This is a genomic window from Streptomyces iranensis, from assembly GCF_017874715.1.
Lineage (GTDB): Bacteria > Actinomycetota > Actinomycetes > Streptomycetales > Streptomycetaceae > Streptomyces > Streptomyces iranensis.
Genome location: NZ_JAGGLR010000009.1, coordinates 56,710 through 400,385 on the forward strand (window position 1 = coordinate 56,710; position 343,676 = coordinate 400,385).

The window sequence follows — 343,676 nt, forward strand, 5'->3', positions numbered from 1 at the left end:
CCCGGCCCGGGTGCGCTCCAGCTGGCGGGTCAGCAGCTCCAGCGCCGCCTGCCCGACCTCCGCCTTGGGCGGGGCCACCGCCGTCAGCGCGATCTGCCCCATGTCGGCGACCACGTCGTTGTAGGCCACCACCGAGCAGTCGCGCGGCACCTCGATACCCGCCTCGCGCAGTCGCTGGACCAGCACCAGCGCGTCCATGTCGCCGTGGATCAGGGCGGCGGTGGCCCCGGCGCGGCGCACCGCGGCGGCCAGGTCGGCCTCCCGCTCGTCGCGCGGGTGGGGATCGGGCCCCGCGGTGCGCGAGCTGAGCATCACCGGACACCCCTCGCCGATGCCGCGGGCCGCGGTCTGCGCGGCGAACTCCGACCGGATCACCCGTGCGGTGGGGCTGTCGTCGCGCGCCGCCAGTACGATCCGCGGGTGCCCCAGCGAGATCAGGTGCTCCAGCGCCAGATGCACCCCGTAGGCGTGGTCCGAGCGCACACAGTCCAGCCCGTAGATCGCGCTGCCCCGGTGGGGCCGGCGCTCCACCAGCACCACGGGGACCTCCAGGGCGGCGAGCCAGGCGTGGTCCGCCCGCGCCTCCGCCTCGGTGCGCCAGCGCGGGGCGAGCAGCAGCCCCCGCGCGCCCGCGTCCAGCGCCTGGCGGACCGCGCGCTCGGTCCCGCGCTCGTCCGCGGCGATGTGCAGCGCGAGCCGCAGCCCGGCCTTCTCGGCGGCCTCGCGCGCCGCCTGGACGACCTCGGTGAGGTAGGTGTTGCGCTCCGGGACCACCATGCCGATGGTGTCGCCGGTGGCGGTGGACTCCGTGGGCATGGGCCGCAGCGAGCGCGCCACCCCGTGGCCACGGCGCAGCTCCCCGCGCTGGGCCAGCTCCTCCACGTCCCTCCGTACGGTGACGACGGACACCGCCAGCTCATCCGCTAGATCGGTGATCCGGGCACTGCCCCGGGCCTCCACGAGGGCCGCGATCCGTGCCTGCCGCTTCTGCGCCGGCTCCCGCATGTTCCCCACCTCCGACGCGATCGGCTTTCGTCTTCATATCGAAACACCGCCATAGTAGCGATCATTCGATCAGAAAGCAGTCGTCGGGTGACCGGGGCAGTCAGCAGTCGGTGATCCCCCGCGCCCGCAGGGCCGACCGCAGCGCCCGAGTCGCGTAGTACGTCCGCGACTTGACGGTTCCGGGAGGCACCCCGAGCACCCGGGCCGCCTGGCTCACGCTGCGGTCCAGATAGTGCAGCTGCAGCAGCACCTCCCGCTGCGGGGGTGCCAGGTCCGCCAGGGCGTCCCACACCACCCGGGCGGTGAGCGTCTGATCGACCGCGTCCGGCGCGGCCGGCATCGCCATATCGGCCTCACCGGCCATGTCCATCCGCGGTTCCACCTGGTCCTGGTGCGCGTCGCGGACCAGGTCGCCGACCAGATCGTCCACCACCGTGAACAGCCGGTGGCGGGCGGTGGCGTCCATGGGGCCGACGTCCATCGGCCGCTGCCAGGCCCGGATCGCCACCTCCTGCACGATGTCCTGGGCCCGGTGCCAGTCCCCGCCCAGTAATCGGGCCGCCAGCCGGAGCAGCGCCGAGCCATGGCGCCGGTACAGCGTGGTCAAGAAAGTGTCGGCGTCGGTCATGACGGCCGCGTTGATGTCCATCGTCCCGTTCCCCCCGAGGCGAATGTGTTGATGGCGGGAGCGTAAAAGAAGGGGGACGCCGATTGAGTGACGAAAGTCTGACGACACACCACGGCCGGAAGAGCACGGTGCCCGAAACGGGCTCGACTAAGATCCCTAGTTGTGCGATTTACGGTGTTAGGCCCGGTCAGGGCGTGGCGCGAGGACGCCGAACTGGAGCTGGGCCCGCCCAAACAGCGAGCGCTGCTGGCGCTGTTGCTGGTGCGGGCAGGGCAGCCGGTGGCCCTCAGCGAGATCGTCGACGTCCTGTGGGCACAGGATCCGCCGAGTACCGCGGTGAATGTGGTGCACCGCCATGTGGGCTCGGTGCGCCGGCTGCTGGAACCGGGCCTGGCGGCGCGGGCGGAGGGCAGCCGGCTGGTGCGCAGCTCCGGCGGCTACCGGCTGAACGCCGACCCGGACGCGCTGGATCTGCTGCGCTTCCGGCACCTGAGCGAATCGGCGCGGCGCACCGCCGCCGAGGGGCAGCCGGAGCGGGGGGCCGAGCTCTTCACCCGGGCGCTCGCCCTGTGGCAGGGGCCGACCGCCACCGGAGTCCCCTCCGACATCCAGACCCATCCCGTCTTCTCCGGTGTCGACCGTGAACTTCTGGCCATCGCCAAGGAGGCCGCCACCACGGCGCTGGCCTCCGAGGTCCCGGAGCAACTGCCCACCGTGCTCCAGCAGTTCGCCGGCCACCACGCGCTGGACGAGACTCTGCAGGCCCAGCTGATCCGGGTGCTCGCCACCACCGGACGGCGGGCCGAGGCCCTGGAGGTCTTCTCCACGGCGCGGAACCGGCTGGCGGACCAGCTCGGGGTGGCGCCCGGCCCGGAATTGCGCGCCGCCCACCGCGAGGTGGTGCCCCGGTCGACCCCGGCCCCCGCCGAGCCGGTCCAGCCCACCCCTCCGGCGACGCCGCCCGCCCCGGCAGTCCGCCCGGCTCAACTGCCGCCCGATCTGCCCGCGTTCAGCGGACGTCACAGCGAACTCGCCGGTATCCACGCCCTGCTGCCCGAGGGCTCCGGGATCGCCTCACCGGCCCCGCTGGTGATCAGCGCGATCGACGGGATGGCCGGGATCGGCAAGACCGCGCTGGCCGTGCACTGGGCCCATCGGATCGCCCACCGCTTCCCGGACGGACAGCTCTACGCCAATCTGCGCGGCTTCGATCCGACCGGTTCGATGATGTCGCCGAACGAGGCGCTGCGCGGATTCCTCCACGCGCTGGGGATCCCGCCGAGCCGGGTGCCCACGGGTCTGGACGCCAAGACCGCGCTGTACCGCAGTCTGCTGGCGGGGCGGCGGATGCTGGTCCTGCTGGACAATGTGGTGGACTCCCAGCACGTACGGCCGCTGCTGCCCGGTTCCCCCGGCTGTCTGACCATCGTCACCAGCCGCAATCAGCTGCACGGTCTGATAGCGGGCGAGGGGGCCCGTCCTCTTACTCTGGGGCCGCTGTCCCCGGCCGAGTCCCATGAGGCACTCGTCCGGCGGCTGGGCACGGACCGGGTCGCCGCGGAGCCGCAGGCGGTGGCGACCATCATCCGGCTGTGCGGGCGGCTGCCGCTCGCGCTGGCGGTGGTGGCCGCCCGCGCCGCGACCCGTCCTTCCTTTCCCCTTTCTTCTGTCGCCGCCGAGTTGCGCGAGAGCCAGGGCAACCTCGACGCGTTCGCGGGCGCCGATCCGAGCACCGACGCGCGGAGCGTCTTCTCCTGGTCCTACCGGGCGCTGGAGCCGGAGGCCGCCCGGCTGTTCCGGCTGCTCGCCCTGCACCCGGGGCCCGAGGTCTCCACCGCGGCGGCCGCGAGCCTGGCCGGGCTGCCGCTCCGGGTCACCCGGGCCCTGCTGGCCGCGCTCACCCGCGCCCATCTGCTGGTGGAGCACGACCCGGGCCGCTACACCTTCCACGATCTGCTGCGGGCGTACGCCATGGAGCTGGTCCAGGACCATGAGGCGGAGGAGATCCGCCAGGACGCCCGGCACCGGATGTTCGACCACTATCTGCACACCGCGCGCACCGCCGCCACGCGGCTCGCCCCGCACCGGACCGAACCGCTGCCCGTGTCCCCGGCCCGGCCCGACGCGGCGCCCGAGCACCTCGGTGGCCAGGAGCGCGCCGAGGCATGGCTCTCGGCCGAGCGCCGCGTACTGCTGTCGGTCGTCGAGCAGGCACGGGACCACGGATTCCCGGCCCACGCCTGGCAGTTGGCCGTGACACTGGAGCTCTTCCTGGACCGGCGCGGCCACTGGCAGGAGCAGACCGCCGTCCAGCGCACCGCGCTGGGGGCGGCACGGGCCCTGTCCGATCGGCTCGGCCAGGCGCACAGCCACCGCACCCTGGGCTTCGCCGAGGGACGGCTGGGCCGGTACGAGGAGGCGTACGGCCATCTCGAGCGGGCGCTGGAGCTGTTCACGGAGCTCGGCGAGCGGGGCGGGCAGTCCCGCACCCTGCGCGCCCTGGCCTTCCTGGCCAACTGTCAGGGCCGCTACCAGGAGGCGCTGGACCACTACCGGCCCGCGCTCGGCCACTATGTCGCCCTGGACCACATCAGCGGACAGGCCAGCGTGCTCAACGAGATCGGCTGGACCCATATCCTGCTCGGTGAGTACGAACACGCCCTGGCCCGCTGCCGGGAGGCGGTCGAACTGCACCGGCGGATCGGCGACGCGTCCGGCGAGGCCGCCGCGCTGGACAGCCTGGGGTACGCGTACCACCACCTCGGACGGTATGAGCAGGCCCTCACCTCATACGGCCGGGCGCTCGCCATCTACCGCGAGATCAGCGACCGGTATCTGGAGGCCGACACCCTGCACCACCAGGGGGACACCCGGTTGGCCCAGGGCGATGTGGCCACCGCCCGCACCGACTGGCGGCGGGCCCTGGAAATTCTCCAGGAGCTGAACCACCCCGATGCCCGGGTCCTCGACGGCAAACTGGGGCAGTACCGGCAGTCGCCGCATCCGGCCTCGGCTCTGAGCGGATGACGGGGCCTGGTGTGCGTGGTCTTCCGCGCTGTCGCATCCACGGCGGGGCGCCTCCGGATCGTCGGGACGGTGTGCGGCCGGGCCGCTCGGGCGCGGCCGTGCACCGGGTTCTCCCTGCCGTACGTACGGGCCCGGTGAGTTGCTCAACCGGGTGGGAAAAATCTTTGTGAGCGCCCTCCGGAGGGCGGCCGCGCAGGGTACCAGCAGGTAATGATCTCTGTCCCGGCTTTATTCACTAGTGATGAGGTCTCCACGACCGAGCCACACCAGGTACTAGCGTCCGGTGTCACTCCGAACCAAGGAGGGCGCTGTGCCATCAGCAATCCTCACCAGATCCATCGCCTCCAGCCGTACCATCGGCACCGGGCTCATCATCGGGGCGCTCGCCGTCACCCTGGCGGCGATCCTCATTCCGGTGTCGTTGTTCGGTGAGAGCAGCGTGGCTCAGCCGCGCAATGGCGTCACGGACGACGGCGGTGGGACGGTCAGCACCCAGTACGGTCCGCTCACGGCCACTGACCGGGACTTTGTCCGCAAAGTCAGGCTCGCCGGAACGTGGGAGGGGCCCGCCGGGCGCCTCGCCCAGGAGCGTGGCGGCCGGGACGCCGTGAAGACCGCCGGTGAGCATCTCATCGAGGGACACACCGAACTCGACCGCCGCTCCGAGGAGGTCGGCCGGGCCCTCGGAATCCAGCTGCCCAGTCAGCCCAACGCACAGCAGCAGGGCTGGCTGAATGAGATGACCAATGCCGGCAGCAGCGCCGAGTTCGAGCGGGTTTTCGCAAACCGGTTGCGCGCCGCTCACGGCAAGGTGTTCAACCTTGTGGCGCAAGTGCGAGCCGAGAGCCGCAACTCCATGGTCAGATCTCTGGCCACCAGGGCCAATGCCATCGTTCTCGACCACATCACGGTCCTCGAGGACACCGGGCTTGTCGACTTCGACGCCCTCTAACGACTAAGTGAAGTGATCTCATGAGGCAACAGACCCACAAACGCGGGCGGTTCACGAACAAGACCGTCGCCATCGTCGCCGCGCTGGCGCTCGGTGGCGGCGGGGCCGCGATCATCGCCGCCAACGCGTCCGCCCACGGCGACAAGAGCGGCTCCGACCAGAACAACACCGTGGCCGCGAAGGCGGGGACGATCCAGTGCCCCGATGTGGGGCAGCAGCTGAGTGACGTGCCGTCGAAGGCCAGGCCCGAGGTCGACAAGAACCTGGCCGAGCTGGACAACCAGGTGGCCAAGGCGTACCAGCAGATGAACCAGCAGCAGGGTTCGAACGACGCCGTGCTCTCCAAGCTCAACGACGACCGCTCCCAGACGCTGAACAACATCGGCTCGGCCATGGGCGGCGACAACTCCCAGCTGCAGGGCATGGCCGACTGCAAGTGGCAGGAGGTCGCCAACCAGGCCGGCCAGGGCCAGGACGGTCAGCAGCAGGGCGGCGACCAGCAGGGCGGTCAGCAGCAAGGCGGCGACCAGCAAGGCGGCGACCAGCAGGGCGGTCAGCAGGGCGGCGACCAGCAAGGTGGCGACCAGCAGGGCGGCGAGGGCGCCAACGAGGTGCCCGGCAACGCCGGCGGCCAGGCCGGCAACGGCCCGGCGCAGGACGACTTCGTCGACATCACCAAGGTGCAGCCGAACGTCCAGCAGCCGCCGGAGGCCCAGGGGAACGGCTCCGCCGGCACCTTCTCCTCGGAGTGCGGAGTCGGCGACCCCGGGCTGCGCAACAGTGACAACGTCATCGTCGCGCCCGGTGTCGGCAACGGCGCCCACCACATGCACGACTACGTCGGCAGCGACAAGAACGACGCCTTCGCCAACAACCAGACCTTCGAGCAGGGCGGCACCTCCTGCGAGAACCAGGACGACAAGTCGACCTACTACTGGCCCGTGGTCCGCGCCCAGGACGGCAAGGACGAGGCGGACGCCGACCAGCTCGGCGGCGGCCAGGAGGGCAACGTCGGCACGATCCTGACCCCCAAGAGCTCCAAGATCGAGTTCAAGGGCAACGCGCAGAGCAAGGTCACGGCGATGCCGAAGTTCCTGCGCATCATCACCGGTGACGCCAAGGCGTTCACCAACGGCGACAAGAACGCCAACGCCTCCTGGAGCTGCACCGGCTTCGAGGACCGTCAGCTGACCGACAAGTACCCGCTCTGCCCCGAGGGCAGCTCGGTCACCCGGACCTTCGACTTCCAGAGCTGCTGGGACGGCCAGAACATCGACAGCGCCAACCACCGTGACCATGTGGCGTTCGCGGGCGAGGACGGCTCCTGCCCCAACGGCTTCAAGGCCATCCCCCAGCTGGTGAACACCATCACCTACGACGTGCCGGCCAACACCCCGTTCGCCGTGGACGGCTTCCCCGAGCAGTTGCACAAGCCCATCACGGACCACGACGACTTCATCAACGTGATGTCGGAGGACCTGATGAACGAGGCGGTGGACTGCATCAACAGCGGCAAGCAGTGCGGCTGATGGAACACACTCACCAGGCGCGCGTCGGCCGGAAGGCCGGCGCGCGCCGCGCTGTCACCGGGCACTTACACCAGGCCGCGGACGACGAGGCGGCCACCGACCCTCCGGCGGTGGAGCACCCGGACGCCGAGGGGTTCCCGGGGCCGGAACATACCGACCGACCGGTCCGTCCCCCCTCGGACCAGGAGCTCACCCGGCAGTTGGGGGAGGGCTACCGGTCGGGCAGCAGCAGTCCGGCCGCGGCCGACCTGCTCTACCGCCGCCACCACCCGGCGACCCTTCGCTACGCCCGGACCTGCTGCCGTGACCCCCACGACGCCGAGGATCTGGCCTCCGAGGCGTTCTTCCGCACCTTCCAGGCCGTTCGCGCCGGGGGCGGTCCGCGGGGCCCCTGGCGGCCGTATCTGCTCACCGTGGTGCGCCATACGGCGATGGAGTGGAGCGCCGGGGAGCGCCGGGTGCTGCTCACCGCCGACTTCGAGTCCTGGCGGCAGCACGCGTCCACGGCCGACCCCCAGCAGCATCTGGTGGCCCGGGAGGACCGCCGCTCGCTCATCCGCAGCTTCCGGGGACTCCCCGAACGCTGGCAGACCGTGCTGTGGCTGACCCTCGTCGAGGAGGAACCCCCGCACCGGGTGGCCATGGTCCTCGGCATCTCCCCCAGCGGGGTGACCTCGCTTGCCTTCCGGGCCCGGGAGGGGCTGCGGGAGTCGTATCTGCGGGCCCATCTGGAGTCGGCACGCGACGACCGGTGCCGGCACTACAGCGGCCGGCTCGGCGCCTCGGTGCGCCGCGGCGGGGTGCGCGGCCGGGCACTCGCGCGCCATCTCGCCGAATGCGCCTTCTGCTCCCACGCCTACCGCGAACTCCTCGGCCTGAACGCCGCGATGCGCACGGCCCCGCGTACGGCGGCACCCGCCGGGGCGAGGGGCTGAGCCGCCCCGTTCCGGCGGTCCCGGCGGGCTCCCCGAGCCGCCAGGAGCAGCGAAAACCGCCGACCGCGTGAGCGCGGCCGGCGGTTCGCCTCCTGTTGGCGTAAGTCCTGGTCAGAGTCCGTTGACGCGCGCCTCCCTGGCGATGCCCAGCGGCCGGACACCGGGGGGCGCGCCGGTACGGGTCCGGCGACTCACCCGGGACGCGTGCCGCCGTATCCGGTCCACCTGCGCCATCAGCCTGCGGCCGCGCAGCGCCATCTCCAGCTCGAAGCGTATTCGGGGGTCCCGGAGGCCGGGCCCGAAGAGCTTCTCGATCTGGCGCAGCCGGTATCGCACGGTCTGCGGGTGCACCTTGAGGGCCTTGGCCGCCTCGGGGGCGCCACCGCCCTCCAGCCAGGCCAGCAGCGTCATCTGCAGGCGCTCGCTCTGCCGGGGGGTCAGCCCGACCAGCGGCTTGAGCCACCGGGCGGCCAGCGCCCGGACCAGCGACTCGTCCTGCAGGAGCAGCAGCATCGACAGATGGTCGTCGACGAAGAGCACCCGGGCCTCGGGGCCGGAGCGGGCGGGCGCCAGGGTCAGCAGGCGCCGGGCCCAACGCAGCGAGGAGGCCGCGTCGTTGAGCGGCACCACATGGCCCACGGCCGCGGTACGGCCGCGCAGCGCGGTCTCCAGCGCCGCCCGGGTGCCGGGCTCGGCCGGGGTGGGTTCCCGCTCCGGGTCCTTCTCGCCCTCCTGGGCGGCGGCGGTGCCGGTGTCCGGGGTGGGTCCCGGGTCCGCGTCCGGGTCGGGGATCAGCAGGCACAGCTCGTCGCCGACCGCGCCGATGAGGGTGTCTCCCAGCACGGCGGCCAGCTGCGGGGCCTCGCCCGGGGTGGGCAGGGCGATGGCCTGCACCGTCTCGGGAAGCGGCCAGCGGGCGGCCCGGGAGAGCTCCACCAGGGTGCGCTCGGAGACCGCCACCTCGCCGATGAGGGCCTCGAACAGATCGCGCCGGGCCCGCTCGGGCGGCACCTCGGCCAGCGCCTCCTCACCGGAGGCGGCGGCCGGCTCGCCCGCGCCGTCCTCGCCCGCCTTGCGGTGGCCGAGTGCGGTCAGGAGAGCCTGCTCGACTCCCCATCGGACCTTGTCTCGCTCAGAGTCCTCCAGGAGTTCGGCGAATCCCGGGATTCTGTGCCGAAGGTTCTCAACCACCTCGTCGGCCAGGGACGGGAGTTCATTGCGCAGCACTCGGGTCCACTCGCCACGGGGGCGGGACCAGATGCGGTTCACGAGTTCGCCCATCATTACCTCGTTCTTGCCGGGGGGAGACCTGGCCGTTGGGGGGTCGGTCAGGTCCGTGGAGGTTGCCTCCGTCACCGGTTCGTCCAGTACCGGTCAGGGAGTCGAGGGTCCTCCGCTACGTCATAGAGGACTCCGCCCCCTCCCGGTCCCGACACTTTGCCGGTTCTTTGCCATTGAGACGACAGTGGATCAGCCGGGAACGGTGTGGGCACGGTTCGTCCACTAGAAGTTGTCACGTTACGACAAATCTTATGGAGATCAGGTGTACTTCCGAGAAGCTGCTGCCCCCAAGACGACTTTGACGTATCTCGTCACCCGCGCGAATCCGCGCGATCGGGAGGCTCCAATGTCCATGTCCCAAACGCCGCTCCCCTCCTCGCAGGGGCGTCACGGGGGACGCCGAGCTCGTGGCGGACGACGAGCCGCTCGCCGGACCCAGCAGCGTGATCCGTCCGGCATCGGATGGCCACGCAGCATCAGGATCTATGCCATCGTCGGCACCATCGCACTGTCCCTGTACGTGACATGGAGCGCCGGCGCGTTCTCGAAGATGTTCGTGTTTCTCGACTTCGGGGCGGGCGTACTGGCGCTGGTCTGCCTGACGTCGGCGGTGCTGTGGGGGCTCGCCGCGACCGACCAGATGATCCTGCACACCAAACAGCGGCTGATCGCCCAGGCCATCCACCGGGCGGCCGCGGTCGCCGGACTGCTCTTCCTCGCCGTTCACATCTGGGTCAAGGTCGCGGAGAGCCACACCAACACCGCGTCCATCGCGATACCGTTCGCTGACGCAAATCAGCCGGTGCTGATCGGGCTCGGCACCATCGCCGGCTATCTCTTCGTGATCGCCGCGGTGACCGGTGCGGCCCGCAGCTCGTTCGCCTCCAGGGGCAACTCCCGCTGGCGCTACCGCTGGTGGCGGGCGCTGCATGTGGGCGCCTACCCCGCGTGGTGCGCCGCGCTGATCCACGGTCTGAAGGCGGGACGCGCCGCCAAGATCTGGGCGACCTACGGCTACATCGCGGCGCTCGCCGGTGTGGCCATCGCGCTGTGGCTGCGGCTGGTGCAGCGGCGGCGCCAGGACATCGACCGGGCGGACGGCATCGAGGTCAGGAACCCGCCCGCCCGCAGCATGCAGGAGGGCCGGACCGGGCGGTCCGATCCCACCGTGCCGCGCCCCCGTTCGGCCGAGCCCGGCCGGTATGACAGCCAGCCGCTCGGTGCCTCTCGCGGGTGGGACCGGTGATCACGACGAAACCCAGGCTCGCCTGTGTCGATCCGCCCCGGCTGCTGGCCGGGCTCGACGAGGTGTACCGGCTCGACCGCGTCGGCCATCTGACCGTCCATGGCACCATGCCGGCCCTCCGGGCGGACGAGCTCGTGGCGCTCGCGGAGAACATCGATCTGCGCGGGCGCGGCGGCGCCGGTTTCCCCTTCGCCAAGAAGGTCCAGGCCGTCGTGGAGTCGGCCGGCCGGCGCGAGGGCCGCTGCACCGTGGTGGTCAACGGCAGCGAGGGTGAACCCAGTTGCCTCAAGGACACCGCACTGCTGCTGCACACCCCGCATCTGGTGATCGACGGCGCCGTGCTGGCGGCCGAGGCGCTCGGCGCCGAGGAGGTGGCCATCGCGGTGCACCGCCAGGATGTCGAGGAGTCCGTGGCCGCCGCGATCGCCGAGCGCGGCCCCAGTGGTGTCCCGGTGGGGGTGAGCCGCACCCCGGACCGGTTCGTGGCCGGTGAGGGCGGCGCGGTGATCAACGGCATCAGCGGCGCCCCGGCCATCCCCAACGGCCGGAAGATCCGGACCAGCGACAGCGGGCTCAGCGGACTGCCCACCCTGCTGTCCAACACCGAGACCTTCGCCCAGCTCGCGGTGGCCGCCCGGATGGGCGCCCTGCCGTACCGCTCGGTGGGGCTGCCCACCGAGCCGGGCACCACGCTGCTGACGGTCGGTGGCAAGTACGTGATGGAGACACCCACCGGGGTGCCGCTGACCTACGTCCTGGAGCTGTGCGGCCTCACCCCCGGTCAGGCGGTGCTGGTGGGCGGCTACCACGGCAAGTGGCTGGACCCCAAGAGCATCAACGCCGCCACCATCTCCCGGGAGTCCATGAAGAAGTACGGCGCCCGGCTGGGGGCCGGTGCGGTACTGCCCATCCCCGAGAACACCTGCCCGCTCGGCGAGACCGCGCGGATCGCGCGCTGGCTGGCCGCCGAGACGGCCGGTCAGTGCGGGCCCTGCTTCATCGGGCTGCCCGCGATCGCGGACGCCATCGGCCAGGTGGAGCGCGGCGGTGGCCAGTCCTCGATCGACAATGTGCGCGCCTACGTCAACTCGGTGAAGAAGCGCGGGGCCTGCAGCCATCCCGATGGCACCGCCGGTTTCGTGACCACCGCGCTGGACGCGTTCCCCGAGGAGTTCGAGGCGCATGCGCTCGGGTCCGGCTGCGGGCGGCCCACGATGGGGGTGCTGCCGCTGCCGGAGGACGCGCTGCCGCTCGCCCTGCCGCCCGCCCCGCTGAACCCCGCGGCGCGCGACGAGCGCCGCCAGCGGGGGCCGATGGAGAAGCTCCTGGTGGACTGGTCGCTGTGCCAGGGCCATGGGCTGTGCGCGGACATCCTGCCGCCCGAGGTGCTGACGCTCGGGATCGACGGCTATCCGTCCTCGGCCAACATGGAAGTGCCCCGGCAGCTGCGGGCGCAGGCGGTCCGCGCGGTCCGCCGCTGCCCCGCCCTGGCGCTGCGCATCGAGGAGTAAATCGAGGAGTAAGGGGACGATCCAGCCGCACCACCGACACCGCGACGGCCGTGAGAAACGGCCGTCGACTGCTGTGCGCTCAGCGATCCGGAGAATTTTGCGTCCGGTGACAAATTCGCAAGCCGCTGAACGCCGGTCCGCACGGGCTCCGTATGGACCGGCGTCGGCGCAATCACCGCCGGACCGATCGAGATTGCAGAGGAATGGCCATGGAGAAGCGGCGTCACATCGCATTCGCCGGCGTGTCGGTAGCGATGGTTCTGCTGACGGCGGCTTGCGGCAGCAGCAAGGACAACAGCGCGGGCAGCGCCAATGTGCAGCCGGCGGGCGGCAGCCAGACCGTGGGCGCGGGGGCCTCCGCGTCGGCGGGCGCGGGGGCCGCGGCCGGTACCGGCGGCGGGTACGAGGCGGGCGGTGACACCGGCGCCGGCGCGGGCGGCGAGGCCGAGCGCACCGGTCCGGCGAAGCAGCTGGCGGTCAAGGAGGACGCCAAGCTGGGCAAGTTCGTCACCGACAGCAAGGGCTGGACGCTCTACCGGTTCGACGAGGACACCCCCAAGCCGGCCAAGTCCAACTGCAACGACGACTGCGCCACCAAGTGGCCCGCGGTGCCCGCGGACGACGCCGCGGCCACCACCGGTATCGAGTCCGGCAAGCTGGGCTCGGTCACCCGCTCCGACGGCACCAAGCAGCTGACGCTGGCGGGCTGGCCGGTCTACCGCTTCGCGGGCGACAACAAGCCCGGTGACACCAAGGGCCAGGGCGTGGGCGGCACCTGGAACGCGCTGGCGCCCGACGGCAAGCCGGCCGGCAAGACCGCGGCCGCGGACGACAGCCTCCAGCTGATGGTCAACAACAACGCCGAGCTGGGCAAGATCATCGTGGATGGCAAGGGCATGACCGTCTACCGGTTCAACAAGGACAGCGCCTGGCCGATGAAGACCGGCTGCCTCGGTGCCTGCCTGGACACCTGGAAGCCGGTCAAGGCCGTGGACACCACCAAGGTCGCCGGGCTCGACGCGGCGAAGGTCACCTCCTTCAAGCGCCCCGACGGCACCAAGCAGGCGGCGTTCGACTGCTGGCTGCTGTACACCTTCACCGGGGACAAGAAGCCCGGTGACATCAACGGGCAGGGCGTGAAGGGCACCTGGTTCGCGGTCACCGACAAGGGCAAGAAGGCGGGCCAGTAAGGGCGACAACCACTACTTTTGGTCCACCGCGGCGGGTGGCCCGAGGCATCAGACCCCGGGCCGCCCCGCCGGATTTTCTACGGGAGGTTGATGTGTCACTCGCTCTCCGTGCCACCGCGGTCGGCGCGGCCCTGCTGTTTCTGGCCGGCTGCGGTGGAGGCGATCGGACACATGGCGCCGGCCACGAGCAGAAGAAGGTGTCCCCCGACACCAAGGAGTTCGCCAAGCCAGGGAAGCCCGCGCCGCTGACGAAGATCGCCGATGCCATCGGCTGCAAGGCCACGATCGTCACCGAGGCGGAGGAGCTGCGCCAGGGCTCCTGCGGGTCCGGTCAGAAGCGGTTCACGATGGTCACCTTCGCCACCGACAAGGGCCAGCACGACTGGCTGACCACGTCGAAGGACTACGGGGGCATGTACCTGGTCGGCAAGCGCTGGTCGGTCACCGGCCTGTCCATGGGCTCACTGGAGCCCCTGCGCGAGAAGATCGGCGGATCGCTCGAGAAGGGGATGTCCATGTCCCACGGCGGGTCCCACGGCGGGACCAAGACGGGGGACGGAATGGACGGCATGGACAGGATGGACGGCATGGACGGCATGGACGGCTCGGCGAGCCATGCCGGTCACGACGGGAAGAAGTGACCGCGGCGCCCGCCGACCAGGCGGTGAGCGTGACTCAAGCCCCTCAGGCCGCCCGGGAGTCCGCCCACTTGACCAGGTCCGGGTCGGCGAGGGTGGAGACCCACACATCGACCGGCGGGGGCTCGTCCACCGGCTTGCGCGGGCCCACGCCGAGCACCCTCAGGCCGGCGCGCGAGGCGGACAGAAACCCACAGTGGGAGTCCTCCACCGCGAGGGCGTCCCCGGGGGCCGCCCCGCACAGCCGGGCGGCCTCCAGATAGACGTCGGGATACGGTTTGGGCCGTACGTCCCCCTCGGGGACCAGCACATGGCCGAAGTACCGCAGCAGCCCGGCCTTGGCGAGCCCGTCCTCGACGACGTCCCGCGGGCAGTTGCTGGCCACGGCCAGCGGTGCGAAGGTGGCCGCCTTCGCGACCAGTTGGGGCGCCCCCGGCATGGTGACCGGGTCGTCGGCCACCAGCCGGCGGAAGGCGTCCAGGAGTTGTCCGGTCATTTCGTCGGCAAGTTCGGGGCGACCGGCGAACTCGGCCAGCATTCGGCCGCATTCGGTGTAGTGGAGCCCCTTCGTGCGCCGCGCGAACTCCTCGTCGGAGGCGGTTCCATGGCTTCTGAGGACCACTTCGCGCGCCTCCTCCCAGTGTCGTTCGGAATCCATCAGGGTGCCGTCACAGTCGAAGACGATTGCGGCTGGGGTCCATCCGAGAAACTTTTCGGCTGTCATCTGTCTGCCGTTCCATGGGAGGTGGAGGAATCGGCGCAGGGGATGCCTGTACCCGCGGGAGCCGCGCGGTGGAAATCGTCCTGGCGGCTCGTAAGGGCGCTGCGCGCCGACCGCTGTTGTCGTACAGGCCGTGGGATTCGCCTGCCCGAAACATAACGATCACTACGTTAGTTTGATGACCCGCAGTAAGCAAGAGGCTACTCAGTGTCGGCGTTTTGTTCGTCGTTCAGCCTGTCCGTCGTCATAGTGTTCGTCGCACGGCATGTTCGTCGCTCAGAGGTACTGGAGCACGCCGACCGCCGTGCAGATACCGGCCTGGCGCAGCCGGAAGACACACGTCCGGCCGTGGGAGGTGCACTCGACCACGGCCGGCGGATACGACTCGGTGAAGCGGATCGCCTTCATCCGACAGGCGACGGGCCGGGTCAGCGCCCCACCGGTGGCCAGCGCCGCGGCCTGCCGGGCGCCCTCCAGCAGGACCAGGCCCGGCATATGGTCGCTCCAGTGGTCGAAGAAGAACGGATGGCGGGGGTCGGCGGGGTCGAGGTAGACCACTCCCCCGTCCCTTACCACCAGGACGTCCCGGGCCGCCGGAACGGCCAGTTGCGCAGGTGAGGGCCGTACGGCGGCACGCAATCTGCGGCGCGCGGTGTGCCCGTGGACGGCGGCCCGGGTCTCCGCGTAGGTGGTGCCGTCGAGGAAGCGCGCGGTGCCCCCGGCCCATGCGAAGAGCTTGCCGCCCGCCGACAGCACGACATCCAGCCGCATCCCGGTGACGAAGCGTCCGCAGGGGCTGGTGCGGATGTCGGTGACGGCGGCCCGGCAGGTGATGTCGGAGGCCCCGTACGGCGCCCGGGGCTCGGTCTCGGGGTCCAGCCGGTAGGAGATGTCGCGGATCAGGAAGTGCGCCCCCGCGGGCACCGCGTAGAACCGCGTGGGGATGTAGATCCCCAGCTCGCGCAGGGTTTCCGCGATCATCAGCGGATGATGGCGGCCGTCTCCGCCGTGCGGGAAGGTGGGATGGGACCTCGGCCACTGGGCCGCGGCCTCGAACCGGTTGTCACCGTGCGTACGCACATCGGTGAGCAGCACCTCGGCCACCGAGACCCGGTGCACCGCCTCCCGCGCCACCGTGCGGGACCAGCTGAGCGGCCGCCCGGCGGGACCGGACGGCTCCGAAAGGCCATGAGCCTCACGAACGATCACCTTAAAATACTAATAATGTTTGACCTGTCTCGCCTCATCACCATCTCAGGCCGAAAGTCCGCTAAGTTCTCCCCGTCACATCCGACGGGGAAGGACGGCGAACACGTGCAACAACGGGCCGAACAAACACGCCGATCCCTTCTGGAGGCCGCAGCGTTCCTTTTCGACGAACGGGGATACGCGGGAACGAGCATCAGCGACATCACCTCCCGGTCCGGCCACACCAGCGGCGCGATCTATTTCCATTACACGAGCAAGGAAAGGCTCGCCCTCGCCGTGGTGGAGGAGCACTTCGCCACCTGGCCCCCGCTGATCGAGCGCTTCGCCGCCCTCGACACCCCGCCCCTGGAGCAACTCGTCCGGCTCAGCTTCGCGGTGGCCCGCGCCTTCCGCGATGACATCGTGGTGCGGGCCGGAGCCCGGCTGTGGGCCGAGCGCACCCTGATCGAGGCCCCCATGCCACCGCCCTTCGTGGGGTGGATCGACGCGGTGGGGCAGCTGATGGAGAAGGCGCGCGCCGAGGGCGATCTGGCCACGCACGTCGACCCGCTGCCCGCCGCCCGGACCGTCGTATGCGCCTTCTTCGGGCTGCACACCGTCTCCGAGGCGCTCGACGGGCGGCGGCTCGTCGAGGACCGGCTGGCCGATCTGTGGACCCTGCTGCTGCCCTCGATCCAGGCCCGGCCCGGGGACACGCTGGGCCTGCTGGCGCTCGCCCGCGGCGACGCCGCGCCGCCGTCAGAGTGAGGCGCCCGCACACATCACCAGCGTCTGGCCGGTGACCGCGCCACCCTCCGGGCCCAGCAGGAACGACGTCAGCCCCGCCACCTCCTCCGCACGGACCAGCCGTCCCAGCGGTGGCAGCACGGGCGGGGTGCGGCTACGGCCGGGATCCCGCAGCATGGGGGTGTCCGTCGGCCCCGGCGCCACCACGTTGACCGTGACCGCCCTCGGCGCCAGCTCGGCCGCCCAGGACCGGGCCAGCGCGGGCAGCGCCGCCTTGGTGGCGGCGTACTGGCTCTTGCCGGGGACGCCCGTCATCGTCCGGCTGCCCACCAGCACCACCCGGCCACCGTCCGCGACCCGGTCCACCAGCGTGTCCACCAGGACGCCCGCCGCCTGCACATGGATCCGCCACATGAGGGATCCGTCCTCGGGGTCGAGCTCCCCCAGCCGCGCCGAGCGCTGAACGCCCGCCGCGTGCACGATCGCGTCCACCCCGGACACCGGGGCGAGCACCTCGGGGAGGCCCTCCGGCCGGGACAGATCGGCCGGAATCCAGTGCAGCCGCGCAGCCGTGTGCGCGGGGGCCGTACGGCTGAGCCCGGTGATCCGCCACCCCTCGTCCAGCAGCCGGGCGGCGATCGCGGCGCCGATACCGGAGCTGACGCCGGTGACCACGGCGTGGCGGGACTCAGCCATCGGCCGCCCAATCCGGTGCGACGCGGACGTACTTGATGGCCTGGCGGTGGTAGGTGTAGGCGATGTGCAACGTGCCGTCGGAGCCCTGCCGGATGGTGGGGTAGGACAGCTCGCGGTTGAGCCGGTCGCGTGAGTTGTTGGTCAGACAGTGTCCGTCGCCGGTGTCCAGATCGCGCCGTACGGGCCAGGTCAGGCCGTGGTCGGAGGACAGCGCGAGGGTCATCGGGGCGCGGGGCGCGCCCCAGAAGGAGCCGGGTGCGGAGTCGTCCGGCGTGGCGGCCGGGGCCGGTGTCTCTCCGGTCCGCCCCTCGTCGTCGATCTCGTCGTAGAGGGACACGCGGCGGGCCGTGGCGTCCGCACGGCTGCTGTGGTTGTAGACCAGCGCGAGCCGCCCGTCGGGGAGCGGGACGTACTGCACGGAGGAGTTGTTGTTGGGCAGTTCGGTGCGGACCGGCTCGCTCCAGGTCTCCCCGCCGTCGGTGCTGTGCGAGCGGTACACCGCGTCCGCCCAGCGGCTGCGGAAGAGGGCCAGCAGGGTGGTGTCCGGCAGTTGGTGCACATTCATGTGCACACAGCCGGTCGAGCCCGGCACCGGCCGCTCACGCCAGGTCCGCCCCTGGTCGTCGCTGATCATCACCGCGCTGGTGTCGCGGTCGCCGACCCATTTGACACCGGGGGTGGCCACGCAGTGGAACACCGGCAGCAGCCACCGCCCGGAGTCCAGGACGGCCACCGGCTGACGGATGAACACCCCGCCCGCCTCGGTGGCCGGGAACAGCGTCCTCGGCGCGCCCCAGGTGACGCCCGCGTCGGCGGACACCCGCAGCCGGACCTCGGCGGTGTCCTGATCGCCCGCCCGCTGGGCGGTGTACAGCAACCACAGCTCCCCGGCCGGGGTCGGGAACAGCAGCGGGTTCTGCTCCGAGCGGGTGTCGTCGTCCGAGAGCCGCACCGGCTCGGTCCAGGTGCCGGCCCCCGGGGCGAGCCGCGAGAACCACACGGAGATGTCCGGCACGCCCTCCTGCGTACCCCCGAACCACACACAGCCGAGGTCCCCTCCGGGCAGCACAGTGAGGTTGGCGGCATGGTTCTGCACGGCAGGCGCGGGCAAGAACGCCTCCTGGCGCGCCGGATCGTCCGGGCGCGCCCGGAGCCGCCCGTCCGTCGGCGGTGTCGCGGTGTCATGGTCGGCGGTCATGGCGCCGTGCTCCTTATGATTGTGGTGATACGGAAATGTCCACGGCCGAGCGGCACGGCGGGCCGCCACCCGGGAGCAGGCCCGAGGGGCGCGGTGCCCGCCCGACGGGCGTCCGGGGTCCAGGGGCGGAGCCCCGGCCACGGCAAAGGGCCCTCCCGCGGCACGCGGCCCCGCACCACCCGGAACCCCGGGCACCCGCGGGGCGCTTCGGGCCCCGCGAAGGACCCTCCCGGCCCCCGCCTCGCCCGCACCGCACGGCACGGCGCCGCCACGGCACGAGAGCCAGGCCCCCACGGGGCGTTCGGGGTCCAGGGGCGGAGCCCCGGCCACGGCAAAGGGCCCTCCCGCGGCACGCGGCCCCGTACCACCCGGAACCCCGTGCGCCCCGGGGGGCGCTTCGGGCTCCCGCCTCGCCCGCACCGCACGGCGCGGCGCCGCCACGGCGCGCGAGCCAGGCCCCCACGGGGCGTTCGGGGTCCAGGGGCGGAGCTCATGGTTCGGGAAGGGGCGGGGTGGGGAAAGAGCCACGGGTCTACCGGTTGTACGCGGGCATCGGCCCCCGCAGCCGCGCCCCCACCTCGTCGCACGCCGCCGCCACATCCGCCGGAAGGGGCCCCGCCGCCGCGGCGGCCAGGTTGGCGCGGAGGTGCTCCACGCGGGAGCCGCCGAGCAGCAGCGCGTCCGCTCCGTCCCGCCCGAGCAGCCAGCGCAGCGAGAGGTCGACCAGCGGGATGCCCGCCTCCTCGGCGATCCGCGACAGGCTCCGTACGGCCTCGAAGAGCCCGGCGTCCCAGTAGCGCCGCCGGTACATCTCGGCCATCCGCGAGTCGCCGAAGCGCCCCGACTCCGGCTGCTCCTCAAAGGTATGACGTCCCGTCAGCAAGCCGCCGCCCAGCGGGTTGTAGACCATGGTGCGCAGCCCGCTGGTGGCCGCGTACTCCCGGTACTCCTCCTCGATCCGCCGGGCCAGCAGGTTGTACAGCTGCTGGGCCACCACCGGGCGCGGCGCGCCGACCCGGTCGGCGGTGTGGGTGATCTCGGCGATCTGCCAGGCGGCGTAGTTGGAGACGCCGAGCGCGAGGATCTTGCCCTCGGTGACGAACTCGGCGACCGTGCCGAGGGTCTCCTCCAGCGGCGTGGCCCGGTCGGGCTGGTGCAGATAGAACAGGTCGACATGGTCGGTGCCCAGGCGGCGCAGGCTGCCGTCGAGGGCCGCGCGCATTCCGCGCGCGGACAGCGGTGAGTGGCCGCCGGCGTCGGAGTGCGGCATACCGGCCTTGGTGGCGAGCACGATCCGGTCGCGGCGGCCGGGCAGCAGCTCGGCCAGGATCGTCTCGGTGGTGCCGCCCGCGTAGGCGTTCGCGGTGTCCACCCCCGTCACCCCGGCGTCCAGCGCGGTGTCCAGCATCGCGGCGGCGCCCGCCCGGTCCACCGTGTCACCGAAGGTCATGGTGCCGAGCACCAGCCGCGAGAGCGGCACCGGGATGCCCGGCAGGGCGACCCCGCCGGGAGACGCCTGGCTGGTGGTGTGGGTATGTGCGTGCGCGTTCACTGCGTCGCCCCTGGTTCCTGGTCGGCCGCGACAGGTTCCTGGTCGGCCGCGATCGCGGACACGAGGGCACGCGGTTTGCGTCCCCGCATGGTCGTCGGGTCGAGCGCCGCCCGCCGCAGCGCCCGGGTGTAGGGGTCGGCGGGCGCGGAGAGCACCGTGCCGGTGGGCCCGGACTCGATGATCCTCCCGGCGCGCATCACCACCACCTCGGAGCTGATCTCGCGGACCACGCCGAGGTTGTGGGAGATGACGATGTAGGCGAGCCCCTGTTCGGTCTGGAGCTCCCGCAGCAGCTGGAGCACCTGGGCCTGTACGGAGACGTCCAGCGCGGAGGTGGCCTCGTCGCACACCAGCAGCTCGGGGCCGCCGGCCAGGGCGCGGGCGATGCCGATCCGCTGCCGCTGGCCGCCGGAGAACTCGGCCGGACGGCGCTGGAGGGCACCGGCGGGCAGCCCGACCTGGTCGATGAGGGCGGCGGCGCGGCGGGCGCGTGCGGCCCCGGAGCGCATGCCGTTCAGCCGCAGCGGCTCGGCCACGATCTCCTCGGCCGTCAGATGCGGGTCCAGGGAGCCGTACGGATCCTGGAAGACCATCTGCACCCGCTTGCGCAGCGGACGCAGCCGCCGCTCGGGCAGGCCCGCGATATCGGTGCCGTCGAGCAGGATCCGGCCCCGGGTGGGGCGCAGCAGCCGGACGATGGAGCGGGCGATGGTGGACTTGCCGCAGCCGGACTCGCCGACGACGCCGAGCGCCCCGCCGGGCGGTACGGCGAAGCTGACGCCGTCCACCGCGCGGAAGACACCGTCGGCGACCGGGTATTCGACCACCAGGTCCTCGACGGCCAGCAGGGGTGTGGGGGTCACAGCGCCTCCTCGGTGACGGCGGCCGCGGGGGTCTCGTCCCAGGGGCCCAGGGTGGGCACGGCGGCGAGCAGATCGCGGGTGTACCGCTCGCGGGGGTGGTCCACGATCTGTTCCACCGGTCCCGACTCCACGAAACGGCCGTCGCGCATGACGTGGACGCGGTCGGAGACCAGCCGGGCCACCCCCAGATCGTGGGTGATCATCAGGATGCCGACGCCGGTGCGCTCCTGGAGCTCCATCAGCAGGTCGAGGACGCCCGCCTGGACGGTGACGTCGAGTGCCGAGGTCGGCTCGTCGGCCACCAGCAGCCGGGGCTCGGCGGCCAGGGCGATGGCGATGAGGACGCGCTGGAGCATGCCGCCGGAGAACTGGTGGGGGTAGGCGCCCCAGCGGCTCTCGGGGCGTGAGATCCGCACCCGGCCAAGCAGTTCGACGCCCTTGGCGCGGGCGTCGGCGCGGGACATCCCCGGGTGGCGCAGCCGGATTGCCTCGCCCAGCTGTCGGCCGATGGTGTGCACCGGGCTGAGCGCGGTCATCGGGTCCTGGGGGATCAGGGAGACCCCGCGGCCGCGGATCCGCCCGGCGGCGGTGGCGTCGGCGATGACGTCGGCGCCGAAGATCCGGGCGGTTCCGGAGAGGACGGCGAGCCCTTCGGGCAGCAGCCGCAGCAGCCCCATCGCGGTGGTGGACTTGCCGGAGCCGGACTCGCCGATGATGGAGACCGTCTCGCCGGGGCCGATGGTGAAGCCGACCCCGTCGACCGCGCGCACCACACCGCGGTCGGTGATCAGCTCGATCCGCAGGTCCTCGACGTCCAGCAGCGGGGTGTTCGCCGGATCGCTCGTCGCGTCGCTCATCGGGAGCCCTCCGTCGTACGCCGCCGGGTGCGGTCGCGCAGTCCGTCGCCCAGCAGGTTGACCCCGACCACCAGCAGCACGATGACGAGGCCGGGCAGGGTCACCAGCCACCAGGAGGTGGTGATGTAGTCCTGGCCGTCGGAGATGATCCGGCCCCAGGTGGCGAACGGCCGCTGGGGGCCCGCGCCGAGGTAGCTGAGGGCGCTCTCCAGCAGCACCGCCTGGGCGAGCAGCAGCAGGACCACGAGCGATGCCTGGCGGACGATGTTGGGGATGACATGGCGGGCCAGGATGGCGATCCGGGGCAGCCCCAGCACCTGGGCGGCGGCCACATACGGCTTCTCCCGCTCGACCAGCACCAGCGACCGGGTCAGCCGGGCCACCTCGGGCCACTGGGCGATGGCGATGACACAGGTGATGACGGTGACGGAGGGGCCGAAGAGGGCCACGACGAGCAGCAGCATCATCAGCAGCGGCAGCGACATCTGGGCCTCCAGCAACCGGGAGACGACGGCGTCCACCCAGCGGCCGTAGTACCCGGCGGCCGCGCCCGCGACGATGCCGATGAGGCCGGAGACGACGACGGCGAGCACCCCGACCGTCAGGGACACCTGGCCGCCGTGCAGCACCCGGGAGAGCACATCGCGGCCGAGCTGGTCGGTGCCGAAGAGATGGCCGTCGGTCAGCGGGGCCAGCCGGCGCCGGGAGAGGTCCTGGTCGCCCGCGCCGGGCAGGGGCAGCACCTGGGCGAGGGCCACCGGCACCACGACCAGCAGGGTGCACACCGCGCCCGTCCACAGCTTGAGGCTCGCGCTGCGGCGGCGCCGGGTGGCGGCGGCGCGGGCCAGATCCCTGGCGGTGACCGCGCTGGGGCGGGTCCCGGGGCCGGCCTGCGCGGGGGCCGGGGGTTCGAGGGCGCCTTGCATCTCAGGCCGCCTTTCCCAGGCGTACCCGCGGGTCGAGCAGCGGGTACGCCAGGTCGATGAGAAGTTGGACGAGGACCGCCAGCGCGGCGGTGACCAGCACGGTCGCCTGGATCAGCGGATAGTCGCGGGTCTCCAGGGCGCGGACGACCAGCGAGCCGACCCCGGGCCAGCCGAACACCACCTCGACCACCACGACGCCGTTGAGCATCGCGGCGAACCGGGTGCCGAGCGCGGTGAGCACCGGGATGGCGGAGTTGCCCATCGCGTAGCGCCAGGTCAGTACGCGGTTCGAGACCCCGCGGGAGCGGGCGACGGTGACGTACGGCGAGGCGAGGGCCGCCACCATCTCCCGGCGGACCAGCCGGGAGATCAGCGCCATCTGGAGGGTCGCCACGGTGACGGTGGGCAGGATCAGTCCGCCCCAGGTGGTGAAGCCGGATGCGGGCAGCACCGGAACGGCCACGGCGAAGAGGGTCAGCAGCATCACGCCGATCCAGAAGTCCGGCATGGACTGCCCGGCGATGGTCAGCACATTGGCGCCCAGCTCCCGCTTGGTGTCGGCGCGACGGGCCATCCACACGCCGAGCGGCACGGCCACCACGGCGGTGAGGGCGATCGCGGACAGGGAGAGGGTGATGGTGTACGGCACCCGGTCCAGCACCACGTCCAGGGCGGGCGCGTGGAAGGAGTAGCTGGTGCCGAGGTCGCCGGTGAACAGATCGCGCAGGAAGAGCCCGTACTGGGTGAACAGTCCGCGGTCGAGGCCGAACTGCTCCCGGATCCGGGCGAGGTCCGCGCTGGAGGGGTTGGGCCCGGCCAGGGCGGCGGCGGGGTCGCCGGGGGCCATGCGGACCAGGACGAAGACGGTGGAGAGGGTCAGGAAGACGGTCAGGACGCTCTGGCCCAGGCGGCGTATCAGATAGCGCGTCACGGCTCAGCCCTCCAGACGCACGGCGGCGAGGTCGTAGGAGTTGAGCTGGAGCAGGCCCACATCACGCACCCGGGTGCGGCGGGCCAGCACCACATCGGGGACGAAGGCCCACAGGCAGGGGCGGGTGTCCCAGATCTGCTTCTGGACGGCGGCGAGCCTCTCGTTCCGCGTCTTCTCGTCGGTTTCGGCGGAGGCGTCGGCCAGCCGGGTGGCGATCCGGGGAAAGACATAGCCCTGGTAGGTGTCCCGGCTCCGCTCCTTCTCCGGAGTGCCGCCGTACATGCCCTGGAGGCTGGTGGAGGCGTGGCCGGTGGGGACGGAGAAGCCGTTGCCGAGGACGTCCCAGTCGCCGCGGCGGCCCTGCCGCCACTGCTGGATGTCGCCGCCCGGTTCGAACTGCTGGAGGCTGGCGCGGACGCCGGCCCCGCGCAACATCTCCAGCACGGCCTCCATCACCGAGGTGTCCGCGGGGAACTCGCCCGACTCCCAGATGATCTTCACCTTGAGATCGCTCGCGCCCAGCGCGGCGAGGCGCTTGCGGGCCTCGCCGGGGTCGTGGACATAACGCCCGGTGCGCACCGCCCCCTTGAGGGCGAGCGGGACGACGCCCTCGGCCTGCTGGGCCGAGTCGGTGAGCACATCGCGCACCAGGGCCTCGCCGTCGATGGCGTAGCTGAGCGCCTCGCGCACCCGGGCGTCGGCCAGCGGATGTCCGCGTGGCTTGCGGAAGTTGAAGAACAGCTGGTTGACGCGGGTGCCCGAGGTACGGTCCAGGCGCACCCCCGGCAGGCCCTTGAGCTGCTCGGCGGAGTCGGGGGTGATGGTGTCGATGACGTCCAGCTCACCGCTGCGCACGGCGACGACACGGCTGGACTCCTCGGGCACGAAGCGCACCCGGACCCGGTCCACGGTGGGGCGGCGGCCCCAGTACCGGGGGTTGACGGCGAGGGTGTACTCGCCGGTGCCGGAGTTGGCCGCGGTGACCACGTACGGGCCGGAGCCCGCCCCGCCGGACAGCTCCTCGGGCCGGTTCCTGGCGGCCGGGCTGATCAGGATGTTGGCCATCAGCTGGTCGAGGATGGGCACCGGGCGCTTGGTGTGCAGGCGGAAGGTGCGCTCGTCGACCGGCTCGACGGTGGGCATCTCGGGGAAGAGGCCGACGATGAACGAGCCGTTGACGCGCGCGTACATCTTCAGCGCGGTCGAGACGTCCTTGACCGTGACCGGAGTTCCGTCGGAGTAGCGGACCCCCTCGCGGAGCCGCACCGTCCAGGCGGTGGGCTCGGTCATCTCGAAGCGGTCGGCGAGCACGAGTTCGGGGCGGAGCCCCTTGCCGATCCGGGTCAGCGCCTGGCGCACCGCGCGCTGCACCGTCACCGCCGCGTCGAACTGGTTGAGCTTGTTGTCCAGGCTGACCAGCGAGCGGTTCAGCCCGAGACTGATGGCGCCGGGCCCGGGGGCGCCGGTGGGCCCCGCGCACCCGGTGAGCGGGGCGAGGGCCATACCTGCTGAGGCGCCTGCTCCGAGGCGCAGCACGGACCGGCGGCTGAGGGCCGGAGCGTAGGGGATACGGGTCATCGTTGACCTCTCGGCGTTCCTGAGGCGAGCGACGTTCTGGGCGAGCTACCGGCTCGCTCGACTCGTGCGGCGCCCGGATGACGGCCGTACGGGTCGAAGTGTCGCGGCGGTCACCGTGACATGACTGCGCGCTTTACGCAATACTTCTCGCGCAGTTCGCGCAACGTATGCCATCATCGGGGCCACGGAGACGATGCCCACGGCATTGGGCCGCTCCGCCTGTCATGGTCATTCGAGGAGGTACCGGTGGACATGACACCCAGCCGGAGACTGCTGGCCATCGCGGATGACCTGTCGGGCGCCGCGGAGGTGGCGGCCGCGGTTTGCTCGCGCACAACACGCAGTCGGGTGCTGCTCTTCGGGGGGCCGGGCACTGACGGCATGGCAACGGCCCTTCGCCCCCGTCATATCGGCGAGGCGACCGTCCTGGACCTGGACTCCCGCTACCGCCCGGCCGCGGAGGCGGCGGAGGCGGTCCGCGGGGCACTGCGGATGTCCTGGCCGGACAGGGCCGCCCCGGACGCTTTGGACGCCCCGGGCGCCCCGGGCGCCTTGGAAGCGCTGGACACCTTCGTCCTGAAGAAGATCGACTCGCTGCTGCGGGGCAATGTCGCCGCCGAGATCGCCGCGCTCGCGGAGGACGGTGCGGGGGTGGTGCTCGCCCCCGCGCTGCCGATCGCCGGGCGCGTGGTGCGCTCGGGGGTGGTGCACATCGGCGGAGTGCCGCTCCACGAGGGCGACGCATGGCGCGCCGAGGCCGTCCCCCCGCCCGTCTCGGTGGCCCATGCGCTGGGCGGCCTGCCCACCGCGCTGATCCCGCTCACAACCGTACGGTCCTCCTGCCCCACCCTGCTCACCGCCCTGCGCGCGACCGCGACGGCGGGACTGGTGGCCATCTGCGACGCGGAAACGGACGCGGATCTCGACGCGATCGTCGAGGCAGCGCTGGCGGACGGCCCCGGGATGCGACTGGTCGGCTCGGGCGGCCTGGCCCTGGCCGTGGGCCGCCACCTGGCGACGCCCTTCCCGGCCACGGGGGCGCGGACCGCACCGGATGCTACGGATCCGGCCGCGCAAGGTGCCATGGGCCCGGCCGCACCGGTTGCCGCGGGCCCGGCCGCGCCGGGTGCCACAGGTCCGGCTGAACCGGGTGCCACGAACCCGACCACACCAGGCGCCACGAGCCCAGCCACACCAGGCACCACGAACCCGACCACGCCGGGTGCCACAAGCCCAGCCACACCAGGTGCCACGGACCCGGCCGCACCAGGCACCACGAACCCAGCCACACCAGGTGCCACGGACCCGGCCGCACCGGCCGCCACGAACCCAGCCGCACCAGGCACCACGAACCCAGCCGCACCAGGCACCACGAGCCCAGCCGCACCAGGTGCCACAAGCCCGACCACACCAGGTGCCACGAGCCCGGACGTGGAGGCCGCTGGGCGTCCGGACGCCGCGGGACTGGTCGGCGCTGACGCCGCAGGTTCGGCTGCCACCGCCGTCGGGGGCTCGGCTGGCTCGGACGACTTGGGCCGGGGCGCCGCCGTCATCACCAGGGCTCCGGCCCTCGCGCCACCGGCGACGACCAGCACCGGGCGCCCGGCGAACACCGCGGCCGACCCCGACCCGGCCTCGCCCTCGGCGTACACCGGGCGGCCGGTGCTGGTCGTCGTGGGTACGGCCGAGCCCGCCGCCGTTGAACAGGTCCGGCGGCTGGTCGAGGACGGGGCACGCCACCAGCGGCTTCCGCTTGCGGGGCTGTTGGCGGACGGGCCCACGGTGCGGCTGCCCGCGCTGACCGCCGCCGTCACCGTCGTCTCCCTCGGCGCCTCGCCCAAGCCCCCGGGCCCGGCACCCGCGTACGAGGCGGTGCCCCTCCCCTCCCCCCGGCCGGTCGCCGAGCCCGTGTCCGGGCGGCGGCTGGTGCTCGGGCTTGCTCGGGCCGTCGGCGCGGCCGTCGCCGCGCACGACGGGGCCGTCGACCTCGTGCTGACCGGCGGCGAGACGGCGCGCCGGGTGCTGGACGCCCTGGCGGTGACCGAGCTCGACCCGGTCGGCCAGGTGCACCACGGCGCCGTCCATCTCCGCACCCCCGACGGGCGATCCGTCGTGACCCGACCGGGCAGCTTCGGCGACCCCGACTCCCTGCGCCACATCGTCCAGGCGCTGCGCCCCCACTCGACCGAACGGAAGGTCACCTCATGAACTCCTCCCCCCACCTCGCCCCCACCGGGGCCGCTGGTGCGGACACCGGTCCCGCCCCGCTTCCGCTGATCGCGGTCACCATGGGCGACGGCACCGGCATCGGACCCGAGGTGGTCGTCCCCGCGCTGCTCGACCCGGACACCCTGCGGCGCTGCCGTCCGGTGGTCATCGGGGACGCGGAGCGGCTGCGGCGGGCCGCCCGGCTGCGCGACATCGCGTGCGAGGTCGTCACGGTGACCGCGCCCGGCGAGTCGGTGTTCACCCCGGGCCGGATCAACGTCATCGACCTCGGGCTGCTCCCCGCCGATCTGCCCTGGGGCGAGCTCTCCCCGGTGGCCGGGGACGCGGCGTACCAGTACATACGGACCGCCGCCGAACTCGCCATGAACGGTCAGGTGCAAGGCATCTGCACCGCGCCGCTCAACAAGAAGGCGCTGCACGCGGGCGGCCATGTCTTCCCCGGCCACACCGAGCTGCTGGCCCATCTCACCGGGGTCGAGGAGGTGTCGATGATGCTGGCCACCCCCACGGTGAAGGTCATCCACGTCACCACCCACATCGGGCTCATCGACGCGGTGCGGAAGATCGAGCCCGGCCTGGTCGAGCGCACCGTGCGCCGCGGCCATGAGGCGATGGTCCGCGCCGGCACCCCCGAACCCGTCATCGGGGTGTGCGGGATCAATCCGCACGCCGGTGAGAACGGCCTGTTCGGCCACGGCGAGGAGGAGGAGAAGATCGTGCCCGCGCTGGAGGTGCTGCGCGCGGACGGCATCGACGCCCGCGGCCCGCTCCCCGCCGACACCGCCTTCTTCCTGGCCGGGCGCGGGGACTACGACCTGATCGTGGCGATGTACCACGATCAGGGGCACGGCCCGGTCAAGGTGCTGGGCCTGGAGGCCGGGGTCAACCTGACCGTCGGCCTGCCCGTCATCCGCACCTCCGTCGACCACGGCACCGCCTTCGACATCGCGGGTACGGGCACGGCCGACGCCGGTAGCATGATCGAGGCGCTGCGGCAGGCCGCCGAGATGTCGCCGTCCCCCGCCCGCTGACGCGGAGGGCCACGTCGAGGAACGCGAGGCCGAGTCCACGGTGAAGAACGCGAAAGACATGCCGGTGAACGGAGCGCGAGCCCGGCGCGACCAGATCGTCCACCTGGCCACGACCACGGGGCTGACCAGCGTGGAGGAGCTGTCCCGTACCTTCGGGGTCACCGCCTCCACCATCCGCCGCGACCTCGCCCAGCTCACGGCGGACGGTCGGCTGGCGCGGACGTACGGCGGGGCGATGGCCCTGGTGGCCCACCCGGAGGCGTCGCTGCGCCAGCGCACGGGCGAGGCGTTCGAGGCGAAGCGGGCCATCGCGCTCTGGGCGGCGTCGACGGTGCGCGCCGGGGAGACGGTGCTGCTCGACGCCGGTTCGACCGTCGGCGCCCTCGCGCATGAACTGCGCACCGCCGAGGGGCTCACGGTCGCCACGACCGGGCTCACCGCGCTGCAGGAGCTCGCCGATGTGGAGACCGTGCAGGTGGAATGCCTCGGCGGTACGCTCCGCCCGCTGAGCCAGAGCTTCCTCGGCCCGCTGGCCGAGGCCGCCCTGGAGCGCATGACCTTCGACCGGGTCTTCCTGGGCGCCGACGGGGTGACGGCCGAACACGGCATCTGCGAGGCGGATCTGCGCCAGACCCGGCTGAAGGAGCTGATGGCCCGCCGAGCGGAGGCGGTGTACGTCCTGGCCCACTCGGCGAAGATCGGCCGCCGCCCCTTCCACACCTGGGTACGGATGCCGCCCGGCTGGACACTGGTGACCGACGGCGACGCGGACCCCGAGGAGATCCGGGCACTACGCGCCCAGGGGGTCGAGGTCACGGTCGTCGAGGACGAGTGACCCGCAGTGACCCGCGTCGTCGAGGACGAGCAGCCCCCGCCCATCGCGCGTGAGCCGCGCAGATCATGCGCGGTCCGCGCACCCGTCGTACGTACGATGTGGGTGAGCGATGGTCTGGATTTCCCGGATCCGGATCAGGAAGACGTCGCATGGCGACAGCGACCGCCGCGACCATGCGTACATCCCAGGGGACCGGGGCACCCGCCCCGGAAGTGACGTGGCCACCAGCCCAAGAGCTTTGGAGGACACCGTGGCACGGCAGACCGACCCGACCCACATCCACCCGACGCTGCGAGATCCCGGGCCGCCGTCTCCGACCCCGTCGCCCGGTCCGGGCGGGCCCGAACCGGGTCCGGCACCGGGCCCCGTGCCCGGACCGCCCCCGGGTCCGCCGCCCGACCCGATTCCCACTCCCCCGCCCGAGCCGCCGCCGAGCCCCACCCCCGGCCCCACTCCGGAGCCGTCCCCCGACCCGGTGCCCAAGCCGCCGGGCCCGGATCCGGTCCCGGACCCCTCACCGGCGCCCGGCCCCTTGACCCGGTGAGGCCGTCGACCCGATGAGGCCGTCGACCCAGTGCGCTCGCCGAGCCGGTGAGCGCACCGGCTCGGTGAGCGCCCGGGTGGCGTAACAGCGGTGGGTGCCGCGGCGGCCGGGGTGAGATCGTCGGACGGGAACCGGACCGGCGAAGGAGAGAACAGATGGCCACCACCGCTCCGGCCCGCCCCGTCCTCGAACCCGCCGCCGCGGCGTTCGCCGAGGCCACCGCCAAACCGCCGTATCCGTATCAGGTGACGCCCGCCGAGGGCCGTCGAACGCTCGACGAGGTGCAGTCCGGCGAGATGCCCAAACCCGAGGTGGACGAGGAGTGGATCAGCGTCGGGGGCGTCCCGGCGGGCGGCGTCAGGGCACGGATCGTACGCCCTCCGAAGGCCGTCGGCACCCTCCCGGCGATCCTCTACATCCACGGCGCGGGCTGGGTGTTCGGCAACGCCCACACCCATGACCGACTGGTCCGGGAGCTGGCCGTCCGGGTGGGCGCCGCGGTCGTCTTCCCCGAGTACGACCTCTCCCCCGAGGCCCACTACCCGGTGGCGGTGGAGCAGAGCTACGCGGTGGGCCAGTGGATCGTGGCCCACGGCGAGGGCGCGGGGCTCGACGCCTCCCGGATCGCGGTGGTCGGGGACTCGGTGGGCGGCAACATGGCCATCGCCCTCACCCTGCTCGCCAAGGAGCGCGGCGATCTGCCGCTGGTGCGGCAGGTGCTCTTCTACCCGGTGACCGACGCCGCCTTCGACACCGGCTCCTACGAGCAGTTCGCCGAGGGCTACTTCCTCACCCGTGAGGCGATGAAGTGGTTCTGGGACCAGTACACCACCGACCCGGCGCAGCGCTCCGAGATCACCGCCTCCCCGCTGCGCGCCACCCCCGACCAGCTCGCCGGGCTGCCGCCCGCCCTGGTCATCACCGGCGAGGCGGATGTGCTGCGCGACGAGGGCGAGGCGTACGCGGCCAAGCTGCGGGAGGCAGGGGTGCCGGTCACCGCCCTGCGGATGCAGGGGATCATCCATGACTTCCTGATGCTGGACGCGCTGCGCGACACCCGGGCCGCACGGGCGGCGCTCACCCTGGCCGTGGACACCCTGCGGGACTCACTGGGCACCGCCTGAAAAACCCCGCCCGCACCGAATCGAATTGAACGCCCCGCCTCAGCGCCTCAGGTGCCGCCCTTCGCCTGCTCCGTCTGCTTCGCCTGCCGCTTGAGCTCCTGCTTGTGGGCGCGGACCTTGTCCAGCGACTCGGGCCCGGTGATGTCGGCCACCGAGCGATACGCGCCCTCCTCGCCGTACGCCCCGGCCGCCTCGCGCCAGCCCTCCGGCCGCACCCCCATCCGCTTCCCCAGCAGCGCGAGGAAGATCTGCGCCTTCTGCTTGCCGAAGCCGGGCAGCTCGTTCAGCCGCCGGAGCAGCTCCTGACCCGAGGAGACTTCGCGCCACAGGGCGGTCGGGTCGCCCCCGTAGCGCTCGGCCAGATACCGGCACAGCTGCTGGATACGCCCCGCCATCGAGCCCGGGTAGCGATGCACGGCGGGCTTCTCCGACAGCAGCGCCGCGAACCCCTCGGGGTCGTGGGCGGCGATCTCCTGGGCGTCCAGGTCGTCCCCGCCCAGGCGCCGCGCGATGGTGTACGGACCGGAGAACGCCCATTCCATGGGCACCTGCTGATCGAGCAGCATCCCGATCATCAGGGCCAGGGGATCGCGCTCGAGCAGGGCGTCCGCCTCGGGCTGCTGGGCGAGACGAAGGCGTGCGTTCATCCCGTGTGGATACCCCGCCACGGCCGGAACGAAGCACCTGAAACCCGCATACCACCCAAAAGCGCTCACACCATCACCAATTTGGTCGAATTGCGAGGTGTCAGGGCCCATGCGAATCTGGTGGCGACCGCCGTGACATCGGACCACGGAGGCGAGTGACCATGTCAGCAACCGCGACTCGCCAACGACGCCATGACGACACTCCCGACACCGGCGGTGCCTTCCTGCGTCTGTCCCGGCTCCCGTCCGGGCCCGAACGCGACGCGCTGCGCGAGTCGATCATCTGCGCCTGGCTGCCCGTCGCCAAACGCCTGGCGCTGCGCTTCCGCAACAAGGGCGAGAACATGGAGGACCTCACCCAGGTCGCCTCGCTGGCCCTGGTGAAGGCCGTCGACCGCTACGACCCCGACCTCGGCCACGCCTTCCCCTCCTATGCGATCCCCGTCATCACGGGCGAGCTCAAGCGCCACTTCCGCGACTATCTGTGGACCCTGCACATCCCCCGCAACATCCAGGAGGTCCGCTCCCGCACCCGCTCCGCGCGCGACGCGCTGGAGCAGGAGCTCGGCGGGCGCACCCCCACCATCCACGAGATCTGTCTGCGCACCGGTATGGCCCAGGAGGATGTGAAGGCCGGTCTGGAGGCCAGCGCCTCCTGCACCCCGCTCTCCCTCAACGCCGCCGTCCAGGGCGCCGAGGAGCGGCTGCTCGCCGAGACGGTGGGCGCGGACGACGCCGCGATCGAACGCGTCGTCAACCGTGAGGCGCTGCGGGTGCTGATCGCCGAGCTGTCGGAGCAGGACCGTTACGTGCTCTATCTGAGGTTCTTCGCGGGGCTTTCGCAGAGCCAGATCGGTGAGATCCTGGGCTTCTCCCAAATGCACATATCCCGCAGGCTCTCCCGGCTCTACAGCGAGCTGCGGCAAGGGCTCATGGCCTACGCCTAGCGACAGCGACAGCCCGTCGCCCAGCGGCAGCCCGTCCGCCAGCGGCAGCACCAACCCGCGCAACCCCCGGCAGGAGGTGGCCGATGCGCTCCGAGACCGCCCGTATCGCCGCGGACGACGCCATGCTCGTGGGCGATCTGGCCCTTCCCGAGCAGCCCATCGGCGTCGTCGCGTTCGCCCACGGCAGCGGCAGCTCCCGGCACAGCCCGCGCAACCGCGCGGTGGCCCGGGTGCTGCAGGACGCGGATCTGGCCACCCTGCTGTTCGATCTGCTCACCGAGGCCGAGGAGCGGGTGGACGCGATCACCGCCGAACTGCGCTTCGACATCCCGCTGCTGGGCCGCCGGCTGGGGGCCGCCGTGAACTGGCTCGACGGGCACCCGGCCACCTCCGGGCTGCCGGTGGGGCTGTTCGGCGCCAGTACGGGCGCGGCGGCGGCGCTGACGGCCGCCGCGGAGCGGCCGGAGCGGGTGGCGGCCGTGGTCTCCCGCGGCGGTCGGCCCGATCTCGCGGGCGGCGCGCTGAACCGGGTGCGGGCGCCGGTGCTGCTCATCGTGGGCGGTGACGACCACGAGGTGCTGCGGCTCAACCAGCAGGCGGCCGCCATGCTCGCCGCCCCGCAGGAGATCCATGTGGTGCCCGGGGCGAGCCATCTCTTCGAGGAGCCCGGCACCCTGGAGCAGGCCGCCGAGGCGGCGCGCGACTGGTTCGTACGGATGGCCAAACGCCCGGCCCGGGGCGGCAAGCGGTGACGCATGGCGGCCAAGCAGGTCAGAGGTAGTCCTCCGCTACGGATCCGCTACGGCCCCGGGGGCGAGCCCAGCACCTGCCCCAGATCGTAGGAGACCGGCTCCTCCAGCTGGTCGTAAGTGCACTGCGGGGGCTCCCGGTCCGGCCGCCAGCGGCGGAAGCGGGCGGTGTGCCGGAAGCGGCGGCTCTGCATGTGGTCGTAGGCCACCTCGCACACCCGCTCCGGGCGCAGCGGCACCCACGACAGATCCTTGACCCCGGTCCAGCGACTGGGCGCGCCCGGCATCCGGCCCTCGGCATGGGCCTCCTCGCGCGCCCAGTCGGCCCACGGGTGGCCCTCGACGGTCGCCATGCGCAGCGGCTCCAGCTCGGCCAGCAGCTCCTGGCGGCGGCGCGCGGAGAAGGCGGCGCTGACGCCCACGTGCTGGAGGCGGCCGGTGTCGTCGTACAGGCCGAGCAGCAGGGAGCCGATGCCCTGGCCGGACTTGTGGACGCGGTACCCGGCCACCACACAGTCCGCCGTGCGCTCGTGCTTGACCTTGACCATCACGCGTTCACCCGGGCGGTAGCGGAGGTCGGGGCTCTTGGCCACCACGCCGTCGAGCCCCGCCCCCTCGTAACTCTCGAACCACTGCCGGGCCACCTCGAGATCGTCGGTGCAGGGGGCCAGGTGCACCGGATCCTCGGCGTGGCGCAGCGCCTCGGTGAGGGCCGCGCGGCGCTCGCTCTGCGGGGTGTCCAGCAGCGAGGCGTCGCCGAGGGCGAGGAGGTCGAAGGCGACAAAGCTGGCCGGGGTGTGCTCCGCCAGCATCCGCACCCGGGAGTCGGCGGGGTGGATCCGCTCCAGGAGGGCGTCGAAGTCCAGCCGCCCCTCCCGCACGATGACGATCTCGCCGTCCAGGACGCAGCGCGGCGGGAGGTTGGCGAGCAGCGCCTCGGCCAGTTCGGGGAAGTAGCGGGTGAGCGGCTTGGTGGTGCGGCTGCTGACCTCGATCTCGTCCCCGTCGCGGAAGACGATGGCCCGGAAGCCGTCCCATTTGCCCTCGTAGACCATCCCGGGCGGGATGGTGGCCACGGCCTTGGCCAGCATCGGCTCGACGGGAGGCATCACCGGAAGGTCCATGACGTCCGATTGTGCTCCTGTGGCGGGCCGGGCGCCCGCCGGGAGGCGGCCCCGCGCGGGCGGGCCTAGCGTGTCCGTATGGGAGAGTCGGTGGAGCTCACGGTCGGCGGTCGCACGGTGCGGGTGACCAACCCCGGGAAGGTGTACTTCCCGGAGCGCGGGTTCACCAAGCTGGACCTCGCCCGCTACTACCTGGCGGTCGGCGAGGGCGCGCTGCGGGCGCTGCGGGACCGGCCGACGACGCTGGAGCGCTATCCGGACGGGGTGGACGGGGAGTCGTTCTTCCAGAAGCGGGCCCCGAAGAACCTCCCGGAGTGGATTCCGACGGGCCGGATCTCCTTCCCCAGCGGGCGGCACGCGGACGAGATCTGCCCCACCGAGACGGCCGCCGTGGTGTGGGCGGCGAATCTGGGCAGCCTGACCTTCCATCCGTGGCCGGTGCGGCGCGGGGACACCGAACACCCCGATGAGCTGCGGATCGACCTCGACCCGCAGCCGGGCACCGACTACGGGGACGCGGTACGGGCCGCGGGAGAGCTGCGCGAGGTGCTGGACGAGCTGGGGCTGCGCGGGTGGCCCAAGACCTCGGGCGGCCGGGGGCTGCATGTCTTCGTCCCGATCGCGCCGGAGTGGACCTTCACCCAGGTGCGGCGGTCCGCGATCGCGATCGCGCGGGAGCTGGAGCGGCGGGCTCCGGAGCGGGTGACCACCAAGTGGTGGAAGGAGGAGCGCGGCGAGAAGATCTTCGTGGACTACAACCAGACCGCCCGCGACCGCACCATCGCCAGCGCCTATTCGGTACGCCCCCGCCCCCATGCCCCGGTCTCCGCGCCGCTGCGCTGGGAGGAGGTCCCCGACGCCCGGCCGCGCGACTTCGATCTGGCCACCATGCCGGTGCGCTACCGCGAGCTGGGCGATGTGCACGCGGACATGGACGAGCACATCTTCCGCCTGGAGGCCGCGCTGGAGCTGGCCGCGCGGGACGAGCGGGAGCACGGTCTGGGCGACCTCCCGTATCCGCCGGAGCATCCGAAGGTGAAGGGCGAGCCGAAGCGGGTGCAGCCGAGCCGCGCCAAGAAGTGATGGCCGGATCCTCAGCGGCTGCGAGAATCGCGCCATGTCCGTCTTCATCCGCCCCGGCCGCCATCGGGTGGCGGTCCTGGTCCGCCACGGGCTGCTGCCGTTCGAGCTGGGCATCGCGCACCGGCTGTTCGGCCGCGCCGTATCGGCCGCGGGCGAGCCGCTGTACGAGGTGGTGACCTGCGCGCTGGTCCCCGGTGAGGTGCGTACGGACTCCGACGTCACGATGAACGTCGCACACGGCCCGGAGGCGCTGGCGGAGGCCGACACCGTGCTCGTCCCGGCCGCCAACGAACCGGACGCACCGCAGACCGAGGGCAAGCTGGACGCCCCGCTCACCGGCGCCTTCGCCCGGATCCGCCCCGGCGCCCGGATCGCCTCGATCTGCACGGGGGCGTTCGTCCTGGCGGCCGCGGGGCTGCTGGACGGCCGCCGGGCGACCACCCACTGGCAGGAGGCCGACCGGTTCCGGGAGCTGTTCCCGGCCGTCGCCCTCGACCCGGACGTCCTCTACGCGGACGAGGGCGAGGTGCTGACCTCGGCCGGGGACGCCGCCGGTATCGATCTGGTCCTCCACATCATCCGGCGCGACCATGGCGCGGCGGTGGCGGGCGAGGTGGCCCGCGCCTCGGTGGTGGCCCCGCATCGCGACGGCGGCCAGGCGCAGTTCATCCGGCGGCCGGTGCCGGAGCGGCGCGGTGGCTCCACCGGTGCGGCCCGCGCCTGGGCGCTGACCCGGCTCGACCGTCCGCTGACCCTGCGGGAGCTGGCCGAGCGGGAGTCGATGAGCGTACGGACCTTCTCCCGGCGGTTCCGGGACGAGGTGGGGATGACCCCGGTGCAGTGGCTGACCCAGCGGCGCCTCGAGCGCGCCCGGCAGCTGCTGGAGGAGAGCGATCTGCCGGTGGACCGGATCGCGGCGGACGCGGGGTTCGGCACCGCCGCCTCGCTGCGGCAGCATCTGCACACCGCCCTCGGGGTGTCACCGAGCGCCTACCGCGCCACCTTCCGGGGCAGCGCCGCTCATCCCCGAGGGGTGTCCGACGGATCTTGACGCCTGCGGCGGGTCGCACCCCTCCCCGTCCCTTTCCGAAACCGGTGCTCGACCCCGATGCCGCCGCCGCTGCGGCCGGGGCCCGAGCTCAGAGACCACGGAGTGGTCGACCATGGTGGGGTGGTACATTCCCTCGAATGGAGGGTGGCAAGTCCGATGCGGTCGCCTCGGCCGCCAGTCGCCGTCACGTGGGTGGCGAGCTGGTGTCCGCCACCACGGCTGACGCCCGCTCCGCCCGAATCGAGCTGCTGCGGCGCCACTCCAGTGGCACGATCGAGTGGCGCTTCCGGCAGCCCAAGCTCGCGTTGTTCTGGTTCCGCCATGGCGTCCGGCGATTTCAGCTGAACGTTGACGACCGGCCCTTTGCCGCCAAGGTCTCGGCGACCTCCGGTCTCTGCTTCTTCCCGTCCCACGTGGAGATCGACGGCGAATTCGTCGTCGACGACTACTGCGACTACACGGTGGTGCTCTTCGAGCCGGGCCTCCTGGCCGACCGCGGGATTCCGCTGCCGAAGCGTCCGGTCGTGGGATTCGACCATGCGACGATGACGGGGAGCCTGCGGGAACTGTCACGCCAGGCCGGTCAGCCGGACCGCCTGTTCCGGCTGTACTTCGAAGGCTGGGCCATGCAGTCGCTCGCTCAGCTGTCCCGGCTCACCGGCCGCGTCGCTCCGCGGACATCGGCGATGCCCGGCGGTCTGCCCGCCCCGAGCCTTCACCGAGTCGAGGAATACGTCCGGCTCAACCTCGGCAAGAGCATCACGATCGACGACCTGGCGTACGTGGCGGGCTTCAGCAGACGCCACTTCATGCGTTCCTTCAAGCAGAGCGTCGGTCTGAGCCCGTTGCGTTACGTGCAGTCGCTGCGTATCGAGGAGTCGAAACGTCTGCTGGCCATGAGCCCCAGGTCCATCACGGCCATCGCGACCGACTGCGGCTTCAGCCACCTCCAGCACTTCAGCACATCATTCCGGCAGGTGACCGGCATGTCCCCCTCCGCGTTCCGCCGCGAGGCCGAGCTCGGCGGACGGTACGACGTTCCGCCGGTGTCGTAGGCGGATCGCGGCGACAAGGCACTCTGACGCACATCATGGCCACCTCGTAGAAGCGCGACGCACGTTCTTCGTTCAGGGTTCTCCGTACAGCACGTCACATCCCCTGGAACCGGAGGACCGGATGCCTGTCATCCAGTGCGAGAACCGAGCCGGGTTCGCCCCCGACGTCAAGGCGAAGCTGGCGGACGAGATCACCGCCGTCGTACGCGACGTCATCAAGTCGCCGATGGACCTCATCAGCGTGATCTTCCACGACCTGCCGCCGGAGAGCACCTACCGTTCGGGGGCGCCGACCGACGAGACGCTCATCTTCGCCCACATCCGCGCGGGCCGCAGCGACGAGGCCATCCAGAGCCTGCTGAAGAGCATCAGCGAGGCGTGGAGCCGGATCACCGGGGACTCCGAGGACAACATCGAACTGGCGGTACAGCAGTACCCCGCGAAGTTCACGATGCGCGGCGGCCGGCGCCTGCCGGAACCGCCCATCGTCTGACCCGCGGCAGAGCAGGAAAGGTGACATGCAAACCGAACACGTACCGTCCCGCCCGCATCAACCGGCCGGACCCTCGCATCCACCCCCGCCGTCCGGCATCGGCCGCTTCGCCGAGTGGGCAAGTGCCCGCGAGAACCGCGGCTTCGCCGACTACGACGAGCTGTGGCGCTGGTCGGTGGGGGACGTGGCCCGCTTCTGGGAGGCGGTGTGGGAGTACTACGGGATCCGGTCACACGCGCCCTATGAGAGCGTCCTGGTGTCCGCCGAGATGCCGGGCGCGTCCTGGTTCCCCGGCGCCCGGCTGAACTACGCCGAGCACGTCCTGGGGGACGAAGACGCCCCGGAGCGTGTCGCGATCATCGCCCGGTCCCAGACGGTCGGCCCCGTCGAGATGACCTTCGGCGAGCTGCGCGACGCCGTCGCCCGCGCCCGGACCGGACTGCGCCGCCTCGGTGTCGGACCGGGCGACCGGGTCGCGGCCTATCTGCCGAACATCCCGGAGACGGTGGTGGCCCTGCTCGCCACGGCCAGCCTGGGCGCGATCTGGACATCCTGCGCCCCGGAGTTCGGGACCCGTGGCATCGTCGACAGGTTCGCCCAGGTGGACCCGGAGGTTCTGCTGGTCGTGAGTGGCTACCACCATGGGACGAAGGCCATCGACCGGCGTCAGGAGGTCGCCAGGATCAGGGCCGGACTGCCGTCCGTCCGGCACGTCGTGCACGTGCCCTACGGCTCGGAGCCGCTGCCGGACACCATGGCCTGGGACGAACTGCTCGTCGACAGCGAGCCCTTGACGTTCGTCCCGGTCCCGTTCGACCACCCGCTGTGGATCCTGTTCTCCTCCGGCACCACCGGTCTGCCCAAGCCGATCGTGCACGGCCACGGCGGCATCCTGCTGGAACAGCTCAAGGTCCACGACCTCTCCTTCGACGTACGGCCCGGCGATCGGTTCCTGTGGTTCACCACCACGGCCTGGACCATGTGGAACACGCTCGTCTCCGCTCTGCTGCGGCGCGCCGCGATCGTCCTCTTCGACGGCAATCCGCTGTGGCCCGACCTCGGGGCGCAGTGGGAGCTGGTCCTGCCGCAAGGACGGCCTCCGGCCGGCCGAGCGGTTCGGCCTGTCCCGCCTGCGTCAGCTCGGCGTCACCGGTTCGCCCCTGCCCGTCGAGGGGTTCGACTGGATCCACGAACAGTTCGGCGACGCCGTCATGCCCAACTCGATCAGCGGTGGAACGGACGTGTGCGGCGCGTTCCTGGCGGGCAGCCCCTGGCAGGCCGTGGCGCCGGGTGAGCTCGCCGGCCGGTGCCTCGGCGTGGACGTCACCACGTTCGACCCGGCGGGCAACGAGATCGTGAACGAACCGGGTGAACTGGTCATCCGGCAGCCGATGCCGTCGATGCCGGTCAAGTTCTGGAACGACGAGGGAGACAAGCGCTACCGGTCGTCCTACTTCGACACCTACCCGGGTGTCTGGCGGCACGGCGACTGGGCGATCTTCAGTCCCGGCGGCGGGTGCGCGATCGCGGGCCGCTCCGACGCGACCCTGAACCGGGGCGGAGTCCGCCTCGGCACCAGCGAGTTCTACACCGTGGTCGAGAGCCTGCCGGAGATCGCGGACAGCATCGTCGTACACCTCGAGGACGCGGCGGGCGGACCCGGCGAACTCGTCGTCTTCGTCGTTCCGTCGCCCGGTGTGACGCTGGACCGCGCCCTTGAGGACAAGATCCGGGGCGAGCTGAAGGGCCAGCTCTCCCCCCGCCACATACCCGACCGCATCCTGGCCGTTCCCTCGGTGCCGCGAACGCTCACCGGGAAGAAACTCGAGGCGCCCGTGAAGCAGATCCTCCGCGGACGCCCCGCGGATGAGCTCGTGAACCCGGATGCCCTGAAGGACCCCGACAGCCTCACCGCCTTCACCGACCTGGCGGTGACGTTCGGGCGGTGAACTGACCGGTGCCCAGGGTGTGGAACCAGGTCTGGATCCGGTGCTCGTTGTGGGTGGTGGCCAGCGAGAGGAGCAGCAGCAGCCGGGCCTTCTGCGGGGTGAGGTCCTGGGCGCCGATGACGCCGCGCACATCGGGGTCGTAGACCGCGCCGGAGCCGGTGCGGGAGGCGGAGACCATGACCACCCCGTTCTTGGCGGCGTCGTCCCGGGCCTCGGTCATGGCCGGGGAGAGTCCGCCCGCCCCGGTGCCCGCCGTGACGATCCCGGCCGCCCCGGCGTCGGCGAACGCCTTGATGGCCTGGGGCCCGGCGCCCTGGTAGCTGTAGGCGATGTCGACCTTCGGCAGCGGCCGCCGGGCTATCCGGTCGAGGTCGAACGGGGTCTTCCAGCCGGGCTTGCCGCACTGCTCGACCCGGGCGGGCGCGCGGTTGACGCGGATGTGGTTCTGGTCGATAACGCCGAGCTCTCCGCTGCTGCCGCTGCTGAAGGCGTTCAGCCGCAGGGTGTCGGACTTGCGCACCTCGCGGGCGGCGTGGATCTGGTCGTTGAGCATCACCACGGTGCCGAAGCAGCTGGTCCGGCCGCTGCCGGCGAGGTGGATGGCGTTGTAGAGGTTGGCCGGGGCGTCGGAGCCGATCACCGTCCAGGGCCGCATGGCGCCGGTGAGCACCACGGGCTTGTCGCTGCGGACGGTCAGGTCCAGCCAGTACGCGAACTCCTCCATGGTGTCGGTGCCGGTGGTGACCACGACCCCGTCGTTGAACTTCAGGGCGTGGTCGACGGCGGCGGTGAGCCGGCGGTACTCGGGGATCGTGTAGTTGTTGGAGTCCTTGTTGCCGAACTGCTGGGTGGTCACGTCGGCGAGCCGGTTCACCTCGGGTCGGAGGTCGTTCACCAGCCGGGACACCGGGAGCTTGCCCGCCTGGTAGTCGTCGAAGGACACCTTGGTCCTGCTGACGCCCGCGATGGTGCCCCCGGTGCCGATGACGGCGACCTTGGGGGTGGGCCTGGGGATCGGCTCCGCGGCACCGGCGAGGGAGGCCGTGGTCCCCAGGGCGAGGGCCACCAGAGTGATCAATACGCCGGAGCGGCGGGCGAGCTGAGCCATGCGGACGTCATCTCATCGACGGAGTGCGTGACGGGTCGGCCCTTCTTCAGCCACTCTCCACGGTAACCACGGACTTCTCCGGCAGGCGAGGGCGGCGCAGCCGGGCCAGCAGCAGGGCCACGTCGTCGTCCGGCGCCCCGTGCAGCGCGGCCAGCACCTGGTCGCAGATCCGCTCCAGCGGGCCCTGGTGGCGGCGCAGCAGCTGGACCAGGGTGTGCAGCCCCACGTCGAGGGACTGGTGGCGCTTCTCCACCAGGCCGTCGGTGAACAGGGCCAGCAGCGCCCCCTCGGCCAGTTCCCGCTCCACCGAGGCGAAGGGGACGCCGCCGACGCCGAGCGGGGCGCCGGTGGGGATGTCGATGAGTTCGGCGTCGCCGCCGGGATGCACCAGCACCGGCGGCAGATGGCCGGCGGTGGACATCTCGCACCGCCCGGTGCGCGGGTCGCAGACCGCGTAGAGACACGTGGCGATGGACTCCCCCAGGCTCGGCGTGAGCTCGTCGAGATGGCACAGCACCTTGGCCGGGGGCAGCCCGAGCCGGGAGAAGGCCCGGGTGGCGGTGCGCAGCTGGCCCATGATCGCCGCGGCGTGGATGCCCTTGCCCATCACATCGCCGACCACCAGCCCGACCTTGCCGTCCGGGAGTGGCAGCACATCGAACCAGTCGCCCCCGGCGGCGCTGACCGCGGGCAGGTACCGGGAGGCGATCTCCAGGCCGTCCAGGTCGCGCGGCTGCTGGGAGAGCAGGCTGCGCTGGAGGGTGAGCGCGGCGTCGCGTTCGCGGGCGTAGAGCCGGGCGTTGTCGATGCACAGGGCGGCGCGGATGGCCAGTTCGCAGGCGAGGGTGAGGTCCTCCTCGTCGAACGGCCTGGGGTTGATGGTGCGGTGCAGGCTGAGGGTGCCGAGCACACTGCCGCGGGCGATCAGCGGGGCGGCGATGTACGAGTGCACTCCCTCGCGCAGCAGCACCCTGGCTGCGTCGTCGTCCCGGGCGATCCGCCGTACGTCCTTCTCGGTCACGTGCGGCACCAGCAGCGGCCGGGCCTCGCGGACGCACTGGGTGATCAGCCGGGTGGGTTCGTAGCGGGCGATCTCCCCGACCGGGTCCGCCGCGTGGACGGCGTCGGTGGGGTACCCGGCGGCGACGGCGAGCGCCCGGAAGCGGGCGGAGCCGTCGGTCCACACCCGGGGCGTGGCCTCGCGGTGCACCACGGAGTCCAGGACGTCGACGGCCGCGAGGTCGGCGAGCCGGGGCACGGTCACATCGGCGAGTTCCTGGGCGGTCTGGCGCAGGTCCAGCGTGGTGCCGATGCGGACGCTCGCGTCGGCGATCATGGCCAGCCGCTCCCGCGCCTCGGCGATCTCGCTGGTCTCCCGGTGGCGCCGGGAGATGTCCATGATGGAGACGGCGATGCCCAGGATCCGGCCGCTGGGGTCCTCCAGCCGGTAGTACGACTCCGACCAGGCGTGGTCATGGTCGGGGTCGGCGGGGGTCCGGCCGACGCTCTGCTGGTCCAGCAGTGGCTCACCGGACTCCAGCACCTGCCGCATCGCGCCCTCTATGGCCTCGACGTCGAGCCCCGGCAGCACCTCCCCGAGGCGGCGGCCGCGCACCTGGGACTCGGTGATCGAGTTCATCTGCTGGAGGGCCGGGTTGGCGAGCAGCCAGCGCAGCTCGGTGTCGAACACCGCGAGCCCCACGGGCGACTGTCTGATCAGGAAGCCGGAGACGGCCAGGTCGGTCTCCAGCCCCCGTACGGTCCCCTCGTCGGCGGCCAGGCCGAGGGCGTAGCCCTCGCCGTGGGCGTCGCGCAGGCCCATGGTGCGGAACTCCACCTCGAGGGTGGAGCCGTCCGGGCGGCGGACCGGGAAGACACCGGCCCAGGTGTCGCCCGCCCGTACCCGTGCGAAGAGCTCCACGGCCGCCCGGCGGTCCTTCGGGTGGACCAGCAGCTTGTCCGCGCGGCGCCCCAGCGCCTCGGCCGCCCGGTAACCGAACAGCTGTTCAGCCTCGGGGCTCCAGAGGGCGATCCGCCCCTCGACGTCCAGGGCCACGGCGGCGACCCGCAGCAGGTCGAGCACCCCTCCCGGGCCGGTCGCCATGCTGCTGATAGCCGCCTCTTCCTCCTGGTCCACACGGTCATGCGTCGTCATACCGGCACCTCACCGGCTCGCCGTGCCCTCCTACTGTCATACCTCGCCCGGCTGGCCGCCGCATACGGATATGACATGGGCACGGTCTCAGATCCCGGTTCAGATGGTGAAGGGCCGCTGCCGGGCGAAAGCGGAGTTCAGCGCACCCGCCTGGAAGAGGTTGGGCGTCTGGTCGGGCGGCATCCGCTTGACGATCTCCCGGTGCAGCCCGCGGTAGCTGCCCGCGAAGCCACCGCCCCGCCAGACCTCCAGCAGGGTACCGGTGAAGAGCCCGTTGACGATCCCATCGGCCGAGGTCTGGTTGTCCTGGCAGCCGGAGATCTGCAGCACACTGGCGTCGATCCTGGCGAGGTCCTTGGCGGTACGGGTGTTCTGGATCCGGTCGTAGGCGTCGCGGTCGCGCCGGTAGACGGCGGCCTGCACCGACTGGGGCATGGCCCGGATCCTGCGGCCGACCTCCCGGGGGTCGGCGGTGCTGAAGCGCCGGTCGAGCTCCTGGGAGCTGAGCATCTCGGGCAGCCGCCGGGCCACGGTGCCGCTGTGGCAGCTGTCGGAGAGCAGCCAGATCCGCACCCCCCTGGCGAACTTCCCGAACAGCTCGAAGAGCTCGTCGTCGACCAGCTGACGGTCGTACAGCACCCACGTCTCGTCGAGACGGTCGCCGGTCTCGTCGTGGTTGAGGTCGGGCACCTGACCACCGTGGCCCGAGTAGGTGAGGAAGAGGATGTCCCCCTCGGCCAGCCGCCCGGCCGCGGCCTCCAGGGTGGCGGTGACCGTCTCCGCGGTGGCGGCCGGGCTCAGCAGCGGGCCGGTCACATCGAACCCCGCGGCGTCGGCCAGCCCGGCCATGTCCACGGCGTCCTGCTCACAGGCGCCCAGCTCACCGCTCCAGCCGTCGTACGCCGCGGGGTCGACCTGGTTGAGTCCGATATGGACGGAGAGGCCGATGGACATGGGGGCTCCTTGGGTCGAGGACGTGCGGCGGCTCACCATCGCTCGTCACTAAGCGATGATGCGGGGCCGCGACCCGCCATGCCCTGTTCTCCGGCCCCATCCGGAGGAGGCACCCCGCACGCACTCGGCGGACGCCGCAGCCGTCAGGCCCGGCGCGGCCGGGCGTCCAGGGCCCGCAGCGCCATATCGGCGGCGCGCTCGAAGTAGCCGGGCTCCAGGGGCGCGCCACGGGCCGAGACCCGCCAGTAGACCAGCCCGCCGAGCAGGTCGAGCGCCAGCTCGCGGTCGAGGTCCGGCGGCAGCTCACCGCGCCCGGCCGCCCGGTCCAGCGCATCGGTCATCCGGGCGCGCCGCGGCTCGCCGATACAGCGGGCCAGGGCCTGGCTCAGCTCCTCGTCGCGCTGCGCCTCGGCGATCAGGTCCGGCAGGATGCGGGAGAACCGCGGATGGGTCAGCCAGTCGGCCACCGCGCGCAGCCCGGCCAGCACATCGCCGCGCAGGGATCCGGTGTCGGGCAGCTCCACCAGGGCGATGCTCAGCTCGGACACGACCGCGATGACCATCCGCTGCTTCGACGGCCACCGCCGGTACAGGGCGCTCTTGCCCACCCCGGCCCGTTTGGCCACCGCCTCCATCGACAACCGGCCGTAGCCCTGCTCGGCGAGCTCGTCGAGGACGGCTTCGGAGATGGCCGCGGTCTTGTCCGCGCGCAGGGTGGCGGCGCCGCTCGGAGGGCGCCGGGTGGGCTCCGGCATGACCCCGAGGTTAGCAGATGGACAGGACGGTACCGTCTCGTCCTATGCTGTACGGACGGGACGGTACCGTCCCGTCCTGCTGATTGAGGAGAGGTACGTCATGGACGACCGCGTCAAGGTGTTCGAGCGGGCGAAGGAGCTGCTGCTCGGCCACGACATGATGGGGTTCGCGGATCTGTGGGCCGTCGACGGCACCATCGAGTTCCCCTTCGCCCCGCCCGGTCGGCCGCGCCTGCTGGAGGGGCGTGAGGCCGTGCGCGAATACGTGCGGGACTACACCGACCACATCGATCTGCGCGCCGTCGCGCACGAGGTCGTCCATCTCACCGAGGACCCCGGCGTGCTGATCGTGGAGTTCTCGATGGACGCCGTCGCCGTCGGAACCGGCCGCCCGCTCCGCCCCGGATACGTCGCCGTCATCACCGTCCGCGACGGCGAGATCGCCTCGTACCGTGACTACTGGAATCCGCTGATGCTCGACGAGACGAGCTTCGGTTCCGAGGAGGGCCGGACCCATGGCTGAACCCACCGTTCTGGTCCTCGGCGCCACCGGGAACACCGGCTCCAAGGTGCTGCGGATGGTGCGCGCGGAGGGCGCGCGGGCGCTGGCCGCCACCCGGCGGCCCGAGGCCGCGGCCGCGGCGGGCGTGGCCGGCGCCGTACGGTTCGACTGGCACGACCCCGACGGTCACGCGGCGGCGCTGCGCGGCGTGGACCGGCTCTATCTCGTCGCGCCCCTGGGGGTGGCCGAGCCGCTGCCGGTGGTGGAGCCGTTCCTGAAGACGGCGGTCGCCCAGGGCGTACGGCGGGCGGTGCTGCTGAGCTCGTCCGCGGTCGACGAGGCGGACACCGGCCTCGGCGCGCTGCACACGCTGGTGCGGCGGACCGTGCCCGAGTGGGCGGTGCTGCGGCCCTCGTGGTTCATGCAGAACTTCACCGGTGACCATCCGGCGGCCCAGGCCGTCCGCGGCGACGGCGAGATCGTCACCGCGACGGGGGACGGCAGGGTGGCCTTCGTGGACGCGGCGGACATCGCCGCCGTCGCCACCCGGGCCCTGCTGGACGACCGTCCGCACAACACGGACCACGTCATCACCGGTCCGGAGGCGCTCGGTTACCCGGAGGCGGCGCGCATCGTGGCGGAGGTCTCCGGGCGGCCGGTCCGCCATGTCGCGGTGGAGACCGGGGAGTTGGTCGAGAGGCTGGGGGCGACAGGGCTGCCGCCGGAGTACGCCGCGTTCCTCGCCGGGCTGGACGAGGACATCCGGCACGGCGCGGAGGACCGTACGACGGACACCGTCGAGCGGGTCACCGGGCGCGCTCCCCGCTCCTTCCGCGCCTTCGCCGAGGCACACCGCGCGGCGTTCGCCCCGGAGTCCGCCGCCTGAGCGGCCTCGTTGAGGTCCGGAGCGGTTCGGTCGCGCCCCGAAGGGGCGCGGGGCCGTGTCGACGTGCGGCTCAGTCGCGGCTGTGTCGACGTGCGCCTCCGCCGCGGCAGTGTCGATGTGCGCCTCCGCCGCGTGGGCGACCAGCCACGGCGCGGCCGCGGATGAACGACCGCACCTCGCGCCACTTCCCGCGGAGCGCTCAGCGGAACAGCACACCCGGGAGGCCGGGGCGGTCGATGGCCTCCTGGAGGGCGGCGCGCAGGGTGCGGCTGTCGGTGAGGGGGCCGCCGGGCCGGATCAGCCAGACATGGCCCTGCCGTACGCAGCCGGGCCTGGGGCAGCGCAGCACCCGGCCCGGCCCCGCCGCGGCCACCGTACGGCGGCGGGCGTAGACCGTCCCGGCCAGCCAGACCTTCCACTCGGCCGCGGATCCGGGCGGCACGAGGAAGGAGAGCACATGGCTGGCGGTGGCCAGCATCACCGGCCCCGCCGCGTCGCGCCGCTGCAGCGCCTGGATCACCGCGGTGCCGATGTCGTCGCACATCCGCACCAGGTCGAAGACCGGGCCCACCGGCAGATCGGCGAGGCCGGTGCCGCTGGCCCACTGGAGCCGCACCCGCCCGGGGTCGTCGCTCGCGGCCAGCAGCCATTCGGCCGCGTCGGTCTCCACGGTGACCCGCATCCGGCGCTCCCCCCGCGCCCCCGCGTTCATGAGGTGGCCACCAGCGGCAGGGTGAACCACACCTTCTTCCCCCGGACTCCGGGATCGGGCGGCTCGGTGCCCCAGTCGGCCGCCAGGTCATCGACGATGGCCAGCCCCCGCCCGGACTCCTCGGTGGGCTCCGGCCTGCGGGCGACCGGGACCACGGGCGAGCCGTCGGCCACCTCCACCCGCAGCTCACGGCCGAAGCGTTCCAGCGAGACGGTGATGGTGACGGTGTCGGCGGGGCCGGAGCTGCCGTGCTCCACGGCGTTGGCGAACAGTTCGTTGGTGGCGAGGACGACATGGTCCACGATCGCGCCGAGCCGCCAGTCGCGCAGATGCCCGGCGACCATCCGGCGCACCGCGGCGGCGCGGTCGGGCAGGGCGGGGAACTCCGCCCGGAAGAGCCGGCGGGTGTCCAGCGGGATCACCGGCCTCTCCCCTCCGGGGCAGGGGACGGGGATCGCCGCGCCGGCCGGGCCGTCGACCGGCGCGGGTCTCGGCGCGGCGGCCCGCCCGGTAACCGGATCGGTTCGCGGGCGGTCCGCGGAGACCGCGACGCCACGGCTCGGGCCCATCGTCTCCCCCTCCTCATCGGCCGACGCCGGCCGGTGCGACAGTCCTGGACAGGATCGGCTCACGGTGTCGGTCCTCACGGTCCTCATCGGTCTGTGGACTCTGGTGGCATACGGGCACATGGGGTGATTGATGTTCGGGTGAGCGGGTAAGCGCATTCTGGCGACCGACGGCGTGGCATCTGAGCTGGTGACAGGTGGTGCGCACGCCCCACCCGACCCGCCTGGACCAGCTGCCACGGACGGAGACGGCCCGGTCGCGGTGAGTGCCGGTTACCGGCATGGTTCCTCCTTCGAAGGCAGCGCAAAGCGCCATCGGTCGCCGTTCATGTAGACAAACGGTTGGACCGGCCGGTGGGCGAGAGGGCATGGGGGTTGTCCGGTTGTACGGGCGTAGTGGTTCGGGCTGTACGGTCCGGACGTGGCAAGCGTGAGCGGGGGCCGCGAGGGGCGGCCCGGCCCGGGGGAACGGTCCGGTGTGGACGGCAAACGCGTCCTGGTGACCGGGGGCTCCCGGGGGCTGGGTGAACAGATCGTACGGCTCCTGGCCGCCGGCGGGGCGCGGTTGGCCACGTGCGCGCGGACCCCGGAGCATCTGCGGTCCCTCACGGCGTCCCTGAGCGCCGAGGGGCACGGGGAGCCGTTCACCAGTGCGCTGGACGTCACCGCGCCGGAGCTGCTGGAGCGGTTCGTGGAGGCGGCGGGGATACGTTTCAGCGGTCTTGACGGCGTGGTGGCCTGCGCCGGTGGCGCTCGCGGCCGCGGCGTCGAGGAAGCCGATTCCCAGGACTGGTCGCTGACCTGGGAGATGAACGTCGGTCATACGGCCCGGCTGGTGAAGGCCGCGGTGCCGCATCTGCGCCGGGCGGGCGGCGGCTCCGTGGTGGTGATCGCCTCCATCTCCGGCTGGAAGCCGGGGCCGCAGGCGCAGTACGGGGCGGCCAAGGCCGCCCAGATCCATCTGGCGGCCTCACTCGCCCGCGAGCTGGGCCCGGACGGGATCCGGGTGAACGCCGTCTCACCGGGGTCCATGCTGATCCCGGGGAAGCGATGGGACCGGATGCGCACCGAAGAGCCCGAGGCCTACGCCCGGTTCACGGCCGAGCTGCCACGCGGTGAACTGGTCACCCCGCGGGAGGTCGCCCAGGTCGTGGCGTTCCTGCTCTCGGACGCCTCGAGCGGGGTCTCCGGTGCGCATCTGCCCGTGGACCGAGCCCAGAACGCCCCCACGCCGGGAGGCTATTGAGAGCCTGTGCCATATCCCCGGCCGGGCGTGCGACGCCTGGCACGCACGCTGATCCGACCGGGGATATGACACAGGCTCTGCCCCCCGGCGCTCCCCCGAGCGGAGGCGCTCCGGACACGCCACCGGCCGCCCACGTGGAGCGGCCGGAGACTTCACCCAAGGCACCGGCGGGGCGAGGCCCCGAGGCCGGATACCTCAGGCGGCCACGCCGAGCACGGTCCGGGAGCGCTGCTCGAACTCCCTGACCATGGGCTCTCCGCGGTGCGGCCGCAGCCGGGTGCGGAAGTCGCGCAGCGCCTGAATCGAGCGCTCGCTGTGCACCCCGCTGAGCGTGTCGAGTGCCTCGCCCGCGGTGCCCACGGCCTCGTCCAGCCGGCTCTGCTGGAGATAGGCCGTGGCCAGCACGGATCTGCTGATGGCCTGGCGCCGGCGCCGCTCGGCGTTGGCGCGCACGGATTCGGCGGCGGCGTGCTCGGCGTCCGTGGCATTGCCCAGGTCGCGGAAGCACAGCGCCGCCTCGGCGGCCAGATAGTGGTGGTCGAGGAAGCGCACCCAGGGCGACTCCTGCTCGGGACCCTGGCTGGCCTCCAGCTGGGCGTCGGCCGCGCGCAGCGACTTGGACGCCTCCCGGGGCTGGTCCAGTGCGGCGTAGCCACGGGCGGCCATGGCGTGCAACCGCATCAGCCCGAGCGGGCTTCCGGCGTGCTTGGCGGTGGCGACACCGACCCGGGCCAACTCGACCCCCGCCTCGGGCTGGCCCAGGTTGGTCGCCAGATGGGACAGGCCGGCCAGGATCTGACCGCCCAGGACCCGGTCGCCGCCCTCGGCGCACAGCCGCAGCGCCTGGGTCATATAGCGCTGGGCCAAGCCGTATTCGGCGTTGTCATAGCTGCTCCAGCCGGCCATCGCGGCCAGCTTGGCGGCGGCGGTGAACAGCTGGCGCCGCTCCTGCGGTGGCGCGCCGCGCTGCTGGAGCATGGGGACGACCTCGGTCGACAGATAGAGCACGATGCTGGCGCGGACCTGGCCGCCGCCGAAGCGATTGTCCATCTCGTCGAACATGTTGATCGCCGCGTGGACCTGTTCGACGCGGCCGCCTTCGGCCGCGGGTGCGAGCCGGGCGGTGTCCTGGTTCTCGACCAGCCACAGCAGCCATTCGCGCTGTGGGGTCACCAGCGCGCCGGCGACGAAGGGCACCGCACCCAGCAGGCTGCGGCGGGATATGTCGGTGGAGCCGAGTTCGGCGAGCGTGTGCAAGGTTTCGCTTACGTCCTCCCGGTAGGCCAGCGCCCGAGCCACGACCGGGCGCTGTCGGTCGGAGATGAACCCCAGCTCGGCGGGGCCCAGGGGCCTGCCGAGCCGGTGGGAGAGCACGGCGGCGATCAGCTCCGGCGTGGTGCCGCGCGGCTGTCCGCCTTGCAGCCAGCGGGTGACGGACGCCTTGTCGTAGTTCGACTCGCGCCCCTGCCTACGGCCCAGTTCATTGACCCGCAGGGCCAATGAGGCGTAGGAGCACCCGGATTCCTTCAGAGCGGCGGCCAACGCGCCGTTGGCCATGGCGCCTTGGCGCCCGCTTACCGGCTGTGCGTGATGCGTCACCGTGACCGTCCCTGTTTCGAGCCACGGCGGTCTGCGGGATCCCCGTCGCTCGCCGCCCACCGGTCAGCCGGGAGCCTCAACGACGTTGTGGACATAGGTGGTTGGGAGCCCTCGCCATGGAGGGTGAGATGGGTCACGTGCTCACTATGAGTGGTGATGCCGTCACCCCGCAACCTTCGTTCTGATAATTTCAAAGCGCTCCGCTCGCTCTGTCTGTGTCATCCATCGCGTGGCACACTGTGCAGGCATATGACAGCCATTCCTACGGGAGGCGGACGTGAGCGAGGCACGGCCGGCCGGCGCCGCCCCCACCGTTTTGCGGAGAGTCCTGGGCAAGCGTCTGCGGCATCTGCGCGAGCGGGCGAAGGTGTCGTTCGAGGAAGCCGCGAAGGCCATCGAGGTCACCCCGTTGACCGTGCGCAGGATGGAAAAGGCGGAAGTCGGCCTCAAGATCCCGTATCTGAAGGAGCTGCTGCGGAACTACGGCGTCCGCGGCCCGGAGATGGAGGATTTCCTCGCTCTGGCACGCGAGGCCAACCAGCCGGGCTGGTGGCATCAGTTCCGCGATGTGCTTCCGGACTGGTTCAGTGTTTACGTAAGCCTCGAAAGTGAGGCCACCGTCATTCGCGCGTACGAGCCCCACTACGTCCCCGGGCTGCTCCAAACCGAGGACTACGCGCGAGCGGTACTACGCATGGGCTTCCCGAGTGACACCGAGGAGGAGTTGGAGCGCCGGATCGCCCTTCGGGTCAAGCGCCAGAGCCTGCTCACCAAGTCGGACGCGCCGACCATCTGGGCCATCCTCGACGAAACAGTGCTGCACCGCCCGGTCGGCGGCTCGCGGGTGATGCGCGACCAGATCGACCACCTCATCGACACCTTGGACATCCCCAAGGTCAGGCTGCAGATCATGCGGTTCGCGGCGGGGCCGCACCCCGGGGCCTTCGGCCCCTTCCACTACTTCCGCTTCGGATTCTCCGAACTGCCGGACGTCGTCTACACCGAGAGCCTCACCGGGGCGGTCTATGTGGACAAGCCGGCCGAAGTCGTCGCCTATCTCGAGGTCCTGGACCGGATGGCGGTCCAGGCCGAGCCGATCGGCGACAGCAGCACCATCCTGGCCGAACTGCGTAAGGAGCACTGAGATGCATGACCCCGTCTACACCGGAATGCCGGCCACGGACCTGGGCACTGAGGGCTGGGAGAAACCCTGGAGCGGGTCCAACGGCGGCACCTGCATCGAGGCCAAGCGACTGCCGGACGGGCGGATCGCGCTGCGCCAGTCCACCGACCCGGCCGGGCCCGCGCTGATCTACACCCGCTCGGAGGTGGCGTCCTTCCTGGAGGCGGCGAAGGCCGGCGAAGCGGACTTCCTCATCTCCTAGAGCGGGCCGTCATCTCCTAGAGCGGGCCGTCCACGGCCCGTTCCCCGGAAATCCCCGAAAACCACTACGCCCGCACAACCGCACAACCCCGCACCGCACTCCCGTCCCCGCCGTCCCGCCACGCACACTGAAGACGCCGTGGCGGGCGGCGGTGTCGTCCCCCTTGCAGATGTGCAGAGCCCATGGGACCGACAGGATGCCGTAATGAACCTCGACCACGCGGTGACACAGCACCGCACCCTGATCGTCGAGGGCTGCGACGGAGTCGGCAGGGACGCGCTGCTGACCGGTCTCGCCCGCCTGCACGGCTACACCGTCACCCGCGCCTCCCGCGACCTGCCCCATGTCGACCCGGTCCGGCCGTACCGCGAACTCCTCCAGCACGACGGCGCCCTCGCGGTCGACGCCGGGCTGGTCGGCGAGCTCGTCTACGGGCCGCTGCGCCGTGGCCACTCCCGGGTGACGTGGATTCAGGCGTTCGACTTCGCCGAGGCGGTGGCGGAGCGCGACGGCGCCTTCGTCCATGTGACCGCTCCGGTGTACGTGCTGGAGGACCGGCTGGCCGCGCGCGGCGCCTCGGCGGCGGCCCTCGCGGAGATCGACGCCGCGGTCACGGGCTATGACCACGCCTTTTCCACTCTCGCCGAGCACGCCCCGGTCCTCACCGTCGAGGAGCGGCCGGCCTCCGGCGGCGGCCCGGACCCGGATCCGGGCCACGGCGAGGCGGCGCCGGAGTCCCCGGTGGTCTCGTTCGCCCGGCCCTTCCCGCGCATCCGTTCCCCCGTGCCGTTCGCCGAGCAGAGCTGAACTCCCGGGCACCGGCCCTAAGTTGGTGTCCCGCGAATCGCATCCGCATCGCATCCGCACGGCAGGAGACTGGCGCTATGACAGACGGCTCGTCCACCCCCGACCAGCAGGCCCTCACCAAGATCGACACCACGGTGCCGCATTCGGCCCGGATCTGGAACTACTGGATGGGCGGCAAGGACAACTACGAGGTCGACCGGATCGCCGGTGACGAGTACCGGGAGGTCGCCCCGAACATCGCGACCATGGCCCGCGCCTCGCGCGCGTATCTCATCCGCACCGTCACCCATGTGGCGGGCGAATGCGGAATCCGGCAGTTCCTGGACATCGGCACCGGGCTGCCCACCTACGACAACACCCACCAGGTGGCCCAGCGGGTGGCGCCCCAGGCCCGCATCGTCTACGTGGACAACGACCCCCTGGTGCTCCGGCACGCCCAGGCGCTGCTCACCAGCACCCGCGAGGGGGTGACCGACTACATCGACGCCGATCTGCACGAGCCCGAGCGGATCCTGGAGGCCGCGTCGAAGACGCTCGACTTCGACCGGCCCATCGCCCTGATGCTGATGGGCATCCTCGGTCACATCCAGAACTACGAGGAGTCGGTGTCGATCGTGCGGCGGCTCCAGGCCGCCTTACCGGCCGGCAGCTACTTCGTGCACTACGACAGCACCGACACCGACCAGGCGCTCAAGCAGGCCCAGCAGGGCTACGACGACACCGGCGCCGTGCCGTACGTGCTGCGCAGCGTCGAGCAGATCAGCCGCTTCTACGAGGGCCTGGAGCTGATCGAGCCCGGTATCGTGTCGTGTCCGCTGTGGCGCCCGGCCCCCTCCGAGACGGACATCGAGACCACCGATGTCCACGGGGGCGTGGCGCGCAAGCCGTGACGGCGGTGACGACCAAACGAATGGTTCGGCCACCGGGGAGGTAACCCCCGCCCCCGTCGCGTCGTCAGACACGGCGCCGGGAAGCGAGGCGGAGGGACGCACGGGTGTTCGAGGTCGGGGCCTGGAGAGTGCCCTCCTTCAAGCGGCTGCTCCAGGCGTCGGTCGCCGGGGCCCCCGCCGTCGTACGACAGCGCCGCGGCCCCCACGACGAGGCGCCGGGGCGGCCGCGGCACCTGGCCATCATCATGGACGGCAACGGCCGCTGGGCCGCCCTGCGCGGCCTCTCCCGCACCCGCGGCCACCAGGCGGGGGTGCTCGCGCTGCCGCGGGTGGTGGACACGGCCCTGGAGGAGGGCATCGAACACCTGTCGCTGTTCTTCTTCTCCACCGAGAACTGGAACCGGCCGCGCGGCGAGGTGGCCGCCCTGATGCGGCTCACCGCCCAGCTGGCGGATGTCTTCCGCGGCTACGGCGAGCGGGGGGTGCGGCTGCGCTGGCTGGGCTCGGAGGCCCGGCTCCCCCGGGCCACGCTGGCCGCGCTCCGCCGCGCGGAGGACGACACCCGCGACAACAGCGCCATGACGCTGGCCTTCTGCTTCAACCACGGCGGCCGGGAGGAGATCGCCCGCGCGGCCACCTCGCTGGCCCGCGCCTCGGCGGACGGCGCGCTGGACCCCGGGCTCATCGACGAGGCGCTGTTCACCCGCCATCTGCCGCACGCCGATCTGCCGGACATCGACATGCTGGTGCGCACCTCCGGGGAGCAGCGCATCTCCAACTTCATGCTCTGGCGGGCGGCCTACGCGGAGCTCTTCTTCGTGGACACCCTGTGGCCCGACTTCACCGGTGAGGAGCTCCGCACGCTGCTGGCCGCGTTCGCGACCCGGAAACGGCGCTTCGGCGCGGGCGTCGGCCCCGTCTGACGCGCCCGCCGCTCCTAAACGGGTCAGAGGAAGTCCGCTACGGTTCGGGCAGCGCCCCGAAGGGGCGCGGGGCTGTGTCGATGTGCGGCTCCGCCGCGCGGGCGCGACCAGCCACGACGGCGCCGCAGTCGGCCGACGACGCATCACGACACTTCCAGCGGAGCGTTTAGCGGATCTGAACGCCGGAGAGGGTGCGGGCGATGACCAGGCGCTGGATCTCGCTGGTGCCCTCGAAGATGGTGTAGATGGCGGCGTCGCGGTGCATCCGCTCGACCGGGTACTCGCGGGTGAAGCCGTTGCCGCCGAGGATCTGCACCGCCTGGGCGGTGACCTGCTTGGCGGTCTCACTGGCGAACAGCTTGGACATGGAGCCCTCGGCCGATTCGAAGGGCCGGCCGCTCACGGCCATCCACGACGCGCGCCACACCATCAGCCGCGCGGCGTCGATCCGGGTGCGCATGTCGGCGAGCTGGAAGGCGACGCCCTGGTTGTCGATGATGGGGCGGCCGAACTGCTGCCGGGTCTTGGCGTAGTCGAGCGCGACCTCGTACGCGGCGCGGGCGGTGCCGACCGCCATGGCGCCGACGGCCGGGCGGGACGCCTCGAAGGTTGCCATGGCGGCGTTCTTCAGCCGCTCCCCGCCCGACTTGGCCCGCTCCCGGGCGCGTGCGAGGCGTTCGTCCAGCTTCTCCTTGCCCCCGAGCAGGCAGCTGCCGGGCACCCGCACCTGGTCGAGGACCACTTCGGCGGTGTGCGAGGCGCGGATGCCGTGCTTCTTGAACTTCTGGCCCTGGGAGAGACCGGGGGTGCCGGGCGGGATGATGAACGAGGCGTGGCCCTTGGAGCCGAGGTCGGGGTCGACGACCGCGACCACCACATGGACGCCTGCGATACCGCCGTTGGTGGCCCAGGTCTTGGTGCCGTTCAGCACCCATTCGTCCTTGGCCTCGTCGTAGCCGGCGCGGGTGCGCATCGAGCCGACGTCGGAGCCCGCGTCGGGCTCGGAGGAGCAGAAGGCGGCGACCTTCACATCGTCGGCGTCGCCGTACATCTGCGGGATCCAGGTGCCGATCTGCTCCTCGGTGCCGTTGGCGAGGACGCCGACGGCGGCGAGGCCGGTGCCGACGATGGACAGGGCGATGCCCGCGTCGCCCCAGAACAGCTCCTCCATGGTCATGGGGATGCCGAGGCCCGTGGGGTCGAAGTACTGCTGGGCGTAGAAGTCCAGGGAGTACAGGCCGATCTTGGCGGCCTCCTGGATAATCGGCCAGGGGGTCTCCTCGCGCTCGTCCCATTCGGCGGCGGCCGGGCGCATGACGTCCGCGGCGAAGCCGTGGATCCAGTCGCGCACCGCCTTCTGATCGTCGTCGAGCTCGAACGAGAACTCCGCCATGACCCCTCCACGTGCTTATTACCTGCGGTAACGGCAGTCTGTTACCGCCCAGTAGGCGATGTCAACTCCCCCGGGCACGCGGGCCCCGCTCCCCCCTCGGGTGTTACGTTGCGCTTCAGCGCGGAGCGCGATCGCGCGGGGAAGCGCGGGTGCGTAGGACGCGAGTACGACATCGGGGGCGGGGAGGCAACGCATGCGGACCGGGACCAGCCAGCGGGACGACCAGCGGCAGACGGCCCAGCAGAGGCGCAAGGAGCTGCTGGAGGCCGCGGACCGGGTGGTGCTGCGCGACGGACCAGAGGCCTCGATGAACGCCATCGCCGCCGAAGCGGGCATCACCAAGCCCATTCTGTACCGCCACTTCGGCGACAAGGGCGGGCTGTACCGCGCCCTCGCCAAGCGCCACACCGACGCCCTGCTCGCCTCGCTGCGCGCGGCCCTGGACGCGCCCGCCGACGACCGCAGGCAGCGCGTGGAGGCCACGCTGGACACCTATCTGGCCGCGATCGAGGCCAGGCCCCAGGTGTACCGCTTCCTGATGCACCCGGCCGACCACGGCCAGCAGGAGCCGGAGCAGAGCTTCGACGTCGGCCACCACTCCGCCCCGCTGCTGCGCCGGCTCGGCGAGGAGCTGGCCACGGTGATCGCCGAACGGGTGGAGCTGGGCCCCGGCGGCGACGAGGTGGCCCGGGTCTGGGGCCACGGGATCGTGGGCATGATGCACGCGGCCGGTGACTGGTGGCTGCGCGACCGGCCCTGCGCACGCGGCCAGTTGGTGCACCATCTCACCGATCTGCTGTGGGGGCGGCTGTCGCTGGCGGACGACCGGGGCGGCGCACCGGGCTTCTGAGGCCCCGGCAGCTTCCTGGCTCCCGGCACCTGACGATGTGCGACGCCGCGGGAAGGCGCCGGGAGGCCGCGCGGTCCGCCGGACACCCCGCGGGCCCCTACGCCTCCACAGCCTCGGCGCCGCCGGTCGGCGCCCAGGGGGCGCGGCGGATCGCCCGCAGCGCCCTGCGCCGCCGCAGCCCGGTCAGCTGGTCGATGAACAGCCCGCCGTCCAGATGGTCGCACTCGTGCTGAAGGCAGCGCGCGAAGAAGCCCGTGCCCTCGATCCGCACCGGCTCCCCGGTCATCGTCACGCCCTCGATCACCACGTGGTCGTAGCGCGGGGTGCCCGCCTCGAGACCCGGCAGCGACAGACAGCCCTCCGGCCCGCGCACCGTCACCCCGTCGGCCGCGACCGGCCGGGGGTTGACGACATGCCCCAGATGGCGGTGGTCCTCGTCGTCCGGGCAGTCGAAGACGAAGACCCGCAGCCCCACACCGATCTGATTGGCCGCGAGGCCCACCCCGTGGGCCGCGTACATCGTGGCGTACAAGTCCTCGATCAGCAGCGCGAGCTCGGCGTCGAACGCGGTGACCTCCTCGCACGGCGCGCGCAGCGCCGGATCGCCGAGGAGCCGCAGGGGCCGCACCGCACCGCGGCTGCCCGGGATCACGCCATGTCGCATGGCAGCCAAGCTTACGGCGCGGCGAGGTGGGCCTCACCGCGCACGGACGGAATTCGGGACAGCCGCCGGATCTCGATAGGCTGCTCTCCGACCGTGGCCTCCCGGCCGGCGACGCGGCGCGGAGGGGGCATACCACCGGCGCCTCGGGGGGCAGAAGCGGCGCCGGTATGCGAGGAGGATCGAGAAGACGATGGCAGGCAACTCGGAGCCGCTGTCACCGCGGGCCAAGCTGGCCGTGACGGCGGGCAGGGCCGCGGCGGCGGTGTCGAAGGCCGCGGGCCGCGGCAGCGGATCGGTGATCGGCGGCAAGGTGGCCCTGCGCCTCGACCCCGATCTGCTCAGCAGGCTGGCGCAGCACCTGGACGTCATCCTGGTGTCGGCGACCAACGGCAAGACCACGACCACCCGGCTCATCGCCGAGGCGCTGCGGGCGGCCGGCCCGGTCGTCTCCAACGCGCTGGGCGCCAATATGCCGGCCGGTATCACCTCCGCCCTGGCGGGCGGCTCCGATGCCCGCTACGGCGTCATCGAGGTCGACGAGAAGTACCTCGCCGGTGTGGCGCGCGACACCGAGCCCAAGGCCATCGCGCTCCTCAACCTCTCCCGTGACCAGCTCGACCGCGCCGCCGAGACCCGGATGCTCGCCGAGAAGTGGCGCGAGGGCCTGACCGGCAGCAAGGCGGTCGTGATCGCCAACGCGGACGACCCGCTGATCGTCTGGGCCGCCTCCTCCAGCCCCAATGTGGTGTGGGTCGCGGCCGGGCAGGAGTGGAAGGACGACGCCTGGTCCTGCCCGTCCTGCGGCGGTGTGCTGCAGCGTCCGGGCGACGACTGGGTCTGCGGGGAGTGCGGCTTCCGCCGCCCGGTGCCCAGCTGGGCGCTGAACGGCGACTACGTCCTCGACCCGCACGGCGCCGCCTGGCCCATCCAGCTCCAGCTCCCCGGCCGCGCGAACAAGGCCAACGCGGCCACCTCGGCCGCCGTCGCCGCCACCTTCGGGGTGCCCCCGCAGGTCGCGCTGGAGCGGATGTACCAGGTCCAGGCCGTGGCCGGCCGGTATGACGTGGTCACCTTCCAGGAGCGCCAGCTGCGGCTGCTGCTGGCGAAGAACCCGGCCGGCTGGCTGGAGACCTTCTCGCTGATCGACCCGCCGCCCACCCCGGTGATCCTCTCGGTGAACGCGCGCGGCGCCGACGGCACCGACACCTCCTGGCTGTGGGACGTGGACTACACCCGGCTGGCCGGGCACCCGATCTGCGTGATCGGCGACCGCAAGCTGGACCTCGCGGTGCGCCTGGAGGTCGCCGGGCTGGACTTCCGGGTCTGCGCGGACGCGGACGAGGCGGTACGGATCTCCCCGCCCGGCCGCATCGAGGTGATCGCCAACTACACCGCGTTCCAGGACCTGCGCCGCCGGGTCGGCAACTGACCCCCCCGTACGAGAGGCACGAAGATGCGTAGCACGAGCCAGAACGGCCTGCGTCTGGTGTGGGTCTACCCCGACCTGCTGAGCACGTACGGCGACCAGGGCAACGTCCTGGTGGTGGAGCGCCGGGCGCGGCAGCGCGGGCTGGAGGTCTCCCGCCTGGACGTCCGCTCCGACCAGCAGATCCCCACCTCCGGGGACGTCTATCTGATCGGCGGTGGCGAGGACCGCCCGCAGCGGCTGGCCGCCGAGCGGCTGATGCGGGACGGGGGGCTGAACCGGGCGGTGGCCAATGGGGCGATCGTCTTCTCGGTGTGCGCCGGGTACCAGATCCTCGGCCATGAGTTCGTCAACGACCTCGGACAGCGCCAGCAGGGCCTGGGGCTGCTGGACGTGGTCAGCACCCGCGGCGAGGGCGCCCGGTGCGTCGGGGACGTGCTGGCCGACATCGACGAGCGATTGGCGCTGCCCCCGCTGACCGGCTTCGAGAACCACCAGGGCGTCACCCACCTGGGCCCGACCGCCCGCCCCTTCGCCCGGGTCCGGTTCGGCAACGGAAACGGCGCCGGGGACGGTTTCGAGGGCGCGTACAGCGACACCGTCTTCGGGACGTACATGCACGGCCCGGTGATGGCCCGCAACCCGCACATCGCGGACCACCTGCTGAAGCTGGCCCTCGATGTGAACGCGCTGCCGCCGGTCAACGACCAGTGGTACGAGGCGCTGCGCAACGAGCGGATCGCGGCGGCGACCCAGCCCGCCTGAGCCGCCTCCCGCTCGCCCGAGCGCAGCTCAGGCACCGTTCGAGCGCAGGGTGACCGCATGTCGGACATCAGGCCGCAGGCCGCGCCCCCGCCGCCCGCCCGCTTGTAGGGTGGCGGGGTCCCGCCGGACGACGCGGTCCGGCCGTCGGCCCCCATCTCAGACAGAGGTATGCGTGCCATGCGCATTGGTGTGCTCACGTCCGGCGGCGACTGCCCCGGCCTGAACGCGGTCATCAGGTCAGTCGTCCACCGCGCCACCGTCGACCACGGCGATGAGGTGATCGGCTTCCAGGACGGCTGGAAGGGCCTGCTGGAGTGCGACTACCGCAAGCTGGACCTGGACGCCGTGAGCGGCATCCTGGCCCTCGGCGGCACCATCCTCGGCTCCACCCGGGTGCGCCCCGAGCATCTGCGGGACGGCGTGGAGCGGGCCAAGGGGCATGTGGCGGAGCTCGGCCTGGACGCGGTCATCCCCATCGGCGGGGAGGGCACTCTGAAGGCCGCCCGGCTGCTCTCGGACGCCGGGCTGCCGATCGTCGGCGTGCCCAAGACCATCGACAACGACATCGCCTCGACCGATGTGACCTTCGGCTTCGACACCGCGGTCGGGGTCGCCACCGAGGCCCTGGACCGGCTCAAGACCACCGCGGAGTCCCATCAGCGGGTGCTGATCGTCGAGGTCATGGGGCGGCACACCGGCTGGATCGCGCTGCACTCGGGCATGGCCGCGGGCGCCCACGCCATCGTCGTCCCGGAGCGCCCGTTCGACATCGAGGAGCTGGCCAGGACGGTCGGGGCGCGGTTCGAGGCGGGCAAGAAGTTCGCGATCGTGGTGGTGGCGGAGGGTGCCAAGCCGCGCGAGGGCACGATGGACTACGAGGCCGGCGGCAAGGACGTCTACGGCCACGAGCGCTTCGCGGGCATCGCCCGCCACCTCTCCGCGGAGCTGGAGCGGCGGCTCGGCAAGGAGGCGCGGGCGGTCATCCTGGGCCATGTGCAGCGCGGTGGCACCCCGACGGCGTACGACAGGGTGCTGGCCACCCGCTTCGGCTGGCACGCGGTCGAGGCGGCCCACCGCGGCGAATTCGGCACGATCACCGCGCTGCGCGGCACGGACATCACCCTGGTGCCGCTCGCGTCGGCCGTGGAGCGGCTGAAGACGGTCCCGGCCGAGCGGTACGCCGAGGCCGAGTGCGTGCTGTGATCGATGCGGTTCTAGGCTGGTGCGAGCACATTTCGTGCGCACTGGGAGGTGTACCGGATGGATCACGGCGGGCACGGCATGATGATGGATCTGCCGCCGTTCACGCTGTCGCGCGGGCTGGAGTTCGGCGGCGATCCGTTCTTCCTGGTCGGCTGTGTGCTGGCGCTCGGTCTTTACGGCTGGGGCGTCGCGCGGCTGCGGCGGCGCGGCGACGCCTGGCCGGTGGGGCGCGTGGTCTCCTTCGTACTCGGGGTGCTGACCATCGCGGTCGCGATGTGCACCAAGCTGAACGACTACGGCATGGTCATGTTCAGCGTCCATATGGTGCAGCACATGATCATCAGCATGGTCTCGCCGATCCTGCTGCTGCTGGGCGCGCCGGTCACGCTGACCCTGCGGGCCCTCCCGGCGGCCGGGCGCGGCCGCAAGGGGCCCCGGGAGCTGCTGGTCGCGCTGTTGCACAGCCGCTATATGCGGATCATCACCCACCCGGCGTTCACCATCCCGCTGTTCATCGCGAGCCTGTACGCGCTGTACTTCACCCCGCTCTTCGACTTCCTGATGGAGAGCAAGGCCGGGCATATCGCGATGATGGTCCACTTCCTCGCGGTGGGCCTGGTCTTCTTCTGGCCGATCATGGGCGTGGACCCGGGTCCGCACCGGCCCGGCTATGTGATGCGGATGCTGGAGCTGTTCTCGGGCATGCCGTTCCACGCGTTCTTCGGCATCGCGCTGATGATGGCGTCCGAGCCCATGGTCGGCACGTACAGGCATCCGCCCGCCTCGCTGGGCATCGACGCGCTGTCGGACCAGACCTGGGCGGGCGGTATCGCCTGGGCCTTCAGCGAGATCCCGTCGGTGATCGTGCTGGTGGCGCTGGTCTACCAGTGGTACAAGTCCGAGCAGCGCCAGGCGCGGCGTATCGACCGCACCGCGGACCGGGACGGCGACCAGGAGCTCGCGGCGTACAACGCGTATCTGGCCTCGCTCCAGTCCCGGAGCCAGTGACCTCGCTCCAGTCCCGGAGCCGCTGAGTCCGGTCCCGGCAGCCTGCCAGGAGGGGCCCGCCGGGCCTTGCCGCCTACGGCGGGGAGCGGAAAGACCCGCCGGACACCCCGTAGCGGTCGGGGCCCGGACCGCGAGACCATGGACCCGGGCCCTGGGTGGCCCGGGTCCTGGCGAAGGGGCGTCGGGACCGCCGTGAGGAGGTCGGGGATGCCCGGTTCCGCGAAGGCGATGACGGTGGCCACGGTAGGGGGCCTGGTGCTGGTGACGGCCTACACCGTGGCCCTGGGGAGCAACGGCTGGCTCTGGTTCAGCTGGGTGGTGCTCGGACTGCTGACCGTGGGGGTCGTGGTGGCCCGGAGCTGATCTCTACGGGGCGGAGGACCCCTTCGGAGCTGATCCCGAGGGCCTGCCCAGCAGCCACCGCCATAACGCCGCCCACCACGGGACGCGTCCGGGGGCCGTCGCCGCGGGCCGTTCGGTGCCGGACCGGACCGGGGCCGACGCGTCCTCGGGCATCGAGGGCACCCGCTGCCGAGGGGGCAGGAGGGCCTCGACGGGGAGGTCCATGATGTCCGGCTCGGGGCGCCGGGGCATGAACTCCACCGGCAGCTCCACGAGATGGCGGGAGATCCAGGACGAGAGCCAGGTCAGCTCGGACTCGTCCACGGCCAGCCGCAGATCGGGCAGGCGCAGCAGCAGGGTGTCGATGGCGGTGTCCGTGATGGCCCGGCCGATGTCCTGCCCCGGGCATTCGTGGGGGCCGCCGCTGAAGGCGAGATGGGACCGGTTGCCGTACATGGGCGCGGCGATGTCGGGGCGGATGGCCGGGTCGACGTTCCCGGCGGCCAGCCCCAGCAGCAGCATGTCCCCGGTCTTGATCCGCTGACCGCCCAGCTCGGTGTCCCCGGTGGCCCAGCGGCCGGGGACGACCGTGAGCGGGGGCTCGTTCCACAGCACATGCTCGATGGCGTCCGGCAGCGTCATATGACCGCCGGCCAGGGACGCGCGGAAGCGCGGATCGGTGAGGACCATGCGCAGCGTGTTGGCCATCAGATTGGTGGTGGTCTCGTTGCCGGTGAGCAGCACCAGCCGCAGATGCTGGACCACCTCCTCCTCGGTGAGGCCGGAGGGGTGGGCCAGCAGCCAGGACGCCAGGTCCTCGCCGGGTTCGGCGCGCCTGCGGTCCACCAGGCCCTTGAGGGCGTCGGTGACGTACGCGTCGCTGCGCAGGGCCGTCTCGGTGCCCTTCATCAGGTCCCGGGTGGCCTCGACCAGCCGGGGGCCGTACTCGTCGGGCATGCCCAGCAGTTGGGTGAGGACGAGCATGGGCAGCTGCTGGGCGAAGGCGGTGACCATTTCCGCGCCCCCGTCGGCGCAGAAGTCGTTCACCAGCTGGTGGGTGAAGCGGGTGACATGGCGGCGGATCCCGCGGCGGTCGAAGCGCCCCATGGACTCGGTGAGCGCGGCCCGCAGCCGCTCGTGCTCGTCGCCGTCGGCGAAGGTGCACATGGGCTGCCAGCCGACCACCGGCAGCAGGGGCGAGTCGGCGGCGATCCTGCCGTCCTTCCAGGCGTGCCAGTGGCGGGAGTCGCGGGAGAAGCGGGAGGGGGTGCGGGAGACCTCCAGGTTCTCGCGGTAGCCCAGCAGCAGCCAGGCCGGTATGCCACCGTCGAGCACGATCGGGGCCACCGGGCCGTGCTCGGTGCGCAGCCGCTCGTACAGCCCCATCGGGTCCTTCTCGTTCTCGGGCCCGAGGAGGTCCACCAGACCGCCGTCTGCGTCGGAGAGCGCGGTGTGGACGGGGCACCGGGTGGGCGGCAGATCGGCGGACCCGGTGCCGGGGTCGTCGGGATGAGGAGTCACGGTGTCTCCGGGGTCACGGTGTGGAGGGATTGCAGATGGCGTACGAGGGCGAGGAGGGTGTCGCGGCTGGAGGTCCGGTCGCGGGCATCGCAGTCGATCATCGGTACGGAGTCGGGCAGGTCCATGGCCGCGCGCAGGTCCGCCATGGAGTGGACGGGGGCCTCGGGGAAGGCGTTGACCGCGACCACGAAGGGCACCCCGCGCTCCTCGAGCCGTCCGACCGCGTCGAAGCTGACCTCCAGACGGCGGGTGTCGATCAGGACCACGGCGCCCAGGGCGCCCTCGAAGAGGCCGTTCCACAGGAACCAGAACCGCTCCTGGCCGGGGGTGCCGAACAGATAGAGCACCAGCCGTTCGTTGAGGCTGATCCGGCCGAAGTCCATCGCGACGGTGGTCTCGGTCTTGCGCTCGATCCCCGCGATGTCGTCGACGCCGACCCCGGCCTGGGTCATGGTCTCCTCGGTGGTCAGCGGGCGGATCTCGCTCACCGAGCCGACCATGGTGGTCTTGCCGACGCCGAAGCCGCCGACGATCACCACCTTGACGGCGGCGGCCGCGGAGGCCGGGAGGGTGTCCTCGCTGCGCGGTCCGGCGATTTCCTCAGAGGTTCTGTAGTCCATGCATCACCGCCTGCAGCAGTTCGGGGTCGGGCAGCACGGCGGCCGGGACCGGCGCCCTGACCTCCACCCGGTCGTCCCGCAGCAGCCCCGCGAGGAGCACGGCGACGGTGGAGACGGGCAGGACCAGATACGCGGAGATCTCCGCCACCGAGAGCGGGAACTGGCACATCCTCAGCACGGCCGCGGCCTCGGGGGCCGTCCCCGGCTCCGGTTCGGCGCGCGCCACGATGAGGCTGACGAGTTCGACGGGCCGGTGCCGGGGTTCCTGCGGGGCGCGGCCGCGGCTGACCGTGTAGAGCCGCTCCGGGCCACCCTCGTCCCACGGCTTGCCGGGCTCGCTCATGTCACGCGTCCGTCGACCCGCGGCGGGCTGCTGAGGTGCTCCCCGAGCCGGGCGACGAGATCTCTCATGCACTGGCCCATCAGCCCGGCGTCCACGCTGTCCTCGGCGAGCACCGCCAGATACGAGCTGGTACCGGCCGCCATCAGATAGAAGAACCCGCCGTCGACCTCGATGACGACCAGCCGCATCCGCCCGTCCCCCTCGGGGAACTCGGCGGCGATCGCGCCGGAGAGGCTCTGCAGCCCGGCGCAGGCGGCGGCCAGGCGGTCGGCGGTGTCCTTGTCCGCGCCGACCTGGGCCATGCACAGGCCGTCCGAGGACAGCAGGACCACGTGCCGGGTCTCCGGAACGCTGGACGCCAGGTCCCGGAGCATCCAGTCCATGTTGAACCGCGGTTGCGTCACTTGCCTACTCATCCTTGTCCGACGTGTTCGGGGTGCCTGAGTTGTCCGGGGTGCTGGGGGACTTCCGGGGGTCCGGCGCGTCCGTGGCCGCGTCCGCCGCCGGGATCGGCTCGCCGTTGAGCCCCTTGGTGAAGGCGTCCAGCCAGATCCCCGGCTGTACCGGCTGCCGGGCCGGTTCGCGGGGCGGGGCGGGCGCCGCCGGGGGCGCGGAGTCGACGCGGAACGAGGGGGCCGGGGCGACCATGGGCATCCGGCGGCGGCGCTGCGGGAGTCCGGCGCCGTTCTGCCGGAAGCCGGGGCCGGGGCCGGGGCCGGGGCGGCCCTGCGCCATCGGGCCGGTGCGGGTGGGCGACGGCAGGGGCGTGGCCCGCTTGATGGGCTTGGGCGGGGGCAGTTTGGCCGCGCGGGCGATCGCGCCGCCGGGCGCGGGGGTGGGGCAGATGATGTCCTGCGGTACGACCAGCACCGCGCGCACCCCTCCGTACGCCGAGGGCCGCAACGAGATCTGGAACCGGTACCTCACGGCGAGCCTGCCGACCACGGCCAGGCCGAGCCGCGGTGTCTCGCCCAGGTCGTTGAGGTCGAATCCGGTGGCCGCCTGGAGCAGCACCGCGTCGGTGCGTCTGCGCGCCTCCTCCGACAGGCCCACCCCGGCGTCCTCGATCTCGATCGCGACCCCGGACTGGACCTCGATCGCGGTCAGGTGCACCCGGGTCTTGGGCGGCGAGTAGCGGGTGGCGTTGTCCAGCAGTTCGGCGAGGGCGTGGATCAGCGGCTCCACCGAGGGGCCGACGATCGCGACGTCCGCCACCGAGTGCAGATCCACCCGCTCGTACTCGAGGATGCGGGACATGGCGCCGCGGCAGACGTTGAACAGCGGCACCTCCTTCTGCCACTGGCGACCCGGGCGGGAGCCGCCCAGGACCGCGATGGAATCCGCCAGCCGGCCGATGAGGGCGTTGCCGTGGTCCAGGTGGAGCAGATCCTCGAAGACGTCCGGGTCGGCGCCGTGCTTGTCCTCCATCTCCCGCATGTCCTGGGCCTGTTGGTGGACGATGGCCTGCACCCGGCGGGCGATGTTGACGAACGCCCGCTGGGCCGCGTCCCTCAGGTCCTCCTCGGTCCGCACGGTGTCCAGCACCCACCGCAGCAGCTGCTCGTGGGCGGCGTCGAAATCCGGGTCGAGACGGGGCGCGTAGTCGACGTCCTTCATCGCCTCGTGCACCATGGCACCGCGCCGCAGCCGGGCCACCGTCGCGGGGAGCACCTCCCGGGTCAGCCGCCGGATCTCCGCCTCCTGGGCCGCCAGGCGCTGCCGGAACTCGGCCTCCTGGGCGGAGAGCCTGGTGCGCAGCGTGGTGATCAGCCGGCCGCGGCGCATCGCCTCGGCCGCCGCGAAGGCCACCGCGAGCGTCGCCGCCACTCCGCACCAGGCGACCGTGGCCCGCGCCCCGGCCGGGACCACGGCGACGGCCAGCGCCGCGCAGAACGCCATCGCGGCGGGAGGGATGACCCATACGAGCGTGGAGGCGGGCCGTCGGCCTCCGGGTGAGGTGCCGCCTCCGGATGAGGTGCCGGCGAAAACCATGGACATCCTTAAAAACAGCGAAGAGAAAATGAGTGCGAAATGCGGGCGATGAGCCAGCCCGTCATGGGCCCTGGAGCATAGCGGTTTCACCGTCGCATGAATCGAAGATGCTTTTTTCTTCGGAATGCATCACGGTGAATTCAAAGAACATGAAAAAGCGATCATCTGCACTCACTCTTTGACCGCGAATGATCGGCCGAGGGCGAATCTGCTCATGGCGAAGGAGTCTGGGCAGCATGGCGCTCGAGCCCTTAGCGTCCCGGCATGAGCACTGGGAGCGCATGTGTGATCGGGGCGACGGGCCAGATCGGCCGGGCGGCGGTGCGCGCGCTCGCCGAGGAGGGGTGGCGGGTGCGGGCCGCCTCGCGCGGCGGGGGCCGCGACGAGAGCTGGCCCGGGTCGGTGGAGAGCGTGGCCGTGGACCGGGACGACGCCGCCGCGGTGGCCGCGCTGATCGGCGACGGCTGCGATGTGGTGCTGGACTGCGTCGCCTACGGCCGGGCGCACGCACGGCAGTTGCTGGGGCTCGCCGACCGGATCGGATCGGCGGTGGTGATCTCCACCGGAGCGGTGTACGAGGACGACCGGGGCCGGGGCTTCGGAACCCAGGACCGGCCGGACGGCGCCCCACGGTATCCGGTACCGCTCCCCGAGTCCCAGCGGACCGTCCCGCCCGGCGACGACTACGGCAGCCGGAAGGTGGCGCTGGAGCGGGAGCTGCTGGCCGCCGGGGACCGGCTGCCGACGACCCTGCTGCGCGCCGGGGCGATCCACGGCCCGCACTGCCGCACCCCGCGTGAGCTGTACTTCGTCAAGCGGGCGCTGGACGGACGGCCGGTGCGGATCCTGGCGTACGGCGGCCGCAGCCGGTTCCATCCGGCCCATGTCGACAACATCGCGGAGCTGGTGCGGCTGGCCGCCCACCGGCCCGGTTCACGGGTGCTCAACGCGGGCGACCCACAGGCCCCGACGGTCGCCGACATCGCCGCCGCCGTGGACGCGGTGCTGGAGGTGCGCAGCGAGCTGGTGCTGGTCGACGGCGAGCCGCCGCATCCGCATGTCGGCAGCACCCCCTGGAGCCTGGCCCACCCCATGGTCTACGACATGTCTGCGGCCGAACGGGAGTTGGGCTACCGCCCGGTGACCGGCTATGCGGAATCGCTCCCGGCGACCGTCGCCTGGCTGACGGACCGGCTGGCGGCGGACGCGGACTGGCGCACGGCCTTCCCCGACATGGCCGCCGCCTACGACCCGATGACCGATCTGTTCGACTACGCGGCCGAGGACGCGTGGCTGCGGGGCGCGCGGCGGAGAAACGGAATCGGGCCCGTGCGGGGAACGCACGGGCCCGGCCCAGCACCGCATACCGCCGACTAGGACTAGGACTAGGACTAGCCGACCAGCCGACTACTTGACGACGGCGGCCGCCTCCTTCGCGGCCTCCGCGGCCTTGGCCGCCTTCGCGGACGCGCCCGACTTCGCGGGCACCGGCGTGGCGTGCGGAGCACAGGTCACGTCCTTGGCGTCCACCGTGCCCTTGAGCAGGTAGGCGTCCACCCGGTCGTTGACACACGGGTTCACCAGACCGACGACCCCGTGCGAACCGGCGCCCTTCTCGGTCACCAGACGCGAGCCCTTCAGCCGCTTGTGCAGCTCCACCGCGCCCTGGTACGGGGTCGCGGCGTCACGGGTGCTCTGCACGATCAGCGTCTTGGGCAACCCCTTGGCGGCCCCCACCTCCAGCGGGGTCCCCTGCTTGGCCCCCCAGGTGGCGCACGGCAGGTTCATCCAGGCGTTGGACCAGGTCAGGAAGGGGTAGTCGCGGTGGAGCCGGGTGTTGTCCCGGTCCCACTTCGCCCAGCTGGTCGGCCACTTGGCGTCGGCGCACTCGACGGCGGTGTAGACGGCGTTGCCGTTCTCCGAGGCGATGTTGCCCGCGGTGTCGGACATATCCGGGCCCGCGGCCTCGACCAGCGCCTTCTCATCGCCGCCGAGGTAGTCGCTCCACACTTGGGCGACCGTGGCCCACGACGAGTCGTAGTACGGAGCGCTCTGGAAGAACCCGAGCAGCTCGGCCGGGCCCACGACCCCGCCGATGGGGCTCTTCTTCGCGGCCGCGCGCAGCTCCTCCCACTGCTTCTGGACCGCTCCGGGGGTGTCGCCGATGTGGTAGGCGGCGTCGTTCTTCGCCACCCACGCCTTCCAGTCGTTCCAGCGCGTCTCGAAGGCGACGTCCTGGTCCAGGTTGGCCTGGTACCAGATCTTCTCCCGCGAGGGGTCGACCACGCTGTCCACGATCAGCCGGCGCACATGGGTCGGGAAGAGCGTCGCGTAGACCCCGCCGAGGTACGTTCCGTAGGACACGCCCAGGTAGTTGAGCTTCTTGTCGCCGAGCGCGGCCCGGATGACGTCCATGTCCCGGGCGGTGTTGGGCGTCGTCATATGCGGCAGCATCCAGCCGCTGCGCTCCTTGCACCCTGAAGCGTACTCACGGGCCAGCTTGCGCTGGACGCGCTTGTCCGCCTCGCTGTCGGGCACCGGGTCCAGCTTCGGGGCCTTGACGTACTCCTGGGGATCCACGCAGGAGATCGCCGTGGAGTGGCCCACCCCGCGCGGGTCGAAGCCGACGAAGTCGTACGCCTTCGACACCTTCGTCCACAGCGGGTTCTTGGTGGTGACCCGGGTCGGAAAGCGCAGCCCGGAGCCGCCGGGCCCGCCCGGGTTGTAGATCAGCGAGCCCTGCCGCTCGGAGGCGGAGCCGGTGTTGGCGATCCGGTCCACCGCGAGCTTGATGGTGCGGCCGTTCGGCTTGGCGTAGTCCAGCGGCACGGTGACATAGCCGCACTGGATGGGCTTGGCCAGCCCCCAGTCGGCGGGGCAGTCCGTCCAGTCGATGCCCTTCTTCGCGGCCTTGGCCGCGGCCACCGCCACACCACGGGCCTCGGCGGCCCCGCCGGGCGTCCGCTCCGATGCCCCGGCAGTGGGGGCGGCCAGCGCACCGGTTATCAGCGCACCGGCGATCACACCGCCGGTCACGCCGAAGAGTGCTGTGCGTCTCACGTAGTCATCCCCCTGCTTTGTTGCGCCGCCAGGAGCGGCGATGATCACAGAGTGTCAGGGGGATTCTTCTGTCTTGCTTACCGCCGAGTACAGGGCAAACCGCCGTTTCTTTATCAAGACGTGAACATCAGCCCACGGCTGCGGCCGCCGCGTCAAGGGCCCGGCGGAGGTCGAGGGCGTCCGGGGCCACGGCGGTGGCGAGGGCGGCGGGGCCGGTCAGCGGCGTGAGGACGGCGGTCTCGGCGAGGCGGCGGGGCGCGATGGGACGAGCGTCATAGGACGGATCGACCACGAGGAGCTGACCCACCGCCCGATGGCCGCCGAGGACCGCGCCGCCGTCCCAGCCGGGGGCGCCGGGGCCGTGGGCGAGCTCCTGTTCGAGGAGCGGGCGCCCGGCGCGGTGAACGGTGAGACGGCTGGTCAAACGCCCCGGGGATTCGCCGGTACGGCCCAGGATCTGCTCCTCGCGGAGCACGAGGCGGGCGGTGGGCGCGAGTTCGACACGGGTGGTCATCAGCAGTTCGCTGCCGTGGGCGGAGATCAGGGGCTCGGGCAGCCAGTGCAGGGTCGCGCCGTCGGCGACGGTCAGCCGGATCTCGTAGTACGCGGGCCCGGCCGCCCGCCCCGGCAGGGCGATGGTGGCCGCGGCGGAACCGATGCGCAGCCGGGCACCCGGCCCGGCGGTCGCCTCCAGGGCGATCCGATCGCCGCCGAGGGGCGCGCTCATGGCCCCGACCACGGTGACACACGCCTCCCCACCCACGCCCCGGGTCCGCCGCAACGCGAGCGGCCCGTCCCCGGCGAGCACGGGCAGCGCGGTGCCCCCGCGCCCGTCCGCCTCGGCGACGAGACGGGCGGTGGCCCGTACGAGCGCTCCGGAGCTGCCCGTTGTAGGTGAGGTGCCCGTCGCAGGCGAGCCGACTGCCGTCGCACCCGAGATGCGCGTCGCGCCCGAGATGCGCGTCGCGCCCGAGGCACAAGTCGCAGCCGAGGTGCCCGCCGCGCTTGCGGTGCCCGCCGCACCCGAGATATCCGCCGCACCCGCGGAGCCCACCACACCCGAGATATCCACCGCACCCGAGGTGCCAGCCGCGCCTGCGGTGCCCGCCGGACCCGAGATATCCGCCGCGCCTGCGGTGCCCACCGCACCCGAGACGTCCGCCGCACCCGCGGAACCCACCACACCTGCGGTGCCCGCCGCACCCGCGGAACCCACCACACCCGAGACGTCCACCGCACCCGCGGAACCCACCACACCCGAGACGTCCACCGCACCTGCTGTGCCCGCCGCACCCGCGGAGCCCGCCGCACGCGAGGCGGCCGTCGTACCCGAGGCGGCCGGGCCGCTTCGCCGCGGGTTCGGGGCTGCCCGCTCCGGAGCACTCCCCGGCATCCGCGGCGCGGGGTGTGGCGGTACGCCACCCGGTGCGGCCGTCGGCGGTCGCTCCGCCCCGGCCGCGGCGTCCGGGGCCGGGGTCATGCCGGGGCCGCCGTCCAGGCGGCCAGGCGGGCGTGGACCCAGTCGGCGATGGGGCGGACGCCGTCCTCGGCGACCAGGGAGGTGAAGGCGACGGGCAGTTCACCGCGCTGGGCCTCGGCGTCGCGGGCCATACGTGCCAGGTCCGAGCCGACGTAGGGGGCCAGGTCGGTCTTGTTGACCACGAGCAGATCGGCGGTGGTCACGCCGGGGCCGCCCTTGCGGGGGATGTCGTCGCCGCCCGCGACGTCGATGACGAACACCTGGGCGTCCACCAGGCCCTTGGAGAACGTCGCGGTGAGGTTGTCCCCGCCGGACTCGACCAGGATCAGATCGAGCGGGCCCACGGTCTCCTCAAGCTCCTCGACCGCCTCCAGGTTGGCGGAGATGTCGTCGCGGATCGCGGTGTGCGGACAGGCGCCGGTCTCCACGGCGGTGATGCGCTCCGGCGGCAGTACGGCGTTGCGCAGCAGGAACTCGGCGTCCTCGCGGGTGTAGATGTCATTGGTGACCACGGCGAGGGAGAACTGTTCGCGCAGCGCCCGGCACAGCGCGGCGACGGTCGCGGTCTTGCCCGAGCCCACCGGCCCGCCGAGGCCGATGCGCAGCGCCCGGCGGGTGCCGTCGGGGCGGTGGGGGCCGGAGGCGCCGTAGGTGTGGCGCGGGGGGTAGGTGTCCGCGTGGTCGAGGTGCATGAACGGCTCCGATGTTCCAACAGGGGGCGGGGCGGCGTGGTCCCGGTTACGAGGCGAAGAGGCGTACGGACCAGGTGGCGTGCTGTTCGGCGGCGATGTCGAGCAGTGGCGCGGAGGCGGCGGGCAGCGCGCCCGCGCCCTCGTCGAGGGCCCGCCGCGCCGCGTCGGCGGCCCGCGCCACGACCTGGTCCAGCTCGGGGGCGAGGCGGGCGAGGACGGCGGTGGCGTCGAAGGGGTCGAGGCTCAACAGCCGTACGGCGGCGGTCGCGGGCCCGCTCACCGCCTCGTACCCGGCGGCGTACGCGGCGTCCGGCGGCCCCAGCGCGGCGGCGCGCGCGGTGAGCCCGAGCACCACGGGCTGATGTGCCCCGCGCGGCCGGGCGGCGGCCAGGGCGTCCAGTTCGGGCGAGGGCCAGGCGGCGCGGGCGGCGCGCATCAGCTGGCGCCCGAGCCGCCGGGCGGTGGCCCGCAGCACGGGGCTGGGGGTACGGGCGTCCGCCGCATCGTCCAGCGCGAGCGGATCGAGCCCGGCGGCGGCCGCGGCAGCGAGCCCGGCCGCGGTGAGCCCGGCGGTGTGCAACCGGCCCCGGCAGAACGCCTCCAGGGAGACCGCGTCACGGATCCGCCCCGCCGCGACGGCGGCCTCGGCACCCCCGGAATGAGCATGGCCTCCGGCGGGAAACCGCCCATCGGCAAGAACAAGCAACGCACCGACCCCACCAGGGACCCCGCCCCCGGCCCCCGCGGCCCCCACCACACGCCGTACAGCCACATCCTCCGCCCCCGAACGAGCCCGATCCGGCCCGCCCGGTGGCGGGGTGCCGGGGGTCCAGGGGGCGGAGTCCCTTGGTTGTGGGGAGGGGCGGGGTGGGGGAAGGTCCATCGGCAGGCCACCCGCGGCCGGACCGCGGGCGTCCCGGGGAGTGGGCGGGGTCTCGTTCGTCGGCATGGCGGGTCCGGTCAGAAGAGGAAGTACCGCTGGGCCATGGGAAGTTCCGTCGCCGGGGCCGGTTCGACGGGCTCGCCGTCGATCGTCACGGTGAACGTGTCGGGGTCGACCTCGACCCGCGGCAGGGCGTCGTTCTCCCGCATGTCCGCCTTGGTGACCCCCCGCGTGCCGCGGATCGGGGCGAACCGCTTGTGCAGGTCCAGCCGGTCCGCCAGGCCGTCGTCCAAGGCGGCCTGGGTCACGAAGTTGACCGAGCCGCCGGCCGCCGCGCGGCCGAGCGCGCCGAACATGGGGCGCGGCAGGACCGGCTGCGGGGTCGGGATGGAGGCGTTCGCGTCGCCCATCTGCGCGTACGCGATCTGGCCGCCCTTGATGACCAGGTGCGGTTTGACACCGAAGAACGCCGGGTCCCAGAGCACCAGGTCGGCCAGTTTTCCGGGCTCCACCGAGCCGACCTCACCGTCGAGGCCCTGGGCCACCGCCGGATTGATGGTGTATTTGGCGACATAGCGACGCGCCCGGTGGTTGTCGGCGCGGCCGTCCCCGGCCGACGCCCCGCGCCGTCGCTTCATCACATGCGCGGTCTGCCAGGTGCGCAGCACCACCTCGCCGATCCGCCCCATGGCCTGGGAGTCGGAGGAGATGATCGAGATCGCGCCGAGGTCGTGCAGCACATCCTCGGCGGCGATGGTGCTGGGCCGGATGCGCGATTCGGCGAAGGCGAGGTCCTCGGGGACGGCCGGGTTGAGATGGTGGCAGACCATCAGCATGTCGAGATGCTCCTCGACGGTGTTGACGGTGTGCGGGCGGGTCGGATTGGTGGAGCTGGGGAGCACGTTCGGCTGGGATACCACGGTGATGATGTCGGGCGCGTGCCCGCCGCCCGCGCCCTCGGTGTGATACGCGTGGAGGGTGCGCCCGGCGATGGCGGCGAGGGTGTCGCCGACGAAGCCCGCCTCGTTGAGGGTGTCGGTGTGGATGGCGAGCTGGGCGCCGCTCTCCTCGCAGACGCCGAGGCAGGCGTCGATGGCGGCGGGGGTCGCCCCCCAGTCTTCATGGATCTTGAATCCGAGGGCTCCGCCGCGCAGTTGGGACCACATCGCCTCGCGCGAGACGGTGTTGCCCTTGCCGAGCAGCCCGATGTTGACCGGATATCCCTCCAGCGCCTCGAACATCCGGGCGAGATGCCAGGGTCCGGGGGTGATGGTGGTGGCCTTGGTGCCCTCGGCGGGCCCGGTGCCGCCGCCGACGAGGGTGGTGATCCCGGAGCAGAGCGCCTGGTCGACGAGGGTCGGGGAGATGAAGTGGACATGGGCGTCGATGGCGCCCGCGGTGAGTATCCTGCCGTTGCCCGCGATGACCTCGGTCTCGGGCCCGATGACGAGGTCGGGGTGGACACCGTCCATCGTGTCGGGGTTCCCGGCCTTGCCGATTCCGGTGATACGGCCGTCACGCAGGCCGATATCCGCCTTGACGACGCCCCAGTGGTCGAGCACGACGGCGCCGGTGATCACGGTATCGGGGGCACCCTCGGCCCGGGTGGCGCGGGACTGGCCCATGGATTCGCGGATCACCTTCCCGCCGCCGAAGACCGCCTCGTCCCCGGCCCGGCCGGGCCCGCCGCCGCGGTCCTCCTCGATCTCGATGAAGAGGTCGGTGTCGGCGAGCCGGATGCGGTCCCCGGTGGTGGGGCCGAAGAGATCGGCGTACGCGGCGCGGTTGAGCTCAGCGGTCATGCTGCACCTTTTCGTTCGCTTCTCCGCGCGAGGCGACAGCGCACCCCGTCGGCCATGTGCCGCCCGGCGGCCTCGGATGCGACGCTCACAACCGTCCTCCCGTCTCCCCGCGCAGCCCCGGCACGATCCGCTCCCCCGCGATCGGGATCAGTGCGACCTCGACGGGGATGCCCGGTTCGAAGCGCACGGCGGTGCCCGCGGCGATGTTCAGCCGCTTGCCGCGGGCGGCGGCGCGGTCGAAGTCGAGGCCGGGGTTGGCCTCGGCGAAGTGGTAGTGGGAGCCGACCTGGACGGGCCGGTCGGCGGCGTTGAGCACGGTGAGACGGGTGACCGGCCGCCCCTCGTTGAGGAGCACCGGCTCATCGGCGTAAAGGATCTCTCCGGGGATCATGGCAGGCCCCCGTCAGGGTATCGGCTGGTGGACGGTGACCAGCTTGGTGCCGTCGGGGAAGGTGGCCTCGACCTGCACGTCCTGGAGCATCTCGGGTACGCCCTCCATGACCTCGTCGCGGGTGAGCACCCGGCGGCCGGAGGCCATCAGCTCGGCGACGCCACGGCCGTCGCGGGCGCCCTCCAGGATGTGTGCGGTGATCAGCGCCGTCGCCTCGGGGTGGTTGAGCAGCACGCCCCGGGCCCGTCGCTTCTCGGCCACGTCGGCGGCCACATGGATGAGCAGACGTTCCTGCTCATGCGGGGTCAAACGCACGCTTACCACCTCATTCTCGCCCTCATCCCGCGGAAGCCCCGGTCCGGCGGAAACCGCCCGCTCTACGCGATCCGGGGCGACTTTCGTCCGGCCTTCGCAGGTTAGTTCCGCGGCATTTCGTCGGCGTTAACTGAGCCATTGGCCGAGCAACCCTGATCAATCCGATCGATGCTGGTCAAGACCGTCTGGTAAGCCACCGTCACGTCTTCGTACCCCCCTCGGCGACCGCCCGGCATCCGCCCGGCATCCGCTCGGCGGACCCGTACGTCCGGCTATCGCACTTGACGGCCCCACCGGATAGCCCCGATTCTCATCACCGCAACACCATGATTCACCTGCTCCGCTCCAACCCCCCACATCACAACGGAGCCCAACTGTGAAGCGAATAGCGTCAATTCGCCGCGGAAGCCTCGCGGCGGCAACCGGTGCCGCGCTCGCCGCGGCCCTGCTGAGCGGCGCCTCCGGCGCCGAGGCCACCGTCAACACCAAGGCCGCCGCCCCCGACGTGGACGTCGCGGCCGTCAAGGCCGATCTGGGCGAGCTGCAGTCCATCGCGGACGCCAACGGCGGCAACCGCGCCCATGGCGAGCCCGGCTACCAGAAGTCCCTGGACTTCATCAAGGGCAAGCTGGACGAGGCCGGATTCACCACCTCCGTCCAGGAGTTCACCTCCGGCGGCAAGAAGGGCTACAACCTCATCGCCGACTGGAAGGGCGGCGCCGACGACAAGGTCGTGATGGCCGGTTCCCATCTCGACTCCGTCGAGGCCGGTCCGGGCATCAACGACAACGGTTCCGGCTCGGCCGCGATCCTCGAGGTCGCGCTCGCCGTGGCCAAGGCCGACCTCCAGCCCACCAAGCACCTGCGGTTCGCATGGTGGGGCGACGAGGAGGACGGCATGGTCGGGTCGACGCACTACGTCGACAGCCTGGCGGCCGACGAGCAGTCGAAGATCGACTCCTACCTCAACTTCGACATGCTCGGCTCCCCCAACCCGGGCTACTTCGTCTATGACGACGACCCGGAGCTGGAGAAGGTCTTCAAGGACTGGTACGCGGCGAAGAACATCACGACCGAGAAGGAGACCGAGGGCGACGGCCGCTCGGACCACGCCCCGTTCAAGGACGCGGGCGTGCGGGTCGGCGGTCTGTTCACCGGCGCCGAGGCCACCATGAGCCAGGAGCAGGCCGACCAGTGGGGCGGCAAGGCGGGCGAGGCGTTCGACCCGTGCTACCACTCCGCATGCGACAAGACGTCGAACATCGACGACAAGGCGCTGGACCTGAACACCGACGCCATCGCCAACGCGATCTGGACGCTCAGCTCCTGATCAGCACCCCCGCACCGGACCGGCGCTGAGCCGGTCCGGTCCCGTCCGTCACTCCTCGCGGCCCGGACGCCGATCCTCGGCGTCCGGGCCGCGGTGTTCCGCCGCGATGCCGAAGCGCCGCCGTTCGCCCGGAGCGGACGAGGTGGGGCGCATCGAGGACACGGTGCTGATCACCTGTTCCTCCCCGCCCGTCTCGATCTCCTCGAGTCGCTGCAGGTCCGCAGCGGACACCAGGGCGACAAGCGGCTTCCCGTGGCGCGTGACGACCACCCTCTCGCCGCCGTACACCACGCGGTTGATCAGCTCCGCGAGCTCTGCACGGGCTTGCGTCACCGGAATCTCGTAAGCCATGCTCCCATCATATCTGGATGTACATCCTGTACATTTTTTACGGAGCCAACGAGACCGCCAACGACACCGCGAACGACGACGCCGAGAGGTGACGCGATGGAACGACCGACCGCGCGCTATGTCCTGCCCGAGTTCACCGAGCGCACCAGCTCGGGGACGCACACCATGGACCCGTACTCCAAGCTGCTCTCCGAGCGCATCGTCTTCCTCGGCACCCCGATCGACGACACCGCCGCCAACGATGTGATCGCGCAGCTGATCCATCTCGAGCACGCCGCGCCCGACCAGGACATCTCGCTCTACATCAACTCGCCCGGCGGCTCGTTCGGGGCCATGACGGCGGTCTACGACACCATGCACTTCGTCTCCTGCGACATCGAGACGGTCTGCCTGGGCCAGGCCGCCTCGGCGGCCGCCGTACTGCTGGCCGCCGGCACTCCGGGCAAGCGCCTGGCCCTGCCGGGCGCGCGGATCCTCATCCACCAGGCCGCGTGTCGCGAGCCGGTCGAGGGCACCACCTCGGATCTGGAGATCCAGGCCAATGAGCTCCGGCGCACCCAGCGGATGCTCGAGGAGATGCTGGTGCGGCACACCGGCCGAAGCGCCGAGCGGATCCGGGCCGACATCGACCGCGACAAGATCTTCGACGCCGAGGGCGCGATGGCCTACGGACTGGTGGACGAGGTCACCCGGAGCCGTAAGCGGCCGGGCCCGCCGCCGCGGGCGAGGTGAGCGCGGTGCTGCCACCGGAGCTGCCCCCGCTGCCCGCGCTCACCCGCGCGGAGGGGAACGTGATCGACGGCTATCTGGAGGTGGTCGATCTGCTGGGCCGGATCAATCCGGCGCGCGGCCGCGACACCTACGGCAGTCTGCGGGCCGCCCAGGCGCTGGTGGGGAAGGCCACCGCGCTGCGGGACGCGCTGACGCTGATGCATGAGCGCGGGGAGAGCGAGCTGCACAGCGCGACCCTGACCCGGGCGCTGCGGGTGCTGGACGGTGAGCGGCGCGCGGAGCGCGTCACGCTGCCCCCGGCGCTGCGGGCCTGATGACCGCGCTCGTCAGGGGCGCGGGGCGGTCGGCCCCGTCGCCCGAACGGCGGAGCGGGATTCCGGCGCTCCGAGCGGGATCGGCTTGCGTCCCGCGGCCGCCCCGGGTCCGTCCCACCGCCCGCCCCACCGCGCCGCAGAACGGCCGTTCGAGCAGGTCGTCGGCGTGGGACGGAACGGTCGGCGCCACCCGAACGGCCCCGCCGTGACCACCGTCACACCGCGGCCTCTCGAGTCGGAACCGGCGCCCCGCCTGCGTGACCATCCCTGGAGACGACAGGACCCCGCCACCGCACCGGGGCGGGGTCGGCTCACGAAGGGTTTCGTGTGATGTCTGCGCACATACGTATCCCCAGGATGTTCTCCCGAGCGAGCGCCGTCTCCGCCCTCACCGTCGCCGCCGTGGGCGGCACCGTGGCGACGCCGGGCTGTCCACCGGAGGCCGAGGCCGCGACCGTCGCCGCCAAGGCGCTGCGCATCGCGGCCGCCAAGAAGGGCGCACCGTACAAGTACGGCGCGGCGGGGCCGAAGCGCTTCGACTGCTCCGGGCTGACGCAGTACGCCTACAAGCGGGCCGGAAAGCGGCTGCCGCGCACCGCGGCCGCCCAGTACAACCGGACCCGCCATATCAAGGCCACCTCCCGTAAGGGCGGTGACCTGGTCTTCTTCCACTCCGGCAGCGGGGTGTACCACGTCGGGGTGTACGCGGGCGGCGGCCGCGTATGGCACGCCCCCAAGACGGGCGAGGTGGTGCGGCTGGAGCGGATCTGGACCAAGAAGGTCTGGTACGGACATGTGCGCTGACCCGCCGTAGGCGTCAGTGGCCATGGGTAGGTTGACGGGGCCGGGACACCGCCGTGGACCGGCCCCGTCGACCACCGGAGGCATCGCATGGCCTATCTCAACCCGGTCCGGCACATCACCTTCGACGCCCGTGATCCGCACGCCCTCGCACGGTTCTGGTCCCGGCTGACCGGCTACCCCCTGAAGGACTCCGAGCCGGACGGCGAATGGGCGCTGATCAGCCCGGGGCAACCCGGGGCGCCGGGGCTGCTGTTCCTGCGGGTCCCGGACTCCAAGACCGTCAAGAACCGCGTGCACCTGGACATCCAGCCGCCGTCGGGCACCCGGGACGCCGAGGTGGAGCGGCTGATCGGGCTCGGCGCGCGCGTGGTGGACGACCGGCGCACGGAGGACGGGCTGGGGTGGGTGGTGAGGTCCGATATCGAGGGCAATGAGTTCTGCGTGGAGCGCAGCGCCGTCGAGCGCGGTGCGGTGCCGGCATGAGCGAGCCCTTCCAGGCGGACCGGACCTACGACCAGGTGTATCTGCTCTTCGTCGACACCTCCGGGTATTCGACGATCGTCCGCTCGAACCCCAGGGACCGCGCCGCCCACGCCTTCGATCTGCTGCGCGAGCGGATGCGCGCGCGGATCGAGCAGTTCTCGGCCCAGCACCGCTGTGCCCGCGGCGACTTATGGAGCTGGCGCGGCGACGGGGGCTTCTTCGCGGTCCACGACGATCGCGAGAGCGTGGCCCGCGATGTCGCGCTGGAGGCGGCCCGCACCTTTCTCACCCTCGATCTGCGCCATCTGCGGGACGAGTTCGCGCAGGCGGGGGTGGACGGCGAGCTGCATGTGCGGATGGCGCTGCACAAGGGGGCGATACGGCACACCGGCGAGGGCCGGACCGGCACCATCCACTCCCCCGACATCAATCTGGCCGCGCATCTGGAGAAGGCCACTCCGCCGGACTGTCTGGCGGTCTCGGAGGATGTGTACCGCACCGCGGGGCGGTACGCGGAGCTGTTCGCCCATGTGGGAAGCCATGAGGGCAAGGACGTCTATCTGATGGCGGGCGACGGCGGCCCGGACGGGGCGGCCAAGGCATGGCTGGCGGGCCGGGGGCTGGCGGACGGCTCCCCCGTGCACGCGTATCCGGAGCGGCCGAGCCCGCAGGAGAAGGCGCGGCTGCTGGACGCGGCGGCCGAGGAGGTCCTGGACATGGGGACGGCGCTGCGCACCACCTCCGGCCGGCTGGTCACCACCGAGCGCCCGGCCCGCTTCCGCGACGCGGTCCTCGGGCTGCTGCGCCGGGGCGGCACGTACCACTGCTATCTGCTGGACCCGTCCTCGGACGCGGCGGCCACGCTCTCCCGCCAGTACCAGGAGGACATGACGCGGAAGATCAAGGATTCGCTGGAGCGGTTCGGCCGTTTCAAGGAGCGCTACGGGGCGGAGGCCGACGGCCTGCGGGTCTATCAGACCGAGGAGTTTCCCGGCTTCTCGGCGCTGGCCATCGATATGCGCGGACCGAGCGGGCTGATCCTGTACTCCTCGTATCTGATGGGCACGAGCCGGTACGGGGTGATCGAGCGCGGCGACATGCCGCACTATCTGATCGGCCCGGCCGCCGGGCGGGTCCACACCCGGATCCGCCGGCTGGCCGAGGCGCGGGTCTCGGAGCGGCAGGCCCAGCGCGTGCTGTGAGCGGTTCGGGCGGATCGGGGCGGTCCGGCCGGGCTCAGCGGACCGGGACGGTCCACGGCAGGGCGATCCAGACGGTCTTGCCGCCGTCCGCGGTCGGGGTGACGAACAGCTCGCCGCCCGACTCCGCGGCCAGACAGCGGACGATCACCATCCCGCGCCCGCTGTCCTGCTGGGTGGCCAGCGGCAGCCACCTGGGCCACTTCGGATGGCTGTCGGTGACCCCGATCTCCAGCCGCTGCTCGCGGTCGAGCCGCAGGTCCACGGTGAAGGTGGGCGACTGGCCCACGGTGTGCTCCACGGCGTTGGTGGCGAGCTCGGAGACGATCAGCCGCACGGTGTCCACGGCCTCCGCTCCCGCTCCGAGCCCCCATTCGGCGAGCACGTCCGTGACATAGGCACGTGCCGCGGGAACCGACGCCGGTGCGCTCGGCAGAGTGACGGATGCTTCCTGATGGTCTGCCATGACGGCCTGTCCCTTTCCGGCCGGGGCGCGGCTGCGGACGCGTTTCGAGGGTGGACCAGCGAAGCCGGTGAAGTCGTGGGCTGCCCCGCGGCTCTACGCGTCAGACTGCCACCAATGGCCTCTGTATCGGGGGCGATCCACCGAGTTATGCATATATCTGTCGCCCAAAGCGGTGAACTCTGCTACGGAAGACCGGATTTGGAAGGCACACTGGGCCACTGGTGCGACACGCGCTGTGGGTGACGCGCCAAAAGGAAGGCGGGAGGGAGAACTGATGCGATACGGCCCGGCGGTGCGTCGCCGCAAGCTCGGTGCGGAACTGCGCCGCCAGCGCGATCTGGCCGGGCTCACCAGCGGTGAGGTCGCCAACCAGCTGGGCTGGCACCAGTCGAAGGTGAGCCGGATCGAGACCGGGCGGAGCGGCGCCAAGCCCTCGGACGTGACACGGCTGCTGGAGGTCTACCAGGTCGCCGACCCGGAGCTGCGCGCCCTGCTGGAGGCGCTGTGCCGCGGGGGCGCCTCGGATCCGGAGGGGTCACGGCGCGGCTGGTGGTACGCGTACCGCGATCTGCTGCCGCCCGCCTACCGGGATTTCATCAGCCTGGAGGCGGAGGCGTCGGACGCGTACACCCTGGAGACCACGGTGGTGCCGGGCCTGCTGCAGACCCCGGACTACGCACGGGCGGTGACCCTCGCGGCGCTCCCGGATCTGCCGGGGCCGCAGGTGGACTCGCTGGTGGAGGTGCGGATCGCGCGCCAGTCGGTGCTGCACGGCGAGCGGCCGCTGCGGCTGCACGCGGTGCTCGACGAGGCGGCGCTGCGGCGCGAGGTGGGCGGGCCCGGAGTGATGACGGCGCAATTGCGCCATCTGGCCGAACTCTGCGCATTGCCTCAGGTGCAGCTACAGGTGCTGCCATTCTCTATCGGAATGCCCATTGGTATGACAGGTCCTTTCATTATTTTCTCTTTTCCGCACATTAGTGACCTGGACGTAGTAGTTCTCGACCACTTGACGAGTAGCCTCTATCTGGAGCGGAAAGAAGACCTCCGGGCGTACAGCGCCGCGTTCGAAGTACTGCGCGCTCATGCCCTGACACCTGAGGAATCGTTGTCCTTCATCAACAAAATCGGGGGCGGCGCCTGAGGGGGCACCATGTCCAAAATGTCCGCCAACTCCGTCGACTGGCTGCGCAGCAGCTACAGCGTCGGAATGAACAACTGCGTCGAGACGGCCCTGCTGGGGCCCGACCGGCTCGGCGTGCGCGATTCGAAGAACACGGCGGGCCCCGTCCTGCTGTTCACCCCGTCGACCTGGGTCTCCTTCCTCGAGGGACTCAAGAGCGACGGCCCCGGCTCCGGCACCTCCCGCTCGGCCGGAACCGGAAGCTGATCCGTCAGTGAAGTATCTCTTCCGCCGGTGAGCTGATCCGCTCACCCTCCCGTCAGTGAGCCATCAGGCGGTCGGCGCGGTCCTCACGATCACGTCGACCGCCTCTTCGATCTGCTCCGCCGTCAGATTCCCGCGCGCGGTCAGCCGCAGCCGGGAGACGCCGTCCGGGACGGACGGCGGGCGGAAGCACCCCACCATCAGCCCGGCCGCGCGGCAGTCCGCGGCCCAGCGCACCGCCTTCTCCGGCGACGGGGCCCGCACCGACACCACCGACGCGTCCGGCCGCACCGCGGCCAGCCCGGCGGCGGCCAGCCGCCCGTACAGCCCCATCGCGACCGTACGGACGCGGGCGGCGCGCTCCGGCTCCCGGCGCAGCAGCCCCAGGCTCGCCAGGGCGGCGCCCACGGCCGCCGGGTTGAGCCCGGTGTCGAAGATGAACGTCCGCGCGGAGTTCACCAGATGCCCGATGACCCGGGCGGGCCCCAGCACCGCCCCGCCCTGGCTGCCCAGCGACTTGGAGAGGGTGGCCGTGACCACCACGTCCGGCGCGCCCGCGAGCCCGGCCTCGTGCACCGCGCCGCGCCCGCCCTCGCCGAGCACCCCCAGGCCGTGCGCCTCGTCCACCACCAGCGCCGCGCCGTACTGCCGGGAGGCACCGGCGAGGGCGGCCAGCGGGGCGGCGTCGCCGTCGACGGAGAAGACCGCGTCGCTGACGACGAGGGCGCGCCGCCGCGCCTCCCCTGCGTCCCCTTCGGCCGCCTCGGCCGCGTCCAGCGCCTTGCGCACGGCGTCCGGGTCGGCGTGCGGGACGACGGCGATCTCGGCCCGGGAGAGCCGGCAGCCGTCGATGAGCGAGGCGTGGTTGTCCGCGTCGGAGACGACCATGGCGTCCCGGCCGCTCAGCGCGGAGACGGCGGCCAGATTGGCCGCGTAGCCGGAGGAGAACACCAGGGCCGCCTCGAATCCGCAGAACTCGGCGAGTTCCCGCTCCAGTGTGGTGTGCAGCTCGGTGGAGCCGGTGACCAGGCGGGAGCCGGTCGACCCGGCGCCCCAGCGATGCGCCGCCGCGGCCGCGGCGGCCGTCACCTCCGGGTGCCGGGCCAGCCCCAGGTAGTCATTGCTCGCCAGATCGAGCAGCGGGGAGTCGGCGGGGCGGGGGCTGAGCCTGCGCATCAGCCCCGCCCGGTCGCGCCGCTCCCGCTGTGCGTCGATCCATGCGAACGCGTCGTCGCGGTCCTGGGGCATCGGCTGCCTCGCCTTCCGTGGACTCGTCTCGGGCACCGGCTGTCGGGTCCGGATAGAACGTAGCCTCGTCCATGCCCGGTCAATGGTGTGGCAATACACACACCCCGATCAGCGCGTCTTGTACGGTCTCTCCTTGGCCGCGGGCGGTGGGGTAGGAAAGGATCGTCGCCATGGACCTGCTGAACACGCTGGTGGAGAAGGGGCTGCGGCGCGAGACGCCCACCCGCGAAGAGGCGCTCGCCGTTTTGGCGACCTCCGATGACGAGCTGCTCGATGTGGTGGCCGCGGCGGGCAAGGTGCGCCGCGCCTGGTTCGGGCGGCGGGTGAAGCTCAACTATCTGGTGAACCTCAAGTCGGGGCTGTGCCCCGAGGACTGTTCGTACTGCTCGCAGCGGCTGGGCTCGAAGTCGGAGATCCTCAAGTACACCTGGCTCAAGCCGGAGCAGGCGGCCGCCGCGGCGGGCGCCGGGGTCGCGGGCGGCGCCAAGCGGGTGTGCCTGGTCGCCAGCGGGCGCGGCCCGACCGACCGCGATGTGGACCGGGTCTCCCAGACCATCGCCGCCATCAAGGACGAGCACCAGGACGTCGAGATCTGCGCCTGTCTGGGACTGCTGTCCGACGGCCAGGCGGAGCGGCTGAAGGACGCGGGGGCGAACGCGTACAACCACAACCTCAACACCTCCGAGGCGACGTACGGCGACATCACCACCACCCACACCTACGCCGACCGGGTCTCGACCGTGCAGCAGGCCCAGGCGGCGGGGATGTCCGCCTGCTCCGGGCTGATCGCGGGCATGGGCGAGTCCGATGCGGACCTGGTGGACGTGGTCTTCTCGCTGCGCGAGCTGGACCCGGACTCGGTGCCGGTCAACTTCCTCATCCCGATCGAGGGCACCCCGCTGGCCGGGGACTGGAACCTCACCCCGCAGCGCTGTCTGCGGATCCTGGCCATGGTGCGGTTCGTCTGCCCGGACGTCGAGGTGCGGCTCGCGGGCGGCCGCGAGATCCATCTGCGGACGCTCCAGCCGCTGGCCCTGAACCTGGCGAACTCGATCTTCCTCGGCGACTATCTGACCACCGAGGGCCAGGCGGGCGAGGACGATCTGGCGATGATCGCCGACGCGGGCTTCGAGGTGGAGGGCACCGACACCACGACGCTGCCCGCGCACCGCGCGGACGCAGCTGCCGCCGCCGGTTCCGGCTGCGGCGGTCACGGCGCGGAGGGCGGCGGCTGCGGCCCGTGCGGTGACGCGGCGCCCACCGACGCCGTGCCCGCCGACGCCGTGTCCGCCGACCGCGTGCCCGCCGATGCCGTACCGGCTCGGGCGGCGGCCGGTGCGACGGTCTCCGCCCCCGCGGGCACGCAGGAGTCCCACGCCGGCCTGGTCGCGGTGCGCCGCCGCGGCGCGGGCACGGATCTGCCGCCAAATGCCTGAGCCGCTGACCCCGGCCGAGCTGCGGGAGCTGGACCGGCAGCACGTCTGGCATCCGTACGGCCCGATGCCCGGCCGCCAGGACCCGCTGGTCGTGGAGTCCGCGGCCGGGGTCCGGCTGCGGCTGGCCGAGCCGGTGGAGGGCGTCCGCGAGCTGGTGGACGGAATGTCGTCGTGGTGGTCCGCCATCCACGGCTACAACCACCCGACGCTCAACGACGCCGCGCGCGGTCAGCTGGACCGGATGAGCCATGTGATGTTCGGCGGGCTCACCCATGAGCCCGCCGTCCGGCTGGCCACCCGGCTGGTGGAGATCACACCCGAGCCGCTCCAGCACGTCTTCCTCGCCGACTCCGGTTCGGTGTCGGTCGAGGTCGCGGTGAAGATGTGCCTGCAGTACTGGCGCTCCCTCGGCCGCCCCGCCAAGCGGCGGCTGCTGACCTGGCGTGGCGGCTATCACGGCGACACCTGGCAGCCGATGGCGGTGTGCGACCCGGACGGCGGCATGCACCGGCTGTGGTCCGGTGTGCTGCCCGAGCAGATCTTCGCGGACGCGCCGCCGCCCGGCTTCGACGCGGACCCCGACCCGGCGTACGAACGCCACGTCCGTGAGCTGGTGGCCCGCCACGCCCATGAGCTGGCCGCGGTGATCGTGGAGCCCGTGGTGCAGGGCGCGGGCGGGATGCGCTTCCACTCCCCCGCGCTGCTACGGGTGCTGCGCGAGGCGTGCGACGAGCACGATGTGCTGCTGGTGTTCGACGAGATCGCCACGGGCTTCGGCCGCTCGGGCGCGCTCTTCGCGGCCGAACACGCGGGGGTGTGCCCCGATGTGATGTGTCTGGGCAAGGCGCTGACCGGGGGTTATCTGACCCTCGCCGCCACCTTGTGCACTCCGCGGGTGGCGGAGGGCATCTCGCGCGGCGAGGTGCCGGTGCTCGCCCACGGCCCGACCTTCATGGGCAATCCGCTGGCCACGGCCGTGGCCAGCGCCTCGATCGATCTGCTGCTCTCCTACGACTGGCGGCAGGAGGTCAAGCGGATCGAGACCGGGCTGCGGGACGGTCTCGCGGAGGCGGCCGCCGTGCCGGGCGTCCGGGACGTACGGGTGCTCGGCGCGATCGGCGTCGTCCAGCTGGACCGTCCGATGGACGACGCGGCGATGGCGGCGGCGACGCGGGCCGCGGTGCGCGAGGGCGTGTGGCTGCGCCCGTTCCGCGATCTGCTGTACACCATGCCGCCGTACATCACCGGGGACCACGATCTGGCCCGGATCTGCGCGGCGGTCCGGACGGCCGCGGCCGCGGCCGTCTGACCCGCCCGCCCCGCTCGCGGCCGGCTCTTCCCAAGAGACCGGCCGCGGGCTGGGGCATGCGAGGGCAGTCCGGGCGACGGCCCGGGGCACGAACGAAACCGAAAGGCAACGGAAACAAAGATGACAGTCCTGGTCGTCACCGGTACGGGCACCGAGATCGGAAAGACCGTCAGCACGGCGGCCGTCGCCGCCGCGGCGCTCGCGCACGGCCGCTCGGTGGCGGTGCTCAAGCCCGCTCAGACCGGCATCGCGGAGGGCGAGCCGGGCGATGCCGCGGAGGTGGCCCGCCTCGCCGGGGCGGTGACCCTGCTCGAACTCGCCCGCTACCCCGAGCCGCTGGCCCCCGCCACCGCCGCCCGCCGCGCCGGACTGCCTCCGGTGCGGCCGCACGAGGTGGCCGAGGCGACCGAGAAGCTGGCCACCGAGCACGATCTGGTGCTGGTCGAGGGCGCGGGCGGGCTGCTCGTACGGTTCGACGAGACGGGGGCGACGCTCGCCGACGCGGCCCGGCTGCTCGGCGCGCCCGTCCTCGTCGTCGCCCACGCGGGCCTCGGCACGCTCAACGCGACCACCCTGACCACCGAGGCACTGCGCGCCCGCGGGCTGGAGTGTCCCGGCGTCGTCATCGGCAGCTGGCCCGCCGCCGCGGATCTCGCCTCCCGCTGCAACGTGGCCGATCTGCCGGAGTCCTCCGGCGTCCCGCTGCTGGGCGCCGTCCCCCAGGGTGCCCCCGCCCTGCCGCCCGCCGAGTTCCGCGCCCAGGCTCCCGGTTGGCTGGCGCCCCGGCTGGACGGCACCTGGGACCCGGCGCGGCTGGCCGCGTAGCGGCACCCCCCGCCTGGGCAGAATCCGGGTACCGGTCGTCGTCCATCCCCGGACGCAGCCGGGACAAACCGTCCGCACCTGGGACAAGGGGGAGCTCCCATGCCCGTATGCCGTCGCACACCCCCGCGTGACGCCGTCCACCATCCGCTCTTCGCCCGCTGCTACGCCAGACTGAGCCCGTCGGCCGACGAGCGGGCCGGGCTGGGCAAGCTGCGCGGCGAGCTGCTGGCCGGGCTCTCCGGCCGGGTCATCGAGATCGGCGCGGGCAACGGGCTGAACTTCCCGCACTACCCCGAGACCGTCTCCGAGGTCGTCGCCATCGAGCCGGAGCGCCATCTGCGGCGGCTGGCCACCCGGGCGGGGCTGCGCGCCGGGGTGCCCGTGGACGTGGTGCCGGGCGTCGCCGAGGCGCTGCCGGTCAAGAGCGAGGGGTTCGACGCGGCGGTGGCCTGTCTGGTGCTGTGTTCGGTGCGCGATGTGCGGCGCGCGCTCGCCGAGCTGCTGCGGGTGCTGCGGCCCGGCGGTGAGCTGCGCTTCCTCGAGCACGGCCGCGCCGAGGGGCGGGTCCTGGCGACGACCCAGTGGGCGCTGGACCGCACGGTGTGGCCGCTGATGTTCGGCGGCTGCCATACGGCGCGTGAGGCGCGGTCGGAGATCGCGGCCGCGGGCTTCGAGCCGATCGGCCACCGCCGGCTGCGCATCCCGGACCGGGGCCCGACGCTGCCGACGTCCCCGTGCGTGCTCGGCGCCGCCCGCCGCCCATCGGCGCCCTCCGGTCCCTGATCGCCTTCCCGTCGGCGTTCGCATTCCCGTACGCCCGCGTCCGCAGGCGCGCGTACCGGCGGCCGGGTCCCTACCATCGAGGGCACGACGTTCCGATACGGGGAGGCATCATGTCCACACCGGCGGCAACGAAGACGGACGGGTTCGCGGACGGCGGCGCCCACGCGGCGGCCCGAGCCCGGTCCCTGACCAAGGCGTACGGCAGCGGCGAGACGGCCGTGCTCGCGCTGGACGCGGTGGACGTGGAGATCGAACGGGGCAGGTTCACCGCGGTGATGGGCCCGTCCGGCTCCGGCAAGTCCACTCTGATGCACTGTCTGGCGGGTCTCGACACGGTCTCGTCGGGCCGGGCCTGGCTGGGCGACACCGAGATCACCGGCCTGGGCGACAAGGAGCTGACCCAGCTCCGCCGCGACCGGATCGGCTTCATGTTCCAGTCGTTCAATCTGCTGCCCACGCTCAACGCGGCCGAGAACATCACCCTGCCCATGGACATCGCGGGCCGCAAACCCGACCAGGAGTGGGTGGACCGGGTCATCGACACCCTCGGGCTGCGGGACCGGCTGCGGCACCGGCCCGCCCAGCTGTCCGGCGGGCAGCAGCAGCGGGTGGCGTGCGCGCGGGCGCTCGCCTCCCGCCCCGAGCTGATCTTCGCGGACGAGCCGACCGGCAACCTGGACTCACGGTCGGGCCTGGAGGTGCTGCGCTTCCTGCGGGAGGCCGTGGACGAACTGGGCCAGACGGTCGTCATGGTCACCCACGACCCGACCGCCGCCGCCCACTCCGATCTGGTGCTCTTCCTCGCCGACGGCCGGATCGTGGACCGGATGGAACGGCCCACGGCCGAGGCGGTGCTGGAGCGGATGCACATCTTCGCGGCCGCCACCGCGCCGCCCGGGGCCGCCCCGGACCCCGATCCGCTGAACTGAGCGCCGGGGCCCCGGCCCGGTGCCCGATCGGCCGGGCCGCCGAATGAGGGTGAGCGGCCCCGAACGGAGCCGATCTCGGATACGTTCGCGGTATCCGCGATCAAGGAGGGCTCATGGCAAGGCCGTTCCGTTTCGGAGTCAACCTGCTCACCCTCGAATCGGCCGAGGCATGGCGGGGGAAGTGCCGCCACGCCGAGCAGCTCGGCTATGACGTGCTGCTGGCCCCCGACCACCTCGGCAACCCCGCCCCGTTCCCGGCACTGGCCACCGCCGCCGAGGTGACCGAGCGCCCGCGGCTGGGCACCTTCGTGCTCAACGCCGGCTTCTGGAACCCCGCGCTGCTCGCCCGGGAGGTGGCCACCTGTGACGCGCTCACCGACGGCCGGCTGGAGCTCGGCCTGGGCGCCGGCTACGTCAAGGCCGAGCACGACAGCGCCGGGCTGCCGTTCGGTTCGCCAGGGGAGCGGGTCGACCATCTGGTGCACACCGTGGCCGAGTTGGAGCGCCTGCTGACCGATTCCGAGCACCGGCCGCGGTCCACCCAGTCCCCGCGCCCGCCGCTGCTGCTCGGCGGCAACGGCGACCGGCTGCTGCGGCTGGCCGCGCGCCACGCGGACATCGCGGCCTTCACCGGCGCGGCGCAGCCCGCCGGCAAGCCCCAGGGCACCCTGCAGCTGATCAGCCCCGAGGCGCTGGAGGGCCGGATCGCCGCCTTCCGCCGCTTCGCCGCCGAAGCGGAGCGGACCAAGGGGACCGATGAGACCGGCATCGAGCTGAACTATCTCATCCAGATGGTCGGCCCCACCGACGACCGGCGCGCCAAGGTCCGTGAGCTGGGCCCGTACGCACCCGACCTCACCGAGGACCAGCTGCTGGAGCACCCGGCGCTGCTGCTGGGCGGCGCCAAGGAGATGGCGGAGCAGCTGCGGGCCCACCGCGAGCGGTTCGGCTTCTCGTACTTCACCGTGCTGGAGCACAACATGGAGGCGTTCGCCCCGGTGATCGAGGAGCTGCACGGCGGCTGACCCGGCGGAATCCCGTCGACGCCGCGGTCCGCCCGATGGTGGGATACGGCCATGAACGATCTCCGGATACGGGCCGCGGCCCCCGCCGACCTCGACACCGTGCTCACCTTCTGGAAGGAGGCGGCTGAGGGCACCAGCATCAGCGACGACCGGGACGGGGTGGCCCGGCTGCTCGACCGCGACCCGGAGTCGCTGCTGCTGGCCGAGCGGGACGGTGAGCTCGCCGGAACCGTGATCGCCGGTTTCGACGGCTGGCGCTGCCATCTGTACCGGCTGGCCGTCCACCCCGGGCACCGCCGCCAGGGCGTGGCGACGGCCCTCCTGGCGGCGGCCGAGGAGCGGTTCGCGGCCCTGGGCGGACGGCGCGGCGACGCGATGGTGCTCAAGGAGAACGAGCTCGCCCACCACGCGTGGAGCGCGGCGGGCTATGCGCCGCAGCCGCAGTGGAGCCGCTGGGTCAAGCCGCTGCGCCCCTGACCCCGGCGGCCCTCCCGGGCGCGGCGCCGCCGTGCGGAGCCTTCAGGGCCTGTCTGGGGTTGTGATCTGGGCTCGCGGGGCGTGGCACGCACGCTCCCTGATCCAGGTCACAACCCCAGACAGGCCCTAGCATGGGACGGAGGTGAACCGATGACCGAAGTCCTCCTCCTGGCCGTGGCCCTCCTCCTGGCGGTGGCCTGTGGCGCCTTCGTCGCGGCGGAGTTCTCGCTGACCACGGTCGAGCGCAGCGAGCTGGAACTCGCGGCCGGGCGCCGGGAGCGCGGCGCGGCCGGGGCGCTGAAGGCCGTGCGGAGCCTCACTTACCAGCTCTCCGGCGCGCAGCTCGGCATCACCGTGACCAATCTGGTCGTCGGCATGCTGGCGGAACCGTCCGTCGCGGCCCTGCTGGCCGGGCCGCTCACCGCGATCGGCGTACCCCAGTCGGCCGTCCACTCGACCGCGCTGGTGCTCGGCACCTTCCTGTCCACCGTCGTGCTGATGGTCGTCGGCGAGCTGGTGCCCAAGAACTGGGCGATCTCCCGGCCGCTGCCGGTCGCCAAGGCCGTGGCCACTCCGCAGCGCGTCTTCAGCTCCGTCTTCCGCCCGCTGATCAGTCATCTCAACAACACCGCCAACCGCACCGTGCGCCGGATGGGCCTGGAGCCCGCCGAGGAGCTGGCCTCCGCGCGCGGTCCGCAGGAGCTGATCGCCCTCGCCCGGCACTCGGCCAAGGAGGGCGCGCTGGAGAAGGGCACCGCCGAGCTGTTCGTCCGCACCCTCAACCTCGCCGGGCTCACCGCGGAGAACGTGATGACCCCGAGGGTACGGGTGGTGGCGCTGGACGTACGGGCCACCGCCGAGGACGTGGCCAACGCGACCCGCGCCACCGGGCTGTCCCGCTTCCCCATCTACCGGGGCAGCCTGGACACCGTCGCCGGGCTCGTCCACATCAAGGACGTGCTGGCGGTCCCCGCCGAGGAGCGGCCCCGGCGCCCGGTGTCGGAGGTGATGCGCGACGCGGTGTTCGTCCCGGAGCCGCTCACCGTGGACCGGCTGCTGGACCGGCTCTCGGCCCAGCGCAGCATGGCCGTGGTGATCGACGAGTACGGCGGTACGGCCGGGGTCGTCACCCTGGAGGACATCGTCGAGGAGGTGGTCGGCGAGGTCCGCGACGAGCACGATCCGCATGAGACCGCCCAGCTGATTCCGATGGGCCGGGACCCCGAGGGCCATACGCTGTACGACGCGGACGGCGCGGCCCGCGTCGACCAGCTGGAGCGCATCGGGCTGCGGGTGCCCCCGGGCCCGTACGAGACGCTGGCCGGGCTCATCGCCACCGAGCTGGGCCGGATCCCGGCCGTCGGCGACACCGTCGAGCCGGCGGGCTGGTCGGTGGAGGTACGGAAGGTGACGAGCCACCGGGCGGCCCGGGTCCGGCTGCGGGCGCCGCTGCGCGGCGCCGGGGGCGATGGCGGCGACGGGGCCGGCGGTGTGCACGGGGCCGAGGGGGCGACGGGCCGATGACCGTTCTCCAACTGCTGATCGGCCTGTTGACGCTGGTCCTCAACGCCTTCTTCGTGGGCGCGGAGTTCGCCCTGATCTCGGTGCGCCGCGGCCAGATCGAACCGCATGCCCAGCAGGGCGACCGGCGGGCGCGGGCCGTGCTGTGGGGCCTGGAGCACCTCTCCGCGCTGCTGGCCGCCGCCCAGCTCGGGATCACGCTGTGCACGCTGGTGCTGGGCGCCGTGGCGGAACCGGCCATCGCGCATCTGCTGGAGCCCCTGTTCCATGTGGTGGGTCTGCCACTGGGTCTGGTGCACCCGATCTCGTTCGTGATCGCGCTGAGCCTGGCCACATATCTGCACATGCTGTTCGGCGAGATGGTGCCGAAGAACGTGGCGCTGGCCGAGCCGGTGCGCACCGTGCTGCTGCTCGGCCCGCCCCTGGTCACCCTCGCCCGCGCCCTGCGCCCGGTGATCTTCGGCGTGAACGCCCTGGCGAACGGGGTGCTGAAGCTGTTGCGCGTGGAACCCAAGGGCGAGGTCTCGGCCACCTTCTCCGACGATGAGCTGGCCCGGATGGTCTCGGACTCCAGCGAGGCCGGGCTGCTGGACGACCGCGCCACCGAGCGGCTGCGGGACGCGCTGGAGCTTGCCCGGCGACGGGTGCGGGACGTGGTGCTGCCCATGGGCCGGGTGGTCAGGGCGCGGCTCGGGGTGACCCCCGATGAGCTGGAGCGGCTGTCGGCGCGGACCGGCTTCTCACGGTTCCCGGTGGTGGACGACTCCGGGCGGATCCTGGGCTATCTGCATGTGAAGGACGCGCTGGACGCACGGCCCCGGGAGGTGCCGTTCCGCCCCGATCAGCTGCGCCCGATCCCCCGGGTGCGGTCGCTCACGCCGCTGGACGACGTGCTCACCGCGATGCGCGACAGCCGTACCCATCTCGCGGCGGTCATCGCCGCGGACGGACGGCTGGAGGGGCTGGTGACCATGGAGGACGTACTGCGCGAGCTGGTCGCCTGAGGGGTCCCGCCGACCCGTGCCCGATCAATCCTCGGTCTGTCTGGACTCATGGGCGATGATGCACGCCTGCCAGTGGGCCAGCGCCTCCTCCCGGCCGCCGCCGCCCTCCTCGGCCACCGCCACCAGCGCATGGGCGGCCATCGCGGCGAGCCGCACCGCGACCCGGCACGCATCGCGCGTCTCCAGCGGCTCCAGGAGGGCGGCGGCGCCCTCCCCGTCGTCGGCGAGCGCGGCGGCGACGATGGCCATGGTCGTACGGTCGCATTCGAAGGCATCCACGCCGACCAGACTGCCCCGCCGCGCGGCGCGCGGAACCCCGGACGGTCCAACCGGTCCAACCGCGGCCCCGGCCGGACGGCCGGGCGAGGCTCAGCGGCCGGGCCCGGAACCGGGGCCGGGGCCGGGCCGGGTGCCCATCGGGTCGTAGCGGAAGATCACGTACTCGACCCGTCCGATGACCTTGGTGCGGTTCGTCCGCCGGTACAGCTCGGGTGGCCGAAAGATGTTGTCGTCGTAGATGTCCGCGCCGGGCTCCACATTCCAGCTGGCGGTCGTCCCGTTCCGCGCTCCGCCCTCGAAGTAGATGTGGGTCATCGCCATGCGGCTCATCATGCTCGCGCTCGGCGGTCCACGCAGCCCACGCACCCGGATAGAATCGCCCGAGCCATGCAGACGAACATCACCTACAGCAGCTTTGTCGCGGTCGGCGACTCCTTCACCGAGGGCATGTCGGACGCGCTTCCCGACGGCACCTACCGAGGCTGGGCGGATCTGCTCGCCGGGCGGCTCGCCGCCCGCGGCCCCGGCTTCCGCTACGCCAACCTCGCGGTCCGCGGCAAGCTCATCGGGCAGATCGTCGAGGAGCAGACGGGCCCGGCGGCGGCCATGGGCGCCGACCTGGTGACCCTGGTCGGCGGGCTGAACGATGTGCTGCGGCCGAAATGCGACGTGGACCAGGTGTGCGGACTGCTGGAGGAGGCCGTCGAGCGGCTGGCGCCCAGCTGCAAACGGCTGGTGCTGATGCGCAGCCCGGGTCGGCGCGGACCGGTGCTGGAGCGGTTCCTGCCCCGGATGGAGCGGCTGTTCGCGTTCATCGACGAACTCGGCGCGCGGCATGACGCGACCGTCGTGGACCTGTACGCCTCCGACGCCGTCGGGGACCCCCGGATGTGGCACGAGGACCGGCTGCATCTGAACGCCGAGGGGCACCGGCGGGTCGCCGAGGCCGTATGGCAGGCGCTGGGCCTCGAGCCGGAGGAGGACTGGAACGCGCCCCTGCCGCCCGCGGTGCCCGTCGGGTGGCTGGCCCGCCGGACCTCGGATGCGCGGTTCGCCCGCCAGCACCTCGGGCCGTGGATCGGCAGGCGGCTGACCGGCCGCTCCTCGGGCGACGGACGGGCCCCCAAGCGCGCCGAGCTGCTGCCGTACGAGGACTGATCCACGAACCCCAGGTCCAGGGCCGTTCCGCGGGATCCGTACGGTCTGTTCGGCGGGGTCCCTCGGCCACCGGTCTGGCCTGCGAGGACGGCCAGTAGACTCTGTGCACGTGACTGGTAAGCCGCGCATTCCGAACGTCCTGGCCAACCGCTACGCCTCCACGGAGCTGGCCGTCCTGTGGTCCCCCGAGTACAAGGTGACGCTGGAGCGGCGGCTGTGGCTCGCCGTGCTCCGCGCCCAGAAGGACCTCGGAATCGAGGTGCCGGACGCCGCCCTCGCCGACTACGAGCGGGTCCTGGAGACCGTCGACCTGGCCTCGATCGCCGAGCGCGAGAAGGTCACCCGCCACGATGTGAAGGCCCGCATCGAGGAGTTCAACGCCCTCGCCGGCCATGAGCACGTCCACAAGGGCATGACCTCCCGCGATCTCACCGAGAACGTGGAGCAGCTCCAGATCCGGCTCTCCCTGGAGCTGGTGCGGGACCGTACGGTCGCCGTGCTGGCCCGGCTCGGCAAGCTGGCCGCCGACCACGCCGAGCTGGTGATGGCCGGCCGGTCGCACAATGTCGCGGCGCAGGCCACCACGCTCGGCAAGCGGTTCGCCACCGCGGCGGACGAGCTGCTGGTGGCGTACGAACGGCTGGAGAACCTGCTGGGCCGCTATCCGCTGCGGGGCATCAAGGGTCCGGTCGGCACCGCGCAGGACATGCTGGACCTGCTCGGCGGCGACGCGGCGAAGCTGGCCGAGCTGGAGCGGCGGATCGCCACCCACCTCGGCTTCGGGCAGGCGTTCACCTCCGTCGGCCAGGTCTATCCGCGCTCGCTGGACTACGACGTCGTCACCGCGCTGGTGCAGCTGGCCGCGGCCCCGTCCTCGCTGGCCAAGACCATTCGGCTGATGGCCGGGCACGAGCTGGTGACCGAGGGCTTCAAGCCCGGCCAGGTCGGCTCGTCCGCGATGCCGCACAAGATGAACACCCGCTCCTGCGAGCGCGTGAACGGCCTCGCGGTGATCCTGCGCGGCTACGCCTCGATGACCGGGGAGCTGGCGGGCGACCAGTGGAACGAGGGCGATGTCTCCTGCTCGGTGGTGCGCCGGGTCGCGCTGCCGGACGCGTTCTTCGCCTTCGACGGGCTGCTGGAGACCTTCCTGACCGTGCTGGACGAGTTCGGCGCCTTCCCCGCCGTCGTCGCCCGTGAGCTGGACCGCTACCTCCCCTTCCTCGCCACCACGAAGGTGCTGATGGGCGCCGTACGGGCCGGGGTGGGCCGCGAGGTCGCCCATGAGGCGATCAAGGAGCACGCGGTGGGCGCGGCGCTGGCGATGCGCGAGCGGGGCGCCGAGCGCAATGAGCTGCTCGACTCGCTCGCCTCCGATGAGCGGATCCCGCTGGACCGGGCCGCATTGGGCGCGCTGATGGACGACAAGCTCTCCTTCACGGGTGCGGCCGCGGACCAGGTAGGCGCGGTGGTCGCCAGGATCGAGGAGATCGTCAAGGAGCGGCCGGAGGCCGCCGCCTACGCTCCCGGCTCGATCCTCTGACGCCGGCGATGACCCCCGCCGAGCTGGAGGCCGCCCGCGACCGCCTCGTCCCCGATGTGGTCGCGGACGGTCTGCGCGTCCTCTTCTGCGGTATCAACCCGGGGCTGATGACGGCCGCCACCGGCCACCACTTCGCCCGCCCCGGCAACCGGTTCTGGCCCGCCCTGCACGCCTCGGGGTTCACCCCCCGACGGCTCGATCCGTCCGAGCAGTCGGAGCTGGTGCGCCATGGGCTCGGCATCACCAACGTGGTGGCGCGCGCCAGTGCCCGAGCCGATGAGCTGAGCGACGAGGAGTACCGGGAGGGCGGCCGGATCCTGGAGGAGAAGGTGCTCCGGCTGCGGCCGCGCTGGCTCGCGGTGGCGGGGGTCACCGCCTACCGGGTCGCCTTCGGCGACAAGAAGGCGAAGATCGGGCCGCAGACGAGGACCATAGGCGAGACCAGGATCTGGGCCCTGCCGAACCCGAGCGGGCTCAACGCGCACTGGACGCTGCCCGCCATGGCGGAGGAGTACGGCCGCCTCAGGGCCGCCGCCGAGGCCGACGGCTAGGCGGACGCCGGTCCCGCTGCGCCCTCGGTTACGCCTGGACACCTGAGACATGAGGTGATGCCGTCGGCACGGTCACTCGAACCGTGCCGTGTCGCCTGCCCCTCGGCGTACGATCTCGGCTTCGCCGCCGGACAAGTCGATGACCGTGGTCGGCTCGGTGCCGCAGTCACCCGAGTCCACCACGGCGTCCACCACGTGGTCGAGCCGTTCTTTGATCTCCCAGCCCTGCGTCATCGGCTCGTCCTCATCGGGCAGGAGCAGGGTGCTGGAGAGCAGCGGCTCACCGAGGTCGGCCAGCAGGGCCTGAGTGGCGGCATGGTCAGGAATCCGGACTCCGACCGTCTTCTTCTTCGGGTGCAGCAGCTGCCGCGGCACCTCCTTCGTCGCCGGGAGAATGAAGGTGTAACTGCCGGGCGTCGCTGCTTTGATCACACGGAACACATCTTTGTCGACGTGCACGAACTGGCCCAGCTGCGCGAAGTTCTGGCACACCAGCGTGAAGTGGTGACGCTCGTCGAGATTTCGGATCGACCGGATCCGGCCGAGGCCGTCACGATTGCCCAGCCGGCATCCCAGTGCGAAGCAGGAGTCCGTCGGGTAGGCGACGAGCGCGCCGGAGCGGATCATGTCAGCCACATTGCTGATGGTGCGCGGCTGTGGATTATCGGGGTGCACATCGAAATACTTCGCCATCCACCGAGCCTATGCGATCAGGACACCCCGGTCGTTTCGTGCCCCGGACCAGGCCGGACATCGCTCTGGTGTCATATCGTCCCTTCCTCCCCTATCGCCACCAGCAGCTGGAACGGGAGCTCGCGGTCGCCCTGCCCGACCCCCAGCCCGACCCAGCGGCCGTCGACGCGCCAGACACGCAGCTCGGGTACGTAACCGCACAGCGTGTCCAGCGGGGGCGGGACCGGCTCGCCCATCGCCGAGCGCTCCAGGGAGTCGGTGAGGTCGAGGACGTCGGGGGCGCCCCACCGTAAGGTCAGCACCTGCGCCAGCACGCTCAGCTCGGCCTCGAACTCCTCCAGCACCTCCTCGACCCGGGTCAGATCCGCGTCCCAGAAGTCCTCGCTGACGCGGAGGTCGGCGACATGGAAGCCGGGGCCGCTCTCCACCCATCCGTCGGCGGTCCGCTGCGCGGGGAAGTCCCGCGCGCGCAGCTGATCGATCGTGCTCACATGGTCCGCCGTACTGGTCATGGCGTCAGTAAACCGTGTAGGTCGGACATCTGGCCGCCCGTCAGGTGACCCGCGCGAGGGCCGGGCGGTCCGAGCTGGGAAGAGGCACTCGCCGCCTCCGCGCCCAGCGGATACGATCCGGCAGATACGCACTGGGAGGGAGGCCGACGTTGGGGCGGCTCACCGGCGGGGATCCGTCTCTGCTGCGACGCATCAACTCCGCCGTGGTCCTGCACGCGCTGCGCGCGGCCACCGCGTCCGGCACGGCCACCGGCGGTGCCCAGGACGAGGCGGGCGGCTGCGCCGGGAGCGCGAGCCTCACCGATCTGACCCGGGTGACCGGGCTGTCCCGGCCCACCGTCGAGGGGGTGATCGACGGGCTGGCCGACAGTGGTCTGGTGGTCGAGGTGCCCGCCGAGGAAGGCGGTGTCCGCCGCCAGGGACGCCCCGCGCGCCGCTTCCGCTTCCGGGCCGAGGCCGGGCATCTGCTGGGCATAGAGATAGGGCCGCACCGGGTGGCCGCGCTCCTGTCGGACCTCGACGGACACGCGCTCGGCTCGATCGTGCGCGAGGTGTCGGAGAAGGCGTCCGCGGACGAGCGGCTGGAGCGGGTGCGCACCACCGTCGCGGATCTGCTGCGGCGCGCCGGGGTGGCCCGGTTCTCGCTGCGCGCGGTCGGGGTGGGCAGCCCCGGCGTCGTCGAGGCCGACGGCACCGTCCACCTGTGCACCGCGCTCCCCGGCTGGACCGGGCTGCCCCTGGGTGAGCGGCTGCGGCGGTCCTTCCGCTGTCCGGTGCTGGTGGAGAACGACGCGAACACGGCCGCGGTGGCCGAGCACTGGAAGGGCGCGGCGGCCGGTTCGGACGATGTGGTCTTCGTGCTGGCCGGGTTGAGCCCGGGGGCCGGGTCGTTGATCGGCGGGCGGCTCCACCGCGGCTTCGGCGGCGCCGCCGGGGAGATCGGGGCGCTGCATCTGCTGGGCCGGGAGGCCGCCCCGGAGGAGGTGCTCTCCACGACCGGGGAGCCGCTGAACCCGCTGGACGAGGCGCAGGTGGCGCATGTCTTCGCGCTGGCCCGGGACGGCGACGCGCGGGCGCGCGCGGCCGTGGACCGCTTCGTCCGCAGGCTGGTGCACGACACGGCGGCCCTGGTGCTGGCGCTGGACCCCGAGGTCGTGGTGGTGGGCGGCTGGGCCGCCGGTCTTGACGGGGTGCTGGCCCCGCTGCGCGACGAGCTGTCGCGCTACTGTCTGCGGCCCCCGCAGGTCGCGCTCTCGCTGCTCGGCGAGGCGGCGGTGACCACGGGGGCGCTGCGGCTGGCCCTGGACCATGTGGAGCAGGAGCTGTTCGCGGTCGACAGCACGGTGACGACCCGCCGCGCGAGCCGCTGACGCGGGAGGCACGGCGGGCGTGGCGTTTCGGGACCGGTGCGCGGCCACGTTGGTGGTGTACGTGGCCGGGTGGGGCGCGCACACGGCGGCGGCACGGTACACGTACACGTACACGTACACAGGAGCGTGGGGCGGGCTCGGAGCAAGCCGCACCGGGCCCGGATCAGTCCCTATTGGGGCTGGATCGCGCCGCATCGAGGCCGGATCAGCCCGCCAGCAGCTCCTCGCCCGCGTCGCCGAAGGTGAGCCGGCAGGTGTCGGCCCGGTAGGTGGCCACGGCGACGGCCGCGGGGCGGCCCTGGGCCACATAGCGGGTGGTCACGAGGAGGACGGGGGCGCCGGGCAGCCGGTCGAGCTCCTTGGCGTCGTCCGCGCGGGCCGAGCCGAGCTCCACGGTCTGCTCACGGCCCTCCAGCTCCAGCCGGCGCAGCTCGCGCAGCACGGCGCGGGCGCGGGCCAGGCCGCTGGGGGTGTCGATGGCGGCGAGGCCGGGGACGGACTCGGCCGGTACGTACAGCAGCTCGGCGGCGAGCGGCTGGCCGTGGCTCATCCGGGTGCGGCGCACCCGGTGGACCGGGGTGTCGGGGTCGATCTCCAGCAGCCGGGCGACCTCGGCGGGCGGGGCCACCTCGGTGCTGTCGACGGTCTGCCAGGTGTTCTCGCCGGAGGCGTCGGTCCAGCCGTGGGCGTAGTCCCCGACGGCCACGCCGACGCGGGGCGGGGCGACGGTGGTGCCGACGCCGCGGCGGCGCTGCAGCCTGCCCTCCAGCTCGAGCTGCTCGAGGGCCTGTCGGAGGGTGGCGCGGGCGACGCCGAAGCGGGCGGCCAGCTCACGCTCGTTGGGCAGGATCTCGCCGACCGCGAACTCCGAGTCGAGTGCGTCGCTGAGCACGGTCTTCAGATGCCAGTACTTGGGCTCTGGCACCGATTCCAGCTGCGTGGTCCCCACCCTGTCCCCCTTGATTGCGATGGCCGACGGTCCCGCGCGCCTTCACAGTTATGCGCGCTTCTTTATTAAAGGTTGTTGCAGTATCAATGCGACCATAAGGCGGCGTGCGTACTTGGTCAAGACCAATCCCTGACCGGTTATCGTCGGTGACCGTCGGAGCAGGATGCGTTACGGGGCGGGAGCTGAGCTGAGCTGATGGGCATGGACCAGGTCACGGTGGTCACGGGGGGCAGTCGCGGCATCGGCGCGGCGGTGGCGGTGCGGCTCGCACGCGCCGGGCACAACGTCGCGGTCGGCTACGAGCACGCGCGGGACGCGGCGGAGCGGTGGGCGGCGGCGGTGCGCGCGGAGGGTGTGCGGTCGTTGGTCGTCCAGGCCGACACCAGCGACGCGGAGCAGGTCGAGGCGATGTTCGACCGGGTGCTGGAGGAACTGGGTCCGATCACCGGCCTGGTCAACAACGCCGGGATCACGGGGCCGTTGGGCCGCTTCACCGAGACCTCACCGGAGGTGATGCGGCGCGTCGTGGACGTCAATGTGACCGGGGCCCTGCTGTGCGCCCGGCGCGCAGCGCGCGAGATGTCCACGCGCCACGGCGGGCAGGGCGGCGCCATCGTCAACATCTCCTCGGGCGCGGCGACGACCGGCAGCCCCGGGGAGTATGTGCACTACGCGGCCAGCAAGGCGGCGGTCGACGCGATGACCGTCGGGCTGTCGAAGGAGCTGGCGGCGGAGGGGATCCGGGTCAACTCGGTCCAGCCCGGGATGACGCTCACCGACATCCACGAGCGGATGGGCGACCCCGAGCGGCCGTGGCGCGTCCAGGGGCGGGTGCCGATGGGGCGGCCGGGCGAGCCGGAGGAGATCGCGGGCGCGGTGGCGTGGCTGCTGTCGCCGGAGGCGTCGTACACGACAGGGGCGGTGCTGCGGGTCGCGGGCGGGCTGTAGCGGCGGCCGCGCACGGTCGGCGGCGTGCGCGGTCCGGGCCGTCGGTTATCGATATCGGCCATTACCGGTATCGGCCATCGGGTCTACCCTCCGGTAACTCTTGCTGACATGCTGTCTCATACGCCGCGTGCGCCTGCCGGAACGCCGACCGTGAGGAGCCACCCGATGCCCGCGTCCCTCTCCTTCTCCGTCGCCACCCCCGGCGGCCCCCGCACCGCCCGGGTCGTCCACGAACGGCGCGGCGCGGGACGGCCGTTGGTGCTGCTGCACGGCATCGGCCACCACTGGCAGGCGTGGGAGCCGGTGCTGGACATCCTCGCCGTCGACCGCGATGTGATCGCCGTGGATCTGCCCGGCTTCGGGGCGTCGGACGCGCTGCCGGACGGCATCCCGTACGACCTCGACGGCGTCATACCCGTGCTCGACGCGCTCTTCGAGGCCCTCGGCGTCGAACGCCCCGACGTGGCCGGGAACTCGCTCGGCGGGCTGATCGCCCTGGAGCTGGGCCGACTCGGACTCGTACGGTCCGTCACCGCGCTGTCGCCCGCCCGGTTCTGGACCGAGGCCGAGCGCCGCTACGCCTTCGGCGTGCTGGCCGCGATGCGGGCCGGGGCGCGGGCGCTGCCGCCGCCCATGGTGGCGTGGCTGGCCCGCGGCGCGGCCGGACGGGCCGCGCTGACCGGCGCCATCTACGCCCGGCCCGCGCGGCGTTCACCGGACGCCGTCGTCGCCGAGACGCGGGCGATGCGCGAGGCGGCCGGCTTCGGCGCCACGCTGGCCGCCGGAAGCTCCGGACTGTTCACACACGACATCCCCGATGTCCCGGTCACCATCGCCTGGGGCTCTCGCGACCGGGTGTTGCCGCGCCGCCAGGGCGTCCGCGCCAAGCAGGTGATCCCCGGCGCCCGGCTGGTCCGCCTCCCCGGCTGCGGCCATGTGCCCATGAACGACGATCCCGCGCTGGTCGCCCGCGTCATCCTGGACGGCAGCCGCTGACGGCCCCGCCGCCTCCGTACGTCAACCTCCGCACCGCACGCGGCCGGGGTCTTTACTCCGGGCGGCCGCACCGTTGTTCACTGGGCGTTCGCAAGAGCGGCACCTTGCACCGATAACAAACACAACAGCACAGCGGTTCTACGAGCGACGGAGGGCACACCATGGGGCGGGAATCGGGCAGAGGGATCGGACGGCGCACGGTACTGCAGGGATCGGCGGCAGCCTCGGCGGCACTCGCGGTGCCCACCGTGGCATCGGCCGCCGCGTCGGCCGCGTCCGGCGCGCCCGCTCAGGCGCTGTCGGGGCGTCCGAGCGCCCAGTGGGGCGTTCAGGTGGGCGATGTGACGACGTCGTCGGGGCTGGTGTGGGTCCGCTCCGACCGTCCGGCCCGGATGATCGTGGAGACGTCCGCGACCGAGTCCTTCGCGCGGGCCAGGCGCTGGCACGGCCCGCTGGTCGGCCCCGGCACCGACTTCACCGGGCGCACCGCGCTGCACGGCCTGCCCGCCGGGAGCCAGGTGCACTACCGGGTACTGCTGGCCGACCCGGAGGACCCGCGCCGTACCAGTGAGCCGGTGCACGGCACGTTCCGCACGGTTCCCGAGCGCCGTAAGGGCGTGCGTTTTGTCTGGTCGGGCGATCTGGCGGGCCAGGGCTGGGGCATCAACCCCGACCACGGCGGCTACCGCGTCTTCGAGGAGATGCGCCGCCGGGAGCCGGACTTCTTCCTGTGCAGCGGCGACAACATCTACGCGGACGGCCCGCTGGCGGAGACCGTCAAGCTGCCCGACGGCTCCACCTGGCGCAACCTCATCGCCCCGGAGAAGACCAAGGTCGCCGAGACGCTGGACGAGTACCGCGGCAACTTCCGGTACAACCTGCTCGACCCGGCCCTGCGCCGGTTCCACGCCGAGGTGCCGACCATCACCCAGTGGGACGACCACGAGGTGCTCAACAACTGGTACCCGGGCGAGATCCTGGTCGACGACCGCTACACCGAGAAGAACGTCGACGTACTGGCGGCCCGCGCGCGCCAGGCGTTCGCCGAGTACTTCCCGATCAGCACGCTGCGCCCGGACGCGAGCGGCCGGGTCTACCGGGTCCAGCACCAGGGCCCGCTGCTGGACGTCTTCGTGCTGGACTGCCGTACGTACCGCGACGCCAACTCGCCCGGCCGCCAGCCCGAGGACACCCAGGGCATCCTGGGCGCCGAGCAGCTGCGGTGGCTGAAGCGGGAGCTGTCGCGGTCGCGCGCGGTGTGGAAGGTGATCGCCTGCGACATGCCGCTCGGGCTGGTGGTCCCGGACGGGAAGAGCGACTTCGATGCGGTGGCGCAGGGCGACCCCGGCGCCCCGCTGGGCCGTGAGCTCCAGCTCGCGGAGCTGCTGCGGCACATCAAGCACCGGAAGATCACCGGCACGGTGTGGCTGACGGCGGACGTCCACTACACCTCGGCGCAGCACTACGACCCGTCGCGGGCGGCGTTCAAGGACTTCGCGCCGTTCTGGGAGTTCGTCTCCGGTCCGCTGAACGCGGGTGCCTTCCCGGCGGTCGGGCTGGACGGCACGTTCGGCCCCGAGCAGCCCTTCGTCAAGGCGCCGACCGTGGCGAACGTCTCGCCCGCCGAGGGCTTCCAGTTCTACGGCGAGGTGGACATCGACGGCGACAGCGCCGAGATGACGGTCCGGCTGCGCGAGGACGGGGGGAAGGTTTTGTTCACCAAGGTGCTGCGGCCGGGTCTGGTCGGCCAGTAGCCGCGTTGTGCGGTGCGCGGCCCCGTACGGTACGCCGACGGGGCCGCGCACCGTAAGGCCGCCGCGTACCGTACGGGCATGGGATCCAGTGACGCCCCCGGCCCGGCCTCCCGGCTCACCTATCCGGAGGTGGGCGCCACCCGGCGGTGGCCGCTGCCGTCCGGCTATCGCCATCTGCGGGTGCGGACCCGTGTCGGCCAGGGGCGGGCCGCGTTCGAGGCGGCCGGGCGGGCGGTCATGGACTGGCGGATGCACCGCGCGGTGGGGGTGTCGATCGGCGCCGCGGATCCGGTCGCCACGCCGGGGCGGCCGGTCGTGGTGGGTCTGGGAGTCGGGCGGCTGCGGCTGCGCGCGCCGTGCGAGGTGGTGTGGACGGTCGCGGAGGAGTCGCGGACCGGCTTCGCGTACGGCACGCTGCCCGGCCATCCGGAGCGGGGCGAGGAGTCGTTCGTGGTGGAGCTGGAGCCCGATGGGTCGGTGGTACTCACGGTGACGGCGTTCAGCCGTTCGGAGTCCTGGTTCGGCCGGGCCGGAGGGCCGCTGGTGCCGCTCTTCCAGCGGGCGTACGCACGGCGGTGCGGCAGCGTACTGCGCAGGTGGGCGGTAGGGTGACGGAACCTCAGGCTTCAACCTTTTGATTTCGGACAAAATAAGCTTCTGTTACCAGATGCGCCCTTAACCCTTAGGTCACAGTCTGTTCGTGATCACGCAACACCTTTACGCAAGGGTGTTTGCATGACATTTCGAGCGACCCCCGAGCCCCCTCACCGGCACCGCCCCCGCTGGCGGCACGATCTGGTCGCATGGTGGTCACGGCGCCAGGGCCACGCGCCGCCGGGCAGCTCACGCTCGCCCGCGGCCGACGCCCACCCCGCCCACGCCGCGGGCGCCCCGGAGACCACGGCCCCCGAGACCACCGCGCTGTGGCGGATGCGCACGACCGTACGGGACGAGCCGGGCGCCCTCGCCGCACTGTGCGCGGCACTGGCCGGGCACCGGGTCGACATCCTGGCCCTGCAGACCCATCCGCTGACGGACGGCACGGTGGACGAGTTCCTGCTGCGCGCGCCCGAGGCCCTGCCGTCCGACGGGCTGACCGACGCCGTCGCCGCCGCGGGCGGCCGTGACACCTGGGTCGAGCGGGCCGACACCCACGACCTGGTGGACGCGCCGACCCGGGCGCTGACGCTGGCCACCCGCACCGCCCTGGACGCCGCCGAACTTCCGCTCGCCCTGCGCCAGTTGTTCGGCCGCTGCACCATCCACTCGGTTCCCGCCAAGTCCCTCGGCGGACGGTCGCTGGACAGCACACCGCCCGCCGAAGGTGTCCTGGAGAAAACCGTGATGCGGCTGCGCGACCCGTCCGGCGGCGCGATCGTCATCGAGCGGCCGTATCTGCCGTTCACCCCCACCGAGTTCGCCCGCGCCCGCGCGCTGGTCGAGCTGGACGCCCGGCTCGGCCCGCGGATCCCGCACGACGACGATGTGCTGACGCTGCCCGAGGGCAACGCCATCACCGTGCGCCGCGCCGACACCGGCGACCTGGCCGCCGCCCGCGAGATGCACGCCCGCTGCTCCTCCGCCACGCTCGGGCAGCGCTACCACGGGCCGGTCGGCGACGCCGACCGCTACCTCGCCCATCTGCTGAGCCCCCGCTTCGGCCGCACCCTGGCCGCGTACACCGCCTCCGGGCGGCTGGTGGCCCTCGGCCATCTGCTGTGGGACGGGGACGAGACCGAGGTCGCGCTGATCGTCGAGGACGAGTGGCAGCGCCGCGGCGTCGGCGGGGAGCTGCTGCGGCGGCTGGTGGCGATGGCCGCCGAGACCGGCTGCGGATGCGTCTACGCCGTCACTCAGTCGGCCAACACCGGCATGGTCGCCGCGATGCGCGCCCTCGAACTGCCGCTGGACTACCAGATCGAGCAGGGCACGCTGGTGATCAGTGCCCGCCTCGACCCGGCACCGGCACCGGCACCCGAGCCGGCCGTTCCGCTGCCGGTCCCGCCGCAGGCGCGCTGAGCCCGGCCGGGGCCCCGTGCCCCGCCCGGCGGGCGTCGCGCTCCGCCGGGCCGCCGTCAGAAGGGCCCAGCGCCCGGTCCAGATCGCGCCACAGGTCCGCCACGTCCTCGAGCCCGACCGACATCCGCAGCAGCCGGTCGCCGATCCCCGAGGAGCGGCGGTCCCCCTCGGCCACGATCCGGTGGCTGATGGAGGCCGGGTGCTGGATGAGGGTGTCCACACTGCCCAGGCTCACGGCCGGAGTGATCAGCCGTACCCCGCCGATCACCTCGTGCGGATCGCCGTGGGGCTCGAAGGCCACCATCGCCCCGCCGATCCGGGGATAGTGGACGCGGGCCACCCGTGGATCGCCGGCCAGCCGCCGGGCCAGCTCGGCCGCGGTCGCCGACGCAGCCCGCATCCGTACCGGCAGCGTGGACAGCCCGCGCAGCAGCAGATATCCGGCGAGCGGATGCAGCACCCCGCCGGTGGCGAACCGCACCTGGCGCAGCACTCGGGCGAACTCCTCGTCGCAGGCGACCACGCCGCCCATCACATCGCCGTGGCCGCCGAGGTACTTGGTGGCGCTGTGCAGGACGAGGCTCGCGCCCCGCTCGGCCGGGCGCTGCAGCACCGGTGTGGCGAAGGTGTTGTCCGCGAGCAGCGGGACCGTGCCGCAGGAGTGGGCGACGGCCCGCAGATCGAGTTCGGCGAGCGTCGGATTGGCCGGGGTCTCCACCATGACCAGGCCGGTGTCGGGGCGGATCGCGTCCGCGATCCCGGCCGGGTCCACCCAGGTGACCTCGGTGCCCAGCAGCCCGGTGTCCAGCAGATGGTCGCTGCATCCGTACAGCGGGCGGACCGCCACCACATGCCGCGGCCCCTGGGCCCCGCGCGCCAGCAGACACGCGCTGAGCGCCGCCATGCCACTGGCGAACGCGACCGCGCTCTCGGTGCCCTCCAGCCGGGCCAGGGCGGTCTCGAAGCGGGCCACGGTGGGGTTGTCCAGGCGGGCGTAGACCGGCGGGCCGTCCGGCCGGGCGCCGGTGGCGGCGAACGCGTCGATCCTGGCGGCCTCCTGGCGGCTGTCGTACGAGGGGTAGGTCGTCGACAGATCCAGGGGTACGGCGTGCAGGCCCATGGCCGGGAGGTCCTCGCGCCCGGCGTGGACGGCCTCCGTGGCGAACGCGTGCCGTGCGGCGGCGTCACCGTGCGGGCCCTGTGTGCCCGGCGCGGTCCCCGTGCTCCGTACGGTTCCCGTGCTCCCCGTGCTCCCTGTGCTCTCCGTGCTCTCCGTGCTCTGCCTGATGTCCATGCGTGAAGGGTGAACAACCACCGGATCCTCGCGGTCGATGTCCGTGCTACGTTCGGCCGATGGCCGAAACCGTCGCTCTCGATCCGGTGGATCTTCAGATTCTACGGCTGCTGCAGAACGACGCCCGGACCACCTACCGCGATCTGGCCGCCCAGGTCGGCGTGGCGCCCTCGACCTGTCTGGACCGGGTGGCCCGGCTGCGCCGCTCCGGGGTGATTCTCGGCCATGAACTCCGCCTGGACCCCGCCAAGCTGGGGCGCGGTCTCGAGGCCCTGCTCTCGGTGCAGCTGCGGCCCCACCGCAGGGAGCTGGTCGGCCCGTTCGTGGAGCGGATCCGGGCGCTGCCCGAGTCCCGGGCGCTGTTCCACCTGGCCGGGCCGGACGACTATCTGGTGCATGTGGCGGTGGCCGACACCGCCGATCTTCAGCGGCTGGTGCTGGACAAGTTCACCTCGCGCCGCGAGGTGGCCCGGGTCGAGACCCGGCTGATCTTCCAGCAGTGGAGTTGCGGCCCGCTGCTGCCGCCCGCCCGGGACGGCTCGGCAACCTCATAGCACCCCCGGTGCCCACGCGTCACACTCCCGTGGTGCTGACGCCGCACCCCGGAACGTACGAGGATGGGCCGCATGTCCGATACCAAGAACGCTCCGCTGCCCCGTCAGGTCGCCGACAGCTATGTCGACGCCCTCATCGAACTCGACCCGATCACCGGCACCTACCTGGGCGTTCCCGAGAGCTCCCGGCGCCTGCCGGACTTCTCCCCCGAGGGGACGAAGGCCATCGCCGACCTCGACCGCACCATCTTGGACCGGCTGGCCGAGGCCGAGGCGCGCCCCGGTGCGGACAGTGACGCCGAGCGCCGTTGCGCCCGGCTGCTGCGGGAGCGGCTGACCGCCGAACTCGATGTGCACGAGGCCGATGAGCACCTGCGCGCGGTCAGCAACCTGAGCTCCCCGCTGCACTCGGTGCGCGGCATCTTCACCGTGATGCCCACCGAGACCGAGGAGGACTGGTCGGCGGTCGCGGCCCGGCTGCGCGCCGTACCGGCCGCGCTGGAGGGGTACCGCGCCTCGCTCGCCGAAGGGCTGCGGCGGAATCTGCCGGCCGGCCCCCGGCAGGTGGCCACGGTCCTCGAGCAACTGGCGGAGTGGATCGGCACGGACGGCGGCTGGTTCGCGGACTTCACCTCCGAGGGCCCCGACGCGCTGCGCGGTGAGCTGGACGAGGCGGCCACGGCGGCCACGGGCGCGCTGGCCGCGCTCCGCGACTGGCTGCGCGACGCCTACGCCCCGGCCGTCGAGGGCGCGCCCGAAGTGGTGGGACGTGAGCGGTACCGCCGCTGGGCCCGGATGTGGAACGGCACGGACCTCGACCTGGACGAGGCGTACGCGTACGGCTGGTCGGAATTCCACCGGATCCACGCCGAGATGCGCACCGAGGCCGAGAAGATCCTGCCCGGCGCCAACCCGTGGGAGGCGCTGCGCCACCTCGACGCCCACGGCGCCCATATCGAGGGCGTCGAGGAGACCCGGGTGTGGTTGCAGGAGCTGATGGACGAGGCCATCGAGCAGCTGGACGGCACCCACTTCGACCTGGCCGAAAGGGTCAAGCGGGTCGAGTCGATGATCGCCCCGCCGGGCAGCGCGGCGGCGCCGTACTACACCCAGCCGTCGGTGGACTTCTCCCGCCCCGGCCGGACCTGGCTGCCCACGATGGGCGAGACCCGCTTCCCCGTCTACGACCTGGTCTCCACCTGGTACCACGAGGGCGTACCCGGCCACCATCTGCAGCTCGCCCAGTGGGCGCACGTCTCCGACCAGCTCTCCCGCTACCAGGCCACGGTCGGCATGGTCAGCGCCAACGCGGAGGGCTGGGCGCTGTACGCGGAGCGGCTCATGGACGAACTGGGCTATCTGTCGGACCCGGAGCGGCGGCTGGGCTACCTGGACGCGCAGATGATGCGGGCGCTGCGGGTGATCGTGGACATCGGGATGCACCTGGAGCTGGAGATCCCCGCCGATTCGCCCTTCCACCCCGGTGAGCGCTGGACTCCGGAGCTGGCGCGCGAGTTCTTCGGGCTGCACTGCGGCCGTCCGGCGGAGTTCCTCGACAGTGAGCTGGTGCGCTATCTGGGCATGCCGGGCCAGGCGATCGGCTACAAGCTGGGCGAGCGGGCCTGGCTCACAGGACGGGAGGCGGCCCGTAAGGCGCACGGCGCCGCCTTTGACGCCAAGAAGTGGCACATGGCGGCGCTGTCGCAGGGGTCGCTGGGCCTTGACGACCTGGTGGCGGAGCTGTCGGCACTCTGAGCGCGTTGTCGCTTCCACGCTGGTGGTGAGGGCAAGCCGCATCCGCACGGGCGCGGCCCGCCCACCACATGCCGTCCGACGGACCACGCGGGGGCTTCGCCCCAGGACCCCGGGGGTCTGGGGCGAAGCCCCGGCCCGGGGTGTGGGGGCGGAGCCCCGGTCCGGGGTGTGGGGGCGGAACCCCGGCCCGACATCTGGGGCAGAACCCCGGCCCGGGGTCTGGGACGGATCCCCGGCCCGACATCTGGGGCAGGGCCCCGGCCCGGCGTCTAGGGCAGAGCCCCGGCCCGACATCTAGGGCGGAACCCCGATCCGGCGTCTGGGGCGAAGCCCCAGTTTCGGGGTCTGGGGCAGAGCCCCGGCCCGGCGTCTAGAGCAGAGCCCCGGCCCGACATCTGGGACGGAGCCCCGATCCGGCGTCTGGGGCGAAGCCCCAGTTTCGGGGTCTGGGGCGGAGCCCCGGTCCGGGGTCTGGGGCGAAGCCCCGGTTTCGGGGTCTGGGGCGGAGCCCCGGTTTCGGGGTCTGGGGCGGAGCCCCGGTTTCGGGGAGGGGAAAGCAGGCCGCCGCAGGCGGCACGATTCGCCGGACGCCCCCTAGTGCGCGGCGGCCATCCGGTGCCGTACGGCCGAGCCCTGGCGCCCCTTGACCACCTCCAACTGGGCGGGGATCCGCCGGCGCAGATCGGCGACATGGCTGACGATGCCGACCGTACGGTCGCGTTCGCGCAGCGAGTCCAGCACGTCCATGACCTCGTCCAGGGTCTGCTCGTCGAGGCTGCCGAACCCCTCGTCGATGAAGAGCGTGTCCAGGCGCACCCCGCCCGCCTCGTCGGTGACCACATCGGCCAGGCCCAGCGCGAGGGCGAGTGAGGCGGAGAAGGTCTCGCCGCCGGAGAGGGTGGCGGTGTCACGTTCGCTGCCCGTCCAGGCATCGACGACATGCAGTCCGAGACCGGAGCGGCCGCGCCCGCCGGAGCGGGCGTCGGAGTGCACCAGGGTGTAGCGCCCGGAGGACATGTGGCGCAGCCGTACGCTCGCCGCCGCCGCGACCTGCTCCAGCCGGGCCGCCAGCACATACGCCTCCAGCCGCATCCTGCGCTCGTTGTCCGCGGAGGTGCCCGCCGCGAGCGCGGCGAGGCGGGCGATCCGGTCGTGTTCCGCGCGCAGCGGGGCGAGCCGGCGGGCGTCGGCGACCGCCTGCGCGGAGAGCGCGTCGAGCTCTTCGCAGCGGGTGCGGGCCGCGGCGTCCGCGGCCGAGACCTCGCGCAGCGCGCGGGTGGCCGCGTCGGCCACCGTCTGCGCCGCCACGGGGTCGGCGGGCGGCGCCTGGGCGGCCGCGAGCACCCTCGGGTCGGACAGCTCGGCCGCGACCGCCGCCGACTCCGACTGCCAGGCGTCCAGACGGCGGCGCGCCTCGCGCTGCCGGTCCGGGTGCAGCACGGCGTCGGCGGCCTGCTCCGGGGTCTCGAACCCGGCCCGGTACGCGGCGTCCGCGAGCCGGGCGTCGGCCTCCTTCAGCCGGTTCGCGGCCGCGTCGGCGGCCCGCGCCCCCTCGGCGGCGCGGGCCAGCAGCCCCGCCTGCCGCTCGAGCCGCGCCGCGCGCCGCGCGACGGTGGCGTCCGCGCCGCGCGCCTGCTCCAGGTCGGCCAGCAGCGCGGCCCGCTCCCGGGCCAGGGCCTCGCGGTGCGAGGTGCGCGCCGCCGCCCGCCGCTCGGCCTCCTGCCGCTGTTCCGTACGGCGGGTGTGCTCACCCTCGGCCCGGTCCAGGGCCTCGCGGGCGGCGTGCGCGTCGGCCGCCGCGCTTCGGGCCCCGGCGTACGCGGTGCGCAACTCGGCCAGGGCCCGGTCGAGTTCGGCCGCGTCCTCGCCCTCCGCCGTGGCCTCGGCGCCCGCGCGGGCCTCCCGCAGCGCGTTCCGCGCCCGCTCGGCCTCCTCGCGGACCTCCTCGGCGCGCTGGTAGTCCGCCAGCGCGGCCTCCTCCGCCGTACGGTCCACATGCCCGGCCCCGGGCCGGGCCGGGGCCGGGTGCTCGGTCGCCCCGCACACCGCGCAGGGCTCTCCGGCGCGCAGCCCGGCCGCGAGCTCGGCGGCGATACCGCGCAGCCGGGCCTCTTTGAGGTCCAGCCAGTTCTGCCGCGCGGCGGCGGCCCCTTCCCGCGCCCGCAACAGCTCCTCCCGCGCCTGCCCCTCCTGCCCGGCGAGCCGGTCCCGCCGCCGGGCGGCCTCCAGCCGCCGCTCGGCGGGCTCGATCCGCCCGCCGAGCTGCTCGGCCCGGGTGACGGCCTCCTGCGCCGCCTCGACCCGTCGCTGATGCGCCCGGTGGGTCTCCTCCCATCCGGCGAGCCACTCGGCGGCCTCCTCGACCGCCTCGTCGTCGGCGCGAGCCTCCCGCTCAAGCGCGGCGATCTCACGGACGACGGCCTCCGCCCGGACCTCCCCCCGCCGCGCGGCCCCCAGCGCCCCGAGCTCCTCCCGCACCCGCCGCTCGACCTGTCCCAGCCACTCGGCATCGGCTTCGGCGAGCACCACCGCCCCGCCGACGCCCCGCGACTCGGCCCGCCGGTCCCGCGCGCCATATGGCGCGCCCAACGCACCGGTCGGGCCCGAGGCCACCCCGCCACGACTCGCCTCGGGCGCAGCCTGCCCCGCGGACGCGGTGGCCTCCTCCGGGGACCCGGGGCCCTGCGCGGGCTGGGACGTGGCAGGCGAGGTGGCCCGGTCAGGGGGTGTGCGTTGGTCGGGGATGTCCGGGGTCGGCTCGAGGGTCATGGCCGCCAGGCCGGGCTCGGCGGACAGGCGGGTGCGGGCCTGGTGTTCGGTGGTTTCGGCGGTGTGGTGGTCGCGGGCGGCGGCGGTGCGGAGGTCGAGTGCGGGGACCACCGCGTCGGCGGCGCGGGCGCGTTCCAGCAGCTCGCGCAGGCGGTCGTGGTCGGGTCGCCGCCGTTCGAGGCCGTCCGCCCGGCGGCGGGCCTCGGCGTGGCGGCGCTGGAGTTCGGCCCGTTCGCGGGTCGCCTCGGCGGTCCGCTGGGCGCCGTCGTGGGCCGCCTCCGCGGCGCGTACGGCGGACAGCGCGATGTCCTGCCGCTCGCGCGCGCCCGCGCGCGCGATGGCGGCCCATTCCAGGACGGCGTCGGCCAGCCCCGGCTCACCGGGGGTCGGCTCGGGCAGCGGATGCCCGTCCGGCTCCGTGGTGCGGCCCGCCGCCTGCGCCATGCGGTGGGCGAGCGCGAGCAGCCGCTCGTCCCCGGCCGCGACCCGCTTCTCCGCCGCCCGCCGCCCCTCCGCCAGCCGCTCCTCGACGGCGGCGAAGCGGCCGGTGTCGAACAGCTTGCCCAGCAGCTTGCCGCGCGCCAGTTCATCCGCGCGCAGAAAGCGGGCGAAGTCGCCCTGCGGCAACAGCACCACCTGGCAGAACTGCTCCCGGCTCATGCCGAGCAGCTGCGCGATCTCCTCGCCGATCTCCTGGTGCGAGCGGCTGAGGGCCTTCCGCTTCCCCGCCCCCGCCCCCGCGCCGGCCGAGGACGTCGGCGGGACGTACTCGCGCAGCAGGGTCTGCGCCTTCTCCCGCGTCATCCCCGTGCCCCGCTTCTTGGGGCGCGGCTGCTCGGGGCGCCGGGTGATCTCCAGGCGCCGCTCCCCGACGGTGAATTCCAGAACGACCTCGGTCGGGGTCAGCGGTTCGGCGTGATCGCTGCGCAGCGAGAGCCCGCTGCCCTGGCGGGCGCCGGGCACCTGGCCGTACAGCGCGTAGCAGACCGCGTCCAGGACGGACGTCTTACCGGCGCCGGTCCGCCCGTGCAGCAGGAAGAGCCCGGCGGCGGACAGCTCATCGAAATCGATCTCCTGGGTGGCGCCGAACGGGCCGAAGGCCGTGACGGCGAGCCGGTGCAGTCTCATCGTGCCGCCTCCCCAGCGGTCGCCCCAGCGGTCGCCCCCGCGGTCACGGGACCCGCCGCCGTCGACCCCGCGCCGCTCTCCTCGCCCGGTACGACGCCCTCGTGCGCCTCGCTCCGTACCGCCTCCAGCGCGTCGCCGAGCAGTGCGCGCTCCGTCTCGTCCGGGCCACGGCCGCCCCGCACATGGGCCACGAAGTCCTCGGCGATCTGCCGGTCCGAGCGGCCGCGCAGCCGCTGTGCGTACGAGGCGAGCGGATCCTCGGGGGGCCGCTCGGGGTCGAAGACCAGCGTGAGCACATGGGGGAAGCGCCGCGCCAGCCGCGCCATCGGCTCATGCGGCCGCACCGCGTCGGTCAGCGTGGCCTCGACCCACGCCTCCTCATGGCGCTCGAGGTCCGGATCGGCGAGCAACTCCTCGATCCGGCCACGGATCCGGGCCAGCGGCCGCGGCACCGGGCACTCCACCCGTTCGCACGACGGCGCCTCACCCGCCGCCCCCAGCTCCACCACCCACATGGACTTGCGGTGCGCCGCCTCGGAGAAGGAGTACGCGAGCGGGGAGCCCGAGTAGCGGACGCGCTCGGTGATGGTCTGGCAGCCGTGCAGATGGCCGAGTGCGGCGTAGTCGACGCCGTCGAAGACCTCGGCGGGTACGGAGGCGACGCCGCCGACCGTGATGTCCCGCTCGCTGTCGCTGACCGCGCCACCGGTGACGAAGGCGTGCGCGAGGACGACGGACCGGGTGCCGGACTGCCGGGTGGCAAGGTCGGCGCGCACCCGGTCCATGGCGGCGCCCAGCACCGCCGTATGACCGGCCGCCGAGGCGCCCAACTCCTCTCGCACCAAACCCGGTTCGAGATACGGCAGACCATAGAAGGCCACCTCGCCGCGGTCGTGGGAGAGGACGACGGGCGTGGCGCATCCGGCGGGGTCGGTACGCAGATGGATCCCGGCCCGGTCGATGAGCCCGGCACCGACGCCGAGGCGGCGGGCCGAGTCATGGTTGCCGGAGATCATGACCGTCGGCACCCCGAGGTCCGCGAGCCGGTGCAGGGCGTCGTCGAAGAGCTCGACGGCGGCGAGCGGCGGCACGGCGCGGTCGTAGATGTCGCCCGCGACGACCACCGCGTCGATGTGCCCCTCGCGCACGGTGGTGACGAGGTGGTCGATGAACTCCCGCTGCGCGGCAAGGAGGCTGACCCGGTGAAAGGACCTCCCGAGGTGCCAGTCGGAGGTGTGCAGAATTCTCACAAGCGGTCTCCGACCTGCACTTCTGTCCTTCCTCCCACCCCAGTGGCCACATCACACCCGCGGCGTGCGCGTGGTGCGGGCACCGACCACGTTAGCCGCGGTCGGTGCCCGGTCTCTCACGGACCTCGTATTTCCCGCCCGTGTCGCCCATGCGGCGGCCCGTTTCCCAGCCATGGCTACGAGGTGTCCGGTGGACCACGCGGCGGAGCCGCATAAGTTTGGGGCGACCGGAGCACACCGGAGTCCGCTCCGTCCCCGCCCTCGGTGCGCTCACCGGCGTAGGCCCAGGCCGTCCTTACGCGTCCTGGTACGCCTCGCCGCCGAGTTCCAGTGCGGCGGTGCCCGCGGTGGTGTCCGCCAGCCAGTCACGGAAGGCGTCCACATCCGCGTCGGGCAGCCCGAGTTCGATCGTCACGGCCTCTGCGTAGCGCACCTCGCGGACCGCACGCCCCGTCGCCCGCAGGTCGTTCTCCAGCTTTCCGGCCCGCTGGTGGTTCACGGTGACGGTCACCAGCCGGAACCGCTGCCGGGTGACGGTGCCCAGCGCGTCGAGCGCCTCGCCGACCGCGCCGCCGTAGGCCCGGATCAGACCGCCCGCGCCGAGCTTCACGCCCCCGTAGTAGCGGGTGACGACGGCCACCGCGTACCGGATCTCGCGGCGCAGCAGCATCTGCAGCATCGGCACCCCGGCCGTGCCGCCCGGCTCCCCGTCGTCGCTCGCCTTCTGCACACCGGCGTCCGCGCCGATGACATAGGCGAAGCAGTTGTGGGTGGCGGTGGGGTGCTCCTTCCTGACCCGCTGGATGACGTTCTGCGCCTCCTGCTCGGTCGCGGCGGGCGCGAGCGTGCAGAGGAAGCGCGATCTGTTGATCTCGATCTCGTGCACGCCTTCGCGCGCGACCGTCCGGTACCGCTCCTGCATCAGGCCACCTTATGTCCCGGCTCCCGAGCGGTGGTCACGCGCGTGCGGCCGCCGACCGGGCGGAAGCCCACGGCGTTGGGGGGATGCGCCCGCTCACCCCTTTCCGCCGCTTCCGCCACGGCCGAACCGGGACGGCCTGCGCAACGGCCCCCACGCGCCCCGCTGGCGTGCCACCACGTCCTCGGCTTCGGCGATCACGCTCTCGGCGATCCAGGCGACGGGCTCCACATCGCGGACCAGGGGTTCGTTGTCCGGCCCCCGGCCGGTCTCCTCCCCCTTGAGCACCCAGGGGCGGACATTGGCGGAGCCCTGGTCGTCGTCCCGGAGGTGGATGTAGTCGCACAGCCTCCGGGCGACCCAGACGGTGGTGGGCAGGTCCTTCGCCCACTCCTCGAAGACCAGGGGGTTGGCCGACAGGCCCGGCATCTCCATGCCGGTGAGTCCGTCCCGGCTGACCGCACTGCCCGCCAGGTCCGCCTCGGGCCCTCGGGACCAGCGGACGAAGACCGGCGGCCCCTGCTCGATCAACTCCACGAGCTGGTGCAGAGCGGTGTAGGTGGGGAGTGTCGTGCCTGGCATGATCGCCCTTGAGTACCCGTGGCCGACGCCGCCAATCCATCGCCCTGCCCGATCGCACGGACGCCGCCCGGCCCCGCTGCTCGGCGGGCAGGGCGGCGTCCCGCAGGAGGTGCCGTGGCGTCCGGGTCAGCGGCCCAGTGCCTTGGCCAGCTGGTCCTTGGTCATGTTGGAGCGGCCCTCGATGCCGCGCTGCTTGGCCTCGTTGTACAGCTGGTCGCGCGTCGGACCCTTGGGTCCCGTCCGGTTGCCGGAGCGCTGGCCGCCGCGCTGCGGCGCGGACTTCCGGTCCTGGGTCGAGGTCCTGCTGGCGGACCTGGACTCGCCCGAGCGTGCGCGCTCCTTGTTGACCGTACGGGCGGCCATTTCCTTCGCCCGGCCGGTGGACGCGCCGCGCTGCTCGGCGCCTTCCTTGATGTGCTCGTACTGCCGTTCACGCTTACGGCTGGATCCTGCGGGCATGGTGTCTTCCTCTCCTTCCGCCCCCTCGGTCGGTCGCGGCCGACAGCTGATGATCGCCGACCGCATGAGTCGGGTTCCCCCCGTTCCCTCCCCTATAACCAGCATGCGTCTCCTGGGCGTCGGCCGGATGCGTGCGGGGTGCGTGCGGGGTGCGCGATGAGCGGGATTGGTCTTTCGGCAGTGTCCGCCCGTCCCCCGTCTTCGTAAGGTCACCTCTGCGAGCCGGCCGATCACGCGGGTGGGGGACATGACGACACAGACATGGGACACGACGACACAGACAGACACGACCGGATCCGGCGCCCGCCCGTGGGCGTCCTGGGCGGCACACCTGCCACTGGTGGCCACCATCGCCGCCGCCGGGTTGAGCGTGGTCGGCCTGTGGTGGGTGGTCCCCACGGCGGTGTGCGCGTTCGCGGTGGGGTGGCGACCCGGGCGGACGCGGTCCACGGCGGTGGGGCTGACCGGGGTGGTCGCGGGCGCCGTGGTGGCCGTCGCCGTGGTGCCGTCCTGGATCGCCTGGGCGGACCGCTTCGTGGCGGTGGTGGCGGGGGCGGTCGTCCTGCCGTGGTTCGTGGGGCGGTTCTGCCGTCAGTACCGGGAGTTGGTCCGGGCGGGGTGGGACCGGGCCGCGCGGCTGGAGCGCGAGCGGCGGCTGATCGCCGAGCAGGCCCGGCTGCGGGAGCGGGCCCGTATCGCACAGGACATGCACGATGTGCTCGGCCATGAGCTCAGCCTGATCGCCCTCTCGGCCGGGGCCCTCAAGCTGGCGCCCGGACTGGCGGACGGCCACCGGGAGGCCGCCCGGGACATCAGGGCCAGGGCGGCGGCCGCCGTGGACCGCCTCGGCGAGGTGATCGGCGTCCTGCGCCAGGAGCCGGACGCAGCGCCGCCGGAACCGGCGGGCGCGGGTGTGGCGGAGCTGGTCGAGCGGGCGTCGGCGTCGGGTCTCGCGGTCCGGCTGCGGAGCGACGGCGAGCCCGGAGAGCCCGGCAAGCCTGGAGAGCCCGGCGAGCTGCCACCGGACGTGGAGCGCGCCGTGCGCCGTGTGGTGCAGGAGTCGCTGACCAACGTGGCCAAGCACGCGCCGGGTGCGGAGGCGGCCGTCCACGTCCGGCATACGGCCGAGGAAACCGAGGTCCGGGTGGTGAACGGCCCCGCGTGCGCCGCCGCTCCCGTCCGCTCCGGCGGCGAGGGCTTCGGCCTGATCGGCCTGGACGAGCGCGTCGCACTGGCCGGGGGCACCTTCGGATACGGCCCCGAGGCGGGCGGTTTCGCCGTCCGCGCCACGTTTCCCCGCACCACCACCCGGCGGCCGGGGGCGCCCCACGCTCCCGAAGCCCCGGTGGCGGATGACCACCGGCGCGCCCGCCGCCGGCTCGGCCGCACCCTGCTCGCGGCCCTGATGGTGCCCCTGGTCGCGGGGGCCCTGCTGATCGGAGTGGTGCGGGTGTGGGACACACTGAGGGCCCGGGAGTCGGTACTGGCCCCGGACGACTACGCCCGGCTGCGCACCGGACAGGACCGCGACCGGATCGCGCCGTATCTGCCGGAGCGCCAGACCGGCCACCGGCCGACGGCCGCCGAACCGAGGGGGACGGACATCGTCTGCGAGTACTACGCGATGACGGCCGACCCCTTCGACGACCGCTCCGGGGACGTCTACCGGCTGTGCTTCCGCCACGGCACCCTGGTGTCCGCCGACGCCTTCACCGGGAAGGGCGTCCGATGATCCGGGTCCTGATCGCCGACGACGAGCCGATGATCCGCGCGGGGATCCGGGCCGTGCTCGCCACCGATCCGGACATCACCGTGGTCGCCGAGGCGGGCGACGGCCACCAGGCGGTGGAGCTGGTGCACCGCCACCGGCCCCGGGTGGCGGTGCTGGACATCCGGATGCCCGGCACCGGCGGTATCGAGGCCGCCCGCGAGATCCACCGGACGGCCCCGGCCACCGGTGTCATCATGCTGACCACCTTCGGCGAGGACGACTACATCCTCCAGGCGCTGGGCGGCGGCGCCATGGGCTTCCTCATCAAGTCCGGTGAACCGGAGGAGCTGATCGCGGGGGTGCGCGCGGTGGCCGACGGCGCCGCCTATCTGTCACCGAAGGTCGCGGCCCGCGTCGTGGCGCATCTGGCGTCCGGTGGCGCGGGGGCCCTGGCCGACCGCCGCACCGCCGCCCGCATGCGGGTCGATGCCCTGACCGCCCGGGAGCGGGAGGTGCTGGCCCTGCTCGGCGGCGGGCTGTCCAACGGTCAGATCGCCCGTCGGCTGCGTGTCGTCGAGGGGACGGTCAAGGCCCATGTGAGCTCGATCCTGGCCCGGCTGGGCGTGGAGAACCGGGCGGCCGCCGCCGTGGTCGCCCATGAGGCCGGAATCCTTCCACCCGGCGCTCCCGAACAGCGCTGACACCGCCCGTACTGCCGGAGGGCCCACCACCACCAGCGTCGCCGCCACCACGGCGGCGCCCATCAGCGCACCGGCGGCCACATCGTGCGGATAGTGCACCCCCACCGCCACCCGCAGCAGCGCCGCCACCCCAGCCAACGGCAGCGCCACAGCGGCGAGACGGGGCCTGAACAGCGTCAGCCCGACCGCGATCCCGGTGGCCAGGGTGGCGTGGTTGCTCGGAAACGACCAGTCCCCCGGCTCGGGACACTCCGCCACCGCCACGACTCCCCGTACCGCCCGGCACGGCCGTTCCTCGTCCACCACCAGCTTCACGCCCTCGCTCGCCACGTAGGCGGCCACGGTGCCGATCCCGGTGAGCACGGCCCCGGCCACGCCGGAGGCGTCCCCGCGCCGGAAGGCCGACCACCCCGTCCACAGCAGAAGCAGCCCCAGCGCCACCAGCGTGCCCTCGGTGGCCGTCTCCAGCAGCGGCCCGGCCCATGAGGGCGCTCCCGCCACCGCCTCGGCCACCGCCCGGTACACCGACACCGAGGCGCCGCGCCTGACCTCCACCCGATCCGCGTCGCCCAGCCCACCGGGCGACAACCACATCACCGCTCCCGCCCCGGCGGCACACAGCGCCACCGCGAGCAGCAGTCGACGGCCGGAGCCGTATCGCGTCCTTGAATCCATGGCCAGTGACCGTAGAAACGGCGACGACCCGCCACCTCTGGCAAACGGCCAGGTCAGACCCCTGACCATCGTCGGGGTTGACACCCCGGCGTGCCCCGGGGAATCTCCGGCGTACCCGGCCGGTTGTGCCCCCGTCGACCGTCAGACCCGGTCCACTCCAGGTGTCCAGCGGCTCGCGGTACGCAGTGCTTCGCGGGCCTCTGCCTCGACTCCGGCGGCGTTCAGCCGGTAGTGCCCGTAGAGATGGGTGGGCGGGCCGATGAGGCTGTACTCGTCCCGGATCCCGTGGCGGTGCAGCCGGACCGGTATGCCGTGCTCGCTGATCACCTCGGCCACCGCGCCGCCGAGACCGCCGAGCACATTGTGCTCCTCCACCGTCATCAGCAGCCGGGAGCGCCGTGCGGCCCTCAGCACCGCCTCCTCATCCAGCGGTTTGACGGTGTGCATGTCCAGCACTCCGACGTCGTATCCGTCCGCGGTGAGCGCCGCCGCGGCCCCCAGCGCGGGGTGGACCATCGAACCGGTGGCGATGAGGGTGAGGTCGCTTCCCGTCCCGTGCTCGACCGCCTTCCCGATCTCCAGGGTGGTCCCCGCCGGGTAGACATCGGGGTCCCGGCCGCGGCCGATACGGAAGTAGACCGGGCCCGGGAGGTCCACCGAGGCGCGCAGCACCGCGGCCAGGGCGGCGGTGTCGGCCGGTGCGACCACGGTGAGCCCGGCGATGCTCCGGGTGACGGCCAGATCCTCGGTCGCGTGGTGGGAAGTCCCGTAAAACCCCAGGGTGATTCCCGCGTGGTGGCCGATCAGCCGGACCGGCTGACGGGTGTAGGCCACGTCGGTGCGGATCTGCTCGCAGGCCAGCAGCGCCATGAAGGACGCGAAGGTGGCCACATACGGCCGCAGGCCGGTGGTGGCCAGACCCGCCGCCGTGGACACCATATGCTGCTCGGAGATCCCGAACTGGAGGTACTTGTCCGGGTGGCGTTCCTGGAAGCGCACCAGTCCGTTGGAGTACTTCAGGTCGGCGGTGCCGACGACCACGGGATGGCCCTCGTCGGCCAGGTCGGCGAGGGTGTCGCCGAGGGCCTGAAGACCCGGAGCCTGTTCCAGCAGGCTCAGCAGATGCCAGGATTCCGGCTGCAGACCGGGCGCGACGCTCACCGGGCCCCCCGCAGTTCCGCCAGGGCGTTGGCCTCGTCCCGCTCGGCCAGCCAGCCCAGATGCCATCCGAACTCGGACTCCATATAGGAAATCCCCTTTCCCTTCACAGTGTTGGCGACCACCACCGCCGGACGGTCACGGCCGGTGTCCTCCGCCAGCGAACGCAGCAGGGGCAGCAGGGCCGAGACGTCGTGGCCGTCGACCTCGTGGGTCTGCCATCCGAACGCCCGCCACTTCTCCAGCAGCGGCTCGATCCCGGTCACACCGTCGATACGGCCATCCAGTGAGTGGTCGTTGCGGTCGACGATGGCCACCAGCCGCCCCAGGCGGTGGTGCGCGGCGCCCAGGGCCGCCTCCCAGACCTGCCCCTCGTGCAACTCCCCGTCGCCCAGCAGGACGAACGTGGTGTACGGGCGCCCCTGGAGGCGGCCGCCCATCGCCATACCCGTCCCCGCAGACAGGGCGTGGCCCAGCGACCCGGAGCTGAAGTCGATCCCCGGGATGCGGGTCATGTCCGGGTGGTCACCGAAGGCGTTCCCCAGACGGGTGTACTCATCCAGCTCGGCCGCGTCGAAGAAGCCCCAGTCGGCCAGCAGCGGATACAGCGTGGCCGCCGCATGCCCCTTACCGAACAGGAAACGGTCGCGGTCGGGCCAGTCCGGCTCACCACGCCGCAGCCGCATCACCCCGTAATAGAGCGTGGCCAGGATCTCCGCACACGAGAAACCGGACGCGTAATGGCCGGTCTTGGCAATCGAGATCAACCGCACCGTCTCCAGACGAGCGAACAACGCCCGTTCCTCGATGTGCTCGATGAGCTCGCGGTCCGCCGGCGCGACCGGCGTCTGTGCAGTCATTCGGTGTCTCTCCCAGTCGGTGAGCCCCATTGGCGGCACGGCCGGGTCCGGGCCATACCGCCCTCATTATCGGAAGTTATCACTGACCGGACGCATAGTCCAGTGAGCGAGAACATATGCCGGATCAGTTGGCCATCGGGCCCTTCCCCGCATCGGCCCGCAGGAAGGTGACGTGCAGAGCAGAGATGTGTTGCTCCGTCTCCGTCATGAAGTACCGGGTGTGGGGTTGCTCCTGGTGCCGATCGAAGGCGGCCTGGTCCTCGTACAGCTCATAGAAGACCCGGGTCAGGGGCTCGTCCGAGACCGTGTGAACGATGTACTCGAGCGTCCCGGGCTCATGGACTCTGATGCCGGCAAGCGCCTGTTCCACCAGTACGTCGAAAGCTTCGGCAGCCGCTTCGTCATACAGCTCGAAACGGGCTACCAGTGCGAAACCGCTGGTCATGCTCGCTCTTCCTCTCTTGCTGGGTCTGGTCCGGTCATGTGCGGGACCGGAGGGCCGCGGGTGTGGTTGTGCCCACGGCCTGATCAGGGTCTGCCTCGCTTGACCTGTGGAGCCCAGGTGTCCAGCAGCCGCACCAAGGGGGCGGATCCGGGCAGCGCGGAAGCCTCTTCGAGTGCCTCGCACAACGCCGCGTCATGTACGGGACGAGCGGCGGCCAGCAGGTCGCGGCCCGCCTCGCTGGCCTCGGTGGAGATGCCGCGACGATCGGTAGGGCACAGATGCCGCACCAGCAGCCCCTGCTGCTCCATGCGGTCGACGAGGCGGGTGGTCGCACTCGGGCTCAGAGCGATGACAGCGGCGAGCTGGTACATACGCCACTCCTCCTCGCGGCTGAGCACGTCCAGTACCGTGTACTCCTTGAGTCCGAGCCGGCACGTGGCGCGCAGTGCACGCTCAATCCGCGTATCGATCCTGGTGTGCAACGCGGCCAGTGCTCGCCAGCACTGGGCGCGGCCCTCCGAGGTGTCATCCAGCAGCGCCACGGGGTATTCCCTCCCTCCGCGGTTCACACGGGGCAACGCCGCCGTTCGGTGAATGGATGTGGGTGTGACCTCCCTGGCGGAAGAGGTCACTCAGGGCGGGCGGGTGACGTCCGTGAATCAGTCCTGGCTCGCCGACACGACATGGTCGTGCGGGTCCGCCTTATGGGCCCACAGCCGCCGGTAGGAGCCCGACACCAGGTCTTCCAGCAGGTCGGGGCCCTGAGGGTGCCACCCGAGTTCCGCGCGCGCCTTACCGGAGTCCACCCGGCTGTTGCTGGACAACGCCACGTCGACCCACCGCTGGCCGAAGGCCGCGTAAGCCACGTGCGGCTCGCAGGACTCGGCCTCCTCGACGCCGAGAAGCCCTCGGGCCACCGCGCGTGCGATGTCGCCCATACGGGCTTCGCCGGCCGCGAGGTTGTACACGCTGCCTGCCACCGCCTTCTCCGCCGCCAGTAGGTAGGCCTCGGCGAGGTCGGCCAGATAGACGTTGCCCCAACGGTTGTCGCCCCGCCCGACGTACAAGCTGCGGCCGGAGGAGATGGCCTGGCGGATGAGCAGCGGCAGCTGTTCGCTGGCGCCGTCACCGTAGATCATGGACGGCCGCAGGACGATGGTGCGTATGCCGCGGTCGGCCGCTTCCCGCACCATCCGGTCGGTTGCCCACCGGGTCGCGACCACCTCCGCCGGAGAATGCTCGGTTTCCTCGGTGAAAATCCGCTCGTTCAGTTCGCCGTGCGCCAGATCCGTGTAGACGCCTGTCCCGCTGGTACGGATATAGGTCTTGCCCGTTCCGGCGAGCGCGTCCAGCAGTGCCCTGGTGGAGTCCGCGTGGTCGGCGCTGGCGGTGTCCACGACGAGATCGGCGGACCGGGCCGCCTCGGCCAGGGTATGAGCGTCATCGAGGCTTCCGAGGAGCGGTGTGATCCCGCGCGCGCTGAGCGCCTTGGCCGCACCGCTGCCGCGTACCAGTCCGACTGTCGAGTGGCCGGCGATCTGGAACCGCGTGCAGACGGCCTGACCGATGTAGCCATTGGCGCCGGTGACGAAAACTGTGGTCATGTGGGGTGGGTCCGTTCTGCTTGACATCGTGTGAGGCAGGGAGAGAGCAGCGGCGATCGCATACCAGGCGCCGCCTGCTACGCCTTGGGCCCGAAAACGATCTTCAGGCCGTCTTCGGCGGCCGAGGGATTGCGGGCCTTGGACAGCTTTCTCGCGTCGTAGCGGGGAAGCCGGTCGATGAATTCGCGCTGATAGGCGTCGACATTGCCCCTGGTCACCCGCAAGGTGTTCAGGACCACGGCCCGGTTCGCCCGAGGATGGCCCTTGATGGTGTCGTATACGGCGATCAGTGCCAGGCCGCCGTTGATGAACTCGCCCCCCGGCGAGACGAGCATGCGTCCGCTCTTGATGGCCGCGACCCCCTCGGCGGTACCGTCGATGCTCGCGACCTTCACCTTCTGGGCCCCAGCAGCGCTCAATGCCCGGATGGAGCCGATGGCCGAGCCGTCGTTGAAGGCCCAGAGGCAGTCGAAGCGGGGGCCCGGGAACTTGGCGAGGAAGTTCTGCGTCGCCTTGAGACCGGATTCGGGCAACTCCACGGGGCGCTGTGGGGTGCCGAGGATGGTCAGGCCCCGGTCTCGTGCTTTCTTCGTGAAGCCGTTCAGCCGCGCGTCCGCCGTCGAATTGCCCTGTAGGCCGCTCATGGCCACGACCTTCTTGCAGCCGGCGTCGCTGAGCGACTCCGCCCCGGCCGCCCCGTCGCCGGTGTCGTTGCCCACGACGTAGCCCGCGTAATACGAATCGCTCTCGTCGCTCGGCTCTATCCCCGGCTTACGGGCCGCGGCCCCGCAGACGATGCCGGCCCGTCGGCACGCCCTGAGGAGTGCCGGTCCGATCTCCGCGGTCGTCGGGCCGAAGACGATTCCGTCGGCGCCTTGGGCAATGAGGTCCTGAACATTTTTCAGCTGGGTGTCTTCCCTCTCCTGGGCATCCGCCACAATCACCTTCACGCCCAGCTGTGCGCCCATCCTCCGGGCAAAGTCCGCATTGGCCTTCCAGTAGGAATTCGCCAGGACCGGCGCGGCGAAGCCGATGGTGAGTTGCTTGCCGCTCCGGCTCCCGGTGCCGCATGCGGCGGTTCCTATGAAGAGCAGGGCGGCCGTCGCGGCGATGGCCCCGCGGCGCGACAGAAGTCTGTTCATGGTTTTCCTCTTCCTGCAGAAGCGGCACCTTGCAGCGAGGGTTATTTGATAATGCCGATCTTGGACCGGTCGAGAGCCACGAAGACAGCCAGCACGAGAATCGCTCCCTGGATCACCTGTTGGATCTCGGGGGCGACTCCCAGAATCACCAGACCGTTGTTCAGGACAACGATGATGAAGGCACCGATGGCGGTATTCCACACATTGCCGATCCCGCCGGTCAGCGGGGTGCCGCCGAGAACGACGGCCGCGATCGCCGACAGTTCGAAACCAGTGGCCGCCTGGGCAGTCGCTATGCCGAGCTGGCCGCCGAGAACGACACCACCGAGACCGGCCAGCAGGCCGGAGACCACGAAAGCCGCCACCTTCACCAGGCGCACCGGAACCCCGGACAATGCCGAGACCCGCTCCTCACCTCCGATCGACCGCGTGTAGCGGCCGAAGGTGGTTCCGTTCATGAGCACGAATGCCACCACGAACGCGCAGCCAAGGGCGATGTAGATGCCCGGTGCGACGCCCATCCCGGCCAATGCTCCACTCACCGGCTCGGATCGGGAATCGGATACGACGATGGTGAGTCCGCGGGCCACCGACAGCATCCCCAGCGTCACGATGAAGGAGGGCACCTTGAAAATGCTGCAGAGCACCCCGTTCACCAGCCCGCAGGCAGCGCCGACCGCCAGGCCGGTCACGATGCCGGTGAAGCTGCCGTGGTCGCCGGCCGTCATGGCGGCGACCATTCCCGAGAAGGCGGCAACCGACCCGACCGACAGATCGATGGAACCGGCTATGACGACGAAAGTGAGGCCGAAGCCGATGATGGCTACGACGCTGGCCTGTTGTACGAGGTTCGCCCAATTGTTGACCGTCATGAACCGGTCGCCGGCCGCAATGGTGTACACGATGATGAGGCCGACGAGTCCGGCCAGGGGCAGGGCTCTGCTCATACCGGTCAGCCGCCGGGGTCCGGTCGGTGCCGAGGGTTGGCGGAGCGTGTCCTCATCCGTGGCCGTACCGCGGTCCTGGGGGGAACTTTCCATCATCTTCGTCATTCCGTCGCTCCTGAGTTGTCAGATCATCCGGGAGACGAGTAGTTCTTCCGTCGGCTGATCCTCACGATGCGCTTCGTAGGTCATGGCACCTCTGCGCAGAACGAGAATGCGGTCGCTCATACCGAGCAGTTCCGGGAGCTCGTCGGACAGCAAGAGGATTGCCGTTCCGGCTTGGGCCAGGCGCTGGATGAGCGTGTAGATCTCCGACTTCGCCCCGACGTCGATTCCTCGCGTGGGGTTGTGGAGGATCAGTACCTTCGGCGGGTCCACCAGCCACTTCGCGATGACGATCTTTTGACGGTTGCCGCCGGAAAGATGGAACGGCACGTCGCTCGCTCCGCGGCAGCGGATGACCAGATCGTTGATCATCCGGGTGGAGATCCCGGTGTCCGACCGTCCCGGATAGAGGCCCAGCCGCGATCTCTGCCGCAGCGTGGGCAGCAGGATGTTCTGCAGGATCGAAAGCCGCAGTATCACCCCTTCGCGGTCACGGTCCGGCGGAACGTACGCCACCCCTCGCCGGATAGCCTCACGAGGGCCCGCCGGGGCGAACGGAGCGTCCGCGAGGGCGATACTGCCGGCATCGGCTCGAAGGTCCCCGAAGAGTGTCCTGGCCAGCTCTTGCGACCCGCAGCCGACCAGGCCGCCGATACCGAGGATTTCCCCGGCCCGCAGGGTGAAGCTGATGTCACGGTAGGAGTTGGCGAGCGTGAGACCGTCGACCGCCAGCGCTCGCTCACCCCCGGCGTTTTCGGTCCTGTCCGTCCGGTACAGCGTGGCGGCGATGTCCCTGCCGACCATCAGACGGGTCAGCGTGTTCGTGTCCGTCCGGGCCGGCAGAGTCTCCACGAGACGGCCGTCCTTGAGGACCGTGACGGTGTCGCAGACACGGTGGATCTCCTCCAGGTAGTGGGAGATGTAGACGATGGCGACACCGTCGTCCCTGAGCCTGCGCAGGGCGTTGAAGAGCAGTTCGAGCCGGGTGTGGCCGAGGCAGGCGCTCATCTCGTCGACGAGCAGGACACTGGGCTTGAAGTGCATGGCGCGGGCAAGCTCCACCAGCTTGCGGTCCTCCAGGCAGAGGCTGCCCGCACGGGTACGGGGTGAGATATGTGGGGCGATCTCCTGGAGCGCGTCCCCGACCGCACGGACGGTCCTGCCCGGCAGTACGATCCCGGCCCGGGAGGCCACCGGGCCCCGGCCGAGGAGGAAGTTCTCGGCGACGGTGAGCGAGGGGACGAGGCCGGGCTCCTGCAGCACGATCTCGACCCCGCTCCGGCGGGCCCGCACCACGCTGTCAGGGGCGTAGGGCTGCCCGAGCAGCTCCATCGATCCGGCCGACAGCGGTGACAGCCCGGCTATGACACCGAGCAGTGTCGACTTGCCGGCTCCGTTCTCCCCCAGCAATCCATGGACGCGGCCCCGTTCGATGGTGAGCGATGTGTCGTCGTGCCAGTCGAGCGCCTTTGTTCCGGGGTAGTAGCGCCGAAGTCCACGCAACACCATGGCCGGGTCGTCCGTTCCGGGAACCTGCCGCGAAGTGTTGGCCGTCATGGGTGACTCTCCTTGAGCTCTTCCTGGACCGGGCCGAGGGCCATCCGTATCCAGGGGATGCTGGAGTTCCTGCTAAAAGCCGCGCGTACCAGGGATTCCGGGCTCGGACCCGGCGCTGGACGCGCCAAGTCCGAGCGGTCCGGAGCGGAAGGCACGGCGTCGTCCCGGGGACGGTCCGCCGCCTCCCGTCACACCATGGGCAGTCCAGTCAGCGGGCCGCGTCCAGGTCTTGCCGGAGCTGTAGCGCCAGCACCTTGGAGTAGGTGCGGCACATCTGGAAGTTGCCGGCGGAGAACCACAGCCCGCGCTGGGCGGTACGACGCCACATGTTGCGTACTTCGCCCTCGTCGTCGTAACCCCAGATCGGGCCGACGGCGTCGGCGGCCTCGTCCCCCATCAGTCGGCGGACGCCCTCCTGCTGACTCTGGTAGCCGGTGGCGAGCACGACCAGATCGGCCTCGACCACCGTCCCGTCGCTCATCCGAAGCCCCTGAGCGGTGAAGCCGTCGGCGTCCGCGAACTGGATGAGCCCGATCTCCTGGGAGATGATGAGTTCCGCGCATCCCACGTTGAGGTAGTAACCGCCTCCGCGTGTCATGTACTTCATCTGGAATCCGGAGTCTTCCTCACCGTAGTCCGTACGGAAACCGGCTGCTTCCAGCGCCGCGACGAGGTCTTGGTCGAACTCCTTCATCGTGGCGGTGAGCGCCTGACTCCCGGCGTACATGTCGGGGTACGGCACGGAGAGACCGATGAGGTCGCTGTCCTCGATCGTGGGAGCGGTCAGGTAACTCGCGTCCGCGGCGGCGGCGCTCGGGTCGATGCTGGCCACGGTGGTCGAACGCCGTTGCACCATCGTCACCGCCGCACCGTTGGCGTGGAGGTCCTGGGCGACATCGTGTCCGCTGTTTCCGGTGCCGATGACGATCGCGCGCTTGCCGGTGTGCTCCGCACCGCCTGTGTAGGCGCTGGAGTGGATGACCTCGCCCCGGAACTCGTCCAGTCCGGGGAGCGTGGGCACGTACGGGATGCCGCTCACCCCGGTCGCGAGCACGACGTGCTGTGGCCGTAGGACGCGTACGCCGCCGTCCGCTCGGCGGATGCGCACCTCCCACGTGCCGGAGTCCTCGTCATAGGCGCCGTGCTCGAGCGTGGACGAGCCCCAGAAGTTGATTTCCATGGCGTCGACGTACGATTCGAACCATCCCGCCAGCTTGTCCTTCGGCACGAACACCGGCCAAGTCTGCGGGAACGGCATGTATGGCATGTCGTTGAGCCATACGGCGTTGTGCAGGGTGAGTGAGTGGTAGCGCTTGCGCCAGTTGTCCCCCGGGCGCTCGTGTGTATCGACGATGAGGGTGTCCACGTCGAGCTGATTGAGCCGCGCGGCCAGCGCCAGACCGGTCTGGCCGCCTCCCACGATCAGCACCTGGGGATCGCGGTCCTCGTAGGCTATGGCCGTCTGTCGGCGGTCGAGCCAGTTGGGGCCCTCGAACTTCGTGGAGTCCGCCTTCCCCAGCGGGCGATTGTCGCCGATGTGCTCCGGATGCCCGGCGAGCTGGTCCAGCGAGGTGAAGAAATTCCGGGCGCGGTACCCCTGGCCGGGGACATCGACGAGCCGGACCACGCCGATACCCGATCCGGCGAGGACGTCGAACTCGAAGATGGCTTCCACGCTGGTCACACCGTTCCGCTCGACCACGCGCGGTTCGGTCCGGCCCTCCGCGAGCCGGAAGTCGGTGGCCTTCACCTCGGGCTGACACCGCGCCAGTTCCTCGGCCACCTGAGGGCCGGAAAAGGTCCGCAGATCTCCGGTGAACGACAGCAGATCACGCCAGTAACACTCGGGCGCGAAATGTAGGGACAGGTCGTTTCCCGGCGTCAGAGAGGTGCCGAACTTTCGCAGCCAGGACTCGGCTATGGCGCGCGGATCAGCGTGGTGGGCGTTCGATGAGGTCATCGCGGCTCTCCAATGAGAATGCAGGGGGGACGTCAAGGGAGAATGCAGGGGGACGTCAGGGGATGATGGACAGCTCGCGCAGCCGCGCAAGGTTGCCGATGAAGCTCTCGTGGGTGTCGCGGCAGTCGGCGAAGCCGGCCTGCCGGATCTTGATGGTGCTCTGGACCATGTCCGCTTCCATCGAGAACCATCCGTCGACGAAGGGCCAGGCCGCGAGGTGCTCCATCGGTTCGGGCCGGAGCCGGTGACGAGCGACGATGTCGTCCCACACGCCACCCTTGTCGGCCATGTGCTCGGCCAGCGACATCGGCTGCGGCGGAGCGGTCTCCATTCCGAAGAACGCACCGATCTCCGGCCACAGGTGTTGCCATCGGAAGTGGTCACCATTGGTCACGTTGAACACCTCACCGCGGGCCGCCGCCGATCCCAGCGCCCAGTGGACGGCTCCGGCGATGACCGAGGCGTCGGTGGCCTGATGCAGCGCGGACCACGTCCGGGGGGTGCCGGGGAAACGCAGCGGGACGCCCAGGTGCCGGCAGACGCCGGCGTAGACGGCCACGCCCGTGAGCATGTTCATCGGTGAGCCGAAACTCAGCCCGATGACGGCATCCGGCCGCAGGACGGTCCATGCGTATCCGTGCCGCTTCGCGTCCTCGTAGAGGAGATCTTCCTGGTCGTTGTAGAAGATCGGCCCGAGGAACCGGGGGTCCGACTCCTTCGCCGGGGTCTTGTAGACGCCCAGATGCTCCCCGTAGGACTTGCCCCCGCCGATCAGCACGACCTGCCGGAGTTCGGACGGCGACGCGTGAACGGCATCGAGCACATGCCGGAGCATGGCCACGTTCGGCGCCACTGTGGCCGCCATCGTCTCGCGTTCCGTGTAGCCGGCGTAGACGATTTCGGTGATGTCGGCCCGGTTGCCGAGACCGGCCCGCGCCGCGGACGCGTCCAGCAGGTCGACCTGGATATGGTCCTCGATCTCGGTTCCGTCCTCGAGCCGGACCGTGCCACGGCGGGCGAGGGTGACGACGTGGCGCCCCTCCGCGACCAGACGGCGCACCACGGCACCTCCGATCACACCGTGCGCGCCCACGACCAGTGTGGTGGAACGGCTCATCGAACAGCCTCCGTGGTCGGAGGGGTGCCGGCGTTCAACGCCACGTACTTGGTCTCCAGGTACTCCGCGATGCCCTCGGGGCCGCCTTCACGCCCGAACCCGGACTGCTTCACCCCGCCGAAGGGCGCGGCCACGTTCGACACCATGCCTTGGTTGACGGCCACCATTCCGGTCTCGAGAAGCTCGGCGACACGCATGGCCCTGTCCAGGTCCTTGGTGTAGACGTACGCGGCGAGCCCGAACTCACTGGCGTTCGCACGCTGGATCACGTCCGGTTCCTTCTCGAACGCGGCCACGGGGGCGAAAGGCCCGAAGATCTCCTCGGTCAGCACCCGAGCGTCCTCGGGGACGTCCGAGACCACGGTCGGCTCGATGAAATATCCCGGCCGGTCGGGGATTCCACCGCCGACAACCAGCCGACCGCCCTTCTCGGTCGCGTCCCGGACCAGATCGGCCACCTTCGTACGCTGTACGCCGTCGATGAGCGGGCCCACGTCGCTGGACAGCTCCAGGCCGGGCCCCACCCGCAGGGAACGGAAACGCTCGGCGAGTGCCTCGGCGAATTCGCCGATCACCTCGCGGTGCACATAGAACCGGTTGGCGCTGGTACATGCCTCACCGTTGTTCCGCAACTTCGCGATCACCGCCCCGTCGACGGCCGCCTCGATGTCGGCGTCCGGGAAGACGATGAACGGTGCGTTGCCGCCGAGTTCCATCGAGACCCGGAGCAATTGGTCGGCCGACTGCCTGACCAGGAGTCGCCCGATCTCGGTCGACCCGGTGAAGGAGATCTTGCGCAGCCGCGAGTCCTTCATCAGCGCACCGACCGTGCGCGACGAGCTGCCGCTGACGAACACGTTCAGGACGCCGGGCGGAAGACCAGCCTCCTCGAAGATCGCGGCGAGCGCCAGCATGCTCAGCGGCGTCTGCGACGCCGGCTTGATGACACAGGTGCATCCCGCGGCCAGCGCGGGCCCGATCTTGCGGGTGCCCATGGCGAGGGGGAAGTTCCACGGCGTCACGAAGAGGCAGGGGCCCACCGGCTGCCCCATGGTGACGATGCGGCCGACCCCGTTCTCCGGAACGGCGAACCGCCCGTTGACGCGCACGGCCTCCTCCGAGTACCAGCGGAGGTAACCCGCGGCGTACTCCACCTCCGCCAGGGCCTGCTGGTAGGGCTTCCCCATCTCCGCCGTCATGATGGCGGCCAGCGCGGCGGCACGCTCCACCATCAGGTCGTACGCGCGCCGCAGGATCTCCGCCCGGCGCCGCGGGGGCCACGCGGCCCAAGCCGGTTGCGCCGCCACGGCGGCGTCGAGCGCGGCCACGGCGTCCTCGACGCCCGCGTCAGCCACCTCCGCGATGGTGTGGCCCCGGGCGGGGTCCTCCACCGACAGCGGTCCTTCACCGGTGCTCGACTGGATCCACCGACCGCCGATGAAGAGCTTTTTGGGGACGGTCGCAAGGTGCGCCGAGGCGTCAACGGACTGTCGTTCGGCATGCTGCTGAGGAGATGTCACTCTTATGCTCCTTCGGTGACGGCGTTGCGAGTCCTCAACCTGTCGAGGCCGACGGCCATCACGATGACGACTCCCTGGATGATCTGCTGGTAGAAGGACGACACATCGAGCAGCGTCAGACCGTTGACGAGGACGCCGATGATGGCCGCGCCCACGAGCGTGCCGATGAGGGATCCGCGGCCGCCCATGAGGGACGTCCCGCCGAGGACGACGGCGGCGATGGCGGAGAGCTCATAGCCGGTGCCGAGGTCGGGGACGGCACTTTGGAGCTTGGCCGAGGAGAGGATCCCGCCGATGCCGGCGCACAGACCGGAGATGACATAGACGGTCACCAGGACCCGTCGCACCGGTATGCCTGCCAGACGTGCGGCCTCCGCGTTCCCTCCCACGGCGTGCACCCAGCGCCCGAAAACGGTGCGCTCCAGCACGTACCAGCCGATGGCGAACACGGCGGCCATGACGACGATGGGCACCGGGATGCCGAGAACCGAGCCCTGACCCAGCACCGAGTAGCTGAGATGTGTGGAGAACATGGTGGTGCCACCGGTACCGACATAGGTGACACCGCGCAGATAGGTCAGCGCCGCGAGCGTCACGATGAACGCCGCCAGGCCCAGCTTGGCCACGAGTACGCCGTTGATCAGGCCGACCGCGAACCCGGCCAGCAGGGCGACGGCCAGGGCCAGGGGGGCGGGGGCGCCGTCGAGGGTGAGTGAGACGGCGGCGAACGCGGTGACCCCGACGGCCGATCCCACTGAGAGATCGATGCCGGCCGTCATGATGACGAACGTCAGGCCGGCGCCGAGGATCGCGGTCACCGAGATCTGACGCGCCACGTCCAGCAGATTCACCACGGTGAGGAAATAGGGCGCGACCAGGGCGAAGAGCACCACGAGGACGATGAGCGCGATGGCGACGCCCAGGCGGTCGGCAAGAGTGGAAAGGCCGGCATGCAGGCGCATGCGCTTGGGTGCGGTCGGTCGTGACGAGTCGACCGCACGCTCGTGTTCAGCGGCCACGATGTCGTTCATGAGTTCACCTCGACAGGCTCCACTTGTTTGCGCACCAGCCCGGTGGCGTACCGGACGATGTGCTCCTCGGTCATGTCCTTGCCGGTCAGTTCGGCTACGATCCGGCGCTGATGCATGACGAGCACCCGATCGGACATGCCGAGAACCTCGGGCAGTTCGGACGAGATGAGAATGACCGCGACACCTTGCGTCGCGATGTCATTGATCAGCCCGTAGATGTCGGCCTTCGCGCCGATGTCGACCCCGCGGGTCGGTTCGTCGAGGATGAGCACGGTTGGCTTCTTGGCCAGACACCGTGCCAGCAGCACCTTCTGCTGGTTGCCACCCGACAGTTCCCCGACGGGCTGGTCGAGACTGGTCGCTCTCACCCTCAACCGGTCGGCCAGGGGTTTTGCCGCGGTGCGGAGCCTGGAGGGAGAGGTGCCGCCGAATCTCCGCTTCGCGAGTGCGGTGCCCATGCACACGTTGTCGGCGATCGACATGCCGAGGAAGAGCCCCTGCGCCTTGCGGCTCTCGGGCAGCATGGCGATATCGGCGCCGGCCGCTCCGCCGGCCCTCGCGATGTCCACGCGCTGTCCGTCGACGGTCACCTCGCCGCCGTCGGCACGGTCGAACCCGGCTATCAGCCGGCACAGTTCGCTCCGCCCGGCGCCGACGATGCCGGCGAGACCGACGACCTCCCCCGCCCGCACCTCCAGCGACGTTTCCTGGACGACGCCCGACCTCAGACCGCGGACACTCAGCCGCACCTCTCCCTGAGCGGATCCACGTCCATGGTCATAGAGATCGTTGACGGGCCGGCCGACCATCGAGGTGACGATCCGGTCCTCGCTCATATCGGCTCGCGGCATCGAGTCGGCGACGTGGCCGTCCCTGAGCACGGTGACGTGGTCGGCGAGCCGATGAATCTCCTCCATCCGGTGGCTGATGTAAAGGATCGCCAGCCCCTGGGCCCGGAGTTCCTCGACAATGCCCAGCAGGTGGCCGGCTTCCTTCTGGGACAGCGCGGCGGTGGGCTCGTCGAGCACCAGGAGCCGTGGGTCCTCGGAGAGCGCGCGAGCGATCTCGATCAACTGCTGCTCGCCGACGCTGAGCTGCCCGACTCGTACACCCGGGCTGAGCGAAGCGCCCACGCGGTTCAGAGCCGCCACGGCGTTCTCACGGGCCGATCGGAAATCAAGCCGCCCGCCCCGGTGTCGCGGCTCCACACCCAGCATGAGATTGTCGGCGACCGTGAGATCCGGGACCAGACTCAGTTCTTGATGGACTACCGCGATGCCGAGAGCTCGCGCGTCGCCGGGGCCGTTGAATTCCACCGGGCGACCGTCGATCAGAATGTCACCGGCGTCCTGCGGCTCGATACCGGTGAGAACCTTGATCAGGGTCGACTTGCCGGCACCGTTCTCCCCGGCGAGTACATGTACGCGTCCCGCTTCGAGCGTCAGCGTCACATCGTCCAGCACACGGTTGTGGGCAAATGACTTGGCAATTCCGACGAGTTGTGCGACAGGCCCCCCAGCAACCTGTGATTTCATCAGCCCCAGCTTTCGTAGTCGCTGATCGTCTTGGGGGTTACCAGGAAGGTCGGCACCAGGCTCAACTTGGACTTGGGCTTTTCACCCTTCGCGAGCGTGACCGCCCTGTCGAACCCTTCTCGCCCGAGTTGGGCAGGGCTCTGGCCCGAAGTGCCGATCACCAGACCATTGTCGAAAAGATCCGTGAGCTGTTTCGCTCCGTCCACTCCCACGATCTTCACGTCGGCGCGCTTCTGTTTTACCGCGAGAGCGATACCGACGGCTGTGGGGTCGTTGACGCCGAAGAAGCCGTCGACATCCGGATGGCTGGTGAGGATGCTGCTCGCCACATTCATGCTCTTGTCGCGCGTGAGGTCGGCTCGCTGAGTTGCGACGATCTTGATGCCGGGACTGGCCTTGATGGCGTCCTTGCAGCCCTTCATCCGGTCATTGATCGCCGAGACCGCGGAGCCGTCGACGATGGCCACCTTGCCCTTGCCGCCGAGCTGCTTGCTGAGGTAGGTGCACGCCTCCCGTCCGGCCTGCTCATTGTCGCTGGTGATGGTGGAATCGGCGCCGGTCGCCGCCACATCTATCGCGACGACGGGAATGTGGGCCTGCTTGGCCCTGAGGATCGCCGGACCGATGCCGTTGGAGTCGACCGCATCGACGACGATGGAATCGACGCCCTTCCGTATGAACGTGTCTATCTGATCGCTCTGGACCGAGACATCGGCATTCGCGTACTGGACGGACACATCCAGCGACTTCTTACGGGCAGCCTCCTTGATCGCCTTCCCCTCGGCGAGGAAGAACGGATTCGAGGCCGCGTTGAGCGTAACACCCACCGTGGTCTTGCCGTCGGAGGCACCGTCTCCGACAGCGCAGCCAACCAGCCCACCAGCAGCGATGACGAGCGCACTCGCGAGCACGGCGCCACTTCGCCCCGGAGTGGAAATGGCCTGGACAGCGACTTTCATGGAATTTCCCTTTGCTTGCTAGCTGGTGAATCACACGGTTGGCGTGACACCGCCATCAACCGCGAAATTGGCTCCGGAAATGAACGAGGCGCGCTCCGATGCGAGGAAGGCGACCACGGCGGCGACTTCGTCGGCGGTCCCGAGCCGGCCGACCGGGATGCGATTGAGCTCGACATATCGACGCAAGGCGGTCTCCTTGTCCACGCCGAACTCCTCCGCGAGTGACTCCGCGATGCCACCGGGCCGGTCGTAGATGGGAGAACGGATGAAGGCCGGAGAGACCACGTTGGACCGAATGCCCTGAGAGGTGAACTCGGCGGCCAGGACCTTCGACAACATCAGCACCCCGGCCTTCGAGACGCTGTAGTCGGGCAGGCGGGGGTTCGGCATCCGGGCAGCTTCGGAAGCGATGTGGATCAGCGCCCCCGCCCCAGTGGACCGCATCATGGGAATGGCCGCTCGGGCCGCGCGGACATAGCCCAGGAGGTTCAACTCGAGGGTCGCGCTCCAGTCGGCATCGCCCGTCTCGAGGAAGCCGGACCTCACGGGGGCCACGCCGGCGTTGTTGACGAGGATGTCAATCCGGCCGAAGGCCCCCGCCGCCGCCTCCATGACGGTCGCCGCACCACGGGGGTCACGAAGATCGGCGGGAACACCGAGAACCTCTCCGGAGGCCGTGAGCGGTTCCAGCCCGCTGACGTCGAGGTCCGCCCCGACAATGCGGGCACCGGCAGCATGCAGGTGCTGGACGCAGGCGAGCCCGATCCCGCCACCCGCACCGGTCACCACTGCCACTCGCCCTACCAGATCCCCGGACATTCGCCGCCTCCTCACATGGCGACGTGCGCCGCCTTCGATGGGGAGATTCCCACGAGGCGGACTCGATGTCTAGTGTGTGGGACAAATGAGCTGCGCGAATCGCCCGTTCAGCCGAAGTCGGCGACCTGCCCCCCGACAACCCCGCAGCCCAGAGCCCGTGAGACCTCATGACCTGCGGCGATCAAGGCGTCGCTCCACTGCTCGAGGGAGCTACCGAGCACCGACTCGCGAAGACCACTGATCGACAGGGCGCCCCGCACCTGACCTTTGTAATCGGTGATCGCGACCCCGAGCGCCGCGACACCCACGGTGACATCCTGGTCACTGATGGCCAGGCCGCTCTCCCTGGTCTTCGCGAGCAGGGCCTTGAGTCCGGCAGGCTCGACCACGGTGGAGGGCGTGAAACCGACAAGAGGCGAGTTCCGTCGGATGTAGTCGTCCCATTCGCCCGCTTCGCGGCGCGCCAGCATCGCTCGCGACGCGGCACCGGCATGCAGCGGCAGAGAACCGCCGACCCGTAGGGCGAGCGACTGGACCCGCTTGCCGGCCAGCCGCTCAACACAGATGGCTTCGTCCTGGTGCGGCACGCAGAGGAAGACGGTCTCCCCGGTCAGGTCATGAAGCCGCTCCATCGCCGGCTGGGCGAGTTTCCGCTCGTCGAACCGCGCCACAACGGCCGCACCGAGCGGCAGCAGCTTCATACCGAGCCGGAACCGGCCCCGACGCGTACCCGGCTCGACGAAGTCTTCGCTTTGCAGGCCCGACAACAAGCGGTAGATCGAACTTCTGGGCTCCCCGGTGGCTTCGACTATTTCCGCCACCGTCGCCTCACCCTGCGCCAGGAACGTGAGGACCTCCGCCACCTTGCGGATCATCATCAGGCCGTTTTCATTCGCCATGCCGGACATTGTGACTCAGAGAGCACGCCCCCCAGGCAGTTGGTCCCGCTACATGGACGATGTGTCTGCCAAGCGATACGTTTGGGTGGCATGAAGGGGCACATGAGAGCGGCTCGTGTGCCGGACGCGGCCACGTCCCCCTTCGCGACACGGGACTGCCGCCAGAAGGGTCACGGGAGCATCATGGTCTTAGAGCGGACACAGGCGCGCCCATGAGTGCCGTTCGCCGCGTCTGCGCTCGCCTGGAACCCGTCGCACGGTAGCGACACCGTCGCGGAGCGAAGCAAGGAGCCACCCCATGCCGCCGGCCGCCGGAAACGGCGAACCGTACCGGAGTCCGCCCAGCCCGCCCTCGGATGCCGCAGCGTTTGAGGCGCTGCTGGCCGACGCTCTTCGTCAGGCCATCCTGGACCTGGATTCCATCACGGGCATCGTTTACCTGATGGAAGACAGTGGGGAGTGGCTCCGCGCCGCCATGATCGGCGGTACCCCGCCGGCCATCTTCGCCATGCCGGAACGTATGGCGCTGGACGCCCCTTACGCCTCCTCGACCGCGTGCAGAACGGGCACGGTAGTCGTCTTCGGAGAACCGGTGGTGCGCGCGGACGACCCCGGCCTCGCCCGGGTGGTTCCCTTCCCCTACGCGGTGGCCTCCACCCCGCTACACGCAAACGGCAGCCGATTTGGAGCGCTCACCCTCATCCGCATCCCGTCCCGGGCCGGATTGATGAGTAACGAGAAGCGTCGGCGGCTGCGGGGAATCGGCGACCGGCTGGCACGGAATCTGGTGCCACTGGCAGAACACTGTCTGCCCTTGCCGAACACGGACAATCCCTTGCTGCTGCCGGTGTACACCTCGGACCTGCGGCAACCCAGCGAGCAGACTGCCGTATGGGGCATACCTGATGCACCCGGGTCCTCCGGCATGACGTTGATGTACCAGCTGCACAAACTCAGTGCCGCCCTCAACCAGGCCACGGAGACCCACGATGTGGTCGTGGCCGCCCAGTCTCGGCTCATGCATCCGTATCACGCGCAGTCCCTCATCCTGAACATCGTCGGCGACGGCAGGTTGTGGGTCGCGGGCCACTGCGGTGTCGCCCCCGAACACCTCCGACAGGTTCACGGCTCCAGCAGCGACAGCCCGACCCCGGCCGCCGACGCGCTGCACGGACGGGACCCGCTGCTCTTCCCGGACCGCGCCCAGCTGCTCGCCGCCTACCCCGACGCCCGGGACGACGGTCAGCGTGCCTGGGCGTTCCTCCCACTGAGATCCAGCGGAAACCCGGTAGGTGTGTGCTGCCTGGGCTTCGCCGAGGAGCGCCTCTTCGAGCCGGAGGAACAAGCGGTCATGATGATGATGGCGGACCTGCTCGGCCAGGCACTGGACCGAGCCCGCCTGAGTGAGCGCGAGCACGCCCTCGCCGAAAGCCTCCAGCGAGGACTGCTGCCGCGCATCCTCTGCGACCTGCCAGAAATGATCACCACCGCCCGGTACCTGCCCGCCTGCCCGACGGCCGGAGTCGGCGGCGACTGGTACGACGGAATCATGCTTCCGGACGCACGCATCTGCCTCGTGGTCGGAGACGTGGAGGGCCACAGTGTCGAGAGCTCCGCCGTCATGGGCCAGCTGCGCAGTGCCGTCCTGGCCTACGCGCGCGAGAACCACGGACCGGCAGCGATACTGACCCGGACCTCCCACCTGCTTGCCGAGCTGGACACCGAACTACTGGCGACATGCTGCTGCGTGCGCATGGACGTTGCCGACGGGGCGGCCGAAGTGGCCCTGGCCGGACACCCCGCGCCTCTGGTACGCCGTCCCGACGGCCGCGTCGACGCTCTCGACGTGCCCGCGGACGTGCCACTGGGCGTCCACTCCGCCACCCCCTACCGCACATACGAGACCACCTTGGCGCCCGGCTCGCTGCTCCTCCTGTACACCGACGGCCTCACCCCCGGACAATCCTCCGAGGCACTGGCCGGTGTCCGCACACTCCTGGCGGCGGGCGGCCAGGACAACGAGCGCCACCTTGAGGGACTCGCGGACAGGCTGATCGCCACGGCACCCAGACCCCCTGAGCGCTATGACGACGTGGCACTGCTCCTCGCCCGCTATGAACGAGCCACGCCGGACGCGCAGCACCGGAGCAGCCGGATGGAGATCCAGCGACATGATCTGCAAGGGGTCCGGGAAACGCGTCGATTCATGCGTGACCATCTGGGCAGCTGGGGCCGTGACGCGATGACGGACGATCTGGAGCTCATGGCCTCAGAGGTGGTGACCAACGCGCTGATCCATGCCGACAGCGACGTGGAACTGCGGCTGCGTGACTACCCGGACCATATACGCCTGGAAGTCAGGGACTCCGATGTCTCGCCTCCGGTGCCTTCCTCGCTCTCCGCCGCTGAAGAGGAAAACGCGCAGGCCGAACACGGGCGCGGCCTCATCATCGTCGACAGCCTCGCCACGACATGGGGCAGCTCGCCCAGCGGCCGCGGCAAGACGGTCTGGCTGGAGCTGTCCACCCGGGACGGTTCGTAAGGTACCGAGCGGGGACACCCGGCGCCGGGGAATCCCTCGCATACGGTTTCCGTTGTGCCGCAAACAGGTCGGCTCTCGCACCCGCAGGAGGCAAGCATGTACGGCGACCCGGCAACGGTCCGCACGATCCTCACGGAACTGGGAGACACCTGGGCGGTGGTCGGTCTGTCCTCCAACCAGCAGCGTGCGGCATACGGTGTCGCCGACGTCCTCCAGCGCTTCGGCAAGCGCATCGTGCCCGTACACCCCAAGGCCGAGACGGTGCACGGCGAGCGCGGCTACGGCTCGCTCGCCGAGATCCCGTTCCCGGTCGACGTGGTCGATGTCTTCGTCAACAGCGACCTGGCGGGCCCGGTCGCCGACGAGGCCGTCGCCATCGGCGCCAAGGCGGTCTGGTTCCAGCTCGGCGTCATCGACCCGGAGGCGTACGACCGCACCCGCGCCGCCGGGCTCGCCATGGTGATGGACCGCTGCCCGGCGATAGAGATTCCCCGGCTGGGCTGAGCCGGCCACGGGGGACCCGAGCGCGACGGCCGACGCACGCGCGGCCTCAGGCGCCCAGGCCCTCCAGGACCACCGCGCCCGGGAGCCCGGCAAGCAGCTTGCCCGGCACGATGAGCTTGCCGCGTCGGCCGCCGCTGCCGATGAGGGCGTACGGGATGTCGGCCACGGCGGCGTCCACCAGGAGCGGCCAGTCGGCGGGCAGTCCGATCGGGGTGATGCCGCCGAATTCCATGCCGCTCTCGCCCGTCGCCCTGTCCATCGGGGCGAACGACGCCTTGCGCGCGCCGAGGTGGCGGCGCACCACGCCGTTGACGTCCGCGCGGGTGTGGGCCAGGACCAGGCAGGCGGCCAGGGTCGTCTCGCCGCCCCGCTTGCCCGCGACCACCACGCAGTTGGCGGACTGCTCCAGCAGCCAGGAGCCGTAGTTCTCGACGAGCACGGCGGTGTCGGCCTTGTCCGGGTCCGTGTCCACGAAGAGCACCTGCTCCACCGGCTCCGAGCCGCGCCAGGTGCGCAGCGCCTCGGCGACGGGAGCGGTCAGCAGGTCCAGACACTCGACGGCGGGACGGACCTCGTCGAAGGCATCCATCGGCGTACTCATGCCGTCAAACTAGCAGTCGGAGCAGGGCGCGAGGGCCGGGCCCGGCGGCCTCAGCGCGCGGGCGGCACCGAGACCGCCATGGTCATCCGCACCGGCGCCGTACCGTCGTTGCGGTAGGCGTGCGGGGTGTTCGCCTCGAACGCCACCGAGGTGCCGACCGGGGCGGTGTGGGTCTCACCGCCGATCACCAGGGTGAGCTCGCCGGCCGTCACATGGATCAGCTCGACCGTGCCGGACGGATGCGGATCGGAGCTGCTCTCGTCGCCGGGCATCAGCCGCCATTCCCACATCTCCAGCGGGCCGTCCGCCTCGGTGCCGACGAGCAGCGAGGTGTAGCTGCCCGCCTCGGTGGACCACATCCGCACCGCCTGGTCGGGCGGGACGAAGGTCACCCGCGGCCCCTGCTCGTAGTCGAGCAGTGTGGTGATGCTCACGCCGAGCGCGTCGGCGAGCTTGACGGTGGTGCCCACGCTCGGATTCGTCCGGGCCTGCTCAATCTGGATGATCATGCCCCGGCTGACCCCGGCGCGGGCCGCCAGGGCGTCGAGGGTGAAGCCGCGTTCGTTGCGCCACCGTTTGAGGTTGCGGGCGAGCGACTGCGTGAGCTGGTCGAGGTCCGTCACGTTCCGGTCCGTCCATCCGTCCAAAATAGTGAATGGCGTAGTCGAGTACAGTGAACTACCGTGGGCTGTACTCCCACGTCCACCACACTGTACGGCGAGGTTTCACCATGTCCGCACTCTTCGCTCTTGCCACCAGCCTGCTCTGGGGGCTGGCCGACTTCGGCGGAGGGTTGCTCACCCGGCGCACCCCCGCACTCACCGTGGTCGTCGTCTCCCAGATCATCGCGGTCACCGTCCTCGGCGCCATCGTGGTCGCCACCGGCGGATGGTCCGCGGCGGGCCCGCAGCTGTGGTTCGCCGCGGCGGCCGGGGTGGTCGGCCCGGCCGCGATGCTGTGCTTCTACCGGGCCCTCGCGCTCGGCCCGATGGGCGTCGTCTCCCCGCTCGGCGCGCTCGGCGGGGTCATCGTGCCGCTCGGCGTCGCGCTGGTGCTCGGCGAGCGGCCAGGGCTGCTCCAGGTCTCGGGCGTCGTGGTGGCGGTCGCGGGTGTGGTCCTGGCGAGCGGTCCGCAGACCGGCGGGGCGCCGGTCCAGCGGCAGACGCTGCTGCTCACCCTGGTGGCCGCGCTGGGCTTCGGCTCGGTGATGGCGCTGATCGCCGAGGCGTCGGACACGCTGACCGGGCTGTTCCTCGCGCTGTTCGTGCAGCGGGTGTGCAATGTGGCGGTCGGCGGCGGCGCGCTGCTGATCTCCGTCCGGCGCGGCAACCCCGGGCTGCCCGAGGGCGGGATGGGCGTGGTGTGGGCGTCGCTGCCCGCGCTCGCTTTCGTGGGCCTGGCCGACGTGGCCGCGAACGGCACGTACAACCTCGCCGCGCACCACGGCCCGGTCACCGTCGCCGCGGTGCTCGCCTCCCTCTACCCCGTGGTGACCGCCGTCGCGGCCCGCGGACTGCTCGGCGAGCGGCTGCGGGTGGTCCAGGCCACGGGCGCCGGGCTCGCCCTGGTGGGCACGCTGCTGCTGGCCACGGGCTGAGCGGCCCGCGGCCCGGCCCGCGCTCGGCCATGCATGAGCGGCCATGCATGACTGGCCATGCATGACTGGCCATGCATAAGCCGACGCGCCCCAGGAACCCACTACGCCATGGGGCACGGATACGAAAAGCTGTATGTGGTGCGGGCCGAGGCCCGGGGGATCGTGGACGCCGCGGCGCGGGCGTGGCAGGGGCCGGGGCGCGAGCGGGACCTGCTTGTGCAGTCGCTGAAGGCGGCCGGGGCCGCCACGCTCGCCTGGGCGGTCTCGGGGTGGTGGCTGAAGGACCCGGTGGCGCTGATGGCGCCGTGGGTGGCGGTGGTCCTGGTCCAGGCCACCGTCTACCGCTCGCTGTTCAAGGGGTTGCAGCAGCTGGTGGCCATCGCCGTGGGCACCCTGCTGGCGGCGGGGGCCGAGGCGCTGACGGGGAACACCCTGATCTCGGTGGCCCTGGTCCTGCCCGTCGTGATGCTGCTCAGCAACTGGCCCCGCCTCGGCGACCAGGGCATCTACGGTCCCACCACCGCGCTGTTCACCCTCACCTCGGCCCCGGTGTCCAGCCTCACGGTCTCCCACCGGCTGCTGCAGGCCCTGCTGGGCGCCGCGATCGGCATCGCGGTGAACGCGCTGATCCTGCCGCCGGTCCATCTGCGGAACGTCCGGGAGAATCTCAGCAGTCTGGCGCACGGGACCCAGGAGACACTGGCGAGCATCGCCGAGGCGCTGGCCCAGGGGGACTGGTCCGAGGACACCCCCGCCGACTGGCGACGGCTGGCCGGACGGCTCCAGCAGCGGCACGAGAGTCTGCGATCCGCCCGGCTGTGGAGCCATGAGAGCCTCCGGCTCAATCCCAGGCTGCCGTGGAAGTCGCGCGAGAAGCTGCCGCCGACGCTTCCCCCCGAGGGCGAGGACCAGCGGTGGAGCGCGATCGTCGCCGAGGTGGGCGCGGTCGTGAGCACCATGGTCGACATCGCCGACGAGAACCGCTCCATTCCCACCCCCGACCAGCAGCCGCTGCGCGACTACGGCCACCTGCTCGCCGATCTGGCGGCGGCCTGCGAGGCACGGGCCGAAATGATCTGTGAGCCCGCCGCCCCCAACGGCGCGCGCGGCGAACTCGACGATGCGCGCGGCCAACTCGACGAGGCGGTGGAGGCCGTGGAACGGCGCCACGGCGCCCTGCACAAACAGCTCACCGACGAGCGCTACGTCTCCCCCGGCACCACCGCCGTCCTGGGCACCCTGCTGATCCAGGCCCAGAACATCTGGCACGACATCGCCCCGGACACCTGGCCCCGCGCCACCGCCGGGGCATAGCGCCCGGCCGGCGGGGTACATCGATGCAGTCCCCCGCGGTGGTGCCGGGGCGGAGTTGTGAGGAGTGGTGCCCATGAAGCCGATCGGCCAGGCACGGCCGGGATTCCCCTGCTGGGTGAGTCTCGCCGCCCCCAGCCTCCAAGCGGCGCAAAAGTTCTACACCGCGGTGCTCGGGTGGACCTGGCGCCCCACCGGGCTGGGTGAGGAGTTCCGTACGGCGCTGTTCGGTGGAGCGCCGGTGGCCGGGGTCGGGGCGCTCGCGAACAGCCTCAGGGGCGCGGTCGCCTGGACGCCGTTCTTCGCCGTGGCGGACGCGGACGCCACCGCGGCACGCATCCGTGAGCGGGGCGGCACCGTCGGCGTCGGCCCGCTCCCGTTCGGCACCGGCCGCCGTGCCGGGCTGGCCGCCGACCCCGACGGCGCCGTCTTCGGCTTCTGGACGGGAGAGGCGCTGCCCGGCTGGCCCTCGGGGCCGGAGAAGGGCGCCCCGGCCTGGCTGGAGCTGCGGACCCGTGACGCGTTCGCGGCCGCCCTCTTCTACGGCGAGGTCTTCGGCTGGGCGTCACCGGAGGGCAACTGCTCCGTGGAGTACGAGAACGACGAGGTGATCGTGTGCGAGGAGGGCCGCAAGCTCGCGGTGGTCCACGGCGGCGCCGTCGAGCAGGCCCCCGACCCGCGGGTCCGGCCGCGCTGGTACGTCCACTTCCGCGTCCCCGATGTGACGGCCGCCGTGGCGGCGGCCCGCGCCGCCGGTGGCACGGTCGCCCTCCCACCGGACGCCTCCCCCACGGGCCGTCAGGCGATCCTGTGCGACCCCGACGGGGGGCTGTTCACCGTCACCGCGGCCTGAGCGGACAGCGCTGACGGACGGGGCTGACGGACGGCCTGCCTCGGCTCGGCTCGGCCCGGCTCGGCTCGGCCCGGCTCGGCCCGGCCCGGCTCGGCCCGGCTCGGCTCGGCTCGGCTCGGCTCGGCTCGGCTCGGCTCGGCAAGATGGCGTAAAGACGGCAGCGACAGGTGAGGAAGCCGGTCCGGCCGGGAAGCCGTGGAGGCGGAGAGCGCGGGGGACCACGCTGTCGTCAGGACGGAGAGCGGTGATGGCCACCACGGCGGAGGAAGCCCGAGCCGGTCTGCCCGCGTCACGCGTCATCCGGCTGCCGGGGATCGTGCTGGGGGTGGGGCTCGGCGGATTCCTCGACGGGATCCTGCTGCACCAGCTGCTCCAGTGGCACCACATGCTCAGCAGCACCAACCACGACCGCATCGGGGTGCGGTACTACAACCCGCACACCGTCTCCGGTCTGCGGATGAACACCGTATGGGACGGCGTCTTCCACGCCGTGTGCTGGATCTCGGTGCTGCTGGGGCTTGCCATCCTCTACGCCCGGGTCACCCACGACCGGCGCCGGGTGTGGGGCTCCCGCGTCCTGTGGGGCTGGATGCTGGTCGGCTGGGGCCTGTTCAACCTCGTCGAGGGCGTGCTGGATCACCAGATCCTCGGCATCCACCATGTCCACGGCGGCCCGGAACAGCCGTGGTGGGACGCCGGCTTCCTCGTCCTGGGCGCCCTACTGGTGGCCGGCGGCTATCTGCTGCAGCGCGGCGGGGCCCCCTCCGGCCCCGAGGCGCCGCGCGCCACCGGGCGCGGGTGATGGGTGGCGGCGCGGCGCATCCCGGCCATGGGCACGGCGGGGGCGGCGGTCCCTTGGAGGTATGGCTGCCGGCCCTCGCCCTGCTGGGGTGTGCCGCCGCCTACGCGCTGGCCGTCCGCCGCGCCCGTCGCCGTCACCCCGCCCGGCGCTGGCCGCTCGCGCGGTCGCTGAGCTTCGCGGCGGGGCTCGTCCTGGTGGCCGTGGCGCTGCTGCCGCCACTCGCGCCGTTCGCCCATGAGGACTTCCGCGGCCATATGGCCCAGCATCTGCTGCTCGGGATGTACGCGCCCCTGGCACTGGTGCTCGCGGCCCCGGTCACCCTGCTGCTGCGCGCCCTGCCCCCGGACCGCGGCCGACGGCTGACCGCCGTGCTCCGCTCCCGCCCCGCGCGGCTGCTCGCCCACCCCGTCACCGCCCTGCTGCTGACCACCGGCGGGCTGGTGCCGCTGTACTTCACCCCCGTCTACGACGCCGCCATGAGCCACCCCGGATGGCATTGGCTGACGCACGCCCATTTCCTGCTCTCGGGCTGGCTGTTCGCGTATGTCATCGCCGGTCCCGATCCGGCCCCGGCCCGGCCGGGGGTGCCGGCCCGGCTGGTGGTCCTCGGCGTCGCCATCGCCGCCCACGCCGTCATCGCCCAGTTGATGTACGGAGGCTTCTGGGTCGAGGTCCACGCGCCGATCGCCGAGGTCCGGGGCGGCGCGGAGATCATGTACTACGGCGGCGACCTCGCCGAGCTCCTCCTGGCCGCGGCCCTCGTCACCACCTGGCGGCCCGTGAGGACGCCCCGGAGCCCGCACGGGTCACGGGTACGTCCGGGGCGGCGGCCGAAGGAGGGGATCCGCGCCCCGCGGGCCCTGCCGAAATCCGGGTGACGGTGGGGGTTACCACTGGGGGCCGCGGGGTACCTGGGCGTCACGCCATCGCAGCGACCCCCGGGGGACCACGGTGGCCAGGCCCTTCCGGTCCAGACCGCGGGCCGGAAGAGCCGCTTCGGCTGATGCGTCGGCTCGGGCCGACGCTTCAGTCGTCGATTCCGCCGCTCTCGCAGATCTGCCGGGCGATGTCCCGCAGCTTGACGTTGCGCTCCTGGGACACCCGGCGGATCAGTGCGAAGGCGTCGTCCTCGGTGATCTTCAGACGTTCCATGAGGATGCCCATGGCCTCGCCGATGGTGTGCCGGGTCTGGAGCGCCTGCTGGAGCTGATCGGCGGTGCGGGCGCTGGAGAAGGCGACCGCGGCATGCGAGGCGAGCAGCCAGCCGGCCGTCTCGCTGGCCTTGGTGAAGGCGGCGGGATGCCGCGAGTAGAGGTTCAGGGCGCCGAGGTTCTCCTCCTCGGTGTAGAGCAGGAACCCCATCATGCTGCCGATGCCGAGCTCGCGGCCCTCCCTGACGAAGTCCGGCCAGCTCTCCTCGGGCTCGGTGAAGTCCTTGATCCGGAACACCCGCTCGCCCTCCAGCCGGCGGGCGGCGTCGAAGCAGGGCCCCTCGCGGAGCCGCTCCTGCAGCCGGTCCGACCGCACCACCAGCCCTTCGGTGGGGGCGAGGGACTCCACTCGGCTGCCGTGGAGCACCAGGATGCCGGCCGCGTCACAGCCCTCCACGATGTTCACCGCGCATGCGCTGATCCGCTCCAGCGTGGCCTCCACGGACTCCTGCGCCAGCAGATCCCGCGCCATGGTGGCCATGCGCTCGGCGAAGGCTTCCCAGTCCATGACCACCATCCGATCACATCGAGCTACTCGTCGCCTCTGAGCGCTTCCCGGTAGTGCTTCGCCCGCTCCGCGTACACCTGGGCGTTCAGCTTGATGCCTTCCCGTTCCTCATCGGTGAGGGGGCGCTTCACCCTCGCAGGCACCCCGGCCACCAGCGAACCGGGCGGTACCTCCATCCCCTGCGGCACCAGGGCCTGGGCCGCGACCAGCGATCCCGCACCGATCCGGGCGCCGTTGAGGACCGTGGCCCCCATGCCGATCAGGACGTCGTCCTCGACCGTACAGCCGTGCACGACCGCATTGTGCCCGACCGAGACCCGCTCGCCGATGGAGACCGGGAACCCGGGGTCGACGTGCACCGTGCAGTTGTCCTGAATGTTGCTGTCCGCGCCGAGGACGATGGGGCCGCCATCGCCCCGCAGCACCGCCTGGTACCAGACGCTGGATCCCGCCGCCAGCACGACATCGCCGATCACCACCGACGTTTGGGCCACGAACGTGTCGGGGTCGATCCGTGGCTCCTTCCCGTCGATGCCGAAGATCAAGGCGCGCACCGTCTCTCCCACCTGGTCGTTCCCTTCGCGTTCCGCGCCCCGGCCGGTAGCTCCGGCAGAGCCGTCCAGCCGGTCCAGCCGGTTCAATCGAGACCGCCGGTCCGCCCTAGTCCCCGGCCGGGACCGGCTCCGGCTCGGCGGTCTCGGAATCGGCCGCCGTGACCGCCGCGGCCTTGGTCTTCTTGGAGCGCCACTTCATGACCAGCATCGAGCCGAGGCCGAAGAGCAGGGCCAGCACGAGCCCGAGCCAGGAGAAGCGCTTCAGCCAGTCCTCGGCGACCTTGCCCAGGGAGTAGATGACCGCTGTGGTGCCCCCGGCCCAGACGATGCCGCCGAGCACATTGGCGATGAGGAACTTCCAGTACGGCATGCGCAGCACGCCCGCGAGCGGCCCCGCGAAGATGCGCAGCAGCGCGATGAACCGGCCGACGAAGACCGCCCACATGCCCCACTTCTGGAAGGAGCGCTCGGCGGTGGCCACGTGCTCGGCGCTGAAGTGCTTGGGGAATTTACGGCCCAGCCAGGCGAGCAGCGGCTGACCGCCCTTGCGGCCGATGAGGTAGCCGATGGAGTCGCCGATCACCGCACCCGCTACGGCACACGTCCCCAGGATGTAGGGGTTGATGTGGTCCTGGGAGGCCGCCAGCAGCGTCGCGCTGACGAGGACGATCTCGCCGGGGAGCGGGATTCCCAAGCTCTCCAGGCCGATGACGATACCCACGAGCAGATACACGCTGACCGCGGGCACGGTCTCGAGCCATTCCTCGATATGCAACGCCGGTTCCTCCCCATGTGGCGACCGCTTCCCGGCGTGCGCCGGACAGGACGCGGCGCACGCCGGGAAGCCTACTCAATCGGCGCGCGGTCGCCATCATCCCCAAGTCGTGCTCCCGCTCGCGTCGGCTCCGGCGAAGGGAGGACGGACTCAGGGCTGAGGAGGACGGACTCAGGGATAGGAAGGACGGACTCAGGACTGGGGGCGCAGGGTCCATACGATGGACATTTCGCCCGTAACCGCGCCGTCCTCGCGTGTGATCGCGACGTTCACCGGGAATTCAGGCCGCTCCCCCGCGTCCAGCTCGGCGACCACCTCGGCGGCGGGCCGGCCGAGGGTGGCGGTCGCGGTGACGGGCCCCTTGGCGAGCTTCTTGTAGCCGATCTCGGCGCGCACGGCCAGCGGTACGGCACGGCCGAGCTGATCGCCGAACGCCGCCAGCACGATGGCGCCGCTCGCGGACTCCGCCAGGGTGAACATCGCGCCCGCGTGGGGGCCGCCGACGTGGTTGTGGAAGTCGGACTGGTCGGGCAGGCACAGCACCGCGCGCTCGGGCGACGCCTCACGGAACTCCAGGTTCAGGGTGCGCACCATGGGCACCGTGGCGGCGAGCATCTCACCGACGGAGGGCAGGGTTTCTGACATGCCCCGGAAGTTACCACCCAGTAGAAAGCGAGGAAAGGGGCAGTTCAAGGGGCAGCCGTAGCAGCTGTCGTCGGCCCCCTCTATCGTTACTGGCCATGTGGCCAGGACAGCAGCCGCCCGGGGGCGAGCAGAACAACCCGCACGATCAGAACCCCTATCAGCAACCGGGGTACCAGCAGCCGGGATACAACCAGCCCAACCCGTATCAGCAGCCGGGGTACCAACAGCCGAATCCCTATCAGCAGCCGCCCCAGCAGCAGCCGGGGCAGTCCGGCCAGCCGCCCCAGCAGCAGCCCGGTTACGGCCCGCCCCAGGGTCCGCCCGGCCAGCAGTGGGGCACTCCGTCCGGCCCGCCCGGCGCACCGCAGCCGCCGCGTGACAACAAGAAGCGCACGACCACCATCGCCATCGTCGCGGCCATCGCGGTCGTCGCGGCCGCGGCCATCACCGGTGCGCTGGTCCTGGGCAAGGACGACAGCGACGGCGGTGACGAGTCGAAGGGGAAGGACAAGACGCCCGCCTCCACGTCGGCCCCGGCCTCCGAGGAGCCGACCGAGGACCCGGGTGGCGGCGGTGCGGACAACCCGCGCGCCGGCGGTGACACCACCGACGTCAAGGCGGTCATACCCGGCTGGAAGCCGGTGGTCAGCCCCAAGCGGCACAACGCCTTCGACGTCCCCCCGGACTGGACGATCGAATCGCCGGGCCTGAGCACCGGTTTCGAGGACGACAAGGGCAAGCCGCTCGTGGTCATGTCCGCTCCGGCGAGGTACAAGAAGGACTACTGCTCGGTCAAGGACAAGGACGGCTACGTCGACAAGAGCCACGCCGCCGGGGCGGGCTCGAAGGGTGCCCAGGGCGCCAAGGACGAGGCGTCGGCCGCCAAGATCGAGGCCGAGAACTGGGTCTTCGCCGCCTTCGACCAGAAGCAGACCGGGACCCGCAAGGTCACCGACGCCAAGAAGTTCAAGAGCGCCCACGGCCTCAAGGGCTACACCGCGTCGGCCACCGTCACCGGGGTGAAGAAGACCGACAAGTGCACCACCGACGGCAAGGCCGTCACCGTGACCTACACGGACACCAACGGCGACTTCGCCACCTGGGTCCTGTACTCGGTCAAGGGCACCAAGGAGGAGGTCAAGGACTCCACCATCAAGAAGATCATGAGTTCGCTGCGGCCGGTGAAGTCGGAGGTCTCCTGACCTTCTGACCGCTCCGACCGTGGCGGCCGGAATTCGGTTGGACGCCGGGGCCCGCCCCCAGGGATAGTCCGGATGTGACGACTCCTCCGGCCCCGCGCCTCCGGCCGCGCCGCCCCGCGTGGGCCGGCCGCAACTACACACTGCTGACCACCGCCGCCGTGGTGACGGGCCTCGGGAACGCCGGAGCCCTCATCGCGGCGGCGTTCGCGGTGCTGGAGGCGGGCGGGGACGGCGGCGACGTCGGGCTGGTGGCGGCGGCCCGCACCCTTCCCCTGGTCGTCTTCCTGCTGATCGGCGGCGCGGTGGCGGACCGGCTGCCCCGCCATCGGGTGATGGTCGCCGCCAACAGCCTCAACTGCCTCTCGCAGGCGGCCTTCGCCGTGCTCGTCCTGTCCGGCGAGGCGCGGCTGTGGCAGATGGCCGTGCTGTCCGCGCTCGGCGGCACCGGGCAGGCGTTCTTCTCCCCCGCCGCCGAGGGCATGCTGCTCTCCAGCGTCAACGGCGAACAGGCCGCCCGCGCCTTCGCGCTGTTCCGGATGGGCATGAACGGTGCGCAGATCGGCGGGGCCGCGCTCGGCGGCGCGCTGGTCGCGGTGGTCGGCCCCGGCTGGGTGCTGGCCGTCGACGCCGCCGCGTTCGCGGTCGCGGGCGCCCTGCGCTCGCTGCTCGACGTCAGCGCCGTCGCCCGGCGGGAGCCCGGCGGAGGCATGCTGCGGGATCTGCGCGAAGGTTGGCGCGAATTCGTCGGCCGGCCCTGGCTGTGGTCGATCGTCGTCCAGTTCTCCGTCGTCAACGCGGTGGTCGGAGCGGCGGAGGCGGTGTTCGGCCCGCTGGTGGCCGAGGACCATCTGGGCGGGGCGCGCCCCTGGGGGCTCGCGCTCGCGGCGTTCGGCGCGGGCACCGTCCTGGGCGGTCTGCTGATGGTGCGCTGGCGGCCGCGCCGGATGCTGCTCGCGGGCTCCCTGTGCGTACTGCCGCTCGCGCTGCCGTCGGCCGCGCTCGCCGTCCCGGTGCCGGTCGCACCGCTGGTCGTGGTGATGTTTCTGGTCGGGGTGTCGGTCGAGGTGTTCGGAGTGTCCTGGATGACCGCGCTGCACCAGGAGATCCCCGAGGACAAGCTGTCGCGGGTCTCGGCGTACGACTGGTTCGGCTCGGTCGCCATGGTGCCGCTGGCCACGGCGCTCGCGGGCCCGGCCGAGGAGGCGTTCGGCCGGGCGGCCTCGCTGTGGGGGTGCTCGGCGCTGATCCTCGCGCTGACGCTGGCGGTGCTGACGGTCCCGGACGTACGGCGGCTGCGCCGGCGCGAGACCCAGCCCGTCGCCGAGGGCGGACCGGCCGCCGCCGCGGACACCGCCCCGGAGCCGGTCAGCCCACGCTGAACGCCCCGTCCGGCGGCTCCGGCGAGGGCGTGGCGTCCTCGTCCCGCACCGGCGCCGCGCCGCCCATGAACCGCTCCAGCGCCTCCCCGTACTCGACCCTGGCCGGGAACGCGTCGGCCGCGGCGCGGCGGGCCAGCACGGCGACCGGCGGTTCGGACTGGGAGGCCACCAGCACGGCGTTGCCGAACCGGCGGCCGCGCAGCACCGACGGCTCCGCGATCAGGGCGAGGTGCGCGAACGCCGTGCGGTAGGTGGCCAGTTGGGAGCGGAGGAAGGCGAACGGCGCCCCGTCGGCCAGATTCGCGGCGTACCACCCGCCCGGCCGCAGCGCTCGGGCCGCGGCGCGGACGTACTCGACGGAGGTCAGATGCGCGGGCACCCGCGAACCGCCGAAGACATCGGCCACGATGACGTCGGCCGACCCCTCGGGCGCGGCCTCCAGCGCGGTCCGGGCGTCCTCCGGCCGCACCGTGACGCCCGCCCCGGACGGCAGCGGAAGGTGCTCGGCGACCAGCTCCAGCAGCCCCCGGTCGGCCTCGATCACCACCTGCCGGGAGCCGGGGCGGGTGGCGGCCAGATACCGAGGCAGCGTCAGCGCCCCGCCACCCAGGTGCAGTACGTCGAGCGGGGCGCCGGGTTCGGCGGCCGCGTCCAGGACATGGGCGATCCGCCGCGTGTACTCGAATTCGAGATGGCCCGGATCGTCCAGGTCGACATACGACTGCGGGGCGCCGTCCACCGTGAGCAGCCAGGCGCGCGGGCGGTCCAGGTCCGGCAACAGCTTGGCGGTGCCGCCGTCCACGGCACGGCTCACGGGTATCGGCTCGTTCACCCTCTCATTGTGCCGTCGCACGCATGCCGTGGCTTCCGCTCGCCCGCCACCCGCACGGCGGAGGCGGGCGAGCGGGGCCGGTGATGGCTACGGCAGCACGGTGGTCACCGTGCCCGCGCCCACCGTGCGGCCGCCCTCGCGGATCGCGAAGCCGAGACCCGGCTCCAGCGGTACGGCACGGCCGAGCTCGACCGTCATGGTGACCGTGTCACCGGGGCGCGCCACCGCGGCGGCCCCGAGGTCCACGGCGCCGACCACATCGGCCGTACGGAGGTAGAACTGCGGGCGGTAGCCGGTGGACACCGGTGTCCGCCGACCGCCCTCGGCCGCCGAGAGGATGTACACCCGCGCGGTGAAGCGCCGCCGCGGCACGACGCTGCCGGGCGCGGCCACCACATGGCCGCGGCGCACCGCGTCCCGCGCCACTCCGCGCAGCAGCAGCGCCACATTGTCGCCCGCCTCGGCCGACTCCATGGACTTGCCGAAGGTCTCCACCCCGGTGACCACCGTGGCCACGTCGGTGCCGGGCACCTCGACACGGTCGCCGACCCGTACCGTGCCGCGCTCGATGGCGCCGGTGACGACCGTGCCGCGGCCGGTGATGGTCAGCACGTTCTCCACCGGTAGCAGGAACGGCGCCCGGGTGTGGCGCACGGGCGTCGGCACGTAGATGTCCACGGCGTCCAGCAGCGCCTCGATCGCCCCGGTCCAGCGCGGGTCGCCCGCCAGCGCCCGCAGCCCGGAGACCCGTACGACGGGCGTGGTGTCGCCGGGGTAGCCGTGCGCGGAGAGCAGCTCGCGCACCTCCAGCTCGACGAGGTCGGTGAGCTCGGGGTCGCCCGCGTCGGCCTTGTTGAGGGCCACCACGATGTGGTCGACGCCGACCTGGCGGGCCAGCAGCACATGCTCGGCGGTCTGCGGCATCACACCGTCGAGCGCGGAGACCACGAGGATCGCCCCGTCGATCTGGGCGGCGCCGGTCACCATGTTCTTGATGAAGTCGGCGTGGCCTGGCATGTCGACATGCGCGTAGTGCCGGGTGTCGGTCTCGTACTCGACATGCGCGATGTTGATGGTGATGCCGCGCGCGGCCTCCTCCGGCGCCCGGTCGATACGGTCCGCCGGCACATAGGCGCCGCCGGTGCCGCGCTCGCTCAGCACCTTGGTGATGGCGGCGGTCAGCGTGGTCTTGCCGTGGTCGACATGGCCCATGGTGCCGATGTTCAGATGCGGCTTGGTGCGCACATACGTCTGCTTGGACATGCGACGGTCTCTCCTCGTCAGCGGGGGTGGGAAGCGCGGACCCCAGAACCTCGCCGACCCTCCCCCTGGGGGATCCGTCGGAGTTGTCCGAGGAGGGTCAGCTTCGGGCGCCGTCGAGGCAGGCGGCGGGAACGGCGGCGGGCGGGTCCGTGGTGAGGGCGGCGACCGCGGCCGGGGCGAGCGAGGGGACGGCAGCCTTCGGCGCGTCCGCGACCGCGGACGTCGGCGTGAGGAAGGCGAGCCGGAACATGCTGTGATCTTCGCGCACTGTTCGGTCCACGTCGAATGGTTTTCGGTGCGTTTCGGTACGCGCGGGGTGGGTGGGGCGGGTGGTTCGGAACCTCTCCCGAGGGGGTTCTGAACCTTCCATCAACGGGGTTCGGAACCCTCCGTGGACGGGGTTCGGAACCCTCCGTCGACGGTCTGCCGACAATCGGACGACAACCCGACGACATCACAGCGTCCGCCGGGCCAGGTCGGTTACGCTCCACCGATGCTCGATGTCGCCCCGCCGCCCGCGAAACCGGCCGCCCGCCGCGCCCGCGCCGTGCTCCTCTCGCCGTGGTCGCGGCTGGGGTTGCTCGCCGCGCTGCTCACGGGTTCCGCGATCGCGGTCTGGCTGTGGCAGCCGCAGCGGCTGCTGACCCACGGCTGGCCGGAGTTGACGGGCGGGACGGCCGTGATGCTGTTCACGGCCGCGTACGGGGTGGGCACCGCCGCGCTGGTGCCCCGGCCGCTGCTGAACCTGGCGGCGGGTGCGCTCTTCGGCATCCAGGCCGGGCTGGCCACGGCCATCGGCGGCACGGTGATCGGCGCCGGGATCGCCTTCGGCCTCGGGCGGCTGCTGGGGCAGGACGCGCTGCGGCCGCTGCTGCGGGGCCGCTGGCTCACGGCGGCGGACCGGCAGTTGAGCCATCACGGGTTCCGGTCGATGCTGGCGATCCGGCTGTTCCCCGGCGTGCCGTTCGCCGCCGCCAACTACTGCGCGGCCGTCTCCCGGATGGGCTGGCCGTCGTTCCTGCTGGCCACCGGGCTGGGCAGTGTGCCGAACACCGCCGCGTACGTGGTGGCGGGCAGCCGCGCCACCACCCCCACCTCGCCCGTCTTCCTCCTCGCGCTGGCCTTCATCACGGTGCCCGCCGTCGCGGGGGCGCTGGTGGCCTGGCGCAAACGCGGCCGTATCCGGCCCGTACGGCCCGTACGGCCCGTACGGCCCACGGAGGACACGGCGGCAGACGAGATGGCGCCGCGGGGCTGACAGGCGGCCCCGGGGGCTGACCGGACCCGGTGGGCTGACCGGGCCGGGGTCCGTCAGCCCCCGGCCGGTCCGGTGGCGGAGGCCGACGTGGCCGCCGCGCGGGCGGACAGCGGCTCGGCGATGTCCTCCAGCGGACGCCGCTCCGCCGGAATCGCGAGGAAGACGGCGACCAGCCCGGTGGCGACCATGAGCGACGCCCCGATGGAGAAGGCCAGCGCGGTGTCGGCGACGACCCCGCTCGCCGTCAGATCCGAGAAGATCAGCGGACCGCTGATGCCTCCGGCCGCCGTGCCGATGGCGTAGAAGAAGGCGATGGCCAGAGCGCGCGTCTCCATCGGGAAGACCTCGCTGACCGTCAGATACGCCGAGCTCGCACCGGCCGAGGCGAAGAAGAGGACCACGCACCAGCAGGCGGTCATCGTGGTCGCGTTGAGCCAGCCGTTGCCGAACATCCAGGCCGTGATGAACAGCAGCACACCGGAGAGGATGTACGTCCCCGAGATCATCGGCCGGCGGCCGACCGTGTCGAAGAGCCTGCCCAGCAGCAATGGCCCGAGGAAGTTGCCGAAGGCGATGACCGCGAAGTAGTAGCCGGTGTTGCCGCTGGGCACGCCGAAGAACTTCACCAGGATCGAGCCGAAGCCGAAGGTGATGGCGTTGTAGAGGAACGCCTGCCCGATGAAGAGGGCCAGCCCCAGGAACGCGCGCCGGGGGTACGCCCGGAAGAGCGTCCGGGCGATCTCGATGAAACCGGTGCTCTTCCGCGTGCGGATGGTGATGGCCTTGTCCGGCTCGGGGAGGCGCCGCCCGGTCTCGTCCTCGATCCGCCGTTCGGCCGCCGCGACCAGTTCCTCGGCGCCCTCCGCCCGGCCGTGGACGAACATCCAGCGCGGGCTCTCGGGGACGTTCCGCCGGACCAGCAGGATGACCAGGCCGAGGACGACGCCGAGGGCGAAGGTGAGCCGCCAGCCGACGTTCACCGCGAAGAAGCTGGTGTTGAGCATCAGCACGGAGAGCAGCGAGCCGCCCATCGCGCCGAGCCAGAAGCTCCCGTTGATGACCAGGTCGACGCGGCCCCGGTACTTGCTGGGGATCAGCTCGTCGATCGCGGAGTTGATGGCCGCGTACTCGCCGCCGATGCCGAAGCCGGTGAGGAAGCGGAAGAGGAAGAACCACCAGACGGAGAAGGAGATGGCGGTGAGCGCGGTGGCGGCCAGATAGACCCCGAGCGTGATGAGGAAGAGCTTCTTGCGGCCGTAGCGGTCGGTGAGCCAGCCGAAGACCAGCGCCCCGGTACAGGCCCCGGCCACATAGAGGGCCGCTGCCATCCCGGTGACCTGCGCGTCGGTGATGGGCAGCCCGCTGCCGGGCTCGGAGAGACGGCCGGCGATATTGCCGACGACGGTCACCTCGAGACCGTCCAGGATCCATACGGTGCCGAGGCCGATCACGATCATCCAGTGCCAGCGTGACCAGGGCAGCCGGTCCAGCCGCGCCGGGACCTCGGTGGTGATCGTCCCGCCCGGCCCGTTCCCGGCGCCGCCCCCGGCCCCGTCCCGTCGGCCGCCCTGTCCTCCGTCGTGCCCGATCGCGGTCATACGGTTCGGCTCCTCGGCTGTCCACGGCTGTCCACGGCTGATCCTCACCGGGCGCCCGCGGCCGGGCGGCCGAGCCCCGAGTACCCAAGGTCAAAGCGCTGAACCGATGGTCTGACCAGGCCCTTGATGGGCCGCGCAGCCGGGGACGCTACGCTGCCCCCACGACCGGCCGTTGATCCTCGACGGTCGGCTTCCCACTGACCGCCCCGCCTGAATCGGTCATGCCTGGACATCTGAGACCAGGGACCGAGCAGCGCACGATCAGCCTTGGATAGCGAAGACTCAATGTCGTGGTTTGAATCATTCATCCTCGGGCTGGTCCAGGGGTTGACTGAGTTTCTTCCGATCTCCTCCAGCGCCCATCTGCGGCTCACGGCCGCGTTCGCCGGCTGGAACGACCCTGGGCCCGCCTTCACCGCGATCACCCAGATCGGCACGGAGCTCGCGGTGCTCATCTACTTCCGCAAGGACATCGTCAGGATCGTGTCGTCCTGGTTCCGCTCGCTCTTCAGCAAGGAGTGGCGTGGCAACCACGACGCCCAGATGGGCTGGCTGGTGATCGTCGGCTCGCTGCCCATCGGCGTGCTCGGGCTCACCCTCCAGGACGCGATCGAGGGTCCGTTCCGCGATCTGCGGCTCATAGCCACGACCCTCGTGGTCATGGGCGTCGTGCTGGGCTTCGCGGACCGGCGTGCGGCCCGCGATGAGACGGGCGGCCGGCATCGCGTCGCCAGCCAGCGCAAGACGCTCCAGGAGCTGAGCATCCGGGACGGGCTCATATTCGGGGTCTGCCAGGCGATGGCGCTGGTGCCGGGCGTCTCCCGGTCGGGCGCCACGATCAGCGGCGGACTGCTGATGGGCTACACCCGAGAGGCCGCGGCCCGCTACTCCTTCCTGCTCGCGGTGCCGGCGGTGCTGGCCTCGGGCGCCTTCGAGCTGAAGGACGCCTCAGAGGGCCATACCGACTGGGGCCCAACGATCTTCGCGACGGTCATCGCCTTCATTGTCGGCTATGTGGTGATCGCGTGGTTCATGAAATTCATTTCAAGCAAGAGCTTTATGCCGTTTGTGATTTACCGGATCCTGCTGGGCATCGCGCTCTTCGCGCTCATCGGCTTCGGTGTGCTGAGCGCCCACGCGGCCGAGTCGGCAGGCTGACGCACTTCTCGGACATCCGCTCGGGCATCCGCTCGGACATCCCCCGGACAGGCAGGGAGATGGGCCGCCGGCCGAGGAGGGAGGAGTCCGGCGGCCCCTTCGCTCAGGTCTGGCGCCCCCTGAGCGGCATGGGACGAGTCAAGCGCCATACAGGGCGCCAGGGAAGGGTGTGCGGTAGATATATGCAAGCACTCGCATCACACCGGGTGTGAATTCCTCACCCAGCGCACACCCCTGCCCTGAGCTGCGGCCTTACGGGGACGATGGCCCCGACGGTCCGGCGACAATCTCCACCAGCTCACTCAACGAGTCGATCCGCCAGTCGGCCATCGCCGCGTCGGCCGTATCGGCCCACAGATACGCCCACGGCCCCCGGCGGATATGCGCGGCGCGCAGCCCGGCGGCCTTCGCCGGGCGGATGTCGAAGGCCGGGTAGTCACCCACGTACACCGTGTCCCCCGGCGCGGCGCCGCCGAGCTCCAGCACCCGCCGGAAGAATGCCGGATCGGGCTTGACGACCCCCCATCCACTGGACGTCGCCACGGCGTCGACCGGCAGCTCCATTCCCCGCAGCAGCTCCCCCATCCGCAGCGACTGGTTTCCGGCCAGCACCACCCGCAGCCCGGACTCCCGCAGCGCGCCGAGCGCGGACCGTACATCCGGGTACAGATCGGACTCGTCCAGCCGCTCCCCCCGCCCCGCCGCCTCCCGCGCCCGACGCTCGGCGTCGATGTCCACGCCGTCCGGCCGCAGCAGCCGGATGGCGTCCCCGTCGTCCCGCCCCTGCGCCACGACGGCCCCCACCAGCGCGGACAGAGTGTGCCGGGGCACCCCGAGCCAGTCGGCCCAGGAGCCCCAGTAGCGGTCCTCACGGACGAGGGTCGAGCCGATATCGAACACCACGCTCTCCATCACCACGGCCCTCTCCTGTCTCCTGTGGCCCGCGGCTCTCCCGTGGCCCGCGGCCCTCACGCCTTCTCCGGCCCCCGGCCCTCCCAGTCCGCGTAACGGATCCGGGCGAGATCCAGCACCTCACCGACCGTGCCCCATTCGTTCTTCCCCAGCCGGGACAGCGGCCGCAGCCTGGTGACCTCGGCATGCCCGTCGACCATCACCTCGTCGTCGATCACGGCATGCACCACCCGCCCGAAGACCACCGTCGAGTTCCCGAGCCCCATCGTGCTGTGCACCACACACTCCAACGCCACCGGCGACCCCGCCACCCGGGGCGGCTTCACCCGCAAGCTCGCCTCCTGCTCCACCCCCACCGCCTCGAACTCGCTCACCCCGTGCGGAAAGTCCGTCGCGGTCGCGTTGACCTGCTCGAACAGCCCCTCGGGAGCGAGATTCACCACGAACTCCCCGGTGTCCTCGACATTCCGCAGTGAATCCTTACGCCCCACGGAGGTGAACTGCACGACGGGCGGAGCCACGGCCGCGACGGTGAAGAACGAATGCGGGGCGAGGTTCGCGGCACCGCCCTGGCCGACGGTCGACACCCAGGCGATCGGCCGGGGCACGATGACCGAGGTCAGCAGCTTGTAGAAGGGGGTGGAGCCCATGGTCTCGGGGTCGAAGTCAATACGCATGCGCCCAGTATCCGCGCAGGCGGCAGCACATCCCAACGAGGGATCGATCCCATCCCGGGCCCGCAGCGGCCGCGTCTCCCGGCCGGTCGTCGTCGCACCCGGCCGTTGATCAGCGTCGCGTCCCGCTTGCGGCCAGGACCTTTCCAGGGTTGAGGATGTGCCGTGGGTCCAGGGCCGCCTTGACCTCGCGGTGGACGCGCAGTCCAGCCGGTCCGAGTTCCTTGGCGAGCCAGTCTCGCTTGAGCAGGCCCACTCCGTGCTCGCCAGTGATCGTGCCGCCCAGGGCCAGGCCAAGGTCCATGATCGCTCCGAACGCCTCGTGGGCCCGTTGCACCTCGCCCTCGTCGTTCCGGTCGAACAGAACATGGGGATGCACGTTGCCGTCACCGGCGTGCGCAACGGTGGTGACACGGACACCGTGCCGCTCGGCGATCGCGGGGAGCCTCTCGACCATCTCGGCGAGTCTGCGGCGCGGTACGCACACGTCATCGGCGAGGTAGCTGCCGAGTCGCTCCGTGGCGATGCCCACGAGGCGCCGTGCCTGGAGCAGGAGTTCGGCCTCGGCCGGGTCCGTGGCGACCAGCGCTTCGCCGCCGTGCGACTCCGCGATCCGCGCAAAACGTTCCAGGTCCCCGCGCGCCAACTCTCCTCGATCGGACTGGGCGATCAGCATCGCCCCGGCGTCGGAGGGGAAACCGAGGTCCTGGTAGCCCGAAACGACGTCCATCGTGGGACGGTCCATGAACTCGAGGAGGCTGGGGCGCGCCCCGTCCGCCATGAAGTCGGGCACGACGGCGCATGCCGCACCAGCGGTGGGAAAGAACGCGACAGCGGTCAGCGGGCGTTCAGCCGCAGGGCGCAACGCCACCGTCACCTCGGTGATCACGCCGAGGGTGCCTTCGGAACCGACGAAAAGGTGGGTCAGGTCGTATCCGGCCACCCCCTTCGCTGTACGCCGACCGGTGCGCAGGACCGTCCCATCGGCCAGTACGACCGTGAGCCCGCGCACGAAGTCGCCAGTCACACCGTATTTCACACAGCACAGGCCTCCGGCGTTGGTTGCCGCGTTCCCTCCCAGGGTGGATGTCTCCCAGGACGAAGGGTCCGGTGGGTAGAACAGTCCGTGCTCGGCCACAGCCCGTGAGAACACCGCATTGACGACGCCCGCTTCGGCCCGTGCCGTCTGGTCGACGGTGTCTATTTCCAGGATGCGGTCCAGGCGTTCCACCGACAGGAGCAGGCAGCCGTCCACGGCGTTGGCGCCGCCCGCGAGCCCGGTGCGGGCCGCCTGCGGGACGACGGGCACGCTGTGCTCGTACGCTCTCCGCATGACCTCGGCCACCTGCTCGGTCGACCGGGGCCGCACGAGCGCGGCGGGGATACCACTGGGGCAGAACGGGGCGTGGTCGGTGCGGTAGGAGGCGAGGATGTCGGGGTCCGTGGTGTAGGCCTCGGCGGGCAGCTCGCCCGCTATTGAGCGCAGTGCGGAGTCGAGCGAAGTCGGAAGAGACGCGGACGCGGACATGGTCGTACTCCTTGTTCCTGGCGGGTCGTCTGAGATCGCGCTGCCCGCCGCCCGATGTGCTGCGAGACCGTGACCGGCGAGGGTCGGGGTCACCCCCCATCGCCTTCCGGCCGGCGCTCCGTGAACGATCGCTCGCCATGCGCGGCGAACGCGTCCAGTACGGCCCGCAGGTCACCACCGCTGATCACTTCGAGCAGCTCACGGTGGCGCTCCACATGAAGGGTCAGGTCTTCATGGCGGTGCTCGCGCTCGTAAAGGTTCATGGCCATGCACAGGACCAGCTGCCGGTACAGCGAGTCGTAGATCTCGACCAGCCTGCGGTGTCCGGCGAGCATCACGAGGGAGCGGTGGAACTCGTAACCGAGCTGGACGAGTTCGGCGCGATCCTCCTTTTCCGCGCTGCGTCGCATGGCTTCGAGGGCGGCGCGCGGGCCGTCAAGGAGAGACGGGTCGCTCACCGGGACGGCGAGTTCGACGGCGAGCCGCTCCAGGGAGGAGCGCAGGGTCAGAATCTCGTGCACGTCCTGGGCCGAGAGTTCCATGACCGTGGCGCCGCGGCGGGGCGCGATGGAGACGAGGCCCTCCTGTTGCAGCAGGCGCAGCGCCTCGCGCAGCGGCGGCCTGCTGACGCCGAGGTCGGCGGTGAGGCGCTCCTCGACGAGACGATCACCCGGGCGCAGGGCACCGGCGAGGATGCGGCGACGCAGTTCCTCCGCGATCAGCTCGACCATGCTCGGGGGGTCGATCCGGCCGGCCGGGGTGCCGGCCATCGCACCTGCTCGCTGAACGGTCGGGCGGCTGGTGCTCGGTGCTGGTTTCATCGGCGCTCCTCATTCTCCTCGATGGGGCGCGACTCCCTGGGGTGGACGGGGTGTTGCAAGACTCTTGTCTATCCCCAACCAGTCGATGTAGACAATAGACGGAGCGCGATTGAAGACAATAGACGGAGCGCTTCGTATGGGATCAACTGCATGACGTGACATGTCAAGGTTCGATGCGCCGTTCGCGCTCCGATCCCACCGCGCCTCACCGCCCCCACCCGCACGGGCCTCACACTCTGCACCCGCTCCGGGATCGGCCCTGGAGTGCCACTTGCCCCTGGAAGGTATGGCCATGAACAACGCGACACTTCTCACGATGTACGACGGACACGTAAGGTCCCGCACCAGGCGGCGGAACGGGTCCACCAGCGCTTCGTGCGCCGGCCCGGCCCGCTGAGGTGCCGGACATGTCGCACGGAGATCAACCGGCCGAAGCCCGGCCGCATGCCGTATCCGTCGGCTTCGTCGGACTTGGCAATATCGGCCTGCCCATGGCCCGCGCGCTCACCGGAGCGGGACACGCCCTCCGCGTACACGACTTGGACCCGCAGCGGATGCAAGCCGCCGAGGACACGGGCATGACCGCGGCGACAGGCGGTGTGAAGGATCTCGCCGGATGCGCGGTCGTTGCCCTGGCCGTCTCCGACGACGCTGCCACGTGCCAGATCTTGACGGGCGACTCGGGACTCCTCGCCTCGCTGGCACCTGGCTCTCTGGTGCTGCTTCACTCGACGCTGCTGCCCGCCACGGTTCACCGGATAGGGCAGGAGGCACAGGCACACGGTGTGGAACTGGTCGAGGCGCCTGTCAGCGGGGGCGCGGAGCGGGCGCTGCGCGGAGAACTGACGGTCATGGCCGGTGGGAGTGAGGCGGCCTTGACCCTTGCCCGCCCCTACCTGGAGGCGATCGCCACCGAGACCGTTCACATTGGGCCGTTGGGCGCCGGAGCGGTGGCCAAACTCGCCAACCAGCTGATGATGTTCTCCGCGCTGGCGGGTGCCTACGAGGCATTGGACCTGGCGAAGGCGTATGGCGTCGATGCCGAGGCCGTTTTGCGGGCCGTGGGCTCCAGCACCGGCGACTCCTGGGTCACCCGGGAATGGGGCTTTTTCGAAGATGTCGCCGCCGCGTACGACCGCGGTGGCGTCCCGCGCCACCAGCGCTCCTGGTCCAAGGACCTGTGGGACGTGCTCTCCATCGCCCGCGATGTCCAGCTGCCCGTGCCGTATGCGGCGCTACTGGCCCAGACACTGGCGCAGCGCATCGAGCGCCGGAGCGCCGAGCAGAACTGACACCCGCACAGCGGCCGCCCCGCGAACAGCTACGTCGCCGAATCCGAGGGGGACTCCAGCAATGACACCCACCGACACCACCGCCCGTACCGACGCTCGTACTGCCCCGCGGCCCGGTGCCCTGGATGGTGTGCGCGTCGTCGACCTCACCCAGGTGATGGCGGGCCCCTTCGCCACGATGCTCCTCGCCGACCTCGGCGCGGACGTCATCAAGGTCGAACAGCCGGGGTCCGGAGACCAGACGCGCGTCTCCTGGGGCTATCCGCCGCCCGGCCGTGACAGTCCCGCCTTCCACGCACTCAATCGCAACAAACGCAGCGTCACCCTGGACCTCGGCTCAGAGCAGGGGAAGTCGGGCTTCCGCCGGCTCCTGGCGGACGCCGACATCGTCGTCGAGAACTTCCGTCCCGGTGTCGCGGCCCGTCTCGGTGTCGACTACGACTCCGTACGCGCGATCAAGCCCGACATCGTCTATGCCTCCGTCTCCGGCTTCGGCCAGTACGGTCCCTACGCGGAGCGCCCCGGCTACGACCTCATCGCCCAGGGCATGGCGGGTGCCATCAGCATCACCGGCGACCCCGATGGCGCCCCGGTCAAATGCGGACTGCCTGTCGGGGACCTCGGTGCGGGGCTGTTCTGCCTCTACGGCATCCTCGGCGCCCATATCCACCGGCTGCGCACCGGAGAGGGCCAGTACCTGGAGACCTCCCTGTACGAGGCCGTACTCGCCCTGTCCGTATGGGAATCCACGGAGTTCTTCAGCACCGCGAAGGCACCCGAGCGCCTCGGTTCGGCCAACCGCATGTCCGCGCCCTACCAGGTGGTGCGCGCCGCCGACGGACACCTCACCATCGCCGCCAACAACCAGCGCCTGTGGCAGCGACTGTGCCAGGCGCTCGGCTTGGAGCACCTGGCCGGGGACGAGCGGTTCGCCACCAACATGGCCCGCATGGAACACCGACCCGAACTGATCGCCCTCATCGAGGGCAGGCTTGCCGCCACCACCGTCGAGGAGGCGGTGAATCTCCTCCTCGACGCGGGTGTCCCCGCCGGCCCCATCCTCGACTACGCCCACATCCTCGCGCACGACCCGCATGCGAAGGTCCGGGCGATGGTTGAGGAGTACGAGCACCCTGTCGAAGGACCCACTCGCGTCCTCGGCTTCCCCGTCAAACTCGGGCGCACCCCGGCCCGCATCCGTCGCCACCCGCCGCTGCTCGGCGAGCACAACGCCGAACTGCTCATGCCCGCCCCGGCGGAGCCCCGATGACCGGCCACTCCGAACCACACGTTCGCTGGGAACGCGACGGAACCCATACCGCCTGCCTCACGTTTTCCCACCCCCGCCTGCGCAACGCTCTGACCCTCTCCATGTACGACGAACTGGAGAAGGCGTGCGACGAGATCGACGCCGCCGACGGCGTGCGCGTCACGGTAGTACGCGGCGCGGGTGAGGCGGCCTTCGCCGCCGGAACCGACATCCGCGAGTTCACCAGCTTCACTTCGGGCGCCGACGGCATCGCCTACGAACACCGCGTGGGCCGCGCCGTGGACCGTCTCGCCGCCCTCCGCATGCCCACGATAGCCATCGTGCGGGGACCGGCCGTCGGAGCCGGCACGATCCTCGCCGCGAGCTGTGACATCGTCCTGGCCACCCCGGATGCCACCTTCGGCGCTCCCATCGGCCGCACCCTGGGCAACTGTCTCGCCCCCGCGGCACTCGCCCGCCTGTACACGGGCTTCGGCCGCTCCCGCACCCTCCAAGCGCTCTACACCGCCCAACTGATCACCGCGGCGCAGGCCCACGAAACGGGCTTCGTCAGCGAGATCGTCCCGCCCGAGGCTCTGGAGGAGCGCGCTGCCGAGCTCTCCTCCCGGATCGCCGGTTGCGCCCCCCTCACCCTTGCCGCCCTGAAGGAGGCCGATCGCAGAGTCCTGGCCACGACGGTCCCCGCGCACGCCGACGACCTGTACGCGACGTGCTACGGCAGCCGCGACTTCGCCGAGGGAGTCACCGCGTTTCTCACCAAGCGCGCCCCCGTCTGGGAAGGTCGATGATGGACCGGACTTTCACGGTCGACGCGCACCACCACTTCTGGCGAAGCGCCCGCCAGCCGCAGCCCTGGCGAACCTCCCACCACGCCATCCTCGCCCGTGACTTCGAGCCGGCTGACCTGGAACCGGCGCTGAAGGACAGCGGTATCGACGGCACGGTCCTCATCCAGTCCGCCGACCTGCCCGAAGAGAACGAGCGCATGCTCGCGTACGCGGCCCAGGCGCCCTGGGTACGCGGTGTCGTCGCCTGGCTTCCGCTCCACGATCCGCCCACGGCCCGAGCCCTCCTCGCAGAGCTGCGCGCCCACCCCCTGATCCGCGGGGTGCGGTGCCTCATCGGCCGCGACGACGCCGAATGGCTCACTGCCCCCGCCACACTCGCCCTCTTCCGTGAACTCGCCGATGCCGACCTGGCCTGGGACATCGTCCCCGTCACCGAAGCCCAGGCCCGACAAGTCGCCGGCGTCGCCGAAGCCGTCCCGCAACTCCGCGTCATCATCGACCATCTGGGCCGTCCCCCGCTGGATGCCATGGCCACCGGCGGCGACCACGAGGTCTGGGGACCGTGGCGGGACCGTATCGCCGCCCTTGGCCGGCTACCCAACCTGGCACTGAAACTCTCCGTGGGCATCGACGTCCTCACCACCTGGCGCACCTGGTCATCCGCCGCCCTCCACCACCCGGCGGCGCACGCACTGCGTCACTTCGGAGCCCACCGGGTGATGCTGGCGAGCAACTGGCCCGTCATCACACTCCACCGCAGCCACAGCGGCGCCTGGAACGATCTCTCCGAGGTGGCCCGCCACGCCCTCCCCACCGACGAGCGGGCGCTGGCCGCCCTCCGCGGAGGCACCGCGATGCGCTGGTACGGCCTGAAGCCCTGAGGCGCGGTCGAAGCCTCCACGATCCAAGCCCACTGGCCTGGGCCTGGTTCCACCTGCCCACACCACCCGTTGCACCCCCACTCACCAGAAGGGAAACCCATGCGTATCGCCCTGGGCAACGACCACGCGGGCCTTGCTCTCAAGGACCACGTACGCAAGGTCCTCGAAGAACTCGGCCACGAAGTCACCGACTTCGGCACCCACGACGACCAGCCCGTCGACTTTCCCGATATCACCCGCGCCACTTGTGAGCCCGTCCGCACCGGAAGGGCCGACCGGGCAGTCCTCGTCTGCGGAACCGGCGTGGGCGCCGTGATCGCCGCGAACAAGATCCCAGGAATCCGCTGCGTCCTGGGTCACGACACCTACTCCGCCCACCAGGGCGTGGAACACGACGACACGAATGCGATCGCCATGGGCGCGTGGCTCATCGGCCCGGCACTGGCACGGGAGGCCCTGGTCGCGTTCCTGGGAGCCCGCTTCGACAACGACGAGGCAACCGCACGCCGCGTCGCCAAGCTGCACGAAATGGAACGCGACGCCGCGGCGGAACTCACCCGCTCCGCCTGACCACGACGCCCCGGCCGGCCATCCCCGGACACGAAGAAGGACACCCATGCCTGACTCGTTTGTGCTACGCCATCCCCAAGACGTCGCCTCACTGGTGAACAGCGGCCGCATCCGCGGCGGCAATGCCAAGTTCGTCGTCGTCATCGCGCTTGCCGGCATCTTCATGGACGCCTACGACTTCACATCGATCGCCTTCGGCCTCAGCTACGTCCAGGAAGCCTTCAACCTGTCCTCGCTCATGCTGGGCATCACCGCGGGCGCCATCCTGGTCGGCGCGCTGATCGGCTCCCTGCTGGGCGGAACACTCATGGACCGCATCGGCCGCGAGAAGGTGTTCACCGCCGACCTCGTCGTGCTGATCATCGCCACCCTCCTGTGCGCGATCGCGCCCAACGCCTGGTTCTTCCTCGCCGCCCGCTTCCTGATGGGCATCTCGGTGGGCATCGACTACCCGGTCGCCTTCAGCTTCATCGCCGAGTACTCCTCGCACCGGAACAAAGGCAGGGCACTCAACCTGTACGCCCCCGTCTGGTACGTGGCGGTGGGATCCACCTTCGTCCTTCTCCTCATCGGCTACTACGTCTTTCAGGCGCTGTCCTGGGACATCGGGGAACTTTGGCGCGTGGTCGTCGGGTTCGGAGTGGTGCCCACCGCGGCGGTCCTCTACCTCCGGCGCAAGTACCTGACGGAGTCCCCGACCTGGGCGGCCATGAACGGAGACCTGCACGAGGCGGCAGCCATCCTGCGCAAGGCCTACGGCGTGGACGTCACCGTCGCCGACGACGCCGTGCTGCGCATGCCGAAGCGCACACGCACCGAACCGGTTCTGCAGAGCTTCGGCCGGCTGTGGAACCGCACCTATCGTCCGCGTACGCTCCTCGCCCTTGTGGTCAACTTCTGCCAGGGCGCGGAGTACTACGCGGTCGGCTTCTCCATCGGGGTGGTGACTCAACAGGTATTCGGCCAGACCATCCTGACCGGCATTGTCGGCCCTCTCGCCTTCAATCTGCTGTTCGGAGTCGGCGGCGGACTGCTCTCCACCTGGCTCGCACCCCGGGTACGCATCAGCAGACTCGCCCTCTGGGGCTTCTGCGGAACCACGGCCTCCTTGCTGCTGGTCAATCTCTTCGGCAAGGAGCCGTTCGACGGCGCCATCTGGATCGCCGCCCTGTTCCTCGGCGTGTTCATCTTCTCCCATGCCGCCGGCCCTGGAACCCAGGGAGCGGTTATCGCCACCTTGTCCTATCCGACCTCGATCAGAGGAGTGGGCGTCGGCTTCGCCCAGTTCGGCAACCGCATCGGCGGCACCATCGGCTTGGTGGCGTGGCCCGCGCTGACCGCGGCATACGGCCTCGACGCACTGCTGTGGCTCGCCCTGATGCCATTCGCGGGACTGCTCTGTCTGCTGGTCATCCGCTGGGACCCGACAGACGAGGACGTGGACGCGGAGGACTACGACACCGCGACCGGTGTCGTTCCCGCCGCAGGACCTACCACACCCCAGACCCCCGTCTCCCCTGGAGGAACGCTGTGACCGACACACCAGACACCACACACCCGGCCGGCCCCTCCCGGCTCCCCGCTCCCGCCGCTGGGCCCGTGGCCTTCGTGGGCCTCGGCGTCATGGGCCTGCCCATGGCACGCAATATCGCGGCCGCCGGTATCGAACTGTGCGTCTACGACGCGTCGTCGCAGGCCTGCGACAGGGCCCGCGGCCAAGGGCTCAAGGTCGCGGGCACCCTTGCGCGGGCGCTCGAGGGAGCGTCCACGGTGATCACCATGCTGCCGGACACCCCTCACGTACGGGAGGTACTACTCGGTCCTGGCGGAGTCCTCGAGTACTGCGCCGAGGGAACGGTGGTCGTGGACATGAGTACGATCTCGCCCCTTGCCACACAAGAGCTCGCGGCCGAACTCGCCGACCGGCGGCTCGCCTTGGTCGACGCGCCCGTCAGCGGCGGGGTGCGCGGAGCGGTATCGGGAGCACTGTCCATCATGGCGGGAGGCACGGCCGAGGCGCTGGCCCGCGTCCGTCCCGTACTGGAGACCATGGGCTCGACCACCGATGTGGGCCCGGTCGGTTCAGGGCAAGTGGTCAAGGCCTGCAATCAGGTCGCGGTGGCGCTCGCCATCCAGGCGGCGTGCGAGGCGTTCACCCTGGGTTCCCGCTTCGGCGTGCAACCGCAAGTGCTGCGTCAAGCGCTCCTGGGCGGCGCCGCGTCGTCCTGGGTACTCGAACATCTCGCCCCGCAGATGATCGACGGGGACGACAGCGCGGGATTCCGTGTCGCCCTCCAGGTCAAGGATCTGCGCATCGCGGTGGACACGGCGGCGGCCCAGGGCATGCCGCTACCCGGGGCGTCCGGGGTGCTGCAGCTGTACCTGGAGGCCATGTCACACGGGCAGGAGGCCGACGGTAACCAGGCCCTCGCACGTGTCTACGAACGCATGGCGCACGTCCGTATCGCCTCACCGATGAACACATCCAGCAGCGACACTTCGGTGACCTTCTAATCCAGGACGCGGCCCTTGGTTTCCGGCAGTAGCCAGATGAACAGGAGGGTCAGGACGGTACAGATCATCACCACGGTGACGATTGCCCTGCCCAGCCCGCTTCCCGCCGCTGCCCAGCCGATGAACGCCGGGCTGAACGCCGCGACACCGCGCCCGACGTTGTACGTGACGCCCGCGCCGGTGCCGCGGACGCGTGCCGGGAACAGCTCGGTGAACAGGGCGCCCTTGCCTGACGCCTGGGCCGAGATGAAGAAGCCGACCACGAACGCGAGCAGCAGGTTGTACCAGAGGGCATCGAGCGGAACTGCCATGAACAGGAATCCGAACACTGTCGTTCCCAGATAGAAAACCGTGAACGCCCAGCGTCGTCCGATGCGGTCGTGCAGGTGGCCGCCGAGCACATAGCCGAGCCAGTTCCCGGCGATCATGAACCAGATGTACATTGCGGTGTCGCTGACGCTGAGCCCACGGTCTTCCTTCAGGTACAGCGGAATCCAGGTCTGCATCGCGTAGGTGCTTGCCAGACCGCTCGCACCGAACAGCGTGCCCAACACGGTGTGTTTGCGTAGTCCTGGAGCGAAAAGCTCGGCGAATGCGCCCTGTTCGCGCGGCTTCCGTTGCACCTGGGTCGTCGGCACGTCGCGTAGCTTCCGCCGGATCAGCAGAGCCACCAGCGCGGGCAGGACGCCGGTCACAAACATCACCCGCCACGCGGCCGTCTCCGGCAACCAGGCGTTGCTGAGCAGGTAGGCGAGGTTCGCGCCGGCCCAGCCCACGGACCACGCGGACTGGATCCATGCCAGCACCCTCCCCCGGCGCTCCGGAGCCGCGTATTCCGCCATGAGCGCGGCACCCACCGGCCATTCGGCACCGAAGAAGAGACCTTCGAGCGTGTGCCACAACAGCAGCTGCTCGAAGTTCTGCGAGGTGGCGGTGAGGCCCGTGAACAGGGCGTAAGCGCCGATTACCAGTACCAGGACCTGGACCCGGCCGAAGCGGTCCGCCAGCCTGCCGCCGACCACGCCGCCGACAGCGGAGCTGATGAGCGCGCAGGAGGTGGCCAACCCGCCCTGCCCCGTGGTGAGGCCGAATGTGGCGATGATCCCGCCGAGGGCGAGGGGGAACATCTGGTTGGTGAATCCGTCCAGGCCCCAGCCGGTCCAGGTTGCCCAGGTCACCCGCCGAACGAGGGATCTGTCGACGCCGGCGGAAGAGGGAGCAGTCGATGTGGTGGTCATGCGTGCACTCCGATCGGTCAATACCAGGGTTCGATCAGCGCCGTGGGACCGCGGTCACTCAGTCGGCCGACCGGAATCCGTAGAGGTCGCGTGCCGCTTGCTCGGTGATTCGCCCATTGCGCAGGTCCTCGCGCACCCGTTCCGGACTACGTGAGGCCGGGTCGCCGAAGCCACCGCTGCCGGGGCTTTCCACCCGGAGTACATCGCCCTGGCGCAGCTGTACGCCGGACACCCGCCCGCCCGGCAGCCGGTGCTCGTCGTCCCGGCCGGGGTTGACGATGAAGCGTCCGAGACTCCCGTCGTGACCGCCGTTCAGGCCCCATGGCCGGGTTGCCTGCCGGTCGGCATGCGCGGAGAATTCCGCACTGTCACCGAGGATGCGTACGTCCCGGCGCACTCCGAGGCCGCCGCGGTGGGTGCCCGCGCCGCCGGAGTCGGGTATCAGCTCGTAGGTGTCGACCAGCAGCGGGTATTCCTGTTCCAGCGCCTCGATCGGCAGGTTCGAGGAGTTGGTGATGTGCACTTGGACAGCGTCCAGACCGTCCTTCGTAGTCCGGGCACCGCCGCCCCCGGCGACCACCTCCGGGTAGACGAAGAAGTCGCCGTCGCACTCCCCGGAGAACGTCACATAGGTGACGGTGCTGTGGCTGGCGGCAGGAACCCGCTCCGGTACCGCGGCGGCCAGCGCGCCCAGTACCACGTCGGCCACCCGCTGGCAGGTGTCGGTGCGGGCGGTCACCGGCGCGGGCTCGACCGGGTTGACGATGCTGCCGTGCGGCGCGTCGATCCGCACCGCGTCGAAAAACCCGCCGTTGGGCGGAATTCCCGGATCCAGCACGGCCTTCAGCGCATAGTAGACGGTCGCTTCCAGCGCCGGGCGCACCACGTTGATGCCGACCGGCGACTGCGGACCGGTACCCGCGAAGTCCAGCGAAACGTGTTCGCCGTCAACGGTGATCGCCACCGCGATCGCGGTGGCGGGGCCGTCGCTGGGGTCCATCAGGTCGTGGAATCGGTACGTACCGTCCGGGACCTCGCGCAACGCCGCCGCCAGCCGCTTGCGGGAGTGGTCGAGCAGGTATGCGGTGGCCGCGCCGACCGTCTCCCGGCCATGGCGCCGGTGCACCTCGCGCAGCTGCCGCTCCCCGATCTCCACCGAGGCCAGCTGGGCGAGCATGTCACCGCGCCGCTCCTGGGGCAGCCGCGAGTTCAGCCCGATGAATGCCAACGGCGCCTGCTCGACACCGTCCATCGTGGCGAACTTGACCAGCGGAATGCGCAGGCCCTCCTGAAAAAGCGAGTTCGAGTCACCGGCGTTACTGCCAGGAACCCGGCCGCCGATGTCGGAGTGGTGCGCGATGTTCGCGCTGTAGCCGATCAACTCACCGTCGGCGAACACCGGTTTGACCATGGTGATGTCCGGCAGATGGGTGCCGCCGCCGTGGTAGGGATCGTTGGTGATGAACACATCCCCCGGCCGCACTGTCAGCTCGGAGGCCACCAGCGAGTCGATCAGGCCGGTCATCGATCCCATGTGGATCGGCATGTTCTCGGCCTGCGCGACCAACTTGCCGTGCTCATCGAACAGCGCAGTCGAACAGTCCGAGCGTTCCTTGATGTTCGTCGAGTAGCTCGCCCGGCGCAGCACCGCGCCCATCTCCTCGGCGACGGTCACCAGGGACGCGCCGATCACCTGCACTGTGATGGGGTCGAGAGTCTTCATCGCTGCTCCACTTCGATGATGAGGTTGCCGTAGCGGTCGACGCGCGCGGTGGCGTCCGGGGTGATGACCGTGGTGGTGTCGAGCTGTTCGACGATCGCCGGGCCCGGCAGTACGGTGCCCGCCCGCAGGCCCGTGCGGTCGTAGACCGGGGTGTCAACCGGGCCGGACGCGTCGAAGTCGACCCGGCGGCGGCCGATCAGCGCTTCCCCTGACTCGGAGCCTTCCGCGATGGCCGGCAGCTCCGGCTTGTCGACCGCCGCGGCGGCGGTCAGCTGCACTTCCACGATCTGCACCCGAGCGTCGCGGTGTGCGAAGCCGTAGCTCTTGGCGTGCAGGTCATGGAACGCCGCTACGATCTCGGCCACCGCACCGGAGTCGAACCGCGCCGCGTCGATCACCCGCTGCGGCAAGGCAACCGACAGCTCGAAATTCTGCCGGGCGTAGCGCATCTTGGCTTCTCCGGTGATCTTCGTGTCCGCACCGGGCGGCGCTTCGGATGCCAGCCAGCCACGAGCCGATTCGTACACCTCGTGCAGCACCTCGTTGAGCTTGTCGGGGTCGCGCTCGTCGGCCTCCTCCAGCACGGCCTTGGCGAACTCGGTGCGGATGTCGGTGACGAGCAGTCCCAGCGCGCACAGCGTGCCCGGATTCGGCGGCACCAGCACGGTGCTCATGCCGACCTCGTGAGCGACCTCGACCGCGTGCAGCGGGCCGGCCCCGCCGAAGGCGACCAGGACATAACCGCGCGGGTCTTCGCCCGCCTCCACCGAAACCTTGCGCACCGCTCCGGCCATGTTGACCGCCGCGATCCGCCCGATGCCGCGTGCGGCCACCGACCGGTCGGCCCCCATCGCCCGCGCGACGCTGTCCACGGCACGCCCGGCTGCCGCGTAGTCCACGGCGAGCGCGCCGCCCAGGACGTACTCCGGGTTCAACCGTCCACGGAGGACATTCGCGTCGGTGACGGTCGGTTCGACGCCGCCCCGCCCGTAGGCGGCCGGGCCGGGCTGCGAACCGGCGCTGCTCGGGCCGACCTCCAGCGCCCCGCCGGAGTCCACCCGGGCGATGCTGCCGCCGCCGGCACCGACGGTGTGGATGTCCAGCGACGGCGTGCGGACCGGGCGGTGGTTGATCCGGCGCTGCGAGGACACCAGTGCCCGCCCGTCGCGTACGAGGCAGACATCGGTGCTGGTACCGCCCATATCGAAGGTGATCAGGTTGGAGAAACCGGCCTGCCCGGCCACATGCGAAGCCGCGACGACGCCCGCCGAAGGCCCGGACAACAGCGTGGTCACCGGGTACCGGCTCACCGAGTCCAGCGACATCATGCCGCCGCTGGAGCCGATCACCCTGGGCTCGACCGGCACCCCGGTCGCCCGGATCCGCTCGGCCAGCCGCGACATATACCGGTTGATCTTCGGGCCGACGTAGGCGTTGACCACGGTGGTCGAGAACCGCTCGAACTCCCGGAACACCGGCGCCACCTCGGCGGAGGCACACACGTAGACCTCCGGTAGAGCGGCCCGCAACCGGTCGGCGACCTCCCGTTCGTGGTCTCCGTTGCGGTAACTGTGCAGGAAGCAGACCGCAACCGCCTCGGGCTCCGCCTCGCGGACCCGATCCACCGCGGCGGCGATGTCGTCCTCGTCCAGCGGGGTGAGCACCTTGCCTTCCGCGGACATCCGCTCGACGACCGCGTGCACCAGCGACCTCGGGACCAGCGAAGGCGCCTTGTCCGCGTCCATGTCGTAGAGGTCGGGGCGTTGCTGGCGGCCGATCTCCAGGATGTCCCGCAGTCCCGTGGTGGTCACCAAAGCGGTGAGTGCGCCGTTGGACTCCAGTACGGTGTTGGTCGCAACGGTGGTGCCGTGCCCGAGATATCCGACCTCCCCGGGGTCCGCGTCGGCTTGTCGCAGTACCGCACGGACACCTTCGGCGACCGCCACGGACTGGTCGTCGGTGGTCGAAGGCAGCTTGTGGATGTAAAACCGGCCTGTAGCCGCGTCCAGGGCGGTCACGTCGGTGAACGTGCCGCCGACGTCGATTCCGATGCGGAGCATGGAAATCCCTTCGGGATGGAGATCAGGCCAGCCGCGACAGCGACAGGTGGTCAATGGGGACATCGGTACGGCCGGTCAGCAGCAGGTCCACGGCGGACCTGGCGAACACCGGAGCCAGCTTGAAACCGTGCCCGGAGAACCCGCCCATGATCAGGACATTGGGCCGCTCCGGGTCGCGGCCGATGATGCCGTGGTTGTCCGCGGTGTAGCCCTCCATGAACGTACGCACCACGGCGGGCCGCGTCGGCAGGCCGTTCAGGCACCGCGACACCGCAGCCGACACACGCGGGACATATTCCGGCTCCACCACCGGGTCGAGCCGGTCCGGATCGTCCACAACGGACTTCGGCACATGCAGGTTGATCTTCAGGCCACCACCGACGTCCGGGAAGAAGGAGAAGGTGTTCTCCCCGCTGCTGCGGCGGATTCCCACCGGGAAGTGCTCGGGAGCCCATCCCGGTCCGGCATCGAACCAGCACAGCACGGCGCGGCGGATCTCGACCTCGCGCGCAAGCCTCGGCACGCTGCGGGTGATCCAAGGGCCGGTGCACACGACCGCCTGGTCGAACTTCTCGACCTTGACTTCGTCGCCCCGGCGGTAGTGGACGGCCACACCGGTGTCGGTGTCGACGACATCGACGACGGAGTGGCCGGTATGGATCAACGCACCGGCTTTCTGGGCGAGCAGGGCGGTTTCGGTCACCGCGCGGTGCGGATGCAGCAGCCCACCCTGCCGGTCGAGTAGCACCACGTCGTCGTCGAAGAGCCGGTGCTGCGGAAACCGGCGCGCCGTCTGACGGTGGTCGAGCCGCTCGACGTCGAGTCCCCATTGCTCGGACACGTCGACGACGGTGCGCACATCGGGATCCTGCGCCGACCCGATGGTCAGCGCCCCGCACGGATCGAGCAGCCTGACGCCGGCCTGCGCGCCGAGCCGGTCCCACGCGCGCCGGGCCTCGCGCAACAAGGGCACGTAACTGCCGCCCTCCTTGTAGGCGACGCGGAAGATACGGGTTTCCCCGCCCGCGGCGCCCCGTTCGTGGCCGACGTCGAACTGCTCGAACCCGGTCACAGGCACGCCGATGGTCGCGAGCCTGTGCAAGACCTGGCTGCCCATCGTGCCCACGCCGATGACGGCGACTCTCGGCTGGTGGCGTGGTTTCATCGCTGTCTCCGCAGGTGTCGGGAGCCGTTTGCGCGAGGAACGTAGCATTCACATCACACACAGACAATGGATGAAGCAAACACTTCATCCCTGGATGGACAATGGACGACGTGAACACTTCAGCGAGCGAGACCTTGGGGCACCGCATCCGCAACCGCTCCGCGACGCTCTCCACCGGAGAACGGGCGGTGGCCGACTACCTGCAACGACACCCCGAGCAAACGGCCATCTCCTCGGCCGCGAAGCTCGGCGAGATCACCGGGACCAGCGACGCCACAGTGATCCGCACGGCCCGCAAGCTCGGCTTCGACGGACTCAACGACCTCAAGCGCAGCCTGGTCGAGCACCTGACCCGCCGCCGCAATCCCGCGCAGGTCCTCGACGACCGGGTGCAGCGGCTGAGCCCGGCGGAGCACGGCGTGCTGCGACCAGTGATCGACGCCGGGCTCGCGCTGCTCGGTGAGGTGCCCGCCCTCGTCGAGAGTGACGAGTGGTCCCGCTCGGTGGCGGCGATCAACGAGGCCGAGCATGTCTGGGCGTACGGCATCGGCCCCGGCGCCTCCGTCGCCGAACACCTCGCCTTGAGCCTCAGGCGCGTGGGCAAGGCGGCCGATGCCTGGACGGCGACCGGATTCCGCCTCGCCGACGACCTCCTGCGGCTGCAACCCTCCCACGCGGTGGTCGCCGTCGCCCCACTGCGGGTGTTCCGCGAGATCGGCATCCTTCTCGATCACGCCCATCGCGTCGGCGCGAGCAGCATTCTGCTCACCGAAGCCACCGACGAAGGCAGGGGAACCCGGGCGGACATCTTGCTGCCGTTGCCCGACTCGACCGACGGGGCGGCGAACGAACTCATCGCGCCGCTGACGATCCTGCACGCCATCGTGCTGGAGCTGGTCGCGGCGCGGCGTTCCTCCGCCGTCGACCACTACCAGCAGCTCAACGCCCTGCGTACCGAGATCGCGGGCACCGAACTCGACATCAGCCAGCTGCCGGAGCTATGAGCCATGCATGGTTGTGGTCATGCCGCCGGACCTCTCAATGCTTATTCGTCCGCTCGACCGAAGTAAGAGGCGATAAGCGCGTTGAGAGGCAGAGACGAAAAGTGAGCGAGCGCTGTAGGAGCCGCCTATAGCGCTTGGGAACAGGCGGGACCGGGCGGCGTCGAGCGCCCGAAGGTGCGGCGGTAGGCGGTGGGGGTGGTGCCCAGCGCGCGCCGGAAGTGCAGCCGCAGGTTGGCCGCCGTGCCCAGCCCGCAGCCCCGCGCCACCCGGTCCACCGAGTGGTCCGTGGTTTCCAGCAGTTCCCGCGCCCTGCTGAGGCGGGCGCCCTGCAACCACTGCAACGGGGTCGTGCCCGTCTCCTCGGTGAACCGGCGCATGAAAGTACGCTGCGAGAGACCCGCGTGCCGGGCGAGCACGCGCAGCGTGAGCGGCTCGCCGAGCCGCTCCAGGGCCCATCCCCGGGTACCGGACAGCGACGCCTCACCGGCCACCGCGACGGGAGCCGGTACGTACTGGGCCTGCCCGCCATCCCGGTGCGGGGCGGCCACCAGACCGCGGGCGATCTCGTTCGCCACCACCGCCCCCAGGTCGCGGCGCACGAGGTGCAGACACAGGTCGATGCCGCAGCACACCCCGGCCGAGGTGAGCACGTCGCCCTCGTCGACGTAGAGCACGTCGCGGTCGACCGTGACGGCCGGGAAGCCCCGCTCGAACTCGTCGATATGCCTCCAGTGGGTCGTGGCGTGCAGCCCGTCCAGCACGCCCGCCGCGGCCAGTGCGAAGGCGCCCGTGCAGATCGACACCACACGTTTGCCCCGGTCGCGGGCCTCGGCCAGCGTGCTGAGCACGGCGTCCGGCGGCCGGAGGATCGGTTCGAATCCCGGCACGATCACGGTGTCGGCGCCGCGCACCTGCTCCAGTCCCCCGTCGGCGACCAGGGCGAAACCCGCGGTGGTGGTCACCTTCGCGTCCAGCGCGCACAGGGTCATCTCATAGGGGGTTTCCGGCCGGGTGGTGAAGATCTGCGTCGGGATCGCCAGGTCGAGCGGGGTGACCCCGTCCAGCGCCAGGACCGCGACTCGATGCACTGTCATGGCAAGATCCTATCGAAGTGAGGTAATTTTGCCTCTCGCCAGGTCAGGGCGGTCGCGGCCAGGCTGAAGACATGACCGGACCTACCCGCGAGGCGACCGCCGACCTGATCACGCTGCCCGGCACACCGCTTGCCGACGCCGTCATGGATCTCATCCGGCCGGTGGAAACGCCGTCCGTGTTCAACCACAGCATCCGCAGTTACCTGTTCGCCCGGCTGGTGGCCGGCCGCCTCGGCCTGGCCGTCGGCCACGACTACCACGACGACCTGCTGTTCGCCGCGTGCGCGATGCACGACCTCGGCGTGGCGTCGGACGGCCCGCACGGCCGGCGGTTCGAGGTCGAAGGCGCCGACCGGGCCGCCACATTCCTCACCGACCGCGGAGTGCCCGCGGCCGACGCCGACCAGGTCTGGCAGGCCATCGCCCTGCACACCTCGCCGGGTATCGCGGAACGCCGCGGCACGCTGTGCGTGCTCGTCCGCGAAGGCGTCGCCCTCGACTTCGGCGGCCCACTGGGTGCCGACCACGTCGAAGCCGTCACCGATGAGCAGGCCGACGCGGTGCACGCCGCCTATCCACGGCTGGACATGATCCGCTCACTCACCGACGCGATCGTCGCGCAGGCCGCGAAAAACCCGAAGAACGCACCCCGGTACACGATCCCCGGCGAATTCCTCCGCGAACGCGAGACCTTCGGCCGGACCCGGCTGGAGCACGCCTGCCGTTCGTCCCGCTGGGGCAACTGACCCCACGGACTCCACCGCCCCGTCAACAAGGAAAAGGAACCACCACAATGACCGTCCACACCGTCGAGGTCCCCGAGGACAACACGGTCTTCGGGCAAACCACCGGCGCCTTCGCGAGCTTCGGCTATTCCGCCGCGGTCCGCGCGCACGGCCTCCTGTTCATCGCCGGAACGATCGGTCGCCGCGCCGACGGAACCATCCCGGACACCATCGAGGAACAGACCGAGATCGCCATCCGGAAGATCGAGGAGATCCTTCGGCTGGAGAATCTCGACCTGACCGCCCTCGTCGACGTCACCAGCTACCACGTCGACATCCGCCGGCACCTGCCCGGCTTCGTCGAGGCCAAACAGCGCCTCGTCGAAGCGCCCTACCCGACCTGGACGATCATCGGGGTCAGCGGCCTCGCCAGCCCGGGACTCCTCGTCGAAATCCGCGCGACCGCCGCGTATCCCGACGCGGCCCGGTAGACCGCCGCTCCTGGGCCCGCTCCCGGGCCCAGGAGCCCGTCACGACTGACGCGGTTGCGAGGTTCGCGATCCAGGATCGATCAGGAATCGCAGAGGCCGGTGCAGGCGTACAACCCCAGGGTGCCGCAGCCGAATTGCGTGGTGGAGCAGTCGAAATCGAACTGACACTTGATCACCGTGCCGCACCATGGGTCAGCCTGGGAACAGTTGCAGTCACGCAAGGCGGACGCCGCGCCGTGCGGCGCTTCCCTGTGCGCCGTTCTCGGCTCGGCGGGCGAGCCGAGAACGGTGAAGAGCGCGGCGGCCTCGTCGTAGCCGAAGGCATCACGTGCGCGACGTCCGAAGTCGACGTCCCACGCGCTGGGCGCCCGGCGCGGGGCGCTCAGCCCAGCCGGGGTGGCGGCGGAACGAGCGGCGGCGAGCACCGCGGACTGGTCACCGGTCAGATCCGGGTTGCTCGCCCGGTAGCGGTCGAACTGCTCCCGCCAAAAGGCGCTGCGAAGTTGCGGGGTGATCTGCCGGTAGATGGCACGGCGGTAGTCGAGCGGATAGCCGACGAAGTCGTCGTACGTGGTGGGCAGCTTGTGGGCGTTCGCGCGTACCCAGGCACCAGCGGGGTCGCTGGCGTAGGCGGGGAGCTGTCCGCGGATGATCAGCGTTCCGGCGATGGCGGTTCCCGCACCGAATTGCAGGAACTTCTTCCGGGTGACCCCGCGGCCGTGCTCCTCGTTGTGGGCGGCGGTGAGTTCATTGCGCAGCCCGCCCAGGGCGTATGTGACCTTCACCGATGACACAGGGCCGAGGTGCCGCAGCAGGGGGAAGACCATTGAACGTCCGGTCCACGCGCGCACCGAGCCGACGGTGACGCGGAAGAGCACGGGTTTCCATTCAGCGTCCTCACCCAGGGTGGCCTGTCGCCACTCCACCGCTTCCGGGTGATTCAGCGGAACGGTCTCCAGTCGTCCGGAGCAAGCTTTCCGAATCCTCTCGGAGAGGCGCCTGCAGCTACCACAAGACGAGTCGAAGGCTAAGACCCAACGACTCGACGGAACGGATTCCCGAGATGTCATTGCGTTCCTCCGTCTGTGAGAGAACAAGAGGTATAGCGCGAGCGGGACGGGACCGGTCCCGTCCCGCTCGCCACTTGGCGGGTCACTCGTGGCGGGGAGGGCGCGGGTCTTCCAGGCGGGAGAGCCAGGTCGTGAGCAGTGCTTCGAGCGTCTCTGCCTCCACCGGCGTCAGCAGATTCAGCAGGTGGCGTTCGTTGCGCATATGGTCGGTGAACGCCTGGTCGATCAGTTCGCGCCCGGGTCCGGTGAGGGCGACGATCCTGCCACGCTGGTCGTCGTCCGAGCGGCGGCGGGTGACGAGTCCGGCGCGCTCGAGGCGGTCGATCCTCTTGGTCATCGCACCGGTGGTGACCATGGTGTGGGCGGCGAGCTCGCCAGGAGCGCGTTCATAGGGTTCGCCGACGCGGCGCAGTGCGCACAGGACGTCGAACTCTCCCTCGTTGAGGTCGTAGCGGCCGTATACGCGGCAGAGTTCTTCGGTGAGCCGGCCGGCCAGGCGGTGCAGTCGGCCGATCACTCCCTGCGGAGAGGTGTCGACGTCGGGCCGTTCGCGGCGCCAGTCGGCCTGGATGCGGGCCACGCGGTCCAGCGGTTGCCGATGTTCCATGGAAGACAAATATAGCTTCCCGGGAAGCTATATTTGTCTTCCATGGAAGCTAATGCGCGTTGGGTGGCGCTGACCGCGGTCGCGCCGGTGGCGTGGGGAGCCAACTACTTCGTCACCCACGAGTTCCTCCCCGCCGGGAGCCCGCTGTACGGGGCCGCTCTGCGGGCGCTGCCCGCGGGGCTCGTCCTGCTGGCGTTGTGCCGGTGGCGTCGGCCGCACGGTGCGTGGTGGTGGCGGTCCGCGGTGCTCGGATCGCTCAACGTGAGTGTGTTCTTCGTCCTCGTCTACGTCGCCTCCCAGCTGCTGCCGACGAGCGTCGCATCGACCGTCATGGCGGTGTCCCCGCTGACGATGACGCTCATCGCCTGGCCCCTGGTGGCCGAACGGCCCAGGACCGCGCACCTGTCCGGTGCCGTGGTCGGGCTCGCCGGGGTGTGCCTCATGCTGCTCTCGGGAGCGGAAGGGGTGAGCGTGCCGGGAGTTCTCGCTTCGGCCGCCGCCATGCTGGTGTCGTCCTTCGGTCACATCCTGACCAAGCGGTGGAGCGCCGGTACCGATGTGCTCGCCTCGACCGCCTGGCAGCTGACCGCCGGAGGGCTGTTCCTGCTTCCGGCCGCCGCGGTGGTGGAGGGCCCTCCACCCGCCCTCTCCACACCGGCGGTCGTCGCCTTCGGCTACGTCTCCCTGGTCGCCACCGCGCTGGCCTTCACCGCCTGGTTCACCGGGCTGCGGCACCTGCCCGCGGGGACCGTGGGTCTGATCGGGCTGCTCAACCCCGTCACGGGCGTGCTGCTCGGCACCACGGTCGCCACGGAGGTGCTGACCGTCCAGCAACTGTGCGGACTGGTCCTCGTCCTGGCCGGAGTCGTCCTCGGCCGGCCCACCCGCGCGGGCCGACGTGGCACCGGCCGGACGCCCGCTCAACCTGACACACACGCCCACCCCGTACGGGATTCCTCACCCTCCCATCCTCAACACCGGTGAGGACACTGGGAGTTTGGCTAGGGTGCTCCCGAAAGGCAGCGCGGGGAGGCACTCATGGGGTACGGGTGGCCCCATGTCTCGCACGTTGAGTTCAACGAAAACCCGCGCCGCGCTCCGCGTATCGTCGCGTATCTCCCTCGAATTGCTTTTGATCCTCGTCATGGCCGCGGCGGTGCTGTGGGCCCTGGGCCAGATGTGGTCGGTCATCTGGCCGCTCGTCGTCGGCCTGCTCCTCACGACGCTTACCTGGCCCCTGGCCCGCGTTCTGCGCGGGTGGGGGTGGCCTCCCGCGCTGGCCGCCTCGGTCGTGACCCTGCTGTTCCTCCTGGTCGCCACGGGTATCGTGGCGCTGATCGCGGTGCCCGTGGCATCCCAGTCCGGTGAACTGGCCGACGGCGTGACCGAAGGCATCCAGCGGGTGCGTGAATGGGCCGCCGGGCCGCCGCTGAACATCGACGATGCCCAGATCGCGCAGGCCACCGACTCCGCGGCCGCCCGGTTGCAGAGCAGTGCGGGCAGCTTGGTCACCGCTGTCGTCGCGGGGGTGAGCACAGTGGTCGACGGTGTGATCACCGCCGTCCTGGCGCTCTTCTTGATGTTCTTCTTCCTCAAGGACGGCCCCCGGTTCCTGCCGTGGCTCGCCCGTCAGCTCCCCGGCCGGCTCGCCACCGACATCCCCGCCGTGGCCGAGCGCAGCTGGGACACCCTCGGCGCCTTCGTGCGTTCCCAGGCGTTGGTGGGCCTGCTCGACGCCATCCTCATCGGGCTCGGGCTGTGGGCTCTGGGAGTACCGCTGGTGCTGCCGCTGGCGGTCCTCACCTTCATCTCCGCGTTCATCCCCGTCGTGGGGGCCTTGTTCGCGGGTGTGGTCGCGGTGCTCATCGCGTTGGTGTTCAACGGTCCGACGGACGCGCTGATCGCGCTGGCGATCATCATCGTGGTGCAGCAGCTCGAGGGCAATGTGTTCCAGCCCATGATCCAAAGCCGCGGCCTCGGCCTGCACGCGGCGGTCGTCCTGCTGGCGGTGACACTGGGCAGCAGCCTGGCCGGGATCGTGGGCAGTCTGCTCGCCGTACCGGTGGCCGCGCTGATCGCGGTGGCCTGGAACTACGTACGCGAACAGCTCAGCCATCCGCCACAGGAGCCGGAGAGCGACGAGCAGCCCGCCGGTGGCGCTGTCGTGTCGTAGCCCCTCGGCGTCGTGCGCCGGGGGCAAGGCCCCCGGCGCCGCTGGGGCGGATCCTCACAGTTCGCCGAGCCAGGACTCCGCTGTCATGACCCGCGCGCCCCGTCCGGGGAAGATTCGTGCCATGAGGAAGTCATGGACGTCCGCCTCGGCGTCCGCGCAGGCGTCGCTCAGGACGGTGACCCTGTAGTCGCGGTCCAGGGCGTCGTAGAGCGTTGCCGCGACCATCGCACCGGTCGCCACGCCTGTCAGCGCGATCGATTCCACATGGTGGGCACGCAGCACCAATTCGAGTTCCGTTCCGACGAATGCGCTGGTGCGGCGCTTGGTGATGACGACGTCCCCGGGTCGCGGCGCCAGTTCCGGAATGATGTCCGTCCCCCCGGCCCCCTCATGAAACAGTGAGCCGGCTTGGTGAAACGCGGTGAGTACGGTGTTGTTCTCGGAGACATCGACCCCCGATGCCCGCAGCTCCGTGCGCACGAGGACAACGAGGACGCCGTGCGCGCGAGCCGCGCGTACCAACTCCCGCATCGGGGAAACGGGCGCTCGGCTGAACGGATAGTTGGCCAGGATGCCTGTCTGCATGTCGCCGATGATGAGCGCGGTGTCGGTGCGGCTGGTCATCCGATCCTCTCCGTGTCGTGGGGCTGGGGCAGTGGATCCTGGGCGGTCGACTGTTCCACCTTTCGCCCGGCCGTCAGCAGGATCACCAATCCGGCGGTGAGCATAAGGGCGATGGCCAGGAGTGCGTAGCTGAAGTCGCCGGTCGCGTCCGCGATGGCGCCGGTCATGTAGGGGCCGATGAAGCCGCTGACGTTGCTCACCGAGTTGATCAGCGCGATGCCCGAGGCCGCGGCGGCACCGGTCAGGCACAGCGGCGGCAGTCGCCAGAACTGCGGCATGGCGGTGAAGACACCGGAGACGCTGACGCAGAACGCCCCGATGAACAGGACGTCGTTATGGGTGAGGGTGGCCAGCACCAGGCCCACGGCACCGAAAGCCAGGGGTACCGCCGTGGAGAACACCACGGACCGGCGCGCCGCCACCCTGGCCCAGGCGAGCATGGCGACGATGGCGATGGCCGAGGGGATACCGGCCAGCAGCACGCTGCTGACATCCGAGGTCGTCGACGCGTTCCCGGTGAGAGCGGAGATCATCGTCGGGAGGAAGAACGCGATGGGGTACAGGCCGAAGACGATGGCGAAGAAGGCGAAGGACAGCATCCACACGCGTCCGCTGGAAAGCGCCTGACGCATCCCGGTGAGCGCGCCGTGCGCGTTCTGCTGGGCGGTTTCCAGGGTGAGTCGTTGCTGGATGGCGTCCTTCTCCCGGGGTGTCAGCCACTTCGCGTCGGCGGGCCGGTCCGGCAGCAGGCCGTAGATCAGGGTTCCGGACAGGATGGTGACGAGGCCCTCGGTGAAGAACAACGACCGCCACCCGGCGAAACCGGTGAGCTGTTCGCCCCAGGACAGCATGGCGGCGGCGAGGGGCGATCCGATGATGCCGGACAGCGGAATCATGATGAAGAAGATGGACATGGCCCATGCCCGCTGTCTCCTGGGGAACCAGAAGGTCATGTACAGCAGGATCCCGGCGGCCAGCCCGGCCTCCGCGAACCCGAGCAGGATTCGCATGACGTAGAGCTGGGCAACGCTCTGCACGGCCGCGGTGCCCATGGTGACGAGGCCCCAGGAGACCAGGATTCGGGTGATCCATTTCCGCGCTCCGAACCGGCGCAGCATCATATTGCTGGGGATTTCCACGAGAATGTAGCCGATGAAGAACAGGCCGGAGGCCAGGCCCAGCTGTCCGGCGGTGATGCCGAGGCTCTTGTTGAGCGACTGTGCCACGTAGCCGAGATTGGCACGGTCGATGTAGCTCATCACGTAGGCGAGGCCGATGAGCGGGATGATGCGGATACCAACTTTGCGCCATACACGGCGCATGTCATCGTCTGTCTGTGTCAGGGCGGTGACCTCGGCCATGACGGGGTCCTCTCGGTGAGCGGGGTCCGAGGATGGTGAGGTGGGGGGTGTGGACGGTGGAGTGGGGGGCGGGACGGCGCTAGTGGCGCCCAGCGGCGCGCCGTCGCTGTGTTGCCGCCGTGTCGATCGCGCCGTCGGGGGTGATGACGACTCCGTAGTCGCGGGTCGCTCCGGAGGCGGTGACCTTCCCGTCGAGTACGTCCCGCAGGACACGGTCGGGATCCCTGGTGAAGGGGTCCCCGTGGCCGCCTCCGCCCGCGGTGACGTGCCGGTGGCGTTCGCCGGCGGCGAGGAGCTGGACGACCTTGGCGGGGAGTATCTGCTCCAGTGGGGTGCCGGGGTTGAGGATGTTGGACGACGGCGTGCCCTGGGCTCCGCCCTGGAGACCGTAGGGCAGGTGCGTGCGCCGGTCGGAGCGGATCTGCACCGAGACCGTGGGGGCGAGAACCGTCATGTCGCGGAAGGTCGACAGGCCGCCGCGCCACCGGCCGGGGCCGCCGGTGTCGGGCAGGTAGCCGTAGCCGTCGATGCGCACATGGCCGGACTGCTCGAGTTCCTCCACCGGTACGTTGGCCAGGTTGGCGCCGAGCGGGCTGACGCCGTCCACCCCGTCGCGGTCCGGACGGGCTCCCCAGGCTCCGCAGAGGATGTCCCACAGGACGTTGGTGGTTCCGTTCTCCCCGGTGATGCCGATGGCCACGGAGTCCGGGCCGCCGTCGCCCGCGGCCGGGACCCGGTCGGGGAAGACGGGAGCCAGCGCTCCGAGGACGGTGTCGATGATGCGGTAGGCGACCAGGCCCCGGGCGCCGCGGGCCGAGGGCCTTCGGCCGTTGAGGATGGAGGCCTCGGGGATCGTGAAGGTGAGGGGCCGGTAGAAGCCGCTGTTGGCCGGGATGTCGGATCCCAGGGCGCCCTGGATGGCCGCGTAGGAGGCGGACCGGGTGAAGGACTCGGTGGCGTTGAGGGCCGAGGCGACCTGGGGGGAGGACCCGGTGAAGTCCACGTGCAGGGTGTCCCCGGTGATGGTGACGGTGACGCGGAAGGGGATGGGCGGCGAGCCCATGCCGTCGTCGTCGATGAAGTCCTCGAACGCGTAGGCACCGTCGGGGGCCTTGGCGAGCGCCGCGCGCAGCAGGGTCTCGGAGTAGGCGAGGAGTTCCTCGTTGAGTGCGGCCAACCCGTCCGTGCCGTGGCGTTCGGCCAGGTCCTTGAGTCCTTCCCCGCCCGCGTGACACGCGGCGAGCTGTGCCTCCAGGTCGCCACGGAGAAGGTCCGGCTCGCGTACGTTGCGGAGGATGAGCGCGAGGAAGGTCTCGTTGAGCGTGCCCGCGTCGTACAGCCGGGACGGCGGTATCTGCACGCCTTCCGCGAAGATGCTGGTGGACTGCACCGCCATGGATCCCGCGGCCCAGCCTCCCACGTCCACGTGGTTGACGACGGTGACCGAGTAGCCGAGCAGCTCCTGCCCTGAGGTGAACACCGGGGCGATCGCGAAGATGTCGGGCAGGTGCATGCCGCCCAGGTCGGGGTCGTTGAGAAGGTAGACGTCGCCCGGGTGGACGGAGTCGCCGAAGGCCGTCAGCACGGCGCCCATGGCTTCGGGGATGGAGCCGAGGTGCACCGGACAGGTGTTGGCCTGCGCGATCACCCGTCCCGAGGCGTCGCACAGCGCGGCCGAGAAGTCCATGCTGGAGGCGACGATCTGGGAGTGCGCGGTGCGCAGAATGGTGATCGCCATCTCGTCCGCGAGTCCGGTCACCGCGTTCCGGTAGACCTCGAACGTGGCGGCGTCGCTGATCGGGCGCGGGCTCATGAGGTTGCCTCCGGGGCTGTGGTCGTCCAGCTGATGACGATGTTGTTGAAGCGGTCGCGGTGGGCGGTGGCCGCCGGCGGTACGAGGGTGGTGGCATCCATGTCCTCGATGACGAGGGGGCCTTGCCGGGGCTCCGTTGACAGTGCGGCGCGGGGGATGACCGGGGTCGGCTCGGTCCGGTCGAATCGGCACTCCCGAGTCGTTTCGGCACGGGGCGCCGACGGCGGCAGGCTCAGGAGCCGCTCGACGCCGACGGGATTGCGCACCCGTCCGCGGACGCGGAGGTTGACGATCTCCACGAGCTCATCGGTACCGGCGCGGCCGTAGGTGCGGTGGTGCTCGGCGTGGAACCGCTGCCGCACGGAGGCCATCAGGCCGGAGTCCAGCTTCCCGTCGGGGACGGTGACGGACAGCTCGAACCGCTGACCGCGGTAGCGCATGTCGAAGACCCGCCGCACCTCGGTGTGCGCCGAGGGGGCGACCTCCCCCAGCGCCTCGGTGACTTCCTTGGCCATCCGGTCGAACTCCGCGCCGAGCAGGTCGAGTGCGTCGAGGTCCGCCCGGTGGGGCACCACCGCCTGCCGTTCGGTGTCGGCGACGAGGAGTCCCAGGCTGCTGAACAGCCCGGTGTGCACGGGGACGATGACGGTGTCGATACCGAGTTCCCGGGCGATGGCCGCGCCGTAGAGGGGCCCGGCGCCGCCGAAGGCCACCATGACCGCCTCCCGCGGATCGCGGCCGCGTTCGCTGGTGACGGCCTTGACGGCCTTGGTCATGCTGGACACGGCGACTTCGTAGGCTCCGCGCGCGGCCGCCGGGATGTCCACGCCGAGGTCATGGGCCACCGGGGCGATGGCCTGCCGGGCGAGGTCCGGCTCGATGGCCACCCGCCCGCCGGCCAGGGCCTGCGAGCTGAGGTAGCCCAGGACCACGTTGGCATCGGTCAGCGTGGGGCTGGTCCCTCCGTTGCCGTAGCAGGCGGGACCGGGCCGGGACCCGGCGCTCTCCGGTCCGACCCGCAGGGATCCGGCGACGTCGGTGGAGATGACGCTGCCCCCGCCCGCACCCACTTCGGCGATGTCGATGGAGGGCACGCGCAGCGCGTATCCCGCCCCCTTGCCCATGCCGCGGGTGATGTTCATGCCCCCGCCGACCTCGTAGTCGCCGGCGACGAACGGTTCCCCGTCCTCGATGAGGGATGCCTTGGCCGTGGTGCCGCCCATGTCGAGGGCGACCACCGAGTCGAGGCCCATGAGCTGGGAGAGTTTCCGTACGGCGATGACGCCGGCGGCGGGCCCCGACTCGATGATCTGTACCGGGCGCCCCACCACCGAGGGCGCGTCGAGGAGACCACCGCTGGACTGCATGATCATCAACGGCGCGGAGACGCCCGCTTCCCGCAGACCCTCGCCGAGCGCCGTGACATAGTCATGGACCTGGGGGCCCACATAGCTGTTGACGACCGCGGTACTGGTGCGCTCGTACTCCTGCATCTGAGGCGTGATGTCGACGGAGGCGGTCACAAATGTGCCGGGCAGGAGGGCCCGCAGTTCGGCGGCGACCCGGCGCTCTTCCTCGGGACGGACATAGGAGTTGATCAGACACACCGCCACCGCCTCGATGCCCGCGGCCCGGATCTCGCCTGCCACCCGCGCCAGTTCGGCGGAGTCCGCCGGAGGCTCGAGGTGGCCGTCGGCGGTGATGCGCTGGTCGATCTCATAGCGGTGCCGCCGGGGAACCAGCGGGGTCGGCCGTTGCCAGGAGAGGTCGTACAGCAGGGGGCGGCGCAGGCGCCCGAGTTCCAACACGTCCCGGAATCCCCGCGTGGTCACCAGGGCGGTACGTGCTCCCCGCATCTCCAGAATGGCGTTGGTGGCCACCGTGGTGGCATGCAGCATCGCCGTGACCTGGTGCGGGAGCGCGTCCGCCGCGGAGAGCGCGGCCCGGGTTCCGCCGAGGACGCCGCTGCCGAAGTCCGGCGGTGTGGAGAGGACCTTCACGGGGACGACCCGGCCTCCCGGGCCCAGGGCGATGACATCGGTGAAGGTCCCACCGATGTCGGCGGCGACTCGCCAGCTTCCGTCGGGATCGGTCAAAGCGGGTCCTGGCATGTTCGGCTCCTTGAAAGGCGGCCCTGAAGGGGCTCCCTCGTGCCACCCCTCCGGCAGTTGCGATGACCATAAAGCAGATCTGAGATCTCAGCAATGAATGAGTAGGATCTCTTCGTTGCCCGTGACGGCACCTCGTCGTACCGCGCGCGTCGACTTCCGTTCCCGTTACTCCGCGACAGACCGGCGGGCCCCCCTCCCCCGCCTCAACTCCCCCAGCCGCCGCCCTACTTCCTCGAGGTCGGCGGCGGATCCCCCGTACACCATGCGGACATGGGTATCCGGCCCCGCGAAGGCGTCTCCCGCGATGGCCGTCATGCCGTGATCCAGCAGCAGCCGCTCCAGCCGGCGCCCACGGAATCCGAGCGGGGCGCAGTCGACGAAGACGAAAACGCCCGCGTCGGGGCGCACCGAAGCGAGGCCGGCGCCCTCCAGTCCGCCGCGGAGGATGTCACGCCGGGCTCGCATGGTGGCGAACTCTTGTTCGATCCAGTGTTGCGGGCCGGTCATGACGGCATACGCCGCGGCCTGGGCCACGTCGCCGACGTTGATGGCGTCCCATTCGAAGGCATGGTGGATCGGCTCCAGCAGATGGGCGGGGGCGTGCACATAGCCGACCCGCCAGCTGGTGAAGGCGTAGTTCTTACTGAGGCTGGTGACCGTGACCAGGTCCGGATGGTGATCGCGCAGCAGCATTTGCGGCACATAACCGGGCCCGTCCCATACATACCGCTCGTAGGACTCGTCGGAGAAGACGATCAGACCGTGGCGCGCGGCGACCGCCAGAAGCTGACGCAGCCGCTCCCGGCTGGGCACATAGCCGGTCGGATTGTTGGGGTTGCAGATCAGCAGTGCCCGGGTGGCCGGAGTGACCGCGGCCTCGACAGCCGCCGGGACATGGTCCCAGCCGCGGCTCTCGTCGGACGGTACGTACACCGGCCGGGCTCCCGCCAGGCGGATCATGCCGTCGAAGAAATAGCTCGGAGCGGGGATCACGACTTCGTCGCCCGGCGACAGCAGAGCCCTCAGCACCACGCTCATCCCGTGCTGGGCGCCATGGGTGATCAGCAGCTCGCGCCCCGGGTCCACCGCGAGCCCGTACGCGGCCTCAAGACGCGAAGCGATCGCCTGGCGGAGTTCTCCGGAGCCGCGACTGCTCCGCGGGAACACCTCGCCCGCGGCAGTCCGCACCGCCTCCACGACGTGTTCCGGCATGGGCAGCATCGGCACCCCGCGGAAGGGGACCATGGCCGCATGGCCCGGCGGCGCCGTCCGGGCACGGTCGGCGAGTTCGAGGGCCGGCAGACGTTCCAGCTTCATCGGGTTCCCTTCACGGATCTTGGCGCGCCGGGCAGCCGGGCAGCCGGGCCCAGACGGTCTTGCCGTCGGGATGCCGTTCGGCCGTGAGACTCCCGCCGAATTCGGTGAGCAGTGCGTCGACGATCGCCGTTCCGCGGCCATGGGTGGATTCCGGGGAGACGGCCGTCGGCCTCGGAACGTCCCGAGAGTTGTCGCGGACACCGAGTTCCAGCGTTCCGTCCACGCCGATCCTGAGAATGACGACGATGCTCGGCGTGAACACGCCCGCGTGATGCACGGCGTTGGTCACCAGCTCCGAGGCGATGAGGCCGACGCTGTGGACCAGCTCACCTCCCTCGGGGATTCCCCACTCGAGGAGGGTCTCCACCAGGGCACTCCGGACCCCGGGCACATCGGCGGCGGAAGGCGGCAGAGAGAATGTCCGGTCGCTCCGGCAGAGCGCTGTGGCGTTCATAGTGATCATCTCGATGCGGCAGGAGGCGGGAGTCTGAGATTCCACCCCCCATCTAGGATCTTAGATGTTCTCTATTGAGATCTTACATCGGCCCGGAAAACCACTTCAACCCCCGGGGAACGCGAAATGAATCCGGCCCTCCGGGATCAGGTGACGCTGATGCTGACCTCGGCGAGTGACGCATGGGACACAAGCTGGTCGATGATCTGCTCCTGGGCGGTCCGCGTTCTGGCGCCCATGGCCGCACGGGCCCCGGCCGGGTCACGGTCCCGGATGGCCTCGAGGATCTCCCGCCGCTGGTGCGCGGCCGGTTCCGAGAAGGGCAGGGACTTCAGCGTGATCCGCAGGACTCGCTCCAGCTCGTCGAAGACCCGGATGACCGCCTGGGCCAGCATGTCATTGCCACACCGGTTGGCGATGATCGCGTCGAACTCGAGGTTGGCGCGGAGGAACGCGTCGAGACTGGCCGGGTCCCCCGTCTCGTACGTGGCCGACAGGAGCTCCTCCATCCGGGCAAGATCGCGCTCGGGGCAGCCGATCTCTGCCGCGAGACCCGCCGCCTCGACCTCCAGCAGCCGACGGAAGGCGCAGAGATCACGGGTCCCCTTGAGGGTGATCGGCAGGATGCGGTAGCCCGAGCGGGGCAGCGCCTGCACCAGACCGTCCCTCTGCAGCCGGGTCAGGGCCTCCCGGGCGGGCATCGTACTGGCGCCGGCCCGGCGCGCGAGGGTCGACTTGGTGACATGAGCGCCAGGTTCCAGCTCGAGCTCGATGATCTGGCGCTTGATGGTGGCGTATGCGCGCTCGGTGGCGCTGAGGCTCGGATGATCTTCGCTCAGGATGGCCGGCAGGTACTTCACACGTCCACCTTAGCGCAATTGCGATCTCACATCGCTCACTCGGAGATCTCAACGCAACTCCCTTTGATCGGCCGCGCGTCGGCCGCGTGGGCGGCCACCGCGAGCTGCGCGCCGCGATCGGCCTGCTCGGCCTGCTCCTCGTCTACATGATCCGCTCCTGGATGACCGAGACCACCAGCGGAGCCTGGCCCCGCGTCCTGGGTGATGCCGGGCCCCCGGCGCGGGCCGGGGGCCGGGGTGAGGGGGGTCAGGGGGTCATCGGTCGCAGCTGAGGGCGCGGAGGGAGATGGCGTCGCTCATCACGCGCATGCCGGTGTCATTGGGGTGGAGGTGGTCGCCGCTGTCGTAGCCGGGGTCCATCCGGGTGGGCGCAGCGGGGTCCCTGACGGCCTTGTCGAAGTCGACGACCGCGTCGAACTCGCCGCTGGTGCGGATGAAGGCGTTGACCTGTTGGCGGACCGTCTCGTCGACGGCCTCGTACTCCCGCCAGCCCTCGTACGGCATGACGGTCGCCCCGACGACGCAGACGCCACGCGCGTGGGACCTGGCGATGATCTGCCGGTAGCCGGCGATGAGGTCGTCGGCCGTGGGGCCCGGCGTGGCCTTGATGTCGTTGATGCCCTCCAGCAGGATCGCCGTGCGCGCACCGGCCTGGGAGAGCACATCCCGGTCGAGTCGCTTCAGCGCGCTCTCGGCCGAGCCGTCGGCGAGGATCTTGTTGCCGGAGATTCCTTCGTTGGCGACGCCCTTGAGCCGGGAGCGGGGGTCGGCGAGCAGCCGTCGGGCGAGGAAGTCCGGCCAGCGGCGGTTGGTGTCCTGAGTGGAGGCGGAGCCGTCGGTGATCGAGTCGCCGAAGGCGACGACGGCGCCGGTGCGGGACGGGGGCCGCACGACGGCCGCGTCCAGGTAGTACCAGGAAGTGATCTGCTGGGAGTAGGCGGCGGCGCCCTCCTCCGCGGCGTGGTCGCCGACCGGTGCGACGTATTGGGTCGCGCGGGCCCCCTTGTGGCCGGTCGCGAGCGTGCCCGCGCTGCGCACGTAGAGGCTGATCGCGAGGTCCGACTGGGGCCGGACGTCGCCGGGCAGCGGGTCGCTGTACACGACGCCGCCCGCCGGTACGGTCACCGACGACGCGCCGCGGAAGGTCAGCCGTCCGTTGCTGCCGGGCACGACCGCCGCCCCGGACTCGCGTACGCCGGCGTAGGCGTGGCCGAAGGTCACCGGCTGGTCGCCGTAGGCGTTGGAGAGCCGGATGCGCAGGTCCCGGCCGCCGACACTGGTGTGGACGACGAACCGGTAGGTCAGGTCCTGGGTGGCGGTTCCGGCCGGGTAGGCGCTGGAGGCCCAGGTGACGACGGAGGAGCGCGGGGCGGGGGGCGTCGCGGGCCGGACGGCGGGCCGGGCGGCGGACTGGGCGGCGTAGGACTCGGTTCCGGTGGCCACGAAGGCCCCGAGGGCGGCGGCGGTCGCGGCCATGAGGCCGAAGGCGCGTGCGGATAAGCCCGGTCTCTGCATGATGCGGCCTTCCTTCTCTCGACAGTTCAGTGATCGGATGAATTGATACGCAATTCCGACCCGGCTGTCGAGAGAGAACGCCAAACTGCCCGGGATTAGCCTCTTGCCACCTCATGGTCATCGGATCTATTCGAGGGACGTACGTACGGCGTCGTCATCGCATGCGCGTGTACCGATGCACACCGTCGGCGCGGGCCGCCGTCACCTGCCCCCGCAGCACGAGGACATCCAGATGCGCGGCCGTCTCATGGACCGCGAGCATCTGGTTGAAGGCGGTCAACTCCCCGAACGGCACTGCCCGGCGCGTCCATGCGAGTTTCCGGGCCACCGCGTGGGCGTCGAGCGTGTCCTCGCCCAGCGCGGCCAGGCTCCTGGCCAGCCGGTCGTCGTGGTGGGCGAGCAGTTCGGCGACCCGGGTGTGGGTGGAGTCGGCGACCGGTCCATGGGCGGGCAGCAGGCGGGCGTCGGCGTAGCGGGTCATCAGCCGCAGCGAGTCCAGATAGTCGGCGAGCGGATGGCCGCCCGGCTCGGCGAGCTCGAAGCCGATGGACGGGGTGATGTGCGGCAGGACATGGTCCCCGGAGAACAGCAGCCCCCGCTGTTCGTCCAGGAAGACCACATGCCCCTTGGTGTGTCCGGGAGTGGGCACGACCCGCAGCTCACGGTCGCCGAAGCGGAGGGCTCCGGCCTGCAGCCAGCGGTCCGGGGCCTCCCATACGCTCGGGTCGTAGCCGCCGTGGTCCATCGCCTCGACGCGGTCGGCGAGTTCCCCGGCGCCCGCCGCGCGCAGGGTCCGCAGCGAGCCGACGGGCTGGTCGCTGCGCAGTCGGTCGAGCATCTCCAGGCCCGGACGCTCCCCCGCGCCGAGGTAGACGCGCGAGCCGAGCAGCCGGCGCAGCTCCACCGCCTGGGTGTAATGGTCGCGGTGGATGTGGGTGACCAGGATATGGCTGATGTCGCCGGGGTCGCGCTCGATGGCGCCCAGGGCCGCCTCGAGCGTCTTGCGCGCCTCGGGAATCGCCCAGCCCCCGTCGATCATGACGATACCGCCGTCGTCGTCCAGATCCTCCAGGAGGTAGACATTCACGGCGTGCAGGCCGTCGTTGGGTAGCGGCAGCGGCACGCGGTGCACCCCTGGCTGTACGGTCTGGACTCCGGCCGCCGCCCATGGAGCCTGGTCGAACCGCGTTGTCATGCTCCTCCTTCGCGGGTGTGCAGCCTGACGGCCAGGTCCCGGGCCCCGCCCCGGTCGAGCTTGCCGACCTTGGTCTGGGGCAGCTCCTCGACGTCGTAGACGTACTCGGGCCACTTGGTCTTGGACAGACCGACGCTCTCCAGATGGCCGGTCACCTCGCCCAGTTCGACGCCGCCACCGTCCTCGGCGACGACGAGCAGCGCCACGCGTTCGCCGAGGACATCGTCGGGGACCGGTGTGACACAGGCCCTGGCCACGCGCGGATGGCTGGCGACCGCGCGCTCTATCTCGGTGATGTCGATGTTGCGGCCGCCCCGGATGATGATGTCCTTCTCGCGGCCCATGATGCTGATGGTGCCGTCCTCGTGGGCCATCAGCAGATCGCCGGTGGGCAGGTAGCCGTCCTCCGTCAGTGCCGGTGGATCGGTCCTGCCCTCGCGGGCGTATCCGAGGAAGAGGGAAGGGCCGCGGACCTGCGCCCGGCCGGTCACCCCCGGACCCGCCACCTCGCCATCGGAGGTGAGCGCGCGCACCTCCGTGCCCGGGAAGGGGCGGCCGTCCCTGCCGAGCCGGACCTCCTCGGGGTCGTCGGGGCTCGGCGAGGTGTGGCCCAGGCATTCGGACATGCCGAAGACGCGGAGGATCCTCGTGCCCAGCGACCGCTCGGCGCGGGCCAGTGCGCCGCGGTCCATGGGCCCGCCGCCCACGGTGATCGACCGGACGCCCCGGAGGACGCCGGAGCCGGCCGCCTCGGCACCCATCTGCAGCGCCATGGTCGGTACGCACATGGTCCAGCGGACGCGCGCGTCGGCCATCCGCCGCAGTGCGACCGCCCGGTCCCACTTACCCGTGAGGACGAGCGGCCCGCGCAGCAGGAGGGAGAGATAGACCCCGAAGCAGTAGGCCGCCGTGGACGACAGCGGCACGATCGCGGCGACGGCGTCGCCCGGCGCCAGGCCGTTGACGGTGACGGTGCTCGTGGCGGCGTAGCGCAGTGCCCGCTCGGACTGTACGACGCCCTTGGGCCGCCCGGTCGACCCGGAGGTCAGACCGATGAGCGCGCCGCCCGACCACCGCGCCACCTCGCGCCGGTGGGGTGCGGACCGGCAGGTCCAGCCGTCGAGGACCGTCCGGGCCGGGCCGGGGAGCCGGGTGCCTACCGTCCACTCGTCCATCGCCGAGGGCTCGGCGACGACGGCGTCCGGGCGGATGTCCTCCCATGCGGCGGCGAACTCGGCGGGTGTGGTGTGCCGATTGACCACCGCGAGAACCCCGCCCCGCAGGCCCACGGCGAGGGTGGCGGCGATGGTGCGCCATGAGTTGTCGGCCTGGACCAGGACGGTGCCCACCGACCCGCCGCCCGCCGGTCCGTCGGGCGCCCGTCCGTCGGGCGCCCGTCCGTCGGGCGCGGCGGCGGACAGCTCTGCTGCCAGCCGTACGGCCTCTTCGAGCAGTTCCCTGGCCGTATGGCTGCCCGTGTCGTCGATCACGGCGACGAAGTCGGCTTCGTCCGCCTGCTGCTGGAACTCCCGCACTACCTGTCGCATCCTGCCCCTCGTTGCGCTGTGCCGAACGCCGTTTGCCCGGATAGCCGGGAATCCTCAGGCGGTGAACATCTCCGCCTCGTGCCCCATGACCGCGATCCGGCGGCCCTTCATGTCGCCGACCTGGGCGACGGCATCGGCCCACTCGGGGCTCGCGAGGGCCTTCCTCAGATCCTCGGGGGAGTCGAAGCCGAGTACGGACATCCCGTCCCAGCCTTCGGAGCGCGGCTCCAGGGCGGCGTCGATCTCGGTGTGACGCCATGAGCGCAGTCCGGGCAGGCGGCGGGTCAGCTCCGCGTGGTCGCCGCGCCACCACGTGATGAACCGCTCGTGAGTCCACTCCGGGGGCCGGGCCGCCAGCAGGACGAGGTTGTACATGACGGTGCTCTCCATGGGGTCGAGGGTCAGGTGAAGCGGATCTCGGACGAGCGCCCGATCAGCAGGCGCCGCAGCCGGCCTTCGCCGTTCACCCGCCCGGCGGCGACGAAGCTGGCCTCGGGGACACCTTCGCGCCGTACCTCGCCCAGGAAGAGCTCGTCCTGTCCGAGGGTGGTCGCCGACAGCAGATGGTGGGTGCGGGTGCCCTTCTCGCGCTGTTCGAGGTAGCCCACCAGGGCGGCACGGTCCCCGGCGAAGTCGGTGGCGTTGCCGTCGCCGGTGGAGAACAGGATGGAGAGCGAGAAGTCGTCGCTGATCAGGTCGAGGATACGGGACGGCTCGTCGCCGTCGAGGATCTCGAACCACGCGGTGAGGAAGGGGGCCGCGGCCGGGGTGTCCGTCATGCCCGGCCCCCGTCGCCCTGTCCGGTGTCCTGCCGGGCCCAGTCGACCAGTTCGAACGAGGTGGTGAAGAAGGACTGGTAGCGCGCGATGAGCCCGCCGGGCGAGATCACCGCGGCCGAGAGGAAGGAGCCGGTGTACCGCCCGCCCTCCGTCACCACCCCGTACACGGTCTCGAGGTCGCCCTCCCGGCTGTGGCGCAGGATCTCATGCGACCGTTCCTTGGGATTGCGGCCGGCGATGTACGCGGCGAAGTCCTCCCTGGACTCGCCGCTGACCTCCGTGCCCGGCAGGGCGATGAGGAATCGGAAGTCGGGTTCGAGCAGGTCCAGCGTCCGTTCCGGATGGTCGCTGTCCATACTGGCCATATACGTGCGCAACGCCATGACTGCGCCCTTTCGATCGGCGGTCGAGCGCTCCCGGGGACCCGGAGCCGCCACGGGCCCCGGATCAACCTGAGTTCAGTTCAATTCAGGTTGGATGTTAATCCCGGGGAAACACGGCTGACAAGGGTCCGTGGAACGCGAAACGGCCCCCGGCGGATATCCGCCAGGGGCCGGAAGCGACAGGGGGCCGCTCAGGGGATCACGTGGCGACCATCCGCACACACGCGCCCTCGATCAGTTCACTGACCTCCGACAGCGGCGTCGGCCCCGAGGGCCGGTACCACCGCCAGACGCTGACGATCAGGCCGAGCACCCCCGAGCCCAGCAGTTGCGCGTCCCGGAGCGGGAAAGCACCCATGGACATGCCCTTCACCAGCAGGTTCGTCCAGTTCCGCTCGACGAGCTGAACCAGCTTGCGGGCCTCGACGCGCTCGGCCTCCTCCCGCTTGGACTTGCGCGTGCCGGAGAGCAGATCCATGTGATTGTGGAGGATCCGCATCTGCAGGACCTCGTGGTCCGAGACGTCGTAGGCCGCGCGGACGGCCGCCCGGAGCGCCTCGGTCGGCTCCTCGACGCCCTCGGTCGCCTCGGTGAACTTGTCGTGGGAGCGCTGGAGCTCGAGCCGCATGATGGTGAGCAGGCAGTGCGTCTTGGACTCGAAGTAGTGGTACAGCGCCGTCTGCCCGATGCCGACCCGCTCGGCGACGGTGGACCACTTGGTGGCCTCGAACCCCGTCTCGCCGAAGCAGTCGACGGCGGCCGCCAGGATGGCGGCACGCTTGGACCTCGGTCCCGCTTCCGGTTCAACGATTCTCGTCGCCATGCCTCGTCCCCTGGCCGCAGTCCACCTTGTCCGTACCCGAGAGTAGCCCCAAGCTGAACTCAGTTGCCAATCGACGTGAATAGGCCGTGCTCAAAGGCGCTCCAATACCGTCGCGTTCGCCATGCCGCCGCCCTCGCACATCGTCTGCAGGCCGTAGCGTCCGCCGGTCCTGCGCAGTTGGTGGACGAGCGTGGTCATGAGCCGGGCGCCGGTGGCGCCGAGCGGATGTCCGAGCGCGATGGCGCCGCCGAAGGCGTTGACCCCCTCCGGGTCGGCGCCGATCTCCTTCTGCCAGGCGAGGACGACGGAGGCGAACGCCTCGTTGATCTCCACCAGATCGATGTCGCCGATCGCCAGCCCGGCCCTGTCCAGGACCTTCTCGGTGGCGGGGATCGGACCGGTCAGCATGTGAATCGGATCGGAGCCGACGACGGCCATGGTGTGCACCCGCGCGAGCGGGGTCAGGCCGTGGCGGCGCACCGCCTCCTCGGAGGCGATCAGCAGGGCGGCGGCGCCGTCGGAGATCTGGCTGGAGACGGCGGCGGTCAGCCGGCCGTCCTCGGTGAGGCTCTTCAACCCGGCCATCTTCTCCAGGGTGGTGTCGGCGCGTGGCCCCTCGTCGGCGGTGAGCCCGAAGGCCGGGGTGATCTCGTCGTCGAAGGCGCCGTCGGCCTGCGCGGCGAGGGCCCGCTGGTGGCTGGTGAGCGCGAACTCCTCCATCTCCGAGCGGGAGATGCCCCATTTCCCGGCGATCAGCTCGGCCCCCCGGAACTGGGAGACCTCCTGGTCCCCGAAGCGCTCGCGCCAGCCGTCCCCCGCGTACGGGCTGCCCATACCGGCCTGTTCTCCGACGTACATGGGACTGGCGATGGGCACCAGGCTCATCACCTCGACCCCGCCGGCGACCACCAGATCGGCGGTCCCGGAGCCGACCGCCTGGGCGGCGAAGTGCACGGCCTGCTGGGATGAGCCGCACTGGCGGTCGATGGTGGTGCCGGGGACGTGCTGGGGCAGCCCGGCCGCCAGCCATGCGGTACGGGCGAGGTTGCCGGTCTGCGCGCCGATCTGGCTGACGCAGCCGAAGTACACGTCGTCGACGGCGCCCGGGTCGGCCCCGGTGCGCTCCAGCAGGGCGCGCAGCGCATGAGCGCCGAGGTCGGCGGGGTGGACGCCGCTGAGCGCGCCCTTGCGGCGGCCGACGGGGGTGCGGACGGCTCCGACGATGAATGCTTCCGACACGGTGGGGCTCCAGGGGTTTCGGGGAGAAGTCAGGTGCTGGGGGCGGCGGGTGGGAAGTCGGGCGCCCGCTTGCCCAGGAAGGCGGCGACACCCTCACGGCCCTCGGCGGAGGCGGCCGCGGCGGCGATCGCACAGGCCTCGCGGTCCAGGTGCGGGCCGAGGTCGGCGGTCTGCCCGGTGGCGACGAGACGGCGGGTGGCGCCGAAGGCGGCGGTGGGTCCGTCGCGCAGCGCCTCGGCCGTGCGCAGCGCCTCGGCGGCCAGCCGGTCGGCGGGGACGACCCGGCTCGCCAGCCCGATGGTCTCGGCCTCCGCCGCCGCGACGCGGCGGTTGGTCAGCAGCAGGTCCAGGGCCCGCTTGGGGCCGACGAGCCGGGGCAGGAACCAGCTCACTCCGGCGTCCGGTGTATAGCCGATCCGGGTGTAAGCCGTGGTGAACGAGGCGTTGTCGGCGGCCAGGGTCACATCGGCGGACGCGGCCAGGCCGATGCCCGCACCGGCGACGGCTCCCTGCACGGCGGCCACCATGGGCGCGTCGCCCGCCGCGAACGTGCGCAGGGCGTCATGGAGTGCGCCGGTCACCGCGATAAGGTGCCGCTCCAGTGGCTCTCCGGAGAGCCGGGAGAACTCGCCGAGGTCGCCGCCGACGCAGAAGGACGTCCCCTCGCCGGTCAGCAGCACGGCCCGTACGGACTCGGTGGCGCAGACCCGCGCCGCGTGCAGCAGTCCGCGGGCCATGTCCAGGCCGATGGCGTTGCCCGCCGCGCCCCGGCGCAGGGTGATACGGGCCAGGCCGTCGTCGATCTCGATGCCGACGCTCATCGCGCGGTCCATCCGCCGTCGACGGTCAGGACTTGGCCGGTGCAGTACGAGGAGGCGTCCGAGGCGAGGAACAGCAGCGCGCCGTCCAGTTCATGGGCCTCCCCGCCGCGCCGCAGCAGGGTGTTCCGCTCGACCCAGCGGCTGGAGCGCTCGTCGCCGAAGAGGTCCGCGGTCATCTCGGTGCGGAACCAGCCCGGGGCGAGCGCGTTGACGCGGGTTCCGGTCGCGCCCCACTGACCGGCCAGCTCCCGGGTCAGCCCGATCAGCCCGGCCTTGGACGCCGCGTAGCTCGCGCCGCCCAGCGGGGCGGCGGTGACCAGGCCGAGGATGGAGGAGACGTTGATGACGCTCCGGGGCGGGTCGCCGTCCACGGCGGGTGCCTCCGCCACCAGGCGCGCCAGGTGGAAGGGGGCGGTGAGGTTGACGCCGAGGACGTCGTCGAAGGCGTCCGGGGATTCGTCCTCGGCGCGGGTCTCCCCGGATGTGGCCGCGTTGTTGACCAGGATGTCGATGCGGCCGGTGGCGCTCAGCGCCGTCCCGGCCAGCCGCGCGCGGTCGGCGGCGAGCGAGACGTCGCAGGCGACCGGGTGGATGCGGGTGTCGGAGTCGGCGAGTTCGTTCAGCTTCTCGATCCGCCGGGCGGCGGCGAACACGGTGGCCCCGGCCTGTGCGAGGACGGTGGCGAAGCGTGCGCCGAGCCCCGCGGAGGCGCCGGTGACCAGGGCCGTCCTGCCCCGGAGCGAGAACAGCTCGGCGGCGGGCCGGGGCACGTTCCGTGGCGCGGTCATCCCTCCACCACCATCGGCGGGGCGTGGCGCGGCCATCCCTCCACCCCCTTCGGCGGGGCGTGGCGCGGTCATCCCTCCACCCCGATCGGCAGGGCGGTCGCGCCACCGTCGAGCACCAGGGTCTGGCCGGTCATCCAGGAGGAGGCGTCGGTGGCCAGGAACAGCGCCGCGTGTGCCACGTCCTCGACCGTGCCGAGGCGCCGCAGCGGCAGCTTGGCGGTGAGGATCGGCTCGCGGGCCTCCCACACCGCCCGTGCCAGCTCCGTCTTGATCAGTCCGGGGGCGATGGCGTTGACGCGGGCGCGCGGGCCGAGTTCGTAGGCGAGCTGCCGGGTCATGTGCAGCATGGCGGCCTTGGTGGCGTTGTAGTAGCCGATGTGCGGATCGACGACGAGCCCGCCGACGGAGGCGATGTTGACCACCGCTCCCCCGTGCTCGGCCATCCAGGCCCGCCAGGCGCACCGGGTCCAGGCGACCATGCCGTACTGGTTGACGCGGACGGTCTTCTCCGCGCGCGGCAGGTCCAGGTCGAGCAGATCGCCGTGGTACGGGTTGGTCGCCGCGTTGTTGACGAGGACGTCGACCCGGCCGAGGCGGGCCATGGTCTCCTCGACGCACCGCTCGGCCTGATCCGGTTCACCGGCGTTCGCCACCACCGTGTGCACATCGCCGTCGCCCTTGACGCGCAGCAACTCCTCGCGCGCCTCGGCGAGTCCGGCCGGTTTGCGGGCCGCGATCACCACATGGGCACCGGCCGCCCGGTAGGCGGTGGCGATGCCGAGGCCGATGCCTCGGGATCCGCCCGTGATGACGGCCACCTTGCCGTCGAGGCCGTTGGCGCTCACACTGCCCCCGTTGTCGGCTCGGTCTTCTTCTTGTACTGCGCGAGTTCCTGGCGGGCCACCGTCCGCAGATGGACTTCGTCAGGGCCGTCGGCGATGCGCAGCGCCCGGGTGATGGCGTACAGCCGGGCCAGTACGGTGTCGTCGCTGACCCCCGCCGCGCCGTGCGCCTGCACCGCGCGGTCGACCACCTTGTGCGCGACCTCCAGCGCCGCGACCTTGATGGCGGCCACCTCCATGCGGGCGGCGGCGTTGCCGACGGTGTCCATCAGCCAGGCCGATTTGAGGACGAGGAGACGCACCTGCTCGATCTCGATGCGGCTGCGGGCGATCCACTCCCGGACCACTCCCCGGTCGGCCAGCGGCCCGCCGAAGGCGGTGCGCTCGGTGGCCCGCTCGCACATCAGCCGCAGGGCGCGCTCGGCGAAGCCCACGGCGCGCATCGCGTAGTGCATACGGCCGGGACCGAGCCGTCCCTGGGCGAGCGCGAAGCCCTCGCCCTCGCCGCCGAGGATGTTCTCCACCGGCACCCGGACGTCCTCGAAGAGCACATCGCCGTGTCCGAGCCGGTCGGTGTAGCCGAACATCGGCAGGTCGCGCAGGACCGTGACGCCCGGGGTGTGCCGGGGGACGAGCAGCATCGACTGCTGCCGGTAGGTGGGCGCCTCCGGATCGGTCTTGCCCATCAGGATGATCAGCTCGCAGTCGGGGTCGAGGATCCCGGAGGTGTACCACTTGCGGCCGTTGACCACGTAGCTGTCGCCGTCGCGGGTGATGCGGGTGCGGATGTTGCGGGCGTCGGAGCTGGCGACCTCCGGCTCGGTCATGGCGAAGCATGAGCGGATCTCCGCGTCGAGCAGGGGGCGCAGCCAGCGTTCCCGCTGCTCGGGGGTGCCGTACAGCGCGAGCAGCTCCATGTTGCCGGTGTCGGGTGCCGAGCAGTTGAACACCTCGGGTCCGATGATGGATTGGCCCGCCAGCTCGGCGAGCGGCGCGTATTCGAGGTTGCTGAGCCCCGCGCCCCAGTCGCCGTGCGCCATGAAGAGGTTCCACAGGCCCTCTGCGCGCGCCTTCGCCTTCAGCTCCGCCATGACCGGCGGCAGGGTGTGCGAATCGTCTCCTTCGGCCAGCTGCCGGTCGTACGTGGCTTCCGCGGGAAAGACATGCTCGTCCATGAACGACCGCATGCGGTCTTGGAGTTCGCTCGCCCGTGGCGAGTGTCCGAAGTCCACGAGTGCTCCTGTTCGGTGGGGGACGGACCGCTGCCGGGTCAGCCGACGATGTCGCGTGCGGTGCGGATCATCGCGGCGATGGTGGGTGGCAGGCGTTCCTGGTCCGGGTCGTGGTGTTTGCCCTCGCGGTGGCGGCGCAGGTTGTGGCCCATGATCGCGGCCATCTTCATGCGGCCGAGCGCCCGGAACCAGTCCATCGCGGGCAGCGCGGGCCCGCCGTCGCCGTAGGCGTCCAGCAGTTCGGCCTCGCCGGGCAGGCCGGGCACGGCCTGTCCCAGCTGGGGGAAGTTGCGGTGGTCGGCGAAGAGCAGGAACCAGCCCAGGTCGATACGCGGATCGCCGACGCTCCAGATCTCCCAGTCCACGACGGCCACCGCCCGCTCACCCGCGCACAGCACATTGCCGAGCCGGAAGTCCCCGTGCAGCAGCACCGGCGGCAGGCCACTTGGTACGCCATCGGCGAGACGTACCAGCAACTCCTCCCCGCCGGGCCGCAGTTCGAGGGGAACGGCACGCAGGGTGCGGCTCCATCGCTCCAGCTCTCCGGCGGCGTCGAGCGGTGCGGGCGCGTCGAGCGCGGGCGTGTGCACATCGGTGCCGTGCAGGCGTCGTAGTACGGACGCGATCTCCAGCATCCGGGCGCGGGCGGTCGCGGCGGGCACCTCGTGGTCGTCCAGTACCGGCTCGACGGCCTCACCGTCCGCGAAGTCCATGGCGAACCAGGCGGGTTGCGTCTCGTCGACGGCCACCACGCCCGGTACCGGCACGGCGGACCCGGCCAGCGCGCCCAGCACCCGTGCCTGGCGCAGGACGTCGTTGCGTCCGACGGGCCGCTGCCCCGGCGGCACGGCCTTGACGACGTACCGGGCGTCCCCGGCCGCGACCTCGTAGGTCAGCCCCGAGTGGCCGCCCGGCAGCACCTCCAACTCCCCTATGACCGCGCCCGGGTGGTGGCGGGCGAGCCGATCGCGGACCCGGGCGGCCAGCTCCGGCACCTCGGTGGCCATGCTCATCGGACGGGCTCCTTGGGCAGGCCGAGGACGCGTTCGGCGAGGATGGTGCGCTGAATCTCGTCGGTGCCGCCCGCGATGCTGTAGCCGGGGGCGCCCAGCAGGTGCTCCGTCCAGGCGTACGTGCCCCACTCCCCCGTGTCCGCCACCAGGCTCGGCCCCAGCAGCTCGGACACCAGGTCGCTGGTGCGCCGCATGGTCTCGGTGGCGTACAGCTTGCCGACCGACGCCTCCGCGCCGGGCTCGCGCCCCGCGACGAGGGCGGCGGTCACCCGCAGCCCCATGAGCCGCTGGACGAGGGTGCGGATGTGGAGGTCGGCGGCGCGCTGCCGCTCGGCGCCGGTGAGGGGACGCAGCAGGTGCCCGGCCAGGTCCAGCGCCCGGTCGGCGTTGTCCAGGCCGAGGCCGCCGGAGTCGAGCCGCTCGGCGGCCAGCACACTGAGCGTGACCCGCCAGCCCTCGCCGACCGGCCCGAGCCGGTCGGTGTCCGGCACCCGCACACCGTCGAGGTAGACCTCGTTGAAGCTGGTGCCACCGGTCATCTGCCGGATCGGCCGTACGGTGACGCCCGGCGCGTCCATGCGCACCAGGAAGACGGTGATACCGGCGTGTTTGCGGACGTCCGGATCGGTGCGGCACACCGCCACGCCCCAGGTCGCGACGCGGGCGCCGGAGGTCCACACCTTGTGCCCGGTCAGCACCCAGCCCTCGCCCTCGCGCACCGCTCTGGTGCGTACCGCGGCCAGGTCGGAGCCCGCCTCGGTCTCCGAGAACAGCTGGCAGGCCAGCTCGTCGGTGCGCAGCAGGGGCACGAGCCAGCGCCGCTTCTGCTCCTCGGTGCCCCACAGGCCGATCGCGGGGGCCACGAGCGCTTGTGTCACGGGGAAGATCTCGGGGCGGTGCGGTACGTCGAAGGCCGCCTCCTCGCCACGGTAGAGCTGCTCGTAGTAGGCGGGCAGCCCTCGTCCTCCGTACTCCTGCGGCCAGTTGAGCGCGGACCAGCCCTGGTCGTAGCGGGTGCGTTCCCACTCCTGGACGCGGGCGGTGTGCTCGCGCTCCTGCTCCTCGGTCCAGTTGTCGAACACGGCGACGGAGTCGGAGCCACTGCCCCACTCCCCGTCGTCGGCGCGGGGCCGGGCGACTCCGGCGAGCCACCGCCGGGCCCTCTCGCGGAACTCCTCGGGTTCCGGGATGCCGCTCATCTCTTTCTCCACCTCCGATCGGCGGGCCGTTGAGCGGAACGTTTCAACGGGCCGTTCAACGGGACAGGACCGTGCAGGCGCTCACGCCGGGGGCGCCGTACACATGGGTGAAGCCGATCCTGGGACGGTCCGGGACCTGCCGGTCTCCGGCCCGTCCGCGCAACTGCTGGACGACTTCGTACACCTGGCGCAGCCCCGAGGCGCCGATGGGTTCGCCATTGGCGATACAGCCGCCGTCGGTGTTGACCGGCAGCGTTCCGCCGATCCCGGTGGCACCGGAGGCGACCAGCCGCTCCTGCTCGCCGTCCTCGCAGAACCCGCACTCGGCCAGGTGCATGACCTCGGCACCGCTCTCGGTGTCCTGGAGCTGACAGACGTCCACGTCGCCGGGGCCGAGTCCCGCCTCCTCGAAGGCGGCGGCCGAGACATCGCGGCTGACGCTGGTCAGCTCGCCCCCGGGAATCCACGGGCTGAACACCTCGAACGAGCCGAAGCGCCGGGTGCGTACGACCGCCGAGCGCAGGGTGACCGGCGGGCCGTCCATCGCACGGGCGGCCTCGGGCGAGCAGAGGACCAGCGCCGCCGCGCCCGCTCCCGGCGAGCAGAACATATAGCGGGTCAGCGGATCGCTGACCATGCCGGATGCCAGGATCTCCGCGGCGGACAGCGGTTCGCGCCGCCATGCCTCGGGGGTCAGGCCGCCGTTGCGGTACGCCTTCTCGGCGACCAGTGCGAGGGTCCGCGGGGTGATGCCGTGGTCGTGCATATAGCGCTGGATCTTCATGCCGAAGAACTGCGTGGTCACCATCAGCCCGTCGCTGCCGTACTCCGCTCCCAGGCCCCAGTCCTCGGGCCTCGGGTCGAAGGCGCCGCGCGGGTGTTTGTCGAAGCCGACGGCGAGGACGACGTCCGCCATGCCGGAGCGGATCGCGTTCACGGCGGAGACCAGTGCGCTGCCACCGGTGGCGCAGCCGTTCTTGACATTGACGAACGGCAGTCCGGTGAGGCCGAGTTGGGCCACCAGCGTGTCCGCGAGCCCCGCGCTGTCGCTGCCGCCGAACGCGGCCCGCACCCGCGACCACTCGATTCCGGCGTCCGTCAGCGCGGCGTTCACGGCCGCGAGGGCCAGCTGCCGGCCGGTCGCCTCCGATCGGCCGAACGGGGTGCGCCCCGCGCCGCAGATCAGCACATCGCTGCTCAAGAGCCCTCCTCGCTCAGGGTCGTGGGCCTGGCCCGGGGCACCCCGGGGCCGGCGGTCACGGAGAGAGCCATGCCGATGCGGACGTCGTCGAGGTCGTCGACGTCGAGGACGGCGGCCACCCGCACGTCGTCCGCCAGCTCGACGTAGCCGAGGGCGAACGGCTCGAAGCCTCCGGGCGGGGGCTCGTAGGGCGGCGACTTGGGCTCGTACCGCTGCACCGTCCAGGTCCACAGCGTGCCCGTGCCCTGGAGGGCCACCGGATCGGCCGGCCCTCCGCAGCGCGGGCAGGCGTCGTCCGCGGGGTAGACCGTCACCGAGCAGCCGGAGCAGCGTGCGCCCTGGAGCACGGGCCGGTGGCCAGTGGCCTTGAGCACGGGGGCGGCTCGAGGCCCGGCGGCGGCCTGGCTCCGCGGATCCGTGGCCATCCGGATCAGCGCCCCTGCCACTTGGGTTCGCGCTTCTCCAGGAAGGCCGAGACGCCCTCGTTCGCGTCCTCGGAGTTGAGCGCCACGCCCACGGCGAGGTGCTCCATCACCATCAGCGACTGGGTGTCGGCGTCCAGGCTGCGGTCGATCGTCATCTTGGTGAGCCACATGGTGAAGGGGCTCTTGTCGGCGAGGTGGCTGATGAACTCCTCGACCGTCGCGTCCAGCTCCTCGGCCGGGGCGGACTTGTTGATCAGCCCGAACTCGGCGGCCTCGACGCCGGAGAGGAGCTTGCCGGTGAGCATCAGCTCCTTGGTCTTACGGATGCCGATCATGCGTGGCACCCGGTAGATCGGACCGGCCCCGCCGAAGAGCGCACGGCGGATGTGGAAGTCGCCGATCTTCGCGTCGTCGGCGGAGATGGCGAAGTCGCAGGAGATCATGATCTCGAAGCCGCCGGCGGTGACATGGCCCTCCAGGACCGCGACCGAGGGCGTCTTCATCGAGTACAGCCGGTCGCACACCTTCGCGGACTTCACCGCGACGTCGATCGCGTTCGACTTGCCGACGTACTCGGCCTTCAGGCTGTCGAGGTCGAAGCCCGAGCAGAAAGTGCCGCCACGGCCGCGCACTACCAGGACCCGCAGGTCGGGATCCTCGTCCACCTCGGTGATGATCTCGTCGAGCCGGTCCAGGATCGGCACGGTGACGCAGTTCTTCTTCCACGGTCGGTTGAGCCACACCCGGGCGACGTGGCCGTCGCGCTCGAACTGGATCTCGTCTTCCGTTGTCATCCCTCACCCCTCTGAAACTGAACTGAATTCACTACAACTTTGGAAGCCCGGATACCGCCTTGTCAACCCCCTGATCGAGCCAATCGAATCTGATTCAGTCCTGCTCATCTCGATGTGGCGTCGCCGAATCGACCCCCGAACTGCCGCCGCCGGTCGTGACCGCGTGGACACAGCCCAGGCCGTCGCCGAGTCGATGTACGAGGAGTCCAAGGAGCCGCCGTACGCCGCTCCCCCGCTCGCCTCGCCCCTCTCGGCCCGAGCGGGCTGCGGCGCATGGTCGCCGCGGCTCACCTGGGCCGCAAGAGCGGCCGGGGATTCCACGTGTACGGCGCATGACCCCTCGCGGCGACGGCCTCCGCGGCCGCCGTGCCGTACCGGTCCACGGTCATCCCCGCGTCCCCGGTGCCCGCTCAGGCGGCGCCGTGGGTGGCGAGGCCGACGCGTTCGGCGAGCCGGGCCCGGTGCTGGTCCGCCGTACCGAACAGCACCTCGGCGCCGCGCGCCCGGCGCACGTACAGATGGGCCGGGTGTTCCCAGGTGAAGCCGATACCGCCGTGCAGTTGGACATACTCGGCCGTCGCCAGGCGGAAGGTCTCGGAGCAGACCACGGCGGCGGCACAGGCGGCCACCGGCAATTGCGGTGAGGCGACGGCCGCGCAGGCGGTCGCGTACGCGGACGCCGAACGCGCCGCCTCCAGCGCCACCAGCGCATCGGCCAGCCGGTGCTTGACGGCCTGGAAGGATCCGATGGGGCGCCCGAACTGGTGACGCCGCGCCACGAATTCAACCGTTGCGTCCAGCGCGTGCCCGCTGCCGCCGACCTGTTCGGCCGCCAGCGCGGCCCGTCCGGTGTCCAGCGTCCCCGAGACCGTGTCCTCGATCCCCTCCGCCGTACCCACGGCGGTGGCCGGGGCGCCCCGGAACTCCACCAGCGCCTGGCGCCGGGTCTCGTCCAGGACACGGCGCGGGGTCCGCAGGGAGGTACCGGGGTCGGGCTCACAGGCGAAGAGCCGAGGTCCGGCGGGTGTTCCGGCGCGTACCAGGATCAGCTCCGCGCCGGCCCCGTCGAGCACGAAGTCCGCCCACCCGCGCAGCACCCAGCCGTCGCGGTTCCCCTGTTCCGCGGCAACGCCGGGCACGTCGGCGTCGAACCCGGCCACGGTGGCGGTGAGCGTGCCGTCGGCGATCCCGGGCAGATAGCGCTCGCAGGCCGTACGGTCGCCGCTGAGCAGCAGGGCGTGGGCGGCCAGGACCACCGTGGGCAGCAGCGGCGCGCAGTACAGGGCGCGCCCGGATTCCTCCAGGGCCACGGCCAGTTCGGCGAAGGTGAACCCCGACCCGCCGTACTCCTCCGGAACGGCCAGTCCATGGACCCCGATCTCGCCCGCGAGCCGCGCCCAGAGCGCTTCGTCGTATCCGCGCGGGCCGGCCAGATGCTTGCGCACATCCTCGACGCCACTCGCCTCGGCGTAGAGGTCTCGCAGGACGGTGCGCAGCTGCCGCTGTTCGTCCGTTTCGGACAGCAGCTGGGGGTCGATCTCGGGGCGGCGACGGTGCATGGGATCTCCATCGTGCTCGTACGACGGGCGGGGGTGAAAATATGAGAATTGAACTCAGTTCAAGACGGTAGACATCGAACTCCGGGCGTGCAAGACCCGCACCCGGGCCGCTCCGGAGGCCCGGTCAGGCGGTGAACCGGCCGCCGTTGGCGAGCAGCACCGCGCCGACCAGGTTCGCCGCGGCATCGCTCACGAGAAAGAGGGCGATCTCGGATATCTCCTCGGGCGTCGCGTACGGGCGCACCCGCGGGTCGGCGAAACCGGCCCGCAGCGCCTCGGGGGTGCGGGCCGCCATCCCCGTCTCGGTCGGCCCCGGCGCCACTACGTTCACGCGGATCCCGGACGCGATGACCTCCTTGGCCACGGCCTGGGCCAGCGCGTGCACACCCGCCTTGGAGGCCGCGTAGTGGGGATAGCCGACGGGTGTGTCGAAGGCCGACGACGATCCGATCACCGCGATCGCCCCGGCCCCGGCGGGCCGCATGACCCGCACCGCGGCGCGCAGCACATGGAAGGTTCCGTCCAGGTTCACGCGCAGGACCCGCCGCCAGGAGGCGTCGTCGAGGGAGTCGGTCAGCTCGACCGGCCGCCCTTCGGCCGTCGCGTCCGCGATGCGCCGCTTCGCCTCCGGATCGTCGACCCCCGCCGCGTGCACCAGGACGTCGAGCCGCCCGTCCCGGCGCAGTACGTCCCGGAAGGCGCCGTCGACGGCAGCCGCGTCCGTCACGTCGAGTGCGATCGCCCTGGCGCCGGGCAGTCCCTCGGCGACCGCCGCGGCGCCCTCACCGTTCACGTCCGCCAGGACGACGGCCCCCGCCCCTTCCGCGATCAGCTGCCGGGCGACCGCCGCGCCCATGCCGGAGGCGGCTCCCGTCACCATCGCGACCCGGCCGGCGAACCTCCCGGCGCGGACATCTTCGCGTGTCACATCGACTCCCTTCAGTTACCCAGACCATCTATTGAACTGACTTCACCTCTGTTACCGTGGCAGCCGCGGCGCTGACAAGACCCGGGACGGTGAAGATGAGGGCACTGCGGCTGACGGCCTGGGGCGAGGCTCCGGCACCGGCTGAGGTCGAGCGGCCGGTCCCCCACGGCGCCGAGGTGCTGGTGCGGGTCGAAGCCGCCGGGCTGTGCCGCTCCGACCTGCACGTCATCGACGCTCCTCCGGAAGCGCTCCCCTACCGGCTTCCGTTCACCCTCGGCCATGAGGTCGCCGGGCAGGTCACGGCCCTGGGGCCCGACGCCGACGGGGTGGCGGCAGGTGATCGCGTGGTGGTCTACGGGCCATGGGGCTGCGGCTCCTGCGCACGTTGTGTCGCGGGCTCCGGCAACTACTGCGACCGGCGTGACACCCTCGCCTGGCACGGGGCGGGACTGGGCCGGGACGGCGGAATGGCCGCATATCTGCTCGTCCCGTCCGCCCGCCATCTGGTGCCGATCGGCGACCTGCCGGCCGACCAGGCCGCCCCGCTCTCCGACGCGGGCCTGACCTCCTACCACGCCGTGTCGGGGCTCCGGCCCGCACTCGGCGAGGGCAGCAACGCCGTCATCATCGGTGTCGGCGGGCTCGGCCACCTGGCCGTCCAGATCCTCCGCGCCACCACTGAGAGCCGGGTGCTGGCAGTCGATGTCCGGGAGGACGCCCTGGCTCTCGCGGACCGCTCAGGCGCGGACTTCTCCACCCTGATGCGGCCGGACACCGCCCGCGCGCTGCGGGCGCGAACCGGGAACGTGGGAGCGGACGCCGTGCTCGACTTCGTCGGCACCGCACAGACACTGGAACTCGCGATCAGTGTCCTGCGCCCCGGTGGCGAACTCGCCGTCGTCGGAAGCGGAGGCGGCAGCCTGACGGTGTCCAAACCGGGTGTCCTCCCGGCCGGCTTCCGGCTCTCACTGCCCTTCTGGGGAACTCGACACGAATTGGCCGGGGTCGTCACGCTGGCACGTTCGGGAGCGCTCCGCGTCGAGACGGAACGCTTCCCGCTGTCCGCCGCTCCGGAGGCGATCGACCGGCTTCGCCGGGGCGCGACCCGGGGCCGGACCGTGCTCGTCCCCAACTGATCACCTTCGCGGTGAACCGATGGCTCCGGCTCATGGACGCCGGGCTCATGGATGCCGGGCTCATGGATACGGAAGGGAAGTTCAGCATGCGCTTCGACGGAAAAACGGCGATCGTCACCGGCGGCGCCCGGGGCATGGGTGCCACGCATGTACGGGAGCTGGTCGCCGAGGGCGCCCGGGTCGCCGTCTGCGACCTGCTGGACGACGAGGGTGAGGCCCTGGCCGCGGAACTCCCCCACGCGCGGTACTGCCACCTCGACGTCACCGACGAAGCGGAGTGGCGGTCCGTCGTCCGCACGGTCGAGGACACCCTCGGCCCGGTGGACGTCCTGGTCAACAACGCGGGGATCATGACTTACGGCGGCGTGGAGGAGCAGTCGCCCGAGCAATTCCGCCGGATCATCGACGTCAATCTGGTGGGCGCCTTCCTCGGCATGCACACCGTCCTCCCCGGTATGCGCGAGCGCGGCCGCGGGGCCGTCGTCAACGTCTCCTCGGCCGCCGGTATGACGGGTTTCGCCGGTGGCATCGGCTATGTGGCGAGCAAGTGGGGGGTGCGCGGGATGACCAAGGCCGCCGCACTGGACATGGCAGGCACGGGGGTGCGCGTCAACTCCGTACACCCCGGAGTCATCCGCACGCCCATGGGTGAGACCGCCTCACCCGGACTCTTCGCCCGTCAGCCGGTGGCGCGCATCGGGGAGCCCGAGGAGGTCACCCGCATGGTGCTCTTCCTCGCGAGCGACGACGCCTCCTACACCACGGGCGGGGAGTTCCTCATCGACGGTGGCCAGACCATCGGCCTCGGCGGCCACTCCGCCGCGGATTAGAGCGCGGCGTGGTGGCCTGCGGCCACCACGCCGACACCCCCTATACATCCTTGCGGACGGTCAGCAGGGAACCGATTCCGATCAGGCAGACCAGCATGACGAAGAACGCCGGGGAGAGCAGGTTCCCGGTCCGGTCGACCAGGAAGGCCGCGATGTACGGAGCCGTACCGCCCGCGAGGACGGTGCCGACGTTGTACCCGATCGCCATACCGGTGTAGCGGACCCGGCGTTCGAACAGATGCGGCCACAAACTCGCCGCCGGGACCTGCACGAACGCACTGCTCAGCATCAGGAGCAGATACGCCAGACCGGCCAGCGCCAGGCTGTCCTGGCCCATCAGCAGCATCGCGGGGTAGGCGGTCACCAGGAAGCCCAGCAGCCCGCCCATCAGCACGCGCCGGCAGCCGAATCGGGCGGCGAGCCGGCCGGCCGGCACCATGAGCAGCACGGTGACGAGCACGACACCCGCGGACAGCCAGTACACCAGCGTGGTGTCGTATCCCAGGTTGGTGGTCAGATAGATGCCGATGTACGTCAGCCCGAGGAAGATGGCGCCGCCCTGTGCCATGGCCAGGCCGACGGACTGCAGCAGCGCCGTACGGTGAGTGGCCAGGACCTCCCGGATCGGAGCCGCGGGGATGTCGGCGCGCTGTGCGGCCTCCTTGAATTCCGGGGTGTCCTCGATCCGCAGCCGGGCCCACAGGCAGAGCAGGGTCAGCGGCACGGCCAGCAGGAAGGGCAGCCGCCAGCCCCAGTCGCCCATCTGTTCCTTGGTGGTGAGGGCGGAGATCGCTCCGGCCGTCGCGGCCGCGAGCATGAACCCGAGGTTGGACCCGATGGGCGTGACGGCGCCGAGGAAGGCCCTGCGCTGGGGTGGCGCCGACTCGTAGATGTAGGTGTAGGCGCCGACCGATTCGCCGCCCGAGGAGATGCCCTGCACCATCCGGGTGAGGAACAGGAGCACCGCGGCGACCACGCCGATCTGGCTGTAGGTCGGCAGCAGTCCGGTGAGGCTGCTGGCCACCCCCATGCACAGCACCGAGGAGACCAGCGCCTTGCGACGCCCCCAGCGGTCACCGAGCCATCCGAAGAAGACACCGCCGAGCGGCCGCACCACGAGGCCGGTGGCGAGCACCGCGAGCGCCGCCAGCGTCGAGGCAGCCGGATCCTCGCTCGGGAAGAACTGCGGAGCGATCGCCACGGCGAGATAGCCGTAGACGCTGAAATCGAAGTACTCGATCAGGGTGCCGATGCTCCCGGCGAGCATCGCGCGGCGCACCGTACGTGGATCGTACGACGCCGACTCCTCCCCCGGCGGCGCGGGCTGCTGTGTGGTGCTCATGATCCGGCTCCCTTCCCCGCGGCACGGTCCGTTCCCTGCCGACGCCCGGGACGCTACAGAACTGAACTCAGTACAGCTAGCCATCGAACAGGGGTTTTCTCCAGGACCACGGCGAAGACCATGGACACGATCGTGCGCACACGACGGCAAGGCTTCGTACACAGGGCGCCCGACCTGCGGTTCAGCCGGTGCCGAAGCGCCGCGCGAGCCGGCCGCCACAGTGGCACATGCCCCACCGGTTGAGTATCTGAATTGGATTCGGTTTACTCGTAAGAGGCGGAGCGCGCCGCGTGCGGCGCCCGCGCTTTTGGACCTGCTCCGCATCGTGAGTGCGCGGTCGCGCCCAGCCACGATGCGGAGCGCGACATCGCCGTACAGGTAGGCAGTAGCCAAGCTCGGGAGTACAACGTGCCCATCGGGTTCGAGATCGATGAACGGGTCGCCGGGATCGCGCGGCGCACCACCGAGTTCGTACGGGAGGTGGTGATACCCGAGGAGCAGGCGTGTGACGGCGATGTCCACGCCGGACCGGAGCCGCTGCGCCGCCGACTCCAGGACGCGGCCCGCGAGGCGGGGGTGTTCGCCCCGCACGTCGGCGCCGAATGGGGCGGACTCGGACTGGACCTGTGCGGGCAGGCAGTGGTCTTCGAGGCGGCCGGGTACTCGCTGCTGGGGCCGCTCGCGCTCAACTGCGCGGCTCCCGACGAGGGCAATACGCATCTGCTCGAGGTGGTGGCCACGGAGGAGCAGAAGGAGCGGTATCTGCGCCCGCTGGCGGCCGGTGAGACGCGCTCGTGTTTCGCGATGACCGAGCCGGCGCCGGGCGCCGGCTCCGACCCGCGTGCGCTCACGACGACCGCGACGCGGATCGACGGCGGCTGGCTGATCGACGGCCGCAAGTGGTTCATCAGCGGCGCCGACGGGGCGGCCTTCGCCATCTGCATGGCCCGCACCAGCGGCGGCCCCGGCGACCCGGGCGGCGCGACGATGTTCCTCATCGCCGCCGACAACCCCGGCATGAAGATCGTCCGGAATATCGACACCCTGGACCAGGGCCTCTTCGGCGGGCACAGCGAAATCGCCTTCGAGGGCTGCGAGGTCGGGGACGAGGCCGTACTGGGCGAGGTGGACCAGGGCTTCGCGTACGCCCAGGTACGCCTGGGGCCCGCGCGCATGACCCACTGTATGCGCTGGCTCGGAGTGGCCCGGCGGGCGCAGGACATCGCCCTGGAACGCGCGGCGGACCGTTCGGCCTTCGGCAAGCCGCTGGCCGAACTGGGCATGGTGCAGCAGATGCTGGCCGACTCCGAGATCGACATCGAGACCGGCCGGGCGGTGCTGTGGCGGGCCTGCTGGGAGCTGGACCAGGGCCGCCCGGCCGCCCAGCACACCTCGATCGCCAAGATTTACGTCTCCGAGGCGGTGAACCGGGTGGTCGACCGGGCCGTCCAGATATGCGGTGCGCTCGGCATCTCTGGGGACGCCCCGCTGTCGCGGCTGTACCGCGAGGTGCGTCCGTTCCGTATCTACGACGGCCCTTCCGAGACCCATCGCTGGGCCGTCGCCAAGCGCGCGGTGCGGGCGGCGCGGGAGCGGAGGGGCACTCGGTGACCAGTTCCGGGACGACCGTGGCCGGAGTCGACGTGCCCGCGTTGCAGCGCTACTTCGAACGCCACGTACCCGAGTGCGAGGGCCCGCTCGAGGTCACGCTCCTGCAAGGCGGGCGCTCCAATCTCACCTACGCGGTGACCGACGGAGCACACCGGTGGGTGCTGCGCCGACCGCCGCTGGGGGTGCTGACACCGACCGCGCACGACATGGACCGCGAATACCGCGTCGTCGCGGCGCTCGGCGACACCGCGGTGCCGGTCGCCCGAGCCGTGCTGTCCTGCACGGACCCGGAGGTGATCGGGGCGCCGTTCTGTGTCGTCGGCTTCGTGGAGGGCATGGTGCTGCGCGACGGCGACGAGGCCGCCGCCCTCCCGCCCGACGACCCGCGGCGCGCCGCTGACGCGCTGGTGGACACCCTGGTCACACTGCACTCGGTGGACGCCGCCACCGTCGGGCTCGGCGACTTCGGCCGACCCGACGGCTATCTGGAGCGCCAGGTGCGGCGATGGCGTGGGCAGTGGGACAAGGTCGCCACGCGGAGCCTGTCCGACCTCGACGAACTGCACGGCAGGCTGGCCCGTTCCCTGCCCGCGAGCGGCGCCCCGGCCATCGTGCACGGCGACTACCGCCTGGACAACGTCATCCTGGCACCCGCCGACTTCGGGCGGATCGCCGCGGTCATCGACTGGGAGATGGCCACGCTCGGCGATCCCCTCGCCGACCTCGGGATGCTGCTCATGTACTGGGACCGGACCTGCGAACCGGTCCTCGGGGCGCGGCATGTCCCGACGGCCAACCCCGGTTTTCGATCGGGGCGCGAACTGGCCGAGCGATACGCCGAGAAGTCCGGACGGGACATCGGCGCCCTGCCGTATTACCAGGCCCTGGGCTGTTTCAAGCTCGCCGTCATCGCGGAGGGCATCCACGCCCGCTTTTCGGCGGGACAGACGGTCGGAACGGGATTCGAACGGGTCGGATCCGCGGTGCCCGCGCTGCTGCGCTCGGGGCTGGAGCTCCTGCCGTGACCACTGACACACGAGACGAAGGAGTACCCGTGCGAGACCGACTGTCCGGACAGATCGCCCTGGTCACCGGCGCCACCGGCGGCATAGGAACCACCGTCTCGCGGCGGCTGGCCGCCGAGGGCGCCACGGTGGTGGTGACCGACGTGGACGCCGACCGCTGCGACCAGCTGGCGGAGGAGCTGACGAAGGAGCCGGCCGCCGACGGAGCGCGGGCGCTGGGCCTCGCGCTGGACGTGAGCGACGAGGAGGCGTGGCGCGGCGCGGTCGAGCGCGTGGTCTCCGAACTGGGCGGCCTGTCCGTGCTCGTCAACAACGCGGGTGTCGCCCAGATGCGCACCGTGGAGACGGAGACCCAGGAGTCTTGGGACAAGGTCATCGCGGTGACCCAGGGCGGTGTCTGGCTCGGCATGAAGCACGGTGGCCCCGCGATCGAACGCTCCGGTGGCGGCTCGATCGTCAACATCGCGTCGATCTTCGGCACGGTGGGCGGCTTCGGCAGCCAGTTCTCGTATCACGCGGCGAAGGGCGCGGTCCGGCTGATGACGAAGAACGCCGCGCTGCACTGGGCCACGCGCGGCGTCCGGGTCAATTCGATCCATCCCGGTTTCATCGAGACCCCGCTCTCCCGCGAACTGTGGCAGGGCACACCGCGTCACACCGCGATGGTCGAGGGCACCCCCATGGGGCGGCTCGGCAGGCCGGAGGAGGTGGCGGGGGCCGTCGCCTTCCTCGCGTCCCAGGACGCGAGCTTCGTGACCGGCTCCGAGCTGTACGTGGACGGCGGGTGGACGGCGCGCTGACGGGGCACTACCCGGTGTGTGAGGCCGTCGCGGTGGCGGTGTCCGCGGCGGTCAGTCCGAACACCAGGGCAGAGGCGATGCCGCCGGCGTAGGCGCGGTGCCACAGGCCGCCGGTGTCCGACCCGGCCGCGAGGAGCCCGGGGAGCGGTTCGCCGTCCCCGCACAGTACGCGGGCCCGGTCGTCGACGCGGATCCCGTGGAAGGGAAAGGTGATGGCCGGTACCGCCTCGATCACGTAGTACGGCGGTTCGTCGAGCGGGAGGCGGTCCAGCTTCCGGCCGGGCACCGGCTCCAGCCCCGCCGCGGTGTGTTCGTTGAACAGCTTGACCGCGTCGCGCACGGCACCGCCCCGATATCCCCATTCCTCCGGAAGGTAGGCCAGTTCGTCGAGGTCTTCGGCGAGTCCCACACGGCCGCCCCGCTTACCGGCCAGCGCGAACTTGTCCACGGCGACCGCGCCTTCGACGTAGCTGCCGACGACCCAGTCACGGAACACCCGGGCGTCGGCGATGAGAAGGCCCCGGCTCTCGGGCTGCTCCAGCAGGGCCATGGCCGTGAGGTGGTCGCCCAGCGTCTCGTCGACGAACCGGTCGTTGTCCACGTTGAACAGGAGGGCGTGCTCGCTGTAGTAGAGCGACAGGTCGACGAAGTCCGCCGGGTCGGCGAAGGGGATGCCGCTGGGGATGAGATGGCCGTAGAAGCCCGCGTCATCGTGGCCGGTGGCGGCACCGACCCCGGTGGCCAGACGGTAGCCACCGCCGCGGCTGAAGGGGTTGGAGCGGAGCCGCATGCCCCCGGCACGGGGGTGCACATGCGCGGCGCCGAGTTCCGGATCGCCCTGAAACCCGCCGGTCGCGATGAGCGTGGACCCGGCGCGCACATGCGTGCGGGTGCCATCGGCCAGTCGCAGCTCCGCCCCCGTCACGACACCGTCCTCGACCACCAGCCTTTCGGTGCACGTTTCCAACAGCAGCGCGCCACCGCCTCGGCGGATGGTTTGACGACAGGTGGCGACATACTGATGGGTGTCGAACTGGTGCCCGCGGCCGAAACCGAGAACGCGCTGCGCGTCCTTGATGTCCACGCCGAGGGAGCGGATCCATGAGATGCCCTCGGGGAACCGATCCACGAGGGCGCGCTTGAGCGCGGTGTCTCCATGCGGATTGTGCTGGTCCATGATGTCGTGGCTCGGCGCGGTCCATGCGTAACCCGCGAAGAGCGCGGAACCGCCGACGTCCTTACCGATCTCCACGACCGTGACGGACAGACCATTGCGAACCGCGCGGGCACCGGCGGTCAACCCCGCCATACCCGCGCCGATGATGAGCAGATCGACTTCTTCCGCGCGCACGCGACTCCCCTCCGGTTCTGGGACGACCCTCCCAGCAAAACCGAATCCAGTTCAAAGAGCAAGCACTGGACCGACATCGGCCAGCCAGAATCGGTATCACCATGACCGAAGTGGATTCTCTTGTGTTGAGGGGCGCGGGTGGCGCTGCGGCCGCGGGGGTGGCGCTCAGCGCTCCTGTAGCGCGGCCAGCGCGTGAACGGTCTCGGCGGTGTCCGGGTACAGCCGCCGGTAGAGGGCGTACAGCTCGTCATAGCGCCCGGCGTGTTCGGCGCGCGGCGTCACCGTCTCGCGCACCGGGTTCCAGTCGTCGATGGAGGCCTCCCCGACGAGCTGGGCGGCCAGCAGCGCGTCACCGTAGCCCGCGCCGATGGTGATGGTGCGCAACTCCTGTGGGCGGCCGGTGATGTCGGAGACGATCTGTGTCCACAGCGAGCCCTGGGTGCCGCCACCGACGGCGACCATCCGGCGAATGTCGCCACCGACCGCCTCGATGACCTCGATGTTCTGGCGGACGGCGAACCCGGTGGCCTCGAGCGCGGCCCGGTAGAGGTCGCCGCGGGTGTGGGACAGGGTCAGCCCGGCGATCACTCCGCGGGCGTCGGGGTCCATGATCGGGGTGCGCTCGCCGGAGAAGTACGGCAGCATCAGCAGGCCGTTGGCGCCGACGCCCGACTCGGCGGCCAGCGCGGTGAGTTCGGCGTGGTCGCCGTCGGCGAACAGGTCCTTCAGCCAGTTGGCGACCGCGCCGGAGGTGGCCATGCCACCGGCCAGATTCCGGGTCCCTGGCAGGGCGCCGACGGTGCCCCACAGGGACGGGCTGGTCAGCGGCTTGGGCACGGTGTGGATGAGGAACATGGTGGTGCCGTACATCAGCATCAGATCGCCGATGTTCTGCGCACCCACGCTCAGGGCCTCGGCCCAGGCGTCGATGGTGCCGGTGGTGACGGGGATTCCGGCGGGCAGGCCGGTCGCCGTGGCGGCCTCGGGGGTGAGAGCGCCGGCCGCCTCGCCGGGCCAGTGCAGCGGCGGCAGTTCGATCCCGGGGGCGACCTCGGCGGCCCAGGGGGCGTACCACTCACCGGCGAGCGTGTCGTACAGCGGAGTGCACTGGCTGGCCGAGTGGTGGTCCAGGACGTAGTTTCCGGTGAGCTTTCTGACCAGCCAGGAGCTCGGCATGTACAGGCGCTTGGCCCGCGCGTAGAGCTCGGGTTCCTCCTCGGCGATCCACGCGATCTTCGGCCCGGCGGCCTGGGTGGTCAGGGCGGAGCCGCCACGGCGGATGATCTCGTCGGCGCCGAGCCGCGCCTCGATGCGCTGGATCTGGTGGACCGAGCGGGTGTCCACACCGTAGAGCACGGCGGGGCGCAGCGGGGTGTCGTGTTCATCGGTCAGCAGGACGCAGGGCCCCATGCCGCTGACCCCGACGGCGACCACGGCGGTGTCCTCCGTGGCGGTCAGCTCGCGGGCGAGTTCGGTGAACTCGCGCCACCAGACGGCGGCGTCCATCTCGAAGTGGCCGGGACCCGGTCTTGCGGGGGTGTGCTCCCGGGTGGCCGAGCGGATCAGTGCGCCATCGAGACCGACGAGGACGCCCTTGGTGCTCGAGGTGCCGATGTCCACTCCGATGACTGCGTTGCGAGGCATGGCGAGCACGCTGACAAAAAACGATTTCAGCGTCAAGGTGACCCCGCGGATGGCCTTGCCCTGGCGAAAAGCCATATCAGCAGCGCGCGTCGGCACCCCGCCATCGACCGCATGTCTCGCCCCTTGACACTCCCTGACACTCCTTGACACCCCTTGACACCCCTTGGGCCCCGCTCCACGTTGCGGTGAAATGGATTGCAGACGTGCTGTGCCGCACCGCTGGTGACGCCGTTTCGGGCCGACCAGACGTCAGTCGTGCGGGTGGGAGGCGTCCCGGTGGGGAGTGTTCCCATGAGTGGCGGCCCCGGGCCATGACGGCTGCGTATCGACGATGTGGCCGAGGAGATGCAGCGGCGCGGCGCCGACCCCGGCCGCCTCGACCGCGTCCCAGTAGGCATGCGCATGGGAGGCGTCGACCAGCCCGTGGACCAGTGGCAGGCCGGACACGGCGGTGTGCAGCAGGGATTCGAGTCGGCAGGAGGCGACCGTGCCCGGCAGCCAGGACCGTTCCGCGTAGCCGGAGGCGGCGGCCGGTGGCAGGTCGTCGGCGATGTGCCGCTCGGTGTCGCCGACGGCGAGCAGTCCGCCCCCGACGGTCAGCACATCGCGCTGCTCGCGCATCCGGGCGAGGGCGCGTGTGGTGTCGAAGCAGTGCGGGAAGGAGTCGTCGACCACGACGGTGCCGGGGCGTAGCCGGTCGATGTCGAGAACGGACGTGCCACCGCTGCCACCGCTGACGGCGGTGACGATCAGGTCGGCCTCGTACACCGCGGCGGGAAGGGCCGGTGCGGACTCGGCCGTCGCCACCGACCCGGCCAGCCCGTTCCCGCGCAACTCCGCGGCGAGCGCCCGCAGGCGGGGCGCGCTGCCCGCGACATCGCACAGCAGCAGGTGAGCGGGCGGGCGCGGAGCGCGGGTGAGGAGCAGGTTGAGGGAAGAGGTGCCGATCGAGCCGAGTCCGACCATGGCGACGGTCAGGTCACTCAGGTCGAGTTCGGTCGTGGCGAGCGCGGCGTGAACGGTCTTGACCACGGACACTGCTGTGGCGGCGTGGCCGGTGGTGACCGCCGTCGCCCCGTCGGTGGCGCGTACCACCTCGAATCCGTAGCCGGTCAGCGCGGGGATCATGCCCGCCAGGGAGACACAGCGGGCGCCGAGGTGGGCGGCGTGGCTGACGGCGCGGGTGGTGTGGCCGGTGAGCGCGCTTCCCGCGGCGAGTTCATCCGCGAACAGCGGCAGCGCGACGAACGCGGAGCGGCCCAACGGCGTGCCGATCTCCTCCAGGAGGCGGGGACCGCCGTCCGGGAAGAGCAGATGCCGCATGTGTTCGCGGGTCAGGTCCGCTTCCGGGATCCCGGCGAGCGCCGCGAGGTGGCCGGGGGCCGGGAGATAGCCGATGAGCGCGGCGTCCGTGTGGGATGTGCGCGGGGCAGGGGCCAGGGCAAGGCGCGGACGTGGCGTGGCCGCCTGGGTGAGCTCGTCCCGCAGGAGGCGGGTGAACGCGGCGAAGGCGGGCGCATCGAGGGCAGCGGCCGAGGCCCGCAGGGTGACACGCAGCTCGTCCCCGACCGGCCGCACGGCCAGGAACACATCGGTTCCCACCGGCGGCGGGGCGAGTTCCGTGTCGTGATGGTCCCAGTCGAGGGTGAGGGTTGCTCCGGTGGGTGAGCCGAGGGCGGAGAAGTCCAGGTAGCTGAAGAGGAATTGGGTGGCCCTCGGCAGACCGAGCGGGGTGGGTGGGGCAGTCGGGATGGGCGAGCTGTCGGAGGGCCCACCGCCGGTGGCACGGCCGATGCCGCCGTCCGCGCCGCCAGTGTCGGGGCCGGTGTCGCCACTCGTGCCGCCGCCGCTGGCGTCACCAGCGCCGTACGTCCGTGCGGTCACAGCTTCCTCGGTGATCCGGAGCAGGTCCGCCCGGAAGGAGTGGAACGACCGGCCGGGCGTGGCCTCGGCACCCGTCTCCGCCACGGCGGGGCGCAGCGGTACGGCGGCCGCCAGGGGGCCGAACAGCCGACTGATATCGGGCAGTTGGTGGTCGCGTCCGGTGACCGCCAGGCCGAGGACGAGGTCCCGCCGGCCGGTGAGGCCCGCCAGAGCCCGGTAGTAGGCGGTCAGGACGGGGGCGTACGGCGTGGCGCGGACGGTGGTGGCGAGGTGGCGCAGCCCGGCCGTCAACTCGGCGTCGAGCGTGAACCCCGCCGACCTGAACTCCGCGGAGCCGGCCCCGGTGGCCCCGGCACCCGCCGGCTCGCCACTCCGTGCGCCCGAGCGGCGCAGGTCGGGCCGCTGGTACGGGATGGCGTGGCGGGCCTGCCAGGCGATGGCCGCCGGGTCCGGGCCGTGGCTCGTATCCGGCCGCTGGAGCAGGCTGACGTAATCGCGAAAGGTGCTGCGCAGCGGTGGCAGCCCGATCGGCTCGCCACGGCTGAGCCGGTCGTAAATGGTGATCAGTTCCCGGCCGAACAGGGCCGCGCTGTAGCCGTCACCGATGAGGTGGTGGGCGTGGACGACAAGCGTGTGCTCGTCGGGGCCGGTGGTCAGCACGCGCAGACGCAGCAGTGGCCACGCCCACGGTTCGAACCGACGATGGCGCTCGTCGGCGACCCGCTCCTCGACCAGGTCGGGCGATGCCGGCGTCTCGAAGTCGACCGGGAGCCGCAGCGTGGGCGGCAGCTCCTGTTGGACGGGCGGGCGGGCGCCCGCGGGGAAGACGGTGCGCAGCATGGGGTGGCGGACGACGAGGGCATCGACCGCGCGCTGAAAGAGATCGGCCCGCAGCGGACCACGCAGGCGCAACTGAGCAAGCCACGCGGACCCGGAGCCCGGCGCGATGGCCTCGGCGACCAGAAAACCGCGCTGGGTGGGGGTGAGGGGGTATGGCGTGAGGTCCGCACCAGCGAGGTCGGAGGTGGCGCCGCTTGCCGGAGCGGGCGAGTTGCCTGGATCGGCCACGTCCGCCGGAACGAGCGGGATTCCCGAAGCTGCCGGGTCCGATGCCTGATCAATCGCGGCGGTCTCGTCCACAGTGACTGCCGCGTCCGCAGCGGTGGCCGTATCCACGGCCGTGGCGAGGGCGGTGAGCGTGCTGTGCTCGTAGATGACCGTCGGCCTCGGCAGGGCAGCCCCCGGCCGTTCCCCCTCGTACGCCTTCTCCAGTCGCGCGAACACTTCCAGGACCAGGATGGAATCGCCACCGAGCGCGAAGAAGTCGTCCTCGCGGCCGACTTCCGCGACGCCCAGCACCTCGGACCAGATACCGGCCAAGGCACGCTCGGTCGGTGTGGCCGCCGGGGTGTCACGGGTCCGCGGCGAGGTCGTACCCGTCGCCGCTCCCGTGTCCGCGTCAGCGGCCGTCGCGTCGAGTCGGCGGCGGTCGACCTTGCCCGTGCCCGTGAGCGGCAACGCGTCCAGGAATCGGAATCGGCTCGGGAGCATGTAGTCCGGCAGGGTGCCGCCCAGGTGGGCGCGCAGCTGTGCCGGATCGGGGTCGGGGCCGCCCGGCAGGGGTTCCACGAAGGCGGTCAGTCGGCCGTCGCGGTGCAGTACGGCAGCCTCGGCGACCCGGGGATGGGTCTGCAGCACCGCTTCGATCTCCCCCGGTTCGACCCGGCGGCCGCGGATCTTCACTTGGTCGTCGAGACGGCCGAGGAACTCCAGTGCGCCGTCAGGGCGTTGGCGGACCCGGTCGCCGCTGCGGTACCAGCGCTTGCCGTCGCGCTCGGTGAACGCCGCCGCCGTGAGCGTGGGATCACCCAGGTATCCCGGTGTCAGCCCCGTTCCAGCGATGAGGAGTTCGCCGGGCTCGCCGACGACGGTGCGGTTGCGCCCGTCCTCGGCCACCACCGCGACCTCGGTGCCGGAGATGGGACGGCCGATCGGCAGCCGCCGCACCTCGTCGCCGGGGCGGGCCTCGATGAGGTGGCAGGTGGCGTTGATGGTGGTCTCCGTCGGCCCGTACAGGTTGGCGATGCGGTGGCCGGGCCCGAACAGGTCGTACCAGCGACGGACATGTGCGGCGGGCAGCGCCTCCCCGCCGACGTGGATCCAGCGCAGCGCCGACAGGTCGGGGCGGGGCGCGCCGCGCCGTACCCGGGTCTCGGCGGCGGTCAGCAACCGTTCCCACAGCGTGGGCACCGAGCTCCACACGGTGATCCGGTCCCGTACGACCCGGTCCAGCAGCGCCTCGGGGTCGCGGACCAGATTCCGCGGCAGGGTGTGAACGGTGGCTCCGACCAGCAGCGGTGCCAGCAGTTGGCGTACGGACGCGTCGAAGCACACGGAAGCGGTCTGGGCCAGCCGGTCGCCCGCGCGGTAGCCGAAGGTGTCCACGGCCCAGTCCAGGTAGTTCATCATCGCCCGGTGGGTGATCGGTACGGCCTTGGGGCGGCCGGTGGACCCTGAGGTGAAGATGACGTAGGCGACGGCGTCGGGGGCGGGGTCGGGGTCGGCTACGGGGTCGGGGTCGGCTACGGGAAGCAGTGCCGGTGCCGGTGAGGGGTCGTCGATGGCCACCGTCGTCACGTCGTCGAGCGTGTCGGCCCTCGCTCGGGTGGCCTCGTGGCACACCACGTGTCGGGCCGTCGACCGGTGGAGCTGGTCGGCCAGGCGCGCGGCGGGGTGGGTGGCGTCCAGCGGCACCCACCCGGCCCCGGCCCGCAGGATGCCGACGACACCGACGACGGTGTCGGCACCCGGCTCGGTCAGCAGGCCCACCAGGTCCCCGGGGGCGACGCCACGGGCGCGCAGCCGGTCGGCGAGTGCGGCGGCGGCCCGGTCGAGTGCGCCGTAGGTCATGGTGGCGTCGCCGGTTGCGACCGCGATCTGGTCGGCGGCCGCCCGGAATCGTGCTGAGAGCCGCTGAACGATCCCGCGCCCGGCTGCGGGCAGCGGGGTCGGTGCCGGTGCGGGTTCGGGTGCGGGTTCGGGTGCGGGAATGTCCCTTCGGGTGGGCGTGGCGAGTTCGGCCAGCTCCGCCAATTCGGCGAGGTGTTCGCGTGCCAGGCGCTCCACGGTGGTCCGGTTGAGCAGCCGCGCTGGGAAGTTCCAGGAGAAGTGCAGGGCTCGTTCGCTCTCCCAGCACAGCAGTCCCAGGCGCGTGGCGGCGGATGCGGTACGCGCCGCTGCCGGGCGCACCGTGACCGGGCAGTCGGGGTCGGTCGTGGCGGGGAAGCGGGCGAAGCTGAACCCCGCCGGGGAGGCGGTACGCGGTCGGGACCCGGTGGTGGGCAGCAGCCGGGCGATGTCCGGGCTGGTGAGCCGGGCGTGCCGCTCCGCGTCCAGCCAGATCGCGCGCAACCGCTGTGCCAGGGCGGGCACGGGCTCGTCCGGGTCGACGGTGGCCGACAGCGGCAATGTGTCGGCGAGCGGGCCGACCAGCCGGTCGAGACCGGCCAGCCGGAGTTCGCGGCGGGCGCGCGCCACGTTGACCGCGATGCCACGCTGCCCGCTCCACCGCGCCAGACAGCGCACGTACGCGGCCAGCAGCAGGTGAAAGAGCGAAACGCCGTGGGCGGCGGCGCACTCGCGCAGCGCGGCGGTGAGGTCGGGGTCGGTGGCCACCTGGTGTGCGGTGAGCGGCGCCGCGGGCGGCCCCTCCGGGTCGCCGTCCCAGGGCAGGTCCAGGGGCGTGGGGTGGGCGTGGGTGTGGGTGTGGATGTGGGTGTGGATGTGGGCGGTGAGTGCGTGGGCAGTGAGTGCGTCACGCCAGTACCGCCGGTCCTCGGCGAACTCCGGCGAGGACCGTTCCGCCTCGACGGCGGCGGCGTAGTCGGCGAAGCCCGCTTCCAGCGGTGGCAGTTCGGGTGCACGGCCGTGCACGAGGGCGGTGTAGACCGACCACAACTCCTCGCCGAGGACGTTGAGGCTGAATCCGTCCGCGGCGGCGTGGTGCAGTACGAGCAGAAGGTGGGCGAGGTCGGCGCGCTCGCGCACCAGCACCGCACGTACCGGCGCCTCGGTGGCCAGGTCGAAGGGGCGATTGCACAGCGCCTCCTCCAGGTCGGCCAGGGGGCCGTCGGCGTGGCGGATCTCATACCAGAAGGGCATGGTGTGCGGTTCCGGGGGAGCCACGTTTTGGGCGGGTGCCGTGCCGTCGGTCCCGATCCTGACGCGCAGCATCGGGTGGCGCTCGGCGAGCAGCGCGAGCGCCCGGCCGAGCAGACCGGCGTCCAGGGCGCCGCTGATGGTCTGGCGCACATACGCGTACGCGGCGACCTCGGGGTGCAGCCTGCCGCCCGTGTGGAAGGCCAGTTGCACGGGTGTGAGGGGCAGCGGGACCCCATCGCCGAACGCTGTCGTCCGGCCGGTGTCGGCGGGGTGCGGCGGGGGCGCGGGCGGCTCCGTCTCCACCTGGTCGGTCGACAGATGGGCGGCCAGCTCGCCGATCGTCCGGTACTCGAAGAACAGCGTGGGCGGCAGGGCCCGGCCCAGCTCCGACTCCAGCCTTCTGACAAGGTCCACGGCGGAGAGCGAGTCCAGCCCCATGGTCAGGAACTGCTCGTCGTCGCCGACCTCGGCGGGTGAGCGGTGCAGAGCCTCGGCAAGGAGGCGGCGCAGAACGCCGGTGATGTGTGCGGGGGCGGGGGCGGCCGTGCCGGTGGCGGGGGCGGGGGCCGTGCCGGTTGCGGGGGCGCCGGTCCCGGACATGTCCGTGGCGGAGGCGACACGCTCGGGCCCGGCGGCGCTCGACACCGCGAACTCCAACCTGGCGGTCCCGGACACCGCGGCGCCGGGGCGGACGGTGGCAGGCTCGGCCGTCAGCTCGGCCACCACCAGCTGCGCGGCGTCGATGCCGCATGCCACATGCAGCGCGGCGAGGCCCGCGCCCGGGGTCAGTGGCGCTACGCCACGGGTCGTCGCGGGGGCGGTTCGCGACCGGGCTCCGGCGGCCAGGCCGGTTTCGGCGAACGCGGCGAAGTTGAGCGATTGCCACGGGCGGCCGGCCGCGCGTTCGGAGGCGGCGAACGCGTCGAGGAAGGCGTTGGCCGCGGCGTAGTCGCCGAGCGCACCGGCCAGGCCGGGGAGCACCGAGGTGACCGAGGAGAAGGCCACGCACACCGCCGGACGGTGGCCGTGGCGCCACAGGGCCCGGGACAACAGGTGGCTGCCGCGCACCTTGGCGGCCAGCACCTCGGCCATCTCCTCGAGCGACTTGGTCCGCATCGTGCCGGGGCGCACCACTCCCGCGGTGTGGAACACCCCGTCCAGCGGCGGCAGATCCGCGACCAGGGCCTCGGTATCCGCCTCGGCGGACACATCCGCCACGCGGTAGTCCGCCGTGGCGCCGAGCGCGTCGAGTTCGGCCATCAGACTGCTCGGCGGACGGGCCGAACGGCCGGCGAGGACCAGGGTCGGCTGGCCGCGCCCGGCCAGGTCGCGCGCGAGGGCGGCGCCGAGCCCGCCCGTACCGCCGGTGATCAGATAGGTGCCGTCGGGTGGCAGCGGCGAGGACGAGGGCGGCGCGCCGGCCGCCACCGCCACGGGGGTTCGGACCAGACGGCGGCCCGCTCGCCACGCCACCGTGCCGCCGACGTCCGGCGCGTTCTGCCCGAGCACCTCCCGCTCCAGGGCGTCGAGCCGGGTGTCCAGGGAGTCGTACGAGGACAGGTCGACGCCGTACGCGGTGAGGCGCGGGAATTCCTCGGGGAGCGCGAGCGCCAGGCCGGTGAGCAACGCCTGGGCGGGGCGCAGCCGTTCGGTGGTGGCGCCGGTGGCGTGCACGTCCTCGGTGACCGCCAGCAGACGGCCACTGCCCTGGCTCATCGATGGGAGCAGGTCCCGCAACGTGGTCAGTACGGTGTGCGTCGAGGCGTCGAGGTCCGTCACGGTCGCGCACTCAGTGGCCGGTCCGGCGAGCCAGAGGGTGAGTTGCGCGGGTGGTTCGGCGAGGGAGGCGTCACCGTCCCGGCGGACCGTGACACCGCGCCGCTCCAGGCGGTGGGCCAGCGCACGGGCCAGCTCCGAGTCCGGCCCGACCAGCCGGATGGTGTGCGGTGTGTGCGGTGTGTGCCGTGTGTGCCGTGTGTCCAGTGTGTCCCCGTCCGGCGCGGGAGGCGTCTCGCACCAGGTGACGCGGTGCAGCGGCACTGACGCTGCGGGGTCGGGGTTGTGCTTCCCTCGGTGCTCGTGCCGGTGCTCTGGCCAGTGGCGGCGGCGCTGGAACGGGTACGTCGGGACGGGCACGCGTGCCCGTCCCTCGCCCAGTGCCGAGTGGTCCAGGTCCACCCCGCGCGTCCACAGCCGCCCCAGGGCGGTCAGCAGAGCCTGTCCGGCGTCGACACCAGTGGCGGCTCCGGCGCCCGGGGCCGCCAGCGCGAACACCTCCGGCGACGGATCGCAGTCGGCCGCCACGGCGCGGACCGGCCCCAGCAGGGTGGCGCCGGGCCCGAGCTCGACAAACGTGTCGTACCCGTCGTCCAGCAGCCGCTCGACCGCGGCGCCGAAGCGCACGGGCCGCAGGGCGTGTTCGCGCCAGTGGGCCGGGTCCAGGGGCGGCTGCCACTCGGCGGTCAGCGTGCTGAGCAGGGGAATCGAGGGCGGGAGCGGGGTCAGTTCGGTGGCCGCGGCGGTGAGCGGGTCGGCCACCGGGCGCATCGTCGGCGAGTGGAAGCCGTGGGATACGGGGAGTTCGCGGACCGTGACCCCGTCGGCGGCCAGCCGCCCGACGGCCCTGGCGACGGCATCCGGCGCTCCGGCGATCACCACCTGCCCGGGGGCGTTGACCGCGGCCACGCACAGCGCACCGGCCGACTCGGCCACCACCTCGGCGACGGCGTCCTCACCGCCGCGTACGGCGGCCATGGCGCCCGGTTCGGCCAGTTCGCGCATCAGACGCCCCCGTTCGGCGGCGAACCGCACCGCCTCGGCCAGGGTCAGCGACCCAGCGACACAAGCGGCGGTGATCTCTCCGACGCTGTGCCCGGTGACGGCGTCCGGGCGCACGCCCCAGACGCGCAGCTGTCGGGCGAGCGCGACGCCGAACGCCACGAGCAGCGGCTGGGAGACCTCGGTGTGGGCCAGATCGGCGGGCGAGGCACCGGGGTCCAGGCACCACTGGGCCAGGGTGCGTCCGCGCACCTCGCCGACGAGGGCGGACGCCTCCTCCATCACACGGCGGAACTCCGGTGCGGTGCGGTACAGGGCGCGGCCGAGCCCCGGCCGCGCGGTGCCCTGGCCGGGCAGCAGGAACGCGAGCCGGGGCCGGGAGCGGACCACGGCGGGAGTGGTGTGGGCTTCGAGACGTTCGGCGAGGTCGCCACGGGACACCACTGCCAGGCGGTGGGGGCCGTGGTCGCGGGCGGTGTTGACAGTGGCGCACACGTCGCCCTCGTCGAGCTCCGGGTGAGCTCGCAGATGGGCCGCGAGGTCACGGGTCGCGGCCGCCAAGGCGTCGGCGCCACGCGCCGACAGAGTCAGCAGATGCGGGCCGTCTTCGTCTCCTGAGCCGTCCCGGCCCGCTGGGCCGACCTCCGGGCCGTGGCTCGGACCGTACTGCTCCTGCGGGCCGTCTTGAACACCTGGGCCGTGGCTCCGGCTGTCTTCGAGACCCGGGCCGTCGTCACCTGCGGCGTCCGCCTCAGGCGGGCTGGTGTCCAGCCGTACGCGGCGACCGCCTGGGCCGTGACCCGGACCACCCTCGACGCCCAAGGCGCCGTCGCCCGCGGCGTCCGTCTCACCCCGCCCGGCAGTGGCCAACCGCCCGCCGCGACCTGGCAAGCGCCGGGGCGCCTCCTCGAGGATGGCATGGGCGTTGGTGCCGCCGAAGCCGAAGGCGTTGATCCCGGCCACCAGCGGGCCGGGGGCTGTCCATGCGCGGTGCTCGGTGACCACCTGGAAACCGGCCGTGCCGTCGTCGGGGAGGGAGGCGGCGGGTGGGTCGTGGTGCAGTGAGGCGGGCAGCCGGCGGTGGCCCAAGGCCAGGGCCACCTTGACCAGGCTCGGCATGGCGGCGGCGTTGAGCAGGTGGCCGAGGTTGGTCTTCACCGAGCCCAGCAGTCGGGGGCGGCCGTCGGCGCGGGGCGGGAACGCCTGGGTGAGGGAGCGTAGTTCGACGGGGTCGCCGAGGGCAGTGCCGGTGCCGTGGGCCTCGATGTAGGACACGCTGTCGGGGTCGACGCCCGCGTCGCGGTACGCCTGGACGATGATCTCCCGCTGGGTGAGCGCGTTGGGGGCCAGCAGGCTCAGCGAACGCCCGTCGTTGTTCACCGCGGTGCCGCGCAGCAGGGCCAGGACCGGATCGTTCGCGCGGTGTGCGTCGTCCAGCCGGGCCAGGACGATCGCCGCGCCACCCTCCCCGGGGACGAAGCCGTCGGCCGCGGCGCTGAAGGCGTGGCAGCGGCCGGTCGGGGAGAGCACGCCCGCCTGCTCCAGCAGCCGGTGGCCGGTCGGGGCCAGCGCGAGGTTGACTCCGCCGACCACGGCGAGGTCGCACTCCCCCGACTGCAGGCTGCGGCGCGCCAAGTGCAGCGCGACCAGCGCCGACGAGCAGGCGGTGTCGACGGCGAGGGCCGGACCGGTCAGATCGAGGCTCTGCGCCACGCGGGCGGCGACGAGGTTGGGGAGGTTGCCGACCAACGCGGCGGGAGGCAGCCCGCCGTCCGGGCCGGAGGCCCGGGACAGCAGTTCGCGGTAGCCGCTCTCCCCGGTCGCGGCGAACACACCGATGCGGCGGCCCGCCCGCCGGGATCCCGCGTAGCCCGCGCGCTCCAGAGCTTCATGGGCCAGTTCGAGGAAGATGCGGGCCTGTGGGTCGGTCGCGGCCGCCTCCTGGTCGTCCATGCCGAAGTACGTGGCGTCGAAGCGGGACGGGTCGTCCAGGAAGGCGCCCCACCGGGCGGTGGCCTCCGGCCGGGGTGTCCAACGGGCGGCCGGTACGGGACCGACGGCGTCGTGGCCGGCCACGAGCCGGTCCCAGAAGGCGTCCGGGGTGTCCGCGCCGGGGAAGCGGCAGGCCATGGAGACGACCGCGATCGCTCCCGGGTCGGCGTCGCCTGCGGTGTCGCGAGGCCGAGCGGCGTCCGGCGGCCCGGCGCGCCGCGCCGCCATCACGTGTTCGGTCAGCGCGGCCACCGTGTCACGGTCGCGCAGCGCCGCCGGTGGCACCGTGACGCCGAAGGCGTCCTCCACCTCGGCGATCACCTCCATCGCCTTCAACGACGAACCGCCGACGGCCAGAAACCGGTCATGCGGGCCGATGGCGTGCTCGGGCACGCCCAGCACCCGCGCCCATATGCCAGTGACGGCCCGCGCAACCTCCCGCCGCGAGCCCAACGCCCCGCGGGCGGCCCCGGCGGCCGCGGCCAAACCCCCGCGCCCCCACCGCTTCTCCACCTCGGCGTAGTCCCCCGCCGCATAGCGCTCGCGCATCGCACGGCGCCGCAGCTTGCCGCTTGTCGTTCGGGGGAACGCGCCCGGTGGCAGGGGCAGCACCCGTACGTCGTCGTGGGCCAGGGCCTGCCGGACCCGTGCCGCCACCTCCGCCAGTACGGTGGCCGCCGCGCTCGGCGGACCGGGCCAGCGTACGAAGACCACCACCCGTTCCGTGCCGTCGACCGGGTCGGTGGAGCCCACCGCCGCGGCCAGGGTCGGTGTCGGCAGGCCGGGGGCGGCCGCCGCCACTTCCTCCAGGTCCGGCGCGTGGAAGGTGCGCCCGGACACGAAGAGCACGTCCTTGTGGCGGCCGGTGACGCACAACCGGCCGTCGGCCAGGAAGCCCAGGTCGCCGGTGCGCAACCAGCCACCCACGTACGTGGCCGCGGTCGCCTCGGGAGCGTTGCGGTAGCCGCGCGCCACCTGGGGTCCGCGCACCTGGATGTGGCCCACCCGCCGGTCGTCCAGCGGGCGGTCCGCGTCGTCCACGATGCGCACCTCGCACCCGGGCACCGGCAGACCGACGTCCATCAGCTCCACGGCGTCCGGGCCCCGGACCGTGTCCACCGCGTGGCCGCGGCTGAGGGCGGCCCGGTCCAGCACACGCTCCACCGCCACTTCGTCCAGGGGCGGGAAGGTGACCGCCAAGGTGGCCTCGGCCAGGCCGTAGACCGGCAGCGGTGCCCGCTCGTCGAGGCCGGACGTCCGCGCCTTCGCCACGAACCTCCGCCACACCGCCGGGGCGATCGGCTCGGCACCGACCAGGACCAATCGCACGGAGGTCAGGTCGAAGCGGGTGAACGCCTCGTCCGGGATCCGACGTACGGCCAGGGCCAGGGCGAAGTTGGCGGCGGACAGGAGGGTCGCCCGGTGGCGGGCCGCCGTCTCCAGCCACAGCGCCGGACGCTTGGCGAACGACAACGGTTCCAGCCGCACCTGCTTGGCGCGCGCGGCGAGCGGGGCCAGATGCGTGCCGATGAGCCCCATGTCGTGGAAGTACGGCATCCAGCTCGCCACCACATCGTCGGGCGTGATGGCCGCGGCGAGGCGCATCTGCTCCAGATTGGCCAGCACGGCGGCATGCGTCAGCTCGACGCCCTTCGGGGCTCCGGTGCTGCCCGAGGAGAACTGGACGAAGGCCATCTCGCCGGGCGTGGCCTCCGGCAGCCGGGCCGGCGGGCGGCCCTGCCGCAACTCGTCCAGCCGCAACGGCTCGACACCGTCGGGCAGTTCGCGCAACAGCCTCTCCGTGGCCCCGTCCACCGCCACCGGCGGACGGCCGAGCGATTCCCACACCGGCGCCACCCGCCGGACATCGGACGCGAGCGGCACCGGAATGAGACCGGCCAGCAACGCACCCCAGAACAACACCTGGAAGTCGTCGCCGCGGTCGGCGAGCAGCGGGACACAGGTACCGGGCGCCACCCCGGCCGCGAGGTAGCCACCGGCGGCGCACAGCGCCTCGTCCCGCAGCTCCGCGAAGGAGACGGTCCGCTCGCCACCGTCGCCTCGGACATGCACCAGCACCTGGTCCGGGGCCGCCTCTGCCGCGCCCATCAAGACCTGCGGGAGCGTGGTCTCGCCATTCGGTCCGGTCATCAAGCTCCCGCTCCCCAACTCACTTGCCCTCCTCTAGAGGGAGGCGCGAACGGAGCGGCGGGTTCCAGCCGGACGGCAATCCCTCACCCCGGCGTTGACCCAGCTCTCACCTCAGCGTTCGCACCAGGCCGCTCAGCGTCCGCCCCCTTCACTCCCGGCCGCTGCCTCGGTGAGCCGGTCCACCACGGCCTGGTAGTGGGTCAGGCCGTGGTCGACCCACTGCTGGGCGCTCTCGCGTCCCGTCCTGCCATAGGTGCCCGGCCGGTCACGCACCCCGCGGCTCACCATGAGGTCGACGAGTTCGACGAGGTAGTCGGCGGAGAGTTCGCGCTCGTAGTAGCCGGTGACGGCGAGCAGAGAGTCCAGCGGATGGTCGTACGGCGCGCCGGTGTCCAGCAGGAAGCGGACGTGATTGCGGAGGATGCGCAGCTCGTCCTCGTAGCCGTACGGCACTCTGCGGACGAGCCAGTCCACGGACACGTCGGTGAGTTCGCCGCTGACGGCTCCCCGTTCCCGCAGCAGGCGCACCTGTCGCTCCGGGTATGGATCCGTCCGGATGACCAGGTCGAGCAGGGTCTGACCGGCGGTGTTGACGGCGTTGATGTCGGCGCCCGCGTCGAGCAGGGACCACAGGACGCCCCAGTGCTCCTCGCCTTCGACCCGGCGGGTGGTGGGGTGGGGGCGGCCGGGGCCCGCGGCTGTGAACTGGGGTGCGTTGCCGAAGGCCGACTGGGCGCGCGGATCGGCGCCCGCCGCGAGCAGCGCGTCGACGGCCGCGGCCGAACGCGCCGCCACGGCGTGGTGCAGGGGTGTCGCGCCGTACTCGTCGAGCGTGCCGACGTCAGCGCCCTCGCCGAGCGCGGCACGCAGCGCGCCCACGTCCCCGGCGGCACACGCCCGCAGCAGGGCACGGCCAACCGGGTCGGGCGTACCGCGGGGCGGGAGTTCGAGGATGGCGAATGCCACTTCCTGGTTCGGCGGTGCGGCGCTGGCCAGCATGACGAACCGTGCTCCGGGGAGCCGTATCGCCACGCCGCCCAGATAGACGTCCTTCGCGAACTCCTCCGTCAGGAAGTCCATCGGGCCGAGGACGCCACAGAGTAACTGGACCACGGAGCGCCGCCGCGGGTCCTGTATGCCTCGCAGGAGGCCGAGCCATTCGTTCCCCTCTTCGCCGTCCGAGCCGTCCGGATCGTCCGCGCTGCCCGCGCTTTCCGCGGCTGTGCCGAACACGTCCTCGCCGAACTCGGCCGCCTCCGCCGCCCACTCCTCCTCGTCGAGTTCCGTCAGCCACTCCTCGTCGGGAAGTTCGTCGCCGAGGAGGTCCAGCGCCTCGTAGAGAGAGGGCGCGACACCGATGACGTCGAAGGGAGCATCCTCCTCATCCTCGAGCTCCTCGAACTCCGCGCCGGCGGTGGGTGCGGGTGCGGGTGCGGGTGCGGGTGCACCGAAGAGTTCCGCGAGGTCCGCGTCGTCGAAATACGTCCCCTCGGGGTTGTACTGCACGACCACATAGCGCCCGCCGGTCAACTCCTCCCGCAGCTCACCCGACTCGGCCTCCGCGAGACACCGCAACAGCTCGTCAAGATCCATGGCCGGAGTCTCGCAGCTGGGTCCGACAGCCACCGGGCCACCGGACCCACCGCGAGCGACCGGTGTCTCAGGCGAACACCGACAGCAGCAGGGCCATCGCCAGACCGAGCACACTGACCAGGGTCTGTACGGCGGTCTGGGTCTTGGTGGCCTGGGTGAGATCCATTCCGAACGACTCCTTCACCAGCCAGAACCCCGCGTGGTTGACGTAGTTGAGGCCGAGCGAACCGGCGCCGATCGCGACCACGAGCAGAGATGCCTCCAGGCCCCCGCCATCGCCGATCAGCGGGGCCACGATGCCGGTGGCGGAGACGATGCCGACGGTGGCGGAGCCCGTGGTCAGCGACAGCAACAGGGCGATGAGCCAGCCCAGCAGGATCACATTGATATGGGCGCCCTCTGCGGCCGACGCGATGGCATCGCCGATGCCCGAGTCCTGAAGTACCTGCTTGAACGCCCCTCCCCCGCCGATGATGAGCAGGATGGCGGCGATGGACTTCAGGCTGTCGGTCAGGGAGGCACGGGTCTCCTCAGCCGAACGGCCGGAGCCGCCAGTGCGCGCGGAGCCAACCATCGTCACCCCCAGGGCGAAGACGAAACCGGCGAGCATCGCCACCAGCGGTTCTCCGGCGAACACAAGCGCCGCGCCCAGCCCGCTCGACTCGTCCAGCACCGTCTCGGCCAGGGTGCGCAGCAGCATCAGGACGACGGGCACCAGCACGGCCGCCACGGCCAGCCCGGTGGGCACACCAGTCCGGCGGGGCACCTCCGCGCTCGCCCGCGCGCCAGACGTACCAGAGGCATCAGACACACCGGACGCACCGGACGCACCGGACGCACCGGACACACCAGACGCACCGGCTCCCGCCGTGGCGGCGGCCGGTGCGGGCCGACGCTCTGCCCCCGTGAACTGCGCCACCAGCTCGGCGTCCGGAGCGACATCGGGAAGCCGGGGCGCGATCCAGCGGGCGTAGACGGGCCCGGCCAGGATGACGGTGGGCACGGCACAGACGATGCCGACGCCGAGGGTGAGACCGAGGTCGGCGTGCAGACCGGTCATGGCGGTCAGCGGGCCGGGGTGGGGCGGCAGCATCCCGTGCAGGGTGGACAGCGAGGCGATGGCGGGCACACCGAGGAGTACGTACGGGCTGCCCTTGGTGCCGCCGTGTTCCTCCATCCTGCGGGCGACGCTGAAGATCAACGGCAGCAGCACGATCAGGCCGACCTCGAAGAACATGGGCACGCCGATGACGAACGCGGCGGCACCCACCAGCCAGGGCAGTCTGCGGGGCTCGGCGCGGGCGACGAGGGCGCGGGCGATGGCGTCGGTGGCGCCCGAGTCGGACAGCAGTCGGCCGAGCATGGCGCCCAGGGCGAGGGTGACGCCCACGTCGCCGAGGGTGCCGCCGGCGCCCTCCTCGATGGATCCGGCGAGTTTCGCGGCAGGCTCCCCGGCCGCTATCCCCGTACCCACGCTGACCAGGATCAGCGCGACAAACGGATGGACCCGCAGCCGTGAGTTGATGAGATAGATCAGTGCTGCGATCGCCACCGTGAGGATGAGCAGCAGCCACCAGGTGTGTGCGGTCATGCGGTGCCTTCCGGGACATATGGGTTCGTACTAGGGCATGCGGGGGGTTCGTACGCCACCAGGGCATGGGTGGGTCACGGGATGGGGGCGGTGTGGTTCAACGGCGAGAAGGGCGTGCGGCCGCCGCCACGGCGGAGTGTTCGGTCAGTCCAGTCCCAGGTGTCCGACCAGCTCCGCCACGTTCTTGTCCTGCCGGGCCAGATACGTGGCGAACGCGCCGCCGGTGGTGAAGGCGTCGGTCCAGCCGTGGCGGGTGAGCTCGGCCTTCCACTGCCGGGAGGCGTGCAGCGCGGTCAGCACCTCGATCCAGCGTTCGCGGTCCGCGGAGCTGATGCCGGGCGGGGCGACGATCCCCCGCCAGTTGTCGAAGACCAGGTCGATCCCGGCCGCCCTCAGCGTCGGCACCCCGCGGAGCGCGGCCACGGGCCGGTCGCTGGTGACCGCGAGCACCCTGAGCTGCCCGGCCGCGATCTGGTCGAGGAACTCGCCGATACCGCTGGTGGCGAAGTCGACCCGGCCGTCCAGCAGGGCGGGGAGCAGATCGCCGCCACCGCCGTCGTAGGCGTCGTAGCGCACCGTCTTCGGCTGGATGCCGACGGCGCGGGCCAGCGCCATGGGCAGCAGGTGGTCCGGGCCGCCCAGCGACGAGCCACCGCCGACCGTGACGTCTCCCGGGTGCTTCCGCCACTCGGCGACCAGGTCCGCGACGGTGCGGTACGGCGAGTCCTTGCGGACCACCACCGCCTCGGGCTCCTCGATCAGGCGGGCGATCGGGGTGGTCCGCGCCACGGTCACCTTGGCGTGCGCGACATGCGACGCGCCCAGTACGCCGAGACCCATCTGCAGGGCGAGCCGGCCGTTGCCACGTTCGTCCACGGTGCGCTGCAGACCGACCGTGCCACCGGCCCCGGGCAGGTTGAACACCTCCATGTCCGAGGTGGTCCCGGTCTCCTCCAGCACCCGGGCCACGGTCCGGGCCGTGGTGTCGTAGCCGCCTCCGGGTGTGTTCGGCACCAGGATCCGCAGCCCGTCGTCCCGGGTGTCCCCGGTGCCCGGCCAGGTGCCGCAGGCGCCGACGAGCAGGGACAGCACGGCGGCCAGAGCGCCGGACAGGGCGCGGGTGCGGGTGCCGGTGCCGGTGCGACGTCTCATGGCACCTCCCTTTCGCTTCCCATCCGGCGGACGCCATGATTGTGCGGCCTGGTGGACAATGCGCCCAGGTTGTGTCAGCAGGAGAGATTGAGTTCATTGTGGTCGCCGCGTTCCGTCGCCAAACACTCGCAGGCGAGATGCTGCTGCTCCAGCTCGCCATCGTGGTGGTGGTGCTGATGGCGGTGGCGGCGGTCTCGCTCGCACAGTCGGAGGCCACCTTCAACCGGGTGGAGGGCCGCCGGGTCGGTGCGCTCGCCGAGCAGCTGGCCGCCCAGCCGCTGGTGCGCAGCAGGCTGGTGGGGCCCTCACCGGCGGAGGAGCTGGCCCCGCTGGTGTACTCGGCGCGGGTGCAGTCGCGGGTGACGTCCGTCACGGTGGCCGACCGCCACGGGCGCGTCGTCAGCTCGACGAATCCCACCGTGCTCGGCGACCGGCTGCCCCTGGGCGAGGGGGTGGGCGCGGGCCGTGGCTGGTCGGGCACGCTGGACTGGGACGGCAGCCGGGAGCTGGTGGCGCAGGTGCCGGTGGTCGGTGCGACAGGGAAAGACCTGGGGCGGCATCTGGGCACCGTCATGATCGGCGAGACGTCCCCCACCGTGTGGCAGCGGCTGAGCGGCGCGTCCTCGTACCTCCCCGTCTACCTAGGCGTGGCCAGCGCGCTCGGCGTCGTCGGCTCCTGGCTGCTCGCCCGGCGCGTCAAACGGCAGACGCTCGGTCTGGAGCCGCGCGAGATCACCGGGCTGGCCGAGCACCGCGAGGCGATGCTGTACGGAATCGCCGAGGGCGTCGTCGCCCTCGATCCGCAGCACCGGGTGACCCTCGTCAACGACATGGGCAGGCGGCTGCTGGACCTGCCCGAGGACTGTGTGGGCCGGAACCTGGCCGAGCTGGGCATCGAGGGACGGCTGCTGGACGTCCTGGCCGGGGCGCGGAAAGAATCGGCGGACCCGAAGGACGAGGTCGTGGTCCGACACGGCCGGGTCCTGGTCATGAACCGCATGACCGTGGTCAAGGACGGACGGCCGCTCGGCTCCGTCACCACCCTGCGGGACCGCACCGAGCTGGCGAGGCTGGAGCGCGAGATCGGCTCCTTCCGCTCCACCTCCGAGCTGCTGCGTGCGCAGACCCATGAGTTCGCCAACCAGCTGCACACCATCTCCGGGCTGATCCAGATCGGCGAGCAGGAGGAGGTGGTGCGCTACATCCGGGCGCTGAACCAGCGCCGCCAGTCGCTCGACATGTCCATCGGCCGCCGGGTCCGGGACACCGCCATCGCCGCCCTGCTGATGGCGAAGGCGTCCCAGGCCGCCGAGCGGAAGGTGATCCTGCGCCTGTCGGACCGCACCGCGCTGGACCGGCTGACGCCCGAGGACGCCGCCGATGTGGCGACCGTGGTCGGCAATCTGGTCGACAACGCCATCGACGCCGCCACGTCCGAGCACGGCGGTGAGAACAAGGGTGGCGGCGGGGACGGCGAGGAGCCGTGGCTGGAGGTCGAGCTGCGGCAGGACCACACCAGTGTGGAGATCGTGGTGCGCGACTCCGGCCCCGGCGTCGCCCCCGGACTCGCCCAGGAGGTCTTCGCCCACGGCTTCACCACCAAGGCCGCCCGGGAAGGCGAGCGCGGCATCGGACTCGCGCTCACCCGGCTCGTCTGCGAGCGCCGCGGCGGCGAGATCGCGGTGACCAACACCAGCCAGGGCGCGATGTTCAGCGCCCGCATGTCCGTCAGCCACCCCGCCGACGCGGTGGCGGAAGGAGCGACCCGATGACCGAGTCGGCCGGCACGATCGATGTGCTCGTCGTGGACGACGACTTCATGGTGGCGCGCGTCCACCGCACCTTCGTGGAGCGGGTGGCGCCGTTCCGCGTCGTCGGCACCGCCCACACCGGCGAGCAGGCGATCGAGGCGGTCGACGCGCTCCGGCCCGACCTGGTCCTGCTCGACCTCTATCTGCCGGACCTCTTCGGCCTGGACGTCATCTCCCGGCTGCGCACCGCCGGGCACGACTGCGACGTCATGGTGATCACCGCGGCCCGGGAGGCCGACGCGGTGCGCGGCGCCGTCCGCCAGGGAGTGGTGGACTACCTCCTCAAACCCTTCGACTACGAGGATCTCCAGCCCCGTCTGGAACGTTATGCGACCCAGCGCGGGCGGTTGCTCACCACGGTCGTCCGTGGCCAGGCGGATGTGGACCGCGTCCTGGCCGGGGCGTTCGCGCCGCCCGCGGGCGGCGCCCTCCCGAAGGGCCTGAGCGTGGAGACCGCCCAGCTCGTCGAGCGCGCCCTCCGCGAGGCGGACGGCACCGTCTCCGCCGCCGAGGCGGCCACCGCCATCGGAATCTCCCGGGTCAGCGCCCGCCGCTACCTGGAGTACTTCCACGCCACCGGCCACGCCGACGTCTCCCTGCGCTACGGCACGGCCGGCCGCCCGGAGCGCCGCTACAGCCGGCGGGCGTAACGCCCCTGACGAGTCCGCGTGTCCGGCCCGCTCCGGGCCGGGCGGGCGACCACGGGCTGAGACGGCTGAACGAGCCTTGTGAGAACTCTTGACTCGGGTGGGCTCGTCCACCAGGATCCCCGCTGGAATCGATTCCATGGAATCGATTCCGAAGCCCGCCGTCCCTGCCGTCATTTCCCCGACCTCACACCACCAGGGCGGCGACTTCGCCGCACCCGCACGAGCACGCCCCAGTGAAAGGCCGCATGTGGACGCCACCGTTACCCTCAAGGACGTCGCAGCCCGCGCGGGTGTCTCCGTGGGGACCGCGTCGCGGGTGCTCTCCGGCCACTCGGCCACCTCACCCGCGGCCCGCGAACGGGTGCGGGCGGCGGCCACCGAGCTCGGCTACCGGGTGAACGCCAGGGCACAGGCGCTGCGTTCGGCTCGCAGCCATGCGGTGGGGCTGCTCGTCTCCGACGTGCGCAACCCGTTCTTCGCGGACATCGCCCACGGCGCCGAACAGACCGCGCTCGCCTCGTCGTACGTCACGCTGCTGGCCAACGCCAACGAGGACACCGCACAACAGGACACCTACCTGGAGGTGTTCCTCACCCAGCGGGTGGACGGCATCATCATCGCCCCCCAGGGCGAGGGCCGCGGCAATCTGCGCACACTGGAACAGGCGCGGGTGCCACTGGTCTTCGTGGACCGCACCGTCGACGGGTTCGATGTGCCGAGCGTGACCGCGGACAACGCACAGGGGGTCGAACTCGCCGTCGCCCACCTCGCCGAACAGGGCCACACCCGCATCGGATACATCGGCGGACCGCCCTCCGTGTCCACCGGGCGGGCGCGGCTCAGCGCGTTCCTGGAGGCGATCGCCCGCCACCGCCTGGACGACGACCCGGCGCTGATCACGGCGGGGGACTTCCGCCGGGCGAGCGGTGGCACGGCAGCCGCGAAACTCCTCGCGCACCACCGGCCGCCGACCGCGTTGCTCGCCGCCGACAGCCTGATGGCGGTCGGCGCCCTGACCGAGGTGCGCCAACGGGGTCTGCGGATCGGCGAGGATCTGGCCCTGGTCGCCTTCGACGACATCGAGTGGTTCGGCGAACTCGATCCCCCGCTCACGGTGGTGGCCCACGATGCCCGCGCCTTAGGGGCGACAGCGATGCGGCTCCTGCTCGATGTCATCGACGGCGGCACGGCCGAGTCGGTCGTCCTGCCGATGCGGCTGATCCCCCGCCGGTCATCGGCGGCGCGACCGCACACCGCTGCCAGCCGTCCCTCCGCCTGACGGCCCGACCCGTCCACAACCCGCAGTCCACAACTCGCAGTCCATAGGTCGCAGTCCATGACTCGCACACTCCGCGGACCCGCGCACCCTGCGGACCCGCCGCCTCGGCGTGGCGTTCGCGGAGCGACCCACCCTGCCCGACGCACAGACGAAAGGCTGACCATGCGCATCGCACTCGGCAACGACCACGCGGGGCTGCCCCTCAAAGAACACGTCCGCCAGGTGTTGCTACGTCTGGGACACGAAGTGGCGGACTTCGGCCCCGACACCGACACCCCCGTCGACTTCCCCGACATCACCTTCGCCACCTGTGACGCCGTACGCAGCGGAGAAGCCGATCGCGCCGTGCTGGTGTGCGGGACGGGCGCGGGGGCGCTGATGGCGGCCAACAAGATCGCGGGCATTCGATGCGGTCTCGGGCATGACGTGTACTCCGCCCACCAGGCCGTCGAGCACGACGACGCCAACGCGCTCGCCATGGGCGCGTGGCTCATCGGGCCCGCCATGGCCACGGAGGTCCTGGAGTCGTTCCTGGGCGCGACGTTCGACGACGACGCCGACACCGTACGCCGGGTGGCCAAGCTCCGCGATCTGGAGCTGCGTTCGGCCCGCGAGCTCGCCGAACACATCTGATCTCCACCGAACACATCCGACGTCCCCGGCACACCTCGTCCCCGCACGCCTCGTCCCCAGCCCACCTCCTCCCCAGCACCTCGTCCCTGGCACACCTCCGCTCGAAGGAGACCGGTATGAGCGCTCCTACCTCGCCCTCGTCGCCCGCACGAGGACGCGTCAGGACAGCCCTCGCGTCCGCCGTCGGCACCTGCGTCGAGAACTACGACTTCGTTGCCTACGGCACCGCGTCCGCCCTGTATTTCGGCGATGCGTTCTTCCCCAACTCGGATCCCGTGGTCGGCACCCTGCTGGCCTTCGTCACCCTCGGCGTCGGCTTCCTGATGCGCCCGATCGGCGGGGCCGTCGGCGGCTACCTCGGAGACCGCCACGGGCGTAAACCGGTCCTGGTCGGCGCCCTGCTGACGATGGGCATCGCCACCGTCCTGATCGGCATGCTGCCCACCTATCAGCAGGTCGGGGTGGCCGCGCCGGTACTGCTGGTGGTCATCCGCTGTGTCCAGGGGCTGGCGTTCGGCGCCGAGTGGGGCAGCGCCGTGATGATGACGTACGAACACGCGCCCCGCACCCGCCGCGGCCTGTACTCGGCGATACCGCAGGCCGGTAACCCCCTGGGCATCGCGCTCGCCAACATCGCCTTCCTGCTCTCCTCCACCCTCGACTCCGACTGGGCCTGGCGGCTGCCCTTCCTGGCCAGCGCCCTGCTGATCGTGGCCGGAGTGGTAATCCGGCTGAAGCTCACCGAGTCCCCGGAGTTCGAGGCCGCCCGAGCGAAGGGCACCACCGTCCGCAACCCGCTGGTCAGCGTGGTGCGCGACGACTGGCGCAATATCCTGCGCATCATCGCCCTGCGCGTGGTGGAGTCCTGCGCCTACTACCTGACGGCCACCTATCTCCTCTCCTACATCACCGACCGCGACGACGGCGACCGTGGCGTGGCGCTCGCCGGTGTGGTCACCGCCAGCCTGCTCGCCACCGCCACCACCGTGCTCTCCGGCGCGCTCACGGACCGCGTGGGCCGCCGCACGGTCTACCTGGTGGCGTGTGTGCTGGCCGCGGTCTTCGGCTTCCCGATGTACCTGATGGCCAACTCGGGGGCTCCGGTGCTCATCGTGCTGATCTTCCTGATCGGCATCGGGGTGATCCACGCGGCGCTGACGGGCACCCAAGCCGCCTGGTTCGCCGAGCTGTTCAACACCGCCACCCGTACGTCCGGAGCTTCGCTGGGCTACCAGACGGCGGCCTCGGTGGCCGGTTTCGCGCCGTTCCTCGCCGTGCTGCTCGCGGAGTCCTTCGGCTGGGTGGGCCCGGCCGGACTCTATGTGTGCGTCGCGCTGGTGGGACTCCTCGGGGTGCTGTCCACCCGCGAGACCTGGAGCCCCGCACAACGCATGGTCCTCCCGGCGGGTCAGCCGGAGCGAGCGGCCGATCGCGAACGGCACCCCTCGCACTGAGCCGAGGGAACCGCATCCCTCGCACTGAGCCGAGGGGCAGTCTGCCGGTGGGCCCGGACACGGCGCCGGGCCCACCGGTCAACGACGTCAGGCAACGACGTCGGTCAACGACGTCAGGGCTTGCGGGCCACCGCTCCGTACATCGCGATGTCCTCGTCCTTGATGTCCTCGGTGACGGTGGCGTCCGGGCGCCACTTGTGGACCTGGGTGAGGCCGGGCTCGACCAGCTCCAGGCCGCCGAAGAACCGCTCGGCCTCGGCCTCGGTGCGCAGCCGCATGGGCATGTCGCGGGCCGCGTACTCACGGGCGACCCGGGCCACCTCGTCCGGCGCGAAGTCGGCGGTGCCGATGGACATCGCCAGATAGCTGCCGGAGGGCAGCGGCTCCAGAAGGCGGTTGACGATTCCGTAGGCGTCGTCCTTGTCCAGGACGAAGTGCACGATGGCGATCACCGTCAGGGCGACCGGCTGCGTCAGATCGAGGGTCTCGCGGAGCTCGGCGGCCTCCAGGATGGTGGCGGGCTCGCACATGTCCGCCTCGACATAGGCGGTCCTGCCCTCGGGGGTGCTGGCGAGCAGGCCCTGGGAGAGCGTGAGGACGATGGGGTCGTTGTCCACGTAGACGACCCGGGAGTCCGGGGCCACCGCCTGGGCGATCTCATGGAGGTTGGGCGAGGTGGGGATGCCGGTGCCGATGTCGAGGAACTGCCGGATGCCCGCCTCTTCGGCCAGGTAGCGCACGGCCCGGTTCATGAAGTCGCGGTTGGCCCGCATATGGATCGGCAGGGCGGGCCACTCGCGGGACATGGCGATGCCCGCTTCCTTGTCGGCCGGGTAGTAGTCCTTACCCCCGAGGATGTAGTCGTAGATACGTGCCGAATGCGCACTCTCGGTGTCGATGCGGTCGGCCGACCATCCGTTGTCGCTCAAGGCGTCCCCTCCCAGTGGATCGTCAGTTCGCTGTCGGTGTGGCCCCCGGTCGCGCGGGCCGGGACGGGCCCGCGCGACCGGGAAGGATGCGGTGCCGTGGCGCTAGCAGAGGAAGTCGGCGTCGCCGGCCTTCACACCCGCCAGAAACCGGGTCATCTCGTTCGTGGTGAAAACCAGTGCGGGGCCGTCGGGGTCGGTCGACTGACGCAGCGCCACCCGTCCGTCGTACAGCTTCTTGGCTTCGACACAGGCGCCGCCGGCGTCGTCGCTCCACGGCTTGGACCAGCCCAGGGTGCCGAGGTCGTGGGAGGGCATGCCGCTGCGTATGTGGTGGTGCACTTCAGAGCTCCTTGCGAATTGCGCCGAGGACGGCCTCGGTTTTCCTGGCGGGCACCGACTGGGCGCCCATCCGGTCCAGGACCTCGCGATACACCACCACGTCGTCCTCCTTGTCCAGATACACCGCGCCGACCAGGCCGCTGAGGTAGACGATGTCGGGCAGCTCCGGAGCCCTGAACCGGAAGACATGGAACGCACCGGCCCGCATGGCCGGATGCGGGCCGCTCCCGAACGGCATGATCTGCACGGTCACCTGGGGAAGGGCGCTGACCTCGATCAGATGGTCGATCTGGGCGCGCATCACGGCCGGGCCCCCGACCGGCCACCTCAGCACCGTCTCGTCCATCACGACCCACAGTCGGGGAGGGGATTCCCGGGACAGCAGTTCCTGGCGCTGCATGCGCAGGGCGACCCTGCGCTCGGTGGCCTCCGACGGAGCGTGCGGGTTTCCGGCGCTGAGCAGCGCACGGGCGTAGTCCTCGGTCTGCAGCAACCCGTGGACGAACTGCGCCTCGTAGGCGCGGATCTGAAGCGCCGCCTGCTCCAGGTTCAGATACGCGGCGAACCAGTCCGGCATCACATCGCGATAGGTGTGCCACCAGCCGCGCTTGTTGGCCTCGCGGACCGACTTCAGGAAGGTGTCGAGCTCATGCCGGTCGGTGATGCCGTACGTCTGGAGCAGCTTCTCCACGTCCGCGAGTCTGAGCCGGGCCACCTTGGCGGCTTCCATCCTGCGGATCGTGGAGTGGCTGACCCCGATCGCCACACCCGCCTGGTCGTAGGTCAGGCCGGCGCGCGTCCGCAGCTCCTCCAGCTGCCTGCCCAGGATCATGCGGAGGACAGAGGGGGCACCGCCCCACGCGGTTTCCGCCGCCAACGCTCTTACCTCCCCACACCGGGCTACGGCTGCAGTCTGTCACGGTCACCGGCCGCGGGAACGGCATCCCCTCGATGGCAACTTGCAATTTTCAATTTACCGCTTGCAAGTCGTTCGTTGCACCTGTCACAGTGGTAACACCGTCCGATCACGGTGGGAACGCTTGCGTGGGTACGTCCGTAGGCACTGCGCAGTGCGGGAACGGCACGGTCATGATGCGCAGGCAGACGAAAGGCGGCCGCTCGTGGCTCCCCTCGCCCTTCCCCTGACTCCCCTTCGGACGTCCCGGGAGCAGGACACCCACCCGGGATGTGCTTTACGGCTTCCGGCCACCGCCTCCGCGGTGCGCACGATCCGCGCGGCCGTGCGCGAGCGGCTGTGTGCCTGGGGCGTGAGCGCCCAAGTGTGCGACGACGCGCTCCTCGTGGTCTCCGAGCTGGTCACCAACGTGATCACGCATACGGTCAGCGATCACCTGGAGTGCAGGCTGAGCCTCGGCGCGGGACATCTGCGCCTCGAGGTCGAGGACGAGATCCGGGCCCGCACCCTCCCCGCGCCACGCACCCCCGACCCAGATGAGCACTGCGGACGAGGGCTTCTGCTGGTCGGCGCGGTGAGCAGCGCCTGGGGCGTCCGGGACGCCCCGCACGGGCCGGGGCGGATCGTATGGGCCGAGCTGCCGTCGCGCACGGAAGAGTGTCACTGACTCATGGACCGACAGTTTGTTGCCCCCGAGGCACCTGAGGCACGTGAGATGCCTGAGGCCCCATCACTCGGTGCGGCGAGCCTCTGGCGAGGCCACCGCGGACGCCTGCGGCTCCCCGACGGACTTCCCGCCAGACTGGGATACGACGCGGTCGGGATGCCCACGGACATCGGCAGGCGGGTCATGAAGTGTCTGCCCCGCATCGGCTGTGTCTTCGCCGACGACCAGCGGTGGTGGTGGATCGTGCCGTCGGGGTCGAACATCGACGTCGCCTGGCCGCTGTTCACCAGCTACGCGGTCGGGGCGCGGATGACCGACCTGAGCGGCGAGTACTCCGGGCGTTCCCGCCTCCCCCGCCTGATCCATCACCCCCAGGACGACTCGCCGTACACACCGCCGATTCCGCTGTACTTCATGACCTGTCATATCGCGGGCATCCAGCCCCGCTGGTCACCGGGGGACGCCTCCGGGCCACCCCAGGCGATCTAGAACCCTCCCGCGCACTGCTGCTCCGCACGCGACCCTGCCCGTCCGACAACGTTGTCCCAAGGTATGGACAAATACTGGAGTGAGTGCTCTGGTATTGCGTGCAGCAAGTGTTCCCTGTGGAAGAGTTCCGCCGTCCTCCGGGCGGCGGCGCCAACCGGACCATGGAGCAGCAGCGTGCTGAGACACTTGTTCCTTCGCTTCCCCTCCCTCCTCCGTCCAAGACGGACCTGGCGGCGGCGCGTGGCCGCCGTCGTGGTCCCCGCGCTGGCCGCCACCGGTCTGCTCGTCTCCGGTGCCGGCCCCTCCCACGCCGCCCAGGCCTGGGATCCCAAACCCTCCCCGATGACGACCCCGTGGACGAACCAGGTCCCGGTCGACAACCCCCTGCCGGAGTATCCGCGCCCCCAGCTCACCCGGCCCGACTGGTCCCCCCTCAACGGGATCTGGGACTTCGCGGTCACCTCCCGCGACGCCGGACAGCCGGCCACGTTCGGTGAGCAGATCCGGGTGCCGTTCGCGCCCGAGTCCGCGCTCTCCGGCGTCCAGCGCAAGATCACCCAGAATGACAAGCTCTGGTACAAGCGCAGCTTCACGGTCCCCTCCGGCTGGAACGGCCGCCGCGTCCAGCTCAACTTCGGCGCGTCCGACTGGGAGACCACGGTCTGGGTCAACGGCAAGCAGGCGGGCGCCGCCCACCGTGGCGGCTACGACGCCTTCTCGTACGACATCACCCCCCTGCTGAACGGCGGCACCAACACCATCGTCATCTCCGTGTACGACCCCACGGAGACCGGCGGTCAGGCCATCGGCAAACAGCGCGTCCAGGACGTCACCCCGCACCCCGGCAAGAGCATCGTCTACACCGCCTCGTCCGGGATCTGGCAGACCGTCTGGCTGGAGCCCACCGCCCCCGCGCACATCACCCGCCTGGACATGGTCCCGCGCCTGGAGGACAACACCCTGCGGGTCACGGTGCGCGGCGCCGGAGGAGCCGACGGCGCGGGCGTCAAGGTCACCGTCTCCAGCGGCGGTACGACGGTCGGCAGCGCCACCGGCACCGTGGGCGCCGAGCTCTCCGTGCCGGTGCCGAACGCCCATCTGTGGACGCCGGAGGACCCGTTCCTGTACGACGTCACGGCCGAGCTCACCGGCGCCACCGGAGCCGACAAGGTCGGCGGCTACACCGGCATGCGGTCGATCGCGGTGAAGGACGTGGGCGGGGTCCGGCGGCCGGTGCTCAACGGCAAGTTCGTCTTCCAGACCGGCACCCTGGACCAGGGCTACTGGCCGGACGGCATCTACACCGCGCCCACCGACGAGGCCCTCAAGTACGACCTGCAGAAACACAAGGACCTGGGCTTCAACATGGTCCGCAAGCACATCAAGGTCGAGCCGCAGCGGTGGTTCTACTGGGCGGACCGGCTCGGGCTGCTGGTGTGGCAGGACATGCCCTCGATGGACAGCGGCAAGACCCCGGACACCGCGGCCCGCACCCAGTGGGAGAGCGAGTACCGCACCATCATCGACCAGCACCGCAGCTCGCCCGCGCTCATCCAGTGGGTGGACCAGAACGAGGGCTGGGGCCAGTACGACCAGGCCCGCATCGCCGACATGGTCAAGGCGTACGACCCCTCGCGCCTGGTCGACAACATGAGCGGCGTCAACTGCTGCGCCGCCAAGGACGGCGGCAACGGCGACGTCATCGACAACCACAACTACGTCGGGCCCGGCAACACCCCGGCGGAGTCGGTGCGCGCCTCGGTGCTCGGGGAGTACGGGGGCCTGGGCTACCGGGTGCCCGGCCATGAGTGGTATCCGGGTGGCGGGTTCAGCTACGAGGACCAGCCGAGCGTCTCCGCGCTCAACAACCGGCTCGTCGGCCTGCTCGACGGGATCCGGGAGAGCGGTATGCCCGCCGGCGGTCTGTCGGCCTCCGTCTACACCCAGATCACGGACGTGGAGAACGAGGCCAACGGGCTGATGTCCTACGACCGCCAGGTGGTCAAGGTCGACCAGGCCCGGGTCCGGGCCGCCAACCAGGCCCTCATCACGGCCTCCCGGTCGACCGGCGCCACGGTGAAACTGCCCGTCGGGCAGAACGTGTCGATCCGGGTCACCACCCCCGGCTACACCGACCGCTACATCCGCCACTACGACGGGCTGGGCTTCACCGAGGTGGTGAACCAGGCCAGCGCCGATCTGCTGAAGCGGGACGCCACCTGGACGGTCAGGCAGGGTCTCGCCAACAAGCTCTGCTACTCCTTCGAGTCCCGCAACTACCCCGGTGAGTATCTGCGCCACCGCGACTTCCGCGTCCGGCGCGAGGCGGGTGACGGCTCCACCGGGTACAAGGAGGACGCCACCTGGTGCCCGACCCAGGGCAGCGGTGGCATCCGGATGTCGGCCGCCAACTTCCCCGGGCAGTATCTGCGGCACATCAACGCCGAGCTGTGGCTGGCCCAGTCCGGCGGTACCCACGCCTGGGACAGCCCGGCCAGTTTCACCGAGGACACCACCTGGGCGATCGAGTCGCCCTGGGCTCCCTAGCACGACCGCCGCGGGCCCAGATCGACGGGCCCGCGCCCTCGGCGGCCGCCCTCGCGCGGGCGGCCGCCACTTCTCTCCTCCCCCACGCTTCAGCGCACGGCCCCCCATGGAAAGGCGGGTACGTCATGTCAGCGCGGCTCCACCGTGTCCTCCACGGACTCCTGACCCTGGCCATCGCCCTGGCCGGGCTGGTCGCCCTCCCCACGCCGTCCCGTGCCGCCACCCCGGTCTGCGCACTGGCGTGCGACACCCTGGACCCCTCGAAGGCGCAGCGCGACACCTTCCCCGTACCGAATGTGAACCTCAATGGCCGGACCCTGAAGTTGCACGTCTCCGACCCCGACTCCATGGCCTGGGCCAGTATCGACAACGGTGTGGCGGGCGACGCGGTCTGGCTGGACCGGTCCTGGGACCGGGGCGCCACCTGGGAGGGACTGCTCGGCAAGGCGAGCATCCCCGGCACCTGGACCGGCACCCGCACCCTGATGTACAACCTCACCGACCCGGTGGGCCACCGGCGCGGCTGGCTCCGTGCCTGCGGTGACGCCGCCGGTGTCACCTGCACCGACTGGGTCCACCCCAAGGTGTGCGACGGCACGTTCTGCGACGGCGCCGACCCCGCCACCGCGGCGGGCGACGACCGCCCGGTGCCCTCCACCACTCTGTTCGGGCGGACCATCAGCCTCCATGTCGACCAGAAGAATTCGATGGCGTGGGGCGTCATCGAAAGCGGTGGCGCGGGCGACGAGATCTGGCTCGACCGCTCCTGGGACACCGGCGCCACCTGGCCCGAGGGCTCCTCCCTGGGCCGTACGAGCGTGGCGTCGGGCAAGACCTCGACACGGACTGCCATGTTCGCCACCCGGGATCCGCGCGGGCTGATGTTCGGCGGGGCGGTCCGGGCGTGCGGCCGTGCGGCCGCCCACCAAGAGGGCAGTTGCACGGCCTGGGTCAGGCCCGCGCCGAGCCGGGCGCGCGCCGCGGCGGACGCGCTGATGGCGTCGTACCACACCTACGAGGGCTGGTGGCGCAGCAGTTGGTGGAACTCGGCCGTCGCGGTCACCTCGCTCATCGACTTCGCCCAGCGCACCGGGCGGCACGACTACGACTGGGTCATCGCCCGCACCTTCGAGCAGAACCGCGGCACCTTCGCCCCGGGCGAGCGCAGCTCCGACGCGGTGGAGGGCCACTTCATCAGCCGCGCCATCGACGACGCCGCCTGGTGGGGCGTGGCCTGGCTGGCCGCGTACGACCACACCCATGAACGGCGCTACCTGGACGAGGCGGTCACCATTGCCACCTACGTCCACCAGTACTGGGACACCGGCAGCTGCGGCGGCGGTGTGTGGTGGGACCGGGAGCGCACCTACAAGAACGCCGTGACCAACGGGCTGTACCTGTGGCTGACCACATCACTGCACCAGCGGATCTCCGGCGACTCCGTGTGGGGCGGCCGGGCGGCCACGGCGGCGACCTGGTATCTCGACAGCGGCCTGATCAACAGCGCGGGCCTGGTCAACGACGGGCTGACCGCAGGCTGCCGCAACAACGCCCAGACCGTGTGGAGTTACAACCAGGGCCTCGCCATCGGCGCCTTCACCCAACTGTGGCGGTCCACCGGCGACGAGCGGTACCTGGACACCGCCCGGCGCCTGGCCGATGCCGCGACCACCTCGGCGGCGCTGACCCGCGACGGCGTGCTGACCGAGTCCTGCGACACCGGTGGCAACGCGTGCGACGACAACCAGAAGCAGTTCAAGGGCGTCTTCATGCGCCACTTCGCCGACCTCGCTGACGCCACCGGATCCGCCACCTACCGGGCGTACGTCAAGAAGCAGGCCGACTCGATCTGGGCCACCGACCGCGACCCCCTCAACCGGCTCGGCCAGCGCTGGGCGGGCACCGCCCCCAACCAGGTGGACTGGCGCACCCAGGCCAGTGCCCTTGGCGCGCTGACGGCCGCGGACGGCCTGTGACCCCTTCCCCACAAACCAACCCTCACGAGCCGTACTCGCCTCGACGCAAGGAAGCGCCCATGAGCCATCGCACCGCCCGCCGCCACGCGGCACTGCTCACCGCCCTGCTCGCCATCCTGTGGGGCCTGATCTCCGCCCCGCCCGCCGCCACGGCGGCCCCGCACACCGCCGCCGCGGGCACCTTCCGCAACCCCCTCAACACCGGCCCCGACCCCTTCGTGACCACCTGGAACGGCACCTACTACCTGACCACCACGCAGGGCGACAGCATCCGGATGTGGCGCTCCAACTCCCTGGGCACCCTGCTCGACGCCGACCCCGTCACCGTGTGGACGGACACCGACGGCTCCCGCAACCAGCACATCTGGGCACCGGAGTTCTACCGCTTCGGCAACCGCTGGTACCTCTACTACACCGCCGACGACGGGGTCGACGACCACCACCGGCTCTATGTGCTGGAGTCCGACCGCGACGACCCGGCCGGTCCCTACCACTTCAAGTCCCGGCTGACGCCGCCCAACCACACCGCCGACTTCGCCATCGACCCCGGCATCCTCGAGCACAACGGGCGCCTCTACCTCGCCTACTCCGGTATCAACCAGTACCAGCACAACGGCCTCAACATCGCTCCGATGTCCAACCCGTACACCGTCTCGGGCAACGCGGTCGCCATCAACGCGGCCGGCGGCTGCCAGGAGGTTCGCGAGGGCCCCGAGTTCCTCTACCGCAACGGCCGCACCTGGATGACGTACTCCACCTGCGACACGGGCAAGCCGGACTACCAGGTCTGGATGATGTCCCTGCCGTCCGCCGCCGACCCGCTCGTGCCCGGCAACTGGACCCAGCACTCCGGTGCGGTGTTCTCCCGCGCCGACGACCACGGCGTCTACGGGCCCGGCCACCACGCGTTCTTCCGCTCGCCCGACGGGAAGGAGGACTGGATCGTCTACCACGCCAAGAGCACATCGGTGAACACCTACTCCAACCGCACCACCCGCGCGCAGAAGATCACCTGGAACGCCGACGGCAGCCCGAACCTGGGCCGCCCGCTCGCCATGGGCGCCACCCAGGACCTGCCGTCCGGCGACCCGGGAGCGGGCACATACTGGATCAACGACGACAACCGGTCCAGCGGTGACGGAAGCGTGTCGTACACCGGCACCTGGAACTCGGGGACCGGCTGCGCCACCCAGTGCTTCTGGAGCGACGACCACTGGAGCGACCGGGCGGGCAACGCCGCCACCTTCTCCTTCACCGGCACCCGGATCGCCCTGCTGTCGGTCCGCGACACCGGCAACGGCATAGCCGCCCTCAGCATCGACGGCGGCCCCGAGCAACGCGTCGACTTCTACGGCGCGATCCGCACCGGCGAGACGCTGCAGTACCTCAGTCCCCGGCTCGCCTCCGGCCGGCACACCCTGCGCGTCCGGGTGACCGGCGAGCACAACGCCCAGTCGGGCGCCTCGTTCGTGAGCGTGGACCGCGCCGAGGTGTACACCCGCTGACACCCGGCACATCCGCGGCCCCCGCCCGGCGGCGGGGGCCGCACACGCCACGCGGCCGGATGAGGCATAACGCCCCGCGCGATCCCGCCGGGGCCTGCCCTACCGTGGCGCGGGTGGATCTCAACTTGCTCGTGGCGCTCGACGCCCTGCTGGAGGAGAACAGCGTGACCGCCGCGGCGGACCGGCTGAACCTCTCGCCACCGGCGATGAGCCGGACGCTGGCCCGGATCCGTCGCGCGACCGGCGACGACATCCTGGTGCGCGCCGGACGCACCATGGTCCCGACCCCGCGCGCCCTCGAACTGCGCGAGGAGACCCGCGACCTGGTCCGGCGGGCCACCGCCGTGCTCACTCCCGTACGCCGACTCGACCTGGCCGGGCTGAACCGGCACTTCACGGTGCGGGGGCATGACGCGCTGCTGGCGGCCCTCGCCGCCCCGCTGATCGCCAGGGTCGGCGTCACCGCCCCGAACATCCACCTGAGCCTGCTGGCCGAGTCCTCCGCCGACCAGCCCGACCTCGCCCGGGGCCGGGTCGATCTGGAGATCGGCGCGGACCGGCCGGGCCGCCCGGAGCTCTCCTCCGAGGTGGTCGGCACCGACCGGATGGTGCTGGCCCTGCGGCGGGGGCATCCGCTCGCCAAGGGCCGGGTCGGTCTCGACAAGCTCATCCGCATGACCTTCGTGACCGTCTCGCGCCGGGGCCGACTGCACGACGCCATCGACGACGCCCTCGCCGAACGCGGGCTGCGGCGGTGGGTGATCGCGTCCCTGCCGACGAGCGCCGCGGCGGTGGACGTGGTGTCCCGTTCGGACGCCGTGGCCGTCGTCGCCGAGCGGGTCTGCCGACCCGCCTCGGCGAGGCTCGGCCTCGTCACCCGGCGGCTCCCGCTGGAGCTGCCACCGGCCCAGGTGGTCCTCACCTGGCATCACCGGCACGACAGCGACCCCGCCCACGCGTGGCTGCGCGGCCAGGTGCGGGACGTGCTCCGTGAGGCGACCGACGGCACCGCGGCATCGTGAGCCGCTTGGCACACTATTCTTCGTATTGTCAGATGGCGAGGGTCGCGCGCAGCGCCGGTTGCAGCCGCTCGCCGTGTGCGCGCACCATCTCGTCGCACAGCTCCCAGATCTGCTCGACCCGCAGGGCGGCGGCGGTCGCCGGGTCGGTCATGGCCGCGTGCCGGATATGGCGCGGCTCGTCCTCCAGGGCGGCGCGCACCACCAGGTCGTTCATGCTGAGGTAGGTGCGGTTGAGCGCGGCGAGCTGCGGGGGCAGCGCACCGGCACGGGTCGGCCGCACACCGGACCGGTCGACCAGACACGGCACTTCGACCACGCCGTGGGCCGGGAGGTTCTCGATGAGGCCGTGGTTGGGCACATTGCCGTAGACGGTCCTGGGGGTGCCGGTCACCATGGAGTGGATGATCTGCGGGGCGTACTCCATGGTCCCCTCGACGTCGATGTTGGCTCCGGCCGCGAGCGCGTCGCGGGTGCGTTCGTACTCGGCCACGTTCTCGTCCACGATGCCGAGGTACGCGCCGACGGGCAGCCGCAGCCGCTCGATCTCGCTGTCGTGGTGCAGATACCAGGGCACGTACTCGGAGGAGTGCTCGCTGGTCTCCGTCGGGTAGTAGCCGAGCCGCCGGTACATGTCGACGCGGACCCGCCGCCGCAGCTGCTCGTCATCGGCGATCAGCGCGTCCAGCCGGGGGTAGAGGTCGCTGCCGTCGTGCTCCAGCCGGAGCACCCACGCCTGGTGGTTGACCCCGGCGGCGCGGTAGGTGACCTCGGCGAAGGGGACCTCCAGCAGATTGCACAGGTCATGGATGGTCCAGTGCACCGAGTGGCACAGGCCGACCACCCGGGTCAGCCCGGTGGCCGCCACGAGGTACTGCACGTTCATGGCCATCGGGTTGGTGTAGTTGAGCAGCCATGCCCCGGGGCATACGGCGGCGATGTCCTCGCCCAGCGCCTTGAGGAACGGGAAGGTGCGCAGTGCGCGGAAGATGCCGCCGACGCCGAGGGTGTCGCCGATGGTCTGCCGCACACCGTGGCGCGCGGGGATCTCGAAGTCGACTCGGGTGGCCTCCCCCATGCCGATCTGGACGAGGTTGATGACGAAGTCGGCGCCGTCGAGTGCCTCGCGCCGGTCGGCGTGTGCGGTGATGTGCGCGGTGGCGCCCCGCCGCTCGGCGATGTAGCGCGCGGCGGCCTCGGCGGTGGCCAGGCGTTCGGCGTCGATGTCGTGCAGGGCGATCCGCGCGGACTTCAGCTCCGGGAAGGCGAAGAGGTCCGCCAGCAGGCCCTGGGTGAAGACGACGCTGCCCGCGCCGATCAGCACGATCTTGGGGTTGATCATGACGGGATGTCTCCGTTGGCGGTGAGGTGGGTGAGGGCTTCGTCCCAGGTGGGCTGGGCGGTGGTGCCGCCCGCGGCACGGGTGGACAGCGCACCGCAGGCGGCGGCGAGGTCGAGCGCCTCGGCGATGGGCCGGCCGGTCAGCCGTCCGGCGAGGAAGCCCGCGTCGAAGCTGTCGCCCGCGCCGACGGCGTCCTGGGGTGTGACACGGATCCCGGCGGTGGTGAGCAGGGTCCGGCCGTCGTGGCACAGCGCACCGTCCGGCCCGTTCTTGACGGCCACCAGCGGGACCTGCCGCGCGAGGAGTTCGGCGGCGTCCGCCACGGACGTGCCGTCGGTGCCCGCCAGCCGGTGTGCCTCGGCGGCGTTGGGCAGCAGGAGGTCGGTCCGGGCGAGGACGGGCGCCAGCGCGGCGCGGTCCCACCGGCCCGAGGGGTCGTCGTTGGTGTCCAGCGAGGTGGTGGCGCCCGTCGCGCGGGCGGCGTCGAACAGGTCCGGCAGATCGGCGGCGAGCCCCGGCATGAGGAAGAAGGACGCGGCGTGGAGGTGGCGGGCCGAGGTCAGCAGGTGTGGGGGTATGTCGCGTCCCGAGGTGGCGGCGAGTGTGCCCGGGGAGGTGAGGATGGCCCGGTCGTCCCCGCGGGTCACGATGACCGTGAGCGGTGTCGGCAGGGCGCTGTCCAGGTGCAGTCCTTGGACGTCGACGCCGTGCGCCGCGAGCCGGTCGCGCATGTAGTGTCCGGCGCCGTCGTCCCCGACGCGTCCGGCGAAGGCCACGCGCAGCCCCAGCCGGGCGGCGCCGCACGCGGTGATCGCGGCGGATCCGCCGAGGGTGAGCGCGCCGCTGTCGACGAGCTGTTCGCGCTGGCCGAAGGCGAGCGGCGGATCGAGCGGTCCGACGATGACGTCCGGGTTGGCGTCCCCGATGACGAGCAGGTCGAAGGTGGGTGGCATACGGGTTCCTGACGGGTGAGGGAGGGGCTGGGCGGTGCCGGTCAGCCCTTGAGACCGGTGGAGGTGATCGACCGGACGAAGGTCTTCTGGGCGGCGAGGAAGGCGAGCAGCACCGGCAGGACGGTGATGACATTCCCCGCCATCACGGCCGACCACTGGGTGTGGTGCTGCCCCCGGAAGGTGGTCAGGCCCAGCTGGAGGGTGTAGTTGGCGTCGTGGTTCAGCGCGATGAGCGGCCACGACAGGTCGTTCCAGGTGGTGAGGAAGGTCAGGACGGCGACCGTGCTCAGCGCCGGGCGGGACAGGGGTACGACGATCTGGAACAGCACCCGCAGCCGCGAACACCCGTCGATCCAGGCGGCCTCCTCCAGCTCCCTGGGCAGGGAGAGGAAGAACTGCCGCAGCAGGAACACCGCGAACGGCGTCACCAGCGAGGGCACGATCAGCGCCCCGAGGGTGTCGACGAGCCCCAGCTTCCGCATCACCAGGAAGGTCGGGATCATCGTCAGCTGGAACGGGATGGCCATGGTGGCCAGCATCAGCACCAGCAGCACCCGGGACCCGCCGAACCGCATCCGGGCGAAGGCGTATCCGCCCAGCGTCCCCAGCAGCAGATTGGACACGACCGCGACGGCCGAGACGATCAGGGAGTTGGCGAACCAGCGCGGGAACATCGCGTTGCCGAGCACGAAGCGGTAGCCGCCCAGGTGGATCCCGGAGGGCCAGAGCGCGGGCGGAAAGCGGTTGATCTCCGCGTCGCTCATCACCGAGCTCAGCCCCAGCCAGATCAGCGGTACGGCGAAGAGCAGCGCCAGTGGCGCGAGCAGCAGATGCCACGGGCTGAACGGCAGCCGCGGCCGCCGCCGTGGGGACGGGTCCGTCATGACGTGGCTCCCTCGATACGGCGGTCGCCACGGCGCCGGACCAGCCGCAGCGCGGCGGCGGCCACCAGCAGGGCGACGCCGAGGACGTAGGCCGCCGCGGCCCCGTAACCGGCGGTGAAGTTGCGGAACGCCTGCTCCCAGACGAAGTAGACGATCACGGTGGTGGATCCGAGCGGACCACCCTTCGTCGTCACATACACCAGGTCGAAGACCTGCAGCGCGCTGATCGTCTGCCAGAGCAGCAGAAACACGCTGACCGGCGCGATGGTGGGCAGGGTGACATGGCGCAGCACATGACGGCGCTCCGCGCCGTCCAGGGTGGCGGCCTCGGTCAGTTCGCGGGGCACGTCCTGGAGGGCCGCCAGATAGATCACGACGCAGAAACCGGTGCCGCTCCACAGCGAGATGCCCACCAGGACCAGCAGCGCCTGGCCCGGGTCGGACAGGAAGCCCTGCGGGGAGACTCCGAGGTGGTGCAGCAGCGAGTTGGCCGCGCCGAACTCCGGGTCGAGGATGAAGGAGAACAGCACGCCCTGGGCGGCGGCCGAGACCACGAACGGCACGAAGAGCAGCGTGCGGTACAGACCGGCGAACCGGATCCGGCGGTTGAGGACCAGCGCGAGCACCAGCCCCAGACCGATGCTCAGCGGTACGTACAGCGCCGTGTACTCCAGGGTGTTGCGCACGGCCTGGGCGAACTGCGGATCGTCGGCCAGTTGGCGGTAGTTGTCCCAGCCCACCCAGACGCTCGGGGTGAGGAGGTCGCTGTACTGGAACGACAGCAGCAGGGACCACAGGACGGGGACGACGCTCAGGCCCAGGATGACCAGGACGGAGGGGAGGACGAACGCCCAGGCGGTCGCGGCCTCCCGACGGCCTCTGCGGCGTGCGGGACGGGCCGGTGTGCGGGGTGCCGGACGGGTGATGGGGGTGGGCAGACGGGACATGGGGAACTCCTCAACGCACCTTGGCGATGGCCGCGTTGGCCTCGTCGGCGCACCGCCGCAGCGCCTTCGCCGGTGTGCTCCTGCCGAGCAGGACGGCGGTGATGGCCTCGCCGAACGGCATGGAGATCTTGGGGTAGGCACGGTCGACGGGCCGTACCCGGGCGGTCTCCAGCACCTCGGTGAACACCGGCAGACCGGGCACCTCGGCCGCGTACGCCCGCCACTGCGGACGGCGCTCGGCCGGGCGGCTCTGCGGCAGACTGCCCGCCTGGGTGTCCCACTGATACGCCTGCTCGGGCTCCATGAGCCAGCCGACGAACGTACGGGCGGCCTTCAGCCGCGCGGAGCCGTTGTCGAACACGCTCCAGGTGTCCGGGCCGGAGATGGTCACCGACCTGCCGTGGAAGCTCGGCAGCGGGACGACCTGATAGTCGATCTTCGCCTGGCGGATGTCGGGCAGTTGCCAGGGCCCGGTGGCGACCATGCCCAGCCGGCCGGCGGCGAACGCCTGGTACATCTGCTCGCCACCGGGTTTGGGATCGACGTAGACGCTTCTGTCCTTGGCGAGTGCCGCGAGCACCTCGAGGGACCGGACCCCGGGTTCGCCCGCGAACCCGATCTCGCGCTTGCCCTCGGCGATGACCTCGCCGCCCAGATCCCAGATCATGGGCCACATCCGCCACACCGTGTCCTCGTCACCCGCGGCGGGCCAGCCGGTGCCGAACGTGCCCCTGCCGCGGTCGGTCAGCTTCCTGGCCGTCTCGATGAAGTCCCGCCAGGTCCAGCCGGGGCCCGGCAGCTCAAGACCCGCCCGGCGGAAGAGGGCCTTGTTGCACACCACGGCGAGCGAGTCCAGCACCGCGGGCACCGCACGGACCACACCGTCGACCGTGACGCCCTCCCGGGCGGCGGGCCAGTACTGCTTCCACGGCACCTGCCCGGATTCCACGACCGCCGTCAGATCCGCCAGTTGGGGGCTTCTGGCGACGCTGGCCAGGTCGGACCCGAAGATGTAGGCGACATCGGGCGGGGATCCGGCGACGAGACCGGCCATCACCTTCTGCAGCATGTCGTCCGCGAGCACGCCACCGCTCAGGTCGATCCGTATCTTCGGGTGGCGGTGGTGGAAGTCGGCCACGAGCCGCTTGACCGCTCGCAGGGCGGTGCTGGTCTGCCCGTGCCACACCTCGATGTGCACGATTCCGTGGGAATCCACCCCCAGGCCCGTCCCGCATCCCGCCACGGCGGCGCCCGTGGCGCCGGTGAGCGCCATCGCCCCGCCGCCACGCAGCACCCCACGCCGGGACGGACCGCCGCGCACAGGGGGAGGGATACGCGAACGGTTCAGGCTCATCGCTGAGAGCTCCATGATCCGAGGGCACGGCCCCGCCTCGGTCACGGACAGCGACCTGGCGACTCGGGCCGGACTCACGGCGGAGCCGCATACCGGCTGGGCGTACCTCTGCCGCCGAGGATTCGACATCGGCGTGCCAGGGAGTAAACCGATCAGAACGAATCACGTCAAGAGCGTGAAACTGCTCAGTGTCGGCTTTGAACACGCACAAGCAATCAGCGGGTGGACGCTCCTCGGTGGGCATTTCACACAGAGGCGGGCATATCGCCGCGCGGGGACCTGTCGATTCCCGCGCGGCGAAGCCGCCGGACAGGCCCTAGATCCGCCGAAGCCCCACCAGCACGCGCTCCATCAGGGAGACGTCCGGTACCTCGCCCTCCGCGGAAGCCGTCCGGTGGACGGTGATCAGGCCGTGCTCGGCCATGTCGCCGAGCAGGACCTTGGCCACCCCCAGCGGCACCGAGAGCATGGCCGCCACCTCGGCCACCGACCGCGGCTCCTGGCACAGCGCGATCACCGGGCGGTGGTCGGCCTGCAGGGTGTCCATCGAGCGGTGGCCCAGCTCGGTGGTGGTCACCAGGGTCTCGACCTCGAAGTGATGGTCGGACCTGGTCCGGCCGCCCGCCCACGAGTAGGCGCGCACCAGCGAGGCCGGGCCCTGGCTCCCGTCGTGCTCGGAATCCCAGACCCCCGACCGCTCCGGCTCCGACGACCCCCGCGAGAAGGGTTCCCCGGGCTCCTCGGGCCGGGCGTCCCCGCCCCGACGGCGGGACCGGGCGCCCTCCGGCGCCCCGTCGGACCGGGGTGGCTTCCGCCCGCGTCGCCCTTTGCCGAAGCTGAAGGCGTTGAGCACGTCGGCGAAGGTCTGTTCGTCCTCCGCCCCCTGTTCTCTCCCAGGTCCCTGCCCGGAAGGGCCTTCACCGGTGCTCATCATCTCCCCGTCCGCCCTATTGGGCTGCTGTCCGCTTTACCGCCCGCAGGTTCAATTCCTGCAGCTCGGCGCGGAGTTCCGGGGTCAGCATCTCGCCGACCTGATCGACCAGTACCGTCATCTCGTACGCCACCTGACCGATCTCGCAGTCCGGCGCCGCCAGCACCACGAGGCACGAGCCGTCCTTGATCGACATCAGGAGCATGTTCCCGAGCTCCATCTGGATCACGGAGGACCGCACATCACCGGTATCCAGGCACTGGGCAGCGCCCTGGATCAGGCTGACGGCCCCGGCGGCAATGGTGGCGACCTGCTCGGCCCGATCGGCCGCCAGCCCGTCCGACGCGGTGAGCAACAGCCCGTCGGCCGAGACCACCACGGCGCACGCCACATTGGGCACACGCTCGGTGAAGTTGGTGACCAGCCATCCGAACTGGCTCACCTCCCGCAGCTGGGGTGAGGTCATGGGTTCTTCCTGTCCATCTTCGCTGAGACCTTATGTCTCGTCGCGTCCGTCGGGCTGAGCCCGCCGGATGCCCGACTGGTAATTGCTGAGGAACGAATGGGTGCGTCCGGCGTTCCGCCGTGCGGCGGCGTCGTCCGCGGTGGCGCGCGGCGCGGGCCGCTCTCCGGTGGCGCGCGGCTTGTCCCGGTCCGCCGCCTGGCCCTGGCGCGGCACCCGCCGGGGCAGCCCGGCCTGGGTGACGCCGCCCGCGTCCGCGGCGCCGGGCCGCTCATGGACGATCTGGCCGGGCTCGTCCGCGGGGTCCGGCCGGCTCTCGTCGGGAGGTCCGGGCGGAGCGGGGTCGGGCCGCCGGGAGGCGTCGGACGCTGGAAGGTCCACGGACTTCCGGTCATCGGGCGGCTCCTCGCCATGGGAGCCCGCCGGGGCCGTCTCGGGCGACGCGAACCATGGTGAGGAAGCGTCGTCCGGGGCGGTGGGACGCGAACGCCGCGGTGGCACCGTGGGCTGCCCCGGCGGCTGTGCCGTACGGCGGTCCGCGGGCGTTCCGCCGTCGCCGGGCAGGCGGCCGGACTTCTCCGGTGCGCCCTTGCCGACCGGTGTGCCCTTGCCGACCGGTGTGCCCTCGCCGACCGGCGCGGGATGGCCCGGCTTGGCGGGGTGGTCCGGTTTGGCGGGGCTCCGACGCGGCAGTCCGCCGGTCTGCTGGGGATCCGTGAACGCCCGCGAGGAGCTGGGGCGGGCCGGCAGGGAGCGGCCCGCGTGCTCGGACTCGGCCGGGGCGTCACCGGCGCGTAGCGAGCGGGGGCCGTCGGGCACGCGGCGCGGCAGAGGTGTCGCCGGGGCGCCGCCGAGCTCACGGTGCGGCCGCGCCGGCTCGGACGTCTTGGCGGAAGTCCTCCGGATGGGCAGCGAGTTCTCCCGGCCCGCGATGGCGGGCTTGTCCCCGAGCATCAGCCTGGCCGGTACCAGCACACCCGCGCGCAGTCCGCCACCGGTGCCCCGCTCCGAGATCAGCTCCACGGTGACGCCGTGGCGGCGGGCCAGCTGACCGACGACGGTCAAGCCCATCTGCCGGGACGTAGGTACCTCCACGGATGCGTCCCCCGCCACGCGCCGATGAGCCTTGGCCAGTTCGGCACCGCTCATCCCAAATCCCTCGTCGCGGACCTCGATCAGTGCGGAACCGTCCAGCCGTAGTGTATTGCTGACGGTCACCTGGGCCTCCGGCGGGGAGAACGCGGTGGCGTTGTCCAGCAGCTCAGCGATCATTCGCGCCAGGTCACCGGCAGCGTACCCGATCACCTCGGCGGTGGGAACGGGCTCCACCACCACCCGCCGGTAGTGCTCGATCTCGGAGACCGCGGCGCGCAGCACACTGTCCAGCTGCACCCGCTGCTCGGAGGGACGGACCGGGGTGCTGCCGCACAGGACCATCAGGTTCTCGTTGTTGCGGCGCATACGGGTCGCCAGGTGGTCCAGCTTGAAGAGGCTGGCCAGCTGGTCCGGGTCCTCTTCGTGCGACTCGAGCTGCTCCATCAGGCGCAGCAGCCGGTCCACCAGGCTCTGGCTGCGCCGGGAGAGGTTGACCAGGGTGTCGCGCAGATCGCCGCGGAGCGCGGCCTGTTCGGCGGCCAGGCGCACGGCCTGACCGTGCACCGCGTCGAACGCCCTCGCGAGCTGTCCGAACTCCTCGGTGGTGTGGACCGGTACGGCGCTGATCGCGGTGCTGGACGCCTCGCCCTCGCGGATGCTGGACACCGCTTCCGGGAGCCGGCGCTCGGCCACGTCCAGCGCGGTGGAGCGCAGCACGGTCAGCGACCGCAGCAGATGCCGGGCGATGGCGATGCCGATGGCGAAGGCGAGCAGGAGCACGGCGAAGAGCAGCACGGACTCCGCACCGGCCCGGTCGCTGGTCTCGTCCTGGAGCTTGGCGGAGGTCACTCGGAGCCGGTCGGCGAGCCGCTTCTCCACCGTGCTGATGAGACTTCCGTGCGCCTCCGAACTGCGGTGCCAGGTGCGGCCGGAGAACGGCGGGGCGTCGGCGCCGTTCCGCCCGGCGTTCAGCGAACCCGCCTGGGACAGCACGCCGTCCAGCAGCTTGGTGCGCCGATCGACCTCCGGACCGGTGACCGTGCGGTCGTAGGCGCGCTGGTCCCCCGCGGTGGCCACGGCGCGGAAGTCGCTCAGCTTGTCCCGCAGGCGGATGTCGGACTCCTGGAGCGCCCTGATGAGCTTGGGGTCCTCCAGCCTGCCGGGCTCGGGCGCCACCATGACGATCACATGCTGGAGGTGGACCTGCTCCTGGACCATCTCCAGGTCGTACAGCGCGCTGGCCGGTCCGGACAGCTGGGCGTCACCGAACCCGCTGCCCAGCGCCTGGTCCAGGTCGAGCAGACTGTTGATGATCTTGCTGTACTCGGTCACCGCGGTCCATGAGCCCAGATCCTTGGACGTCACCCGCTCGCGCAGGCCGGGCAGTCCGTCCAGGAGCCTGGACGCGTCGCGGTAGCGGTTGGCCGAAACCCCCTTCAGACCGGTGGTCCGCTTCGTGGTGCGGGTGACGGCGGCCTGAGCGCGGTCCACGCGCTGGGTCTGGCGGCGCAGCATGGCCGGATCGGCGGACCCGCCGTCACCCAGCCGCTCGGCCGACAGGGTGCGCTCCATCTGCAGATCGCCGATCAACGGCCGCAGTCCACCGCGCAGCTTGACCAGCCGCTGCACGTCCGCGTACGAGTTGGCGCGCTCGACGTCGCGCTGGATCTGCACGACGCCCAGGGCCACGGCGAGCAGAGCGGGCACCACCAGAACGGCGCCCAGCTTCACCGGCAGCCGCCAGTTGCGCCACTCCATGACGCCGGCCCACCACGACGGCGAGCGGTCGCGCGCGGCCGCATGCCTGCCCGGGGTCATGAGACGCGCTCCGCGCTCGGACCGGCTTGCCCACAGGGATGTATCACGATGCCGTTTCTCCTGGGATTTCCCGGGATGGGGAAAGTCGAACGCCCGGCAGGCGCGCGGGTCCATCGCTTCGGCGATGCGCCCGCGCGCCTGCCTTTACTCGAACAACTTGCTGCTTTTCTCCGCCAGTTGATAGAGGCCGTACAGAAACGGCACCGTCACCCACAGCCATGCCACGACCATCACCACGGGGGAACCCGTCTTGGTCGCGTTCGGCGAAGGGCCGTCTGCGTCAGTCACCGGTTTACCGCCTCTCTGCCGGAATGGGATCGGGGGTTTCCTCCGGGGGTGCCGACTCCTCCCGGGCCGCCGGCTCCGGCTCATGGAACTTCGGATTCACCGGACGTACCAGCTCGTTCGCGATGAAGCCGATGACGAGCAGACCCATCATGAGCGAGAACGAGAAGGTGTAGAGAGCCGGGCCGGAACGCCCGTCCTCATGTGCGGAATCCGCGATGGAATCCACGATGAGCGGTCCGGCCACTCCGGCGACCGACCACGCGGTCAGCAGCCGGCCGTGGATCGCGCCGACCTGGTAGGTGCCGAACAGATCCTTGAGGTAGGCCGGAACGGTGGCGAATCCGCCGCCGTAGAACGAAAGGATCACCATCGTCGAGGCGACGAACAGCGCGGTGCTGCTGTCCTTCTCGAGCATGATGGTGAGGTAGAGCAGGGCACCGGCGCCCAGGTACAGCCGGTAGATGTTCTTCCGGCCGACCACGTCGGAGACCGAGGACCACACGAAGCGACCGGCCATGTTGGCCAGGGACAGCAGCGCGACGAACCCGGTGGCGGCGCTCGCGCTCACCGGACTCGCCGTGTCGTGGAAGAAGTCCTGGATCATCGGGGCGGCCTTCTCCAGGATCCCGATACCAGCAGTAACGTTCATGCACAGCACGACCCAGAGCAGCCAGAACTGCGGCGTCCGCACCGCGTTCCTGGCCGATACGTTCGCGGTGGTGACGAGCGGCTTGCCCGCGTCGACGCGGGGCGTCCAGCCGGCCGGCCGCCAGCCCTCCGGCGGCACCCTCACCAGCACTACACCCAGCGACATGAACACGGCGTAGGCCAGGCCGTGCACCAGGAACGTCTTGGCGATGCCACTGGTGTCACTGCCGAACGCCTTCAGCATCTCCGTCGACCAGGGAGACGCGATCAGCGCGCCACCGCCGAAACCCATGATCGCCGTACCGGTGGCCATGCCCGGCCGGTCCGGGAACCACTTCATCAAGGTGGACACCGGCGCGATGTACCCGATACCGAGGCCGACTCCGCCGATGCCGCCGTAGCCGAGGACGACCAGCCAGTAATTGCGCGTGGCGACGCCGAGCGCGGCGACCAGGAAGCCGGTCGAGAAGGCCACGAGCGCCACGAACATGGCCCAGCGCGGCCCCTTTTTCTCCACCAGCGTTCCCCCGAACGCGGCGGAGAGCCCCAGCACCAGAATGCCGATCTGGAACGGGAGGGCGCTAGCCGTTCCCGAGATGTCTAGGGAATCCTCCAGGGGTATCTTAAAGACACTCCAGGCGTACGCCTGGCCGATGGAGAAGTGGATCGCAAGCGCCGCCGGAGGAATCAGCCAACGATTCCAGCCCGCGCCTGCGACGATGCGAGAGCGGTCGAGGAAACCCACAGATCAACCTACCTCCGGCTTCTCGGGAACACCCCCGCAGACTGCGATCCTTGGCCTATCCAAACACCCCGGGGGAGGGAGTGGCGAGCCGGGAGCTGCCGTCATATGCCAATGGCAGACGCACTGCCCAGGCGGCACGCTCACCGCACTCACGCTCGCGCACGATGGGACGTTCTACCCGAGATGAGGTTCTACCAGTGGCGACACTTGGGACACAACGCCGGGTGCCGAAATGTCCTCAAGGCGCAACCCTGAGCATCCATCGGCAACCTGACACCAAGTCAAAAAGGACAACACGGGAAGGTGAGACAAAGTATTGGTTCAGCGACCTCTCCCGTCATATTCGAGATGGCGCCGAAGCCGGATGCGCACCCTGACACGTGCCCACCTGCGCCGGTGAGAAGCAGGTGCGACGTTGACTGCGTCCGGTGCCTTACTACACTTGCCGCGTCAAGGGCCCGCCGGTTGCCCTCCCCTGACGCCCGAGCGCGGGCGCCCCCGAACCGACGTTTTCGTCAGAAAAACCCCGGAGAAAACCATGAATAAATCGGTGCGATCGCCCGCTTCCTTGCCATCCGAGCGGGCCACCGGAACGGGGTTCGCCGATCGCGGTGACGACATCGGGGAGCCCGACTTCGAGGCGATCCAGCAGAGCCCGGAGTTCAAACTCCTGCGCAAAAGACTACTCTGGTTCATCTTCCCGATGAGCGCCTTCTTCCTGTGCTGGTACATGACCTTCGTTCTCTTCTCGGCCTACGACCACGACTTCATGAGCCGCAAGCTGTTCGGCGCGGTCAACACCGGCACCGTTTTCGGTCTGCTGCAGTTCGTGACGACCATGGCGATCGTCCTGACATACCGGCGCTTCGCGCGCAAGAAACTTGATCCCCAGGTGGACACGATCCACGAGCTGGCGGGAGTCGGCAAGGAATGACAGTGCAGATCGCAGCCCGCGCGACCGGCAGCCCGATAATCAACCTGAGCGTCTTCTTCGCTTTCGTCGTCATCACGCTGCTCGTCGTCTACAAGGCCACCAACAGGAATTCGACCACCTCCGACTACTACGCCGCGGGCAGCGCCTTCAGCGGCGTCCAGAACGGCATCGCCCTCTCCGGCGACTTCCTCTCCGCGGCCTCCTTCCTCGGCATCTCGGGGGCGATCGCCGTCCACGGCTACGACGGCTTCCTCTACTCCGTGGGGTGGCTCGTGGCATGGCTGGTCGCCCTGCTGCTCGTCGGCGAACGGCTGCGCAACACCGGGCGGTTCACGGTCGGCGATGTGATGGCCTACCGCATGAAGCAGCGCCCGGTGCGCGCGGCGGCGGCCAACGCCACCCTGGTGATCACGTTCTTCTACATGCTCGCCCAGATGGCCGGCGCGGGTGGTCTGATCGCCCTGCTGCTCAATGTGCACAGCAAGGGCGGGCAGGCCCTCATCATCACCGGCGTCGGCCTCGTCATGGTCTTCTACGTCCTGGTGGGCGGCATGAAGGGCACCACCTGGGTGCAGATCATCAAGGCGGGCCTGCTGCTGATCTGCGTGACCTTCATGAGCGTGTTCCTGCTCGGCAAGTTCGGGTTCAGCCTCTCGGCGATCCTCGACCAGGCGTCGCAGAACAGCCCGCTGGGCGGCGAACTGCTCAACCCCGGCGGCTGGTACGGCAAGAACGCGATGGACCAGCTCGACTTCGTCTCACTCTCCCTGGCGCTGGTCCTCGGCATCTCCAGCCTGCCGCACGTGCTGATGCGCTTCTACACCGTGCCGGACGCCAAGGAGGCCCGGCGCTCGGTGGTGTGGTGCTCCTGGTCGATGTTCATCTTCTATCTGTCGATCCTGCTCGTCGGGTACGGCGCCACCGCGCTGGTCGGTTCGGACAAGATCGTGAACGCGCCCGGCGGCGAGAACTCCGCGGCTCCGCTGCTCGCCTTCGAGATCGGCGGTGCGATGCTCCTGGGCATCGTCTCCGCGGTGGCCTTCGCGACGATCCTGGCGGTGGTGGCCGGACTGACCCTGGCCGCCTCGGCATCGTTCGCCCATGACGTGTACGCCAATGTGATCCGGAACGGAAAGGCCGATCCGCGGTCCGAGATCCGGGTCGCCCGTCTGACGGCGCTCGTGATCGGCTTCCTGGCCATCCTCGGCGGCATCCTGACCAACGGCCAGAACGTCGCCTTCCTGGTGTCGCTGGCCCTGGCGCTCGCCGCCTCCGCCAATCTGCCGACGATCCTCTACACGCTGTTCTGGAAGCGCTTCAACACGACCGGGACGCTGTGGAGCATCTACGGCGGACTGGTGTCCGGCCTGGTGCTCATCATCTTCTCCCCCGCCATCTCCGGCAGCTCCACGTCGATCATCAAGGGCGTGGACTTCCACTGGTTCCCGCTCACCAACCCCGGACTGGTGTCCATTCCGCTCTCCTTCCTCTGCGGCTTCCTCGGCACGGTCTTCAGCAAGGAGCCCGCGGACCCCAAGAAGCAGGCGGAGATGGAGGTGCGGTCGCTGACCGGCATCGGTTCGAAGGCTTAAGCGACAGGGCCCCAGGCGGTCCCGCTCGGGGACCGCCTACGGCCGAGGGGTCGTTCCGGGGGTGGTGGCAGTTCCCCTCCGGCTCTCCGACGGCACGGCCCGCGCCGAGGAGCCGGAGGCCGTCGACCGTCCGCGGGTGGGGACCTCCGCGCCGTCCCGGGGGCCGGATGTCTCGCTCCTGGGCCCGCGGCCGGGGCGCTTCCCCGCGGACTGGGACGGCGCCGACGGGGAGGGTGACGCCGAGGGGTCGGCGGGCGCCGACGGAAGCGGGGGCGTCGTACGGCCGGTCGCGGGCGGCGGGGCGAGCGGGACCGTCGGGCGCGCGGGCGGCTCGGGTGCCGCCGCGCGGAGCGGCAGCGCGATGAGGGCGGCCACGGCGCAGGACACACCGACCCCGGCCGCGGTGCGGAGCAGCTTGCGGCGGGCCGCGGCGCGGCGGATCGCCTCGTACCGGCCCGGGGGCGGGCCGAGGTAGTCGGAGGAGGGCCGCAGGATCACCGCGAGGGGGTCGTCGGGCTCCCGCTCGGGGCCGAGGTGCTCCGGGCCGTCGTCACAGCGTGGGGTCAAGGCTTCTCCTCAGGTGGACGCGGAGCAGTTCCCGGGCCGCGTGGAGGTCGGCCTTGACGGTTCCTTCCTTGCGCCCGGTCAGTACGGACACCTCCCGGATCGGCATGTCAGCGTAGTAGTGCAGCAGGATCGGGACGCGCAGCCGTTCCGGCAGCGACTGCACGAGCAGGCGCACCGACGGGTCGGACTGTTCGGTGTGGGGGCGGACGGCGGCTTCCGTGGTGGCCCGGCGCATGGCCCTGCGCTCGCGCTCCACCTTGCGCCAGTGGTCCCGGACGAGATTGGCCGCGGTGACGTAGAGGAAGCCGCGGGGCTCCTCCACGGACGTCCAGCGGGCCCAGAGCCGGGTGAACGCCTCGGAGGCGATCTCATGGGCCGTCTCGTCGTCGTCGACGAGCCGGCGGCACCAGCCGGCCAGGCGCGGGTAGAGGGCGGCGAACAGCTCGGACGCCGCCCTGTCACGGGACCGTTTCAACGCACTCCATGGTCGTGACGGCACTCGGCCGTGCGGGCACTTCGTCAGGGGAGGATCCCGGGCCGCCGGTATGGGTTCCACGGGCCCGGGATCCGGGGGTCAGGGGCCGGCGGACGTCAGCGTGGCGAAGACGATCACGTTGTCGAGGTAGCCGTCGCCGGAGCGGGGGCCGCCACAGGTGATCAGCCGCAGCTCCGGGCGGTCCACGTTCCCGTAGACCTCGTCCGCCGGGAAGTCCGCCTTGGCCACGGTTCGTACGGCGCTGACGTCGAACTGTGCCGCCGTGCCGTTCTCCAGGCGCGCCTCGACCCGGTCGCCCCGGCGCAGCCGCGCCAGGTGACGGAAGACCCCGTCGCCGTAGGCGCCGACCGTGACATGGCCGAGGATGACCGACGGGCCGAGCTGCCCCGGTGTCGGCGAGTGCCGGTACCAGCCCGCGCGGTCGTGGGCCGTGACCGGCGGGACCGCCACGCTCCCGTCCGGCGCCAGCCCCAGCCGGATGACCGGGGTGTCGACGCCGATGGCCGGGATCCGCAGCCCGACCGGGACCGAGCGCCCAAGGGGACGCGCCGCCTTCCCGGGGGTCGGCGGTGGCCTCCTCCCGGAGCTCGGTGCGGCCGTGGTCCGCCGGGCCGGGTGGCCCCCGCAGCCCGCGAGCAGCGAGGCCGCCGCCGCGGTGGCGAAGGCGCGCCTGGAGAACGGGGTCATGCCCCGGTCGCCCGCCGGCGGCGGACGACGAGGACCGCCGCGCCGCCCGCGGCGAGCACGGCGGCGGCTCCCCCGCCGATCAGCGCGCTCTCGGTCCCGGACGACCCGGAGGACTCGTCCGTCACTCCGGTGTTCGGCGCGCCCTTCGGCACGACGGCGACCTGGCCGCGGTCCCGCTTCTTGGCCGGTTCCTCCCTCGGGGCCTGGGCGGCGGCGGTGGGCTTGCGGGTCGGCGCCTCGCTCGGGACCGGGCTGGCGGAGGCCGCGGGGGTGCGGCGGGGGGCGGGGGTCGCGTCGTCGGCGAACGCGGGCACGGTGGTCGCCAGTACGGCGGTGCACGCGAGTGTCATCGCGCTGAGGACAGTGCGGCGCATGGAGTCGCTCTCTTTCGTCGGTCCGCCCGGCAGTTCGGCGGGCTGGGTTACGGATCGAGCGGAGAGACGAGGCAGCGGCGCGGCGCGTTGTAAAGAGATGGCAAAGCGTGTCCGTCGGCCCTGCCGGGACCGGCATTTCGGGCCGAAAAGCGTCCAGGCCGGTCCGTGCGGACCGGCCTGGACATGGTGCTCGGAGCGGATCAGACGAGGTCGAACCGGTCCAGGTTCATGACCTTGACCCACGCCGCGACGAAGTCGTGCACGAACTTCTCCTTGGCGTCGTCGCTCGCGTAGACCTCCGCGAGGGCGCGCAGCTCGGAGTTGGAGCCGAAGACGAGGTCGGCACGGGTGCCGGTCCACTTGACCGCGCCCGAGGCGTCACGGCCCTCGAACGTGGTCTGGTCCTCGGACGTGGACTTCCAGGTCGTGCCCAGGTCGAGCAGGTTGACGAAGAAGTCGTTGGTGAGCTTGCCCGGGGTCTCGGTGAGGACGCCGTGCCTGGAACCGTCGTGGTTCGCGCCCAGCACGCGCAGACCACCGACCAGGGCGGTCGTCTCCGGGGCGCTCAGGGTGAGCAGGTTCGCCCGGTCCAGCAGCAGGTACTCGGCCGGCAGGCGGTTGCCCTTGCCGACGTAGTTGCGGAACCCGTCGTACGTCGGCTCCAGCGCGGCGAACGACTCGGCGTCGGTGTGCTCGTCGGCCGCGTCGACACGGCCCGGGGCGAAGGCCACCTCGACGTCGACACCGGCGTCCTTGGCGGCCTTCTCCACGGCGGCGGAGCCACCGAGGACGATCAGGTCGGCCAGGGACACCTTCTTGGTCCCGGAGTTGAACTCGCTCTGGATGGTCTCCAGGGCGCGCAGGACCTGCGCGAGCTCGTCCGGGTTGTTGACCTCCCAGCCGCGCTGCGGCTCCAGGCGGATCCGGGCGCCGTTGGCGCCGCCGCGCTTGTCGCTGCCGCGGAAGGAGGCGGCGGACGCCCACGCGGTGCCGACCAGCTGCGAGACGGTCAGACCGGAGTCGAGGATCTTGGCCTTGAGCGCCGTGACGTCGGCGGCGTCGATGGCCTCACCCTCGGCCTCGGGCAGCGGGTCCTGCCACAGCAGGGTCTCCTCCGGGACCTCCGGGCCGAGGTACAGCGACTTCGGGCCCATGTCGCGGTGGGTCAGCTTGTACCAGGCGCGGGCGAAGGCGTCCGCGAACTCCTGCGGGTTCTCGTAGAACCGGCGGGAGATCGGCTCGTAGATCGGGTCGAAGCGCAGCGACAGGTCGGTGGTGAGCATCGTCGGGCGCTGCTTCTTGTTCGGGTCGAAGGCGTCCGGGACGATCTCCGGGGCGTCCTTGGCCACCCACTGGTTGGCGCCGGCCGGGCTCTTGGTGAGCTCGTACTCGTACTCGAACAGGTTCTTGAAGAACCCGTTGCTCCACTGGGTGGGGGTGGTGGTCCAGGTGACCTCGAGGCCACTGGTGATGGCGTCCTTGCCCGCGCCCGTGCCGTGGGTGCTCTTCCAGCCGAGGCCCAGCTGCTCCATCGGGGCGGCCTCCGGGTCCGGGCCGACGGCGTCCGCGGGGCCCGCGCCGTGGGTCTTGCCGAAGGTGTGGCCACCGGCGATGAGGGCGACGGTCTCCTCGTCGTTCATCGCCATCCGGCGGAACGTCTCACGGATGTCGCGGGCCGCGGCGATCGGGTCCGGGTTGCCGTTGGGGCCCTCCGGGTTGACGTAGATCAGACCCATCTGGACCGCGCCGAGCGGGTTCTCCAGCTCACGGTCGCCGGTGTAGCGCTCATCGCCGAGCCAGGTGGTCTCCGGGCCCCAGTAGACGTCCTCCTCGGCCTCCCAGACGTCCGCACGGCCACCGCCGAAGCCGAAGGTCTCAAAGCCCATCGTCTCCAGGGCGACATTGCCGGTGAGGACCATGAGGTCGGCCCAGGAGATGCTCTGGCCGTACTTCTTCTTGACCGGCCAGAGCAGACGGCGGGCCTTGTCGAGGCTGGCGTTGTCCGGCCAGCTGTTGAGCGGGGCGAAGCGCTGCTGACCGGCACCGGCGCCGCCGCGGCCGTCGCTGATGCGGTAGGTGCCGGCGCTGTGCCAGGCCATACGGATCATCAGCGGGCCGTAGTTGCCGAAGTCGGCGGGCCACCAGTCCTGCGAGGTGGTCAGCACCTCGGCGATGTCCTGCTTCACCGCCGCGAGGTCGAGGGCCTGGAAAGCCTGGGCGTAGTCGAACTCCGCACCCAGCGGGTTCGCCACCGGGGGGTTCTTGGCGAGGATCTTCAGATTGAGCCGGTCCGGCCACCACTGCCGGTTGCCGCCGCCCTGCGTGGGGTGGGGAGCACGCCCATGCGCGACCGGGCAGCCCCCCGCTTCCTCTGTCTTCGGGTCTACGACGATTGCCTCATGGTTCTCGGACATGGAAATCCTTCCACGCTAGGGCGGATCATGGTGCTCAGGAACTGGTGGCGGTGGAACAGTCGGGGCACTGGCCCCAGTAGATGACCTCGGCCTCGTCGACGGAGAAGCCGTGGTCATCGGACGCGGTCAGGCAGGGTGCCTCACCGGCGGCGCAGTCGACATCGGCGACGGCACCACACGACCTGCATACGACGTGGTGGTGGTTGTCGCCGACGCGTCCTTCGAACCGGGCCGGGTTGCCGGCCGGTTCGATGCGGCGTACGAGGCCCGCCGCCGTCAGGGCGTGAAGGGCCTCGTACACGGCCTGGAGGGAGATGTGGCCGACACGGTCGCGTACCCCGGAGGCGATCGCCTCGACCCCGAGGTGATCACCGTCCCGGACGGTCTCCAGCAGGGCGACACGGGCGGCCGTCACCCGCAGGCCGACACCGCGCAGCTCCTCGGCAGTGGTCGGAGTCTGGGATGCGGTCATGGCGCAGAACCTACCCGTACAAACGCGAACGCTACAAGGAAACGAGCCGTTAAAGTCTAGCGCCACGCGTAAAACTTTTGCCCTGGTTCATCCCGATTTTCTCCCCCCACGCCCTCAGAGGCGCTTGGCGCTGCGGAAGAGCCCGGCGTAGAAGCCGTTGCCATCGATCCGGGAGACACCGCCGTTGTCACCGATGGTGGGGCCGTTCTGCTCCTTGCGGCTGGAGACGAACACGCGGTGGCCGTCGGTGTCCAGCCCCAGGTACAGGGCGACATGGTCCATATGGTCGCCGGTGCGGTGATCCATCTTGAAGAACAGCAGGTCACCGGGTTGGAGCACATCGATGTTGGTGGGCCGGGTGTACCAGGGGCCGGAGCCCTGGATCTTGATGACATCGACGCCCACCTTGGAGCGGGCCATGCCGTTGGCGGTGCGCGGCAGGCCGTCGCCGAGGGCGTTGTTCGCCATCAGGGGGTAGCGGGCGCGGTAGCCCATGACCATGCGGATGAAGCCGGAGCAGTCCAGTGCCCGGTAGCGCTCCTTGCGCGCGGCCATCGTGGTGCCGTCGCGGAAGGTGTAGGAGATGCCGAGGTAGTCGTAGAAGTCGTTCTGCTCCAGCCGGTCCACGCCGTCCGGTTTGAACGGCCCGAAGACCGCGTCGCCCGCGTACGGGATGCCCTGGGCGTCCTTCTTGACCTTCGCGCCCGTCACGTACTGGAAGGCGATCGCGAAGAGGTCCTCCTTCTTGCTGCCGTAGTTCTCCTTGAACCAGTCCTTGAACCACTGCTTCTTCTCGGCGCCCTCGGCCCACGGCTCCGGCATCAGCCGCACCCAGTCCTCGGTGATCACCTTGGACTTGGTGTTGGCGGGCTCGCCGAAGGTGCGGGAGGGGCCGCGCAGGGTGGCGGTGCGGGCGTGGTCGGTGAAGGTGGCGAGGATCTGGCCGTTGCCGCCGCGCAGGATGGTGCGGGCGGGGTTCTTCAGCCGCTCCCAGGTCTGCTTGCCGCTCTGCTGGCCGGTGCCGTTCTCCAGGTTCGGCTCGTCGATGACGGCCTGGGTGGCCGGCGTCTTGTCCTGCTCGTCCTTCCTGAGCTCCACGGTCAGATAGCCGCTGGCGCCGAGCAGCGCGAGCACGGTGACGGCGTGCAGTACGGGGCGTTTCTTCTTCGGTGGCATGGGATCGGCTCCGGTGGTGGGTCAGGCGGACGGCATGACGCCGAGGAGGATTCCGGCGGTGAGGACGACATACGCCATCAGCGTCACCGACCCGGTGGACAGCAGGGTGGCCCCCCGGGGCTGGCGGACCAGCTGGTAGGCGATCAGGCCCGGGACGATGAAGCCGAGGGTCTGGTTCGCGTACATCAGCGGGAACTCGAGCGACAGGATGATCATCACGGTCGCCTGGAGGGTCACGCCGAGCAGGACGACCGCGGCGAAGAGCCTCTTGCCGTAGAGGATCACGTACTTCTGCATCAGCAGCGTGCCCACGTAGGTCAGCACGGTGACGCCGACGACCATCGCGGCCCGCTGGAGATCCTCGACGAGGGTCAGCGCCAGCCAGCCCGGGGTGATCATGCCGCCGGGCGAGAGGTTGGTGGTCAGGTAGCAGACCAGCGAGAAGAGCAGCCCGATGGCGATGCCGATGGCGGCGATCTCAGGGGTGAGGACGGAGGGGATCAACGGTGCTGCTCTCCTGGGTTCTGCCACTGCTGGGAGTCGTCGGCGGGCGGGGCGGGCGGAACCCGCGGCTCGAACAGGCCGCGGGGCCGCGGGGCGTCGGAGGCCGGTACGGCGGCGGGCCAGGGCTCCCGGGAGCCCTGGCCGGGTGCCGTCCGCGGGTACGGCCGCTCGGGGGTGCGCTGATGCGGTACGTGCGTCTGGGGCGCGTACCGGGTCTCGTACGCCTCCGGGTAGCCCTGGTAGGGGTCCAGGCGGGGCGCGTACAGCTGGACCGTGTCCACGTGCTCGACATGGCGCTCGCCGCCCGCCGGTGCGGTCGGTGCCGCCGGGGTGTCATCGGCGCTCTCGTCGGGCGGCAGCTCGGCGAGGTGCTCCAGGAGGATCTCGCCCTGGCCGTGGATGTTGCCGATGGCGACCAGGGAGGAGTCAGGGCCGAGGCGGCCGAGCAGCTCGGCCATGAACTCCTCGGGATCCCGGCGGTCGCCGCCGAGGTCGACCGCGCGGTCCCGGTACTGGGCCGGGATGGCGTCGATGGCGGACTTGGCCGGGTGACCGATGACGAAGACCTGCTCGGGGTCGAGATCGGGGATGATCTCGCCCATCTGGCCGTTGCGCTCGACCCGGTCGGGGCGGCAGTTGATGACCACGTTGAGCGGGCGGTGGACGGCGCCGAGGTCGAGCAGCTGGTTGATGTTCATCAGCGTCGACTCGGGGTCGTTGGCCGCGAAGACGTTGGCGAAGCGCAGCTTCTTGCCGTCCTCGGTGGCGTACCGCTCGACGGAGAGCACGCCGGGGTCCGGCGGGGCGTCGTACATGCCCTGGAGGGCGGTCGCGCGGTCGACGCCCACCAGCTCGGCGACGGTGAGCGCGATGGCCACGTTCTCCTTGAAGGTGAACCAGCTGAAGCCGCGCAGCTCCTCGTCGCTGACCGTCGTGGGGTCGGCGTAGATCAACTGGCAGTTCCGGGCGTCCGCCTCCTCCTGGAGGATGTGGAAGCGGTCCTGCTCGGCGGTGACGCAGATGCCGTTCTCCGGCATGGACCGGCACAGCGAGCGCGCCACGTCGTCCAGCGTGGGGCCCATCTCGGCGAGGTGGTCCTCGCGGACGTTGCACAGCACGCCGATGGTGGAGCGGATCAGCTTGGACTGGTTGATCTCCTGGAGCGCCGGCATGACCGCCATGCACTCGATGACGAGCGCGTCCGGGTCGTAGGCGGCGGCGCGGCGCACGATGCCGATCTGCTCGACCACGTTGGCGATGCCGAACTTCCGGTAGACGGGCTCCTCGGTGGCATCGGGGTGGATGAAGCGGGCCGCCGTACCGGTGGTCTTGGCCACGGTGGTCAGCCCACCGCCGCGCAGGGCGCCCGCGCACAGCCGGGTGATGGAGGACTTGCCGCGGATGCCGTTGACCAGGACCCGGGTGGGGATCACGTCGAGGTTGGTCTGGTGCCGCCGCTGTTCGACGATGCCGGCGATCAGCAGGACGGCCTCGCACACCACGAGCACGGTGTAGAGGAAGAGCACGGTGGGGCCTCAGTTCCTTCCGACGCCGGCGGGGGTCCGGCTGCCGCCGTCGCGTTTGCGGGGCTGCCCCTGGAGCTGCTGCCGGATCAGCTCCAGGCTGCGGACCACGGCGCCGACCTCGTCGTGGTGGCGTGGGAACAGCACGGTCTTGCGGTCGCCCGCGGCGAGCGCCTCGGCCTGTCCGGCCAGGGCGCGCAGGGGCCGTACGACGACGATGTGCAGCCAGCCCAGACAGGCGGCCGCGGCGGTCAGCCCCAGCAGTCCGGCCAGCACGGTCCGGTTCTGCAGGCTGTACTCGGGGATCGCGAGGCCCGAGGCGGGCTGCCAGCTGGCCAGGCTCCACTGGAGCGACTTGGCCGCACCGCCGCCGCTGAACGGCGCGACGGCCGCGACCCGTACGGTGCCGCCGCGCTGGACGGTGGCGTTCGCCTGCTTCGCGGCGAGCAGCGAGCTCATGTGCGAGGGCGCCTTCTCGAAGGCGATGTAGCCGGAGTCGCCGCCGATGACCCGGCCCTTGGCGTCCACGACGCGGACCTCGCCCATGCCCTGGCGGCCCAGCAGCGCGTTGACGAACTCGATGCGGAACTCGCCGACGACGGCGGCCCCGCCCCGGCCGGGCGCCTGGGCGGTGGCGGTGACCACGGGCTTCTTGCCGCCCTCGCCGGTCACCTCGATGGCGCGCTTCGAGGGGCCCTTTCCGTCCTCGTGGTGAGGGCCGTCACCGGCCCGCGCGAGGATCTCGCCGTCGGCGCCGAGGACGTACATCGACTGGTAGCGGTCGTGGTCCTCCATGGTGCGCTCCAGGACCTTCTTCATGTCCTCGGGCGTGGTGCGGTCCCCGATCAGGGCGGCGACCGCGGACAGATCGGCGTGGCCCTCGTTGAGCGCGCGGCGGACCCGGTCGCTGAGGGTCACGGTGCGGGACTTCTGGTCGTGGACGATCTGGGCCGGGACCTTGACGGAGGAGTCGGCGCGGTTGAGCACCAGCATCAGCGGGACCGACCAGACGAGCAGCAGGACGGCGCAGACGGCGAGCAGGGCACGGGCGCCCAGGCCCTTGCGTACGGCCGGGCCCGGGGCATCGGCGGGCTCGCCCTGGAGCTGCCGGCGCAGCCGCTCGAGGGCGGCGCCCACCCGGGCGGCCTCGCCGGCCCTGGGCACGCTCACCGGGCGGGCGAGGTCGCCGCGGGTGAGGCGGCGGCTCTCCAGGAACAGCCGGATCAGCGGGCGCTGCACGGTGCCCAGCAGCACCATCACCGCGAGCCCGCCGATGAACAGCAGGGCCCCGGCGGCGGCCACGCCGAAGGCGGGGCGGGTGATCTGGGAGACCTTGGCGGAGACGTCGACCCCGGTGACGACGGTCAGGCCGAGGCTGCTGGCGGTGGTGGACTCACCGGGCTGGGGCGGGGTGAGCGTGGCGTAGCCGCCGACAGCGCGGACGTCCTCGGCGGCGCCCCCGGTGAGGTGGCCGCTGACGCCGGTGTAGCCGCCCGCGCCGGGCTCCTTGGCCTTGATGGGGTGCTGCCGGCCCTTGCGCGCGGCGGTCTTGGCGAAGGAGTCGAGCTGCTTCCTGGCCCGCTCGCTGTCCAGGGCGCCGTGGCTGGAGAGCAGCCGGCCGGTGGAGTCGACGACGCCGATGGCGCGGCCCGGTCCGAGGTCGACACCGGGGAAGCCGAGGGTGCTGGAGGCGACGAGCAGTTGCTGCGGCCGACCCTTCCAGGACAGTAGGGCAGGGATGATCAGCCGGGTCTGGCCGTTCTCCAGGCGCACCATGCGCGGGGCCAGCCCGTCACTGCGCGAGAGCTTGCTGAGATCGATCGCGGTCAGCGGGACGTTCTCGCCGCGGGCGGCGAGCATCTTGCCCGACTTGATCTCGATGACGGCGGTGCCACGCCACTTCTGGTAGACCTCGCCGACCTTGTCCAGCACGGTGTCGGCGGAGACCGGCTTGCCCTCGTTGAAGAGGGTCGCGGTGCCGGTGAGGTCGGTGACCGACTCGTCGAGCGACGCCCGTAGCGCGATGGCGCCGTCCTCGGCGACGTACTGCTGCGAGGTCAGGACCGCCCTGGGGACCAGGGCGTTGTCCGGTTTGCCCAGGGTGAGGGCGGTGATTCCCGCGAGGGAGAGAAGCAGAACCGACAGCACGGCTATGGGGGGACGAATACCCCCCACAAGCGACATGTCGGCCCTTCGGCGGACCTTGTGCCGCCGCTTCGGACGCGAAGCGGCCACGGATGGGCTCCTCTCATGCAACTCACACCACACAGAGCGCACTCGAGTGCGATCCGGACCGTCAGACAGCCAGACCGATCAAAGGGTTGCACATCTTAAAGAAAAAACGAGGAAACCTGTTTGGTCTCAATCAAGTCTGGGCAGACGGTGGCCTTGCATTCTTTGCCGGGCGTTCACCCAGAGGTCATTCTTCACCGTTCTTCACCCCTCTCATCCCGATATGCCCTTGTAAAGCGGGTGGTTACGATGAGGCGGTCATGGCGAAGGTACGGGCGAAGGCGATCACCGTGGCGGCCGTCACGGTCGTGTTCGGCCTGCTCGTGGCGGCATTGAGCACGTATACGATCGCCCGGTCGTCCGGAGACGACAACGGCCGTACGTCGGACGGCGCGCGGGCCCCCGAGGTCCCGCTGGAGCGACCACTGGAGCGCAGGATCACCGACTTCACCGCCGGGCTCGACCCCGACGGCGACTACCGGGAGCCGCGCCGCGCCGAACGCCGGGACGTCGCCGACGCGGTGGGCCTGATCCTCGACGGACACCCGGGCCGCGCCCGCCCGCTCCTCGCAGACGTGGGCTTCCGGCTCCGTACGCTCACCGGCACCGACACCGACACCGGCACCACCGGCACCACCGGCACCACCGGCACCGACACCGGCACCCGCCGCCGCTACGCCGAGCTGTCCGACCACACCGGGGACGGGCCCGACCCGCGCGGCTGGGCCCGGATCTATGTGGACCTCTCCGCGCCCGTCCGCTGGTCGGTCCAGGTGCCGCACCCGGTCTCCGACGCGGACACCGAACGGCTCGGCGCACGCGTGCTCCTGGACTCCCCCGGCGGCGTCCTGGTGCTCGCGGGCGCCCACCGCAGGGCCGGGGACGACGATGCCGCCGACGCCGCCCACCGCCCGGACTCGGTCTTCGACGCGGTCTGCGACGAGCTCGCCCGGCGCGGGCTGCCCGGCGTCCAGCTCCACGGTTTCGCCGACGACTCCGCGCCGGGCCGGGACGTCGTCGCCTCCACCGGCAGGGGCCGGGCGGGCCGCCCGGACGCCCGCCGCCTCGCGGCCGCTCTGACCGCGCGGCACTTCTCGGTCTGCCGCGCCTGGGTCCGCAGCTGCCCCCTGGAGGGGCGCGACAACGTCCAGGGCCGCAGGGCCGCCGCCGAACATGTGCCGTTCCTGCACATCGAGTTCGCGCGGTCGGTGCGCGCGAGCGACAGACAGATCGGACAAGCGGTGGCGGCCATCGGCACGGTGACCGCGCGGTGGGCGAAGGACGACGCGGGCTGACCACCCGGCCATTCCTGCGGTGACCGCCCGGTGGGCGGAGGACGACCCGCGCTACGGAGTATCCGGCGGAGCCGCATATCGATGCTCTCCCCTCCCCGCCCCTTCCCGATACCAAGGGCTCCGCCCCTGGACCCCGGAGCCCGGGGCGAAGCCCCGCCACGCGGCGGAGCCGCATATCGACGCTGCGGGAAGGGGCGGAGCCCCGGTCCGGGGCCGGGGACAGAACCCCGGACCGGAGCCCGGAGCAGAACCCCGGACCGGGGCCCGGGGCAGAGCCCCGGTTTCGGGAAGGGGCGGGGAGGGGAGTAGCCCGCCGCAGGCATCACGATCCGGCGGACACGCCCTGACCCCGGGCCGCGGCCACCGTGAACGCGCTCTTCACCGTCTGCGCCACCGTGTTGCCGTCCGCGTCAGTCCCGGTGACGCGCAGCGACGCGTCCCGGCCCACCGCGGCGTCCGGGGTGGTCCAGTCCGCGCGGAACCGGCCCTTGCCGAGCGCCGTGATCGCCGCCGCCGTCCACCGCTCGCCGCCGTCGAAGGACACCTCGACCCTCGCCTTGGTGACCGCGGGCGTGCCCGCCACGCCCGGTACGTGCCCGAAGCCGACGACGAGATGGTCGTCACCGGCCGGGCTGGTGCCGTCCAGCGCCGCGTCGAGCCGGTAGTGCGGGACGACGACCGGCAGCGCCGAGCACTCGGCGGGCCCGTCGTACTCGCCCGCCTCGGACACGCACGTCCAGTTGTCCGGCACGGTCTGGGCGCCCGAGTGGCCCGAGGAGAAGGTCCACTCGGTGTGCGTGGTCAGCGACTGGTGGAACTCGCCGTTCGTCCTGGTCTGGTCGTACACCACCCTGTACGGAGCCGTCCGCGGCGGCACGGTCAGGACGCCACCGGAGACGCCGTCGCCCTCGTACAGGGTCGTGTCGCCGGAGACCACCGCGAAGTGCGAGGAGGTGATGTCGGACGGGAACGCGAGGACGTGGTGACCGGCGGAGTCCATGACCGTGGCCAGGGAGAAGGTGAGGGCGTCGCCCTTGCGGCACGCCGCGCAGTACCACGTCTCCTCCGCGGCGGCGCCCCGCGCGGGCTCGGTGAAGCCCGGGGCCAGCGGGCCGCGCAGCCAGTCGACCGCGGTGGTCCGGCCGGGCCGGAGGGTCTGCTTCTCGGACACGAAGCGCCGTTCCCCGGCCTTGAGCCAGCCTTGGTAGGAGGCGCCGGGTGAGCCGCCCACGTACTCGATCCGCTGCGCCGGTGCCTTGAACGGCTCGGACAGCGCCTCGCCGCTCGATTCGTACGGCAGATACATCAGGCGTGCGATCTCCTGGGCGCGGCCCGGCGTATCGCTGTGGTAGTTGGTCCGCACGGTGGTCAGTTGGCGACCGGTGACCTTGTAGTGCTGGTTCTTCGCGATCACCCCGGCGGGGTTGGCCAGCTTGAGGTCGTAGGAGTAGGGCATGGCGGCGTCCGCGGGCGCCTTGCGGTGGGTGTAGACGTTGAAGCGCAGATCGCCGGTGGTGACGGGGCGGTTGGAAGGCTGGACGTATACGGGGGCGCCGCTGGAGACGCCGACGCCGCCGTTGACCGCCACCTCACCCTTGGCGTCATCGCGCAGGTAGTGGAGGATCAGCTGGTGCTCCTCGGCCGGCCGCGGGGTCGAGAAGGTGACCCGCTCGGTGGCCTTGCGCAGGTCGAGTACGACATCGGTCCCGGTGGCGCCGTCGGGGACGGTGAACTCGGCGGTGGCCATGCGGATGCCGGTCGACTCGCCCGCGCCGTCGAAGGTCGGGGCGGAGACCATGGCGCTGTAGCGGCCCGCGGGGACCTCGGCCTTCGCCTCGCCGTCGACGGCCTGGAGGGACGGCTCCCGGTAGCGGGCGGCGTCGTCGACGTTGGCCAGGGCGAACGGCGTGGTGCCCGGGAGGGGCTTGCCGTCCGTACCTAGCACGGTGACCTTCACGGGGTGGTCGGCCCGCGTATGGTCGGCCCGCGTGAAGTCCGCCCGCGTGTCGTCCGCCCGCGCGGGCGGGCGCGGGGCGGCCCGCCCATCAGCCGTGGCGACCGCCGGTACGACGGAGGTGACGCCGCCGAACAGCGGGCCGTCGCCGGCGGAGCCCTCCGCCGCCTCGGCGCCGACCTGCTTCGCCAGCGCCGCGCCGAAGGCGGGACCCGAACGCGGCGCCGTGGCGCCCCCGGTGGCCTCGACCCGTACCGGAGTGGTGGTCACCCCGGCCTCGGCGAGGGCGGAGACATTGAACAGCGCGGGGTCCAGGGCGCGGCCCAGATACGGCAGCGCGGTCAGCGGAATGACGAAGACATCGTTGTCCAACCGTCGGGTGACATAGTCCGCCTCCGCTCCCGGCCGCGGCGCCACGACGACGCTCCCGTCCGCGCCGAGCGTGACGCGCTCGCCTGTGACCAGGGTGACGGTGTGGGCCATGGCGTCAGGGACCGGTGAGGTTACGGCGGTTGGGGTGCCCTCCGCAGGGGCGGCCAGGGCGCCGGGAGCCGGGCCTGCCGCCAGCCCGAGGGCGGCGAGGGCGCATCCGGTCGCGAGGACGCGGGCGCCGCGCGCTCCGGCGCCGCGCGCCGCGGTCCGTCTGATCCGTCGGTACCACATGAGGCAGATCCTTCCGTGACGGGGGATCAAGGACGTTGACGCCCACAGGTTCGTCTCCAGAAGAGATCACTTACAGGTACGGACCAAAGCTGGCCGAGAAATGCCGCTCTGAGGCGTTAACCGAGCGCCCGTCACCGCCCGGCGCCCGTCACCGCCCGCAACCTCCGGCCAGCTCGCGCCACCTCCCTGGAGCGGCCATGCGGAGCATGGCTCGGGCCACCGGGGCCGGTGCGCTTCCGCCCGGGGCATCGGCGGCGCCGACCGGCTGGGTCGCACCCTTGGGGGCGCCCGCGCCCCCCGGGTGACGTCACTCGGAGGCCGCCGACCACGCCGTGGTACCGGCTCTCCCGTATGCCTGGCGTAAGGAGAAGCCCCGCAATGACCCGCTATCAGGGGGCGCGGCCGGATTTTCCAGTGCACCGTACACACCGGAAACTGCCGTTAACCGGACGGTGTTCGCAAAGGGCTTTTCTCAGGGCCACTCAGCGCAATGGACTGTGACTTCCCGAAACATCGGCGTCCCTGCACTGTCCTCTTACGACATGACTGCTTTACGTTTCTCTTTTCTCGTACCACCACGCACAGCACCACCAGGCACACTTACAGGGGAACCGTGCTCACTCAGGACTCGACCACGCAAGGCGCCTCGAGCGCATCGGATACGGAGGCGCCGGCGCCACAGACCGGCGAGCGGCCGAAAGCGCCCGCCCGGTCCAAGAGGGCCGCCATTCTCGGCTGGGCCGTCACGCTCAGCCTCAATGTCGCCGCACCGATCATTACGTACAACGCACTGCGCGACCATGGCTTCAGCGAATTCGCCGCGCTGCTGATCAGCAGCGCGTGGCCGGTGGTCGACGGCGCCGTCCACCTCGCCTGGCGCCGCCGCCTCGATGAACTCGCCATCGTCACGCTGGTGTTCATCGTGATCACGGCCGTGGTGTCGACCGTCGGAGCGCATTCGGCCCGCGCGCTGCTGATCAAGGACTCATGCGTCACCGGGCTGTTCGGGGTGCTGTGCCTGGCGACGCTGCTGGCGCCGCGCCCCCTGATGTTCTACCTGGGGCGCAAGTTCGCCACCGACGGCACCGAGGCGAGCACCGCCTGGTGGAACGGCCTGTGGCATGTCGATGGCTTCCGCAGGGCCATGATGACGATGACGACCGTCTGGGGCGTGGCCTACTGCATCGAGTCCGCGGTCCGGGTCGTGCTGTCCTACACCCTCAGAACCGACACGATGGTGATCCTGAGCCCGGTCCTGATCTACGCCGTGCTGGGCTCCCTCGGCACGTGGACGGCCCTTTACGGCAAGCGGTCGCGCCGCAAGGGCCAGGCCCGCGCTGCCGCCGCGGCGGCAGCGGCAGCGGCGGAAGCGGAGGCGGCGGAGGCGGAGGCGGAAGCGGCACCGGCAGCCGCGGCGACCGAGGGCTGACCGGGCCGTCTGACACCGGAAGGCCGGGCGCGGAGAACTCCGGCGTCCGGCACCGGGGTCGGTGTGGGAAGCTGTTCGCCAGTCGAACGCGGGCGGGGGCCGTGACGGTCGTCGAGAGGAGACTTGCGTTGACGGAGAACGGCTTCCGCGCCGAGGAGATCGATACCCGCAGGCCGCATCCTGCCCGGATCTATGACTACCTGCTGGGGGGCAAGAACAACTACGAGGTGGACCGCGAGGCCGCTGACCGGCTCGCCGCCGCGGCACCCGAGGTGTGGAGCGGCGTACGGGCCAACCGCGACTTCCTGCGGCGCGCCGTGCGCCATGTGGTCGACAGCGGGATCCGGCAGATCCTCGACATCGGCACCGGGCTGCCCAGCTCCCCCAATGTGCACGAGGTCGCCAGGGAGTTGGCGCCGGACGTACGCGTCGCGTACGTCGACAACGACCCCATCGTCAACACATACGCCAATGTGCTTCTGCGCGGTTCGGCCGCGACCAGCATCGCGCTCGCCGATCTGCGCGACCCGCGGGCCATCCTGGACCACCCCGAGGTCCGCCAGGTCATCGACCTCGACCGGCCGGTCGCGGTGCTCCTCGTGGCCATCGTCCACTTCCTCACCGAGGCGGAGCGGCCCGAGTGGGTCGTCGCCACCCTGCGCGACGCGCTCCCCGCCGGGAGCTTCCTGGTGCTCTCCCACGCCACGGACGACTTCGCCGACCGCAGCGCGGCCTCGGCCGTCTACAACGATGCCACCGCCACCTTGAGCCTGCGGTCCCGCGATCGGATCGAGCGGTTCTTCGACGGCTTCACCCTGGTCGAGCCCGGTCTGGCCGAGGTCCCGTTCTGGCGCCCGGACGCCCCGCCGCCGACCGGGCCCGGGGAGATCGGCTACTACGGCGGGGTGGCGCGCAAGACCGGCTGAACCGCCGCGCGCGGTTGGCCTCAGGAGGGGCAGGCGTTCTTGGAGCCGTCCCGGTAGGTGCGGTAGAGGCCGGGCGCGCCCGGATCGCCGGAGCGGACCCTCGACGGGAACTCGACCACGGGCACGGGTTTGCACACGGCCCATTGGTCGTTCTTGCCCGGACCCTCGAACCCGTACGTCCCTCCGGCGCCGACCAGGCAGGAGCTGCACCCGTCACCGGCGATGCTCGGAATGATGAGGGTGTTGTACACATCGTCCTTCGTCGGGATGCTCAACGCCTCCGGCGTCTTCTTGCCGCCCTCGTTGATCTCGGCGAAGGTGCGGTCCACGGCGCCCGCGAGCAGCGTGAAGGCGTCGTGGTACATCACGGCGTAGCCGTCGTCGAGCGGCTTGTCGCCCAGCTTGTGCCGGGTCTCGATCTCCCTGAAGCGGTCCAGGAAGCGGCCGAGCGCCTTCTTGGGCTCGCCCGCCCACCAGGCGGGGTCGACGGCGGAGGCGTCGACGATCGTGGCGCGTGCCTCGTCCAGCCATCGGCGGGGCGCGTCCCCGGTGAGCGTGGGCTCCAGGCCGATGCCGACCTTCAGGATGCGCAGCGTCGTGGTGCGCCCGCAGCTGCCCTCCTGCGCCATGCGCTCCATGAAGGCGGGGAGGTCCTGGTCGCGGCCCGCGAAGAAGACGGTGTCGGACTTCTCGTTGCAGATCTTCTGGACGGCGTCGGTGAACCGCTGGGGGATGCCCTTGTCGGTTCCGGAGGTGCCGGTGAAGTTCGAGTTGTGGTTGGTCAGGTCGTACGCGTCGCCGAAGTGCCGTTCGAAGACGCTGCGCAGGTTCTGGGAGTAGACGTCCTCGCTGCGGTTGTCCCAGACCAGGAAGCCTCTGTGCCGGGCCGGTTTTCTGTCCAGGTAGAGCTTGAGGGCGCGGGCGAACTGGTCGTTGTTGGGCGAGGTCTTGAAGAAGTACGGGGAGTTCATGTTGGCCGCGGTGATGACCGGGCCGACGGTGGGGATGCTGTGCTTGCTGAGCGCGGCGATCGCCTTACGGGTCTCCGGTGTGCTGCTGGGGATGCCGGTCACGCCGACCAGCGGCGCCCGGGTGTCCTTGGTCAGCTCGGCGAGACGGTCGACGACGGGCTCCCATTGGTCGAGGTTGCGGCCGTCGGGGGCGAGCAGCAGCTGGTAGTGCGGTCCGCCGAAGCGGTTGGCCTGCCGCTGGGCGGCCAGGGCACCCGCGATGCCGCGGCGGATCATGTCCACCGTCATGGCGCTGTGGTCGTCCGCGGTGAAGGGCATCATCAGCGCGATCCGTACGTACGGGATCCTGGGCCCGCTCGGCGGGTCCTCCCAGCCCCGCTTCACCCGGGCGTTCTCGTCCGCCACCGCCCCGATGAGGCTTTCGATGCCCGGGTCCGCCTCGAAGGCTTCCTCGGTGACGCCCACGCAGTCCCCGTCGATGTCCCGCAGGTCGTCACCGCACCTGCCGGGGCCCTGCGCCACGTTGACGGCGATGGTGATCGCGGCGGCGACCAGGACGCCGATTCCGACGACGGCCAGCCATTCGAGCGGCCCCCACTCGCGAGGATGACGGCGGAACAGACGGAGCAGCATGCTTCCTCACTGACCGGAGATAGGGAAGGGGCGCTTCTTCCGTGCCGCCGCGGGCCAGTTGCGGGCCGCCTGGCCCAGGACGGCGTGCCAGGACGGATGGCGCGGTGAGAGATAGGCCAGCTCCTCGCCGACCGCCTTGCACATGTCGGGGTCCGGCTCGGCGTGCGGCTCGGAGACATGCCACAGGGCGTGCAGCAGCCGGTTGACGCAGCGCTCGATCTCGTGCAGTTCGGCGTACCGGCCGTCGTGCGCGCCGAGGGCGATCTGCATCCGTTCGTCGGTCCACTCCTGGGCCGGTGGGGTGGGCGCGGTGGCGGCGTACTGGAGGCACAGCAGCCAGTGGGCGGCGGCGTGGGCGTCCTTCTCCGACTGGAACTCCTCCGTCAGCATGGCTACCACCGTCTCGGCGTTTCCGGCCGCGAGGGTGTGCCGCAGGGCGTCGGCCTCGCCGCTCTCACCGCGCTGGGCGTGGTGCATCCGCAGGAAGCGGTGGATGTCCTGCCAGCTTCGGCCGTCCTCGGCCCGCGAGGAGGTGCGGCGCGCCTCGTGCACCAGCAGGGTGCGCAGCAGCGCGTCGGTGACCAACGGCTGGTCGGGCGGGGTGAGTTGTTGCCACTGCTGTTCTTCGAGGTAGTCGGTGGCGGAGTTGGCGGGCAGCTGGTCCGGGCCTGGAGCCGCAGATGCTCGGCCAGCGCCTCGGCCGCAGTGCTGTCGCGGGCGAGCGAGAGCAGGGTCAGCCGGTCGCGCTGGCGCCGGTCCGGGAGCAGCCGCTCCAGGAGGGCCTCGGTGACCGGGCGGCCGTCCTTCGCGTTCAGTTCGAGGAGGTCCCGCGGGTCCACGCCGCGGCCCCGCTTGGTGGCGTCCAGGACCGCCGCGCACAGCACGGTGGTCACCGCGGGGTGCCCGCCCGTCAGGGAGTGCACGGCGGAGGCCAGATAGGGGTGGAGCGGCCGGGCGGGCCAGCCGGGCACCAGGAGGGGCAGGATGTCGTCCCGGCTCAGCGGGGTGAGCGGGACGGCGAGCAGCCCGGCGGACGGGGTCAGGCCCCTGCGCTGCCAGCCGGTGGACTTCACCAGGTCGGGCAGGTCGCGGCGGACGGCGTCGGACGCGTCCTCGGGTAAGCCGCCGAGGCGGGTGGCCACGACGACGAGCTCCTCGTGGTCGGGGCGTTCGGGCAGCGCGCGGTGTGCCAGGAGCAGATCGAGGAAGTCCTGCCCGGACGGGCAGTGGGCGTCGTCGAGCAGGATGAGCGGCCACGGTTCGCGGTTCCACCGCTGGAGCCTGCCGTAGGAGGAGGCGACATCGTGGAGGAAGGCGGCCATCAGGCTCTGCTCGGCCGCGTGCCGGTAGTCGCCGCCCCGCTGGAACCACTCCCCCAGGAGCACCAGCGGTTCCTGGCCGTCCGCGCCCCGCGGAAAGCGCCCCCGGTACCACTCCTGTGCCGCGGCCGGCTGGTGCCGGTCGGTGTACTCGGCCACCACGGCGGCGGTGACCGCGTCCCGGCCCCACTCCTCGTCGGCCTCCGCGTCGATGGTCTCCAGACGGCCTTCGACGGCGGTGGCCCAGGCGTGTCTCAGCGCGTTCTCGTCGCCGTCGGCGAGGCGGCAGGCGAGCAGCAGCCGGGCGAACCACAGACACGCGGCGTCCCGCTGCTCGCCGTTGCCGTGGTACCAGCCGGAGACGGCGAACAGGCCGGGCACCAGGACGGGGAAGCGGCGGCGCAACCCGGGTGCGAGCCCGCACACCAGCTCCGCCAGGACTTCCACCAGGGTGGAGGCGGTGGGGGCGCCGCCGTCGGCCGGGGCGGGCGGGAAGGGGGCGGGCTCGGTGGCCACGGCCCGGACGTGGGCCAGCGGCAGCCGGTCCCGATAGCGCGCCGCCAGCTCCTCGAGGACGGCGCTGCGCCCCATCCCGTGGTACCCCGTCAGCAGCACCACGGGCAGATCGCCCTGATACTCCCGGCCGACCCGGGAACGCTCGTCGTAGGCCAGACCGGTCAGCCTGGATACGAGCGAGTGCAGCACCGGGTCCCGGCCATAGAGCGATGACCCTTCCGATACGCCCATCCCGTTGCGACCCGCCTCAGTCGTCCTCTGCTGCCCGGCAGCCCTGACCTCGGAGACGGGCGGCACCGCTCCCCCGAGACATCAGCCGCTGACATCCGTACCAACTACGCCTACAATCCTGAATTTACCCCCTGGGTAAACATCCCACCAGGTAAACGCGGCACCGTCGGAGATAGTGCCGGTCAGGGGTGCGGATAGATGTCGAGGTCGACGCTTTCAGGGAGCGAGTCCGCGCCGCGGATCTCGCCCGGGTAGACCAGCCGCACCCGGCGCAGTCGGCGCAGTCCGGCGAGGGAGGCGAGATCGAGCTCCGCCACCTGCGACAGATGGATCTCCTCGAGTCCCGGAAGCCGCCGGGCGATCCGGCGCAGCGGAACCGCGACACCGGCCCTGGCCCATACATCCAGATGGGTGACCTGGGGTATCTCGGTGCGCGGCGCGAACAGCAGCATGCTCAGCTGCTGCGGGGAGAGCGTCAGCCTGCGCAGCTGGGGCAACTCGGCGATGAGGGAGCCCCATTCGTCCGGCGTCAGCCTCTCGCTGGCGTCCTGGAGCCGCAGCTCCGCCAGCTCCCGGCACTCCACGATCCCCGCGAGCTGCGCCGCCGACGACGGCAGTGAGAGCAGCCGCAGCTCGGCGGGGCGGGGCAGGTCGGACAGGCCGCGCCAGGGCACCTCCGGCCCGATGAGCAGCCCCTCGAGACGGGGGCAGTCGGCCAGCTTCAGCAGCGGCTCGAACTGCGGCAGGTCCCGCAGCTCCAGCCGCCGCAGCCGGGGCAGCCGGGTCAGCGGCGCGGGGTCCTTCACGTTCCGGCAGCCCTGGAGGGCGAGGGTCTCCAGCTCGGGGTAGGCGGAGAGCAGATCGAGGTTCTCCAGCTGGAGGGTGTTGCGCAGGCGCAGCTCGCGCAGCTGCCGCGGGTCGAGCGTGGCGCGGATCGCCTCGGGGGCGAAGTCGCCGTGCAGGCCGACGCGTTGATAGCCGGACATGGTGCGCAGGGCCTCCAGCTCGGCGTGGGAGCGCACCGTGACGAGCTCCTCGGGCGCGGTGTCGAGGAGCGGCCGTACGATCTCCTCGGCGTACGCCTTGGTGTCGAACCGGTCCCAGTGGGCGAGCAGTTGGGCGCGTACCGCGGGCTGGCCGGTGCCCAGGAACTCCCGGAGCCTGGGGATGGCGGCGTCCCCGCCGATCTGGCAGATCGCGTGGACCGTGGCCAGCTCCTCGTCGCCCTCCAGATCCTTGGCGTCGGGCAGCAGGCCCAGCAGCAGCGGGCCGGTCTGCGCGAGCGACCTGGCCTCCCGCAGACTGCGCGGCGGAAGCAGCCGCGCGGCCCGGTCCTCGATGGCCTCGCGGACCGTGGGCTCCAGGCGGGTGGCCTGCTCCAGGGAGGCGAGCGCGAGGAGCCGTAACCGCGCCTGGACCGTCGCGTCCTGCTCCCGGTCGCCCCGCTCCCGCAACCGGGTCAGCAGGTCGGCACGCTCTTGGTGTCGAGCCTGTGCGACGGCCATCTGCACCACGTCCTCCCACTGGTCCAGGTGTGCGTTGTTCACCAGCATGCCCATATCGCGCTCTTCCAGCACGGCCCTGGCGCCCAGGAAGTCCTGGAAGGTGCGGTGGATGAAGTTGACCGCGCCCGGGGCGGGTTCGCGCAGCAGACCGGAGCGCTCCAGCAGGTGCTGAAGGGTCTCCTCCGCCGTGCCGACTTCGGCGAGGCGGGGCACGGAGGGCTGCAGCCGCCGCACCACGTTCACCGCGTCGGGGCGGTCCAGCTGGGTCCGCTCGTTGCGGATCAGCCAGTACGCGAGCCTCTGGAGCGGCTCCGTGGCCGACTTCTGGTCCAGGACGGGCTTACGGCTGCGCCCGTAGACCTCGCGCTCCAGGTCGCGCCGCTCCAGGAGCATGGAAAGCGCCGCCTCGTACAGGGAGGCGCGGCCCTGGGGCAGAAAGCCGCGCCGCTCCCGGTGCAGGGCGCAGATCAGGCCGCACATCAGCGGATTGGTCGCCAGGCGGCTCAGCTCGGGGCTGCTGCGCAGCGACTGCGTGAGCGAATCGCCGAGCTCCTGCGAGGCCCCGGCCGCCGTGTGCCAGCGTTGGATGAACTGCTTCATGTCGGCGGGCCGCAGCGCGGCGAGCGCGAACTCCTGGAACCCCTCGCGGGCCAGCCAGCCCCGCTCGAGGGCGGCGGGGCGGGAGGTGAGCAGCCACAGATTGCCGGGGAAGACGGCGAGCAGCTTCTTCAGCCAGGCCCGTACGCGGGTGCGGTCGTCCTTCGGGATCTCATCGGCCCCGTCGATCAGGAGCACTCCGCGCCCGTGCCGCAGCACCCGCGCGGCCCAGCCGTCGGGCTCGGTGCCCACCAGCGGGCAGCCGATCCAGCGCAGGAAGTCGTCGGGCATCGGCAGCTCGGAGTCCTTGCGCGCCAGGGTGCGCAGCGGCAGTACGAAGGGGACCCGCCCGAACAGCTGGGACAGCCCCCCCGGCACCCGCTCCTGCTGCGCCGTGGAGAGGGCCAGCCACTGGACGAGGGTGGTCTTGCCGGTGCCGGCGACCCCGCGCAGCAGGACGCGCTCATGGGTGGCGAAGACCGCCTCGGCCGGGCCCGGGGCCCGCTCGGTCTCGGTGTCCCGGTCGGCGCCGGGCTCGCCGTTCACCACCGGCACCCGGTCGGTGCCATCGCGGTACGGCCTGGCCTGGAGGCTCAGATACGCGGTTTCCAGCGGCCAGTCCTGGCCGTCCGGTTCGCGCAGGTCCACGCCGTAGATGGTCAGCCGGCCGTGGCACTCGACGACGTAGCGCGCGTACTCCTCCTCGAACTGTTCGTCCTGGCGGCTGATGTCGGGCAGCCGCCGCAGGATGGCGTCCAATTTCTCGCTCTGCTCCCGGATCTCGCGGCTCTGTTCGATCTGGGCTCGGGCCGCGAACCCGGGCCGCTGGCTGAAGAAGCGCATGAGGTGGACGCAGGCCGTCTCCAGGAGCCGGTCGTGGAAGCGGGCGGCGTCGTCGCTGAGGAGCCTGCGGGTGTCGGGGCCCGCGCGCCGGGACAGCTCGGCGGCCAGCCGCTCCGGGCCGAGCGCGAAGGCGTGCACGTCGTCCATGTCGAGATCGCCGAGCGCGTGCAGGGTGCGGGTCAGCGCCTGCCCCACGGAGTCGTGCTCATCGGCGCCGATCGGCGGATCGTGCGGCCCGGCGGCCCGCACGGCGCGGCGGACCAGCTCGCGGGCGAGCTTGTGCAGATCGTCCTCGGTGAGGGTGCGGTGCTCCCTGGCGAAGGAGACGAGCCGGCGGATCGGTACGGGCCGTTCGCCGTACTCCGCGCCGGGCGCGCTCGCGGGCGGCAGCAGCAGTCGTTTGACCACCGGCACGACCACTGCCGAAGCGATCCGCAGCCCCACCGTGCCGCCGTCCACAGCAGCCCCTCCCTCGCGGCGTCGGCGCGCGTCCCCCGCCGAGCCCGTGCACCCGCTCACATCCCGCTCACCATAGCCGCGAAGACCCCTCCGGGGTCAGGGTTCAGGTCAGGGTCCGCCGCGCGCCGACCGGTCATGAGCGCCTCCCGGCCCGCGACCCGGGGGCTGGTCCGCGCGGCGCGAAGTGCCATGGCACCGGTACGGTTTGGCCCATGGATGATTCCGGAACACGTTCCGCCGACGACGACTCCGGGGCTCGGGAGGTCATCACGACCACCGCGCGCCAACTGCTGGTGAAACTGGGCGCCGGAGGGCTGTCCCCGGCCGCCGTCGCCCGTGAGAGCGGCCTTTCCGTCAGCGAGGTGGAAGCCGTCTTCCCGCACCGGGACGATCTGCTGACCGCGCTGCTCATCGACGCCTACAACGACTCCGGTGCCGCGATGGAGGAGGCCGACCGGGCCGCCCTGGACGCGGGCGCGTCGGCGGGCGCGCGGCTGCTCGCGGTCACGCGGGCGCTGCGCCGGTGGTCCTTCGCCTACCCCGGCGAGTTCACGCTGGTCTACGGCTCGCCCGTGCCGGACTACCACGCCCCGCAGGAGACCGTCCCGCCCGCCTCGCGCACCCCTGCGGTGCTGGCCGGCATCGTGCGGTCGGCGCTGGAGGCCGGTGAACTCACCGCGCCCCGGCGGGAGGTGCCGGGGCCGCCGCTGCTCCTGCCGGAGGCCGTGCACCTCTTCGGCGGCACGCCCGAGGCCCCGTTCTCGGACGTCATCGAGCGCGGCATCGTGCTGTGGAGCAGCCTGATCGGGCTCCTGGTGTTCCAGGTCTTCAGCCGCACCCATGACAGCGTCCGGGACGAGGCCGCGTTCTTCGACTACGCCGTCGCCGTCGCGGCCGAAGGGATCGGACTCGTGGTTCCCTTGGGCGACAACACCGACTGAACGGTTCGCCGCGTCCGCGGCACCTGTGGGGGAAAGGGCCGTGAACACCATCAAGACTCTCTGCTTCGTCATCGCGGCGCTGTCGTCGTACGCGGCGCTCGGCTACCGGCTGTTCCAGGTCAGACGCGGCTGGCGGGACAGCGCCTACCGCACGCTGTTAGTCACCCTGCTGCTGCAGTGCCTCACCTTCACGATGGGTGCCGTCGCCATGGGGAGCGATCGCTTCCTGGGCGTCGGCAACCTCGCGATCCTGGTGATGCACCTGTCGGCGGTCGCGTTCTGCGTCAGCGCGCAGATCATCCTGCTGCGCTGGGCGACCGGCGCCGAGGAGTCGGGGCGCAAGGCGCGCTACTGGCTGATCACCGGCATCGCCCTCAACGCGCTTCTCACGGCGCTCTTCCTCATCGCCGACGGCCCCGGCCGGCCGGCCGAGGACTTCAACACCGGCAGCGGCCAACCGCTGGTCCTCACCTACCTCCTGGTCTTCATGGTCTCCCAGGCGGTTCCGTGCGTCACCATCCTGCGCCAGTGCGGGCCCTACGCCCGTATGGCGAGCAAGACCTCGCTGCGGCAGGCCCTGCGGCTGCTCTCCGTCGCCGCGGTGATCCTCTTCCTGTACTGCCTGGCCCGGGTGGTCAACGTCGTCACGGCCGCGTGCGGTCTCGACATCGGCGCCTGGACCCTGGCCGCCTCCGTCTTCAGCGCGCTGGGCATCGTCACCCTCTCGCTCGCCCTGACGATCTCCTCCTGGGGGCCGTCGGCCACCAAGCTGCTGGAGTGGGCGCGCGGCTACCGGTCCTACCGGGCGCTGTATCCGCTGTGGCGGGATCTGTACGAGTCCTCGCCGGACATCGTCCTGGAGCCGCCCGGGGCCGCGGCGGTCTCCGACCTCAACTACCGGTTACACCGGAGGGTCATCGAAATACGGGACGGGTGGCGTGAGTTGCGCCCCTATATCGACCGCACCACGAACGGCGACGGCGGGGCGGGCCCCAGAGGGAGCGAGGAGGCCCGGCAGGCGTTCGCCGAGGCGGCTCAGATCAGGCAGGCCCTGCACGCCAAGCGCACCGGCACCATTCCCGACGACAACGCGGACACCGGCGACTTCGGGGACCGCGACACGGACAACTTCACCGCCGAGGTCGTCTGGCTCACCAAGGTGGCCTCCGCCTACCGGCGGCTCGGCAAGGCGCGCTGAACGCCGGCACAGCGCGCCGAGGGACCGTGGGCGCGCTCGCGCCGAGGGAGGATCCCGCCCGGTCTGCCCCCGTCAGGCCGAGCGGGACTTCCCCCGTGATCCCCCCGTGTCCCCCGTTTCCTTCTTCCGAGCCGAGTGGGTGGCCCCACTCGGTCCGGTCCGGCCCCGGCCCCGGAAGGCCGGGCCGGACCAGGCCGATAGGACTGGCAGCCAACTCGGCCACCCCCGTGAGCGGAGTTAGCCAGCAGCTATCGACGAGGTCCACGGTGGCGGAGTTGCGTCCGATTGTCAACTGACCGCTAATCTGCGAAACTGCCGATTAGCCGGGGGCAAAGCCGAGGAGGTGAGGGAGGGAGATTCGTATGTCCGAGACTGACGACCGGCCCATGCTGGCAGTGCGTCTGGACAACCTCTTCAAGACGGTTCGTCCCAAGGGCAAGCACTGGACCAACGCCGAGGTGGCGGAGGAGCTCAAGCGGGCCAACCCCGAATTGAAGGTCGGGGGTGTGTATCTGTCGCAGTTGCGGACGGGCAAGCGCTCCAATCCCTCACCGGACCTGCTGGCCGCCCTGGCACGCTTCTTCGGCGTCTCGGTGGCCTATTTCTTCGACGACCAGGTCGCCGAGTCGGTGCTCAGCGAGATCGCCGCGATCGAGGCGCTGCGCCAGGCCGGGGTCCGTGCCGTGGCGATGCGCGCGGCGGGGATGAAGAAGGAGAACCTCGAGGCCATCACGACCATCATGGATCAGTACCGGCAGCTCCAGGGCCTTCCGCCGGTCGCCGACGCCTCGGACTCGGACTCGGACTCGGAATGAGGGGTGCGGCTGGGTGAGGGGCGCAGGCAAGGGGCGGTCGGCCGATCACGACCGCCGCAGTCAGCTCAAGAGGCTCCGGAAGGCCGGTGCGCGGCGGATCGCCGACCTCGACCTGCCGGAGGTGGCCGATGTGGCCGAGCTCTGCCGCCATCTCGGCGAGGTCCGCGGCCGCCCGATCACGCTGGTCCCGATGCCGATGCCGGCGACGCACCCCTGCGGCATGTGGGTCGCCGCCCGCGACGAGGACCTCATCTTCTATGACGCCAACACGACCAGCGCGCATCAGGAGCACATCATCTTGCATGAGCTGGGCCACATCATCTGCTGCCATCGCGGGGCGGGTTGGCTGGACGAGGCGAGCGCCCGCCTCCTCTTCCCCAACCTCGACCCCGACCTCGTGCGTGACATGCTCCTGCGCGCGACCTACGACGACGTCCAGGAGCAGGAGGCGGAGATCATCGCCTATCTGCTCTCCCAACGGGTGGGCGGCACCGAAGAGCGGCATGGCGCGCCCACGGCCGGGAACGCCGGGGCATCCGGGAAGGACGCCATGCTCAGCCGGATCGAACGCACCCTGATCTGAGGTTGATCCGACGGTGCCTCACTCATCCCCCGGTGGCCGCCACCTCCTCGGCCAGGATCGCCACAGTGCGCCGGATGTCGTCCTCGCGGTGCTCGCTGGTGACGAAGAACCGCAGCCTGGCGAGCCCCTCCTCCACCGCGGGGTGGAAGATCGGATCGGCGATCACACCGCGGTCGAACAGCCGGTCCGCGATGTGCAGGGTCCTCGCCGAGCCGCCGAGGAGACACGGCACGATCGGGGTGTGGGCGCTGGTGCCCGTCGCAAGGCCTGCCGAGCCGGCCAGGCCGAGGAAGAGCTCCGCGTTGCGCCGCAGGGCGCGTACCCGGCGGGGTTCGGCGACGATCAGCTCGGTGGCGGCCAGCGCCGCGGCCGCGTTGGCCGGGGTCAGGCCGACGCTGTAGACGAAGCCCGGCAGCGTGTGCCGCAGCCACCGCACCATCCGGGCCGAGCCGCCGAGATAGCCCCCGCAGCTGGCGAACGTCTTGGACAGGGTGCCCATCCACAGGTCCACATCGGTCCGGTCGACGCCGAAGAACTCCCCGACACCACGGCCGCGTTCGCCCACGGTGCCGATGCTGTGCGCCTCGTCGACCATCAGCAGGGCGCCGTAGCGCCGCTTCAGCTCGATCACGGCGGGCAGGTCCACCAGGTCGCCGTCCATGCTGTAGGCGCCCTCGACGACGATCAGCACCCGCCTGAACCGGGACCGGTTGCGCCGCAGCGTGTCCTCCAGCGCGCCGATGTCGTTGTGGGCGAACGGGCGCCGCGCCGCCCCGGACAGGGCGCAGCCCTGGAGGATGCTGTCGTGGGCGAGCGCGTCGTGCACCACCAGGTCCCGCGCGCCGACGAGGTGTCCGATCGCGGTGACGTTGGTGGCGTGGCCGCTCACCAGCGCCAGGCAGTCCGCGGTGCCGAGGAAGTCGGCCAGCGCCCGCTCCAGCCGTACGGTCAGGTCCCGTTCGCCGGAGAGCACCCGGCTGGCCGAGACCGAGGTCCCGTACCGGTCCACCGCCTGGTGCACGGCCTCGTTGACCGCCGGGTGGCCGGAGAGTCCCAGGTAGTTGTAGCTGCCGAAGGACAGATACGGCCTTTCGCCGATCATGGTCGTATCGCGGATGGTGCCCTGGTGGACGCGGAAGTACGGGAAGTCCGCGCCGCTGCCCGTGATCGTGCTCAGGCGCTCCTCGAACTGGCGCACCTCGGGGAAGTCATCGGCGCGCGCGGTCGCCGCGTCCCAGTCCGCCCGTGTCCCCCGGGGCCGTGGCTCACCGATCTCCCGGGGCCGCATCTCACCGATCTCCCGGGGCCGCGTCTCACCGAGGACGGGCTCCCCGGTGAGATGCGGATCGACCAGCCCGACCAGCCGTGCCACGGTGAGGTCGGACGAGAAGATCTCGTCGGTGCGGAATCCCGGTATCCGCTTGCCGATGTTGACCTCCAGCTCCTGGAGCATCAGGGAGTCGAAGCCGAGGTCGGTCACCAGCTCCATCCGCTCGGTCAGATCGGCGAGCGGGAAGACACCGGTCCGCGAGAGCTCTTCGAGCACGATGGACGCGGCGGACCCGCCACCGGCCCGCGCGTCCAGCGGCCCGGTCCGGCCGTCCCCCACTGCCGCGAGGGCGGGCGGGGCCTCCTCGGGGGCGCGCGCCGACTCGTCCACCGCCCAGTGGTGGCGCGGGGCGAGCGGACTCGGTGGCAGGGTGCAGGGGGGTATGTGGTCCATCACCGGGCGGACCCCCGCGCCGGTGACCGCCCGCTCGGCGAGCCGGGCCAGCGCGTCCGGGCCTTCCGCGGCGGACAGCGGGCCCGGCGCGGGCACGGCGGCCTCCGGCTGCTCACCGGGTGGCACCGTCCCGGCCATCTGCCCCGGCCCGAGCTGCCCGGTGCGGCCGGCCGCCACCGCCTCGGCGGCGGCGGTCAGCCTGGTGACGGCGTCGGCGGTGTCCTCGGCCACCAGGGCGAGGCGCTCGGCGAGCGGCGCCCGTCGGGCCAGGGTGTCCGCCACCCCGGCCAGCGGCGGCCGGTCCTCGGCGAGGGTGTCGGCCAGCTCCCGGGCGTAACGAACCAGCCCGGCCCGGTCGCGGGCGCTGAGCACCAGCAGCCGCGGTCCCTCCTCCGGTGCGGGACGGGCCGGTGCGGTGGCGCATTCCTCGACCACCAGATGGACACCGGTGCCACCGAAGCCGAAGGCGCTCACCCCGGCCCGGCGCGGCTGCCCGGACTCCGGCCATACGGTGGGCTTCGTCGGGACGATCAGCCGTGCGGCGTCGAGCCCGGAGCGGTCGGCGAGGTCGAACTCCGGCTGTGGCGGTATCACTCCCCGGTGCACGGCCAGCACGGTCTTGACCAGCCCGGCCATCCCGGCGGCATTGAGCGCGTGTCCGACCACCGCCTTCACCGCGCCGAGGAAGGCGGGTGCGCCCCGCTCGCCCCGCAGTTCGCCCAGGACGCCGACCTCGACCGGATCGCCGACGGTGGTCCCGGTGCCGTGCGCCTCGAGGTAGCCCACCGCGTCCGGGGTCAGATCGGCGTCGCGGTAGGCCCGGCGCAGGGCCCTGAGCTGACCGGCCGCCTGGGGGTGCATTCCGCCCTGTACGGTCCCGTCGTTGGCCGTTCCCACGCCCCGGATCACCGCGTAGACCCGGTCGCCGGCGGCCAGCGCGTCGGCCAGGGGGCGCAGCGCCAGGACCCCGGCGCCCTCCCCCAGGACGAAGCCATCGGCCTCCGCGCCGAACGGCAGGCATCTGCCGCTGCGCGAGATGGCGCCGATCCGGCACAGCCCCACCAGCAGGTCGGGCGCGAGGATCAGCTGGGCGCCGCCCGCGAAGGCGATGCGGCAGCGCCCCGCGCGCAGTGCGAACACGGCGTTGGCCACGGCCATGAGGCCACCGGAGCACGCCGAGTCCAGCGCATAGCTCTCGCCGTGCAGATCGAATACCGAACTGACGGTGTTCGGCCCCATGTTGAGCAGCAGCCCGGCCACGGACGAGCCGTGCAGCCCGTCCACCGCGCGGACCGTCTCCGGCCACCGGGGATCGGTGGCCCGCGCCCCGAACTCGCCGCCGGTCAGCTGGCGCATCCGGACGCGCATGGTGGTGATCTCGCGATAGCCGCTCTCGGTGAGCGCCGTGATCACCGAGGTCTCCTCGCGGTCGAAGCCCTCGGTCTCCCATCCGGCGTCCTGGATGGCCTCCCGGGTCAGGTCGATCAGCAGCCGCCCTTGCGGATCCATCGATCTGGCCCGGCGGGGCGGGATGCCGTAGTGCGCCGCGTCGAAGTGGCCCACGTCCGGCAGCAGCGCCATGGTGTCCGTATAGGTCGAGGATGGGTCGCGTAAGTTGTCGCTGAGGAAGGTGGCGGTGCGCCATCTCGAGTCCGGGACGGTGGCGAACTGCGCCCGCGGTTCGTTGAGGAGCCGCCAGTACTGGTTGACGTTCCGCGCCCCCGGGAACCGGCAGGCCATTCCCACGATCGCGACGTCGTCGCGCCGCGTTCCGCTTGCGCCCACTGTGGATTCCTTCGCTGTCACGGCCGTCACCCGGCCGTGGCCAGTCGCTCGCGCCACCACTCGACCGTCGCCTTGACCTGCTCGTCGACGGGGGTGGCGCGCACCGCGAACTCGGCTTCGTAGGCGCTCGCGTCCATGATGAAGGGCCGGTCGAACTGGTACCGGACCTCTCTGAGCTCGCGGAGCAGCGGGGAGACCAGCGACGCGAGCCCCAGCACGGCCGACGGCAGCCTGCGCACCGCGACCGGCCCGGTCTCCGCCTGCGTGGCGAGGCGGTCGACCATCTCGCGGGTGGACAGCGCGGGCGCCGTCGGTACGTGCCAGGCGCGCCCCCAGGCCCGCTCCTCGCCCGCCACCTCGGCCAGGGCGGCGGCCACGTCGGGAATATGGCTCCAGCTGTGCGGGGTGTCCGGGTCTCCGAGCGAGGAGACCGACTTGCCGCGCAGCACAGCTGGCACGACCCTCCCGGCAAGGTGTCCGCCGTCGGTCACCCCGGGCCCGAAGAAGTCCGACGCCCGCACCTCGACCGCCTTGATACGGCCCTGCTCATGGAGGTCTCGCGCCCGCTCCCACACGGCGGCGCGCACCCTCCCCTTGGTGCCGGTGGCGGCGAGCGGCAGCTCCTCGGTCATGGGGCCGGCCACCGGGCCGTACCCGTAGAGGTTGCCCAGCATGACCAGGACCGCCCCGGTGGCCTCGGCGGTCGCGCAGAGCGACGAGGCCAGGGGCGGCCATTCACTCGCCCAGCGGTGGAGGGGCGGTGCGCCACAGCTGTAGAGGGCGGCCGCGCCCCGCACCGCCTCGGTCAGTCGCTCGCTGTCCGTCGCGTCCAGCGCGATGTGCTCGATACCCGGTTCGGGGCCGCGGCCCGACCTGGTGATGACGCGTACCGTATGGCCCTTTTCGGCGAGCAGCCGAGCAGTGGCCGCCCCCGCGGGCCCGAATCCTATGACGACATGAAGGTTCACGCGCGCACACTAGCGCGAGTATCTGTGGCTTTTGCGGCAGACGTTCCGAGGGGCCGCTCACCGGGCGGCGTCGGTTCCCGTTGACGGCAGGTAGCGCGGCGCCCGCCAGGCGTGAAGCCGGCGCTCCACCGCGGCCCCCAGCGACAACAGCTCGGTGTCCTCGTGGTCACCGGCCATCAGGAGCACGCCCACGGGCAGCTCGTCCACGAACCCGGCGGGCACCGACAGGGACGGGTAACCGGCCACGGCCGCGGGGGTCGAGGACGGGATCACGTCGTTGTCGCCGCGTGCGCAGTCGGTGGTCCAGGCGGGCGGATTCGTCGGCGAGGCGATGGCGTCCAGGTGATGGGTGGCCATGGTCTCGTCGAGGGAACGCCGCGAGACGTCCTTCAACTCGGCGCGCATGGCCCGGTATTCGGGGTCGGTGGTGGGAGGTGCGGCAAGTGCCTGCTCGAACAGCTCCTGGCCTGCGAAGCAGGTCTGCTCCGCCGGGTGGGCGCGGTTGAATTCGATCAGCTCGGCGAGGTCGCGCGGGCCCTTGCGGGTGGCGAGGTAGGCGTCGATGTCCCGGTGGAACTCGCTCAGCAGCGCGGGGAACTCCAGCTCGGCCAGCCGGTCCTGGTACGGCGGTGTCACCTCGACGACCTCGGCTCCCGCCGTGCGCAGTCGCTTCGCGGTACGGGTCATCACGGCGTCCACCTCGGGCCCGAGCGAGGGCAGCCGCCACAGGCCGATGCGCTTGCCGCGCAGACCGGATGTCTTCGGAAGGGCGGCGGGATCGCCGGGGAGCGTGGTGTCGCTGAGCACCGAGAAGGTGAGCGCGGTGTCGATGACATTGCGCGCCATCGGCCCCGCGGTGTCCTGCTCGGCGGAGATCGGGACCACTCCGGACTGGCTGACGAGGCCGAGGCTGGGCTTGTGGCCGACCACCCCGTTCATCCCGGCCGGGCACACGATGGAGCCGTCGGTCTCCGTGCCGACCGCCACCTGCGCCAGCGACGCGGCGAGCGCGGCGCCCGAACCGGCGGATGACCCGCAGGGATTGCGGTCCAGTACGAAGGGGTTGCTGGTCTGCCCGCCGACGGCCGACCACCCCGAAGTCGGCTTCGCGGCGCGGAAGTTGGCCCATTCGGACAGATTGGTCTTGCCCAGGATCACCGCCCCCGCGTGGCGCAGCCGTGTCACCAGGGCGGCGTCCGTGTCCGGCGGGCTTCCGGCCAGTGCCAGCGACCCGGCGGTCGTGGGCAGGTCGCGGGTGTTCACATTGTCCTTGAGGAGGACGGGGATACCGTCGAGCGGGCCGCGGGCGTGGCCGTGGCGGTGCCTCGCGTCGCTGGCGGCCGCCTGCCGCAGGGCGGTGGGGTCGGTGCGCAGCACCGCGTGGATCGTGGGGTCGATGGCCTTGATCCGCCGCAGATAGACGGTGGTCAGGGCCGACGAGGTCAGCGAACCGTTCGCCATCCGCGCCTGGAGTTCCGGGATGGTCACCGTGTCGAGATCGACGCCGAGTTCGGCGGGGGAAGCGGTCGGCGGCGACGAAGTGTCACCGCCGACCTCGGCGACACCGCCGACATCGGCGACCTCGGCGGCCTCGGCGGCCTCGGCCCGCGGTTGCGGTGCGCCCGCGCAGAGGGAGCCTGCCACCAGGGCGGCGACCAGCGTGGCAAGGCTCGGCTTCCTCATGGCGCTCATGACCCTCATGCTCCTCATGAGGGTCAGCGCACTACAGGCCGACGGCCCGGCGCAAGGGGCTTACGCGCCGAGCTTGGGCGCGGACGCGTACGGGGGTGTCCGGCGGATCCTTCCCCTCCCCGCCCCTACCCGATACCAAGGGCCTCGCCCCTGGACCCCGGGATCAAGGGGGCGGAGCCCCGATCCGAGGGTCTGGGGCGAAGCCCCGGGCCCGGCGTCTGGGACGGAGCCCCCAGGGGCCGGGGTTTGGGGCGAAGCCCCCGGACCCAGGCGTCTGAAGCGAAGCCCCGGGCGCGGGCGTTCTGGGGCGGAGCCCTGGGGTCCGGGGGTCTGAGGCGAAGCCCCCGGCCCGGACGTCTGGAGCAGAGCCCCGGACCCGGACGTCGGAGCAAAGCCCCCGGCCCGGACGTCTGGAGCGAAGCCCCCGGCCCGGGAGTCTGGGGCAAAGCCTCGGACCCGGACGTCGGAGCAAAGCCCCCGGCCCGGACGTCTGGAGCGAAGCCCCCGGCCCGGGAGTCTGGGGCAAAGCCTCGGACCCGGACGTTTCTGGGGCGGAGCCCCGGTCCGGGGGGCTGGGGCGGAGCCCCGGGGTCGGGGGCTGGGGCTGGGGCGGAGTCTCGGGGCCGGGGGCTGGGGCTGGGGCGGAGTCTCGGGGCCGGGGGCTGGGGCGGGGTCCCGGTTGTGGGGAGGGGCGGGGAGGGGAATAGCTCGCCGCAGGCGGCACGGTCCGCCGGGGACCCCCTAGCCTCGGCGCAGGCTCGCCAGGAAGCGCCAGAGCGCGGAGCGGGGCCGTTCCGTCGCGTGGGCGGATGGCGCGGGCTCCGGCAGCGGGGCGGGCGCCGCGGCTCCGGCGGCCGGGGCCATCGGGGCGGCCTGCCGCGTCCGCATCCGGTACCGGACCGGGAAGGACTTCAGGCCGCGCACATGCGTGGACGAGCGCCAGGGCAACTGGTCCACGGGCAAACCCAGTTCGAAGTCACACCGTTCGAACAGCTTGCCCACCGCCGTGGTGACGATCATGTCGGCGAGCCCCCGTCCCGGGCACTGGTGCGGACCCGCGCCCCAGGCCAGATGGGCGCGCGAACTCACCGACGCGTCCTGGCTGCCGGGCGTGGCGAACATCGGATCGCCATGCGCGGCGGCGATCGAGGGCGCCACCGCATCGCCCGCGGCGAGCCGGAAGTCCCCCAGATCGGTGTCGACCGCGGGGAAGCGGAAGGTGAGGTTGACCCACGGCGGCGAGGCGATGTGCACGCGGTTGACCAGTTCCTCGACCGGCCCCGCCATCAGTCCGGCCCGCGTTCCGGACTCTCCGGCCAGCACCTCCAGCACGCTGTTGGTGATGGCGTGGCTGACCAGCTCCGACATGATGACGATGATCGCGTACAGCTCCAGGCCGATCTGCTCAACCGTCAGCGGAGGCTCGATGGCGAGCAGCCGGGTGGTCAGGTCGTCACCGGGGTGCTGCCTCTTGTACGCCGTGAGTTCGGTCGTCGCGGCCACCAACCGGCCCACGGCGGCTGCGGCTTCCGGTCCGCCGTCCACCATGCGCCACGAGTCCATGAACACGTCGTCGCCCTGCTCGACCGGGAAGCCGAACAGCCGGTTGACGGCCATCAGCGGCAGCGCCCGCGCGAACTGCGCGCCGAGGTCCACCCATCCGCTCTCGCTGCCGTCCGCGAAGAAGGTGATCAGCTCGTCGGCGTGGCGGGAAACGGCGTTCGCGAGCTCCCAGGACTGGGGCGCGTCGGTGTCCTGGAAGGGGGCGAGCGCCTCCTCCACGGCGGCGCGGGTCGCCTTGTGCCGCTGGTCGTCCTGCATCAGCAGATGGCTGACCTGGTAGCCGGGCAGATGCGGCCAGTCGGACGGCACCCGGCCCTCGCGCAGCCACCGCCAGTGCTGGACGTCCTTCTTCCACGCGCTCTCGTCGCGCAGCACCTCCCACACCTCGCGGTAGCCGAGCACCAGCCAGACCGGGATCCCATGCAGATCGACGGGTGCCACCGGCCCGTACCGGGCCCGCAGGCGTGCGTAGACCGCGGCGGGCCGGGTCTCGAAGTCCCGTGTCATCAGCGGCTCGACCGCCAGGGACGCCAATTCGGATGGCTCGGATGGAGGGAATTGCATGTTCGATGTCCTCAAGTCGACAGCTGGACCGTTCCGGCCGGGCCATGAGGTCCGTGTGGGGAAGCCACACGGCGACTGACGCGCGGCACGGAGGGGAGAAGCGGCCCGCTACGGCGCAGGCCAGACTATCGGCCGTTCGGCGGGCTGAACAGCGCCATGATCCAGGGCATGTTGCGCGCTACGGGGTGTCCGGCGGACCACGCGGCGGAGCCGCATATCGATGCCGCGGGAAGGGGCAGGAGGGGAACGGCCCGCCGTACGCGTCAAGATCTATCGGCTAAGGCTTGTGGCCGACCGCCTCCGCGTAGAACGAGCGGTCCACGACCTGGTCCTCGGGCAGGGGGTCGCCCTCGACCACCCCGGCGGTGGCATACGCCTTCTGCAGGCGGTCCACGGTGCCCGCGCGAATCTCCCAGTCCATACGCAGCGACGGCACGGCGGCCAAGGTGTCCGGCTCGGTCTTGAGCACGTCGCCGAGGTCGTCGAGGAATGCCCTGTCCTTCTTGTAGTCCCCGGCGAAGTACGTGTTGACGGTGCGGATGTAGGCGCGCAGGAACGCCACCCCCGCGTCCGGATCCCCGGTCAGCAGATCGGGTCCGAACAGGAGCCCGCCGAGCGGTTCACCCCTCGGCTGACCGCCGAGGAAGGCGTAGCCCGCGTCGCCGTCCACCTGGCGCCACACCGGGTCGAGCAGCCAGGCCGCGTCCACTCCGCCGTTCCTCAGCGAGGCGAGGACCTCGGCCGGGCCGAGCTGCTGGAAGCGGACGCTGTCCACATCGGCCTTGTGCGCGGAGAGCACCTTCTCCATCGGGTATGTGATGACCGAGCCCTTGCCGATGAGGGTGCCGACCGTACGGTCCTTGAGGCTGACCCCCTCCGCCGTCTCCCCCGGTCGCAGCCTGGCCCAGAATCCGCTCTTGGAGCCGGGCGCGGGCGTGAAGTTGCCGGCGACCCAGCGAATGTCGAACCCCTGCCGGATGCCGTTGAGCACAGCGGCCTCCGGCGCCGCGTACTGGACGTCGACATCGCCCTTGGCGAGCAGCGGAAGCGCGTCCGGGGTGGGCAGCAGCTTCACTTCGACGTCGAGCTTCTCCTTGCTGAATTCGCCCTTCGCCACACCGATCCGCAGAGGGGCCAGATACTCGGCGGTCAGCGTGGAGGCGGAGACGACGACCTTCGTCTTCTTCTTCAGCGGCTTCGGCGCGGGCGCGCCGGGCTCGCAACGGGCGGGCCTGCGGGCGGCGGACCTGTCGGAGGGATCGGTCCAGCCCTTGGCGCAGCCCGCGACGGGGGTGATCGGGCGGGGCTTGCTCCGCGCGCCCGCGCCCGTGCCCGTGCCCGTCGAGTCCGAGGTCTGTGCGTCGCAGGCGGCGAGGGAGCCGAGGACGCCCAGCAGGGTCACGCCCGTGAGCAGGGCGCGGGCGAGGGAGGGTGTCCGTGCCATGGGTGCCGCCTTCCGGGGCCGGGGGTCGGAGCCGAGGTGGGGGTCAGGACCGGAGTCGGAGCCGAGGTAGGGGGTCAGGACTGGGGCCGCCCGCGGTCCCGCGGCGCCCAGGGGGTGAGCCGGCGGCCGATGAACCGGACGAGTTCGGAGAAGACCACGCCGAGCACGGCCACGCAGACGATGCCGACGAACATCACGTCGTTCTGGAACAGCGTCCGGGAGTCGAAGATCAGGTGGCCGAGGCCGTCGTTCGCGGCGATCTGCTCGGAGGCGACGATGACCAGGACCGCCACTCCGGCCGCGACCCGCATGCCGACGAGGACCTGCGGCAGCGAGGCGGGCAGCAGGACATGGCGGAACATCTGCCAGGGACCGGCGCCGAATACCGCTCCGGCCTCCCGGTGGCCCTCGGCGACGCCCATCACGGCGGCCATCGTGGAGATCCACACGAAGAAGAAGACGGTGGTCGCGACGAGCGCGATCTGGGGTCCCTCGCCGAGGCCGAACATATTGAGGAACACGGGGAGCAGTGCGAGCTTGGGCACCACGTACAGCGCGTCGAGCAACGGTTCCAGCGCCGCGCGGACCATCCGCAGAGCGCCCATCAGCAGCCCGAAGAGATAGCCCGCGGCGGTGCCGAGCGCATAACCGGCGATCACCCGCTTGAGCGTGGCCCATACGTCCGGCCACAGCTTGCCGTCGGCGGCGCGCTGCCAGCCGTCCGCCGCGATCGTGGACGGCGCGGGGTAGATACGCGAGTCGATCCAGCGCTGATCCGCGGCGAGCTGCCACAGCAGGATCAGCGCGGCGGGCACGGCGAGCGCGAGGGAGAGTTCGATGGCGCGGCGGCGCCGGTGGGCGCGGACCGGATCGCGCTCCCCCGGTCCGGGGCGCCGCACCAGCAGCGTCGTCTCGGCGGACCCGCCGTCCTGTTCACCTTCGCCGGGGCCGGGCCGCGCGGCCGCGGCCGGGGCCGGGGCTGCCGTGTTCTCGCCCTTCATGAGGGATTCCCCACCGAGTCCGCCGGAGCGGTGGCACCGGCCCCGCCCCGCTGGACCTCGTCGCGCAGGAGTTCCCACAGCTCGGACCGCAGGGCGGCGAACTGCGGAGAGTGGCGCATCGCCCCGGTGCGCGGGCGTTCGAACGGCGGGTGCCGTTCGGCGATCACCCTGCCGGGTCTGGCCGACATCACCACCACCCGGTCCCCGAGCACGATCGCCTCCTCCAGGCTGTGGGTGACGAACAGTGCGGTGGTGCGGGTCGCCTGGCACACCGCGAGCAGCTCGTCCTGGAGGATGGTGCGCAGCTGGGCGTCGAGCGCGGCGAACGGTTCGTCCAGGAGCAGCACCTCCGGCTCCACCGCGAGCGCGCGGGCGATCGCCACCCGCTGCCGCATCCCGCCCGACAAGGTGGCCGGATAGGCGTCGGCGAAGTCGGAGAGGCCGAGCCGGGCCAGCCAGTCCCTGGCCCGCGCGTCGGCGGCCTTGCGTGGCACGCGCCGCACATCGAGTCCGAAGCGGACGTTGGCCAGCACGGTCTTCCAGTCGTAGATGCCGTAGTCCTGCGGGATCATCGCGGCCGGGTGCCGGCGACGAGCGCGGATCTCGACCTCGCCACCGCTGGGGCGGACGAGTCCGGCGACGATGCGCAGGAACGTGGACTTGCCGCAGCCGGACGGGCCGACGATGCAGCAGAACTCCCCGTGTCGAATGTCCATATCGAGTGGTCCGAGGGCGTGCACCTGCCGGGTTCCGTGCCCGAAGGTGCGGGTCACCGCGCGGGCACGTACTTTCGGCGCGGCCCCGGGTGTGGTGTGCGGCTCCACCCCGTAACTCCTGATCCGGTTGAGCGGGTGTCGTGCGACAACGGCTGCGCACACCGCTTTACGATTACGATATGACGACCCGTCAGATTCGGGCAAGGGTGGCGTAGCGACTGGCGGCTCAGGACAGGCGGCGGCACAGCAGCGCGTCCGGGCCGCCGGAGCTGCCCACCCGCGTGGTGAAGGCGATACCGGCGGCGTACTCGCCGTCCGCGCACTGGCCCTTGTAGGCGCCGTGGGCGAAGTCGCCACCCGAGGCGTCGGCGGGCCGGTTGTCGGAGCGGTCGAACCAGACCGTACGTCCCGTGGGGCCCAGCGGGGTGCGGGCCGGGGCGCACAGTGCGGCGGACACCCGGCTGCCGCGGCGGCTGTAGCCGATGAGGAACTGGTCCAAGGGGCACTGGAACTTGGTGTAGCCCGAGGCCCAGTCGCCACCGGCGGGTACGTACCGTTCATCCGTGACGACCGTATGGGCGGTGCCGGGGGCGCGCGGGTCGTCGGCGCCGGTGTCGGTGCACAGCCCGCGGCCGGCGGTGTGGCTGAGGCCGATGAGCCGCAGCCCATCAGGGCAGGCCGCCTTGTAGGCGCCCGGATCCCAGTCGCCCCGGCCCCGCTCGATCAGTGACTGCACATGGTCGCCGTGGTCGGTGACGAGCATGCGCCAGGCCGGGACGCGGTCGACGGGACCGGTGCGTTCGGGCGCGGTCATCAGCCGCTGCCACGCCGTACCGCGCCAGTCGCCCTGGTCGAGGATTCCGTATCTGCGGCCCGTGGAGTCGTAGCGCAGCAGCGCCCAGTTGTCGTGGCCCTCCCATCCCACGAGTGGCCAGTAGGCGAAGTCTGCGTCACGGTCGGCGAAGTAGTCGGTGATATTGGTGAACCAGGCGCGCGGCGCGGTACCCGTCTCGGCCGATCCGATGCCGAACTCGCTGATCCACACGGGTGCCGTGTAGTGCCGCCCGCCGTCCTCGGCGACGAAGAACGCCTGGTCGGACAGGACTCGATAGAGCTCATCGCGGCTGAGGTCCTGGTACCGGGGGTCGTGTGTCTCGCCGACGCCGGTGGCACCGCTGTGGCGCGGGCCGGTGTATCCGTAGAAGTGGGCCGAGTACACCAGCTTGTGGGTGTTGACGAGGGTGTGCGAGAGGGTGCGCGCGGGGGCCAGGGTGGGGCGCTCATGGGGCAGCCCGTCCACCGGAATCCCGGTCCAGTTGATGCCCTCGATCACGATGAGGAGGTCGGGGTCGGCCTCGGTGAGGATGCGGTCGGCGGCGCGCTGCGCGGCGGTGTACCAGTCGTGCTCATCGCCGAGACCCCAGTTGGGGTCGTCCAGGACATCGCGGCGCACCTCGTTGTAGAGGTCGGCGCCCACCACACGTGGCTCGTCGGCGTAACGGCGGGCCATGAAGACCCAGTCGTCGATCCACGCTTGCGTGGACTGGCCGCTGTTCCACCGCTCGTTGCCGTCGATGCCGCAGCACCACCGGGTGGTGTTGGTGTGGTTGTTGAGGATGACGGCGAAGCCGTCCCGGCTGAGAGCGGACACCACGGCATCGAAGACCTGCAGGGGTGTCTTTCCGCGCAGTTGGGTGTTGGCGGCTACGGCACCGTCCGGAACGGTCGCCGTGGCGTGGATCATCTCGTTGGAGAACGGCAGCCGGATGCTGTTGATGCCGAGCCGATGGAAGTCGGCGAGCAGCGTCGGCAGGGGAACCCGGTCCAGGCCGAGGGGAATGCCGGAGGAGTTCTGCCCGGAGTGGTGGTTGGCGGGGTCCTCGACACTGCCGCTCCCCGTCCACGAGCCCTGCGCGCCATCCCAGTTGGCCGACTTGAGCCGGAAGCGGTCACCCTTGGCGTCCACGATGTACCGGCCGCGGGTCGACAGCGGCGGCTGCCAGGTGTCGGCCGCGGGGGCGGTGGCGGAGGTGACGGGGTCGGAGGTGACGGAGGCGGAGGTGACGGAGGTGGCGGAGGTGACGGGGTCGGAGATGGCGGGGGCCGCCGGTGCGGCGGGCTGTCGGGCGGTGGCGACCGGCCCCGGCGCCGTGGCCAGCACGGCGAGGATCGACGCGATTCCCGTCAGGTACCTGAGTGTTCTCCTGGTCGGCATGCGGCCTTCCCGTGGGTGAGCGATGGTGCCCGAACGCGGCTCCGCCGGACCCGGCGCGCCCGGCCACCATACTGACGGCCCATCACATAACCGTCCAGACAGCGTGCGATCAGCCCGGCGGCTCAATCACCAGCCGCGCCCCCTGCGTTTCGACGGCCGAGGGCCCGGTCTCCAGCAGGAGTTCTCCGGGTTCGACGGCGAGGCCGAGGTCCCGGGTGACGGAGGCGAGGGTGTCGGCGTCGATCGCGAACACGGCGTCGGCCTCCTCCCCCGGCCGCAGGTCGAGGCGGGCGAAGCCGCGGAGCTCGCGTACGCGGGGCCACGAGGAGCCGCCCGACAGCCGGCGCACATAGAGCTGGACCGTCTCGCGCACCGGCCGCTCGCCGGTGTTGCGCACGGTGACCCGGCAGTTGAGCGTCGGGTCGTCCGGGGTCACACGGGCGCGCGAGAGCCGTGGCGGCGCGTACGCGACGGTGGTGTACGAAAGGCCGTGGCCGAAGGCGTAGCGGGCGGTGGCGGGCTGGTCCACATAGCCGCGGTACCGGTGGTCCTTGGCGTTGTAGAACACCGGCAGCTGCCCGGCCGACCTGGGGATGGACACCGGCAGCCGCCCCTCGGGCCCGACCGCGCCGAACAGTACGTCGGCGACGGCCCGGCCGCCCCACGGGCCCGGGTACCAGGCGCTCAGCACCGCCGCGGCCGTGCCGGAGAGGTCGGGCAGGGCGTGCGGACGGCCCTGGACGAGGACCACGACGACCGGCACACCCGTGGCCGCCACCGCGTCCAGGAGCGCCAACTGCCCTTCTGGCAAGCACAGTTCGGCCAGGTCGACACCCTCGCCACAGGTCATTCCGGCGGGGTTGGCGGAGCTCACGACGGCCGCGCCGTTGGTGTCGAAGGTGGTGTCGCCGGACCGGGCGCTGGACCCGCCCAGGACGAGCACCGCGATGTCCGCCGCCGCCGCCAGCGCGACCGCCTCGGGGACACCGGAGAGGTCGCCGCCGACCAGCTCGCACCCTGGCCCGTAGGTGACCTCGGTGTCCGGCGGGGCGGCCGACCGGATGCCGTCCAGGACCGTGACGTGGTGGGAGCCGGGGCGCTGTGGCGCTGTGTAGTCGCCGATCTGCTGGGCGATGGAGTCGGCGTTCGGGCCGAGGACGGCGATCCGGCGGGCCGAGGGTGCCAGCGGCAGGACTCCCCCGTCGTGGGCGAGCAGTGTGATGGACGCGCGGGCGATGCGTTCGCTCAGCTCGCCGGGGTCGGAGCGCTGTGCGCCAGGCGCTTCGACAGGCGCGTAGGGCCGCTCGAAGAGGCCCAGGCGGAACTTCAGCGCCAGCACCCGGGCCACGGCGGTGTCCAGGGTCCGCTCCGCGACGAGCCCCTGCTCCACCGCCTCGGCCAGCCGCGGGAAGCAGTCGTCCCAGAGGCTCAGGTCGCATCCGGCGTTGAGGGCCAGGGCGCCCGCGGCCACCGGGTCGCCCGTGAGCCGGACCAGGCGGTCGATGGCGCCGCCGTCCGCCATGACGATGCCGTCGAACTCCAGCCGCTCCCGGAGGAGTTCGGTCAGCAGCGGTCGGCCGGCGACGCACGGCAGGCCGTCGAATTCGTTGTAGGCCGCCATCACCCCGGCCGCACCGGCGCGTATCCCGGACCGGGCCGCCGCCAGGTGGATCTCGTGCAGTTCACGGGCGCCCAGTTCGGTGGCCGCGCTGTTGCGTCCGCCGACCGTGGCCCCCTGACCGGCGAAGTGCTTGAGCACCACGGCCACGTCGGCCGTGCGCATCCCCCGCACCAGCGCCTCGGTGAGCCGGGCGGCCAGATACGGGTCCTCGCCGAAGCACTCCTCCGCGCGGCCCCAGCGCGGGTCGCGCACCAGGTCGAGGGCGGAGACCAGCGCCATGTGGCCACCGCGTGCCCGCACCTCGGCGCCGACCGCGGCCGCCGCGGCCTCGTAGAGTGCGGGGTCCCAGGTGGCGCCCACGGCGAGGTTGACCGGCAGCACGGTGCCGTCCAGGGCCTGGTGGCCGTGCGGAACCTCCTCCACCAACAGCACGGGTATGCCCAGCCGGGTGTTCTCCACGACATGGCGCTGTACGGCATCGGCGACCCGCGCCCCGTCCGCCGCCGTGATGCCGTCGGCGAAGCCGACGCCGGACCAGGCGTCGGCCCGCTGGAGCCCGTACAGGGCCCCCATCCCGCCGTACGCGGCGACCTCGGCGCGGAAGGCGTCGGTGAGCCGGTGGCCGCTGTGGTTACGCTCGTAGGCGTGCCAGCCGTACATGCGCTGGTTGACCTGGCCGACCTTCTCGCCGAGCGTCATGCGCCCCAGCAGATCGCGGACCCGCTCCGCCACCGGCGCCGTCGGGTCGCGGTAGGGCTGGTCGGTCACGTCAGCTCCAGGACGCGCACACCGTACGGGCCGAGGGTCACATCCGCCGTCGCCGCGCCGGACGCCAGGTCACGCAGCGTTCCCTCGGCCACGGGGCGGACGGTGACCTCGTCCGGGCTCTGGCTGACCAGCCATACGAAGCGGCGCCCGTCGTCGTGGACGAGGAGGTCCGCGCCGACGTGAGGGCTGTCGACCGTCACCGGGCGGTGGACCCCGGCCACGTCGGCGAGCGCCGCGTACAGCCGGTGGGTCTCCTCGGGGTTGGCGCGGGCGGTGCGGGCGGCCATGTGCTCGAGGGGGTAGGTGGCCAGGACGGTGCGGCCACGCCCGGTGTCACGCACCAGGAGGGCGGGCCGCCCGTGGGCGTCGACCGCCACCACCCGGGCATCACGCGGAACCACCGGCAGATACGCCCGGCTGTCCTCGTTGCCCGCGACGGGGAAGCGCAGCGAGGTCCCGGCCGTAAGCCCGCCGAAGTCCTCGGTGAACGTCATCTCCAGGACATCGTCCTCGATGGGCTCGGCCACACCGTAGGAGAGTTGCAGTTCGACGCCGAACAGCCCGTCCAGGTCGTCGAACCACGGGCCGCGGGTCCCGGGGTGCTCGCCGGAGCAGAACGAGAGGTAGACGGTGGCGCCCGCGTGGGCGCGGCGTTCGAGCTCACGCCGGGTGCGCGTGGTGAGCTGGCGGGTGGCGGGGAGCAGATACAGCGCCGCGTCGCCGGGCAGGCCGTCGGCTTCCCGGGTGAAGCCCACCGGCAGGTCGGCGGCGCGCGTGGCCACATAGCCCTGATGCAGCGATGTGAAGATCAGCGGCCGGTCGGCAGGCCTGCTGTAGGGGTAGCCACGCTCCAGGAAGGCGGGTACGACCAGGGCCGCGTCCGCGTCGGCGCGTCGGCAGTGTGCGAAGTCCACGGCCTTCAACACCTCGGCGAACGCGGCGAGTTCGAGCAGCGGGGCCTTGGGGGCGCCGGTGTGGTCGGTGATGCCGAAATGCATCTCGAAGGGGTGGTGGTCGTACGGTGAGCGGTCCCACAGGTCGTCGTAGTCGGTGTTGTTCCAGGCGATCCAGCCCGTGGCCCCGCCGAGCAGCGAGTTGTGCAGGGTCTGCCGGTAGTAGACCGCCGCGTTCCGATCGGACACGGTGTCCGTGGAGAGCCCGAACTCCTCCAGGACGACGGGCTGTCCGGTGACCGACGCCAGTTCGCATTCGAAGGCGGCGCGCAGGTGCTGACGGGGCCGGTCGGTGTCCGAGCGGTAGACGTGCGGGCCCACGAAGTCCACGTACTCGGCGGTCTCGCGCAGCGAGAAGCCGTTGTCGCGCCCGGTGACCTCGATGCCCCACGCGCCGTCCCCGAGGGAGACGGGCTGGGTGCCGCCGGCCGCCCGTACGGCGTTGCACATGGCCTGCGCCCAGGCGGTCACCACCTCGGAGGAGGGCGGATCCACCTGGTAGACGCGGCCGTAGCCGGGCATCTCATTGGTGATGAGCCAGCCGGTGACCGCCGGGTGGTCCTTGAAGCGGCGGGTCATCCGGGACACGAACCAGGCCTGGCGGCCGACCATCCACACGTCCTCGTAGAGGTCGCGGCCGCCGCGCCAGACGGGGTCCCAGTTCTCGCCCGACATGTGGCCGACGATGAAGGTGGGCACCGTGCCCATGCCCGTCTCGGTGTGGGCGTCGAGGAAGTCGCGGAAGTGTTCGCACAGCGTCTCGTCGACGCGGTGGGGCTCTGGATGGAAATCGGGCCAGTAGAAGAACGACCGGGTCATCGTCAGGCCGTGCTCGCGCAGCACCCGCAGTTCCTCGCGGACCGTCTTCGGGTCGTAGTCGCGCCACATCAGGGGCCCGCCGGTGCGGGACCAGAAGTTGGCGCCGAGCCAGGGCAGGACGGCGGGGTGGTGGGTGAGCTGGGCGCTGTGGCGTCGCATGGTCCTTCTCGGATGTCGGTGGTACGGGGTGGGGGGTGGCCCGGCACATGGCCGGGGTCGGGGGCGGGGTCAAGGTCAGGGGCTGGGTTCGGGTGTCAGCCGGGGGCGACACCGTTGGGGCGTCAGCCAGGGGCGGGTCCGGTGGACTCGCGGACGACCAGCCGCGGCCGGTCGTCGAGCGCCGCCTCCTCGACGTCCTCGCCGCAGCGTGCGAGGAGCAGCCGGGCGGCGGCCGCGCCGACCCGCTGCACCTGCTGGTCCACCGTGGTCAGCCGGGGGTGCAGCCAGCGGCCGAGCGGCAGGTTGTCGTAGCCGACGACCGACAGATCGTCGGGGACGCGCAGCCCGGCGCGCTGGGCCGCGCCGATACCGCACATCGCCATGGAGTCGTTGGCGTAGACGATCGCGGTGGCGCGGTCGGCGGCGTCCAGCAGGGCCTCGGTGGCGGCGACGGCGGACACTTCGGTGAAATCGGTGTGCAGGACCGCGTAGGGCCGCAGGCCCGCCTGCCGGAGGGCGGTCTCGAAGACCCCGCCGCGCAGCCGGGTGTGCCTCAGGTCGGCGGGGCCCGCCACATAGGCGATCCGCCGGTGTCCGAGCCCGAGCAGGTGGCGGACGACCTCCTCGACGGCGGCGTCCTGGTGGCCGAGGCCGACGCGCGGCACGGCGGCGGCCCGGTCGGGGGGACCGAGCAGCACGGCGGGCAGGCCGAGGCGGGCCAGCAGGGCGGGGCGCGGGTCGTCGGCGCGGGCGTCGGTGAGGACGGCGCCGTCGACGCGGCCCTCGGCAGCGAGCCGTTTGTAGAGGGCGTTCTCCTCCTGGGCCCCGGCCACCAGGTGCAGCAGCAGACCGTAGCCGCGCGGGGCCAGTTCGCCCTCGATGCCGGTGATCAGCTCGCTGAAGTGCGGGTCCGCGCCGAGCACATCGGTGGGGCGCCGGACGACGAGGGCGAGGGTACGGGTGCGGGCGCTGCGCAGGGCGGCGGCGGACGCGCTCGGCGACCAGCCGAGTTCTGTCGCGGTGTCCAGGATGCGCTGCCGGGTGGCCTCCGACAGCCGGCCCTTGTCGTTGAACGCCTGGGACACGGCGGCGGTGGACACCCCGGCGGCGGCCGCCACCTGTTTGATGGTGGGGCGCCGTCCGGGTTTCGCGGCGGTCGTGCTCACGCCTTGACCGCCCCGTTGATGAGCGCCTGCTGCATGCGCTTCTGGAGCACCGTGTAGACGACCCATACGGGGATCAGGGTCAGGACGGTACCGGCGGTGAGGACACCGTAGTCGGTGCCGGTGATGGCCTTCAGGGTGGGCAGGGCCACCTGCACGGTGCGCTGCTCGGGGTCGGGGCCGATGATGATCAGCGAGTACAGGTACTCGTTCCAGAAGGTGAGGAAGTTCAGCAGGAGCACGGTGGCGATGCCGGGCAGGCACATCGGTATGTAGATGTGGCGCAGCACCGTGTAGGTGGACGCCCCGTCCATCCGGGCAGCCTCCTCCATCTCCCTGGGGATGGTCCGCATGAACTGCACCAGGATCACCACCGACAGCGGCATCGCCGTCGCGGGCAGGAAGAAGACCATGAACAGCCGGGTGTGGAACAGCCCGGTGGCGGCGGCGAGCAGGAAGGTGGGGAAGAGCGCCGCGAACGTGGGGATCAGGAAGCCCAGCGAGAAGACCTTCTCCATCGCCGAGGCGAGCCGTCCCGTCGAGCGGGCGAGCGCGAACGCCGCGGGCAGCGCCAGCAGCAGGGTCAGCGCCAGGGCGAGGACCGTCACCAGGGCGGAGTTGACGACGGCCGTGCCCAGGTCGGCGCTGTCGTAGGCGGTACGGAAGTTGCCGAAGCCGAACGACTCGGGCAGTGCGAAGGGATGGGCGAAGATCTCCTCGTTGCTCTTGAACGCGGAGGCGAGGAAGTAGTAGAGCGGCACGATCAGCAGTACCGCGTAGGTCCACACCAGGATGTGTGCGGGCAGCCAGCGCTTGCCGAGTTTCATGGTGAGCCGCCTTACGATCAGTAGTTCTGGCGGAATGCGCGGCGGATGGCGAGCAGCCCGACGAGCCCGGCCAGGAAGAGGATGACGCCGACGGTCTGGCTGTAGCCCAGGTCGGCCGCGATGAACGCCTTCTGGTAGACGAGGAACGACAGCGTCGTGGACGAGCTGCCGGGGCCGCCCTGGGTGAGCAGCAGCACGTGCTGTGCCGAGCCGAAGAGGGTCCACAGGAACTGCAGCATGGTGACGACGCCGACGTAGTCGCGGATCACGGGGAAGTGGATGCGCCACATGGTCCGCCAGTGCCCGGCCCCGTCCAGTTGGGCCGCCTCGCCGAGGTCGTCGGGGACGCTGTCGAGCCGGGCGGCGAACAGGACGGCGGTGAAGCCGATCCCGCTCCACACGTCCAGGGCGATGAGACAGGCCAGGGCCGTGGACGGCGAGGCGAGCCAGGCGTCGGTGAGCGAACCGAGCCCCACCGACTGGAGCGCGCCGTTGGCCAGCCCGTCCGGGGACAGCGCCGCGTAGAACACCATGGCCTTGGCGGGGGTGGAGATCAGGCCGGGGATGAACAGCAGATAGCGGATCACCCGGTGTCCGGGGGGCTTCTGCGCCACGTAGTAGCCCAGCATGTAGGCGCATACGATCATGATCGGCAGCGCCACCGCCAGCTGGACGGCGGTGTTGCGCATCGCGTCCCAGAAGACGGGGTCGTCCAGGACGGTGCGGACGTTGCCGAGCCCGGCGAACGACACCGGCTGGAGCATCCCCGGCCAGTGCAGGGCGGCGATCACGAAGATGGCGATCACCGGGCCGATCATGAAGACCGCGTACCAGATCAGCGCCGGGATGGCGAGGATCGTGCCGCCCTGCCGGGGTGTGCCGATACGGCCTGTGGCGGCGGGCGGGGCGGGGTGGCGGATCGCGGCCCCGCCCGGGGGCGACGTCAGCGTCGTCATGAGGTGGCTCCCGTGGAGTCGGGCTCGGGATATGAGCGAACGGGCGGGCGGTTCACGCGGAGCGGTACGCGGTCTCGAGCGCGGCGCGGACCTTCGCGGCGCTGGTGCCGCGGGTGAAGGAGGTGCTGGTCGCAGTGATCAGCGGCTGGGCGGCGGCGGGCGGGACGTACACATCGGGCAGCAGCGCCTGGCTCACCGTCGAGCCCAGCCGCTGGGCCGCGGCGACCAGCGGGAAATCGGTGCTGAGAGTGTCGGAGCGCAGCGCCATGTCGCGGCCGCTCTCCTTGATGAACCGGGCGACGGTGTCGGGCCGGTACATGAAGCGCAGGAACTTCTCGACGGCGTCGATCTTCTCGGTGCCGTTCGGGCTGATCCAGAACCCGATCAGGGTGTAGGTGCGCAGGATGGTGGGCTTGTCGTGCGCGGCACCGTCGGCCAGCGGCCACCCGCCGACCTCGGTGTGCCGGGCCACCTTCGGCGGCACCTTGGCCAGCGCCGAGGACATCGCCGACTCGATCGCCGCGGCCTCCGTGTTGAACTGCGTGGTCATCGAGTCCGAGGTGAGGCCCTGGGCCTTGTCGGCGAAGACGCCCGCGTCGCGCAGTGTCACGAAGTACTCGATGCCCTCCCGGGCGCCCTTGGCTCCGAAGTCCCCCGTGGAGTAGGCGTGCCGGGCCTCGTCCTCGGTGAGGAAGGTCTGGATGATCTGGGCGAGCAGCTTCTGCCCGGTCCAGTCGTTGCCACCGACGGTCACGGGCGCGATCCCCTTGGCGCGCAGCTTGCGGGCCGCGGCGATCAGTTCGTCGCCCGTGGTGGGTATCGCGTCGACGCCCGCCCGGTCCAGCAGGGCCCGGTTGTAGGCGATCGGCCAGTTGGTGGCGAAGTAGGGGAAGGCCCGCACCCTGCCCTTGGCGTCGGTCCACTCGGCGAGCGCCTGCGGGAGCACCCGCGTCCGCAGCCCCCAGTCGTCCAGATAGCCCTTGACGTCGACCGTGGCGCCGACGTCCGTCCACGCCAGTGTCTTGTCGTAGAGGTTGACCATGACGACGTCCGGCTCCTTGCGGGCCAGCCGCGAGGTCTCGTAGACCTGCGCGAGGTCGTCGCCGTTGATGAGGTTATTGACCTTGAGTCCCGGATTCTCCTTGCGGAACCGGTCGAGGGCCACGAGGTAGGTGGGCGATCCCGGCGCGGTGGTGCCCAGCTGGCTGTGCACAACGAGCGTATCGGGATCGGAGTCCGCCCCGGTGAGCGCGGAGCAGGCGGAAAGGCCGGGCAGGACGGTCGCGGCGGCGAGGCCGGAACCGGCGGCGAGGAAGCCGCGCCGAGTCAGCGGTGAGTGCACTGCGGGGGTCTCCAACCAGGCGGTTAACGAGTGGTTAATCGATCTACCTCGAGGGTGTGAGGAATGTAGGAGCCACTTCGCCTCTGGTCAAGCCCTTGCCGGGGCCCAAAACACATCGGACCCGCGGAACCCCATCCGCCGCGGAGAGCGGATGGGGTGCGGGTCGCGCGTGGTGGGGTTGGGTGCGGGTCGCGCGTGGTGCGGGTCGTCCGTGGTGCGGGTCGCGCGTGGTGCGGTTGAGTGTGGGTCGCCCGCCATGGCGCGCCCGTGGTGGCGCTATTCCCAGGCCAGCCGTACCTGGGCGCCGGGGTCCGCCACCTGCGTCCATGTCTCGGCGATGCGCATAGTCGTCCTGCGCACGCTGTCGTACGGCGGCCAGCCGGGGTCGCCCGTCCTCGCGAACCGGATCCAGGTGGAGTGGACACGGGAGGCGAGTTCGGCGGGCGGCTCGGCCGGGCCGAGGATCGCCTCGGGACCGTGCAGCCGCGCCGGCTCGGTGCGGTCGAACACGAACGGCAGCTCCATGACGTGCGAGGCGCCGAGCCGGCCGTCCAGCGCCTCCGACCGCCAGGCGAACTCGTAGACGTGGGTACGCGACGAGGGGTGCCGGGCGTGGGCGGTCGCGAGCCGCCGGGTGCCCACGCCGAACAGGGCGTCCGTCATGATGGCGGCCCGCAGCTCACCCGGGGACGCCCCGGGCCGCTCGCGGCGGTAGACCTCCACCAGTTTCCCGGGGGCGGGGTGGGAGCGGGCCGCCGTGGCGTGGACGTCCTCCTCGGTCGAGGACGTGAGGTGGCCCGACGGGGCCAGATAGAGGTTGCCCTCCTCGGCGGTCGTGCCGAGCAGCAGATCGATGCCCGCGCCACGTCCGGTGGCCACGGCCTCGGCCGGCTGCTGGTCCAGGACGAGGCTGAACGCGCTCAGGCCGATCAGCGGGTCGAAGCGCCCATCGACCGTGAGATCGATCCCGGCGAGTTGAGGCATTGCCTCGACGAAGCGCTCGTCGGGGACCGACGCCAGCGCCTCCGCGGTCGCGGCGGTCCCCAGGACACGGGCCAGGGCCTGGGTGACCCGGCTCGCCTGGGCACGGCTGAACGCTCCCAGGCCGCTGCCGCTCTGGATGATCGCCCGCTGGAAGAGCCCCTCGGCCCGTGGGTCGGCCACCACCGCGCCCACGATGGTGGCGCCCGCCGACTGGCCGAAGAGCGTCACCCGGGACGGGTCGCCCCCGAAGGCCGCGATGTTCTCCCCGACCCAGCGCAGCGCCGCGATCACATCCAGCAGGCCCCGGTTGTCGGGGGCGTCGGGGAGGTGCAGAAAGCCGGGTATCCCGAGCCGGTAGTTGAGGGTGACCAGGACGACGCCGTCCCGGGCGAAGGCCGTGCCGTCGTAGAGCTCGGACCGGGTGGACCCGGCCACGAAGCCGCCGCCGTGCACGAACACCATCACGGGCAGGTCGTCGCGTGTGGGGTCGGGCGTCCAGATGTTCACCGCGAGGTAGTCCTCGCCCGGGACCCAGCCCTGTCCGAAGTACGGGGACATGTCGAGGCGGCCGAACGCGTCGCGCCTCGGCTGCGGTGCCGTGGGGCCCGCGGCGGTGGCATCCCGGACGCCGTCCCACGGCGGGTGCGGCGTCGGCGGGGCGAACCGGGCGGCGCCACGTGGCGGGGCGGCGTACGGGATGTGCCGGAAGACGGCGGCGTGCTCCTCCTGGCGGCCGCGGACCGCGCCGTGGGAGGTCACGACGACGGGGGCGGTGGTGTGGTTCGTCATGCGTGGTGTGTCTCTTCCTCGGTATCGCTCCGGCCGCCGGTCACAGGCGTGCGAAGGCGGCCCATTCCTTGACGGCGAACGTGCTGCCCTCGCGGCGCACCTCGGCGGCGCCGTGGCCGCCCAGGTGGGCCGGGAAGACCAGGGCGTTCCGATCGGCGGCCCGGCCGAGGACCCGGCGGCGGGTGGCACGGGATTCGGCCGGGTCCTCGCAGAAGCAGCTGTTGGTGTCGGGATCCGCGAACTGCACCGGGCTGTGCAGCAGATCCCCCACGAAGAGCGCGCGATCCCCTCGGGAATCGAGAGCGAGCACGGACGATCCCGGAGTGTGTCCGGGGGCGAGCTCCAGACGGAGATTGGCGTCGATATCGAGGCTGCCGTCCCACAGGAGCGCCTTGCCCGCTTCCCGGATGGGGGCGACGGAATCCTCGAAGACGTTCTGATTGCCCCTGCCGAGCAGTGGCTTGTGCTCATTCTCCGGATTCCAGAACTCGAAGTCGCGCTCGGGGATGAGATACGTGGCGTTCGGGAAGGTCGGCACCCACTGCCGACCGTCCAGGCGGGTGTTCCAGCCCACGTGGTCGACGTGCAGATGGGTGTTGACCACGATGTCGACGTCCTCCGGCCGCACCCCGGCCCTGGCGAGATTCCCCAGGAAGTCGGTGTTCAGATAGCTCCACACCGGTGCGTAGGGCCGGTGCTTGTGGTTGCCCACACCGGTGTCGACGAGAATGGTCTTGCCCGCACTGCGCAGGACCCAGGTCTGGATCGCGGACCGCACGTTATCGGTGCCGGGGTCGTAGAAGTCCGGGACCAGCCAGGAGGCGTTGTCCTCCCAGACCTCCTCAGGGCTTTCCGGAAAGAAGGTCCGGGGCGTCAGTTCGACGGATCCGAAGTATTCCTCGACGCGTGTGACGGTGACGTCGCCCAAGGTTATCTGCTGCATGGATATTCGCCTTGTTCATGAGAAGTCCGATTCGCAGCAGAATTCTCGTCGGGGTGGGTCATGGGCGGTATCCGTCATCTGACTGCAGTCGCCGACGGAGGCGGGCAGTACGGCCGATAACACATCTTCGCGACACCGAAAACTTTTCGGAGACTGGCGAGATGAGATCCTTTGCGCCGTGGATGACCACGCGCACTCACCAAGAAGACGCAGATCAGAGCCGAAGAACCATCAGCGTCAGCGAGAGTTTCTACCGGAATCATTCCGGAAGAAGCGTTGACGTCGCATCCGCCGCGCAGCATACTCCGCATCGATCGTTGCCCATCGGCACACCACTGCCACCCGCCCCCGAAGAAGGGACAGCAATGGTCATCGATTCCCGTCACGCCCGTCAGGAGCGCGGAGATCGCCGTCCTCGGTTACGCGTCCGAAGGGCGTTCAGCCTCGGTGTCGTCGGCCTCCTCACCACGGCCGGTGTCCTGGCCCTGTCCGGTCCCGCCAGCGCCGCGAGCACCCTCGGCGGCGCGGCGGCGGCCAAGGGCCGCTACTTCGGCGCCGCCGTGGCCGCCAACCACCTCGGCGAATCCCCGTACGCCAGCACGCTGGACACCGAGTTCAACGCCGTCACACCCGAGAACGAGATGAAGTGGGACGCCGTCGAAAGCTCCCGGAACTCGTTCAACTTCGGCAGCGCCGACCAGATCGTCGGCCACGCCCAGGGCAAGGGCATGAAGATCCGGGGCCACACCCTGGTCTGGCACTCCCAACTCCCCGGCTGGGTGGGCGGTTTGAGCGCCACCGAGCTGCGCTCGGCGATGAACAACCACATCACCAAGGTGATGCAGCACTACCAGGGCAAGATCTACGCCTGGGACGTGGTCAACGAGGCGTTCCAGGACGGCAACAGCGGTGCGCGGCGCAGTTCGCCGTTCCAGGACAAGCTCGGCGACGGCTTCATCGAGGAGGCGTTCCGCACCGCCCGTGCCGCCGACCCCGGCGCCAAGCTCTGCTACAACGACTACAACACCGACGGCCAGAACGCGAAGAGCAACGCCGTCTACAACATGGTGAAGGACTTCAAGGCGCGCGGTGTGCCGATCGACTGCGTCGGCTTCCAGTCGCACTTCAACAGCCAGTCCCCGGTCCCCGGTGACTACCAGCAGAACCTCCAGCGCTTCGCCGACCTCGGCGTCGATGTGCAGATCACCGAGCTGGACATCGAGGGCTCCGGCTCGGCCCAGGCCGACAGCTACCGCCGTGTCACCCAGGCGTGTCTGGCCGTGTCCCGCTGCACCGGCATCACCGTATGGGGGGTCACCGACAAGTACTCATGGCGCGCCAGTGGCACCCCGCTGCTGTTCGACGACAACTACGTCAAGAAGCCCGCTTACACCGCGGTGCTCACCGCGCTGGGCGGCACCAGCGGTGGTGGCGGAGGCGGTGGCGGCACGTCGTGCACCGCGTCGTACTCCGAGACACAGCGGTGGGGCGACCGTTTCAACGGCAAGGTGACGGTGACGGCCGGATCCTCGGCCATCAGCGGCTGGACGGTGACGGTGACCGTGCGTTCCGCGCAGAGCGTCTCCACGACCTGGAATGGCGCTCCCAGCTGGGACAGCGGCGGCAAGGTCATGACGATGAGGCCCAACGGCAACGGCAACCTGGGCGCCGGAGCGGCCACCAGCTTCGGCTTCACGGTCATGGCGAACGGGGATTGGTCGGCCCCCACCATCGGCTCGTGCACCGCCTCCTAGCCGACCGGCAGGGACCACACCACACCCGCACTTCAGGAGGGACCATGACCGGACGCGGAAAGTCCGCTCCAAGACGAACAGGAACAAGAAGCACCGGGAAAGCGCGGCGGTTCGCACTCGTCGCCGCGGCCACGGCCGCCCTGGCGGGGTTCTCCGCCGCCCCGTCGCCCGCGGCCACGCACGGCGCGGCGCACACCGAGAGGGCCTGGGCCGACTGCCCCAATGGATACGTGGGTCTGACGTACGACGACGGGCCGAACCCGGGGTCGACGCAAGCCCTGCTCAACGCCCTGCGGGCGGGTGGCGCGAAGGCCACCTTCTTCATCTGGGGGCTCCACGCCGACCAGTATCCGGACCTGCTCAGGGCCGAACAGACGGCGGGTATGTGGATCGCCAATCACACCACCTCGCACCCCCATCTCACCCAGATCGGCGAGCCGGCGGCGTACAACGAGATCGCGGGCGCCCAGAACACCATCCGGCGCATCACCGGACAGACACCCACTCTGTTCCGGCCGCCCTACGGGGAGACCAACGCGCAGGTCAGGGCCGATGAGGCCCGTCTCGGGCTGACCGAGGTGCTGTGGAGCGTGGACTCCCAGGACTGGAACGGGGCCGGCACTCAGCAGATCGTCCAGGCCGCCGCCACCATGCGGGCGGGCAGCATCATCCTCATGCACGACGGCGGATACCAGACCACGGTCGCCGCCGTGCCGCAGATCCTCAGCGGGCTCGCGGCACGCGGACTGTGCCCCGGCAGGATCACGGCCGGGGCGGGTGGCGGCGCGGTCGTCACGGCTCCCTGAGCGCCGTATCCGGCTGACCGCTTCCGGCCGCGTCGCGCGGCAGCGGCCGCGGACCCGCCCCTGCTTCCGCCGCGCCACCGGCGCCCCCGTGTTCGCCACCGCGGTAGGCGGTGCGCGACGGGGGCGCCGGCAACAGGCGCTGCAGCAGCGGGCCGGTCATCATCGTGGTGACCACGGCCATGGCCACCATCACGGTGAAGACGCGGCCGTCGATGACGCCGAGGCCCAGCCCCACGTTGAGCAGTACGAGTTCGGTGAGTCCGCGCGCGTTCATCAGCACACCGAGGGTGATGGCCTGCCGTGGAGTGGCCCCGGTGAGCCGGGCGGCGGCCGCGGCGCCGATGAACTTGCCCGCGCAGGCCGCGACGAGCACGGCGAGCAGCATGGCCAGGCCCTGGCCGCCGAGCCCCTGGAAGTCGACGGACAGTCCGGTGACGGTGAAGAAGACCGGGAGCAGCAGCAGGCTCGACTGCTCAATGCGCGCGGGCACCTCCGGAGCGCGCGCCTCGAGCAGGCGGCGCGGTACGACGGCGCCGAAGACGAAGGCGCCGAACACGGTGTGCAGCCCCATCGCGTCGGTGGCCCAGGCCGACAGCAGCAGACCGCTGAAGACCACGCCTTGGACCACTGTGCTGTCCCGGTTCCAGGGCCGCTCGGCCGCCAGCAGCCGGTGCAGCACGGGCTTGACCACGTACAGCATGCCGAGGACGAAGAGGGCGGACAGCAGCGCCATCCGGGCCAGCGGCCAGGAGCCGTCGGCGTTCACCACGACGACCACGACCGCGAGGATGCCCCACGCCAGCAGGTCCTGGAGGGCGGCGCAGGCGAGCGCCATGGCGCCGATGCGCTCCCGGGCCAGACCGTGGTCGGTCAGGATGCGGGCGAGCACCGGGAAGGCCGTGATGGACATGGCCGCGCCCAGGAACAGCGCCGGGCCGAGCAGCCCCATCTGCCCCCGCTCGGTGAGGCCCCAGGACACGAAGGCGACGGCCAGGCCCGTGCCCAGGGCGAACGGCAGGGCGACGGAGCTGAGCGAGACCGACACCACCTGACGGCCCCGGCCCCGCAGTTGCGCAACGTCGAGGTGGTGTCCCACGCCGAACATGAAGAGCACGAGGCCCAGTTGGGCCAGCAGCTGGAGGAAGGGGCGGGCCTGGTCCGGGAAGAGGACAGCGGTCGGATTCCCGGGCAGCAGCCCCAGCAGACTGGGCCCCAGCATCAGGCCCGCGGCGATTTCCCCCAGCACCGCCGGCTGCCGCAGCCGCTGGGCGATCCGCCCGCAGACGACGGCCGCGGGTACGACCACGGCGAGGCCGATCAGTACATCACGGATGGTCTCTTCCAGCGCGCTGCCACTCATGGCCATGGCCCTCCCCCGTCACCGGTTCCGCCCAGTCTCGGGGAGCCAACTCCCATACAGAAATGCGCACTTGGACGTCTGGACGCGGGGCCGTACGTGTCCACCGGTCCCCGTATCGGGCAGCCCGAAGCCCGGCACCGGGACGGGGGATTCACCACGGTGCCGGGCGGCTCGGTTCAGACCGTACGCAGCGCCTCCGTCGGTGGCATCCGGGCCGCCCGCAGGGCGGGCAGCAGCCCGGCGATGGCGCCGATGGCCACGGCCGCGCCGAGTCCACCCGCCCAGGCGAGCACCGGGACGACGGTCTCCCAGCCCTTGACACCCGCGTAGACGAAGGTCGCCAGCGTGCCCAGCACCACCCCGACCGCGCCACCGAGCATGGCGAGCAGGATCGCCTCGGAGAGGAACTGCAGCCGGATGGTGCCACGGGTGGCGCCGAGCGCCCGCCGCAGGCCGATCTCCGAGCGGCGTTCGAGCACGGAGATCACCATGGTGTTGGCGACGCCGATGCCCCCGACGAGCAGGGCCACCGCCCCCAGCCCGAGGAAGAGTCCGTCCAGCGCCGACCGCGCGGCGGCTCGGGCCTCGAGCGCGGCCGACGGCTGGGTGACGCTGACCTCGCTGGGGTTCTGCGGGTTGGCCGTGGCGGCCAGGACCTTGCGGACCTCCTTGACCTGGTCGGTGTCCGACCGTACGTACACCGTGGAGGGGTGGCCGTCGAAGTCCAGGTACTTCTTCGCGGCCTCGTAGCCCACCAGCACCGCCGAGTCGATCTCCGGTGTCAGCTTCGCGGGCTTGAGCACCCCGGACACGTAGAACCACTGGCCGCCGACCCAGACGCGCATGCCCGGGTGGATCCGGGAGATGCCCAGCCGGCTGGCGGCGTCCCAGCCGAGGACGGCCACCGGCTGCCGCGCGGTGGCGGCGTTGAGATATCTGCCCTGGGCCATCGAGGTGCGCACCGCGGCCGGGAGGCGCAGGCTGGCGGCGTTCACCGAGAGGGAGTTGGTGTTGAGGCTCGGGATGTGCGGGCTGCGGTACGCCTCGGCGTCGGTCTTCCCGGTGCTCTGCACCGCCTCGACCGGGCCGATCCGGGAGATCATGCCCGGCGCCTCGACGGGGAGCTTGGCGTCCCCGCCACCCAGCGACTGGCCCGGAGTGACCTTCAGCAGATTGGTGCCCAGCTTGTCGATCTCGGCGAGCAGCCCGGCCTGCGAGGAGGACGACAGCCCGAGCACCGCCACCATCGCGGCAACGCCGATGGCGATGCCCAGCGCCGACAGGGCGGCCCGCATCCGGCGGGTGCGCAGGCCCACGCTGGCGGTCCGGCCCAGGTCGGCGGGGTGGAGCCGGCCGGGGGCGGTGGCCGTGGAGGTCATGGCAACCGCCTCTCGATGTCCAGCGGGTCCTCCGCCGACATGACGTCCGCGACGATGTGGCCGTCGAGCACCTCGATCCGGCGCGGCAGCCGGGCGGCCAGCTCCCGATCGTGGGTGATCATGACGATGGTGGTGCCCTCGGCGTTGAGCTCCTTGAAGAGCTTGAAGATCGCGGCACCCGCGACACTGTCGAGGTTGCCGGTCGGCTCGTCGGCCAGCACGATCGCCGGGTCACCGGCCAGGGCGCGGGCGATCGCGACCCGCTGCCGCTCGCCACCCGACAGCTGCGACGGCCGGTGGTGGACCCGGTGGCTGAGGCCGACCCGGTCCAGGGCCACGGCGGCCGCCGACAGCCGGGCCGGGCGCCGGACGCCCGAGTACAGCATCCCGTCGGCCACGTTCTCCAGCGCCGTGGCGTGCTCGGCCAGGAAGAACTGCTGGAAGACAAAGCCGATCCGGGTGGCGCGCAGCCCGGCCAGCGCCCGGTCGGACATCGCGGCCACGTCCTCCCCCACGACCCGTACCGTTCCGGAGGTCGGTCGGTCCAGGGTGCCCATGACCTGCAGCAGGGTCGACTTGCCGGAGCCGGAGGGGCCTACGATGGCCACCAAATCGCCCCGGTGGATGGTGAATCCGGCCGCGTCCAGCGCCACGACCGGGGAGGCACCCGGATAGACCTTGGTCACGTCCTCCAGCTGCAGCACCGCCTCGCCGGTGGTCCGGACGTCGACCGGCCGCGTCTCGGTCTCCACGCCGGTCATGACGCGGGCACCGCGATCTTCTGGCCGACCCCGAGCCCGGCGCCGCTGACCTCCACCTTGCCCTCACTGTCGTCAAAGAGCCCGGTACGCACCGGGATCAGCTTGTGCTTGCCACCCGCCTCGACGACCTCGACGGCGTAACCGCCTCCGGCGAGCGCCAGCAGCGCGTTCACGGGCACCGACAGCACGTCCTTCACGGTGTCGGAGACGATGGCCACCTGGACGGGTGCCTGGTCGAGCCCGCCGGTGGCCTTCGGGTCCTTCGGCTTGATCTGCACCTCGATCGTGGTCTTGTCGTCGGCCTGCTTCGCCACCTTCCCCACCGATGACACCTCGCCGTCGGTCGACTTGCCGTTGGGGAGGGTGATGGTCACCTTGTCGCCGACCGCCACTCCGGTCTGCTGGCTGGCGTTGAGCTCGACGGTGACCTGCCGCTGGGTCGAGGAGACCTGCAGCACGTTCTGCCCCTGCCCGGCCGGGCCGCCGCGTACGGCCCCGGACTTGATGACCCGGACCTCCTCGGCGGGCAGGAACACGGCCTGCCCGAGCGACAGTTCACCCGTCTCCTTCAGACCGACGTCCTCCTGCAGCTCCTCGAGCGCATAGAAGGTCTGCATGCTGAAGTAGTCCGAGTCGGGGTCGATCTGCGCCTTGGTGGCGTACTTGAGGCTGACGAGTGCGGCGTTGAGCTGCCGCACATCGGCTCCCTCGGCGCCGTAGGCCAGATCGCGGTACACCGGCTCGGCGGCGCCCTGGAGCATCACCACCGGCTTGCCGCTCACGCGGTAGAGCACCTCGCCCTGGCTGATCACATCGCCCACGGCGGGCAGCTTGGTGATGGTGCCCTTGGCGTTGTTGACGACGTCGTACGAACCCGCGTAGCCGAGCGTCCCGTTCTCCAGGGTGCGGGCCGACAAGGAGCCCTGGGTGACCTTCGCCAGCCCGGTGGGGGCGCTGGTCCTGGCCGACGAGTCCTTCTCGGACTTCTTGAACGGATCGGCCACGACGACGCCCGCGCCCGCCGCGACCACGATCGCCACGACGACGATCGCGGTCAGCCCGCGCCGCTTGCGCCGCGCCGGTGGTGGCGCGCTCTGCCGCTCCGGGGGGCTCGCTTCCTCGTCCTCGGTCGGGGTCTGGGTCGCACTCACGCCGAGCCCCCACCGGGCTTATTGGGCTCCATGTTGCGCAGAGACTCCGGCTGGTACTGCTTGCAGGCGTCCTCCGCCTTCTTGAACTGCGGAGTGGTCGGGTCGACCTCCAGCTTGAAGCCACCGTTCTCGTCCGGGTCGGGGAAGCTGGGCACACCGTTCTTGCGCATGCACTTGGCGTACTTGAGCTTGTCCTCGGTCGGCCACACATCGCCCGGACCGCCGCCACCCTCCTGCGGGGGCGGGGCCGGCATGTACTGCTTGCAGGCCTTCTCGGCCTTCTGGAACTCCGACGACTGCGGGTCGATTCCGGCGCCCATGCCCTCACCGGGCTTCGGGTCCTTGAAATCGGGCAGGCCGTTCTTCCGCATGCACTCCGCGAATTTCAGCCCGTCCCCTTGTGTACCGGCCTCCGGCTTCTTGGACTCCGAGTTCTTCCCGGAGCCCACACTGGCCACGCTCTTATCGGGTTCGTCGTTGTCGCCACAGGCAGTGGCGAGCAAGGCGACCCCGGTCAGCAGCGCCGCCAGTGCGGTGGTGCGCCGCAGCCTCTTCTTGGGTGCGGCACTGCCATCCGACGGCCGCTCCGTGATAACCACCATGCCACTGTCCCCATTCCTTCGGGATTTCCTGTACCTCCTGTTTTAGCGAGGGGGCGGTTTCGCTGAGGTTTCAGTGGGGGGGCGGGGGTGGGGTGCGGTCGGATATACGCAGGTCCCGGCGCGCCGGGCATGCGGAAGCCCCGGGCCGCCGGAGGGTTGGTCCGGCGGCCCGGGGCAGAGGTGGCGCCCGGCAGGGCACCGCGCGGGGTTACGCGCGGAGGGCCCACGTGGGCCTACGCGGGGCCGGGCGGGTCCGCGCAGGGTTACGCCGGGCCCGGCGCCCCTGCGGGCAGGTGCTGCTCGCAAGCCTTGTGGGCGTCCCGGAACTCGGGCGACTTGACGTCGATCCCGGCCTCCTCGGGGGCGAAACCGCCGCCCTTCGGATCGGGGAAGTCGGGCACGCCGTTCTTCCGCATACAGTCCACGTACTTCGTCAGATCGGGCATCCCACCGGGCGGCGGGGAAGCCCGGCGCCCTTCGGGCATCAGCCGCTCGCAGGCTTTCTCCGCCTTCTTGTACGCATCGCCCTTGACGTCGATACCGCTGCTCGGGTCGAGCAGAATCGACCCGTCCGCGGCCGGATCGGGAAAGTCCGGCACGCCATTGTCCCGAAGGCATTCGACGAAGGCCATGCTTTTGGCCCTCTTGTCCCCCGCCCCGGCGCTGCCGGAGGACTTCGGGGAATCATCGGAGCCGAGCGCGAAACCCAATCCGCCCGCCACCATCGCGATCGCCACGGCGGCCCCCAGCGAAACGAGCAGAATGCCTAATCTGCCCCGTCGGCGCATGCCCTCGGGCGGCTCGCCCGCGGCCGCGTTCTCCTTCTCGTCCATACTCTCTCTCCACCCTCTCCCTAATTCTCCGTCAGCAGCTGCGCGGAAATGAGCCGACCGATCGTTTCGACGGGCTCTCCGGTGAGCATCCCGTCGTGATCGGAGGCGATCCGGACCGATTCGACATGCCCGTCGACGTACGACGCCCAGCTGTCCGGAGCCAGCTGCGCGGGAGCCGACGCGGGCCGACCCTCCGCGGCGACGAAGAGCAGCAGTTCTCCGCGGAAGACGCCGGGCGTGTGGTGCTGGAGCAGCCGGTTGTTGTTCGCGTTGACCCTCTGGATCTCGGAGAGCATCCGCACCCGCTTGCGCCGCCCGCCGCGGGGCCCTTCGGCGGGCTCGGCGGAGGGCTCGTGGGGCTCGGCGGAGGGCTCGTCGGCCGGTTCCGCCTCGTCGGCGTCCGGGTAGCCATCGAGGCTGACCAGGAGGTCCACCGTTTCGCCCTGCTGCTGCAGCAGCGCCGCCATCGCATGGGCCACGGTGCCACCGAACGACCAGCCGAGGAGGTGGTAGGGCCCGGCCGGCTGCACGGTCCGGATCCTCGCCACGTAGTCCGCGGCCATCTCCTCGACCGTCCGCGGCAGTGACTCATCCGTGCCGAAGCCACGAGCCTGCAACGCGTAGACCGGGCGGTCCGGCGGCAGGTGGTCCGCGAGTTCCGCGTAGCAGCGCCCCAGCCCGGTGCTCGGGTGGACGCAGAACACGGGCGGCCGGTCGCCTTCGGCCCGTAGCGGCAGCAACAGGCCGGTGTCGTCGGAGCCGGTGCGGGTGGTGCCATCCGCCGTAGCGTCGAGCAGCCGGGCCACGTCGGCCACCGTCGGAGCGGTGAACAACGCGCGGATGCTCACCTCGGCGCCGAGGACGGCACGGATCTGGGCAATCAGCTTCATCACCAGGATCGAGTCGCCACCCAGCTCGAAGAACGACGCCTCGGCACCCACCTCGTCCAGGCCCAGCACCTCGGCGAAGAGCGCACACAGGCGCTCCTCGGTGGGCGTCTCCGGACCACGTCCCGCCATCGCCGCACCGGTGAAGTCAGGAGCGGGGAGTGCGGCCCGGTCCAGCTTCCCGTTCACCGTGACAGGCAGCGCGCCGAGCGTCACGAACACGGCCGGGACCATGTAGTCGGGCAGCCGATCAGCGAGGAACACCCGCAACTGGGTGACATCGGCCGGGCCGTCCGGCACGACGTAAGCAACCAGCCGCTTGTCCCGCGTACGGTCCTCCCGGGCGATCACCGCCACCTGGCCGACGCTCGGATGGGCGGCTAGGGCGGTCTCGATCTCACCGGGCTCGACCCGGAAACCACGCACCTTGACCTGGTCGTCCACACGGCCGCCGAAGATGAGCTGTCCCTCCGCGGTCCACTTGGCGAGGTCACCCGTGCGATACATCCGCCCGCCTGTGAACGGACACGCGACGAAGCGTTCCGCAGTCAGCCCGGGGCGACCGAGATAGCCACGTGCGAGGCCCGGACCCGCGACATACAGCTCACCCAGCACCCCCGCGGGGACGGGGTGGAGACGCTCATCGAGGACGAATGCCCGAGTGTTGGCGATGGGCCGCCCGATGGGCACCGGGCCCGAGCCGGACGCCTCCAAGGGCTCGCTCATCGTCGCGCACACGGTCACCTCGGTCGGACCATACGCATTGACCACCCGCCGCCCCGGCGCCCACCGCTCCACCAACCCCGGCGGACACACCTCGCTGGCCACCACCACCGTGCCCAGACTCTCGGGCAACTCCTCCACCGTAGCCAGCACCGACGGCGACACCGTCACATGCGTGACGCCCAGCGCCGTGGCCGTCGCGCCCAGCGAGCCGTTGGGCGGGAGCCTGTCCGAGTCGGCCATCACCAGGGCGGCGCCCGAGAGCAGCGCCATGAACAGCTCCCACACCGAAGCGTCGAAGCTCAGCGAGGCCAACTGCAGCACCCGCGCATCAGCACCCACCGCGAACCGCTCGATCTGCGCGCTGACGAGGTTCCCGATGCCGCGATGCGTCACCGCCACGCCCTTGGGACGGCCCGTCGAGCCCGACGTGTAGATCACGTACGCCACGTCGTCCACGCTCACGGAGACCACCGGCGCCGCGTCCACGTCCACGTCCACGTCCACGTCCACGGAGTGAACGGCGGACGGATCCCACATCAGGCACTCCGCCCCGTCCGGGACCAGCTGCCTGGTCTCCTCGGAGCAGATGACCAGCGCAGGCGCCGAGTCCTCAACCATCCACCCGACCCGCTCCACCGGATACGCCGGATCCACCGGCACAAACCCCGCCCCAGCCTTGGCAATCCCCAGCAACACCGCCACCACATCAACCGACCGCTCCAACACCACAGCGACCAGATCACCGCACCCCACACCCCGCGCGGCTAACACACCCGCCACCCGCTCCGACCGATCCCGCAACTCCCCGTACGACCACTCCTCACCACCCGCACCCACCACCGCCACCGCACCCGGAGACAGCCCGGCCCGCTCGTCGAACAACTCCCCCAACGGCCGCACGGGAGCGTCCCGCTCGGTGGCGTTCCATACCTCCAGCACCCGCTCCCGCTCGGCGCCATCGAGCACCTCGAACTCACTCACCCGAGCGGAAGGGTCAGCCGCGACCTGGTCCAGCAATCGCGCCAGCCGCTCGGCCAGCCCCTCCACCGTCCGTTGGTCAAAGAGGTCGGTGGCATAAAGGAACGCGCCGCGGATCCCGCCCGGGTTGCCGTCGCCATCGCGGTGCTCGGCCAAATCCAGGGCCAGATCCACCCGTGCCGAAGCCTCCGCCCCCGACTCCAACGGACGCACCCGCAACCCCGGCAAATCCCACAACCGCCCCCCACCCGCAGGCGCACCCTGAAGCCCCAACGACACCTGAAACAGCGGATTACGCCCCAACGACCGAGCAGGATTGAGATCCTCCACCAACCGCTCAAACGGCACATCCTGATGGGCATACCCGTCCAGATCCGCCTCCCGCACCCGGGACAACAACTCCACAAAGGTCGGGTCGCCACTCACATCACTCCGCAACACCAGCGTGTTGACGAAGAACCCCACCAGCCCGTCCAAGGCCGCATCCCCACGCCCCGCCACCGCCGTACCGACCGGAATGTCCTTCCCCGCACCCATCCGCGACAGCAGGGCGGAGATGGCGGCGTGCATCACCATGAACATCGTCGCCCCACCCCGTTGGGCGAGCTCCGTGAGCTGGGCATGGGTTTCCGCGGTGATGGCGACCGGCACTTCGCCACCGCGGAAGGACGACACCGCCGGCCGGGGCCGATCCGTCGGCAGGAGGAGTTCCTCCGGCGCACCGGCCAGCGCATCACGCCAATAGCCGAGCTGGCCACTGATCACACTGTCCGGATCCTCCAGGTCACCCAGAACCTCACGCTGCCACAGCGCATAGTCCGCGTACTGCACCGGCAACGGCTCCCAGCCGGGCGCACGACCCGCCCGCCGCGCCGCATACGCCACCCCGATCTCCCGACCCAACACACCCATCGACCAACCATCAACCGCGATGTGATGCGCCACGATCAACAGCACATAGTCGGACGGCCCCGTCTTCAACAGCCGTGCACGCCACGGCAGATCAACGCTCAGGTCAAAACCTCGGGCGGCATAGCCGCCGAGTACCTCCCGCAGGTGTTCCTCCGCGGTCTCCACGACGATCAGCGGCGGCCGACCCGCCTCGCCCGTCAACACATGCTGGCGCGGTTCACCATCGGTCTCGGGAAAGACCGTACGCAAACTCTCGTGCCGGTCGGCGACGTCCCCGAGCGCCGCCTCCAGAGCAACCCTGTCGAGCTCACCGGAGAGCCGGAGCGCCAGCGGGAGGTTGTACACCGCGCCGTCGCCGACGCCTTCGAGGCGGTTGAGGAACCACATCCGCTGCTGGGCGTACGACAGCGGCAGCACCTCCGGGCGTGGCCGAGCGGTCAGCGCCTGCTGGGCGGTTCCGTCCTCCGTACCGTCGAGCAGCCGGGCCACGTCGGCCACCGTCGGAGCGGTGAACAACGCGCGGATGCTCACCTCGGCGCCGAGGACGGCACGGATCTGGGCGATCAGCTTCATCACCAGGATCGAGTCGCCACCGAGTTCGAAGAACGACGCCTCGGCACCCACCTCGTCCAGGCCCAGCACCTCGGCGAAGAGCGCACACAGGCGCTCCTCGGTGGGCGTCTCCGGACCACGTCCCGCCATCGCCGCACCAATGAAGTCAGGAGCGGGGAGTGCGGCCCGGTCCAGCTTCCCGTTCACCGTGACAGGCAGCGCGCCGAGCGTCACGAACACAGCCGGGACCATGTAGTCCGGCAGCCGACCAGCGAGGAACGCCCGCAACTGGGTGACGTCGGCCGGGCCATCCGGCACAACGTAAGCAACCAGCCGCTTGTCCCCGGCGCGATCCTCCCGAGCGATCACCGCCACCTGGCCAACCCCCTCGTGGGCGGCGAGAGCAGTCTCGATCTCACCGGGCTCAACCCGGAAACCACGCACCTTCACCTGGTCATCCGCACGGCCGCCGAAGATGAGCTGTCCCTCCGCGGTCCACTTGGCGAGGTCACCCGTGCGATACATCCGCCCGCCTGTGAACGGACACGCGACGAAGCGTTCCGCAGTCAGCCCGGGGCGACCGAGATAGCCACGTGCGAGGCCCGGACCCGCGACATACAGCTCACCCAGCACTCCCACGGGGACGGGGTGGAAACGCTCGTCCAGCACATAGACAGCGGTGTTGGGGTTCGGCCGCCCGATGGGCACCGGGCCCGAGCCGGACGCCTCCAGGGGCTCGCTCATCGTCGCGCACACGGTCACCTCGGTCGGACCATACGCATTGACCACCCGCCGCCCCGGCGCCCACCGCTCCACCAACCCCGGCGGACACACCTCGCTGGCCACCACCACCGTGCCCAGACTCTCGGGCAACTCCTCCACCGTGGCCAGCACCGACGGCGACACCGTCACATGGGTGACACCGAGCTCCGCCACCACCTCGCTCAACGACCCATTGGGCGGGAGCCTGTCCGAGTCCACCATCACGAGCGCGGCGCCCGAGAGCAGCGCCATGAACAGCTCCCACACCGAAGCGTCGAAGCTCAGCGAGGCCAACTGCAGAACCCGCGCATCAGCGCCCACCGCGAACCGCTCGATCTGGGCACTGGCGAGGTTCCCGATGCCGCGATGCGTCACCGCCACGCCCTTCGGCCGCCCCGTCGAGCCCGACGTATAGATCACATACGCCACATCATCGACATCCACCGGAACAGCGGGCCCAGGCTCCGCCACCGCATCCGACGGAACCCACACCAAGCACTCCGCCCCGTCCGGGACCAGCTGCCTGGTCTCCTCGGAGCAGATGACCAGCGCAGGTGCCGAGTCCTCAACCATCCACCCGACCCGCTCGGCCGGATACGCCGGATCCACCGGCACAAACCCCGCCCCAGCCTTGGCAATCCCCAGCAACACCGCCACCACATCAACCGACCGCTCCAACACCACAGCGACCAGATCACCACGCCCCACACCCCGCGCGGCCAACACACCCGCCACCCGATCCGACCGATCCCGCAACTCCCCGTACGACCACTCCTCACCACCCGCACCCACCACCGCCACCGCACCCGGCGACAGCCCGGCCCGCTCGTCGAACAACTCCCCCAACGGCCGCACGGGAACCTCTCGCTCGGTGGCGTTCCACTCCTCCAGCACCCGCCCCCGCTCGCCCGGACCCAGCACGGCGACCTCACTCACCCGAGCCGCGGGATCCGAAGCGACCTGCTCCAACACCCGCACCAGCCGCTCGGCCAGCCCCTCCACCGTCCGCTGGTCAAAGAGGTCGGTGGCATAAAGGAACGCGCCGTCTAGCCCGCCCGGGTTGCCGTCGCCATCGCGGTGCTCGGCCAAATCCAGGGCCAGATCCACCCGTGCCGAAGCCTCCGCCCCCGACTCCAACGGACGCACCCGCAACCCCGGCAAATCCCACAACCGCCCCCCACCCGCAGGCGCACCCTGAAGCCCCAACGACACCTGAAACAGCGGATTACGCCCCAACGACCGAGCAGGATTGAGATCCTCCACCAACCGCTCAAACGGCACATCCTGATGGGCATACCCGTCCAGATCCGCCTCCCGCACCCGGGACAACAACTCCACAAAGGTCGGGTCGCCACTCACATCACTCCGCAACACCAGCGTGTTGACGAAGAACCCCACCAACCCGTCCAAGGCCGCATCCCCACGCCCCGCCACCGCCGTACCGACCGGAATGTCCTTCCCCGCACCCATCCGCGACAGCAGCAGCGCCAGCGCCGCCTGGACGACCATGAACATCGTGGCCCGCCCGCGCTGGGCGAGCGCCACCAGCCGGGCGTGGGCCTGCGGGCTCACCCGGACCGGTACGGATCGGCCACGGAAGGAGGACACGACGGGCCGGGGCCGGTCCGTCGGCAGGACGAGCTCCTCCGGCGCACCGGCCAGCGCATCACGCCAATAGCCGAGCTGGCCACTGATCACACTGTCCGGATCCTCCAGGTCACCCAGAACCTCACGCTGCCACAGCGCATAGTCCGCGTACTGCACCGGCAACGGCTCCCAGCCGGGCGCACGACCCGCCCGCCGCGCCGCATACGCCACCCCGATCTCCCGACCCAACACACCCATCGACCAACCATCAACCGCGATGTGATGCGCCACGATCAACAGCACATACTCAGACGACCCCGTCTTCAACAGCCGCACCCGCCACGGCAGATCAACACTCAGATCAAAGCCGCGAGCGGAATGCGCCGCCAGGGCCTGCGGCAACTCCTGCTCCGCCGTTTCCACCACCACGAGCGACGGTCGGCCGGCGTCATCCGCCAGCACATGCTGACGCGGCTCGCCATCGGTCTCGGGAAAGACCGTACGCAGACTCTCGTGCCGGTCGGCGACGTCCCCGAGCGCCGCCTCCAGAGCAACCCTGCCGAGCTCGCCGGAGACCCGGAGCGCCAACGGCAGGTTGTAGCCCGCGCCTTCCCCCGCGCCTTCGAGGCGGTTGAGGAACCACATCCGGCGCTGGGCGTACGACAGGGGTACGGTGTCCGGCCGGGGGCACGGCACCAGCGCGGGGCGGGCCCGGCCGTCCGCGTTGCCTTCTTCCTCGATACGGCGGGAGAGCAGGGCGACCGTGGTGGCGGTGAAGAGTTCACGGATGGTGATCCGGGTGTCGAGCACCGCCCGGACCCGGGCGATGAGCCGCATCGCCAGGAGTGAGTCACCGCCGAGCTCGAAGAAGGAGGCATCAGCGGCGACCCGCTCCACGCCGAGCACCTCGGCGAAAAGCCCACAGAGGATCTCTTCGGTCGGAGTGGCCGGACCCCGGCCCGCCACGGTGACTGTGGCATCGGGGGCCGGGAGCTTCGCTCGGTCCAGCTTGCCGTTGACCGTCAACGGCAGCGCATCCAGCACGACGACGGTCGGGACCATGTACTCCGGCAACCGGTCCGCCGCGAACTCCCGCACGGCCGCCACGTCCAGGTCCCCACCAGGGACCACGTACGCGACCAGCCGCTTGTCCCCCGGCCCGTCCTCCCGGACCACCACCGCAACCTGCCCCACGCCCTCACAGGCCCCCACAACTGCCTCGATCTCGCCGGGCTCGACGCGGAAACCACGGACCTTGACCTGCTCGTCGACGCGCCCCGCGAAGACCAGATCACCCTCGGCGGTCCACTTCGCCAGGTCGCCACTGCGATACATCCGGCCGCCCGGCGCAGCGAAGGGACACGCAACGAAACGCTCCGCCGATAGCCCCGGACGACCGATATAGCCCCGGGCCAGACCCGCACCGGCGATATAGACCTCGCCGATCACGCCAAAAGGCACCGGCCGGAGGAACGGGTCCAGCACAAACACCTTGTTGTTGGGCAGCGGCCGACCGATAGGGGGCGCAGTCTCCAACCCGGTCTTCAGTGCGGTCGCGGTGGCGGTGGTGATGACAGTGGCCTCGGTCGGGCCGTACGTGTTCCACACCCGCGCACCCGCCGACCACCGACCAGCCAGCTCCGCACTCAACCGCTCCGCACCCAGCACCCAATTGCTCACACCCGCCACAGCGTCCGGATCCAGCACCCCCAGCAGCGACGGCACCACACTCGCCACCCGCACCCCACACCGGCCGATCATCTCCGCCAGCGCCTGCGGATCCTTACGCTCCTCCGCGCTCGCCACCGCCAAAGTGCCACCAGCGGCCAACGTCACGACGACATCGAGAACAGCGGCATCAAAGCTGAATGACGCGAACTGCAACGCCACCACACCCGCGTCCACACCCAACACCGGACGCATCGCCTCAGCCAGATTCGCCACACCACCATGCCCGACAGCCACCCCCTTCGGCCGCCCCGACGAACCCGACGTATAAATCACATACGCCAACTGACCGGGGACAACGACCCTCCCCAGCGGCTCCGCCGAGAACCCGTCCACCTCCTCCATACGCACAACGCGGGCGTCACCGACCGGCACCCCGGCCAAGCTCTCCGACGTACCGAGAACCACCCCGGCGCCACTGTCCGCGATCACAAAGCCCAACCGCTCCGCCGGATACTCCGGATCCAGCGGAACAAACGCACCACCGGCCTTCCACACCCCCAGCTCCGCCACCACCATGTCCACCGACCGCGCCATACACAACGCAACCCGCGACTCCCGACCCACCCCAACCCCGCTCAACAACCGCGCCAGCCGGTTCGCCCGCCGATCCAACTCCCCATACGACAACGCCTCACCACCACACCGCACCGCCACCACATCCGGCGCCACCCCAACCCACCCCTCAAACCGCTCCACAACCGAACCACCAGGCACCGCAGCCCCCGTGGCATTCCACTCCCCCACCACCCGAGCCCGCTCCACCTCCCCCAACACATCCAGCCGACCGACCAACGTCTCCGGATCGGCCGCCATCTGCCCCAGCACCCGGAGCACCTGGTCGACCAGCCCCTGGGCCGTCTCCTCGTCGAACAGGTCCGGCCGGTAGCTCAGCCGCATGCCCAGGCCGCCGCTCGGGCCGACCACCAGGCCGAGCGGGTAATTGATCGACTCCCGGAGTCCATGCTCGGTGAACTTCAGGCCGCCCGGTCCGCGTCGTTCGGCCTCGTCACCCGATGGCTTGCCGCCCGGCGGCTTCCGGGCGTTCGTGCCCGAGGGGAAGCTCTCGAACGCCATGATGGTGTCGAACGTCGCCCCGGGCCCGGCCTGCCGCTGGATGTCGCTGAGGCTCAGGTACTGGTAGTCCACCAGCACCGCCTGCTCGGCCTGCAGCTCCGCCAGCAGTTCGGCCACCGACTGCGCCGGGTCGAAGCGCACGCGTACGGGCACGGTGTTGATGAAGAGCCCCAGCATGCTCTCCATGCCCGGCAGGTCCAGCGGCCGTCCGGCCACGCTGGCGCCGAACACCACATCCCGTCGGCCGGTCAGCTTGCCGACGACGAGAGCCCAGGCGGCCTGAACGACGGTGTTCAGAGTGAGGCCGTGGAAGCGGCGCGTCAGGTCGCGCAGCGCCTGGTCCAGCTCCTTGCTCGCCCTGCCGGACACCATGGCGGAGTGGGCCAACGTCCCGTTGTACTCGGCCGGGGCCACCAGCGTCGGCTCATCCGCCCCGGCCAGTGTCTTCCGCCAGGCCGCCATGGCTTCTTCCTTGTTCTGGCGGGCGAGCCAGGCCAGATACTCGCGGTACGGGGTGACGGGCGGCAGACCGTGTGCGCTGCCCCCGGCCTCGTAACACGTCCACAACTCCCGCATCAGCACCGGCAGCGACCAGCCGTCCAACAGAATGTGATGCAGCGTGACCATCATCCGGTACTCATCCGGCCCGACCTTGACCAGCAACACCCTCAGCAACGGCGGCACCGCCAGGTCGAAACGCCGCTCCCGCTCCTCGATCCCCAACCGCTCCGACTCCGCACGGGCCACATCCGCGTCCAGCCCGGACAGATCCTCCTCCCGCCACGGCAGGGTCACCCGGCGCATGATGAGCTGGACCGGGGCACCGGAGGCACGTCGCTGGAATCCGGCACGCAGGCTCTCGTGGCGGTCGAGCAGCGCTTGCCAGGACGCCCGCAGCACCGCGGAGTCAAGCTTGCCCTCCAGGCCGGTGATCATCTGCTCAACGTAGACGTCGATGCCCTCCTCGTCGTACACCGCATGAAACAGCAGGCCCTCCTGCAGCGGCGACAGCGGCCATACCCCCACCAGAGCGGAGTCGGTCATCTCAAGCTCCTTCGTCCATCTGCTGCGCTGTCGCTTCGAACTCGTCCAACTCGCTCTGGCTGATGTCCACCAAGGGGAAGTCGGAGGGGGTGTATCCACCGATACCGGTGTCGGCGCCGATGTCCGTGGTGTGTGTGGCCAGCCCGGTGAGCATCGCGGCCCAGCCGTCCAGCAGGCTCCGGGCGGCCGACTCCGCCAGCAGCTCGGACGGCCAGGACACGATGAGGGTGAGCTGGGGGCCGTCGGGCAGGTCGTGGACGACGCCCATGACCTCCAGGGCGTGCATGACCGGGATCCGGTCGTTGGCGCCGCCACCTCGGCCGCCGTCGCCGACGGTCTGCCAGGCATGGCGCTCGACGGGCCGCTGACCCTGTTCGCTCTGGTTCCGCTGGCCGGGGAATCGGCCCAGGTAGTTGAAGCCGATCTGGGCGGCGGGCAGGGCGGCAAGGGCGGGTGCGGTCTCGGGGTTGAGATACCGGAGCATCCCGTAGCCGAGCCCATCGCCGGGGACGGCGCGGAGCTGTTCCTTGATGCGCTTGATGGCCCGTCCCGCCGCGGCCCCGCCGGAGCGCAGCTCCATGACGTCCGCGACGCCGACGTCCAGCCGCACCGGGTAGCTGCTGGTGAACCAGCCGACCGTGCGTGTCAGGTCCACCCCCTCCGCCAGCGGGATCCGGCCGTGGCCCTCGAGATCCAGCAGGACCCCGGCCGTGTCCTGGCCCTGGCGGCGGCGCCACTCGGCCAACGCGGCGGTCAGGCCGGTCAGCAGTACGTCGTCGACGCCCGCGTGGAACGCCGTCGGCACGCTGGTCAGCAGCGCCGATGTGACCTCCGTGGACACCTTCACCGACAGCTGCCGGACCGTGGTGCCGAGGTCCCGGTCCGGGTCCACCGGCCGCGAGGTGAGGAGGGGATCGTTGCCGTCGAACTGCTGCGTCCAGGCGGTGAGTTCGGCGAGTCGTCGTTGGCCCGTGGCTTCGGTCCGCAGGCTGCGAGCCCAGTGCCGGAAGGAGGTGGGTACGGGCTCCAGCACGACCTCACGGCCGGCGGCCAGCTCGGTGTACGCCTCGGCCAGATCTGGCACGAGGACGCGCCAGGAGACACCGTCCACCACCAGGTGGTTGAGGAGTATCAGCAGCCGTCCGGGGATGTCCGGTCCGAGGTCGAACCAGATCACCTGCAGCATCACACCCGCTCGCGGATCGAGCCGGTCCGCGGCGGCCCGCGACTGCTCGGCGATCAGGCGCTCGAGGTCACTCCCGGCCGCGCCGGCATCGATCCGGTGTATCCACGAGGCCACGGACACGGTCGGGGGGACGAGGAGGCGGGTGGCGGGCTCGGTCTCCAGCCGCGCCCGCAGGATGTCGTGGTGGTCGACCACCGCCTGCACGGCACCGGTCAGCGTCTCCAGCCGCATCCCTGCCGGAGCCACCACCACCGTGGACTGGAACACCGCACCGATACGCTCTGCTCCGGCCCGGTTCAGCAGCTCATGCATCACCGGGGTCAATGGCACCTCGCCCGTGCCCGGGTCGCCACTCCCCTCCAGACCACCGGGAGCAGACGCATCACCGGCCACCAGCGCCAGCTCCGCCGGGGTCCGTCGCTCGAACACCTGCCGGGCGCTCACCACCAGACCGGCCTTACGCGCCCTCGACACCAGCAGCATCGACATGATCGAGTCACCGCCGAGCTCGAAGAACGACGCATCGGCACTGACCGGCTCCACGCCGAGCACCTCGGCGAAGAGCCCACAGAGGAGCTCTTCGGTCGGAGTGGCCGGGCCCCGGCCCGCCACGGTGACTGTGGCGTCGGGGGCGGGGAGTGCGGCGCGGTCCAGCTTGCCATTGACGGTGAGCGGCAGCGCGTCCAGCACGACGACCGCCGGAACCATGTACTCCGGCAGCCGCCCAGCGGCGAACGCGCGTACCGCCGCGACGTCCAGCTCCCCGTCGGGGACGACGTAGGCGACCAGCTGCTTGTCCCCCGGCCCATCCTCGCGGACCACCACCGCGGCCTGGGCCACGTCCTCACAGGCGGCCAGCACTGCCTCGATCTCGCCGGGCTCGACACGGAAACCACGGACCTTGACCTGCTCATCGACCCGTCCGGCGAAGACCAGATCACCCTCGGCGGTCCACTTCGCCAGATCGCCACTGCGATACATCCGACCGCCCGGCGCGGCGAACGGGCAGGCGACGAAACGCTCGGCGGACAGATCCGGCCGACCGAAATAGCCCCGGGCCAGCCCGGCACCGGCGATATAGACCTCGCCCGTGACACCTACGGGAACCGGCTTGAGGAACGCGTCAAGCACATAGACGCGGGCATTGGGGAGGGGACGGCCAATCGGTGGAGCCTCCTCCAGCGCGGCATCCAGCGGAGTGGTGGTGGCGGTGGTGATGACGGTGGCCTCGGTCGGCCCGTACGTGTTCCACACCCGCGCACCCGCCGACCACCGCCCGGCCAGCTCCGCACTCAACCGCTCCGCACCCAGCACCCAATTGCTGACACCCGGAACGGCATCCGGATCCAGCACCCCCAGCAGCGACGGCACCACACTCGCCACCCGCACCCCACACCGGCCGATCATCTCCGCCAGCACCTGCGGATCCTTACGCTCGGCCGCGGTGGCGACGGCGAGAGTGCCACCGGCGGCGAGGGTCACAGCGACATCGAGGACGGCGGCATCAAAGCTGAATGACGCGAACTGCAACGCCACCACACCTGCGTCCACACCCAACACCGGACGCATCGCCTCAGCCAGATTCGCCACACCACCATGCCCGACAGCCACCCCCTTCGGCCGCCCCGTCGAACCCGACGTATAAATCACATACGCCAACTGACCGGGAGCGATAACCGTCCCCAGCGGCTCAGCGGAGACGCCATCCGCCTGCTCCATACGCACGACGCGGGCCCCACCGACCGGCACCCCGGCCAAGCTCTCCGACGTACCGAGAACCACCTCGGCACCACTGTCCACGATCACAAAGCCCAACCGCTCCGCCGGATACTCCGGATCCAGCGGAACAAACGCACCACCGGCCTTCCACACCGCCAACTCCGCCACCACCATGTCCACCGACCTCGGCAGACACAGCGCAACCCGCGACTCCGGACCGACACCCACTTCCGTCAAAAGCCGCGCCAAGCGATTCGCCCGCCGGTCCAACTCCCGGTAAGACAGCGCCTCTTCACCGCATCGCACCGCCACCACATCCGGCGCCGCCGCAACCCGCGCCTCGATGCGCTCCACGATCGAACCGGCGGGCAGCGTGGTCTCGGTGGCATTCCACTCCGCCACCACCCGAGCCCGCTCCACCTCCCCCAACACATCGATCTCACTGACCCGCACCCCCGGATCCGCCGCCACCGCCTCCAACACCCGCACCAACCGCCCCGCCAACCCCCGCGCCGTACCCTCATCAAACAAATCCACCGCAAACAGCAACGCCCCGCCCAACCCCGCCGGCGCCCCCACACCATCACGGTGCTCAATCAGCGTGACCGACAGATCGAAGCGGGCCACGGGGTCCGCGGTCGAGGGCAGCGTGTCGACCTCCAGGCCGGGCAGCTCCCACTTCTCCGGCGCGGCGCTCTGGAGCGCCAGCATGACCTGGAACAGCGGGTTGCGGGCCAGCGATCGCTCCGGGCTCAGCACATCCACCAGCCGCTCGAACGGCACGTCCTGATGCGCGTACGCCGCCAGACCGGTCTCCCGTACCCGCGCCAGCACCTCGCTGAACGTCGGGTCGGCGCTGACGTCCGTCCGCAAGACCAGCGTGTTGACGAAGAACCCGGCCAGGGCGTCCATGGCCTCGTCGCCACGACCTGCGATCGCGGTGCCGATGGGGATGTCCGTGCCCGCGCCCAACCGGGTCAGCAGCACAGCCAGTGCGGCCTGGGCGACCATGAACATGGTGGCGTTGCCCTGCTGGGCGGCCGCCACCAGCCGGGCGTGGGTCTCGGCGTCCACGTGCAGGGGCACCGTGCCGCCCCGGAAGGAGGACGCGGGCGGGCGCGGCCGGTCGGTCGGCAGCGTCAGCTCCTGGGGCGCGTCGGCCAGGGCCGCACGCCAGTAGTCCAGCTGGCCGCTGATCACGCTGTCCGGGTCCTCGATATCGCCCAGTACCTCGCGCTGCCACAGCGCGTAGTCCGCGTACTGCACCGGCAGCGGCTCCCACCCCGGCGCACCACCCGCCCGACGGGCGGCGTACGCCACGCCGATGTCCCGGGCGAGTACGCCCATCGACCAGCCGTCCACCGCGATGTGATGCGCCACGAGCAACAGCACGTATTCCGTGGGCCCGGTCGCCAACAACCGGATGCGCCAGGGCAGGTCGGCGCTCAGCTCGAAGCCACGCCCGGAGTGCGCCGCCACGGTCGCGCCGAGTTGGTCCGGTGTGGTCTCCACGACGATCAGCGGCGGCCGGCCCGCGTCGCCCTCCAGCACCTGCTGCCGGGGCTCGCCGTCCGTCTCGGGGAAGATCGTGCGCAGGCTCTCGTGCCGGTCGGCGACATCGCCCAGCGCGGCCTCCAGAGCGGCGACGTCCAGGTTTCCCGATATCCCTAGCGCCAGCGGCAGGTTGTAGCCCGCACCCTCGCCGACGCCTTCGAGCCGGTTGAGGAACCACATCCGCTGCTGGGCGTACGAGAGCGGCAGCACCTCCGGCCTCGGCCGCGGCGTCAGCGCGGCCCAGGTGGTGCCGTCCTCGCGGGCGTCGAGCAGCCGGGCGACCCCGGCCACCGTCGGCGCCGTGAACAGCCTGCCGATCCCGATGTCGGTGTCCAGCACCGACCGGATGCGGGCGATGAGCCGCATGGCGAGCAGAGAGTCGCCGCCCAGCTCGAAGAACGAGTCCTCCGCGCCGACCCGCTCCAGGCCCAGCACCTCGGCGAAGAGCCCGCAAAGGATCTCCTCGGTCGGAGTGGCCGGGCCCCGGCCGGAGGTGGTACCGGCGAAGTCGGGGGCGGGGAGGGCGGCACGGTCCAGCTTGCCGTTGGCGGTGACCGGGAGGGTGTCGAGGGGGACCAGGGCGGCCGGGACCGTGTACTCGGGCAGCCGCTCGGCCATGTATTCCCGCAGCCCAGTCAAGCCACTCTCGCCGTTGCCGTTGGTTACGACGTAGGCCACGAGGCGCTTGTCGCCCTGCCGGTCCTCACGCACGACGACCGCGACCTGGCCGACGCTCTCGTGCGTGGCGAGCACTGCTTCGATCTCACCCGGCTCCACCCGGAAACCACGGATCTTCACCTGCTCATCCACCCGACCCGCGAACACCAACTCACCGTCAGCCGTCCACCGCGCCAGGTCGCCCGTGCGATACATCCGCCCATCCGTGAACGGGCACGCTACGAAGCGCTCCGCCGACAGCCCCGGCCGACCGAGATAGCCGTGAGCGAGCCCGGCACCCGCGAGATAGAGCTCCCCCTTGACGCCCGGGGGTACGGGGTCGAGGTGCTCGTCGAGGACGAACGCCTTGGTGTTGTCGCGCGGCCGACCAATCGGCAACACCGCCGGAGCCACCGCCTCCGGAGCCACCGCGTACGTCGTGGCACACAGCGTGGCCTCGGTCGGACCGTACAAATGCCGGACCACAACCCCCGGACAAGCAGCCTTCACCTGAGCCACCGCACCCGCAGGCACCACATCGCCACCGGTCAGCACCTCCGCCAGACCCGACAAACACTCCGGCGACTCCTCCGCCAGCACACCGAACAAACCAGCCGTGACATGCACAGCCGTCAACCCATGCGCCTTCACCAAACCCGCCAACACCGCCGCATCCACCCGCCCCGACGGCGCCACCACCACCCGACCACCACTGACCAACGGCACCCACACCTCAAACACCGCCGCATCAAACGCATGCGGCGCATGCATCAACACACGACCCCGCGCCGCCGCACTCCAACACCCATCCGCCACCAGCGCGGCCACCGCACCATGGCTGACCGCCACACCCTTCGGCACACCCGTCGAACCAGACGTGAACATCACATACGCCACGTCCCCCGACGAAACCACCACCTCCGGCACACGCAC

288 protein-coding genes and 2 pseudogenes (1 of these 290 running past the window's edge) are annotated in these 343,676 nt (G+C 71.3%); 117 read left to right on the forward strand and 173 right to left on the reverse strand.

Annotated features, from left to right (window positions below; genetic code table 11):
* A protein-coding gene (locus tag J2Z30_RS17715) for a LacI family DNA-binding transcriptional regulator (RefSeq protein ID WP_044568063.1) crosses the window boundary here: on the reverse strand, positions 1–1,005 show its 5' portion. It extends 78 nt beyond the left edge of the window; 1,005 of the gene's 1,083 nt are visible here — the first part of the coding sequence; the start codon lies at positions 1,003–1,005; the stop codon falls past the left edge of the window.
* A gap of 100 nt (positions 1,006–1,105) precedes the next feature.
* Positions 1,106–1,654, reverse strand: a complete 549-nt coding sequence (locus J2Z30_RS17720) for a sigma-70 family RNA polymerase sigma factor (protein WP_044568064.1) — start codon at positions 1,652–1,654, stop codon at positions 1,106–1,108.
* A 141-nt stretch (positions 1,655–1,795) separates the two neighbouring features.
* Between J2Z30_RS17720 and J2Z30_RS17725 the strand changes: the two genes are divergently transcribed.
* The 4 genes from J2Z30_RS17725 (at position 1,796) to J2Z30_RS17740 (ending at position 8,076) form a co-directional block, all read left to right on the forward strand.
* Positions 1,796–4,660, forward strand: a complete 2,865-nt coding sequence (locus J2Z30_RS17725) for an AfsR/SARP family transcriptional regulator (protein ID WP_044568065.1) — start codon at positions 1,796–1,798, stop codon at positions 4,658–4,660.
* A 310-nt stretch (positions 4,661–4,970) separates the two neighbouring features.
* Entirely contained in the window at positions 4,971–5,612 is a 642-nt protein-coding gene (locus J2Z30_RS17730) for a DUF4142 domain-containing protein (protein WP_044568066.1), read from the forward strand.
* Between the two features lie 20 nt (positions 5,613–5,632).
* Positions 5,633–7,141 (forward strand): DUF1996 domain-containing protein, encoded by a 1,509-nt coding sequence (locus J2Z30_RS17735; protein ID WP_044568067.1) that lies wholly within the window; start codon positions 5,633–5,635, stop codon positions 7,139–7,141.
* On the forward strand, positions 7,141–8,076 hold the full coding sequence (locus tag J2Z30_RS17740; RefSeq protein ID WP_044580974.1) for an RNA polymerase sigma factor: 936 nt from the start codon (positions 7,141–7,143) through the stop codon (positions 8,074–8,076). The genes J2Z30_RS17735 and J2Z30_RS17740 overlap by 1 nt, the downstream gene beginning before the upstream one ends.
* 111 nt (positions 8,077–8,187) lie before the next feature.
* Here J2Z30_RS17740 and J2Z30_RS17745 read toward each other — a convergent pair whose 3' ends face one another.
* Complete coding sequence (locus J2Z30_RS17745; protein ID WP_078956490.1) at positions 8,188–9,360, reverse strand: PucR family transcriptional regulator; 1,173 nt, start codon at positions 9,358–9,360, stop codon at positions 8,188–8,190.
* 517 nt (positions 9,361–9,877) lie between these two features.
* On the opposite strand from J2Z30_RS17745, the gene J2Z30_RS17750 reads away from it, so the two are divergent.
* The 4 genes from J2Z30_RS17750 (at position 9,878) to J2Z30_RS17765 (ending at position 13,945) form a co-directional block, all read left to right on the forward strand.
* A complete protein-coding gene (locus J2Z30_RS17750) occupies positions 9,878–10,603 on the forward strand; it encodes a ferric reductase-like transmembrane domain-containing protein (protein ID WP_308279950.1) in 726 nt (241 codons plus the stop codon).
* Positions 10,600–12,114 (forward strand): NADH-quinone oxidoreductase subunit NuoF family protein, encoded by a 1,515-nt coding sequence (locus J2Z30_RS17755; protein WP_052702012.1) that lies wholly within the window; start codon positions 10,600–10,602, stop codon positions 12,112–12,114. The genes J2Z30_RS17750 and J2Z30_RS17755 overlap by 4 nt, the downstream gene beginning before the upstream one ends.
* Positions 12,115–12,323: 209 nt before the next feature.
* Complete coding sequence (locus J2Z30_RS17760) at positions 12,324–13,304, forward strand: SCO0930 family lipoprotein (RefSeq protein WP_044580976.1); 981 nt, start codon at positions 12,324–12,326, stop codon at positions 13,302–13,304.
* 92 nt (positions 13,305–13,396) lie between these two features.
* Positions 13,397–13,945, forward strand: a complete 549-nt coding sequence (locus J2Z30_RS17765) for a hypothetical protein (protein ID WP_044568071.1) — start codon at positions 13,397–13,399, stop codon at positions 13,943–13,945.
* A gap of 43 nt (positions 13,946–13,988) precedes the next feature.
* Here J2Z30_RS17765 and J2Z30_RS17770 read toward each other — a convergent pair whose 3' ends face one another.
* Together J2Z30_RS17770 and J2Z30_RS17775 are read right to left on the reverse strand one after the other, a co-directional pair.
* Positions 13,989–14,666, reverse strand: a complete 678-nt coding sequence (locus J2Z30_RS17770; RefSeq protein ID WP_044568072.1) for an HAD family hydrolase — start codon at positions 14,664–14,666, stop codon at positions 13,989–13,991.
* 273 nt (positions 14,667–14,939) lie between these two features.
* The gene (locus J2Z30_RS17775) at positions 14,940–15,872 is read right to left on the reverse strand and encodes a ScbA/BarX family gamma-butyrolactone biosynthesis protein (protein ID WP_044568073.1); all 933 of its coding nucleotides are present in this window, start codon (positions 15,870–15,872) and stop codon (positions 14,940–14,942) included.
* A 105-nt stretch (positions 15,873–15,977) separates the two neighbouring features.
* Here J2Z30_RS17775 and J2Z30_RS17780 point away from each other — a divergent pair, with 105 nt between their 5' ends.
* A complete protein-coding gene (locus tag J2Z30_RS17780; RefSeq protein WP_044568075.1) occupies positions 15,978–16,619 on the forward strand; it encodes a ScbR family autoregulator-binding transcription factor in 642 nt (213 codons plus the stop codon).
* Here J2Z30_RS17780 and J2Z30_RS17785 read toward each other — a convergent pair.
* From J2Z30_RS17785 to J2Z30_RS17820, 8 genes are all read right to left on the reverse strand, one after another.
* A complete protein-coding gene (locus J2Z30_RS17785) occupies positions 16,611–17,294 on the reverse strand; it encodes an SDR family NAD(P)-dependent oxidoreductase (protein WP_044568076.1) in 684 nt (227 codons plus the stop codon). The genes J2Z30_RS17780 and J2Z30_RS17785 overlap by 9 nt on opposite strands.
* Positions 17,287–18,492 carry a sialidase family protein gene (locus tag J2Z30_RS17790; protein WP_044568077.1) on the reverse strand — a complete coding sequence of 402 codons (1,206 nt, stop codon included), beginning with the start codon at positions 18,490–18,492 and terminating at the stop codon, positions 17,287–17,289. The genes J2Z30_RS17785 and J2Z30_RS17790 overlap by 8 nt, the downstream gene beginning before the upstream one ends.
* 532 nt (positions 18,493–19,024) lie before the next feature.
* The gene (locus tag J2Z30_RS17795) at positions 19,025–20,044 is read right to left on the reverse strand and encodes an aldo/keto reductase (protein WP_044568078.1); all 1,020 of its coding nucleotides are present in this window, start codon (positions 20,042–20,044) and stop codon (positions 19,025–19,027) included.
* The gene (locus J2Z30_RS17800) at positions 20,041–20,907 is read right to left on the reverse strand and encodes an ATP-binding cassette domain-containing protein (protein ID WP_052701217.1); all 867 of its coding nucleotides are present in this window, start codon (positions 20,905–20,907) and stop codon (positions 20,041–20,043) included. The genes J2Z30_RS17795 and J2Z30_RS17800 overlap by 4 nt, the downstream gene beginning before the upstream one ends.
* Complete coding sequence (locus tag J2Z30_RS17805; RefSeq protein WP_052701218.1) at positions 20,904–21,764, reverse strand: ABC transporter ATP-binding protein; 861 nt, start codon at positions 21,762–21,764, stop codon at positions 20,904–20,906. The genes J2Z30_RS17800 and J2Z30_RS17805 overlap by 4 nt, the downstream gene beginning before the upstream one ends.
* Entirely contained in the window at positions 21,761–22,690 is a 930-nt protein-coding gene (locus tag J2Z30_RS17810) for an ABC transporter permease (RefSeq protein WP_044568079.1), read from the reverse strand. Before J2Z30_RS17810 ends, J2Z30_RS17805 begins: the two co-directional genes overlap by 4 nt.
* A 1-nt stretch (position 22,691) precedes the next feature.
* Positions 22,692–23,621, reverse strand: coding sequence for an ABC transporter permease (locus J2Z30_RS17815; protein WP_044568081.1), 930 nt, complete (start codon positions 23,619–23,621; stop codon positions 22,692–22,694).
* A gap of 3 nt (positions 23,622–23,624) precedes the next feature.
* Positions 23,625–25,199, reverse strand: coding sequence for an ABC transporter substrate-binding protein (locus J2Z30_RS17820; protein WP_044568082.1), 1,575 nt, complete (start codon positions 25,197–25,199; stop codon positions 23,625–23,627).
* A 252-nt stretch (positions 25,200–25,451) separates the two neighbouring features.
* On the opposite strand from J2Z30_RS17820, the gene J2Z30_RS49680 reads away from it, so the two are divergent.
* The 4 genes from J2Z30_RS49680 to J2Z30_RS17850 all read left to right on the forward strand — a co-directional run bounded on the left by J2Z30_RS49680 (position 25,452) and on the right by J2Z30_RS17850 (position 30,962).
* Positions 25,452–27,407: a four-carbon acid sugar kinase family protein gene (locus J2Z30_RS49680; protein WP_245388159.1), complete on the forward strand. Its 1,956-nt coding sequence runs from the start codon at positions 25,452–25,454 to the stop codon at positions 27,405–27,407.
* Complete coding sequence (pdxA, locus tag J2Z30_RS17840; RefSeq protein WP_107073251.1) at positions 27,404–28,459, forward strand: 4-hydroxythreonine-4-phosphate dehydrogenase PdxA; 1,056 nt, start codon at positions 27,404–27,406, stop codon at positions 28,457–28,459. The genes J2Z30_RS49680 and pdxA overlap by 4 nt, the downstream gene beginning before the upstream one ends.
* A gap of 58 nt (positions 28,460–28,517) precedes the next feature.
* On the forward strand, positions 28,518–29,294 hold the full coding sequence (locus tag J2Z30_RS17845) for a DeoR/GlpR family DNA-binding transcription regulator (RefSeq protein WP_044580984.1): 777 nt from the start codon (positions 28,518–28,520) through the stop codon (positions 29,292–29,294).
* Positions 29,295–29,993: 699 nt separating this feature from the next.
* Positions 29,994–30,962, forward strand: a complete 969-nt coding sequence (locus J2Z30_RS17850; protein WP_044568084.1) for an alpha/beta hydrolase — start codon at positions 29,994–29,996, stop codon at positions 30,960–30,962.
* Between the two features lie 47 nt (positions 30,963–31,009).
* Here J2Z30_RS17850 and J2Z30_RS17855 read toward each other — a convergent pair whose 3' ends face one another.
* On the reverse strand, positions 31,010–31,609 hold the full coding sequence (locus J2Z30_RS17855; protein ID WP_044568085.1) for an HhH-GPD-type base excision DNA repair protein: 600 nt from the start codon (positions 31,607–31,609) through the stop codon (positions 31,010–31,012).
* Positions 31,610–31,770: 161 nt separating this feature from the next.
* Between J2Z30_RS17855 and J2Z30_RS17860 the strand changes: the two genes are divergently transcribed.
* The gene (locus tag J2Z30_RS17860) at positions 31,771–32,556 is read left to right on the forward strand and encodes a SigB/SigF/SigG family RNA polymerase sigma factor (RefSeq protein WP_044568086.1); all 786 of its coding nucleotides are present in this window, start codon (positions 31,771–31,773) and stop codon (positions 32,554–32,556) included.
* A gap of 83 nt (positions 32,557–32,639) precedes the next feature.
* On the forward strand, positions 32,640–33,308 hold the full coding sequence (locus tag J2Z30_RS17865; protein ID WP_044568087.1) for a dienelactone hydrolase family protein: 669 nt from the start codon (positions 32,640–32,642) through the stop codon (positions 33,306–33,308).
* Between the two features lie 47 nt (positions 33,309–33,355).
* On the opposite strand, the gene J2Z30_RS17870 is transcribed toward J2Z30_RS17865, so the two are convergent.
* A complete protein-coding gene (locus tag J2Z30_RS17870; protein ID WP_044568089.1) occupies positions 33,356–34,429 on the reverse strand; it encodes an ATP-dependent DNA ligase in 1,074 nt (357 codons plus the stop codon).
* A 78-nt stretch (positions 34,430–34,507) separates the two neighbouring features.
* Between J2Z30_RS17870 and ligD the strand changes: the two genes are divergently transcribed.
* The 6 genes from ligD to J2Z30_RS51695 all read left to right on the forward strand — a co-directional run bounded on the left by ligD (position 34,508) and on the right by J2Z30_RS51695 (position 40,060).
* Positions 34,508–35,512, forward strand: coding sequence for a non-homologous end-joining DNA ligase (gene ligD, locus J2Z30_RS17875; protein WP_044568091.1), 1,005 nt, complete (start codon positions 34,508–34,510; stop codon positions 35,510–35,512).
* Positions 35,513–35,546: 34 nt separating this feature from the next.
* The gene (locus J2Z30_RS17880) at positions 35,547–36,563 is read left to right on the forward strand and encodes a GlxA family transcriptional regulator (protein WP_044568092.1); all 1,017 of its coding nucleotides are present in this window, start codon (positions 35,547–35,549) and stop codon (positions 36,561–36,563) included.
* Positions 36,564–36,700: 137 nt separating this feature from the next.
* Positions 36,701–37,618: a helix-turn-helix domain-containing protein gene (locus J2Z30_RS17885; RefSeq protein WP_044568093.1), complete on the forward strand. Its 918-nt coding sequence runs from the start codon at positions 36,701–36,703 to the stop codon at positions 37,616–37,618.
* Between the two features lie 121 nt (positions 37,619–37,739).
* Entirely contained in the window at positions 37,740–38,111 is a 372-nt protein-coding gene (locus J2Z30_RS17890; protein ID WP_044568094.1) for a tautomerase family protein, read from the forward strand.
* Positions 38,112–38,136: 25 nt separating this feature from the next.
* Positions 38,137–39,405 (forward strand): AMP-binding protein, encoded by a 1,269-nt coding sequence (locus J2Z30_RS17895; RefSeq protein ID WP_281062718.1) that lies wholly within the window; start codon positions 38,137–38,139, stop codon positions 39,403–39,405.
* Positions 39,353–40,060: an AMP-binding enzyme gene (locus tag J2Z30_RS51695; RefSeq protein WP_345660840.1), complete on the forward strand. Its 708-nt coding sequence runs from the start codon at positions 39,353–39,355 to the stop codon at positions 40,058–40,060. The genes J2Z30_RS17895 and J2Z30_RS51695 overlap by 53 nt, the downstream gene beginning before the upstream one ends.
* Here the strand turns inward: J2Z30_RS51695 and J2Z30_RS17900 are convergent.
* The 4 genes from J2Z30_RS17900 to J2Z30_RS17915 form a co-directional block, all read right to left on the reverse strand.
* The gene (locus tag J2Z30_RS17900) at positions 40,029–41,168 is read right to left on the reverse strand and encodes an asparaginase (protein WP_044568095.1); all 1,140 of its coding nucleotides are present in this window, start codon (positions 41,166–41,168) and stop codon (positions 40,029–40,031) included. The two genes, J2Z30_RS51695 and J2Z30_RS17900, sit on opposite strands and share 32 nt — an antisense overlap.
* A gap of 46 nt (positions 41,169–41,214) precedes the next feature.
* A complete protein-coding gene (locus J2Z30_RS17905) occupies positions 41,215–43,323 on the reverse strand; it encodes a SpoIIE family protein phosphatase (protein WP_245388132.1) in 2,109 nt (702 codons plus the stop codon).
* A 99-nt stretch (positions 43,324–43,422) separates the two neighbouring features.
* The gene (locus J2Z30_RS17910) at positions 43,423–44,277 is read right to left on the reverse strand and encodes a caspase family protein (RefSeq protein ID WP_044568096.1); all 855 of its coding nucleotides are present in this window, start codon (positions 44,275–44,277) and stop codon (positions 43,423–43,425) included.
* A 143-nt stretch (positions 44,278–44,420) separates the two neighbouring features.
* Positions 44,421–45,032 (reverse strand): TetR/AcrR family transcriptional regulator, encoded by a 612-nt coding sequence (locus tag J2Z30_RS17915; RefSeq protein WP_044568098.1) that lies wholly within the window; start codon positions 45,030–45,032, stop codon positions 44,421–44,423.
* A gap of 100 nt (positions 45,033–45,132) precedes the next feature.
* Between J2Z30_RS17915 and J2Z30_RS17920 the strand changes: the two genes are divergently transcribed.
* Both J2Z30_RS17920 and J2Z30_RS17925 read left to right on the forward strand, forming a co-directional pair.
* Positions 45,133–45,555, forward strand: a complete 423-nt coding sequence (locus J2Z30_RS17920; RefSeq protein WP_044568100.1) for a nuclear transport factor 2 family protein — start codon at positions 45,133–45,135, stop codon at positions 45,553–45,555.
* Positions 45,548–46,420, forward strand: a complete 873-nt coding sequence (locus tag J2Z30_RS17925; RefSeq protein WP_044568102.1) for an NmrA family NAD(P)-binding protein — start codon at positions 45,548–45,550, stop codon at positions 46,418–46,420. Before J2Z30_RS17920 ends, J2Z30_RS17925 begins: the two co-directional genes overlap by 8 nt.
* A gap of 199 nt (positions 46,421–46,619) precedes the next feature.
* On the opposite strand, the gene J2Z30_RS17930 is transcribed toward J2Z30_RS17925, so the two are convergent.
* Complete coding sequence (locus tag J2Z30_RS17930) at positions 46,620–47,102, reverse strand: hypothetical protein (RefSeq protein WP_245388133.1); 483 nt, start codon at positions 47,100–47,102, stop codon at positions 46,620–46,622.
* A gap of 26 nt (positions 47,103–47,128) precedes the next feature.
* Positions 47,129–47,554, reverse strand: a complete 426-nt coding sequence (locus J2Z30_RS49690) for an ATP-binding protein (RefSeq protein ID WP_308279952.1) — start codon at positions 47,552–47,554, stop codon at positions 47,129–47,131.
* Positions 47,555–48,128: 574 nt separating this feature from the next.
* On the opposite strand from J2Z30_RS49690, the gene J2Z30_RS17940 reads away from it, so the two are divergent.
* On the forward strand, positions 48,129–48,944 hold the full coding sequence (locus tag J2Z30_RS17940; RefSeq protein ID WP_044568105.1) for an SDR family NAD(P)-dependent oxidoreductase: 816 nt from the start codon (positions 48,129–48,131) through the stop codon (positions 48,942–48,944).
* A gap of 195 nt (positions 48,945–49,139) precedes the next feature.
* Here J2Z30_RS17940 and J2Z30_RS17945 read toward each other — a convergent pair whose 3' ends face one another.
* A complete protein-coding gene (locus J2Z30_RS17945) occupies positions 49,140–50,501 on the reverse strand; it encodes an NsdA family TPR-like regulatory protein (protein WP_044568106.1) in 1,362 nt (453 codons plus the stop codon).
* Positions 50,502–50,820: 319 nt separating this feature from the next.
* Here J2Z30_RS17945 and J2Z30_RS17950 point away from each other — a divergent pair, with 319 nt between their 5' ends.
* From J2Z30_RS17950 to uppS, 5 genes are all read left to right on the forward strand, one after another.
* Positions 50,821–51,687, forward strand: a complete 867-nt coding sequence (locus J2Z30_RS17950) for a Sco1979 family transcriptional regulator (RefSeq protein WP_044568107.1) — start codon at positions 50,821–50,823, stop codon at positions 51,685–51,687.
* Between the two features lies 1 nt (position 51,688).
* Positions 51,689–51,928 carry a DUF397 domain-containing protein gene (locus tag J2Z30_RS17955; protein ID WP_020866552.1) on the forward strand — a complete coding sequence of 80 codons (240 nt, stop codon included), beginning with the start codon at positions 51,689–51,691 and terminating at the stop codon, positions 51,926–51,928.
* 204 nt (positions 51,929–52,132) lie between these two features.
* Positions 52,133–52,735 carry a hypothetical protein gene (locus J2Z30_RS17960; protein WP_044568108.1) on the forward strand — a complete coding sequence of 201 codons (603 nt, stop codon included), beginning with the start codon at positions 52,133–52,135 and terminating at the stop codon, positions 52,733–52,735.
* 77 nt (positions 52,736–52,812) lie between these two features.
* Positions 52,813–53,625, forward strand: a complete 813-nt coding sequence (locus J2Z30_RS17965; RefSeq protein WP_044568109.1) for an SAM-dependent methyltransferase — start codon at positions 52,813–52,815, stop codon at positions 53,623–53,625.
* A gap of 104 nt (positions 53,626–53,729) precedes the next feature.
* The gene (gene uppS / locus J2Z30_RS17970; protein WP_078956492.1) at positions 53,730–54,548 is read left to right on the forward strand and encodes a polyprenyl diphosphate synthase; all 819 of its coding nucleotides are present in this window, start codon (positions 53,730–53,732) and stop codon (positions 54,546–54,548) included.
* A gap of 166 nt (positions 54,549–54,714) precedes the next feature.
* On the opposite strand, the gene J2Z30_RS17975 is transcribed toward uppS, so the two are convergent.
* Positions 54,715–55,941: an acyl-CoA dehydrogenase family protein gene (locus J2Z30_RS17975; protein ID WP_044568110.1), complete on the reverse strand. Its 1,227-nt coding sequence runs from the start codon at positions 55,939–55,941 to the stop codon at positions 54,715–54,717.
* 193 nt (positions 55,942–56,134) lie between these two features.
* On the opposite strand from J2Z30_RS17975, the gene J2Z30_RS17980 reads away from it, so the two are divergent.
* Positions 56,135–56,791 carry a TetR/AcrR family transcriptional regulator gene (locus tag J2Z30_RS17980; RefSeq protein WP_044568112.1) on the forward strand — a complete coding sequence of 219 codons (657 nt, stop codon included), beginning with the start codon at positions 56,135–56,137 and terminating at the stop codon, positions 56,789–56,791.
* Positions 56,792–56,888: 97 nt separating this feature from the next.
* On the opposite strand, the gene def is transcribed toward J2Z30_RS17980, so the two are convergent.
* On the reverse strand, positions 56,889–57,455 hold the full coding sequence (gene def, locus J2Z30_RS17985) for a peptide deformylase (RefSeq protein WP_209468729.1): 567 nt from the start codon (positions 57,453–57,455) through the stop codon (positions 56,889–56,891).
* 190 nt (positions 57,456–57,645) lie between these two features.
* Between def and J2Z30_RS17990 the strand changes: the two genes are divergently transcribed.
* The 5 genes from J2Z30_RS17990 (at position 57,646) to J2Z30_RS18010 (ending at position 62,220) form a co-directional block, all read left to right on the forward strand.
* A complete protein-coding gene (locus J2Z30_RS17990) occupies positions 57,646–58,884 on the forward strand; it encodes a Mur ligase family protein (protein ID WP_044568115.1) in 1,239 nt (412 codons plus the stop codon).
* Positions 58,885–58,908: 24 nt separating this feature from the next.
* Positions 58,909–59,646 (forward strand): type 1 glutamine amidotransferase, encoded by a 738-nt coding sequence (locus J2Z30_RS17995; protein WP_044568116.1) that lies wholly within the window; start codon positions 58,909–58,911, stop codon positions 59,644–59,646.
* A gap of 177 nt (positions 59,647–59,823) precedes the next feature.
* Positions 59,824–60,849, forward strand: a complete 1,026-nt coding sequence (locus J2Z30_RS18000) for a 6-phosphofructokinase (protein WP_044568117.1) — start codon at positions 59,824–59,826, stop codon at positions 60,847–60,849.
* Between the two features lie 57 nt (positions 60,850–60,906).
* Entirely contained in the window at positions 60,907–61,857 is a 951-nt protein-coding gene (locus J2Z30_RS18005) for a cytochrome c oxidase assembly protein (RefSeq protein WP_044568118.1), read from the forward strand.
* A gap of 207 nt (positions 61,858–62,064) precedes the next feature.
* Positions 62,065–62,220: a hypothetical protein gene (locus tag J2Z30_RS18010; RefSeq protein WP_044568119.1), complete on the forward strand. Its 156-nt coding sequence runs from the start codon at positions 62,065–62,067 to the stop codon at positions 62,218–62,220.
* 3 nt (positions 62,221–62,223) lie between these two features.
* On the opposite strand, the gene J2Z30_RS18015 is transcribed toward J2Z30_RS18010, so the two are convergent.
* From J2Z30_RS18015 to J2Z30_RS18035, 5 genes are read right to left on the reverse strand one after another with little or no spacing between them, the layout of a single operon-like run.
* A complete protein-coding gene (locus J2Z30_RS18015) occupies positions 62,224–63,720 on the reverse strand; it encodes a cytochrome P450 (protein ID WP_044568120.1) in 1,497 nt (498 codons plus the stop codon).
* Positions 63,717–64,340, reverse strand: coding sequence for a GTP-binding protein (locus J2Z30_RS18020; protein WP_044568121.1), 624 nt, complete (start codon positions 64,338–64,340; stop codon positions 63,717–63,719). Before J2Z30_RS18020 ends, J2Z30_RS18015 begins: the two co-directional genes overlap by 4 nt.
* The gene (locus J2Z30_RS18025) at positions 64,321–64,683 is read right to left on the reverse strand and encodes a DUF742 domain-containing protein (RefSeq protein ID WP_044568122.1); all 363 of its coding nucleotides are present in this window, start codon (positions 64,681–64,683) and stop codon (positions 64,321–64,323) included. The genes J2Z30_RS18020 and J2Z30_RS18025 overlap by 20 nt, the downstream gene beginning before the upstream one ends.
* Positions 64,680–65,099, reverse strand: coding sequence for a roadblock/LC7 domain-containing protein (locus J2Z30_RS18030; protein ID WP_044568123.1), 420 nt, complete (start codon positions 65,097–65,099; stop codon positions 64,680–64,682). Before J2Z30_RS18030 ends, J2Z30_RS18025 begins: the two co-directional genes overlap by 4 nt.
* Positions 65,092–66,675 carry a sensor histidine kinase gene (locus J2Z30_RS18035; protein WP_044568124.1) on the reverse strand — a complete coding sequence of 528 codons (1,584 nt, stop codon included), beginning with the start codon at positions 66,673–66,675 and terminating at the stop codon, positions 65,092–65,094. Before J2Z30_RS18035 ends, J2Z30_RS18030 begins: the two co-directional genes overlap by 8 nt.
* A gap of 264 nt (positions 66,676–66,939) precedes the next feature.
* Between J2Z30_RS18035 and J2Z30_RS18040 the strand changes: the two genes are divergently transcribed.
* Positions 66,940–68,052 carry an NAD-dependent epimerase/dehydratase family protein gene (locus J2Z30_RS18040; RefSeq protein WP_245388134.1) on the forward strand — a complete coding sequence of 371 codons (1,113 nt, stop codon included), beginning with the start codon at positions 66,940–66,942 and terminating at the stop codon, positions 68,050–68,052.
* Positions 68,053–68,082: 30 nt separating this feature from the next.
* On the opposite strand, the gene J2Z30_RS18045 is transcribed toward J2Z30_RS18040, so the two are convergent.
* The 7 genes from J2Z30_RS18045 to J2Z30_RS18075 form a co-directional block, all read right to left on the reverse strand.
* Positions 68,083–69,735 carry an alpha/beta hydrolase gene (locus tag J2Z30_RS18045; protein WP_044568125.1) on the reverse strand — a complete coding sequence of 551 codons (1,653 nt, stop codon included), beginning with the start codon at positions 69,733–69,735 and terminating at the stop codon, positions 68,083–68,085.
* 127 nt (positions 69,736–69,862) lie between these two features.
* Entirely contained in the window at positions 69,863–70,765 is a 903-nt protein-coding gene (locus J2Z30_RS18050) for an urease accessory protein UreD (RefSeq protein ID WP_209468740.1), read from the reverse strand.
* Positions 70,766–71,211: 446 nt separating this feature from the next.
* Entirely contained in the window at positions 71,212–71,907 is a 696-nt protein-coding gene (ureG, locus tag J2Z30_RS18055; protein ID WP_044568126.1) for an urease accessory protein UreG, read from the reverse strand.
* Between the two features lie 46 nt (positions 71,908–71,953).
* A complete protein-coding gene (locus J2Z30_RS18060; RefSeq protein WP_372453281.1) occupies positions 71,954–72,679 on the reverse strand; it encodes an urease accessory protein UreF in 726 nt (241 codons plus the stop codon).
* 188 nt (positions 72,680–72,867) lie between these two features.
* A complete protein-coding gene (locus J2Z30_RS18065) occupies positions 72,868–74,592 on the reverse strand; it encodes an urease subunit alpha (protein ID WP_044568128.1) in 1,725 nt (574 codons plus the stop codon).
* 85 nt (positions 74,593–74,677) lie between these two features.
* Positions 74,678–74,983: an urease subunit beta gene (locus J2Z30_RS18070; RefSeq protein WP_044568129.1), complete on the reverse strand. Its 306-nt coding sequence runs from the start codon at positions 74,981–74,983 to the stop codon at positions 74,678–74,680.
* A gap of 12 nt (positions 74,984–74,995) precedes the next feature.
* The gene (locus J2Z30_RS18075; RefSeq protein WP_044568130.1) at positions 74,996–75,298 is read right to left on the reverse strand and encodes an urease subunit gamma; all 303 of its coding nucleotides are present in this window, start codon (positions 75,296–75,298) and stop codon (positions 74,996–74,998) included.
* Between the two features lie 376 nt (positions 75,299–75,674).
* Between J2Z30_RS18075 and J2Z30_RS18080 the strand changes: the two genes are divergently transcribed.
* Positions 75,675–76,628: a M28 family metallopeptidase gene (locus J2Z30_RS18080; protein ID WP_044568131.1), complete on the forward strand. Its 954-nt coding sequence runs from the start codon at positions 75,675–75,677 to the stop codon at positions 76,626–76,628.
* 48 nt (positions 76,629–76,676) lie between these two features.
* On the opposite strand, the gene J2Z30_RS18085 is transcribed toward J2Z30_RS18080, so the two are convergent.
* The gene (locus J2Z30_RS18085; protein WP_044568132.1) at positions 76,677–76,979 is read right to left on the reverse strand and encodes a type II toxin-antitoxin system Phd/YefM family antitoxin; all 303 of its coding nucleotides are present in this window, start codon (positions 76,977–76,979) and stop codon (positions 76,677–76,679) included.
* Positions 76,980–77,075: 96 nt separating this feature from the next.
* On the opposite strand from J2Z30_RS18085, the gene J2Z30_RS18090 reads away from it, so the two are divergent.
* The 5 genes from J2Z30_RS18090 to J2Z30_RS18110 all read left to right on the forward strand — a co-directional run bounded on the left by J2Z30_RS18090 (position 77,076) and on the right by J2Z30_RS18110 (position 80,514).
* On the forward strand, positions 77,076–77,711 hold the full coding sequence (locus tag J2Z30_RS18090) for an ATP-dependent Clp protease proteolytic subunit (protein WP_044568133.1): 636 nt from the start codon (positions 77,076–77,078) through the stop codon (positions 77,709–77,711).
* 5 nt (positions 77,712–77,716) lie between these two features.
* Entirely contained in the window at positions 77,717–78,025 is a 309-nt protein-coding gene (locus J2Z30_RS18095) for a hypothetical protein (RefSeq protein ID WP_044580992.1), read from the forward strand.
* A gap of 330 nt (positions 78,026–78,355) precedes the next feature.
* The gene (locus J2Z30_RS18100) at positions 78,356–78,829 is read left to right on the forward strand and encodes a C40 family peptidase (protein ID WP_044568134.1); all 474 of its coding nucleotides are present in this window, start codon (positions 78,356–78,358) and stop codon (positions 78,827–78,829) included.
* Positions 78,830–78,916: 87 nt separating this feature from the next.
* Positions 78,917–79,312: a VOC family protein gene (locus tag J2Z30_RS18105; RefSeq protein ID WP_044568135.1), complete on the forward strand. Its 396-nt coding sequence runs from the start codon at positions 78,917–78,919 to the stop codon at positions 79,310–79,312.
* A complete protein-coding gene (locus J2Z30_RS18110; RefSeq protein ID WP_044568136.1) occupies positions 79,309–80,514 on the forward strand; it encodes a nucleotidyl cyclase domain-containing protein in 1,206 nt (401 codons plus the stop codon). Before J2Z30_RS18105 ends, J2Z30_RS18110 begins: the two co-directional genes overlap by 4 nt.
* Positions 80,515–80,548: 34 nt before the next feature.
* On the opposite strand, the gene J2Z30_RS18115 is transcribed toward J2Z30_RS18110, so the two are convergent.
* Positions 80,549–80,977, reverse strand: a complete 429-nt coding sequence (locus tag J2Z30_RS18115; RefSeq protein WP_044568137.1) for an ATP-binding protein — start codon at positions 80,975–80,977, stop codon at positions 80,549–80,551.
* 274 nt (positions 80,978–81,251) lie between these two features.
* On the opposite strand from J2Z30_RS18115, the gene J2Z30_RS18120 reads away from it, so the two are divergent.
* Positions 81,252–82,121, forward strand: a complete 870-nt coding sequence (locus tag J2Z30_RS18120; RefSeq protein ID WP_044568138.1) for a helix-turn-helix domain-containing protein — start codon at positions 81,252–81,254, stop codon at positions 82,119–82,121.
* 18 nt (positions 82,122–82,139) lie between these two features.
* Positions 82,140–82,367 carry a DUF397 domain-containing protein gene (locus J2Z30_RS18125; RefSeq protein WP_372453282.1) on the forward strand — a complete coding sequence of 76 codons (228 nt, stop codon included), beginning with the start codon at positions 82,140–82,142 and terminating at the stop codon, positions 82,365–82,367.
* 63 nt (positions 82,368–82,430) lie between these two features.
* On the opposite strand, the gene J2Z30_RS18130 is transcribed toward J2Z30_RS18125, so the two are convergent.
* Entirely contained in the window at positions 82,431–83,612 is a 1,182-nt protein-coding gene (locus J2Z30_RS18130) for an 8-amino-7-oxononanoate synthase (RefSeq protein ID WP_044568141.1), read from the reverse strand.
* 170 nt (positions 83,613–83,782) lie between these two features.
* On the opposite strand from J2Z30_RS18130, the gene bioB reads away from it, so the two are divergent.
* The 9 genes from bioB (at position 83,783) to J2Z30_RS18175 (ending at position 92,921) form a co-directional block, all read left to right on the forward strand.
* Complete coding sequence (gene bioB, locus J2Z30_RS18135; RefSeq protein ID WP_044568142.1) at positions 83,783–85,048, forward strand: biotin synthase BioB; 1,266 nt, start codon at positions 83,783–83,785, stop codon at positions 85,046–85,048.
* Positions 85,041–86,357, forward strand: a complete 1,317-nt coding sequence (locus J2Z30_RS18140) for an adenosylmethionine--8-amino-7-oxononanoate transaminase (protein WP_044568143.1) — start codon at positions 85,041–85,043, stop codon at positions 86,355–86,357. Before bioB ends, J2Z30_RS18140 begins: the two co-directional genes overlap by 8 nt.
* Positions 86,358–86,477: 120 nt before the next feature.
* Positions 86,478–87,182: a dethiobiotin synthase gene (bioD, locus tag J2Z30_RS18145; protein ID WP_044568145.1), complete on the forward strand. Its 705-nt coding sequence runs from the start codon at positions 86,478–86,480 to the stop codon at positions 87,180–87,182.
* 99 nt (positions 87,183–87,281) lie between these two features.
* A complete protein-coding gene (locus J2Z30_RS18150) occupies positions 87,282–87,965 on the forward strand; it encodes a class I SAM-dependent methyltransferase (RefSeq protein ID WP_044568146.1) in 684 nt (227 codons plus the stop codon).
* Between the two features lie 110 nt (positions 87,966–88,075).
* Positions 88,076–88,894, forward strand: a complete 819-nt coding sequence (locus J2Z30_RS18155; protein WP_044580993.1) for an ABC transporter ATP-binding protein — start codon at positions 88,076–88,078, stop codon at positions 88,892–88,894.
* Between the two features lie 113 nt (positions 88,895–89,007).
* Positions 89,008–89,919, forward strand: coding sequence for an LLM class F420-dependent oxidoreductase (locus J2Z30_RS18160; RefSeq protein WP_044568148.1), 912 nt, complete (start codon positions 89,008–89,010; stop codon positions 89,917–89,919).
* Between the two features lie 9 nt (positions 89,920–89,928).
* Positions 89,929–90,396, forward strand: a complete 468-nt coding sequence (locus tag J2Z30_RS18165; RefSeq protein WP_486389187.1) for a GNAT family N-acetyltransferase — start codon at positions 89,929–89,931, stop codon at positions 90,394–90,396.
* Between the two features lie 150 nt (positions 90,397–90,546).
* Complete coding sequence (locus tag J2Z30_RS18170) at positions 90,547–91,920, forward strand: hemolysin family protein (protein ID WP_044568151.1); 1,374 nt, start codon at positions 90,547–90,549, stop codon at positions 91,918–91,920.
* Positions 91,917–92,921 (forward strand): hemolysin family protein, encoded by a 1,005-nt coding sequence (locus tag J2Z30_RS18175; RefSeq protein WP_044568152.1) that lies wholly within the window; start codon positions 91,917–91,919, stop codon positions 92,919–92,921. The genes J2Z30_RS18170 and J2Z30_RS18175 overlap by 4 nt, the downstream gene beginning before the upstream one ends.
* Before the next feature lie 24 nt (positions 92,922–92,945).
* Here the strand turns inward: J2Z30_RS18175 and J2Z30_RS18180 are convergent, their stop codons facing one another.
* Both J2Z30_RS18180 and J2Z30_RS18185 read right to left on the reverse strand, forming a co-directional pair.
* Complete coding sequence (locus J2Z30_RS18180; RefSeq protein ID WP_372453283.1) at positions 92,946–93,200, reverse strand: hypothetical protein; 255 nt, start codon at positions 93,198–93,200, stop codon at positions 92,946–92,948.
* A gap of 90 nt (positions 93,201–93,290) precedes the next feature.
* Complete coding sequence (locus tag J2Z30_RS18185) at positions 93,291–93,521, reverse strand: hypothetical protein (RefSeq protein WP_245388135.1); 231 nt, start codon at positions 93,519–93,521, stop codon at positions 93,291–93,293.
* 66 nt (positions 93,522–93,587) lie between these two features.
* On the opposite strand from J2Z30_RS18185, the gene J2Z30_RS18190 reads away from it, so the two are divergent.
* From J2Z30_RS18190 to mug, 3 genes are all read left to right on the forward strand, one after another.
* On the forward strand, positions 93,588–94,358 hold the full coding sequence (locus J2Z30_RS18190; RefSeq protein ID WP_044568154.1) for an SGNH/GDSL hydrolase family protein: 771 nt from the start codon (positions 93,588–93,590) through the stop codon (positions 94,356–94,358).
* A 109-nt stretch (positions 94,359–94,467) separates the two neighbouring features.
* Positions 94,468–95,901, forward strand: a complete 1,434-nt coding sequence (purB, locus tag J2Z30_RS18195; protein ID WP_044568155.1) for an adenylosuccinate lyase — start codon at positions 94,468–94,470, stop codon at positions 95,899–95,901.
* 8 nt (positions 95,902–95,909) lie between these two features.
* The gene (mug, locus tag J2Z30_RS18200; protein ID WP_044568156.1) at positions 95,910–96,452 is read left to right on the forward strand and encodes a G/U mismatch-specific DNA glycosylase; all 543 of its coding nucleotides are present in this window, start codon (positions 95,910–95,912) and stop codon (positions 96,450–96,452) included.
* A gap of 72 nt (positions 96,453–96,524) precedes the next feature.
* Here the strand turns inward: mug and J2Z30_RS18205 are convergent, their stop codons facing one another.
* Together J2Z30_RS18205 and J2Z30_RS18210 are read right to left on the reverse strand one after the other, a co-directional pair.
* A complete protein-coding gene (locus J2Z30_RS18205; RefSeq protein ID WP_044568157.1) occupies positions 96,525–97,145 on the reverse strand; it encodes an L-threonylcarbamoyladenylate synthase in 621 nt (206 codons plus the stop codon).
* Positions 97,146–97,216: 71 nt separating this feature from the next.
* Positions 97,217–97,657 carry a hypothetical protein gene (locus tag J2Z30_RS18210; protein ID WP_044568159.1) on the reverse strand — a complete coding sequence of 147 codons (441 nt, stop codon included), beginning with the start codon at positions 97,655–97,657 and terminating at the stop codon, positions 97,217–97,219.
* 149 nt (positions 97,658–97,806) lie between these two features.
* Between J2Z30_RS18210 and J2Z30_RS18215 the strand changes: the two genes are divergently transcribed.
* The gene (locus J2Z30_RS18215; RefSeq protein ID WP_044568160.1) at positions 97,807–99,027 is read left to right on the forward strand and encodes an ROK family protein; all 1,221 of its coding nucleotides are present in this window, start codon (positions 97,807–97,809) and stop codon (positions 99,025–99,027) included.
* 205 nt (positions 99,028–99,232) lie between these two features.
* Here the strand turns inward: J2Z30_RS18215 and J2Z30_RS18220 are convergent, their stop codons facing one another.
* A complete protein-coding gene (locus J2Z30_RS18220) occupies positions 99,233–99,976 on the reverse strand; it encodes a GntR family transcriptional regulator (RefSeq protein ID WP_044568161.1) in 744 nt (247 codons plus the stop codon).
* Positions 99,977–100,177: 201 nt separating this feature from the next.
* Here J2Z30_RS18220 and J2Z30_RS18225 point away from each other — a divergent pair, with 201 nt between their 5' ends.
* The 5 genes from J2Z30_RS18225 (at position 100,178) to J2Z30_RS18245 (ending at position 105,693) form a co-directional block, all read left to right on the forward strand.
* Positions 100,178–100,924, forward strand: coding sequence for a glucose 1-dehydrogenase (locus J2Z30_RS18225; RefSeq protein WP_044580995.1), 747 nt, complete (start codon positions 100,178–100,180; stop codon positions 100,922–100,924).
* 165 nt (positions 100,925–101,089) lie between these two features.
* Entirely contained in the window at positions 101,090–101,920 is an 831-nt protein-coding gene (locus J2Z30_RS18230) for an alpha/beta fold hydrolase (RefSeq protein WP_044568162.1), read from the forward strand.
* Between the two features lie 161 nt (positions 101,921–102,081).
* Positions 102,082–103,674, forward strand: a complete 1,593-nt coding sequence (locus J2Z30_RS18235; protein WP_044568163.1) for an alkaline phosphatase D family protein — start codon at positions 102,082–102,084, stop codon at positions 103,672–103,674.
* A 78-nt stretch (positions 103,675–103,752) separates the two neighbouring features.
* Positions 103,753–104,286: a DUF1990 domain-containing protein gene (locus J2Z30_RS18240; protein ID WP_044580997.1), complete on the forward strand. Its 534-nt coding sequence runs from the start codon at positions 103,753–103,755 to the stop codon at positions 104,284–104,286.
* 123 nt (positions 104,287–104,409) lie between these two features.
* Positions 104,410–105,693 (forward strand): GNAT family N-acetyltransferase, encoded by a 1,284-nt coding sequence (locus tag J2Z30_RS18245; protein ID WP_044568164.1) that lies wholly within the window; start codon positions 104,410–104,412, stop codon positions 105,691–105,693.
* Here the strand turns inward: J2Z30_RS18245 and J2Z30_RS18250 are convergent.
* Positions 105,614–106,987 carry a trans-sulfuration enzyme family protein gene (locus J2Z30_RS18250; RefSeq protein WP_044568165.1) on the reverse strand — a complete coding sequence of 458 codons (1,374 nt, stop codon included), beginning with the start codon at positions 106,985–106,987 and terminating at the stop codon, positions 105,614–105,616. The two genes, J2Z30_RS18245 and J2Z30_RS18250, sit on opposite strands and share 80 nt — an antisense overlap.
* Positions 106,988–107,046: 59 nt before the next feature.
* Here J2Z30_RS18250 and J2Z30_RS18255 point away from each other — a divergent pair, with 59 nt between their 5' ends.
* Both J2Z30_RS18255 and J2Z30_RS18260 read left to right on the forward strand, forming a co-directional pair.
* Positions 107,047–107,541, forward strand: a complete 495-nt coding sequence (locus J2Z30_RS18255; protein ID WP_044568166.1) for an Lrp/AsnC family transcriptional regulator — start codon at positions 107,047–107,049, stop codon at positions 107,539–107,541.
* A gap of 72 nt (positions 107,542–107,613) precedes the next feature.
* The gene (locus tag J2Z30_RS18260) at positions 107,614–109,296 is read left to right on the forward strand and encodes a DUF885 domain-containing protein (RefSeq protein ID WP_044568167.1); all 1,683 of its coding nucleotides are present in this window, start codon (positions 107,614–107,616) and stop codon (positions 109,294–109,296) included.
* A gap of 594 nt (positions 109,297–109,890) precedes the next feature.
* On the opposite strand, the gene J2Z30_RS18265 is transcribed toward J2Z30_RS18260, so the two are convergent.
* From J2Z30_RS18265 to J2Z30_RS18285, 5 genes are all read right to left on the reverse strand, one after another.
* Positions 109,891–113,193 (reverse strand): AAA family ATPase, encoded by a 3,303-nt coding sequence (locus J2Z30_RS18265; RefSeq protein WP_044568168.1) that lies wholly within the window; start codon positions 113,191–113,193, stop codon positions 109,891–109,893.
* Positions 113,190–114,443: an exonuclease SbcCD subunit D gene (locus tag J2Z30_RS18270; protein WP_044568170.1), complete on the reverse strand. Its 1,254-nt coding sequence runs from the start codon at positions 114,441–114,443 to the stop codon at positions 113,190–113,192. The genes J2Z30_RS18265 and J2Z30_RS18270 overlap by 4 nt, the downstream gene beginning before the upstream one ends.
* A 295-nt stretch (positions 114,444–114,738) precedes the next feature.
* Complete coding sequence (locus J2Z30_RS18275) at positions 114,739–115,365, reverse strand: YigZ family protein (protein WP_044568171.1); 627 nt, start codon at positions 115,363–115,365, stop codon at positions 114,739–114,741.
* 93 nt (positions 115,366–115,458) lie between these two features.
* Positions 115,459–115,944 (reverse strand): DUF6098 family protein, encoded by a 486-nt coding sequence (locus J2Z30_RS18280; protein WP_044568172.1) that lies wholly within the window; start codon positions 115,942–115,944, stop codon positions 115,459–115,461.
* Between the two features lie 126 nt (positions 115,945–116,070).
* The gene (locus tag J2Z30_RS18285) at positions 116,071–116,403 is read right to left on the reverse strand and encodes a hypothetical protein (RefSeq protein WP_044568173.1); all 333 of its coding nucleotides are present in this window, start codon (positions 116,401–116,403) and stop codon (positions 116,071–116,073) included.
* 247 nt (positions 116,404–116,650) lie between these two features.
* Between J2Z30_RS18285 and J2Z30_RS18290 the strand changes: the two genes are divergently transcribed.
* Both J2Z30_RS18290 and J2Z30_RS18295 read left to right on the forward strand, forming a co-directional pair.
* On the forward strand, positions 116,651–118,135 hold the full coding sequence (locus tag J2Z30_RS18290; protein ID WP_078956493.1) for a sensor histidine kinase: 1,485 nt from the start codon (positions 116,651–116,653) through the stop codon (positions 118,133–118,135).
* A complete protein-coding gene (locus J2Z30_RS18295; RefSeq protein ID WP_044568174.1) occupies positions 118,132–118,815 on the forward strand; it encodes a response regulator in 684 nt (227 codons plus the stop codon). Before J2Z30_RS18290 ends, J2Z30_RS18295 begins: the two co-directional genes overlap by 4 nt.
* Positions 118,816–118,902: 87 nt before the next feature.
* Here J2Z30_RS18295 and J2Z30_RS18300 read toward each other — a convergent pair.
* From J2Z30_RS18300 to J2Z30_RS18380, 17 genes and pseudogenes are all read right to left on the reverse strand, one after another.
* Positions 118,903–119,559: pseudogene (locus tag J2Z30_RS18300) on the reverse strand (phosphatase PAP2 family protein); the annotation flags it as partial.
* Positions 119,560–119,631: 72 nt separating this feature from the next.
* Positions 119,632–120,651, reverse strand: a complete 1,020-nt coding sequence (locus J2Z30_RS18305; protein ID WP_044568175.1) for a transketolase family protein — start codon at positions 120,649–120,651, stop codon at positions 119,632–119,634.
* Positions 120,648–121,508, reverse strand: a complete 861-nt coding sequence (locus J2Z30_RS18310) for a transketolase (RefSeq protein ID WP_044568177.1) — start codon at positions 121,506–121,508, stop codon at positions 120,648–120,650. The genes J2Z30_RS18305 and J2Z30_RS18310 overlap by 4 nt, the downstream gene beginning before the upstream one ends.
* A gap of 124 nt (positions 121,509–121,632) precedes the next feature.
* Complete coding sequence (locus J2Z30_RS18315; RefSeq protein WP_044568178.1) at positions 121,633–121,953, reverse strand: putative quinol monooxygenase; 321 nt, start codon at positions 121,951–121,953, stop codon at positions 121,633–121,635.
* A gap of 83 nt (positions 121,954–122,036) precedes the next feature.
* Complete coding sequence (locus tag J2Z30_RS18320) at positions 122,037–122,495, reverse strand: MarR family winged helix-turn-helix transcriptional regulator (RefSeq protein WP_044568179.1); 459 nt, start codon at positions 122,493–122,495, stop codon at positions 122,037–122,039.
* Between the two features lie 117 nt (positions 122,496–122,612).
* A complete protein-coding gene (locus tag J2Z30_RS18325) occupies positions 122,613–123,557 on the reverse strand; it encodes an NAD-dependent epimerase/dehydratase family protein (RefSeq protein WP_044568180.1) in 945 nt (314 codons plus the stop codon).
* Between the two features lie 77 nt (positions 123,558–123,634).
* The gene (locus J2Z30_RS18330; RefSeq protein ID WP_044568181.1) at positions 123,635–124,699 is read right to left on the reverse strand and encodes a sugar ABC transporter substrate-binding protein; all 1,065 of its coding nucleotides are present in this window, start codon (positions 124,697–124,699) and stop codon (positions 123,635–123,637) included.
* Between the two features lie 41 nt (positions 124,700–124,740).
* Positions 124,741–125,751 carry an ABC transporter permease gene (locus tag J2Z30_RS18335; protein ID WP_052701221.1) on the reverse strand — a complete coding sequence of 337 codons (1,011 nt, stop codon included), beginning with the start codon at positions 125,749–125,751 and terminating at the stop codon, positions 124,741–124,743.
* An 18-nt stretch (positions 125,752–125,769) separates the two neighbouring features.
* Positions 125,770–127,305, reverse strand: a complete 1,536-nt coding sequence (locus J2Z30_RS18340) for a sugar ABC transporter ATP-binding protein (RefSeq protein ID WP_044568182.1) — start codon at positions 127,303–127,305, stop codon at positions 125,770–125,772.
* A 208-nt stretch (positions 127,306–127,513) separates the two neighbouring features.
* Entirely contained in the window at positions 127,514–129,265 is a 1,752-nt protein-coding gene (locus J2Z30_RS18345) for a flavin-containing monooxygenase (RefSeq protein WP_044568183.1), read from the reverse strand.
* Between the two features lie 55 nt (positions 129,266–129,320).
* Positions 129,321–130,382 carry an SDR family oxidoreductase gene (locus tag J2Z30_RS18350; RefSeq protein ID WP_044568185.1) on the reverse strand — a complete coding sequence of 354 codons (1,062 nt, stop codon included), beginning with the start codon at positions 130,380–130,382 and terminating at the stop codon, positions 129,321–129,323.
* Positions 130,379–131,902 carry an NAD-dependent succinate-semialdehyde dehydrogenase gene (locus J2Z30_RS18355; protein WP_044568186.1) on the reverse strand — a complete coding sequence of 508 codons (1,524 nt, stop codon included), beginning with the start codon at positions 131,900–131,902 and terminating at the stop codon, positions 130,379–130,381. The genes J2Z30_RS18350 and J2Z30_RS18355 overlap by 4 nt, the downstream gene beginning before the upstream one ends.
* Positions 131,903–131,904: 2 nt before the next feature.
* Positions 131,905–132,933 (reverse strand): ABC transporter permease subunit, encoded by a 1,029-nt coding sequence (locus J2Z30_RS18360; RefSeq protein WP_209468730.1) that lies wholly within the window; start codon positions 132,931–132,933, stop codon positions 131,905–131,907.
* Entirely contained in the window at positions 132,930–134,468 is a 1,539-nt protein-coding gene (locus J2Z30_RS18365; protein WP_044568188.1) for a sugar ABC transporter ATP-binding protein, read from the reverse strand. The genes J2Z30_RS18360 and J2Z30_RS18365 overlap by 4 nt, the downstream gene beginning before the upstream one ends.
* Positions 134,468–135,427, reverse strand: a complete 960-nt coding sequence (locus J2Z30_RS18370; protein ID WP_044568190.1) for a substrate-binding domain-containing protein — start codon at positions 135,425–135,427, stop codon at positions 134,468–134,470. The genes J2Z30_RS18365 and J2Z30_RS18370 overlap by 1 nt, the downstream gene beginning before the upstream one ends.
* Before the next feature lie 30 nt (positions 135,428–135,457).
* A complete protein-coding gene (locus J2Z30_RS18375; protein WP_044568192.1) occupies positions 135,458–136,246 on the reverse strand; it encodes an SDR family NAD(P)-dependent oxidoreductase in 789 nt (262 codons plus the stop codon).
* A 107-nt stretch (positions 136,247–136,353) separates the two neighbouring features.
* Positions 136,354–137,145, reverse strand: coding sequence for an IclR family transcriptional regulator (locus J2Z30_RS18380; RefSeq protein ID WP_044581003.1), 792 nt, complete (start codon positions 137,143–137,145; stop codon positions 136,354–136,356).
* Positions 137,146–137,443: 298 nt separating this feature from the next.
* Here J2Z30_RS18380 and J2Z30_RS18385 point away from each other — a divergent pair, with 298 nt between their 5' ends.
* Both J2Z30_RS18385 and J2Z30_RS18390 read left to right on the forward strand, forming a co-directional pair.
* Positions 137,444–139,687, forward strand: coding sequence for an ATP-binding SpoIIE family protein phosphatase (locus tag J2Z30_RS18385; RefSeq protein WP_209468731.1), 2,244 nt, complete (start codon positions 137,444–137,446; stop codon positions 139,685–139,687).
* 96 nt (positions 139,688–139,783) lie between these two features.
* Positions 139,784–140,191, forward strand: coding sequence for a CoA-binding protein (locus tag J2Z30_RS18390; protein WP_044568194.1), 408 nt, complete (start codon positions 139,784–139,786; stop codon positions 140,189–140,191).
* Positions 140,192–140,237: 46 nt separating this feature from the next.
* Here the strand turns inward: J2Z30_RS18390 and J2Z30_RS18395 are convergent, their stop codons facing one another.
* Entirely contained in the window at positions 140,238–140,792 is a 555-nt protein-coding gene (locus J2Z30_RS18395; protein ID WP_044568196.1) for a YbaK/EbsC family protein, read from the reverse strand.
* 50 nt (positions 140,793–140,842) lie between these two features.
* Positions 140,843–141,415, reverse strand: coding sequence for a helix-turn-helix domain-containing protein (locus tag J2Z30_RS18400; RefSeq protein WP_044568198.1), 573 nt, complete (start codon positions 141,413–141,415; stop codon positions 140,843–140,845).
* Between the two features lie 107 nt (positions 141,416–141,522).
* Here J2Z30_RS18400 and J2Z30_RS18405 point away from each other — a divergent pair, with 107 nt between their 5' ends.
* The 5 genes from J2Z30_RS18405 (at position 141,523) to J2Z30_RS18425 (ending at position 146,233) form a co-directional block, all read left to right on the forward strand.
* Positions 141,523–142,389 (forward strand): EamA family transporter, encoded by an 867-nt coding sequence (locus tag J2Z30_RS18405; RefSeq protein WP_044568199.1) that lies wholly within the window; start codon positions 141,523–141,525, stop codon positions 142,387–142,389.
* 108 nt (positions 142,390–142,497) lie between these two features.
* On the forward strand, positions 142,498–143,703 hold the full coding sequence (locus tag J2Z30_RS18410; protein WP_044568200.1) for an FUSC family protein: 1,206 nt from the start codon (positions 142,498–142,500) through the stop codon (positions 143,701–143,703).
* Positions 143,704–143,776: 73 nt separating this feature from the next.
* On the forward strand, positions 143,777–144,553 hold the full coding sequence (locus J2Z30_RS18415) for a VOC family protein (protein WP_209468732.1): 777 nt from the start codon (positions 143,777–143,779) through the stop codon (positions 144,551–144,553).
* Between the two features lie 247 nt (positions 144,554–144,800).
* Positions 144,801–145,355: a DUF2243 domain-containing protein gene (locus J2Z30_RS18420; RefSeq protein WP_044568201.1), complete on the forward strand. Its 555-nt coding sequence runs from the start codon at positions 144,801–144,803 to the stop codon at positions 145,353–145,355.
* A complete protein-coding gene (locus tag J2Z30_RS18425; RefSeq protein ID WP_044568202.1) occupies positions 145,355–146,233 on the forward strand; it encodes a cytochrome c oxidase assembly protein in 879 nt (292 codons plus the stop codon). Before J2Z30_RS18420 ends, J2Z30_RS18425 begins: the two co-directional genes overlap by 1 nt.
* A gap of 148 nt (positions 146,234–146,381) precedes the next feature.
* Here J2Z30_RS18425 and J2Z30_RS18430 read toward each other — a convergent pair whose 3' ends face one another.
* The 4 genes from J2Z30_RS18430 to J2Z30_RS18445 form a co-directional block, all read right to left on the reverse strand.
* Positions 146,382–147,074, reverse strand: coding sequence for a GAF and ANTAR domain-containing protein (locus tag J2Z30_RS18430; protein WP_044581007.1), 693 nt, complete (start codon positions 147,072–147,074; stop codon positions 146,382–146,384).
* A 23-nt stretch (positions 147,075–147,097) separates the two neighbouring features.
* A complete protein-coding gene (locus J2Z30_RS18435) occupies positions 147,098–147,640 on the reverse strand; it encodes a gamma carbonic anhydrase family protein (protein ID WP_044581009.1) in 543 nt (180 codons plus the stop codon).
* Between the two features lie 94 nt (positions 147,641–147,734).
* On the reverse strand, positions 147,735–148,403 hold the full coding sequence (locus tag J2Z30_RS18440; RefSeq protein ID WP_044568203.1) for a DedA family protein: 669 nt from the start codon (positions 148,401–148,403) through the stop codon (positions 147,735–147,737).
* Positions 148,404–148,595: 192 nt separating this feature from the next.
* On the reverse strand, positions 148,596–149,048 hold the full coding sequence (locus tag J2Z30_RS18445; RefSeq protein WP_044568204.1) for a DUF4442 domain-containing protein: 453 nt from the start codon (positions 149,046–149,048) through the stop codon (positions 148,596–148,598).
* A gap of 95 nt (positions 149,049–149,143) precedes the next feature.
* Between J2Z30_RS18445 and J2Z30_RS18450 the strand changes: the two genes are divergently transcribed.
* On the forward strand, positions 149,144–150,250 hold the full coding sequence (locus tag J2Z30_RS18450) for a DUF8017 domain-containing protein (RefSeq protein WP_044568205.1): 1,107 nt from the start codon (positions 149,144–149,146) through the stop codon (positions 150,248–150,250).
* A gap of 74 nt (positions 150,251–150,324) precedes the next feature.
* Positions 150,325–151,629 carry an MFS transporter gene (locus tag J2Z30_RS18455; RefSeq protein ID WP_044568206.1) on the forward strand — a complete coding sequence of 435 codons (1,305 nt, stop codon included), beginning with the start codon at positions 150,325–150,327 and terminating at the stop codon, positions 151,627–151,629.
* Here J2Z30_RS18455 and J2Z30_RS18460 read toward each other — a convergent pair.
* The 3 genes from J2Z30_RS18460 to J2Z30_RS18470 all read right to left on the reverse strand — a co-directional run bounded on the left by J2Z30_RS18460 (position 151,616) and on the right by J2Z30_RS18470 (position 153,974).
* On the reverse strand, positions 151,616–152,461 hold the full coding sequence (locus tag J2Z30_RS18460) for a spermidine synthase (RefSeq protein WP_044568207.1): 846 nt from the start codon (positions 152,459–152,461) through the stop codon (positions 151,616–151,618). The genes J2Z30_RS18455 and J2Z30_RS18460 overlap by 14 nt on opposite strands.
* Before the next feature lie 87 nt (positions 152,462–152,548).
* Positions 152,549–153,724, reverse strand: a complete 1,176-nt coding sequence (tuf, locus tag J2Z30_RS18465) for an elongation factor Tu (protein WP_044568208.1) — start codon at positions 153,722–153,724, stop codon at positions 152,549–152,551.
* Positions 153,725–153,821: 97 nt separating this feature from the next.
* Positions 153,822–153,974, reverse strand: a complete 153-nt coding sequence (locus J2Z30_RS18470; protein ID WP_198278272.1) for a hypothetical protein — start codon at positions 153,972–153,974, stop codon at positions 153,822–153,824.
* Between the two features lie 243 nt (positions 153,975–154,217).
* On the opposite strand from J2Z30_RS18470, the gene J2Z30_RS18475 reads away from it, so the two are divergent.
* Complete coding sequence (locus J2Z30_RS18475) at positions 154,218–154,982, forward strand: TVP38/TMEM64 family protein (RefSeq protein ID WP_052701224.1); 765 nt, start codon at positions 154,218–154,220, stop codon at positions 154,980–154,982.
* A gap of 53 nt (positions 154,983–155,035) precedes the next feature.
* Here J2Z30_RS18475 and J2Z30_RS18480 read toward each other — a convergent pair whose 3' ends face one another.
* The gene (locus J2Z30_RS18480; protein WP_245388138.1) at positions 155,036–156,580 is read right to left on the reverse strand and encodes an MFS transporter; all 1,545 of its coding nucleotides are present in this window, start codon (positions 156,578–156,580) and stop codon (positions 155,036–155,038) included.
* Positions 156,581–156,865: 285 nt separating this feature from the next.
* Between J2Z30_RS18480 and J2Z30_RS18485 the strand changes: the two genes are divergently transcribed.
* Positions 156,866–157,738 carry an undecaprenyl-diphosphate phosphatase gene (locus J2Z30_RS18485; protein WP_044568209.1) on the forward strand — a complete coding sequence of 291 codons (873 nt, stop codon included), beginning with the start codon at positions 156,866–156,868 and terminating at the stop codon, positions 157,736–157,738.
* 252 nt (positions 157,739–157,990) lie between these two features.
* On the opposite strand, the gene J2Z30_RS18490 is transcribed toward J2Z30_RS18485, so the two are convergent.
* From J2Z30_RS18490 to J2Z30_RS18505, 4 genes are all read right to left on the reverse strand, one after another.
* Positions 157,991–158,650: an HAD family hydrolase gene (locus tag J2Z30_RS18490; protein WP_044581012.1), complete on the reverse strand. Its 660-nt coding sequence runs from the start codon at positions 158,648–158,650 to the stop codon at positions 157,991–157,993.
* Between the two features lie 56 nt (positions 158,651–158,706).
* Positions 158,707–159,327, reverse strand: a complete 621-nt coding sequence (locus J2Z30_RS18495; RefSeq protein WP_044568210.1) for a flavin reductase family protein — start codon at positions 159,325–159,327, stop codon at positions 158,707–158,709.
* A 109-nt stretch (positions 159,328–159,436) separates the two neighbouring features.
* On the reverse strand, positions 159,437–160,852 hold the full coding sequence (locus tag J2Z30_RS18500; RefSeq protein ID WP_078956495.1) for an FAD-binding oxidoreductase: 1,416 nt from the start codon (positions 160,850–160,852) through the stop codon (positions 159,437–159,439).
* Between the two features lie 89 nt (positions 160,853–160,941).
* Positions 160,942–161,673: a GntR family transcriptional regulator gene (locus J2Z30_RS18505; RefSeq protein ID WP_209468733.1), complete on the reverse strand. Its 732-nt coding sequence runs from the start codon at positions 161,671–161,673 to the stop codon at positions 160,942–160,944.
* Between the two features lie 407 nt (positions 161,674–162,080).
* On the opposite strand from J2Z30_RS18505, the gene J2Z30_RS18510 reads away from it, so the two are divergent.
* The 7 genes from J2Z30_RS18510 (at position 162,081) to J2Z30_RS18540 (ending at position 168,988) form a co-directional block, all read left to right on the forward strand.
* A complete protein-coding gene (locus J2Z30_RS18510) occupies positions 162,081–162,965 on the forward strand; it encodes an NAD(P)-dependent oxidoreductase (RefSeq protein ID WP_044568212.1) in 885 nt (294 codons plus the stop codon).
* 61 nt (positions 162,966–163,026) lie between these two features.
* Positions 163,027–164,235 (forward strand): CaiB/BaiF CoA transferase family protein, encoded by a 1,209-nt coding sequence (locus tag J2Z30_RS18515; RefSeq protein ID WP_044568213.1) that lies wholly within the window; start codon positions 163,027–163,029, stop codon positions 164,233–164,235.
* Positions 164,232–165,023: an enoyl-CoA hydratase gene (locus tag J2Z30_RS18520; RefSeq protein WP_044568214.1), complete on the forward strand. Its 792-nt coding sequence runs from the start codon at positions 164,232–164,234 to the stop codon at positions 165,021–165,023. The genes J2Z30_RS18515 and J2Z30_RS18520 overlap by 4 nt, the downstream gene beginning before the upstream one ends.
* Entirely contained in the window at positions 165,020–165,904 is an 885-nt protein-coding gene (locus tag J2Z30_RS18525; RefSeq protein WP_078956496.1) for an amidohydrolase family protein, read from the forward strand. The genes J2Z30_RS18520 and J2Z30_RS18525 overlap by 4 nt, the downstream gene beginning before the upstream one ends.
* Positions 165,905–166,003: 99 nt before the next feature.
* Positions 166,004–166,474, forward strand: coding sequence for an RpiB/LacA/LacB family sugar-phosphate isomerase (locus tag J2Z30_RS18530; protein ID WP_044568215.1), 471 nt, complete (start codon positions 166,004–166,006; stop codon positions 166,472–166,474).
* 46 nt (positions 166,475–166,520) lie between these two features.
* Positions 166,521–168,008 carry an MFS transporter gene (locus J2Z30_RS18535; protein WP_044568216.1) on the forward strand — a complete coding sequence of 496 codons (1,488 nt, stop codon included), beginning with the start codon at positions 166,521–166,523 and terminating at the stop codon, positions 168,006–168,008.
* A complete protein-coding gene (locus J2Z30_RS18540; RefSeq protein WP_209468734.1) occupies positions 168,005–168,988 on the forward strand; it encodes an NAD(P)-dependent oxidoreductase in 984 nt (327 codons plus the stop codon). Before J2Z30_RS18535 ends, J2Z30_RS18540 begins: the two co-directional genes overlap by 4 nt.
* Here the strand turns inward: J2Z30_RS18540 and J2Z30_RS18545 are convergent.
* Genes J2Z30_RS18545 through solA form a run of 4 tightly spaced genes read right to left on the reverse strand, consistent with a single transcriptional unit; the run spans position 168,985 to position 175,222 of the window.
* The gene (locus J2Z30_RS18545; protein WP_245388139.1) at positions 168,985–170,226 is read right to left on the reverse strand and encodes an MFS transporter; all 1,242 of its coding nucleotides are present in this window, start codon (positions 170,224–170,226) and stop codon (positions 168,985–168,987) included. The genes J2Z30_RS18540 and J2Z30_RS18545 overlap by 4 nt on opposite strands.
* 58 nt (positions 170,227–170,284) lie before the next feature.
* Complete coding sequence (locus tag J2Z30_RS18550) at positions 170,285–171,949, reverse strand: hydantoinase B/oxoprolinase family protein (protein WP_044568218.1); 1,665 nt, start codon at positions 171,947–171,949, stop codon at positions 170,285–170,287.
* On the reverse strand, positions 171,946–174,009 hold the full coding sequence (locus tag J2Z30_RS18555; RefSeq protein WP_044568219.1) for a hydantoinase/oxoprolinase family protein: 2,064 nt from the start codon (positions 174,007–174,009) through the stop codon (positions 171,946–171,948). Before J2Z30_RS18555 ends, J2Z30_RS18550 begins: the two co-directional genes overlap by 4 nt.
* 22 nt (positions 174,010–174,031) lie before the next feature.
* A complete protein-coding gene (gene solA, locus J2Z30_RS18560; RefSeq protein ID WP_308279956.1) occupies positions 174,032–175,222 on the reverse strand; it encodes an N-methyl-L-tryptophan oxidase in 1,191 nt (396 codons plus the stop codon).
* Between the two features lie 53 nt (positions 175,223–175,275).
* On the opposite strand from solA, the gene J2Z30_RS18565 reads away from it, so the two are divergent.
* A complete protein-coding gene (locus J2Z30_RS18565; RefSeq protein ID WP_044568221.1) occupies positions 175,276–176,178 on the forward strand; it encodes a MurR/RpiR family transcriptional regulator in 903 nt (300 codons plus the stop codon).
* A 125-nt stretch (positions 176,179–176,303) separates the two neighbouring features.
* On the opposite strand, the gene J2Z30_RS18570 is transcribed toward J2Z30_RS18565, so the two are convergent.
* Positions 176,304–177,272, reverse strand: coding sequence for a GlxA family transcriptional regulator (locus tag J2Z30_RS18570; protein WP_044568222.1), 969 nt, complete (start codon positions 177,270–177,272; stop codon positions 176,304–176,306).
* A gap of 71 nt (positions 177,273–177,343) precedes the next feature.
* Here J2Z30_RS18570 and J2Z30_RS18575 point away from each other — a divergent pair, with 71 nt between their 5' ends.
* Together J2Z30_RS18575 and J2Z30_RS18580 are read left to right on the forward strand one after the other, a co-directional pair.
* A complete protein-coding gene (locus J2Z30_RS18575) occupies positions 177,344–178,018 on the forward strand; it encodes an HD domain-containing protein (RefSeq protein ID WP_044568223.1) in 675 nt (224 codons plus the stop codon).
* Between the two features lie 47 nt (positions 178,019–178,065).
* Complete coding sequence (locus J2Z30_RS18580; RefSeq protein WP_044568224.1) at positions 178,066–178,488, forward strand: Rid family hydrolase; 423 nt, start codon at positions 178,066–178,068, stop codon at positions 178,486–178,488.
* A gap of 80 nt (positions 178,489–178,568) precedes the next feature.
* On the opposite strand, the gene J2Z30_RS18585 is transcribed toward J2Z30_RS18580, so the two are convergent.
* Both J2Z30_RS18585 and J2Z30_RS18590 read right to left on the reverse strand, forming a co-directional pair.
* Positions 178,569–179,366 carry a bacteriocin fulvocin C-related protein gene (locus J2Z30_RS18585; RefSeq protein WP_209468735.1) on the reverse strand — a complete coding sequence of 266 codons (798 nt, stop codon included), beginning with the start codon at positions 179,364–179,366 and terminating at the stop codon, positions 178,569–178,571.
* A 274-nt stretch (positions 179,367–179,640) separates the two neighbouring features.
* Complete coding sequence (locus J2Z30_RS18590; RefSeq protein ID WP_044568226.1) at positions 179,641–180,165, reverse strand: MarR family winged helix-turn-helix transcriptional regulator; 525 nt, start codon at positions 180,163–180,165, stop codon at positions 179,641–179,643.
* Between the two features lie 42 nt (positions 180,166–180,207).
* Between J2Z30_RS18590 and J2Z30_RS18595 the strand changes: the two genes are divergently transcribed.
* Together J2Z30_RS18595 and J2Z30_RS18600 are read left to right on the forward strand one after the other, a co-directional pair.
* Positions 180,208–181,149 (forward strand): EamA family transporter, encoded by a 942-nt coding sequence (locus J2Z30_RS18595; RefSeq protein WP_044568227.1) that lies wholly within the window; start codon positions 180,208–180,210, stop codon positions 181,147–181,149.
* A 73-nt stretch (positions 181,150–181,222) separates the two neighbouring features.
* On the forward strand, positions 181,223–182,338 hold the full coding sequence (locus tag J2Z30_RS18600; RefSeq protein ID WP_044568228.1) for an AI-2E family transporter: 1,116 nt from the start codon (positions 181,223–181,225) through the stop codon (positions 182,336–182,338).
* Between the two features lie 54 nt (positions 182,339–182,392).
* Here the strand turns inward: J2Z30_RS18600 and J2Z30_RS18605 are convergent, their stop codons facing one another.
* The 7 genes from J2Z30_RS18605 to J2Z30_RS18635 form a co-directional block, all read right to left on the reverse strand.
* Positions 182,393–182,962 carry a cysteine hydrolase family protein gene (locus J2Z30_RS18605; RefSeq protein ID WP_044568229.1) on the reverse strand — a complete coding sequence of 190 codons (570 nt, stop codon included), beginning with the start codon at positions 182,960–182,962 and terminating at the stop codon, positions 182,393–182,395.
* Entirely contained in the window at positions 182,959–184,323 is a 1,365-nt protein-coding gene (locus tag J2Z30_RS18610; protein WP_044568230.1) for an MFS transporter, read from the reverse strand. Before J2Z30_RS18610 ends, J2Z30_RS18605 begins: the two co-directional genes overlap by 4 nt.
* Before the next feature lie 79 nt (positions 184,324–184,402).
* A complete protein-coding gene (locus tag J2Z30_RS18615) occupies positions 184,403–186,136 on the reverse strand; it encodes a hydantoinase B/oxoprolinase family protein (RefSeq protein ID WP_044568232.1) in 1,734 nt (577 codons plus the stop codon).
* Entirely contained in the window at positions 186,133–188,247 is a 2,115-nt protein-coding gene (locus J2Z30_RS18620; protein ID WP_044568233.1) for a hydantoinase/oxoprolinase family protein, read from the reverse strand. Before J2Z30_RS18620 ends, J2Z30_RS18615 begins: the two co-directional genes overlap by 4 nt.
* A gap of 165 nt (positions 188,248–188,412) precedes the next feature.
* The gene (locus J2Z30_RS18625) at positions 188,413–189,564 is read right to left on the reverse strand and encodes a pyridoxal phosphate-dependent aminotransferase (RefSeq protein ID WP_044568234.1); all 1,152 of its coding nucleotides are present in this window, start codon (positions 189,562–189,564) and stop codon (positions 188,413–188,415) included.
* Positions 189,565–189,574: 10 nt separating this feature from the next.
* On the reverse strand, positions 189,575–190,027 hold the full coding sequence (locus J2Z30_RS18630; protein ID WP_308279966.1) for an ATP-binding protein: 453 nt from the start codon (positions 190,025–190,027) through the stop codon (positions 189,575–189,577).
* Positions 190,028–190,164: 137 nt separating this feature from the next.
* The gene (locus J2Z30_RS18635) at positions 190,165–190,878 is read right to left on the reverse strand and encodes a GntR family transcriptional regulator (protein ID WP_044568235.1); all 714 of its coding nucleotides are present in this window, start codon (positions 190,876–190,878) and stop codon (positions 190,165–190,167) included.
* A gap of 83 nt (positions 190,879–190,961) precedes the next feature.
* Here J2Z30_RS18635 and J2Z30_RS52130 point away from each other — a divergent pair.
* Positions 190,962–191,084: pseudogene (locus J2Z30_RS52130) on the forward strand (AraC family transcriptional regulator); the annotation flags it as partial.
* Positions 191,085–191,133: 49 nt separating this feature from the next.
* Here the strand turns inward: J2Z30_RS52130 and J2Z30_RS18645 are convergent.
* The 19 genes from J2Z30_RS18645 to J2Z30_RS18735 form a co-directional block, all read right to left on the reverse strand.
* The gene (locus J2Z30_RS18645; protein WP_044568237.1) at positions 191,134–192,393 is read right to left on the reverse strand and encodes an SGNH/GDSL hydrolase family protein; all 1,260 of its coding nucleotides are present in this window, start codon (positions 192,391–192,393) and stop codon (positions 191,134–191,136) included.
* A gap of 154 nt (positions 192,394–192,547) precedes the next feature.
* Positions 192,548–193,588 carry an MBL fold metallo-hydrolase gene (locus tag J2Z30_RS18650; RefSeq protein ID WP_044568238.1) on the reverse strand — a complete coding sequence of 347 codons (1,041 nt, stop codon included), beginning with the start codon at positions 193,586–193,588 and terminating at the stop codon, positions 192,548–192,550.
* The gene (locus J2Z30_RS18655; protein ID WP_044568239.1) at positions 193,585–195,135 is read right to left on the reverse strand and encodes a class I adenylate-forming enzyme family protein; all 1,551 of its coding nucleotides are present in this window, start codon (positions 195,133–195,135) and stop codon (positions 193,585–193,587) included. The genes J2Z30_RS18650 and J2Z30_RS18655 overlap by 4 nt, the downstream gene beginning before the upstream one ends.
* Positions 195,136–195,189: 54 nt before the next feature.
* Complete coding sequence (locus J2Z30_RS18660; RefSeq protein ID WP_044581021.1) at positions 195,190–195,510, reverse strand: EthD family reductase; 321 nt, start codon at positions 195,508–195,510, stop codon at positions 195,190–195,192.
* A gap of 26 nt (positions 195,511–195,536) precedes the next feature.
* Positions 195,537–195,914, reverse strand: coding sequence for a hypothetical protein (locus tag J2Z30_RS18665; protein WP_044568240.1), 378 nt, complete (start codon positions 195,912–195,914; stop codon positions 195,537–195,539).
* Positions 195,911–196,297, reverse strand: coding sequence for a nuclear transport factor 2 family protein (locus J2Z30_RS18670; RefSeq protein ID WP_044568241.1), 387 nt, complete (start codon positions 196,295–196,297; stop codon positions 195,911–195,913). Before J2Z30_RS18670 ends, J2Z30_RS18665 begins: the two co-directional genes overlap by 4 nt.
* Positions 196,298–196,496: 199 nt before the next feature.
* Entirely contained in the window at positions 196,497–197,120 is a 624-nt protein-coding gene (locus tag J2Z30_RS18675; protein ID WP_044568242.1) for a TetR/AcrR family transcriptional regulator, read from the reverse strand.
* Between the two features lie 90 nt (positions 197,121–197,210).
* Complete coding sequence (locus J2Z30_RS18680; RefSeq protein WP_044568243.1) at positions 197,211–198,359, reverse strand: acetyl-CoA C-acetyltransferase; 1,149 nt, start codon at positions 198,357–198,359, stop codon at positions 197,211–197,213.
* A gap of 29 nt (positions 198,360–198,388) precedes the next feature.
* Positions 198,389–199,180: an enoyl-CoA hydratase/isomerase family protein gene (locus J2Z30_RS18685; protein ID WP_245388141.1), complete on the reverse strand. Its 792-nt coding sequence runs from the start codon at positions 199,178–199,180 to the stop codon at positions 198,389–198,391.
* Positions 199,177–199,968, reverse strand: a complete 792-nt coding sequence (locus tag J2Z30_RS18690; protein WP_044568245.1) for an SDR family NAD(P)-dependent oxidoreductase — start codon at positions 199,966–199,968, stop codon at positions 199,177–199,179. Before J2Z30_RS18690 ends, J2Z30_RS18685 begins: the two co-directional genes overlap by 4 nt.
* 68 nt (positions 199,969–200,036) lie before the next feature.
* Positions 200,037–200,813: an SDR family oxidoreductase gene (locus tag J2Z30_RS18695; protein ID WP_044568247.1), complete on the reverse strand. Its 777-nt coding sequence runs from the start codon at positions 200,811–200,813 to the stop codon at positions 200,037–200,039.
* On the reverse strand, positions 200,810–202,042 hold the full coding sequence (locus J2Z30_RS18700; RefSeq protein ID WP_044568248.1) for an acyl-CoA dehydrogenase family protein: 1,233 nt from the start codon (positions 202,040–202,042) through the stop codon (positions 200,810–200,812). The genes J2Z30_RS18695 and J2Z30_RS18700 overlap by 4 nt, the downstream gene beginning before the upstream one ends.
* Before the next feature lie 38 nt (positions 202,043–202,080).
* Complete coding sequence (locus tag J2Z30_RS18705; protein ID WP_044568250.1) at positions 202,081–203,055, reverse strand: phosphotransferase family protein; 975 nt, start codon at positions 203,053–203,055, stop codon at positions 202,081–202,083.
* On the reverse strand, positions 203,052–204,254 hold the full coding sequence (locus J2Z30_RS18710; protein ID WP_044568252.1) for an acyl-CoA dehydrogenase family protein: 1,203 nt from the start codon (positions 204,252–204,254) through the stop codon (positions 203,052–203,054). Before J2Z30_RS18710 ends, J2Z30_RS18705 begins: the two co-directional genes overlap by 4 nt.
* A gap of 55 nt (positions 204,255–204,309) precedes the next feature.
* The gene (locus tag J2Z30_RS18715; protein ID WP_044568253.1) at positions 204,310–205,455 is read right to left on the reverse strand and encodes a thiolase family protein; all 1,146 of its coding nucleotides are present in this window, start codon (positions 205,453–205,455) and stop codon (positions 204,310–204,312) included.
* On the reverse strand, positions 205,452–205,880 hold the full coding sequence (locus J2Z30_RS18720; RefSeq protein ID WP_078957261.1) for a Zn-ribbon domain-containing OB-fold protein: 429 nt from the start codon (positions 205,878–205,880) through the stop codon (positions 205,452–205,454). The genes J2Z30_RS18715 and J2Z30_RS18720 overlap by 4 nt, the downstream gene beginning before the upstream one ends.
* Before the next feature lie 5 nt (positions 205,881–205,885).
* Positions 205,886–206,674, reverse strand: a complete 789-nt coding sequence (locus tag J2Z30_RS18725; protein WP_044568256.1) for an enoyl-CoA hydratase/isomerase family protein — start codon at positions 206,672–206,674, stop codon at positions 205,886–205,888.
* 410 nt (positions 206,675–207,084) lie between these two features.
* Entirely contained in the window at positions 207,085–208,233 is a 1,149-nt protein-coding gene (locus tag J2Z30_RS18730) for an acyl-CoA dehydrogenase family protein (protein ID WP_044568258.1), read from the reverse strand.
* A gap of 124 nt (positions 208,234–208,357) precedes the next feature.
* Positions 208,358–209,161 (reverse strand): SDR family NAD(P)-dependent oxidoreductase, encoded by an 804-nt coding sequence (locus J2Z30_RS18735; RefSeq protein WP_308279959.1) that lies wholly within the window; start codon positions 209,159–209,161, stop codon positions 208,358–208,360.
* A 95-nt stretch (positions 209,162–209,256) separates the two neighbouring features.
* Between J2Z30_RS18735 and J2Z30_RS18740 the strand changes: the two genes are divergently transcribed.
* Both J2Z30_RS18740 and J2Z30_RS18745 read left to right on the forward strand, forming a co-directional pair.
* On the forward strand, positions 209,257–210,297 hold the full coding sequence (locus J2Z30_RS18740; RefSeq protein ID WP_044568259.1) for an NAD(P)-dependent alcohol dehydrogenase: 1,041 nt from the start codon (positions 209,257–209,259) through the stop codon (positions 210,295–210,297).
* 86 nt (positions 210,298–210,383) lie between these two features.
* Positions 210,384–211,127, forward strand: a complete 744-nt coding sequence (locus J2Z30_RS18745; protein WP_044581025.1) for a glucose 1-dehydrogenase — start codon at positions 210,384–210,386, stop codon at positions 211,125–211,127.
* A gap of 40 nt (positions 211,128–211,167) precedes the next feature.
* Here the strand turns inward: J2Z30_RS18745 and J2Z30_RS18750 are convergent, their stop codons facing one another.
* Positions 211,168–212,469, reverse strand: coding sequence for an MFS transporter (locus J2Z30_RS18750; RefSeq protein ID WP_044568261.1), 1,302 nt, complete (start codon positions 212,467–212,469; stop codon positions 211,168–211,170).
* A gap of 408 nt (positions 212,470–212,877) precedes the next feature.
* Between J2Z30_RS18750 and J2Z30_RS51370 the strand changes: the two genes are divergently transcribed.
* Genes J2Z30_RS51370 through J2Z30_RS18765 form a run of 3 tightly spaced genes read left to right on the forward strand, consistent with a single transcriptional unit; the run spans position 212,878 to position 215,905 of the window.
* Entirely contained in the window at positions 212,878–214,080 is a 1,203-nt protein-coding gene (locus tag J2Z30_RS51370) for an acyl-CoA dehydrogenase family protein (protein WP_044568262.1), read from the forward strand.
* Positions 214,077–215,105, forward strand: coding sequence for a phosphotransferase family protein (locus J2Z30_RS18760; protein ID WP_044568264.1), 1,029 nt, complete (start codon positions 214,077–214,079; stop codon positions 215,103–215,105). The genes J2Z30_RS51370 and J2Z30_RS18760 overlap by 4 nt, the downstream gene beginning before the upstream one ends.
* Before the next feature lie 29 nt (positions 215,106–215,134).
* Entirely contained in the window at positions 215,135–215,905 is a 771-nt protein-coding gene (locus J2Z30_RS18765; protein ID WP_044568266.1) for an SDR family NAD(P)-dependent oxidoreductase, read from the forward strand.
* Positions 215,906–215,912: 7 nt separating this feature from the next.
* Here J2Z30_RS18765 and J2Z30_RS18770 read toward each other — a convergent pair whose 3' ends face one another.
* From J2Z30_RS18770 to J2Z30_RS18795, 6 genes are all read right to left on the reverse strand, one after another.
* Complete coding sequence (locus J2Z30_RS18770; protein WP_078956497.1) at positions 215,913–217,256, reverse strand: FAD-dependent oxidoreductase; 1,344 nt, start codon at positions 217,254–217,256, stop codon at positions 215,913–215,915.
* A gap of 165 nt (positions 217,257–217,421) precedes the next feature.
* On the reverse strand, positions 217,422–218,900 hold the full coding sequence (locus tag J2Z30_RS18775) for an FGGY-family carbohydrate kinase (protein ID WP_044581028.1): 1,479 nt from the start codon (positions 218,898–218,900) through the stop codon (positions 217,422–217,424).
* 249 nt (positions 218,901–219,149) lie between these two features.
* Complete coding sequence (locus J2Z30_RS18780; protein WP_063790865.1) at positions 219,150–231,866, reverse strand: hybrid non-ribosomal peptide synthetase/type I polyketide synthase; 12,717 nt, start codon at positions 231,864–231,866, stop codon at positions 219,150–219,152.
* A gap of 132 nt (positions 231,867–231,998) precedes the next feature.
* On the reverse strand, positions 231,999–233,459 hold the full coding sequence (locus tag J2Z30_RS18785) for an ankyrin repeat domain-containing protein (RefSeq protein ID WP_044568268.1): 1,461 nt from the start codon (positions 233,457–233,459) through the stop codon (positions 231,999–232,001).
* A 67-nt stretch (positions 233,460–233,526) separates the two neighbouring features.
* Positions 233,527–235,050 carry a GntP family permease gene (locus J2Z30_RS18790; RefSeq protein WP_044568269.1) on the reverse strand — a complete coding sequence of 508 codons (1,524 nt, stop codon included), beginning with the start codon at positions 235,048–235,050 and terminating at the stop codon, positions 233,527–233,529.
* 144 nt (positions 235,051–235,194) lie between these two features.
* On the reverse strand, positions 235,195–236,202 hold the full coding sequence (locus tag J2Z30_RS18795; protein WP_044568271.1) for a Bug family tripartite tricarboxylate transporter substrate binding protein: 1,008 nt from the start codon (positions 236,200–236,202) through the stop codon (positions 235,195–235,197).
* A 98-nt stretch (positions 236,203–236,300) separates the two neighbouring features.
* Here J2Z30_RS18795 and J2Z30_RS18800 point away from each other — a divergent pair, with 98 nt between their 5' ends.
* The 5 genes from J2Z30_RS18800 (at position 236,301) to J2Z30_RS18820 (ending at position 242,029) form a co-directional block, all read left to right on the forward strand.
* Positions 236,301–237,974: a sensor histidine kinase gene (locus J2Z30_RS18800; protein ID WP_107073254.1), complete on the forward strand. Its 1,674-nt coding sequence runs from the start codon at positions 236,301–236,303 to the stop codon at positions 237,972–237,974.
* Complete coding sequence (locus J2Z30_RS18805) at positions 237,971–238,663, forward strand: response regulator (RefSeq protein WP_044568273.1); 693 nt, start codon at positions 237,971–237,973, stop codon at positions 238,661–238,663. The genes J2Z30_RS18800 and J2Z30_RS18805 overlap by 4 nt, the downstream gene beginning before the upstream one ends.
* A 247-nt stretch (positions 238,664–238,910) precedes the next feature.
* A complete protein-coding gene (locus J2Z30_RS18810) occupies positions 238,911–239,942 on the forward strand; it encodes a LacI family DNA-binding transcriptional regulator (RefSeq protein ID WP_044568275.1) in 1,032 nt (343 codons plus the stop codon).
* Positions 239,943–240,104: 162 nt separating this feature from the next.
* Entirely contained in the window at positions 240,105–240,575 is a 471-nt protein-coding gene (locus tag J2Z30_RS18815) for an RpiB/LacA/LacB family sugar-phosphate isomerase (RefSeq protein WP_044568277.1), read from the forward strand.
* Positions 240,576–240,691: 116 nt separating this feature from the next.
* Positions 240,692–242,029: an MFS transporter gene (locus J2Z30_RS18820; RefSeq protein ID WP_044568278.1), complete on the forward strand. Its 1,338-nt coding sequence runs from the start codon at positions 240,692–240,694 to the stop codon at positions 242,027–242,029.
* Between the two features lie 113 nt (positions 242,030–242,142).
* Here the strand turns inward: J2Z30_RS18820 and J2Z30_RS18825 are convergent, their stop codons facing one another.
* The 3 genes from J2Z30_RS18825 to J2Z30_RS18835 all read right to left on the reverse strand — a co-directional run bounded on the left by J2Z30_RS18825 (position 242,143) and on the right by J2Z30_RS18835 (position 244,174).
* Positions 242,143–242,958, reverse strand: a complete 816-nt coding sequence (locus tag J2Z30_RS18825; protein ID WP_044568280.1) for an SAM-dependent methyltransferase — start codon at positions 242,956–242,958, stop codon at positions 242,143–242,145.
* 102 nt (positions 242,959–243,060) lie between these two features.
* The gene (locus J2Z30_RS18830) at positions 243,061–243,273 is read right to left on the reverse strand and encodes a DUF397 domain-containing protein (RefSeq protein ID WP_044581033.1); all 213 of its coding nucleotides are present in this window, start codon (positions 243,271–243,273) and stop codon (positions 243,061–243,063) included.
* 25 nt (positions 243,274–243,298) lie between these two features.
* Positions 243,299–244,174 (reverse strand): Sco1979 family transcriptional regulator, encoded by an 876-nt coding sequence (locus J2Z30_RS18835; RefSeq protein ID WP_044568282.1) that lies wholly within the window; start codon positions 244,172–244,174, stop codon positions 243,299–243,301.
* Positions 244,175–244,439: 265 nt separating this feature from the next.
* Here J2Z30_RS18835 and J2Z30_RS51700 point away from each other — a divergent pair, with 265 nt between their 5' ends.
* The 6 genes from J2Z30_RS51700 (at position 244,440) to J2Z30_RS18865 (ending at position 252,419) form a co-directional block, all read left to right on the forward strand.
* Positions 244,440–244,880, forward strand: a complete 441-nt coding sequence (locus J2Z30_RS51700) for an ATP-binding protein (RefSeq protein ID WP_044581034.1) — start codon at positions 244,440–244,442, stop codon at positions 244,878–244,880.
* Positions 244,881–245,036: 156 nt separating this feature from the next.
* Positions 245,037–245,369, forward strand: a complete 333-nt coding sequence (locus J2Z30_RS18845) for a hypothetical protein (protein WP_245388143.1) — start codon at positions 245,037–245,039, stop codon at positions 245,367–245,369.
* A 240-nt stretch (positions 245,370–245,609) separates the two neighbouring features.
* Positions 245,610–247,916 carry an AbfB domain-containing protein gene (locus tag J2Z30_RS18850; protein ID WP_078956498.1) on the forward strand — a complete coding sequence of 769 codons (2,307 nt, stop codon included), beginning with the start codon at positions 245,610–245,612 and terminating at the stop codon, positions 247,914–247,916.
* 125 nt (positions 247,917–248,041) lie between these two features.
* Positions 248,042–249,892, forward strand: a complete 1,851-nt coding sequence (locus tag J2Z30_RS18855) for a glycoside hydrolase family 76 protein (RefSeq protein ID WP_044568286.1) — start codon at positions 248,042–248,044, stop codon at positions 249,890–249,892.
* 59 nt (positions 249,893–249,951) lie between these two features.
* A complete protein-coding gene (locus J2Z30_RS18860) occupies positions 249,952–251,397 on the forward strand; it encodes a glycoside hydrolase family 43 protein (RefSeq protein WP_044568287.1) in 1,446 nt (481 codons plus the stop codon).
* Positions 251,398–251,510: 113 nt separating this feature from the next.
* Positions 251,511–252,419, forward strand: a complete 909-nt coding sequence (locus tag J2Z30_RS18865; RefSeq protein WP_308279960.1) for a LysR family transcriptional regulator — start codon at positions 251,511–251,513, stop codon at positions 252,417–252,419.
* Positions 252,420–252,447: 28 nt separating this feature from the next.
* On the opposite strand, the gene J2Z30_RS18870 is transcribed toward J2Z30_RS18865, so the two are convergent.
* The 10 genes from J2Z30_RS18870 to J2Z30_RS18915 all read right to left on the reverse strand — a co-directional run bounded on the left by J2Z30_RS18870 (position 252,448) and on the right by J2Z30_RS18915 (position 263,884).
* Positions 252,448–253,758, reverse strand: coding sequence for an alpha-glucosidase/alpha-galactosidase (locus J2Z30_RS18870; RefSeq protein WP_044568289.1), 1,311 nt, complete (start codon positions 253,756–253,758; stop codon positions 252,448–252,450).
* Positions 253,755–254,711: a carbohydrate kinase family protein gene (locus J2Z30_RS18875; RefSeq protein WP_044568290.1), complete on the reverse strand. Its 957-nt coding sequence runs from the start codon at positions 254,709–254,711 to the stop codon at positions 253,755–253,757. Before J2Z30_RS18875 ends, J2Z30_RS18870 begins: the two co-directional genes overlap by 4 nt.
* A gap of 41 nt (positions 254,712–254,752) precedes the next feature.
* Positions 254,753–255,595, reverse strand: a complete 843-nt coding sequence (locus J2Z30_RS18880) for a carbohydrate ABC transporter permease (RefSeq protein WP_044568291.1) — start codon at positions 255,593–255,595, stop codon at positions 254,753–254,755.
* A complete protein-coding gene (locus J2Z30_RS18885; protein WP_044568292.1) occupies positions 255,592–256,542 on the reverse strand; it encodes a carbohydrate ABC transporter permease in 951 nt (316 codons plus the stop codon). The genes J2Z30_RS18880 and J2Z30_RS18885 overlap by 4 nt, the downstream gene beginning before the upstream one ends.
* 10 nt (positions 256,543–256,552) lie before the next feature.
* On the reverse strand, positions 256,553–257,896 hold the full coding sequence (locus tag J2Z30_RS18890; RefSeq protein ID WP_044568293.1) for an ABC transporter substrate-binding protein: 1,344 nt from the start codon (positions 257,894–257,896) through the stop codon (positions 256,553–256,555).
* 316 nt (positions 257,897–258,212) lie between these two features.
* Complete coding sequence (locus J2Z30_RS18895) at positions 258,213–258,827, reverse strand: DUF742 domain-containing protein (protein ID WP_245388144.1); 615 nt, start codon at positions 258,825–258,827, stop codon at positions 258,213–258,215.
* Between the two features lie 16 nt (positions 258,828–258,843).
* Complete coding sequence (locus J2Z30_RS18900) at positions 258,844–259,293, reverse strand: roadblock/LC7 domain-containing protein (RefSeq protein ID WP_044568294.1); 450 nt, start codon at positions 259,291–259,293, stop codon at positions 258,844–258,846.
* Between the two features lie 30 nt (positions 259,294–259,323).
* On the reverse strand, positions 259,324–262,203 hold the full coding sequence (locus J2Z30_RS18905; RefSeq protein WP_044568295.1) for a nitrate- and nitrite sensing domain-containing protein: 2,880 nt from the start codon (positions 262,201–262,203) through the stop codon (positions 259,324–259,326).
* Positions 262,204–262,347: 144 nt separating this feature from the next.
* Positions 262,348–262,491 (reverse strand): MFS transporter small subunit, encoded by a 144-nt coding sequence (locus tag J2Z30_RS18910; protein WP_209468745.1) that lies wholly within the window; start codon positions 262,489–262,491, stop codon positions 262,348–262,350.
* 4 nt (positions 262,492–262,495) lie between these two features.
* Positions 262,496–263,884 (reverse strand): L-lactate MFS transporter, encoded by a 1,389-nt coding sequence (locus J2Z30_RS18915; protein ID WP_044568296.1) that lies wholly within the window; start codon positions 263,882–263,884, stop codon positions 262,496–262,498.
* Positions 263,885–264,422: 538 nt separating this feature from the next.
* Between J2Z30_RS18915 and J2Z30_RS18920 the strand changes: the two genes are divergently transcribed.
* Positions 264,423–264,818, forward strand: coding sequence for a DUF485 domain-containing protein (locus tag J2Z30_RS18920; protein ID WP_044568297.1), 396 nt, complete (start codon positions 264,423–264,425; stop codon positions 264,816–264,818).
* A complete protein-coding gene (locus tag J2Z30_RS18925) occupies positions 264,815–266,410 on the forward strand; it encodes a monocarboxylic acid transporter (RefSeq protein WP_044568298.1) in 1,596 nt (531 codons plus the stop codon). Before J2Z30_RS18920 ends, J2Z30_RS18925 begins: the two co-directional genes overlap by 4 nt.
* A gap of 36 nt (positions 266,411–266,446) precedes the next feature.
* On the opposite strand, the gene J2Z30_RS18930 is transcribed toward J2Z30_RS18925, so the two are convergent.
* The 10 genes from J2Z30_RS18930 to J2Z30_RS18975 form a co-directional block, all read right to left on the reverse strand.
* Complete coding sequence (locus J2Z30_RS18930; protein ID WP_044568299.1) at positions 266,447–266,977, reverse strand: hypothetical protein; 531 nt, start codon at positions 266,975–266,977, stop codon at positions 266,447–266,449.
* On the reverse strand, positions 266,961–267,452 hold the full coding sequence (locus tag J2Z30_RS18935; RefSeq protein ID WP_020866784.1) for an RNA polymerase sigma factor: 492 nt from the start codon (positions 267,450–267,452) through the stop codon (positions 266,961–266,963). Before J2Z30_RS18935 ends, J2Z30_RS18930 begins: the two co-directional genes overlap by 17 nt.
* Before the next feature lie 99 nt (positions 267,453–267,551).
* Entirely contained in the window at positions 267,552–268,160 is a 609-nt protein-coding gene (locus J2Z30_RS18940) for a class F sortase (protein ID WP_044568300.1), read from the reverse strand.
* Positions 268,157–268,534, reverse strand: a complete 378-nt coding sequence (locus J2Z30_RS18945) for a Tat pathway signal sequence domain protein (RefSeq protein ID WP_044568301.1) — start codon at positions 268,532–268,534, stop codon at positions 268,157–268,159. Before J2Z30_RS18945 ends, J2Z30_RS18940 begins: the two co-directional genes overlap by 4 nt.
* Positions 268,535–268,734: 200 nt before the next feature.
* Entirely contained in the window at positions 268,735–270,948 is a 2,214-nt protein-coding gene (gene katG / locus J2Z30_RS18950; protein ID WP_044568302.1) for a catalase/peroxidase HPI, read from the reverse strand.
* 34 nt (positions 270,949–270,982) lie between these two features.
* Positions 270,983–271,420, reverse strand: coding sequence for a Fur family transcriptional regulator (locus J2Z30_RS18955; RefSeq protein ID WP_044568303.1), 438 nt, complete (start codon positions 271,418–271,420; stop codon positions 270,983–270,985).
* Between the two features lie 114 nt (positions 271,421–271,534).
* Positions 271,535–272,596 (reverse strand): NlpC/P60 family protein, encoded by a 1,062-nt coding sequence (locus J2Z30_RS18960; RefSeq protein WP_044568304.1) that lies wholly within the window; start codon positions 272,594–272,596, stop codon positions 271,535–271,537.
* Positions 272,597–272,617: 21 nt separating this feature from the next.
* Positions 272,618–273,100 carry a poly-gamma-glutamate biosynthesis protein PgsC/CapC gene (locus tag J2Z30_RS18965; protein ID WP_044568305.1) on the reverse strand — a complete coding sequence of 161 codons (483 nt, stop codon included), beginning with the start codon at positions 273,098–273,100 and terminating at the stop codon, positions 272,618–272,620.
* A complete protein-coding gene (gene pgsB, locus J2Z30_RS18970; RefSeq protein WP_044568306.1) occupies positions 273,097–274,626 on the reverse strand; it encodes a poly-gamma-glutamate synthase PgsB in 1,530 nt (509 codons plus the stop codon). Before pgsB ends, J2Z30_RS18965 begins: the two co-directional genes overlap by 4 nt.
* Positions 274,627–274,635: 9 nt before the next feature.
* Positions 274,636–276,807, reverse strand: a complete 2,172-nt coding sequence (locus tag J2Z30_RS18975) for a HAMP domain-containing protein (protein WP_052701229.1) — start codon at positions 276,805–276,807, stop codon at positions 274,636–274,638.
* 308 nt (positions 276,808–277,115) lie between these two features.
* On the opposite strand from J2Z30_RS18975, the gene J2Z30_RS18980 reads away from it, so the two are divergent.
* Complete coding sequence (locus tag J2Z30_RS18980; RefSeq protein ID WP_044568308.1) at positions 277,116–278,150, forward strand: hypothetical protein; 1,035 nt, start codon at positions 277,116–277,118, stop codon at positions 278,148–278,150.
* A gap of 322 nt (positions 278,151–278,472) precedes the next feature.
* Here J2Z30_RS18980 and J2Z30_RS18985 read toward each other — a convergent pair whose 3' ends face one another.
* Entirely contained in the window at positions 278,473–280,767 is a 2,295-nt protein-coding gene (locus J2Z30_RS18985) for a molybdopterin-binding protein (protein ID WP_044568309.1), read from the reverse strand.
* 613 nt (positions 280,768–281,380) lie between these two features.
* Here J2Z30_RS18985 and J2Z30_RS18990 point away from each other — a divergent pair.
* Both J2Z30_RS18990 and J2Z30_RS18995 read left to right on the forward strand, forming a co-directional pair.
* Positions 281,381–282,196: a VC0807 family protein gene (locus J2Z30_RS18990; protein WP_308279961.1), complete on the forward strand. Its 816-nt coding sequence runs from the start codon at positions 281,381–281,383 to the stop codon at positions 282,194–282,196.
* 128 nt (positions 282,197–282,324) lie between these two features.
* Complete coding sequence (locus J2Z30_RS18995; protein ID WP_044568311.1) at positions 282,325–283,122, forward strand: SAM-dependent methyltransferase; 798 nt, start codon at positions 282,325–282,327, stop codon at positions 283,120–283,122.
* Between the two features lie 20 nt (positions 283,123–283,142).
* Here the strand turns inward: J2Z30_RS18995 and J2Z30_RS19000 are convergent, their stop codons facing one another.
* The 4 genes from J2Z30_RS19000 to J2Z30_RS19010 form a co-directional block, all read right to left on the reverse strand.
* Positions 283,143–284,726 (reverse strand): ABC transporter substrate-binding protein, encoded by a 1,584-nt coding sequence (locus J2Z30_RS19000; RefSeq protein ID WP_044568312.1) that lies wholly within the window; start codon positions 284,724–284,726, stop codon positions 283,143–283,145.
* Between the two features lie 6 nt (positions 284,727–284,732).
* The gene (locus J2Z30_RS49710) at positions 284,733–285,116 is read right to left on the reverse strand and encodes a hypothetical protein (protein WP_245388145.1); all 384 of its coding nucleotides are present in this window, start codon (positions 285,114–285,116) and stop codon (positions 284,733–284,735) included.
* Positions 285,117–285,118: 2 nt separating this feature from the next.
* Positions 285,119–286,792, reverse strand: a complete 1,674-nt coding sequence (locus J2Z30_RS19005) for a hypothetical protein (RefSeq protein ID WP_245388146.1) — start codon at positions 286,790–286,792, stop codon at positions 285,119–285,121.
* Positions 286,793–286,974: 182 nt separating this feature from the next.
* Positions 286,975–290,196, reverse strand: coding sequence for an NACHT domain-containing protein (locus J2Z30_RS19010; RefSeq protein ID WP_044568313.1), 3,222 nt, complete (start codon positions 290,194–290,196; stop codon positions 286,975–286,977).
* A gap of 212 nt (positions 290,197–290,408) precedes the next feature.
* On the opposite strand from J2Z30_RS19010, the gene J2Z30_RS19015 reads away from it, so the two are divergent.
* The 4 genes from J2Z30_RS19015 (at position 290,409) to J2Z30_RS19030 (ending at position 293,733) form a co-directional block, all read left to right on the forward strand.
* Positions 290,409–291,137 (forward strand): TetR/AcrR family transcriptional regulator, encoded by a 729-nt coding sequence (locus J2Z30_RS19015; protein ID WP_044568314.1) that lies wholly within the window; start codon positions 290,409–290,411, stop codon positions 291,135–291,137.
* 40 nt (positions 291,138–291,177) lie between these two features.
* The gene (locus J2Z30_RS19020; RefSeq protein WP_044568315.1) at positions 291,178–292,335 is read left to right on the forward strand and encodes an MAB_1171c family putative transporter; all 1,158 of its coding nucleotides are present in this window, start codon (positions 291,178–291,180) and stop codon (positions 292,333–292,335) included.
* A 362-nt stretch (positions 292,336–292,697) separates the two neighbouring features.
* On the forward strand, positions 292,698–293,150 hold the full coding sequence (locus tag J2Z30_RS19025; RefSeq protein WP_044568317.1) for a helix-turn-helix domain-containing protein: 453 nt from the start codon (positions 292,698–292,700) through the stop codon (positions 293,148–293,150).
* A gap of 13 nt (positions 293,151–293,163) precedes the next feature.
* Positions 293,164–293,733, forward strand: coding sequence for a toxin (locus J2Z30_RS19030; protein ID WP_044568318.1), 570 nt, complete (start codon positions 293,164–293,166; stop codon positions 293,731–293,733).
* Between the two features lie 22 nt (positions 293,734–293,755).
* On the opposite strand, the gene J2Z30_RS19035 is transcribed toward J2Z30_RS19030, so the two are convergent.
* The 16 genes from J2Z30_RS19035 to J2Z30_RS19110 form a co-directional block, all read right to left on the reverse strand.
* The gene (locus J2Z30_RS19035; protein WP_044581040.1) at positions 293,756–297,196 is read right to left on the reverse strand and encodes an aminotransferase class I/II-fold pyridoxal phosphate-dependent enzyme; all 3,441 of its coding nucleotides are present in this window, start codon (positions 297,194–297,196) and stop codon (positions 293,756–293,758) included.
* Positions 297,197–297,267: 71 nt separating this feature from the next.
* Positions 297,268–298,209 (reverse strand): NAD-dependent epimerase/dehydratase family protein, encoded by a 942-nt coding sequence (locus tag J2Z30_RS19040; RefSeq protein ID WP_044568319.1) that lies wholly within the window; start codon positions 298,207–298,209, stop codon positions 297,268–297,270.
* Positions 298,210–298,266: 57 nt separating this feature from the next.
* Complete coding sequence (locus J2Z30_RS19045; RefSeq protein ID WP_044581041.1) at positions 298,267–299,892, reverse strand: amidase family protein; 1,626 nt, start codon at positions 299,890–299,892, stop codon at positions 298,267–298,269.
* A gap of 750 nt (positions 299,893–300,642) precedes the next feature.
* The gene (locus tag J2Z30_RS19050; protein ID WP_044568320.1) at positions 300,643–302,028 is read right to left on the reverse strand and encodes a cytochrome P450; all 1,386 of its coding nucleotides are present in this window, start codon (positions 302,026–302,028) and stop codon (positions 300,643–300,645) included.
* Between the two features lie 277 nt (positions 302,029–302,305).
* On the reverse strand, positions 302,306–303,472 hold the full coding sequence (locus tag J2Z30_RS19055; RefSeq protein ID WP_044568321.1) for an ABC transporter substrate-binding protein: 1,167 nt from the start codon (positions 303,470–303,472) through the stop codon (positions 302,306–302,308).
* A gap of 74 nt (positions 303,473–303,546) precedes the next feature.
* Positions 303,547–304,473: an ABC transporter permease gene (locus J2Z30_RS19060; protein ID WP_245388147.1), complete on the reverse strand. Its 927-nt coding sequence runs from the start codon at positions 304,471–304,473 to the stop codon at positions 303,547–303,549.
* The gene (locus tag J2Z30_RS19065; protein ID WP_044568323.1) at positions 304,470–305,297 is read right to left on the reverse strand and encodes an ABC transporter ATP-binding protein; all 828 of its coding nucleotides are present in this window, start codon (positions 305,295–305,297) and stop codon (positions 304,470–304,472) included. Before J2Z30_RS19065 ends, J2Z30_RS19060 begins: the two co-directional genes overlap by 4 nt.
* 118 nt (positions 305,298–305,415) lie before the next feature.
* Entirely contained in the window at positions 305,416–307,404 is a 1,989-nt protein-coding gene (locus J2Z30_RS19070; protein WP_044568325.1) for a glycoside hydrolase family 5 protein, read from the reverse strand.
* Between the two features lie 109 nt (positions 307,405–307,513).
* Positions 307,514–309,793, reverse strand: a complete 2,280-nt coding sequence (locus tag J2Z30_RS19075) for a glycoside hydrolase family 3 N-terminal domain-containing protein (RefSeq protein WP_044568328.1) — start codon at positions 309,791–309,793, stop codon at positions 307,514–307,516.
* Positions 309,790–311,724, reverse strand: a complete 1,935-nt coding sequence (locus J2Z30_RS19080) for a cellulase family glycosylhydrolase (protein ID WP_044568330.1) — start codon at positions 311,722–311,724, stop codon at positions 309,790–309,792. The genes J2Z30_RS19075 and J2Z30_RS19080 overlap by 4 nt, the downstream gene beginning before the upstream one ends.
* 122 nt (positions 311,725–311,846) lie before the next feature.
* On the reverse strand, positions 311,847–312,890 hold the full coding sequence (locus tag J2Z30_RS19085) for a LacI family DNA-binding transcriptional regulator (protein ID WP_044568332.1): 1,044 nt from the start codon (positions 312,888–312,890) through the stop codon (positions 311,847–311,849).
* Entirely contained in the window at positions 312,887–313,714 is an 828-nt protein-coding gene (locus J2Z30_RS19090) for a carbohydrate ABC transporter permease (protein ID WP_044568335.1), read from the reverse strand. The genes J2Z30_RS19085 and J2Z30_RS19090 overlap by 4 nt, the downstream gene beginning before the upstream one ends.
* A gap of 17 nt (positions 313,715–313,731) precedes the next feature.
* Entirely contained in the window at positions 313,732–314,670 is a 939-nt protein-coding gene (locus J2Z30_RS19095) for a carbohydrate ABC transporter permease (RefSeq protein WP_044568338.1), read from the reverse strand.
* 52 nt (positions 314,671–314,722) lie between these two features.
* Positions 314,723–316,012 carry an ABC transporter substrate-binding protein gene (locus J2Z30_RS19100; protein ID WP_044568340.1) on the reverse strand — a complete coding sequence of 430 codons (1,290 nt, stop codon included), beginning with the start codon at positions 316,010–316,012 and terminating at the stop codon, positions 314,723–314,725.
* 276 nt (positions 316,013–316,288) lie between these two features.
* Positions 316,289–317,785, reverse strand: a complete 1,497-nt coding sequence (locus tag J2Z30_RS19105) for a carboxylesterase/lipase family protein (RefSeq protein ID WP_044568342.1) — start codon at positions 317,783–317,785, stop codon at positions 316,289–316,291.
* Positions 317,786–317,825: 40 nt separating this feature from the next.
* Complete coding sequence (locus J2Z30_RS19110) at positions 317,826–318,728, reverse strand: MBL fold metallo-hydrolase (protein ID WP_044568343.1); 903 nt, start codon at positions 318,726–318,728, stop codon at positions 317,826–317,828.
* Positions 318,729–319,093: 365 nt separating this feature from the next.
* On the opposite strand from J2Z30_RS19110, the gene J2Z30_RS19115 reads away from it, so the two are divergent.
* Both J2Z30_RS19115 and J2Z30_RS19120 read left to right on the forward strand, forming a co-directional pair.
* Positions 319,094–320,482 carry a glycoside hydrolase family 10 protein gene (locus J2Z30_RS19115; RefSeq protein WP_044568344.1) on the forward strand — a complete coding sequence of 463 codons (1,389 nt, stop codon included), beginning with the start codon at positions 319,094–319,096 and terminating at the stop codon, positions 320,480–320,482.
* Positions 320,483–320,526: 44 nt separating this feature from the next.
* Entirely contained in the window at positions 320,527–321,288 is a 762-nt protein-coding gene (locus J2Z30_RS19120; RefSeq protein WP_044568345.1) for a polysaccharide deacetylase family protein, read from the forward strand.
* On the opposite strand, the gene J2Z30_RS19125 is transcribed toward J2Z30_RS19120, so the two are convergent.
* The 8 genes from J2Z30_RS19125 to J2Z30_RS19160 all read right to left on the reverse strand — a co-directional run bounded on the left by J2Z30_RS19125 (position 321,275) and on the right by J2Z30_RS19160 (position 343,628).
* Entirely contained in the window at positions 321,275–322,648 is a 1,374-nt protein-coding gene (locus J2Z30_RS19125; RefSeq protein ID WP_245388148.1) for a cation:proton antiporter, read from the reverse strand. The genes J2Z30_RS19120 and J2Z30_RS19125 overlap by 14 nt on opposite strands.
* 176 nt (positions 322,649–322,824) lie before the next feature.
* A complete protein-coding gene (locus J2Z30_RS19130) occupies positions 322,825–324,027 on the reverse strand; it encodes an ABC transporter permease (RefSeq protein ID WP_044568346.1) in 1,203 nt (400 codons plus the stop codon).
* Positions 324,024–324,788, reverse strand: a complete 765-nt coding sequence (locus J2Z30_RS19135) for an ABC transporter ATP-binding protein (protein ID WP_044568347.1) — start codon at positions 324,786–324,788, stop codon at positions 324,024–324,026. Before J2Z30_RS19135 ends, J2Z30_RS19130 begins: the two co-directional genes overlap by 4 nt.
* Positions 324,785–325,939 carry a peptidoglycan-binding protein gene (locus J2Z30_RS19140; RefSeq protein WP_052701230.1) on the reverse strand — a complete coding sequence of 385 codons (1,155 nt, stop codon included), beginning with the start codon at positions 325,937–325,939 and terminating at the stop codon, positions 324,785–324,787. The genes J2Z30_RS19135 and J2Z30_RS19140 overlap by 4 nt, the downstream gene beginning before the upstream one ends.
* A complete protein-coding gene (locus J2Z30_RS19145; protein ID WP_052701231.1) occupies positions 325,936–326,541 on the reverse strand; it encodes a hypothetical protein in 606 nt (201 codons plus the stop codon). Before J2Z30_RS19145 ends, J2Z30_RS19140 begins: the two co-directional genes overlap by 4 nt.
* Before the next feature lie 263 nt (positions 326,542–326,804).
* Positions 326,805–327,374 (reverse strand): hypothetical protein, encoded by a 570-nt coding sequence (locus J2Z30_RS19150; RefSeq protein WP_052701232.1) that lies wholly within the window; start codon positions 327,372–327,374, stop codon positions 326,805–326,807.
* A gap of 20 nt (positions 327,375–327,394) precedes the next feature.
* Positions 327,395–337,627, reverse strand: coding sequence for a non-ribosomal peptide synthetase (locus J2Z30_RS19155; protein WP_209468737.1), 10,233 nt, complete (start codon positions 337,625–337,627; stop codon positions 327,395–327,397).
* A 1-nt stretch (position 337,628) separates the two neighbouring features.
* The gene (locus J2Z30_RS19160; RefSeq protein WP_245388196.1) at positions 337,629–343,628 is read right to left on the reverse strand and encodes a non-ribosomal peptide synthetase; all 6,000 of its coding nucleotides are present in this window, start codon (positions 343,626–343,628) and stop codon (positions 337,629–337,631) included.
* Between the last annotated feature and the right edge of the window lie 48 nt (positions 343,629–343,676).

Bases quoted from the DNA above. Each gene is read 5' to 3' on its own strand.
- J2Z30_RS18335 (WP_052701221.1), bottom strand. From the start codon at position 125,751: ATGACGAAGATGATGGAAAGTTCCCCCCAGGACCGCGGTACGGCCACG.
- J2Z30_RS18130 (WP_044568141.1), bottom strand. From the start codon at position 83,612: ATGCCCCAGGACCGCGACGACGCGTTCGCATGGATCGACGCACAGCGG.
- ligD (WP_044568091.1), top strand. From the start codon at position 34,508: ATGGGAGAGTCGGTGGAGCTCACGGTCGGCGGTCGCACGGTGCGGGTG.
- J2Z30_RS17850 (WP_044568084.1), top strand. From the start codon at position 29,994: ATGGCCACCACCGCTCCGGCCCGCCCCGTCCTCGAACCCGCCGCCGCG.
- J2Z30_RS18100 (WP_044568134.1), top strand. From the start codon at position 78,356: ATGTCTGCGCACATACGTATCCCCAGGATGTTCTCCCGAGCGAGCGCC.
- J2Z30_RS18670 (WP_044568241.1), bottom strand. From the start codon at position 196,297: ATGGCGTTGCGCACGTATATGGCCAGTATGGACAGCGACCATCCGGAA.
- J2Z30_RS18030 (WP_044568123.1), bottom strand. From the start codon at position 65,099: ATGAGTAGGCAAGTGACGCAACCGCGGTTCAACATGGACTGGATGCTC.
- J2Z30_RS18860 (WP_044568287.1), top strand. From the start codon at position 249,952: ATGAGCCATCGCACCGCCCGCCGCCACGCGGCACTGCTCACCGCCCTG.
- J2Z30_RS18375 (WP_044568192.1), bottom strand. From the start codon at position 136,246: ATGTCCGGGGATCTGGTAGGGCGAGTGGCAGTGGTGACCGGTGCGGGT.
- J2Z30_RS17720 (WP_044568064.1), bottom strand. From the start codon at position 1,654: ATGGACATCAACGCGGCCGTCATGACCGACGCCGACACTTTCTTGACC.
- J2Z30_RS17960 (WP_044568108.1), top strand. From the start codon at position 52,133: ATGAACCTCGACCACGCGGTGACACAGCACCGCACCCTGATCGTCGAG.
- J2Z30_RS18265 (WP_044568168.1), bottom strand. From the start codon at position 113,193: ATGAGACTGCACCGGCTCGCCGTCACGGCCTTCGGCCCGTTCGGCGCC.
- J2Z30_RS18425 (WP_044568202.1), top strand. From the start codon at position 145,355: ATGGGTGGCGGCGCGGCGCATCCCGGCCATGGGCACGGCGGGGGCGGC.
- J2Z30_RS18630 (WP_308279966.1), bottom strand. From the start codon at position 190,027: ATGATCACTATGAACGCCACAGCGCTCTGCCGGAGCGACCGGACATTC.
- J2Z30_RS17760 (WP_044580976.1), top strand. From the start codon at position 12,324: ATGGAGAAGCGGCGTCACATCGCATTCGCCGGCGTGTCGGTAGCGATG.
- J2Z30_RS19135 (WP_044568347.1), bottom strand. From the start codon at position 324,788: ATGACCGGCGTGGAGACCGAGACGCGGCCGGTCGACGTCCGGACCACC.
- J2Z30_RS18790 (WP_044568269.1), bottom strand. From the start codon at position 235,050: ATGACCGCACACACCTGGTGGCTGCTGCTCATCCTCACGGTGGCGATC.
- J2Z30_RS18210 (WP_044568159.1), bottom strand. From the start codon at position 97,657: ATGACCAGTACGGCGGACCATGTGAGCACGATCGATCAGCTGCGCGCG.
- katG (WP_044568302.1), bottom strand. From the start codon at position 270,948: ATGTCCGAGAACCATGAGGCAATCGTCGTAGACCCGAAGACAGAGGAA.
- J2Z30_RS18775 (WP_044581028.1), bottom strand. From the start codon at position 218,900: ATGCCTCGCAACGCAGTCATCGGAGTGGACATCGGCACCTCGAGCACC.
- J2Z30_RS18940 (WP_044568300.1), bottom strand. From the start codon at position 268,160: ATGACCCCGTTCTCCAGGCGCGCCTTCGCCACCGCGGCGGCGGCCTCG.
- J2Z30_RS18605 (WP_044568229.1), bottom strand. From the start codon at position 182,962: ATGACCAGCCGCACCGACACCGCGCTCATCATCGGCGACATGCAGACA.
- J2Z30_RS18710 (WP_044568252.1), bottom strand. From the start codon at position 204,254: ATGAGCGGCATCCCGGAACCCGAGGAGTTCCGCGAGAGGGCCCGGCGG.
- J2Z30_RS18250 (WP_044568165.1), bottom strand. From the start codon at position 106,987: ATGGACATCAGGCAGAGCACGGAGAGCACGGAGAGCACAGGGAGCACG.
- J2Z30_RS18925 (WP_044568298.1), top strand. From the start codon at position 264,815: ATGACAGTGCAGATCGCAGCCCGCGCGACCGGCAGCCCGATAATCAAC.
- J2Z30_RS17920 (WP_044568100.1), top strand. From the start codon at position 45,133: ATGGACGACCGCGTCAAGGTGTTCGAGCGGGCGAAGGAGCTGCTGCTC.
- J2Z30_RS18690 (WP_044568245.1), bottom strand. From the start codon at position 199,968: ATGACCGCGCCACGGAACGTGCCCCGGCCCGCCGCCGAGCTGTTCTCG.
- J2Z30_RS18470 (WP_198278272.1), bottom strand. From the start codon at position 153,974: ATGTTCCGGCTCGCCTTCCTCACGCCGACGTCCGCGGTCGCGGACGCG.
- J2Z30_RS18380 (WP_044581003.1), bottom strand. From the start codon at position 137,145: ATGGCGAATGAAAACGGCCTGATGATGATCCGCAAGGTGGCGGAGGTC.
- J2Z30_RS18575 (WP_044568223.1), top strand. From the start codon at position 177,344: ATGACCGGACCTACCCGCGAGGCGACCGCCGACCTGATCACGCTGCCC.
- J2Z30_RS18570 (WP_044568222.1), bottom strand. From the start codon at position 177,272: ATGACAGTGCATCGAGTCGCGGTCCTGGCGCTGGACGGGGTCACCCCG.
- bioB (WP_044568142.1), top strand. From the start codon at position 83,783: ATGGACCTGCTGAACACGCTGGTGGAGAAGGGGCTGCGGCGCGAGACG.
- J2Z30_RS18590 (WP_044568226.1), bottom strand. From the start codon at position 180,165: ATGGAACATCGGCAACCGCTGGACCGCGTGGCCCGCATCCAGGCCGAC.
- J2Z30_RS17770 (WP_044568072.1), bottom strand. From the start codon at position 14,666: ATGACAGCCGAAAAGTTTCTCGGATGGACCCCAGCCGCAATCGTCTTC.
- J2Z30_RS19130 (WP_044568346.1), bottom strand. From the start codon at position 324,027: ATGACCTCCACGGCCACCGCCCCCGGCCGGCTCCACCCCGCCGACCTG.
- J2Z30_RS18720 (WP_078957261.1), bottom strand. From the start codon at position 205,880: ATGGCCACGGATCCGCGGAGCCAGGCCGCCGCCGGGCCTCGAGCCGCC.
- solA (WP_308279956.1), bottom strand. From the start codon at position 175,222: ATGCTACGTTCCTCGCGCAAACGGCTCCCGACACCTGCGGAGACAGCG.
- J2Z30_RS18010 (WP_044568119.1), top strand. From the start codon at position 62,065: ATGCCCGGTTCCGCGAAGGCGATGACGGTGGCCACGGTAGGGGGCCTG.
- J2Z30_RS17910 (WP_044568096.1), bottom strand. From the start codon at position 44,277: ATGTCCATCGGCCTCTCCGTCCATATCGGACTCAACCAGGTCGACCCC.
- J2Z30_RS18520 (WP_044568214.1), top strand. From the start codon at position 164,232: ATGACCGGCCACTCCGAACCACACGTTCGCTGGGAACGCGACGGAACC.
- J2Z30_RS18245 (WP_044568164.1), top strand. From the start codon at position 104,410: ATGACATTTCGAGCGACCCCCGAGCCCCCTCACCGGCACCGCCCCCGC.
- J2Z30_RS19070 (WP_044568325.1), bottom strand. From the start codon at position 307,404: ATGCCGACCAGGAGAACACTCAGGTACCTGACGGGAATCGCGTCGATC.
- J2Z30_RS17975 (WP_044568110.1), bottom strand. From the start codon at position 55,941: ATGGCGGAGTTCTCGTTCGAGCTCGACGACGATCAGAAGGCGGTGCGC.
- J2Z30_RS19105 (WP_044568342.1), bottom strand. From the start codon at position 317,785: ATGACGAACCACACCACCGCCCCCGTCGTCGTGACCTCCCACGGCGCG.
- J2Z30_RS18615 (WP_044568232.1), bottom strand. From the start codon at position 186,136: ATGAGCCCGCGCCCGATCAGCGACGCCGCCACGTTCGAGGTCTACCGG.
- J2Z30_RS49710 (WP_245388145.1), bottom strand. From the start codon at position 285,116: ATGCTGACGGAGGAGTTCCAGTCGGAGAAGGACGCCCACGCCGCCGCC.
- J2Z30_RS18230 (WP_044568162.1), top strand. From the start codon at position 101,090: ATGCCCGCGTCCCTCTCCTTCTCCGTCGCCACCCCCGGCGGCCCCCGC.
- J2Z30_RS18185 (WP_245388135.1), bottom strand. From the start codon at position 93,521: ATGGCGATGACCCACATCTACTTCGAGGGCGGAGCGCGGAACGGGACG.
- J2Z30_RS19005 (WP_245388146.1), bottom strand. From the start codon at position 286,792: ATGGGCGTATCGGAAGGGTCATCGCTCTATGGCCGGGACCCGGTGCTG.
- J2Z30_RS18420 (WP_044568201.1), top strand. From the start codon at position 144,801: ATGGCCACCACGGCGGAGGAAGCCCGAGCCGGTCTGCCCGCGTCACGC.
- J2Z30_RS18255 (WP_044568166.1), top strand. From the start codon at position 107,047: ATGGCCGAAACCGTCGCTCTCGATCCGGTGGATCTTCAGATTCTACGG.
- J2Z30_RS18945 (WP_044568301.1), bottom strand. From the start codon at position 268,534: ATGCGCCGCACTGTCCTCAGCGCGATGACACTCGCGTGCACCGCCGTA.
- J2Z30_RS18295 (WP_044568174.1), top strand. From the start codon at position 118,132: ATGATCCGGGTCCTGATCGCCGACGACGAGCCGATGATCCGCGCGGGG.
- J2Z30_RS18450 (WP_044568205.1), top strand. From the start codon at position 149,144: ATGTGGCCAGGACAGCAGCCGCCCGGGGGCGAGCAGAACAACCCGCAC.
- J2Z30_RS19045 (WP_044581041.1), bottom strand. From the start codon at position 299,892: ATGAGGAAGCCGAGCCTTGCCACGCTGGTCGCCGCCCTGGTGGCAGGC.
- tuf (WP_044568208.1), bottom strand. From the start codon at position 153,724: ATGTCCAAGCAGACGTATGTGCGCACCAAGCCGCATCTGAACATCGGC.
- J2Z30_RS18805 (WP_044568273.1), top strand. From the start codon at position 237,971: ATGACCGAGTCGGCCGGCACGATCGATGTGCTCGTCGTGGACGACGAC.
- J2Z30_RS18445 (WP_044568204.1), bottom strand. From the start codon at position 149,048: ATGTCAGAAACCCTGCCCTCCGTCGGTGAGATGCTCGCCGCCACGGTG.
- J2Z30_RS19060 (WP_245388147.1), bottom strand. From the start codon at position 304,473: ATGAAGGGCGAGAACACGGCAGCCCCGGCCCCGGCCGCGGCCGCGCGG.
- J2Z30_RS18555 (WP_044568219.1), bottom strand. From the start codon at position 174,009: ATGCTCCGCATCGGAATCGACGTCGGCGGCACGTTCACCGACGTGACC.
- J2Z30_RS18365 (WP_044568188.1), bottom strand. From the start codon at position 134,468: ATGAAATCACAGGTTGCTGGGGGGCCTGTCGCACAACTCGTCGGAATT.
- J2Z30_RS17745 (WP_078956490.1), bottom strand. From the start codon at position 9,360: ATGATGGGCGAACTCGTGAACCGCATCTGGTCCCGCCCCCGTGGCGAG.
- J2Z30_RS17915 (WP_044568098.1), bottom strand. From the start codon at position 45,032: ATGCCGGAGCCCACCCGGCGCCCTCCGAGCGGCGCCGCCACCCTGCGC.
- J2Z30_RS18610 (WP_044568230.1), bottom strand. From the start codon at position 184,323: ATGGCCGAGGTCACCGCCCTGACACAGACAGACGATGACATGCGCCGT.
- J2Z30_RS18150 (WP_044568146.1), top strand. From the start codon at position 87,282: ATGCCCGTATGCCGTCGCACACCCCCGCGTGACGCCGTCCACCATCCG.
- J2Z30_RS17855 (WP_044568085.1), bottom strand. From the start codon at position 31,609: ATGAACGCACGCCTTCGTCTCGCCCAGCAGCCCGAGGCGGACGCCCTG.
- J2Z30_RS18330 (WP_044568181.1), bottom strand. From the start codon at position 124,699: ATGAACAGACTTCTGTCGCGCCGCGGGGCCATCGCCGCGACGGCCGCC.
- J2Z30_RS18070 (WP_044568129.1), bottom strand. From the start codon at position 74,983: ATGATCCCCGGAGAGATCCTTTACGCCGATGAGCCGGTGCTCCTCAAC.
- J2Z30_RS19150 (WP_052701232.1), bottom strand. From the start codon at position 327,374: ATGGACGAGAAGGAGAACGCGGCCGCGGGCGAGCCGCCCGAGGGCATG.
- J2Z30_RS18370 (WP_044568190.1), bottom strand. From the start codon at position 135,427: ATGAAAGTCGCTGTCCAGGCCATTTCCACTCCGGGGCGAAGTGGCGCC.
- J2Z30_RS17965 (WP_044568109.1), top strand. From the start codon at position 52,813: ATGACAGACGGCTCGTCCACCCCCGACCAGCAGGCCCTCACCAAGATC.
- J2Z30_RS18725 (WP_044568256.1), bottom strand. From the start codon at position 206,674: ATGACAACGGAAGACGAGATCCAGTTCGAGCGCGACGGCCACGTCGCC.
- J2Z30_RS18190 (WP_044568154.1), top strand. From the start codon at position 93,588: ATGCAGACGAACATCACCTACAGCAGCTTTGTCGCGGTCGGCGACTCC.
- J2Z30_RS18655 (WP_044568239.1), bottom strand. From the start codon at position 195,135: ATGCGACAGGTAGTGCGGGAGTTCCAGCAGCAGGCGGACGAAGCCGAC.
- J2Z30_RS18495 (WP_044568210.1), bottom strand. From the start codon at position 159,327: ATGCGTATTGACTTCGACCCCGAGACCATGGGCTCCACCCCCTTCTAC.
- J2Z30_RS17880 (WP_044568092.1), top strand. From the start codon at position 35,547: ATGTCCGTCTTCATCCGCCCCGGCCGCCATCGGGTGGCGGTCCTGGTC.
- J2Z30_RS18920 (WP_044568297.1), top strand. From the start codon at position 264,423: ATGAATAAATCGGTGCGATCGCCCGCTTCCTTGCCATCCGAGCGGGCC.
- J2Z30_RS18275 (WP_044568171.1), bottom strand. From the start codon at position 115,365: ATGCAGGAGCGGTACCGGACGGTCGCGCGCGAAGGCGTGCACGAGATC.
- J2Z30_RS49680 (WP_245388159.1), top strand. From the start codon at position 25,452: ATGACACCCAGCCGGAGACTGCTGGCCATCGCGGATGACCTGTCGGGC.
- J2Z30_RS18595 (WP_044568227.1), top strand. From the start codon at position 180,208: ATGGAAGCTAATGCGCGTTGGGTGGCGCTGACCGCGGTCGCGCCGGTG.
- J2Z30_RS18535 (WP_044568216.1), top strand. From the start codon at position 166,521: ATGCCTGACTCGTTTGTGCTACGCCATCCCCAAGACGTCGCCTCACTG.
- J2Z30_RS18430 (WP_044581007.1), bottom strand. From the start codon at position 147,074: ATGGACTGGGAAGCCTTCGCCGAGCGCATGGCCACCATGGCGCGGGAT.
- J2Z30_RS18325 (WP_044568180.1), bottom strand. From the start codon at position 123,557: ATGACCACAGTTTTCGTCACCGGCGCCAATGGCTACATCGGTCAGGCC.
- J2Z30_RS18390 (WP_044568194.1), top strand. From the start codon at position 139,784: ATGTACGGCGACCCGGCAACGGTCCGCACGATCCTCACGGAACTGGGA.
- J2Z30_RS18170 (WP_044568151.1), top strand. From the start codon at position 90,547: ATGACCGAAGTCCTCCTCCTGGCCGTGGCCCTCCTCCTGGCGGTGGCC.
- J2Z30_RS18405 (WP_044568199.1), top strand. From the start codon at position 141,523: ATGTCCGCACTCTTCGCTCTTGCCACCAGCCTGCTCTGGGGGCTGGCC.
- J2Z30_RS17845 (WP_044580984.1), top strand. From the start codon at position 28,518: ATGCCGGTGAACGGAGCGCGAGCCCGGCGCGACCAGATCGTCCACCTG.
- J2Z30_RS18235 (WP_044568163.1), top strand. From the start codon at position 102,082: ATGGGGCGGGAATCGGGCAGAGGGATCGGACGGCGCACGGTACTGCAG.
- J2Z30_RS18580 (WP_044568224.1), top strand. From the start codon at position 178,066: ATGACCGTCCACACCGTCGAGGTCCCCGAGGACAACACGGTCTTCGGG.
- J2Z30_RS18650 (WP_044568238.1), bottom strand. From the start codon at position 193,588: ATGACAACGCGGTTCGACCAGGCTCCATGGGCGGCGGCCGGAGTCCAG.
- J2Z30_RS18985 (WP_044568309.1), bottom strand. From the start codon at position 280,767: ATGTGGTACCGACGGATCAGACGGACCGCGGCGCGCGGCGCCGGAGCG.
- J2Z30_RS17930 (WP_245388133.1), bottom strand. From the start codon at position 47,102: ATGCGGGTCACCGTGGAGACCGACGCGGCCGAATGGCTGCTGGCCGCG.
- J2Z30_RS18115 (WP_044568137.1), bottom strand. From the start codon at position 80,977: ATGGCAGACCATCAGGAAGCATCCGTCACTCTGCCGAGCGCACCGGCG.
- J2Z30_RS19145 (WP_052701231.1), bottom strand. From the start codon at position 326,541: ATGGTGGTTATCACGGAGCGGCCGTCGGATGGCAGTGCCGCACCCAAG.
- J2Z30_RS18140 (WP_044568143.1), top strand. From the start codon at position 85,041: ATGCCTGAGCCGCTGACCCCGGCCGAGCTGCGGGAGCTGGACCGGCAG.
- J2Z30_RS18550 (WP_044568218.1), bottom strand. From the start codon at position 171,949: ATGAAGACTCTCGACCCCATCACAGTGCAGGTGATCGGCGCGTCCCTG.
- J2Z30_RS18510 (WP_044568212.1), top strand. From the start codon at position 162,081: ATGTCGCACGGAGATCAACCGGCCGAAGCCCGGCCGCATGCCGTATCC.
- J2Z30_RS18290 (WP_078956493.1), top strand. From the start codon at position 116,651: ATGACGACACAGACATGGGACACGACGACACAGACAGACACGACCGGA.
- ureG (WP_044568126.1), bottom strand. From the start codon at position 71,907: ATGCACCTCGACCACGCGGACACCTACCCCCCGCGCCACACCTACGGC.
- J2Z30_RS19160 (WP_245388196.1), bottom strand. From the start codon at position 343,628: ATGTTCACGTCTGGTTCGACGGGTGTGCCGAAGGGTGTGGCGGTCAGC.
- J2Z30_RS19025 (WP_044568317.1), top strand. From the start codon at position 292,698: ATGTCCGAGACTGACGACCGGCCCATGCTGGCAGTGCGTCTGGACAAC.
- J2Z30_RS18660 (WP_044581021.1), bottom strand. From the start codon at position 195,510: ATGTACAACCTCGTCCTGCTGGCGGCCCGGCCCCCGGAGTGGACTCAC.
- J2Z30_RS18785 (WP_044568268.1), bottom strand. From the start codon at position 233,459: ATGGATCTTGACGAGCTGTTGCGGTGTCTCGCGGAGGCCGAGTCGGGT.
- J2Z30_RS18035 (WP_044568124.1), bottom strand. From the start codon at position 66,675: ATGGTTTTCGCCGGCACCTCATCCGGAGGCGGCACCTCACCCGGAGGC.
- J2Z30_RS18315 (WP_044568178.1), bottom strand. From the start codon at position 121,953: ATGACCAGCGGTTTCGCACTGGTAGCCCGTTTCGAGCTGTATGACGAA.
- J2Z30_RS18110 (WP_044568136.1), top strand. From the start codon at position 79,309: ATGAGCGAGCCCTTCCAGGCGGACCGGACCTACGACCAGGTGTATCTG.
- J2Z30_RS18410 (WP_044568200.1), top strand. From the start codon at position 142,498: ATGGGGCACGGATACGAAAAGCTGTATGTGGTGCGGGCCGAGGCCCGG.
- J2Z30_RS18475 (WP_052701224.1), top strand. From the start codon at position 154,218: ATGCTCGATGTCGCCCCGCCGCCCGCGAAACCGGCCGCCCGCCGCGCC.
- J2Z30_RS17805 (WP_052701218.1), bottom strand. From the start codon at position 21,764: ATGAGCGACGCGACGAGCGATCCGGCGAACACCCCGCTGCTGGACGTC.
- mug (WP_044568156.1), top strand. From the start codon at position 95,910: ATGACCCCCGCCGAGCTGGAGGCCGCCCGCGACCGCCTCGTCCCCGAT.
- J2Z30_RS18005 (WP_044568118.1), top strand. From the start codon at position 60,907: ATGGATCACGGCGGGCACGGCATGATGATGGATCTGCCGCCGTTCACG.
- J2Z30_RS17945 (WP_044568106.1), bottom strand. From the start codon at position 50,501: ATGGCCAACGGCGCGTTGGCCGCCGCTCTGAAGGAATCCGGGTGCTCC.
- J2Z30_RS18530 (WP_044568215.1), top strand. From the start codon at position 166,004: ATGCGTATCGCCCTGGGCAACGACCACGCGGGCCTTGCTCTCAAGGAC.
- J2Z30_RS18870 (WP_044568289.1), bottom strand. From the start codon at position 253,758: ATGATCAACCCCAAGATCGTGCTGATCGGCGCGGGCAGCGTCGTCTTC.
- J2Z30_RS18745 (WP_044581025.1), top strand. From the start codon at position 210,384: ATGCGCTTCGACGGAAAAACGGCGATCGTCACCGGCGGCGCCCGGGGC.
- J2Z30_RS18000 (WP_044568117.1), top strand. From the start codon at position 59,824: ATGCGCATTGGTGTGCTCACGTCCGGCGGCGACTGCCCCGGCCTGAAC.
- J2Z30_RS17735 (WP_044568067.1), top strand. From the start codon at position 5,633: ATGAGGCAACAGACCCACAAACGCGGGCGGTTCACGAACAAGACCGTC.
- J2Z30_RS18830 (WP_044581033.1), bottom strand. From the start codon at position 243,273: ATGCCCTCCCACGACCTCGGCACCCTGGGCTGGTCCAAGCCGTGGAGC.
- J2Z30_RS17785 (WP_044568076.1), bottom strand. From the start codon at position 17,294: ATGGCTGAGTCCCGCCACGCCGTGGTCACCGGCGTCAGCTCCGGTATC.
- J2Z30_RS17865 (WP_044568087.1), top strand. From the start codon at position 32,640: ATGCGCTCCGAGACCGCCCGTATCGCCGCGGACGACGCCATGCTCGTG.
- J2Z30_RS18350 (WP_044568185.1), bottom strand. From the start codon at position 130,382: ATGAGCCGTTCCACCACACTGGTCGTGGGCGCGCACGGTGTGATCGGA.
- J2Z30_RS17995 (WP_044568116.1), top strand. From the start codon at position 58,909: ATGCGTAGCACGAGCCAGAACGGCCTGCGTCTGGTGTGGGTCTACCCC.
- J2Z30_RS18565 (WP_044568221.1), top strand. From the start codon at position 175,276: ATGGACGACGTGAACACTTCAGCGAGCGAGACCTTGGGGCACCGCATC.
- J2Z30_RS18685 (WP_245388141.1), bottom strand. From the start codon at position 199,180: ATGAGCGTCGGCATCGAGATCGACGACGGCCTGGCCCGTATCACCCTG.
- J2Z30_RS18395 (WP_044568196.1), bottom strand. From the start codon at position 140,792: ATGAGTACGCCGATGGATGCCTTCGACGAGGTCCGTCCCGCCGTCGAG.
- J2Z30_RS19155 (WP_209468737.1), bottom strand. From the start codon at position 337,627: ATGACCGACTCCGCTCTGGTGGGGGTATGGCCGCTGTCGCCGCTGCAG.
- J2Z30_RS19080 (WP_044568330.1), bottom strand. From the start codon at position 311,724: ATGCGACGCCACAGCGCCCAGCTCACCCACCACCCCGCCGTCCTGCCC.
- J2Z30_RS18890 (WP_044568293.1), bottom strand. From the start codon at position 257,896: ATGAGCCTGAACCGTTCGCGTATCCCTCCCCCTGTGCGCGGCGGTCCG.
- J2Z30_RS18620 (WP_044568233.1), bottom strand. From the start codon at position 188,247: ATGCCAGGACCCGCTTTGACCGATCCCGACGGAAGCTGGCGAGTCGCC.
- J2Z30_RS18025 (WP_044568122.1), bottom strand. From the start codon at position 64,683: ATGAGCGAGCCCGGCAAGCCGTGGGACGAGGGTGGCCCGGAGCGGCTC.
- J2Z30_RS18125 (WP_372453282.1), top strand. From the start codon at position 82,140: ATGTCCGCCAACTCCGTCGACTGGCTGCGCAGCAGCTACAGCGTCGGA.
- J2Z30_RS18525 (WP_078956496.1), top strand. From the start codon at position 165,020: ATGATGGACCGGACTTTCACGGTCGACGCGCACCACCACTTCTGGCGA.
- J2Z30_RS18155 (WP_044580993.1), top strand. From the start codon at position 88,076: ATGTCCACACCGGCGGCAACGAAGACGGACGGGTTCGCGGACGGCGGC.
- J2Z30_RS17895 (WP_281062718.1), top strand. From the start codon at position 38,137: ATGCAAACCGAACACGTACCGTCCCGCCCGCATCAACCGGCCGGACCC.
- J2Z30_RS18885 (WP_044568292.1), bottom strand. From the start codon at position 256,542: ATGTCCCGTCTGCCCACCCCCATCACCCGTCCGGCACCCCGCACACCG.
- J2Z30_RS19125 (WP_245388148.1), bottom strand. From the start codon at position 322,648: ATGAGTGGCAGCGCGCTGGAAGAGACCATCCGTGATGTACTGATCGGC.
- J2Z30_RS19115 (WP_044568344.1), top strand. From the start codon at position 319,094: ATGGTCATCGATTCCCGTCACGCCCGTCAGGAGCGCGGAGATCGCCGT.
- J2Z30_RS18880 (WP_044568291.1), bottom strand. From the start codon at position 255,595: ATGACGGACCCGTCCCCACGGCGGCGGCCGCGGCTGCCGTTCAGCCCG.
- J2Z30_RS18120 (WP_044568138.1), top strand. From the start codon at position 81,252: ATGCGATACGGCCCGGCGGTGCGTCGCCGCAAGCTCGGTGCGGAACTG.
- J2Z30_RS18280 (WP_044568172.1), bottom strand. From the start codon at position 115,944: ATGCCAGGCACGACACTCCCCACCTACACCGCTCTGCACCAGCTCGTG.
- J2Z30_RS19050 (WP_044568320.1), bottom strand. From the start codon at position 302,028: ATGCAATTCCCTCCATCCGAGCCATCCGAATTGGCGTCCCTGGCGGTC.
- J2Z30_RS19035 (WP_044581040.1), bottom strand. From the start codon at position 297,196: ATGGCCTGCCGGTTCCCGGGGGCGCGGAACGTCAACCAGTACTGGCGG.
- J2Z30_RS18820 (WP_044568278.1), top strand. From the start codon at position 240,692: ATGAGCGCTCCTACCTCGCCCTCGTCGCCCGCACGAGGACGCGTCAGG.
- J2Z30_RS18905 (WP_044568295.1), bottom strand. From the start codon at position 262,203: ATGACCCCGGGCAGGCATGCGGCCGCGCGCGACCGCTCGCCGTCGTGG.
- J2Z30_RS18980 (WP_044568308.1), top strand. From the start codon at position 277,116: ATGGCGAAGGTACGGGCGAAGGCGATCACCGTGGCGGCCGTCACGGTC.
- J2Z30_RS17870 (WP_044568089.1), bottom strand. From the start codon at position 34,429: ATGGACCTTCCGGTGATGCCTCCCGTCGAGCCGATGCTGGCCAAGGCC.
- J2Z30_RS18085 (WP_044568132.1), bottom strand. From the start codon at position 76,979: ATGGCTTACGAGATTCCGGTGACGCAAGCCCGTGCAGAGCTCGCGGAG.
- J2Z30_RS18515 (WP_044568213.1), top strand. From the start codon at position 163,027: ATGACACCCACCGACACCACCGCCCGTACCGACGCTCGTACTGCCCCG.
- J2Z30_RS18955 (WP_044568303.1), bottom strand. From the start codon at position 271,420: ATGACCGCATCCCAGACTCCGACCACTGCCGAGGAGCTGCGCGGTGTC.
- J2Z30_RS18665 (WP_044568240.1), bottom strand. From the start codon at position 195,914: ATGACGGACACCCCGGCCGCGGCCCCCTTCCTCACCGCGTGGTTCGAG.
- J2Z30_RS18020 (WP_044568121.1), bottom strand. From the start codon at position 64,340: ATGGACTACAGAACCTCTGAGGAAATCGCCGGACCGCGCAGCGAGGAC.
- J2Z30_RS18385 (WP_209468731.1), top strand. From the start codon at position 137,444: ATGCCGCCGGCCGCCGGAAACGGCGAACCGTACCGGAGTCCGCCCAGC.
- J2Z30_RS18340 (WP_044568182.1), bottom strand. From the start codon at position 127,305: ATGACGGCCAACACTTCGCGGCAGGTTCCCGGAACGGACGACCCGGCC.
- J2Z30_RS18065 (WP_044568128.1), bottom strand. From the start codon at position 74,592: ATGACCGCTGAGCTCAACCGCGCCGCGTACGCCGATCTCTTCGGCCCC.
- J2Z30_RS18225 (WP_044580995.1), top strand. From the start codon at position 100,178: ATGGACCAGGTCACGGTGGTCACGGGGGGCAGTCGCGGCATCGGCGCG.
- J2Z30_RS18545 (WP_245388139.1), bottom strand. From the start codon at position 170,226: ATGACCACCACATCGACTGCTCCCTCTTCCGCCGGCGTCGACAGATCC.
- J2Z30_RS18625 (WP_044568234.1), bottom strand. From the start codon at position 189,564: ATGAAGCTGGAACGTCTGCCGGCCCTCGAACTCGCCGACCGTGCCCGG.
- J2Z30_RS18485 (WP_044568209.1), top strand. From the start codon at position 156,866: ATGTCGTGGTTTGAATCATTCATCCTCGGGCTGGTCCAGGGGTTGACT.
- J2Z30_RS18845 (WP_245388143.1), top strand. From the start codon at position 245,037: ATGCCCACGGACATCGGCAGGCGGGTCATGAAGTGTCTGCCCCGCATC.
- J2Z30_RS18090 (WP_044568133.1), top strand. From the start codon at position 77,076: ATGGAACGACCGACCGCGCGCTATGTCCTGCCCGAGTTCACCGAGCGC.
- J2Z30_RS18975 (WP_052701229.1), bottom strand. From the start codon at position 276,807: ATGTCGCTTGTGGGGGGTATTCGTCCCCCCATAGCCGTGCTGTCGGTT.
- J2Z30_RS18730 (WP_044568258.1), bottom strand. From the start codon at position 208,233: ATGCACCGTCGCCGCCCCGAGATCGACCCCCAGCTGCTGTCCGAAACG.
- J2Z30_RS18875 (WP_044568290.1), bottom strand. From the start codon at position 254,711: ATGCCACCCACCTTCGACCTGCTCGTCATCGGGGACGCCAACCCGGAC.
- J2Z30_RS18750 (WP_044568261.1), bottom strand. From the start codon at position 212,469: ATGAGCACCACACAGCAGCCCGCGCCGCCGGGGGAGGAGTCGGCGTCG.
- J2Z30_RS18490 (WP_044581012.1), bottom strand. From the start codon at position 158,650: ATGGAGAGCGTGGTGTTCGATATCGGCTCGACCCTCGTCCGTGAGGAC.
- J2Z30_RS19110 (WP_044568343.1), bottom strand. From the start codon at position 318,728: ATGCAGCAGATAACCTTGGGCGACGTCACCGTCACACGCGTCGAGGAA.
- J2Z30_RS18240 (WP_044580997.1), top strand. From the start codon at position 103,753: ATGGGATCCAGTGACGCCCCCGGCCCGGCCTCCCGGCTCACCTATCCG.
- J2Z30_RS18600 (WP_044568228.1), top strand. From the start codon at position 181,223: ATGTCTCGCACGTTGAGTTCAACGAAAACCCGCGCCGCGCTCCGCGTA.
- J2Z30_RS17890 (WP_044568094.1), top strand. From the start codon at position 37,740: ATGCCTGTCATCCAGTGCGAGAACCGAGCCGGGTTCGCCCCCGACGTC.
- J2Z30_RS18500 (WP_078956495.1), bottom strand. From the start codon at position 160,852: ATGTCCGCGTCCGCGTCTCTTCCGACTTCGCTCGACTCCGCACTGCGC.
- J2Z30_RS18780 (WP_063790865.1), bottom strand. From the start codon at position 231,866: ATGACCGGACCGAATGGCGAGACCACGCTCCCGCAGGTCTTGATGGGC.
- J2Z30_RS19095 (WP_044568338.1), bottom strand. From the start codon at position 314,670: ATGACGACGCTGACGTCGCCCCCGGGCGGGGCCGCGATCCGCCACCCC.
- J2Z30_RS17925 (WP_044568102.1), top strand. From the start codon at position 45,548: ATGGCTGAACCCACCGTTCTGGTCCTCGGCGCCACCGGGAACACCGGC.
- J2Z30_RS19015 (WP_044568314.1), top strand. From the start codon at position 290,409: ATGGATGATTCCGGAACACGTTCCGCCGACGACGACTCCGGGGCTCGG.
- J2Z30_RS18310 (WP_044568177.1), bottom strand. From the start codon at position 121,508: ATGACTGCACAGACGCCGGTCGCGCCGGCGGACCGCGAGCTCATCGAG.
- J2Z30_RS19055 (WP_044568321.1), bottom strand. From the start codon at position 303,472: ATGGCACGGACACCCTCCCTCGCCCGCGCCCTGCTCACGGGCGTGACC.
- J2Z30_RS18855 (WP_044568286.1), top strand. From the start codon at position 248,042: ATGTCAGCGCGGCTCCACCGTGTCCTCCACGGACTCCTGACCCTGGCC.
- J2Z30_RS18160 (WP_044568148.1), top strand. From the start codon at position 89,008: ATGGCAAGGCCGTTCCGTTTCGGAGTCAACCTGCTCACCCTCGAATCG.
- J2Z30_RS17820 (WP_044568082.1), bottom strand. From the start codon at position 25,199: ATGACCCGTATCCCCTACGCTCCGGCCCTCAGCCGCCGGTCCGTGCTG.
- J2Z30_RS17955 (WP_020866552.1), top strand. From the start codon at position 51,689: ATGCATGACCCCGTCTACACCGGAATGCCGGCCACGGACCTGGGCACT.
- J2Z30_RS18480 (WP_245388138.1), bottom strand. From the start codon at position 156,580: ATGACCGCGATCGGGCACGACGGAGGACAGGGCGGCCGACGGGACGGG.
- J2Z30_RS19090 (WP_044568335.1), bottom strand. From the start codon at position 313,714: ATGAAACTCGGCAAGCGCTGGCTGCCCGCACACATCCTGGTGTGGACC.
- J2Z30_RS18815 (WP_044568277.1), top strand. From the start codon at position 240,105: ATGCGCATCGCACTCGGCAACGACCACGCGGGGCTGCCCCTCAAAGAA.
- def (WP_209468729.1), bottom strand. From the start codon at position 57,455: ATGCGACATGGCGTGATCCCGGGCAGCCGCGGTGCGGTGCGGCCCCTG.
- J2Z30_RS17860 (WP_044568086.1), top strand. From the start codon at position 31,771: ATGTCAGCAACCGCGACTCGCCAACGACGCCATGACGACACTCCCGAC.
- J2Z30_RS17990 (WP_044568115.1), top strand. From the start codon at position 57,646: ATGGCAGGCAACTCGGAGCCGCTGTCACCGCGGGCCAAGCTGGCCGTG.
- bioD (WP_044568145.1), top strand. From the start codon at position 86,478: ATGACAGTCCTGGTCGTCACCGGTACGGGCACCGAGATCGGAAAGACC.
- pdxA (WP_107073251.1), top strand. From the start codon at position 27,404: ATGAACTCCTCCCCCCACCTCGCCCCCACCGGGGCCGCTGGTGCGGAC.
- J2Z30_RS18345 (WP_044568183.1), bottom strand. From the start codon at position 129,265: ATGACCTCATCGAACGCCCACCACGCTGATCCGCGCGCCATAGCCGAG.
- J2Z30_RS17980 (WP_044568112.1), top strand. From the start codon at position 56,135: ATGCGGACCGGGACCAGCCAGCGGGACGACCAGCGGCAGACGGCCCAG.
- J2Z30_RS18360 (WP_209468730.1), bottom strand. From the start codon at position 132,933: ATGAACGACATCGTGGCCGCTGAACACGAGCGTGCGGTCGACTCGTCA.
- J2Z30_RS17740 (WP_044580974.1), top strand. From the start codon at position 7,141: ATGGAACACACTCACCAGGCGCGCGTCGGCCGGAAGGCCGGCGCGCGC.
- J2Z30_RS18895 (WP_245388144.1), bottom strand. From the start codon at position 258,827: ATGAGCACCGGTGAAGGCCCTTCCGGGCAGGGACCTGGGAGAGAACAG.
- J2Z30_RS17905 (WP_245388132.1), bottom strand. From the start codon at position 43,323: ATGACGACGCATGACCGTGTGGACCAGGAGGAAGAGGCGGCTATCAGC.
- J2Z30_RS17885 (WP_044568093.1), top strand. From the start codon at position 36,701: ATGGAGGGTGGCAAGTCCGATGCGGTCGCCTCGGCCGCCAGTCGCCGT.
- J2Z30_RS18415 (WP_209468732.1), top strand. From the start codon at position 143,777: ATGAAGCCGATCGGCCAGGCACGGCCGGGATTCCCCTGCTGGGTGAGT.
- J2Z30_RS18645 (WP_044568237.1), bottom strand. From the start codon at position 192,393: ATGCAGAGACCGGGCTTATCCGCACGCGCCTTCGGCCTCATGGCCGCG.
- J2Z30_RS18205 (WP_044568157.1), bottom strand. From the start codon at position 97,145: ATGGCGAAGTATTTCGATGTGCACCCCGATAATCCACAGCCGCGCACC.
- J2Z30_RS17790 (WP_044568077.1), bottom strand. From the start codon at position 18,492: ATGACCGCCGACCATGACACCGCGACACCGCCGACGGACGGGCGGCTC.
- J2Z30_RS19120 (WP_044568345.1), top strand. From the start codon at position 320,527: ATGACCGGACGCGGAAAGTCCGCTCCAAGACGAACAGGAACAAGAAGC.
- J2Z30_RS18260 (WP_044568167.1), top strand. From the start codon at position 107,614: ATGTCCGATACCAAGAACGCTCCGCTGCCCCGTCAGGTCGCCGACAGC.
- J2Z30_RS18705 (WP_044568250.1), bottom strand. From the start codon at position 203,055: ATGAGCATGGCCACCGAGGTGCCGGAGCTGGCCGCCCGGGTCCGCGAT.
- J2Z30_RS18795 (WP_044568271.1), bottom strand. From the start codon at position 236,202: ATGAGACGTCGCACCGGCACCGGCACCCGCACCCGCGCCCTGTCCGGC.
- J2Z30_RS18740 (WP_044568259.1), top strand. From the start codon at position 209,257: ATGAGGGCACTGCGGCTGACGGCCTGGGGCGAGGCTCCGGCACCGGCT.
- J2Z30_RS18175 (WP_044568152.1), top strand. From the start codon at position 91,917: ATGACCGTTCTCCAACTGCTGATCGGCCTGTTGACGCTGGTCCTCAAC.
- J2Z30_RS17900 (WP_044568095.1), bottom strand. From the start codon at position 41,168: ATGGCTCAGCTCGCCCGCCGCTCCGGCGTATTGATCACTCTGGTGGCC.
- J2Z30_RS17810 (WP_044568079.1), bottom strand. From the start codon at position 22,690: ATGCAAGGCGCCCTCGAACCCCCGGCCCCCGCGCAGGCCGGCCCCGGG.
- J2Z30_RS18505 (WP_209468733.1), bottom strand. From the start codon at position 161,673: ATGAAACCAGCACCGAGCACCAGCCGCCCGACCGTTCAGCGAGCAGGT.
- J2Z30_RS19000 (WP_044568312.1), bottom strand. From the start codon at position 284,726: ATGCTGCTCCGTCTGTTCCGCCGTCATCCTCGCGAGTGGGGGCCGCTC.
- J2Z30_RS18040 (WP_245388134.1), top strand. From the start codon at position 66,940: ATGAGCACTGGGAGCGCATGTGTGATCGGGGCGACGGGCCAGATCGGC.
- J2Z30_RS18900 (WP_044568294.1), bottom strand. From the start codon at position 259,293: ATGACCTCACCCCAGCTGCGGGAGGTGAGCCAGTTCGGATGGCTGGTC.
- J2Z30_RS18285 (WP_044568173.1), bottom strand. From the start codon at position 116,403: ATGCCCGCAGGATCCAGCCGTAAGCGTGAACGGCAGTACGAGCACATC.
- J2Z30_RS18675 (WP_044568242.1), bottom strand. From the start codon at position 197,120: ATGGCGACGAGAATCGTTGAACCGGAAGCGGGACCGAGGTCCAAGCGT.
- J2Z30_RS18105 (WP_044568135.1), top strand. From the start codon at position 78,917: ATGGCCTATCTCAACCCGGTCCGGCACATCACCTTCGACGCCCGTGAT.
- J2Z30_RS18960 (WP_044568304.1), bottom strand. From the start codon at position 272,596: ATGCCACCGAAGAAGAAACGCCCCGTACTGCACGCCGTCACCGTGCTC.